The following is a 445,371-nucleotide window of genomic DNA, read 5'->3' as shown; positions in this document are numbered from 1 at the left end:
TTTACGGTGGAGGGATTGTAATGGTGCGTCCCCGACCCGAACCCATGCAGGTGGTCAAGCAACGTCGCGACGCGGCCCTGAAGGCGATTGTCGACGGAGTTCCTTACATCCGCTTTCTCAATATCACCTTCGACCGACGCGGCGATGAGCTGACTGGGGTGCTGAACTTTGACGACAAGCTGATCGGAAATCCATTGCTGCCCGCGCTGCATGGCGGGGTTACAGCCGCATTTCTTGAGGTGACGGCCGTCATCACGCTGAGTTGGGAACACTTCTTTCCCCGCATCGAAAGCGGTGAGATCGAGGCCGAAGATTTGTTCAAAGCCGATGCGGTGAGATTTCCAAAAACCGTTGATTTCACGGTTGACTACTTACGCTCTGGCTTGCCGCGGGATGCTTATGCGCGCGCCTTTGTCAGCCGGTCCGGCAGGCGCTATGCCTCGGTCCGGGTCGAGGCCTGGCAGGACAATCACGCACGACCCATCGCCCAGGCCACGGGGCATTTCCTGATGCCGCAGCCGAAAGCGGAAAGAGAGTAACCCGTGACGCAGCACGCCTCGGCACCCCTGACACATACGCGGGTGTTGAAAATCGCCGTTCCGATTGTGCTGTCGAATGCCACGGTTCCGATACTTGGCGCTGTGGATACCGGAGTAGTCGGTCAGATGGGGTTGGCTGCGCCCATCGGGGCCGTCGGTATGGGCGCGGTTATCCTGTCCGCGATCTATTGGATCTTTGGCTTTCTGCGCATGGGCACGACCGGTCTGGCGGCGCAGGCGCGCGGGGCAGGGGATGCGGCGGAAACCGGTGCGCTATTGATGCGCGGGCTGCTGTTGGGCGGCGCAGCGGGGCTGTTCTTTATTCTCACGCAAGTCGGGCTGTTCTGGGGGGCGTTTGCCCTGTCACCCGCCAGCCCCGAGGTTGAGGCGCTGACGCAGGATTACCTGCAAATCCGCATTTGGGGTGCCCCGGCAACCATCGCGCTTTTTGCCGTTACGGGTTGGCTGATCGCAATAGAGCAGACACGGGGCGTGTTCCTACTGCAGGTTTGGATGAACGGGTTGAACATCTTGCTGGACTTGTGGTTCGTGCTTGGGTTGGGCTGGGGCGTCGAAGGTGTGGCCATTGCTACCCTGATCGCGGAATGGACCGGGCTGGCGCTGGGCCTGTATCTGTGCCGCGAAGCGTTCACAGGGAATCAATGGCGCGACTGGCCACGTATTTTCGACACAGCGCGATTGCGCCGGATGATGCAGGTGAACGCTGACATCATGATCCGATCTGTTCTGCTGACGGGCGCGTTCACGACATTTCTGTTCGTTGGGTCCGATCTGGGAGACGTTAACCTGGCTGCCAATCAGGTCTTGCTGCAATTTCTTGAGATCACCGCATTTGCCTTGGACGGCTTCGCCTTTTCCGCCGAGGCTCTGGTCGGCAGTGCCGTGGGCGCGCGGAACCGGTCTCAGGTCCGGCGGGCGTCAATCATGGCGTCCCAATGGGGCGTAGGTGGGGCGTTCCTGCTGGGGGCTGTGTTCTATTTGGCTGGGCCTGCGCTGATCGATCTGATGTCAACCTCGGCCGAGGTGCGCGCGGCGGCGCGGGACTATCTGATCTGGGCCGCGCTGGCCCCGGCAATCGGGGTGGCAAGCTGGATGTTCGACGGCATCTATATTGGGGCCACCTGGACGCGTGCGATGCGCAACGCGATGGTTCAATCAGTTGCGATCTATGTGGCGGCCCTCTTCATACTGGTGCCGGCCTTTGGTAACCACGGCTTGTGGGCCGCGCTGATGGTACTGAACATCGCGCGCGGCGTCACCATGGGCTGGCGCTATCCTAGGCTTGAGGCGCAAGTGGCCTAAATCAGCGTAAGTAGGTTTTCGGGTGGGCGTCCGATGGCAGCCTTGTCACCTGCGATTGCCAGAGGGCGCTCGATCAAGATGGGGTTCTCTGCCATTGCGGTGATCAATTCATTAGCAGGGGTTGCTTTGGTCAGACCCAGTTCTTTGAACTTTTTCTCACCCGTGCGCATCATGTCTATGGCGTTGACGCCGAGTTTGCCCAGCACCGTACGCAGCTCATCGGTCGAGGGTGCGTCTTCCAGGTATTTCCGAACCTCGACCTGCGCGCCATTCTCTTCCAGCAGAGCCAGACCGGCGCGGGATTTCGAACAGCGCGGGTTGTGCCAATATGAAATCAAAGCCAATCCTTTCGTTTACTTCCAACTGCTTGCGCGACGTTGTTGAATCCATCTCGTTCCAGCAATTTATCGAGACCTTGCGCGATATCTGCGGCCAGAGAAATACCGCCATACACCAACGCGGTATAAAGTTGCACGGCAGATGCCCCGGCGCAGATCTTGGCATACGCCTGTTCCGCGCTGCTGATACCGCCCACGCCAATCAGCGGGATTTTGCTCTCGGTCAGCTGGCTCAGCTGTGCCAGAACACGGGTCGATTTTTCGAATAAGGGCGCGCCGGACAGGCCGCCGGTTTGACTCTTATGCCCACTGCGCAGCCCATCGCGGGACAGTGTAGTGTTGGTTGCAATCACCGCGTCAACGCCTGTTTCCTGCGCCACATCGGCGATGTCCTGCAATTCGGCCTCGGTCAGGTCAGGGGCAATTTTCAGGAAAATGGGTAAAGGCCGGGACAGGCCGTTGCGGGTTTCGATCACGCCGCCCAGCAATGCGCCAAGCGCGGCCTTGCCCTGCAGGTCCCTCAGTTTCTCGGTGTTGGGGGAAGAGACATTGACCGTGGCGAAATCCAGATGCTCGGCGCAATGGGCCAACACCTTGGCAAAGTCTCCGGGGCGGTCGTCACTGTCCTTGTTCGCGCCTAGGTTCAGCCCGATGATCGCATTCTTGGGACGGTCGGCCAGACGGCGCGCCATGACCTCCATGCCTTCGTTGTTGAAGCCAAAGCGGTTGATTGCGGCCTTATCTTCGGTCAGGCGGAACAGGCGAGGTTTGGGGTTGCCGGGCTGCGGGCGTGGTGTAACAGCGCCCACTTCGATAAAGCCAAAGCCTGTGCGTGAGAGGGGGGTCAAAACCTCTCCATTCTTGTCAAACCCCGCAGCTAGACCCACCGGGTTGGGTAGGTCCAGTCCAGCTACGTGAGTTTTCAGCCGCGGCGATGTGACCGGCCCGGGCATCGGGGCAAGCCCGGCCTTCAACGCCTTGATCGACATGCCATGGGCGGCTTCGGGGTCCATCTTGTGCAGGACCGCCAGCCCCAGTTTCTCGGTCAGTTTCATCCGAAAGTCTCTCCACCTTTGGCAGGGGCGCAGCGGATCAGGCGCGAAGTTGCAACCGCCGCCTGCCTGTGAATAACCGCAGCCTGATAATCCGGGTCGGTCACCATTTCCAAAAACGCATGTGCAGTCGGATAGCGGGCGATAAATACCTCATCCCAATCTTCTTCCTGCGGGCCGATCAGAGTGGTCTGAAACGCGCCGCGCCACAGGATCGACGCCCCAAGGCGCGCGATAATCGGGGCGGTTTCCGCGCCGTAATTTCGATAAGCCTGCGCGCCGGTCAGCCCGGCATCCGCCAGTTCGTGGCCCGTCGGGTATTCGGCCATGTCGCGAAACTTGACCAGATTCAACATCTCGATCGGATGATCACGGTCCAGCGCCTTGAACGCTTCAAACTGGGTGCGGTCAGGGTCGACAAAAGACCTCATTCCATCCCCTCGGGGAATTGGTGGGCTTGCCCGTCAAAAGGCAGGGGGCGCGACCAGACGACATCTGTCATGCGGATCTGCCGGTAAAGATGCGGGAACAAGGCGTCACCGCGCGAGATCTCCCATTTCAGATCATCGTCCATGGCATCGGCATCGCAGGCCAACAAGGTCAAACCTTCGACACCGGCAAAGTGTTTGGCTGCGGTCTCAGCCGCCTGTTGGGCGGTCGAGAAATGGACATATCCGTCAGACACATCAATCGGTGCGCCGTCCGAGGCACCCTGATCCTGCAGTGCGGCCCATTCCTCGGCCCTGAATATCTTGTAAATCAGCATGAGGTGGTGATGCCCCGCGTGACGGGCAGAATCAAGACGGATTTCCCCCTTTGACTCTTCTTGTTGGCGAGCGCACCATCACGCCAAACAAAAAACAAGGAGTATGAAGATGTTCACCCGCTTTTTGGCGTCTGCTGCAGTTCTGGGCCTGACCGCAGGTATGGCCGCAGCCGATTATAAATTGACGATTCTGCATACAAACGATTTCCACGCGCGTTTTGAGCCGATCAACAAATATGACAGCGCCTGTGACGAGGAAGATCAGGTCGAAGGCAAGTGTTTCGGTGGCTCTGCCCGGCTGGTTACTGCGGTGAATGACGCGCGGGCGCGGGCCGAGAACTCGATCCTCGTGGATGGCGGCGATCAGTTCCAGGGCTCTCTGTTCTACACTTACTACAAGGGCAAGGTCGCGGCTGAGTTTATGAACAAGCTGGGCTATGACGCGATGACCGTGGGCAACCACGAATTTGACGACGGCCCCGAAGTGCTGCGCGGTTTTATTGATGCGGTGGATTTTCCGGTTTTGATGTCAAACGCGGATATTGCCGACGAAGAGTTGCTGATCGACAAGATCAAGAAATCGACTGTCATCGAAGTGAGCGGGGAAAAGATCGGCCTGATTGGCCTGACACCGGAAGACACGCATGATCTTGCCTCTCCTGGTCCAAATATCAGCTTTTCTGATCCGGCCCCCGCAGTGCAGGCCGAAGTGGACAAGTTGACCGGCGAAGGCGTTAATAAAATCATCGTTCTCAGCCATTCTGGCTATGGTGTTGATCAACGCGTAGCGCAGGAAACCAGCGGGGTGGACGTAATTGTCGGCGGTCATTCGAACACTTACCTGTCGAACGTGTCCGACAAGGCAGCGGGTCCGTACCCGACCGTGGTCAACGGTGTCCAGATCGTCCAGGCCTATGCTTATGGTAAGTTTCTGGGTGAGTTGAACGTAACCTTCGACGATGACGGCAACGTGCTTGAGGCGGTTGGCGAGCCATTGATCATGGACAATACCGTGACCGAGGATCAGTCCGCGTTGGACCGTATCGCCGAACTGGCCGTACCGCTGGACGAAATCCGCAATAAGGTAGTGGCGAATGCAGCGGACGCCATCGAGGGGGACCGTTCTGTCTGTCGTGTTCAGGAATGTGAGATGGGCAACCTGGTCGCTGACGCCATGTTGGCACGTGTTGCCGATCAAGGCGTGCAGATTGCGATTGCCAACTCAGGCGGGCTGCGGGCCTCAATCGACCCGGGCGAAGTAACCATGGGCGAGGTGCTGACGGTGCTACCATTCCAGAATACCCTGTCTACCTTCGAGATCAGTGGTCAGGGGGTGATCGATGCGCTGGAGAACGGCGTAAGCCAGGTCGAAGATGTAAAGGGCCGCTTTCCGCAGGTTGCGGGTCTGACATTCATCTGGGATCCAATGGTTGCCCCGAACGAAGGGCGCGTGTCCGAGGTCATGGTTGCCGAGGGTGATGGTTTTGCGCCAATTGACCCGGCAGCGACATATCTGGTTGTGACCAACAATTATGTCCGCAACGGCGGCGACGGGTACAACATGTTCGAAGGCGACGACAAGAATGCCTATGACTTTGGTCCGGACCTGGCAGATGTCACGGCTGAGTACTTGGCTGAAAATGCGCCCTATCAGCCTTATCTGGACGGCCGTATCAAGCAGAAGTAACTCTGCGACATAGCAAAGAAAAAGGCCGCATCCCTGATGCGGCCTTTCGTGTTTCGGGCGCACTCAGCCCAAATCGTATTCGGGCCAGAGCGCGGGATCGAACCCGTCAAGCATGGGGCGTAGATGTTCGGACACGCTCTGCCATCCACCAATGGATTTGGTCGAGATCTTATTGCGGACCTGATCGATACTGGCCGTTCTGACCTGCTTGGTGTTTTTCTCGGGATGCATCATGGTTTCGTTCCATTCGATATCGCAGAACGCAGCAACCTGTTGGCTGTAGGTTTTCGGATCGGCCACTAATTTTTCATAAGGAACGGTCAGTATGCGATCACCGAACACGGTATCCCAATGTGCCATATAGCGGCGGTACATATTCGCCGAATGAGCAATGGCTGTCAGGTTCGACGCATAACGCATCCCACCAGCCGGGAACCGCCGGATCCATTTCGACAACCCCACATCACGGGGGTCACGTAGCATGTTGATGATCTTTGCATTGGGAAAGGCCGCCAACAAGAAACCAACAAGCTGATAGTTGTGTGGCATTTTGTCAACGAACGCGACCGATCCGTCAGGAATCGGTGGCATCAGTTCGCGGAATTGCTGCGCAAATTCAGTGGCTTTTTCAGCGTCAAAACGCTGATTGCCCAATTGGAATTCATGCGACAGGTCGGACGCCAACGTCAACTCACCACACCCGGCGATATCGGGCGCCGAACTTAGCATCATCTCCATCAACGTGGTGCCCGAACGGGGCTGACCCAGAACGAAGATCGGAACCGGCCCATCGCTTAGTCCGGCTGCCCGTAAATCGGTTCCAATGGGGAACAGACCGGTGATCTGGTTCAGCTTTTTCTCTTCCTCAGCGGCGTCGTACGGGTTGCTATCGTGTTGTACCTTGTTGGCTCGCACAAATTGAGGCATGGCGGCATTTAGATCGTCAATTACCGAGATCAGGTGTGCCTTGGCGAACTCCAACTCTTGATAGTCTTCGTCCTTGTTGGCGATTGCGGTCTCGACCGCCTCCATCAGTTTCGGGCCGTCATCCTTGGAGGTTACAAGGGACAACTGCAGCAAAGCGCTCATGTTTTCGGGATCTGTTTCCAGAATACGCTGCAAGATTTCCTTTGACCCGTTTTTGTCACCGCTTTGGTGCAAGTTCACGGCCTTTGCGAAAGCAATCTTTATGTTTTCCGGTTCCAACTCAAAGGCGCGAGAAACATCGCGCGAGTGGTCCTCGACAAATCCAATTTTCGAATAGGCACGGGCCCGTTTGCCCAGAAGGTTCACATCGTCGGGTTCGGCTTGCAGCTTCTTGCTCGCATGTTCAATGACCAGGCGCCAGTTGCTGCCTTTTAGGTGAATCTCATCCAGGACGCGGTTCAGTTCTTTGTTGTTTGGGAACTGTTCCAGCTTTTGTTCAGTATATTCCAGCGCCCTGGGGATCTGTCCGGTCTGCATAAGCGCATTTGCCAGGTTCTCCACGAATTGAGGGTCGTCTGGCTTTATTCGTGACGCTTCGACGAAATGCGGAATAGATTTCTTGTATTGCTTCATTTCGGTCAGCACAAAGCCCGAGATGGCGTGGAAATCAGAATCCTTGGGGAATTTCTTAACGCCCAACTGTGCCTTCTTCAGCGCCTGTTGCAGCTTGCCTGCTTCCAAAGCAGCCACCGCCTTGCCTTTGAGGGTATTCGCTGTTTGATTTTGCATGTGACCCCGTGACACCCTGTGCCTGTATGAAACGATTATTGATGGTTCTTTACCCATGTGCGGACGGTTTGCAATAACCCTTCCAAATGACGCAATGGCGCAGCTGTTTTCAGCACGGCCTGCAAACACGTTGCCTGCTGTGCCGAACTTCAATGTTTGCCCGACAAATCAAGTGCATGTGGTGCGCGTTGGCGAAGGCGGACGCCAGTTGGATTCGCTGCGCTGGGGGTTCCTGCCGCATTGGTACAAGACTGAAACCGCCGGTCCTTTGCTGATCAATGCGCGTGCCGAAACTCTGGCCGAAAAGCCTGCATTTCGCGCCGCCTGCCGCGAACGACGCTGCCTGATCGTGGCAACGGGGTTCTATGAATGGACCAAAACTGAACAGGGAACACGTCTGCCATGGTACATCCACCGCAAAGATAGCGCACCGATTGCATTTGCCGGGGTCTGGCAGGATTGGGGCAATGAGGGTACGCAGCAGGGCACTTGCGCCATCGTAACAACACCGGCAAATCGCCACCTCAGCGCCATTCATCATCGGATGCCACTGATCCTTGAGCCTGACGATTGGCCTTTGTGGTTAGGGCAGGCGGGGAAAGGCGCGGCACGTTTGATGCAACCCGGGGCCGAGGGAGTCTTGGAGTTCTACCGCGTTGATCCAGCAGTGAATTCGAACCGGGCCAACGGGCCGGACCTGATTGAACCTGTCCCGGCGTGACTGGGCGGCTTTTCATTTCAAGGTTCGCAGGATAGACCGTTGGCATGGCTCTGAAATTTACTGATCTGCCCGGCCTTTATGCGCATGATTTTGACACTGTGATCGACGTGCGCAGCCCTGCTGAATTTGCCGAAGATCACCTACCCGGCGCCATCAACCTGCCGGTGCTTAACAATGAAGAACGCGCGCAGGTGGGTACGATCTATGTGCAGGAAAGTCCGTTTCTGGCCCGCAAGCTTGGCGCAGCGCTGGTGTTTCGGAACGCGGCAAATCACATCGAACACAGCCTGTCGCACCACGAGGGCGGCTGGAAACCTTTGGTCTATTGCTGGCGTGGGGGTCAGAGGTCGGGGTCATTCACATGGATGTTACAACAGATCGGCTGGCGGGCCGAAGTGGTCGATGGCGGATACCGAGCCTATCGCCGATTGGTGAATCGCTACCTCTATGACGATCCATTGCCGCACCGGTTGGTGGCCCTCGATGGATATACGGGCACAGCCAAGACTGACCTGCTGCTGCATTTGAAGGCGCGCGGCGTTCAGGTTCTGGACCTCGAAGACATAGCCAACCACCGGGGATCTTTGCTAGGTGAAATGCCGGGCGGGCAGCCCAGCCAGAAAGCCTTCGAGTCCGCTCTATCCGCCGCATTGTGCGGCTTGGACCCAGCGCGCTCGGTGGTTGTAGAGGCTGAATCCTCCAAGATCGGGTCGCTGATCCTGCCGCCAAGCTTGTGGACTGCGTTGCGGACGGCTCCGCGGATTCAGGTGTCCGCTTCCCTTAAGGCGCGTACCGCGTATCTGGTCAAGGCTTACGACGATATCCTCTCGGATACCGAGCGCTTGCGCGATCGCCTGTCTCCGCTACGGTTCCATCGAGGACACGATGTGGTGGATGGATGGCTAGCGCTGATCGATGCGGGGGATAAACGGGCGCTGACGCGGGCGTTGATGGAACAGCATTATGACCCGGCCTATGCCAAATCCTCCAAAACACGCGCCGTCAAGATTATCGCGCAAATCGACGTGGCGGCGCTGGACGATGCGGGCCTGAACGCCGCAGCCGCTCGGGTTGAAGAAATTCTGGGTCAGCTCTAAAGCCGCAAACCCGGAGTGTCAGTCAGATGCCCGATGATGACCGCCGGATAGCACGCGTGCCTTAGCTGTTCGCACAATTCGTGCGCCTGATCGGATGCGACGGCGGCCAGTAATCCCCCAGCAGTTTGCGGGTCAAACAGCAGGTCGGCCTTGTCCGAGAATGGAATGCCCGGAACGATTGCGCGGTTGTCCTCGAAGATTGTCGACCGGACACCTTGAGCGGCCAATTCCAGCGCGCCAATCATCAGAGGGATCGTGCCCAGATCCAAAACTGCACCACAATCCGAGGCTTCGCACATGCCCATCAGATGCCCGGCTAGTCCAAATCCGGTTACATCCGTCATCGCATGTGCCCCGGCCAGAATGCGCGATGCCGCGCCTTGCGGCTGAACCATTTGCCGCAAGGCATCGGCCACCCAACTGCCATCAGCTTGCCCCGCCATTTCAGCGGCCATCAACACCCCGCTGCCCAGGGGTTTTGTCAGGATCAATGCATCCCCAGGACGTGCCCCGGACAAAGTGATCGGGTCTTTGTCGCACAGTCCGGTCAGAGTGAAGCCGATGGTCATCTCATCCCCGAGCGAGCTGTGACCGCCCACGATTTCTGCCCCGGCGTGGCGGATGACCTCGGTGGCCGTCGTCATGATCTCGGACAAGGTGCGGTGCTGCAATTGCGGGGACATACGCGGCAGGATGATCGTTGCCGTCGCCGCCTGTGGGTTGGCCCCCATGGCCCAGATATCTCCCAGTGCGTGAACAGCGGCGATGCGCGTCATCAGCACTGGGTCATCCGTGAAGCCGCGCAGGTGGTCCGAGGTTATCACTTGGCGCGCTCTGCCGGTTGTCAGCAGGGCGGCGTCGTCCCCGGGCAAGGGGGTGATGTCGTCCCGGTTCGGCTTTGGCAGGCCACTCAGAACTGTTTGCAACGCGCCGCGCCCAACCTTGGCTCCACAGCCGCCGCACATGGGTTTTTCCCCCAGGGCTTCTTGCATGCCCGCCGCATGGTGGCGCGGTAGGGGGGGGCGTGCCATCTGGGGTAGGTTGCGGAATTTATTCATGAAGCTCTGGTCGATATGGTTCTTCCATCGCCACATCACTGGCCCGCTGAACGAGGTTCCAAGACGTTCGGCCAGTGCCGATTTACCACCCAAAGAGATCAGTTTTAGGTAGTCTTTCTGCGGCAGATATCGCCGCATCTTCCCGGCCCCCAGAGCGACCCGCAGATTGTTGAACAGGACCGGAGCCTCTCGGACCGCATAGACACCGGCCTTGGGACGAGGGTTATCGGCAAGATGGGCGCAATCTCCGGCGGCAAAGATCGCCGGATCGCTGGATTGCAGATGGGCGTCCACGCGGATGTAGCCGTCATGCAGATCAAGGCCCGTCTGGGTGATCCAGTCATAGGGGCGGGCACCGGCAGCCCCGGTTATAAATTCGGCGGGAACCTTGCGGCCATCCTCTAGCAGAACATGATCCTGTTCGATGCGTGAAATCGCGGCATGCTCGATCAGCTCAATCCCCAGATCGGCCACCGCCTTACGAATGGTCGCGCCCGCCTTGGTCCCCGTCGCCGCCAAGGCCCGGGCATTGTCGATCAGTGTCACCTGCGCTGTGCGGGTTTTGGCTCGAAGGGCATGAGCCATGGCCATAACCAGTTCTACCCCCGCGACCCCACCGCCGATCACGGCGACTGAGGCGGGGCCGCTGCCATCCAGATACTCCGCCCACCTGGAGGCAAACGGTCCCAGCGGCTTGGCGGGAACTGCATGGTCAGCAAATCCGGGCAGGGCCGGCATTTCCGAGGTGATCCCCACATTGACCGACGCCACATCGAAGGCCACGGGTGGTCGGCCAGGCACGTGTATCTGACGCCGGTTGATGTCGATACCATCAACCGGGCTCAGGATCACGCGCGCACCGGCAAATCGGGCAAGGCGCACCAAATCAATGTCCAGCTCCCAACGCTGGTAATGTCCGGCGACGAAGCCTGGTAGCATACCGGAATAGGGGGCATTGGCACCGGGGTTGATCACCGTCACCCGCGCACCGGGCAAAGGGTTCATGCCCCATTTCCGCAGTACAAGCGCGTGGGTATGCCCGCCGCCTATCAGAACCAGATCACGGGTCAGGGGCAGCGGAGGGTGATGCATGGAATTCAGGTCTTTGTGTGGTCTGGTACGTCTTCGACCTGCTCAACCGCGTGAGTGGCCCAAAGCTCATCCTCACCCGCATCTGGCAGATCATCGGGCTTTTCATGGCGATGAATATGCCATTTGGCAATGAACAGGGCCGTGATCGGCGCAGTCAGGAACAGGAAAAGGGTGATCAGCAGCTCGTGCAGGGAAATATGCTGCTCGATTACTGCCGAATGAAAGATCGACGCCAGCAGCACACCACCCACACCTAACGTCGTTGCTTTGGTTGGGGCATGAAGACGCGACATCGGGTCCTTCAACTTTATCATCCCATACGAGCCGACAAAACCGAATATGCCGGATACGATCAAAAAGAAGGCGACTAGAAACTCGATTATGAACATTGGGCGCCCTCACTCGATGATATTGCCGCGCAGCATAAAGCGCGCATAGGCTACGGTTGAGACAAAACCCAGCATGGCGATGATCATGGCGGCCTCGAAAAAGATCTCGGTACCCAGAGCCAACCCGTAAAGAATCATCAGCGCAATTGTGTTGATGACCATCGTGTCCAGCGCCAGAACACGTGTGCCCACACCCTCGGCCGAGATGATCCGATACAGGCACAGCATGATGGCCGCCCCGAAACAGGCGAAGGCAAACCAGATCGCAATCTCGATCATTCGAAAATCTCCTTCAGACGGCGCTCATAGCGTTGTTTGATCTGGTCGCGCACCTCATCCACGTTGGGCGCATCCAGGCAGTGAACCAGCAGGTTGTGGCCTTGCGCCGACAGATCGCAACTGACCGTTCCGGGGGTCATGGTGATGGTTCCGGCCAATACAGTGATCGCTTCGGGGGTGCGCAGTTCAAGTGGGATACAGACCCAGTTGGGCTGTCGGTCGGCATCGCGTTTGAACAGGATGATACGGGCCACGGTGATATTGGCCATCACGATATCCCACAGCACCACCAGCATATACTCGATGATCATCGGCCAGTTGCGCAGTTTGGGTCTGTCGGGCCAGTAGGGCTGAGTAATGAAGGGAATGATAATCCCAAGCAGCAACCCGAACACCAGAGAGTTCAGCGAAGGCGAATTCGCCAGAAGCATCCACACCAGCGTTAGCAGGATCGTCAGATGCGGGTGGGGGAAAATTCGATGCAGAAGTCTCATTATTCCTCTCCCCCCAGAACGGCTGAGATGTAGTTTTCGGGTGTGAACAACTGTTCGGCTGTTTTGCCAGCGTAAGTCAGGGCAGGGCCCGCGAACAAGGTCAGCATCACAAGCCCCATGACCATGCCAAAAATGGCGGTGAAGGCCAGTCCGGGGTTTGGTTCGGGTGCGGGCAGGGCTGGTGCTTCCTCGTCATCTTCCACCTCGGGCGCCGGGTTGTGTTGTGCGTCATGGCTTTTCCAGAAGATCAGCGTGCCTGCGCGCGCCAACCCGACGATCGTGACGAACGACCCGATCAGGATCACGGCCCAGATTGCGTTTGCATCCGGTGCGTCGCGCGCCGCATCCAGCACTAGGAGCTTGCCGATGAAACCCGACAGTGGGGGCATTCCCGCCATCGCGATTGCCCCAACAAAGAACAGGGCCGAGACCAGCCCGCTTTGCGCCATCGGGGCCGTTGGCGCGATGGCCCCGCCCCGGCGTTCCATCACTAGGTCAGCCACCAGGAACATCAGCGCCGTGGCAAGGGTCGAATGAAAGATGTAGTACAGCGCGGCAGTTGTGGCCGTTTCGGTAAACAGTGAAATTGCGATCAACAATGTGCCCATTGATGCGATGGCACAAAAGGCCGTCATCCGTGCGATGTGCTGCGAGCCCAGAATACCAATGGCACCCACGGCCAGCGTCAGAAGCGCGGCAGGTTGCAGCCAGTCGCCCAGCAATCCTTGCGTTACAGCCACATCGGGCCCAAAGACCAGCGTATCGACGCGCAGGATTGAATAGGCACCCACCTTGGTCATGATCGCAAACAGTGCGGCGACGGGCAAAGGTGCATTGGCGTAACTGGCAGGCAACCAGAAATGCAGTGGCAAGACGGCCGCCTTGATACAAAAGACCAACAGCAACAAAACCGCTCCAACCCGCAATAGGGCGGTATCCTCGGGCGGAATTTCGGCGACTCGAACAGCCAGATCGGCCATGTTAAGCGTTCCGGTCACGGCATAAAGCGTGCCGAGCGCAAACAGGAACAAGGTCGAGCCCAACAGGTTATAGGCCACATATTGCACCCCGGCCTTCAGCCGGACCGACCCGCCCCCATGCGTCATCAAGCCGTAGGAAGCGATCAGCAGCACCTCGAAGAAAACGAACAGGTTGAAGGCATCGCCCGTCAGGAAGGCACCGCAGACGCCCATAAGCTGAAAGTGGAACAGCGCGTGAAAGTGTTTACCCCTGTCGTCCCACCCGGACGCGATGGCGTATAGCACAATGGGCAAGGCGAGCAGGGCGGTCAGCAAGACCATCATCGCAGACAGGCGGTCTAGCACCAGCACGATGCCGAAGGGCGCAGGCCAATCGCCCAGCTCATAGACCAGAATATCGCCACCTGCGGCCTGCGCGGTGATGGTCAGGGCAATCCCCAGCAACGCCACTACACCGGCGACCGAGAAGATGCGCTGCAGGTCCAGGTGATATCGCAGGACCATGATGATGAACGGGGCCAGGATCGCGGGCAGGACGATCGGCGCTACGATCCAGTGGTTCATGCGTCTTCTCCCGCGCCGTCGACGCTGTCTTGTGCGGTCATGTCGATATGGTCATCCTTCGACGACAGATAAGCGGACAGCGCGATCATCACGATCACCGCCGTCATACCAAAGGAAATCACGATGGCCGTCAGCACCAGCGCTTGTGGCAACGGGTCGGTATAAGGAACCTCTTCGTATTTGTTCAGAACCGCAGGCGCATCCAGCGCCAGCCGCCCGGTGGCGAACAGGAACACGTTCACCGCGTAGGTGATCAGCGACAGCCCCAGAATGACAGGGAATGTGCGGCGGCGCAGGATCAGGAAAATCCCGGCGGCGGTCATGATGCCTACGGCTGAGGCTACGAGCGCTTCCATCAGGCCTGCTCCTTCTTATCTTCGTCTTTCGAGTCGTCCCGTAGCGGGTTGATATCCATCGGGAACTCTTGCGCCATGCCCGGCTGCCACGCGAACCGCGACAGGCTGTCCAGCGCCAGCATCACCGCACCCAGCACGGCCAGGAACACGCCGGTGTCAAACAGGATGGCGGTGGCCCATTCGAACTCTTCCAGGGGTGGCCAATGGAGATAGCCGAAGTCGCTGGTCAGGAACGGGCGTTCGTTGAACCATGCTCCGATCCCGGTGGCGGCAGCGATCAGAACACCCCAGCCGATGGTGCCGTGATAGTAGAACCGCTGTCGTTCGATGGCCCATGTGTAGCCACTGGCCATGTATTGCATCAGGAAGGCAATCGCGACGATCAGACCGGCAATGAACCCGCCCCCCGGCTGGTTGTGACCGCGGAAAAAGATGTAGGCCCCAACCATCAGGGCAATCGGCATCATCACGCGGGTTGCCACAACCATCATCAGCGGATGTGAATCCCCTGATTGCGGCCAGTGCGGCTTGCGGTTCAACAGATAGCTGCGGACGTTGGTGCCCAGAACGGCCTCGGTCAGGGCAAAGATGATCAGGGCGGCGATGCCTAGAACGATGATCTCGCCAAAGGTATCAAAGCCCCGGAAGTCCACCAGGATCACGTTGACCACGTTGGTACCGCCACCGCCTTTGTACGAGTTGGCCAAGTGGAACTCGGAAATCGTGGGAAAGGCAAAATCCCGCAGCATCAGCGCATAGATCAGTGCGCCGGTGCCAAGGCCGGCCACCACTGAGATCGCCGCATCCCGCCAGCGTCGCGCCGCGCTGCTGTCCCACGGTGTATCCGTGGGCAGGAAGTTCAGCGACAGCAGCAACAGGATCATCGTCACCACCTCGACCGAGATCTGCGTCAGCGCCAGATCCGGGGCCGAGAGGTAGTTGAACGCCATCGAAACGATCAGGCCAACCACGCCGATCAGCACCAGCGACAGCAGGCGGTTGCGGTGGAACCACATGATCGCCAGCGTGGCGCCGACCAAGCAAATCCAACCGATGAACGGAATGATCTGAATGGGCAGGGGCTCGCGCGTTATGGGGCCTATCGTGCCGGTTGAATAGGCGTAGTAGCCAAGCCCGACAGTGAACGCGACAAGGATGATGGCATAGCGGCTGATCACTCCGTTGTGCAGCGTGTCGGTGATCCAACGGCTGAGTGTGGTAAACGCGCCGATGACAGCCTCGAAGATGACCTTCGCTTCGGGGCGGGGCAGGGCGTTCCACAGCTGTTCGCCACGACGGTGTAGCGCCAGCAGGAACAGACCGCCTAATGTGGCTACGGCCGACATGTAAAGCGCGGGCGTAAAGCCATGCCAGAGCTTCAGTGAGTAGTAGGGCAGCTTCTCTCCGCCGATTACGGCGCTGGATACTACCGCGACCAGAGGCCCAACGAGCGCGGCCGAATTCAGACCGATCAGCACGACCAGCACCACAAGGAAGGCCGGGGCCAGCCACATACCGACAGGCGGATCATGCGGGTGGTGCGGATAATCGTTGCGCTGCGGGCCAAGGAAGACATGTCCGACAAAGCGGAAGGAATAGGCAGCCGAGAACAGTGCCGCCAGCAGCGCCAAACCCGGTACCAGATAGTGCGAGTGCAGCCAGGTGGTGTGGACTGTCTCCTCAAGCATCATTTCTTTGGACAGGAAGCCATTCAGCGGAGGCAGACCGGCCATGGACAGCGCGGCAATCGTTCCGATGGTAAATGTAATCGGCATCAACTGACGCAACCCGCCCAGACGTTTGATGTCTCGGGTTCCGGTTTCGTGGTCCACGATCCCGGCGGTCATGAACAGAGCGCATTTGAAAGTGGCGTGATTGATAATGTGGAATATCGCCGCCACAGCTGCGATCTTGGTGCCAAAGCCCAGCAGCATCGTCACCAAACCCAGATGCGACACGGTCGAAAACGCCAGCAGTGCCTTAAGATCGTCTTTGAACAAGGCAATGCAGGCCCCGATCAACATGGTCACCAAACCTGTGGTCGCCACGATATAAAACCACGCATCCGTCCCTGCCAAAACCGGCCACATCCGGGCCATAAGGAACAACCCGGCCTTCACCATCGTGGCTGAATGCAGATAGGCAGAAACCGGCGTCGGCGCGGCCATCGCATGCGGAAGCCAGAAATGGAACGGGAACTGCGCCGACTTGGTGAAACAGCCCAGCAGGATCAGGACCAGCGCGGGCATGTAATACGGTGAGGCTTGGATCAGCTCTTTGTTCTGCAGGATGACGCTTAGGTCATATGAGCCCACGATATTGCCCAGAATCAGCATACCCGCGATCATCGCCAACCCGCCACCGCCGGTTACGGCCAGCGCCATGCGCGCGCCCTGACGTCCCTCGGGCAGATGTTTCCAATACCCGATCAGCAAGAATGAGCTTAGCGAAGTAAGCTCCCAGAAAATAAGCAAAAGAAGGATATTGTCTGAGAGAACGATCCCGACCATCGCGCCCTGAAACAGCAGCAGATAGGTATAGAACTGCCCCATTGGATCTTCGCGTGACAGGTAAAACCGCGCATACAGGATGATCAGCAATCCGATCCCCAGGATCAGCAGGGCAAACAGAAACCCAAGACCGTCCAGCATGAAATTCGCGTTCAGCCCCAGCGCCGGTATCCAGTCGAACCGCGCCGTGACAACCTCTCCGCGCATGACCGACGGAATGTGAATCAACAGCCCCATGAGCGCCAGAAAGGTGGTCAGCCCGGCGGCTGATGCTGCTGCGTTTCGTCCTGCCCGGATCAGAAGGGCTGGGAATACAGCTCCGAGGAAGGGAAGGGCCGCGATGAGGAATAGGGACAAGTGCGATACTCCGATCTGGGCGGTCAAATGTAGTACTGGTTTTTAAGGATAATTTTCTAACTGTCCAGCTATTGCAAGTTTTACCCGCAGTCCTATCGCCATCGATTGGGGTGCGAAACAATGACGCGATCTTGATCTGCCGGTTGAAATTCAACGCGGATTCGAAATTCGGGCTGTGATAAGCACATCCCATCGGATCAGGAGAGAGCTGCGTGGCAGACAAAGCAAACCGAACACGCCGATGGGTTCTGTTGGGCGGTGGCGCCGCCATCGTTGCTGGCTTTGCTGTTCGGGAATATCGTTTGATCCCGCAAGATTACGCGGGTGACAGGCTGAGTGTTCAGGACGCGCATCAGCAAGCGGTGTCTGGGGATGTGTTGTTGGTCGACATTCGCACGCCGCGGGAATGGCAGACCACGGGCGTTGGCCAGGGAGCGCATCCGTTGGATATGCGCCGCGATGATTTCGAACAGGCGCTGGCACAGCTGACCGGCGGTGATCGGAACGCGCCTGTTGCATTGATTTGCGCGCGTGGGGTCAGGTCGGCTCGGCTGAGCAACAGATTGACCGAGGCAGGGTTCACAAACATCATTGACGTACCAGAGGGTATGCTGGGGTCCGCCGCAGGGCCGGGATGGGTACGGGCTGGTTTGCCGGTTGAACACAATACAGGAGAGACAGGATGATCCGGGCATTCACCTTGGCAGCGGGTTTGACATTCGCCGGGCAGGCAGGGTTGGCGGCCTGTGCCGATCAGGAAGGCATGTGTGAGACGGCTTCGGGTGGGTACCACATCGAATTGCCCGAGGCGGATAACCCACCGTTGGTTGTCTTTCTGCATGGCTATGGGGGTTCGGCTACCGGTACTTTGAAAAACCGCAGCATGGTCGAGCCTTTGCTGGCGCGCGGTTATGCGGTCATGGCCCCCGAGGGGTCAGAACGAAATGGCCGCCAAAGCTGGAACTTCTTTCCCGGTTGGGAAGGGCGGGACGAAACCGCCTTTCTGACCGAAGCGGTACAGGATGCCTCGGACCGTTTCGGTGTGGATGCGGATCGCGTGGTTCTGGGCGGTTTCTCGGCCGGGGCGTTCATGGTGTATTACCTGGCCTGCGCGGCACCCGATACGTTTTCGGCCTATGTTCCGGTGTCTGGCGGTTTCTGGCGACCGCATCCCGAAAGCTGCGAAGGTCCGGTACGGATGTTCCACACCCACGGCTGGACCGACAATGTGGTGCCGTTAGAAGGACGCATTCTGGGCGGTGGCCGGTTCCATCAAGGCGATATCTTTGCCGGGCTGGAAATCTGGCGGGTTGCCAATGAATGCGTCGATACCAAGCCCAGCGGTTTTTCAACCACCGGCCAGTTCATGCGACGCAGATGGAGTGGGTGTGCCGAAGGCGGCATGCTGGAATTCGCGCTGTTTCCCGGTGGCCACTCAGTGCCCAAGGGTTGGGCGGACATGATGGTGGACTGGTACGAAGGCCTGCCGGGCGGCTAATCACTCGGCAGGGGTCATGACCGTCTTACCCTCAATCAGGCGCTTCAGCTCGTTGCGATGACGCCGGGCGGATCGCGTGATGGCGGGCTCGTGAAAATCCTCTTTCATCCCGACCATGCGCCGCGCGGTACCAGCCGACACACCGCTGAGTGCGGACAGGGGGATCGCCAGCGCAAGGCTGACGGCAATCGGGGCTAGCCAGATCGACACCAGACCGGACAGGATACCCACACTCAATGCGATGCCGCTGATGGTTTCCAGCATGTGGCACAGGACCAGCGTTTGCAGGCTATAGCTGCCACCATCCCGCGCCTGCGGGGACCAACCTTTTTGCAGACCAAGCGCCGTCCGGAATACTGCGATCATCTGTTGCACCATCAGGATCGGAGCGTAAAGGATCGACAGGATGACCTCGGCCAGAAACGACGTCAGGAATTTGGAACCACCGCCGAAATCCGCATAGCGCACTCCGCTGAGGGGCAGCGCCAGAACGCCCAGCACCTTGGGGGCCAGCAACATCGCATACATTACCAGAATGATCAGCACATGGCGGGTTTCCGACATCTCGGGCCATTGCGGGAACAGCGGGTTGTCGGGGCTGAAATAATGCAGGACCGAGGCATCCTCGCCCTGACCGATCAGCGCCCACATTACCAGCAAGGCGAACCACAGCGGCGACATTAGATAGCCCACCGCCCCGTGGAACATGTGGAACCGCGACACTGCCCGGAACCCGGCAGACCCCAGCAGCTTCAGGTGCTGCAGGTTGCCCTGGCACCAGCGACGGTCGCGCAGCGCATGGTCGATCAGTGTGGGCGGTGTTTCCTCGTACGAGCCGCGGATGCGCGGCAGGAACCGCACGCCCCAACCGGCGCGACGCATCAGACCGGCCTCGACGAAATCGTGGCTCATGATCAGTGTTTCCTGACCATTCAGGCTGAGCAGTTTCGGTAGACCAGCGCAATTGGCGAAGGCCTTGGTGCGGATAATCGCGTTGTGACCCCAATAGTTGCCCTCTTGTCCACACCAGCGCGCCAGACCTTCGGCGAATGCAATGCCATACACGCCGTTGGCAAACTGCTGCATCCGGGCAAAGACCGATTGCGCGCCGATCAGTTGCGGATAACTTTGGATCAGGCCCGCGCCAGAATCGCGCGCCAGTGAATCCGTCAGGCGCAGGATGGCACGGCCCGTCATCAGACTGTCGGCATCCAGCACCAACATCGCATCCCAATCCGCGCCCCAACGGCTGACCCAGTCGGCGATGTTACCGACCTTGCGGTCCGTGTTTTCTTCGCGACGGCGGTAATACAGTTCCAGACCCGGGGCCAGCGTCGTTCGCAGCGCCTCGATACTGGCCTGTTCCTGTGCTGCGATCTCGGGGTCGCGGGTGTCGGACAGGATGAACATGGCATAGTGGTGTTGACCACCCCGCGCCTGCAAATCCTCGAGCATCGTGCGGGCATTGCCCAGTACGTTCCACGGCACCTCGTTATAAACCGGCATCAACAGCGCCACGCGCAAGGGCTGTGGACGGCCCTCGCGTTTGGGCTGTTCCTGCCGCGACAGGGAAACCATGCCTAGCAGCACGGTGCAGACCGTGAAGGAAATCCAGAAGAAGTTGAACGAGATCAGCGCCAGTAGGATGGCTTCGATCAGGTTGATCCCTTCGGCCCCAAACCAGTCGCTCATTACCCACAGCAGGCCTAAAGTCGCGGCCATCGCAGGCGAAAACGCCAAGGCGCGCCAAAACCCGGCCGAGGGGCGCTGACCCTCGGGCACTTGCGCGTCACGGAAGCCCGCGCTGAAATCTTGCGCGGGCATGGCCAGCGGTGCCTCGGGCGGCATGATATGCAAGTCTTCGGTCATACGGTCCAACGGTAGAGCCAGACCTCAGAGGCAGGCTGTTTGTCTTTCAGCAACTGCGCGCGCAGTTCCACGTGGTTCCTGTCACCCGGCTGGAAGGAAAAGGCCAGTCGCAGCCCGCCGGTATCGGGGTTGCGTTGCAGCACACCCTCGGATGTTTCGGCATGGGGTGAGTTGACAAAGATCGTCATCGCCTCGGGGTCTTCGAACAACTCAGAGGGTTCAAAATCGATGACGGCCAGACGTCCTTCGCCAAAGGTGTTTTCACCCATCGCAGTGTTGATCACGCGCGGCATCGGCGTGCGCTGCGGCTCGTCCCCCCAGATCAGACGGTAGGACAGGTCGACCTGGCTGCCCGCTGCGTATGGCTCCATCGGGCGCCAATAGGCGACGATGTTGTCATAGATTTCCTGATCTGCCGGAATCTCAACCAGCGTTACAGTACCTTTGCCCCAGTCGCCCTTCGGTTCGACCCAAAGGCCGGGGCGTTTGTGGTAATTCGCCTCAAGATCCGCGTAGTCCGAGAACTCGCGTTTCCGCTGCATCAGGCCGAACCCGCGTGGGTTCATGTCAACGAAGGACGAAATCTGCAGACGCGTCGGGTTAGCCAACGGTCGCCACAAAACTTCTCCGGCACCGTTGCGGATCAGCAGACCGTCGCTGTCGTGGACGGCGGGGCGGAAATCGTCGAACCGGCTGTGATTGGTCTGGTCGAACAAGAACATCGAAGTGCCCGGCGCGATACCGACATGGGTCAGTTCTTCGCGCGGGAACAGAGTGGCCTCGATATCCATGACGCAATCCGCGCCTGCGGTGACATTGAATCTGTAGGCACCGGTCACGCTGGGGCTGTCCATCAGCGCGTGAACCACCATGTCACGCTGGCCGGGTTTTGGGCGTTCCAACCAGAAGCGGATGAATTCGGGGAATTCCTCACCATCTGGATCACCGGTTTTCAGGGCCAGACCGCGGGCGGACAGGCCATACACCTCGTGCAGGCCGATGGCGCGGAAATAGCTGGCACCCTGCCAGACGCAGAACTCGTCGGTTTTGCCGGGGCGGTGCATCTCGGTGCGTAGGCGCAAACCGGAAAAGCCCAGCGTGTCGTCGATCGGAAGTTCAGGCACATCCTCGGATTTGTCGAACATGCTCAGATCAAACGCGACCGGCGTTGCGAAACCATCCTCGACCGTCGACACCTTGACGGTGCGCGGGAAGTATAAGCCGGGTGTGAAGAAATCGACGTTAAAGGGCGTCTCGGTTTCAAACCACAGCGCCCGGTCCAGGCGGAACCGGATCGAGCGGTATTGCTGATAGGTCAGGTCCTGCCATTCCTGGGGCACCATTTCGCGTTCCGAATAGGGGCGGCTGGCAAGATCCCGGGCCATCGCGATGACGTCATTGCGGTCAAAGGGGGTTTCCCCGCCGGTGGCAAATGTGGCAGGCGCAAAGGCAAGCGCCGAAGTCGAGGCCAGAAATGCACGACGTGTAAAATTCATTTCTTTGACTTCCAAGGTTGTGATTTGAACCAAGCGGCCATGTATGCCACCCCGATGATCATCGCAAAGCCAATCATGTTAGCGATGAACACACTGGCAACATCCCGCCCACTCAGGTCCAGTCCGACGCCGATAAGCCGTGCTGCTGCCATGGAAAAAACGAATACTGCCAGCGATTGCTGCCCGACTTTGGTGATCACGGTCAGCAGCAATTGCCAAATTTTGGCCGCCGCGCCGTGACCGGTGGCGATCAGGCGGTGACCGTGCTCACCAGCAGCAACCCAGCCCAGATAGGCCAGCGACAGGAAGTGCAGATACCGGAACAGGCCAAAATCGGTCTTGTCGCGGAACTCTTTCGTAACGGGCCAGACCTTGCGGATTTCATCCGACAGATCAGGGGCAACTGCGTTGATCCAGGTGAACACTTTCCATGAGCCAAACGGCATCGAGAAGATCAGGAACAGCGCCGCTGCCCAGATCAGCGTTTTCGAGACCGGGGGGGCGGGAATCCAGCCGCGCATGAATGCAAAGCCGGTAAAGAACAGCAATTGCCAACCGAAGGGGTTGAAGAACCACTGTCGATCCGACCACGGCTCGGCGGGCAAGTCCAGAACGTCGGTCTGCGCCACGAGCCACAGCGTGACTGAGGCCAAGGCAACCGCCCAGAACCCAATCCGCGACAGGCCCATGACCAGCGGCATCATCGCCAGAACCACCAGATACATCGGCAGGATATCGAAGTAATTAGGCACGTAGGTCAGGGTGAACAGCCCGACAATCTGCGGCGCAGGATCGTTAAAGAAATGCTGCAGATTCAGCGAAGAGATATAGTTTTTCTCGAACAATCCGCTTTCATTCAGCGCGGCCATGGACATGGCGACAAAGAAGAACAGTGCGATATGTGCCCAGTAGACCTGCCAGATGCGGAACGCCACGCGGGCGGTGCCCAACCACCAGCCCTTGCGCAGGAACGCCCCGCCAAAAGCGATGGCCGAGGCCATGCCGGAACAGAACACGAAAATTTCGGTCGCGTCGGAAAAGCCGAACCGCGCGGGGATCCATTTGGCCCAGGGGTCATTGGGGATATGTGCGATCAGGATGATGAACATCGCGATGCCGCGGTAAAAATCCAGGCGCGGATCACGCACACGGGCAGGGGCGGCCGCCGAGGCGGCCACAGGCGCAAAATCAGAAGCGGGCGATGCAGTCGCCATACGTGTTCTGTCCTTCTTGGTCTTTGTTTTTGTTATTCAGCCGGGACGCTTTGTGCGTCTCCGTTGTCGCGGGCCGCGTCGATCAATGCGCGGCGCGCAAGTGCGTAATTGTCCTCGCCTCCGGCCCGTTTGGCGCGGCGATCGTCCAAGATGCGCTCGACAGCATCCAGACGGCCCGCGCGCAGGCCCGAATCAATGGTGATGCGCTCGAATACATCACGTTGGGCGTGGCTGCCACCTACCAGTTGCATGCCATTGCGCGCGCTCGACAAAAAGTCGAATGCGGCGGCGTACTGCCCCTCACCAAAAGCCTCAAGCCCTTTGGAGGCTGCAATACCCGGGTCGGACATGCGGACCGGAGTATCGCCTTGATTGCGTTGCGCGTCTTTCTGGATGCGCTGCAACATCTTGCTGGTCGCTTCGTTGCGGTTATCACCAGTCAATGCCAGCAGATAGTGAAGGTCGGCGAAGACCACGCAGCCATCCTCGGTCCGGGCCGCGCTGAGATCGGCCAGCTCTTCCCAGCGATTGCCTACGTCGACGCCTTCCAGCTCTAGGCGCGACAGCAGTGAGGTCGCGTTCGAGATATCGCGGTAATCGTCCGTTTTGTCCTGGCGAACGTGGGTATCGTACAGCTCCATCACCTGGTCGACCTGACCGAGGTCCAGATGCATCAGTGCCTTGTGCCACCAGACGTGATAGCGGAAGTTGTTGCAATGGGTCCAAGCGTCCTCGCGTCCGGCCAACCAGTCCAGACCCAATTGCGCATTGCCCTGCATCTCGTGCACGTGGGCCACCGCATGCAGACCCCAGGCATCATCCGAAACCATCCAAAGGGCTTGGCGTCCGGCAATCTCGGCCTTTTGGTATTCGCCCGTTTCCTCCAACGCGAAAGCATGACAGCCCAGAAGATAGCCACGCCCTGGGTGATCCGGTTCATAAGCGGCCAAGACCCGCTCGATTGACCGGCGCATACCGGTCGGGTCACCCAGAACGAACCGGGTTGCGTGGCTGAGTTTCATCGCCAGAGTATCCTGCGGATGGAAGCGCAGAATCTGCTCAAATTTTTGAATCGCCTGCGAGGGCAGATCTTCCAGATACAGGCCAAGCGCCTCGACATACATGCGCTCACGTTCAGAGATCGGTTGCCGTTCCATCGCGGCTTTGGCCTCTGACAAGGCCTCGACCGCGACCGCCGTCATCTCACGCCGGCCCAGCAGAACCATGAACAGCCCCTTGATGGCGTGACCCAGGGCAAAGTCGGGCTCAAGCTCCAGCACCTTGCCCAGATGTTGCGGAGTAATGGCCGCATGCGCCATGAACCCAAGCAGAACACCGTTCCACGCCTCGACGCTTGCCGAATGGCTGAGGGTGTTCATCTGTCCGAAAACATCCTGTTTCATGCGATTGGTCCGATCCAATTTTAATTTTCTACACTATTCGATGTAGCAGAGACTCTGACGGCGTCGTATCAGTATCGCCTCTGCTCTCGAATTGGTGAAAAGCCGTGTGTGTAAAACGTGAAAAAAACCGCCGATTCAACGGCATGTTTCAGCAACATGCCGCCTAAATGGGCGCAGTGTTTCAATCTTCGAATGGATTTTTGGCGTTCAAAACGGCCTGAGTGTCCGCCCCGAATTCGGGCGGGGCAGCGCGATAGGTGACCGGAGTGCGTGACAATTTCAGCGGATTCCCGATCAGCTGCACCGACCCCGGTGCCGCCTGCATGGCGATCTGCATTTGCCGAGCCGCGACCTGATCCGAGGCAAAAACCTGATCCAAAGTCCGCACCGGGCCGACGGGTACTTTGCGGTCTTCCAGCTCGGCGATGACGGTGGCAGTGTCATGGGCTTGAACCGCCGGGCGCAGAACTGCGTTCAAAGCGTCGCGATTTTCCAGGCGCGCTGGGTTGGTCGCAAAGCGCGGATCATTGGCCAGCTCGGGCCGCCCGATAAAGTCGCAGAAACGGCGGAACTGTCCGTCATTGCCCACGGCCAGAATCACATGGCCATCCGAAGTTTCGTAAACGTCATAAGGCACAATGTTGGGATGCCCGTTGCCCCGCCGTTGCGGAACATTGCCCGAGGTCAGGTAATTGACGCCCTCGTTGATCAACCAGGCAACTTGTGAGTCGACCAATGCCAGGTCGATCTGCTGGCCTTTGCCGGTTTGATCCCGGTGGCGCAGAGCGGCTAGAATGCCAACGCAGGCATACATTCCGCACATCACATCAGCGATGCCAACACCCACCTTCATCGGTGCGCCTTCGGGGTCGCCGGTCAGCGACATGATCCCGCCATAACCTTGCGCCATCAGGTCATAGCCGGGCTTGGACGCATTCGGTCCGGTCTGGCCATAGCCCGAGATCGAGCAATAGACGAGGCTCGGGAACTCCGGCGATAGCGTGGCGTAATCCAGCCCGTATTTCGCCAGCCCGCCGGGTTTGAAATTCTCGATCAGGATATCGGCATGCGATGCCAGCCGTTTGATTTCAGCCTGGCCTCCGGGCGTAGTGATGTCGATGGCGACGGATTTCTTGTTGCGGTTGGCCGACATGAAATACGCGCTCAGGTCCGAGCGGTTGCCCTGAGCGTCTTCAACGTAAGGAGGGCCCCATTGCCGGGTATCATCGCCGCCACTGGCCGGGTTTTCGATCTTGATTACGTTGGCGCCCAAATCGCCCAGCAGCTGCGTACAGGTTGGCCCAGCCAGAATGCGGCTGAGATCCAGCACCTTGACGCCTTTCAGCGGTCCCTCAGATCCGGCCATCATATCCTCCACGCTCGATTTCTGCAGCGATGACGGTAAAGCGGTCGGCTTTGACCGCCTGCTCCAGCGCCGACCGCAGTTCTGCGCGGTTGCGGACGGTATGTCCATAGCCACCAAAGACTTGCCCCATGGCGGCAAAGTCGTGGCGGTCGAAATCCACGCCCATATTGCCCATCTGACGCTGGCGCTGTTTCAACTCGATCAGCGCAAGACTGGCGTCGACAAAGACCAGAAAAATCGGATTGCAGCCCATCTCGGCTGCGGTCGACAGCTCTCCGGCAACCATCAGAAAACCAGCATCGCCCGAGAAACTGATGACCGGGCGGTCAGGCTCAGCCAGTTTCAGGCCAATGGCCATCGGTACGGCGCAGCCCATGGTACACAGGGCCGAGGATTGGATCAGCCCGCGTTCTTCGTGGCACTCCCACATCTGGCTCAGCAGGATGCGATGCGCGCCGCTGTCGGCGGTGGCCAGCGTATCAGCGGGCAGGGCGGCGCGGGATTCGGCGATCACGGCCGCCGGGCCCCAGTCATCATCCGCGGGGAAGGCCTGCGCCAGCGCGGCCTTAACCTGCGCGGGTTCACCACCCGGCCACGTCGCGCGGGCGGGGTTCCCCTTGGCGATGGCTTCTAGCGTGGCGCCCGTGTGGGCGACCAGATTCAACCCGGCTTGATGCATGTAATGATCGTTGACGACGGCCGAGATATCGATGACGCGCTTTTCCTCGGGGTCCCAGATCTCGCGCCAGCCAGGGCGCATTTCGATCGGGTCATACCCCAGACACAACACCAGATCGGATTGTTTGACCAACGGCACCAGATGCTTGTCGGCCAAGGGCGACAAACCTGCGCCGCCCAGGCACAAAGGATGATCCTCGGGCACGACGCCCTTAGCTTTGTAGGTGGTCACGAAGGGGATGTTGAAATGTTCCAGAAACGCCTGAACCACATTGCGCGAGTCGTCATAAAGAACGTCCAGACCCAAGATCGCGATGGGGCGTTCGGCCTCGGTCACCCAGCGGCGGGCTTTCTCAACACAGTTTCCTTCGGGCGCGACCGCAGCGGGTTTGACCAGACGGCGGCGTTTGCTCCCGGATACGCGCATATCCGCAACCGAGATCGGCACGTCAATATGAACCGGACCGGGGCGGGGCTGGTTGGCTAGTGATACCGCCTTGTCTGCGACCACATCTGCGCCCTGCGCCGTCAGTGTAAATGTCCCCTTGGTGATTGAGCGGTAAACCTGCGCGTGATCCATCACCTGATGGGTGTAGGTCAGCGCCTCATCCGCATCGACGCAGCCGGTCAGAACAATCATCGGCACCCGGTCCTGCAGCGCGTTGGCCACAACGTTGATCCCGTTCATCGCGCCGGGGCCCAGAGTGGCCACCAGAATAGCAGGCGCGCCATCACGGTGGTGAACCGCCTCGGCCATGAAGCCGGCAGCGTTTTCGTGTTTGGTTAGGTGAAAGGTGATCCCAGCCTGTTCCAGAGCATCCACCAGCGTCAGAACCTCTCCGCCTGGCATGCCAAAAGCGTGGCGGCATCCGGCCTCGTATAGTCTTTGGGCCAAAAGGTCAGCCGCGCGGGGGGAGAGGTCCTGCATTCGTTATGCTCCGAAGTTTTCGTTGCTCAGCAGATTGCGGAGGACGTAGCCAGACGCAAGCAGGTTCACGTCAGTGTGACTATTTGGCTGCGGATTCCGCCACTGACTGAAACTTTGTGTCAAGTTCTTGGGCAATATCGCGCAAAGGCTCTCCGCCCTCGTACACATAGGGGGCAAAGACAAAGCTGGGCGTTTTGTAGGACAGGGTGGCGGTGCCGTCGTCGTTCTCAGTCACGTAAAAGCGAATCGGCGCTTCGATCATTGCACTGACAGAGGTTTCCAGAACGCGCACGGCATAGTCGTTGTTGAAGGCACCGATCACCAGATTGCCGGGTATAGTGATGCCACGGGCTGCAGCCGCCTTGGTCGGACCAGCCTGCGTGACCACGATCAACCCGTTTTCCTTCACCGCAGCCTTCGTATCCGCGACCAGTTCTTCATAGCTTTTGACGGTTGGATACACTGCCCAACCCGACAATGGTTCCTCGGCCCGGACAGGCAGGGCGAGAAGACAGAGCAAACCCAAAAGCGTGCGCATGACGGTGCCTCGTTCAATGTGACTGTCTGAGTGATGCCAGAAATCCGAGTTCCGCGCACGCACATTTCCGTACGTATTCAGGATTGCGCCGACGTCCAGAAAGCCGCAGAAACATGCAAACCATCAAACACGAGGCCACACGTGGACCCGATACGCCTATTGATTTGCAGCAGTTGTGCGGGAACGCGTGACCGAGTGGCCGAGAGGCAGGCCGTGGATGACGCGCTGGTGCGTGCAGGGCTGAATGGTCGGGTCGTCATCTCGGATCACGCCTGTTTCAGTGGCTGCGCTGAGCCGACCGCATTGGCATTGCAGGCCGCAGGACGGGCGTCTTACGTGTTTTCGGGGGTCGATATCGTTACCGATGCCGAAGACATCGTCGCGACCTGCAAAGCCTATTTGGACAGTCCCGCAGGTTGGATCGAAGACGCCCGACCCTGCGGGCGACTTCGGATGTGTTTGCGCGCGCGGATACCGGCGCTTTAATCGACCTGAACGGTCACGGCAGCGCTGACCGGTACGTTGTCGACCGTCAGTGCGCTGTGGCTGTTTGCGTTCAGCGAAACCGAAACCTCGACCTCTCCCTTCGGAAGGTCGGGGATGTGTATCCAGTTGCCGTAGAGCCGGGCTAGTTTCTCGCCATTGACGTAAACATGCGCGTGGCCTTCGCCGTCTACGTCGGCTGTTGACGCGTTTTCCGGGGCAAACCGGAAATTCTGCGGCATGACGTGCAGGTTCCACCCGGCCATCGGGTCCTGGGTCAGCGCGATTGCAACGCTGGGCGCGTCCGCCCCTGCGGGCAGGTTTACCGTGGTCGAATGGTCATGGGCCATCGCTTCGGCATGCGCGCCGCCGTGATGGGACGGATCGCCATGATCGTGGCCGTCAAACGTGACGCCATTGGCGGCCGCCAGCACAAAACCAGCACCACCACCGAACACAAGGCCGATTGCAAAAAGGGCAAGTGAGCGTGCCATTTTTCTTTCCTTTAGGGCAAAAAGAAACGCGCCGGGCAGAACCCGGCGCGTAATTATATGAGAGGATCAGGCCGCTGCTTCGACGCGTTTGCCTTCGCTTTGCCAGAAATACCCGGCAAAGGCACCGACCAGAACCCAGGCCACCAGACCGATGCCAAAGGCGCGAGCGGCGAACAGAGCGCCGATCTCGGTCGGGACGGGGCCGGTGAACACATCCGGTTCGGGCGCTCCGATCAGATGGGGTGCCAGCAACAGGGCTGCTGCGATCACATAGCTGATCAGGTTGCCGCCAAACGCAATCAACCACAGCGCAACAAGCGCAGCACCAACCGTGGCAAACCACCAGACCTGTCGGGCATAGACGTCAGCCGCCGCTACACCAGGCACCTCTGGTGCCAGGGTAAAGCCAGGCGCCAGATGAAAGGCGATGAACCCAGCCAGACCCCAAAGCACGCCGGTACGGCCATCAATCGTGTGGCCCTGGCCTTCGGCCACGGACATCAGGGCAACCATCAGCAGCGCGTAACCGGTATAGGTCAGCATGGTGAAGATGACGCTCAGCGCGTCACGGGTCAGTTCCGAGAACATGCCCGGCAATTCGGGATGCGCCGAAACGGCTTCGGCTCCGAAATGCACCAGCTCACCGGATTCGTACAGCTCTGCGTGCAGCAAAACAGGTTGCACAAAGACCAACTGCAGCAAGGCGGCTATCAGCCCCGCTGCAGCACCAGCGAACAACGCGCTGGTCAGTATACGACTGAACATGGTCTTAGTGGCAGGGGAAGCCGGTCGCGTGGCGCACGTCGTGTGCTGCGTCATGCAGCGCCGCGGCCTGTACGTGACCGGTCAGGGTGATGATACCCAGACCCAGAACCACCGCGAACATGACCGGAAGGATACCGGCGCGCGAGGCGGATGCTGTTTGCGTTTGTGTTGCCATCTTTTAATCTCCTTTGCCGCCGCACCCGACGGCCGGTGTTTCAATTGTCGCCTGGCAGGTCTCCTGGCTTGCGGGTCGATGCCTCTGTTCGCCTTCCCCCTGAGAACAGGAGTGGCTGGTTGAACAGGGGCTCTCCGCTTACAGTCGCGGGGGCGGCTGTGGATTTGGCTGCCATGGCAGTCGCACCACATTCCCTCTTAGCATCCGGATGTCTCCGGCAGGACCAGACGCGTTCATTTAGCCTCTATGGTGCCGCTGGTGCAATCGTCATTTGCGACCTTTTAGGTCAGATCACGCGCTTTTTCAGCAAATAGATATCCATGATCCAGCCATGATCGGCACGTGCCTTGGCGCGGGTGTCCAGAATCTCCTGCGCCACATCGGTCAAAGCGCCTTTGATCAGGATTTCCTCTTTCATGCCGACATAGGCACCCCACCAGATGTCATAATCGGCCATGTCCAGGGATTGAAACGAACACTCGCCATCCAGCATTACCGCTACTTTCGAGGCATTTGCCGGCCAGCCTTCATCCCTGATCCGCCGTCCGGTGGTCACAACAAAAGGCGCGCCCAGATCATTGATCGGAATGGCGTGGGCGGCCGTCAATGCCTGCAGCGCGGTGATGCCAGGGATCACCCGTGTCGAGGGCTGAGGGTCCAGCCGCGACGCGATTCGCAGCGAGCTGTCATAAAGCGACGGGTCGCCCCAGATCAGCAGCGCCACTTGTCGCGCATCTGGATGGGCAGCAATCGCCTCGTGCCAGCGCAGGGCAATGGCATCATGCCATTCGTCGACCCCACGTAGATAGCCATTATCAGCCCGGCGCTTGGGAATGTTGAAATAGGCGATCTGCGTCGGAGTGCCAGTCACAGCTGCAATGATCTCTTCGCGCAACCCGGCCAGATCAGCCTTGTTCTCACCCTTGTGCGGGATCAGGATCAGGTCTGCATCGCGGATGGCATTTGCTCCTTGCAAGGTCACGTGATCCGGGTTGCCAGTGCCAATTCCGATCAGAGACAATTCAAACATCGTCGAACTCTGCCAACGGGCCATACAGGATCAGCGCCGGGGCTGTGCCGATCTCGGCCTCCAGCTTTTGCGACAGCGCGCCAATTGTTGCACGGTGCAGGCTCTGGTCGGGAGTCGATACGGATTCGGCTATCAGGGCTGGTGTTTCCAGCGGCAGGCCATGCTCATGCAGTGCATTTACCAACAGGGGAAAGGTCCGTTTGCCCATGAACACCACAGTCGTTGCATCCGGATCGGCCAGCGCGGGCAGGTTCAGATCTTCGGGCAGTTTGCCACTGACATCGTGGCCAGTGACAAATTGCACCCGCCGCGCAGTCAGGCGTCGTGTCAGGGGTATTCCTGCTGCTGCCGCCGCCGCAACCGCCGAAGGGATACCAGGGATGATTTCGTATTCGATCCCGGCCGCACGCAGGGCAACCAGTTCTTCCTCCAGCCGGCCAAACAGCCCGCCATCACCGGATTTCAATCGCACTACGCGAGCACCGGTCTTGGCGTAATCCACCAACAGGCGGCTCACGTGATCCTGCTTGGGTGAGGGTCGCCCGGCCCGTTTGCCCACGCCCACCAGATCTGCATCGTCATGCGCATGACTTAGGATCGGGCCGCTGCTGAGGTCATCAAACAGCACCGCATCTGCTTTTTGCATCCGGTCGACCGCCTTCAGGGTCAAAAGCTCAGGATCGCCGGGGCCGGAACCTATGAAGGATACGAAACCGCTCATGCCGAGGCCTCGGCGATCAGGTGAAAGAACGTACCGGTGACGTTCCCGCGCACCGAACCTGTTTGCGGCCCTTCAGCACCTTCAGCATCAAACACCCGCGCCAGCGGTGCGTCCGGCTGTTCTACGATCGAAGAATAATGGAATTCATGCCCCCGCAGAGCCGTGTCGGCTGCAAAACCGGGCATCGGGGCCAGCAATTCTGCGCGCCGATACCCCAGATTGAACTTGCGCTTTTCATACGAGGTCACCAGCCCCAGCAGGCCTGCCATCTGATGTCGCTCGCCGTCTTTGTCGATTAAGGCCTGTCCCAGCGCCATGTATCCACCGCATTCCCCATGCACGGGTTTGGATTCAGCGTGTTTGCGCAGTCCGGTCTGGAACGTGTCGGCGGCAGCCAGTGTGCCTGCATGCAATTCCGGATAGCCACCGGGCAGCCAGACCAGATCGGCATCGGCAGCAGGTGCCTCGTTCGCCAGAGGTGAAAACGGCAGAATTTCTGCACCCGCCGCGCGCCAGCCTTCCAGCAAATGCGGATAGGTAAAGGAAAACGCGGCATCGCGGGCCAGCGCAATCCGTTGCGCCGGAGGGCGCGGCAGCGCGGCTGACGATGGCCCATTGGGGCCTGAGGAGGCCGCCACCTTAATCGCCTCAAGATCCACATGTTCGCGCAGAAACGCGGCATAGCCGACAATTGCGCTTTCCAGATCAGGATGCTCGACCGCCTGTATCAGGCCCAGATGGCGTTCCGGCAGGGTCAGATCACCGCGCCGGGGCAAAACGCCCAGAACCGGCAGACCGGCGCGCTCCATACCCAGACGCGTCAGACGCTCGTGCCGGGGGCTTGCGCAACGGTTCAGGATCACACCGGCAAAGGGCAGATCGGGGTTGTACATCCGAAACCCCAGTGCAGTTGCCGCCGCTGATTGCGCCTGACCGCCCACATCCAGCACCAGCACCACAGGCCAGCCCATGCGCTGGGCGGTTTCGGCGCTGGACCCGTGCCCCAGCTCGCCCGGCTTGGCCACGCCGTCAAACAGCCCCATTGATCCCTCGGCGACCACGATATCCGCACCCTCAGCCTGCGCCGAAATCGCACTCAGTAAGGGGTCACCCATAGCCCAACTGTCCAAATTGAACGAGGAGCGCCCGGCAGCAGCCTTATGAAAGGCAGGGTCGATATAGTCCGGGCCGCTTTTGAACGGTTGCACGGTCATCCCATCCTCGGCCAAGGCCCGCAACAGGCCCAGCATGACCGTTGTTTTACCAGTACCCGACGATGGGGCCGAAATCAGAAGACCCGGGGGGTTAGTCATCACCGTGGCTCCAGCTTGACCACGGGCTATCGGCACTTTGCGGACGATAGCGGCGGTCGTAATCCTTTGAATACAGGCAGCTTTCATCGAACCCTTCGCCTGCCAGCGCCGGGCCCACCATGATCAGTGCGGTGCGCGAGATGCTTTCATCCAGCGCCTCTTTCAAGGTGTCCAGCGTGGCGCGGATGATCCTCTCATCCGGCCAACTGGCACGATACACCACGGCCACCGGGCAGTCCGCGCCATAGGCGGGGGTCAGATCGGCAATCACCTTGTCCAGATTGCCGATCGACAGGTGAATGGCCAAAGTCGCACCGGTGCGGGCAAAATTCTCCAGCGTCTCACCTTCGGGCATCGAGGATGCACGGCCCGGCGTCCGGGTCAGCACCACGGATTGTGCCAGTCCAGGCAGGGTCAGCTCGGTTCCCAGTGAAGCCGCCGCAGCAGCAAAGGACGGCACGCCCGGCGTCACGCTGACCGGGATGCCCATCTCTTTCAGCCGTCTGATTTGTTCACCCATCGCTGACCAGACCGACAGGTCGCCGGAATGCAGGCGCGCCACATCCTGACCAGCCTGATGTGCGGTCTCGATCTCGGCCATGATCTGATCCAGATCCATCGACGCGGTGTTTACGATCTTTGCGTCCTCGGGACAGTGACCAAGGATTTCCTCGGGCACCAGCGACCCGGCGTAAAGGCATACCGGGCAAGACGCGATGATATCACGTCCGCGCAGGGTCAGCAGGTCGGCAGCGCCCGGTCCGGCGCCAATGAAATGAACAGTCATGTTTGTCCTCCGATGGCTATGGCGCAGGTGGCCAGCCGGTCGTCTGAGATTTGTCTGGGTGAGGTCAGCCGCGCGCCGGATCCGGCAGCGGCAAGGGCGGATGCTTCGGCCACGCTGCCGGTGCCATACGTGGCGCGGCTGCGGTCCGAGCAGGTGAGCGTGCGCTGCCCGGCCAGATCGGCAGGGGCGACGAAATGCAAGGGCAGTGCGATGGCCGAGGCGAATTCGATCAACGCAGGATGTCCGTCTTTGTCCGCCACCGTGGCCAGCGCATCCACGCGCTGCCCGTCGCTGGCCCGGTCAAAGGCCGCGCGCAGGCTGTCCAACGTGGCCGTAGATGAAAATCCCAATCCCGCGACGATCATAGGGTGACGCTCCACTGCACCACCGGATAAGCGGACTTCCAGCCGCGCCGGGGGCCAAGTGCCGAGGCTTGCGCCAGTTCGATCCGCAACAGCTCGCCGCCCAGCTTATCTTGCCACTGCGCGAGCAAAGCTTCGCTTTCCAACGTCACCGCGTTGGCGACCAGCCTTGTGCCTTTGGGTAGGGCGGCTTGCAGCCATTCCATCAGTTCGGTGCTGAGACCACCGCCGATGAAAACCACGTCCGGCAAGGTCAGACCACCCAGTGAGCCCGGAGCAGTGCCGTGCACAACATTTAATCGGTCCTGGCCCAGCGTATCAGCGTTGCGCCGAATGCGCTCGGCGCGATCTGCGCGGGGTTCGATGGTTGTGGCCGTCAGGGTCGGGTCACACATCAGCCATTCGATGCTGATCGAACCCGTGCCGCCGCCGATATCCCAAAGGTGTTCGCCCCGCTGCGGCGCCAGTGCCGACAGAGTTAACGCCCGCACGGGGCGCTTGGTGATTTGGCCATCGGTTTCAAATATTTCGTCCGGCTTGCCCGACGCTTTTGGAAAGGCGCGGCCTTCGCCTGCAACCTCAAGCCCAACGCAGACCGGGTGGTCGAATCCGCCCAGCAGCGCTTCGGTCAGCGATACACTGCGCGCCCGTTCTCGAGGGCCGCCCAGAGCCTCCATCACATGCAGGCGGGTGTCAGGAAATCCAGTTTCGGTTAGGTAGGTCGCCAGTTCTGCCACTGCCTTGCCGTCCCGCAACAGAAGGATAGCGCGTACTCCGGGTGCCAGATCAGGACGCAACCGGGTCAGCGGGGCCGCGTGCAGGCCAAAGGTCAGCGTGGTCTCTAGCGGCCAGCCCAATCGCGCAGCGGCCAGCGAAAAGGTCGATTGGCCGGGCATGGCAGTCCATTCGCCAGCCTCGAAATTGCGCGCGATAACTGAACCTGCACCAAACCAGAAGGGATCGCCCGAGGCGAGAACCACAGTCGGACGGCCCCTAAAGCCGGCCAGCATCGGAAGGCCATCGGAGAAAGGCACAGGCCACTCAACCCTCTGCGCGCCGGTTTCTGGAATCAGCGACAGGTGCCGCGGCGGGCCCATGACGATTTCGGCGCGTTCCAGCACTTGACGGCTTGCCGGTGGCAGGCCATCCAGTCCATCTTCGCCCAAGCCCAGAACGGTCAGCCACGGAGCTTTAAGCATGACACACCTCCTGATCCTTGGCGGTACGACCGAGGCCAACGCGCTGGCTAAGGCCGTGGCCGAGCAGGGCGTTCCGGCAACCTATTCCTATGCCGGACGGGTCGATAACCCCCGCCCGCAACCCTTGCCTGTGCGTGTCGGTGGTTTTGGCGGCGCGCAGGGGTTGGCGCAGTACCTTTGGGATCACGCGATCACCCACGTGATCGATGCCACTCATCCCTTTGCCGCACAAATGAGCCTGAACGCCATTGCCGCCTGCCGCGATACCGGGCTGCCGCTGGCTGCGCTGACCCGTCCGGCCTGGACGTCGCAAGACGGGGATCGCTGGCAGCACGTTCCCGATATCGGCGGCGCAGTGGCTGCCCTGTCCGGCCTGGCGCAACGTGTCTTTCTGGCGGTAGGGCGGATGCACCTTGAGGACTTCGCCGCCCAGCCCCAACACCACTACCTGCTGCGGCTGGTGGATGAACCCGGTGAATTGCCCTTGCCGAATTGCGATGTGGTTGTGTCGCGCGGGCCGTTTACCGAAACGGATGACCGGGCGCTGATGCAACGCCATGACATCGAATTGGTCGTGTCCAAGAACGCAGGCGGCAGCGGCGCACGCGCCAAGATTGATGCCGCGCGGGCGTTGGGCCTGCCTGTACTGATGATCGACCGTCCGATCCTGCCACAACGACACGAACTGAACAGCGTAACGCAGGTTTTGGACTGGCTGGCTCATTCCGGTGTGAACCTCGGGGTGTAGACGATCGGGGCGCTGTTGCGATCAATCACACGAGTCAGGGATGATCCCACGATAACCACCGTCTGCATGTCCGCCATATCCGGCGTTGCCTCGGCCAGTGTCGAAACCCGGATCGCCTCATCCGCGCGGGATACGGCGCGGGCGAACAGGATCAGGCGTTCGGGCTCACATTCCTGGCGCAGGATTTCCAGCGTCTTAACAAAGCCCTCGGGGCGGGATTTTGAGCGCGGGTTGTAAAACGCCATCGCGAAATCACCCTGCGCCGCCAATCGCAGCCGTTTCTCGATCAGCGACCAGGGTTTCAGATTGTCGCTGAGGTTGATGGCACAGAAATCATGCCCCAAAGGTGCCCCCGCACGCGCCGATGCGGCCAGCATCGCGGTGATGCCCGGCAGCACGTCGATGGGAATTTCGCGCCATTCAACAGGGCCATTTTCCAGCGCCTCAAACACGGCGGCCGCCATGGCAAACACGCCTGGATCGCCCGAGGACACAACGACCACACGTTTCCCCTCGGCCGCCATCTGCAACGCGTGCTGCGACCTGTCAATCTCGACCCGGTTGTCGCTGGCGTGCAGCGTCAGGCCGGGGCGTTCGGCCACGCGCGCGACGTAAGGGATATAGCCGACGATATCCGTGGCCTCGGCCAATGCGGCGGAAACTTCGGGCGTTACAAGGTCCTCGTTTCCGGGGCCGAGTCCCGCGATCTTGACCCAACCGCTCATGGCCGCCGCCCCTGACCATGCACGATGATGATCGAGAAGTAGGGGGTGACCTTGTCACATGCCTCGGACAGTTTCGTCACGGTCTGGTTCGGCATCTGAGCGTATTCGACGATCCATGCTCGATCATACAGGCCAGCCGTTTTCAGGGCCCGTTTCACCTTTTCGATGTTGCGCCCGATCTTCATCACCACCAAAGCATCGGTCTGCGCCATGCGTTCCGCCAGAGTATCTTCGGGGAGTGTACCGACCAGAACGGTCAGGACATCATCGCCCCACGTGATCGGGTCACCGGTTGCCGTCCACGCGCCGGACATACCGGTGATGGCGGGAACAACCTCGACGTCAGCTTCGTCACGCAAGCGGCTGTAAAGATGCATGAAAGACCCATAAAAAAATGGGTCACCTTCACACAAAACCACCACATCCTCACCTTCATCCGACAGGGTTTTCAAATGCGCGGCGCAATCTTTGTAAAAGGCAGACAGCAGCTCGTTATAACGCGGATCGGTTAGGGGGATTTCGGTGGTGACGGGATATTCCATCGGAAATTCCACAGCATCGCCGGGGATCATGCCATTGACGATCTTGCGTGCCTGACCGCTGCGGCCAGGTTTGCGGAAAAACGCCACGTGGCGCGCATTGCGCAGTAGACGGTCGGCCCGAACGCTCATCAGGTCCGGGTCGCCGGGGCCAAGGCCGACGCCGTATATCTTGCCCGCGCTCATTCCGCGCGGCTCGCGATGGCGTTGACGGCGGCGACGGTGATGGCGCTGCCGCCCAGACGACCTTTGACGATACAGGATGGCACCGGTTGCGCCGCCCACAGTGCGTCCTTGGATTCGACCGCGCCGACAAAGCCCACCGGGCAACCGATGATGGCTGCAGGACGCGGGCAGTCGGGATCTTCCAGCATGTTCAACAGGTGGAACAGGGCAGTCGGAGCATTGCCGATGGCCACAACAGCACCTTCAAGATGCGGGCGCCACAATTCCAGCGCAGCGGCCGAACGGGTGTTGCTCATCTCGGCGGCCAGCGGACGTACGCGTTCGTCATGCAGAGTGCAGATCACCTCATTGTCGGCGGGCAGGCGGAACCTGGTCACGCCCTCGCTGACCATGCGCGCGTCACACAGGATTGGCGCGCCGTTTTCCAGTGCCGTGCGGGCAGCGGTCACAAAACCGGGTGAGAAATGCACGAACTCTTCCAGCCCAACCATCCCGGCGGCATGGATCATGCGGACGGCAACCTGCTCTTCGTCGGCGTCGAACCGGGCCAGATCGGCCTCGGACCGAATGGTGGCAAAGCTTTCCTTATAGATCGCTGCGCCATCGGTTTCATATTCATAGGGCATCAGGTCAGGTCCATGGTCATAAGTGTTTCGGGGGTCAGCCCGCGTTGGCAGGGCTCATCCCCTGCGCGGCCGTGTTTGACAAGGTCAAATCGCCCATCGCGACCGACCAAAGTGACATCCGCTGTTCCCATTCGGGCGCATCCTTTTGAGCAGCCCGACACATGCAGGCTGCCTTCCACATGCGGTGCCAGCGCTCGGGCGACAGCACGGGTTTCTACCTGCGCCTGCGGGCAGAACGGTGCACCGGGGCAGGCGTCGGTGGTCATCTGCGGATCGGTGCCATCTGTGACAAAGGCCGGGGCCGGGATCGCCGCCCCGCCTTCCAGCAGGAACAGCCGCCAGGGGGTCACCCGCATGGCGGAAGCGCCTGTGTCCTCGATCAAGCTGAACAGACGCCGCGCAGGCAGTTGCCCGAATGCTGCACCATAAAGTGTGCCCAGTTCACAAATGCCAGGTTGGAGCGGTGAGCCAACAGCGTTGGCTGGGCTGCCTTGCCATTCTAAAGGCAAAGCTTGTGCTGCGACCACGCGGGCCATGCGGCGATTGTCCGAGGTTTGGTTTTCGGCAAACCATTCAGCCAACGCGATAAGCTGGTCTATGGCTTCGACCTCTGAGACGGCGCGCCCTGTCTCGCAGCCATCGGCGCGCAGTATCAGGCCATCTTCGCCATTCTCCAGCCGGATATCCGCAGAATCCGCGGCCATCAGACGGGCCGGGCCAGTGTCGATGGCAAAACCGAATTTCGCAGGCAAGTCGGGCAGGTCTGCCAGTCGATGGATCAAAGATTGCGTCAGCCGCGCGGTCAGATCGCCCGTTTCGTAAAGCGGTGAAACCAGAATGTTGCGGCGTACTTCAATGCCCTGCTCGGCGTCCAAAAGATCCAGCGCGGAAAGTTCGGCAAGTAGCGCTTGATGATCGGCCTCTTTCACGCCACGTAATTGCAGGTTGGCTCGGTTGGTCAGGTCGATGGTGCCATTGCCATACCGCTCGGCCAACTCGCACAAGCCCAAAGCCTGCGTCGCATTCAGACGTGCCAACCGGGGGCGCACCCGCACCACCAGCCCGTCGCCCGACATCATCGGACGATGGGCGCCGGGGCACCAGCCTTGAACAACAGGTTTTGAGGTGGGGGCGCTCATCCCAACCCCTCCAGATCCGCGCGGATCGAGTTCCGGCGAGTGTTCCACAACCCCGCGTCAAGCAATGCGCGGAACCGGTCCTGCATGGCTTGATGTGCTTGCGGATTGGCCTCTTGCAGGAAGGCGTCAACCTCGGCGTCACCCAGCGTGGCATCGTGGTACAGATCGAACAGGTGCGGAGCGACTGTGCCGGACAGGTGGGCAAAAGACGCCATATGGTCCAGCGTCGCCGCGATCTCTGCGGCCCCGCGGAACCCGTGCCGTTGCATCCCTGCAATCCAGCCGGGATTGGCAGCGCGGGCATGAACCACGCGGCTGATTTCTTCGGACAGGGTACGAGCACGGGGAGTGTCGGGGTTGGTATTGTCGAGGTGGTACAATTGCGCGCTGCCGCCGGTGACGGTCTTGGCAGCGGCAAACCCGGCCTCGTGCGTGGCATAGTCGTTGGCCAGCAGCAGGTCGGTCTCGGTCAGGTCCTGCAGGTGGACAAAGCTGTCGGCATTGGCGACGCGTTCGGTGATGCCGGTGACATCCTGCGCGATATGGTCGCCCTCCAATGCAAAAGAGCTTGCCTGCAGCCATGCTTCACCCGCCTGCGCGCGGGCTTCATCGGTATAGATTTCAGACAGTTGCGTCATATTCACGCCATAGCTGCCGGGCGCGGGGCCAAAGACTCGCGCGGCAGGGGTTTGCCCGGCATAGGGGTTCCAATCCGGGGCTTCATCACGGTCAGACAAGGCACGGACGGCCTGACCGAACAGTGCCGAAAGCGTCGGGAACACGTCGCGGAACAGGCCCGATACGCGCAGGGTCACATCTAGGCGAGGGCGGCTGAGATCGGTGATCGGCAGCACTTCGATGCCTGACACTCGCTCGGACCCCTTGTCCCAGACTGGCTTGACGCCCAACAGGTGCAGCGCCATGGCGAATTCTTCGCCTGCCGTGCGCATGGTGGCCGAGCCCCATAAGTCGACGATCAGGCCCTTGGGATAATCACCTTCCTCTTGCAAATGCCGCCGCACCAGCTCTTCGGCCAGCTTCACTCCTTGGGTATAGGCGGCGCGGGTAGGAACCGAACGCGGATCGGTGGTATAGAGGTTCCGACCGGTAGGCAGCACATCCGACCGCCCACGATAGGGTGAACCGGACGGTCCGGCCTCGATCCGTTTTCCCGCCAGCACGTCAAGCAGAGCCCTGCGTTCCGCACGGGCGGAAGGAGCGGGGTCGAAATTACCGGTGACCTCAGGCGTGCGACCAAAGATGTGCAACCCGTCACCGAACTGGCTTTCCTTGATATCACAGACAAACCTGTCGATGCGGGTGATTGCCTCGGCGGTGCAGGTGGCCTGATCCAGACCCAGATCGCTTTCCAACCCGATGGCCTGCGCCTCATCGCGGATATCTTCTTGCAGGCGGTCCCGGCGCTTGGGGTCCAGCCCGTCGGCGTTCGAAAACTCGTCCAGCAGGGATTCCAGCCGCACCATCCGGTCGGGCGTGCCGCTTTCCTTCATCGGGGGGGGGATATGACCCAGCGTGACCGCCCCAATCCGGCGCTTGGCCTGCGCGGCCTCGCCGGGGTCATTGACGATGAAGGGGTAGATCACCGGCAGATCGCGGATCAGCGCCTCGGGCCAGCAATTCGCCGACAGGGCGACCGATTTGCCGGGCAGCCATTCCAGCGTGCCATGCGCGCCGATATGGATCAGCGCATCCGCACCCAACCCTCTGCGCAGCCACAGATAAAAGGCCACATAGCCGTGGCGTGGGGTGCGTGAGAGGTCGTGGTAATCATCCTCGCGCAACTCGGGCGTGCCGCGTTCGGGTTGCAGCGCGATCAGGGCCTTGCCACGACGCAAAGCGGTGAAATTGAAAGCGCCGTCTGCTAATGCTGGATCATCCTCGGGCCGTCCCCAAACGGTTTCGAGGTCCCTGCGCAATTCATCCGGCAGATCGGCCAGCGCCGCCAGATAATCCGCAAGCGGCCACGATACCCTTGCATCCATAAGGGTTTCGGTAATGGGTTGGGCGGGGGCGGTGTCGTACCCTTCGTCCTGCAGATCGGCCAACATCGCCTCGGCAGAGGCCAGCGCGTCCAGCCCCACAGCATGGGCCATCTGCCAGGCCTTACCAGGGTAAGTGGACAGCACCAGCACTGGGGTTTGATCGGCCTTGGGCTTGTCATGCAAAGCCAGCCACCCGGTCACCCGGTCGATGATGGCTTCGATCCGTTCATCTTCGGCCCGGTGGGCAAATCGCGAGTATTCCAGATGTGGGTCGCGTTTCCCGGGTTCTTTGAATGAGGCGATGCCCGCCGAAATCCGCCCGTCCACCTCGGGCAACACCACATGCATGGCAAGGTCGGCGGGCGAGAGGCCACGTTCCGCCTCGGCCCAGGCCTTGCGGCGTGCAGTTGACAAAGCGACCTGAAACACAGGGACATTGGCCGCGTCCAGCGGAGATGTGCCAGACGCGCCCTTGCCCGAGAATGAAGTGGCGTTGATGATGGCCGACGGCTGCATTGCTACGATATTTCCGCGCAACCATTCGGCGGCGGTTGGGGCTTTCAACGACGGCGCGAACAGGCCCACAGCCTCGAACCCGCGCGCGCGTAGGTTACGGATCAGGGCCGCGACCGGGGCGGTGTCCGCCGAGGTCAGGTAAGCGCGGTAGAAACTCACGAGAATGCGTTTTGCATCGCCCGTGAACGCCTTTTCCACTGGGATCACGCCACGATCCGGGCACCAGGCGCCGCATTCGGGGATGGTTTTGGCCCCCATCACAGGGCCTGCATAAAGCCCCGCCGCCAGCGCCATCTGTGCCAGCGCGGCCTGCGCTGCAACTTCGCCGCCGGTATCGCACAGATGCGCCAGCCGCCGCAGGGTTGAAACGGGTAGGGTGGAAAAGTCGTCCAACCGCGTATCTTCGCGCCCATCCGCTGGCAGGACAGCCAGCGCGATGCCCTTGTCCTGCGCCAGCGCCAGAACCTGCTGCAGGCCATAGGACCAATAAGGCACGCCGCCGATCAGGCGGATCAGGATGCCTCTCGCACCTTCCAGAGTTTGTTCGACGTAGGTGTCGACGGACAGAGGGTGTTTCAACGCCGTCAGATTGGCCAACCGCATCGTGGGCATCCGCCCCTCAGCCCCGCCACCGCGATGCCAGCCTGCCGCGAAAGCTCCGAGGTCGCTGTCCGAAAAGGACAGCACCACCAGATCCGCCGGGCTTTGGCCCAGATCGGTCGGGGTCTCGGTTTCCTCGAGCCCGTGGCTTTCGCGGAAGACGACGTGCATGGCTTACTCGGCGGCCTCGGTCACACCCACGAGGATCTCGCGGATCGCGGCCTCTTTGATGTCGTCATGTTCGGCAATCACCACCAGACGCGAGCGGCGCTCTTCGCCGGGTTCCCATGGGCGGTCGTACTGATGTCGCACGCGTGCGCCAACCGCCTGGACCAACAAGCGCATCGGTTTGCCTTGGACAGCGGCGTAACCTTTGACCCGCAGGATGTTCAGCTCATTTGCCAAGCGTTCGATATTAGCAACCAGTGCTGCCGGATCGGTCTGTTCCGGCAACTCGACGATAATGCTTTCGAAATCGTCATGTTCATGATCGTGGTGGCCATCGTGGTGCGACGGGCGTGCATCCATGTCATCCTCGGCGGCAGCCTCAAGCCCCAGTACGACGCGCACGTCCACAGCGCCTTCGGCAACTTCGACGACGGGCAGGGGGCGCGGAGCCTCGGCTGCGATCACTTCTTTGGCCTTTGCCACGCCTTCCGGACCAGCCAGATCGGGCTTGGTAAGCAGGATGATGTCGGCGCAGGAAATTTGATCCTCGAAAACCTCGGACAGGGGTGTTTCGTGGTCGATCGAGTCATCGGCCAGGCGCTGGGCGTCCACAGCCTCGACATTCGGGGCGAAGCGACCGGCGGCGACAGCCTCGGCATCGGCCAGAGCGATCACGCCATCCACGGTGATTTTCGAGCGGATATCGGGCCAGTCAAACGCTTTCAACAGCGGCTTTGGCAGAGCCAGACCGGACGTTTCGATCAGGATGTGATCAGGGCGCGGCTCCAGTGCCATCAGCGCCTCGATGGTCGGAATGAAATCATCGGCCACGGTGCAGCAGATGCAGCCATTGGCCAGTTCCATGATATTTTCCGCCGGGCAATCGGGAATGGCGCAGGATTTCAGAATGTCGCCATCCACACCCACATCGCCAAATTCATTGACGACAACGGCCAGACGCTTGCCCTGCGGGTTCTGCATTAGATGTTTGACCAGCGTGGTTTTGCCCGAACCCAGAAAGCCGGTGATCACAGTGACGGGGAGTTTTTCGAGGTTGCTCATTTCAGGGCTCCAATCGGGGGAATGCGGGCCGCACAGTTTTTGCGGAAATGTTCGGGACGTTCGCGCCATTTGACCAGACCGTCTTCGGCGGAGAGGTACTTGGTGACGCCTTCGACGATGGTGTCGACATGGTCGGTTTCGTTCAGGTTTTCGTACACAAAGGTCCAGCGGGTTGGTCCGCCGCGCAGCACTATGGAGCAACCCTGATCGCAATTTGACAGGCACTCGACCGGCTTCAGCACGATACCTTCGGGCAAATCGGCGTCTTCCAGTGCTTTGTGCAGCAGGGCACCTGGACGTTGCGCATCGTCTTCAATCGGCAGGCCACGCCGACAGGTCGTGCAGACCAGCAGCTCGACTGGTGCAGTCTCGGTCACGTCTCTCATCCCCCCAAATCCTCTTTGCAGGGGACGGGGTTTCATGCGGGCCACGTCTGCACATGGACCCGACACCGGATCACCCCGTCCGGTTTCAACTTCGGGCGCTGGCAGGTCTCCCGGCTTGCGGATGTCGGGGCGTTTGCCCCGGCAGATGTCCCGCCTTCCCGGCCTTGCGGGCCAGTGGCATTGGGCACCCTCTCCGGTCACGGTCGCGGGGGCGGCTGCGTTTGACGGTTGCCCGCTGACGCATTCCCTTTTCATCCATCCGAAGATGGACACCAACGCATGCGACATGCGGCACGGGCAGGGGGCTTGTCAAGCACGAGGCGCATGGTGAAATCGTTCAAACCGAAAAAGCGACCAGCCTGTGTCAATCCGCGGCATGCGCGGCCAGCCTCTCGCGCAGCCAAGCGCAAAACAACCCTGCCGCAGCGGTCGATTGCGCAGCGCCTTGTGTACTGATCAGGTAATGCGACTGGGCAAAGGGAATCGCAGGGCCCGCAATTGCAATCGGCGCGGCCTGCCGGATCGCATTCCTGGCGAACCGTTCCAGAACCGTTGCATAGCCCGCCCCGGCCATCACAAGTTGCAGTGCTGCGACCGAGGTGTCCACCGAATGTCGGGGCGGCTGGTCCGGAAGCGAGAGCCCGTTGGCCTGAAAGTACCGCGCCCAGTTGTCTTCGTATCCAAGGATATGAATCAGAGGGCCTTGCCGCAGTACGTTCAGGGTCGCGGGCGAGTCCCCGGCCCGGCATACCGGTACCAGCATTTCGTCTGTCAGCTTTTCGGACTGAACGCCGGGCCAATCGCCATAACCCAACCGGATTTCCACATCCACATCGCCGGGGGCCACGCTGTCATTCCAGATGTGCGAGACAAGGCGTACGGGGATCTCGGGGTGGCGAGCGGTAAAGTCGGGCAGTTCCGCCGCGACCCAATAGGTGGCTGTCGATATCGCCGCACGGATTGTCAGGGTCTGGCGAGAGGCAGGGCCGAACAGGCTGTTGGTGGACAGGGCGATGTCACCAAGCGCACGCCGCACAGTCAACGAATAAGACTGCCCCAGCTCAGTCAGTTCCAACCGCCGGGCATTCCGGGTGAACAGCTTTTGCCCAAGCTCGGCCTCAAGCGACCGGATATGCAATGAGACCGCCGTCTGCGTCAGGCCCAGCTCTTTTGCTGTGGTGGTAAAATTCAGATGCCGCGCGGCGGTTTCAAAGCTGCGCAACCATGTGGGGTTTGGAAGGCGGTCCATATATCACCAAATTATTTTGACCATAATTGGCATTATTAATCATTTTCGTTTCTAACAGACAACACTGATACTCGGCCCGAATACGACCGTCAGGAGGGAAACATGAAAGTCGGATTTATCGGTTTAGGAAATGTGGGCGGCAAACTGTCCGGCTCGCTTCTGCGCAACGGGATTGACCTGACGGTTCACGACCTTAACCCCGATTTGGTGGCCGAGTTTGTGGCCAAGGGGGCCGAAGCCGCGGAAAGCCCGGCGCAGATGATGCGGGACTGCGATGCCGTTATAACCTGCCTGCCGTCCCCGGCGGCCTCGGACGCAGTGATGCAAGATTTGCTGCCCGAGGTCGGGCCGGGCAAGATCTGGATGGAGATGTCGACCACCGACGAAGCCGAGGTTAAACGACTGGGCGCCATGGTGATCGAGCGTGGAGGCGCGGCGGTGGATTGCCCGGTTTCGGGCGGGTGCCACCGGGCGGCTACTGGCAATATCTCGATTTTCGCCGGATGTGATCGCGAAACCTTTGAGCGGATTCTGCCGTTTTTAACCACGATGGGGCGGCGCGTGCTGCACACGGGGGAGTTGGGCTCAGCCTCGGTCCTAAAAGTTCTGACCAACTATCTGGCGACGGCCAACCTGATCACCTGTGCCGAAGCGCTGGTAACGGCCAAAGCGGCCGGGATGGATTTGAACACCACTTATGAGGCGATAAAGATTTCGTCGGGCACTTCATTCGTGCATGAAACGGAAAGCCAAGTCATTCTGAACGGGTCCCGCGATATCTCTTTCACCATGGACCTTGTCAAAAAGGACATCGGACTGTTCCAAGACGTCGCTGACCGCGCCGGAGTGCCCTTGGAAATCAACCCGGTAATGATCCGCATCTTCGACGACGGTATCGCCCGCTATGGTGAACGCGAACTGTCCCCGAATATTATCAAGCGGTTGGAGGACGCGACAGGGTTGGATATCACGGCGCCCGGTTTCCCGACCGAGATGCACGATGATGAACCGGAGGAGCCGGGTTATGAAGTTATCCCACAGAGAGGTCAGGCCGAATAGCGCAGACTGCGCGCATTTGAAAACTTGTTAGATAATCAAAGAAGTGGAGGCGAGTACCACAAGGTGATCTCCGTCGCATTTCGTCGCATTTCGTTTAATTTCAAAAACTTGTCCAAGACCTCTTGTCCGCTCTCGTCACATGAAATAGCACTGTGTCACTTTTTCTTGGATGGGTAGGAGAGGGATAGAGTCTTGAAGCCCCAAAAATCGCCGAGTACGATTCCCAGTTTGAACAGGTGGACTTCCCGTGCCTAAGCGAGCCAAGGAACTGGGCCCGCTGGAGGTGAAACGCCTCGCCAAGCCCGGGGTGCATGCCGTGGGTGGCGTTGCCGGTCTCGCGTTGCAGGTGACGGCCACCGGCGCGCGTTCCTGGGTGTTTCGCTACCGGCACAACGGGCGGCGTCGCGAGGCTGGCCTTGGGCCTTATCCAGACGTCTCATTGGCCAAGGCGCGCGAGTATGCGCGCGAGGCCCGGGACCTGCTGAGGCAAGGCCGGGACCCCATCGCGGAAAGGCAGGCTGCCCGTCGCAGGCTCCTGACGTTTCGCCAGGCCGTGGAAGCCTACGATGCGGAAAAAACCGTCGAGTTCAACAGTGCCTTGCATCGCAAGCAATGGCGTGCATCGCTCGAAAAGCACGCCGTCCCGGTTCTCGGCGACATGGCCGTCACGGATATTAGGCTTCAGGATGTGCTCGAGGTGCTCCGGCCGATCTGGCTCGAGAAAACCGAGACGGCCTCCAAGGTCCGGCAGCGCGTCGAGCGCGTACTTGATTATACGACAGTGACCGGGCACCGAAGCGGTGAGAACCCCGCGCGCTGGCGCGGGAATCTTGACATGGTCTTGCCCGCTCCAACCAAGCTCACGGGGGGGCGAAACTACCCAGCCTTGAGGCTCGACGACACGGCGAGATGGTTCGCCGCGCTTCGGGTTCGATCAGGCAACAGCGCCCGGGCCTTGGAATTCCAAGCCCTGACCGCTGCCAGGACCGGGGCTGTCCGCTTCGCAACTTGGGACGAGTTCGACTTGGACCGCGGTACTTGGACGATCCAACCCGGGAGGGAGTTTTCGAAGATCCCGCCCTCGGGCCGGCCACACCGGGTGCCGCTGCCAAGCAGCGCGATGGACCTCCTTGCCGCATTGCCTCGCGCCCAGGGAAACGCACTTGTCTTCTGGGCGCCACGCGGCGGGGCATTTTCCGATGCGTCGATTGCCGCCGTCATGCGCAAGCTCCACGAAACAGACTTGCGGGCTGGAGGGAAAGGGTATCTCGACGCCCGGATTGATAAGCCCGCTGTACCGCACGGGCTTCGGTCAACGTTTCGAACTTGGGTAGCGGAACGAACCCGGTTCGACGGCGACATGGCCGAGATCGCCTTGGCCCACAAGGTGGGAACGAAGGTTCAACAGGCTTACGATCGCTCAGACCAGCTTGAGAAGCGCAGAAAGATGATGGCGGCATGGAGTGACTTCTTAACCAGAGGGCAGGCGAAGGGGCGTGCCCGACATGGATAAATCTCTGCTTCCGAGAGCGAGGCTTGGCAATCACGAGCATCTGAAAAACAGGGAATACTATGTCGCTTGGATGGACGAGCTAGATATCGAGGCGGCGCTGTTGCACCGGTTGGAAAACAGTGGCGCGCAAATCAAGGAGGATCCTGTTGCGAGCGCAATGCGTGAAGCGCTAACGGAGATTGACAAGTTGAAAGTCAATGACCGCCTCGATGCAGAGAGAACACGCTTGCAGCAGCTGCCGGAAATCAAGGGACTAAGCCGCACATTCGATAGGATGATAACGAGAGTTTTACGGGACGACTCCGACTTTCTCAAAAACTGGACCAACTTGAGAGAGGGCATGGACAGCCCGGACCCGGACCAGGCGGAGAGGTTCAACAGGTTTTATGAAACCGCCGGGCTCGGCCCGAAGGCACCACGGGAGATTGTGGACTTAATCGCGGTTCTCGAGCCTGCAAAGACAAGAAAGAAACCCGGTAGAAAGCCTATCGCGATCCCGAAATGGCGAAACGATACCGCTTCGCTCGACGAGATGTTAGTCTTGGTGAACGGTGGCTTGAGCGTTAAAGCTGCCTCGGAAAAAGTTGCCGAAACGGAGGCTTCAGGCCGGGAAAATAGCCGTGCAAAAAGGCTCGCGAATTTTTACGGCGAACGACAGAAGTTGAGGTAATTATATCATTTCGATTCATTTACTTTGCAGGACGCGCGCGTGATCGACATCTTGGTTTCAGCAATAACAAAGGGTGAAACCAATGAACGAAACGTTTCTTTCCGACACCGATCTCGCCGTGCGTTTCGGTGTAACACGGCAGACTGTGTGGCGCTGGCACAGATCAAACTTGGGATTTCCCCGCGCGGTTGGCCTATCACCCGGGTGTACGCGTTGGAAACTCTCGGAAATCGAGACCTGGGAGAAGGGGCTCGCCGAAGCCGCCTAACCACGCCCCGGGGTAACCCTTAGGTGGCACTTACGACAGCCCGGTACCTTCGCCGCAAGCCGTAGCTCAGTAAGCCGGAGAATGCTCGAGCCAAATGTGGCTCAGTACTAGAAAAAATTGGAGAGTAGAAATGCTGGCTTCAAAGTCGAGCAAATGGGAAAGGCGTACGCAAGGCAGGCCAGTTGATCCCACCCCTCTGTTCGGAGAATTGCGGGAAGCGGATCCAATTCCGAAGCAGGCACTTGGACCATTTGCAAATGCCGTGCAAGCCATAGCGATGCTTACGCAGGCGCCTGAAGCCATCGCCATGCAGAGTGTCTTGACAGTTGCAAGCGTTGCGGCACAAGCGCATGTCAACGTGCAAACGCTTCACGGCTACGCGCCAACGAGTTGCTTCTTCTTGACCGTGGCGCAATCCGGGGAACGTAAGTCGGCGTGCGACACGCTGGCCACGGCCTCGATCGACCGGTTCGACCAGGAACGAGTGCGCAAGTACCAGCTTGAAAAGAGAGAATACGAGGCCGAAAAGCTAGAGTACCAGAAACGACGTCGCCGGTCTGCTCCTAACTACTTTGACGTCGTCGAAACTGATCTTGATGACGAAGACATGGACCTGCCTCCTGAACCGCCGCTGTTCCCGGCCATCAGGATCAGTGACCCGACAATCGAGGGGCTGTTCCGCCAACTCGAGAACGGGTGTCCGTCCGTCGCAGTCATGACCGACGAAGGTGGGCAGTTTTTTGGTGGGCATAGCATGAAACGGGAGAATACCCTGAAGACTGCCGCCGGGTTCTCGAAGCTATGGGATGGAGCGCCCTTGAGCAGAAGCCGGGCATCTGCTGAGCCCGCTTGGCTTTGCGGGAAACGCGTTTCGCTTCACTTGATGATCCAGCCGGGCGTTGCGCAACAAGTAATTGGCGACCCGACCATGAAAGACCAGGGCTTGCTCTCACGAGTGTTGGTTGCTTGGCCTAGCAGCAAGATCGGCTCTCGAGTTATCCAAAACGGGATCGCCCACCAAGAATTGCAGGACTTGGCGAAACTGTATCTGGATGAGTTTCACGCCCGCGTTTCCAATTTGTTGCGGCTTGACCTTCCTTTGCACGATGGGACCCGGGCGGAGCTAAACCCAAGGCGCCTCGCGCTCTCCGGCGAGGCCCAGGACCTGCTCGAGGCATTCTACAACCGGGTCGAAGTTGCGTCGGGAAAAGGGGGCGCGTTTGAATACATGTCCGGCTTCGCGGCGAAAGCACCCGAAATGGCAGCACGTGTCGCGGGCATCCAATCGGTATTTTCCGACGAGCAGGTGCGTGAAGTCTCGGCGCAAGTCATGGGAAACGGTATCTCGATGATGGAATGGTACTTGTCGGAGATGCTGCGGATCACTGACACCGGGAGGCCCGCCCAAGCCCTATGTGAGGCTGAAACCATCCGCCTTTGGCTCAGGGAAAACTGGGCAGAAGAGTATATCGATAAACGCACGCTGATGAAAAAGGGTCCAGGGCATTTGCGTGACGGGAACACGCTTTCACGTTGTATTCAGGAGCTCGAAGCGTATGGCTGGCTAACTCGAGGGAAGGGCAAGCAAATTGTTGATGGGACAAACAGCAAAACCTTTTGGCGCGTCTTACGCGAAAAGGGGGGGAGGTGAGCGACCCAAAATACGCACTCGTCCGGGCTTGTTTCGAAAACATGGAAGAAGTTTTTCCCGCCGGCGATCCGCGTGAGCGCAAGGCCCATAGCCGAACGAACCGTGGACATGGTTTGCCGCAATTGCCGCAAATGCCGCAAGCAGGCTCACCCGCAATAAAGCCTCCGTCTCTCGAGGAGGATCGGTTCGAGGAGCGGGCCGCCATCATTGAATATGATGGCGGTCTACCACGTGCATTGGCGGAGTTTCTCGCGAGCTCGGGGGCTTGAGCGGTAGTCTCGTACCCAATTGCGAATGCACATTATGCAATGGAACTCCAAAGACCTATTCAGCGATTGAGACACCGGCTACTTGGTTCACTACGAGGCCATGATTTCCTTGGAAGGAGGAGTGGTCTTTTTTTGTGAACGTCTAGTACACTTTCAAGTCTGGGCACGGGCGCGTTTTGGGCGATCCATTCAACTTTTGAAACTAACTTACCGCTGCTGGCCTTATCATTTCCAGCAATTCCTTCACCTTGTGGCTGCAAGTGAACGCGCGTTCAATGTCGGTCTCGGCTTTGGAAGAAAACTCGGTGCCCGTTATGTTTTTTGCGTAAAGGTCCAGACACGCTTCAATATCTGCCAGATGTTCTAGGGTCGTATCGATGTCGTTAGTAGTGAGCCTTGGTTTTCCGTGAACTTGCTCCTGGGGAGACAACTTGATCCTGATCTCTGTGCGACTGTAGCCACGTCCAAGGGATGGATTGCGATGGATCTCCAAGGGTTCGCTTTCCGTTTTCTGATCTCCGTCGACGTCGATGGTCGGCAAGCCATACATCAGGCCGCGTATTGCGCTTTCCAGACCGCGTAGCTCATTTAAGATGCTTTTTTTGTATCGATACGAGCCGCCTAGGGCTACGATAAGCTGTGTAGTCAGGCCTAGGGCGTTGGCAAGTTTTATGCCAAGTTCTGAGTGGCTTATGGACGGGGGCATTATTTTTCTTTCTATCTTTAGTGGAATTTTTAATCCTTTACTCTGTTTTGGATGTTCGCAAGCAAGATCTCCTGCGCGGGCACGTCTGGGGAGTAGCGCCTGCAGAAAGTCGAACTTGCACCGGAGTGACCAAGCCCTTGGGTCCTTCCTTGGAAGCGGGCGCATGCGGGTAGTTCGCGCCGCATGGCCTCCACGTGTGGCGGAGCTAATGAAGTTGAGATTTAGGTTGTTGTTGTTGCTAGATAAGTAGTCGCGCCCAAGGTCGGTAGCGTGAAAGGACAAAGCTAGTTTGGCCCTTTTCCAAAACTCGTACCGTTGGAGTCCAGAAATGACACAAAATAAAAACAGATTGGCAAGAAATCCCAAGCTTTTCCTTAAATGTGCAACCACCTGATGAGAGTGAGATCGCTTATTTTCAAAGTCCGTGTGACGGCCTCTGGAGGTTAAGCGGTTTGCATCAATATGTCGGCCTGTGATTTGACCACCCCAATACTCAGGCGTAAAAACGGCCTTCATATCACTTCAGGGTTGAATTTGGACAATGAATTGAGCGAGATCAAACCATTGCGGCAACGTCCCCTGTTAAATGCACGGGAATTTCCACGCTAAGCCACGGTTGGAGTGAATCGCATAACTCCAGCGAGCAAACAAAGAATTTGGAACGACAAGACAACGTATGAAATTAGTACCAAGCACGATCCTTAACTCACAAAGCACGGCGGAAAAGCGTGTTTTCGAATTGCTCAAGCAGGTAAATCTTGGGCCAAACGACGTCGCTTTACATTCGCTAAACCTCGGGAATCACGAATATAAACGGTGGGGCGAAGCCGATTTTGTCATCGTTTCTACGAAAGGCTTGCTCCTTCTGGAAGTGAAAGGTGGGCGCGTAGCGTGCAGGAACGGTGTTTGGGAATTTAAGAACCGCGATGGCAGGGTCACACGAAAGCGTGAAAGCCCTGCGGCCCAAGCGGGGTCGGCTTTTTTCTCGCTGGAGAAAAACTACCTACGGCCCCGGTTTCGGCAGGAGTTGAACGGAGTCCCAATGGGATGGGGTGTCCTGTTCGAGGGTATTGAAAGGGTGGTGACCCCGGGATCTTCTGCGCTTCCGGAACTGCCAGACGAGATCACGGGCTACCGGTCGGATTGTGCCGGCCACAATACGCTTCGCTCGTTTCTCGAAAGACTGTTTTCCCATTGGCACGAGAACGTTCATGGAAAGCCCCGGTCATTGCCAAATCACATGGTCGCGGACGTGGTGTCTTTCTTGCGGCCCAACTTCGAGCAGGTTCCGCCGCTCAACAGCCAGTTGAACGAGTTTCAGACCGAGTTGTGCACCTTAACCCAAGAGCAATGCGATCGGTTGGACGAAGTTCAAGAAAACGACCGCATAATGATTCTTGGGGGCGCCGGTTCAGGCAAGACTTTTCTCGCGATGGCAGGCGCACGCTACGATGCGGCCAATGGCCTAAACGTTCTTTTCGTGACGCGAAGCCCATTCTTGGCCGAGATGTTAAACGCACATTCAGTTCCCAGTAATGTGACGGTTTGCAGCCTCGGGGAATTGGATTCACGTGTTGCCGAACATGGACCATGGGACACGTTGATCGTCGACGAGGGGCAGGACATGTGCCAGATGGAAACCCTTGACGCGCTAGACGCCTCGGTTTCTGGAGGTTGGGAAAAAGGCCGTTGGCGTTGGTTCGGAGATCCCAATAACCAGATTTCTTCGGCTTATCCATTCGACCCAGATGCGCTGGGTTATCTTCGTGGACTTTCCTTCCAGCGAAAGCTTTCAGAGAATATTAGGAATGCTCCACCGATTGTGGACACCTTGCTCAAGATTGCCCCGGTCGATGTTGGGAAGCCAAGGTCACGTGGCTTGGGGAGCGAGGTTAGGGTCCACAGGGTTAATTGCGTCGGCGAGATCCCTGCACGAGTCCGAAATGTTGTTTCCAGCTGGGTATCGTCTTCGGAGAATAACGTAGAGCGGTCTGACGTGGCGGTTTTGTGCCCGGACGAAGACCGCTGTGAAGTGGTTGTCGATAGCCTCAAATCAGCTGGCGTTCGAGCGGAAAGGTTATCCAAGCGAGCGCTCGGGGGGCGCCGCCGCAACTGCGTTCTCGTCGCCACGATCGACGAGTTCAAAGGGCTCGAAAAGCCTGTGGTCTGTGTTGCTGGACTTGATGCATCAGGCGATGACGCGCGATTCTCACTCATGGCCTACGCGGCGTTTTCAAGGGCAAACCACACGCTGGTCTTCGTTTGCTTGGAGCAGGAGGCCCAAATAATGATCGAGTTAGAAAAAAAACGGGTTTTGGAAAGCTCGGGGACAGGAGTACCAGATGCAGGCTAGAGACAAGCTCGTTTCATACTTGGAAGAAAAGCTTGTGGGCCCAGGGCTTGGGCTCCCCCACGACGAAGACGGCTACGAACGTGAGACCATCGAGGGGCGGATGAGCCTCGCCTACATGCAGGGGATGCTATACCCGCGCCGGGCCGTTGCCGATGAAGATACGGGGGGAGACGAAGGCCAGGAAGTTGATGACGACGCAGGAGGTTTTGCAGATGCCGACGACCCGTTGGGAATGGCGAGCGAGTTGTTGCCTGCTTCCATGGGTCTCACGTTTTGCATCGAAAAAAACGGTGCCGTCGAGTTGACCATAAACGCCGCGATTTACGAAAGATCGAAAGAAGAAGGTGAGGAGACTTGGCAACGCGTTCCGCTCGAGCCCCAGACAAAGGTCGTTGAAGCAAGCACGCCAGCGGATGGTGAACTGCTGTTTGACAAGCGCGCAGCGCTGTCAATCCTGACGCGGCGCCTGAAAGATGGCAATTGCCTAGTAACCGTGAGCCTAAGTAACAACGTCGAGGACAAGCATCCTAACCCAGCAAAGACTCTCTACCAAGTACAGATATCGGCCGTTCCCAAGTCAGGCAGGATCCTTAGGTACCCGTCGTCAAGCTATCGTCCCCCTACCGAAGAGGAGCGCGAGCTGCGCGTCATCTATGGGCAACAAAGGGAATTCGCTGTTGGACACGGGGTCTCATGCGACTGGGAACTCGACGCAAACGGCGAATGCAAAAAAGTTTGCACTGCTTCAATTCCAACTGCGCATGTGTGGCGCCCCGTTTTTGATAGCCTCAAGATTGGAGATGGCCCGGAAGCTAAGCTATTTCCCGACGAAAGCTTGTTTCAAGTTGCGTACCTCGGATCTGCAGACACGGATGCAAAGGAGCTTACCAATCGGCTCCGGAAGTTCATTGGGTTCTACCAAGAGTGGATCGCTCACCAAGCGATTAACCCGGTTGAAGAGGCGTTTGAGGCAGACGCCGGTAGGATCGTCGGGAGGTGCGAGAGGAGCGCCTCGAGAATGCTGGAGGGCATTCAAATACTAGAAAGTGATCCGGTGGCTATGCGTTCTTTCCGGTTGGCCAACCAAGCCATGCTAATGTCGATGTGCCACCATGCACGGGCGACCGGCAGAAACCGTGACGATGGACTTCAAGGCCCCTTCGATCTTGGAGTAGCGGAAACTGACCCTATCGATTACATGGCGTTTACCGGCGCGAATTGGCGCCCGTTCCAGTTGGCCTTCCTTCTTTTGTTAATTCCTTCGCTGTGCAGCGAGGAACACCCCGACCGAGACCTTGTCGACGTTATTTGGTTTGCAACGGGAGGCGGTAAGACGGAAGCCTACCTACTTGCGTCTGCATTCGAACTGGTGCGGCGGCGGCTTGTACACGGCGAAGCGGGTGCGGGAACTGGTATTATCAACCGCTATACCTACAGGTTCCTGACGTCGGATCAGTTCCAGCGGACAGCCGGGATGATATGCGCACTCGAGCTTCTTCGGCGTGAGCTTGCGCAAGGAGGAGACGAAAGCCTTTGTTCCGCAGAATTTTCAATCGGGCTGTTCGCGGGCGGAGAAGTTTCACCTAACCGCTTTTCAACTACCTACGGAAAGGGTGGCGCTCACCAGTGGCGATTGCAGATCGAGGAATCTAGAACACCCCGCGCAGAAAACCCGTTCCCGATTGAGAGCTGCCCTTGTTGTGGCACGCTGCTGGTTCCGAACAAGGAAATGCGCTTGGACGATGGTAGCGTTGACCGGGACTACTATGGATTCAAGAGCTCCGAAAACGGCTTTGGCATCCACTGCCCAGAGGAAGACTGCGAGTTTCACGGAGGATTGCCGACATATCTTGTCGACGAGGCGCTTTTCGAGAACCCACCGTCTTTCCTTCTCGGGACCATCGACAAGTTTGCAATGATCCCTTGGAAGGAGGAGGGCGGCAGCCTGTTTGGAGCTGGGAAAGGCGTTGAAGCGCCATCTCTAATTATCCAGGACGAACTTCACCTCATCTCAGGTCCGCTAGGAACCTTGGCAGGCGTCTACGAGGCGGCCTTCGAAACCGTGATGAAACAGGTTTCCCCCAGCGGCCCAAAGGTAATCGCAGCAACCGCGACGATCAGAAACGCGGCAACGCAATGCCAGAGAATCTACGGGCGCGAGGGCGTGGTTTTTCCATCTCCTGGGGTAAATGCCGATGACTCCTTCTTCTCAAAGATGGATGCTGGCAATAAGAACAGGTCGCGGCTTTACGTGGGGTTGATGGGGCAAGGCTTGAGGTCGACCGTCGCCGTTAGCTGGGCGATGTCAGCAATCCTACAAGGTGTAAACGAGCTTGACCTGAGTTCCCAGCTGACGGGTGCGGAGCTTGATAGTTACTGGACCTTGGTGGCTTATCATAACAGTAAAAGGGAATTGGGGCGGATTTCGAACGCAACCCGGGACGAGATCCCGTCTCGGCTCAAGGTCTATGCCTCCTCGGAGGATTCTGAGCGGGGACCCAGCTTCGACGTGCTGGAGCTTAAAGCGCACTCGGACACGCCTATTCCGGTAGCGAGGCAGGAGTTAACGCGGCGGCATACAAAAAAGGAAAACGCCGTCGATATCGTGCCCTGTACCAACATCATTTCCGTCGGTGTCGATATCGATAGGCTCGGCCTGATGCTCATCAATGGTCAGCCGAAACTTACTGCGGAATACATTCAGGCATCTAGCCGCGTGGGTCGGGGAGAAATCCCGGGAATAGTTGTAACATGTTTCTCGCCGAGTAAGCCACGGGACCGTTCCCACTATGAAGCCTTCCGGGGGTTCCACGAGAAATTTTACAGTTTCGTAGAACCCACGAGTGTTACGCCCGGCTCAATTCCGGCAATCGAACGTGCCTTGCACGCGGCTCTCGTTACCGTTGTGAGACACGGTGCTGGGCTTAGAAGGGTCGAGAACGCGAACAAGTTCGACCCTGCTTTGCCAAAGTTTTCTAGCGTGGTCGAACAGCTTCGCGACAGGTTGAAACGGGCCTACCCCAACGCTTTGGAAGAACGTGTCCGAAATAGGCTCTCTAGTCAGTTAGACGAGCGGGTCCGGGAATGGAAAGATTGGTGTGACGGGGGGGAGAATATTCGCTACGTCGCACAAAGGGGGGAGCAGCAGGCCGCGTTGCTCGTTAGGTTCGAAGACAAAACATGGGCAGGCATCGGTTGGCACACCCTTCAGTCGATGCGTCACGTTGATACAGAAATAGACTTAAAGGTTTAATCCGATGGGAAAGCTAAGCTTGCGCCGTGCCCAGCTCGTGTCCCCTTTCGGGGTGGGAGCCCTATGCGAGGTAGATGGCCAATCCTTCTTTATTAAGAGTACCGCGCGTTGGCCAGGAGGAAACAACCTAGCTGAAATCGAGATCCCGTCCTTGGTTACTAAGTTGCCGGGTATCCAGTCTTTAAAAAAGCCCGAGTACTTCGTTTCAGCAGATCGCTTCCCGCGTTGGCATTTTTGTCCAAGTTGCAGAGAAATGATTAACTGGACGTATCACAAGGACAAGCGCGAAGATGAAAAAGACCCGCTTCCTACTCCACGCTGCGAAAAGACCAAGTGCAAAAAGCGCCAACTGGTTCCTATGAGGTTCATTGCCGTTTGCGACCAAGGGCACATAGATGAGATTGATTGGTATTTCTGGGCGCACCGAGGTGCGAAGACTGCCGAAACGGGCCAATGCGATCGAAAAACCGCCAAGCTAAAGTTCCTGGTAAGCGGAAAAAGCGGTGGTGATTTTAAAAGCATGAAAATTGAGTGTAATTGTGGCGCCAAGCGCTCCTTGGAAGGGATTAGTGATCGGGCCTTGCCTCAAACATGCAAGGGGTACTTTCCGGGCGAGGGTGTCACTGGGTGTGCTGGTCAGGGGAAACACAAAACAGCTTCCCAGATGTGGATGGAGCCCCGGGGTTCGAGTGCGCTCCACTATGCTTCGGTCATTTCTGCGTTGGACATCGCGAGGAAAGGAGAAACAAGTGACTTGTCTGCCGTCCTTTTGACAGATCAGGTTTTTTCAAACTTTGTCGACGTTGCCCGGAACCAGCTCCAGAGCGGGTTGGTCGACATGGATGGTCTAGAGATATCGTACGGTGCTATTATTCGAGGACTTTCGGTCCAACATGGAGTAGAGCCTGAAGAATGCTGGGCGACATTTGTCGAACTGGTGGCCAGAGAAGAAGTTGACGAGCCGGAAGTCGAAGCGGCTGGCTCGTTCGATCAGGGAGACGTACTAGGAAACGAGTTTCCAGTATTGTCGTCTCCGTCCGGCTTTGAAGGCGTCTCGCTTCGCTGTGTGGCACATTCTCCGCCGGATTTGTTTTCCCTGAGAGAGCTTTTTGAACGCGTGGTGCAAGTAGAAAAACTCCGCGAAGTCAGGGTCTTTCGTGGCTTCCAAAGGCGAGACGTCAAAAAAGAAAACGCGTTGGTACCCCCGGACCTCGGCATTGGTGGGGTCAATTGGCTTCCTGCGGTCGAGGTGTCGGGAGAAGGCATCTTCATCGAATTCAAGAAGAGTGCATTGAAAACGTGGTTGGCCGAAAACGACGTAGCGATCCGCGAGTTTTCTCGCTCGCAGCTAGAAGCGGCTGAGCGAGACGGGTTGCACTCGCGGATGGGGTTCAATGCCAACCCCGTCTTCGTGATGGTGCACACTTTTGCACACCTGCTGATGAACCAACTTTCTTTCGACTGTGGCTATTCTTCAACCTCCTTGAGAGAGAGGATTTATTGCGGACCGCTGGATGACTTGCACGCCGGCGTTCTCATATACACCGCGGACTCGGATGCGGAGGGTTCCATGGGAGGGCTCGTGGAGATGGGCGGCACCGACAACATTGCGGAAGTGGTGTACAGGGCGGTTTCTAGAAGCGAATGGTGCTCTAGTGACCCGGTTTGCCGCGAAATCGAAAGCCAAGGTCTCGGGGGAATGAATCGTGCGGCTTGCCATGCCTGTTCGCTGGTTGCCGAAACAAGTTGTACCTTCTCGAATATTCTTCTCAACCGGGTATTGGTCTCTGGTGACGGGAGACAGAATGGTCGCGGTAAGATCGAGCCTAGCGGTTTTTTTCAACCTTTGCTCAAAGGCGTTTGAGACATGAAATTTCCATCGTTAAATGATCTCGATCGAGAGCAAAGGCGTGTTTATGGTAATGCCCCGAATGACGGCGCTATTCTGGTTATTGGTCCTCCCGGTACAGGAAAGACCGTCATGGCCATGCATAGGGCACAGAAGTGTATTCATCTCCAACAATCTCCCCGAGTAATCATGTTCAATCGCGTTCTACGCAGATATTCGAGCGCTTGGGCGAAGGTAGATGAAAAAATCGAAGTCACAACAATGCTCAGTTGGGCTCAGAAATGGTGGCGAGGTGCCGGGATGGGCACGATCCCCAAGATTGACAGGTGGACCGTGGATTGGAGGGAAGTGTTGAACCGCGTTCTTGCTGTCGGCCAGAATGAGGAAACGCTTAGCAAGTTGAACTGGGGCCATTTGATCATTGACGAAGGACAGGACTTTCCAGAGGTCATGTACATGTGTTTGGGTCAAGTTCTCGGGCACTTCGCGCGCAACGGCCTTGAAGCGCAGATCACGGTCTTTGCAGACGACAATCAACGGCTACAAGCCGAAATGAATTGTACCGTCGATAATATCGCTAAGTACCTCGGAATATTCCATCAAAAAGAGCGGAAATTTTACTTGAGCAAGAACTACCGAAATACGCTCGAGGTCGCCAAGTTCGCCCAATACTTCCAAGTCGGTAAAACGAGCGGTGCAGCCAAGTTGCCGTCGAGTAGCGGTGAGATTCCTAGTGTCGATTTTTTTGTCGACGACAAAGAACGTTCAGATTTCGTAGTTCGCAAGCTCAAGATATCAGCGGGAAAGCAAGTAGGGGTGATTGTCAACGGCGCTCAACACGACGTCACGAGGGCGAAGAACCAGCTTGAATCGCGGCTTAAAGAAACCAACTGGAATGTCCAATTTTATACCAGTAAGCATTGGAAAAAAGTCGACGAGCTAGATTTTGAAACCAAGAACATGGTCACGGTTCTCCATCAGAACTCCGCGAAGGGATTAGAGTTCGACCTAGTCTTTTACGTCGGCCTAGAGAAAACAGATTTAGACGCCTCTGGTGGGATGAACGAGAGGATGGCAATCTACGTCATGGCCAGCAGGGCGAGAGAGGAATTGCGCGTTAGCCTGACGGGAGTGGATTTCTCTGAACGACAACCAGACGGCTTAAAGCTTCTGCCTAGTCCTGATCGAGGTTTGTGCCGTTTCGAGAGTTTTGGAGAATTACACAGGCCTGATGTTCTTGAATATTTAGAAAAAACCGAGTGGCGAGAGCCAGAGGAAGGTTCTCCATTTTGGGAGGAGGTCGCATAGATGTCTGGAAAAGGATCGAACGCTCAAAGTTCGAAAAAGGCTACTGGCTCGAAGCGATTCTACGTTCCGATGCACAGTGAAAACTGGGCACTGGCCCTTTCGCGTGGGTACCTAGGTATTTCCCCCACCGAGGATGCGATCAGAGACATACAAGTGAAGCATCCTGGAGGAGTCGTCGGTTTTGGGTCCATGCCACCTGCCTGGGCGCTTAGGTGCGAAGAGCCAGGCGCCATGGTTGTATTGGTTGTTGCCGTCGCCGGAGAAAGTCCCGCGAAAAACAACATGCCCATGTTCTTGCCGGGGGTTTTAAGAGTGTCGAAGGTAGAGGAAGCAAGGTTTTCAAGCCAAGCAGAGCTCGATAATTTTTTTGCCTCCTACTCTGCCTTCCCAGACGTTCCCACTGACCTTATCGAGGCAGTTGTTTTTGAGCAAGACGATGACCTATTCGACGCCGCACAGGATATCGAACCGATTTTCAACTCTGAGGGCCAAGTTTCAATTGACCCAAGCTCGCGCGATTTTTTCTGTGGTTGGAGCGCGGGGTTGCTCAAGGTTCTGGAGAGCGGCGAATTCGATCAAGAGGTGGAAAAGTACTTTTTAGATGTTGGAAACATCTCTGCCATCGACCGTGTTGAAGCCCATGCAAACGGGTTGTTAAAAGCGTTTGATTCAGGGGCCAAGGAGACCGACCAAGCGATCTGGGCTGCGATGGTTCTGCTTGTAAAGGAAACGAGAGGCGATCACGGGTTCGATCGCCTCGACTTGATCGATCGAATTGATAATCGCCTCTCTTCGCACGGCCTAAGAAACGAGAGCGCTACAACTTGGCTAGCGGTTGCCAGAGACGTTGTTTCAGCTCGCCGTGATCCAACACCGCTTGATGACAATGGTTCACTGGGCCAACGAGCAAGCCTTGCGTTCCTTCTTGCTCACGAAACAGATTCAATCGCGTACTTGGAAGCAGGTGCGAAAATAACGGCTCTCGTTTCGGTTCTCGCGGCGGCATATCAAGGGTACGCGCGTGCAGATGTTGATCTGAAACGCCCAACTTCAAAGATGGACGCGGTTCTGACCGCGGCTGAGGCATTGGAAGCTGGTAACACCGGCGCGTTCCGCGCTGAAATCGGTCGTTTGGACGCCGAGATGAATGAGCAAGATTTATTCTACCTTGGCGAAACGATTTTCGCTAGGCGTGGGCGGAACGTTTCTCCCTATAGGCTCATGCTTCGCGCGAGGGCGCTCGAGGCAGGAATGGAACTTTTGGTCGATGAAAAGCGCGGCCTCTTGTACGTGGAACCTTCGGGTCGAGAAGAATTGAAAATCTTTATTGAAGAGGATCCTTCCTCCAGGCGCGAACAACCCATTGTGCGGTTTTGGGCGCCAGTTGTCGAAATGAAGGCGAAAAAGCCAAATGCCGGAGAGATCAGAAAGTTTCTGGAGAGATCATGGGAGACAGGGTGCGCCTTAGGCGTACACTCTTTTGACGGCAAGCAACACCTGTGCGCGTTTGTTACCCAACTAACCAATACTTTAGACAGGGACGAATTCGACGCACACGTTGAGAAAATTGGTCGGATGGCAGCATCAATGTAAAAGCGGCTATGCGACTTTGACTTAAAGGCTCCGGCTAAATCCGCCGCCAATCGGCGGATGGTCGTGATGGCTAATTCTAACAACCTCAATCTAGAGCAAACGAACTCAACTTCATCTTTTGGAGAAAAAAGTGCCTATCGACTATCCTGAAGTTTTTAGAAATATACTCGATCCCGAGCGTCCAATTTCGTTACGTGAGGTTCTAGCGCATCCGGAATTAGCTTCTGTTACCGATACTACAAAAAGGAAGCACTTGAAGAGATTTATCGACAATAATCGTGTATATTCTTCTGCTGTAGAAGGATTTCCTCCAATTAACTATCCTGAAGTTTTTAGAAATATACTCGATCCCGAGCGTCCAATTTCCTTACGTGAGATATTGGAACACCCCGATTTGAAGTCCGTCTCTGACAATACAAAAAAGGCGCAGTTGAAGAAATTTATCAGCAACGACAGTGTATATTTTTCTGCTGTAGAAGGTTTTCTTCCAAATGCTGAAGCCTTGCTTGAAATGATAGTTGAAAGGCTTGAAGCCCCTATAAGCGGTAATAACGTAGTCCACGCTAACCGAATTTGTGCGGAGTTTGTGGAATCTAAAACTAAACCCGCTTTACATAATTACGTTAGTGAGAAGTTGGAGCAATACTCGTTTGGAGATAATGTTGAAATTCCAGTCTCGGAGTTGATTGATTTTCTTCTTGGTGAGTACACGGCGTTTTCTCGCGGAGAAGGAAATAGTCTAGTATCGATCGCAGGTCGCATGAATGAAAAGCTCTTAATGGCGTGTTTAATGAACGAAGGCTTGGAGGAAGGTCATGATTTTTCATGGACGGGTAAAAAATCTGACGCCGACATTGTAATTCACTCGAATGCAACAGCAAAGCAGCGTCTAGGGGTAGAGGTAAAGAGCTATCATGCAAGGGAGCGACTGTTGCGAGGATTAAGAGATATAGCAGGACTGAAAGTGGGGGCTGGGTACTTTGTTGACGAAACCGAATTCACTGAAAGTCACACACATGCACTAATTCGAGCAGAGGCGGCCGCTGTCTACTTACCAGCAGATACATTGAGGAGAATCGACATGAACATCCAAAATTTGATCGCCAACGCCCCCATTTCGCTGGGCAGTAGATTTTATCGCCCGATTGAGCAATTTGCGCAAGATATGAAGCATTTTTGTCAGTATGGAAAGCTTCCTGAAACGATCTAAGAGGATCTTGGCTGAGGGTTAAAGAAAAAGATTTTGAACGGATTGGCCGAAATTGGTTTGGGAAACCTTACCCGGCCAATCTTGACAGACGCGAACCCAGTGATTTAGCCCTGAACCGGGTATAAAAGCTAGATATAGCGGTTAAAGTACCTGAGTTTCGGTTTCGAGAACGTAACAGCCCAACGATTACGTAAACCACAAGAAAAATCTGCGTTCTTTTTTTGTTTGGCGTGCAGGTCAGTCGTTCTTGGCGAGTTTCCCGAAGTTGCACCATTTGTTAAGAACGCAGTTCGCGCACTTTGGCTTTCTTGATCGACAAAATGCATGAGCGAGATCCAATGTAGCCCAGTTGACGCGAACCGGATCCTGCCCGCGTACCAGCCAGCCGGACGCGGCTTGCAACCATGGGTCATGTCGAATATCCGCCATCGTTCTTGGACGTAGATAGCGTTCGATAACGCGGGCCATATTTGAGTCAATGAGTGGCCGGGACTGTCCGTGCTGAAACAACAAGATCGCATTGCCTACGTACTGGCCCACCGCAGGTATGTGCGTCAATTCATCTAGGTTGCTGGGAAAAATGCCGGCGCGATCGGCAGCGTAAATAGCCAAAGCCTTTATTGATTTTGCTCTGCGTCGCCACAGCCCGATAGGCTTAAATGCCTGCTCTAGATCGTTGATGTCGGCGTCGGCAATTGCCTGCCAGCTTGTGAAACGGCCAAAGAAGCGTGGGTAGATCATAGCCACGTTTTCAGCACGAGTACGTTGTAGAAGAACCTCGACACATATTTTTTCATATGTGTTAGCTGCGGGATCACGCCAGGGCAATGCGCGACCGTTAGTGGCATACCAGTCTAGTAGACGGAAACTTAATTTGGTTAGACGAAGCTTGTCGCTGCGACTTAGTTGGTCACGTGAAAACATAGGTATCAGAGGGAGGGAAAAGCGCAGGGAAGTCGGCCGAATGCATTTTGAACAAGTAGCCGTGATCCCGAACACTCTGGGGCCCTTTTTGGGACATTAGATAATCTACGGAAATTACGCCTCCCTCGATCAGCGCGTCAAAGTTTCGAACCTTGGGTAGCCTTGTATGCTCGACTTGGGTGTAGTGGAATTCTTCCTCCGAACCTTTGCCGCGCGCTTTGGCGCCTACCCAAAACGTCTGAGGGTGTTTCTCCTTTAGTCGTTCTCGCAGTTTTTTCATTTCCCAAGTAGTGACATGACGGGTCATGTTTGTTTCAGGGTCAAAATGGTTCTGCTTGAGCCAGTCGCGATTTGAATCTACTTCCAACACGAAACCGATGGAATTTGGGGAAGTAGCATTTATTTCATGGTTTAGGCGAAGCTTGCCGTTACGGTGATATCCATAGTCAGAAAGAAGGTTCCATGCAGACCCAATTGGGCTTAGTTTCCAATTTGGCACCTGCGAAAAAAGTGTCACTCGATTAGCTTTGCCTTTGCGGACGCGTTTAGCCTTTAACTCGATTCCCTTGTAGTCTGGTGCCTTGCTGGTGTTAGCGGCGATGCCCAACATTGTCTCCAATGTCATCCCGATGCCGGTGTCACCTGAGCGCAATGTGCGCACGAAACCCAAAGCCGCTACACCGCGGATCTTTTCTAAAAGCTCGTCAACTACCGGGTTTGTATTTGGTTTTGACGCGGCAGCGATTGCTCCAAGCGGAGTTTCTGGGCGATGAATTGACTCTAAAACGGTGTAATCACTGCAATTCACGACGTAAACTACGTCTCTTTGGACCAATAATGCTAAGAGGTTATAAGGCTCCGCATACCCTTTCAGTTTTCTGAACCATATCCGCGGATCTCCCGATTTGGTCTCAGGGCGATAAAGAGATGCACTCGCAGGTTCTAAAGTTGATGAACGTACGAAATAGGCTTCTTTTACAACCTTCGCTTCCGGTCCTTGCGGTTGCGTCTCATAGTCATGAAAGCCGGTTTCAAAGAAGTAATCTCTTATGCCCGCGGTGGCGTCCATAATCGATTTTTGCAGACCAGTTTTGGTCGGTACGAGTAAACCAACATCGAGGTTGTAGCGGTTAAAAACTGCTAGGGTGTCAGAAATGCTCGTGTCACTTTGTTCAAGCATCCATTGCCTTGTCTAATATCAATCTAAAGTGTTTTCCGACGCGCTCGGCCAACCCAACGGGGACGGCGTTGCCAATCTGGGTATATTTCGGAACTTCTCGATCGAAAATTCCCTCTGTAGGCTTGCCAGCGCGGCGTAATCCACCTGTAGTGCGCTTGCCAGAGAACTGGTACCAGTCTGGGAAAAGCTGGAGGCGCGCCCATTCTCGAACCGTTAAGATACGCGGCTGGCTGTAGTGAACGTAATCGTCGGGCAAAGAAGTGGCGGTTATGTTGGGCTCACCGTTACCCCAGTGCTCTTTTAGCACCCGTTGCGAAAACTTTCGGGTTTTGTAGTGCTCTGGAATTTGACCGTGGTTCTTGAGCATGTAGTCAAACTTATCAACTACGGCCCACTTGTGCTTACTATATTCCTGTTCGGTCAGTTGCACACTTTGGTGCGGATACCATTTCGGCGTCTTCCGAAGAATTTCCTGAATTGTGTTTTTCTTTGGTGGACGCGGATAGCCCTTAGTTTCAAAGGGTCCAGGAGCAAAGGACTGACTAAGTAAAATGTCTTCAACGGATGGGTCTAGTAGATCTCCCAGCAAGTCACTGAGATGAGGAAACTCTCCCGGGCGCCCTTTAGGGAGGAACCCACATTTGACAGCATCTTCTCCGTCTGGATCCGCCTCAAGGTCGATTAAACCTTTTAGGTTTGGACTTGCCAGAATATCGTTACGGATCCCTACCAGCAGGACACGTGGTCTGTTTTGCGGAACGCCATAGTTCTTGGCATGCACTAGAGACCATCGAACTTTGTAACCCGGTATTTTGCCGAACTCTTTTTTGACATCTGGCCAAATCGGATCTCCGCCTTCCCGCGTCCATTTCGCATTCAGCAGGCCACGCACATTTTCAAACAAAAAGATTCGAGGACGCAGGCGTCGAATAATTTGAGCCATTCGGCCATAGAGGTGATTGGATGGGATTTCCCTTCGATCTACGGCGTAAGAACGACGGATCCCTATGCCCGAATAACCTTGGCACGGTGGGCCTCCGGTGAGCACGTCTAGTGTGCTCCCAGATCCGCTACGAGCCTTTGAGTTCTTTTCGAAACGGAAATCAATTTCTTCAAGACAAGACAAGTCAGAAATTAACTGTTCTAGCCGTTTCCCTTTCAGCTGTTGTGCATCGTTCCAATGAAGTGCTGCGTTGTCGGCAAATCGCTCACCTCCTAGTTTGTGATGGCGATTCATTAGGTATGTATCTAGCGCATCGTTGTGCAGCTCATTAACGAAAACTGGTGTAAAGTGGGCATTCTCAAACCCCTGCGACAAGCCTCCGCAGCCTGCAAAAAGATCCACCATCGAATACAGGCGTTTGGGGTTTGAGCGGGTAGAGGGACGGCTTGGCTCGATTGCCGTTTCGTCAGGGCTTACTTCTTCTTCTAGCAAGTCGCGATTCCCTTGTCGGCGCGTTAGGTGAGTTGAATAGCATGGTTAGATATGCATGTCCAGGTGTTCACTATATGTTGTCGCTTATTCCCAGCTTGGGTGCGAGTTGAATTAAGGCGAGCTGTCTTGCTGGTCCTATTCGCGCTGCTCATGCTCGGCGAAGCTGCTGATATGTTTCACTTGCAGTGGGGCATGTTTGTTCTTTGAGTTGTTCGACCAGATCGCGTTGCGATCCGTCGAGCTGCGCTCAGAGAAAGTTGATTTATTTGATTGGTTCGACTTGGTTTTTTTTGGCTGGGATGTTGAGGGTTGTCTACTGGAGCAGAAGCGCTTTCGGCAGTTCCCCATGCGTGCGATTTGGATGGGTAGGTGGGAAATAGGCTCCCGACACATAGATAAAATCATTTAAATACAATAGGTTGATTGGATATATTGGAGGCGAGTACCGGAATCGAACCGGTGTACACGGATTTGCAATCCGCTGCGTCACCACTCCGCCAACTCGCCTTTTCAAGTAAAATCAAATACTTGCTGTGGTGTGGCAGGCGTTTTAACACCTTTCGCCAGGGGCGTCCAGTGGGTTGATTGCAAAAATCCACCTCCATGTGTTGCGGCATGGCGCAGCGCGACACCAAGTCTCTGCGATCTGGTGAAACTTTCGACGTTGCAGCCGTTGCCGGTTTCTTCTGGATGTGGCAAAAGCCGGGAACACTAGGGAAAAACATGGGCGATCCAATGACAGATTTCGCAACCCGGCGCCGAACGATGGTCGATACGCAGATCCGACCTTCGGATGTAACGAAATTCCCCATCATTGACGCCATGCTGACCGTTCAGAGAGAGAATTTTGTACCTGACGCTCAGCGTGAAGCGGCTTACGCCGAAGGCGTGATCGACCTTGGTGGCGACCGTTGCTTGCCCGAACCGCGGACATTGGCCAAAATGCTGGATGCGCTGAATATCTCGAATGACGAGGCTGTTTTGGATATCGCCCCGGCTCTGGGCTATTCCACTGCGGTTGCCGCGCGTATGGCGCAGTTGGTGGTTGCCGTGGAAGAAGATGAAGATATGGCCGCCGAAGCGCAAACGATCTTGATGGAAGCAGACGCCGACAACGCGATTGTACATGTTGGGCCGCTGGCGCAGGGCGCGACCGAACACGGCCCCTATGACGTCATCATGATACAAGGCGGGGTTGAGCAGGTTCCCGAGGCATTGATCGCCCAGTTGAAGGATCACGGACGCATTGCCTGCCTGTTCGTCGAAGGAGAGCTTGGAACCGTTCGGATCGGGCATAAATCCGGCGGTCGGGTGACGTGGCGTCATGCATTCAACGCCAATGCCCCGGTTTTGCAGGCATTTTCCGCCGAGTGTGCATTTTCGCTATAATTTCATCGCTTATTTTTCTGCGACCTTGATTAGTTGAAAACATCGGCGCAAACTACGCTCAGGGCAGCGTAATTTTGATTTGAGAAGGATTTCGACATGCGTTCAAGGACAGGGGGAAAGCTAACAAAGGCGATGGCGCTGACGGCGGGACTCGCGCTCAGTGTTGTACCAGGGCGTGCGGTATGGGCTGATAACCTGACCGACGCGTTTATCGGGGCTTACAATACAAGTGGGCTGCTGGAACAGAACCGCGCCTTGTTGCGCGCGGCTGATGAAGACGTCGCAATCGCGCTGTCAGCGCTGCGCCCGATCATCAACTGGGCGGTCGAGGTCAGTCAGAATTACAATCGCAACAGCACGAGCGCTGGTGTTGTGCGGGATGAGCCAGCCAACTTTTTCACCGGCCTCACCCTGAGCCAGCTGATCTATGATGGCGGCTTCTCGGTTCTGGGCAAGCAATCGGCGCAGGAAACGGTGCTGGCCACACGGCAAACCTTGCTGGACGTCGAACAGGACGTCCTGTTTCGCGGCCTGAACGCGTATTTGGGTGTTCTGCTGCAAGAAGAAACCGTTCAGATTCGCCTGAACAACGTGGATGTGTCTGCCGAAGAATTGCGCGCCTCTCAGGACCGCTTTGATGTGGGTGAGGTGACCCGGACGGACGTCGCGCTGTCCGAAGCACAGCTGGCTAGCTCGCAAGCGGATCTAGCGGTTGCGCGCGGTAACCTGAGCATTGCGCAGGCGGAATATGTGAACGCCGTGGGCAAGGCGCCAGGCCGTACTGCCGGTCAACCAAGCCTGCCGAACCTGCCGCGATCCGAAGGTGAAGCCGTTAGTCTTGCACAGCGCAACCATCCGGCTATTCAGTCAGCGCAACATCAGGTGCGGGCGCTGGATTTGTTCGTTCAACAGCAGCGTGCCAACCTTGGTCCGAATGTCAGACTGAATGCGGATGCGGGCCTGCGCGAAAGCTATGACAACGATGACAGCCTCGAAGATGCGACTGTCGCGTTGCGCTTTGAACAGCCGATCTATGCCGGTGGCCGTCTGGCCGCCACGGTCCGTCGGGCAATGGCAACTCGCGACGCATCGCGCGCCAATTTGCTGAACGTGCAAAAGGATATCACCCAGGGGGTCGCGGACGCCTATGCCGCTTACCAGGCCGCCAGTGCTAGCCTAAGGGCGTCTACGGAACGGGTCCGGGCCTCGCAAGTGGCGTTTGACGGTATCCGCGAAGAAGCAACCTTGGGTGCGCGGACTACGTTGGACGTGCTGAACGCGCAGCAGGATCTATTGGACGCGCAATTGGCCGAGGTTGCATCGCGCACCGAACGGTCGCGTGCCGCTTATCAACTGCTGGATGCGCAGGGTTTGCTGACGGCTGAACGTCTGGGTCTGGCTGTCCAGATTTATGATCCAACCCTGTATTACAACTTGGTTAAAAAGGCTCCGGCGCAGATCAGCAGGCAAAGCCGGGACCTGGATCGCGTCCTCAAAGCGTTGCGTCGCGACTAAGGGCCAATACTACCTGTTGTTAGGACCGGTTTGTTTAGCTACACTCGATCCCGAGGATAGAGCGGTAGAGAACAATGACGGATAAAGTCGTAAAAGCGGGAATCGAGGACGTCTTGTCCTCGATTAAGCGTCTGGTCACCGAAGAAGATCGTAAAATTCCGGGTGTTATGGCGTCATCCAACACGCGAAAGCCCGGCAGGCTGGTTCTGACCGACGCATTGCGAGTCGGTGAAGTGGCCGTGAAAGAGAAGCCTCAGCCAGAAAAAGCGGAACCGATTTACAAGGCCGAAGATTCTGTCAAACCGATGCTTCTGCGGGCTTGTGATATCGTGAAACATGCCGAACCCGCGGTCGAACAGCAAACCACGACTGAGCCAGAGGACGGCCTGACCGGCAGTCTGAGCGCTAAGATCGAAGCGCTGGAAACCGCAATTGCGCGAACCGAAGATCAGTGGGAGCCGGACGGCGACAGCGAAGATGCTTATTCCGGCACGCCGACAAAGCCGCTGGAGTGGGCGGCGGAGGTCGAGACACCGGCAAAACCGCTGGAGTGGGCCGCAGAAGATGAGTTCAACATCACCTACTCGGCAAAGATCAGCCAAGCTGAAACGATACACGAAGACGTTGACACAGCCACAAAGGCAACCTTCGTCCGGGACCCTGCGGTCGTGGCGTCTGCGCAGGCGGTGAAATCAGAAGCAAAAGAACTGCACGTGCGGCCAACTGGCAAAAATGCGCAGACTGCAGGCAAAGACTTGCCAGTGATGAACACAGCTCCTCTGGCTACCGGACAAAGCGCGCTGACCTTGGACGAAGACGCAATGCGGGGTCTGATCGCACAGGTCGTTCGGGAAGAGCTGCAGGGCGTTCTAGGCCAGCGTATCACTCGCAACGTTCGCAAGATGGTGCGGCGTGAGATTTACCGCGCACTGGCCGAGCGCGAGGTCGATTAACCCTTAGGGCCGCTTCGGCGGCCGGGCCATACCCAGCAGGCGATCCAGGTCCATATGCTGTTCCAGATGGTCCGCCAGCGCGTCCAGCGTATCCTCGACCCCATCCTCATATGACAGGTCCGATTCTGCGCCCAACTGCTGCAGGTAGCGGGCGCGGAAAGCGTCAGAAGAAAAGATGCCGTGCAGGTAGCTCCCGCGGATGCGGCCTGTGCTGTCAGCAGCACCTTCCGGCCGCTCTTCGATCTCAAGCCAGGCGCGATCGCAATCGGGACCTTCGGTTCGGCCCATGTGAATTTCATACCCGGTGACTGGCTCATGCCCCGGAATGGTGCGTGCCGTGCGCAGTGTGACCTGCTTTTGGCCTGCCATGAGGGTGGTCACGTCCAACAAGCCCAGCCCGTCAACAGTGCCGGGTCGGCCATCGACGCCATCGGGATCGGCGATGGTTTTGCCCAGCATCTGATAGCCACCGCACAGGCCCAGCACATGGCCACCCCGGCGAACATGGGCATATAGGTCGATATCCCAGCCCTGCGCCCGGAAATAGGCCAGATCGCCGATGGTGGATTTGCTGCCGGGTAACAGCACCAGATCGGCATCACCCGGCAAAGGACGCCCGGCTGGGATGATTTCAACGCTGACCCCCGGTTCGGCGGACAGCGGATCAAGATCGTCGAAATTCGCCATGCGTTCCAATTGTGGGACAACCACTTTGCAGGCCCCGCCACTGTGCGAGCGAATGTCCATCATATCCTCAGCGGGTAATTTCCAGGCGTCATGAAACCACGGAACTACGCCCATGCATGGCCATCCTGTACGGGTGGCGATGTCGTCACGTCCCTCATCAAACAGGGAGACGTCGCCTTTGAACCGGTTGACGGCGAAACCTGTGATCATCTCAAGATCACCGGCATCCAAAACCGCCTGCGTGCCGACGATTTGCGCAATGACTCCGCCTCGGTGGATATCGCCCACCAGAACGACCGGTACATCAGCGGCACAGGCAAAGCCCATATTAGCAATATCGCCCTTGCGCAGGTTGGTTTCAGCCGGGCTGCCGGCACCTTCGATCAGCACCAGATCGGCATCGCTGCACAGCCGGTCAAAACTTTCAAGCGCGGCATCCAACAGCTTGGACTTGTCCTTGCGATAGTCGCCCGCCTTCATCGTACCCGAACGCTGGCCTTGAACGATGATTTGAGCGCCGGTGTCCGTTTCCGGTTTCAACAGAATCGGGTTCATATCCGTATGGGTCGGACGCTTGGCAGCACGTGCCTGCAGGGCCTGGGCGCGGCCAATCTCGCCACCATTCTCGGTCACGGCGGCGTTGTTGGACATGTTCTGCGGCTTGAACGGCGCCACTTTCAGCCCGCGCCGCGTATAAGCGCGCGCAAGCCCGGCCACCAAAACTGATTTTCCGACATTGCTGCCGGTGCCCTGAATCATGATGGCGCGAACCATGGTCGTCTCCTATACGTTAGGGCGCAGATGACCTGATTTGACACCAAAGGGAAAGCCCTGGATGAACACGCCCGCGCATCTTTTGATCGGCGCTGCCGCTTTTGCGCGGCCTGCGCGGGGGGCCATTCTGTGGGCTGCGGTGCTGGGCTCGGTTCTGCCCGATCTGTCGCTGTACGTCATGGCTGGGGTGTCCTTGCACGTCTTGGGCATCCCGCCGCAGATCGTCTTTGACGAACTATACTTCTCACCAGCCTGGCAGACGGTGTTTGCCATCGACAATTCGTTCATCCTATGGGGGCTGGCGTTGATGCTTGGGCACTGGCGAGGATGGCGGTTTGTGACTGTTACTGCATCCGCAGGGCTGCTGCATCTGTCGATGGATTTCCTGCTGCATGCCGGTGACGGTCGGCCGCAATTCTGGCCACTGAGCGATTGGGTCTTTCACAGCCCGGTCAGCTATTGGGACAGTGCGTATCACGCGCTTTTGGTAGCGCCTGTTTCTGTTGTTATATGTGCTGGTTCTTATGTGGTGCTATGGAACAGGGGGCTGTCAGCGCCCGCCAAGCTATTCTTTGCCGCATTGTTGGGGGCCGAGATTTGGGTTGCTCGCCAATGGCTGCTGTTTTTCTGACCCGGAAATAGAAAAACGCGCCCGGAAAGTGGGCGCGCTTTTTCCTGCAGATGTCGCCTTGGTTTAAGCGGCTTCTGCCTGTTGAGCGGCATTACGACGCTCGCTTTCTTCACGCGACAGCGCGACCGAGGTACGCACGCCACGACCAACGAACTCCATCAACCCGCCGACAACCCGCTCGTTGGGGTCGATACCTGCGCAGGACAGAACCTCGCGGCCATCGCGCGAGCGGGCCCAACGGGCGATCTGTTCCGGGCCGTTGCCGTATTTCTTGTCATCGGCAATAGCGTCGTCCAGTGCAGCCAGCACAACGGCTGCGAAAAGTTTGCGTGCACGATTGCCTTGCTCATTGTTAAAGGCAGTGCCGTCAACGAAATCTCTCATCTCGTCTTCCTTGTTGTTCTTGCTCTTGCATTTTCGGCGTGACGGTCCTTATGACCTATTAGATGTGATTCGGATACAGCTAAAATGCATAGTTGCGTTGCGTCATTTGCATAGCTTGCTGCAAGTGCAGCACTAGGTCTCGTTGTCTTGTCAGGTGTGGTTACGCCAGATATAGGGACGGGAACTGACGCATCAACCGTTTGTGAAGGATTTATGTCATGCCCAAGATAAATGGGAACGAAATTCGCCCCGGCAACGTGCTTGAGCATAACGATGGGCTGTGGGCTGCTGTTAAGGTCGACCATGTAAAGCCCGGTAAAGGCGGTGCTTTTGCGCAAGTCGAACTGCGCAACCTGCGCAATGGTTCGAAATTGAACGAACGTTTCCGTTCGGCAGACAAGGTCGAACGTGTGCGCCTTGAACAGAAAGATCAGCAGTTCCTGTACGAATCTGACGGCATGCTGGTGTTCATGGATTCTGAGACCTATGAGCAGATCGAACTGCCCGCCGAATTGCTGGGCGAACGTCGCCCGTTTCTGCAGGACGGCATGACCATCGTGGTCGAATTCTATGAAAGCGAAGCACTGAACGCCACATTGCCGCAAAAAGTGACCTGCAAGATCGTCGAGACCGAGCCGGTGGTCAAAGGTCAAACTGCTGCAAACTCGTTCAAGCCAGCCATTCTGGATAACGGCGTCAAGGTCATGGTACCGCCCTTCATCGGTCAGGATGAGATGATCGTGGTGAACACCGAAAGCATGGAATATTCCGAACGCGCGTAAATCGGTGCTTTGGCGAAACACGAAAAGACCGCGACGGCAGGGGCCGCGCGGTCTTTTTTTAGTGCAGTTTTCTGGGTCGGCGATACCGTTCGGGATTGGGGCCGAACAGTTCCAGCATCAATTCATATTTGATGCGGTTGGCACTGACTTGTCGGTAAAAGGCGATCAAAAAGGCCGTGGGGCCCTGAATGCGGCCAAGACCGCTGGTGGCGGCAACCACGGTGCCCACATCCGTTTTGCCATTCAGAACCAGGTACCCGCCCAGCATCAGAACACCGACCGTGCCTGCGCCATTAATTACGCTCAGCAGAAATTTGGCGGACAGCTTCCACAGGAACATGCGGCGGCGCGTGTTGTAGATATCGTCGAACTGAGCCTCGATATCGCGCGCCACGGCGTCAATGTCTTCGGTCGTCAATCTGTCGGTAGAGCTGCGCAATATGCGGACCCGCTCGGCCACGAAGACGTTCACCTTTCGCTGTGAGACCAGTACGATAATGATCTGCGGTACGATCATTGAAAAGGCAATCATGCCCAGACCCGGTTGCGTTGATGAGATGTAACCAATGACGCTGATCAGCGTGCCGATCTGCACAACCGGGTCTGAAAAGGCGCCACCGGCGAACTTTCCCAACTCCTCGGCCTCGGCTGAAATAGCCGTGGTCATGGTTCCCGAGCGCATTTTCTCACCGGTTTCACTCAGGTCCGATGAGCGCATCAAAAGCCGCTGGCGGATCATGCGGATCAGATCCTCGCCCAGCGTCCCGGCGCGATAGCCCAGCAGCCACTTTAAGGCGAGGCTCAGCAGGATGACCGACATCATACCTGCACCCAGATATAGCAATCGTTCGGTGCTGATATCGTTCGAGGTCAGATGGTTAACGATATCGCGCTGAAACTCCAGCGGCACCGCAGCAAGGCCTGCGATGGCGATGGACAGGACAATAAGAATGATTTGCCGTCCGGCGCTGGCACGCCAGATTGCAGCGTATAACTTAAGCATATGCGCATCCGTTCAGTGGACTGACCGCAGTGTGGCAGCGCCCCGAATGGGTTCAAAGGGTACCGGGCCGCGCAACGGTTCAGCCGTGCCGGAATGGCAACATGTTAGGCGTCAAGCGTGACGGTGGCCTTGGCGGCCTGCATATCGTCGTTGGCGCGGTCAAACCTCAGATAGGCGATCCCCTGACCGTTCGATTGGGTGAACAAGGTACCGGCCGGTTTGCCGCCAGATGTAATTTCGGTCCCAACGGGCGCGGTGCCATTAACCCGAACGCTACGCAGCCCTTTGCGCAACTCGGTCTTATGCTTCATCCGGGCGGTGACTTCCTGCCCGACATAGCACCCTTTTCTAAAATCGACGCCGTTCAGGCCCTCGAATCCAGATTCAAGGATATAGCTGTCGGGGGTCAGCTCGATACCGGTTTCCGGTATGCAGTGTCGCACGCGGATGGCGTCCCAATCCGTACCATCGTCGCCTTCGGCCTCGACCGTATACGCCCGCCACCCCATATCCGGATGGCGCGGGTCGGGCAGGGCGCCTGCGGGTGCCGGGCCGGTGCCGCGTTGCAGATTCAGGCCGCTATCTTCGATCGAAACATCGGCGCGCAGCTTGTACATGCCCAGCCGCTTGACGAACCCGTCGGCGATATCCTCGGCGACATCCAGTAGCACCGTATTGCCGTCACGTTTCAGAAAGAAATCCGCCAGATACTTGCCCTGCGGGGTCAGCAGTGCGGCATAAACCAGTCCCTGATCCAGCCCGGAAATATCATTGGTGACCAGCCCTTGAAGAAAGCTGTCAGTGTCCGACCCGCTAAGGCGCAGAATACGGCGATTGGGCATGGGGTGGTCCTCGTCTTTTCCCTTGGCCCCGTGATATAGGAGATCGCGTCGCCATGACCAGAGGATATCCGCCTTGCCAGCACCAATCAGCATCGTCATCCCGACCCTGAACGCGGCAGAGGCTTTGTTGGACTCCTTGCCCGCTTTGATGGAGGGTTTGCACACGGGGTTGGTCCGAGAGCTGATCGTTACCGATGGCGGTTCAACCGACCAGACCCTTGAAATTGCAGAAGAGGCAGGGGCAGAGATTGTGACCGGGCCGCCCTCACGCGGGGGGCAGTTGCTGCGGGGCTGCGCGGTAGCCAAAGGTGAATGGCTTTTGGTCCTGCACGCCGATACCGTCCTGCAAGAAGGGTGGAGCAAGGACGTGGGAGAGCATCTGCCCACGGGCAACCCCGCGGCTTTTCGTCTGACCTTTCAGGCCAGCGGGTTCTGGCCAGCCTGGGTTGCGGGCTGGGCCAACATGCGCAGCCGGGTGTTTAGCTTACCTTATGGTGATCAGGGGCTTCTGGTGTCACGTCGCGCCTATGACAAAGCCGCAGGCTACCCGGACCAGCCGTTGATGGAGGACGTGGCGCTGGTGCGCGCCTTGCCCCACATCACCCTGCTGAGCACCCGCGCGGTTACGAGCGCGGACCGCTATGCACGGGCGGGGTGGGTGCGTCGGGGGGCACGGAATCTGTGGACCCTGACACGATATTTTCTTGGGGCTGATCCGGAACGCTTGGCGCAGGCGTACCGACGCTGAGCGTAGTGCGTAGTTCGACAATGGATTTGCCCAACCGGAAGGGCGCGGCAAAGCTGACCAGACACAGGGCGACGATTTGCAACACCAGTATATGCGCGTTTTCCTGCAGGTATTCCCATTCGTCTTTTAGCTTTCCGACCTGTTCAACCAGGTCATCATAGCTTTGGGCAAGGATCAGATAATCCCCGGCAATGGCGGGCACTTTCCGGCGCATGTTGTCGATCGCAACCTGTGTTGCATCGTCCAGCGTTGTGAAAACAAGGAACTGATCGATGCTGAACGCATCGGCCTTGGCGGCCATAGCGCGAATTTCCTCCTGCTCGTCTCTTGCTTGTCCGCCTAACAGGAAATGCAATCCTTGCAAGGGCGCGACCTCATTGGTCACGGCGATGAACAAGGGCAGGTCAGCATTGCTGGCGGTTGAGGCCGAAAGGAATTCAACCTTATCGCACAAAACGGCGGTGTCCGGGTCGTAGGCCGGATCGCAGAACCGCAGTCGGAACCGCGCGGCGTCGCGGTCAAAAGCAAGCGTCGCGGCATAAGCCACATCGATTTGCCGGTCCAACCGCGAACTGTCCGAGGTGTAGAGCCCGGCCAGAACCGCCACCAGTGCGCCGATCCCGCCCAGAACGACCCAGACAAGGTCGGCCAGCTTCCATGCCCGGTGCCCGGCCGGTTTGCGAAATAGAAACGCGGTGCCAACCGAGCCAATAATAAAGAACAATATCAGCAGGGGCAGTTGATTTTCGGTCACAAATGTCATGACACCAAAGTGACCGCGCGCCAGCGCGCTGGCAACACTCCTCACGTTCAGTTGTAGAGATTTCGCATCAATAGGGCTTGGCCTGCAGGGCAGCTATCTTGCGCTGGTCAACGGCACAATCACCGCTTCCTCCTGCGGTGGAAACCCAAACAGACTCACCGAAAACATTCTCAAAACACTGATCGAAGCTGCGTTGTGATCGGCCTCAACCTGTGCAAATAACTTAGCCGGTCCGATTTGCAGGACAGTTTCTTCCTTTACGAAAGGTTCGGATGTGACCCTGTTTGTCATTGCCATCATTTTGACGGCGGCGGTGTTGCACGCGGTTTGGAATGCGATTGTCAAAACCGCGGCTGATCGGACCACCACTCTGGGTCTGGTGGCGTTGGGGCATGTCATTCCAGCAACGGTAATGATCCTGTTGCTGCCACTGCCCAGTGCCGCAAGCTTTCTATACATCCTGATCTCAACCGTGGTGCATTTCGGCTATTATTTCATGCTCGGCAAAGCCTATCAGCACGGAGACTTAAGTGTCGTATATCCAATTGCCCGCGGTATCGTTCCGGCGCTTGTATCGCTGTGGGCGATGCTGTTGGTGGGCGAGGTGCTGCCGCTGCAAGCGTGGGGTGGGATCGCGCTGATCGCGGTTGGTATCCAGCTCAGCAGTTGGAAGGCATTGCGCTCTGGTGTGGGCCGTTGGGCCCTTGGATTTGCGCTGGGTACGGGCTTTTGCATCTCGATTTATTCGGTCGTGGACGGTATTGGCGTGCGCTTGTCCGGCAATACGCTTAGCTACTGGGCCTGGGGTGCGTTTCTGCATCTGTTTATCGCGGGGTTTGTTGGTATCCGTCGACGGAAGACCCTGGCTGAATTGCCTGCCAAAGTCTGGATGATCGGCATTCTGGGCGGGCTTGTTTCGATGACAGCCTATGGTCTGGTGCTTTATGCCAAGAACTTCGCACCGCTTGGTGCAGTTTCGGCGCTACGGGAAACCTCGGTAATATTCGCGGCGCTGATCGGGTTTGTTTTCCTGAAAGAGGGGAACTGGATGCGGCGGCTTGGTGCAGCGGTTCTTATGGCTGTCGGAGTGGCGCTGATAGGCCTGTCCGTCTGATAGGCCTGCGACACAGCCTTGCTGAAGTCGCCTCCGATCTCTCATAGTAGCGAGAGAAAAGGGAGCGTTTTCATGACCAAAGAGATTGTTCTGATCCACGGTGCCTTTGCAGGGCCATGGTGTATGCAGGATTATTCCGGGTTTTTCCGCGACCGGGGCTGGACCGTTCACATCCCCGCGCTGCGCTATCACGGTGGGGACTCAAAGGCCGAACCCGACCCGCGCCTGACCGATATCAGCGTAATGGACTATGCCAACGACATAGCAGAGTTCGTGCAGGGGTTGGACAGCAAACCGGTTCTGTTGGGCCATGCCATCGCCGGAGTTGTGGCGCAGCAGGTGGCCTCACGTGGGTTGGCCAGTGCGATTGTCCTGATCAACCCGAACGCGCCTTGGGGCACCTTGCCCGAAACCGATGACGAACGTGCCATCCCGCGTGCGTTGATGGAGGGCGGGGCGTTCTGGAAACAGCCCATGCGGGTCGAGTTCGACCTGATGGCCCCCTTCGCGCTGAACAAAATGCCCGAGGCGCAACAGCACGCGGTGTTCGACCGTTTGGGCGCCGAAAGCGGGCGGGTGATGTTCGAGATGTTTTTTTGGATGTTCGACGATCACCACGCGATGAAGGTCGATATCGACAAGGTCGACTGCCCGGTGCTGGTCGTATCAGGGACTGAGGACAGGGCGGTGAACCCCAACACCTGCCGCGCCCTGGCCGATTTGTATGGTGACCGAGCGACTTTCATGCCCGTCGAGAACCACGCGCATTTCTTGTTTATGGAGCCCGGCTGGGAAAAGCCCGCCGCGCAGATCGCGGAATGGCTGGAGCAGAAGGTGGGCTAGCCCGCCCACCTTAAGCGTTCAGTTATTGGTCGAGAACGTGCTCTGCGGTTTCCACTTCATCGTGCCGTCGTCCTCACGGTGACAACGCAGCAGGCGTTCCTGGATCGTGCTGACCGTCTGGGTAACGGTGTTGTCGCCGACCAGCAGAACAAAGGCGTCCTGCGAATAGGCCATGCCGTTGTAGTAGCAGAACTTGGTCTCGGCCCCGTCCGGAATGGGGGATGCGGTGGTCAATGTCTGCTGCGCGGACGCTTGACTGGCCAGCAGCGCAACGGCCAGCCCAAGGGTTAGTGTTTTCATGTCGTCCTCCCGTTCGAAAATCTATTGTTGGTTTCATTGCGTCTTGGACGCTCGGAACCTCAATTGTCGTTCTTGAATGACGGTTTGAGAGTAAGTGTGAACGAGATCAACAGGTTAGGCAAGGGGGGTGTTTGGGAGCTGTTTGAGGAGGATCTCACGCCATCCACCCAATGCTTGATGCGACGCATCAAGCACGCGCCCGACTCGCCCCCATAGGCGGGGCACGAGGCTCGTCAGGTTACTATCAGATTTACGACCGTCCGGTTTTTTTTTTGATTTCTCTTAAACAGGCCCGCTGGAGGTCAGGGAAACCCTACTTGGCGAAGCCTGTTAGCTAAGCTCAACTTCTTAGAGAACAAATGCGCACCCAAAGTTTTTGCGTGAAATGAAAGATAGTTCAATTACCAAATTTTTGATTCTTGCAGTTGCAATTTTTGCCGCTTCTATGCCTTTGGCGGCGGAAGGGCCTGAGGCTGATGTATGGACGGACTGCAGACCGACGGATACGTGTGAGATCGAATATGATCATCTTTCCAACCAATCCGCCGAGCCATTTTTATTCTTGGGTTACGTTATGGATAGTGAACAGGCGCGATGGAAACAGTTCCGAAAAGCTATTCGTAACTATCCAGATGTACAAAGCTGTTTGATCAAAGAGGAACAGAAGAAAGAAAGCCCAAACTTGCTGAAGCTGGATTGGAAAAGAGTAGGTTACGGGAGTGGCGTAGAGGTTTGCATTTTCCGTATTTCGCGAAGTCTGGGTACTCTAGATAGAATTCAAAGCTGGATGAGTTATCACGACTTCCGAGTGGTGGGATACAGCAGATACAGAAGTGAGAACTTTGTTCCTACTAGAATAGACCAACCTGTCGGGAATGTCGCAGGCTATTGGACCGTAGAACAGTATAGGGAAAGAAATCCTACGCTATTTTGGCGTTTATTTGAGTTTGACCTGATATATAGCTACGAAATTGTTTTGGGCATATCAGATGAGTTCAAAGTAGTGGGAACTCATGTCATCACGCCAACAAAATAGACTCACGCAATAGGCCTAAGCCAAATTGTCGTCCAAAACGTGGAGTGTTGGAGGCTCTTTAGGTCAAACATCCAGCTCCTCCACAAACCGCGCGTTCTCCTGAATGTACTGGACCGCATTTCGGGCTTTTCGCTCATCAGGCGCTTGCTCTTCAGTGTGGTCAATTTTGATCTCACCTATTCGATTTATTGAACTCATACAACGCGTTATGCAGCGACACAAATGCACTATTGGGCTCAACAGGTGAGGCGTTGAACAACACGACAACAGTCTCTCCGTCCGAAAATCGAAAGACGGTTGTGAAGATGCCTCGGACCCCGCCCCAATGGGTCAGGTGCTGGCCGTTCTCTTCCGGCCAGACATGCCAGCCCGACGCGTAGAAATCACTTTTGTCGTCCTGTGATGCCGTCGCCTCGAAAAACGGTTGGGGCGCTGAGGCCATGGTCCAGACCGCCTCGGCCGTGCCGATTGCCCCACCAGCGATACCCAAGCCTGAAAGCCAGCCTTGATCGTCCTTAGAACTCAGCACACGGGTCCAACCGTCGCTGCGAAGTTCCCAATTGGCCCCGGCGGGCCCCTCCAGATGGATATCGGCAACCTGCTGCAGGGCGTCTTCAGCTTCCGCCCCCAGCAGATCGGTCAGAAGGCAGAAGCCAACATTCGAGTACGCCGTCTTGCTGCCCGGCGTGTGATCCAACGGCATGGTTTGCCACACGGTCCGGGCCACTTTGGCGCAACTGGCCGACCAGTCAAGGCCAAGCCGATCGGGCGCGAAGATCGGATCAAAACTGATAGTTCTATCGAACCCACCCGTATGCGCCAAAAGCTGCCGCGCCGATACTTGTGCGGCCCGCGGGTCATGCGGCGGGGGCAGGTCGGCAAGCTCGGCTATGGGACGATCCAGGTCGATTTGGTCACGTTCCTCGGCTTTGATCAGTGCTCTGGCTGCGATGGGTTTTGTGACCGAGGCCAGGCGAAATGGCTGGTCGGTCGACATGGGCGTGTTCTCAATCGGGTCTGACACGCCAAACGCCACGACTTTGGGCTCTGCATCCGAGGGGCCGTAGGCCAGCACAGCCCCCGGAATATTATGTGTCTGAAGAAAGGACTCGACGATGTCTTCAACAGTGGCCGGTTCGCGGTAGCGACCCGCGAACATCACAATCACACCAGCGAGAACAAGAATACCAGTTGACCAGCACAGTCTTGCCTTACGTGATTTGAACATTTGGCCTCTGCACTGATTGATGTCTTTCGCGTTCGATCGTCTTAGACGTCCAACTCCTCCACAAACCGCGCGTTTTCCTGAATGTACTGGAACCGCAGTTCGGGTTTTTTGCCCATCAGGCGCTCGACCAGATCGCCGGTCTCGCCGGGTTCGTCCTCGTCGATGGTGACGCGGATTAGCTTGCGCGAGGCCGGGTCCATCGTAGTTTCTTTCAGGTCCTTGGCGTCCATTTCGCCCAGACCCTTGAAGCGTGACACGTCGATCTTGCCCTTGCCGCCCAGACCTTTCTCAAGCCATTCGTCGCGCTCGGCCTCGTCCAGACAATAGACGCGTTTTGCGCCTTGGGTCAGGCGGTAGAGGGGCGGGCAGGCCAGATACAGGTGTCCCGCGTCGATCATCGGACGCATCTGGGTGAAGAAGAACGTCATCAGCAGCGAGGCGATATGCGCCCCGTCCACATCTGCGTCGGTCATGATGATGACCTTGTCATAGCGCAGGTCGTCGACGTTGAATTTGGTGCCAAGCCCCACTCCCAAAGCCTGCGTCAGATCGTTGATCTCGGCATTGGTGCCCAGCTTGGAACTGGCCGCGCCCAACACGTTCAGGATTTTGCCGCGCAGGGGCAGCAGGGCCTGTGTTTTGCGGTCACGGCCCATCTTGGCGGACCCACCGGCCGAGTCGCCCTCGACGATGAATAATTCCGTGCCGTCGCGTGTTGAACTAGAGCAGTCCACCAGCTTGCCGGGAAGACGAAGTTTCTTAGTGGCGGACTTGCGTTGTGTTTCCTTCTCGGCCCGTCGGCGCAGGCGTTCCTCAGCCCGCAGGATGAGGAAGTCCAGAATGGCGCCGGCGGATTTCGTGTCGGCAGCCAGCCAGTTGTCGAAATGGTCGCGGACCGAGTTTTCGACCAGCCGCTGCGCCTCGACCGTAGCCAGACGGTCCTTGGTCTGGCCGACGAATTCCGGTTCACTGATGAAACACGACACCAGCGCGCAGCCGCCGGTGATCAGGTCGTCGCGGGTGATCTGACCGGCTTTCTTGTTGTTGATCAACTCGCCATAGGCTTTAATCCCCTTAAGGACCGCAGCCCAGAAGCCTGCCACATGGGTGCCACCTTCGGGGGTGGGGACGGTGTTACAGTAGGACTGGATGAACCCGTCGCGTGAAGGCGTCCAGTTGATCGCCCATTCGACCTTGCCGGGAGTGCCGAATTTCTCGTTAAAGTCCACGGTACCGGCAAAGGGTTGCTCAGCATAGGTGGACGAGCCATTCATCGTCTCTTTCAGGTAATCCGACAGGCCACCGGGGAAGTGGAAGGTCGCTTCGGTCGGGGTCTCGCCATCGTCGATGGCGGACTTCCAACGGATTTCGACGCCCGAGAACAGATAGGCCTTGGATCGGATGGATTTGAACAGCCGCGCCGGTTTGAATTTGTGATGGCCGAAGATCTCGGCATCAGCGTGGAAAGTGACTGTGGTGCCGCGTCGGTTCGGGGCCGCGCCGACCTTTTCCACCGGGCCTAAAGGAATACCGCGTGAGAACCGTTGTTCGAACAGCGTTTTATCTCGCGCCACCTGCACGACCATCGAATCCGACAATGCGTTTACCACAGATGCGCCCACGCCATGCAGACCGCCCGAGGTCTGGTACGCCTTGCCCGAGAATTTGCCACCCGCGTGGAGGGTACACAGGATTACCTCCAACGCTGATTTGTCGGGAAATTTCGGATGCGGGTCGATCGGAATGCCACGTCCGTTGTCGCGTACGGTCAGGGCGTAGTCGGCGTGCAGTTCAACTTCGATCCGGTTGGCATGGCCCGCGACGGCTTCGTCCATCGAGTTGTCGAGGATTTCGGCCACCATATGGTGCAAAGCGCGCTCATCAGTGCCGCCGATATACATACCGGGGCGTTTTCGGACCGGCTCAAGACCTTCCAGTACCTCAATCGAAGAGGCGTCGTAAGTGGTGGTCGCGCTTGGCGTCAACAGATCGTCGGGCATCGGGGCTGCTCTTGTTTTTAGGTTGAGACCCATTATGGCAGGTGATGTGGTCCGGGGGAAGAGGGGCGCGAGGTGTTGTGGGCGATTGGCTGTGATCTTGATGGGTGACACCTCTGCACGAAGCCGAAGTTATTAAGGTTTTTCCGCCGTCAATCGTACCCCGCCGATCCTTCTTTGTTTCACGTCGCTGACAAATTGCGCGTACATTTTCAGGAAAGTATCCCCCTTGGACGGGTTGCCAGCGCGTTCGGCCTCGGCATCCAAGGTTTGATACATGCTAAGCCGACGCGCCAGGATTTCGCCCCAGGACGCCGTTACATCGTTGGCCGAGGCAACCGAAAATCCAGTTTTTTTCAACACAGTTTCGTATTCGGGAATGCTCAGCAGGGACTGGCAGGCAAAACGTTGGTGGTACAATTCCATCTCATCATCGGGCAGGGGCTCATGCATCACCCAATCGGTAAAGGCGAACCGTCCGCCAGTGCGCAGAACGCGGAACACTTCGGATAGGGCTTTGAGCTTGTCGGGGATATGCAAGAAGGATTCCTGACTGACCGCCGCATCGAAATGCGCATCGTCAAAGGGTATATCCATCGCACTGCCCAGAATTGGATGCACCTGATCCTGTAGTCCGACAAGCGCGTTCAGTTCCTTGGCACCGTCGACGCGGTTGGGGCTGATATCGAGACCAGTGACGTCAACGTCATGCTCAGAGGCGTACCATCGCGCAGGTCCACAAAGCCCGGCACAAACATCCAAAACGCGATCACCAGATTTCATCCGGACCTTGTCCGCCAGTCGGGCGTTGGCATTCAGGCCGTCATAGTGATCCTGATCATAAGGGTAGAGCTCTTGCGGGGTCACATCCTCAAGCGATCCGCGAAGGCTTGTTAGCTTGGTCAGAATATGCGGCGCGGAAATTGGGTGGTTGGCATAGAACTCAGTGACAGTTTTCTCCGCCATTTCCATGAGATACTCCCTTACTTGCGTTTCGTCAGCTTAGCCTGACATGGTGGGGCGATCCAGTTTTGTCTCAGAAGGATACGAGTGCGAAACTGGGAGGCGAAGACGCGACACGACAACAGGGCGAGGACCATATGAGCTGGATTAAGACTGTTCCATTTGACGAAGCCACCGGCAAGCTGAGAAAGCTTTACGAGCGGGTCACCGGGCCTGACAACAACGTGGACAACATAATGATGGTGCATTCTTTGCGGCCGCATTCGATGGAAGGTCACATGGCGCTGTACAAGAACGTCCTGCATCACTCGGCCAATAAAGTCCCGAAGTGGTTTCTTGAGGTGCTGGGGGTTTGGGTCAGTTCCCTGAACCAGTGCAACTATTGCGTCGAGCATCACTTTAGCGGGTTGCAGCGGTTGTTGGCAGACGCGGAACGGGGCGATGCCATCCGCGCCGCGATTGAGGCCGGAACGCCGGATTCTGCACCGCTGGACAACGCCCAGATCGCTGCTATGTGCTATGCGCGCAAGCTAACCGAAGCACCTGCGCAGATGGTTCAGGCTGATGTTCGCGCCCTGCGGGACGCCGGGTGGGACGATGGCGAGATCCTCGAGATCAATCAGGTCTGCGCGTATTTCTCATACGCGAACAGAACGGTTCTTGGGCTTGGATGTTCTACCACAGGCGACGTTCTGGGTCTTTCACCCAACAACTCGGATGATCCGGCGGATTGGGGGCATAGCTAGAAATCTGCCGCAGCGTGTTGAACTTCATTAGTGGAAAATTTCCCACGCTACGGCTCAAAAATTTGACCCGTGTCAAAGCGAAAATCTGCGCCTTTTGCTAGACGTTCCTGCGGATAGTGAAAAAGGAAAAATTGAATGGAAGCAGCGGCACAAATTGAACAAAAACAATCCTCTGTCAAAATTGTCCCAACACCCAATCCTGAGCCATCGCAACCCAGCCCCGAGCGTATTCGCCAAGCGTTCGAAAGCGGCAAATATCCCTATGATCGCAAGATGGCGCGGGGCAAGTACGAGGCGCAAAAGGCACAGTTGCAGGCCGAATTGCTTAAGGTGCAGCTTTGGGCACAAGAGACCGGGCAGCGCTTTGTTCTACTGTTCGAAGGACGCGATGCGGCGGGCAAGGGCGGTACGATCAAGCGGTTTATGGAACACCTGAACCCAAGGCAAGCCCGCGTCGTGGCCTTGAACAAGCCGACCTGGGAAGAGAAAGGCCAGTGGTATTATCAGCGCTATGTTCAGGAGCTACCTACGGTCGGTGAAATGGTGTTCTACGACCGCTCTTGGTACAACCGTGCGGGCGTTGAGAGGGTCATGGGCTTTTGTTCGCCCAACGAGTACCTTGAGTTCATGCGACAGACGCCCGAGTTGGAGCGGATGTTGGTCCGCTCGGGTATTCAGCTCTACAAATATTGGTTCTCGGTCACGCAGCCGGAACAACAGCGCCGCTTCAAAAGCCGGGAAACCGACCCGTTGAAGCAATGGAAGCTGTCGCCCATCGATAAGGCGAGCCTGGATAAATGGGACGACTATACTGAAGCGAAAGAGGCGATGTTCTTCTATACCGACACCGCCGACGCGCCTTGGACCATCGTCAAGTCGAACGACAAGAAACGTGCGCGTCTGAACTGTATGCGCCACTTTTTGTCGACGCTGGATTACCCGGACAAGGACCACAATATCGTGGGCCAGCCCGATCCCATGATCGTAGGGCAGGCGCATCACGTCATTCATCAGTCCGAGCATATTCTGGGCACTTCCCTGCATCCTGACGCGCGATGAACCAAATGGCCAATTGCCGGCAGAACTAGTCTCACCTTGAAATTTCACTGATCACCTCTTGTCCCGGCCTCTGGCCGGGCATAAGGCTGGTGAAATGAATAAGGTAATGACATATCGCGATCACTTCCGGGCCATTGCAGTTCTGGGCCTGCCGCTGGTCGGCGGGCATCTGGCGCAGTTTGCCATTGGTTTGACCGACACGATCATGCTGGGCTGGTACGGGGTGGAAGCATTGGCCGCAGTGACGCTGGCCAGTAGCTTTTATTTCGTGCTGTTCCTGTTTGGCGGCGGTTTCGGACTGGCGGTGATGCCCATGGTGGCGACTGCGGCCGCCGAAGAGGATGAGACCAGCATTCGCCGCTCGACCCGTATGGGGGTGTGGCTGTCCTTGTTATACGCGGTGCTGGTTATACCTTTGCTGTGGTGGTCCCACCCGATTTTGATTGCTGCAGGGCAAGATCCGCAGGTGGCTGAAACCGCATCGCAATATCTGCGTGTTGCGGGATGGGGGCTGTTCCCAGCGCTGGTGGTCATGGTGCTGAAATCTTATCTGGCTGCTTTGGAGCGCACGCAGATCGTTTTGTGGATCACTGTGACGGCCGCTGTCGTCAACGCACTGACCAACTATGCGCTGATCTTCGGCAATTGGGGTGCGCCCGAACTGGGCGTTATGGGGGCAGCAATTGCCTCGGTGGTGACGCAGATGGTGTCGCTGGTTGCGGTCGTGGTCTACGCCGTGCGGGTATTGCCCGAACATAACCTGTTCCAGCGGTTCTGGCGCCCGGATTGGGAGATGCTGTACAGCGTGCTGCGTCTTGGCATTCCCATTGGATTTACATTGCTTGCCGAGGTGTCGCTGTTTGCCATGTCCGCCTTCATGATGGGTTGGATCGGGCCGGTGCCGCTGGCGGCGCATGGGATTGCGCTGAATCTGGCCTCGGCCACGTTCATGGTGCATCTGGGGCTGTCTAACGCGGCCACGATCCGTGCGGGGAACGCCCTTGGGCGCAAGGATCGACCGCATCTGGAAAAAGGTGCAAAGGCGGTGACCGTGATGTCTCTGCTGGTGTCTGTTCTGACCATTATCTTGTTTGTGACCTGCGCCGAGCCGCTGATTTCTGTATTTGTCGAACCCGACGATCCGCAGCGCCCGCAAATCCTGGCCATCGGAACGGGCCTGCTGGCCATGGCCGCTTTGTTCCAGTTGGTCGACGGGGCACAGGTGATTGCACTGGGCCTGTTGCGCGGATTGCAAGATGCCAAGGTGCCGATGGTTATGGCCGGGCTCAGCTATTGGGTGGTTGGGATACCGGCGTCCTATTACTTTGGATTTGTGCAGGGGATGGACGGGATCGGCATCTGGATGGGTCTTGTACTTGGGCTTGCCTGCGCGGCCGTCTTGCTGATGGCCCGTTTCTGGATGCGCTCGGTTCAGACCGTAGGGGTGCCTGCGGAATAGCCGCGGCTTCAGCCTTTGCTTAGGCGATCTGCCTTTTTGCGCACCAGAACGCTACGCAGGTCGTGCATCGCCAGCAACAACCGGTCGGTGACATCCTCAAGCTGTTCGTCCGACGCCTTGGATTGTGCCCATTGCGTGGTCAGATTCAGATAGTCGACCGCGCGGTGTATGTCGTCGATATCCCGTTGCGCCAGCAGGGCTTTGCGCGCGTCCATCCATCGTGCGATTTCCACCTGATCCGCCGCTGTCAGGGTGCGCTGGCCCTGTGGCTTGACCTCGCCATTGCGGATGTTGATGACCGCGATCTGATCCATCTCGATCCGCCGTTGACGGTTTTCGGTATCGATCCGAAAAACCGCCGCGCCATTCTCGCGGACACGAAAGTAGTATTCAGGCAGTTCTGCGGTCATCAGGGGCCTCCGGATCAAGTCAGGGACGCGCAAAAGCGCTGGATACGGGTGCAGGCCTCGGTCAGGGCTTCGTCCGAGGTCGCATAGCTGACCCGGAAATTCGGTGACAGGCCAAAGGCCGCGCCAAATACAACGGCCACGTCGGCCTCTTCCAGCAGGGCGGTGGCAAAGGCCTCATCCGAGTCAATTCTGGTGCCGGCCGGAGTGGACTTGCCGATCAGTCCTGCGATCGACGGGTAGACATAAAACGCGCCCTCGGGCGTGGGGCAGGTGATACCGTCGATCTGGTTCAGCATGTCAACCACCAGATTGCGGCGACGTTTGAACGTCTCGTTGTTCGGGGCCAGGAACGCTTGCGTTCCGTTCAGCGCCTCGACCGCCGCCCATTGGCTGACCGAGCATGGGTTCGAGGTCGACTGTGATTGAATCTTGCGCATGGCGGCGATGATCTCGACCGGTCCCGCCGCATAGCCAATGCGCCAGCCGGTCATAGCATAGGCTTTCGATACGCCGTTGCAGGTCAAGGTACGGTCATAGAGGCCCGGTTCGATCTCGGCCGGAGTGCAGAATTCGAACCCGTCATAGGCCAGATGCTCGTACATGTCGTCGGACATGATCCACACATGCGGGTGGCGCATCAGTACATCTGTCAGGGCCTTCAATTCCGAACGGCTATAGCCCGCCCCCGTAGGGTTTGACGGCGAGTTGAAGATGAACCACTTGGTCTTGGGCGTGATCGCCGCCTCAAGCTGTTCGGCGGTCAGTTTGTAGCTGTTTTCCAGCGTCGTCTCGACCACGACTGGCGTACCTCCGGCCAGCAGAACCATGTCCGGGTAGCTGACCCAATATGGCGCGGGGATAACAACCTCGTCCCCGTCGTTCATTGTCGCCATCAACGCGTTATACAACGTCTGCTTGCCGCCAGTCCCGACCGAGATCTGTGCGGGCGTGTAATCCAGCCCATGATCACGCTTCATCTTGGCGCAGGCGGCTTGTTTCAATTCGGGAATTCCGTCAGGGGCGGTATACTTTGTCTTGCCCGCTGCAATGGCTGCAACAGCCGCGTCCTTGATGTTCTGTGGCGTGTCGAAATCGGGTTCACCCGCGCTCAGGCCGATCACATCACGCCCCGCCGCCTTCAACTCGGCTGCTTTGGCGGTCATCGCGATGGTTGGTGATGGTTTTACGCGTGACAGTGTCGCAGACAGGAAAGTCATGATGGCCTCAGTTTGTATGTTCAACCTGTCTGTCATAGGGTGCGCCCGAATGACGATCAAGCAGTATGAGGCCGAGACATGGAGACCCTGATGACCGACGAAAATGACTGGTATAGCCCAGAGGCAGCGACATTTGGGGACCGGCTGGCAGGCGCGCGCGAGGCCGCTGGTATGACCCAAACCCAACTGGCGCGTCGGCTGGGTGTCAAAAAAGCGACTATTGTGGCCTGGGAAAACGATCTGTCCGAACCGCGTGCCAACCGTTTGTCGATGATGGCGGGTATGATCAACGTTTCGATCATGTGGTTGCTGACCGGCGAAGGCGAAGGTATGGACGCCCCCGTCGAAGACGGCGAGGCCAATATCGAGCTGGCGGATGCGGTGGCCGAGCTACGCGCAATCCGGGGCGAGATGCGCGCCAGCGCCGAACGGGCCGCGCGGCTTGAGAAGAAGCTGCGCTTGATGTCGGAGCAGGGAAAGTGACCGAAACACGGGAAGTCAGGATCAAACGCATGAAAATGCGGTCCATGCGACGCGGGATCAAAGAGATGGATTTGATCCTTTCGGCCTATGCCGAACGTAATCTCGACGCGATGGATACAGCGGGTCTGGATCAGTTCGACGCGCTGCTACACGAAAATGATCAGGATCTGTATCAGTGGGTCACCGGGCAGGCCCAGCCGCCCGAGGGGTTTGTCCATCTGGTTTCGGATATCGCGCAGACCTTTCAAAAATAAAGAAAATCCAGCTTAACCGATTCTTGGGGATTTCGATTCATGCTGCCTGAAACAGCGCGACTGAATCGGAGGATCGAATGAGTATGGAAATGCAGGTCTCCGCGCCGGAAACCAAGGGTTTCATGACCAGCTATCTTGAAGCGCTCGCTTTGGTCGAGCGGCTGCACCGTCTGCTACTGGACGTTATAAAGGATGAGTTCGAGCGGGTGGGCGTGTTGGAAATCAACGCCGTTCAGGCCCTGCTTCTGTTCAATATCGGCGATCATGAGGTGACGGCGGGTGAGTTGAAAAGCCGTGGCTATTATCAGGGCAGCAACGTCAGCTACAACCTCAAGAAGTTGGTCGAAATGGGCTATATGCACCACCAAAGGTGTGAGATCGACAGACGCTCGGTCCGGGTTCGGTTAACACCACGAGGACGCGAGATTCGGGATATCGTGACCGAGCTGTTCTCGCGCCATGCCGAGGGGCTGCAAACCCGTGGTGTGCTTGGACTGGAGGGGATAGACGACATCACAACCTCTTTGCGCCGGGTGGAACGGTATTGGACGGACCAGATCCGATATATCTACTGATCAGGGGCGCGCATCGGACAGGATCAGCCCTTCAAGCTCTCGGATCAGTTTTCGGGTCATGGCGTCCTCATAAGCGTCAAACCCCAGGGCAACCTCGACAAAGGCATCTGGCCCCAGGATGACCCAGGCGGTGTAATAGGCAGACAGCTCTCCAACCTGCACATAGCGTTTGTCGCCGTGGCTGGGATCATCCGCGCCGATGACCAGGCCGTTGATGGTGATGCCCGAAGCTTCAAGCGCGCTTTTGGCGTCGCGCGGGTGAGTGCCCAGATTGTGTTTGCCGTCGCCGGACAGATCGAGTGTTCGTTTCCAGCAACTTGTTTGGTTGGACAGCAGGTCAGCCCCAAACAGCATCGCTGAGCCAACAGCCGTACCTTGCGGGGCGGCACTGCGCTTGGTCCGGTTCAGTAATAGGGCGATCCGGTCAAGATCGCTGCCCGAACGTATGGCGATCCAGTCTTGCAACAGACGTTGATGGCCCGGCTCGCTCCACTCAAAAATCGCCAGCCGCACAGGGGCAGCAGGGTTTGACAGCAATAGCTGCACCACTTCAGGACGCTGCAAAGCGGCTGCCACACCGTCAAGTTGCAGCCGGTATTCGTGACTGTCCACCGAACCAGAAACATCCAGCCCCAGCGCCAGCGCTTGTCGGCACTCTGCCGTGGCCGAACCAGCGATCAAACTAATGACAAATGCCAATAGCCGCGTCATCTGGGCGCGAAGTCCTGCAGCACGCCGATTTGCAAGCTTGTCAGTTCACGTTCCAGCTTCCGCCGCATGGCGCGTTCGAAATCCTCGAACCCCTGTGCGACTTCTAGAAATGCGCCAGGCCCGTACAGAACATTGTTTTTGAAGTAGGAAATCAGATGAACTTCGCCCTCGAAATCGGCAGCATTGATAACCAGCCCGTTGACCACAATGCCCTCGAACGGAAAGTGGCGATAAGCGGATGCAGGTTGGAAGCCGTCATTATTTGCGCCGTCCCCAGACAGGTCGATGGTCTGAAACAAACATGGTGGTGCTTGCTGCATCAGGGTCGCTCCAAAAGCCAAAGCTTGCCCCATGGCAGTGGCCGAGTCACCGTCAGATCGGACTGAACGCTGTATGGTCTCTGCCGCTGTAAGCAAATCAGCATGCGTGTTGATCATCGTCCAGTTCAGGATCATGCGCTGGGTCGAGCGGCTGCCCCACTCATACACAGCCAATGCCACGGGCAAAGGAGAGGAAAAGAACGCCTCGGTCACCTCAGGGGCGATCAGGGCAGCGGCCAGGCCCTGCCGCTGCAGGGTATCCTCGGTTGCATCCACCGAGCTTGAGATATCCATAGCCAACGCCAGGGCCAGGCGACAGGTTTCGGCCCGAAGCGGGCTGGCCAGTCCGGCCAGTCCCAGTGCTGTCAGCCAGCGGATCACCAGTGTCCGGTGCTTTCCATGCTGACCCAGGGTTCGGCGGCTTCCAGCGCGTCACCGTTCTGTAGCAACTCGACCGAGATATTGTCGGGCGACCGTACAAACGCCATACGGCCGTCGCGGGGCGGGCGGTTGATCACCACACCATTGTCCTGCAAGTGCTGGCAGACCTCGTAAATATTGTCGACGCCATAGGCCAAATGCCCGAAATGCCGACTGTCGCTGGGCAGCGCATCGTCACCATCCCAATTGTGGGTCAGCTCAATTGGGCGATCCTCTTGCCCCGGGGGCGCCATGAAGATCAGCGAAAACCGCCCCGCCTCGCTGTCATAGCGGCGGGTTTCCTTCAGGCCCAGCAACTCAAAAAACGCCATCGACTTTTCCAGATCCTTCACGCGGATCATGGTGTGAAGATATCTCAGCCCCATTGTGGCTTCCTTTCCGTTCAGGTGATGGGCTGCAGCTTAGCGCGCGGAAAATGCGTGTCGAGGGGCAGGGCGGACACAATTTTGAAAATGCGCCGCTGGGTGTACATGTCGCGGTTCCGGTCGGGGAATTGCCGATATATAGTGGTGGGCGACTCATTGCTGGAAAGGAACTTTTATGCCGCTGTCCTCTGACCAACTGGCCGAGATCGAAGCGCAACGGGCGCAATCGCATCCAACACGCCGCGTTGTGGCTGCGGGTATGGAAGATCACCTTTATACCGCTCATCAGGTGCTGGACCACGGCTTTGTGCGCGTGATCGACTATATGGGTGACGACGCGGCGATCTGTCAGGCGGCGCGGGTGTCTTATGGCAAAGGCACAAAATCGGTGCAGAACGATGAGGGTCTGATCCGCTATCTGATGCGTCACTGGCATTCGACCCCGTTCGAGATGTGCGAGATCAAGCTGCACGTCAAGCTACCTGTCTTTGTCGCCCGGCAGTGGATTCGTCACCGCACGGCAAATGTGAACGAGTATTCCGCGCGCTATTCGATTCTGGACCGCGAGTTCTATATCCCCGCACCCGATCACGTTGCCGCGCAGTCCGAGGTAAACAACCAAGGCCGGGGTGATGCGCTGCAAGGGGAAGAGGCCGCGCGAGTTCTGGATATCCTCAAGGCCGATAGCGCCCGATGCTATGACAACTATGAATCGATGATCAACCAAGACGGCCAACAGGGTCTGGCGCGTGAACTGGCGCGGATGAACCTGCCCGCGAATATCTATACGCAGTGGTATTGGAAGGTTGATCTGCACAACCTGTTCCACTTCTTGCGCCTGCGTGCCGACCCGCATGCGCAGTACGAGATCCGGGTCTATGCGGATACCATGTGCAAGATCGTCGCCGACTGGGTGCCCTTCGCCTACAAAGCGTTCGAGGATTATCGGCTGGGTGCGGTGAACCTTTCGGCTCAGATGGTCGACAGCCTGCGCCGGATGCTGGCCGGGGAAAATGTCACGCAGGAAAACTCGGGCATGACCGCTCGGGAATGGCGCGAGTTCGAAGCGGTCATTCGCAAAAGCTGATCTCGCGTATTGCGCATTATTGTGACGGAAAAAGCTAATACTCTCGCGCCTAAGCCGACCCGGCGCGAGGGTAAGGTTTCTAACCTTTGAATATTGGTCAACGGCCGGAAATTGGCCGTTGGCCTGTTTTGATCACCCGCAGCATGCGGGACTGTTTTACAGTGGCTTTAAATCAGATGCCATTTGTCGGCCGTCGCGTCCGTCTTCCAACTCATACGAGACTTTCTGATTGTCAGCGAGCCCGGTCAGACCGGACCGTTCAACGGCCGAGATATGAACAAATACGTCCTTGCCGCCCTCATCAGGGGCAATAAACCCGTAGCCTTTCGTGGTATTAAACCATTTCACGGTGCCAGTTGGCATTTCCCGTGTCTCCTTCTACTTACGCGTTGTCCCACATAATTGGTGGGGGCAGTGATTGACGTCGCCGCAATTGATTACCGTATCGCCGTAACGATACAGCGCGAATTGCGAGTTTCGTCTTTTTCAACATTGCATGGTGAAGTAAAAAATCAAGAATTTCTGAAACGTGCAGGCAAATTTGCTGAAAATTGAACCAGATACAGGAGACACCCGAAATGCGCCTTTATGGTCTGAAAAACTGTGACACGTGCCGCAAGGCTTTGAAATCACTTCCAGATACTGAGTTTGTCGACGTTCGGACCGATGGCGTACCCAAAGCGATGCTGACGCAGGCGCTGGATCGCTTCGGCGAGGCTTTGCTCAATACCCGTTCGACAACCTGGCGTGGATTAGACGATGCACAACGCGCGCGGCCTCCGCTGGAACTGCTGACAGATCACCCGACCCTGATGAAGCGCCCCCTGATCGAGCAAGACGGAACCCTGTATCTGGGATGGACGGCGGAAACGAAGGCAGGGCTTGGCGTTGCGTGACCTGATGACTATCTGAATTGACGCAAGTTAGAGGATTTTGAATGCGTAACGCTGCTATGATTTTGGGTGTCATCGCCGGTTTGATCGGGATGATCGTGGGCTTTTTCGGCTATGGCTATGTCGAACTGATTGATCGGTTTGGTGAGATCGACGGGCTGGCCGAGCAGGTGGACAACGCGCAACTCATACAGTTCGCGTCGATCATTGCGCCGCTATTGGCGATTGCTGGCGGTGCAATGGCCCATGCACGGGCCCTGATCGGAGGGGTCTTGTTGCTGATCTCAGCGGCCGGGATGTATTACGCCTTTGGTTTTAACGTGTTCACTATGTTCCCGGTGGCATTTGCGGGTGTTGCGGGCCTCCTTGGACTGGCCGCGGGTAAACCGGACGAGCCCAAGGCGCATTTCTAGATCACTTGATGTGCAGGATGCGATCAACGGACAGCGGCCCTGCGCCGTTGATCACGATCACTGCCAGCAGGAAGGACCAGAGTGTCCGATCATCCAGCAGGCTTACGGCGTTGGTGAAGTAGCTGCCCAATTCCGTGCCGTGGCCCGTGACATCTACGATCGTCTGAACCCAGACAAATGCCAGCATACCCAATGCTGCGAACCGCGACAGAAGGCCGATCACGATCAGCGTAGGTAGAAGAAACTCAGCCCAGGTCCCCGCAACAGCAATGGCCCAATGCATGATCCCCAATTGCGAGCTGTCATAGCTGACGGCTTCCATGGCTTTGGGGAAAATCTGCACATAGGCACCGTCGGACGGGAACAGGAACCCAAAGAATCCGCTACCCAGTTTGGTGGTCGCCGAATTCCAATAATACACCAGCAATGTTGCCGCAAAGACCAGCCTGGCCAAGGTCGGTGTCAACCAGCCAGAGGTCATCTCTAACCGTCCCAGGGTGTTGTTGTGCAATGAGATCAGGGCAGTCATGTTGCCAGCCTTTCGATAGTCACAGAGGTTATTGCGCCGCCTTGTAAAAGCAGCGCCAGAGTGGCCCCAAGGTCAAATTCGGGGAAATGGTTTACAGTATCTTCAAACGCGCCACCAATGGTTTGCCCGGCCTGAAGGCCCGCAATCCAGTGCGCGCCGCCTTCGGGCAGCAGATGTGGAACCGGGTCATACTCGGCCCGGGTGATCAGAACGTCTTGGGCGGTGGGATCGGGTTTGGGGGCGTCGACTTCGGTGTTGAAACGCCAGATCGAATAAATCGGCCAGTCCGAGTGCAGAACCCGCATCGACGGGGCAAATCCCAGCTGTGCCCGCATGATGTCTTCGGGCGGAACAGCCAGTGCGTCCGCCGGGGCTGGTTCGCTGTCAGCGGCGTGGTAGGAACGGCGCAAGGCAAGCTCCAATTGCGCCACGTCAGGCAGGTATCCAATATGCGAGAGCTGCTCCATTCCGGCAAGAAATTCGGGGAATTCTTCACCGTAAAACATCATCAACGGCGATGAGGGGGGATGTTTGCGCAGGAAAATACCCGACAGCCCATCCATGTTCTGAGCCCCCAGCAATTTGGTGATGACCGGAAATGCCTGATGCATCGCTTCGGTCAGCGACACCGCCACGTTGTTGCGATACACACTGAACCGCCGCCCGGCAGGTTGTGCGACCGCGTCCAGCAGTCCTTTGGGGATGGCGGCTGACGGGTTCATCAGCGCGGCGTGAAAACTCTCTTGCGAAACGCTCATGCCGGGACGCGGTCCAAGGCCGCCTGCGCACGGTCTGCTTCGGCCCGCAGCACGGGCCATTCTGGAACGTCCGTGTCCCATTCGACCAACACGGGTTTGGGACCAGATCGCTCTAGAACGTAGTCCAGCAGCGCCCAAACCGGATCAACGACTTCGCGCCCATGGCTGTCAATCAGCAGGGGGCGACCATGGTCGTCCTCATCCTCATCATGCCCGCCTAGATGGATTTCCCCCACCTTCTCAAGAGGGTAGGCATCGATATAGCCCTGCGGAGAGAATTCCAGATTGGTGGCTGAGACAAAGACGTTGTTCACATCCAGCAGCAGGCCGCACCCAGTGCGACGTGCAACTTCGCGCAGAAAATCGGGCTCGGACCAGGTGCTTTCTTCGAAGGCCAGATAGCTGGACGGATTCTCCAACAACATTTGGCGACCGACGGTTTCCTGTACCTGATCGATATGCTCGCAAATGCGTGCAAGCGAGGCATTAGTATAGGGCAGGGGTAGTAGGTCGTTCAGGAAATGGCTGTCATGGGTCGACCATGCCAGATGTTCCGAGAAACTGGCCGGTTTCAGCCAGCCAACCAGGTGTTTCAATCGTGCCAGATGGTCGGCATCCAGCGGGCCTTCGCTGCCGATGGACAGGCCAACCCCATGGACCGAGATCGGAAACTTTTCCGAGAGATGGCGCAATTGCGCCAGCGGACGACCACCGTCACCCATGTAGTTCTCGGCGTGAATTTCCAGCCAGGCAACTGGCTGTGCGTGTTCAAGGATCTGTGCGAAATGCTGCGGCTTGTACCCGACGCCGGGTGCCAGAGGCAGGCGGTTCGAACGGAGTGTGTCATCCAACATTTGGCAGCTCCTTGTTCTAGAAGTAAGGGGCGGGCGAAGTCGCCCGCCCCCTGACTAGCTTAGGCCGGACTTATGCCGGCAGATCGCGGTCCTGAGCTTCCAGCGAGCCTTTGCGCGGTGTGCCGTCAGCCTCGGCCGGCAGTTCGATATCGGCGCAGGTACCTGCATCGACCAGAGTCCAGGCGTTGCCCTGATAGTCTACGGTCGAGGTGCCCGCGCAGGTTGTGCCGGGGCCCGCGGCGCAGTCGTTCTGACCGGCCAGCGAAATGCCATAGCATTTCTCTTTGGCTTGTGCGGTGGCAGTTGTGGCTGCGCCCGAAACGGCGGCTGCGACTGCGGTTGCGATAACCAGTGATTTTGCGGTGTTCGACATCTCGGTAATCCCTTTTGATGACTGCGTATGTCTGCTTGTGACAATGACAAAGGTAGTGGCTTGCGGCCCAGAGTTGAATTCACGAGCCCGTGTCTCACAAGCCCGTCAGGGCGCACAATGCCCCCTTGTAAGTTAATATACTGTTTTTGAATAAGAAAAGAGGAAATATTTCAATTCGGCCCCAAAAGCGGGGCCGAATTCATGGCAATTCCATGCCGAATGTTACAACAGATCCGGCGGTGTCGCGGCCTGTGAAAGCTCATTTGTTACAGCTTCAAGCGATTGAACCTGCGTTTGTTTTTCGCCCAGCCGGCGAACGCTGACGGTGCGTTCGTCAACTTCGCGATGACCGACGGCCAGAATGACCGGAACCTTGCCGACCGAATGTTCGCGAACCTTGTAGTTGATCTTTTCGTTGCGGATGTCTGCCTCGGCGCGGACACCGGCGGCCTTGAGCGTCTCAACCACTTCGGCCACATAATCATCGGCTTCTGACGTGATCGAGGCGACGACGACCTGACGCGGGGCCAGCCAGAACGGCAGCTTGCCTGCGTGTTCTTCGATAAGAATGCCGATGAAGCGTTCGAACGAACCCAGCGTAGCCCTGTGCAGCATGAACGGGCGGTGCTTGGCGCCGTCGGCACCGATAAAGCTGGCATCCAGCCGCTCGGGCAGGTTGGGGTCCACCTGCAGGGTCCCGCATTGCCATGTCCTGCCAATCGCGTCGGTCAGAGTGAACTCCAGCTTGGGTCCATAAAACGCGCCTTCGCCTTCTAGCAGCTCATACTCATATCCGGCGGCCTTGCAGGCATCGCCCAGCGCCTTTTCGACCAGATCCCAGCTTTCATCCGACCCGATCCGTTTTTCCGGACGAGTAGACAGTTTGATCGTCCAGTCATGGAAGCCCAGATCGGCATAGACCTTAGACAGAAAGGCAATGAACTTGGCGGTCTCGGATTCGATCTGATCCTCGGCACAGAAGATGTGACCATCATCCTGTGTGAATCCACGCACGCGCATGATTCCGTGCAGCGCGCCCGAAGGCTCATAACGGGCACAAGACCCGAATTCAGCCATCCGCAAGGGCAGATCACGATAGGATTTCAGGCCCTGATTGAACACCTGCACGTGACAGGGGCAGTTCATCGGTTTCAGCGCGTTGATTGCCTTTTCGCGGGCATGTTCCTCGTCGACTTCGACGATGAACATGTTTTCCTGATACTTGTCCCAGTGGCCCGAGGCCTCCCACAGTTTGCGGTCGACAACCTGAGGCGTGTTCACCTCGACATATCCATCGCGCTCCTGCATCCGGCGCATATAGTCCTGCAGGGTGGTGTAGATTTTCCAGCCGTTCGGATGCCAGAAGATTTGGCCGGGGGCCTCTTCCTGCATGTGGAACAAGTTCATCTCGCGGCCCAGCTTGCGGTGGTCGCGCTTGGCGGCCTCTTCCAGCATGTGTAGGTGAGCTTTCAGCTTTTCCTTGCCGGTAAAGGCCACGCCATAGATACGCTGCAGCATCGCGCGGTCGCTGTCACCGCGCCAATAGGCTCCGGCGATGGACATCAGCTTGAACGCATCGCCTGGAACCTGACCGGTATGCTGCAGATGCGGGCCGCGGCACAGGTCCTGCCAGTCGCCATGCCAATACATGCGCAGCGGCTCGTCGCCCGGAATGGCGTCGATCAGTTCGACCTTATAGGGCTCGTCATTGGCGGTGTAGAAATCGATCGCACGCTGACGGTCCCAGACTTCGGTGGTCACGGGGTCGCGCTTGTTGATGATTTCCTTCATCTTTTTTTCGATCAGGCCAAGGTCTTCGGGCGTGAAAGGTTCCGCCCGATCAAAGTCATAATACCAGCCATTTTCGATGACGGGGCCGATGGTGACCTTAGTATCGGGCCAGATTTCCTGCACTGCGCGAGCCATGATGTGCGCCAGGTCGTGGCGGATCAGTTCATTAGCCTGAACCTCATCCTTCATGGTGTGAATGGCGATATCGGAATCGGATTCGATGGGCCATTGCAGGTCCCAGTGCTGGCCATTCACCGTGGCCGAGATGGCCTTTTTCGCCAGCGAAGTCGAGATATCGGCAGCCACCTGCGCGGGTGTTACGCCTGCGTCATAAGAACGTGCATTGCCATCGGGAAAGGTGAGTGAGACGGATTTTGCATCCAGGGCCATATCGGCTCTCCTCGTCGGTTTGGCGCCCACTGAACGCCCGGTTGCGGGTTATGGTGTCCGGCTCATGTGGCAGGTGCAGCAAAACCTGTCAAGTGTCGAAGGAAGCAGGACTGACGCTGCGAAACTGCAAAAATCGGGAATTGCGACCACTGGTCTGCCGTGCATGATGTGATGCAAATGGAAAGAGGGTTTCATGGCAGCTACGGAATTTCTGATCACCGCAAAAGACCGGCGGTTGGCCTATCACAAAAGTGAGGGCCATGGCCCGACCGTCGTTTTTCTGGGCGGGCTCAAATCGGACATGGAAGGCACCAAAGCGGTGCACCTGGAAGACTGGGCACAGGCGCGCGGGCAGGCGTTTTTGCGGTTCGACTATTCCGGTCATGGTGAAAGTTCCGAGAAATTCACCGATGGCTGTATCGGCGATTGGCACGAAGATACGATTGAGGCTGTGGCAGCCTTGACCGAAGGGCCGTTAATCGTTGTCGGATCATCCATGGGCGGGTGGCAGGCGCTGTTGCTTGCCAGAACTATACCCGAACGGATCGCTGGTATGGTGACCATTGCCGCCGCGCCTGATTTCACTGAGGACGGCTATTGGGCGTCGTTCAGCGCCGAACAAAAGGCTGCGCTGGATAGTGTTGGGCATGTGGAACTGCCCTCGGATTATATGGAACCCTACATCATCACCAAGCGGATGATCGAAGACGGGCGGCAACGGTTGGTGCTGCGCGACGCGCTAGACCTGCCTTTCCCGGTACGCTTTCTGCAGGGCACGGCGGATACGGCGGTGTCCACCGAAACGGCTGTGCGGTTGCTGGAACACGCCAGTGGGCCAGATATGCGTTTATTGCTGGTCAAAGACGCAGATCACCGGTTCTCGGACGGTCCCTGTCTGGGGTTGATCGAAAATGCGGTGCTTGAGGTGATGGAGGCCAGCTGATGCAGCGCTTTGGGTGGTTTCTTGGGCGTCTGCTGCTGGCACTGATTGTTGTCGGTGGCCTGATCTATTGGTTCGGGCCGCGTGAACAGGTCGACCTGCATCCCCGCTTTGATCCGCGCAAATTCGGCGAAGGGGTTCAGGTCTACTTTGAAAGCACAGAATCCGCCTATGACGACATCGTGCCCGGAGTGGAAAAGCGCGTGGTCTGGCAGGACGGGTTCAAAGAACAACGCACGCCTGTTTCGGTTCTCTATGTGCATGGCTTTTCGGCCTCGTCCGAGGAAATCCGTCCGGTGCCGGATAAGGTGGCCGACGCGCTGGGGGCCAATCTGGTCTATACGCGCCTGAAGGGACATGGTCGCGATGGCCCGGCAATGGCCGGAGGGACGGCTACGGGCTGGATACAGGATATGGCCGAGGGGTTGGCCGCGGCGCGGGCCGTTGGCGACAAGGTTGTTGTCATCTCAACCTCGACCGGCGGAACGCTGGCCGCAGCAGCAGCGTTGGATGAAGAACTGAGCCAAGACGTGGCGGCTTTGGTCTTTGTGTCTCCGAATTTCGGGGTGAACACACCGGGCGCGTGGATTCCCGGCTTGCCCTGGGCGCGGAAGTGGCTGCCCTTGGTGATGGGGGAGGAACGGGATGTCTCTGGCCCGGACCCGGAGGTAAACACCTATTGGACCTCGGTTTACCCGTGGGAGGCTGTGGTGCCGATGACCCTGTTGGTCGAGGCTGTCTATGCGTTGGACTTCTCGAGCGCGCAGATTCCGGCGCTGTTTTGGTTTTCGGATGACGATCAAGTCGTGCGGCCCGAACTGACGCATAAAGTGGCCGAAAGATGGGGTGGACCGAAGACGGTCAATCTGGTGACAATGGGGCCAGGGGATGATCCAGCGTCGCATGTGATCGCGGGTCGGCTGATGTCCCCGGGGCAGACGGACGCGACTGTTGCAGGTATTCTGGACTGGCTGAGTGAGCAGGGGATCGAATAGTGGACCAGCGAGTAAGCTTGATCACAGTTGGGGTGGATGACCCCGAGCTTGCCGCCGGGTTCTATGAGGACATGGGTTGGAAACGGGTCAGCAGCCCCGACGGGGTAATTGCCTTTGACCTTATCGGCCAGACTTTAGGTTTGTACCCGTTGTCTGCATTGGCTGAAGAGATCGGAGTTGACGTTGACACTCTGGGCCATGGTGCGATGACGCTCAGCTACAATTGCCGGTCAAAGGGCGAGGTTGCGCAGGTGTTGGACAAGGCCGGGGGAGCCGGAGCCGAGATATTGAAACCGGCATCTGATGTTTTCTGGGGCGGGCATCACGGGTATTTCCGCGCCCCCGATGGGACGATCTGGGAAGTGGCCTTCAATCCCTTCTCTGCGCTTGCACCGGACGGTGCCTTTTGCTGGAACGGGTATGGGTAATGCGCAAGCCGGGCAGCATGTGGAGCCTTGAAACGCTTGGGCGTGTACGTCTGTCCCGGCATTTCTTCATGCGGGAATTCCTGTATTCTGAGATTGGAAATTTCCATGAAAAGCAAAACCTCCCAGACAATCCTGACCTTGCCATCGAAACGGGGCGCGCCTTTTGCCAGACCCTGCTGGACCCGCTTGAGGAAACCTTTGGACGTATCGCGGTCCGGTCCGGTTATCGGTCACCCTCGTTGAATCAATTCGGGAATGAGAACCGATTGAACTGCGCCCGCAACGACAACCCGTTGGAATGCCATATCTGGGATCGGGGCGAAGGGGATGCCCGGATCGCCGGGGCGTCAATCGTCATCCCTTGGTTCGCCGATCAATACGACGCGGGACGTGATTGGCGTGATTTGGCGTGGTGGATGCACGATCATCTGGACTATTCCGAAATCTGGTTCTTTCCCAAGCTCTGCGCCTTTAATCTGGTGTGGAGGCCACACCCCCATCGCCGGATCGACAGCTATATTGCACCGCGCGGGTGTTTGCTGCGCCCCGGGGCTGAGCCGGGCGAAGACCTGAAAACCCGTCGCAACCGATATGCAGATTTCCCGCCTTTCCGGGACATCAAATATCCCTGAAGTTTAACTTGCCCGAACCTGCAAAACCCCTCATCCTGAGTGCAATGAGCATTGCTTATAAAGTTGAAGTGCTGCGAGGCCCCGCGTGATTGAGCCGCTGGTTTTACTGCCTGAAATGATGTGCGACGCACGGTTGTTTGAACCCCAGATCAACAGCTTGTCGCGGCAGCGCGCGGTTACGGTTGCACCGATTTCACTGGGCGAACGTATCGAAGAGATTGCGTCGTCCCTTCTGGACCAACTGCCGCGACGATTTGCGCTGGCTGGGTCGGGTATGGGGGGCGTGGTTGCGCTGGAGCTGGTTCGGCGCGCGCCGGATCGGGTGTCGCGTCTTTGCCTGATGGCGACGGATGCGCAGGCCGATACACCTCAGACCGCGGCGGCGCGCGAAGAGTTGTTGGTCGCCACGAAAATGGGTCGGCTGGAAGAGGTGATGCGTCGGATAATCAGCTCGAACACGTTGGCACCGGGACCGCGGCGCATACCCATTCTGAACGATTTGGTCGCAATGGCGCTGGATCTGGGGCCCGAGGTGTTCGAATGTCAGATTCGCGCTCTGCAACGGCGTCCCGATCAGCAAAGTGAGCTGAGGCGCATCAAGGTGCCAACACTGGTTCTGTCCGGCGCGCATGACACCCTTACACCGCTACGCAAACATACCTTTATGTCCGAACTGATACCGGGTGCCGATTTGAAAGTTATTGACGAGGCCGGGCACCTGCCGACGCTCGAAGCGCCAGATTTCGTGAATGACGCGCTGACACAATGGCTAAGCGCACCCGCTCGCGCAGCTTACGTGTAGAATTTCGCGCGCTCAGTCTTGCTGAGTATCGTCGGTGCGACCACAGGTTTGCCGTCGCCTAGGTCAAAAAACGGCGTGTTTCTCCATCTTCCGGACAGCCACGATTTGCTGAGGCGCGTCAGCATCCCAACCGCTGCATAGCGCAGTTTTTCATGCGATTGCTTACCGTTCGGCTGCGGAACAAAGCCACGGGTTGTGATCGGACCAAGCCCGCTAGGGTCAGCAATGCGTTTGACATCGAACCCGGCAAAAGGAAACTTCGCGGTCCGCGCGGTAGTCGCCAGCGGCGCATTGCAGCAACTGGAATACCACCGCAACATCCCTTTGGGGCTTAGCTGCATCAGCGCAAGTTTTTCCGAGCCCCCTTCGAAGCAGATCTCCTCTGGGCTCATCTGTAGGATGTTGACAGGGCCGGGGGCTGGATCGGGTTGACCGAAGTACAGCTGTGCTGCGCGGCAGTCGCGGCAAAAGCAACCGACATGGGTGCCCGAATGCACTCCTTCAGCGGTGATATGCCCGTGCAAAGTACCGCATTCGCAGGAGAAGGACATTGGGTGGGCCGCTCTCCTGCGCATTTTTGTCAGGCGATCTTGTTCTTATTGGCGGCCCGGCGTTGTGGTTTGCGGGCGTTGGCGGTCATGAAGTCGATCACCAGTGGCCGGATATTGTCACGCCAGCTGCGTCCGGCGAAAATGCCATAGTGCCCGGCTGCTTGTTCAACATGACTGGCCTTTTTCGATGCGGGCAAACCGGTGCAAAGGTCCAACGCTGCGATACACTGGCCGGGGGCCGAGATATCGTCATTTGCGCCTTCAACCGTCTTGACCGCAACATTGGTGATTTTGCCGATGTCCACCTTGTGGCCCGCGACGACGAATTCGTTCCGCGCAATTTCGCGGTTCTTGAACACACGCTCAACCGTCGACAGATAGAATTCGGCGGTCATGTCCATAACGGCCAGATATTCATCGTAGAAACGGTTATGCGCATCATGGTCCGAAGCTTCGTCTTGCATAACGCGCTGAATCTGCTCTGAGAACGCTTTGGAATGACGCTCTGCGTTCATCGACATAAAAGACGCTAGCTGCAACAGGCCGGGGTAGACCATGCGGCCAACGCCTTTGTACTTGAAGCCGACACGCTGGATCATGGTCTCTTCCAGCTGCCCCATGGTGACGCGGCGGCCAAAATCGGTCACATCGGTTGGGGTGGCATCGGGGTCTACCGGTCCACCTATCAAGGTCAGCGTGCTGGGTTGCGCTTGGGGCTCAACCTCGGCCAGATAGGCCGTGGCGGCCAGAGTCAGCGGTGCAGGTTGACAAATCGCCACCACATGAGTGTCGGGACCAAGTTCTTTCATGAAATCGACAAGATAGAGTGTATAGTCCTCTACATCGAACTTGCCTTCGGAAACAGGAATGTCGCGCGCGTTATGCCAATCAGTGATATAGACTTCGCAATTCACCAGCAGGCTTTTCACCGTCGAGCGCAACAACGTCGCATAGTGCCCGGACATCGGCGCCACCAGCAACACCTTGAGGGGCTGTTCCTCGCGCCCATTGACCCGGAAATGCACCAGATCACCAAAGGGACGTTCGACAACGGTCGTAATATCGACCAGATGGTCTTTGCCATCCTCGCATGTAAAAGTGCGGATGCCCCAGTCCGGTTTGACGATCATCCGTTGGAAAGTACGTTCGGTGACATCACCCCAGGCAGCCATCATACTAATTGCGGGGTTGGGAATCATGGAAAACGCGGGGTAGGATGCGATTGCGCTGGCAGTTGCGCCCATCCATTGGTTGGTGTTGCGCATCGTTTCCATCAGGTCGTATGTCATCATGTAGCGCATGGAAAAAGGGGCCTCCTAGATGTCAGCCAATAAGATTGGACCATTCGCCGCTTTGCCCCCCGACACCCACGACGTTATTCTGCGTAGCAGCGAGGTTAGGGGGGAATTGTTAAAATGACAACAAGTGAAGATCAGATGCCAGAACTGACCGAAGAAAACGTTGAACGCCTTAAAGAAAATATGGAAAAGGTCGAGGCGCTTTCGAAGCGGCTGATCGAAGTCATGTCGGCCAAAAAGCCTCATACCCCCGCTTTGGATGGCCCGAATCAAGAGCTTTTCGCACGAGCAGCAACAGCTTATTGGGCCGAAGCTTGGCAAAATCCGGCAAAATTGCTGGAACAACAGATAGAATACTGGGGCAAGTCGGTTCTGAACTTCGCCGAAGCCCAAAAAGCAATGACCACGGGTGAGGCCGACGATGACCAGCCCAAACCTCTGGACAAGCGTTTTTCCAACCCCTTATGGGAGACCAACCCCTATTTCCGTCTGATCCGGCAGCAATACCAGACCAACGCAGAAGCCATCGCGCAGGCCGTGGCCTCGGTTGAGGATCTGGATGCCAAGGACAAACGCCGCCTCAAATACTTCTCGCAGCAAATTGTCGACATGATGTCCCCCACGAATTTCCTGGCAACCAATCCAGACGCACTGCAAAAGGCGGTTGAAACCGAAGGGCAGTCATTGATCAAAGGGCTGGAAAACCTTGTCTCGGATCTTGAGGCCAATGACGGCGAGCTGGTTGTCAAACTGGCCGATGAAAGCGCGTTTGAGGTCGGCGGCAATCTGGCGACCACTCCGGGCGATGTGGTCTATCGCAATCGTATGATGGAACTGATCCAGTACAAACCCGCGACTGAAACGGTGTATGAAACACCGATCGTGCTGTTCCCGCCCTGGATCAACAAGTTCTATATCCTTGACCTTAAGGCCCAGAACAGCCTGATCAAATGGATCACTGAAAAAGGCTATACACTGTTTGTGGTCAGTTGGATCAATCCTGATGAAAGCTATGCGGATGTTGGGATGGAAGATTATATCGAAGATGGCTTTCTGACCGCGATCGAAGAAACTAAGAAAATCTGCAAGGTCAAGCAGGTGAACGCGATTGGCTATTGCATTGCTGGTACTACTCTAAGTTTGACGCTGGCGTTGCAGAAGCAGCGCGGCGACAAGTCGATCAAATCGGCCACCATGTTTACTGCGCTGACGGATTTTTCCGAACAGGGCGAGTTTACGCCATTTCTGCAGAACGACTTCATTGACGGGGTTGAGGCAGAGGTAAACAAAGAAGGCATTCTGCGCTCATGGATCATGGGGCGCACCATGTCCTTTCTGCGCTCGCGCGATCTGGTCTACGGTCCAGCCATCCGCAGCTATATGCTGGGCGAGATGCCGCCAGCCTTTGATCTGCTGTACTGGAATGGGGACGGGGCCAACCTGCCTGCCAAGATGACGGTGCAATACCTGCGCGGGCTATGCCAGCGCAATGAGTTCGCCGAAGGCGGTTTCGAACTTCTCGGGCACAAGCTGCATGTCAGTGACGTGGACGTGCCGTTGATGGCGATCACCTGTCAGACGGATCACATTGCTGCTTGGAAAGACTGCTATCGTGGTGTGCAAAAGATGGGGTCACGTTCCAAGACTTTTGTCGTCTCGGAATCCGGTCACATCGCAGGCATCATCAACCCGCCCAGCAAGAAGAAATACGGCCACTACACCAACCCCGATCTGAAGGTGGACGCGGACACCTGGATGAAAGAGGCCGACTTCCACGAAGGTTCGTGGTGGCCCCTGTGGGAGGCCTGGTTGAAGAAACGATCCGGCAAGCAGGTTCCTGCCCGCGATACCGGCGATTCGGATCACCCACGGCTTGCACCAGCACCCGGGACCTATGTGGTGGCCGATCCAAACAACTGATTTCATTTTGAAACTTAAGAATTTCTGCAATGCAGCAAGAAAAAACTTGCAATGCTGCATTGCAGCAATCATATTGTCCTCAAGCTGATGAAAGCCGGGGTGGGCCCGGTTCGGCAAAAAGGATTTGGACAATGGCAAAGACTCAAGACTTTACCGCGACCCTGAAAGACATGATGGGTGCATTCCCCGTTGACACCACCGCTCTGGAAGGTGCCTTCAAATCGACCGCTTCGCTGAACGAAAAGCTGTCGGGTGTTGCTCTGGAAGCAGCAGAGAAGTCGGCTGAAATCTCGAACAAATGGACCAAAGACACACTGTCCAAGCTGACCGAGATGTCGAAAGCAAAGGCCGAGCCTGCTGAATACGCAAAAGCCGCAACCGACTTCGCAAGCGCGTCGGCTGAAGTTGCTGCTGAAAACATGGCTGCTTTCGCTGAAATTGCGAAAAAACTGCAGACTGAAACCGTCGAGCTGCTGATGGCTGCTGGTAAAGACGCTGCTGAAGAAGCAACTGTTGCTGTTCAGAAAGCCACCAACGACGTGACTGCTGCTGCCAAAAAAGCTGCAGCCACCAAGTAAAATTTGGGCGCGAGGCGCACCCACTCCTCCCATTTGGTGCAATCGCGCAGGGCAGGTCTTAGGACCTGCCCTTTCTTTTTGTTCTGCGGTCGCATAATCTCTGCTGCAACGCATCATCCTTGGGGAGGGCAAACGGTGCCAGAACAAGAAAAACCGCTGTTGATCAAGCGCTATGCAAGCCGCAGGCTGTATAACACCGAGACCAGCGACTATGTTACGCTCGAAGATATCGCGACCTTCATCCGCGATGGGCGCGAAGTGCAGATCATTGACCTGAAATCTGGCGACGATCTGACCCGGCAATATCTACTGCAAATCATCGCCGAACACGAAAGCCGGGGTGAAAATGTGCTGCCGGTCAACGTGCTGAACGATCTGGTGCGCAGCTACATGATTCCGGGTGGCGGGATGATGCCGCAATTCCTGCAAAGTTCGTTTGAGATGCTGCGCGAAAGCCAGAGCAAGATGATGGAGAATATGAATGCCATGAACCCGATGTCGCAGATACCGGGTTTCGAAGCGATGCAGGCGCAGCAACAGGCATTCCTCAAGGCGATGACCGGGGGGCTGTCAGGCAATTGGTCAGGCCCTGAAGATGGTGAAGATGCCAATCCGGAATCGAAAGAAGATCTGGATGACATCAAAAAGCAGCTGGCTGAGTTGCAGAAAAAGCTCTCCAAGTTGAACTGACGTCTGTTGTGTTGCGCTGGCTGGTCCTGAGTGTTGCGGTGCTTTGGGCCCACCCGGTGTCATCACAGGGCGTTTTTTCAGAAGGCTGGTCTGCGGTTTGCACGATGGGCACCCAATCCGAAGAAGGGTGCGATGCCATTCGTGCGCGCGAGATCCTGGATGCGGATCAGCTCCCATGGCGTGCCATTGGGCGCCTCAATTTCGCCAGCAGGGATCGGCGGTCACATTGTACTGGCGTATTGGTGTCTGACCGGCTGGTCCTGACTGCTGCGCATTGCCTGTACAATTCCCCACGCAAACGCTGGATACCGCCCTCTAGCATCCGGTTTGCCGCTGGCTATCAACGCGGAGAGGCCACGGCCGTTGCGGGTATCGATGGGTATAAGTTGCATCCGGAACAAGGCGCTGACGGGGCGTTCGACGACCGTACCGAATTGGACTGGGCGGTTCTGGAATTGACCAAGCCTATTGGTCAAACGGTTGGTTATCTGCCGTTGGCATCTGCGTTGAAGCCTTCGTCGTTTGTTGCGGGGTATTCCGGTCTTCGGCCTCATGTCCTCAGTCGAACTTTGACCTGTGCGCCGCGTCCCCTTGAAGGTGGAATGGTCTTGTCGCTGTGCCCGGTCATGATGGGAGATTCCGGTGCGCCGCTTTTAGTGGACACGCCGACCGGCCCCCAAGTCGCGGCGATCCTGTCGCGTGTGGGTGTAACCCCCGAGGGGATTACAGCCCTGTTTCTGTCGACAGAGTTGTTTGACCTCGATCCGTAAGCCTTATCAAGTTCCGTAGACGGGAACCGGACCGGTCACCTCGCCGACCGAAGCCAGTAGAATATCGGCGATCACGTCTAGTTCTTCCTTGGTCAGCCGTACAGGCAGACGGACGTCGCACGCTTTCATCAGCATGTCCCGTGTCTGCGGCAAGTCGAACTTCTCGGGCAGGAATTGCCAGTTCCAGAAGGCGCGGGCGTTGTCTTCGCTCAGGCCGAAAACCTGAACTTTGACACCGCGTGCCTCTGAAGCCGCCGCAAAGGCGCGGATTTCGGCCTCATTCATTCCGGCCAGATTGAACTGGATCGAATCCGGTGCCCGGCGTTCGGGTGTCAGGGGGGCAGGGACGTCGATATGGGACGAGGTGTTCAGCCGTTCGGCCACGTAGTCGTGGTTAGACAGGCCATCCCGCACGCGCCGCGCCAGTTCGGGGATTTGTGGGCGGATCACGGCAGCGCTCAGGTTGCTCATACGCAGATTATACAGCGGCAACTGGTTCTGCCAGCGGGCAAAGGCTTGCTCCAACTCGGGCGAGTTGTCGCCATGCGGGGTTTTGTGCTTCTTCCAGTTGTGCTCATAAGCGCCCGACATGATCACGGCCTGGGCCACCAGGTCGGCATCGTCGGTGATCAGGATGCCGCCTTCCCCCGCGTTGATCATCTTGTAGGACTGGAATGAAAAGCACCCCACCTTGCCGATGGTGCCAATGTTCTGTCCATGCCAGGTTGTGCCCAGCGAATGAGCCGCATCCTCGATTACTGGGATGTCGCGTTCGTTGCACAGCGCCATGATGGCATCCATGTCGGACGTGTGGCCGCGCATATGGCTGATGATTACGGCCTGTACGCCGTCCAGCTTGGTGGCGAAATCTTCCATGTCGATGCGATAATTCTCGCCGACCTCACACAGCACCGGAATGCAATCCGCATGCACGACAGACGAGGGCACGGCGGCAAAGGTAAAGCCGGGGATCAACACCCGCGCGTCCCGCGGCAGGTTCAGTGCCTTTAGGGATAGGAACAATGCAGCCGAGCACGATGACACGGCCAGCGCGTATTTCGTGCCTAGCAGGGCGGCGAAATCCGCCTCAAGCAAAGCCACGGGGGCATCCTGCGGCGCGGTATAGCGGAACAGGTCGCCCGACTGCATCAGGGCGTCGATGGCTTCTTTTGCGGCTTCGGGGATGGGTTCGGCGTCATGAACGTTTGGAGGAAGCGTCATATTTGATTTTCCCAAATTCTAACTTTGGGAAAGATAAAGCTAAATGGGGGGCAATAAAACCCCTCAATCGCCATGTTGGCGAAATTTCACCAATCCTTCACAGTCGGAAGGTCGCAGGTCAGCCTGCGACAGGTCCCAAAAAGTATTTTGAGCTTGCAACTTCGGGGGCAGTAAGATGCCAATGACCCAACCTTTACGCTTTTTGTTTGATGGGTTGGATCACGGCTTTGACATTCGCACGTTTCACTTGCCTTTGGGCGCTTTCAACGTTCGCTTCGGCAGTATATGCGGAATATGTGCTTTCGGATGGCACTGAAGTTGCACCGCTTGATGTGTTTCAGGAATGCGATGTTTGTCCTGAAATGATCGTCTTACCCCTTGGTGAATTTACGATGGGAGGACCGATCGGAGACTCGATAAACGGGTTGGTCATGCTAGATGGCAAATTGGCTATGGTCGACGTCGGGCATCCGGCCATTGGTAAAGATGAACGACCGTTGCATCGCGTTGAAATCGATATTCCCATCGCCATGGCGCGCAACGAAATCACCTATGATCAATGGATGGCTTGTGTCCACGATGGCGGGTGCGGCGGGTATTCTCCAAACAATGTGATCTTAAAACTAAATGAGAACCGGAAGCACGTCAGAATCCCAGTGTACGACGACCATCCCGTTGTCAACGTGTCCTATCTTGATGCGCAGGCCTATGTCGAATGGCTCAACGAAAAGGTTGGCGTTCAAGCTTACAGGTTACCCACCGAGGCAGAGTGGGAATATGCAGCCCGAACAGGAACGCAGACACGTTTTGCGCAAGGGGATGAGCTGACATCTGAGCAAGCGAATTTCTATGGGCGCGGAACGGAACGACTAAGCGGCGTTCCGCGGCCGGATTTGCTCTCTCGGATGCTTCCAGTTCCGGTGGACGAATTGGATGCGGCCAACGAATGGGGGCTACGGCATATGTCTGGGAACGTCAACGAACAGACGCGGTCCTGCTACACCAATGAATATGCTGGCTGGTCCACCTCAAGTGAATGGTTGCACCAAAGCGAAGTTGAGAGTTGTAAGCGCGTATCTCGAGGGGGTGCATTCAACACAGGAATGGACTCAGTCCGCGTGGCGTCTCGAGGCTCAGGATCTGAAACTCATCGTAGCCAGTATTCCGGTTTTCGCGTTGTTCGCCAAATGAACTGAAATTGCTACATTGGTCTAGTTTTAGGAAAATTCTGCGAAATGGAATCATACAGGCGGCCTTGACGCGTCCAGTGCTTGGGGGCGTTAATCGAAAACCGATGTATACTTCGCGATTTGCCGAACTGAGTAATGCAAATGAGGACAAGCAAGCACTCGAGCTGGTGTTCTTCGCCCTCAAAACCCCAACCGATCCCGCAGCGCAAACCACGTCATTGCCAGAACCAGCAACGGGCTGCGCAGGGCGGAGCCACCGGGAAAGGGCAGGGCGGGGACGCGGGCCATGGTGTCAAAGCCTTCGGCTTGTCCCTGTATGGCCAGTGCCATCAATTGACCAGCATGGGTGGCCGTGCCGACACCGTGGCCTGAATAGCCCGAGGCCGACAGGATATTCGGCGCAACTCGCGTCAGGTAGGGCATGCGGCGCATGGTGATAGCCAGCGTGCCACCCCAGGCATAGTCGATCTTCACATCATGCAGATGCGGAAAAATCTCTGTCATAGGTTTGCGCACCTTGGCGGCTATGTCGGCGGGGAAACGGTAGCCATAACTCTCACCACCGCCAAACAGCAGGCGACCATCCGAGCTGAGGCGGAAGTAATTCACCACGAATTTCGTGTCGGCGACCGCAACGTCCCGTGTCAGGACACGGGCAGCATCAGCGCCCAAGGGTTCGGTCGCCGCGATGAAGTTGTTGATCGGCATGACCCTTGACGCCACCCTGCGGTTCAGATCGCCCAGATAGCCATTGCAGGCCAGAATAACGTTGTCGGCTCTGACCGTTCCGTTCGCCGTCTGCACCTTGGCGTGTTGGCCTTCGTCGATACCGGTGACCTCAGTGCCCTCAAAGATACGCACCCCGGCCTTTACCGCGGCCTGCGCCAGACCCAAGGCAAAGTTCAACGGATGCAGATGTGCCGCACCCATGTCCAGATACCCGCCTCTGTAAGAGGGCGATGGGCACAGCGCGTGGCCGGCGGTTTCATCCAACAATTCGATCTGATCGTAACTGTAACGGCCGGATAGATGTGCGGCATGTTCGTGCAGGTCTTGCTGCTCGCCTGCGCTGAGGCCCAGAACGGCAACGCCCGGTTTCAGGTCGCAGTCGATCTGGTGCTTAGCGATCAGCGATTTGACCAGATCTTTTGCGTCCTCTGCCAGATCCCATAGCTTGGCCGCATCATCGTTTCCAACCAACCGCTCGAGGTCTTCCTGGTCCATGCGCTGGGCGCTTCCCAACTGGCCACCGTTGCGACCGGACGCGCCGAACCCCACACGGTGCGCCTCAAGTAGCACCACGTTGAGCCCGGCTTCGGCCAAATGCAGCGCGGCGGACAGGCCGGTGTAGCCTGCACCGACGACACAGACATCGGCTGTCTCGTCTTTGCAGAGTGCCGGAAACCGATCCACCGGGTTGGCCGTCGCCGCATACCAACTGGCCGGATACTCGGCCTTGCGGTCGTTGGAATAGAGCAGGTTCATCGCGCACCTCAGACGTTCAGCAGCAGATGCTCACGCTCCCACGGAGAGATCACCTGCAGGAATTCCTCGTATTCTGCGCGTTTGACGATGCTGTAGACGCGGGCGAATTCTGGGCCAAGGACCTCATGCAGGGCGTCGGCCTCATCAAACAGGTCAAGCGCGCTGCCCATAACCTGCGGGATATCGCCTTCGCCTTCATAGGCGTCGCCATAGAATTGACGGCGGGGACGTTCCTGTTGAGTCAGCCCCAGATAGCCACAGGCCAGCGACAGCGCGATGCCCAGATAAGGGTTGCAGTCCATCCCGGCGATACGGTTTTCGACCCGCCGCGCCTCAGGCCCGGACAGGGGCACGCGGATACCGGTGGTGCGATTATCACGCGCCCATTCCAGATTGATCGGTGCGGCGTGGTCTTTCACGTAGCGACGGTAGGAGTTCACGTAAGGCGCCATCACGGCCAGCCCGGCGGGCAGGTGGTTCTGCAGCCCGGCAATGAAGTTATAGAACGCATCTGTCTCACCGCCCTGTGGACCAGAGAATATGTTTTGCCCGGTCTCAGTATCGATGATCGAGTGGTGGATATGCATGGCCGAGCCCGGCTCATCCTCGATCGGCTTGGCCATGAAGGTGGCAAAGCAATCGTGACGCAAAGCGGCTTCGCGGATCAGGCGTTTGAAGTAGAACACCTCATCCGCCAGCTTGACCGGATCGCCATGGCGTAGATTGATTTCCAGCTGACCCGCGCCGCCTTCTTGCGTGATGCCGTCGATCTCGAACCCTTGGTGTTCGGCGAAATCGTAGATGTCGTCGATCACTGGGCCGAACTCGTCCACTGCCGTCATTGAATAGGCCTGACGAGCTGCCGCCGGACGCCCCGAACGCCCCATCATCGGCTTGATCCCCTGCGCCGGATCGACATTGCGGGCGACCAGAAAGAACTCCATTTCAGGCGCGACAATCGGCTTCCAGCCCTTGTCGTGATACATCTGCACCACCCGTTTCAGCACGTTGCGGGGGCTGAAGGGGATCGGCTCTCCATCCCGGTCATAGGCGTCGTGGATCACTTGCAGTGTCCAGTCGCCCGTCCAGGGCGCGGCCGAGGCGGTCGAAAAGTCAGGCTTGAGGATCATGTCCCGTTCGATAAACCCATCCTCGCCGGCGGCCTCACCCCAATCACCTGTGATGGTCTGGTAGAAAACGCTGTCAGGCAGATGGAAATAGGCCTGCTTTGCAAATTTTGAGGCGGGCACAGCCTTACCACGGGCGATACCGGGTAAGTCCGAGATGATGCATTCAACCTCATCCAGCCGTTGGCCGTCGATATAAGTTCGGGCTGCCTGTGGCAGTTGATCTTTCCAGTCGGCCATCAGGCCCTCTCTTTCTTCAGAAACTCGGCCATCAACTGCCCGATCTTCGGATTGTCATTCTGGGCGGGCAGGCGGTTGGCTGCCGCCTCCATCAGTGCATCGGGCACAACGCCTTTTCCGCGCGTGTTCATGAGGCCCTGAATGAAGGCATCGCCGTATTCCGGATGCGCCTGTACCGTCCAGACGTTTTCGCCATAGGCCACCATCGCGTTTCGGCAGAAAGTGTTTGTGCCCAACACGCGCGCGTCTTCGGGCAATTCAATCACCTGATCCTGATGCCAGGCGTTCAGCGTTATGGTCTGGCCGTCATATTCATAGTCCGTGCGTCCAACGGCCCAGCCGCCTTTGAATTTCTCGACTTTCCCGCCAAGGGCCTGCGCAATGATCTGGTGGCCGAAACAGACGCCGATCAGGGGGCGACCGCTTTGGCGAATGGCGCGGATCAGATCTTCAAGAGGCGGTATCCACGGGTGGTTCTCATACGCACCGTGGCGCGAGCCAGTGATGACCCAACCATCGGCCTGAAGCTCATCTTTTGGAAACTGCCCGTCCACGACAGCGAAGGTTTCATAGGTAAAGCCATTGCCGTCCAGAAGCGCGCGAAACATCGCGTCATATTCGTCGAACTGGTCCTGCAATACGTCAGGAGGGTGGCCGGTCAGTAGGATGCCGATTTTCATGGGTCACCAAATTTGATCAAATTTATTCTAGCCCACCGGGTTCACGCGGGCAAGAGGGTCATACCGCTTCGAGATAGCTTAGCCAGTGTTCTTCCGCCGGGCGGTCGGCAAAGCGGCGCATTTCCTGCCGCTTGGTCATGGCGAAAAAGCGGATCAGATCGGCGGGGAAGATGCGCGCCACGTTCGGGTCGGTTTCGAACGCGGTAATGGCTGCACCCCATTCTGCCGCCAGTTGCGGCAAGCTGTCGATCTCATATGCATTGCCCGAGATTGGGGCGGGGGGTTCGGTCTCGTCCTCGATCCCGTTCAGCGCGGCACCCAGCACGGCCGCCAGCATCAGATAAGGGTTGATGTCGCCGCCCGCGACGCGATGTTCGATCCGCCGCGCGGCAGGGGCACCGCCGGGAATGCGAAGGGCGGCGGTGCGGTTTTCATAGGCCCAACTGGCACCGGTCGGGGCGTGCGCGCCGGGTATAAGGCGCGTGTAGGAATTGCCGTGGGGCGCAAATATCAGCGTGCAGCCCGGCATCGCCGACAGACATCCGGCAACGGCCCAGCGCAGCAGATCAGTGCCCTCAGGCCCGCCATTGTCGAATACGTTTCGGCCTTCCTCATCAACGACCGAAAAATGCACGTGCATCCCGTTGCCCGCGTCATCGGCGTACGGTTTCGACATGAATGTGGCCGTAAACCCATGTTTGCGGGCAAGGCCACGCGTCAAGGTCTTGAAAAGCCACGTATCATCGGCGCAGCGCATGGCATCCTGATGGTTCAGGTTGATCTCGAACTGGCCAATGCCGCTTTCGGATATCGCTGTCTGGGCTGGTATGTCCATGGCTGCGCATCCGTCGTAGAGATCGGTGAAAAACGCGTCGAACGCGTCCATCTCGGCCATGGACAAAACTGCCTCATCCGCCAGCCGCCGATCTGTGACCGGGTTGATTGGAGGCTGCGGCTGGGGGCCGGATGCGTCCAGCAGAGTGAACTCCAGTTCGGTCGCTGCGATGACAGACCAACCGCGCTGGGCATAGCGTTCCAGCACAGCGGCCAGCGTGTGCCGGGGATCCCCAGCAAAGGGCACACCTGCGTCATCATGCAAGCACATCGGGACCAGTGCGGTGTCTGCTTCCAGCCAAGGCATCGGCACCGGCCCGCGGTCCGTCGGCAGCAGCATTCCATCGGCGTCACCGGATTCAAAGACCAGCGGGCTGCCGTCGATATCCGCGCCCCATAGATCCACATTCAACGCGGAAAAGGGCATCCGCACCGCGCCTTTAGTCAGCTTGTCGGCATATGAGGGCGGCACTCGCTTGCCGCGCATCTGACCGTTTAGGTCACATGCAGCAACGCGAAAACTGTGCAGGGCGCTCAGGTCCATCGGGGTCTCCATCCTTCGAGTTACCCGAGATGTAATGGGTTAAACGCGCCTTGTCACTAAATTTGATCAAATTATTGCCGCAATGGTTTTGCAGCAAGTTGCTCCGCGCCCGAGGGGGACGGCGCGGAGCAGGGGCTTTAAACGAAGCTGACGCCGTTTTCAGCCATTGGCAGTTCGGCTACATGCGTGCCTGACAATGCGTTGATTGCATTGGCCAACGCCGGGGCCGAGGGTGGGGTGCCCGGTTCGCCAACACCTGTGGGTGCCTCGGCTGATGGAACGATATGTACGTCAATCGCGGCAATGTCGCCAATCCGCAGCGGCTCATAATCCGGGAAGTTGAATTGATCCACAGTGCCATCTGTCAGCGTGATCTGATCGCGCATGACATGCCCGATGCCGTAACCGATGCCGCCTTCCATCTGCGCGCGCACCACATCAGGGTTCACCGCAATGCCACAATCGACTGCACAGGTGACCTTTTCGATCTTGATGCCGTTTTCCGGATCGCCCGATACCTCGACAACCTGAGCTGCATAGGAACCAAAGGACTTGTGAACTGCGATACCCTGCGCGCGACCTGCAGGCGCGTTGCCCCAGTTGCCTTTTTCAGCCGCCAGTTTCAGAACCGTAGCTTTGCGTGCCTGATCCGGGTTGCTGGCGTCGGCAAGGTGCGACAGTCGGAACTTCACTGGATCGCGCCCTGCGGCCTCGGCAACTGCATCCATCATCGTCTCCATGACATAGCCGGTGTGGGTGTGGCCCACAGAGCGCCACCACAGTACCGTCGTTGCCTTCGGCGTGTCGGTCAGCCCAAGCGCCATTCCGGGGATGGCATAAGGACTGTCGGCGATACCTTCGATCGAGCTGTGGTCGATCCCGTCATGCACCAGAACGGATTCAAACGGAGTGCCCTTGATGACCGATTGGCCAGCTACCTGATGTTGCCAGCCAACGATGTCGCCATTGGCATTCAGGCCCACACGGACCTTGTGACCAAAGGCAGGGCGGTAATAGCCGCTGCGGATGTCATCCTCACGCGTCCAGACCAGCTTAACCGGGCGCGAGCGGTCGGTGACCACAAAGGCCAGCGCTGCCTCGACTTGGTAATCCGCATCTGGTGTCGCGCGACGCCCGAACGACCCGCCTGCCAGCATCGTCTTGATGTGGATCTTTTCGGGCGGCAGTTGGAAGATTTGCTGATACGCCATGTGCGGGCCGGTCGGCATTTGCGCACCGTCATGCAAGACGATGTCGCCCTCGGCGGTTTGTTCGATGGTGCAGTTCAGAGGCTCCATCGGAGCATGCGCCAGCAGCGGGAAGTAAAAGGTCTTTTCGATGACCTTGTCTGCCCCGTCGATTGCTGCTGCGACTGCTGCGAAGTCCGCCTTGTTCACGTTATAAGTTGGTTCGGCATCCAGTGCGGCCATGATCTCGGCCTTGATCTGATCCGAATGGCGGGTTTCCGCGCCCGACATATCCCAATCAACCTCAAGCGCGTCACGCGCCTGGATCGCGGCCCAGGTGTTTTCGGCGTAAACCGCGACCCCTGCCTGATTGGGCAGAACGGCGGCTGAGATATAGCCTTTGACTTCTTTCGACGCGCTGTCGTCAAAGCCGTTGGCGATACCGCCTTTTGACTCAGGGCGCTTGATCATGGCGACCATCTGGTTTGGCAGGTGAACGTCCATGGCATACATGGCCTGACCGTTGCCTTTGATGGCGGAATCCTTGCGGCGCACGGATTCGTTGCCGATCAGACGGAATTCCGATGGGTCTTTCAGGCGCGGCTCGGTGGGCGCGTCTAGCTGAGAGGCCGCAGCCACAAACTCGGCAATCGGGGCGGATTGGTCGCCCGCTTTGACGATGCCTTCGTCGATGGTGATACCCGCGGCATCCACGCCCCAGCTTTGGGCGGCGGCGGCGATCAGCATTTCGCGCGCGGCGGCACCGGCCTGACGATATTGCATCCACGAATTCGCCATCGCGGTCGACCCGCCGGTGCCCTGAAAGGGGCCGAACAGAAGGTTGTTGTAAATCTGCGCGTTAGATGGCGCGAATTCGTAGTCGATCTGATCCATGCGAAGACCGATTTCTTCGGCGATCAACGTCGGCAGGCCGGTTGCGGGGCCCTGACCTTTTTCAAAGTGTTTGACGATGGCCGTCACTGTGCCATTCGCATCAATCTTGACGAAGGGGTTGAATTGCGCAGTCTCGGATGAGGTCGCAGCCAGCACGCCATCGGCACGCGCACCAACCAGCAGAACAGCACCGGCAGCGGCGGCCCCTTTCAGAAACCCACGGCGAGAGGTGTTGATGGTCATAGATCAGGCCTCCAGTATTTCGGACGCGCGCTGAATGCCGGCGCGAATGCGTTGATAGGTGGCGCAGCGGCAGGCATTGCCGTGCATGTAATCGTCAATCTCTTCGACGGATGGGGTGGGATTTTCGGACAACAGCCCAACGGCCGACATCACCTGACCCGATTGGCAATAGCCGCACTGAACGACGTCCAACTCAACCCAGGCCTGCTGAACGGCGGCGCCGATCTTGTCATTGCCGACGGCCTCGATTGTGGTGATCTCGGCATCTTCGACGTCTTCGATATAGGTCTGGCACGAGCGTACGGGCTCGCCATTCAGGTGTACGGTGCAGGCACCGCACGAGGCGACGCCGCAGCCGAATTTGGTTCCAGTTAGTTTTAATTCATCCCGGATTACCCACAGCAAGGGCGTACCGGGTTCGGCGTCAACCGTGTGGGTTTCGCCATTCAGTTTCAATGTCAGTGCCATGAGGGGACCTTCCGTGTTGGGCTGGTTACCTGAGTCGGTAAACTGGCGCGTTTACTAGTGGCACAGAATATCGCCCTTGTAAACTCCTGCGTTTACCTAGGATTTGACCGCCCCCTGTCAATAGGTCTATAGCTCTGACATGACCGAATGCAGCGCACCGAATGCGACCAAATACGCGCAGATCATCGAAGCTGCTGTGGCCGAGTTCCAGGACAAGGGCTTTGCCGCAGCCAGCATGGATCGCATCTCGGCGCAGGCCGAGGTGTCTAAGCGTACGCTGTATAAGTATTTCGAAAGCAAGGAAAACCTGTTTCGCTCGATTGTGATCGAGCTGTCCAGCCGCTTTGCCGAAGTGGTCGAAATCCGGTACGAAAAAGGCCGTGATATTCGCGAACAACTGACCGAACTGGCCTGGGCCGAAGGGCGCATCCTGATGATGCCGGATGTGATGGCGATGTCCCGGATGGTGATCAGCGAAACCTTGCGCAGCCCGGCCCTTGCAGCCGAGGCGACAGGCAAACTAGACAAAACTGCTGCCTTCATCGGCATGATGCGGGATGCAGCCGAGGACGGGCAATTGCGGATCGACGATCCCGAACAGGCGGGGCGCGAATTCATCGGCCTGATCAAAGCGCGCGCATTTTGGCCCCTTTTGTTCACCGGGTCTGTGCTGAGCGAGGCCGAAATGGCCGAAACCATCGAAAACAGCGTCGAAATGATGATCAGCCGTTATGCGGTGTAAGGGTCAAAACCCGTCACATATCATCCGCCCTGGCTGAGATTCGTCACGAAACTGACAATTTGGCATTCCGAGTGGCACTCGATCCCGAAATAGTGCTACAGGGCTGTTCTGAAATGATCCCCTGAGGAACAAGGCCAAGACGGGCGCGGAAAGTATGTCGAATTTAGCAGAAAACACAGCCCTGAAAGGGGGGGGACTTAGGCGCGCGGCCCGTCTGTCCGTTGCCCCCATGATGGACTGGACGGATCGGCACTGTCGCTATCTGCACCGGCTGCTCAGTGGGCAAGCGTTGCTTTACACGGAAATGGTGACGGCCCCAGCGCTGGTGCGCGGTGGGGCGATGCATTTGCTGAGATACAGCCCTCAGGAACACCCCGTAGCGCTGCAACTGGGCGGGTCCGACCCAAAGGAATTGGCGCAGGCAGCGCGGCTTGGGACCGAGGCGGGCTATGATGAGGTCAACCTGAACTGCGGCTGCCCTTCGGATCGGGTGCAGTCCGGCACATTTGGGGCGGTTTTGATGAAGGACCCGGGCCGGGTTGCCGAATGCGTATCTGCTATGCGTGAGGTTGTGGATGTTGACGTGACGGTCAAATGCCGGATCGGCGTGGATGAACAAAACCCCGAACAGGTTCTGCCAACATTTCTGGACCAAATCCGCGCGGCCGGTTGCGAACGGGTGACGATCCACGCGCGTAAGGCTTGGTTGCAGGGTCTCAGCCCCAAGGAAAACCGCGATATTCCGCCTTTGGATTATGATCTGGTTCACCGGATGAAGGCGGCATTTCCCGATCTGCATATCTCGATCAATGGGGGCATTACCTCTCTGGATCAAGCGCGAACGCATCTTGAGGCAGGGCTGGACGGCGTCATGATCGGGCGCACGGCCTATCATCAGCCGACCGACATTTTGGCGGAAGCCGACCCGCTGATCTACGGCACCGGGCAGGCCGCTGATCCTGTCGAAGTTGTGCAGGAAATGGTTCCCTATGTTGAGGCTCACCTTGTCGAAGGGGGCCGGTTGCACCAGATCACTCGTCATATGCTGGGCTTGTTTGCCGGTCGCCCCGGTGCGCGGGCCTGGCGGCGGACCTTGTCGGAAGGCGCGGTGCATGAGGGCGGGGGCCCCGAGGTGATGTTGCAGGCACTGGAGCGCGTGGCGCCTCTGGTCGAGGTTTGAGCGGATCAAGTTACGGCCACAGGCCGTTATGGGGGGAAGATGCCCGAGACGATGTTGCTGGCCCAGATGCTGGGCCTTTTGCTTGTAATCGGGGCGCTGGCCGGTGTGCTGGCCGGATTGCTGGGGGTTGGCGGGGGTATCGTGCTGGTGCCCGCCTTTTTCTATGCCTTCCAGACGCTTGGATATGGCGGACCGCAGTTGATGCAGCTGTGTCTGGCGACCTCTCTGGCGACGATCATCGTGACCTCTGTGCGATCGGTGCTGTCGCACAACAAAAAAGGCGCTGTGGACTGGGAAATCCTGCGCGGCTGGGGGCCTGGGATTGCGGTCGGGGCGATCATCGGTGTTCTGGTGGCCTCGGCGCTGCGGACCGAGGTTCTGCAGATTTTGTTTGGTGTGCTGGGGATGGTCATCGGGGCCTATCTTGGGCTAGGCAAATCTGAATGGCGGTTGGGTGACGCCATGCCCAAAGGGATCAAACGTGCCGTACTGTCGCCCCCGGTGGGCTTTCTTTCAGTGTTGATGGGGATCGGAGGCGGCAGTTTCGGCGTGCCACTGATGAGCCTTTACAACACGCCCATTCACCGCGCCGTGGCAACTGCTGCCGGTTTTGGCGTGATCATCGCGGTGCCTTCTGTTCTGGGCTTTCTGTTTCTGGACGTTCCGCCGGAACACCGCCCGCCACTGACCATCGGGGCGGTAAATTTGATTGCCTTTGGTATCGTTGTCGCCATGACGACAATCACCGCACCGTGGGGGGTAAAGCTGGCTCATGCGATGAACCCCAAACCCCTCAGACGCGTGTTTGCCGTGTTCCTGACGCTGGTCGCCCTGAACATGCTGCGTAAGGCACTGGGGTTATGAGCGATTTTCACGAAAATGGCTGGATCAGGTTCCCCTTCGATCCGGTGCTGGCCGAGTGGGTAGGGCACGCGCTGCCCGCTGCCCGTGCATCTGTCACTGAACCAGCCCATGCCCAATGGCTGGATTGTGAGGGGACATGGTTTATTGGCGTCGACGCGCTGGACAATGACCCGCGGGGCAGGGTTGGGCAATCGAGGGTGTTGTCCGGCCAGGCCATGGATTTCATCACCGATCAGTACGGAGAACTGCCGCTGCACAAGGGGCAGGTCTCGGTCATCTACCCCGGCTATCCACGCCCGCGACAAGGTGAAAGCGCCAGCGCCGGTCAGTATCGGTTAAAGCGGGACGCGGCACATGTGGACGGGTTGCGGCCTGCGGGACCGGATCGGCGGCGGCGGGTGGATGAGCCGCATGCGTGGATATTGGGCATTCCTCTGAACGATGCCAGTATTGATGCCGCCCCCATGGTGCTGTGGGAAGGCAGTCATAAAATCCTGTGCGCCGCGTTCAAACACGCGCTGGACGGGCACCCACGCAATAGTCTGCATCAGGTGGATATAACCGAGGCGTATCAGGCTGCGCGCCGCGAAGTATTCGACACTTGCCCACGCATCGAATTGCCCGCCAAACCCGGTGAGGCCTACCTGTTGCACCGTCATTGCCTGCATGGGGTGGCCCCATGGGGCGCCAATGCCTCGGCCGGGGCGGATGGACGCATGATCGCCTATTTCCGCCCCGAGTGCGCCGGGGGAGTAGCCGAATGGATCGAATCCGCCTAACCTCCTGCCATTATTCGGATTTGGAGGTTTTTGATGATTACGGTCCACAGGAATTCGGACGGAGCATTGCTGGAAGTCGAACTGTCCGGCGAGGTGACCAGTACTGATTACAGCGAGGTTCTGGTGCCCGCTATCGAGGCCGCATTGACCGAACATGACAACGTGCGTCTGCTGGCCGTCGTTCAGCCGGAATTCAAGGGTTACGATCTGAGTGCCGCTTGGGCCGATACAAAGCTGGGGCTGAGCCACTGGCGCGGATTTGATCGCATTGGCGTGGCGGCGGATCAGGGTTGGGTAAAGACCAGTATCCGCCTGGCTGCCCCGATCCTGCCATGCCCGGTGCAAGTCTTTGCCCTTTCCGATCTAGAAGCCGCCAGACGCTGGATGCGCGAATCTTTGGGGTCGATTCACGTGGTTGATCTGGGTGGGCCGTGCATTCAGATCAGCCTCTTGGGAAAGCTGGACCCCGACGAATTCAGCCGGGCGGAACGGGACCTCGATAACCTGTTGCAAGCCAAGGAGGGGTTCCGGTTGTTGATCGACTTGCGGGAATTTGACGGCTGGCAGGGTCTGTCAGCGCTGGCATCGCATTTCAAACTGGTTCGGAATCATGCCGGTATGCTGGATCGCGCGGCCATCGTTGGGGACAAAACGTGGCAACATATGGCGCAACGGGCGGCCAGTCATGTTCTGGGCACGAGAACTCAGTTCTTTGCATCTGAGGATATCGAAAATGCCAAATCCTGGCTGGCTGCCGGGTAGGCCAAGATTAAACCTGACGCTTACGTCAGGTCATGCTAGGTCAGGTTTTGTTTTTCTTGATTGAATGGTCAAAAAACGATTAGCAATGCCTTGTTCTTCCGCGTAACCACTTCGGAGGAACCTGAAAACTGAAGCGCGTCGCTGTGGGTTGCCACTCACTCACCACAAGTGTTCGAACTTGATCCCCCTCGAAGTTCAGACCAACCTGCAGCGGCGCAGATTCAGTCCATGTCCTCGATCTGGATAGAATTTAAGACTTTTTCAGGCGTGCGGCACGACCACCCCTGCGTTTGGTCAGCTGGGGTTTGCGTGAGGGCAGGTTTTCCATGATCTCAGCACGCTCGTTGCTGTCCATTTTAGACCAGCGCGAGATTTCATCGATCGTGCGGTAGCAACCGGTACAGATACGTTCGGTCGGGTGAACGACGCAGATCTGGATACAGGGGCTTTCGACCTCGTTCCTTTTCCAAACCATGTTCGTCATTGCCGTATCCCGTTGCAACTAAAGAAAGCGCAGCCTGTCCAGCGCCCCTTGCAGAATATAACCCGCCGCGACGTGATCGATAACCTGTCCGCGACGTTTTCGTGTCGTATCCGCCTCAAGCAGTGCCTTTTCGGCCGCAACCGTGCTCAGCCGTTCGTCCCAGAACCCGATGGAAACTTCGGTCAGTCGCGACAGGTTTCGGGCAAAGGCGCGGGTGGATTGGCAGCGGGGACCTTCGGTTCCGTCCATGTTTTTCGGCAGACCCAGAATGACACCGCCAATCTCGCGGTCAGCGATCAGTTCCAGCAATCGCGCAGAATCCAGGGTAAATTTTTTGCGCCGCACGGTCTCCAACGGGCTGGCCACACCGCGCATCCGGTCCGAGACGGCGACCCCGATGGTTTTTTCGCCCAGATCCAGACCCATCAGCGCGGTCATCGGCGGCAGGGCGGTAGCAAATTCTTCGAATGCGTCGTGAATCATTGTGCAATTCCGGCCTGCAATGCGGCGGCGTCGATCAGTTCGATGGCATCGGCATTTCCGGCAAAGACTTCCATAGCCTCGTTCTTGATGTCGATGGCCCGCTGACCTTCGCCCAACACGCCAAGGGCTGCAATCAGACGCGCCCATTCCTCGGGTGAACCGCCCTCAGAGGCCAGACGTTCAGACAGTTGGTTGACCATGCCCTTGATCATTTCTTGCCGTTCTTCCGGTGTCAGTTCGGCTGCGGCATCGACGTCACCCTGACTGGGGCCGGGGGCAGCAGGTATTTCAGGCGCGTTGAATACCCCGGCGCGGAAAGCCAGCTCGTCCAATTGGGCCCGAATGGCTTCGGCCCATGGCGCGCCGACAGGGGCATCGCGGAGGGCATCGACCCAGACCCGGTATCCAACGTCGGGGCGTCCGATCTGCACCATCATCTGCCCTAGATAGTATTGCGCCGGCCCATGGCGCGGGTCGCGTTTCAGCGCCTGCCTCAATGCCTCTTCGGCCTCGGGCGAGACATAGCCGCCCACGGACAGGATCATCATCTCGGCCAGATGTGAAAAGGCATCGGCGGGGATATCGTCGCCAGACAGCTCGATCACACGTTGCTGGGCTGCGTAAGCGGCGGGAAAATTGCCTGCATTCGCCTCGTGTTGAGCCAGCAGGATATGGCCCTGCAGATCATCGGGGCGTGCTGCAACAGTCTCGCGCAACTGATTCAGAAGATTGGCATAACTCTCATCCAGCTGCGGCAATTGTGCGGGCGGGGCGGCTGCTTCGGCTTCGGCCTGGCTGGGGCGTTCGGCACGCAGAGTTTCGGCTTGCTCCAGCCGCAGCGACAAGGGTTGATCCGGCAGCCCTGCGGCACCCATCTGGCGATACATCCAGATCGCACCGCCCACGACGACAAGCGCGATGACAGCAAAGGCGGCAACGCTGGCCCAGCGAGGAGGTCCGGCGCGATCAACCCCGGCCTGCATCTGCGCGTCGGCGGCCAGAATGCGGCGTGAGATTTCCGTGCGGACCCGGTCTGCGTCGGCCTCGCCGATAACGCCTCGGGCCAGATCCTTGTCCACGCCCGCCAGCTGCTCGCGATAGACACGCAGATCATATGCCGCCGCAGGCTCACGCGTTTTGCGGCTGCGGAGCAGGGAAAAGCCCAGGAACAGGGCAATCAGCAGTGCGGTTAGAATGGTGACGACCAGGAACGACATGGTTTCTCCGATATGGCTGCCCTGACTTAGACCTCTCGGCGGGGCGACAAAAGGGACAAATGGCCGCGAGAGGACGTCATGTCGCAATAAAAGGGCGGATGTCGCAATAGTTCGATATTGTGGCGCTGTGCGGCAGGGGTAAAGTGTTCGCGCACGGCATATCTGCGCCAATCACCGAACCGGATGGATTCGCTCATGAAACACTACTCAGCCTTTGCTGTGGCGCGGGAGGCCCTGCGCTATCACACCGGATGGGAGCGCGCGTGGCGCTCGCCCGAACCGAAAAAGCGGTACGACGTGATAATCGTCGGCGCAGGGGGGCATGGTCTGGCGACCGCCTATTATCTTGGCAAGAATTACGGCATCCAGAACGTCGCCGTGATCGAAAAAGGCTGGCTGGGCGGCGGCAACACCGGGCGCAACACGACCATCATCCGGTCGAACTATCTGCAGGACCCGTCGGCGGCGATCTATGAAAAGGCGCGTGGTCTGTACGAGGACCTGAGCCAGGACCTGAACTATAACATCATGTTCAGCCCCCGCGGTGTGATGATGCTGGCGCAGACACAGCACGAAATCCGCGGTTATCAGCGCACCGCCCATGCCAATGCGCTGCAGGGCGTGCAGACGGAGTGGATTGAGCCCGAACGTGTCAAACAGCTGGTTCCGATCATCAATATCGACGGTCCGCGTTATCCGGTCCTGGGGGCTCTGTGGCAGGAACGCGGCGGCACCGCGCGGCACGATGCTGTGGCGTGGGGCTATGCCCGCGCGTGTTCGGCCATGGGCATGGACATCATCCAGCAATGCGAAGTCACAGGTGTGCGTTCTCAGGACGGCCGTGTCGTTGGCGTAGATACCACCAAAGGCGCGATTGACTGCGAAAAGCTGGGCATCGTGGTCGCAGGCCATTCAGGTCAGCTGGCCGAGATGGCAGGCTTCCGTCTTCCGCTTGAGGCGATCGCCCTGCAAGCGCTGGTATCTGAACCGATCAAGCCTTGCATGGACGTGGTCGTGATGGCCAACACCGTGCACGGTTACATGTCTCAGTCCGACAAGGGTGAGATGGTGATTGGTGGCGGTACTGATGCCTATAACAACTTCACTCAGCGCGGGTCCTTCCACCATATCGAGGAAACCGTCCGCGCGTTGGTCGAGACCTTCCCGATGATTTCGCGTCTGAAGATGCTGCGCCAGTGGGGTGGTATCGTGGACATGACCGGTGACCGCTCGCCCATCCTGTCGAAGACGCCGCTACAAGGCTGCTTCATCAACGGTGGTTGGGGCACAGGTGGCTTCAAGGCAATCCCGGGGTCCGGCTGGGGGATGGCGCAGTTGATGGCCACCGGTCATTCGCCGCTGACCGAAGCGTTTTCGCTAGACCGTTTCAAAGAGGGCCGCTTCATCGACGAAAGCGTTGCCGCCGGGGTGGCGCACTAAGGGCGCTGCTCGAGGTTGCCCACAAACAGAATTCAGGTCGGCCATTGTGCCGACCGACCGCCAAAAGGATGAACACATGCTGATCCTGAATTGCCCGTATTGCGGCGTCGACGCCGAAGAAACCGAACTGGCCGCTGGTGGCGAGGCGCATCTGAAGCGTTTCGGTCCGGGCTCGTCGGATGACGAGTTCCACGACTACCTGTTCATGCGCGAAAACCCCAAAGGCGTCCATTTGGAACGCTGGCGCCACGCAAATGGCTGTGGCAAGTGGTTCCACGCCGCGCGCTGTACCCAGACGCTTGAGGTGTTTGGCACGTATTCCGCACAGGTCACCGAACCTCCGAAAGAGATCAAGGATGCCATCTCGGCCAAGCGCCCCGGCTGGACTTGGAGAGAGTTCGAATGACCCGCGTCACCACCCGTAATTCCGCCTGCGAAAGGTCCACAACATGAGCACCCGTCTCGCAAAACAAGGCCGGCTGATTGACCGGTCGAAACAGGTCACCTTTACCTTCAACGGCACCTCGATGCAGGGGTACGAGGGCGATACGCTCGCCTCGGCCCTGCTGGCCAATGATCAGATGATGATGGGCCGGTCGTTCAAGTATCACCGCCCGCGCGGCGTTGTCGCCAGCGGCGCGGAAGAGCCGAACGCACTGGTCGGTCTGGGGCAGGGCAACCGGTTCGAGCCGAACCAGCGCGCCACCACGACCGAGTTGTTCAACGGTCTGACCGCGATTTCACAGAACCACTGGCCGAACCTTGAATTCGACATCGGGGCGGTGAACACGCATCTGTCTCGCTTTCTGCCGGCTGGCTTCTACTACAAGATGTTCATCCACCCCAAGCCGTTCTGGAAACACGTTTATGAGCCGTTCATCCGCCAGTCGGCCGGTTTGGGTAAAGCGCCCGACAAAGACAACCGTGACGCGGACACCTATGAGCATTTTTATGCCTTCACCGATGTTCTGGTAATCGGCGGCGGTGTGGCCGGTATGCAGGCCGCAAAGGCGGCGGCTGCGTCCGGCGCCAAGGTGATGCTGATCGAACAGACAGCCCATTGGGGAGGGCGCGCTCCGGTCGATGGTGGCACCGTTGATGGCGCACCTGTGGATAAGTTCGTGGATCAATTAGTTTCCAAACTGGAAACAATGGACAACGTTACCATGCGATTGCGCTGCATGGGCGCGGGTGTCTATGACCACGGATATGTGCTGGGATATGAGCGTCTGACTGACCATACTCCGGGAATTCAGGGCCCACGCCACCGCCTGTGGCGCATCCGTGCCAAGCAGGTTGTGACCGCAACCGGTGCAATTGAACGTCCGCTGTCTTTCGCGGGCAACGATGTTCCGGGTGTGATGCTCGCTTCGGCCATGCGCGACTATGTGGTGAACTGGGGTGTCACCCCGGGCGAGCGCGTGATCGTTGCCACCAACAATGACGATGGGTATCGCACCGCGATCATCCTGAAACAGGCCGGAGTGGACGTCCTGCGCGTGATAGATGCACGCGCCGCTGCAGGCCCGATGGCCGAAGAGGCGCGTCAGCTCGGTATCCGGGTGGACCCCGGAAAAGCCGTCGCCAAAGTCAAAGGTGGCAAACGCGTCAAAAAGGTCGCGATCTGCAATCAGGAAGGTATCGGTGGCGCTCGCGAAGAAGTTGAGTGCGATGCCGTTGCCATGTCGGGTGGTTGGTCTCCGGTCGTTCATTTGTGGTCGCATTGCGGTGGCAAACTGATCTGGGACGACGCGAACGCCCATTTTCGTCCTGACCCCGAACGTCCACCGCTGGGCGCGAACGGCGAGGGCTTTGTCGTAGCTGCCGGTTCCGCCAACGGCCCGCTGGCGCTGGGCGATGTTCTGGCTGACGCACAAACCGCAGGTGAGGCCGCAGCCAATGGCGCGGGTTTCAAACCCAAGACATCCGACGCGCCGAAGGGTGAAACCACGGCCGAGGCCGCGATGGAGCCGGTCTGGCTGATGCCCGCCAATGCCGAGGTTCAACTGCGCATGAAGTCCTGGCTGGATTTCCAGAACGACGTCAAAGTGTCCGACGTCCAACTGGCGGCGCGTGAAGGCTATGAAAGCGTTGAACACACCAAGCGCTACACGACGCTGGGTATGGCGACGGATCAGGGTAAGTTGAGCAATATCAACGGCCTGGCGATCCTAGCTGATGCGTTGGACTCCGAGATTCCGAAAGTCGGTACCACCACATTCCGTCCACCGTATACTCCGATTTCGATGGGGTCGATTGGCGGCGAAGCGCGGGGCGACGTGTTCCAACCGATCCGTCAAACCCCGATGCACGACTGGCACGACAAAAACGGTGCCGATTGGGAGCCGGTCGGCCACTGGCGCCGGACCTATGCTTATGTCCGCCCCGGTGAATCCGTACATGACGCGGTGAATCGCGAGGTCAAGAACACGCGCGAAAACCTCGGCCTGCTGGACGCATCGACGCTGGGCAAGCTGATCGTCAAAGGCCCGGACGCAGGCAAGTTCCTGGACATGATGTACACTAACATGATGTCCACGCTGAAGGTCGGCAAATGCCGCTATGGCCTGATGTGCTCGGAAAACGGCTTTCTGATCGACGACGGCGTTGTTGCCCGCATCGATGAGGACACATGGCTGTGCCACACAACCACCGGCGGAGCGGAACGTATCCACGGCCATATGGAAGAATGGCTGCAGACCGAATGGTGGGACTGGAAAGTTTATGTCGCCAACGTGACGGAGCAATACGCTCAGGTGGCCGTTGTCGGCCCCAACGCCCGCAAGGTATTGGAGAAGCTGGGCGGCATGGATGTGTCCAAAGAGGCGCTGCCGTTCATGGAGTGGCGCGATGGCAAAATCGGCGACTTCGACTGCCGTGCCTATCGCATCTCGTTTTCGGGCGAGCTGTCCTATGAGATCGCCGTTCCTGCCTCGCAGGGGCAGGCGTTCTGGGATGCTCTGGTCGAGGCAGGGCAGGAGTTCGGAGTGATGCCTTATGGCACCGAATGTCTGCACATCCTGCGGGCCGAGAAGGGCTTTATCATGATCGGGGATGAGACCGATGGCACCGTGATCCCCCAAGATCTGGGGCTGCACTGGGCCCTGTCCAAGAAGAAAGAGGACTACCTCGGCAAACGCGCCCATTCGCGCACCCATATGGCCGATCCGGACCGCTGGAAACTGGTGGGGCTTGAGACTGTGGATGGTTCCGTTATTCCCGACGGTGCTTACGCAGTAGGCGACGGCGTCAACGCCAACGGTCAGCGTAATATGATCGGTCGCGTTACCTCGACCTATTACTCGGCCAATCTGGGCAAAGGCATCGCCATGGGCTTGATCAAGCACGGACCCGACCGGATGGGTGAGATCGTCGAGTTCCCGGGTACCGACGGCAAAACCTATAAAGCCAAGATCGTGGACCCGATCTTCTATGACAAAGACGGGGAGAAGCAGAATGTCTGAACCCATTAGCGCACTGAATCACGCCAGCTATGACGGTATTGTCAAAGTCGAGGAATGTGGCCTGCAGGGTATGATCACCCTGCGGGGCGACCTGTCCGATAAGGTGCTGGTCAAAGCGGTCAAGGATGCCACAGGCCAGAAAGTACCCGGCCAGCGTGAATCTCTGATCAATGGCGACACCGGCGTTTGCTGGATGTCCACGGACGAATTGCTGGTGCTAGTGCCGTATGCCGAGGTGGAGGCCAAGTTGGCCGCAATGGCAAATGCGCTTAGCGGCACACACGCGTTGGCGGTCAATGTCTCGGACGCGCGGGCCGTGTTCCGCATCTCGGGCGCCGGCGCGCGCGAGGTGGTTGGCAAATTGGCCCCGGTCGATCTGTCGGTCGAGGCGTTCCAGCCTGGCCAAATTCGCCGCTCGCGCTTGGCGCAGGTGGCAGGGGCGTTCTGGATGGACGACGCCGAGACCTTCCGTGTTGTCTGTTTCCGGTCGGCTGCGGATTACGTGTTCAAACTGCTCAAGGTTGCGGCGCAGCCAGGCAGTGAGGTTGGGTTTTATTGACCTCATAAACCCCGCAGAAAAGTTACAAATAACAGCCGCCTTTCCCAAAAAAGGCGGCTATTTTCTTTTTCATCTTGCGCAACATTTCGATGCCCTTTTATGAGAGAGGTGCAAAGGCAGTCTCCCCTTAAGATTGTATTGAATTTTAAGTGGGATAAGGCTGCAAGCTATAGTGTTATTGGTAAAACTTGAAAGCGTAAGAAGATGAAGAAAGCGATAGCCGCCTTGGCTTTGACCTTGGCTGCAACCACAGCGAAAGCTGAAGTCGTCACCTATGACTGCAACTTGCACCGGATGGAAGAAGGATGGATCGCCGAGCGTGTGATCCTGAGTGTTGATGCGGAAAACAAGCGTGCGCGGGCTTATGACGCCTACATTCATCACTATGAGGATAAGCAGCCCAAAGATGTGAAATTCAAAACAACCCGCAAGGGCGAATACAGGCTCATGTGGAAAATGAAAATTCCCGCCAGAAATAGCGGGCTTGCGTATGTAAGTTATACAGCCACACTGAACCCGGAAAAACAGCGCCTGGACATGATCGCAAGATTTCCGCAAGCCAATGTGCTGAACCGGCCATCGGGTTTTGGGGAGTGTTCAGTAAACACGATCGAGTCGCTTTACGCTTCCTGAGTTCTGCAAGCTCGCTGGTTTTGTGTACTCGAAAAAAGAAAATCCCCGGAAATTCCGGGGATTTTTTTTAACTTTCAACGCTGCAAGTGCCAAGACCGTAAGGTTTGTTAGCGGCGTTTGTACTGACGAAAGACATACGAACTTTGAGGCTGTTATCAGCGGGATTTAGGTTTGCCTGATACTTGACACGCAAATTACCACCGGCAGAAGCGCGGCGTGTTTCGGTCCAGACCATCCGAACACCCTTGTTGCCACGGCTTTTGTATTTAGTGTCGATCCATTCAGGTCTGCTCGCTACCTTTGCCCAGCCGTCTTCGGCGTCCACTTGAAAGGCATAGCTCCGCGCGATCCAGCCGTGGCTGTCCTGTTTGGTCATTTTGCAATTGTAGGTAACTGTTTCCGCCATGGCGCCGTGTGCAAAAAATGCGGCCAAAGCAACAATGCTGAGATATTTCATATTTTCCCGATTTCCTTGTATCCGGGTACAGGAAATTTCAAAAACGGGCAGAAAGAACAAGAGGTTCCAGGCAGTTATTCAGAACGTTTTTGGGATAATGTCAATTGCGCAACAACAGTGTTTTGTATTGCGCAAGAGCGTTCGGATTCAATAGTTGTTCCGCTGTAATTGGTTGGGAGTTTTCGTCAGCGACCGCGGAATAGAAACCCAAAAGATCCAACAGGTTTTTCGTCTTCTCCAATCGATTATCCGTTGCCAACAGCGGGGCGTGCAGTGATAGCAGCAGGGCGGGGCGCTGTTTCTTCAACCAGGCAATCAGAGTGGGCAATACGAAATATTCGGCCCCTTCGATATCCATTTTGACCAGAGATACGCCGGACAGGTCATTTGCGGCCTCAAACTGATCCCATGCAATTGTCAGGGCGTCGCTGCCATGCTTGCCGTCATGCAGTAAGGAACTGGTAGAATCGCCCGGCTCGCCGCGTACCGAGGCCATGCGGGCCACGCCGAACTGGTTGGACAGCGCCACCCCAAAGGCCGACACGTTGTGGATTTCGTTCAGGTCCAGATTCCACGCCAGATACCTAAATGCAGTCGGATCGGGCTCAAAACACCACACGTGCCGGGCGCGGCGGGCACCGTAAAGCACGGTGGGGCCGATCCAGGCGCCGATATCCAGATAGTCGCTGTCGGACGAGAGATATTCGTCGAGAATGGCGAAAGTTTCGGGCTCCCACGCACCGGCTGAGGCTTTGCGCCAGAATTTCGAATGATAGGGGTCCAGATGAAACGGCTCGCCATTCAGGCTGCCTGCATAGTACCCGCGGGCGCGGTAAAACATCTTGCGCGCCTGCGTCAGCATCGCGGACCTCCGGGTTTTATTGTCACGGGCCTTGACCTATGGCGACTGTCAAAGCATTTAACCTTGGGAACCGCAACTTACATTTATAACAGGGGGCCGACATGGCTTTTGAACTTCCTGATCTTCCTTATGCACATGACGCGCTGGCAGCCAAGGGAATGTCCGCAGAAACGCTGGAATATCACCACGATCTGCACCACAAGGCATATGTCGACAACGGCAACAAGCTGATCGCCGGAACCGAGTGGGACGGCAAATCGCTGGAAGAGATCATCGTTGGCACCTACGACGCAAACGCAGTCGCGCAGAACGGCATCTTCAACAACATCAGCCAACTGTGGAACCACAACCAGTTCTGGGAAATGATGGGCCCCGGAGGCAACGCCATGCCTGGTGAGTTGGAAAAAGCCCTGACCGAGAGCTTTGGCTCGGTTGACGAATTCAAGTCGCAGTTCAGCGCTGCTGGTGCTGGTCAGTTCGGTTCGGGCTGGGCGTGGCTGGTCAAGAACGCGGACGGTTCGCTGGCTGTAACCAAGACTGAAAACGGCGTGAACCCGTTGTGTTTTGGTCAGACAGCGCTGCTGGGTTGTGACGTCTGGGAGCACTCGTATTACATCGATTTCCGCAACAAACGCCCGGCTTACCTGTCGAACTTCCTCGACAATCTGGTGAACTGGGAAAACGTTGCATCGCGGATGTAATCCTTGAACCGCAGAAGGTTCATAAAGGGCCTGCTGGCGACCACGCTGGCAGGCCTGTTTGTTGCAGCCTATGGGTTTTTTATCGAGCCCTCGCTGCGATTGCGCGTGCGCAAGTGGCGCGTGCGGCGCAAGGATTGGACAGCGCAGCCGCTACGGATCGCGGTTCTGTCCGATCTGCACGTTGGTGAGCCTTATGTCGGCCTTGATCGTGTCCGGCAGGTAGTGCGGCGTACCAATGCACTGGCCCCCGATCTGATCTTGCTGTTGGGGGATTATGCGGGCCACTACGACGGCATCACCGCTAAAGTCGAAGCTGAAGATCTGGCTCCGGTTCTTGGACAGCTTGAGGCGCGCAGCGGAGTTTATGCTGTTCTCGGAAACCACGACTGGTGGGATGATGAGGATGCCCAACGGCGTGGCGGTGGGCCGAACAAATTCGCCACCGCGTTTCAGGGGCAGGGCATCAAAGTGCTGTCCAACGAGGCAATGCGCCTGGACGATTTGGGCATCTGGCTGGCCGGGCTTGAGGATCAGCTTGCCTTCAGACGCAATGGCAAGCTTGTGGGTCTGGATGATCTGCCGGGAACCATGGCGCAAGTGACCGACGACGCGCCCGTGGTAATGATGGCGCATGAGCCTGATATCTTTCCCGACATCCCGGAAAATGTAGCGCTGACTTTGTCCGGCCACACGCATGGTGGGCAGGTGCGGCTGTTTGGTTGGTCGCCGGTGGTGCCGTCCAAGTACGGAAATCGTTATGCCTATGGGCATGTACACGAAGACGGACGCGATTTGGTCGTGTCTGGTGGGATCGGGTGTTCGATCCTGCCCGTTCGTTTTGGTGTAACGCCCGAAATCACAGTGATCGAACTGTCAGCCTGACAGGAGAAAACCCGCCTATGAACAAAGTTTCATACTGAGACGGGTTTGCACGCAACCTCGCAGTGCCTACCTTGGGTGTGGCGGAGGGAGAGAACCGCTAACCATATGAAAATGCACAGGCAACGCGCCGGAAACCTTTGGTTGCGTCAGGGTAAACCTATGCCTGTTAATTGAGGGATGGCCGTAGAAACATGACAGGAGATCACGATGGTCGCACTTGAACAGGGAACCTGGGTTGTTATTGCCGATGGGGAAAAGGCGTTGTTCGTCGAGAACATCACCGATGCCGAAGACCCCAATCTGGTGGTTGTTTCGGTGGAAGAACAGGATGGGGTTAGCCGACCCACCGACCGGGCCGGGCGGCGCTTTGATACCGGGCCGAACCAGAAATCGTCGGTTGAAGAGCCGAACTGGAAAACCCACGCCAAATCCCTTTTCGTGCAGGATGTTGCCAATCTTCTAAACCGTAAGGGATTGAAAGGGGCCTTCAATCGGTTGGTTCTGGTTGCCAGCCCGCATGTGCTGGGCCTGTTGCGCCGTCGCCTGCACAGCGAGGTACTTGCCAAGGTCGTGGCCGAGGTGGACAAGACCCTGACCAACCACCCAATGCACAAGGTCGAAAAGCTTCTGACCAGCCGCCTGAACCCGGCAGTTTAGCCGATTTATTCCCCGGTGGGTGGTCTCAGCCGTCCGTCTACCGGTCAGGTCAGGAACCCGCGCAGTGTCGACATCGCCGAGGCCGGATCATCAACCCAAGTGATGTAATCCGCCAACGACTCATCCGCGAACCCCTGACCGATGACGCGCTGCACCAGCTCGTGCAGCGCGTCCCAGTAACCATCCACGTTCATGACCAGAATGGGTTTGTCATGCAGGCCCAGCTGCCGCCATGTCAGCGCCTCGAACAGCTCATCCAGCGACCCCGGGCCGCCCGGAAGCACGACCACAGCATCTGCATTCATGATCATGACCTTTTTGCGCTCGTGCATCGTTTCGGTGACCACAAAGCGGGTCAGGTCGGTTTTGCCGACCTCGCGTTTCAGCAGGTGAACGGGGATCACTCCGAATGTGTCGCCGCCAGCGGATTGCGCAGCACGGGCAACTTCGCCCATCAGGCCGACATCCCCGGCGCCATAGACCAAACGCCAGCCTTCTTGTGCCAGCATCGTTCCGAAGGCCCTTGCGGCTTCGGAATAGGCGGAATTTGCGCCATTGCGTGACCCGCAATACACACAAACAGATTTCTGAGACATCGTGAACGCTCTCCGGGGTTGTGCCTGGGCTTTTGACCCCTGATAGCGGGATTGATAGATTGGCTCAACCGCCGCGCAGAATGTGTTGAAGGCACGGCACTTGCGCTGCGGAGTGAAAGGAAAAGAATGAACGCCGAGTCGGGAAGCGGAAGCTCTGGCACCTTCACCTGGGGGGTGATCGCCGGTATCGCAGTTTTAATCGGAGCGGGTGGATTGTACTGGTCCGGTATGGTCGGGGGGGACTCGGAAGAACCGGCACCAGAGGTCGAAGTCGCAGTTCAAACCCAGGAGGACAACGCTGAGCCCGCTGAGCAACCTGCCGAAAGTTCCACACCACCTGCCGCAGAAGATGAGCAAAGCGTCGAGGCTGCGACCCCACCTGCTGCCGAAGAGGCGGTGCCTGAAACACCGGCTGAGGAAGAGACAGCCCAAGCTGAGCCGCCTGTGAAACCGCTGTTGGATCAAATTTTTGTTGAATCGGACGGCAATACGGTTCTGTCAGGTTCTGCCGAACCGGGTTCCGAGGTCAACGTGCTGCTGGACGGAGAAGCGGTGCATAGTTTCACGGTCGATCCTAGCGGTCAGTTTGCCGAATTCGTTTCGATTCCATTCGCCGATACAGCGCGCGGTTTGACGTTGGAGACGCAGGGCGATCAACCGGTGCGCTCGGACGACTACGTGATTGCTGCACTGCCCGAACCTGAAGCTGCGGATGACGCTGTTTCTGTCGCGGATACTGCTGACGATGCAACGCAAGAACCCGAAGTGGCGCAGGCAACCGAAACGGATCAGGCGGCGTCGACCGACACAGTTTCCACTGACTTGCCCTCTTCCGAAACGGCTGAAACTGACGCGCCGTCGTCCGAAGATCAAACGGAACAGGTTGCCGAGGCTCCGGCTGAGGACACGCCGGACCAACAGGTCGCTATCCTGCGGTCTGGGGAGGACGGGGTTGAACTGGTGCAAGGTCCAACAAGCCAACCGCAGGAACCGGAACAGATCGCACTCGACACCATTGGGTATTCCGATGCTGGCGAGGTTGAACTGACAGGCCGGGTACCGGATGGATCGGCTGTGCGCCTGTATTTGGACAACCGGCTGGTCGATGATCTGTCCCCGGCCGATGACGGCAAATGGCGCAGCGAGTTGGACGGGGTCGAACCCGGCGTCTACACCCTGCGCGCTGACGAGGTTGCACCGGATGGTACCGTCGTTAGCCGTATTGAAACGCCATTCAAACGTGAGGCCACCGAAGTGCTGCGCGCCGCCGAGGCGACGGATAGCCCCGAGGCAGCAGAGGATGCCCCACCGATCCGGTCGGTCACTGTGCAGAAGGGTGACACGCTCTGGGCCATTTCCCGCGAACGGTTTGGCGACGGTGTTCTTTATGTGAAGCTGTTCGAGGCCAACCGGGCTGCTATACGTGATCCGGACCTGATCTACCCCGGACAGATCTTCACGATCCCCGAATAAGCTTTAGCCTCTGGCCCCTGCGGGGGCGGGGGGCTATCTCTGACCGCAGACCAGGAACGTGATGAGACGATCAGCCCCGATGCATTCAGACGATACGCCAGAAACGAACGAGCGCCGCTCAGGTTGGCGCACGATCCGCAAGGTATCACCATACCTCTGGCCCGAGGACGAACCTTGGGTCAAACGCCGTGTTGTGTTGGCAATGGGAATGTTGGTTCTGGCCAAGCTAATCGCGGTGTACACGCCAATTTTGTACAAGGGCGCGGTCGACGGTCTGGCGGGCGAAGGCGTGCCGCCACTGGCGCTGGGTGCGGTAGGATTAACCGTAGCCTACGGTGTTGCACGGATGATGACCGTGGGATTTCAGCAGCTCCGCGACGCGTCTTTTGCCCCGGTCGGGCAACGGGCGTTGCGGGCGCTGGCGCTGGAAACCTTCCAGCACATCCACCAACTGTCGATGCGCTATCACGTAACCCGCCGAACCGGCGGTCTCAGCCGGATCATTGAGCGCGGGGTGAAGGGCGTGGAATTCCTGTTGCGGTTCCTGCTGTTTTCCATCGGGCCGCTGATCCTGGAATTGCTACTGGTCGCGATCATCCTTATGTGGCTGTTCGATGTCTGGTATCTGGTCGTCGTCGCGGTGACCATTGCGCTTTATATCTGGTTCACCTTCGCGGTGACTGAGTGGCGCGTTAAATTGCGGCGCGAGATGAACGATCAAGATACTGAGGCCAACCAGCGCGCTATCGATAGTCTACTGAACTTTGAAACTGTCAAATATTTCAACGCTGAACAGCGCGAAGCTGAACGCTATGATGTCTCGATGAAAGCCTATGCTGGCGCGGCGCTGAAAACGGCTTATTCGCTGGCCTTCCTGAATTTCGGGCAGTCTTTTCTGATCACCTGCGGACTGATCGGCGTGATGGTTTTGGCTGCCATCGGTGTGCAGAATGGTACGCTGACCGTGGGTGATTTTGTCATGGTCAACGCCTACATGATCCAAATCACCGTGCCGTTGAACTTTCTGGGCACGGTGTATCGTGAAATCCGTCAATCGCTGGTCGATATGGGGCAGATGTTTGATCTGCTGGAACAACCTACCGAGGTAACAGACAAGCCCTGCGCGCCGAACCTTGCGATCAATGGCGGTGAGGTGACGCTGGACAACGTGCGGTTTGGTTATGATGCGGATCGTGAAATCCTCAAAGGCATCTCACTGACCGTTCCGGCGGGGCAGACCGTGGCTATTGTCGGGGCCACCGGTTCGGGTAAATCCACCATCGGGCGGCTGCTGTTCCGGTTCTATGATGTGACTGGCGGAGCGCTGAGGATCGACGGGCAGGATGTGCGCGACGTGACCCTGAACAGTCTGCATGCCGCCATCGGTGTGGTGCCACAGGATACGGTGCTGTTCAACGACACGATCCGCTACAACATCGCCTATGGCCGCGATGGCGCCACTCAAGAAGAGGTCGAAGCCGCAGCCAAGGCAGCCCAGATTCACGAATTCATTGTAATGCTGCCCGAAGGGTATGACACCAAGGTTGGTGAGCGTGGGCTGAAACTGTCCGGCGGTGAAAAACAGCGTGTCGGCATTGCGCGCACGCTGTTGAAAAATCCCCCGATCCTGTTGCTGGATGAGGCGACCTCGGCACTGGATACTGACACCGAGCAGGACATCAAGGATGCTTTGGCGCGGGCCGGAGAGGGGCGTACGGTTCTGACCATCGCGCATCGTCTCAGCACCATCGCCGAGGCCGACCGTATCGTTGTTTTGGAGCAAGGCGAGATATTGGAGCAGGGCACCCATGATGAGCTGCTGCAACGCGAGGGTCGTTATGCGCAGCTGTGGAGCCGTCAGCAATCGGATGCGCAGGCTGCCTGAACCGAAACCGGCCTCCGACTGGACTATGTGATATACTGAATGGGTTTTTGGAGGAGTTGTTTTGATGCGCAGATTGAAAAGAACCTCTGTTGTTCTGGTCGTTATTGCCGTGCTCATGCCAGTGATGGCGGCGGCTGATCCCATTGTCGGTGTCTGGAAAACCGAACCGGATCGCAAGAACCTGATTTCGCATATCCAGATATCTGCCTGCGGAGACAAGTTCTGTGGTCAGATTCAATCGGCCTATGACAAATCTGGGAAAGAGGTGCAGACCCCCAACATCGGCAAAAAGTTATTCTGGGATGTGGCCAGCGAAGGGGGCGGCAAATATGGCGGTGGTGATTTCTGGATTCCCATGGTCAATGTGGATGTGGTGCCGCAAATGACGCTGAGCGGAGACACTCTGACCGTGCGCGGATGCGAGCATGTTGTGTGCGGGCACCAGAAATGGACCCGTCTGTCCAATTGACCCGCTCCTTCTGACAAGAATTTGTTGCAACTGAGTCTTGCGCTACGACCACCACTCTGACCGTGGGTGATTGCCGATTGACCGATGATATTGCGTCGTTATGACGGGCAGTACCAACCGAGTGGTGTTGGGCAATAAATCAGGGAAACACTAATGAAGAAGTTCTTTGCTGCGCCGATCGTTCTGGCGTCGCTGTTCGCGTCGACCGCCTTCGCCGAGGATCTGGTATTTTTGCTGGGTAATGAAAGCAGCGTCGATCTGGTCGAATTCAATGTCTCGGCAAGTGCGTCCAATGAATGGGAAGCAAACTTGCTGCAAGGCGATTACATCGCGCCGGGATACGAAGCAGACGTGTTGATTGCTGACGGTCTGACCACCTGCGTCTATGACATTCGCGGCGCGTTTTCCGACGGGTCCAGCGCCGAGGATTACGGCGTAGACCTGTGCGATCTGGGTGAATACGTCTTTACTGACTAAGCCTGTCTGAAACGAAAAATGGCGAACCGTTGGGCTCGCCATTATTTTATTCTGCCGCTTTTAGGGGTGATCCCGGCGGATGTTCGGGCGCTTGGGCATCTTTGGACGCAGGGGGCGTTTCGTCGCCCCAGACCACCTCGGTCGCTTGTGCCTGACGGACGGCTTTGCCAATCGCCATATCCTGCGCCAATTGGCTGGATCGACCGGATGTCGCGCGCGCCAGTGCCCGGCCCAGCCATATCGTGTAGGTCGAAACCCAAACGCGCAACGCCAACAGTGAAGGCGTCACGATCAGCGTCAGAACCGTCGCAATGCCCAATCCGAAGACCACCGCCGTTGCCAGCTGCTTCCACCACAACGCGGTGGGGCTGTTGATCGAATAACCACCATTGATGAAGTCCAGCGACAGGCCGAACATCATGGGTGTCAGACCAGCCATCGTGGTCAATGTGGTCAGAAGAACCGGACGGATACGCGCCTCAGCCGTGCGGATGATGGCTTCGATCCGGGGCATATAGCGGCTGTATTCCTGATAGGTGTCGATCAGAACAATGTTGTTGTTCACCACGATCCCTGCCAGCGCCACGATGCCCGTGCCGGTCATGATGATCGAGAACGGTTGCCCCATAACGATCATCCCGATCAGAACCCCGGTGGTCGACAGTACAACCGCCAGCAGCACCAGTACCGAGTTGTAGAACGAGTTGAACTGCGCCAGCAGGATCACGAACATCAGGCCCAAAGCACCCAGGAAAGCGCTTTGCAGGAAGGCCCCGGATTCCTCTTGATCCTCCTGATCGCCGGTCCACTCCCAGGCAATCGTGTTCGAGAAGGGGCTGGTGTTCAGCCATTCCGTCAGCACTGCGATCCGTTCATTCGGATTGACCAGCGCGAACCGCGCCCCTTCTTCCGCAATAGCTGTGCGCAGGTCCTCGACGGTTTCGGCACCGGTTAGTTGGAACAGCTCAAATACCGTGCCATCGGAGCTGGTGATGGTTGTCCCGTTGGGTTCCGCGCCTTCTTCGACCGCACGCACAACGGCCAGTCGCTGTTCGGTTCCGTCAGGGCCGTCGACTACCACCTTGGACAGGCCCGGCTCGACATCTGCTTTGACGTCATAGTAACGCTGCTGGTCGATCCGGTTGATCTCGGCCAGCTTGGCCACCGGTTGGCGGGTGACAAAGTTGGACAGCGGCACTAGCCCGTCAGGGGTGCGGACCTTGAGCGAATCCAATGTGGACAAAACTCGGTCCTGTTCAGGCAGGCGCACGCGAATCTCGACTTCTTCATCGGTGTTGTCCGGACGCATCTCGCCGAGAAGAATGCCACGGGTGACCAACTGTACCATTGCGCCAACCGTGGCGACATCAGCCCCGAAACGTCCGGCCTTGGCGACGTCCACGTCGATCTGCCAGTCGATGCCGGGCAGGGGCATGGTGTCTTCGATCTTGATCAGACCGGGCGTTTCGTCAAACACAGCCCGCGCGGCTTCGGTCGCTGTGGTCAATTCCTCCCAACCGTCGCCTTTGATACGCAGATGTACAGGTTTAGCTGAGGCCGGACCCTGTTCCAGCGGCAGGATTTCCACGATGAAACCGGGCAGTTTGGCAAGTTCTGCATTCAACTCGTCTAGAACGAAATCACCGTCGTACTCCGGGGCGATGATTTCGCGATCGAACAGACCGAAAAACGCGGGTTCGGTCAGCGTTGGGCGGTCCTCCCACGGAGTGATTTCGAACTGCACACGACCGACGGTATCTGCCGGAGCTTCGGCACCGCCGTTGTTCTGGTTTAGGCCGCCTTCACCGGCAAAAGCGAACACGTTGGTTACGGCTGGGTGTGCCCCGATCACCTCTTCGGCGGCCAGCACCATCGCGTCTTTTTCCTGCAATGACAGGTTGCCCCGGGCCCGGACATAGGCGGTGGCCTGTTCTGGTTCGGTTTCGACAAAGAACTCAACGCCGCGGTTGTTTTCTCCGTAATACGACATCACCTGCCAGACGCAAAAACCGACTGCCATGATTGATACGAGCGGCATGACCGGGTTGCCGACCAGGAACTTTATCAGATAACCGAACACAGAGTGTTCACGCGCTGTGTGGACGCGTTCTTCCTTTTGCCGCTCGATTTTGGCGGCACTCAGGGTCACCGACCCTGCAAAGCCACCGAAGACGAACAGCAAGGCACCCGACAGCACGCCCCCGGGCAGCAGATAGTCAGGGTTCAGCATCTGCATCGCGCCCAAGAAGATCATGTACAGCGATGGGGGGACCATAATTGCGCGAACCCACCACGGGGCCACACTGCGCAGCCAATTCGAAGTTCGATCGAACGTGCGGCTCATTCGTCCGGATACGCCGCCGACGACCGGCAGGTAGATCAGCGCCACGATCAGCGAAGAGGACAGAACGAAGATCAACGTGATCGGCAGCATCTTCATGAATTCGCCGGGCACGCCGGGCCAGAACAGCATCGGCAGGAAGGCACACAGCGTCGTCGCGGTCGAGGACACGATGGGCCAGAACATCCGCTGCGCCGCCTCGACATAGGCGTGCATCGGGCCGATGCCTTCTTTGATGCGCTTGTCGGCGTATTCAACCACAACAATGGCACCGTCGACCAGCATCCCCACCGCAAGGATCAGCCCGAACATCACCATGTTCGAGATGGTGACGCCCATGACCGCCAGAAAAGCAAAGCTCAGCAGGAACGAGGTTGGGATTGCAAATCCGACCAACAGCGCAGCGCGCGTACCCAGCGAGGCCAGAACCACGATCATCACCAGCGCGATCGCGGTTAGGACCGAACCTTCAAGCTGACGCACCATCGAATCGACAATGCGGCTTTGGTCGTTCGAGGTGCCAACATCTACGGCGGCCTGCAATTCGGCGGGCCATTTCTCTTGCGCTGCGGCAAGAGTCGCTTTGACGTCGTCCACTGTGTCGATCAGGTTGTAGCCTTTGCGTTTGACCACCTGAAGTGCCACCGTGGACTGGTTGTCAAACCGCGCGGTGCCTTCGCGGTCTTCGAAAGTATAGTTGATCTGCGCCAGCTCACCCATCGTCACCACGCGGTCGCCATTGACCTTGACGGGTAGGCTGTAGACATCTTCAGCGGTTTTGAATGAAGACGGGATTTTGACCGAGAAAGTGCCTTGTGCTGAATCCACCTCACCAGCAGCGATCAGCTGGTTGTTGTTTTGGACAACTGTGATCAATTCGTCGGCCGAGACGTTGTAAGCCTCCAGCCGGAGCGGATCGATAATCACCTCGAGCAATTCGTCTCGGTTGCCCGCAATCCCGGCTTCCAGAACGGAATCCAGCGATTCAAGATCGTCCTGCAAGTCTTTGGCGATACGCGCCATTGTTCGCTCGGGGACTGCGCCAGTTAGGTTGACGATGACGATAGGGAATTCCGAAAAGTTAATCTCGAAAAGCGAATACTGCTCAGCCCCTTCAGGGAAATCGGCCTGAGCGCTGTTCATCGCGTCGCGCACATCCGCCATGATCGCGGTCTTATCCCAGCCGAATTCGAACTCTAGCGCGATACCGGCATAGCCTTCGGCAGCAGTGGCGGTCATTTCCTTGAGACCGTCCAGATCCGCCAGTTCGGTCTCCATCGGCTTGATCAGAAGGTTCTCAGAATCCTCGGCGGAAATGCCGGGAAATTGGACCGAGACGAAAAGCGCCGGGATTTCGATATCCGGTTCACCCTCTTTGGGCAGGCTGACATATGCAAACCCGCCGACAATCAGCGAGATCGCGATGAAGGCCAACACCATACGGGCCCTGTGGGCGGCCCATGCAACCAATCCTGTCATTGTGCAGCTTCCTGGTAGGTTGGTTCGACCTTAACGCCTTGCGTCACGAATTCCTGGCCGATCACAATGACATCAGAGGTTTCCGGTAGCCCATCAACCCAGACGCCTTCTGCGGTGTCGCGCAATAGCAGAATCGGCATGAATTCCACGATCTGGTTAGCGCCGACCGTGCGCACACCGATCTGCCCTTCGTTGTTCAATGTCAGGGCGGATTGCGGCAGCAGATGGGCCTTTGCCCCGTCGGCGGCTATACGGATATTGGCCGTCTGACCATCGCGAATGGCCAGTTCCGGGTTTGGAACGGTGATTTCAACTTCGAAGGTGCGGGTCGTTTCATCCGCCGACCTGCTCAGAAAAGTCACGCGGCCTTTGACCTCAAGACCCGTGATCAGGCGCGCCGATGCTTCCGAACCGACGATGATCTTGTTTACATCCGTTTCGGGCACGAACCCCACCAGCTTGATCGGGTTCAATTGAATCACGGTCGCACACAGCGATCCGGGCTGCATCAGGCTGCCCAGTTCGGCGGTATCGCTTTCCAGCAGGCCCTTGAATGGGGCTTCGATGGTCTGACGGTCAATCTCGCGCTGGGCGGCTTTGACCTCAGCAGTGGCGGCTTCGATCCCGGCGCGAGTGGCCTCCAATCCGGCCTCGGCGGTTTTGACGCCCGCTTCGGCAGAGCGCATCGCGGCTTCGCTGGAAATCCGTCGCGTTTCCGACCCGAACCCGGTTTCCGACAGTTTCTGTGCGGCCGTCAGGTTGATTTGCGCCTCAGCAACCAGGGCATGCGCCTCTTCCAGGCGGGCTTCGGCCTCGGGGATGCGGCTTTCGGCTTCAAGTTTGGCGGCCATAGCCTCGGCCAGGCTGGCGGGGCGGGTGCCTGGGTCAAGCTCGCACAGCAGGTCGCCCGCTTCGACGAACGCACCCTTGCGCTTGGGTTCCGAAATCACGGTCGACGTTGTTTCGGCCAGAACTTCGACCTGGCGATTGGCTCTGGTCTGGCCGCGCAACAACACGGCGCTGTCAATTTCCCGTGCAGACGAGCGCAAGACGACCACACCGATTGCATTCTGCGCCGTCTGGGGGTCGGATACAGATTCTGCTTCGGATGACGTATCTGTTTCAGAGTCGCCGCGACCAGCAAATGCAAACAATGCGTCGCGTTCAAAGACCAAAAGGAATAATGCGGCAATCACCAGAATCGCATTCACGAATGAAATCAATCGCATACGGGGCCTCTCTAAAAATTCTTTGCCGATTGTCCTTCGGCGTGCATGTTTAAAAGTGGGGGCAGGCACGCGCGTTTTCTACACTAAACTGAATAGTTCGGTTCACTTTTTTTCGCAAGGGCAGCGTGACGCGGCGAAAATGTGCGAAATCCGGCCCTTGGCTTGGCAAGGTCGCCGGGGTATGACATGGCGCCATAGAAAATGTGACAGCCCAGGGAGCAGGGATGAGCGACGTCGACAGTTTTATTGATGAGGTGACCGAAGAGGTTCGCCGTGATCGCCTGTATCTGCTGCTGCGTCGCTGGGGCTGGATCGGCGTTCTGGCCGTGGTTCTCATCGTTGGCGGGGCCGCGTTTAACGAGGTTCGCAAGGCCCGTACCACCGGTCAGGCTGAAAAGCTGGGTGACGAGATTCTCAGCGCGCTTGCGCAGAATGACTCGGCCGAACGTGCAAGCAGCCTGGCCAGTATTGATGCGGTAACACCCGGCGGCGATGCGGTTCTGAACATGTTGCTGTCTTCGTCGCAGGTTGAGGCCGGGTCGCGGCAAGAGGCTGTGGACAGCCTGAACGCCATCGCCGTTCAGAGTGATCTGCCGGAAATTTATCGTGCGATTGCTACATTCAAGGCGCTGCTGCTGCAAAGTGACACTTTGCCCGTGGCGGATCGCCGTCAGCAGTTCGAGGCGCTGTCTGCGCCGGGCGCACCGCTGCGCTTGTTGGCCGAAGAACAACTAGCACTGATTGATGTCGCCGAGGGGAATGCGGACGCAGCAATCGAGCGTCTACAGGCGATGCGGCAGGACGCCGAGATTGGCGTGGACCTTCAGCAACGCGCCGCGCAACTGATTGTCGCGCTTGGCGGCGAACCGGAACCACTGGTGGCCCAGCAGGGCTGAACCGGCGGCAATTAGAATGACAGGCGAGTTCGGAGTATAATGGTGACAAGTCTTTTCTCCCGCATTGGATTGACGGCTGCGGCCCTATCGCTGAGTGTTCTTGCCGCATGTGAGGAACCCGAGGTCATCCTGCCAGGTGCCCGTGAAGACATTCGGCCCACCTCTGACAACGTGACTTTGGTAACCCAGGGTTCAAAACCGATCAGCCTGCCTGCGCAAAAAGCCAACGCCAATTGGTCGCAAAGCGCCGGGACGCCCGCATTTCGCACCGGCAACGCGGCACTGCGCGCGACGCCTCAGCGTGTGTGGTCGACCTCGATCGGGGATGGGGATTCGCGCAAGCGTCGCATCACCGCAGAAGCTGTTGTGGCCGGTGGCCTGATTTATACGCTGGATGCAGGCGCGACCGTTTCCGCGGTTACACCGCAGGGACAGGTGGCCTGGAGCAAGAATCTTATCCCGGCCAATGATGGCGACGCGGACGCGACCGGCGGCGGATTGGCCTATGCCAATGGTGTGCTTTACGTGTCGTCCGGGTTTGGGCGTCTGACGGCGTTGGATGCGAAAACTGGGGCGATCAAATGGCAAAAACGCCTGAATGCCCCAGGAAACGGCGCACCTTTGGTCAATGATGGTTTGTTGTATCTGGTAGCAGGTGATGAAACCGGCTGGGCCGTGAACACCAAGGACGGCCGCATCGCGTGGCAAGTTCAGGGTACGCCAAGCGTGGGCAATGTTCTGGGGGCTCCGGCCCCTGTGATTGCACAGGAGTTTGCCGTCTTTGCCTTTGGTTCGGGCGATATTTCCGCGTCTTTCCGCAAGGGGGGGATCGGGCGCTGGAACGCTTCGGTCGCGGGTGGGCGCCGGGGACGTGCGGCCGCACAGATCGTGGATGTGACCGGCGGACCAATGGTGGTGGGCGATACGATCTATATCGGCAATCACTCGGGCCGCACCGTGGCGTTTAACGCCACCTCGGGTGAGCGGATCTGGACGGCGGATGAGGGGGCTGTGGATACGGCATGGCCTGCGGGTGATAGCCTGTTTCTGATCAGTGACCGCAGTCAGTTGGTTCGGCTGAACAGAGCAGACGGTTCGATCATCTGGGCGCAGGATTTGCCCGGTTTTGTCAAGGACAAGCCCAAACGCCGTGGTCCAATTGTTGCGCACTATGGCCCGATCCTGGCCGGTGGGCGCATCGTTGTCGCGTCGAATGACGGTTTCCTGCGGTTCTTTAACCCGGTCGACGGCACGCTGGTCAACAGCGTCGAGGTTCCCGGCGGCGCCACCACGGCCCCGGTAGTGGCCGGCCAGACGTTGTATGTCGTTTCGACCAAAGGTGATCTACACGCTTTCCGTTGATCGCAAGATGCGCTAAAGGGCGCGTCTGAGTCTTGAAAGTTGAGTATCATGTCGCTGACCCTCGCCATCGTGGGGCGCCCGAATGTGGGCAAATCCACTCTGTTCAACCGCCTTGTGGGCAAACGTCTGGCCCTGGTCGACGACCAGCCGGGTGTGACGCGCGACCTGCGCGAAGGCGAAGGGCGTCTGGGCGATCTGCGCTTTACCGTGATCGACACAGCGGGTCTTGAGGACGCGACCGATGACAGCCTGCAGGGACGGATGCGTCGCCTGACCGAGCGCGCGGTGGATATGGCCGATGTCTGCCTGTTTATGATCGACGCGCGGGTGGGGTTAACCCCAACGGACGAGATGTTCGCCGAGATCCTGCGCAAACGCTCGAAACATGTGATCCTTGCCGCCAACAAGGCCGAAGGAAGTGCGGCGGATGCGGGTGTGCTTGAGGCGTATAATCTGGGTCTGGGTGAGCCCGTGCGCTTGTCGGGCGAACATGGCGAGGGGATGACAGACCTTTATGCGCAACTCATGCCGCTGGCAGATGCCGCGGCTGAGAAGGCCGAGGATGATGCCCCGCAAACCGATATCGAACTGGACGAAGACGGCGAGGGCGAGGCGCCGCTGATCACAGCCGCCAAGCCGCTGCAGGTTGCGGTAGTCGGGCGGCCAAATGCCGGAAAGTCCACACTGATCAACAAGATCATCGGCGAAGACCGCCTGTTGACCGGCCCCGAGGCTGGTATCACCCGCGATGCGATCAGCCTGCGGATTGACTGGGCCGATCCCGATGGCGACAGCACCCCGATGCGGATTTTCGACACGGCGGGCATGCGCAAGAAGGCTAAGGTGCAGGAAAAGCTGGAAAAGCTTTCTGTGTCCGACGGTCTGCGCGCCGTAAAATTTGCCGAGGTCGTGGTGGTGTTGTTGGACGCAGCCATTCCGTTTGAACAGCAGGACCTGCGCATCGCTGATTTGGCCGAGCGCGAAGGCCGCGCCGTCGTTGTCGCCGTTAACAAATGGGATATCGAAGAGAACAAGCAGGAAAAGCTGCGCGATCTGAAAGAGTCCTTTGATCGTCTGTTGCCGCAATTGCGTGGCGCACCGCTGATCACCGTATCTGCCAAGACTGGTCGGGGGCTGGAACGTCTGCGCGCTGCCATCCTGCGTGCGCATGACGTTTGGAACCGTCGTGTACCCACAGCAGCACTGAACCGCTGGCTGACGGCCATGCTGGAGCAGCACCCGCCGCCAGCGCCGCAGGGCCGCCGGATCAAGCTGCGCTATATGACTCAGGCCAAGACCCGTCCCCCTGGGTTTGTGGTGATGTGTTCACATCCCGACAAGATGCCAGACAGCTACACCCGCTATTTAGTGAATGGCCTGCGCGAGGATTTCGATATGCCCGGGTCGCCTATCCGCCTGACATTGCGTGGGCAGGGTGACAAAAATCCCTATAAGGGGCGACGCAAGAAAAACGCGGGCGCTCTGGCCAAACATCTCAAAGGTCGCGCGTAACTGCGCCAATTTTCAACACTTTCGGCTGAAAGGCGTGACAGTCCCGCTGCCGCAGGCTAGCATTCGCCTGTGTGCATCTGTTTTTTGTGCGCGCTGCTTGATTACAAGCAAAACGCAAATAGTTTCGTGGTGATATTAATTGGGCCAAACGTGGGGACAGGCTGAATGAATTTGCGGGAATATACGCGACAATATGCGGTACAGGACAATCGGCTGGCCGCGCTAAGCTATTTTGGGACGTTCGCCGTTTATTTCGCGTCGCTGACGCTGGCAATTATCTATGTCGACCGCTGGTACATCATGATCCCTGCCGGGATCGTCTTTGCCTTTTCAGCTGTGCGTCTTTACGTTTTGCAACATGATTGCGGCCACCATTCCCTGTTTGAGACCCGCGAACAGAATGAATGGGCCGGGCACGGTTTGTCGCCCTTCACCTTTGCGCCATTCGAAGTGATGAAGCAGAACCACAACCTGCACCATTCGGGGATCGGTAATCTGGAACACCGCGAAACGGGTGAGATTCACACGATGACCCTGCGGGAATGGAACGCTGCAGACTGGAAAAAGCGTTTGTTCTACCGCCTGTATCGCAACCCGTTCATTTTGGTTCCGGTTGGTGCGTTGTTCACCTATTTTATTCGCTACCGCTGGCCCAAAAACACGGTACGGTTTGGTGTGACCGGAGTTCTGCTGCACAATCTGTCGATCGTGATCTTCCTAGGGCTGCTTTATCTGATCGCGGGCACGACCGGTATTCTGGTCTGGCTGGTGTTTTCGTTGCTGGGGGGGATGCTGGGTGTGTTCTTGGTCTACCTGCAGCATAATTTCGAAGATACGTATTGGGACCGCCGTCCGGACCTTGATCCGCAATTGGCAGCCTTGCAGGGGTCTTCTGCTTTGGATTTTGGTTGGTGGTTCGACAATGCGGTGGCGTGTATCACGCTGCACGACATCCACCATTTCAACGCCCGAATTCCATCCTATCGGCTGCGGGCGTGCCACTATAACCTGCCGCCTGAATTCACCCCGCGTCGGATCAAGTTCCCCGAGGCGGTGGCGGCGCTGAATTTGAAACTCTGGGACGAAGATGCCAAGCGTCTCGTGCCATTCCCCAAAGAGGATAGAACCGGCACTCTGGCTCACGGCAATTGACGCAAAGACGTCGCCGAAACTGCTCGCAGATTAGTAGGCGTCTGGGCCCAGCGTGCATTCAATTGAAAATGTAGGGAGAGAAAGGAAGGCTTAGTAATGACCGCAGTGACCGATGTTAAAGGTGTAGGAAAGGCGCTTGGGCAGGCGCTGATCGCCAATGGGTACAAAACCGCTGAAGCCCTTGCCAAAGCCAACCCTGCCGACCTGGTCAAGGTTCCCCGAATTGGTGCCTCTAGCGCGCCTCTGTTGATCGCCGCGGCGAAAGAGGCGATTGCAACCACGCCTGCAGCGAAAGCGGCTGCGGCAAAACCTGCAGCCAAAAAGCCGACTGCGGCCAAGACTGCCAGACGCGCGCCCGCGCGCAAACCTGCGACGCGCAGGCCTGCCGCCCGGAAAACCGTCGCAGCCGCCGCTGCCGAGAAACGTGCCGAAGAGGCCGCGCGCAAAGCTGCCGAGGAAAAAGCCGCCGCAGAAGCCAAGGCGCGCAAGAAGGCCAAAGCCAAGGCCAAGGCTGAAAAGGCCGCCAAAAAGCTGCAAGAAATGGAAGCCGCGATCTCAAAGGCCAAGGACAAGGTGAAGGCCAAGGCCAAGAAAGACAAAAAGTCCAAAAAGGACGGTAAGAAAAAAGATCAGTCCAAGAAGGGCGGTAAGAAAAAAGACCAGCCCAAGAAAGACAAAAAGAAGAAGGGTAAGAAAAAGACGAAGAAGTAATCCTCCTTCGCCTTACGTTCTGCAAGACCGGCACTACGCAATGCGGGTGCCGGTTTTTTTATGCCAGTGTACCGTCCAGCTGCAGTGTTCGTTTACCGCCCAGGTATGGCGCTAGCACTTCGGGCAGGGTCACGGTGCCATCCGCGTTCTGTCCATTTTCCAGAACCGCAATCAGGCAGCGCCCGACCGCCAGCCCTGAACCGTTCAGGGTGTGGACATATTCCGGTTTGCCGCCACCTTCGGGGCGGAAACGTGCGTTCATACGGCGGGCTTGGAAAGCACCGGTGGTCGAGACCGAGCTGATCTCACGGTACGTGTCCTGCCCGGGCAGCCAAGCCTCGATATCAAAGGTGCGGCGCGCGCCAAAACCCATGTCGCCCGTACACAGAACGACGGTGCGGTAGGGGATGCCCATTTGCTCCAACAGGTCCTCGGCGCAGCGCAGCATGCGTTTCTGTTCCTCATCCGACTTGTCGGGATGCGTGATCGAAACCATTTCGACCTTTTCAAACTGGTGCTGGCGTAGCATCCCGGCGGTGTCCTTGCCCGCGCTGCCCGCCTCGGACCGGAAACAGGCCGTGTGGGCGGTCATGCGGATGGGCAGGGCGGCTTCGTCCAGAATGTCACCGGCCACGGAATAAGTCAGCGTTACTTCGGATGTGGGGATCAACCACCAGCCATTGGTGGTCTGATAGCTGTCATCGCCGAATTTCGGCAGTTTATCAGTGCCGTACATCGCCTCATCGCGGACAAGAACCGGAGTTTGCATCTCGGTCAGGCCGTTCTTGTCGATATGGGTGTCCAGCATGAACTGGGCCAACGCACGGTGGATACGCGCGACACCCTTCGACAGGTTTACAAAACGGCTGCCGCTGGTCTTGGCGGCGGTTTCAAAGTCCATCGCAGCGGCGACGGCGGGAATGTCGAAGTGTTCTTTCGGAGCAAAATCGAGTTCGCGCGGGGTGCCCCAACGGTTCACCTCGACATTGTCGTTCTCATCCGCACCTTGCGGCACATCCTCGGCGGGCAGGTTGGCGATGCGTGCCAGTTGGTCGGTTAGCAGCGCGTCCAGATCCTTGGCCTCGTTCTGCATGCGGGCGATTTCGGTCTTTTTCTCAGACACCAATGCGCGCAGACGCTGGAATTCATCCTCGTCCCCGCGCGCTTTGGCGGCACCGACCTCTTTGCTGGCCTTGTTCTGCTCCGCCTGAGCGGTTTCGGCGGCCAGAATCTTGGCCCGGCGGCTTTCATCCAGCCGCAGCACATCTGACGACACCGGCGCATCCCCACGGCGCGCCAGGGCGGCGTCGAAGGCGTCAGGGTTTTCGCGAATGGCGCGGATGTCGTGCATGGTTCAGATCCTTAATGCGTGAATCACTAGGATCGCTTATGCACCATCTGAAAGGCAGGGTGTAGCACCGGTTACGACTTATCGGTGTCCTCGTGTGTTTCATGCGCCAGATGCCCGTCCCATTCTTCGGCGGGTATCTTCGGTTCGGGCGGATCGGCCATGTAAGACGGCGTCATGATCTGCACGTTGTTTTCGTTGAACACTGCCACGATGTTGCGGTGCAGATCCGAGCGGATTTTGGGGATGATACTGCCCCGCGTCGTATAGCCATTGATCTGATAATTTATCGCGTAGTCGGCCAGTGCAGTCCACAACACAAACGGCTCGGGCTTGGCTTTGATCCCCTTGGTGCGCTTAGCGGCTTCGATCAGCATGGCCTCGACCTTCTCAGGTGGCTCCTCGTATCCGATGCCGACTGTGGTGTGCAGTAAAAGCCCACTACCATCTGTTTTCTTTGAAAAATTCACGACATCCGAATTCATCAATTGCGCATTGGGGATCGATATCAGCTCATTCTTGATGGATTTCAGGTGGGTTTCCATTAGCTTGATCTGCACCACATCGCCAATGTGGTCCCCGATCTGAATACGGTCCCCGATCGAGGTTGAGCGGCGGTAGATAACGAATAATCCAGCCAGCATGTTGGACACGACCGAATTCGCCCCCAGCGATAGCATAGCGCCAACCAATATGGTCAGGCCCTGAAACGCGGCCGAGTCCGACCCCGGAATGTAAGGAACGGCGAAAACCAGCGCGATGAGGATGACGACGACGCGGGCGATATTGAAGGTCGGGTTAACCCAGTGCTTCTCGAAATCACCCATATCGAACGACCCGGCCTCAACGGCATCAAAGAACACGCGCATGCCCTTGATGATGTACATCGTGACCCAGGTGATCAGGGCCAGCATGATCATGTTGGGGATGTAAGAGAGAATGCCTTTGAAGATCAGCAGAACCGGTTCGGTCAGGTAGGTCAGTAGTAATTGCGCAAAATAGCGGGTTTCGGCAAAGGCGAGCAGAACAAAGGACAGGTAGTAGTAGAAGCCCAGGAAAAAGATAATGAGCAGAACGAAATTCAGACCATACCTGACCAGCGCGGCAATCGCCTCGGCCTGAACACTTTTGGCAGTGGCGGTTTCCACATCCCGCAAGTGGCGTTTGACAAATTTTAGCGTGCGCCGCCTGATCCTGCGATGCATCCACAGGATCGCAACGATGAAAACGGCAAACCCAAGGGTCCACGCGGCGGCTTCGATCGCGCCGGATACGCGGGCCTGTTCCGTGCGATTAGCCCGATAGCCAAGGATGGCTTCTTCGATGGCCTGACCGTGTAGGAAGCTCAGAACATCCAGCTCCATCTGGTCCAGATCAGCATCTGCCACGGTCACAATGGACACGATCACACCATCCGCGCGAATTCGGATGCCAAGCTCGGTCTCTTCGAATGAAATGTCGACCGAGGGGTCTTCTGAGGCCTCGGCAACCTCGATGATCTTGTTCTGGACACTTTCCGCCCGTTCCGGCGCGGGCAGGGCGCTAGAGCCGCGCAGGAAGAACAGCATATCGCCGTCCACGATGACGGGGGCTTTGAAACTGTCTGTTTCCTCGGCCTCTGGTTCAACGATATCGGCGGGCGTTTCCTGTGCCCCAAGCGGTGCTGCAAGACACAAAATCAAGGCCAGCAATGACAGCAAAAGCGTCAACGATTGGAATGGTTTGTAACGAGCTGTCATTGTCCCTCCTCAGGTTTGACTATAGCTGAGTTCAAGCCTCTGCCTAGGACATATCTGCAACGCTTTGACGCGAGTTCATGCGTTGGGATCAGGTTCAGGTGGGTCACAGCACCGCCTTTGCTTGCAAAGGCGCATCTCAGGGCATAGGTTCCCGCCAAATTTGCGGAACCGTGCCGCAATCCAAAGCAAAAGGAATATCCCATGGAAGGTGGCGCATTCGCCCAGTTTCTCCCGCTGATCCTGATCTTCGCGATCATGTATTTCCTGCTGATCCGTCCGCAGCAGAAGAAGATGAAGCAACATCAGGCCATGGTCGAGGCCGTGCGCCGGGGCGATCAAGTTGTCACCCAGGGCGGTCTGATCGGCAAGGTGTCGAAAGTCAAGGAAGGCGAGAACGAAGTCGAGGTTGAACTGGCCGAAAACGTCAAGGTTCGTGTGGTCAAGTCGACTATTGCGCAGGTTCTGAACAAGACCGAACCGGCGAAGTGACTTCGCGCGACAATTCCTTGAAAAGGCAGGGTAATGCTGCAAATTAATACCTGGAAGCGGGTTCTGATCTGGTCGGTCTGTGTGATCGGTCTGCTGATGGCCCTGCCGAATGCGTTTTACACGCGCGTCGAGCAATCCAACGATGCCAAGGCCGGAATTGAACTTGGCATCGACACCCCCGAGATGCAGGCACAGGCGGCGCAATGGCCCAACTGGTTGCCATCGTCACTGGTCAATCTGGGTCTTGATCTGCGGGGTGGTGCACATCTGCTGGCCGAAGTGAAGGTCGAAGATGTTTACGAATCCCGGATGGAGGCGATGTGGCCGGAAATCCGTGACGCGCTACGCGATGAACGCGCGACTGTTGGTACGATCCGCCGGCAGGATTCGGCACCGGATGAGATTCGCGTTCGCATCAGCCAGCCCGAGGGCATGTCCCGCGCGCTGGAAGTTGTGCGCGGTCTGGCCCGTCAGGTGCAGACGCTGACCGGAGTGGGGGCTACCGATATCGAAGCCCGCGCCGATGGTGACACCATCGTCGTGCGGTTGTCTGAGGCCGAAAAGCTGGCCTCGGATGATCGCACCGTGCGTCAGGCGCTGGAAATCATCCGCCGCCGGATTGACGAGGTCGGTACGCGAGAGCCCACAATTCAGCGCCAGGGTGCAGACCGTATCCTGATTCAGGTGCCGGGCATTGGCAGTGCAGGTGAACTGAAAGAGATCATCGGCACCACCGCTCAACTGACTTTCAACTCGGTCGTCAGTCGCGGCACCGACCCGGACGCTGTTCCGGGGATAGGGCAAGAGGTCGTCCCGTCCATTGACGAAGATGGCGTTTATTACATCATTGAATCCGCCCCGGTTGTGACGGGTGAGGAACTGGTCGACGCGCAGCCCTCGTTCGACCAGAACGGTCGCCCGGCAGTCAGTTTCCGGTTCAACACGTCCGGCGCACGCAAGTTTGGCGACTACACGCTGGAAAACATCGGCGCGCCCTTTGCGATTGTATTGGATGACGAGGTGATCTCGGCCCCGGTGATCCAAAGCCATATTCCGGGCGGGTCGGGTATCATCACCGGTAACTTCACCGTTGAAGAAAGCACCAATCTGGCGGTCCTGTTGCGAGCGGGTGCGTTGCCTGCGGGGCTGGAGTTCCTTGAAGAACGCACCATCGGTCCTGAACTGGGGCAAGACAGCATCGATGCCGGTAAAGTGGCAACCATCGTAGCCTTTGTCGCGGTGCTGACCTTCATGGCGCTTAGCTATGGTTTGTTTGGCGTGTTTGCCAACATTGCGCTGATCATCAACGTCGGGCTGCTGTTCGGCCTGCTGTCGCTGATCGGGGCCACGCTGACCCTGCCGGGTATTGCGGGGATTGTCCTGACGGTCGGTATGGCGGTGGACGCCAACGTGCTGATTTTTGAGCGTATCCGCGAAGAACTGAAATCCGCCAGAGGCCCGGCGCGTGCCATTGAGCTGGGTTATGAAAAAGCCCTGTCGGCTATTCTGGACGCAAACGTTACCACTTTCATCACCGCCGTGATTCTGTTTGCCATGGGCAGCGGGCCGGTGCGCGGGTTCGCGATTACGCTGGGCTTGGGTATTCTGACCTCGGTCTTTACCGCGATCTTCGTGACGCGTTTGATGATCGTGATGTGGTTCGAACGCCGTCGTCCGAAAATGATCGAGGTTTGACATGAGACTGAAACTCGTACCCCAGAACACCTCGTTTGATTTCTTCAGCCGCTGGAAGGTCTGGCTGGGTATCTCGGCCCTGATGATGGTTGTGGCGTTTACGTCTTTCATGCTGCAAGGGCTGAACTTCGGTATCGATTTCCGTGGCGGGACCACGATCCGGACCCAATCCGCACAGGAAATCGACGTCGGCGCCTATCGCGACGCGATCTCTCCGCTGGAGCTGGGCGACGTGAGCATCACCGAGATTTTCGACCCTACTTTTGGGCCGGATGAAAACGTCGCCATGATCCGCATTCAGGCGCAAGCCGATGCCGAGGCCGTCTCGGCCGCGACGGTTAACGCCGTGGAAGAGGCGCTGAAGGTGGCAGCGCCGGACATAGAATTTGTGTCCGTCGAATCCGTCGGCCCAAAGGTCTCCGGTGAGTTGATCCAGACCGCCGTGATCGCGGTGGTTTTGGCGATTGGCGCCGTGCTGGTCTACATCTGGCTGCGCTTCGAATGGCAATTCGCTTTGGGAGCAGTTGCCGCGTTGGTCCATGACGTGATTCTGACCATCGGTATTTTCTCGGAACTACAGATTCGGTTCGATCTGGCCATTATCGCGGCGCTTCTGACCATCGTGGGTTATTCGCTGAACGACACTGTGGTCGTCTTCGACCGCGTGCGTGAGAACCTGCGGAAGTACAAGAAGAAAGATCTCAAAGAGGTTCTGAACATCTCGATCAACGAAACGCTCAGCCGGACGGTGATGACCTCAGTGACCACGCTGCTGGCGCTGATTTCGCTTTACGTGTTGGGTGGGGATGTGATCCGCGGTTTCGTCTTTGCGATGATCTGGGGTGTGATCGTGGGAACCTATTCTTCGGTCTTTGTGGCTTCGACCATCCTGCTGTGGCTGGGGGTCAAACGCGACTGGTCCAAGCCGTCCAATACGGCGGGCAATCAGTTTGCCAACATCGACGCCTGATATATTCGGCCAGTCCCCAATGGGGCTGGCCGTTATCATTTTTGCGGCTTTCCTCGGCGGCGTTGTTCGCGGGTTTTCCGGATTCGGCACCGCACTGATTTTCCTTCCTCTTTCCACACCCTTCCTTGGTCCATTCGGAGCCATCATCGGCCTGACTATAATGGACATCTTCGGCCCATTGCCGAACCTGCGTCGCGCTTGGCATGTTGTGCATCGCAAGGATCTGCTGCGGCTGTTGGTGGGCTGTGCGCTGTTGCTTCCTGTAGGGTTATGGGTGCTGACCAAGGTTGAACCCGAGGTTTTCCGCTATGCCGTCAGTCTGCTGGCGCTGTTTATGCTGGCCGTGCTGATCCTTGGCTTGCGGTATCACGGCCATGTTGGCCGGGGGATGGTTGCGGGAATTGGTGCAGCGGCCGGGTTTCTGGGCGGCGTGGCGGGCTTGCCCGGCCCGGCGGTAATCCTGTTTTACATGTCGCGCCCCATACCGGTCGAAGTGATCCGCGCCACGATTTTATTGTTCCTGTTCGGGTTCGATTTCCTCCTCCTTGGGTTCCTGACCGGGATGGAGCGGATCACTTGGGCGGCGGCGGCATTAGGCCTTGCATTGGCCGTGCCCAATTTGCTGGGCAACTGGCTGGGCGGTTGGTTGTTCCGGCCCGCGTATGAAAAGCTGTATCGCGCTGCGGCTTACCTGGCGATTGCGGTTGCGGCCTTGTCGGGCCTACCGCTTTGGGGCTAGAACACGGCCATGCGCCTGAATGAGATTTCCTATACCAACGCAGTCCCGGTTGACGGGTACGGCCCGGGCTTTTTCCGGATCGGTGGGCAGGTTTATGAGGGAGCCGTTCTGACAGGCCCCGCCGGAACCACGACCTGGGACGGGTATGAGGACAACGCGCCGCTGCTGGAACTTTCCGATACCGTGGACGTTTTGTTTATTGGCACCGGGGCTGAACTGAATCACATTCCTGCTGATCTGCGCACGGCCCTGGAAAATGCCGGGATCGGAGTTGAGATCATGAACTCTCCGGCTGCGTGCCGCACGTATAACGTGCTGTTGTCCGAAGGGCGGCGCGTTGCGCTGGCCTTATTGCCGGTCTGATCTGTCGGCAGGGCCTGCGTCAAATCTCACCTTTTGCGCCTGACGGCAATGAGATAAGCGGGACCCATGACACTGACTGTGACCGATCTGGCCATCGCCCGTGGCGGCGTTCCTGTGCTTGAAGGGCTGAGCTTTGCTCTGCCGCCGGGCAAGGCGTTGATTCTGCGCGGGCCGAACGGGATCGGTAAGACGACCTTGCTGCGCACACTGGCCGGATTGCAGCCGCCGTTGGCGGGGCAGATTGACGGGGCTGAGGATCAGATCGCATATGCCTCGCATTCCGACGGGTTGAAGCCGACATTGACGGTGGTTGAGAATCTGACCTTTTGGGCCTCGGTCTTTGGCACTTATGAAATTCAGCCCGCGCTAGACGCCTTTGCGCTGAACGAATTGTCTGATCGCCATGCTGGCAACCTGTCGGCCGGGCAAAAACGGCGGTTGGGTCTGGCGCGCATGCTGGTCACGGGGCGGCCAATCTGGATGCTGGATGAGCCCACCGTATCACTGGACCGTAATGCAGTGCAGATGTTCGCTGATGCCGTTCGCGCGCATCTGGGGCAGGGCGGTTCGGCCCTGATAGCCACTCATATCGACCTTGGCCTGGACGGAGAAGTTCTGGATGTCGGCCGCAACAAGGCGAAACCCAAACCCATAGAAGATTTCGACGGAGGCTTCCTGTGATCGCCCTGTTGCTGCGTGACCTGAAACTGGCCTTCCGCGCGGGCGGGGGTTTTGGTCTCGGTCTGGCGTTTTTTCTGATTGTGACCGTTTTGGTGCCATTTTCAGTAGGGCCGCAATCCTCGCTGCTGTCGACCATCGCGCCGGGTGTTCTGTGGCTGGGCGCGCTGCTGGCTTGCCTGTTGTCGCTGGACCGCCTGCTTGCACTGGATTGGGAGGACGGCTCGCTGGACCTATTGGCCACCGCGCCGCTGCCGTTGGAAGCGGTAGTGACCATCAAGGCGCTGGCCCATTGGCTAACCACTGGCCTGCCACTGGTTCTGGCCGCTCCGTTTTTGGGCGTGTTGCTGAACCTGCCGGTGCCGGGGTTTTTCTGGCTGGTCGTATCGCTGTTGATCGGCACCCCGGCAATGAGTGTCATCGGCACTTTCGGCGCGGCCCTGACCGTGGGCCTGAAACGTGGCGGATTGCTGCTATCCCTGCTGGTCCTGCCGCTGTACGTGCCGACCCTGATCTTTGGGGCCGAAGTCGCGCGCCGCGGGGCGACGGGGATGGAAACCCAGACCCCGCTGTTGATGCTAGCGGGGATCACTGCCGCGACGATCGCCCTTTTGCCCTTTGCCAGCGCAGCGGTGCTGCGCATTAACCTTCGCTGACGTGGTCAAACTTTGACTGATGTCAATTGAGAACGAACCCGACTCGGACTAGATAAGGCCCATGTCTATCGCAGCCAAAGCCAACGCCCTCTGGGAATACGCCAATCCGCGCAAGTTCCTTGCCACCAGTGAACGGGTGATGCCGTTTTTCTGGGCATCATCGCTTGCCTGCATCGTGGTAGGGCTGGTGTGGGGGTTCTTCTTCACACCGGATGACTACAAGCAGGGATCGACGGTCAAGATTATCTATCTGCATGTGCCTGCTGCGCTGATGGCGATCAATTGCTGGCTGATGATGCTGGCGACCTCGCTGGTGTGGCTTGTGCGGCGCCACCATGTCAGCGCGCTGGCGGCGCGTGCAGCGGCCCCTGTGGGTATTGTGATGACCCTGATCGCGCTGGCGACCGGGGCGATCTGGGGGCAGCCAATGTGGGGCACCTGGTGGGCCTGGGATCCGCGCCTGACCTCGTTCCTGATCCTGTTCCTGTTCTATTTGGGCTATGTCGCACTTTGGGAAGCTATCGAAGACCCTGATACGGCGGCCGATCTGACCTCGGTCCTGTGTCTGGTCGGGTCTGTCTTTGCGCTGCTCAGCCGCTATGCCGTGAATTTTTGGAATCAGGGGCTGCATCAGGGCGCATCCGTGATGCGGGCCGCCGCCGTGACCGGGGCGGATACCGAAGAGAAGGTCAGCAATATCTATTTCTACCCACTTTTGTTGTGCATCATCGGGTTTGTACTGCTGTTCATTGCTCTTGTTTTGTACCGCACGGGCACGGAAATTCGCGCGCGCCGGGTCAAGGCGCTGTTGGCGCGGGAAAGGGTAAGCGGATGATCCCTGATCTCGGAAAATATGCCGATACGGTTCTCTGGTCCTATGCGGCCTCGATCGGATTGCTGGCGCTGCTGATTGTGTTCAGCATCGTACGTGGCCGCAAGGTCCGGGCCGAGATGGAAAAGGTCGAACAAAGGATGACGCGCAATGGCTAAAATCTCACCCCTGATGATTGCGCCGCCGCTGATTTTTGGCGCTTTCGCCGTCCTAGCGGGCATCGGCATGTTCCGCGATGACCCCAACGCGTTACCGTCGGCCCGCGAAGGCCAACCCGCGCCGCCAGTGGTGCTGACGGAATTCGCGGGCAAGACAGGGTTTGATGATGCCACGCTGCGGGACGGAGAGGTCAAGCTGGTCAACTATTGGGCCAGCTGGTGCGCGCCGTGCCGGGTTGAACATCCCAACCTGCAGGCCCTGTCAGATGAGGGCATCCCCGTTTACGGCATCAATTACAAGGATCAACTGGCCAACGCCGAAGCCTTCCTGACCGAACTGGGCGATCCCTATGCCGGAATCGGCCGGGACGAGCAGGGGCGTATGGGATTGGATTGGGGCGTTTATGGCGTGCCCGAGACCTATGTGATCGATGGTGAGGGCACGATCATCCTGCGCTTTGCCGGGCCGATAACTCAGCGCGTGATCGAAAGCACGATCCGTCCGGCGTTGGAAAAAGCGGCAGGCAACTAAAGCCGCGATGGTTTAACCAAATGAGAAATGAAAAAAGGCGTCCAATCGGACGCCCTTAATTTTTTGGCGTGCAGGTTTAACCAGCTTTCGCCAAGTTCCGCAGCACATATTGAAGGACGCCGCCGTTTTCGACGTATTCGATCTCGGGCGCGGTATCTATGCGGCACTTGAGGCTGATGGTCTTTGTGGTGCCGTCGCCATAGGTGATAGTGCAGGGCACCTCTTGCAATGGTTCAACCTTATCCAGACCATCAATCGAGACCGTCTCATCCCCCTTTAGCCCTAGAGATTTCCGGGTGTCGCCGCCGGTAAATTCGAAGGGGATCACGCCCATGCCAACTAGGTTAGAACGGTGGATGCGCTCAAAGCTTTCGGCGATCACGGCCTTGATGCCCAGCAACGCGGTACCCTTTGCCGCCCAATCGCGTGAGGACCCGGCGCCGTATTGCTGCCCCCCAAACACCACAAGCGGAACGCCCTGTTCCTGATAGGCCATCGACGCGTCGTAGATCGAGGTCTGCTGACCGTCCGGACCTTTGGTATAGCCGCCCTCGACGCCATCCAGCATCTCGTTCTTGATGCGGATATTGGCGAACGTGCCGCGCATCATGACCTCGTGATTGCCTCGGCGCGAACCATACGAGTTGAACTCGCGCGGCTGGACCTGACGCTCTGTCAGGTACTTGCCCGCAGGCGAGGTTGCCGCAAAGGACCCCGCAGGTGAGATGTGGTCGGTGGTGACCATGTCGCCCAGAATGGCCAGAACCTTGGCGCCGTCGATGTTCGAGATGGTACCCGGTTCGGGGCTCATACCCTGAAAATAGGGCGGGTTCTGGATGTAGGTCGAGGTCGGCGGCCAGTCATAGGTTTCCTGTTGCGGAACTTCGACCGCCTGCCATTTGTCGTCGCCTTTGAACACGTCAGCATATTTCGACTGAAATGCCTCGCGGGTGACGGTTTCCTGCACCAGATCGGCGATTTCCTTCTGGTCGGGCCAGATATCTTTCATGAACACATCATTGCCGTCTTTGTCCTGACCGATCGGTTCCGAGGTCAGGTCGATATCCATGGTGCCCGCCAGCGCATAGACCACCACCAGCGGAGGGGAAGCCAGATAGTTGGCGCGCACATCCGGCGAAATCCGACCCTCAAAGTTGCGGTTGCCCGACAGAACCGAGGTGGCGACCAGATCGCCCTCGGCAATCGCTTCGCTGATTTCCTTCTGGATCGGACCCGAGTTACCGATGCAGGTGGTGCAGCCATAGCCCACAAGGTTGAACCCGATGGCGTCCAGATGCTGTTGCAGCCCGGCGGCCTCAAGATATTCGGTCACAACCTGCGATCCGGGGGCCAGCGAGGTCTTGACCCAAGGCTGACGGTTCAATCCCAGCTCATGCGCCTTTTTCGCCACCAGACCGGCCCCGATCATCACATAGGGGTTCGATGTGTTGGTGCATGAGGTGATCGAGGCGATTACCACCTTGCCCGAATCCATGGTGTAGTCTTCGCCTTTGACGGCGACTTCCTTGGCCATCGGGCGTTTGAAGGTCTCAGCCATTTCCTTGGTGAAAGCGGCTTTGGCGCCAGTCAGCGCGACATAGTCCTGTGGACGTTTCGGACCCGATATGGCTGGAACGATAGTGCCCATGTTGAGCGACAGGGTGTCCGTGTAGATCGGGGCGTAGTTTTCATCCCGCCACAGGCCGTTCTCTTTGGCGTAAGCCTCAACCAGCGCCAGGCGATCCTCGTCGCGTCCGGTATTGCGCATATAGCGCAGGGTTTCGCCATCAATCGGGAAGAAACCGCAGGTCGCGCCGTATTCCGGTGCCATGTTGGCAATGGTCGCGCGGTCAGCCAATGGCAGGCGATCCAGACCGCTGCCGTAGAATTCGACGAATTTGCCAACCACGCCTTTTTCGCGCAGCATCTCGACCACTTTCAGAACCAGATCGGTGCCGGTAGTGCCCTCGACCATCGCGCCGGTCAGCTCAAAGCCAACAACCTCGGGGATCAGCATCGAAATCGGCTGGCCCAGCATCGCGGCCTCGGCCTCGATCCCGCCAACGCCCCAGCCCAGAACGGCCATGCCGTTGACCATGGTGGTGTGGCTGTCGGTGCCGACCAGAGTATCGGGATAGGCAACTTCCTCACCGTTCTGGTCTTTGTCGCTCCAGACGGTTTGGGCCAGATATTCAAGGTTTACCTGATGGCAGATGCCGGTGCCGGGTGGCACAACGCGGAAATTGTCAAACGCCGACTGCCCCCATTTCAGAAACTGATAGCGTTCCATGTTTCGTTCATATTCGCGATCCACGTTCATCTGAAATGCGCGCGGATTGCCAAACGCATCAATCATGACTGAGTGGTCGATGACCAGATCCACCGGGTTCAACGGATTGATCTTTTGCGCGTCACCACCCAGCGCCTTGATCCCGTCACGCATTGCGGCCAAATCGACGACGGCCGGGACGCCCGTGAAGTCCTGCATCAATACGCGGGCAGGGCGATAGGCAATCTCGCGCGGGTTTTTACCACCATTTGCGCCCCATTCGGCAAAGGCTTTGATGTCATCAACCGAGACAGAAAACCCGTCATCCTCAAACCGCAGGATGTTTTCCAACACCACTTTCAGTGCCGCAGGAAGTCTGGAAAAATCACCTAGACCGGCCTCTTGCGCGGCGCGAATCGAGTAATAGGCAATGGACTTGCCGTTCACGCTCAGGCTGCGGCGTGTTTTGGCGCTATCCTTTCCAACGGTAATGGGCATTGTTGGCCTCCCTTTCAAAATATTGGGTTTGGGGATTTGCTGATTGTTTTCTGGAGCATGATTGCCGTGCATTCAAGGCTTAGATACCTTGACTTCTAAATTGTATGCTAACGTATACAATTCAAGGGCGATTGTTTTAAATCTCAAGAAACCTTGATTGGCGGTTGAGCGTCGATCCGTTTAAACCGGATAAGCACCCCAAAAGCCCGAGATTTCATATGTTCAGAATTGCTCCTGTCACTGTGTTTGTTTCCCTGTTTCTGGCCACCTCAGCCGTGGCCGAGAATGACCCGGTTGTGGTCGAACTGTTCACATCACAAGGGTGTTCGTCCTGCCCGCCAGCCGACGAGTTGATGCATGATCTGGCACAACGTGACGATGTGATCGGACTGGCCCTGCATGTGGATTATTGGGACTATATTGGTTGGAAGGACGAATATGCCGATCCCAATCACACCCTGCGTCAGCGCGCCTATGCGCGTCAGGGCGGGCGGTCGATGATCTACACGCCGCAGATGGTTATCAACGGTCAGCAGGATGTGGTCGGTGCAAAGTCGCAGGAGTTGGAGTATCTGATCGATGCCCATCTCAAAGCTGCGCCCGAGGCCGAAGTGGTGGCGACCCGTTCGGGCAACGATGTCACGGTCGATGTTACGCCGGTCGAACTGCCAGAGGGTGAGCTTTTTGACGTGCGCGTGGTGCAGTATGCGCCGATGCGCCATGCCTCGATCCGCCGAGGAGAGCTGGCAGGGCATGAGTTGGACTATGCAAATGTTGTAGATACCTGGCAGGTCGCCGGGCAGTGGGACGGGGTGGCGCCGCAGAAGTTTTCGGCGGTGTTGACCTCGGACCTGCCAGCGGTCGTACTTGTGCAGAAGGTTGGGCATGGCCCAATCGTTGCCGCCACCAAGGTCAAGTGATCAGGGCATATCCTCGGGCTGAACGCCAAGTCCGTTCCAGGCTTTCCAGCGTCGGTGAATCCAGAACCATTGTCCCATGTGCTGCCTTACCATAGCCTCAAGATCATCATTGGTGAACTGGGTCATGGTCTTGGCGTCAGTATGCGGAACCGGGTCATGCAGGACGATTTCGAAATCAATGCCATTAGGCTGGCGGATCGCATAGCACGGGATCAGTTCGGCTTTGTATTTCATCGCCAATTCGGCGTTCAAGACGGATGTCACGGCCGGTTTGCCAAAAAACGTCAGTTCTTCCCCGCCGTGGGCGTGCAGGTCTGAGACAATGGCAATGATGCCGCCACTCTTGAGGGAGCGCACCATCTCAACCATGCCGCGGCGGCCCTGTTCGAACATGGGCGCGCCGGTTTTGTAAAACGCTTCGACATACATGTCGTTGAAATAGGGGTTTGCCATGCGACGATAGAGGCATCCGATGGGCTGTCCACTGCGGGTTTGCAGGGCGATCCGCGCTGCCAGGTAGTGACCGAAATGCGCGGTTATCATCATGACGGGTCGCCCTTCGGCCACGGCGGCGTCAAAGGCAGCAATGCCGGGGCCGGACACCTTGGCGCTGGCCTGCCGTTCCGTGAAGCCTTCTGGCGAAAAGTGCTCCATGATGGCGCGACCTGCATTGTCGGGTACAGCGCGACAGATGCGATTTACCTCGGCGTCCGACAGGTCGGGGCGGGTGAGCTTCAGGTTGCTGCGCACGCGCTTAGTGAACCCGACCAAAGGGGCAAGCCCGCGTACGATGGCCCCCATCGTTGCGATACGCCGTTCATACGGCAACAGCCGCATTGCCCCGATTACACCTTTCAGAAACAGGCCGGTGACATAATATTTTCGAAGCGCCCCGCGGCTTAGTTCCGACTTTTCGACGGGCATAATCTGGTCTCACCGGCTGTTGCATTTTGCCGGGTCAGACATACAAGGCACATTCCGCGACCACAAGCATTCCTATGACCTAAACCGCGGCGCTTGCCTATTCCTCATTGTCTTCTTCGATCAGGGCGATCGTTCCTTCGTCAACCAGTGCACGAATAGCGCCAACAATCTGAGTCATGGCCTCTTCAGCCTCGGACTGCTTGACTTTGCCGCGTTCGCCGATTTCTTCACGCAGGTTGTCGGCCATTCGCGATGACATGTTGGACAAAAGGAATTCGGTTGTATTTTGGTCATCCTCAGCAGTGGCCCCGGCCAACGCGGTGACCAGATCGGCCTGATCCACACTGCGGAGAACCGCCGGGACGTCGCGTGACAGAATACGGGCTGGGATATGCGCAAAGGTAAAGATCGAACGGCGCACGACGCTGGCGAAATCCGAATCCTCTTCATCCAGCGCGGTTAGCAACCCGTCGCGGGTAGAGGCCGCCGACTGGTTCAGAATTGCGCCCACACGCGCCCCGGGACCATCCGCAAAGGCCTGCGACGGCCTTTGGTCCAACTGAGCCGCCAGCGACCAGCCGATGCGTTCCACCGCCTCGGGTGTGACATTGGCGGTTTTCGACATCGCATAGGTGATCTGACGGGCAACAGGACCGGGCAGGTTCCCCAAAAGCTGCGCGGCCTTTGCGGTATCCAGTTTCGATAGCATCACGGCGGCGATCTCGGTGCTTTCTGCTTGTGCCATGGCAGCCAGGTCTTCGGTTTGTACCTCGCGCAGCCGTTGCCAGGGATCACCAATCTGGCGCACTCCAGCCACCTTACGCAGCCGCGCGGCTGTAGCTGGGGCAATCTTACCATCCACCGCGTCCAAAGCACCGGCCAGACCGTGCGGGAAAGACAGGCCGACGCTGTCCAGCGCCTGTGCAAATTCCTGCGCCACTGCGTCCAATGTCACACGATCCACTAGCCCCATCTCACCCAGCTGATGGGTCAGTTTTTCCTGCAAATCGTCGGGAAGGTCTTCCAGCGGGATATCCGCGCCTTCATTCAGCAGCAGCCGCACGACCACGGCGGCCTTTTGTCGGTTGCTGAGCGCGCGAGGAATGACGCGAGGCGCTTCACTGTCCGCCTGATCTGTCACCGGAGCCGCCCCCGGTGCCACATGTATCAAAGTGTTTGTATCCTGCATCTGCCTGCGGTGCCATAGTTGCGTTCCACAGGCAGATTACGGAGAGACGGGTAAAGAAAGGCTGAAGCTTAGTAGTTATAGGTCAGCCCGGTGCGGATTGCCTCGCGCAGCGAAGCCTCGGCCCAGCTACCTTCACCACCGCGCGCCTTGATCTCGCGCCATTGTGCAATTGCCAGATCGGTTTTCCCTTCGGCCACAAAGCCCTGACCCATATAGCTGCGTGCTAGGATATTGTCGGGGTTGGATTCGATGGCGTTGGAATAAAAGACGTTAGCCAGTTCAAGCTCACCCATTTTGCGATAGGTAAAGCCCCAGTAGGTCAGCACACGATCATCGTTTTGATCCATAATGCGTAGAATATTCTGAGCGTTTTCTAACTGGCCGTCATATGCCAATTCCCGCACGGCTTCATACAGCTCATCTTGGGTGAAGTTGGTCTTGTCCGGCTTGACACAGCGCCCGGCATCCTTGTCGTAAACGCGGCCAAACAGGCATTTCTTGGTTGTGTTCGTTGGCTTGGGTGCGGCGCCGCTTCCACCGCCCGCAGCGTATGCCGCCGGTGCAAACACAAAGGCCTGAAGGGCAATAGCTGAAACTAATACAAGACGCATTTTCCTACTCCGTTCTCTGGGCTGCTCTGATCAAGCATAGTGCGATCTGATAAAAAGCTAACAATCGCGGCCTCGCTTTTATTCACAAGTAGGAAATAAAATTCTCAGCTGTTTACGATTTTCGCGCATGTTTGGGTTTCGGAATCCCAATATGTCCCGTCTGCGCAGGACTGGGTTTGCTTGGAATGGCCAGTACAGGCCAAAGCGACCGAAGCTGAAAACGTAAGGGCCAAGGCGCAGAGAATGGTGCGTATCATGCTATTTCTCCCGTTCGGGCATATAGGCGCACCATAGCTGATTTTGACCCGTCTGGCAAAAGAGCAGGGCCCGGATCGCGTTGTGCGAACCGGGCCCTTTGAACTGACTGAACGGTCAGGTTTTATTCGCCAAACACGCGGGCGAAGATCGTGTCGACGTGTTTGGTGTGGTAACCGAGGTCGAACTTCTCTTCGATTTCTTCAGGGCTCAGCGCTGCGGTGACATCGGCGTCGGCAAGCAGTTCTTCTTTGAAGTCGGTGCGATGTTCCCACACTTTCAACGCGTTGCGCTGAACCATGGCATAAGCATCTTCGCGGCTGACCCCTGCTTGCGTCAGCGCCAGCAGAACCCGCTGGCTCATCACCAGACCGGGGAACTTGTTCATGTTCTCCAGCATGTTCTCGGGGAAGATCAGCATCTTGTCGACCACGCCGGTTAGGCGGGCCAACGCAAAATCCAGCGTGATTGTCGCATCCGGGCCGATCATGCGTTCGACCGAGGAATGCGAGATATCGCGTTCATGCCAGAGCGCCACGTTTTCCATCGCCGGGATCACCGCTGCGCGCACCATGCGCGCCAGACCAGTCAGGTTCTCGGTCAGGACCGGGTTTTTCTTGTGCGGCATGGCCGAGGAGCCTTTTTGGCCCATCGAGAAGAACTCGGCACCCTCCAACACCTCGGTCCGCTGCATGTGACGGATTTCGATGGCGATGTTTTCGATGCTGCTGGCGATGACGCCAAGGGTCGCAAAGAAGGCCGCGTGGCGGTCACGCGGGATGACCTGCGTGCTGATCGGTTCAGGCACCAGACCTAGCTGATCGCAGACATGCTCTTCAACGCGGGGGTCAATATTGGCGAAAGTGCCGACCGCACCACTGATCGCACCGGTGGCGATTTCCGCACGGGCGTCGCGCATGCGGGACAGGTTGCGGTCCATCTCGGCATAGAATCGGGCAAAGGTCAGACCCATGGTGGTCGGTTCGGCATGGATGCCGTGGCTGCGGCCAATGCGGACGGTGTTCTTGTGTTCGATCGCGCGGCGTTTCAGGGCAGCCAGCAGGTTTTCGAGGTCAGCAATCAGCAAGTCGGCGGCGCGGGTGAGTTGTACGTTCAGGCAGGTGTCCAGCACGTCCGAAGAGGTCATGCCCTGATGCACAAAGCGTGCCTCTTCACTGCCGACATGCTCGGCCAGATGGGTCAAAAAGGCGATGACGTCATGCTTGGTGACGGCCTCGATCTCATCAATGCGGGCCACGTCGAATTGCACGTCCTTGGCCTTCCACACCGCCTCGGCGTTTTCGCGCGGGATGACGCCCAGATCGGCCATGGCGTCGCAGGCGTGGGCCTCGATCTCGAACCAGATGCGGAACTTGGTCTCGGGCGACCAGATGGCAACCATATCGGGGCGGGAATATCGTGGAATCATTGGCGGTGAGACCTTTTTGTGTTTGGGATAGAGCGTTGGCGCGGGGTTTAAACCCAGCCGCACAAGGGAACAAGGCACGAGTGCAAGTATGAGACGGTTTGCCCTGATTTTGGCCGTTTGGCCCGGTTTTTTGGCCGCGGAAGAGTTCCGGACACTGACCGGAGACGAGATTCTGGATGCCCTGACCGGCCAGAAGCTCGATTACGGGGACGGCGTCTGGCAGACATTCGATGAAACGATGCTGACGCAGTATTACTCGGGTGGCCCAAGCGCGGGCCGTTGGGCGGTGCGCGAGGATCGGTATTGCTCGGTCTGGCCGCCCTCTGATCTGTGGGCCTGTTATGACGTACAGAAAAAGGATGACGTGTTTCGGTTCGTCGATGACAGCGGAGGCACCACCGACGGGACCTATGCCGAATGACCCAGCCGCGCAGCCTTTCCGAGTTCGAAGGGAGCTGGAGTCTGAGCCGAACCATAAACGACGCGCGGGCAGGGCAGTTCGTGCAAGCCGAAGGTCACGCGGTTCTGCGCCCGGCTGAAAATGGGTTAATCTATGATGAAGAGGTCACGCTGCGCATTCCGGGTCAGGCCGAGATGACAGGCACCCGGCGCTACCTGTGGCGGGATGCAGGCGAAGGGATTGCGGTTCATTTCGAAGACGGACGGTTTTTTCATACATTGAAGCTGGAGCATTCGCAGTCTAGGGATCATCATGATTGTCCGCCAGACAGCTATGATGCGGTCTATGATTTCTCAGCCTGGCCGGTTTGGTCCGTCCACTGGACGGTGAACGGACCGCGAAAAGCCTATGAAATGAAAACCGAATACCGCCCTCGATAGCGCAATCATCTTGAAGTCTCGATGTGAAATGGGCCATCCTGTGCCCCAATTTCCATCCGAACGTGGAGAAACGAAAATGACTACAAATGTTCTGGCCGAAGCAATCGGTCCGCGCGAGGGCACAGCGCTGCGCGTGAAACAGGTGGCCTTGGTCGCGGTGGGTATCGTTACGCTGGCGATTGCCGCAAAGATTAAGGTTCCGATGTGGCCGGTACCGATCACCATGGGTACCTTTGCCGTTCTGACCATCGGTACCGCCTATGGTGCGCGTCTGGGTCTGATCACCATGCTGGGCTATCTGTTGATCGGCGCGCTGGGTTTTGACGTCTTCGCCGGGTCCTCGGCCGAGAAATTTGGGCTGACTTACATGATGGGCGGCACTGGCGGCTATCTGGTCGGCTACCTGATGGCTACGGTACTGCTGGGCGCGTTGGCCGCGCGCGGTTGGGATCGCTCGGTCGGGAAACTGGCGCTGGCGCTGGTGCTGGCCAATGTACTGATCTATGTGCCGGGCCTGCTGTGGCTGGGTCAGCTCTATGGTTGGGATAAGCCGATCCTGGAATGGGGTCTGACGCCCTTCCTGATGGGGGATGCGATCAAACTGGCGCTGGCCGCTCTGCTGATCCCCGGCCTGTGGAAACTGGTTGGCGACGCCCGCAACTGATCTCCGAATAACTTTGTGAATGACACCGCGCCCAAAGCAATCCGGGCGCGGCTTTTTTTGACCTATTCCAAGAGATGCTGGACAAAACCGGCCACCGCAGTCCAAGCTGCATTCAACGAAAACATCAGGTTATTTAGAAATGAGAATTTTTACTGGCTCGACTCTGGCCGCCTGTGCCGCCCTGTGGTTAGGGGCTTTGACACCGGCGTTTGCGGATACTCCTGTCACATACACCGAAGCAGGGCGCGCCCTGTTTGGCTTTTCGGTGCCCGACTATTGGGTCGTGCGAACGGGCGGCCCGCGTGAGATTGAGGATACGGAACTGGGTGATCTTCGCGCTGTCGCACGTGTCATGGCCATACGGCCTTTGACCGATGACAACGTCTGGATGGGGTTCGTTTCACCTGCTGGCGTAAAGTCAATTAAAGACGGCCTGCAATATCTTGAAGATATTGATAAGTTTCTTGTTGAAGATCCCGAAGTTACCAACACTTCCGACACACGGATTGGCGGTTTGCCGGCGCGAGTGATCCGGGGTACCGGCACCCGCGACGGGCGTGGCATCAACTTTACGGCCTCGGTCATTGACCTGCCAAACGGTCGCGTGGCCGTTGTTGTCGCGATCCTGCGCAATGGCGCTGATCCGGCATATGTTGACGACCTGAATGCCGTTTTCGCGTCGTTTCGGGCCACGCAGTAAGGAGATGTGCCGATGATCACAAAACGTATCAAACGTACAATCCTTGCGCTGGGGCTTGGTGTTGCAAGTTTTGCACTGTCAGCATGTGACGGTGTTTCAGTTGGTGTCGGCTATGGATACGGTTACGACCCGTTTTATGACTCGATGCTGTGGAATGACTACTATCGACGCGATGTTGACGTAGATATTGACGTCGACCGGCCTCCGCGGCCGAAACCGCCTGCTGGCAAACCTCCGGCAAGACCAAAGCCGCCGGTTGCAAAACCACCTGCGCGACCGCGTCCGCCAGTGGCGCGACCACCCGCAGCCAGACCGCCGATCCATCGCCCGGCGCCACGACCGCGCAGATAGTTTCAGAGGGTCAGGTCAGAAGTTCCGTAGTGATATGGGCTGACCCTTCCAACGTTCTGTGTACAGGGCATTTATCTGCAATCTCCAGCAGCCGGGTACGCTGTTCCTGATCCAGCGGTCCTTCCAAGCGAATCTTGCGGCGGAACACGTCGATCTTGCCGTCTCCTGCAAGACCGGCATCCTGACCATGTACTTTGTTGTGGCAGACATCGACCGAGATACCCGTCAGTGGCCACCGCTTGCGCCGCGCATACATGCGGATCGTCATCGACGTACACGCCCCCAGGCCCGAGGAAACAAAGCCATAAGGCGACATGCCCCGATCCGTACCGCCATAGGATTCAGGCTCATCCGCAACCGCGTGATGCCGGGGGCCGGATTGGATGTCCTGCAAATACCCGGAGGGATCAACTTCGGTAACGCGCACCACGCCCTCGGGCGCGCCCGGCGGTGGTGCCGGTGGGCAGAGTGTGACGTATCGCTTGACCCATGCGGCGATCACATCCGCCGCGTATTCCGCATCCGAGGCCCGCGTGATCAGGTGATCGGCATCGTCCAACGTAACAAAGCTTTTGGGATGTTTGGCAGCAAGAAAGATAGTGCTGGCATTGTCGATGCTGACGGTTTCATCCCGGGGGGCGTGCAGGACCAGCAGGGCAGCTTTCAGGTCGCCAATGGCAGGAGTCAAAGCCATTTCTGAAATGTCGTCGACAAATGCTTTGCCGATGCGGAACGGGCGACCGCCCAGCATGACCTCGGCTGATCCTTCCTGTTCGATCTGGGGCAGTGCAGCCTCAAAATGGTGCGAGACATGTCCGGGATCGGCTGGCGCGCCCAGCGTGACCACTGCCTTGACGCTTGGGATACCAGCGCGCGCGCGTAGAACGGCAGCCCCACCCAATGAGTGACCGATCAGCAAGGCGGGAGCCATGTTTTTCCCGGCCAGATACTGCGCGGCGGCAATCAGATCTTCTACATTCGAGGTAAAGGTGGTGTTCGCGAACTCTCCGCCCGAATGGCCCAGACCGGTGAAGTCAAAACGCAATACAGCAATGCCCATAGCCGCCAGACGCGCAGCAATACGGCGGGCGGCGGGAATATCCTTGGAACAGGTAAAACAATGCGCAAACAATGCGGTCGCAAGTACCGGTCCATCCGGCAAATCAAGGCGCGCAGCCAGCTGGTTGCCGTCGTGACCGGCAAAAGTGATGCGTTCGGTGGGCATGACAATTCCTTACCTATCGGGATGGCCCCAATAGTGTGTGCTTCGGTCTGGGCACTCAACCCCATTGTAAGAAGCGTCACGGGAAGGTGAGGGGAATACAGATATTTGGGTCGGATTCTTGGGAGAATTCGAGGTTCAATATTTGTGATGCTTGATCAATCAAATATTCGTTTTAATTATTTTTTTCTGATGTCCATCTTGCAGGTGTCACACACAGTCAGCCAAGGAGGCTCAAATGGCACATACTGCATCCGCCCCGCGTGGCGTTGTTATTCGTCCCGATCTTTTAATCATCATTGCCCTGACCGGAATTCTGGGGTTCTCAGTGGGGCAAAATTGGCCACAGGCGGCACCGTCTACAACGGAAGCCGCCATCCCACACGAGGACTGGCATGGTAACGTCCGCCGCTCAACCTGGCCGGACTAATCCTTTATGTTAGACCCATAAGCTGAGGATCAAACGGGTATGTGCTGAGGTTTTCATACCCGTCCTCGGTGATCAGCACCTGATCTTCCAGCTTGATCGAAAAATCGCCCCCGACCTCGCCACAGGCGGCTTCGACACACAACACCATGCCGGGCTCAAGCGGATAGTCGTATGAGCCCGCAACCGCCTTGTCCGGATAGGCAACCAGAGGCCATTCATCACACAGACCCACGCCATGCATCAGGCAGCCGTATTTTTGCGCCTGAAACTTGTCGTCCAGCTTGTGTGCATTGGCGGTCAGTTCCGGAATCATCACGCCGGGTTTCAACATCTCCATATTGGTCATGATGTGTTCATGGGCGTGCTGCATGGCATAAACCATGTCAAGGCGGGGTTTCTCATCCCCGATCCACCACGTGCGCGAAATATCGATGCAGATACCGTAAGATCCGATCAGATCGGTATCAAAGGCGATGATTTCGTTCTTTTGCGTGATGCGTGGGCCGCATTCCTGAAACCAAGGATTGGTGCGCTGCCCCGAGGCCAGCAGGCGGGTTTCGATCCATTCCCCACCGCGCCGGATGTTTTCGGCATGTAGTACGGCCCAGATGTCGTCCTCGGAGGTCTTGCCGTCACCCACATTGGCGCGCGCGAACTTCTCCATCTCGGCCACCGCGGTTTCACAGGCGTGATTGGCACAGCGCATGGCCAGAATCTCATCCGGGCCTTTTACGGCGCGGGTCTTTTCGGTGACCTCTTCACCCTCCATGATCTCGAACCCTTGCGCCTCAAGCGCGCGTAGGCCGTGCAACATGATCTTGTCGACGGCCAGGCGTTTGTTGCCATCGCCATGTTCGTCGATCAGCAGCCGTACCTCGTTCGAGAACACGTCGGCCTGAACATCCACCTTGTCACCACGGTCAAAATAAAACAGGTCCGCTCCCGAGCGTTGTTCACGTACCAGAGGATTGAATTTCGACAGGAAGGGAGAGTTTTTATAGTCCCAGATCACCATGTAGCCATCGGCACACAGCAGCACGGCGCGGAACGGGTTATGGGTGTTCCACAACTGCATATTGGTGCTGTCCGTGGCATAACGGATGTTAAGCGGATCGAACATCAGCAGCCCACCATAGCCACGATCGACGATAGCCTTCGTCAGGCGCTTCCACCGGTATTCCCGCATCCGCGCCAGATCGGGCAGGGCAAGCCCGGCGGCTTCCCATTCGGCAAAGGCCAGCTGCGTCGGCCCGATCTCAATCCGATCATTCTCGTTCGGGGTGCCGTCGCCAAGCGTAGCGCCCTTTGCCGGGTCAATCTTGCGGCTGTCGCGATAGTGCTGGTTCATAGTGGGTCTCCCTGCCTGCGGTCGAGCGTGGAGAATCATTTCCCCCACGTCTTGAAGGTTTGCGACCGGGCATCCGTCGCTTTTTGACCGACAATCCAGTAAACTGGTGTTAGGTCAAAGGCATGACGATCCTCCAGACCTCAATTCCTTATGATCCGCTTGCCCCACGTCCTTTGCCCGGTATCCAACCGGGCAGCATGGATGATTGGCTGCATTGTGATGATGTGTTTGCCGCGCAGATGCAGCGGCGCACGACGTTGTTGACCGAAAGACGGGCAGAAGTTCTGGCGCTGGACCCAAGTGCCGAACCTGCGGCGCAGGAGCTGTTGAACCTTGTCCTAAAGCACGCTTACCCTGGGTGTTTGGACCGGGTCATACGCCCGGACGGGCAGGGTGTTGAAATCGACCGCTCCAACCCCATGGATATGCTGTGTCGTCTGGTGCAGGAAGATTTCTGCATCCTTCAAAGGCACGGGGATGAACACGTTCTGACCGGTGCCATCCTGTGTTTTCCCGCCAGTTGGCGTTTGTCTGAAAAATTCATGCGCCCCTTGATCGACATTCATGGGCCCGTCGCCAGCTATGATGCCGATATGGCCCGCCGCGTGCAGCGCCTGTTTGATGGAATACAACCTGAACGTCCGCTTTGGCGCTTCAATGCCTTGTGGTACGAGGACGCGGAACTGCACCAACCCCGCAGTGCCAGCGCACCGCGTGATGTCCAAGAACCTGGGGTCGCACAGTATCTGCGCAGCGAACGACAGACGCTTTTGCGTCTGCCTGAAACGAAGGCCGTGGTCTTTTCAATCCATACTTATGTGCTTGAGGCAAAGCACCTGCGCAAAGCGGAAAACCCCGCCTAAGTGGCGGGGCTTCCAAGGAGGGTCTTCGGTTTAGTGCTACATGCCAAACGCGTTTGCGACACCGGCAATTGCCCCGCTTGTGCTGAGAGCGGAGATTGCTACGGAGTAGGCAAGTACCTGAGTATTAAGGCGAAAATCTTCACCTTTGATCAGGTTCACTGCGGCCAGAGAGACCGCGATCGGAACTGACACGCTTGCCACGGCCCCGGTCAATCCCCAACTGGACAGTCGCAGGATATCGCTAGGCTTATCGTGGTCGAGGGGGGGCGTATCTTCGTCCCGATCAGCAGGTTGCTCGATAGGTTCTGTCCGGAAAGCGATGCTGAGCAACTGCTCATCCGACAGCTGGATCGGCCGGGCTGCTGGTTTCAGCGCCTCTTTTTGTGGCTCATCCAGGTCTTCTTCAGTAATGGCCAGCCCCGCGAACGGGCCTGTCACTGCCTCGAAAATCTGTTGTCTGTTGCGTGGTTTGGAAGGCGTCAGCGTGTTGAACGCGCTCATAAACTGTTCCACGGTCAGAACTGTGTTGGGCGACAGCCATTCGACGCGCTGCGTCGCGCAGATATCAACCATCCGATACAGGATGACCACCAACATAAGCTCTGAGATTTCTCTGTCATCCAGCAGCGCTGATACCGGAGAGATTGTAATTGCCAAACGGCTCTGCGGAAGGGTCACGATCGGCCGATGGGCGGTCTTTAACCCGGCGGCACGGTCCAACCGCTCAAAACGGTCTTCTGCTCCGGTCGCCTGAGTTTCCAAAGTCAGGCGCACCAGATACTGGCTGGATACGATGCTGGCTTCGGTTGTGCTTAGCATGGTCTTACGCTCGACCAGATGGCCATAGTCTTCCAATGTCGTGGCGACGATGGCACCGAACCGCTCGATCGCGCCGTCGGTCCCACCGTCGAATTGAAGACCACCATGATAGCTGTGCTTCGTAGTCACTGCGCTGTCCCTTGTCGCATCCTGTCTTACCAAACAGGTTAACAAGCGATATGGGGCAGAATTTGGCAGAAATGGAAAAAAATCCAAAATTGGCAGGATTGATTACTCTATGGAAACCTAGACATTTTGGGGGCCACTTAATGTCTGTGGCAACAATGTGGCCGGATTGGGGAGTGCAGGCGCAGATTTGTGGCAGGTCTCAGCCGTCGATTCGGGCTGCCATAATCGCAATGGATTGCTGATAGACCGTGGCAGCGTTCCATTGCTGAATTACAGCGAAGTTGGGTTGCCCCGGCTGGTAGCCACGCCCCGGTTTCCACCCTTTTTGGCGTAGAAAATTGGCGGTTGAGGCAAGCGCGTCTGTCATATTGTAGAAATCGACCTGGCCGTCACCGGTTGCATCGACCCCATAGGTCAACGCATTGCCCGGCAGGAATTGAGTGTGCCCCAATTCGCCATGTTTGGCCCCTTGGGTTGCTGTCGTAATACTGCCTTGATCGACCAATTTTAACGCACCGATGGCATGTGGAATAAAGAAGTCAGAACGGCGACAATCATAGGCCAGTGTTGTGATCGCGGAAACAACCTGACTGTCCCCCATGAAATTTCCGAAACCCGTTTCCATTCCGTGAATGGCGATAAGCACTCCGCTGGGGACGCCGTATTGGCGCTCCAGCGCGGCATAGAACTGCGGGTTGCGGGCCTTGCGCTTGCGTCCTTGTGACACGATCGCGTCGGCGCCGCGTACCCGCATGAATTTGTCCAACGAGTATTTAAAGCTTTTTTGATTGCGGTCTGCCGCGATTGTACGGGTGGCGTATTGGCTTTGCGCCAGCGCCTGCAATCCCTTCTTTTTGACTCCCGCGCGTTTAGCCTGTTTGGCAAAGTCCTTCTTCCAGACCTCAAACCCGCTGCTGGTATTGCCGCAAGGGGCGCTGGCCGCAATTGTGGGCAGAGCCAGCGTAAGGGTCAGTAAAATTGCAAATCGCTTCATGAAAAGAATCCCTAAATATGCTAATTCCAACCGACCCCGCGATCCGAGTGGCACTTATAATGCACGCTGCAGATCCTCGGCCGTCAGGACGGGCTGAATTTCGATATTGGCGTTCAATGCGGCAAACAGGGGCTCGTTGATTTTCGGCATGCGGGCCTGATCGCTTTCCTCGAAAATGACAATGCCCATGCGTTTTCCGTGTTCCAGCGCAAAATAGGCGGCCTCGGCATTGACGTCTTTCACAAGCGCTTCGATGGCTTTTCCCAGCGATCCGTCCCGTTCTGCTTGATTGCCTTTTTCAACCGGTATTGTGAATTTCAACATCAACCGCATCGCGCCCTCCCAAAATCCTCTGATCAATACTTTGGGACGAGGCTCGGACGTTCGTGCGTGTCAGTCAAGATGTGTTACCCAGAACGGCAAAAGGGCGCCCGGTAGGACGCCCTTTTCTTTTCTTAAGTTCAACCGCCGCTTAGCAGCTGTAGTACATGCCGTACTCAACCGGGTGCGGAGTATGCTCGTAGGTTTCGACCTCTTCCATCTTCAGTGCGATGTAGCCGTCGATCTGGTCTTTGGTGAACACGTCGCCTTGCAGTAGGAAGTCGTGATCCGATGCCAGAGCTTCCAGAGCTTCACGCAGGCTGCCGCAAACGGTCGGGATGTCGGCCAGTTCTTCGGCAGGCAGATCGTACAGGTTCTTGTCCATGGCTTCGCCCGGATCGATCTTGTTCTTGATGCCGTCCAGACCGGCCATCAGCAGTGCGGCAAACGCCAAATAAGGGTTCGCAGCCGGATCGGGGAAGCGGGCCTCGACGCGCTTGGCTTTCGGGCTTTCGGTCCACGGAATACGGACGCAACCCGAACGGTTACGGGCCGAGTAGGCGCGCAGAACAGGAGCTTCGAAACCTGGGATCAGGCGCTTGTAGCTGTTGGTCGACGGGTTGGTGAAGGCGTTCAGGGTCTTGGCGTGCTTCAGAACACCACCGATGAACCACAGGGCTTCGTCCGACAGATCAGCATACTTGTCGCCAGCGAAGAGTGGCTTGCCGTCTTTCCAAATCGACATGTTGACGTGCATACCGGTGCCGTTATCGCCTGCGATCGGCTTCGGCATGAAGGTCGCCGACTTGCCGTAGGCGTGGGCAACGTTATGGATGATGTACTTGTATTTCTGCAGCTCGTCAGCCTGTTTAGTCAGGCTGTCGAAGATCAGACCCAGCTCGTGCTGGCACGAGGCAACCTCGTGGTGGTGCTTGTCGACCTTCATGCCCAGACGCTTCATGGTCGACAGCATTTCCGAACGCAGGTCCTGTGCTTCGTCAATCGGGTTGACCGGAAAGTAGCCCCCCTTGACGCCCGGACGATGGCCCATGTTGCCCATCTCGTACTCGGTGTCGGTGTTCCACGATGCGTCGGTTGCATCAACTTCGTAGGATACTTTGTTGATAGTGTTAGAGAAACGAACATCGTCGAACAGGAAGAACTCGGCTTCGGGGCCCATATAGGCCACATCACCGATACCCGATGCCTTCAGGTATGCTTCGGCTTTCTGAGCGGTGCCGCGCGGGTCACGCTCATAAGCTTCGCCAGTGTCGGGCTCAACAACCGAGCAGTGTACGCAGATGGTTTTTTCAGCGTAGAACGGATCGACATACGCGCTTTCGGTGTCGACCATCAGCTTCATGTCCGATGCTTCGATCGACTTCCAGCCCGCAATGGACGAACCGTCGAACATAAAGCCTTCTTCCAGGAAATCCTCGTCAACCTGATCGGCCATCAGGGTCACGTGCTGCAACTTGCCGCGCGGGTCGGTAAAGCGAACATCGACGTATTCGGCGCCTTCGTCCTTGATCAGCTGAAGAACTGCGTCCTTGCTCATACTCTTATTCCTCTATTGGGTGTTCGATTACAGGGCTTCCGAACCGGTCTCGCCGGTACGGATGCGAATGGCTTGTTCAACGGGCGAGACAAAGATCTTGCCGTCGCCGATCTTGTCGGTTTTCGCGGCGGACACGATGGCCTCGATGGCGGCGTCAACCTGGTCATCATCCAGAACGACCTCGATCTTCACCTTGGGCAGAAAGTCGACCACGTATTCAGCGCCTCGATAGAGCTCGGTGTGACCTTTCTGTCGGCCGAACCCTTTAACTTCGATCACGCTGAGGCCCTGGACACCTACGTCCTGCAGCGCCTCTTTCACTTCGTCCAGTTTGAACGGTTTGATGATCGCTTCGATCTTCTTCATCCCGGGCTCCTATAACTCTTGTCAGAAAGGCACTGATCACGTCTAAGATCGGTCGGCAATCTGATTGCGAAAATGGCCGGGCCCTTGTGGTGAGAAATTAAGCGGTGGGTGAAATTTTGATCGATTTGCACAAAAAGTAATCAGAATTGAATCGTCAGGGGAATTTGAGATGACGGAATTGCTGACAGCCACACAGATGCGGGCCATCGAACAGGCCGCGATTGAGTCTGGCGAGGTGACCGGGCTGGAGTTGATGGAGCGGGCCGGGCGCGGCGTTGTCGAGGCGATTTTCGAGGAGTGGCCAGAACTGTCGAAGACCTCGGGGCGCGCTGTGGTTTTGTGCGGGCCGGGGAATAATGGTGGAGATGGGTTTGTTGTTGCCCGGCTGCTGAAAGAGTGGGGTTGGGAGGTCGAGGTCTTTCTCTATGGCGATCCCAAGAAGCTGCCGGCAGATGCGCGAGTGAATTATGATCGATGGTTGGAGTTTGGGGAGGTTGTACCGCTGACTGAACAGGACATGCGCAAGGGTGGTTTTGCCGATCTATACGTTGACGCACTGTTCGGTACGGGGCTGAAACGCGGTTTGGACGGTGAGTTGTTCAAGGTCGTTCGGCATCTTTCTGGTTTGAATGGGGACCACTACACCGACCGCATGATCAGCATCGACGCCCCGTCCGGATTGTGTCTGGACAGCGGGCGTGTGTTGCATCAAGAGGCTCCGAACCCATGGTCTAGCAAGTTGCTGGACAGTGTTCCTGCAGAGATACGGAGCAAGGCTGCCCAAGCGGGCGGCGCGCGTGCTTTGCGCGACCGTTTTGCGTGGCTGACTGTTTGTTTCGACAGCCCAAAGCCCGGGCATTTCCTGGCGCAAGGACCGGATTTGTGTGGCAGGCTAGTTGTGAAAGACATCGGTATCTCCATTCAGCGTTGCCGCTTTAACGGTGAACCATATGACGATGCGTTCACATTAGGCCCAAAGCCTTTTCGCAGAGCGAACCGCCCTGCTTTTCTAACCCTTGCCGAAGCACCGGGCCGCGTGAAGGACGAGCGAACATGGGGTGGGTTGCCGCTCTATCGCTTGCCAAAATCCAAACAGCATCACAAGTTCACCCACGGCCACGCTCTGATCCTTTCGGGTGGCGCAGTTAAAACCGGTGCTGCTCGATTGGCGGCGCGCGGGGCTCTGCGGATTGGGGCAGGGCTTGTGACGTTGGCGGTGCCTCCGGCGGCTCAGATGGAGGTCGCTGCGCAGGTCACAGCCATCATGTTGCAGAGGGTCGAGGGGGCGGATGGCCTGACGCAAGTGCTGCAGGACGAGCGGCTCAACGCATTGTGCCTTGGCCCCGGGTTGGGGCTGGAACGTGCGCGGGATTTGGTGCCAGCGGCTCTGAACGCCAAGCGCGCGACTGTACTGGATGCAGATGCGTTGACAGCTTTTGCGGATGATCCCGCAGTCTTGTCCGCGCAATTGCATGAAAACTGCATTTTGACACCACATGGTGGTGAGTTTGCGCGGTTGTTTCCGGATATTGCCGAAAAGCTGTCAGCCCCTGCAACCAAAGGCCCGGCCTATTCCAAGGTGGATGCAACACGCGAGGCCGCCAAGCGGGCAGGGTGCGTGATCTTGTTCAAAGGGCCGGACACGGTGATCGCGGCGCCGAACGGACAGTGTTCGGTCAATGCAGCAGTCTACGACCGTGCGGCCCCTTGGTTGGCTACGGCCGGGTCCGGCGATGTTCTGGCTGGTTTTATCACCGGGCTGCTCGCGCGTGGGTTTGCCCCGATGCAGGCCGCTGAAACAGCGGCTTGGTTGCATGTGGAATGCGCGCGTGCGTTTGGTCCGGGGCTTATCGCTGAAGACTTGCCCGAGTTGCTTCCTGAAGTTTTCAAACAACTTAATATATGATTTTTAGGCGAGATTTGGCCGATCCACCCGATCTTCGGCAGCATTTGGCCGACTGGTTTGCGGTGTCATCAAATCGAGTGTTTGCCAGACGCATAGCCGGGCGTCAGAATTCGCTTGGAGGGGGTCTCCGGCTGCGGTCTTCCTGCAGATAATGCGTTGATTAAAATAGGAATTATTCCTGACTTTCCTGCTCTGAGTGGCGGACATGCAATACTGTGAAAGTATCGCAAGAGGCCTCTGGAGCTATGGCGGCATGCACGCGATTGATGAGCAACGAAAGCCGGAATTTTCAAGGTGAATGAAATGACCCAGAAACTAAAACTGTCCTCAATGGCTGCGATGTTGGTTGCGACAACGGCAATTCCCGCGGCAGCGGAACTGAAATACAACAACAACAGTGGCGGTTACGTTCTGTTGTACGGACAGCTCGATCCGGTGATCGTCTCGGTCGATGATGGCGAGGAAACGGAAACGCGCTTGCTGGACAATGACCTGTCCAACAGCCGCGTCGGCCTGCGGCTGATGCAGCCCTATGGCAGCAATGAATTCATGTTCCGTTTCGAAACCGGACTGGGTCTGCCGAGTACGGGAACGGCCAACCAGAATGGAACCAACAATGACGGGTGGTCACGGGAAGACATCCGACATGTCGATTTCTCGTTAAAAGGGGGATACGGCAAGTTCTCGGCCGGGCAGGGGAGCATGGCGTCGGACGGTGCGGCCGAGGTTGACCTGTCTTATGTTGGAACGGCTTTGTATTCCTTTACGAACGACGAAAACGGTGCGTTTTTCTATCGCGGCACGGACGGTGTACTAAGCGGTATCACCGTCGGTGACTCGGCCAGTAACTTTGATGGCGCTCGCCGTGGCCGGATCCGTTACGACACCCCCGACTTCAACGGTTTCTCAGCGGCAATTGCCTATGGTCAGAACATTCTGTCCAGCAGCGACGATGATGACTACTACGACATCGCGGTTTCTTACGGCAATACTTTCGCAAATGGCGTGGAGTTTGCCGCAAGCGTGGCCTATGCGGTGCGGGATTTCGACAATAGCTCGGGTGAACGCAAAGACACGATCGGGTCCGCTTCGGTTTTGCTGCCCAGCGGTTTCAGCTTTACGGCGGCCTTGGGTACGCGTGACGACACTGCCACCGGTGCCAGCGACCCGGACTATTGGTACACCAAACTGGCCTATGAAGGGGACTGGGTGTCCTGGGGGAAAACCGGTGTCGGGATCGACTATTTCGATGGTTCGGATTTCGAAAACGACGGGTCCAGCACAAAATCCTGGGGTGTCGCCGTCGTTCAGCGGATCGACAGCATCAACACTGATGCGTACCTGAAATATCGCAACCATGACTTCGACGACACGGTCGACTTTGACAAGAACGAAGCCTGGGTTCTGGGTGCGCTCTGGAAGTTCTGATCCCGACCTTCTTGGGAATAGGCGCCCCGGGTCAGTCCGGGGCGTTTTTTTTGTTCAAATCGGCGGCAAAACAAGGCTGATCCGGGCTTTGCCCCCTTGCACGCAGGCGGCTGGGCAAATAGAAGGCGTCAAATTTGCCCGGCGCGCCGTTTTGCGCGCCCCGAATCCTATGGGGACTACCATAATGCAGGTTACCGAGACGCTGAACGAAGGTCTGAAACGCGGCTACAACATCGTTGTGTCCGCAGCCGAGCTGGACGAAAAGGTCAACGAAAAGCTGACCGAAGCGCAGCCCGAAGTCGAGATGAAGGGCTTCCGCAAAGGCAAGGTGCCGATGGCCCTGCTGAAAAAGCAGTTTGGTCAGCGCCTGCTGGGCGAAGCGATGCAGGAAAGCATCGATGGTGCCATGAACAAGCACTTTGAAGACAGCGGTGAACGCCCTGCACTGCAGCCCGACGTCAAGATGACCAACGAAGATTGGAAAGAAGGCGACGACGTTCACGTCGAGATGTCTTATGAGGCGCTGCCGGAAATCCCCGAAGTTGATCTGAAATCGGTCGAGCTGGAAAAGCTGATTGTAAAAGCAGACGATGAGGCCGTCGAAGAAGCGCTGAAAAGCCTGGCAGAAACCGCGCAGGACTTCAAAGCGCGCCGCAAGGGGTCCAAAGCCAAAGACGGCGATCAGGTTGTGATCGACTTTGTTGGCAAAGTGGACGGCGAAGAATTCGAAGGTGGTTCGGCCGAAGACTACCCGCTGGTTCTGGGCTCGAACAGCTTCATCCCCGGCTTTGAAGAGCAGCTGGTCGGTGTGAAGGCCGAAGAAGAAAAAGACGTGAACGTCAGCTTCCCAGAAGAATACGGCGCCGAAAACCTGGCCGGTAAGGACGCTGTTTTCACCTGCACAGTGAAAGAAGTGAAAGAGCCGGTTGCTGCCGAGATTAACGACGAGCTGGCCACCAAGTTCGGTGCCGAAGATCTGGCTGGTCTGAAAGCTCAGATCGCTGAGCGTCTGGAGGCAGAGTATTCCGGTGCGTCGCGTGCGGTCATGAAGCGCGCGCTGTTGGACGCGCTGGACAAGATCGTTTCCTTCGACCTGCCGCCGTCGCTGGTTGAAGCCGAAGCCAAGCAGATCGCGCACCAGCTGTGGCACGAGGAAAACCCGGAAGTGGAAGGCCACGACCACGCCGAGATCGAGCCCACCGACGAGCACAACAAACTGGCCGAGCGCCGCGTGCGTCTGGGCCTGCTGCTGGCCGAGCTGGGTCAGAAGGCCGAGGTTGAAGTCACCGATGCCGAGATGACGCAGGCGATCATGAACCAGGCGCGTCAGTACCCGGGTCAGGAACGTCAGTTCTTTGAGTTCGTGCAGCAGAACGCTCAGATGCAGCAGCAGCTGCGCGCGCCGATCTTCGAAGACAAAGTCATCGACTACATCGTTGAACTAGCTCAGGTTGCCGACAAAGAAGTCAGCAAAGACGACCTGCAGAAAGCCGTAGAGGCACTGGAAGAGGAGTAATCCTCTTCCGCCCCCTGCCCACGGGGCACAAAAAAGCGGAGCCGTCTGACAATCAGACGGCTCCGGTGGGTGGCTTTTGATCTTATGAGGTGAGGGGGTCAGGCCTCATGAGCAAAAGCACGGGGGGTACTCAGCAGAGCAGTCTTTTGCTCTGGCGTGAAACGATCTGACAGCGCTTCGATCAGTTTAAGCACGTCTTTGACTTCGTCTTTTGATTTTGCTGAATGCATCTGTTCGACGAAGTATTTCTCAAGCTCGGTCAGCGGTTGGTGATCGACATTAGCGGGTTTTTCAGCCTTGCTGAGCGCGAACAGACTCAGCGCCTGTTCTTCGGTCAGGAAGACGTCATGTTCGATTCCCGCATAGTCCCGAATGCCCGAAATTCGTTCATCCGAGCAATCCATCAACGCCGCCATCGCAACCACTTTGCCCATTGGTTTTGCACTACCGAGGTAATCATACGGGGCATTGCCCGACCGTTGCAGAACACGGTTCATAATTGGGTCAATCACAGCGATCGAGTCCAGTACGCCTGCGGTTTTGGCGTATTCGAACGAGCCGATCATGACCTCGCTGGTCACATAGGACACTGAATTTTTGCCGCGCCCTTGGCCCAGTCGTTTGGTGTCGACACAGAACCGGGTCGCTTCCCAGACCTGTGAACTGCGCAAGGGCGGTTCACCGTCCAGAATAGAATTGAAGACATCCGCAAGCATGTGTGGACCTGTGGTCTGCAACAGGCGCATACACCCAACGACTTCCCCCTCGTCGTTGATGCTGACCACGTGTGCAGGATTCAGGTCGTCGAACATATCGCGTTCACGGCCGTCTACTATGTTGACCTCCCAGCCCAAACGATCGCCGAACACGCGGGCTCGTAGTTTGAACATTTCGTCCAGGACATCACTAAACATATGCTGGTTGATACCATCAATTACGATGATCATTTCCATCCCCCTACAGTCTGGTTACCGTGACTCGAGAGTTAACCATGTCGCGGGCGGAAACTATTGGGGGTTTCCCGTATTTTTTTCGATTTTTTGCTTATCCTGGGGCGATTAAGCCCAAACCTATCGCCCGGCCAATGGCCTGAGGCGTGGTTAACGCGCCCAGTTTTTCGCGGCCAGAGCGCATGTGAACCTCGACGGTTCGGTGGGAAATCGACAAAATATCACCAATATCTTGCTGCGATTTACCCTCAGCGACCCATTGAAGGATCTCTTTTTCGCGTGTCGAAAGGGCGGGCAGGTACAATGCTTTGGCCAGAACCCCGGACTGCATAACCGTATCATGCGCATGCACAGCGGCCATTTGCAGGTCGCCCATAACTTCTCTTTTGAGCGACTCCCATTCAGCATCTGAACAATCGCGGGTCACGCTTAGTATTCCGCATTCGCCGTAAGGGCCGCGGACAGGAACTGTTAAACCACGCGGGGTAATGCCGAAGTCATGTGCATCGCGGAAAACGGCATTAAATTTTTCGTCGTGATTGAAACGGCCCCAATCGACCGGTGCAATGCTGAGAACCGACTGGTAAATTGTTGGATCGAAATGGTGGTATCCATGGCTGCCGTAATGGATTTTCCATTCGTCAGGGTAATTCGCATACCCCTGAACGTCACCTTTCACAGGATTCAAAGTGGCATAAGACGCATAGTCAAAGCCGAGTTCCTCGCAGACCGAGTTGATTATGTCTGCGGTCGACTTTTCCTGTTGGTCGAGCGCGGCCAAGTCTATGAGTTTCACCTGTCCAACCTTTTACATAGCGCTTTCCACCCCCCGAAAGCGCACAGTCTGTCCGTATTCAAGCCTACGTTGCGTCAACCGAGGTATTAAGCGCAAGGGAATTGTTAATATCGCGCAGGCATAATGCGTACTTAGAGCAACAGAACTGTGTGAATCTGGGGTATTTGGGTGGAATTCCGCCGATTCTGACGCGAATTGGCATCGGATGTTTACGTTCTTTGTACAAGTTGAGCGGGAATTCATTCGGGTACAAGCCCAGTTTCAACCAGCATTCCGCGGGCTTTGGCTTCGGGCCAATACCCTTTGGCGTACAGGAAGATTGCCCTTTGCTGATCGCCATCCGAAAGCAACCAGGCGCCGCGCAGATACTTTCCGGCAAATTCCAAATTGGCATCGGCGTCCAGCAGCCCCTGTGCATTTCCGCTGTAGCCCATAGAGCGTGCCGTCGCGGGAAGGATTTGCAACAGTCCGTAATAAGGCCGGTTCACAGCCCACGGGCGATGAGTGCTTTCCCGGATCGCCAGTTTGTGTACAAGCTCGCGTGGGACTTCGTAGTGATCCGCCCACTTATTGATCGAGGCCCGCAACTCAGGCGTTTCGTTGGGGTAGAGAGGGGGATCGAATGCGTCTTGCGACACCGTCTCCGGCCCTCCGCAAGCAGCGAAGGGGATCATCAGCATCATGGCCAGAGCGCTGCGGCGCAGGTAAGCGGTCATCTGTGTACTCCGAATTTCAGGGCGCGATGATAGGAAACGAGTGCCCATCTGCAAGCGTAGGCTTGAGATGTGGCCGAAATTTGCCCGTTTTGCGTGTGCATGAAAAAAGGCCGCACAAATCGGTGCGGCCTTTTCGAAATTCGATTGAACCAGATCAGGCTTTGGCTTCGTCTTCTTCAGCCGGAGCTTCTTCGGCAACCAGCTCTTCATCTTCCGAAGCAGCGGAACCGATATCGTCGAACAGTTCGGCGATTTCGAATTCAGCAGCGGCTTCTTCTTCAGCAGCCAGTTCCTGGATCGATTTGCCCGACGCCTGCAGTTCGGCTTCTTCTTCCGAACGGGCGACGTTCATCTTGATTTCAACTTCGACCTCAGGATGCAGTTTGACTGCGAGCGAGTGCAGACCCAGTTCCTTGATCGGTGCGATCAGGGCAATCTGTTTCTTGTCGACGGTGAAACCAGCCTCGGTTGCTGCGTCTGCGGCGTCACGCGGGGTGACCGAACCGTACAGAGCGCCGGCATCCGATGCCGAGCGAATCACGATGAACTGCTGACCGTCCAGCTTTTCAGCCAGTGCTTCAGCTTCTTTTTTGGTTTCCAGGTTGCGGGCCTCAAGCTGCGCTTTCTGGGCTTCGAACGAGGCGACGTTTGCCTCGGACGCGCTCAGTGCTTTGCCTTGAGGCAGCAGGAAGTTGCGGGCGTAGCCGGGCTTGACGTCAACGACGTCGCCCATCTGACCCAGTTTCGCAACGCGTTCCAGAAGGATAACTTGCATGTCAGTCTCTCCTTACTTCACGGCGTAGGGCAGCAGGGCGAGGAAGCGGGCGCGCTTGATAGCACGGGCCAGTTCACGCTGCTTTTTCGCCGAAACGGCGGTGATGCGGGAAGGTACGATCTTGCCACGCTCAGAGATGTAGCGCTGCAGCAGACGGGTGTCTTTATAGTCGATCTTCGGCGCGTTGTCGCCCGAGAACGGGCAGACCTTGCGGCGGCGGAAAAATGGTTTTGCGGCCATGGTTTATGTCCTTTCGTCAGGCGTTGATCAACGGCGCTCGCGGCGGCCTTCGCGCTCGTCGCGCTTCTGCATCTGGACCGAAGGGCCCTCGGCATGCTCGTCGACCTTGATGGTCAGAACGCGCATAACATCATCATGCAGGCGCATCAGGCGCTCCATTTCCTGAACGGCGCCAGCGGGGGCGTCGGTCTTCAGGAAGGAATAGTGACCCTTGCGGTTTTTGTTGATCTTGTAGGCCATTGTCTTAACGCCCCAGTACTCGCTTTCGACGACGTTACCGCCGTTGTCCGCCAGAACGGTGCCGAAATGTTCGACAAGGCTTTCTGCCTGCGCGTTGGACAGGTCCTGACGCGCGATCATTACATGCTCATACAGCGGCATGTGTACTCCTGTTTCTATCAAGGCGCATTTCATAGGCGGGGCCATTTTGTCCTTCGCGACCCTGCCACGAGAGGCTGCGCGATTCATAAGATTTGCGAAGGATGGCCTCATATACACGTTTGAGCGCGAGGGGCAAGCCCCGCCACAGACGCCTTGGCGGTGTCGTGCTATTAACATCCAATTAACATTGCGCTGCCCAATTCCTGACGCTTTTCGGCTCAAAGTTGTTTTTCATACCGGGGACTATCCGGAATTACCGGACCCAGAACGGCAACCTGAAAAACAGGGTGAGAGAGATGACCGCGATGAATACGAATGCATTCGAAGAGTCCGCAACCTCAGCGAACTATGAGAAATCTGTACCAGTTCTGATCACCTTTGCACCGAACTGGAAGGTTCGGATGGTACTGGCCCGCGTCCTGGGCGCCTTTCTGATCGTGATGGCGTTTTCCATGTGGTTAGTGGCCGGTTCCGCAATGGCCGCCGAAGTCTGGCCAATCAAGCTGGCTGCGTCACTTATGTTTCTGCTGGTCGGGGTTAGCCTGCTGACGATTCAGCTGCTGGATGCCCGCCCGGATGCTTATTTCGATCCGATCCGCCGCGAGGTTCGGGTTCTGCAAAAGAACGAAAACGGCCGCCCGCAGACCGTTCTGCGCCGCAGCTATGACACCTTGGGTGGTGCCCGCTTTGCCGACGATCAGGTCGAATTGTACGATGTCGATGGCAGCCTGCTGATGAAACTGCCGCTGCAATCGGCGGATGTCAGCCGAGCGCTCAAGGGGCAACTCAGTGGAAGCGTAACAATCTTCGCGTGAAATTTATTCTGTTCATCTAGGAACAGAAACTGTTAGAGAATAATACTTGTGTGCTGCCCTTGGGCAGCACATTTTCGTTATCGAGCAACCCATTCGGGTTGCATCCATAATTTTTCGGAGATTGTTATGAAATCCACCCTTCTTGCTGCTGCACTGGCCGTTTCGGCAACTTCGGCGTTTGCCAGCGCCGAGAAATACGTTTTGGACCCCAGCCACAGCCAGGTCGTCTTCAGCTATAACCACCTGGGTTATTCCACCACGACCGGCATGTTCTCGGGCTTCGAAGGCGAGATCATGTTTGACCAAGAAGACCCTGCGGCATCCAGCGTTTCTGTTTCGATGCCCGTGATTGAAATGATCACCGGTTGGAAGCCACGCGAAGATCACTTCATGACCGAAGATTTCTTTGGCGCCGCCGAAGGTGACCTGGTCACCTTTACTTCGACTGGTATCGAAGTCACCGGTGAAAACACGGCCAACATCACCGGCGATCTGACCATGAACGGCGTGACCAAGTCGGTCGTTCTGGATGCCAAGTTGAACCAGGTGTCCGAACACCCAATGGCGAAAAAGCCGTGGGCGGGTTTTGACGCGACCACCACGCTGGTACGCAGCGATTTCGATCTAGGTCAGTTTGCGCCTTTTGTCGGTGACGAAGTCGAAGTCCGGATCTCGGTAGAAGCAGTTAAGGCTGAATAAGTCGCACGCGATCTTCTGAACAAAACCGCCGAGGCACGTCGCCTCGGCGGTTTTTTTATTCGGCTCGTTGCGCGACCAGTTCCACAGAAACTGCAACCACAAAGGCCAGCGAGTCCTCGCCGGGCATGGACTTGCCAACATCAAAATCCAGCCGGTTCAATTCCAACACCCCGGACATCGCGGCGGTGTTGTCCTGAAGATCAAGTGTGAAAGGCAGCACCACATCCATAGTTTTGTCGCGGATGGTCAGCGGACCGCGGGCCTCGTACCCGGTGTCGGTCTTGTAGAGGTCGGCCTTGAACTGGGCGGTCGGGAATTGGGTGCTGTCAAAGAAATCGGCCCCCATGGCCTGATCCGTAACCGTTCCAAGGCTCAGCGAAGGGATCGCGATTGTGACGTCAACTGTACCGGCTAGGCCCGGCTCAGATGGGTCTTCAAAGGCAATTGCTGCGGTCCAATCGGCGAATGTGCCGGTCACTGGGCTGCCCAGTTGGGTGATGGTAATGGACAGTGTGCCTTCTTGCACCTGCCAGTCCGATTGCACCTCGGACAGTTCTGCGGTGTCGGTTGCGGCGGCGGAGTGATCCGAGAATACGCCCGTGGACCAACCACCCAACAGGACCGCACCCCAAATAGCCAGCGCAGCAACAGCGGGTAGGGCAGAGTGATGTTGGTCTGGGGGCTGAGGCACGTCTGAACGGCCGGGCAGCATACGGCGTAGAGTGCTGTCCTTGTCGACCACATGGTGCTTGAGGGCACCTGCGATATGCAGGATTAGTGATCCCGCCAGAACCAGAATGAACAGCCAGTGCAGGCCCGCCGTAACCTCGGCGACATAGGGTGACTTGGGTACGAAGGGCAGATTTTGCCCAAAGGGCCACAGGATCGGGGCGAAACCTTCCGCTGCGGCATGGTGCAGCCAGCCAGTCAGGGGAACCAGAACCAGCGAGGCATAGAGCATCCAGTGTACGACCTCGGCGGCGAAGGCTTCGGGTTTGTTGTCTGCGTTCAACAGGCCGGGCTTGGTCTGGGTCATCGCCCATAAGATGCGGGCCAGCGCGACAAAAAAGACGGTGACCCCGACTGTTTTATGGAGCGAGAACAACTGAACCGCCCGAACAAGGTCCTCTTCGGTGGTGGGGATGGACGGATCATAGATTGCGTGGGCCAGATTGTTGGCGAACCATCCCAGCGGCAGGGCGGTAAAGATCAGCAAGGCGGTCAACCAGTGAAAGGTCTTGGCCACACTGCCATAGCTGGAAAAGGTGTTGGTCGAGGGCATTGGTTGCTCCGTACTGGGGTGGCTGCGTTCAACCTAAAGCCATGGGATCAGGACGCAATAGCGAGCCACGCACAGCAAAAGTGCCAGATTGCAGAGGTCAGGCAGTGCTTGTGCCGCGCCCGCGCACGGTTTACACCCCGCCGCAACCTAACGTCATCCAAGAGGTCGCAATGACACGCGCATTCGTTTTTCCGGGGCAGGGTGCCCAAACTATCGGGATGGGCAAGGCTCTGGCCGAGGCTTATCCGGCTGCTCAGGCTGTGTTCGACGAGGTCGACGAGGCGCTGGGTGAAAAGCTGAGTAGCCTGATCTGGGAAGGTGATATAGCGGATCTGACGCTAACGCAGAACGCGCAGCCTGCGCTTATGGCGACGTCAATGGCGGTGATGCGCGCGCTGGATGCCGAAGGTGTTTCGGTTACTGACGCAGCATTTGTAGCCGGTCACTCGCTGGGTGAGTATTCCGCGCTGGCCGCTGCTGGAGCTTTGTCGGTTGCCGATACGGCCCGCCTGCTGCGCACCCGTGGTCAGGCCATGCAAAGCGCCGTGCCGGTAGGCGAAGGCGCAATGGCTGCCATTTTGGGCTTGGATTTGGACGCCGTCCGCGTCGTAGCCGAGGAAGCCGCGCAGGGCGAAGTCTGTCAGGCCGCAAATGACAATGATCCGACACAAGTCGTGGTTTCAGGCTCCAAAGCCGCCGTAGAGCGTGCCGCCGAGATCGCTAAGGGAAAAGGTGCCAAGCGCGCAGTGATGTTGCCGGTTAGCGCGCCGTTCCATTGCGCTCTGATGCAGCCTGCCGCAGACGTAATGGCAGAGGCGCTGTCAGAGGTTGAAATTAAGGCACCTGCTGTGCCGCTGGTGGCCAATGTGCGGGCCGAGGCGGTTTCGGACCCCGATCTGATCCGTCAATTGCTGGTCGAGCAGATCACGGGTTCGGTTCGGTGGCGTGAAAGCGTGCAATACATGGCGGCGCAAGGCGTGACCGAGACATGGGAGATTGGCGCAGGTAAAGCGCTGTCAGGTATGGTTCGCAAGATTGATCGGGCCATTGCGGGCAAGGCCGTCAGTACGCCGGAAGACGTGCAAAAGGTCATTCAGGCTGAATCGTAAGTTGAAAACGTCGCAACGGACGCACCAAGAGGGAAACCGAATGTTTGATTTGACAGGTAAGAACGCGCTGATTACCGGCGCTTCGGGTGGTATCGGGGGCGATATCGCACGCGCACTGCATGGCGCGGGTGCCACTGTGGGGTTGTCTGGTACGCGGGTCGAACCGCTGCAGGCGCTGGCGGATGAGCTGGGTGAGCGCGCGCATGTATTGCCTTGCAACCTGAGCGACCCCGAAGCAGTTGCAGCGCTGCCGAAGCAGGCCGCCGACGCGATGGGATCCGTTGACGTTCTGGTAAACAACGCGGGCATCACGCGGGACAATCTGTTCATGCGTATGTCAGACGAAGAATGGCAAAGCGTAATTGACGTGAACCTGACTGCCACAGCAAAGCTGTGCAAAGGCGTATTGCGCGGCATGATGAAGGCGCGTTGGGGTCGGATCATCAACATCTCGTCCGTGGTCGGCGCGACCGGCAATCCGGGTCAGGTCAATTATGCCGCGTCCAAGGCCGGTATGGTCGGTATGACCAAGTCGCTGGCCTATGAGGTCGCAAGCCGCGGAATCACGGCAAACGCAGTGGCCCCGGGATTCATCACAACTGCGATGACGGATAAGCTGACCGACGATCAGAAATCGGGAATTCTGGGGCAGGTTCCAGCTGGTCGTATGGGCGAGCCGTCAGAAATTGCTGCGGCAGTTCTGTACCTTGCAAGCCCTGAAGCGGGATATATCACAGGAACGACCTTGCATGTGAACGGCGGTATGGCCATGTTGTGAGCGCACACCGGGGCAGGCGCGAAAGCGTTTGCGTCGGGCGTTGTCTGTGCTATAGGCGGCGCATGTATGCGGGGGTCGGCCAGTGGGTCGGCCTTCTACTTTCCCGGCAATCGGGAAACCAAACCGCCCGGACCGGGCAAAATCAAGCCAGCCTGAGCGGGCAAGGGCAGAACCGGGCGCTACGCCCTGAAATGGAATGAGGAATAGACATGAGCGACGTCGCAGATCGCGTTAAAAAGATCGTTGTTGAGCACCTGGGTGTTGAAGAAGACAAAGTGGCAGAAAACGCTTCCTTCATCGACGATCTGGGCGCAGACAGCCTGGACACTGTTGAGCTGGTCATGGCCTTTGAAGAAGAGTTCGGCATCGAAATCCCTGATGACGCAGCCGAGACCATCCAGACCTTTGGCGACGCCGTCAAATTCATCTCTGAAGCGTCCTAAGCGTTTCAAATCCTTAAAAGCGGCGCTTCCGGGCAACGGAGGCGCCGTTTTTTATGCCCAAAACAAATTCACTCTTGCTTGACGCTTTTCCGCTAAGCACTGTCTGAACAGAGGCAATTTTTTCCGAGCGGGCAGGGCATGATACGATCCACCCCGACGATAAACACGGCACGCTTGATGCTTTGCGCCATGCGTCCCGAAGATTTTAACCGGTTCGCCGAGATCTGGCGCAACCCGTGCATCGTGCGGCATATCGGTGGCAAACCAAGGTCGCGTGGTGAGGCGTGGGATTCATTCCTGCGCAATGCCGGGCACTGGCAGATGGCCGGGTTCGGGCATTGGGCGGTTTTGCAGCAATCGAATCGCCAGATGATCGGTCAGGCTGGTTTTTTCTACGGCAACCGCTCGATGGGTGAAGATTTCGACAGTTACCCCGAAGCCGGATGGATTTTGGTACCCGAAGCGCAGGGGCAGGGTTTGGGCATAGAAGCGGCCCAAGCGGCGCATGATTGGTTCGACCGCATCATGCCTGGGCCCTTGGTTGCAATGGTAAATTCGGCCAATGCCGTCTCGCAGAAACTGGCTGAGAAGCTGGGATATGTGCCGATGCGCGAAGATAAGTACAACGGGTCTGATGTTGTATTGCTGCGCCGGAATGGCCCTCCGAAACGTCACTAGTTTTCAATCGCGGCAATGCCGCAAAATGTCCTCAGTTTGCCGAAACTGGTAAAATCCGAGATCGGTCCGGTGTGTATGGTACACTGGATTGACATGCGATTGAGCGAAGGAGCGGGCTCATGAGGATTTACCCTACTATGGAACTGCAGAACGGCCGGTGCGTGACGCTGGACAAGGGCCGTCTGGACAATGCCATGATCTGGCACGTGGACCCGGTTGAAACAGCGCGCAGTTGGTCGGCCGCCGGGGCCGAATGGATGCAGCTGACGGATTTCGACGCGATCGAAGGCCGTGACACCAATGCCGAGCTGGTCGAGGAAATCATCCGCTCGGCGGAAATGCCGGTGCAATTGGCCGGTGGGATGCGCGCCCGCGAACATGTCGAACATTGGATCGACAAAGGGGCCGGGCGGGTCGTCATAGGTACATTGGCTGCGCGCGACCCGATCTTGGTAAAGGAACTGGCCAAGTTTTACCCGGATCAGATCGTTCTGGCGGTTGATGTCTGGCAGGGCTTTGTCATGACCGAAGGTTGGCGCAGTCAAAGCGCCTTTACCCCCGAAGCCTTTATCGAAGCGTTCGCGGACACCCCGTTCGCGGGTATTGTGGTGACGGATATCGACAGCGACATGGAAGATGTCGAAGCGCAGTTGGGGCTGATCTCGGGACTTGCGGAAAAGTCCCGTACCCCCGTTATCGCCAGCGGTGTGGTGCGCACGGCGGACGATATCTCGCGCTTGGCCTATATCCACAACATATCGGGCGCGATTGTCGGGCGGGCGCTGTTCCGCAAATCGCTGAGCCTGGAAGATGCGCTGGAAGTTGCCAAAACCGCGCACGAGCCCGTGGCGCAGTTCCAGTAAAAGACAAGTCACCCGGAAATCGCCTTTTGCCCCGCGCGGGCAGAAGGCGGTTTTTCATTTCTGAACCCTTCCAAGGGTGACAGGCGGATTTTCTATCGGTTTTGGCGGGATGATGCCGGAAGGGATTGCGCCGTGGCTCTTGCCCCCGGCCCCCACGCCGGGGTATGAGCGGTTCTCAAATAGGAAGCAGGCAAGAGGCATTTCATGCGCAGAGTCGTTGTAACCGGTCTGGGATTGGTCACTCCGTTGGCCAGTGGGGTCGAGGAAAGCTGGTCACGGCTGCTGGACGGAGAATCCGGCGCGGGCCCGATCACGCAGTTCGATGCTGAGGCGAGCGGGGTCACCACGACCTATGCCTGCGAAGTGCCCCGTGGCGATGGTACGAACGGTACGTTCAATCCCGACGATTGGATGCCACCGAAAGAGCAGCGCAAGATTGAGGACTTTATCCTGTATTCCATCGCTGCGGCTGATATGGCCTGCCAGGATGCGAATTGGCTGCCTGAGAATGAAGAAGATCGCCTGCGCACTGGGGTTCTAATCGGCTCGGGTATCGGTGGGCTGGGTTCTATCGCGAACACGGCCAATCTGATCCGTGACAAGGGTCCGCGCCGCGTGTCGCCCTTCTTTATCCCTGGCGCGCTGATTAACTTGGCCTCGGGTCAGGTCTCGATCCGTCATGGGTTTAAAGGGCCGAACCATTCGGTTGTTACCGCCTGTTCGACCGGAGCACATGCCATTGGCGATGCCAGCCGTATCATCCGTGCCGGTGACGCGGATGTCATGGTTGCAGGTGGCGGCGAGGGTTGCATCTGTGAGATTGGCATTGCGGGCTTTAACGCGTGCAAGGCGCTGTCGACCAAGTATGCCGACGACCCTAAGAAAGCCAGCCGCCCTTATGACGTCGACCGCGACGGGTTCGTAATGGGTGAAGGCGCAGGCATTGTCGTGCTGGAAGAATACGAACATGCCAAGGCGCGCGGTGCGAAGATTTACGCCGAGGTTCTGGGCTATGGCATGTCCGGTGACGCCTATCACATCACCGCACCGTCCGAGGACGGCGACGGGGCAGAGCGTTCCATGAAAGCCGCACTGCGCAGTGCCGGGCTAGAGCCAAAGGATCTGGATTATATCAACGCGCATGGGACTTCGACCATGGCGGATACGATCGAGCTGGGCGCGGTGGAGCGTCTGTTGGGCGATCATGCGGGCAACGCAACCATGTCTTCGACCAAATCGGCCACGGGTCACTTGCTTGGCGCGGCTGGCGCGATCGAGGCGATCTTCTCGATCCTGGCGATCCGCGATCAGGTGGCTCCGCCGACGATCAACTTGGACAACCCGGCGGTTGAGACACCGATTGACCTGGCGCCGAATGCCAAACGCGAGCGTGAGATCAACGTGGCCTTGTCGAATTCGTTCGGGTTTGGCGGCACCAATGCCAGCGTGATCTTCGGAAAGGCCAGCTAAATGTGGCGGGCTTTGGCATCAAACGCGCTGACCATCCTGGTGGTCGGCCTGTTTTTGATCGGCGGTGTGATCCTCTGGGGGCAATCGCAGTACAAGGCCGAAGGCCCGCTGGAAACCGCCATGTGCCTACAGGTGAAAAGCGGCTCGAATATGACACGCGTCAGCCAGCAGCTTGCAGATGAGGGTGCCATCAGCAGCGCCATGATCTTCCGGATGGGTGCGGATTACACTGACAAGGCGCAGCAGCTGAAAGCGGGCAGTTTTCTGGTTCGCGAAGGCGCATCGATGGCGCAGATCATCGACGATATCACCAGCAGCGGTGCCAGCACCTGTGGATCTGAGATTGAATATCGCGTTGGTGTCACACGGGTACAGACCCGCGTGCGAGAGCTGAACCCGGCCACCTTGGAGTTTGTCGAAATTGCGAGTTTCGAGGCTGGTGAAGAGGAAGCCCCTGCTGAATACGTTGAAAAACGTCAGGACTCCGATACGCGGTATCGTGTTTCGGTGGCTGAGGGCGTGACCTCTTGGCAGGTGGTCGAGGCGCTTAAGGGCATTGACGCCCTGACCGGTGAGGTGTCCGAAATTCCGGCCGAGGGCATGTTGGCGCCCGACAGCTATGAGCTGGCCCCAGGAGATGACCGGGCTGCTGTGTTACAGGACATGCAGGCGAAGCAACAGTTGCGGATCAACGCGGTTTGGGAAAGCCGGCAGAACGATTTGCCGATTAGCAGCCCAGAGGAGATGTTGATCCTTGCCTCGATTATCGAGAAAGAGACCGGCGTTCCACATGAGCGCGGCCAAGTGGCCAGTGTGTTCGTGAACAGACTTGAAAAAGGCATGAAGCTGCAGACAGACCCGACAGTGATCTATGGTGTCACCAAGGGACAAGGTGTGCTAGGCCGTGGCCTGCGCCGCAGCGAGTTGCGCCGTGCAACCCCTTGGAATACTTATGTGATTGACGGTTTGCCGCCCACACCGATCGCCAATCCCGGCCTTGCAAGCCTTGAGGCCGCGGTGGCCCCAGACAGCACAGACTATGTGTTCTTTGTTGCAGACGGAACTGGCGGGCACGCTTTTGCGGAAACTCTGGATGAGCACAACCGCAACGTCGCCAAATGGCGAGAAATAGAAGCTGAGAGAAACAGCTCGAGCAACTAAGAAAAGGGCCGCGTCGAAAAACGCGGCCCTTTCTTTTTCTTATGCAGCGGGACGTCTGCGGGGGCGGCGACGTTTTGACGACGCAGGTTTCGACGTCGAATTCGCTCCGTGCGGTTTGCGCCCCCGGAACCCACCACGATTGCGCGGTTTTTTGGGCTCGGCGTATTCAGGCATGGTACCGCTGGCGACCGGAATTTCGATCTTCATCAGCTTTTGAATCTGCAGCAGCTGGTCCAGCTCATCGGGCGCGCAGAAGGCAATGGCTTCGCCTTCACGACCGGCGCGGGCTGTGCGGCCAATGCGGTGGACATAATTGTCTGGCACTTCGGGCAGGTCATAGTTGATCACATAGGCAACGCCGGGAATATCGATGCCACGCGCAGCCACGTCGGTGGCGACCAGCACGTTGATCTCACCGGCGCGGAACGCCTTAATTGCGCGGTCGCGCTGGCCCTGGCTTTTGTTTCCGTGGATCGATGCCGCGTTGAAGCCATCGGCCACAAGACCTTTCATCAGCTTTTCAGCACCGTGTTTGGTGCGGGAAAAGACCAACGTCAGGGCGTCCATGTCAGCGGACAGAATTTCGCGCAGTTTTTGCGGCTTTTCTCCTCGGCTGAGGAAATGCACAGACTGCGTAATCTTGTCTGCCGCCTTACCCGGAGGTGAAACCTGTACCCGCTGCGGGTTGGTCAGGTAGGATTGGCTGAGTTCCTCCATCTGCTTTGGCATGGTGGCGGAGAACAACATGGTTTGACGCGGTGTGCCCAGTGCAGGTGCAATTTTACGTAGGGCGTGAATAAAGCCCATGTCCAACATCTGGTCAGCTTCATCCAACACCAGATGACGCACTGAACTGAGGTCAACGGCACCGCGTTCCATCAGGTCGATCAGGCGGCCCGGAGTGGCAACCAGAATATCGGTGCCTCGCGACAGGAACGAGATCTGTTTGCCAATGGATTGTCCGCCGACCACGGTGGCCACGCGCAGTTTCGTCTTTTGCGTCAGATTGCGCAGGCTTTCCGCGATCTGATTCACCAGTTCACGGGTGGGGGCGAGGATCAAAGCCTTCACCGTTTTCGGCGCAGGTTTGCCCGGTTGCGCCAACAGATGATCAATCAGAGGCAAGCCAAAGGCCAAGGTCTTGCCGGTGCCAGTCTGGGCCAGCCCAAGAATATCATGCCCGTTCAGCGCCAGCGGAATGGCCTGGTTTTGTATCGGCGTAGGTTGGGTAAAATTGGCGCGTTTCAGCGCGTCGTTCAGGGCGGGCGCGAGGCCCAGCATGTCAAAGTCGAACAAATAACTATCCTTTGCAGCCCTCGGTATTAACCCAAAGGCAAGTCGTCACGGGCCGCATCTGCGACCGGCAGGGGTTGTACGAGACCTCGGGAAATGCAGGCGGCTCCTGCACCATCCGGTCGTCGCATCAAGAACCCTGCGTGATGGGGAACTATGGGTGGATCGGGCGCTGTGGGGCTGTTGATGGCCCGAATGCTCACGCGGCAGCGCTGTTTCATGGGCACATGCGGGTTGAGAGGTCGAATGTCAAGTTATCGGGCAGGGTTTTCTATGTCCTGTACGACGGTGTTGCTTGATTACTGACCCAACCCGACGGCCTGATGGATGGCAAAACCGGTTTTGACCGCGCGATAGGTCGGGAATGGCATCCGCCCCGAGGTCTCAATATCGCGCTGGATCCAGTCGTGATCCTCTAACTGATGCAATGAGGCGGATAAGGCACGATCGGTGATGGTGATCAGATCCGACCTGATCGCCGAAAAGCGATGCGGGGTGCCGGTTAGGGCCAGGATAGGAACGGTCCACGACTTTCGGAGAAGCTTGTGCGTGGCGTCATCTGGGGCAACCTGAATGATCGCGCTGGCGATACGGGCGGCTTGGGTGCCTGCGGGGGTGAGGCGAAACTCGGGGCGTAGGGGATGGCCATGGCCGGGGTTACGCTCGAGTAGTTCGAGTTGAACGAGGTGATCGAGACTGGCCGCGAAGGCCGTTCGACTGGCGCTGGTTGCGGCGAGTAAAGCGGCTTGTCGCCCAGAAACACCGGAATGCATCAGCGCCAGAATGTTCAGTGACCATGCGCGGGAGGTGAGCTTGACAAGTAGAGTTATGTCCATAAACTATAGTAACTATATTTAAATACAAAGGAAAGTTCAATGCCGCATGTTTCGTTAAAAAACACGATCACGTTTGCGATTTCAGTCAGGGATCGTCACGCCAGTGCGGATTGGTATCGTGACATGCTTGGGTTCGAACTTGCCCATCACATCGATGAAGCCGGGTGGAGCGAAATGCGCACCAATGTGGACGGAGTGACATTGGGTCTGGGAGAACAGGCCGAGCCGTCACCGGGCAATTGCGTTCCGGTCTATGAAGTTGGTGATATTGCCACGGCGCGTGGTGCGCTGGAAGCTGCCGGGGTGGCGTTTGATGGCCCGACGGAAACGATCGAGGGGATGGTCAGCACGGCCACATTCTATGATCCGGATCGCAATGCGATGATGCTGGCGCAAGATTTGACGGGCGGTTAATCTTAACACAGCGTACGATTGTTGTTGCGTTCGATGTTGCGTAACACATTGACTTTGCGTGTTTAATCCCGTAGAAGTTATGTCATGCTAGAAGAAGTGGGCAACGGCCCCGGGGCGACCCGGTGGCCGTTTTTCGTTTCTCTCGTGCGGAGAAAACTCACGCATGAGGTCACAGGCAAACATGACTTTGATTACCCCGGAAGAGCGGATTTCTCAGACGGCTGACTTGTTGCAGTCCCTTGAAAGATCCATTCGCGATCTGCGCCAAGCAGCGGAAGAACTGCGCCAGCAGATTGGTGCCGGGGAGGATGCAGACCTTGCCGGAGCAGGCAAGCAACTGGGGCAGCTAGAGGGGCTGATCCGAAGTTGTCAGAAAGTGGAGACAAGCTTTGTCGAACAACATCACAGACAAGCCGGAATTGCCCAAGGAGGGTATGCGCTCGACCTTGAGCGCGCTCGATTTGAAATCGGGTGCAGGTTGGCTCGCCTCCGCAGATGTTGCGGTTCGGGAGAGATTTCTGAGTGAGATCGGGGAGGGGGGGCTGTGTGCCCTCCCTTTCCTGTTTGAGTTTTGGGCGCTGCCGCATCAGTTGCCGCCCGAGGGTGATTGGCGATGCTGGGTGATCATGGGCGGACGTGGCGCGGGCAAGACACGGGCTGGATCCGAATGGGTGCGGTCGATGGTCGAGGGGGCGAAACCGCTGGATCGGGGTGAGGCCCGCCGTGTGGCTTTGGTTGCAGAGACCTTCGATCAGGTGCGCGATGTCATGATTTTTGGTGACAGCGGGATATTGCGATGTTCGCCCCCGGACAGGCGACCTAGTTGGAAGGCATCTGAACGCAAGTTGATCTGGCCCAATGGGGCCGAGGCTCAGGCATTTTCGGCAAATGATCCCGAAGGGTTGCGGGGACCCCAGTTCGATGCAGCTTGGGTGGATGAGCTGGCCAAATGGAAAAAGGCCGGGGAAACCTGGGATATGCTGCAATTTGCGCTGAGATTGGGTGAGCGGCCGCGGGTCTGTGTGACGACCACGCCGCGGAATGTGAAGGTTTTGAAGGAGTTGCTGGCGTCGCCTTCAACGGTGCACACACACGCGCCGACCGAGGCGAACCGGGCAAATCTGGCCGCATCGTTTCTGGACGAAGTGCGCGCGCGCTATGCAGGCACGCGGCTGGGGCGGCAGGAATTGGACGGGGTGTTACTGTCGGATGCTGAGGGGGCTTTGTGGACGGGCTCGATGCTGGAGGCGGCACGGAGCGGGCAGGTGCCTGATTTGGACCGCATCGTGGTGGCGCTGGACCCGGCTGTGACGGCCGGTTCAGATGCGGATGCCTGCGGGATCGTGGTCGTGGGGGCTCAGGTGCAGGGGCCGCCCGAGGAGTGGCGCGCCTATGTGTTGGCCGACCGAACGGTTCAGGGCGTTGGCCCAGCTGGTTGGGCGCAGGCGGCGATTGACGCAATGGATGAGTTCGGGGCCGAGCGTCTGGTGGCCGAGGTCAATCAGGGCGGGCAGCTTGTAGAAGAGGTCGTGCGGCAGGTGGACCCTCTGGTGCCCTATCGCGCGGTTCGGGCCTCCCGCGGCAAGGTCGCCCGGGCCGAGCCTGTGGCGGCGCTGTACGAACAGGGGCGTGTGGCGCATGTCTCGGGGTTGGATGCGCTGGAGGAACAGATGTGCCAGATGACCGCGCGGGGCTTTGAAGGGCAGGGCTCGCCCGACCGGGTCGACGCGCTGGTCTGGGCGCTGCATGAGCTGGTGGTGGGGCCTGCGGGGGCCTATCGGCGGCCTAGGGTGCGGAGTCTGTGACGCATGGTATCATCCGTCACCGGGCTTGGATTTTTGGTGGGAAGGTCGGTTGGAATGTTGACCTAGCAGACCGATAGAGTTAGCGATGAAACCCATATGCGGAGAGTATTCATCATTGAGGAATTGTACCGAAGTGACTAAAAAAAAGTGTTTTTTTATTTGTTGGGCTTGTGCTGCAAGCGGCATGCGTAGAAACCACACCTGACGAAAGTTATGTACCTTCGAAGCAATCTCTGACCACTTTTGGACCCTATGAGGTTCGACAGCACTCAGACCAACCGCTGACCACGCGGGTGAGAAATGCGTTTGACCAAGCTGTGAGCCAAGGAGACGGAGCGTTTGGAGCGTTTTACATTCGACCGGATGGCGGCTCTTGGGCAGTAGTGACAGGTCGGTATTCAGAGCATGACGCAAAACGAATGGCGAAGATCGACTGTGAGATCGTGTCTCGACAGGATTGTATCCTCTACGCTACGTTTGTTCCTCAAGATAAACCTACAGCATCCACAATACCCAATGCGCACAAAAGTGAATTGGCCAAGGCAAAACGAGACACAGTGTCGGGTAATTACCTAGCGGTTGCAAACAACCCAGCAGGCTACACAGGATTTGGCGTCAATTATACCTCCCAAGTAGAGGCGGAAAACAGTGCAATGAAAGCTTGCGCTGAAGCGACCCAAACAGGTCTGGCAAACGAAATAGCTCGATTCAGATCAGCCTACGAGTCGGCTGGATTGCTGAGATGTAAAATTTTCGGTGTTTATCGTTAACAAGCTTTGATAACTTGTCATTCTTATCGGCTTTGTCCACGAATTGACGGTCTGAAGTCGTGACTGATCTGGATCGTGGCGCCAGGTCGAGAATGCCGTTGCACACCCCCCGTACGCCCCATTCCCAAGCCTTAAACTTCTTTCCGTCATAACTCCTTTCAACAAGCCGGGCAGAGCGGCGGCAGAAAGGAGCACAGATGGTATTCGATTTCTTGCGTCGTGGATCGGCTGAGGCAGCGCCCGAGGCGAAGGCGAGCGCGGCGGGGCCTGTGGTGGCGTGGCAGATGGGTGGGCGCGTGGCGTGGAGCCCTCGGGATGCGGTATCGCTGACGCGGACGGGGTTTTCGGGGAACCCGGTGGGGTTTCGCTCGGTTAAGTTGATTGCCGAGGCGGCGGCGGCTCTGCCTCTGGTGTTGCAGGATCAGGCGCAGCGCTATGATGTACATCCGATCCTGAGCCTCATGCGTCGTCCGAATGCGGCGCAGGGGCGGGCGGAATTGATGGAGGCCTTGTTCGGGCAGTTGCTGCTGTCGGGCAATGCCTATGTCGAGGCAGTGCAGGCCGAGGAAGGCCTGCCGGTTGAGCTGCACGTCCTGCGCTCGGACCGGATGAGCGTGGTGCCGGGCGCGGATGGCTGGCCCAAGGCGTATGACTATAGCGTCGGTGGCAAGACGCATCGATTTGCGGCTGAAGTCATCTGTCACATAAAGTCCTTTCACCCGCAGGATGACCACTATGGATTTTCGCCGATGCAGGCGGCGGCTATGGCGATTGATGTGCATAACAGCGCGTCTCGGTGGTCGAAATCGCTGTTGGACAATGCGGCGCGGCCTTCGGGGGCGCTGGTGTGGAAAGGCGATGGCCATGGGGTGATGGCAGAAGATCAATTCCGGCGTCTGTCAGACGAGATTGAGCAGAACTATCGCGGGGCGCGCAATGCTGGTCGTCCGATGGTTCTGGAAGGGGGGCTGGATTGGAAGCCGATGGGCTTTTCCCCTTCGGACATGGAATTTCAAAAGACCAAGGAAGCCGCCGCCCGCGAGATCGCGCTGGCCTTTGGGGTCCCGCCAATGTTGTTGGGAATTCAGGGCGACGCGACCTATTCGAATTATCAGGAGGCCAACCGGGCGTTTTATCGCCTGACCGTTCTGCCCCTGGTGACGCGGGTGGCGGCGGCAGTGTCAGAGTGGCTCTCGGGCTTTTCTGGCGAGGATCTGATGCTGAAACCCGATCTGGATCAGGTGCCCGCGTTGGCTACCGAACGTGATGCGCAGTGGACCCGCGTCAGCCGTGCCGATTTCCTGACAGATGCCGAGAAGCGGTCTTTGCTGGGGTTGCCGGCACTGGCGGAGGATGCGGATGGCTGAAGGGTATCCGCCATTCGATTGCGCGCCGGGCTTGCGTCTGGCTGCGCATGAACGGGTGGCCGAGATTCAGCATGCGCACCTGTGCAAACGGTTGGATCAGATCGAAGAAATGATGGAGCGGTTAGAGCGCCGGTTGTGGCTGACGGTCTACGGTGTGGCCGCAGTGATCCTGGCACAGGCGTTTCAGTCGTTTTTGTCGGTAACGCCATGAGTTCAGAGGCTTACGAGGAGTTGTTCATGGATTTGGAGCATAAGTTTGCGCGGTTCGGCGATAGGCTGTCTGTGTCCAAGGATGCAGTGATCGAAGGCTATGCCAGTCTGTTCGGTCAGGTCGATCAGGGCCGTGATGTGGTGCAAAAAGGCGCCTATCGTGCATCACTGGATGGGCTGGTGAAGGCTGGTCAGCGGGTTAAGATGCTGTGGCAGCACGACCCGGCGCAACCAATCGGCGTTTGGGACGAAGTGCGCGAAGACGATAAGGGCCTGTGGGTCAAGGGTCGTCTGCTGGAAAGCACACAAAAGGGTCGCGAGGCGGCAGAGCTAATCCGAGCGGGTGCCATGGACGGTCTGTCGATTGGCTATCGCACTCAGCGAGCCGTTAAGAATGACAAGGGCCAGCGGGTCCTGACGGAACTGGAGCTGTGGGAGGTGTCGCTTGTGACTTTCCCGATGCTGCCCAGTGCGCGGGTGGCGGCAAAGGGGGCGACCCCGGATGCCGAAGAAACCCTGCGCAGTATTGCCGAGGTGTTCAACGACGCCCGGCAGGAGCTGGCGCGACCCTAGCGCGCCTCAAACCCACCCAAGAATGGAAGTGCTTATGAGCAAGACCGAGACCCCGGCCTTGACCGGAGAGGGTGCGCCCCTGGTTCAGGAGGTGAAGCAGGCGATGGCTGGCTTCGTGAATGAATTCAAGGGCCTGAAGGCTGAAGTGAAAACCAAACTGCAACAGACAGAAGAGCGACTGACTATGCTGGATCGTAAATCAACCATCGCGGCACGCCCGCATCTTGCTGCCTCGATCACCGAAGGCGCACCGCACCAAAAGGCTTTTGACGCTTATGTGCGTTCGGGTGACGATGACGGCCTGCGTGGGCTGGACATGGAGGCCAAGTCGCTGACCAGTGCGGTCAACAGCGATGGCGGTTACCTGGTCGATCCGCAAACCGCCGAGATCATCAAATCGGTGCTGAAATCCACCGCCTCGATCCGTTCGATCGCCTCGGTCGTGAATGTCGAAGCGAACTCGTTCGATGTGCTGATCGACCACACCGATGTGGGTGCGGGATGGGCGGATGAGGCCTCGAACGCGACCGAGACTGCGACTCCATCGATTGACCGCATCTCAATCGCGCTGCACGAGTTGAGCGCGCTGCCCAAGGCCTCGCAGCGCCTGTTGGATGACAGCGCCTTTGACGTCGAAGGTTGGCTGGCCGGTCGTATCGCTGACAAGTTTGCCCGCGCCGAGGCGTCGGCGTTTATCAGTGGCGATGGTGCCGACAAGCCGAAGGGTATTTTGGATCACGCCAAGGTCGACAATGACGTCTGGGATTGGGGCAATATCGGCTACGTTCGGACAGGCATTGATGGCGGTGTTGAGGCGGATGCCATTGTTGATGTTGTCTATGCGCTGGGCGCGCAGTACCGGGTCAATGGTACCTTCGTGATGAACTCGAAAACTGCAGGCCTGATCCGCAAGCTGAAGGACAGCGATGGCCGTTTCCTGTGGTCGGACGGTCTGGCCGCTGGCGAGCCTGCGCGCCTGATGGGCTATCCGGTGCTGATCGCCGAGGATATGCCGGATGCGGCATCCGACAGTTACTCGATCGCCTTCGGTGATTTCCAGGCAGGATACACCATCGCCGAGCGCCCCGATCTGCGCGTTCTGCGCGACCCGTTCAGCGCCAAACCACACGTCCTCTTCTATGCAACCAAACGCGTCGGCGGCGACGTGAGCGACTTTGCCGCAATCAAACTGGTGAAATTCGGCACTGCCTAAGCGGTGGCGGATCCGGGGGCTGGGTAACCGGCCCCTCGGGCGGCGGGTACGGGCCGGGGTGAGACCCCCTGCGTTGTCTAGCTGCTCCCCTCCGTCCGAGCAACGTGGGGCGGCGCGTGCCTGCCAATTTCCTGAAGTGACGACCCCGGAGGGGGCCGAGATTGCGGAGTGAATGGATGATGTTGATCGAAGAAACCGCCATCGCGGATGCGGCGTTGCCGGTAGATCAGTTCAAGGCGCATCTGCGTCTGGGCACGGGCTTTGCCGAGGGCAGTGTGCAGAACGAGGTGCTGAACGGTTTCCTGCGGGCGGCGATCGCTGCGATCGAGGCGCGCACCGGCAAGGTGCTGATTGAACGCGAATTTTCTTGGAGCCTGAGCGAATGGCTCGATGCTGCAGGCGAGGTGCTGCCGGTAACCCCGGTGGTGACTGTGGGCGCGGTGACAATCCGCGATGCGGCGGGTTTGGAAAGCACAATCGCGCCCGATGCCTATCGGCTGGAACAGGACAGCCAGCGCCCCAGGCTGCGCCCAAAGGGCGCAATGTTGCCGAACATTGCGACAGGCGGCTCGGTGAAAATCACCTTTGCTGCAGGGATGTCGGCAGATTGGGGTGGGCTACCTGCTGATCTGGGTCAGGCAGTTTTGTTGCTGGCCGCGCATTACTACGAATACCGCGACGAGACTGCTTTGGGTGCTGGTTGTATGCCCTTTGGCGTAACCAGCCTGATCCAACGCTATCGCGTCGTGCGCTTTGGCGCAGGGGTGACGCAATGAAGGCGCCGCGATTGAACCGAAAGCTGGTTCTCGAAGCGCCAATCCGAACTGCCGACGGCGCAGGTGGGTACATCGAAACATGGGCCTCGTTGGGTACGGTTTGGGCTGAAGTCACTGCACGCAGCGGGTCCGAGCGTCAGGTGGCCGGGGTGCCAGTTTCGCGCGTGGGTTACCGCATCGTTGTGCGGGGTGCGCCCGAGGGGTCATTGATGCGCCCGTCGCCGGACCAGCGTTTTGCCGAAGGCATACGGCGTTTTGTTATTCGCGCGGTCGCCGAGCGTGACCCGCGTGGCCAGTACTTGACCTGTTTCGCGGACGAAGAGGTGGCGGCATGAGCTATGGCGTTTCAGCGGCTTTGCAGGCGGCGGTGTATCAGCAGCTTTCAGGCGATACGCAGGTCAGCACGCTGTCGGGCGGCGCGATCTATGACGCTGTGCCGGCAGGGGCGGTGCCCCAGACTTATGTGACGCTGGGCCCGGAAGAGGTGCGGGATGCCTCGGACCGATCGGGCGCTGGTGCCCTGCATCGGTTCACGGTGTCGGTGATGTCCGAGGCCGCCGGGTTTGGCGCAGCCAAGGCCCTTGCGGGGGCGGTGTGCGATGCGCTTGAGGGTGCAGCACTGACCCTGGATCGCGGGCGACTGGTGGGGCTGTGGTTCGAACGCGCCTCGGCCCGCCGCACGGGAACCGGCGGTGCCATCCGCCAGATCGACCTGAGATTCCGCGCCCGCGTGGAAGACAACTAAGCAATCAACGGAGAGAGCATATGGCTGCCCAGAACGGAAAAGACCTGTTGGTCAAAGTGGATATGAACGGCTCGGGCCTGTTCGAGACGATCGCGGGGCTGCGGGCCACGCGGGTCAGTTTCAACGCGGAAAGTGTGGATGTCACCAGCCTGGAAAGTCAGGGTGGTTGGCGCGAGCTGTTGTCGGGGGCCGGGGTGAAGTCCGCTGCGATCTCGGGTTCGGGCGTATTCAAGGATGCAGGCACCGACGAACGCGCAAGACAGCTGTTTTTTGACGGTGAGACACCGAACTTTCAGGTGATCATTCCCGATTTCGGCATCGTTGAAGGCGCGTTTCAAGTCACCGGCATCGAATATGCGGGGTCGCACAATGGCGAGGCGACTTATGAGATGAGCCTGGCCAGCGCCGGCGCTTTGGCCTTCACGGCACTGTAATCCTATGGCCAATCCGTGGACGGGCGAGGTGACATTGACCATCGATGGAGAGCGGCGGGTGCTCAAGCTGACGCTGGGTGCTTTGGCGGAATTGGAACAACAGCTGGGCACCGGGTCTTTGGTGGAACTGGTGCAGCGCTTCGAAGGTGGGGCCTATTCCAGCGGTGATGTGCTGGAATTGATCGTGGCCGGGCTGCGAGGCGGGGGCGCCGATGTCGCCCGATCGGATCTGCTGCGGGCCGAGATCGATGGCGGGCCGATGGCTGGCGCCAAGGCTGCGGCTGAACTGCTGGCACGGGCCTTCATGGTACCGGGTGACGCATGAGCGGGTTCGACTGGCCCGCCCTTATGCGGGCCGGTTTCATCGGCCTGCGCCTGACGCCGGATCAGTTCTGGCGTCTGACACCGGCTGAATTGCGACTGATGTTGGGGCAAGGGGCCGGGATGCCAGCGATGAACCGGGCGGGGTTGGACGCTTTGCTGGCGGCCTATCCGGACAAGCAACAAGGAGAGCGTGATGACGGATCGTGACGGGTTGGATGACCTGCAGGAACGGGGTGAGGCGCTGGGCGACTCGTTGGGGGATGCGGCGTCCATGGCTGCGGCATTCGACAATCAGATGAAGCGGATCAGCGCAGCCTTTGAAGAAACCGGCAAGGACGTCGCCACGTTGGAGCGCGGCATGTCCGGCGGTTTGCGCAAGGCATTTGACGGCGTGGTGCTGGACGGCATGAACCTGTCGGATGCGCTGGATGTGCTGAAGAACTCGATGATCCGCACGGCCTATTCGGCGGCGATCAAGCCTGTGACCGATCACTTTGGCGGCATGCTGGCCAATACGGTTGGTGGTCTGGTGCAGGGAATTTTGCCCTTTGCCAATGGCGGCAGCTTTTCGCAGGGCCGGGTGATGCCCTTTGCCAATGGCGGTGTGGTCAGCGGCCCAACGACATTTCCGATGCGGGGCGGCACCGGACTGATGGGCGAGGCCGGCCCCGAGGCGATCATGCCTCTGGCGCGCGGGCCAGATGGCAAGTTGGGCGTGCGGACATCCGGCGGAGGGCGCGCAGTGAACGTGGTGATGAATATCACAACGCCGGACGTTCAGGGTTTCAGACGCAGTCAGGGTCAGATTGCCGCTCAGATGAGCCGCGCCTTGGGTCGCGGCAATCGCAACAGGTAACACGAGGGAGCAGCTCATGAATTTCCACGAGGTAAGATTTCCCGCCAGCCTGAGCTTTGGTTCGGTCGGCGGCCCCGAGCGGCGCACAGATATCGTGACGCTGGCCAACGGGTTCGAAGAACGCAACACGCCCTGGGCGCATTCCCGTCGCCGCTATGACGCCGGGCTGGGGATGCGATCATTGGACGATATCGAGACGCTGGTTTCGTTTTTTGAAGCCCGTCAGGGGCAGATGTTCGGTTTTCGCTGGAAAGACTGGTCGGATTACAAATCCGGGGCTGCGACAGCAGACGTGGCAATGGATGATCAGGTCATTGCTCGTGGTGACGGTACAAGCACCGAGTTTCAGCTGGTCAAAACCTACAGCTCGGGCGGGTTCAGCTATGTCCGCCCAATCGTCAAACTAGTTTTGGGTACCGTGCGGATCGGCCTGGAACAGGATCAAATGCGCGAAGGCGTAGATTTTGAAGTGGACATAAACAGCGGTCTGATCACGTTTACTGCGCCGCCGCCTGAAGAGGTGGAAGTCACCGCCGGGTTTGAGTTTGACGTCCCGGTTCGTTTTGACACTGACAAGATTCAGACCAGTGTCGCTAGTTTTCAAGCGGGCGACGTACCCAACGTTCCAGTGGTCGAGGTACGTGTCTGATGAGCGGCGATAAGCAGGGGCTGCTCACCCATCTGCAAACAGGGTTGACCACAACCTGCCGATGCTGGGCGATCCGGCGTGAGGACGGGCAGGAATACGGTTTCACCGATCATGACATGGTACTGAGCTTTGACGGGATGACCTTCAAGGCTAGCACGGGCCTGACGGCTACGGCTATCGAACAAGCCACCGGACTGTCCGTCGACAACTCTGAGGCCATGGGGGCCTTGTCCGATGCTGCGGTCACAGAAGAAGACATCGAAGCGGGTCGGTTCGACAATGCTCAGGTCCGGGCGTGGCTGGTCAACTGGGCCAGGCCTGAACAGCGTTTTCTGCAATTCAAAGGCTCGATTGGTGAGATGCGCCGCGCAGGTGGTGCATTTCACGCCGAATTGCGCGGTTTGACCGACCTGCTCAACCGACCGATGGGCAGGGTTTACCAGAAACCTTGTACGGCAGTTCTGGGGGACGGTGATTGCAAGTTCAATCTCGGCGCGCCAGGGTATCAGGCCGAGGCTGAAGTGGTCGCTTTTATTGCCGGCACTGTCCTGCAATTGAAAGGGGCAGAAGCACCGGATGAAGCCTGGTTCAGGCGGGGCAGATTGGATGTTTTGTCCGGGCGGGCAACCGGGTTGTGGGCCGCAATCAAACAGGACGACCGGATCGTGGGTGGGCGCAATGTTACGCTTTGGTCCGGGATCAGCGGCGGCCTGGCCGTCGGGGACCGGGTAAAGCTGACAGCAGGGTGCAACAAAAGTATGCACACCTGCCGAAAAAAATTTAATAATATCATCAACTTTCAGGGGTTTCCTGACCTGCCCGGTGAAGACTGGGTAATGGCGGTGCCCAAGCAAGGCAATCCCAACACTGGGGGAAGCAGACGATGAGCGGCCATAGGCAGGATATTGTCGACGAGGCGCGGGGCTGGTTGGGAACGCCTTACGTGCATCAGGCTTCGGTCAAAGGGGTGGGTACGGATTGTCTGGGCCTTTTGCGTGGTGTGTGGCGCGCGCTGCTGGGGCACGAACCCGAAACGGTGCCGAGCTATAGCATGGACTGGTCTGAGCCGCAGGGCGAAGAGCGCATGTGGGCAGCGGCCCGCCGTCACCTGATTGAAAAGAACCCCAGTTCTGCGAAGGCGGGCGATGTTTTGTTGTTCCGTATGCGCGATGGGCGTGTTGCCAAGCATGTTGGTATCGTCAGCGAAACCGCACCCGCGCTGCGGTTTATTCACGCCTATTCCGGCTATGGCGTCGTGGAAAACACGCTTAGTGATCCCTGGCGCCGCCGGGTGGTCGCCTGTTTTGAATTCCCGCTGGAGGATATGTGATGGCTACAATAATTCTGTCTGCGGCAGGAGCTGCGGTCGGCGGAGCGATTGGCGGCACTGTTGCGGGGCTGTCGACCGCAGTGATCGGCCGCGCCATTGGGGCAACGCTGGGCCGGGTCATCGACCAGCGGTTAATGAGCCAGTCGGTCATGGGCGGTGGCAGCGAAGTGGTCGAAACCGGGCGCTTGGACCGTTTCCGCCTGACCGAATCCGGAGAGGGTTCTCCGGTCGCTAAGGTTTTCGGGCGTATGCGGTTGGGTGGTCAGGTTATCTGGGCGTCGGATTTTCTGGAAACCAAAAGCACAAGCACAACCTCGCAGAGTGGCGGAGGTGGCAAGGGATCTCCGAAATCGTCCGAGGTCACAACAACCACGCACAGCTACAGCTATTCGATTTCTCTGGCCATTGCGGTAGGGGTGGGACAAATTTCGGACGTCCCGCGCATTTGGGCTGATGGAGAGGAACTGGAGCTCTCAACCCTGAACATGCGTATCTATCGGGGGAACGACCATCAATTGCCGGACCCTCTGATCGAAGCCATTGAAGGCGCGGGCAACGTTCCGGCCTATCGTGGCACGGCTTATGTTGTGATCGAAGGTTTGCAACTGGCGCCGTTTGGAAACAGGGTGCCGCAATTTTCATTCGAAGTCGTACGTCAGGAACAGCCGGGATTGCCGGATACGCCGGATGCCCTGTTCAAGACCATCCGGGGCGTTGCCCTGATGCCGGGCACCGGTGAATATGCGCTGGCCAGCGAACAGATCAATTACACAAAAGGGCGTGGGCAAAGCTGGGCGGCGAATGTCAACTCTGCCTCGGGGAGGCCGGACCTGGTGACTTCGACCCGGGCGCTGCAACGTGAGTTGCCTTCCTGCGAGGCGGCCTCTTTGATCGTGTCGTGGTTTGGCGATGATTTGCGGTGCGGGCAATGTCAAATTCAGCCCAAGGTTTTGCGCAAAGACATCGAAGGCAAGAACATGCCCTGGCGCGTGGCAGGTGTGACCCGACAGACCGCCCAAGCTGTCAGGTACGAAAATGACCGCCCCGTCTATGGCGCAACCCCTGCGGATCAATCCGTAGTTCAGGCAATCTGGCATATGAAAAGTATTGGCAAACGGGTTATGTTTTATCCGTTTATCCTGATGGATCAATTGCAAGGCAACGGTTTGCCAGACCCGTGGTCGGATGCACCCAACCAGCCGCATTTGCCTTGGCGGGGGCGCATCACGCTTAGCACCGCGCCCGGTAGAAAAGGATCACCGGATAAAACGGCGACGGCCGACGCGCAGGTGGCCGCGTTCTTTGGACACGCACGCGCCAGTAACTTTGCCATTGGCGATGGCGAAGTGACCTATAGCGGCCCTCAGGAATGGGGTTTGCGCCGCTTCATTCTGCATTATGCGGCATTGTGTAAAGCTGCTGGAGGGGTGGAGTCTTTTTGCATCGGTTCCGAAATGCGCGGGCTGACCCAAATCCGAGGTCTGACCGGCTTTCCAGCCGTTTCCCAAATGCAAGCCTTGGCCGCCGAAGTGCGCGAAATCTTGGGACCAGGCACAAAAATCGGGTACGCATCGGATTGGAGCGAGTATTTCGGCTATCAGCCGAATGATGGAACCGGGGACCGTTATTTTCACCTTGATCCACTGTGGGCAGATGAAAACATCGATTTCGTCGGCATCGACAATTACATGCCCCTGTCGGATTGGCGGGATGGCGAGGATCACGTGGATCTGAAGGCCGGCACAGACGCGATCTATGACCTCGACTACCTTCGAGGCAATATCGAAGGCGGAGAAGGCTATGACTGGTATTATGCCTCGTCGGAAGAGGCCGAAGTCCAGATAAGAACGCCGATCACGGATGAGGAGCATGATGAGGCATGGGTCTGGCGTTACAAGGACCTTCGCAATTGGTGGTCGAACCGGCATCACGAACGCATTGGCGGTGTACGTCAATCGAACCCGACCGATTGGGTGCCTGGCTCAAAACCTATCTGGTTTACGGAACTGGGTTGCGCGGCCATCGACAAAGGAACCAATCAGCCGAACAAGTTTCTTGACCCGAAATCCTCGGAATCCAGCTTGCCGAAATACTCTTCCGGTCGGCGCGATGATTTCATGCAGGTGCAGTACTTGAAAGCGATGTATGGCTACTGGTCTGATCCGGCAATCAACCCGCTTTCGGAACAATATGATGGTCACATGGTTGATATGGCGAACGCCTATGTTTGGGCATGGGATGCACGTCCGTTTCCAACGTTTCCGAACCTGCGAAGCCAGTGGAGCGACGGGGCGAACTATCCCCGAGGTCATTGGTTGAATGGACGGTCAGGAACGCGGAATCTGGCCTCTGTGGTCACTGAAATCTGCCACGGTGCCGGAGTAACGGATATCGACGTGTCGCGTCTGGATGGCGTCGTACGGGGCTATCTGGTTCAAGATGTCTCCAGCGCGCGCGCGGCATTGCAGCCCTTGATGCTGCGTTATGGGTTTGATGCGATTGAACGGGATGGTGTGCTGCTGTTTCAGATGCGCGACGGTCGCAAGGTGGTCGGATTGGATACAGACGATCTGGCAGACAGCTCTGATATCGAAGGCCGCGTGGAATATCGCAGAGAAGCCGAGGCCGAAATGACAGGCCGCGTTCGGTTGCGCTTTGTACAATCGGACGCCGATCATGATGTTGTGTCAGAAGAGGCCATCTTGCCGGACACTCGAACGCATTCGGTGGCCGTGAACGAGATGCCTCTATCGCTGACACGCGCCGAAGGCCGCCAAACCGCTGAACGCTGGCTAAGCGAGGCGCGGGTCTCACGCGAGACAGCGCGCTTTGCACTGCCGCCGTCGATGTTGCATCTGGGGGCGGGTGACGTCGTGAGCCTGACCAAAGACGGGCAGAGTGCGCGCTATCGCATCGACCGGCTAGAGCAGGCGGATCTGCAACTGGCCGAGGCAGTGCGCATCGAACCCGGCGTCTATGCGCCATCTGATCTGCCTGACGATCAAGTGTCGATCAAACCCTTTGTGGCACCGGTTCCTGTTTTGCCTGTGTTCATGGATTTGCCGCTGCTGACCGGCTCAGAGGCACCGCATGCCCCATACCTTGCTACTTCGGCCAACCCATGGCCCGGCAGTGTTGCCGTCTATTCGGCGGCCAGTGACGAAGACTATGCTCTGCAAGAGGTGATCTCGGGGCAAGCGATAATTGGATTTACCGAAACCCCGCTGAGACGGGCAAGCGCCGGTGTCTGGGATGAAGGAACGCCGCTGCGCGTCAATCTGGTTGATGGCCTGCTGGAATCGCGCCCTCGGGATGCGTTGCTGAACGGGGCCAATCTGGCCGCGATCGGTGATGGAACACCCGGCAATTGGGAGCTGTTCCAATTCGCCGACGCTACGCTGCAAGAAACGGGCATCTATACATTGTCCGGTCGCTTGCGCGGTCAGCTTGGGACGGATGCGATCATTCCCGATGTCTGGCCCGATGGGTCGATGTTCGTCCTGTTGGATCAGCGTGTTTACCAAACCAGCTTGTTGCGGTCCGAGCGGCGCGTGAGCAAGCACTACCGCATTGGTCCGGCAACGCGCGGGTATGATGACCCGTCCTATGTACATCTTGTCGAGGCGTTCGACGGCAACGGGTTGCGCCCATACGCACCGGTGCATCTGAAGGCGATGGGAACAGCCGCAGGTGATCAATTGTCGTGGATACGTCGAACCCGGCTGGATGGGGACGATTGGGCGGGGATTGAGGTTCCGCTGGCCGAGGAAAGCGAATCCTACCTTCTGCAAATACGAACCAACGGGACCCTGGTACGGGAACAGATCGTGAGCGTTCCAAACTGGACCTACACGTCGGCAATGAAAGCAGACGATGGGATCAACGGGCCTTATGAAGTCCACATTGCACAGGTTTCAGCCAGCTACGGAGCGGGACTATTCGCCCAAGTGACAGTCGGGTGATCCACTGAATGCGCCCTATCCTGCATGGAGATGTCGCGGCGGCGGCGCGGGCCTTGCTGGCCGCGCTGCCGCAGGATCGCGACCGCCTTTGTACACGTCTCATCCAAGAAGCTGCGCTGGCCGACCAATATGTCGGCCAGACGGGTAATCTTCATCCATTGTTCGGGAATGGATCTTTGATGGCAGCCGCGCGAAACAGGCGGCTGGCGGATGAACCCGGATTTGATGATGTGCAATATTGTCGCTGTTTCGAACTGGTTTTGCAGCATCTGATCCGGTTTCAGATCAGCCGGACGCACAACTGACGCATTTCGTGGCGGCAAGGTTCAGATTCAATCGACCGCCAGGAATCTCATCGCCGCAATCTTCGCAATACCCGAATTCTCCGTCATGTATGCGGTCCAGGGCGGCTTGTAACCGGTGCGTTTCGATGTCCCGATTGGCCTGTTGTGCCTTGGCCATCGCCTGATTCTGCAGGGCATCCATTCTGCTAAGGCGGCCGACGGCCTGCTGATCAAGCTCAACAATGGCCTGAGCCTGCTTTTCCGCCGCGGAATGTTCTGAAAGTTCAGCCAATCTTGCCTGAATTTTCGCTTCATAGCCTGCCAAATCTGTTTCATTCATTTTCGTTACTCTGCCGATCACGGGTTTGCGTTTGGCGTTTTTCCCACTAAATGGCATTCTAGGCGCAGCAAAGGATCAAAAGCCATGTTGGAAAAGCGCAGTCAGGTTACTCCGGTCGACCCGGTTTGGAATCGTATCACGACCGAAGCTCATGCAGCGGTCGAAAGCGAACCATTGATGGGTGGTCTGGTTCACGCTTGCATCCTGCACCACCGAAGCCTTGAGCGGGCCCTCTCATACCGGGTGTCGGCCAAGCTGTGTTCGAACGAAATGTCGATGATGGTGCTGCGTGAAATCGTGGATGAAGCCTATGCGGATGACGCTTCGCTGCTTGAAGCGGCCCGTGCGGACCTGATGGCAGTCTATGAACGTGATCCGGCATGCCACCGATTGTTGCAGCCGATCCTTTATTTCAAAGGCTACCAGGCGATGCAGGCTTATCGCGTGGCGCATTGGCTGTGGAAAAAAGGGCGCCACGATCTGGCGTATTTCTTCCAGATGCGCTCGTCCGAGATTTTCGGGATCGACATTCACCCGGCGGCGAAAATCGGTAAGGGCATCATGATCGACCATGCCCATTCGATTGTCATTGGTGAAACAGCTATTGTTGGTGACAATGTCTCGATGCTGCATTCCGTGACACTGGGTGGGACAGGCAAGGAAGAAGAGCAGCGCCACCCGACCATTGGTAACGGTGTGCTGATCGGGGCCGGGGCCAAGGTTCTGGGCAACATCGTAGTCGGCCATTGCAGCCGCATCGCAGCGGGGTCTGTGGTTCTTCAAGAAGTTCCTGCCTGCAAGACCGTGGCAGGTATTCCCGCAAAGATCGTCGGCGAGGCTGGGTGCGATCAGCCCTCGATCTCGATGGATCATATGCTGGGCAAAGACCAGTAATTCAACCTTAGTTCGAGCGGTTTTTCTTTCTGTTCAACCGCTCGATCCGCTTTTCCTCGCGGCGCTTTTTGCGCGCCTCGATACGTTTGGCGCGCTCAGCTTTGCGCTTGGCGACTTCAGCGGGATCGGGGTTATAGGTCGAGTTCTCGCCCGGATAGCCGTTGGGCTTTGCGATCGCAGCAACGGGCAGCGACGTCGCCAACAATGAAACCACCAGAAAGCACTTGGCCGAGTTCACGAGGGTCATGGGGCACCTTTGCATCAGAACTAGCAATGCAATCAAGGTGGTCTGTTGCGTGTGTCTGAGCAACTATCGCAGCGATCACGACTGCTCACAACATGGCAGTGATTTGGTAGGCCACGCCAGGGAATGATCCGGCGTGGCCTGTATTCACAAGGCTTTACGCCAGCATAACCATGGGGTTTTCAAGGTTATCGACGATGGCTTGCAGCAATTCCGCACCTAACGCGCCATCAATGACCCGGTGATCCACCGACATGGTGACCGACATGACTGTGGCAACGGTAAGTTCGCCATCGTCGCCGACAACCGGTTTTTTGACGCCCGAGCCCACGGCCAGAATGCCGGCGTGAGGCGGGTTCACAATGGCGTCGAAATTGTCGATGCCGAACATACCCAGGTTCGAGATGGCAAATGTGCCGCCCTGATACTCGTGCGGTGCCAGTTTGCGTTCACGGGCGCGACCCGCAAGGTCTTTCATCTCGGTCGACAGGGCCGACAGGGATTTGGTGTCAGCATCCTGCAGAACCGGTGTGAACAGGCCACCCTCAATTGCAACTGCGACGGCCACATCCGAAGGTTTCAGTTGCAGAACTCGGTCTTCCGCCCAGACGGCATTGCATTGCGGTACTTGCTGCAGGGCGTTGGCGACGGCCTTGATGATGAAGTCGTTGACGCTGAGCTTTACGCCTCGGCCTTCCAGCTGTTTGTTCAACTGGCCGCGGAATTTGAGCAGCGCGTCGAGCTTGATATCGCGGCGCAGGTAGAAATGCGGGATGGTTTGTTTGGCCTCGGACAGGCGCGCGGCGATGGTCTTGCGCATACCGTCCAGCTTGACCTCTTCATACTCTCGCCCTTCGTACATGCGGGCCACGGCATCTGCCGAGGGGCCAGCCGGTGCCGCAGCGGGTGCGGGTGCCGTAGCAGGGGCCGAAGCGGCAACAGTGGCCGGAGCAGCCGTGGCGCTTTCGACATCTGCCTTGACGATACGGCCATGCGGACCGGACCCTGCGATTTGCGTCAGGTCCAGACCTTTTTGTGCCGCAATCCGGCGGGCCAGCGGAGATGCAAAGATACGACCGCCATCCGCCTTGGCCGGAGCAGTTGGGGCAGGGGCGGGCGCCTCGGACACCGCTGGCGCGGCGGCCTCGTTGCCCGCGGCGGCTGCGGGGGCAGCCGCAGGTGCGGCGACGGGCGTGGACGCGATATCATCGGCGCTTTCGCCATCTTCCAGCAGAACTGCGATGGCAGTGTTGACCTTAACCCCTTCGGTGCCTTCGGGGATCAGGATCTTGCCGATGGTGCCTTCGTCGACGGCTTCGAACTCCATCGTGGCCTTGTCGGTTTCGATCTCGGCCAGCAGGTCACCGGACGAGACGGTATCGCCTTCCTTGACCAGCCATTTAGCAAGCGTGCCTTCTTCCATCGTCGGTGACAGGGCGGGCATCAGAATTTCTGTGGGCATCTATCTGTCGCTCCTTACCGGTAAGTCACTTGTTTGACAGCGGCGATCACCTCATCGGTGGTGATCAGAGCCAACTTTTCAAGGTTGGCGGCGTAGGGCATTGGCACATCCTTGCCGGTGCAATTAATGATGGGCGCGTCGAGGTAGTCGAACGCCTCTTGCATCACTACGGACGAGATGTAGCTGCCGACCGAACCTTGCGGCCAGCCTTCTTCTACGGTCACCAGGCGGTTGGTTTTCATCACTGAGTTGATGATCGCGCCGGTATCCATGGGGCGGATGGTGCGCAAGTCGATCACTTCGGCGTTGATGCCTTCCTCGGCCAGCTTGTCGGCTGCTTCCAACGCGAACTGCATGCCGATGCCAAAGCTGACGATGGTCACGTCCGAGCCTTCGCGCCAGATACGGGCTTTGCCCAAAGGGATGGCTAGGTCATCGACCTGTGGCATATCGAAGGAGCGGCCATAGAGGATTTCGTTTTCCAGGAAGACCACAGGGTTGGGATCGCGGATCGCTGATTTCAGCAGGCCTTTGGCGTCGGCTGCAGAATACGGCATCACTACTTTCAGGCCTGGGACCTGCATGTACCATGCGGCGTAGTCCTGAGAGTGCTGTGCGGCCACGCGGGCAGCAGCACCGTTAGGGCCACGGAACACGATGGGGCAACCCATCTGACCACCGGACATATAGAGCGTCTTGGCGGCCGAGTTGATGATCTGGTCCATTGCCTGCATGGCGAAGTTGAAAGTCATGAACTCGACAATCGGTTTCAACCCGCCAAAGGCAGAGCCAACCGCGATACCGGCGAAGCCATGCTCGGTGATTGGGGTGTCGATCACGCGCTTGGACCCGAATTCGTCCAGCAAGCCTTGGGAAATCTTATAAGCGCCCTGATATTCGGCGACCTCTTCGCCCATCAGGTAGACATCTTCGTCGCGGCGCATCTCTTCGGCCATGGCGTCGCGCAGGGCTTCGCGGACCGTTTCAGATTTCATCTCGGCGTCGGCAGGCCAATCGGGTGACAGATCAACAACTGGTGCTGCCGGCGCCGTGGATGGAGCGGGGGCCTCAACCGCCGCTGGGGCGGCCTCGGCCACCGCTGTGGCTGCAGGCGCAGCCGCGGGCAGGGCCGAGGCGTCTTCGCCTTCCTCGACCAGAACCGCGATTGGGGTGTTAACCTTGACCCCTTCGGTGCCTTCCGCGATCAGGATCTTGCCGACGATGCCTTCATCGACCGCTTCGAATTCCATTGTCGCCTTGTCGGTTTCAATTTCGGCCATGATGTCGCCGGAAGAAACGGTATCGCCTTCCTTGACCAGCCATTTGGCCAATGTGCCCTCTTCCATCGTGGGCGAGAGTGCGGGCATGAGAATTTCGGTTGCCATGTCTTAATCGTCCTCTCAGGCGTAGATATCTGTCCAGAGCTCATCCAGCGACGGCTCGGGGCTTTCTTTCGAGAATTCGGCGGCCTGGTTGACGATCTCTTTGATCTCTTTGTCGATCGCCTTCAGATCCTCCTCGGTCGCGTGTTTGCCGGTCAGCAACAGCTCGCGCACATGTTCGATCGGGTCGCTTTGTTCACGAACCTTCTGAACCTCTTCGCGGGTGCGGTACTTGGCCGGGTCGGACATCGAGTGGCCGCGATAGCGATAGGTCTTGATTTCCAGAATGTAGGGGCCTTTGCCTGCGCGGCAGTGCGCGACGGCTTTTTCACCTGCGGCTTTAACCGCCAGAACATCCATGCCGTCGACCATTTCGCCCGGTATCCCAAAGGCTTGACCTCGGTGGTAGATGTCAGCGGAAGACGTCGAACGCGCCTGAGCGGTGCCCATGGCGTACTGGTTGTTCTCGATCACGAACACCACCGGCAGTTCCCACAGCGCGGCCATGTTGAAGGTCTCATAGACTTGACCCTGGTTCGCTGCGCCATCACCGAAATAGGTGAAGGTCACGCCGCCGTTTCCTTTGTACTTGTCGGCAAAAGCCAGACCTGCACCCAATGGCACCTGCGCGCCAACGATACCGTGGCCGCCGTAGAAGTGCTTCTCTTTCGAGAACATGTGCATCGAGCCGCCCTTACCTTTGGACAACCCGCCTTCGCGCCCGGTCAGTTCGGCCATCACACCACCCGGCTCCATCCCACATGCCAGCATGTGGCCGTGGTCGCGGTATGAGGTGATGCGTTTGTCACCTTCCTTGGCTGCGGCCTCAAGGCCCACAACGACAGCTTCTTGCCCGATATACAGGTGGCAGAACCCGCCAATTAGGCCCATGCCATAAAGCTGACCTGCTTTTTCTTCGAATCGGCGGATCAAAAGCATTTCGCGGTAGTAGGTTTTAAGCTCTTCCGCAGAAACATTTGGTTTCTTTGTGGTTTTTCGCGCAGCCATCGTGGCGATCTCCCCCTTCCGGACAGATAGTTTAGCGTTAAACTATCTCATAAAGCATTTCCGGCAATCTGGCGAGAGTAAATATGACGCATCGTCATTTCGCGCGGCTTCAGGCCGGGGGAACCTTCGGGCAAAGTTGGATTTCCAAGAAAAATGTCGGTCCGGCTTAGCGGATGACAATTTCGTCCGAACGGATCATGCCAAGAACCGAGCGGGCCTGCTGATCCAGCAGATCGAGGTCCAAATAAGTGTCGGACAAACGGCGGGTCAGGTTATCCATCTCGGCGATCTCGGCCTTAAGCTTGGCCAGGTCTTGTGACAGGGCGTCCCGTTCCGCTGCGATCTCGACCCGTCTGAATAGGCCATAGTCGCCCTGCACGGCGGCGAAGGTGAAATACACACCCAGCATGAAAGCCACCATGAAGAATACAACTGCGCCCAAACCGGGCCGATGGGAACGGGACACTCTGTTTACCGCCGTATGAAGTCTGCCTCAAAAATGTGCCCTTTGCGGGCATCTGTTCGCACTATGTCACAGGTGATTCGGCTTGTGAATCCCTTGATTCGCACTTTTTCGCAAATGGTCGGATTAAGTTTCTCAGCGCGCAGACTTTAGGATCTGATTGCGCGTCAGGGTTTGTTGTTCCATGCAATCCCAATAGAACATTGGCGCCGCGCTGCCGTCACTATCCAGTTCCGGGTCGCAGGCTGCGTCGCGCGCTTTCAGCCAGGCGCGCTGTTCGTCCAATAGGGCCTGACCGTTTCCGCGTGCATCGGCCATTGGTTTGACCTCAGCCCAGATAAGGTTCAGTTCGCGATCAGCGATTTCCCACTTTTCCTTGGCGCAGAAATTGGCGCCGAGTTGCGTTTGCCCTTCGCAGCTGGATTGTGCCGCAGAGTAGGCAGGTATCAATATGGCGACCAGGCAGACTATGAACCTCATGACAAAATCTCCGATTCAACAAGGAGAGACTACCATGAGGCCCGAAATGCGACCAATTTTGACTTTACGCCTGACCTTCTAGGGCGGCGACGCCGGGCAGGGTTTTACCTTCCATCCATTCCAGGAACGCGCCGCCAGCAGTCGAGATATACGAGAAATCCTTGGCCGCACCGGATGCATTCAGCGCCGCGACTGTGTCACCACCGCCAGCGACCGAAACCAGCTGTCCCGACCGTGTCAGCGCCGCCGCTTTTAGGGCCGCTGCATTGGTGGCGGTGTCAAAGGGTTCGATCTCGAACGCGCCCAGCGGACCGTTCCAGATCAGGGTCTGGCTCTGACCAAATATGTCCGTAATGGTCGTTACGCTTTCAGGACCAGCGTCCAGGATCATTCCGTCTTCGGTGCATTGATCGGCTGGCAACACCTGATGTGGGGCATTTGCCTCGAATTTCTCGGCGACCACAACGTCCGAAGGCAGTACGATCTTACAGCCCGAGGTTTCAGCCTTGGTCAAGATCTCGGCTGCGGTGTCCTTCATCGCTGTTTCCGCCAATGATTTGCCAACGCTAACTCCCTGAGCGACCAAAAACGTATTCGCCATACCGCCACCGATCACCAGGTAATCAACCTTGTCGATCAAGTTGCCCAGCAGCTCTAGCTTGGTTGATACCTTTGCCCCCCCAACAACCGCTGTCACAGGGCGCTTGGGCGCACCCAGTGCGCCTTCCAGCGCCTCAAGCTCGGCCTGCATCAAGCGGCCAGCACAAGCAGGCAGTAGCCGCGCGATGGCCTCGGTCGAGCTGTGGGCGCGGTGGGCGGCTGAGAACGCGTCGTTGCAATAGATGTCGCCCAGCTTGGCCATGCCCGCGGCCAGATCGGCGTCGTTCTTGGTTTCGGCGGCGTGAAAGCGGGTGTTCTCCAGCAGCAGCACCTGACCGGGCTTCAGGGCTTCGGCGGCCAGATCAGCCTCGGTGCCGACGCAATCTGCGGCGAATAGAACTTCGGTGCCAAAGGCGGCTTCAAGCGTGGGGATCAGTTGTTTCAGCGACAGGTTCTCGCGCCGCTCGCCACCAGGGCGACCGAAATGGGCCAGCAGGATAGGCTTGCCCCCGGCTGCGAGGATATCGCGAACGGTCGGGACGATACGCTGAATACGGGTCGCATCGGTCACAACCCCGTCAACGACCGGCACGTTGATATCGACGCGCACCAGCACGCGTTTGCCGTTCAGGTCCATATCGTCCAGAGTTTTCCAGCCCATCGCTCTATCCTTGCCATTACAACAGATTCAGGCGGTTCTTTTCCTGCATTTTGCCTTCAGGTCAATGCGTCACTTGGCATTCACGCGCGTGGCGCATAGGTATTTGCGCAAGATAAACGACAGGAGGGCCTCATGGCCGAGATCAAGGATCCCGAAAACACGATCATCATGGAACTGAAAGACGGCAATGTCGTCATCGAGCTGCTGCCGGATGTTGCCCCGCAGCACAGCGCCCGGATGAAGGAACTGGCGCGTGGTGGTGAGTATGACAACGTGGCCTTCCACCGTGTGATCGACGGTTTCATGGCGCAAACCGGCGACGTGCAGCACGGCGACATGGAAGACGGGTTCAACCTGCGTATGGCGGGCACTGGCGGCTCGTCTTTGCCGAACGTCCCGGCAGAATTCTCGAAGCTGCCACATGACCGTGGCACCTTGGGTGCGGCCCGTTCGCAAAACCCGGACTCGGCCAACTCGCAGTTCTTCATCAACTTCAAAGACAACCACTTCCTGAATGGCCAGTACACCGTTTACGGCCGCGTCATCGACGGGATGGAGCATGTAGATGCCATCGTGCGTGGCGAGCCGCCTGCAAGCCCCGACCGCATGATCAGCGTCAAGGTTGCGTCTGATGTATAAGCTGGCCGCCGCTTTTGCCCTGCTGGCCAGCCCTGCGCTGGCCACGGGCCTGCAGATCGAGATCGAAGGTGAGGGCGCCAACGGCACCGTCACCGTTGACCTATTTGATGACATCGCCCCCAAACATGTCGAGCAGATCAGTGCTCTGGCCTCTGAGGGCAAGTATGACGGCGTGGTGTTCCACCGTGTCATCGACGGTTTCATGGCGCAGACCGGAGATGTTGAATTCGGCCGTATCGGTGGCGACATGCGTCGTGCCGGAACCGGTGGATCTGATCGCCCCGATTTGCCTGCCGAGTTCTCGGATTTCAACTATGACCGCGGTGTCGTCGGCATGGCGCGAGCGCAGGATCCAGACAGCGCGAATTCGCAGTTCTTCATCATGTTCGAACCGGGTCCGTTTCTGAACGGCCAATACACGGTTGTCGGTCAGGTCACTGACGGCATGGACGTGGTGGACGCGATCAAGCGCGGTGACGGCCCGAACGGCGCTGTGATCGGTCAACCGGACGTGATGAAAAAAGTCACCGTCACCGAATAATAAAAAAAAGCCCCGATGCGCATCGGCATCGGGGCTTTTTTGTCTCAGTCGTCACCCATCATTTGCCAAATCAGCGCCCCGATGGCTGCGCCGATAAGTGGGGCGACCCAGAACAGCCAGAGCTGCGCCAGCGCTGGGCCGTCAGCAAACAGGGCCACACCGGTAGAACGCGCCGGGTTGACCGAGGTGTTGGTCACCGGGATCGAAATCAGATGGATCAGGGTCAGGCAAAGGCCAATCGCGATCGGAGCGAACCCGTCAGGTGCAAAGTTGGATGTTGCGCCCAGTATGACCACGATGAAGAACGCGGTCATCACGATCTCAATCACCAATGCGGACATCATTGAATAACCTTCGGGCGACGCTTCGCCGTACCCGTTCGAGGCGAACCCGCCAACACCTTCGAACCCTGGTGCGCCGCTGACGATCAGGTACAAAACGGCCGCAGCAGCAATGGCGCCGATCACCTGCGCGATCCAATAGGGGATCAGTTCTTGCGCCGGGAACCTGCCACCGATCATCAAACCAAGGCTGACCGCCGGGTTGAAATGCCCGCCCGAGATATGTCCAACCGCGTATGCCATGGTCAGAACCGTCAGGCCGAAAGCAAAGGAAACGCCCAACCAGCCGATGCCTACGTCAGCAACGCCAGCCGCCAGAACGGCGCTGCCGCACCCGCCCAGTACCAGCCAGAATGTGCCGAAGAACTCGGCCATGAGTTTAGGTGCCATGAAAATCCCTCCTGAAAACACTGGTTTAAGCGTAATTCAAAAATTACAATTTGTGAAATGTCAGGATAAGGAGAAAATTTTCCAACTGTGTTCAGGGATGACTTTTCACGTCCCTGTTGGCTTCATTTCTTTGCGTTGTCCCAACTGGCTGGATCAAGTCGAAACAGCTTTGACAGCTGTTTATAAACATCGGGAACAGCGGCCTTGAGCTGCCGGGGCTGTTCAAAAAACACCTCGACCGACACGGCAAAGAACTCTTCGTGACCTACGGCACCATAAGGATCGATAACCGTATGTTGGCCATGCTCGACTGCGCGGACATGGGAGTCATAGGCGGTCAGGAAAACACGTTCCCATTCCGCAAAGCTCTGACCGTCGCTCAGGATCGGAACGCCGTTGGTGCCCCCAGACAGGTCATCGACCTGATGCGCAAACTCGTGCAGGACGACGTTCTGCCCATCGTGATCATTCGCGGCGCCTTGCTTGCTGTGTGACCAGGATAAAATGACCGGCCCGCGATCCCAGCTTTCGCCGGTGCGTACGATCTCTTTCTCGCTGACGACATAGCCATACTGCCGGCGCTGACGGGATTTGAAGGCGCTAGGATAGATCAGGATGGTTGTCAGGTGATCGTACCAGAGGTCGCTGTTAACCAGCAGCAGACTGGCTTGCGCGGCTATGGCCAGCTCCATTTCTTCGGTGACCTCCAGCCCGTCGCAGCCGTGGAACTCCACCTGGTCCAGCAAAAGGTTCACCTTGCCGTCCAGCTTGGCCCGCAGATCGGCGGGAAGGCGGCGGATCAGTGGTACTTGCTGCTCGATCAGCCTGCGCTGGTGGTCGGTCAAGGGCGTGGCCAGCAGGGTCTGCCGTGCTTGGGATTTGGACCAGTGGCGGTACAGAAAGAAGCCCACAATCAACAGAAGGATAGAGAAAAAGATCAACATGACAGAACCCTATACCGACCACAGCAACCGGCAAGGGCAAAAGAAAAACGCCGCAGGCTGACCCGCGGCGTTTGCTTATTCATATTTAGGGGCAGTGTTACTGCTTGACCTCGGCCGCCGGGTTGGCGCCCGACTTGCCGCTGCGGCCAGGATTCAGCGGGTCGTCCTGACGCTGCACTGAACCTTCGAAATGCGCGCCGCTTTCGATGGCGATGGTCTTGTGGATGATGTCGCCTTCGACACGGGCAGACGAGGTCAGGCGCACCTTCAGGCCACGCACGCGGCCCACGATGCGGCCGTTGATCACGACGTCATCAGCGGTGACTTCGCCCTTGATGGTCGCGGTTTCGCCGATGGTCAGCAGGTGCGCGCGGATGTCGCCTTCTACTGTGCCTTCGACCTGGATGTCGCCCGTGGTTTTCAGATTGCCTGTGATGTGCAGATCCGAGGACAGAACCGATGCCGGAGGTTTGGGCTTGGGCGCGGTGCTGGCCTTGGTTTCCGCCGGTGCAGGGGCAGCCGGTGTCGCCGGAGCAGCAGGTTTTGCTGTCTCGGGGGCGTCGGATGCGGGCTCGTTGATTTTGCTCTTAGAAAACATTTCTCGCAGCCTTAATGTAAGTCATTGGATTTCTTGGCACACCGTCGACGCGAACCTCATAGTGCAGATGCGTGCCGGTAGACCGTCCAGTGCTACCCATATCAGCAATATGATCCCCGCGCGAGACCCTTTGGCCAACCTTGACCCGGATCTTGGTATTATGAGCGTAAAGAGTCTCAACCCCGAACGCGTGCTTGATTTTCACCAGCCTGCCGAACCCGGATTGCCAGCCCGCATGGGTGACGATTCCGTCGGCGGTGGCAAAGATGTCGGTTCCGTGGGCACCGGCAAAATCCGCCCCATTGTGCATGCGCCGCCCCCCGGTTTTTGGATCCCGTCGCGTGCCAAAGCCGCTGGTAAAGCGCACCACATCATGCACCGGGCTGGCAAAGGGGGCTTTTTCGGCGGCAATGCGGTACAGGTTCAGCTGGTCCATCTGTTGCAGCAACACATTTGCGCGGATTTCGTCGGGGGTCAGGTCCTCTCCGCGCGTGCTGAATGAGATGGGGGTGAGGGGGCCACCCATGCCGCTATAGCCGCGGCGGACTTCTTCGATAATACGGTCGGTGGGCATACCGGCCTGGCGGAACATTTTGTCCAGAGGCTCAACCGAGATAATCATCGCCTCTTCCAGCTGGCGGAAAATCTCGTCGCTGCGTTCCTGCATCAAACGGATTTCCAACTCAAGATCGTCGCGCTGCGCCAGAGCATCCTGTGCATCGGCGGCGATTTGGTCACGCTCTTGTGCCGTCCGGACCAGAGCGTCGGTCATGAAATTCATTTGTTCCGGGTCGCCTGCGGCGGTCATATAAATGTCGCCGTCATCGGTCTCGACCTGCATGCTGGCCAGCTCGGTGCGGGCCTCTTCGCGTTGTTTCATCGTGGCGCGCAGGGTGGTCTGGATGACCTCGATCCCGGTCTCAAGCTCGCGGCGGCGGTTTTCCGACGCCAGCAGCTCCGATTGCATCGCCGAGATCTGTTCCAGCGCCGCGTTGAACCGGTCTTGCGCGGCCAGCGCTTCTTGCGCGCGGGCATCCCGTTCCGTCGACAGGATGTTCAGACGGTCTTGATAAGTCGCCTGATCGCGCTTGGCTTGCTCGCGGAAATTACCCGATCCGATGCTGTCCATTAGCAGGATCGCCGTGGCGACGGCGGTCCAGCCAACGAATACTGCAACGCCAGCAACGGCGAAAATCTGCGTTTCCGAGCTGAGCCGGATAAACCGCGTGTCGTTGTCAGATTTCAGAAAGACTCGGCGTTCGGGAAAATGCCGCTCGAGCAGTGAGTGTAACTTAATTGCCAGACGTGTTCGCACGCGTCTTCACCTCTCATCCCCAAGATTCGGGACCGGTCGTGAGTGATAGCCGTCCCTTTGGCGAAGTGCATAGAGGGCACGCGTGATTTGGGCAAGTTTGTAAACTAGTTCACACATGAAACCGCGTTATTCCCGCCAAATCTCGGCGGGAAATTGCCGATAACATCAATTTGCGCGCGTTTATTGCGCCGAACCGGGCGCGGGCAACTCCTCGGTCAGGGGCCAGTAGAAATCAGGCGGCAACCCGGCCTCGGCGCGTTTTTCTTCGTTGAAAGGTGGCTTCAACACGCCGTGAAAGTACCGGCGAACCAATTGGTGAAACACATCCTTGGGATCGGCATTCTCGCGCCCACACAGGAAATGAAACCATTTCGAGCCATAAGCCACATGCCCGACCTCTTCGGCATAAATGACTTCCAGCGCAGCAATAGCTTTTTCGTCCTTGGCCTTGCGGAATATGTCGATCATGCCGGGGGTCACGTCCAGCCCGCGTGCCTCAAGCACCATGGGAACCACGGCCAATCGACCCATCAAATCTTCGGCGGTGTCCTCGGCCGCGCGCCACATCCCAGCATGGGCGGGCAGGGCGCCATAGTTGCTATCCATGGCCTCAAGGCAATCGCACACCATCTCGAAATGACGCGATTCCTCTTCGGCGCATTTAACCCAGTCGTCATAAAACCCGACAGGCATCGGCACATGACCAAAGCGGGCGATGATGTCCCAATGCAGATCAACGGCGTTCAACTCGATATGTGCGACAGCGTGCAGCAGGGCGACACGGCCCGCTTCTGTACCCGGTTTCCGTTTTGGTACCTCGCGCGGGGAAAGCAGTTCAGGCTGATCCGGGCGTGCGGGTTGCAGCGGTGGCGTAGCGGTGCCGATCTCGATCTCTGGCGCGTCACCGCTGCGCGATGCGAACCACGCGGCGGCATGACTTTTGGACAGGGCGGTTTTTTCCCGACCATCCGCCGTTGTCAGAACCTCAGTAGCCATCTGGGTCAGCGTTTTGGGCACCATGTTTCTCCGCTTGATTGCACGCGCGGCTCTTAGACCGGATGGCGCGCGTGGTCGAGGGGCGTTACATCGCCCGTACGGCTTCCAGCACTTCATCCACGTGACCAGGAACTTTGACCTTGCGCCAGATCTTGGCGATTTTGCCATCGGCATCGATGATGAAGGTCGAGCGCTGAATGCCCATCGATTTCTTACCGTACATATTCTTTTCAACCCATACGCCATAGTCCTCGCAGACCGACGAGCCCTCATCCGACAACAGCGGAGTGGTCAGATTGTGCTTGGCGACAAACTTGTCGTGCTTGGCGACGCTGTCCCGCGAGATGCCGAAAACGTGAGCGCCCGCGTCACCAAAGGCTTGAAGTTGTTCCGAGAAACTGATGGATTCCTTGGTGCAGCCCGGCGTATCATCACGAGGATAGAAGAACAGAACGACGGTGCCGCCGCGCAGGGCTGACAATGTGACCTCGCCGCCTCCGTCGCGGGGCAAAGTGAAATCAGGGGCGATGTCTGAAACGTCGGGCATTGGAAACTCCGCTAAAGTTTTTTAAGGGCTGCCAGACATCATAGGGCGGCGCGGGCGGGTTGGAAGACGTGGATAGAAAATTGGTGCAGCACGAAGACAAAAGTGCGTCGCAGCCCAAAAAGCCCCGGCGTCGCCGGTCCCGTCGTCGTATTGCCGCGCATTTTTCCGGTTGGACGGTCCTGTCGCTGGGGCTGTTGGTCTTTGTGGGCTGGTTTTTTCTGATCGGCCAGAATCTTCATGCACCCGAATGGTTGCGAAAGCAGGTTGAACAGCGCCTTGAACACAGCCTCGGAGGGCTGAAAATCCGGTTTGGCGACGTCAACTTTATCGTGAACGAGGAATGGCGTCCCCGTCTGCAGCTGAGCGACGTGACGATCAGCGACGCAGCCGGGCAGCAGATTGCGCAGGTTTCGGACCTGCGCACCCGATTGTCGATGCGCGGGCTTTTACGGGGTCAAATCCGCCCGCGACGCATCATCCTTCGCGATGCACAGATCGCGCTGACCCGGGGCCTGGACGGGGCATTATCGCTGACAGTTGGTTCGGGCAGCGCCCCTGTGCAGCAAGCACCGGACCTCGCCCAACTGATCGAGCAATCGGATGATGTATTCCTGTCGCCTATCCTGTCCGGGTTGCGTTCGGTCGACTTGGAATCGCTGACGCTGGATTATCAGGATCTGCGTCTTGGGCGGGCCTGGGTATTCGACGGGGGGCATATCACTGTGACCCGCACCGGCGATGAGATGCATCTGGCCACGGGGTTTTCCGTACTGACCGGGCGCGACTATGCAAGCTCGATCGAGGCGAACTATACCAGTGTTCTGGGTACGCCACAGGCGCGTTTCGGCATTTCGATCACCGACCTGCCAGCCGAAGACATCGCCAGCCAAAGTCTTGCCCTGTCGTGGTTGCAGGTTCTCAAGGCACCGATCTCTGGGGCGTTGCGCGGCAGCATTGACGACAGGGCGGCGTTGGGGCCGCTGTTTGCAACGCTAAACCTTGGAGCAGGCGCGGTGCAGCCTACGCAGGAAACGCGCCCCATTCCATTCGAGTCCGCCAGAACCTACTTCACCTACAACCCCACGCGGCAGGAGCTGGACTTCAACGAAGTTTCGGTGGTGTCCGCATGGGGCGCGTTTCATGCCGAGGGCAAGGCGTTCCTGCGTGGAATTGAAAACGGTGCGTTGGAAAGCCTGACCTCGCAGCTGAGCCTCAGCAACATCAATATCAACCCGGCCAACCTGTTTCCAGAATCGCTGAACCTGGCACGCGCCGAACTTGATATGAAGATGAAATTGGCCCCGTTCGAATTGCGGTTGGGTCAGATCATGGTCGAAGACGCCAACTATCGGTTGCTGGGTTCTGGCAAGCTGATCGGCGAACCCGAGGGTTGGGCGGCGCAACTGGATGCACATCTGGACAGCATGAACGGGGATGAACTGTTGAACTACTGGCCTGAACGCCTGGCGTCAAAACCACGGCTTTGGGTCCAAGAGAATTTGTATGAGGGGCGGTTCTCGGACGTTGACTTTGCTTTGCGGCTGCGGCCAGACAGCAAACCAGATATCTATCTGGATTTCGGTTTTGACGAGGCAAAGATCAGGTTCGCCAAGACCCTGCCGCCGCTTGAGAACGCACAGGGACAGGCCAGTCTGATCAATCACCGTTTTACCGCCACCGCTGAATCGGGTGTTGTCATCGCGGATGAAGGGGGCGCAGTTGATGCCACGGGCACGTCCTTCATCATCCCCGATACCGAGATCAAGGGGATTTCCCCGTCGATTACCCGGATCACGGCCAAAGGGAGTGCGACCGCTGCGTTGTCGCTGCTTGATCGCCCGCCGCTCAGCTTGCTAACCAAAGCGAACCTGCCGGTTGATCTGGTCGAAGGTACTGTAAATCTTGCCGGAACATTGTCGCTGCCAATGAAGAAGGGGTTGAAATTCGAAGACACCGAATTCCACTTTCTTGGTGATATCGACAATGTAGAAAGTGACAAACTGGTTCCTGGTTTTTCGGTTAGCGCCGATCAGCTGGCGCTTGAAGGCAACCAAACCGGAGTTGAAATTTCCGGCGAAGGTTTGTTTGGCGACGTTCCCATCCAAGCTGCCTGGCGACAACCAATCGGTGGTACCGAAGCGCAGCGCAGCGAGATGACAGGTCAGATCGAACTATCCCCTCGATTGATGACAGAGCTGAATGCTGGGCTTCCGCAGGGGATGCTGACGGGACGGGGGACGGCTGATATTGCGCTGGGAATTGGCGCAGGAACGCCGCCTAAGCTGACCGCATCGTCCGATTTGAAAGGCGTTGCGCTGGCTATTCCCGAACTGGGCTGGCGCAAGGGAGCGGGCACAACAGGCGCGATGACGCTTGAGGCCACCCTGGGCGACAAACTGCGTGTGGATGAACTTAAGCTGGATGCAGCCGGATTGCGTACCACCGCGTCGATCTCGTTCAACGATGGTGATTTCGACCGGGTTCAGTTCAGCTCGTTTGATCTGGGCAATTGGCTGGCGGTTCCGGCCGAACTGATCAATCGAGGTGGGGCAGTACCGGATATCCGGGTGCTGGGCGGTGTGATGAACCTGGGCCGTGCGACCTTTGGCAGTAGCAGCGGTGGTGGCTCGGGCGCGGGACCCCGGATGGACGTGACGTTGGACCGTCTGCAAGTGACCGAGACCATAGCCCTGACCGGTTTCAAGGGCGCGTTTCAAACCACCGGTGGCGTCAACGGCTCTTTCACCGCAAACGTAAACGGGGGTGCCCCCGTGCGTGGACAGGTCTCTCCGCGCGCAGGTCGCAGCGCAGTGACGTTAACCTCGGGGGATGCCGGGGCAGTTTTGCGGTCTGCGGGCATGATCACACAGGCGCGAAGCGGGTCGCTGAACGTGCAACTGGAACCGGTTGCGGGGCCTGGCAACTATGACGTGATCGCGAAAATTACCAATACATACATCAAGGATGCCCCGGCCATGGCCGCGCTGCTGAACGCTATCAGCCTTGTTGGTCTGGTCAATGAAATGGCCGGGCAGGGCATCTTTTTCTCGTCCATCGAAAGCCGGATGCGCATCACCCCGACCGAGGTCAAAGTTCTCAGCGGCAGTGCGGTCGGGCCGTCGATGGGATTGTCCTTTGACGGCACCATCAACACGGTTGCCGGAACGCTGAACCTGCGTGGCGCGATTTCTCCGATCTATCTGGTGAACGCGATTGGCAGTGTTTTCACTAAGAAAGGTGAGGGCGTCATTGGTTTCAACTATACCCTGACCGGACCGTTGCGAGACCCAAAAGTCTCGGTCAATCCGTTGTCTGGGCTGGCACCACTGTTTCTGCGAAACCTACTGAGGGCTCCAGCACCCACGGTGTCCGATGGGCCAAATGCACAGCCGATAAAACCGGATGAGCCGAAACGAACTTTCGGGGCACCACCATCAGACCGTTGAATTGGGAAGTGGGGCGCTGTATGGCGCGGCCATGAAACTCAGCGACTTTGATTTCCACCTGCCCGAAGACCTGATTGCCACACGCCCGGCGAGCCCACGCTCGTCTGCGCGGCTGCTTGTGGCCAATGGTGAAACGATAACGGACGCCCATGTGTTTGATCTGCCGGATTGGCTGAAACCCGGTGACCGGCTGGTGCTGAACGATACGCGCGTTATCCCCGCGCGCCTGAACGGTCGCCGCCATCGCGACACCGCACAGGGGCCGGTCTCGGCCGCGATCGAAGCGACCTTGCTGGACCCGCAGGCCGACGGCACATGGGCGGCGCTGATCAAACCGCTGAAAAAGGTCAAGCTGGGTGAAGACATCAGGTTTTCCGATGACCTCAGCGCCACGCTGGACCGGGTCGAAGATGGCCAGGCTTATCTGCGATTCAACCTGACGGGCGAGGATTTCGATGCCGCGCTGGAACAGGCCGGCGCAATGCCGTTGCCGCCCTACATTGCGGCCAAACGCCCGGCGGACGAACAAGACAAGACCGATTATCAAACGATCTGGGCACGCAATTCGGGTGCCGTCGCAGCCCCCACGGCATCGCTGCACTTTGATCAGGCGCTGATGCAGGTGCTTGAAGCCCGCGGTGTCGCCATCAGCCACGTGACCTTGCATGTGGGGGCTGGGACCTTCCTGCCGGTCAAAGTCGAAGACGTGACCACCCACAAGATGCACGCCGAATGGGGCAGGGTCAGCGCCTCGGCCGTCGAAGAAATCCGCGCCACCAAAGCCGCCGGAGGGCGGGTGATCCCCGTGGGCACCACCGCCCTGCGCCTGATCGAAAGCGCCGCACGGTCCGGGCAGATCGAGCCGTGGGAGGGTGATACTGATATCTTCATCTATCCCGGTTTTGAATTCCACGTCACCGACGCGTTGATGACCAACTTCCATCTGCCGAAATCCACCCTGCTGATGCTGGTTTCGGCACTGATGGGGCAGGACCGGATGCGTGATGTCTACGCGCATGCGATTGAACAGAAATATCGTTTCTTTTCTTACGGGGACGCGTCGCTTTTGATCCCATAAGGGGCGCGTTGTCGGGATCGTCTGATTGCAATGTCGTAGACAAGCGCGATCAGAGCCGTTTTTCATATAAAAACGAATCCAGAGTTCAGGTCGGCATATTTCGGAGGCCCCAATGATTCAGGTCCTGTCCAGCGCGTGGGCGCTTCTTCTTGGTATGGGCCTATTGATGGTCGGAAACGGCCTGCAAGGGACGATCCTGGGGGTTCGGGGTGAGATCGAGGGCTTTTCGACCCTGCAAATGTCCTTTGTGATGTCAGCCTATTTTATGGGATTTCTGGGCGGGTCGCGTCTGGCGCCCGAGATGATCCGACGGGTTGGGCATGTGCGTGTGTTTGCGGCGTTGGCCTCATTCATCTCGGCCGTCATGATCCTGTACCCATTGATGACCGACCCGGTCATCTGGATTTTGGGTCGTGTCGTGATCGGATTTTGCTTTTCCGGCGTGTACGTCACCGCAGAAAGCTGGTTGAACAACGCGGCCAGCAACGAGAACCGCGGTCAGGCGCTATCGCTGTATATGATCTTCCAGATGACGGGCATCATCACTGCCCAAGGGCTGGTATTGTTGGGCGACCCGGCTGGGTTTGACACTTTCGTGATTGCCTCCATCCTGGTTTCCGTCTCATTTGCGCCAATCCTGCTGTCAATTTCACCAACACCGGCGTTCGACACAACCAAACCAATGACCTTACGCGAACTTTTCAAAAGCTCGCCTTTGGGCTGTGTCGGTATGTTTCTTCTGGGTGGTGTGTTCTCGGCTCAGTTCGGTATGGCGTCGGTCTACGGTGCCCGCGCGGGCCTGTCGTTGGTTGAAATCTCGACCTTTATCGCTGCGTTCTATGTCGGTGCCTTGGTGCTGCAATACCCGCTGGGCTGGATGTCGGACCGCATGGACCGTCGTTTCCTGATCATGTTGGTTGCAGGGGTGGGAACGTGTGCTGCTTTAGCGGGCATGCTATTCGGCGTCACTTTCCCGATCCTGTTGGGCGCGGCCTTTGTGATCGGGGGAATGTCGAACCCGCTTTATTCGCTGTTGATCGCCCACGCGAACGATTTTCTGGATCATGAAGATATGGCCGCAGCCTCGGGCGGTTTGCTGTTCATCAACGGTCTCGGCGCGATTGCCGGCCCGCTGATCACCGGTTGGCTGATGGGGGACAGCGTCTTTGGCCCGCAGGGGTTCTTCCTGTTCATCGCCGCGTTACTTGCAACGATGGCTGTTTATGCGCTGTACCGTATGACACAGCGTGCGGCGATCCCGGTGGATGAGACGGGTACCATGTCCCCGGTCTATCCGACGGCCTCGCCAGTTGCGGTTGAAGTGGCGCAAGAGGTTGCCATTGAAGCCGCCGAAGCCGAGGCCGAAACGCAAGATGTTGCCTAAGACACAAGAATATGTCGCGAATGTTGCAATTTTTTACTGTTACAATCCTGAAAAACATCCTTAAATGACCTTACGTCCCTGGGGAGGGCAACACGACGGAGTTAGGGCAATGGTAGGGCCTGAAGAAGTATTGAGTTATTGGTTAGATGAGATTGGTCCCAAAGGTTGGTATCTACAGGACGATGCCTTGGACGCAGACATTCGCGAACGGTTTTTGACCACCTGGGAAGCCGCGAATGAAGGCAAATTCTCTCTTTGGTTGACGTATCCTAGTGGATCACTGGCCTACATCATTTTGATGGACCAGTTCCCGCGCAACATGTTCCGTGGTAGCGCCAAGGCTTTCGCGTCAGATCGCGCCGCATTGTCGGCCGCGAAATGTGCGGTGGACAAGGGGTGGGATCTCAAGATCGACGAACCAGCGCGGCAGTTCTTTTACCTGCCGATGATGCATTCGGAAAATCTGTGTGATCAGGAACGCTGTGTCCGTTTGATGTGCCAGAACATGAGTGACAGCGATAAAAGCAATCTGCTGCACGCACGAGCACATCGTGAGGTGATACGCAAATTTGGGCGTTTCCCTTATCGGAACGAAGCACTGGACCGTCCAATGACCGAACACGAAGCCGCCTATGTCGACATGGGTGGATATGGTTCGACGGTACGCGAATTGCAGGCGTCCCTCTAGGACTGCGGCACGCAACCTCGAATGGCAATAATTCGGTCGGCGACCACGTCGGCCGATTCCTCTATGGCGGAATTGATCAGCTTGTCCGGAGAGTCGGTCAACTCGGCAATGCTGGCTTGCGCGCCTTGCATTCTTTGTTCCAGATTATCCAGTTTTACCAGCGCCGTGGATATCCGCAGTTTTTCGGCAATATCTGTGACTGAGCTGCTTGATTGCACCTCGGCTAGATCATTGCGTAGCGCCGCAAGTTCCCCCCGAACGCCGAGAATTTCGTCCTTCAAGGGCGCGATAACCTGGACTTTTTCCGAGAATACCGTGGTGACGCCCTCGACTGTCGATGCCAGTTTCCAGCCTAGAAATAAGCAAAGAGCCACGAGGATGAGTGTCGCGTTGAGCAATGCAAGCAGCAGATCTTTAAGTGTTTTGGCCATGGTAAGCCTCTCGAATGATTTGCGTTTATGAAATGGCGGGCGAACCCGACATCTATGTTCTAGCCATTGAAGGATGCCCGGTATAGGCTGAAAACCGCATAAACTGATACCGATGATCCCACGTCGTATTTGTCGCGGGAATGGTGTGTTGATGCGTTTCGGAAATTAGTTTAATGGTAAACTAAATTTTCAACCGTCCTGCGCCGAGAGGGAAACATGGCTGCACAATCTTTTGATCTGATCGTAATCGGCGCTGGTCCGGGCGGCTATGTCGCTGCCATTCGTGCGGCGCAGCTGGGCCTGAAAACGGCCGTGGTTGAACGTGAGCATCTGGGCGGCATCTGCCTGAACTGGGGATGTATCCCTACCAAGGCACTGCTACGTTCGTCCGAAGTGTTTCACCTGATGGAGCGCGCCAAGGATTTCGGCCTCAAGGCGGACAAGGTCGGATACGATCTTGATGCTGTCGTTAAACGCTCGCGAGGTGTGGCGGCGCAGCTTTCAGGCGGCATCGGTCACTTGCTGAAAAAGAACAAAGTCACCGTGGTGATGGGGCAAGCGACGATTCCTGCTAAGGGCAAAGTCTCGGTCAAAACCGAGAAAGGAACCGAAGAGCTGACGGCCAAAAACATCGTACTGGCCACCGGCGCACGAGCGCGTGAATTGCCGGGGCTTGAAGCTGATGGCGATCTGGTCTGGACCTATAAGCACGCGCTGCAACCGCCGCGGATGCCCAAGAAACTTCTGGTCATCGGCTCGGGCGCGATTGGTATCGAATTCGCCAGCTTCTACAACACGTTGGGCGCTGACACGACCGTTGTCGAAGTGATGGACCGCGTGCTGCCGGTGGAAGATGCCGAGATCAGCGGGCTGGCCAAGAAAGCCTTTACCAAGCAAGGCATGACCATCATGGAAAAAGCGATGGTCAAGCAGCTGGATCGGGCCAAGGGCAAGGTCACCGCGCATATCGAAGTGAAGGGTAAGGTCGAAAAGCACGATTTCGATACCGTGATCTCTGCCGTGGGGATCGTCGGGAATGTCGAAGACCTTGGGCTTGAGGCTTTGGGCGTGAAAATCGACCGCACCCATGTTGTAACGGATGAGTTCTGCCGCACCGGAGTTGATGGTCTCTATGCGATTGGTGACATCGCGGGTGCACCGTGGCTGGCGCACAAGGCAAGCCACGAAGGCGTCATGGTCGCCGAACTGATCGCAGGCAAACACGCGCATCCCGTAAAGCCCGAAAGCATCGCCGGCTGCACCTATTGTCAGCCGCAAGTGGCTTCAGTCGGATACTCCGAGGCAAAAGCCAAAGAGTTGGGTTACGACATCAAAGTCGGTCGTTTCCCCTTTATCGGAAATGGCAAGGCCATTGCGCTGGGTGAACCCGAAGGTCTGATCAAAACAGTATTTGACGCCAAAACTGGCGAATTACTGGGGGCCCACATGATCGGTGCCGAGGTGACCGAGCTGATTCAGGGCTATGTGGTTGGTCGTCAGTTGGAAACCACGGAAGAAGACCTGATGAACACGGTCTTCCCGCATCCGACACTCTCAGAAATGATGCATGAAAGCGTTCTGGACGCTTATGGAAAGGTCATCCACATGTAATCTGTGGTGGGTGGGGACTTTGCCCCCCGCCGCCCGTTCCGGGCGACTCCCCCGAGATATTTATAGCCAGATGAAGCAAGGGATCTTTGACTTCATCTGGCCGAAAATACCTCGGAGCGCGAGGCAGAGCCTCGCTTGGACTCATCAGCGCGTCAGCGCGTCCAGAATGCGAGCCCAGGACCGGATGCCTTTGTGAAAGCTTTTCACGTCGTATTTTTCGTTCGGCGAGTGAATTGCATCGTCATCGTTGGCAAAGCCAACCAGCATCGAATCCAACCCAAGTTCAGTATTGAAATAACCGACGACGGGGATCGAACCACCCATCCCGGTGAACACGGCTTCGCGCCCCCATTCGTCCGACAGGGCGCCGCGGGCGGCTTCGAACTCGGGGCGGTCCAGATTCATAACCGAAGCGGGGGACCCGTCTAGATCATTGTCCCAGTCGACCTTGGCGTCGGGTGACAGACGCTCTTGCACATGTTTGCGGATTTTGGTGCGCAAAGCGTCAGGGTCCATGTCACCGACCAGACGGCAGGTGATCTTGCAGTGTGCCTGCGACGGGATCACGGTTTTCGAGCCTGCACCATTGTAACCGCCCCACAACCCGTTAACCTCGAGCGTAGGGCGCGCCCATTGCTGTTCCAGCGTCGAATACCCTTTTTCGCCATGGGGTTGCGAATAGCCGACCGAGCTTAGGTACTCGACCTCGTCAAACCCACAGTTTTGCCACTGGCGCAGTTGCTCGGCGGGCACTTCGTGAACGCCTTCATAGAACCCCTCGACCGCAACACGGCCGGTTTCGTCGTCATGGAACGAGGCGATGATCTTGGACAATTCCCGCAGGGGGTTCAGGCCGGGGCCGCCGTAATGGCCCGAATGCAGATCGATGCGGGGGCCAGTGATAGTGAATTCATCCTTGAGCATGCCGCGCAGTTGCGAGGAAATTGACGGTACGCCGCGAGATACCATCGAAGTGTCGCACACCAGTGCCAAGTCAGCTTTCAGCTCGGCCGCGTTTTCCCGCAGGAAAGGCACCAGGGACGGCGATCCTGATTCTTCTTCACCCTCGAAGAAAAAGGTGATGCGGCAGGGCAGGGAGCCATTGACGGCCTTCCAGGCCCGGCAAGCTTCGACAAAGGTCATTAGCTGGCCTTTGTCATCTGACGACCCGCGCCCACGAATGACAGGGCCGTTGTCGGTGTCTTCAATCGCAGGATCGAACGGGTCGCGTTTCCACAGCTCAAGCGGATCAACGGGTTGCACGTCATAGTGCCCGTAAAACAGCACATGCGGTGCGTTGCTGTCCTCTCCGACATGGCCGACGACCATGGGGTGGCCGGTGGTTTCACGCTTTTCCGCTGCGATGCCAATACTTTGTAGGTCAGCGACCAACCAGTCCGCGGCTTGATCCACTTGCGCGTCATAGGCCGGGTCGGTCGAGATGGATGGGATGCGCAGCAGCGCCATCAGGCGATCGATTGAGGTTTGCAGATCAGTGTCGATGCGGTTCAGAACGGCGTCCAGCGACATGGGGTTCTCCTGCTTTCAAGATTTGGCAGAACCTATCAGCGCAATCGGCGCCGTCCAGTGCGCTTTGGCGGGAATATGATATAATATCGGAAACTCCGAGTGGCGCCTGCGTCGTTTCCTCGCGCCCGATGGCCGTAACTTTACTTGTCGATGCGAGTGCGAGGGGATATTTGATGCAAATCAAATGTGTGATCCCAATGTTGTCTATACGTACGGGGCACAAGGGAACGCATTGGCGTATAATCGGATTCGTCCGGTGAGAGCGTCAGAAATTTTGTCCGGCTACAAATGCAAGGGGTCGGGCATGTAAGGAGATACCGGTGGACTATACTGCTCAGCTCGATACAGCGATTGCCAAGCTGCATGATGAAGGACGTTACCGGACCTTCATCGACATCGAACGTCGCAATGGTCATTTCCCGCATGCGGTGCGGACCCGCCCGGACGGGTCGCAGCAGAATATCACCGTGTGGTGCGGCAATGACTATCTGGGCATGGGCCAGCACCCGGTTGTTCTGAACGCAATGCACGAAGCCGTTGACGCAGCCGGCGCCGGTTCGGGCGGGACCCGCAATATCTCGGGGACGACCGTCTACCACAAAAAGCTTGAGGCCGAGCTGGCCGATCTGCATGGCAAAGAGGCCGCGCTGCTTTTCACCAGTGCCTATATCGCCAATGACGCGACGCTCAGCACATTGCCGAAATTGTTCCCCGGCCTGATCATCTATTCGGACGAGTTGAACCATGCCTCGATGATCGAGGGCGTGCGCCGCAATGGTGGGGCCAAGCGTATCTTCCGTCACAACGATGTTGCCCATCTGCGCGAATTGCTTGAGGCCGACGATCCCAAAGCCCCCAAACTGATTGCGTTTGAATCCGTTTATTCGATGGACGGCGATTTTGGTCCGATAGAAGAGATTTGTGATCTGGCCGATGAGTTTGGTGCGCTGACCTATATCGACGAGGTCCACGCAGTTGGCATGTACGGCCCGCGCGGTGGCGGCGTGACTGAGCGCGATGGCCTGGCGCATCGTATCGACATTATCAATGGAACCCTTGCCAAAGCCTTTGGCGTAATGGGCGGTTATATCGCCGCCAGCGAGAAAATGTGCGATGCCGTGCGTTCTTATGCACCGGGCTTCATCTTCACCACCTCGTTGCCGCCTGCAGTGGCCGCAGGGGCAGCGGCCTCGGTCGCTTTCCTAAAAACGGCGAGCGATCTGCGTGAGCAGCATCAGACACAGGCCAAGATCCTTAAGCTGCGGCTCAAGGGGCTGGGCATGCCATTGATCGATCACGGTACACATATCGTGCCGGTGATTGTTGGAAATCCGGTACACACCAAGATCCTCAGCGACCGGCTGCTTGATGATCATGGCATCTATGTTCAACCGATCAATTTCCCCACTGTCCCGCGCGGAACCGAGCGTCTGCGCTTTACCCCATCTCCGGTACATGGGCCTGACGAAATGAACCGTTTGGTACAGGCGATGGACGAACTTTGGTCACATTGTGCGCTAAATCGCGCCGAACTTGCCGGTTAACCTCACGCTAAAGTGTGCAACGCGTTTGCCGCGTGTTAAGCTTAGGCTAACAAAAGTATCGGACGAATCGTTAATGGGATGATTCGCCGTTAGCGCGAAACACGCGCAGGCAGAATGGGGCAGCAGGGATGATTGGGCGCAGATCTCAGCGCGATTCCAAGGACGAAGCCGACGTCAGGCCAAAAGGTTTTGACGATTACGAAGTGCGGCTTGGTGACCGGATGCGCGGCGAACGGGCAACGATGGGCAAGTCCCTGTTGGATGTTCAGCGCGAACTGCGGATCAAAGCCAACTACATAGCTGCCATCGAAGACGCCGATCCTGACGCGTTCGACACACCCGGCTTCATTGCCGGGTATGTGCGTTCTTATGCCCGGTATCTGGGGATGAACCCGGATGAGACTTTTGCTGCCTTCTGTAAGGAAAGCGGGTTCGAGGTTGCGCATGGCATGTCGGCCGAGGCTTCGGTTGTTCGCAAGCCCACAGGCGCGGTTCCGACGCGCGGTCCGATGGGGCGTGATCCGTTTACCTCGCCCAACACGCCATACATTCCCGGTCGCGAATCCCTTGTCAGCCAGATTGAACCGCGGGCTATCGGCTCGTCACTGGTTCTGGTCGCAGTGATCTGCGGCATTGGCTATGGTGGCTGGTCGGTGCTGAACAAGATTCAGCAGGTACAGGTAAGTCCGGTCGAACAGGCCCCGGTGGTTCTTTCCGATCTCGATCCGCTGGATGCGGCGCGCGACAGTGCCGAAACAGAGGTTGCCGTTGCGGCCACCCCCAGCGCCGAGGCGTTGGACCGTCTGTATCGCCCACAGGCGCTGGACGTTCCTGTTCTGGTCGCCCGTGATGCTCCGATCTCTACCTTGGATCCGCGCACTGTGGGCACCTTCCTGCCACAGGAATTGCCAAAGGTTGAGGTCGCCGAGGTCCACACTGTCGAACGCCCGGCCTTGCCGCAGGTGGTCGAGCAGATCGACACCACCTTGAAAATTGTCGCCGTGAAACCAGCCTGGATGCGGGTCACCGCAGCTGATGGAAGCGTGATCTTCGAAGGCACCCTTGGCACGGTTGAACAAGGTAATGTGTTCGAGGTTCCGCTAACGGAAGAGCCGCCTCAACTGCGCGCGGGTGCTTCGGGTTCGGTGTTCTTTTCGATGAACGGCGAACATTACGGACCGGCGGGCGCGCCGGGGACCGTCGCCAAAGGCGTTGTTCTGTCCAAGGACGCGGTTGCCGAAACCTATGCAGTTGCCGATCTTGAGGCTGATCAGAACAGCGCGCTGAAACAATTGGTGGCTGAACTTCAGGCACAGGTTTCAGAAGACCCCGCCGAGTGATCTAGCCATTGCGGTGTCCTGGCAGGCGGACTATCTAAAGACGCAACTTAGGTTGTCTTGGACCCGTCCTCATGTCGCTCAATCACGTTCGCCCGTGGCGCAATATCTACCGCCGCAAGTCCCGTCAGATCATGGTTGGGGGTGTTGCTGTCGGTGGTGACGCACCCATTGCCGTTCAGACGATGACCAACACGCTGACAACCGATGTTGCGGCGACCGTAGCGCAGGTGCAAGCCGCTGCCGAGGCCGGTGCCGATATCGTACGTGTGTCTGTCCCGGATGAGACGTCATCAAAAGCCCTGAAAGAGATCGTACGCGAAAGCCCGGTGCCGATCGTCGCTGACATTCATTTCCATTATCGCCGTGGGATTGAGGCTGCCGAGGCTGGTGCTGCCTGTTTGCGGATCAATCCGGGCAATATCGGTGACGAAAAGCGCGTGAAAGAGGTCATCAAGGCGGCGCGCGACCACAATTGCTCGATCCGGATTGGCGTGAATGCGGGCAGTCTGGAAAAGCACCTGCTTGAGAAATATGGCGAGCCTTGCCCCGAAGCGATGGTCGAAAGCGGGCTGGAGCATATCCGCATCCTGCAGGACAACGATTTCCACGAATTCAAGATCAGTGTGAAGGCCAGCGACGTATTCCTATCCGCCGCTGCCTACCAGGGTATTGCCGAGGCCACCGACGCCCCCATTCACCTAGGGATCACTGAGGCCGGAGGGCTGGTGTCCGGCACCATCAAATCGGCCATCGGGCTGGGTAACCTGTTGTGGATGGGTATTGGCGACACAATCCGTGTCAGCCTGTCTGCCGATCCGGTCGAAGAGGTGAAGGTGGGTTATGAGATCCTGAAATCTCTGGGCCTTCGCCATCGCGGCGTGAACATCATCTCATGCCCGTCCTGCGCGCGGCAGGGGTTCGACGTGATCAAGACGGTCGAGGCGCTTGAGCAGCGGCTGGAACACATCAAGACCCCGATGAGCCTGTCTATTATCGGCTGCGTGGTCAACGGCCCGGGTGAGGCCTTGATGACCGATGTCGGCTTTACCGGCGGTGGGGCTGGGTCGGGTATGGTCTATCTGGCGGGCAAGGCCAGCCACAAGATGTCCAACGACCAGATGATCGACCACATCGTTGAAGAGGTCGAAAAGAAGGCAGCCGAGCTTGACGCCGCGCAGGAAGCGGCAGAATAACTTAACCTCGGGTGGGCAGTTTTAGATCGCAGGCATCTGCTGTGTTGCACAGTGAATCCCGCCGCCAGATTGCCCTAATACGTCCACGTTCAGGGCAACGACCTCGCGCCCAGGATAGTGGCGAGCAATTGCATCTTGCGCTAGTAGGTCGGTTTCAATATCGCCGAACTCAGGCATGATCATACCATTATTGCACACATAATAGTTTACATAAGACGCGACGAAATCCAGGTCTCTGATGCGCGGTGAATGGGGCTCTGGGATCACCTCGATTTGCAGCCCTTCGGCGGCCAATCGGTCATGTGTATCCAGTGCAGCCAGATGAAACGGGTCCCGCATGTCGGGCTCATCGGGCAGGTTCATCAAAACGCGCCCCGGCCCCGTGAAACGAGCCAAAGAGTCGATATGGTAGTCGGTGATATCTTCGCCCCATACCCCCTCGGACCAGATCATGCGATCTGCTCCGTAGGCGGCCAGCAAGCGCGTTTCGATCTGGTCCCGCGATAGGCCGGGATTGCGGTTCTTGTTCACCCACGAGCTTTCATGCGCCATGAGCAACCCGTGCCCGTCCTGTTCAACCCCTCCAGCCTCGCCTTGTAAACCGCTTGGCAGCAGGGGCAGGTCCAAGTGTTCCGCTACGCGACCAGCGATGCGCGCGTCATGCGTATGGACCTGCTTCTTGCCCCAACCATTAAATTGAATCTGACGGATCGCCAACTGACCGCTTTCATTAACGACGAATACCGGCCCAGAGTCGCGACACCAAAGATCTTCGGTCGGAATGTCCCAGAGTTCGATGGCTGGCGAGAGCTTTCGCTTTGCCGATGCATGCTCAGCCGCAGAAGCCAGCATGACCACGGGCTCAAATGCGGATATGGCGTTGGCTATGTCGGCGATGGCCTGTTGCGTGTCTTCCAGATGGGCTGCATCCCAATACACCCGTCGGCTGCTAGGCCATTGCATAAAGGTGTGCTGATGGCGGGTTTCTTCGGCGGGTACAAAATAGCCCAAGTCCGGTTGCGATGCAGAGCGATTGGACCAACCCATCAATCCCAGCGCCCCTCCGGTCAGGATCAAATGCCTTCTGTTCATGGCAATCTTATATCGGTTTCCGGACGTTAAAGCACGTCATCGTTTCATGGCCCGAAAGTAGTTAGGGTTTTGGACCTTCCGATTGACGCAGTGTAGGCTGGCCAGAGCGAAGACTTTCAGGGTCGAACCCTAAGGGGCAAAGACATTGGCATTTCGCAATACCTCTGACCCGGTTTCCCCGACATAGCAGATGACCTTACTCGGCGGATGAGTGCTTTGCGTGCAGATCAAACCATCCAACAACAACAGCAAACAGGTTGTCAGGGGAAAGGCCCGCGGCAATATTCAGCCCTTCTTGAACCTTTACAGCATCTTCATAAGATATCCATTTTCCAGGTATGTCTTCACCAAACACACCCGATGCACTGGTCATAAACTTGTGATCGGGAACCGGCCCGTGCGGTGACGCAGGCGAGATGGTTTGGTACTCGACATATTTCTGGTTGGAAAACTTGAACCGGTCATACCCGTTCTTATGCAACGTCTCGAGCATATCCAGGCTGCCGTTCTCAACCGAAACATATTTAGGCAGGTTGGGCAGATTCATGATTTGCGAAAGTGCAACGCTGTCAAAGCCTTCGATGTCGATCTTTACATAAAGGATCTGATCGGAAACCGGCCCCAGCTCTTCCGAAAGATCAACCGCCGGAACAACGATTTTTTCAGCCCCGTCCTTCCGGCTTCCGATCCGCTCATTGACCGAACTCCAGGCCGAATTGAATTTGTTTACGTAGAAAGTGACTTCATCCGATGTGCCGTCGGTTACAGCAAAATTTCTGATATCGACGCCGTCCACGCCCAGGTCTTCGAAATGCTTGGTTACCGCAGCGCACAAATCTGGGATGGCCTCTACGGCGATAACGTTGAACCCTCTTTTACGGTAATAGACTGTGTCTTTACCGTCATTCATGCCGATGTCGACGATAATGCTTTCGCGGGCTTCGGGATACAAAGATTGAACTGAAGTTCCGTCTTCCTTAGGCAATGGCTTGGCAATCGGTTTTTTCTTGCCACGCAGAACACGACCTGCTTCGCGTACGCTTCGCGCCGCGCGGGACAGTCCAGATTTCTTGTTATCGCTCATGCGTGCCTCTGACTTTGGATAAATTACTTTAGCGTGTTCAATGCCCGAGACCAAAATCTCGTTCAACACAAAAATTTGGATTTCAAACCTTGATAGGTGTGCGTGGCAATAGGTTGCTGAACAAGTCCGACCTATTGCCCGGATACTTGTGTCAGAGGCGAGAGGGGGGGGCGGGTGAACCGCCCCTTTACTCAGCCTTGTTCAGCGCGCACGCCTTTGGCGATTTGAAGCATTTGATCCGCAGGCAGGAAACCGCGCAGCATTTCAGTGCCCAAAACAAACGACGGAGTTCCCGAAATCTGCATCCGTTGTGCAAGGGCGCGGGTGCGGGTGATCTCATCGGTCACCTGATCGCTGTCCATCGCCGCGACGATTGCGTCGCTGTCCAGACCCAAACCATCGGAAATGCGACGCAGAGAAACCTCGGTGGGTTCGCCGCCAAATTCCAGCAGCGCGTCATGAACTTGCTTGTATGCGTCGTCGCCGGCCACATGTTTGGTCGCCACCGCAAAACGCGAGGACAAGACCGAAGCTTCGCCCAGGATCGGGAATTCCTTGATCACCAAACGGATATTGCCGTCCTCAGCCAGCAGGTCGGCCACTTCGGGCACCGCACGGCGGCAATAGCCGCAGCGGTAGTCCATGAATTCGACCAGAGTAATGTCGCCTTCTGGATTGCCACCCACCCAGCTATAGCCGTCATTGAACAGTTCTTCGGCATTGGCGGCCACTAGTTCTTGGTCAGCGGCGGCCTCGGCAACCGCGTTGCGTTGTTCAAGGATGTTGATCGCCTCGATGATCACTTCGGGGTTCTCCAGCAGATATTCGCGCACCTGGGCGCCGAATTCTTCCTTTTCCGAGGCGCTAAGCGCGTTCAAATCCAACGCTTGCGCAGGGCCAGTGATCAAGGAAAGCCCCAGTAGGGCAGGTGCTGCATGTCTGAGGATCATTTCCGTTTCCTTTTTGCTTTCTTAGCGCGTTCCGAGGCAATCAGCACATCCTGCGCCCTTTGCCAACCCGGAGAGCCTTCGGGCAATTGCCCTAAGGCCCGTTTTGCGTGAATACCCGCGTCGGCCAACCGGCCGCGCAAGGCATATCGTTCAGCGGTCACGACCGAAGCCATGCCATTATTGCCGACCTTCGCATATGCGACCCCGAGGTCCTGCATCAGTCGGGCATTTCGGTAATCTCTTTGACGTGCCTTTACAAGCATTTGCAAGGCGTTCTTTGTCTGACCTTGCGCCAGCAATGCACGCCCGTACCCAGCCAGAATCAACGCGTCATTAGGGGCCATTTCAACAGCTTTGCCATAGGCTTTCACGGCGTCTTGCATTTGCCGGTTTTCCAGTAAAATCTGGCCCTTAAGCTCATAGTAAAACGGATCATTTGGGCGAATGGCCAGGGCGCCATCTATCGCGGCGCGGGCGTTGGCCAGATCATGGTTCTGATGATAGGCCGATGCCTCACGCATCAGGCGGATGTCTTGCGCGTCTTCCTCTTTTGCGCGTCGCATGGTCCATGTTGGGGATCGGAGGAAAGCCGACAGCTTACCCTTGACCCGCGCGAACCAATAGTCGGCATTTGGGTCCGATTTGGACCAGTCGCCAGATTGCGCTAGAAACCTTTCGGCCACGCGCAGGCGCTCGCGGCTGGTGGGGTGCGACCGCATATAGGGGTCTTGATTGACCGCGTTTAGTAACTCTTGACCTGCGAATTTTCGATGCAGTTCAACCATCCCGATGGGCGAGATACCGGCCCATCGGAGGTAACTGGCGGCGCTTTGGTCGGCCGAGGATTCTTCGGCGCGGGTATGTCCCAGAAAACTGCGCAGGGCAGCACTTTGGGTTCCTGCGGCAATGCCTACTGCGGCCTCACCACCTCCGGCGGCAGCGGCAATTAGGGCCAGCGCAGTCCCTAACCCCGCCTTGCGTTGCGCCGCGCGCAGGTTTTGCGTCCGCCGGGCCAGATGGCCATTGGCGATATGCGCGGCCTCGTGCGCGATCACGGCCTGCAGCATTTCAGGGCTTTCGACGGTCAGGATCAGCCCGTAATTCAGGTAAATCGCGCTGTAATCGATGACAAAGGCGTTGAACGTGCGGTCATTGACGACAAATATCTTGACCCGATTGGTGTTCAGCCCGGCCGCACGCAGGATCGGAAAGGCCAGTTCGCGCAGCCCATGTTCGATATCGGGGTCTCGGATCAGGCCCTGAGCGTTTGCCGGAACAAGGCTTGCCATCCATGTCACTGCCACCAGCAACAGGGTCGGGATTGACGCCACCCTGGATAAGCGTTCAAAAGCCATGGCTGAAACATGGGAGATTGGCATGAGAAACTCAACCCGGTCCGGGGTCGATCCCTTTATCGTGATGGACGTGATGGAGGCCGCGCGCCGCGCCGAAGAGGCCGGGCGCCACATAATCCATATGGAGGTCGGCCAGCCCGGCACCGGTGCGCCTAAGGGGGCAGTTAAGGCTCTGGCGAAGGCCATGGAGCAAGCCCCGTTGGGCTATACGGTCGCGTTGGGATTGCCTGAGCTGCGGCAACGGATCGCACGTCTGTATGGCGATTGGTATAATGTTGATCTGAACCCCGAACGCGTTGTGATTACTCCGGGATCTTCTGGCGGATTTCTACTGGCTTTCACCGCGCTGTTCGACAGCGGTGACCGCGTCGGCATCGGCGCGCCGGGCTATCCGTCTTACCGGCAGATTCTGAAAGCACTGGGTTTGGTGCCGGTTGACCTGCCCACTGCGCCGGAAAACCGCCTGCAACCGGTGCCCGCAGATTTTGCAGGGCTTGATCTGCAGGGGCTGATGGTCGCGTCACCTGCCAATCCGACCGGTACCATGCTGGATCATGCGCCAATGGGCGCGCTGATCGAGGCCGCGCACGGGCAGGGGGCCTCGTTCATCAGCGATGAGATTTACCATGGTCTGGAATATGAGGCCAAAGCCGTCACTGCGCTGGAGTTGACGGACGAGTGCTATGTAATCAACTCATTCTCGAAATATTTCTCGATGACTGGCTGGCGTGTTGGCTGGATGGTCGTGCCCGAGGATCAGGTGCGCGTCGTCGAGCGTATCGCCCAGAACATGTTCATCTGTGCGCCCCATGCCAGCCAGTTGGCAGCACTAGCCGCGATGGACTGCGACGCGGAATTGCAAGCCAATCTGGATGTTTATCGCCGCAACCGCACTTTGATGTTGGACGGTTTGCCCAAGGCCGGCTTCACCAATATCGCGCCGCCTGACGGGGCGTTCTACGTTTACGCCGATGTCTCGGACCTGACCGAAGACAGCCGTGCCTTCGCGGCCGAGATTCTGGACAAGGCCGGGGTGGCCGTGACGCCGGGGCTGGATTTCGACCCAGTGCGCGGGCACCACACGCTGCGGTTTTCCTATGCGCGATCAACGGCAGATATCGAGGAAGGTCTGATGCGGCTTCAGCGTTTCATGGTTGAACGCGGTTCGATCACAACTCCGGCGTAACCCGTTCACAAATTAGCTTCGGTCCGTTAGTCTGACCGCCAAACGATCTCGGGAAAACTTGAGGCCATGAGCAGGATTTTCTACGCCATCGCGCTGATCTGGGCGCTGAGCAGCGCTGCGCTCGCGCATGATTTCAGCGCGCTTGCGCGGGTTTTGCCCGACGATAGCCGCATAACTCAAGATGGCCGCGCCGGAGTTCGCGTTGAACTTGGCCTCAGTCAGGGCGTTCCTTACCGTGTCTTCACACTGCGCGATCCGTACCGTGTCGTGCTGGATTTTCAGGAGGTCGACTGGACCGGCCTGGACGCCGACACTTTCCTGCAAACCGACCGGATCAGTGGTGTGCAATTCGGCGCCTATGTTCCCGGCTGGTCGCGCATGGTGTTGGAGCTGGGCGCACCACTGGCCGTTGATACCTCTGACTTGAGGGTGGATCAGGTCAATGGAACAGCGCACCTGTCGCTTGGTCTGAGCGGCACCGATTTCGACAGTTTCGCCGCCAGCGCCGGGGCGCCGCGCCAGCCAGGATGGGACCTGCCGGAACCGTCGGTGACGCCTGCCAAACCCGGTCCAAACGGAACACGCCCTTTGCTGGTGATGCTGGACCCAGGCCACGGCGGTATTGATCCGGGGGCCGAGGTCGCGGGAACAAACGAGAAGACCCTGATGCTGACCTTCGCGCGCGAGTTGCGGGAAACACTGCTGCGGGCCGGGGGATATCAGGTGGTGATGACCCGAGTGGACGACCATTTTGTCAGCCTCGAACGGCGCATAGCTCTGGCGCATCGGGCGGGTGCGGACGTGTTCATCTCGCTTCATGCCGATAGTCTCTCCGAGGGTCGCGCGCATGGTGCGGCGGTCTATACGCTGTCCGACGATGCCTCGGACGTTGCCAGCCACAAATTGGCCGAACGTCACGATAGGGGCGATCTGATCTCGGGCGTGGACCTCAGCGGTGCCGACGACCAGGTGGCCGACATCCTGCTGGATATCGCGCGGCAAGAGACCAAACCACGCACCGACGCGTTGGCGCGGGCCGTGGCCGACGGGATGACGCAGCAGGGCGGGCCAATGAACAACAGACCGATCCGCACGGCATCTTTTTCTGTACTAAAGGCGGCGGATATCCCGTCGATTTTGGTCGAGCTTGGGTTTCTGTCCAGCCCCAGAGATCTAAAAAACGTCACGAATCCAGAATGGCGCAAACGGATGGCGCGCGGAATCCTGGCCGGGCTAGAGGAATGGCGGCAGGACGATCTGGTTAAACGCGCCCTGATTGGGCAGTGACCCTGCGGCGCAAACCGGCTAAAATTGGCCATCGTGTTTTGACCCTGCGCCGGGGCACCACTATATAGGCGGCAGCGCGAGTAAAAGGCAGTAACGTGATCCGTTTCATTCTTTCGTTTTTCGGGGCGATCTTCAGCCTCGTCACCCTGGGTATCTTTATGGCTGCGCTGGTGATCGGCGCGGTGTTCTGGATGTATGGGCGCGACCTGCCCAGCCATGAATCGCTAGCGCAATACAAGCCGCCGACGATCAGCCGGATTTATTCGGGCGAAGGTCAACTGATCGACGAATTCGCGCAGGAACGCCGCTTGTTTACCCCGTCCGAAGAAATTCCCGACCTGGTGAAGCAGGCTTTCATCTCGGCCGAGGACAAGAACTTTTACACGCATCAAGGCTATGACCCGCGCGGCATCATCGCTGCCGGTGTCGAGGCTGTGAAATCCAAGGGTGAAAACGTGCGTGGTGCGTCCACGATCACGCAGCAGGTGATGAAGAACTTCCTGCTGTCCGGCGACCGCCGGGCCGAGCGCAAGATCAAGGAAATCATCCTCGCCACCCGGCTTGAGGATACGCTGGACAAGGAACAGATTCTCGAACTCTATATGAACGAGATCTTTCTGGGCCAGAACTCCTATGGTGTGACGGCTGCGGCGCAGACGTATTTCAACAAGACGTTGCAGGAACTGGCCCCGCATGAGGCGGCCACACTGGCCGCAATGCCCAAAGCGCCGTCCGATTACCATCCAGTTCGCCAGAAAGAACGCCTGCTGGCGCGCCGTGATTACGTGCTGCGCGAAATGCACCAGAATGGCTATATCGATAAGGCGACCTATGAGACCGAGGTCGACCAGCCGCTGCGCTCGGTCCAAAACGGTGACTTCGAAAGCTTCCGCACTGCGCTGCCACCACGTGACTATTTCACCGACGAAATCCGCCGCCAGCTGAGCGAGGATTTCGGCGAGGGTGAGTTCTTTACTGGCGGTTTTACCGTCCGCGCCTCGGTGGACGAAGAGATGCAGGTTGAAGCGGCCAAGGCCCTGCGTACCGCGCTGCAGAAATACGACCGCTCACGCGGTAAATGGCGCGGCACGAAAGAAGTGATCGCCGAAGATAAACTGACCGATGAAGCCCAGTGGCGCGAGGCGTTGGCGATCTTGGAAATCCCGCGCGACGTAGTGCTGCCAACGCGGTGGTATCCGGCGGTGGTTTTGAACGTGGCCGATCAATCCCTAACGGTCGGTATCGAGAACGGCCCAGCCGACGGCGTTGTGCCCCGTTCCGATATCAAATGGATGCAGGGCGATTTCGCCGCCAATTTCAAACGTGGTGACGTCATCCTGGTCATGGCCGGCGAAGAAGGTCAGTGGTCGGCGCGTCAAATTCCCGAAGTACAGGGCGGATTTGTCGCGATGGACGTGAATTCGGGCCGGGTTCTGGCGATGCAGGGCGGGTTCTCGTATCAGGATACGGTGTTCAACCGCGCTACGCAGGCGCAGCGCCAGCCGGGGTCCAGCTTTAAGCCTTTTGTTTACGCAGCGGCACTGGACAGTGGTTATAGCCCAGCAACAATCGTGGTGGATGCCCCGATCGAGGTGAACACGCCGCAGGGTTTGTGGCGGCCCAAGAACTCGACAAACAAGTTCTATGGTCCGACGCCACTGCGCACCGGGATCGAGCAGTCGCGGAACCTGATGACGATCCGTCTGGCGCAAGAAGTCACGATGCCGGTTGTCGCGGGCTATGCTGAACGGTTCGGCGTTTACGACCGGATGGGTGCATTCCTTGCCAACTCGCTGGGGTCCGAGGAAACCACGCTGTACAAAATGGTCGCGGCCTATGCGATGTTCGCCAATGGTGGCGAACGGGTCGAGCCCACTCTGGTCGACCGAATTCAGGACCGGTTCGGCAAGACGATTTACCGACATGACGACCGCCAGTGTGTGGACTGTAACTCTAGCTGGCTTGAGCCGGACGAGTCGCCCACGATCGTGACCGATCGCTGGCAGGTTATGGATGCGATCACCGCGTATCAGCTGACGTCGATGATGAAGGGCGTGGTGGATCGGGGAACTGCGTCGAGCGTCGTTAATCTGCCCGTGCCCACAGCGGGTAAAACCGGTACGACCAACGAATCCAAAGATGCGTGGTTCATCGGCTTTACGTCCAATATCGTGGCCGGTTGCTATATCGGGTATGACCGCCCGCGCCCGATGGGACGGGGGGCCTATGGCGGCACAATGTGTGGCCCTGTTTTCCAAAGCTTTATGGAAAAAGCTGTCGAGAAATATGGCGGCGGTCCGTTTGAAGTGCCCGAGGGTGGCCACTTTATCAAAATCGACCGTTTCAGTGGCGCGCGCCTGCCTGCGGATGCGACCGGGGATTATGTCGTTGCCGAGTATTTCCGCGATGGCGTCGACGGCTTTATTGACCGCGTGTATGACGGCGGCTTTGCGGTTGGTTCGGACCTGCCGCTGTTCGAAGAGGTCAACACCGGCCGTCAGGTGACCACATCAACCGGGAATACCGTCACTGTTGGCCCCAATGCCAGCCAGGGTGATCTCTCGACCGGTGGGCTTTACTAATAACCGATATGTTTCGGGGCTCCGCTGTCTTGTGGTGCCCCGAACCTCTTGCTATCACGCAGGCCTGATTGAGCAAGTTGGGACAAGACCATGCGCGCCGAAACCCAGAATACCGTGGCGGAAATTGAAAAGTCGCTGGAGCTACTGGCGCAGCGTATGGACTATGAAACTGCGCCCCACCGCCTTGAGGAATTTAATGCGCGCGTCGAGGACCCCAACCTTTGGGACAACCCCGAGAACGCGCAGAAACTGATGCGCGAACGTCAGATGTTGGTTGATGCCATCGAGACCTATGAAACCATCAAAACTGATCTGAGCGACAATATCGAATTGATCGAACTGGGCGAGATGGAAGAGGACGAAGAGGTTGTCACCGACGCCGAAAACGCCATCAAAAGCTTGAAGGCCAAAGCCGCCAAGAAAGAGCTGGAGGCGCTGCTGGATGGCGAGGCTGATGGCAACGATACGTTCCTCGAAATCAACTCGGGCGCGGGTGGCACGGAAAGCTGCGACTGGGCCTCGATGCTGGCGCGGATGTATGTGCGTTGGGCCGAGAAAAAGGGCTATACCGTCGAGCTGCAATCTGAGACCTCGGGTGAAGAGGCGGGGATCAAATCCGCCGCCTACAAGATTTCCGGTCATAACGCCTATGGCTGGTTGAAGTCTGAAAGTGGTGTGCACCGGTTGGTGCGGATTTCACCGTATGACTCGGCGGCTAAGCGGCATACGTCGTTCAGCTCGGTCTGGGTCTATCCGGTGGTCGACGACAATATTGAGATCGAGGTGAACCCCTCGGACATCCGTATCGATACATACCGGTCCTCGGGCGCGGGTGGTCAGCACGTGAACACCACTGACTCGGCGGTTCGGATTACGCACATTCCGACCGGGATCGTTGTGACCAGTTCCGAGAAGTCGCAGCACCAAAACCGCGATATTGCGATGAAGGCGCTGAAGTCGCGCCTGTATCAGCAAGAGCTGGATCGCCGCAACGCGGATATCAACGCTGCGCACGAGGCCAAGGGCGACGCGGGCTGGGGCAACCAAATCCGGTCCTATGTCCTGCAGCCTTATCAGATGGTCAAGGATCTGCGCACCAACCATGAGACATCAGACACCAAGGGTGTGCTGGATGGTGATCTGGATGGGTTTATGGCAGCCACACTGGCGTTGAACGTGGCGGGCAAAAGCCGGTCCGAGGCGCAGGGCGACTAGGACGGACAGGGGCTTTGCCCGGTCTCCGCAAGCGGAGCCTCCCCCGATATATTTTTAGCCAGATGAAGCGGATCCCGGTTTTCTGTGGGAACGGAAAAGATTCATTTAAACAGTGGGTTTAAATGGGGGGATGCCCCGGCTAGGTTGACCTTGCAAAAGGGACGAGCCTGGGATGAATCTGAGCCAAGCAACTGCAAGTGACCTGTTGAACGCGCTGACGGACCGGCAGGTGTCGGCGCAAGAGGTGATGCAGCAAACGCTGGAGCGGATTGGCGGGGTCAACGAGGCCGCGAACGCCATTGTGGCTTTGCGCGAGCGGGATGATTTGATGACCGAGGCCCGCGCTTTGGATTCTGGTCCAATCCGTGGCCCCCTGCATGGATTGCCGATTGCGGTCAAAGATCTGGTGAACGTGGCGGGGATCGTAACGTCGCAGGGATCTCCGATTTTTAGGGATCACATTGCGCAAAGGGATGATCTGATTGCCGCGCGGATGCGGGCGGCCGGGGCGATCCTGATCGGCAAGACCAATGTTCCCGAATTCGGGCTGGGGTCCCATACTTTCAATCCGGTCCATGGCGCGACGACGAACCCTTATAATCCGGCCCGGACCTGCGGCGGGTCATCCGGCGGCGCGGCGGTGGCGCTGGCGACCGGGATGGTGGCGCTTGCGGATGGGTCAGACGCGATGGGCAGCCTACGCAACCCGGCGGCCTGGAACAATGTTTACGGGTTTCGGCCAAGCTGGGGGCGGGTGCCGTCGGAACCGGTAGGTGATGGCTTTCTGCATCAGCTGTCCACGCTTGGCCCGATGGCGCGCAGCCCCGAGGATCTGGGCCTGTTGCTGGACGTGATCTCAGGGCCGGATGTGCGGCAGCCGTTTGGTGGGGCCACCCCCATAGTGTCGCCGGTGCAGGCGGCAGACATGCGCGGCGTGCGGATTGGGTGGCTGGATGACTGGGGAGGGGCTTATCCATTTGAGGATGGCGTACACGCGCAATGTGAAAGTGCTTTGAATGTGTTCACTCAGCTGGGGGCCGAGGTCATCCCCGTTGCGCCGCCATTTGAGGCTGAGCGCCTTTGGGAGAGTTGGATAACCTTGCGATCCTGGAGCGTGGCCGCAAGCCTTGCGCCGCTTGCAGATCAACGTGACGTGTTGAAAGACACGGCGCAATGGGAGTTGGACCGAGGGCAGACTCTGACGGCGATGCAAGTGCATGAAGCCAGCGTCATCCGGTCCGAATGGTTTCGATGCGTGGCAGAGTTGATGCGTGGTTATGATGCCATGGTGTTGCCGTCTGCGCAGGTTTGGCCCTTTGAGATTGAGACGCCATACCCAACGGAAATTGCGGGGCGAGGGATGGATACCTATCATCGGTGGATGGAGGTCATGGTGCCAGTCAGCCTGATCGGCTTGCCCTGCCTGTCAGCACCGGCGGGTTTTGGAGCCAACGGATTACCGATGGGAATTCAGGTGTTTGGTCCACGCGGCTCCGACGCCCGCATCCTGTCGATTGGCGCAGCCTATCACGCCGCCACCATGTGGCCGCAAAAACGACCGGCCCAACCGTAGGGTCGGCAAGGGAGGAGGACAGAACATGGACAAGCCATTTGGTGTTCCGGAAATGGGGCCGGTGAATTTGGGGATGTTGCGCGAAGCCCTGCGCCGGGCCTGGACAGACTTTCGTCGGGCTCCGGTTTTTGGGCTTCTGTTTGCGGGGTTTTACGTGCTGGCCGGTTGGTTCATGGCCTGGATCACCTTGCAGACGGGCACGTCGTACTGGTTGGTTCTGGCTGCTATCGGGTTTCCTTTGCTGGGGCCCTTTGCGGCGGTAGGGATGTATGAAGTCTCGCACCGGCTGGAGCAGGGTGAGACCTTGGAATTCAAGTCTATTTTCGGAGTGGTGGTGCAGCAGGGGCGCCGTCAGTTGCCCTCGATATGCGCGATTATTGTGGTGATGTTTTTATTCTGGTTCTTTCTGGGCCACATGATCTTTGCCCTGTTCATGGGGTTGTCGACGATGACAAACGTGTCGACCTCGTTAGAGGTGTATTTGACCGCCAACGGGTTGACGATGTTGGCTGTGGGAAGCGTCGTGGGTGCTGTGTTTGCGACGGTGCTTTATATGATCACCGTACTTTCCATCCCCATGCTGTTGGACCGAGAGCTGGATTTCGTGACCGCTATGATCGCCAGTTTCAGCTATGTCCGTGATCATTTCAGCGTCATGTTGTTGTGGGGAATCTTTATCGCCATCCTGACTTTTCTAGCCATGGTTCCGTGGTTTTTGGGCTTGTTTTTTGTGCTGCCGCTGTTGGGGCACGCCAGCTGGCATTTATATCGGCTGATCACTCATGCGTCGGGCGAAAACACTGCGTAACGTCAGCTTGCCGCTTGCTGAAGCGAGCGTTCTGCACGGCGGGCCGTTCGCGCCGCTGCCAGAACGGCCGAAGGGTCTTCGCCCAGATGACGCAGTAGAATGCGCCGGGTCGTTGTCTCGCTGGCGGTCGTTCTGGACAAACAGATAGCCACCCCGCGCCAACGGTCCGAATGCTCATCGGTCCCGCGCGTCACCAGATAAATACGGCTGTTTTGCGAGGCTCGGCTGGACATCAGGATATAAATCTGCCGGCCAGCACAGGCGGCGATGCCTTGCACTTCACGTTCTGTCGGAGCGGCGCTCGGCATGCCAGGGCGCGGCTCATAACCACGCACTAGCGTGCATTGAGGCAACCGGCGCGCGTGAAACAACCGATGACGCGAGGGCTTAGGATCATCCAGTTCGGTCTCCGTCGCATAGTAGAACCCCGCCGGAAACAGGTTCTCGGTCAGTGTTGTGGGGCCCGAGCCCAGAAAATCTGTAAGGGCAGACGCTGCGGGATGTGTCGGAGAGCGGTCGATCTCGTCCAGCGGGCGCAGCAGAATACGGGCGTCTACTTCGAAAAACCGGCAAATCCTGTCAAGTACGTCAGGTCTTGGAAAACTCTCGCCACCAAGGTATCGGTTGAATTGCGTCCGGTTGACCCCCAATTGTCGGCAAAGTTCTGATACTGATGTATATTGCTGCGCAAGTTGTCTGAGATTGGCGCCGAACATCCTGCGCAATTCGTCCGGGTTGCGGATGTCTTTGGTCATAGGTGTCCCAGGTTCTCGCGACTTGTTTTATAGTACGCAACATGTTCGACCTGACGGTCGACATAACGCACATATCGTACAGATGACACGAACGGGCGCATCCCAACGCCACGTCACCCCCAGAGGCTAACGTCCAATCTTACAAACGCAATAGGCTTTATCTTGTTTTGCGTGATCTTTTTGGGCGCTTTGGCGCCAATAAACGTTATTCGGCCAGTTTTAGCTTACAAGGCAGCATGACAGGCCAGAGTTTCCCCACCCATACGCGAGCCGACAGGGTGGGGTAAATGTTACTCGCCACGCAGCAGGGCCGCAACGCCAGTGCGGGCCACTTCGACCAGACCCAGAGGGCGCATCAGATCGGCAAAGGCGTCGATTTTGTCCGGGGCTCCGGTGATTTCAAAAATGAAAGAGTTCAGCGTGCTGTCGACCACGTTGGCGCGGAAGATATCGGCCAGACGCAGCGCCTCGACCCTTTTGTCGCCTGCGCCAACCACTTTGATGATCGCCAGCTCCCGCTCAACCGCGTCGCCTTCGACGGTCAAATCATGCACGTCGTGAACGGTGACGATACGACCCAGCTGCGCCTTGATTTGCTCGATCACCTGCGGCGTACCGGTGGTGACGATGGTGATACGGCTCAGATGCCCGGTGTGGTCAACCTCGGCCACGGTCAGGCTTTCGATGTTGTAACCACGGCCCGAGAACAACCCGATCACACGGGCCAAGACACCGGGTTCGTTTTCGACCAGAACCGCAATCGTGTGGCGCTCCTGCACGTCCGAAAAGGTCGGGCGTAGGTTATAGGCAGAATGGCGGGTAGAACCTTTTTTGATATGTAGGGCAGACATTTACGTCCCTTTCATCATCCTTGTGGTGTTGGGCGCGCCGCCGCGCCCAACAAATTTCGTCAAACCAGAACCGAGCCTTTGGAGTCGATCACGCCCTGCGTTTCGGCCTCGCCCAGCAGCATCTCGTTATGTGCCTTGCCCGAGGGGATCATGGGGAAGCAGTTCTCGTGCTTTTCCACCAGACAGTCAAAAATCACCGGACCGTCATAGTTGATCATCTCCATGATCGCGTCATCCAGATCGGCGGGGTCAGAGCAAAGGATGCCCTTGGCGCCGAACGCCTCGGCCAGCTTGACGAAATCGGGCAGGGCCTCGGACCACGAATGCGAATACCGCTCGCCATGCAGCAGCTCCTGCCACTGACGGACCATGCCAAGGCGTTCGTTGTTCAGTATGAACTGTTTCACGGGCAGGCGGTACTGAACAGCCGTGCCCATTTCCTGCATGTTCATCAGCCACGACGCCTCACCGGCCACGTTGATCACCAGCGCGTCCGGATGTGCCATCTGCACTCCAACAGAGGCCGGGAAACCATAGCCCATCGTGCCCAAACCACCCGAGGTCATCCAGCGGTTAGGGTCTTCGAACCCAAGATACTGCGCCGCCCACATCTGATGCTGACCGACCTCGGTCGTGATGTAGCGGTCGTGCTTTTTGGTCAGCTCTTCAAGGCGTTGCAGCGCATATTGCGGTTTGATGGTCTTTTCACTGTTGGTGAACGCCAGGCAATTCACCTTGCGCCAGTCGCTTATCTGGGCCTGCCACTTCTTGACGGCGGCCGCATCGGTCTTGCGGCCGCGCGATTTCCAGACCTTGAGGATATCCTCAAGCACATGTGCCACGTCGCCGACAATCGGGATGTCCACGCGGATCACCTTGTTGATCGACGAGGGATCAATGTCGATATGCGCCTTTTTCGAGTTCGGCGAGAATGCATCAATCCGTCCGGTGATCCGGTCGTCGAACCGTGCGCCGACATTGATCATCAGGTCGCAGTCATGCATCGCCAGGTTGGCCTCGTACAGGCCGTGCATCCCCAGCATGCCCAGCCAGTTTTCACCCGACGCCGGATAAGCGCCCAGACCCATCAGGGTCGAGGTGACCGGAAAGCCCGTCGCATCAACCAATTCGCGCAGCAATTGGCTGGCAGCAGGGCCCGAGTTGATGACGCCGCCGCCAGTGTAAAAGACCGGCTTCTTTGCGGTCTCGATTGCCGCAACCAGTTCGGTGATCTCTTCCAGATCGCCTTTCAGAACCGGTTGGTAGTGCGATGTTGACGGTCTTGGCGCGGTATACTCACCCGAGGCAAACTGAACGTCTTTGGGAATATCGACCAGCACCGGCCCGGGGCGGCCCGAGATGGCGACGTGAAATGCCTCATGCATCGTCTCAGACAGCGAATCCGTGTCCTTCACCAGCCAGTTATGCTTGGTGCAGGGGCGGGTGATGCCAACGGTGTCCGCCTCTTGAAAGGCGTCCGAGCCGATCATGAAGGTCGGAACCTGCCCGGTCAGAACCACAATCGGGATCGAATCCAGCAACGCATCGGTCAGGCCGGTCACCGCGTTGGTGGCGCCGGGGCCAGAAGTCACCAGTGCAACGCCGGGTTTGCCGGTTGACCGGGCATAGCCTTCGGCGGCGTGAACCGCGCCCTGTTCGTGGCGCACCAAAACGTGCCGAATGTCGTTTTGCAGAAAGATCTCATCATAGATCGGTAGCACGGCGCCACCGGGGTATCCGAATACCGTGTCCACGCCCTGATCCTTGAGGGCCTGAACTACCATTTTTGCGCCGGTCATCTCACGTGTCATCTGCTTTGCTCCGTTCGCGACATGTGTCTTGCGTTTAGCATAAAAAAAGCCCCCGAGATTTTTCGGAGGCGCATGGGTTCGATTATGGTTTACCGTTACCGGCCCATGCGCGTGTTTCCTACGATTACGACTAGCGCTTTCATCGCCAGAGGCTCCTTTTCAGCTTGGCAGGGACATTATGGGCGGGCGAAAGGGGCGTCAACAGGCAATCGTACCAATTTTGTAACCTGAGATGCAGTTTTTGCGACATTTTATTGCGCAGATTGCCGCAGGTTGGGAATTTCCGCGAATATCTGCCCGCTCATGATGATTTGGGCTGGCAAATGGCAGGTCTGAAAGCGTCAAGGCAATGTCCAAAATTGACATGAGCGACCCGGTTCTGTGCGGCACGCTGGTCTCAGTTGAACAGATAAGGGAGGCGAAGAATGTTGCAGGACCTCATAGATCTAGGGCGGTATCCGATCGATAGGCCCGGGTCGCGGGGCTATGATCAGACGATTGCAGATGTGCGGAAAGAACTTGATCAAGACGGCTGCGCGGTTCTGCCAGGATTTGTGCATGAGGACGGTTTGGAGTTGCTGGTGCGCGAGGCGGATGAGGTTGCCCCACAAGCGCATCGCTCTTTCAACAGGACCAACGCCTATTTCACCAAGGATGATCCGCGCTTTGGGATCGGGCATCCGATACGCCGTTTTTATGACCGCTCAAACGCCTTTGTTCCTGCAGATAATTTCCCCACGTCGGGTCCTTTGCGGCGGATTTACGAATATGAATGGTTCATGCCTTTTGTCCGTGACGCATTGGACGAGCCCGAGGATCGGTTCTTTCGCTATGATGATCCGCTGGCAGATGTGATCATTAACGTGGTCGAAGAGGGGCAGGGCTTTCCCTGGCATTTCGACACCAACAACTACACCGTTACGCTGGCCATCCAGAACGGAGAAGTTGGAGGCACCTTTGAATATGTGCCGAACCTGCGCACGGCCGAGGATGAAAATTTTAAGTCCGTGGCCTCGGTTTTGGACGGAGACAGGGCACGGGTCCGAGAGCTGGAGTTGCAACCGGGGGACCTACAGATTTTCAAGGGACGGTACGCGCTGCACAGGGTGGCCCCAGTAACGGGTGCGCGCACCCGATACGTTGGGATTTTCTCATTCGTTGAAGCCGAAGGGATGTGCGGCGGGGTTGAACGCACACGACAGCTTTATGGGCGTGTGTTACCGCATCATCATGCGCGTGAAGGGACGCGAAAGGATCAATTGCTGGACTGAAAATTCTGGGGTTAAAATAAAGAGGTTTTCAGCGACCGGAGGGTCCGATGCCTAAGATTATACAGCTTACGCCATTTGTTCTGTGTTCCTCCCTGCAAAAGCAGATTGATTTCTATTGCGATCGTTTGGGATTTTCTTGCGGGTTTCAGCAGGACAATTACGCTTTTTTGTCATTGGGGTCCGTGGCTATTCGGCTATTGGAATGCCCGCCGCGCGATGATGGTCGCCCGTTGGGAGAAGATCAGTCGTTTTACATAGACGTCGACGAAATCGACGATTTGTACAACGGCTTGCTGCCGGGATTGGCTGATCTGCCCGAAGGGCGCGTGCGCCCGCCGTTTGATCAACCCTATCTGCAGCGCGAGTTTCACGTTATCGACGAAGACGGGACGTTGGTATTCTTTGGACAGGATATCAGCCCGAGGGGGTAGGCCCTCCCGCCCGTTGTCAATACACCTGCGGCGCATCTCCTCCGGTTAGGCCGGGCAGCGCTGCGCGCTGCGGGCGTGTTTAGAAACCGGGGCTGGTGCCTTGCAAGACTCCGTGTTCCAGCGCGTATCGGGTCAGGCCCGCAGTGGATGAGATACCCAGTTTGCGTTTGATGTTCTTGCGGTGGGTTTCCACAGTGCGGACAGAGATTTCCAAGGTCTGCGCCACCTCTTTGTTGGACTTTCCCTGCGCCAGTTCCAGCAGGATGGTCTGTTCACGGCCGGTCAGCGCCTCACGTGCGCTGTCTTGTTTGGGCTGCAGCGACCCGCTGGCACCGGTGCAAAGGTATTGCTCGCCGCGCATCACCGCGTCGATGGCCTGTTTGATCTCGTCCGTCGGTACGTCTTTGAGGACATAACCCTTGGCGCCGTGGTTCAGTGCGGTCGAAATATATTCGGGGCTGTCATGCATCGACAGTATCAGGATGCGGGTCTCGGGTAGGCGCTCTAAAATCATCTCGGTGGCGCTGAGCCCGCCTAGGCCAGGCATGTTCAGATCCATCAGGATCACATCGGGGGACAGAACGGCTACCTGATCGACGGCCTCTTGCCCGGTGCCAAGTGTGCAGACCACTTCGATGTCGGGATAGCTTTCAAGGATCGACTGAATCCCTTCAGCCACCATCGGGTGGTCATCCACGATCAGGACCCGGATCGACTGTGCGCTCATGTACCGGCCTTTCGGTTCGGAGTTGCGTCTTCCTGCGGCGGAAGCAAGTGGCTAAGCGGCAGGGTAACCTCGATTACGGTGCCGCCGTGCGGGCTGCGTGATGACAGAATACGCAGTGATCCGTCAAGCTGTTCGATGCGTTCCTGCATGTTGCGCAGCCCGATCCCGGTGCTGACGCCTTCAGCCTCGCGGGGCAGGCCGCGACCATTGTCGGTGATGCGCATGGTGGCACCCTTTTTGTGACCGCGCAGATCAATTGTAACATGCGTTGCGTCGGCGTGGCGTTCGATATTGGTCAGGGCTTCTTGTGCGATACGGTAAAGGGCGATCTTGGCGTCCTGATCCAACCGGTTTCGAAACACGACGGTCGAGAATTCGGTCTCAATCCCCGTACGCTCGCGGAAATCGTCGGTCAGCGCCTTCACTGCGGGGCCAAGGCCCAGATCGTCCAGCACACCTGGGCGCAAATCGCGGCTGATGCGGCGCACCTCGGTGATTGCGGTGCCGAGATGCTCGATCCCCTTGTCCAATGGGGCGTGGGCCCCGTCGTCATCGCCCCGCGCAAGCCGCCGCCGGGCATTGTCCAGCGCGTAGCGTACACCGACGAGTATCTGGCTGATCCCGTCATGCAGTTCGCGCGCCACTCGGCCCCGCTCTTCCTCTTGCGCGTCGAGAACCCGTTGCGTCAGTTCCTTCAGCTTGGCATCCGCAAGCCGCCGTTCCCGGAAATTCAGGAGCATGCCTGAGGCAAAAACGACCAGCACTGCCGCCAAAGTAATACCGCCGATATAATAGAATGTCCGGCGCACACGGGCCTCGACCTCGGCCCGGGCTGCGGCGATCGAGGCGACAACGTCGTCAATGAACACCCCGGTTCCCACAGCCCACTGCCAGCTGGGAAAGCTGGTGACGTAGGTGATCATCTGTGCCTCTTCCCCGGTCGAAGGTTTGGGCCACAGATAGGTGTGATACCCCGCACCTTGTCGGGCGATCCGGATCAGTTCGTCCACGACTGGTGTGCCCTCACTGTCGGTCAGGCCGCTCCAGTTCTTGTTGATCAGGTCGGTTTGGCGCGGGCTAACCAGATTGGTACCGTCATAGTCATAGACAAAAAAGAACCCGTCATCGCCGTAGATCATTGCCGACAGGATTTGCGCGACCTGATCCTTGGCCGCCTGGTCATCGGGTTGGGCCGAGCCGTAGACAAAGTAAAATCCGTTGCGAGCTTGGGTGACATAGTTGCGCAGTTCGGCCTTTTTGGCTTCGATCAGCTGTGCCTCAAGCTGATCGATTTCACGTTCGGCCAGTTTGCGCGACTGATGCGCGACGAGAATGGCAATTGCCGCCACGGCCACAATCAGCGGCAGTGTTGCCAGCAGCGACAGCTTTTGCGCGTAATTCGGTCGAAAGACGTTGCGGAATCTCCCCATATCTCTGCGATAGGCAAATTTCACAAAAAAAGCAAAGTCGGACCGTTCAATGCCGGGAATAGGTAGGTGCCGAGTAAAAAATCGCGGTGAATCCAGCGGTTTGACCCAACGAATGACCGTTTCTACGTAGTAGTAGGTATTTTCATCTTCAATTGCATGGATATGATCCGCCCCATCGACAACGATCAACTGCCCCAAGAGGCAGACCATGACTTTGGGAGGACTGACTATATGGATCGTCGTTCATTTTTGAAAACCACGGCACTAGGCAGCAGCGCGGCTGCAGCTACCGCGCTGGCAGCACCGGCATATGCGCAGGGCAAGCGGACCCTGACGATGGTGACATCATGGCCGCGTGGCTTTGCCGTTCTGGATGACGCAGCCAGCTATATGGAGCAGATGGTCGGCGAGATGTCCGACGGTCAGCTGACCATCGACAAGAAGGCCCCGGGTGAACTGGTGGGCGCGCTGGAAGTGTTCGACGCCGTGTCGTCGGGCCAGGCTGACATGTACCACTCGGCCGACTACTACTTTATCGGTCAGCACCCCGGTTACGCCTATTTCACCGCTGTGCCGTTTGGTGGTACCGCGCAGGAACTGACCAACTGGTACTACCATGGCGGCGGCGAAGAGCTGCACGACGAGCTGGGTCAGATCTTTAATCTCAAGGGCCTGCTGGCTGGCAACTCGGGCTCGCAGTCCGGTGGCTGGTTCCGTAACGAGATTAACTCGGCCGCAGACTTCAACGGTCTGAAGTTCCGTATGCCCGGTCTGGGTGGCAAGGTGCTGGGCAAACTGGGCGCCTCGGTTCAGAACATCCCCGGCGGCGAACTGTATCAGGCGCTGTCTTCGGGTGCGCTGGACGGTCTGGAGTGGGTTGGCCCGATGGCGGACGAACGCGCCGGCTTCCAGGAAGTTGCCAAGGTCTACTACACCGCGGGTTTCCATGAGCCGGGCTCGGGTCTGGCCGCATCGGTCAACCTGGATGTCTGGAATGACCTGACACCGGCACAGCAGGCGATCCTGCGCTATGCGTCGATGGCCACAACCCACTATCAGTTGGCTGAAACGCTGGCCAACAACGGTGCCGCACTGGCGCGTCTGCAATCGCAGGGCGTTAAAACGCTACAATTCTCGGACGACGTCTGGGACGCGTTCGGCCAGGCATCCGCCGAGGTCATGGACGAGAACATGAATGACGAGTTGTTTGCCAATATCCGCGGTTCGTTCGAAGAGTCGCTGGCGACGTCGGCCTCGTGGATCAATAAGTCGGATGGATACTACGTCCAGCAGCGCGTTCGCGTCCTGGGTGGCTAAGTAGGCGCCGGAAATCTCAGAGGCCTCACGAAAGTGGGGCCTCTTTTCAATACATATTCTCTGAATCCTGCGACCCCTGCTAAGGTGAAAGTCACAGGTATTCAGCTGAGTGAGGGACATCATGGACGACAGCAGCTCGGTTGGTTTGACCGACGCTCTTGCCGCAGTTGGCGGCGGGATTGTCTGGGTTCTGCAAAATCTGGCCCAAGCCTTCTACAACATTGGCTACGCACTGACCCATCCAAGCCTCTGGCTGGATTGGTCCGATAAAGAAGCTGTCATGCGCTTCGTCTACTATGGCGGATCGGTTGAGTTCTTCTTTGCCGTTTTTGCAGTTTTTCTGGTTATCACGATCATCGGCATGGTCCGCAACAACTTCATGTGGGGGTGTGTGCGCGGACTTGAGGGGTTCACCAACACGCTGGGCCGTTTCTTTGCCTGGGCCGGTCTGCTGATGGTGCTACAGCAAATCATCATCGTGATCATGCAGCGGATTTTCACCCGCCCCGACATCGTGATCGCCTTTGGTATTCCGCTGCAATACGACATCAGTTGGTATGCTGAAATGTTGAAGTTTTACAACGCTTTGGTGGTGTCTCTTTGTGTAGGGTACACCTTTGTGCAGGGCGGGCATGTGCGGGTTGATCTGTTCTATGCCCCGGCACGGTTCGGCACCAAAAAGGTGATCGACATGCTGGGCTCGGTGTTCTTCATGATGCCGCTGGCGGTGCTGGTCTGGATGTATGGCTGGTACTTCATGTGGCGGCACCTGATCGTGCCGAAACCCTCGGCCAGTGACACGCTGGAGCGGTTGTTGCTGAAATCGAAGGCGATGCGCTGGAATGTCGAAACCATCGGCTTCAGCCCCAACGGTTTCACTGCGTATTTCTTGTTCAAGATCATGCTGGTGGCCTTTGCCGGGCTGGTCTTCCTGCAAGCAATAGCATTCCTGTACCGGTCGTATCTTGAATACGTGGAAGGACCGGACAGTGCTGGAAAATACCTCGACAAGGATAGCCTTGGTGAGGGTGAAGAAGCCTACGAAGGCGCGCATTAGGGACGGAGAACCAGACAATGCTATTCGGACTTGATGGCGTCGAGATAGGCCTCATTATCGTATTTTTCTGCCTTTTCGGAGGCATCCTTTCCGGGTTCCCGGTGGCTTTTGCCATCGGTGGGGCTGGTATCATCTCATTCGGGATCATCGCGGCATTGGACAGTGCCGGGTTGCTGGTGCATCAGGCCATCGACTCGGGCACGCAGGCCTATCGGGATCTGGTGAATTCGGGCGTCAAACCTGACACCATATCTGTTTTCCGATACCCGGACTTGCCAACCATTGGCGAGCCGGTCTTCCCCTCTGGCTGGGAAACTGCGCTGGACCGCAACGTCTCGTTCATTGTGAACCGTATCAACGAACGTGTTCTGGCCGGGCAATCCATCGAAACCCTGTTGGCCGTGCTGATGTTTGTCCTGATGGGCATCACGTTGGAGCGTTCAAAGATCGCCAACGATCTGCTGACCACAATGGCGCGTGTTTTTGGCCCGTTGCCGGGTGGTCTGGCCGTGTCGATCGTGGTTGTGGGCGCGTTTCTGGCGGCCTCGACCGGGATTGTGGGCGCGACCGTTGTGACCATGGGTTTGCTGGCGCTGCCGACCATGTTGCGAAACAACTACTCGCCTGAACTGGCAACCGGTGTGATCGCGGCCTCGGGGACGTTGGGGCAAATCATCCCGCCTTCTATCGTGATCGTTCTGCTTGGCACGCTGGCTGGTGATTTGTATTCAACTGCGCAGGAAACCCGTGCGGTTGAGGCCGGGTGTACCGACGCGCTGACCTATCTGGGTGAGCCTGCGGTGGTCTCGGTCGGCACGTTGTTCCAAGCGGCCTTGCTGCCGGGGATCATGCTGGCCTTGCTGTATGCGCTTTATGCCTTTGGCTATGCGTTGATGAACCCCGAAAAAGCCCCGGCCGTAGAATTGGGCGGCGGCGGCGGTGAACCGATCACCCGCGGTGAAGGCCTGACGTGGCTGCTGGGCGCGCCCGTCGCGCTGATCGTGGGTGCCGTTCTGCTGGGCAGCACAGGTGTGATCGGCAGCCAGAACATCACTGTCTCGGCCTTTTCGGATATCGGTGAGGGCGCTTCGCTGCGCACCAACGTATCTGAGGAATGCAAGGTCTCGATGATCGAACTGCACGGTCAATCCGCCTGGGATCAGGCCGTGGCCGAGCAGCAAGCATTGGATGAGGCGGGCGGTGTTTCTCAGGCTCAGCGCCTGACCGAAGAAGAGCTGGCCGCTGCGCAGGAGGCTAAGATTGCCGCTACTGCACCGATTGGTACTGGTGTCGCGGTTATAGTCGTGCTGCTGGGTCTGACCTTGCTGTTTGGTCGCGGCATAGCACCGTCGCAATCCACACAACCACTGATCATTGGATCCATCGGCCTGTTGTTGATGGTGCTGGTGGATGTGCTGCTGATTGCGCCGACGACCTCGTCAGGGGTGGCCTTCGTGATCATGGCGATACCGTTTGCGCTGGCGATCTATGGCTGCAAGTTCGCGGCTGAACGCTGTGCCACCAACGATCTGATCCGTGTGGTCTTTCCACCGCTGGTTCTGATCATCGCGGTGCTGGGGTCGATTCTTGGTGGAATTACCAACCCGACACCGGCGGCGGCGCTGGGTGCCGGCGGGGCGATCATGCTGGCGGCTTATCGCAAGCTGCAGGATCAGGGGCGTTCGGGGAAAGTGATCATCTGGTCGACCTTCGCCGTCATCATCTGCATGCTGATGGGCATAAACTTCGATCTGCGCATCAATCAAGGCGATGTCTCGGTCGAAAGCTGGATCGCCTTTGTCTTTGCCTACGCGGCTTACCTCTATGCGCTGTTCGGTCTGATCTTTGCCTGTTGGGTTCTGTTCTCAAGCGGGGTTCTAACCCCTGTGGTGCGCGAGACGGCCAAGGTAACGTCGATGGTCTTTACCATCCTGATCGGATCGCAGCTATTGAACCTGGTGGTGATCTCGTTTGGCGGCGAGCATTACATTCAGCAGTTCCTGCGCAGCTTTGACAACGAGTTCACGGTCTTCCTGATCGTGATGTTGGTGCTGTTCATCCTGGGCTTTGTGTTGGATTTCCTCGAGATCATCTACATCGTGATCCCCATCGTGGGCCCGGTGATCTATGGCGGGTCGTTTGACCCGAAATGGGTGACAATCATGGTGGCGGTGAACCTGCAGACCTCGTTCCTGACGCCACCGTTCGGGTTTGCGTTGTTCTACCTGAGGGGGGTTGCACCGAAAGAGGTGACGACGGGCCATATCTATCGTGGGATCATACCATTTGTGATCATTCAGGTGGTGGGGATTGGTATCCTGTGGTCCTTCCCGTCGATTGTGACCATCGTGCCGGATCTTATCCCGAATTGATTGGTTACTGTGATCCAACGGAAAAGGGGGCCAATTGGCCCCCTTTGCTTTTTGGATTGTTGAATGGGCCAGCCCCTTCTTGGCCTGCGGCCAATTCAACCCCGAGAAATTTTTTGGCCAGATGAAGGCAGATCAGGTGAACTGAATCAGGTCCCAACGATTTCCGAACGGATCGCGCCAAACGGCGACCCAACCGTAGGGTTCTTGTCTGGGGTTTTCTTCGAAATGGACGCCTTTGGATAACATTTCGGCGTGATCGCGTTCGAAATCATCCGTTTGCAGAAAGAAGCCAACGCGGCCTCCGGTCTGATTGCCCACGGCGGCGAACTGGTTTGGACCGTCTGCCTGCGCCAGCAACAATGACCCAGTATCTGATCCCGGAGGAGACACGAGCACCCAGCGTTTGCCACCGCCCAGGTCAACGTCTTGCGTCAGGGTGAAGCTGAGTTTTTGGGTGTAGAACGCAATAGCTGCATCGTAATCCGGCACCACAAGGGTGACGGCGTATAGTGTTTGGCGCATGGAAGTTTAGCCCTTGGTCGGGTGGCGGTCGGGCAGTTGAATACTGGCGACCTGCTCGGCAATCGGCGCGGTGGATAGCGGGTGGTGCTTGCCGTCCGCCAGTTCAGACGGATTGTTGATACGCTTCCAGTTGCCTTGGATATAGGCTTCAAGCCCCGAAAACCGCGCCTTGTACCCCATCTTGGGGCTGCCTGGTACCCAGTAGCCCAGATAGACGTAGGGCAGGCCAGCCTCTCGCGCGATGTCGATGTGATCGAGGATCATGTACGTTCCCAGAGAGCTTTGCGGCTGTTCAGGGTCATAGAAGGAATAAACCATGCTAAGCCCGTCATCCAAAACGTCAGTTAGGCTGACGGCAATCAGTTCTCCGTTTTCGGGGTCGGCATATTCCACCACGCGGCTGCGGATCGGAGTTTCTTCGATCATTGCAGCGAATTCGAACACATCCATATCGGCCATACCGCCATCGGCGTGGCGTGTGTCCAGATAGCGGCGGAACAGTTCGTATTGCTCATCAGTTGCCCAAGGCGAGTTTGCACGGCGCTGTAGGTAGGCATTGCGTTTGGCCGTGCGCTTTTGGCTTTTGCTTGGGCGAAAAGCCGACACATCGATGCGGGCTGACAGACAGGCTGCGCAATCAGTGCAGGATGGGCGGTAAAGCACATTCTGGGATCGGCGAAACCCCTGTTGCGACAGGGAATTGTTCAGCTGATCGGCACCTTCGCCCTGTAGGGCGGTGAACAACTTACGCTCCATCCTGCCCTCAAGGTAAGGGCAGGGTTGCGGGGCCGTCACATAAAATTGCGGCGCGATGGGCAGCGTGTGTCGCATGAAGGTTCCGTGTTTCCTGACACAGGATGATAACAACGGTTCCCTGAGCCGCCAAGTGATTCAATTGGCAGATATTTAAGCCCGCTGGTTGATCATGACCGTGCCAAGGAACGAATCCGTCAGGCCCTGACAACGTGCGCTGGTCAGCATCATGATGACCGAGATGATCTGAACCACGAAAAACGCCATGCTGATGAAATACCCGGCGGTGTGGGCCACGGCTTTGCCCATATCCAGACGGGACCCGAATGCGTCCCGCAATTCAATGCCCATGAAACGCATGCCCAGTGTCGCCGATCCGTTGGCGATGGTAACAACGCGGTACACAAAGCTGATGACACCATAGATCAAGGGCAGAAACAGCAGCCCCGCGCCAAATGTCAGGAAAACCGGCACGATGCACAGCAGCGAAATGAAGGCGATATCAAACAGCCACGCGACAAAGCGTTTGGTTGCTACCGACTGGTAGAACTCAGGCTGGGTATCAGGGTCGGGCAGGTGGGTCATGTTGTAATATCCGGATATTGTTCGGAAATTACCCTGTCCCGGATGGCGGGACAGGGCAAGGTTTGATCAGGCGCGCTCGCCGTTTTCGGGCTCGTCGTGGTTTTCGCGGGCGCGTTCGTCCATGAACTGGTCGAATTCAGCCTTGTCCTTGGCGTCACGCAGGCGGCGCAGGAAGGCTTCGAAGTCCTGTTGTTCGCGTTCAAGCCGCGCCAGAGTGTCCGCCTTATAGGCATCAAACGCGCTGTTGCCCGAGGGTTTCATGGCGCTCATGTGACTGTGCCAGGATTTGCGGCGGCTGCAGGATTTGCTGAACATGCGTTTGCTCCAGATCATGTAGGCCAACAGGGCCAGGCCAACGGGCCAGAAGAAGATGAAACCAAGGACCATGACGGCGATCCAGGCGCCTTTGCCTTTGTCATCAAGCCAAGTTTCGATGCGGTGCAGCCATCCCGGATTTTCTGGGACGGCGGGGTCGGACAGTGCGGTCATTTGGGGTCTCCGGGGTTGATGTAAATCGTTTTCACATTGATAAGATGGGAAGCAGATGGCTGGTTGCAAGGGGTCGATGTGAAAAAGGTTTACATTATGCGTCGGGGCCAAGTTTGGTTGACGTCACCCAGAGAACAAAGCAGTTTGCAAAAATGTCTGTCGAAGAACGAAAAACCGCCCCGTCACTTGCCGAAATTCTGGAACTGGAAAAGCAAGTCTGGACTGCACTGGTTGAAGGCGATGCCTCGGCCGACCGGGCGTTGCTGAGCGCGGATTTTCTGGGGGTCTATCCCACCGGGTTCGCTAACCGCGATGATCATGTCGGGCAATTCGCTGATGCGCCAACGATGTCGCGATACGAGTTGAGCGAGACAAAACTGCGGGTTCTGAACGCTGATATTGTCCTGTTGTCCTATCGTGCCGATTACCAACGCCCGGACAGTGATGCTTGGGAGGCGATGCTGATCTCTTCCCTGTGGGAGCGCCGCCATGACGTCTGGGTCAACAGTTTCAGTCAGGACACTCCATTGGAGGCGCAATGACCGGTCCGCTGACCATCCACCGTGTTCCGCGGGCGTTTGATGCATCGCTGGGTGATGAAGCGCTGAATGCGGTATCTGGTATCACGCCTGAACAAGGGGAGCTGATTGCAGGGACGGCGGGTTCGAGTCCATACCTAAAGGGATTGATCGAACACGAACGCGATTGGTTGCCGTCGGCCTTGCAAGAACCCGATCAGGCTTTTGCGGATGTGATGGATGCAGCGCGTGCCTTACCACCGGATCAGTTGAAATCCGGTTTGCGGCAAGCCAAGCGGCGCATGGCTTTGCTGACCGCGCTGGCTGATCTGGCGGGCGCGTGGCCATTAGAGAAAGTGACCGCTGCGCTTACGGATTTCGGCGCGCTGGCTGCGGATGTTGCCGCCAAGGCCGAGATCGCGGCACTGATCCGGCGCGGCAAGCTGCCGGGGATGACCGAAGACGATGTGGAAACCGCTGCCGGGATGATCATTCTGGCCATGGGCAAGATGGGCGCGCACGAGCTGAACTATAGCTCGGATATCGACCTGATCGTTCTGTTTGATGAGACCCGCTTTGACCCCGATGATTTCTTCGATGCGCGTCAGGGGATGGTGCGGGCCACGCGCAATTTTTGCGCCACTCTCAGCGACAAGACCGCTGATGGGTATGTGTTCCGCACTGACCTGCGATTGCGTCCCGATCCGGCGGTGACCCCGGTCTGTTTGGCGACCGAGGCGGCCGAGCGGTATTATGAAAGCCTTGGCCGCACCTGGGAAAGGGCAGCTTATATCAAGGCGCGCCCATGTGCCGGTGACATTGCCGCCGGGCAACGCTTTCTTGATGCATTGCGCCCCTTTGTCTGGCGCAGGCATCTGGATTTCGCCGCCATTCAGGACGCCCATGACATGCGCCTGCGCATTCGCGAGAACAAAGGCACCGGCGGCACGCTGACCATTCCCGGCCACGATATGAAGCTGGGGCAGGGTGGCATTCGTGAGATCGAATTCTTCACCCAGACCCGCCAGTTGATCGCGGGAGGTCGCGACCCTGACCTGCGCGTGCGCGGCACGGTGCCCGGTCTGGCTGCATTGGCCGGAAAAGACTGGATACCGCAGGACGTGGCCGAAAAGCTGACCGACCACTACCGCTCCCACCGCGAGGTCGAACATCGCATTCAGATGGTTCACGATGCTCAGACCCATAAGGTGCCCCAATCACCGGATGGGATCGAACGCGTTGCCTGCCTGATGGGGATCGATGGCGCCGGCTTGACCGCAGATCTGACCCGTCGTCTGACCGAAGTGCATGAGCTGACCGAGGGGTTCTTTGCCCCAGGATCTTCGACGCCCGCACCTGCCAGTGAGGCCGATTTTGACCAAAATGTCCTGGCCCGCTGGACGACCTATCCAGCGCTACGCTCGCAACGCGGCGCGCGGATCTTTGAACGTCTCAAGCCCGAGCTGCTCTCGCGCCTGTCGAAAACTGCAAAACCGGACGAGGCACTGCGGGCGCTGGACGGTTTTCTTGCAGGGTTGCCAGCAGGTGTGCAGCTGTTTTCCCTGTTCGAGGCTAATCCCCACCTGATCGACCTGCTGGTCGATATCGTGGGCACCTCGCACGCTTTGGCGGCGCATCTGTCCCATAACGCCGCCGTGTTTGACGCGGTGATTGGGGGCAGTTTCTTCAGCGACTGGCCAGGGCAAACGACACTTCAGTCTGATCTTGAGCAGGCGCTGCAGCAGGAAACGGACTATGAAACGCAGCTGGATTTCGCACGTCGCTGGTGCAAGGAATGGCATTTCCGTATCGGTGTACATCACCTGCGCGGCCTGATTGACGGTGTGCAGGCCGGACAGCAATATGCCGAACTGGCCAGCGCTGTTATAGCCGCGATCCTACCTTGCGTGACTGAACAATTCGCCAAGAAGCACGGACCTGCGCCGGGGCGCGGGGCGACTGTACTGGGTATGGGATCGCTGGGGGCAGGGCGGATCAACTCGCAATCCGATCTGGACATGATCGTGATCTATGACCCGCTGGATCAGGACATGTCGGACGGTCCGCGCCCTCTGGCCACGCGTACCTATTACGCCCGGTTCACACAGGCGCTGATCACGGCGCTCTCTGCTCCGATGTCGCAGGGGCGGCTTTATGAGGTCGACATGCGCCTGCGCCCGTCTGGCAATCAGGGGCCGGTGGCGACCAGTTGGGCCAGCTTTACCAATTACCAGCGCAACGAAGCCTGGGTTTGGGAGCATTTGGCCCTGACCCGTGCCCACGTGGTCGCAGGCGACGCGGGTTTGACGCAGGATATCGAGAGCTTCCGCGCTGATTTTCTGGCGCAACCTGAAGACCGCCAGAAGGTCCTGCGCGAAGTGTCCGAAATGCGCGCCCGTTTGGCCGCCGCCAAATCCCCGGCGGGGATATGGGATGCCAAGAACGGCGCCGGGCGGATGATGGATATCGAACTGATGGCCGAAACCGGGGCACTACTGTCTGGTGTGACACAGCGCGACGTGCAGTCCGGGTTGGACGGCACTGTCGCTGCCGGATTGCTGGAGGTCGTGCAAGTGCAAACGCTCAAGGATTGTTACGATTTATGCTGGTCCGTGCAATGCGCCGCCCGGCTGCTATCGGGTAAGGTGATCGAGGCGGACAAGATCGGCGAGGGCGGCGCGGCTTTCCTGTGTCGGGCCACCGGGTTCGAACAGGTCGAACACCTGCAGGGCGCGCTGCAGGACAGTTACACCGCCGCCGCCGGTATTATCGGTCGCGTGCTTGAGGAGGGGCGAGATGCCGCGCAATGACGATCCAAACGATCACAAGGGCCTGATCCGCGAGGCGTACCGCATCGACGGCATCACGCTGCCCGAATGCCGCAGCATTTTTCTGGACTGGGCGCTGAGCCTGCCTGCGGATCGCGATCAGACACAGGCCCTTACTGCGTTACACGCCATCTATGCCACGCAAGAGGCCGATCATCCGATGACACAAGTGCTGGCCGAAGGGCTACAATCGGCTCAGACACCCAAGAGGCGCGGCGGCAGGCGGTCCCGGTCTCGCTAGGGCTTTTCCCCCGGCGCGTTCACCACTATGAGGGCGTCATGACCCAAGCCACCGACCGCCCCCGTATCCGCCTGAAACCCAAAGCCAACGCGCGCGGCCTGCGCCATGGCTTCCCGTGGGTCTATGCCAACGACATTGTCACCGACCGGCGTACACGCAAGATACCGGTTGGCGCATTGGCCGTGCTGGAGGATGACAAACGCGCGCCCATTGCGTTGGTCGCCGTGAACCCCGAGTCAAAAATCATGTGCCGCGTACTGGATCGCGACCTTGACGCCGATCTGAATGCTGAATGGTTCGAATCCCGCCTGCGCCGCGCTTTGGACATGCGCGAACGCCTGTTTGACGCGCCCTATTACCGCCTGATCCACGCCGAAGCGGATGGCTTTCCCGGCGTGATCATCGACCGCTTTGGTGCTGCCTGCGTGATCCAACCCAATGCCGCCTGGGCCGAGGCGCATCTGGAAGCGCTGACCGACGCGTTGGTTGCTGTGACGGGTGTTACAACTGTGCTGAAAAATGCCTCGGGCCGCACTCGGGGACTGGAAGGGCTGGATGATGAAAACCAGACCTTGCGTGGAACTGCGCCTGACGCTCCGCTGCCGGTGCCAATGAATGGCGCGACCTATATGGCTGATCTTACCGGAGGCCAGAAAACCGGCCTGTTTTACGACCAACGCCCCAACCATGCATTTGCTGCACGGCTGGTGCAGCCGGGTGCGCAAGTGCTGGACGTGTTCAGCCATGTGGGCGGTTTTGGTCTGGCGATGCTGGCTGGCGGCGCGGGGCAGGCCCTGTCTGTCGATGGTTCGGCTGCGGCGCTGGAATTGGCGACGAACGGTGCCGAGGCTTCGGGATGCGCGGATCGATTTGAAACCCGTCAGGGCGATGCGTTCGAGGTGCTGACCAAATTGGGCGAAGAAGGCGCGCAATTTGGCGTGGTCATCTGTGATCCACCCGCTTTTGCGCCGTCGAAACAAGCCCTGGACGCGGGCCTGCGCGCTTATGAGCGTATCGCACGGCTGGCCGCACCCTTGGTAAAACCGGGCGGCTATCTAGGGCTTTGTTCTTGTTCACACGCGGCCGATCTGGGTCGGTTCCGCGACGCGTCCTCGCGCGGGATTGGTCGGGCAGGGCGGCAGGCACAATTGATCCACACGGGGTTTGCCGGCCCCGACCACCCGCAACTGCCGCAATTGGCTGAAAGCGGGTATCTCAAAGCCGTGTTTTACCGGCTGTGAAGGCGGTTCTGGATACCTGTGTCATCTACCCCACGGTGATGCGCGAGATGCTGTTGGGCGCCGCCAGATTGAGTCACTTCACGCCGATCTGGTCTCCTCGTATCCTCGAGGAATGGGCCCGCGCCGCCCGCAAACTGGGCCCGGAAGGCGAGGCGCAGGCCCGTGCCGAAATCGCCCTGACGCAGGCGCAGTGGCCTAAGGCCGAACGCGCGGCCAATCCGGGGCTTGAACAACGCCTCTGGCTGCCCGATAGCGCCGATATTCACGTTCTCGCCACCGCCGTTGAGGCCTCGGCCGATGTTATCGTCACCGTGAACGCCAAGGATTTCCCAAGAAATATTCTGTCGGAAGAAGGGCTTGAACGCCGCGATCCTGACGGCCTGCTATACGGGTTCTTGCTGGACGACCCCGACGGCATGGCGGAACTCGCCGACCGTGTTTTAGCCGAAGCCAACCGGCTGTCCGGTGATCAATGGACCTTGCGCGCGCTGATGAAAAAGGCCCGTCTGCCAAGGTTGGGCAAGGCGCTCAGCCATTAGGCCGTATCCAACTTCATCTGGTTAATAATATCCCGGTGGGGCTAGCCCCGAAGCTAACCGCCCGCGCCCCAACGCTGCTCAAGGGCTTCCAGCGCTGCAATCCGCTCATCCGTTTTGGGATGGCTCATCAGCCAGGCCGGAGTAACACCCGCGCGCTGTTGTGTCAGGTCTTCCAACTTGTGAAACAGCGACTTTTGCGGCCCAATCCCGATCCCGGCCTTGGTCAGCAGAGCGGCGGCATATTCATCCGCCTCATATTCATCGCTGCGCGACAGGCGCGAGGCCAGCAGGTGGGTCAGCATATTGGCAATCCACGCGCCGATGAAGGGAATGAACCGGTTCAACAGCATCATCAAAGCCGCCCGCAATGCGTTCTGGCCGGAAAAATCGATCATCCGCCGCCGCGCATGCCCCAGCGCAACATGTCCCAGCTCATGTGCAATAACGCTGGCCATTTCCTCGGCCGAAACCTCTCCGTTACGGAACTTGCGATAAAAGCCGCGCGTAATGAATATCCGCCCGTCAGCAGCCGCCAGACCGTTCACCGGGTCGATCTCGTAGATGTAAACCGGGACCCGGTCGATCTCGAGCGCGGCGGCCAGCCTGTCAGTCATGCGTTTCAGCACCGGATCAGCCAGTTCGGTCGATTTCGCATCCAGCTCTCGGTGCGTTCGCCAGACGGAAATCCGGTACATCACAAAGGCATAAGCAATCGCCAATAGGATCGGGGTCAATCGAAGCATGCACTAGATATGGCTCTGAGTGGGGGAATAGGCAACCAGCCTTAAACATTTGTGCAGTAAACAGAGCGGACGTCCAATTTTTGTCGAAATTCCCGGATAGCGAGAAAACGGTGTAAGAAATTCACTAGGATTCAATTGATTATGAAGAAGTTTTGTTTTCGCGCGTACAGAGCTTGCCTAAGATCAATGGGATTATACGGGCTTCTATTGTGTTTCATGGCTGCTTGGACACTGACTTTCGGTTGGTCTCAGGGAATGAGTATTGGACCGATGGCTTTGGCCACGCTGATTACACTCGGTTTCAGTGTAGCAATGACCAATTCAAAACTAACGCCGAATTGGTTGGCTGATCCGGATGGCATTGTAAAAGCACTAATCGTCTTTGTGGGTTCAGGCCCACTTATGCTTGTTTTTGGCGTGGCGGCCATCGCTGTCGTTGGACCATTGGGGTTTGAAACACAGTTGGGTAAATCGCTGTCCATTCTGGTCGCGTTTCCCGCTTTGGTGTTGGGAACTGTGATGGGTTGGGCGGCCCTGTTCTACGGGATTTTGCCCAATAAAGACCAATCCGTCCCGCCAACGCGGCCCAGTTTTCCTCTGCCAGAGTAACCCATCGAAAACGCAATCCTGCGCGACCTGCGTCAATCGCGAACGAGCAGTTGATCCTGACTTAACGCGTCAATTCCTTCATTCCCTGCTCCAATCCGGCCAGGGTCATCGGCACCATGCGATCCTCAAAAATTTCCTGGATCATGCCGATTGAGTGGGTGTATTCCCAGTATTTCTCGGGCACCGGGTTGATCCACAGGTTTGACGGCCATTGCTCGCGGGCGCGTTGCAGCCAGACCTGCCCGGCCTCTTGGTTCCAGTGCTCGTTGGCGCCGCCTGGATAGGCGATCTCGTAGGGGCTCATCGAGGCATCGCCGACAAAGATGCATTTGTAGTCCGAGCCATAGGTGCGCAGCACCTCATGCGTGGGGGTCTTCTGATCCCAACGGCGGCGGTTGTCGCGCCAGACGCCTTCGTACAGGCAATTGTGAAAGTAGTAGTACTCCAGATGCTTGAACTCGGTCCGGGCGGCCGAGAACAGTTCTTCGACCACTTTGATATGCGGGTCCATTGAGCCGCCGACGTCCAAAAACAGAAGCACTTTGACAGCGTTGTGGCGTTCGGGGCGGGTTTTCACATCCAGATAACCATGTTCGGCTGTGGCTCGGATGGTGCCATCCAGATCCAACTCTTCCGCCGCTCCTTCACGCGCCCAGCGACGCAGGCGTTTCAAGGCGACCTTGATATTGCGCGTGCCCAGTTCAACCGTGTCGTCCAGGTTTTTGAATTCACGCTTGTCCCAGACCTTGACCGCACGCTGATGGCGGCTCTCGTCCTGACCGATGCGTACGCCTTCGGGATTATATCCATAGGCCCCGAACGGAGAGGTGCCAGCGGTGCCGATCCATTTGTTGCCACCCTGATGGCGGCCTTTCTGATCCTTGAGGCGCTCGCGCAGCGTCTCCATCAGTTTGTCGAACCCGCCCATGGCTTCGATTTCGGCTTTTTCTTCTTCTGAGAGATGTTTTTCGGCCATCTTTGCCAGCCAATCGGCGGGAATGTCGACTGCCTCAAGAACCTGTTCAAAGCTGATCTCGTCCAGCCCTTCAAAACTGGCGGCAAAGGCGCAGTCGAATTTGTCGATGTTGCGTTCATCTTTCACCATCGACACGCGGGCGAGGTAATAAAACGCCTCGACATCATATGTGGCCAGACCCTTTTTCATGCCCTCAAGAAAGGTCAGGTATTCGCGCAAGGATACGGGAATGCCCGCTTTTCTGAGATTTTCGAAAAAGGGCAGGAACATGGGTCAGACCACAAAACGTATGAGTATAAGGGACAGCACAAGACCGACCAATGCAAAGGCAATGCCATACCCGGCTGCATATTGCGCCATGTCGGCACCGGTGCCGTTGCGCTTGCGCGCTGTCATCGCCCCAAGGATTGCCCCCAATATCGCCATTCCCAGAATTACGACCATGCGTTATCCGCCTCTGTTGTTGGGGGATCCTTCCGCAACTTCCTGATTAAGCGACCGGACCACCGTTTCCGAGCCGAACCCGTAACGTGCCCATCCCAGACTGTCCAGCCTGACAGAGCGTGCCTCAGCCGTCCGGCCCGCCTGATTGAGGGCTTCGGATTTCAGAAGCAACAATGTCGCCAGTTGCGAGGCATTTTCGGCCCGCATCATCACGTCGATGGCCTTATCCAATTCGGGCAGGGCTTCGGGGCCTTTGCCTAGTGCTAGTGCGAAAGCGGCAGTCTGTGTAGTGATATAGGCCTGATGGATTTCGGTGCCGGGGGTTGCGCGCAAGTATTGCAAAGCGGTCTGATAATTGCGCAGCGCGTCCTGCGGTTTGTCGAACTGACCCATCCGCCCCATCAGGTAATAGGGATAGGCGCGGCGATGATCGGTCCAGCCCTGTTCCTGACCGATCCGCGCGGCCTTTTGCGCGGCCCGCAGGCGCCGTTGCGTATTCAGTTGCGGGCGCAGGGATTTTTGTACCGCATTGATCCATTCACGCGGCGTTTCAGATAGCGGCTGCATTGGTATGTTCTCGCCACGCGGGTTCAGGCGTCTCAGAATACCGGGTAGGGCGGCCTTAACCTGTTCGCTTGTCATTCCGCTGCGCAGTTCGGGCGCGTAGGCCGTGCGAAGGATCAGCATGTCGAACCCGGTCAGGACAGTATGGATATTGTCATCGTTGAACACTGAATCCGGCAGATGATACAGATCGTTCAGCGGCCCCAGTGACTGCGCAATCTCTTCATGCAGGCAATCGCGTTTTTCCTGCGGGCTGACGTCGTATGGAATAAAGATGCCCAGACGTTCGCGGCTGCGCAGCCGGCTCCAGCTGCTTATCTGTTTGCGCCGGTTACGGCGGTACTCTTCAAAGCTCGAAGAGTTCGGCACCACGAAACAGGCCGCTTGTGGCAGAATTTCGTGGATCTCTGCCTGACTGACGGCCTCGATTGTGATGTTGGCCGTGCCGTCCGAAATCTGTTGAATGTCGATCCCGGCCTCGCGGCGCAGGCGGGTCAACAATTGGGTCAGGTCGCGCTGCATCGAGGGCGTAGGTGAGCCGGTTAGACGCACGGTGATCGGCGTTTCAAACCGCGTGAATACCGGCAGTTTTGCGCCGCCTTCCAACGCGAAATGCAACGATACGAAATCCGCCGCGATATTGGCGTTCGACCGGCCCGGTGGCATCGGGAACGCGCGGGTGAATGTCTTGGCCGGGGGCAACGTCTCTTCAATCGCCTGCACGCGGGTCGGTACTTCGGTCGTCTCAACCGTTGCGCAGCCTGCCAGCGCCACACCTGCAACAAGGGCCACCCATCGCATCATGGGCGCTGATACCGGATAAAGGGCGTCTGTTTGCCGATGCGGTCATAAAGTTTGCGGGCGGTGTGGTTGAAATCCTGCGTCAGCCAATAGACTGACGGAGCGCCCTGTCGGTCGGCCTCATCATACACCGCCTGAATCAGGGCGCGGCCGACTCCGGAACCACGCGCCTGGGGGCGGGCGAACAGGTCTTGCAAGTAGCACACGGATTCAACCTTCCACGCGTGGCGGTGGAAAAGATAGTGGATCAAACCAACAAGCCGCCCGTTTTGTTCCGCAACAAAACATGAGAAATCGTGCGGATCGTCGCCCAGCAATCGTGCGAAGGTGCTGTCATAGATCTCATCTGCGACCGTTGTTTCATAAAACGCCAGATAGTCGCGCCACATGTCGGACCATTCAGCGCGGTCTTCGGGCCGCAAGGCGCGGATGGTCAAAGTGTCAGTCAATCACAGGGTCCCGTCTGATCCGGTCTTAGGTAGCCCGGATAAACCGGACCGCCACCTGCAATGCTGACAGCCAGACCTGTCCAAGGCAAGCAGCGATCACCAGATGCTCAACAGGTTTAGCGTTTGCTGCGCGCCATAAAGGCCAGTCGCTCGAACAGATGCACGTCCTGTTCGTTCTTCAGCAACGCACCGTGCAGCTTGGGCAAAGCGTTCGCACCATCGCGTTTCAGGTCTTCGGACGTCAGGTCTTCGGCCAACAGCAGTTTCAGCCAATCCAGCACTTCGGAGGTTGAGGGCTTTTTCTTCAGCCCCTGCGTTTCGCGGATTTCATAGAATTGCGTCAGGGCTGTGGTCAGCAACGCATCTTTGATGCCGGGGTGGTGGACCTCGACGATCCGGCGCATGGTCGCCTCGTCAGGGAAGCGGATATAGTGGAAGAAACAGCGGCGCAGAAACGCGTCGGGCAGTTCCTTTTCATTGTTCGAGGTGATGATGACGATGGGGCGGTGTTTGGCCCGGATGGTTTCACCAGTCTCGTAAACATGGAACTCCATCTTATCGAGTTCCTGCAGCAGATCGTTGGGAAACTCGATATCCGCCTTGTCGATCTCGTCAATCAGCAGAACAATCTTCTCGTCGGCGTCAAACGCCTGCCACAGCTTGCCCTTACGGATGTAGTTGGACACGTCATGCACGCGTTCTTCACCCAGCTGACTGTCACGAAGCCGGCTGACCGCATCGTATTCGTACAGACCTTGTTGCGCGCGGGTGGTGGATTTCACGTTCCACTCGATCATGCGCAGCCCCAGTGCGCCTGCCACCTGTTTGGCCAGTTCTGTTTTGCCCGTGCCGGGTTCCCCCTTGACCAGCAGGGGGCGTTCCAGCGTCACGGCAGCATTCACCGCAATGGTCAGGTCATCGGTGGCAACATATTCGGCGGTGCCTTGGAAACGTGCGGTCATGGGCCCCTCGTTTGGTTTTGCGCAATCTGTGTTGTTCGGGTTACAGAGAGGCGATGATTTTGACAAGCGGGCCACGGCGTCGCGGGATCAGATTTTCGTAACGACTCCAATCCCTTTTGCGTGATTCGACGTCCGGCGGGTGCCGTGTCTGTTGGGGATCGCCTAATTTTCGCCTGACAATTTCCACAGTATAACAAGGTTTTGTTGTTATTTGTCTCATATTTAGACATGCCGGGGACGTGACGTATTAAGACGACGTTTGTGTAGTGACATTCGTGCGTGCGTCGGATACATGCACCGCAGAAGGGAGTGCCAAATGTCAGGTCAAACAACAGCAACCGACGTTACTGGCCATACCGAGGGAGCAAAAATGAAGCAGGAAGTTTTTCTGCCGGAGGATTATCGCCCGGCCGAAGATGAACCTTTCATGAATGACCGTCAGCTTGAGTATTTTCGCCGCAAGCTGCTGGATTGGAAGAATGAACTATTGGCGGGCAGCCGCGACACGATCGAAGGGCTGCAGGACAACACCCGTAACATTCCGGACGTTGCAGACCGCGCAAGCGAGGAAACAGATCGCGCGCTGGAGCTGCGGACCCGCGACCGTCAGCGCAAGCTGGTTGCCAAGATCGACTCGGCCCTGCGTCGCATCGAAGAGGGCGAGTACGGCTATTGCGAAAAGACGGGCGATCCGATTTCGCTGAAACGTCTGGATGCGCGTCCAATCGCGACCATGACGCTTGAGGCGCAGGAACGTCACGAGCGTCGCGAAAAGGTCCACCGCGACGATTGATCGCTGGAACTTTGGTAATAATTCAAACGCCGGGGCCTGTTGCTCCGGCGTTTTTGCGTTAAGCCGGTGCCATGGATATCAACGGTCTGAAATTCAATGTCATCGGCGGCGGAATAGGGGGGCTGGCAGCCTCTTTGGCACTGCGGCAACGCGGGGCGCAGGTCACGGTTCTTGAGCAGGCTCCGGCCCTGACTGAGGTTGGCGCAGGATTGCAGATCAGCGCCAACGGCATTGCGGTTTTGCGGGCGCTGAATGTGTTAGGGGATAAGCCCGAGGGCGGGCAGTTATCGCACGGCACAATCCTGCGAGATTATCGCAAAGGTCGAGTAATAAGCCGTATTCCCGCACCGGCGGCCGGACCGACCTACTATTACCATCGCGCGGATTTGCTGGACCTGTTGCGCCGGGCGGCTTTAGAGGCGGGCGTTACTATCCAGCTGGGCGCGCAGGTGGCGCAGGTTCTCCAACATCCGGCAGAGGCGGAAATCGTTCTTAATGACGGCGAACGCTTGCGGTGCGACTGTGCTATCGCGGCGGACGGGGGCCGCAGCACCATACGTCCGACCCTGAACGGGCCAGAGGCCCCTCAGTTCACGCATCAGATTGCCTGGCGTGCGACTATCCCCTTGTCAGAACGAGAGGAGATGCCTTGCGCCTCACTGACAATGGGGCCTGGCCGCCACGTCGTCACCTATCCGTTGCGCGATCAGCAACTGATGAATGTGGTGGCAATTGAGGAACGCTCGGACTGGCAAGAGGAAGGCTGGCGGCTGCAAGGCGATCCGAATGATCTGCGCGCGCGTTTTGCCGATTTCGGGGGGCCAGTGGGTGATATTCTGTCTGACGTGACCGAAACCCATCTTTGGGCCCTGTTCCTGCGGCCTGTGGCGCAAAGCTGGCAGGTGGGGCAGCTGGCGTTGCTGGGTGACGCGGCGCATCCTACCTTGCCGTTCATGGCGCAAGGCGCCTGTCTGGCGCTAGAGGATGCGTGGATCATGGCCCGTTCCTTCGAAGAGCAATCCGACGTGACGCAAGCTCTTGCTGCCTATGAAACCCTCCGTCGCCCAAGGGCTAAACGGGTTGTGGCTGCCGCCGGAGCCAACGCGCGAAATTTTCACCTACGCGGTCCCATGCGACTGGCGGCACAGATGGTGCTGATGGCCGTTGGACCAAGGCTTTCGAAAAAATACGAGTGGATTTACGCCTACGACCCGACCGCATGATTGATTACAGGTCGAGCTGAACCCAGACTGGCACGTGGTCCGACGGTTTCTCATGCCCGCGCACGGCTGCATCAATCTGGCAATCTTGCATCAGATCGGCAGCCTGAGGTGTCAGCAGAAAGTGATCGATACGAATGCCGTCGTTTTTGTTCCACGCACCCGCCTGATAGTCCCAGAATGAGTAGTGACCAGGCCCTTGTGTGCGGGCCCGAAACGCTTCGGTAAAGCCCAGATTGAGGATTTTGCGAAACGCCGCACGGCTTTCCGGTCGGAACAAGGCATCCTCGCGCCAGGCATCCGGGCGGGCGGCATCTTCGGCCTGTGGAATGATGTTGTAATCTCCCGCCATAAGTGCCGGTTCTTCGCTGGCCATCAGTTCGCGCGCCCGATGATACAGCCGTTCCATCCAGGCCAGCTTATAGTCGTATTTCGGTCCGGGTACCGGGTTGCCGTTGGGCAGGTACAACCCGCAAATCCGCAGCGCTTGCTTGCCGATCACGGTCGCTTCGATCCAGCGCGCCTGTTCGTCCTCGTCATCTCCGGGCAGGCCACGGGACACATCCTCAAGTGGAAGTCTTGATAAGATGGCGACGCCGTTGAAACTCTTCTGGCCGTGGGTTTCGACGTTATAACTACGTTCCTCGAATATCTCGCGCGGGAAGTTTTCATCGACCGACTTGATTTCCTGCAAGAGGACGACGTCAGGTTGTGCTTCGTCAAGCCACCGGGGCAGAGCTTCGGCCCGCGCTTTGATGCCGTTGATGTTAAACGTGGCGATTTTCATGCGCGATCCTCCGGCTGACTGCCGGTTGATCTATCCCTCAACCACGCGGGCAGGGCAAGGTCACATTGAAAAAGACGTACCGCAGCCGCAGGATGAGGTCGCGTTGGGGTTTTCGATCACAAACCGCGCACCGATCAGTTCCTGCGTGAAATCGATCACTGCATTTTCCAGAAACGGCAGAGAAATCGAATCGACAATGACCTTTTGGCCTTTGCCTTCCAGCACAAGATCGTCGTCTTTGGGTTCGTCCAGCGCGATTTCGTATTGAAAACCGGAACACCCGCCGCCTTCCACTGCGACGCGCAGGGCCTGACCCTGATCCGCTGCGCCAATCTCGGCCAGACGGTCAAAGGCGCGTTCTGTGACTGTGGGGGGCAGATTCATGCCGGTCTCCAAAGGTTTATTTCCTTTACGCCTTACAATATAGAAATTGCAAGGACAGGCGACAAGGATAAGGCCTTTGGACAGAGCAGGTTTTGCCTCGGACCCAGGCCGCGCAAGGGGGCGGCTAGTACCTGAGGAGGAAAGCAGTTTCCGATCATGCTTTCAGCGCGACCGGGATCGGATCATTCATGCCAGCGCGTTTCGGCGGCTGAAACACAAGACACAAGTGTTTGTTGAACATGAAGGCGACAGTTACCGCACGCGCCTGACGCATTCTATCGAAGTGGCACAGGTGGCGCGCACGATTGCCGGGGCATTGGGATTGAACCCCGAACTGACCGAAGCCGTGGCATTGGCGCATGATCTGGGGCACACGCCCTTTGGTCATACCGGAGAGGACGCCTTGCACGCTTTGATGGAGCCATACGGCGGCTTCGATCACAATGCGCAAGCCATTCGGATCGTCACCAAGTTGGAACGCCACTATGCCGAATTCGACGGCTGCAATCTGACATGGGAATGTCTGGAAGGCATAGCCAAGCATAATGGGCCTGTGACAGGCGAATTGCCGTGGGCGCTGGCCGAGTGCAATGGCGGTTTTGACCTTGAACTGCACACCCATGCCAGTGCCGAGGCACAGGTGGCCGCGCTGTCTGACGATATAGCCTATAACAATCATGATCTGTTGGATGGGCTCAGGGCCGATCTGTTCACGGACGCGGAAATTCAGCAATTGCCCATCGTCGGTGATTGCTATGCGGAAGTGGACCGCAAGTACCCTGGTCTGGACCCGTATCGGCGCAGGCACGAAGCATTGCGTCGCGTGTTTGGGGTGATGGTTTCGGATGTGATCGACACCTCGCGCGACCTGATCGCTGAGTCTGGCGCGCAAACGGTCGAAGATATCCGGCATCTGGGTTATCCGGTGATCCAGTTCTCGGCAGGGCTTTGGGCGCAACTCAAAGAGATCCGCGCCTTTCTGTTTTCACGGATGTATCGTGCGCCCAGCGTCATGAAGGTCAGGGCCGAAGTGTCTGCGGTCGTTGAAGAATTATTCCCGATCTACTTGAACGATCCCAAACAAATGCCAGCCCATTGGCACGGCGATATAGAAGCAGCCCGGGATGAGACGGTGATGGCGCGGATTGTGTCGGACTACATTGCAGGTATGACCGACCGCTTTGCCTTGCAGGATCACAAAAGGCTGACGGGGCGGTCGTCACTCGATGCCGATATAGGCTAGCGCCCAAACCTGTTGCCCGGATTGCTCGTCCGCCAGATCAGCATCATCTGTGGGCGGAAAAACGATCATCGTAGGGCCATAGCCGCCGATCCCCATCGGACTGCCATCCGCATGGGTTGCCACGATGGGTTGGTGCGCCTGAATACTGTCCCATGGGATTTCGGACTGGTATCCATCCATCGCCATTGGTTTGGCAGTCTTCCCTTCGGCCCCTGCCATGACCATCACATCCGACAAAAGTGGACCAGAGAAGGCGACATCGCGCTGATTGTCTTCTGGGCCGTAGGCAATTGTGATCTCCACTTGCGCTAGACCGTCAAGCATCGCGGCGTCAAATCCGGCGCCGCCGCTGTGCTGCACTTCGAGATAACCCAGCAAACCACCGTCATTTTCACCCCGAGCCGGTAAGTTGGTTTCCGTCACCGCCCCGCCCAGCGTCAGAAGAACATGGCCCTGCGGCGCGGGCATATCGGCCCAGACCGGGATCGAAGTGGTCAGGACGAATGCAAGGGGTAGGGCAAGACGCATGGAACGATCTCCGAGGTTAGGAATTTCCTGTGACCTTAGCCCGGTTTACCGTTAATCCAAGCGGAAACCGATCGCTTCCATTGACCTTGCCGCTTTGCGTGGTAAACCGCCGGGCAAGCAAAAGGACATCCGAAATGAACCTGTTTTCCGAGATCCGCGGTCTTGTACTGGGCGCGCTGGCACAGATGCAGTCCGAAGGCGCGCTGCCCGAGGGGCTGAGCTTTGACAATGTGGCGGTCGAACCACCGCGTGATGCCGCGCATGGCGACATGGCGACAAACGCCGCGATGGTGCTGGCGAAGCCGGCCAAGATGAAGCCGCGCGACATTGCCGATGTGTTGGCCGGAAAGCTGGCGGAGGATGACCGGATCACCAGTGCCGAGGTTGCGGGGCCGGGCTTTTTGAACCTGCGGTTGGCGCCTTCGGTTTGGCAGGGTGTTTTGGCGGCAGTGTTGGAGAAAGGCACGGATTATGGCCGCTCGACTATGGGGCAGGGGCAAAAGGTCAACGTGGAATATGTGTCGGCCAACCCGACTGGGCCGCTGCATGTTGGCCATACGCGGGGCGCGGTGTTTGGCGATGCGCTGGCAAGCTTGTTGGCCTATTCCGGCCATGATGTGACCCGCGAGTACTATATTAACGACGGCGGTGCGCAGGTCGACGTGTTGGCACGCTCGGCCTACGAGCGCTATCGCGAAGCCAACGGGTTGAGCCCCGAGATTGCCGAAGGCTTGTATCCGGGCGACTACCTGATCCCAATCGGCGAAGCGCTGAAAGAGAAATACGGCGACAGCCTGATCGACAAGCCGGAAAGCGAATGGCTGGATGATCTGCGCGAGTTCTCGACCGACGCGATGATGGACCTGATCCGCGCTGACCTGAAGGCGCTGGGCGTAGAGATGGATGTGTTCTTCTCGGAAAAATCGCTCTATGGGACGGGCCGGATCGAGGCCGCGTTGGAATCGCTGACCGAAAAGGGCCTGATCTATGAAGGCGTTCTGGAGCCGCCAAAGGGCAAAAAGCCCGAGGATTGGGAGCCGCGCGAGCAGACCCTGTTCAAGTCCACCGAACATGGCGATGACGTCGATCGCCCGGTGAAGAAGTCGGACGGCAGCTGGACCTATTTCGCCCCGGATATCGCCTATCATTATGACAAGGTGACCCGTGGCTTTGATGCACTGATCGACGTGTTTGGTGCAGACCACGGTGGCTATGTCAAACGGATGAAGGCGGCTGTTTCAGCGCTGTCCGATGGCAAGGTGCCGCTGGATATCAAGCTGACCCAGCTGGTGAAGCTGTGGAAGAATGGCGAGCCGTTCAAGATGTCCAAGCGGGCAGGGAACTTTGTCACCTTGCGCGATGTGGTCGATCAGGTTGGCCCTGATGTGACCCGGTTTGTGATGCTGACCCGCAAGAACGACGCGCCGCTGGACTTCGATTTCGACAAGGTGCTGGAGCAAAGCCGCGAGAACCCTGTGTTCTACGTGCAATACGCCCATGCGCGGGTCATGAGCGTACTGCGCCGCGCGGCCGAGGTTGACATTGCCACAGATGAAGCAACCCTCAAGAGCGCTGATCTGGGCAAGATCGACCATGCCTCGGAACTGACGGTTGCCAAGAAGCTTGCCGAATGGCCGCGTCTGGTCGAAATCGCCGCGCGGACCAACGAACCGCATCGGGTTGCCTTTTACCTGTATGAACTGGCGGGCGACTTCCACGCGCTGTGGAACAAGGGCAACGATGAAACACAGTTGCGTTTCATTCAGGATGGCGATGTTGCCACAAGCCAGTCAAAAATCGCATTGGCCCGCGCCGTTTCTGTTGTGATTTCAGCGGGCTTGGGTATTCTTGGCGTTACTCCGGCGCAGGAGATGCGGTAACAAACACCGCCCGAAGCACCGGTACGAGGTAGGCAAGAAATGACCCGCGCGCCTTATTTTCTGGCGTGAATCGGGCGGTGAGGCGGACATGGCACGTTACGATTACTCGGGGCAGATGCGCCCCGAGCAGATGCATTACACGAATCAACCACATCCTCAGGATGGGTATGACTATTCCGATGACATGCACGGGTATGAAGAAGCGCCGCGCGCGGGGGGTCTGGGTCGTATCGTAAACGCGCTGGGCGCGGTTGCGTCCCTGGCATTGGTCGCTGGCATTGGTGTTTGGGGTTACAAGCTGGTGATGCGCGATGTTAGCGGCGTACCGGTCGTACGTGCCATCGAAGGGCCCATGCGCATTCAGCCAGAAAGCCCCGGTGGAACACCTGCCGATCATCAAGGACTGGCCGTCAACACGGTGGCCGCGGTCGGAACAGCCGCACCCCCGGCGGATCGTCTGATCCTTGCGCCGCGCCCGGTGTCCCTGTCGGATGAGGACACGCCGGTTGAGCCTCTGAAGCCCACCCCGGCCGTGCATGTGGTGCAGGAAGAGATTTCTGATCAGGAGGCTGCTCAATTGCGCCAGGGTTCGGTAGACGCTCTGGTCGCCGAACTGGCTGGTGATGCGGCACAAATCGACCAACCGACCGAGCAGGGCGTGCAACTGGCCTCTTTGGTCGTGCCCGAAGAAGAGCCCGCGATTGACCCCGCTGATCTGGCCGCACAGTTGCCCGATCCGGAACTGGCCGCACTGCCGGGGGTTCGCCGGTCTTTGCGCCCCAATACGCGCCCGGCCCGTTCTACACCCAGCGGGATCACCACCAGCAGCAGTACTGAAGACGCGATCAACGCTGCGGTCAAAGCTGCTGTGGGGCTGGATATTGACCCGGACACATTGTCCAAGGGCACGCGCATGGCCCAGCTTGGCGCCTATGAAAGCACGGATGTAGCGCGGGCTGAATGGGATCGCCTGAATGGCCGTTTCGGTGAGTATATGGATGGAAAACAACGTGTTATCCAGAAAACCTCACGTGGAGGACGGACCTTCTATCGTTTGCGGGTTCTGGGATTTGACGACCTAAGCGACTCGCGTCAGTTCTGCGCTGCCCTCGAAGCACAAGGCGCCGATTGTATCCCGGTGGCCGCTCGGTGAGTTTCGGCGCGGCAATCACTGATGCCGAAGGCTTGCGCCTGACGCCCGAAGAAAAAAGTCTGTTTCAAGAAATGAACCCGTTTGGGTTCATTTTATTTGCCCGCAACATCGATACCGCCGATCAGGTCCGTGCTCTGTGCGACGACTTCCGCGAGGCTGTGGGACGCAATTGCCCGATCACCATTGATCAGGAAGGCGGCCGCGTGCAACGGCTGCGCGCACCACTGGCGCGGGAATGGATGCCACCGCTGGATCATGTCGCGGGCGCGGGGGATCAGGCTGAACGCGCCATGTATCTACGCTATCGCCTAATCGCGAATGAGCTGTTTGAACTGGGGATCGACAGCAATTGTGCCCCGATGGTGGATCTGGCGCGTGATGATACGCATGCCTTTCTGAAGAACCGCTGCTATGGATTAGATTCAAAAACAGTTTCCGGGATCGGAAAGGCGGTTGCCAAGGGGCATTTGGATGGTGGTGTTCTGCCAGTGATCAAGCACATGCCGGGCCACGGCCTGTCCACGCTGGACAGCCACCACGACCTGCCACATGTCGATCTGACGCAAGACGCATTGGAACAGACCGATTTCGCGCCGTTCCGTGCCTTGAACGACCTGCCGATGGGGATGACGGCGCATTTGGTTTATGACCGGATCGATCCACAACCGGCTACGATTTCACCCACAATGATCGGTCTGATCCGCGACAAGATTGGGTTTGATGGCCTAATCATGACCGATGATATCTCGATGAAGGCCCTCAGCGGCGCACCCGAGGAGATTGCCCGTCAGGCGCTCAACGCCGGGTGCGACGTGGTTTTGCATTGCAACGGCTCGTTTGAAGCCCGCGCCAAAGTGCTGGAAGCCGCCGGAGAAATGACCGAGCAGGCCGAGATACGCGCAGAAAAGGCGCTGGCAATGCGGCAAAAGCCTGCGGAACTTGACATCCCCGCGACTGAGGCGGAACTATCTGCCCTAATGGGCGGGCAGGTATATGAACGATAACCTTTTCAACGAAGACCCGGTCTCGGTCGCGGATCGCCTTGCGGCCGAAGCCCTGATCGTTGACGTCGACGGGTTCGAAGGCCCGTTGGACGTGTTGTTGACCCTGTCGCGGACACAAAAGGTCGACCTGCGGAAAATCTCGGTTCTAGCGCTGGCGCAGCAATATCTGACTTTTGTTGAAAAAGCCCGGGCTCTGCGGATTGAATTGGCAGCTGACTATCTGGTTATGGCGGCGTGGCTGGCCTTTTTGAAATCCCGCCTGCTGCTGCCCCCTGATCCGGATGACGAGGGTCCGTCGGGTGAAGAACTGGCCGCGCATTTGGCGTTTCAGCTAGAGCGGTTGCAGGCCATGCGTGATGCTGCAGCCCGCTTGATGGCGCGGGACCAGCTGGGCCGCGATTTCTTCAAACGCGGGCAGGGCGAGGATGTCACCCGCATCCGCACTGTGACTTATTCTGCAACCCTGCTGGATTTGATGCAGGGGTACGCTCGCATCCGCACACGCGACGAATTCCGCCCCTTCGTGATGGACCGTGACGCCGTGTTCACGATGGAACAGGCGCTGGAGCGGATGCGCCCACTGATCGGCTTTGCGGGCACCTGGACGGATATGGAGACCTATCTGCCCGATGGTTGGGACGCTGACCCTGTCCGCAAACGCTCGGCCACGGCGGCGACCTTTGCGGCCTCGCTGGAATTGGTGAAAGAAGGACATATGGAGATCAAGCAGAGCGAGACCTTTGCCCCGATCCATCTGCGCAAGAGGACTGACACACGTGACTGACGCCCCCGAAGACGAAGGCACCGGCACCCTGTTCGAAGCGCCGCCGCTGGCAGAGCAAGAGCGCATGGTCGAGGCCGTGCTGTTCGCCAGCGCCGAACCGGTGACTACCTCTGATCTTGAGGCCCGGATGCCGCATGGCAGCGACGCGGCGCAAGCCGTTGAAATGCTTCAGAAACGATATGAAGGGCGCGGCGTGCGGGTGGTCAAGGTTGGCGAGGCCTGGGCCATTCGAACTGCCCCCGATCTGGGCTTTTTGATGCAAAAAGAAACAGTTGAAACCCGCAAGCTGAGCCGTGCGGCCATCGAAACGCTGGCTATCGTGGCCTACCATCAACCCTGTACGCGGGCTGAGATTGAAGAAATTCGCGGTGTTTCGGTCTCACGCGGGACGATCGACCAACTGCTGGAAATGGAGTGGATCAGGTTAGGCCGTCGCCGAATGACACCGGGCCGTCCGGTGACATTCGTGGTGACGCCGCATTTCCTGGACCATTTTGGGCTTGAGAACGCTCGCGACCTGCCGGGACTCAAGGAACTGCGCGCCGCTGGCCTGCTGGAAAACCGGCCACCGCCGGGCACCATCCCACTGGGCGAGGGGCGCGAAGAAGAGCAGGATGAAGATCAGACCGAACTGTTCGAGGAAGAGTGATCAAACGACCCTTTTGGTGTCACACACTTCGCCTATGTTGAGGGTCAGAAAACGGAGTTGAGCAATGAATGCCAATCGGATGATCGACATGATCGTACGTCAGGTCATGCGACGCCTTGTCAGTAAAGGCGTTGACAAGGGCTTTGACATGGCAAGCCGTATGGGTGGTAAAAACGAACAGCCCGGCGAGGCCAACCGTGCCAACAACAATGGCCCACGCCCATCCCAGAACCTGAAACAAGCGCAACGAATAACCCGTCAAGCGCGCCGGTTCATGAAGTTCTGATCAGCTAACTGCCTTGAAATGCTTGGACAGTTTCAAGCCTTGTCCTTGGTAATTTGAGGCGATGCCAGCCCCGTACAGCTGGGTGGGCATTTCGGCCATTTTCTCATAGACCAGCCGGCCGACGACTTGACCGTGTTCCAACACAAAAGGTGCCTCATGGCAGCGCACTTCAAGCACTCCACGAGATCCAGCGCCTCCGGCGGCGGCGTGGCCGAAACCGGGGTCGAAGAAACCTGCGTAATGCACCCGGAATTCACCCACCATGGCCAGATACGGCGCCATCTCGGCGGCATAGAGGGGCGGGATGTGGACAGCTTCGCGGCTGACCAGGATGTAGAAGGCGCCCGGGTCCAGGATGATGCGGCCATCGGTGGTGCGGACCTCTTCCCAGTATTCCTGCGGGTCGTATTCTCCGATCCGGTCCAGATCGATCACTCCGGTATGCGGCTTGGCGCGATAGCCCACCAGATCGGTGTCGGGCAATTGCAAGTCGACCGAAAAACCCAACCCGTCCTGAATCACTGCAGGACCGTCAACCAAGGGCGAGTCACTGTGCAACGCGGTCAGTTCTGCATCGCTAAGCACGGCCTGACCTTGGCGGAAGCGAATCTGATTGAGCCGCATCCCCGGACGTACCAGCACCGAGAAGGATCGCGGGCAAATCTCCGCGTAAAGCGGGCCGGTATAGCCCGCGGGCACGCGGTCGAACTCGGTGCCACCATCGGTGATGGTGCGGGTCAGCAAGTCCAGCCGCCCGGTTGAGCTTTTGGCGTTAGCCACAGCCGTCACGGTTTCGGGCAGGGCCAGCGATTCCATCAGCGGTACCAGATAGACGCAGCCTTTTTCCAGAACCGCACCGTCCGTGATGTCGATGCGGTGCATCTCGAACTCAGACAACCGATCCGCGACGGATCGGGTTTCGCCGGCCAGAAACGAGGCGCGAACACGGTAAGCCACTGTTCCCAAGCGCAAATCAAGGCTGGCAGGCTGAACCTGCGCAGGGATAACCTCGGGGTTTGCGGTGATTTCACCGCGCGCGATCATCGCTTCGATTTGCTGATTTGGGCATACACCTGTCATTCCGATCCCCCTTGATGCCAGAGCGGGATCTGGCCTGTCTGCCATAAACGTCGGTATGATTTGGTCGGGCTAGCAGGACTCGAACCTGCGACCTTCCGTCCCCCAGACGGACGCGCTACCAGGCTGCGCCATAGCCCGACGTTGAGGTGTTCATAAAGACTTTCCCGGCAGGGGCAAGAGGAAATCATCGCCTTTTTTTCTTATCCCGCCGTTCGGTTTTCAATGCGGTTAAGAACGGCGCGCAGGTCCTTTGCCACCGGAGCAATCTGTTTCAGCAGATCGTCATCGAAATCGGTGCGATTCCATGCCTGCGTTGCGATTCCACCCAGTAGAGGGGCCTCATCCAGAAACTCCGGTGTGGGTTGCGCCGCGACCGGCTGCGGTTTGGGTTCAGCAGGTTCCACCTTAGGGGCCTCAGCAACGGGTGCAGCGTCGTCCAGATTTAGGTTGATCTGTTCGCTTGTCTCGACTGGCTTAGAAGAGAAGGGCACAACTACACTGTCGTTCGCGGTGGCGTCCGGTTTGGCCACCTCGTCCAACCCTTGCGAAAGCGCGGAAACATGCGCTACGCCCTGTTCGCGCAGGATACGCTGAACGCCTTTGATGGTTATCCCGTCCTCGTGCAGCAGTTTCTTGATACCGCCCAGCAGGCGCATGTCGTTGGGTCGGTAATAACGCCGCCCTCCGGCACGCTTTACCGGTTTGACCTGATTGAAACGGCTTTCCCAGAATCGCAGGACATGAGCCTGAACGCCCAGCCAGTCCGCAACTTCACTGATCGTGCGAAAGGCGTCGGGGGACTTGCTCATGACCGTGTCGTCCTGATCTTACTTACGGTTCCCTGCGGCGACGCGATCCTTCATCAGGTGCGACGGGCGGAACGTCAGAACCCGGCGGGGTTGAATCGGAACCTCTTCGCCGGTTTTGGGGTTGCGGCCGATGCGGGCAGTTTTGTCCCGAACGCTGAACGTGCCGAATGACGAAATCTTCACCTGCTCGCCGCGCACCAAAGCGTCGGACATGTGGTTCAGAACGCTTTCGACCAGCTGCGCACTTTCGTTGCGTGATAGGCCAACCTCACGAAAGACGGCCTCGCTCAGATCCATTCGGGTCAGTGTTTTATCGCCCATACCATTTCCCCTGTTGATACCGCAGAATACGGTGAGGGGAAATTCGCTGTCAATATCAATGAATTGCAAGTCTGCGTGTAAGCCGAATTGCGCCGGTTACCAGCGCAGCACAACCGCGCCCCAGGCCAGACCGCCGCCGATGGCCTCGGTCACAAGCAGATCGCCCTGCTTGATTTGCCCGCGCTGTTTGCCGACGGACAAGGCAAGAGGAATCGACGCGGCCGATGTGTTGCCATGGTCCTGAACGGTGACGACGACGTTTTCCATCGGCAGGCCCATTTTCTTGGCGGTGCCCTGAATAATGCGGATATTTGCCTGATGGGGCACAATCCAGTCGACGTCAGTGTTGCTGAGGCCAACGCTTTGCAAAGCGGTTTCCGCCGTTTTGGCCAGTTTTTCGACCGCATGGCGGAACACCTGATTACCTTGCATCCGCAGATGTCCGGTCGATTGGGTCGACACACCGCCATCGACGTAAAGCAGGTCCTTGTACCGGCCGTCCGAATTGAGGTCGGTCGCCAGAATGCCACGATCCTGCGCACTGCCTTCGCCCTCTTGCAGCTCTAACACTAGCGCACCAGCGCCATCACCGAACAGCACGCAGGTGGACCGGTCCGTCCAGTCCATGATTCGCGAGAAGGTTTCGGCCCCGATGACCAGAACGCGCTTGGCCTGACCGGATACGATCAGGGCGTTGGCATTGGTCAGCGCAAAGACGAATCCAGCGCAGACGGCTTGAACGTCAAAGGCAAAGCCTTTGGTCATGCCCAACTGTGCCTGCACCATGGTTGCGGCAGATGGGAAAGTCAGATCGGCGGTCGAAGTTGCCACAATGATCGCATCGATATCGTCAGCCACTAGCCCCGCATCGGCCAGCGCGGCCTCGGCTGCCTTGGTGGCCAGATCGGACGTTGTTTCGTTTTCGGCGGCGAAATGGCGGCGCTCGATACCCGAGCGGGTCTTAATCCACTCATCCGTTGTATCGAGCGTCTTTTCAAACTCGGAATTCGGAACGATGCGCTCTGGCAAATAGTGTCCGACACCAACGACAACTGAACGGCCTGCCATGCTTGGGTACTGCCTTTTTTGTTATTCGCCAGCCTTTGGCGGCGTGTGGGCGGCATCTTGTGCAAGCTCGGCTGTCGATGCAACCCGTGCCGCCAATTTTTCGGCGAAACCAGACTGGGCCAGGGTAAAGGCCAGTTTGACTGCTGCCGAGACTCCGATGGCATCCGCGCCACCATGTGACTTGACCACGGTTCCGTTGAGGCCAAGAAAAACGCCGCCATTTACTTGGCGCGGGTCGATACGCTTTTTCAAACGATTTAACGACGTGATCGCCAGTACCGAAGCGAGGCGTGACAGCGGTGAATACTTGAACGCTTTGCGCAACAGGTCGCCAATCAGGCTGGCAGTGCCTTCGCCGGTCTTAATGGCGACGTTGCCGGTAAACCCATCAGTGACAATGACATCCGCCTTGTCGCCGGGAATGTCGCTGCCTTCAACGAAACCGACAAAATCGAAATTCGCCTGCTCTGCGAATTCCGTGATCATAGCATGCGCTTCTTTAAGCTCGGCGCGACCCTTGTGTTCTTCGGTGCCCACGTTCAACAGACCGATCCGAGGACGTTCAAGCGCCATGCCGTTGCGCGCATAGGATGCACCCATCAGCGCATATTGCAGCAGGTCCTTGGCGTCGGCGCGCACATCCGCGCCCACATCCAGCATCACGTTGAACCCCTGCGGGTTGCGCGATGGCCACAGAATCGCAATCGCCGGACGATTTACACCCGGCAATTTGCGCAACCGCATCATCGACAGCGCCATCAGCGCGCCGGTGTTGCCGCAGGAAACGGCGCCATGCGCCTCACCTTGCCGCACTGATTCCAGCGTTGACCACATCGAGGTCTGCTTGCCGCTGCGGACAACCTGACTGGGCTTGTCCTCCATCGTGACTACATCGGGGCAATCACGAAAAACGACGCGCCCCTGCAGGACACGCCGTTTGGCAACAAGTTTGCGCAGCGTAGGCTCAGGCCCGTGCAGAATAAACGCGATATCGGGGTTTTTGATTGCCGATTTGGCAATGCCCGCAACCACAGTCGCGGGCCCCGAGTCTCCGCCCATAGCGTCAACCGAGATGGTAATCCGTCCGGCGTGCGAGGGCTGTTCAGTCATTCCTTGCCTGCGCTTTTAAAGGCTTAGGCCGCGTCTTCGTCCAGGTCGATTTCGTCGGCTTGTGCGACGACTTCGCGGTCATCGTAGTGGCCACAGGACGCGCAGACGTGGTGCGGGCGCTTCAGCTCGCCGCAGTTGGGGCATTCGTTCGGGTTTGCAGCAACCAGAGCGTCGTGTGCGCGGCGGTTGTTGCGACGCGACTTGGAAACTTTGTTCTGTTGGACGGCCATGGTCTCAACCTTTGTCTACTGAGGGCCAACAGATTCGCTGTGGGCCGGGTTTCATTCTTCGTTTATCTCGTGGTTTGACGCGCGTTTAGGGGACGATCCCCGCAATGTCCAACCCAAATTCCGATGAGCGCGCGAAAATACTGCGATTCTCGACATGTTCAAGCGATTTTTCTGAGGGCCTGATATGACAGGAAAACAGACCTATGTCACTCGTCTTTTTTCAGCGCGTCGCGCAAACCGGCCAGACCGGCAAAGGGTTTGACGTCCTCGTCTGTCATGGCCTGTTTGCCCGGCTCGGTAAAGTCGGCCTGTCCCAGTTCGGCACCGTCTTTACGTGGGTATTGGGGCAGGGCCAGCGACAGGGCCTCGACCATGACAAGCGCTGGGTCGATCTCAGCACCAAGCTGTTCGGTTTCATCACCTTCGGGAATTTCAAACTCGGGCTCTTCTGGATCAACCCAATCGGCCACATAGATTCGCGCGACCGGGATGTCGATGCGGGTGGTCACCGGTTCCAATGTCACCACGCAGGGCTGAATCACTGTAGCCCCCAGTTTTCCGTTCAATGCCCAGTCGCGCTTGCCCTGTGCCCTTACGTCACCCACAAAGCTGAACTTGCGTAGGCCAAGCAAGCCCAACTCGTCCCTGATAGCCTCCAAAGCCTTGGCGTCTGGGCGCAACTCAAAGGGGGTTGGTGCATTTTGGGGCAGATCGGCCACCCGCAGAGATGTCTGGTTGCTCATTCGTGACCCTTTCCTGTGTTGAACCGGGGCTGCGGTTTGATGTAAGCGGATAGGGTCCGTAACGGGCCAAGGCAAGAGGGTGTGAATGTTGAAGGTTGTGAACAGGTTGAAACCGGCGTCGAAAACGCTTGTCTTTGCGGCCTGTCTGGCAGCGGCTGGTGCATGTTCGCCGGTCTTCAAGAATCACGGATATGTCCCAACGCCCGAGGATCTGGCCGAGGTCAAAGTGGGTGTGGACACCCGCGACAGTGTGATCGAGGCGGTCGGTGCCCCCAGTTCGTCCGGCGTGATCCGCGATTCCGGGTTCTATTACGTCCGGTCACGCATTCGTCATTACGGCCCGAAAAAGCCCGAAGTGGTCTCGCGTGAGTTGGTGGCGATCAGCTTTGATGACCGGGGCGTGGTTCGGAACATCGAGCGGTTCGGGCTTGAAGACGGTATTGTCGTCACGTTGGATCGCCGGATTACCGAGTCCACGATTCAGGGGCAGGGCTTTATCCGTCAGCTGTTGGGTAACATCGGCAACTTCAACCCGGCCAATATTCCCGGCACGTCACAGTAACTTATAGCCACATCTTGCGATGGTCATGCGGCAGTCACACATTGTGTGATAGGGGCATGGCAAGAGGAAACAGGTCAGCAACCGCGGAGGATGCGACCATGGCACTATTGCTTGGTAAGGGGCGGTATCGCGCCCGGCTGGCGCAGTCGCGGCAGGACCTGGCGGCGGCACAGCAGCTTCGGATGTTGGCCTTTGGGACAGAAAAAATCGATCAGGACGATTTCGATTCGGTCTGTGCCCATATTCTGGTCGAAGATGCGCGCGCAGGCGGGCAGGTGGTCTGTTGTTTCCGCATGCTGACCATGGCTGATGGCACTGAAATCGGCCGCAGCTATTCGGCGCAGTTCTATGATCTTTCGGCGCTTGCGGGGTTTGGCGGTCGGATGGTTGAGATGGGGCGGTTTTGCGTTCATCCGGACTGGACCGACCCAGACATTCTGCGTGTCGCCTGGGGGGCAATGACGGCCTATGTAGATCAGAATAATGTCGAGATGCTGTTTGGCTGTTCGTCCTTCGCCGGGACCGAAACCGAGGAGTATCTGGATGCGTTCGCGATTCTAAAGCACAGGCATCTCGCCCCAAAACGCTGGTTGCCACGGGTCAAGGCACCGGATGTATTCCGATTTGCCGCACGTCTGCGTCGTAGGCCGGATGTGAAAAAGGCTATGCTGCGGATGCCACCTTTGCTGCGTACTTATCTGATGATGGGCGGCTGGGTCAGTGACCATGCGGTCGTCGATCGGCATATGAATACGCTGCATGTGTTCACCGGGCTTGAGATTGGTGCGATTCCCCCGGCAAGGAAACGATTGTTGCGGGAGGTGGTTCGGTAATCCCCGTTGACCCCTTGGCCTTGCCGGTTTAGCTGGCGGGCATGGCGAGAATTCCTTTGTTGCAGATGTCCGGCATTTCCCTGACCTTTGGGGGTGATCCGGTGTTTTCGGGGCTGGACCTGGTGGTGCAGCCGGGCGACCGTGTCGCGTTGGTGGGGCGCAATGGGTCCGGCAAATCAACTTTGATGAAAGTAATGGCCGGTCTGGTCGAGCCCGACCAAGGCGACATTGTGATTCCGCCTGGAAAATCTGTAGGTTACATGGAGCAGGACCCAACCATGGAAGGGTTCGCGACGCTGGGCGACTATGCCTCAAGTGGGTTAGAGCCAGGTGAGCTGTACAAGGTTGAACGCGCCGGAGAGGGGCTGAAATTCGACCCGTCGCGCCCGGTCGAAACGGCCTCGGGCGGCGAGCGGCGGCGCGCGGCTTTGGCCAAGCTGATGGCCGAGGCACCCGACCTGATGCTGCTGGACGAGCCGACCAACCACCTGGATATTGAAGCCATCGCCTGGCTCGAGCGTGAGCTGGGTGCGACGCGGGCTGCGTTTGTTCTGATCTCGCACGACCGCGCGTTTTTGCGGGCATTAACCCGAGCCACGCTGTGGATTGACCGCGGAATGGTGCGGCGACAGGAACAGGGGTTCGACGCTTTCGAAACCTGGCGTGACAAAGTTTGGGATGAGGAAGATCAGCAACGTCACAAGCTGAACCGCCTGATTAAATCCGAGGCGAAATGGGCTGTCGAGGGCATCAGCGCACGACGCAAGCGCAATCAAGGCCGCGTGCGCGCCCTGCAGGCGTTGCGGGCCGAAAAGGCGGCGCAAATCAAACGCCAGGGCTCGGCCGCTATGGCGCTTGAGGCAGGGCCGAAATCCGGACGAAAAGTGATCGAGGCCAAAGGCTTGGCCAAGTCCTTTGATGCGCAACGGATCGTGCGGAATTTCGACTTATTGGTGCAACGCGGTGATCGGGTGGCTTTTGTCGGACCGAATGGTGTAGGCAAGACGACCCTGCTGAAAATGCTGCTTGGACAAGAACAACCGGATGAGGGGTCGGTGACCCTGGGTACCAATCTTGAGGTTGCGGTGTTCGATCAGACCCGCGCGCAACTGGACCCGGAAATGAGCCTTTGGGATAGTCTGACCGGCGACCCCGAGATGCGGGTTTCCGGCAAGGCCGATCAGGTGATGGTCGGTGGCCAACCCAAGCATGTGGTCGGCTACCTCAAGGAATTCCTGTTTGACGAACGGCAGGCCAGAGCGGCGGTTAAATCCCTGTCAGGGGGTGAAAAAGCGCGATTGCTGCTGGCCAAGCTGATGGCGAAATCCTCGAACCTGCTGGTGCTGGACGAACCGACCAACGATCTGGATGTCGAAACGCTGGATCTGTTGCAGGAACTGCTGGACGATTATGACGGCACCGTTCTGCTGGTCAGTCACGACCGGGATTTCCTGGATCGCGTCGCCACTACGACCATCGCGATGGAGGGCAATGGCCGCGCAATCGTCTATGCGGGTGGGTGGTCGGACTATATTGCACAGCGAGGGGACGTTGCGGAAAAGAAGGTAGAAAAATCAAAACCCTCAAAGCCAAAGGTCAAGCCGGAAAGTCAGGCGAAATCGGGCCTGTCTTTCTCGGAAAAACACCGGCTTGAGAAACTACCCGCCGAAATCGCCCGGCTTGAGGCCGAGATCGGCAAACTGGAAGACCTCATGTCCGATCCCGAATTGTTCACTCGCGAGCCGGTTAAATTCCAGAAGGCGACCGAGGCGTTGGTCGAGCGGCAGGAAAAACTGGCCGCAGCCGAGGATGAGTGGCTGATGCTCGAAGAAAAGGCCGAAGGCGCTTAGGACTGTTTCAGCGCTCGGGCAGGGTTTCCAACGACCGTTTCTTCGGCCGCGACGTCTTTGGTCACGACGCTGCCCGCACCGATGGTGGCATTGTCGCCGATGGTGATGCCGGGCATCAAGATGGCTCCACCGCCCACCCAGACATTCCGCCCAATCGTCACCGGAAGACCAATTTCAAGACCCTGCGCACGCTCAACCGGGTCTTTGGCGTGTTGAGCGCAATAAATCTGAACGTGCGGTCCAAACATCGTGCCGTCTCCTACCCGCACCGCAGCAGTGTCCAGAACCACGCAGCCCGCGTTGAAGTAAACGCGCTGGCCTAGATGGATGTTCACCCCATAGGCGCAGTGAAAAGGAGCCTCGAGAAAGCAATCCGACCCGACGTTGCCGAACAACGCCAGCAATTCCGGTGCTATCGCACCGCGGGTATCCGGTGGACAGGTGTTATGCGCGTGAACCGCGCGCCGGGCCTGTGCGCGCAGGGCATCCAATTCCGGATCCAGACAGCAATACCACTCTCCGGCCTGCATCTTTTCGCGTTCGGTCATGAAACTGACCTAGCGCATTCGCAGCGCACCGTCGATGCGGATGACCTCTCCGTTCAGGTATCCCATCTCGACGATAAACCCGGCCAGTCGTCCGTATTCGCGTGGATCACCCAGACGGGCCGGGTTGGGGACGTCAGCGGCCAGTTGCTGCTGTACCTCTTCGGGCAGGCCGGCCAGCATCGGGGTCATGAAGATGCCGGGCGCGATGGCCAAAACCCGTATCCCGGTCGAGGCCAGATCGCGGGCCATCGGCAGGGTCATCCCGACCACTCCACCTTTTGAGGCCGCATAGGCCGCTTGTCCTTTTTGCCCGTCAAAGGCCGCGATCGATGCGGTATTGATGATCACACCGCGTGCGCCGTCGGGCTCGGGGTCATTCTTTGCCATTTCAGCCGCAGCCAGGCGCGAGACGTTGAATGTGCCCACCAGATTGATGTCGATGGTGCGTTGAAAGGCGTCCAGTGGGTGGGGGCCGTCTTTGCCCACCGTCTTTATACCATAAGCGATTCCGGCGCAGTTCACGGCGGCCGTGATCTGGCCCATATTGTACATCGCCTGTTTGACCGCTGCGGCCACGGATTCCTCGTTCGTCACGTCCGTTTCAGCAAAATGTCCTCCGATCTCCTCCGCGACCTGAGTGCCACGGACGGCGTCGCGGTCCAAAATTGTGACCTGCGCGCCGCACTCGGCAAAGTGGCGTGCGGTTGCTTCGCCCAGCCCCGAAGCACCGCCAGTGATGATCGCGGATGTGGTGGACAATTGCATGGCGGCGGTCTCCTCTCAGGATATGAACGTATGTTCAGTTAATCTGAGGATTTAGGTGATGTCCACAATTCGGACGAGATTTTTCAAAGTTTTATGCCGTTTCTCAAGCGATTCTCAGAGGAACTTTAACTGCGCTTAATGCGCAAGTCTCACATCGGTACCTATCAATTTGACGCGTCGAGGGGGCGCCGAACAAGGAGACAAGTGTTATGCGTAAGAGTTTGAAAGTCGGAATTCCTGTGCTGGTAACAGCACCTTTTCTGACTGTGATGGCGGTAAGCAGCGCCGCAGCTGCGCCAGAGGTGTGCAACTGGAAGACCGCACGGGATGCTGCAAATCGGGGCGATTATCAGGCGCTGTGTGATTGTCAGCAGGTGACACCCAGCTTTCTGGAACGCCTGCAACAACGGTCGGATTTCGCGACCACATTGCGCAACACAACGGAGCAATGCCCAGGATTGGCTTCGTTGTTGACCGACCAACCAACGGGTTCGATTGGTGCATCGGGAAATCCAGGCGAGGCGCGGGGAAATGATCAGTTTGCCGGTCTTGATTCAGAAAACGGAGGCGGTTCCGGGTCTGGCGGCGGAGGCGGAGGTGGTAACCCCGGCAACGGCGGCGGTGGCCCCGGTGACGGTGGCGGCGACCCCGGCGATGGTGGCGGTGATCCCGGTGATGGTGGCGGTGATCCCGGCGACGGTGGTGGTGATCCCGGTGACGGCGGCGGTGACCCAGGCAACGGCGGTGGCGGCAACAACGGCGGCGGCAATGGCGGCAACAACGGCGGCGGCAATGGCGGCAACAACGGTGGTGGCAACGGCGGCAACAACGGCGGCGGCAACGGTGGCAACAACGGCGGCCCCGGTAATGGTAACGGAAACAACGGGAATTCCGGCAACGGCGGTGGCAATAACGGCGGCTCTGGCCCCGGCACCGGAAACGGTGGCGGCAATAACGGCAATGGCAATGGCGGCGGTGGTCACGGCAATGGGGGCAGCAATGGCGGAGGCAAAGGCGGCCACGGCGACGGTAAAGGAGGCCATGGCGGTGGCAAAGGCGGCCACGGCGACGGTAAAGGCGGCGGCAAAGGAGGCCATGGCGGTGGTAAGGGTGGCCACGGCGACGGTAAAGGCGGCGGCAAGGGCGGCAAGCGTTAACCGCGCCGATGTGAACCTACACCTTTGAAAAGGAAAACGGCCACCCAACGGGGTGGCCGTTATTTGTAATGGGCGGGGCTGTGATCAGCCCAATTGCACAAGCGCGTGCCGCTTTTTACCAGCACTCAGTTTGATGGGCGAGGACAGCGCGCCCGCGTCAATCATCAGCCCTGCATCGGTCAGCGGCGCGTCATCCAACTTGGCGCCATTCTCGGCAATCAGGCGCTTGGCCTCTTTGCCCGATTTGGCCAGACCCGATTTCACGATGACCTGCACAATGGACATGCCGTCGCCCAGCTCATCCGCGCTGAGAGTCAGGGTCGGAAGATCGCCACCCACGCCGCCCTTTTCGAACACTTCACGCGCGGTTGCTTCGGCCTTGGCAGCGGCCTCGGCCCCGTGCAGCAGGGTGGTGATTTCGTTCGCCAAGCGGATTTTGGCTTCGTTGATCTCGGACCCTTGCAGCGCGCCCAGGCGCTCGCACTCATCCACCGGCATTTCGGTGTAGAGCTTCAGGAACCGCCCGACATCCGCATCGGTGGTGTTGCGCCAGAACTGCCAGAATTCGTAGGGCGAGCGCATCTCGGCGTTCAGCCATACCGCTCCGTCCTGAGATTTGCCCATCTTCTTGCCGTCGCTGGTGGTCAACAGGGGCGAGGTCAGGCCAAAGATCTCATGATCCAGCACGCGGCGGGTCAGGTCGATCCCATTGACGATATTGCCCCATTGATCCGAGCCGCCCATCTGCAGAACGCAGCCATAGCGGCGGTTCAGTTCAAGGAAATCATAAGCCTGCAGGATCATGTAGTTGAATTCGAGGAAGCTGAGCGATTGTTCTCGATCCAGCCGCGATTTCACGGACTCAAACGAAAGCATGCGGTTGACCGAGAAGTGCCGCCCGATGTCCCGCAGGAAATCGAGGTAGTTCAGGTCGTCCAGCCACTCGGCATTGTTCAGCATCAGAGCTTTGTTTTCGGCGTCACTGTCATAGTCGATATAGGCCGAGAACACCTTTTTGATGCCCGCGATGTTTTCGTCGATCTGTTCGGGCCCCAACAGGGGACGTTCATCCGCGCGGAACGACGGATCGCCCACCTTGGTGGTGCCGCCGCCCATCAGGGTGATCGGCTGATGCCCGGTTTTCTGGAACCAGCGCAGCATCATGATCTGGATCAGGCTGCCCACATGCAACGACTTGGCCGTCGCATCAAAGCCGATATAGGCCGGCTTGCACCCACTGATCAGCGCTTCGTCAAGGCCCTGATAATCGGTGCAGTCGGCGAGAAAGCCGCGCTCGATCATCGTGGCGATGAAATCCGATTTGGGGTGGTAGGTCATATCGTGCCTTTTGGGTTGATGTTGCGGGGCACTGTATAGGCGTCGCTTTGGGCAAGGAAAAGCCACCATTTCCAAGAAAAACGTGGGCAGTGTCAGCTTTTGACCGGAGGCAGGCGCAACGCATAGAGCATTGCGATCAGGTTCAGCGCGGCCAGTGCAAAGATCGGGGTGATTGGATCGTGCAGATGTGCCACCGCGCCCAGGATCGCAGCAAAGACCATACCGATCAGTCCGGCACTAACATCGCCAAGGGCGACCAGGTAGGGACGCTCCTGTTCCGATGTCTTTTCAATGATATAGAGATAGCGGCCATAAATGACGCCATTCCCGCCCAGTGACAGCAGCAGGATGACCAGCGCATAAACCCAGACGTTCTGCGCATAGCCAAGGAATGTGAATGCCAGCGCCAGTATGGCTGAAACTGCCGAGATCAAGCACCCCAGCCACATCACCGGCTTGACCGAGATCCGACCGCTGAGCCAACCCCACAGGATCGAGCCCAGCACCATACCAAGACTGGCGGCCATCACGAAATAGCTGAGTGAGTGTTTGGTGCCCACGTGAAAGGTCGCAGCGTGGATCGTGTAAAACGGCATGGCCAGCTCAACCGAGACAAAGATCAGACGCGCCGTTAGAAACTTGCGATACCACGAATAAGCCATTCCGGTTTTGAAGCCGGTCACCAACTCAGCCAGCGGTTTGGGTTTGCTTTTGGGTGCGGGGGCACGGGCTTGCTCTTGTTCCAGCAGCCGGACACCGGCAAAGCTGACGCCGGCGGCGAACATGGCGACGACGCCGCACCACAGGACGACGATGTGGCGCTGCATTGGTTCATCCGAGGCCAGCAGATCGCGCGTCACCCAGACCACAAGAATAGCCAGAATGCCTGAGATTGTGGCCTGTGCAAACACCATCCGATTTCGTTTCGCCTCGGGCACCGAGATGCCATAGATTTGGCTGGTGCCCAAACTGGTGATCCCTTGGCACAGTCCCATTACAACCGCGGTTGTCAGAAATAGTAACACAATCAAAAGATTGGGAAGGTTTGTTGCGAACAATGCCACCACCGACAGAATGGCGGCCGTCAGGATGTTGGGTACGTAAACCGCCAGTTTCGCGCGGGTCACCCGGTTGATGAACGGAGACATGAAAATCTCGGCAATCAGGCGCGATCCGGTCACGAAGGGCAGCAACAGGCCCGCGAAAAACGTAGGCGCCCCCAAGGCCAGATACAGGAAGGGCAGCACCAGATTGGGGTTCACCAGCTGCCCGCCAATTGTGGCCAGCGACCCTGACCAAAAGATAAGCTGGTAATTGCGTCCCTGCGCGGGCTGGTTGGGTGTCTGTGTGTCCGTCATGGTCGTCCGTTTGGGGTGCAGCTGGTCGCAATGCTTACTCAGGCCGCGCGCCGGTGCAACCATCCCGTCGCTCGTGTTGTGGTTGCAGGCGCGCAGGTTGTAGCAAAAAAGCACGTGGACCGCGTGATGTGACTTGCCTAGTGGGGCGATGAACAGGCAGGTTGAGCGCCATAAAACAAGATAAATGAGGTGAGCGTGAACCGGGCCATCAGGAAAGGCGGGCCGATCAAAGCCCTGGGTGCAATGTCTGGCACGTCGCTGGACGGTGTGGATGCTGCGGTGGTGGAAACCGACGGGCATCACATCATCGGCTTTGGCCCAAGCGGCTATCGCGCCTATACCGAGGCCGAGCGCAGCGATCTGCGCGCGGCGCTGGGTCAATGGCACGGCCCGGACGTGGACAAGGCGGCTGAGCTGGTCACCATTGCGCACGCCGAGGCGCTCTCGGAATTTGAAGAGATCGACCTGATCGGCTTTCACGGACAGACTCTGGCGCACGAACCACATGGGCGGGGTACGTTACAAGTGGGCGACGGCAAGGGGTTGGCGCAGGCCTTAGGCGTGCCGGTCGTCTGGGATTTCCGCAGTGACGACGTGGCAATGGGGGGCGAGGGCGCGCCTTTGGCCCCGTTCTTTCACTTTGCCTGCGCCAAATGGATCGGGGCGACCCAGCCGCTGTGTTTTTTGAACCTCGGCGGGGTGGGAAACCTGACTTATGTCGACCCCGGCTTTGACGGCCCGGAAGCACCCGGAGCTCTGCTGGCCTTTGACACCGGTCCCGCCAATGCACCCGTTGATGACCTGATGCAGGCGCGTCTGGGTCTGCCGATGGACCGCGATGGTGCGGTTGCGCGCGGCGGCACGGTCGAGATGGGTGCGCTCGAACTGTTTCTGGCCGAGCCTTACTTTACCCGAATGCCCCCTAAATCTCTTGACCGGAACGACTTTGCCGAGATGATCCGGTTGGTTCAGGAGCTAAACGACGCCGACGCGGTGGCCACACTGACCGGCATGTGCGCGGCGGGCGTGCTGCAGGGGATGGAACATTGCCCCAAACCGCCTGCGCGTCTTCTGGTCACTGGCGGCGGGCGGCATAACCCGGTGCTGATGGAGATGCTGCGCGTCGCACTGGACTGCCCGGTCGAGCCGGTCGAAGCGGTAGGGTTGGACGGAGACATGCTCGAGGCACAGGCCTTCGCCTATCTCGCAGTACGCGTGGCACGTGGGTTGCCGACATCATGCCCTGGAACAACTGGGGTTAAAGCTCTTGTCGGGGGAGGAGTTGTCAGTACGGTTTCGATGGGTGCCGCTGGCTGAAGGGAATTTGGCTAGAACCTCAGATGTTAGGCTTTCGTGTCGCTCGGCAGCAAAATTTGCATTCGATGTCGCATGCAGACAAACCCAAGTCTGAAAACTGGTTATCCTCGCTCTTTATGAGCAAGGAAGGCGTCTACCAGAATCTACTGCAACAAGCTCGGGATGCATATGTCAGCCATCCCCAGATGACGTCGTTCACACCGTTTCCAGATGACATTCAAAGGCAGGAGATTGAGCCATATCATCTCCCGTGTGGCGACGTGTTGCGGCAGGAGGCGGGGCTGGTATCACAAACCTATGCTCGCCTGCAGGATGCGATCGTAAACGCAGCACCTTACGCGGTTTGGCGAGAAACCTACAAATACACAGATATCGGCGATTGTTTCCTGAATAATTTTGGATGTTATTCCATCGTCGGAGCAGGAGGGCCGTTCTTATCGAACAAACTCTGGCTTTGGATTGTTCACATGCCGCCTCAGCTTTACTATCCGTGGCATCATCATCCAGCAGAAGAAATGTACATGGTGATTTCAGGAACTGGCGTGTTCAAGCGCGAGGGCTGTCCGAGTGAAAACCTCGGCGAAGGCGGCACTGTGTATCACGAAAGCAATCAGCCGCATGCAATGGAAACGCAGGACGATCCGATATTGTGCCTTGTGGCCTGGCGCAACCGTTTCGATACGCCTCCTGTCCTGACCCCATCCAATTGAACGGTTGGATAGGGGGTGACTTTGACCAGCTTTTTTGTCGGAGGTCACAGGGTCACTGGAAGACGGATTTTCAATTCAGGGATTTCATGTAATCCAGCGAAAAATCGGAATACCCCTCAGAAGTCGATTTCAAATGTGCCCGGGTCCAATCGTGCAGCGCGGGCAATTTGTGGAAAGGCACATTGGGAAACGCATGGTGCTCGGCGTGGTAGGGCATATTCCAGGCCAGAAACCGGACGATGCGGTTGGTGAAAGTGGTGCGAGAGTTCTCGAGCATATTGGCGACTGAGGGGCAGAGGCCATGTTCGGCTAATAGATAGAGGCGCAAGAAGGGTTGCGCGAACAGCACCGGTAGAATCCATAGCCAGAACAATACTGAAGAATAGAGCAGGCTGAGACCGACAAGGACGTAGAGAACCAGCAATAGCCGCGCCTCAATACGCATGGCGTGGTGTTGGCGGGCAGGCAGGTAGGGCGCGTCGATCCGGCCAAAAGCGTTTTGCATCAGAACCTTTGCCATCCCGCTCCAATACGGCCAGCCGCTTAGGTAAATCAGCAGGTCCCGCCAATTCCCGGGTCGTGGTTTGCCACCCAGCTCCGGGTCTTTTTCCGGGTGGTTGGTCCATTTGTGATGGGCCAGATGGAAATACCGAAACCACGTAAAGGGCAGAGCGATAGGGATCGAAACCAGATGCCCGATGACATCGTTCAACCAGCCACTGCGAAACGGTGTCTTGTGCGTACACTCGTGACTGAGCGTAAACAGGAAAACCAGAAGGATGCCTTGGGGAAGGATAAACAGAGGCCAAAGCGGCACGCGCAATGCGATACAGGCAGAGGTGCCCGCCAGTACTATGCCATACGCCGCCAAATGCTTCAGCCCAGCGGCGTCAAGTCGGAGCTGAAGCCTTTCTTTCGCCTCGGGCGGGATCGACGCTATGAGTGCGCGGTGATCCATGACCTACCCGCGCGCGATGTCGAACCCCGGCGCGGCCAGCACAAAGCCGTCGAATTCGAATCCGGGGGAGACAGTGCAACTGACCAGTGTGTAGTCCCCGGTCGATTGCGCTGATTGCCAGTGGTTCTTGGGTACGACCAATTGTGGCGCGCCTTTGTTCAGGTCGGGGGTCAGCAGGTGATCGGTGGCAGGGCCGTCATCGGTGGCGCTGAGGGACAGGGACAGTGGCGCGCCGGCATGATACAGCCAGATCTCGGTCGCATCGACTCGGTGCCAGTGGCTGTGCTCACCTGCTTGCAGCAGGAAATAGATACAGGTGCCTGTGGCGCGGCCTTCGTTATCGGCCCGCCAAGTTTCGCGGAACCAACCGCCCTCGGGGTGGCGCTGCAACTGAAGGTGGTCGATGATCTCTTGCGCGGTCATTAGGGCCTCTTGCTTGGTTGTGGTGATTATGCACGCAGGCGTGCGATCCGCTATGGTATTTACGTGTATTCACCATATGTTTGCCGCATGACCCTGAATATCCCGTTTGACAACAGCTACGCCCGCCTTCCCAACATGTTTTTCGCCCGGCAGGCACCGGTGCCGGTGCGCGCTCCGCGTTTGATTGCGTTTAATGAAGATCTGGCCCGCGTTCTGAGGGTTACTCCGGGCGATGTGCAGGAAATGGCCGAGGTTTTCGCCGGGAATGCCCTGCCTGAAGGGGCCGAGCCGATTGCTCAGCTTTATTCCGGCCATCAGTTCGGCACCTACAACCCGCAGCTCGGCGATGGGCGTGCGGTATTGCTGGGTGAGACGATCGGAACAGACGGCGTACGGCGGGATATTCAGTTGAAGGGCTCGGGACAAACCCCGTTCAGCCGCCAGGGCGATGGCCGCGCGTGGCTAGGGCCGGTGCTGCGCGAATATGTGGTGTCTGAAGCGATGCACGCGCTGGGCATCCCGACCACCCGTGCGCTGGCTGCGGTTGAGACAGGAGAGATCGTCTTGCGCGAAGGCCCGATGCCGGGCGCGGTGCTGACCCGCGTGGCGCAAAGCCATCTGCGCGTGGGGACGTTTCAGGTGTTTGCCGCACGACGGCAGGTCGACAGCTTGAAGCTGCTGACCGAATACGCCATCGCCCGACATTATCCGCAGGCCGAAGGTCCAATGGGCCTGCTGCGCGCGGTCCGGGACGCGCAGGCGCGGCTGATTGCGCAATGGATGAGCGTCGGGTTTATCCATGGGGTGATGAACACCGACAATTTCTCGATCGCTGGCGAGACCATCGACTATGGACCTTGCGCCTTCATGGACATCTATCACCCGAATACGGTCTTCAGTTCAATCGACCGGATGGGACGATATGCCTTTTCCAATCAACCGAACATCGCCGTGTGGAACCTGGCGCAATTGGCGACCTCTTTGATTCAGCAGGTCGAGGACCCCGAAGCCGCTGTTCAAGAGGCCACTGAGATCGTGCATGTAATGCCGGGACTGATCCAACAGGAATGGCTGGCCCGCTTCCGCGCCAAGATCGGTTTGACGACCGAGGATAAGGGCGACGAGGCGTTGATCACCGATCTGCTGACCCGGATGGCGCATAACAGTGCCGATTTCACCAATACGTTCCGTGCGCTGGGCAGTGACAAGGCCCGCGATCAGTTCGTGAACCCCGAAGCTTATGATGAATGGGCCGACGGCTGGCAGACGCGGTTGGCCCGTGAAAATGACCCGCAGACGATGATGAACGCCGCCAACCCGGCCTTTATCCCGCGCAACCACCGGGTCGAGCAGATGATACAGGCTGCTGTCCAAGGCGATTTTGCCCCGTTCCATCGGTTAAATGCGGTGCTTGCCCGCGCCTATGAGGATCAACCCGACGCAACCGACCTGACACACCCGCCGACCGAAAGCGAAGTGGTCCACGCGACGTTCTGTGGGACATAGCGAATATCAAAACTTGAATGTCGAGTTTTTAAGCAGTCTAGTGGGCGTTCTTCTGAACATAATGCCAAGCGACTTACCATCGGCACATAATGCTGCATAATGGACGCAACCGGGGGAACTGCAGATAAAATCAGTTTTGTTTTAGGGAGCATAAAATGCGCTACGCCATTTTGTTGGAAGACGCGGACGGTGTGTCTTATTTTGAAAATCGTGAGATTAATTTCGAACTCAAGACCTTTGCCCCCCCGGCCGCACCGTTTCTGGTCTCAAAAGAGGTCGATGCCGCGCGTATTGCCTTCTTGTCATTGCCTGCTGGGTGGAAAGGGGTTCAACACCGTTCCCCGAAACCCCAACTTGCGACGGTTCTGTCCGGTACGTTTCGTGTTCAGGCGGGGTCGGGCGAAATACGTGATTTCAAAACGGGTGACTTGTTTTGGGCCGAAGATGTCAAGGGAACAGGCCATAGCTCATCCGCAGAAGGGGGTGAGCCCGCCAACCTTATGATTACACAGTTTAAATAGGGGCCGGGTGGCCGAGGAACCTTTGATGTCAGACACAGGATGCCAATGACCAAACCATCAACCCTGCGTATCGCCAGCTATAACATTCAGAAATGTGTGGGTCTGGATTTTCGGCGGCAGCCCCAGCGTATCATGCAGGTCATCGACAGCATGCAGGCTGATATCGTGGTGTTGCAAGAGGCAGACAAACGCTTGCCGCCCCGACCTGCCGCCTTACCACATTTCATGTTGGATGAGGCCGGCTGGCAGATCGTCGATCTGGGTGGGGCCGGCAGTCTGGGCTGGCATGGAAACGCTGTGATCTGGCGCGGAAATTCGATTCAGGTTCGGCAGACCGGGCACCACGACCTGCCAGGGCTGGAGCCGCGGGGAGCCGTGCGTGTGGAATTCGACACCCAAATCGGGCCGCTGCGCGTGATGGGGATGCATCTGGGCCTGTTGCCCGCATCCCGGCGCCAGCAGATCACGCACATCCGCCGCTTTGACGATGATCTGGACAACATGCCCACCGTCTGGGCCGGGGACTTCAACGAATGGTCGCGCCAGCCTGTGTTGGACCATTTGGCCCCGGATATGCGCTTTTTGGCACCGGTTCCAAGCTTTCCGGCCGCACAGCCCCTGGGGGCCCTTGACCGCATCGCGCTGGGCGCAGGGCTTGAGGCGGTCGTCCACGGCGTGCACGACGCACGGCCTGCGCATATAGCGTCCGATCATCTGCCGATCTGGGCGGACTTGAGACGGGTGGCCTAGGACGCAATTCCCCTGTGGCGCGATCCGCGCAGACGTACTAAGACAGAATCCCGAACTACTCTGAGGGTCACTTATGTCCGATACGATCATCGCCCGCTGTGAATCAAAAGGTCTGCGCATGACCGGCCAGCGCCGCACAATCGCGCAGGTGCTGCAACAAAGTGAGGATCACCCGGATGTTGAGGAACTGTATGCCCGTGCCTCGAAAGTGGATTCGGGCATCTCGATTGCCACGGTCTATCGCACTGTCAAACTGTTCGAAGAAGCAGGAATTCTTGACCGGCTGGAATTCGGTGATGGGCGCGCGCGGTATGAGGATGCTGAGCGTGATCATCATGACCATTTGATCGACATGCAATCCGGCAAGGTGATCGAATTCGTCGACCCCGAGATCGAAGTGTTGCAGGAAAAGATCGCGGCCAAGCTGGGGTATAAGCTGAAAGGCCACCGGCTGGAACTGTACGGCGTGCCGCTGGAACAGGACTGACTCATCACAAAACGCGAACGACAGGCGCACGGGAATTCATGCTTTCCGGGCGGATAGTGCTTGCCTGAACGGCTTTCTTGCGATTTTGCTGAGAAAAGCGGCATTGGGGCCGCAGGATTCAACGGACAAGATCATGAACAACGTACACGGCATTTTGCTGGTCGTCGGCGCGATGGCGGCTTTTGCGCTTGAAGATATGTTCATCAAGCATCTGTCGGTGACAGTGCCGACCGGTCAGATCATGGTTGTGTTGGGTGTGATCTGCAGCCTGGCCTTTGTCGTGATGTCATTGGCTACGCGCAAACGTATCCTTGATCCGGTGGCGTGGCAGCCTCTGCCTCTGATGCGCGCCGGGACCGAAGCGGTTGGGGCGCTGAGTTTTGTGACCGCGCTGTCTCTGGTCGATCTGTCCACCGTGGCTGCTGTGTTTCAGGCGATGCCGCTGGCCGTCACCATGGGGGCCGCGCTGTTTCTGGGCGAGCATGTCGGCTGGCGACGGTGGAGCGCGATTGGCATCGGCTTCATCGGCGTGCTGATGATTATCCGCCCCGGGCTGGCCGGGTTTCAACCCGAGTCGTTGTTTGTCGTGGCCAGTGTGCTTGCCATCGCCGCGCGCGACCTGATCACCCGTAAGCTGGATGTGCGCGTGGCCTCGTCCGTGGTCGCCCTGCAGGCCTATGTCGCCGTGGCATTTGCTGGCGTGGCGTTGATGGTGTTTTCCGCACAACCCATTGTGCCTTTAAATACTTGGCAGATCGGTCCCTATCTGGGTGCCGTTGGCTTTGGTTTTCTGGGTTATTACGGCATCGTCATCGCCATGCGGATTGGTGAGGCTTCGGCCCTGACGCCCTTCCGCTATACCCGGCTGATCTTCTCGATCGCCGCGGGGATGCTGATGTTCGGTGAACGCCCGGACCTGATGACGCTGGCCGGGGCCACGTTGATCATGGGGTCGGGCATGTACACCTTTATTCGCGAACGCCGTTTGGCCCGTGAACTGGCGGTTGCAGCCTGACGGATCGTCGCACGTTGGCGCAAACAGGTAATTGTTAGCCCTAAAGGGTCGGGAATATACATGTTAGCGATAACATGACTGGTTTACTTTTTGCCCGGTGATGGTATGAGGCGTGCAACTGATTGCAGCCACAGGAACGGGCCTCATGAGCACCATTATCGACATCCACGCACGCGAAATTCTAGACAGCCGGGGCAACCCGACCGTTGAGGTCGACGTGATTCTGGAAGACGGCACCATGGGCCGCGCCGCTGTGCCCTCGGGCGCGTCGACCGGCGCTTATGAAGCAGTGGAAAAGCGTGACGGTGACAAATCCCGCTATCTGGGCAAAGGCGTGCTTGAGGCCGTCGCTGCCGTGAACGGTGAGATTGCCGAGGAGCTGGTCGGCTTTGACGCCACCGAGCAGGTTGCCATCGATGGCGCCATGATCGAACTGGACGGAACCGAGAACAAGGGTCGGCTTGGCGCCAATGCCATTCTGGGTGTTTCGCTGGCCACGGCTAAGGCAGCGGCGGATTTCACCACGCAGCCTCTGTATCGCTATGTGGGTGGCACCTCGGCTCGTGTTCTGCCAGTGCCGATGATGAACATCATCAACGGGGGTGAGCATGCGGACAACCCGATCGATATTCAAGAATTCATGATCATGCCAACTTCGGCCGCAAATATCCGCGAAGCCGTGCGCATGGGGTCCGAAGTTTTCCACACCCTCAAACGCGAACTATCGGCTGCTGGTCTAGCCACTGGTGTGGGCGATGAGGGCGGTTTTGCCCCCAACATCGCATCCACCCGCGAAGCGTTGGATTTCATCCTGCAGTCCATTGAAAAGGCGGGTTATAAACCGGGTGAAGAAATCCACCTGGCGCTGGACTGCGCTGCCACTGAATACTATCGCGACGGCAAATACGTTCTGTCGGGTGAGAATATCTCGCTAACCTCCGCAGAAAACGCCGAGTATCTGGCGGCGCTGGTCAAAGACTATCCGATCATCTCGATCGAAGACGGCATGTCCGAAGATGATTGGGACGGCTGGAAGGCGCTGACCGATGCCATCGGTGACCGTGTTCAACTGGTGGGCGACGACCTGTTCGTGACCAACCCCGAACGTCTGGCCGAAGGGATCGACCGCGGCTGCGCCAATTCGATGCTGGTCAAGGTGAACCAGATCGGCTCGTTGACCGAAACCCTGCGCGCCGTCGATATGGCGCACCGCGCGGGTTATAACAACGTGATGTCGCACCGTTCGGGCGAGACCGAGGATGCAACCATCGCCGATCTAGCCGTGGCGACCAATTGCGGTCAGATCAAAACCGGCTCGCTGGCGCGATCGGACCGGTTGGCCAAGTACAACCAATTGATCCGTATCGAGGAATCGTTGGGCGAAGTTGCCGAATACGCCGGGGCTTCGATCCTTAAGCGCTGAGTGTTATTCTGATCCTCGTACCTTATCGAGGATCGGCAGTTGCTTAGCATCATAGAACCCAGAACGCCGGACCACTTTGATGCGGTCCGGCGTTTGTGTTGGGAATACCGCGATTTCCTCCTGACGCTGGATGAAAAGTCGCAACGTATTGTTCAGACCATCTATTCGCAGGATAAATATGCCCGTGTGATGGAGGCCATCGAGGCCGAACACAGCCCGCCGAACGGTGGCGCGCGTCTTGCGCTGATCGGTGATCAGCCCGTTGGATGTGGCATGTTCCACACGATCGAGCCGGGCGTGGCCGAGATCAAGCGCGTATTCGTTCAGGACAGCGCCCGCGGTACGGGGGCAGGTCGTTCCATCATGCTGTCTTTGATCCAACAATGTCGCCAGCAGGGGTTTGACCTGATCCGCATGGACACTGGCAAACCCTTGCAGACAGCGACCCGACTGTACCTCTCAATGGGGTTCGTTCCGCGGGACGCATACGCTGAGATTCCGGAAATCGCCGAGGGTCATCTGCTGTTTTTCGAGATGAAATTGTAGCGGAACGGATAAGAAAGACCTTTTAGCCGAATTATTTTGCACCGCTTTCTCGTTGTTAACGCGTGGAAAAAACATAACCCTAAATATTTCTCAGCATAATTCGCGTTATGTGTGAACTTTTTCCTATTTGTCTCAATTTGAGCTGACATATTGTGACTGGATTACAGAAAAGGGGGTACACCATGACTGGTTCGAAATTCCTTCTCGTAGTTTCAGTGATCAGCACTGTATTTTTAGCGGCCTGCTCGGGGCCGGGGACTTATCCGGTATCGGGGATGCAGGCGTCGTCCACTGACCCGGTGATGGATATGGACATTCCTGGATTCGATATGGGCGTTGAGGCGCGCTAAAGCGGCTTGCTCATCAACACATAGCGGTCTCGCGCTTTGAAACCAGTGCGCAGATACAGTCTTTGTGTGGCTTCATTGGTCCGGTCGACCTCAAGATGCAATGCGGTCAATCCTGCCCCGGCAAGGGCTTTGGGCAAGTCCAGCAGGACTTCGGTGGCGATCCCGCGACCACGAACTGCGGGGCGGATGTAGATCTCGTCGACAAAGCCGTCCATACCGCCAAATTCGACCGACCAGCCGAAGGTCAGCACGATATAGCCCAGCGGCGCGCGGCCGGGTCCGATCAGATAGACGCACCCGTGGGGGATGCCCTCAAGAAGCGGGGCCAGAGCCTCGCGACGTTGATCGGCGTCCTGTTCAATTCCGGCCTCGGCGTGAAAGGCCGCGACCAGCGACATCAGGCGATCCAGATCTTCGGGACGGGCAAGTTTCAGCGCGGCGCTCATAGGCGGGCCAGCCTTTCTGTTAGCAGATCAAAGAATCCATCGGCGTCGATATCCCCCATGAACATGGCATTGGGGGGATGTTCAGTCACGCGCCACCAATCAGCGACGGTCATGCCAAGGGTCAGGTCGGATTGCGTTTCGATCTGCACATTGACGTGACGGCCCGAGAACAGTTCGGGCCGGATCAGATATGCGGTCACGCAGGGGTCGTGCAGCGGCGCGCCCTCTGAGCCATATTTTTCTTTGTCGAAGCGTTCGAAAAAATCCGTCATATCGGCAACCGCGTGCCCGACTTTTGAATCGAGCGCGCGGAACGCATCGTTGCGATGTTTCGTGACTAAGGCGTCATGGGTGACATCCAGCGGCATCACTACGATGTGAACGCCGGATTTAAACACAATTTCAGCGGCTTCCGGATCAACGTAAATGTTGAATTCAGCGGTAGGCGTGATGTTGCCCACCTCAAAATACGCGCCACCCATCAGCACGATTTCTTGCACGCGCTCGACGATATCGGGCGCTTTCTGAAAGGCCGTGGCGATATTGGTCAAGGGCCCCAGCGGGCAGAGCGTCACCGTCCCCGGTTCCTGCGCGCGCAGGGTGTCGATGATGAAGTCGACCGCGTGCCCATCAGCCAGCGGCATCTCCGGATCGGGAAGGACAGGGCCGTCCAGCCCGGTCTTCCCATGCACATGCTCTGCGGTGACCAAAGCACGGTTCAACGGACGGTCGCATCCAGCGTAAACGGGGACATGCGTATGCCCGGCCAGTTCACAAACAATCCGCGCGTTTTTGGCGGTCAGTTCCAGCGGCACATTCCCGGCAACAGCTGTGATGCCCAGCACGTCGATCTCATCAGGGCTGGCCAACGCCAGCAAGATTGCGACAGCGTCGTCCTGACCGGGGTCAGTGTCGATAATGATCTTGCGCGGTGCCATGATTTGCCTCCGGGGTCTTGAAGCGCGGACACTCGCAAGTGTCACCCCACTTGTCCAGCGGTTTCAGGCCTCGGTCGCGGCGTCCACAGGCGGGAGTTTGCCATTGGCGCGGTGCTCTTCGATCTTCACCTCATCCCACAGCGCATCCATTTCGGCCAAATCACTTTGCGACGGCGTTTTCCCGCGCGCGGCAAGACGTGCCTCGACCTGTTCAAACCGCCGCGTGAACTTGGCGTTGGTACGGCGCAGGGCGGCTTCGGGTTCGATGCCCAGGTGACGGCCCAGATTGACCATCACGAACAGCAAATCTCCAAACTCGTCCTCTAGCGCATCGGCATCCATGCTGTTGCGGGCCTCTTCCAGCTCAGCTGCCTCTTCGGTGATTTTGGCAAGCACATGGCTGGCATCGGGCCAGTCGAATCCCACGCGGGCGGCGCGTTTTTGCAGCTTATGGGCGCGCAACAGGGCAGGCAGGTTCGCGGCCACACCGTCCAAAGCGCCTTTTTGTTCCTTGCCCTCACGCTCGGCTGCCTTGATGGTTTCCCAATCCACCGTTTGCTGTTCCGCAGATTTGTCGCGGGATTCGTCGCCGAACACATGCGGGTGACGGTCGACCATCTTGTCCGACATGGTGCGCACCACGTCCTGAAAAGTGAAATGCCCAGCCTCTTCAGCCATTTGCGCGTGGAAGACGGACTGGAACAGCAGGTCGCCCAGCTCACCCTTCAACTCGTCATAGGCGTTGCGTTCGATGGCATCGGCGACCTCATAGGCCTCTTCGATCGTGTAAGGGGCTATGGTGGCGAAATCCTGTTCGATATCCCACGGGCAGCCTGATTCCGGGTCGCGCAGGCGGCGCATGATTTCCAGCAAACGCTCGATACCCGCATCGCTGTCGTGGATCAGAGGATTTTCGGCCATTGCGAACCCTTTCGTTCCGGTGTCAGATGCATCCATTCCGCAGTCAGGATCAGGAGTCCACCCCAGATGCCCGTCGTCAACCGAATTGCCGATTTCTCTGCCGATATGGCCGCATGGCGCCAGCACCTGCATTCGATCCCCGAACTGGAGTTCGAATGCTATGAAACATCGGCCTTCGTAGCAGACCGACTGCGCGAGTTCGGCGTGGATGAACTGCATGAGGGCATTGCCAAGACGGGCATAGTGGCAATCATCAACGGGCAGGGTGAGGGGCCGACCATCGGCTTGCGCGCCGATATGGACGCCTTGCCGATCCCTGAGGAGACGGGCGTATCTTACGCGTCCAAAAACCCCGGCAAGATGCACGCCTGCGGGCATGACGGGCACACCACGATGCTCTTGGGTGCGGCACGCTATCTGACAGAGACGCGGAATTTCCGCGGTCGCGTGGCGCTGATCTTTCAGCCCGCCGAAGAAGAGGGCGGCGGGGCCGGTGTCATGGTCGAAGAGGGGATCATGGATCGGTTCAATATCTCTCAGGTCTATGCACTGCACAACGCGCCCGGTTTTGCCGAAGGGTCCTTTTACACCACGCCGGGGCCAATCATGGCGGCGGTGGACACGTTCGAGGTTCATATTCAGGGCGTCGGAGGCCACGGCGCCATGCCGCATGAAACACGCGACCCGGTGATGGCGGCCTGTGGTATCGCGCAAGCGATCCAGACTATTGTCAGCCGCAACCACTATGCGCTGAATGATCTGGTGGTCTCGGTCACGCAAATCCACACGGGAACGGTGAACAATGTGATCCCTGATACGGCCTTCATCAACGGTACAGTCCGGACGTTTGACCCTGCTGTTCAGAAGATGGTGATAGAGCGGATGGAACAGATCGTGCAGGGACAGGCGACCTCGTATGGGGTCTCGGCGCGGCTGGACTATGAAAAGAACTATCCCGCCACGATAAACGACGCCGAAAAGGCTGGTTTCGCAGCCGATGTCGCGCGCGGCATCTCGGGCGCTGACCGGGTAACCGCCAACGCAGGGCGTGAGATGGGGGCCGAGGATTTTTCTTATATGTTACAGGCTCGGCCCGGCGCATATCTGTTCCTGGGGCAGGGTGAGGGCGCAGGACTGCATCACCCCAAATACAACTTCAATGACGAGATTGCGCCGGTTGGCGCCTCGTTCTTTGCACGGATCGTTGAAAAGGCGCAGCCTTTGGGCTGATGGGGGGAAGACATGTCACTGGAAGACGCAAAAAATCAGGTGGATGAGGCATTCACCAATCCGGACCTCAAAGGGTTGTCATTTGAAAATACGTTCGGTGGTGCGACGTCATTCCTGCGGCGGCTCTATACCAAAGAGCTGAAGGGCGTAGATATCGCCGTGACCGGCGTGCCGTTCGATCAGGCCGTGACCAACCGCCCTGGTACCCGTCTTGGCCCCCGCGCAATTCGCGAGGCCAGCGCGCTGCAATCGCCGGATGCGCCCTATGGATGGCCCTTCGACGCGCTCAGCGAATTGGCAATCGTGGATTACGGAGATATGGCCTATGACTACGCCAATATTCCGGCCTTTCCCGACACACTGACCGACCACATCCGCACCATTCTGGCCGCTGATGTGTCTTCGGTCACGTTAGGCGGTGATCACTATATCAGCTTCCCGATCCTCAAAGCCTATGCCGAGAAATACGGGCCGATGTCTCTGCTGCAATTCGATGCGCATACCGATACCTGGGCGGATGACGACATGTCCCGCGTGGATCACGGGACGATGTTCTACAAGGCGGTGAAATCCGGCATCGTGGACCCGAAACGCTCGGTTCAGGTCGGTATTCGCACGACGAATGAGGACACGTTGGGCGTCAACATCATCGATGCGCGCGAGGTGTATGAATCTGGCCCTGCCGCCGTGGCGCAAAAGATCAAGGGTATTCTGGGCGACAGCCCCGTTTACTTGAGCTTTGACATCGACGGTCTGGACCCGGCCTTCGCCCCCGGCACCGGCACGCCCGTCTGGGGTGGGCTGACTTCGATACAAACGCAGATCATCCTGCGCGACATTGCCGGCATCAACATCAAAGGGGGGGACGTGGTCGAGGTCTCTCCGCCTTTTGATACGTCCGGTGCCACGGCGATTGCGGGCGCGCATGTGGCGACGCAGATCATTTGTCTGCTGGGGTGGAATAAGCTGGTCTCGGATTAATTCAACAGGCTTAACCATTGGTTAGCCATCTTTCCGATATCTGGTTAACCAAAAGGCCGGACGGGAGAATGACGGGCATGACAGAATATAACCAACCCATCAGCGGCAATGATCTGGCGCGGTTTTCGGGACCGAACACGTTTATGCGCCTGCCGCAGGTGGATTCGCTTGGCGGGTTGGACGTGGCGGTGCTGGGGGTTCCCTTGGACATAGGCACTTCGTGGCGGTCGGGGACGCGGTTCGGACCCAAGCAGATCCGCAGCGAAAGTGCGATGATCCGGCCCTATAACATGGCCACGTTTGCGGCCCCGTTCGACAGCCTTCAAATCGCGGATATCGGCGATCTTGCGATCAATACATTCTCGTTGGCCGACAGTCTGAAAATCATCAAGGAAAGCTATGATGCCATCCTGGCACAGAGTGTGACGCCAGTGGCAATGGGGGGTGATCACTCGATCACCCTGCCGATCCTGCGGTCAATCGCTGCCAAACACGGGCCGGTGGCACTGGTCCATGTCGATGCCCATGCAGACGTGAATGATGAGATGTTTGGTGAAAGAGAAACGCATGGCACGGTTTTCCGCCGCGCCTACGAAGAGAGGCTGATCGTCCCTGATAAAACCTTTCAGATCGGCATTCGCGGCTCGGGCTACGCAGCGTCGGATTTTACCGAGGCCAAGGGCTGGGGCTTTCGCCAATTCCCTGCTTGGGAGCTGTGGCAGCAAAATCTGACCGTGACAGGTGCCCAGATTCGCAAAGAGATCGGCGAGCATCCGGTTTACATCTCGTACGATATCGACAGCCTGGACCCCTCTATCGCCCCAGGCACCGGCACGCCCGAGATTGCCGGGCTGACCACGCCACAGGCGTTACAGCTAATCCACGCGCTGGCGGGTATGAATGTGGTGGGCTGTGATCTGGTCGAGGTTTCCCCTCCGTATGACGCTACCGGCAACACCGCACTGACAGCGGCGAACCTGCTGTTCGAGATGTTGTGCATTCTACCTGGCGTGACGTCACGATAGGGGCAGTGGCGCCTTGCCACGACCAGCGATCCGAATATTGTTTTGCAAAGCGATGGGATCGGGATGAAAAGAATGTTGTTTTGGGGATTGGTTGCCTGCTTGATCGCCATGGCCGCCATTCGCTTAGCCCCATCAGACCCCAATCGTTGGCACGTCGCTCCTGTCGGAGACACGGATCGCGATATGCCAAGCGGCGTGTTTCGGGTGATCGAAAGTGACCCCGACCGTTTTGCGCGTCTGCATGAAATCGTGACAGATACTCCCCGAACCTATGTGCTGGCGGGATCCGTGCGAGAGGGGATGGTCACTTACATAACGCGCAGTAAAGTATTTGGCTTCCCAGATTACACCACGATTCAGCAGGTTGGAGACACTCTACGCGTCTACGGTCGGTTAAGATTCGGTCGGCGAGATTTCGGGGTAAACCGAAACCGGGTTGATGGGTGGTTGACCAGGTTGCAGTTTTGACGACAAACACCCCTCTTGCACTTCGCGCCACATGGGGACGTTCAGGGACATTTGGCACTGGGCGGTGAACATGCGGCCGTCGACTTGTAGGCAGATCATCTCACCCAACTCGATGCGCGTTCCGGATTTGTCGGTGCAATAGCAGTCCTGTACCTTGCCCCCGGGACCGACCACATCGGCCATGGCCGGGGCTGCGCACAACAAAATAACAAGTGCCAAACGTGTCATAGCGTCAGCGTAGCACAGGGACGGCCCTTGACCAAAGCGCCGGATTAGGAGACACCGCGCGGATGATCCCCGAAGAACGCCTTGAACAGATAACTCAGCGATTCCAGTATCTCGAAGCGGCCATGGCAGATGGCGCCTCGGGCGGAGATATTGCGACCTTGGCCAAGGAGTATTCTGATCTGAAGCCGGTCGTGGATCAGATCATGGCGTGGCGTCAGCTGGTCGCCGATCTGGCTGAAGCTGAAACGATGCTGGCCGATCCCGACATGAAAGAGCTGGCCGAGGAAGAAATCCCTGAGCTTCAGGCCCGTATCCCGCAGGCCGAACAAGCCCTGCAACTGGCGTTGTTGCCGCGGGACAAGGCCGATGCGCGTCCAGCGATGTTGGAAATCCGCCCTGGAACGGGCGGGGATGAGGCTGCGTTGTTCGCGGGCGATCTGCTGCGCATGTATCAACGCTATGCCGAAGCGCGCGGCTGGCAGTTTGAGATCATTGAAGAGCAAGCCTCGGACCTTGGTGGTATCAAAGAGGTGGTGGCACACATCAAGGGCGACAATGTCTTTGCCCGCATGAAATACGAATCCGGTGTACACCGCGTTCAGCGAGTACCCGAAACCGAAAGCGGTGGGCGGATTCATACCTCGGCAGCCACAGTGGCGGTTCTGCCCGAGGCCGAGGATGTGGACATTCAGATCGACGCCAATGACATTCGCATCGACACGATGCGCAGTTCGGGCGCGGGCGGGCAGCACGTTAACACGACGGATTCGGCTGTGCGGATCACACACCTGCCCAGCGGTCTGGTGGTGACGAGTTCCGAGAAGTCTCAGCACCGCAACCGTGAAATAGCAATGCAGGTCCTGAAAACGCGCCTGTATGATCTTGAACGCCAGCGGATCGACAACGAACGATCCGCTGATCGCGCCAGTCAGGTAGGCTCGGGCGACAGGTCCGAGCGGATCAGGACGTATAATTTTCCGCAGGGGCGGATGACGGATCACCGCATTAACCTGACACTCTATAAGCTGGATCAGGTGATGCAGGGCGATTTGGATGAGGTGATCGACGCGCTAACCGCTGACGATCAGGCCCGTCTGCTGGCCGAGATGGCACAATGATCGCTGCGTTGACTGCCGCCCAGGCCATGGTTGCCGCCACCGCCCGCTTGCGCGCTGCTGGAGTCGATGATCCGGCACGTGATGCGCGGGTTTTGCTGGCTCATGCCGCACGGATAGAGGCCAGCCGAGTCACGTTGATTGCGCCCGAGGAACTGTCACCCGAGATTGCCGAACGGTACGATCACCTGATCTCACTGCGGGCTATCCGCGTGCCGGTGTCGCACTTGCTGGGAGAGCGCGAGTTTTATGGTCGCAGGTTCCGTGTCAGCCGAGATGTGCTGGACCCGCGCCCTGAAACCGAGACTCTGGTCGAGGCGGCGTTAAGCGAACCGTTCGATCATGTTCTGGACTTGGGCACAGGCTCTGGCTGTATCTTGATTACTCTGCTGGCCGAGCGCACCAGTGCTTCGGGTATCGGTGCGGATCTAAGCGAATCCGCCTGTCTGCAAGCCAGCGCCAATGCGGTGCAGCATCAGGTGCAGGACAGGGTCGAGATTTTACGCTCGGATTGGTTTGAAAATATCGAAGGGTTGTTTGACCTGATTGTTGCAAACCCGCCCTATATTTCGCTGGAGGAGATGCAGGACCTGTCCCCGGAGGTGCGTGAACATGAACCGCGTATGGCACTGACGGACGAAGGGGACGGGCTGGGCGCATACCGTCATATTGCCGCCTCGGCCCCGGATTTTCTGATGCCCGGCGGGCGGATTCTGGTTGAAATCGGACCGACACAGGGCAAGGCTGTTGCAGCCCTTTTTCAAGCGGCTGGACTAGTTGATGCAGGGGTTATCCCCGATCTGGACGGTCGAGATCGTGTTGTTGTCGCCAGAATGCCGTAAATTTGGCATATGATGAGGCTGAAATGCGCCGATCAATGTAAAAAAGCTGCGAATTTTTGGACAAACCTCTTGTCTGTAGGCGCTGGACATGCTTACTCAGAGTTAGTCGGAGAGGTTGACGCTGTTTCAGCGGGCCCCTGACGCCAAGCCCAAAAAAGTCGACATCGCGTGACGGCTAATGCCATTGAGCAGTGCAGGACGCGACTTGATCGGCACCGAATGACAAGGCTGACGTAAAGTACGATGAGATCTTCTAAATCCCGCTCGCGGGCCAAGAATAACCGCAATCGCCCCTCTGGCGGCAACGTTGTTAACCGGGTTTTCGACAGTTCGGGCCCCGAAGGCAAGGTGCGCGGCACGCCCCAGCAGATCATTGACAAATACAACCAGCTGGCGCGCGACGCCCAGCTAGGTAACGACCGTGTGGCAGCTGAGAACTTTCAGCAGCACGCCGAGCATTATCTGCGTCTGCTCAGCGAAGCGCAGCGCGAAATCGAAGCGCGCCGCGAAGAGCAGGAGCGCCAGAATCGCGAACGTCAGGCCGAGCGTGACCGGGAACGTGCCGAACGACAGGAGCGCGAAGCGGCCCGTCAGGCCGATCCCGCCGAGGCACCGCAACCCGACGTGATGGATTTCGGAGCCGAAGCTTCCGCCCCCGAATCCGGTCTAGTCGAGACCCCGGAAAGCAAAGATGCCGCCCCGGTGGTCGATGCGCCCGAGAAATCGGAGAAGAAAGAAAAACCTGCACGCCGCCCGCGTGCGCGCAAGCCCAAGGCTGCACCGGTTGAGGATGCCCCTAAAACGGATGGGGATGCGCCAGAAGCGGCGGAATAAATAAAGACTGCGAAATTGCGAAAGCCCCGGATTAATCCGGGGCTTTTTCTTTTACTCTTAGCTTTTTTTGACTTCGCGCGCTAAAGCACAAAACGCCTCAAGCGGGACCTGTTCGGCCCGTTCGGTGGGCTGGATACCAGCTGTGAGCAACCTGTCTTCGATATCCGGTGCAACACCTTTTAACGATGCGCGCAGCATTTTCCGGCGCTGGTTAAAGGCAGCCGCGACGACGCGTGACAGGGTGGCAGCATCGGCCGGGTAACGCGGCTCGGGCAGGGCGGTCAGGTGAACAACGGCGCTGGAAACCTTGGGTGGAGGGGTGAAGGCACCAGGCGGCAATGACATGGCGATCCGCGCCTCGGCCCGCCATTGGGCGAGGATGGCGAGGCGGCCATAGGCCTTGCTGCCAGGTTGGGCGACGATACGCTCGGCCACCTCACGCTGGAACATCAGGGTCAGGCTCTGCCAGAAGGGCGGCCACTCCGGCGGAGTAAGCCAGCGAACCAGCAACTCGGTGCCGACATTGTAGGGCAGATTGGCTGTGATGCGAATCGGTGGAGTTAGGTGCGCCAGCGGGTCGATTTCAAGCGCATCGCCGTTGATCACCTCAAGTCGACCGGGGTAGGCGGCTGCGATATCGTTCAGGGCCGCGATGCAGCGTGTGTCTTTTTCCACCGCCACGACCTTGCGTGCGCCCTCTGACAACAACCCACGGGTCAGGCCTCCGGGGCCGGGGCCAATTTCCAACACGTCGCATTCCGTAAGATTTCCGGCCTGACGCGCGATCTTGGCCGTCAGGTTCAGGTCCAGCAAAAAATTCTGCCCCAGCGATTTGCGGGCCGAAAGCTGGTGGGTCGCGATGACCTCGCGTAGCGGAGGGAGATTGTCGATTGCACTCATGATCCGGTTGCCGTGACGCGGGGGGCGCCGATGATTTTGCCTTTGGTTGGGGTATTTTCAGCCAACAGAAGGGTCAAGCGCTTTGTGCCATGCGTTGGGCCAGCTTCAGTGCTTCGATCAGGCTGGTGGGTGTGGCGATGCCTTGGCCAGCGATATCCAGTGCGGTGCCGTGATCGGGTGAGGTGCGGATAAAGGGAAGGCCAAGCGTCACGTTGACACCGCGATCGAAATCCAGCGTTTTGATCGGGATCAGTGCTTGATCGTGATACATCGCAATTGCTGCGTCATAACGGGCGCGCGCAGCGGCGTGGAACATCGTATCGGCAGGGTGTGGCCCTGTAACAGTATAGCTGTCGTCAGGGAGGTCGGCGATCAGGGGCGCGATCCAGTCCAACTCTTCATGGCCCATCTTCCCGCCTTCACCGGCATGGGGGTTCAGACCCGCGATGGCAATACGAGGATGCGCGATACCGAATTGATTGCGCAGTCCTTGGACGGTGATTGCGATGGTGTCGTGCAGCAGGTCCGGGGTCAGAGCCGAAGGCACCCGGGACAGCGCGATATGGATGGTTGCTGGCACCACGCGCAATTGCGCGCTGGCCAGCATCATGACCACCCGGTCCCGACCGGCCAGGGCGGCGAGAAATTCAGTATGGCCTGGATAAGCGAAGCTGGCGCCGTCGATCAGGGCTTTCTTGTGGATCGGCGCGGTACAAAGCGCCGAGGCCGCACCGGATTGCACCAGCGAAACACCGCGCTCAATAGCGGCGATGACTGAGGGCGCGTTGGCCGGATCGGGTTGGCCGGGGACATTGGGCGCCGGAAAATCCAATTGCAGAACCGGCAGCGCCGAGGCGCTAATTTTAACAGATTCGGACGGGTCAGTTATGCGAACAACCGGCGTTCCCGGCGGCAAGTGGGTTGCATCACCGATATAGAAGAAGGGACATGTGTCGCGAAGGTCCGACCACGCTTTGGCTGCGATTTCCGGGCCTATTCCGGCCGGGTCACCACAGCTGAGCGCGATTGGGGATGTCATTGCTCGACAATGTTTGCTTCGGCGCGCAGCTGTGCCACAAGGCTGTTAGCAAAAGCCTCGAGACGTTGTTGCGTCAGCGCGTTGGCAACGTCCACTCGCGATGTCTCTTCGCCCAGATCACGGGTGCGGGTGCAGAGCATCAGGAACATCAGGGTCTGGCCATTGTTGCGGGTCAGCGTGGTGGACACCTCATTCAGGTCAAGCTTGGCAAGCTCCAGCGCCACGTCACGCGGAATCTCACCGGGGCTGGCCTGAATCCGTTGCAATACTTCTGGTGGTTGGTCCTTGGCGATGCCGTAGAGGTCATCGCAGGTGTCAATTTCTTCTCTGAGTTTGGCCGCCAGTGCCAGGGTTTCAGCACTACGGCCACCGGCCATATTATAGATCGCGTAGTCTATCTCGGAATAGTTGGTCGCGCTGGTCGCGACCTCACGCAGTCCGCGCATCTGGAACAGCGCAATGGCGTTGGGCAACGAAAGCGGCTGTGTGATCTCTCCGTCCTTCAAACCCAGGATCACCGGTTGCAGTGCTGGCGGCAGGCTGGTGAGGCTCAGCCAGTCAAGTCGTCCACCATTATCGCGGGTGGCTGCCGCTGAATATTGTGTGGCTGCGGCGGAAAACGAGTCAAACCCCTGCAGTTGGGCAATCTCTTGGGCAAGCAGATCAGCCTGGGCAATGGTTTGCTGGTTCACTGGGATAATGATTTCGGACAGCAGCACCTGCAGCCCACCGCTGTCAGTTTGACCCAGGGCGCGGTTGATCTCGTCCTCGGACGGGCGAGCCTGTGACAGGAAACGCGCACTGACATAGTCGCGCCAAGCAACCTGATCGGCCACGAAATCCCGAACGGTTTCGCGATCAACACCCTGATCGGCGAGCAGTTGCAGGAACCGGTCAGTCGACAATTGCCCACGCGCGGCAAATTCGTCGATGCCGACCTGAATGTCTTCGGGGGCTGCCTGGATTCCGGCCTCGCGCATAATCTGGCGACGCAGCCTTTCGTCGATCAGCGCATCACGGACTTCGGCGTCGGACGCACCGGGGGCACCCAGTGCGGTCAGGAATTGTTGCCGTTGTGACAGCTCGTACCAGGTGATGATGTCTTGATTGACTTTGATCGCCGGGGAAAACAGGCTTTGGGCACCAGCTTGTGGCGACGTCAAAGCCAGCGCAGCCCCGATCAGCATTGGGGCGACCGGTTTAAGCCAACCGGAGCGGAGGAAACTGGTGAAACCTGAAATCAACTGCATCTTCTCTTGTACTGTTGGCCGCCACTGTTAACGGAGTACCCCGTCAAGGCTACGGTAAAGCCGAATTCTGTCGAAGGCTCAATACTTGATGATGAAGTAAAGCGCCTACTGACATTCATGTTAACCTGTACGCATTCATTCTGATACGTCACCCCCAACCCATAGCGGATCGGTTCGGATTCGCTTAGGTCATAGCGCGCCAGGGCCCGTGTGTTCCAGTTCTGATCCACCCGGTAACGTCCGGTCAACCGAACTTCGGAAATCTCGTCGTCGATACCTTCAGCCGGGTCCGGCTCTTGCCAGCCATAGCTTCCGGTGAAGCCGACCCGCGGCTGTTGCCAGCCGACCCGCAGTTCGGCTTTTGAAAAGCTGAAATCTCCGTTCAACAAGCCACGGCCGGCCAGACGCCAGCCGTTATTGGTTTGAATCTGACCTGCCAGCAGCAAGTCTGAGGTTGTCCCCTGCAAGCCCGAGGTCAGGTTGAAACTGGGGTCAGCATCTGCGCGGTACACTTGACCAATCGTGGCAAGAGCCCGCCAACCGCCGGCTGCGTAGCGAGACCAGTTCAGGCCCACAACGCCGGTCACGCCGTCTTCGCGCCGGTCGGGGGCTGGAAAGCGGGACAGGGACAGCAAGTTACCCTGATCGAATTCCTGAAACGTACTTTCGTCATTTGGCACGTCATCGTCCGAGACATGAGTCCAGCCGATCTGGGCAATCGGTTCCAATATCTGCGTCGCCCCTGATGACTCGCGCTTGCGCATTGGATAGCGCAGCGTCAATGCCGCGCGCGGCGTGGTGCGCGTGACGTTATCGGGAAAATCGCTGTCGTGACGAATGTTGAACGCATCAACCGACGCACCGGCCCGCACCTCAGCCCTAAGGCCCGACGCAAAGGTCCAGTCGCGCAGCCATTCTGCATCAAAAGTGGCACGAGCAACGTCCCGTCCGACGATATCCTCGTCACTGGTACGTTCATGCGCGTGAGTAACAAAGCCCAACCGAACCTCGCCGCCCACAGAGGTCGGGAACAGACGCTTTTCATAATACAGATCAAAGATCCGTGACGGAATTTCGTCCTGTTCCTCGCTATCGCGCAGGGTTTTATAGTGGGTGAAACTGGTACGGAACGCCGTGTCGCGTTTGATCCGTTCCAGCGCAAGTTCGCTACGCAGCCGATCCAGATCTGGCAGGCCATAATCGGCCAGATAAGCATCGTCTGACGTTGTTCTGATGTTGAAAAGGAACCGATAACCGTCGTTCAAGTTGAACCAGCCATTGGCAAACAAGTATCCGCGATCTTCACCCGGCTGCAGATCATCGCGGGTATAGGCGCCCTCAAGCTGGATACGCCCCCTTTTAAAGGCCTGTCGATAGCGAAACCCAAGTGTATTGGTCTTGGACGAGACATAGGGCGTCAGTGTCAGATCCTTGTGGTCACCCAGCTTGATGAAATATGGCACCTGGACGCCAGTGCCCAACTGCGAGGTGGTTCGGATCGACGGTACCAAGAACCCGGTGGCCCGCTCGAGCGTCGGGTCCGGCAGTCGCAGATAGGGGAAATAGAACACTGGCACATCCAGCACCCGAAGCTGCGCCCCTTCAAAATAGAGTTGCCGTTCCAGTTGATCATGCGTGACCTTGCGGGCGCGGATCTGCCAGATCGGCGGTTTGCCATTCGCGCAGACATGGCACGAGGTGGCCGAAACTTTGCTGAACTGCGTATACCTGCCCGCCGCGCGCGTGGCCTGAACCGAAGCAATCTGCACCTGCTGGTCGAACACCATCCGCGCGCCGATCAGCAGGCCATTCTGAATACCGTCATCCAGTTCGGCCGAGTCCGCCAGGATTGTCGTATCACCGGCCTGATCGATACGGATTGGCCCCTCAAGTGTCAGCGCGCCGGTATCGCGGTCATAGGTGATGCGGTCAGCGGTGATTTTGATGTCACCCTGAAAAGCTTCGACATTGCCTTCAGCCACCAGCACGCGTTCGGGTGTGATGAAGATTTCGTCAGCCACCAGCAGGGCGGGCTGGTCCTCTTGCTGGGTATCCTGCGCCGGGCCAGGGGCTGATTGGGTCTGGGCGGCGGCACCTGTTGGCATTGCCAGAGCCACAGCGCCGGACAGCAAAAGACTTGATATGAGCCGCATCAGCCGTCCTCCGCATGGAGAAGAAGGCCAAGGGAAAGAAGAATGGCTGCAAAGGGCGGAGCCCAGGCTGCGACGAAGATTGGCAATTGACCGTTTTCTCCGAGTATTTGGGCAAAGTTGCGAACGAAGTAGATTGAGAATCCCAAAAGCACTGCGGACAGAACCGCGATGCCGGTACCGCCAAAACGGACATGGCGCATGGTAAAGGCCGCGCCGATCATCACCATGGCCACCAGAAAAAGCGGTCGCGCAAGTTGAACCTGCAACCAGACCTCATATTGCTTGGTGGAAAATCCGGCTTCGCGGAGATCACGGATAAGCTGTGGCAAGTCGTAGACGGATACGGAATCCTGCTGGCCCAGTGTGTCCAGAATGCGCTGGCGCGTCAGCGTGGTGGGAATTTCGATGCGCTGATGTGTTTGAGCTGTCGCCTCGGGGTTCATATCATCCGCCAGAGACCAGATCTTGGCATTGTGCAATATCCAAGACCCGTTCGACAGCTGTGCCCGATTGGCATTGATTTGCTGTGTTGGTTTACCATCCGGCGAAAATGTAACGATCGTTACGCCGGTTAGTTCCAACGCATCCGCATTCGTGGTGCCTCGCGCGTGGATGACCGATTGCCCATTTTCCGAACCCTGCCGCAACCAAAGCCCCTCGCTGGTGATCGACAGCGCCGAGTTGCCTTTGTCTTTGTAGGCATCAGACAGGCGTCGGTACTCCTCGGACGTGGCGGCGGTGATCGGGTTCAGCAAGGCCACCGCGAGGGTCCCAATGATCAATGCCAACGTGACCGGAGCCAGCAGCGCCCGGATACCGGACCGCCCGATGGCGCGTGTCACCACCAGTTCGGAATTGCGCGCCAAGCCGATGAACAATGCAATGGTGGCAAGGATGACCAGCAAGGGCAGCATCTCGCTGATCGCTGCGGGTGAATTCAGCAAGGTCAGGTGCAGCAGCGTGCCAAAGGACAGCCCCTCCGAGTTGAACCGGCGGGCTTGTTCGACCAGATCGATCAGAATCAGCAGCGTTAGAAAAATGCCGCCAATGACCAGAAAGCTTTGCATGAACCGGCGGGCGAAATATCGGTCGAGGATCACGATTGTGCCTCCGCCTTGATCCGGCAGCAGGTGAAATCGGTACCGAAAAGGTCAGAATCACCTTCGCCTGCGCGGATGCGCAACGGCATATGCCTGCCCTGTCTCGCCAATTCGTTCTCCCCCGATCCTGCCGGAATTTTTCCGCGACTGTAATGCAATTGGCACGCGGGGAAAACTGCTATCTGGTCAAGCCGCGCGGTGCGGGCTAGGTCTTGGGGAACAGTTTTTGAGGAGTTCGCAATGAGCAGTCTTGTCCCGATCCGGTTTCAGCCCTTTGATACGGATGCAATGGCGCAAGCCGAAGGCCGGGTGGCGGTAATCATCCCATCGGACGGCAAGATGAGCCCTGCGGTGCGCCGGGCCAACCGTCTGACCCGTGGCGCGGTGGCGCGTCTGGTGGAAAGTCCCCGGTTTGAAAAGGTAAAGACGGGCGATGTGATCTCGATGGCTTGGCCTGGTGGAATGACGGCCGAGGCGCTGGATATCGTGATCCTGCCCCGCCGTCCTGATCCGGCCGAGGCCCGCAAGGCGGGCGCGGCGCTGGCCAAGCTGGCAGGGGGCAAGGACGTGCTGGTGATGGCAGGCAATCAGGTCCGGACCGAAGATCTGACGATGGGCATCGTGCTGCGCACCTATGATTTCGACGCGCACAAGACCAAAGAGGCGGAAGATGTTGGCACCGTCACCATCAGTCACCAGAAACCCGACGAGGTCGAAGCCGCCTTTGCCCCGCAATACGCCGTGGCCGATGGGGTGCGGATGACCCGTGATCTGACCAACGAGCCTGCAAACGTCCTGACCACCACTGAATTCGCCGACCGTTTGGCCGAGATGGCGGAGCTGGGCCTTGAGGTTGAAGTTCTGGAAGAGGACAAACTGGCCGAGTTGGGCATGCGAACGCTGCTGAGCGTCGGGCAGGGTTCGGTCAGCCCCTCGAAGGTTGTGGTGATGCAGTGGAACGGCGGTGACAAGGACGACGCGCCACTGGCTCTGGTGGGTAAGGGTGTCGTGTTCGACACCGGTGGTATCTCGCTGAAACCCGCAGGCGGCATGGAAGACATGACCATGGATATGGGCGGTGCGGGCGTTGTCGCTGGCACCATGCGTGCGTTGGCCAAGCGCAAGGCCAAGGCCAACGTGGTCGGTCTGGTCGGGCTGGTCGAAAACATGCCGTCCGGCAATGCCAGCCGTCCGGGCGATGTGGTCAAGTCGATGAAGGGCGACACGGTCGAGATCATCAACACCGACGCAGAAGGGCGTTTGGTTCTGTGCGATGTGATGTGGTACACGCAAGAGCGGTTCCAACCGGTGGGCATGATCGATCTGGCCACGCTGACCGGCGCGGTGATCATTGGTCTGGGCCACGAAAATGCCGGTGTATTTTCCAACAATGACACGTTCTGCGATGCCTTCCTGAAATCGGCCAAGGCCGAGGATGAAGGCGCGTGGCGCCTGCCGCTGGGCGAAGGGTACGACAAACAGTTGAAGTCGCGCATTGCTGATATGAAAAATGTCGGCGGTCGCCCGGCAGGCTCGATTACAGCGGCGCAATTCCTGCAGCGTTTTGTGAAAGAAGAAACGCCTTGGATTCACCTCGATATTGCGGGTGTGGCCTCGGTGTCGTCGGAAACATCCTATGCGCCCAAAGGGGCAACCGGCTGGGGTGTACGCGCGCTTAGCCGGCTGGTGCAGGACAACTTCGAGTAATCGTATGGGGGCCGTCTATTTCTACCACCTGACCCGTCAGCCCTTGGAACACACCTTGCCGGTGCTGCTGGACAAGGCGCGGCAGGCTGGGTGGAAGATTGCCGTGCGGGGCACAGATCCGGCACGGATGGACTGGCTGGATGAAAAGCTGTGGCTGGGGCCCGAGGACGGGTTCCTGCCACATGGGCGCGAAGGTGGCCCGCATGACGCGGCGCAGCCTGTTTTGCTGACGACCGGGCCAGAGGCAGCCAATGAACCGGCCTGTGTCATGGCCGTGGACGGCGCGCCGGTAAACGCCGACGAGGTGGCTTCGCTGGAGCGTGTCTGCATCCTGTTCGATGGCAATGATGATATGGCGGTCCAGCAGGCGCGCGGCCAGTGGAAAGCACTAACTAGCGCGGGTTGTTCGGCGCAATACTGGTCCGAGGAATCGGGCCGGTGGGAGAAGAAGGCCGAGGCGTAAGAGGCTGATCTTAAAAGCTTTCCGGAGACTGACAGATGGAAACAAGACCATTAGGCCGCACGGGAATTTCGGTGACAGACTTATGTCTGGGTACGATGACCTTTGGCACACAGACGTCCGAGGCAGGTGGTCACAAGCAGTTGGATATGGCGCTGGCAGCCGGGATTAATTTCGTTGATACGGCCGAGATGTATCCGGTGAACCCGATCGCAAGGGAAACCGTGGGTCGGACCGAAGAGATTCTGGGCAGCTGGAACGCTGCCAACCCGTCCCGTCGTGCAGATTACGTACTGGCAACCAAACATTCGGGGGCAGGGTTCGCCCATGCCCGCGATGGCGCGCAGATTTCGGGAAAGACGATCCCCGAAGCGATCGAAGGCTCACTGCGGCGGCTGCACACGGATTGCATTGATCTCTATCAGTTTCACTGGCCGAACCGGGGCAGTTACATGTTCCGCCAGAACTGGAATTATTCACCCTCGGGACACAACACCAACGAAGTATTGGACAACATGCAGGATTGCCTTGAGGCCCTGCAAGTACAGGTCGACAAGGGCAATATCCGCACCTTTGGCCTGTCCAACGAAAGCGCTTGGGGTACGACGCAATGGCTGCGGATTGCCGAGCAGATGGGCGCGCCGCGTGTGGCCTCGGTTCAGAATGAGTATTCGATTCTATGCCGGCACTTCGATACGGATATGGCGGAACTCAGTGTGCATGAAGATGTGGGCTTGATGGCCTTTTCTCCCTTGGGGGCGGGATTTCTGACCGGCAAGTATCAGGGTGATGCGGTGCCCGTCGGATCACGTATGTCGCTGGTGCCCGAGATGGGCGGGCGCACCGGTCCACGCGTTTTTGGGGCCGTGGCGGCTTACCTGGAGATTGCCGAGCGGCATGGGTTGGACCCGGTGCATATGGCACTGGCCTGGTGTCGGACGCGGCAGTTCATGATGTCGGCTGTTTTCGGCGCGACCTCGGTGGCACAGCTGGAGCATATCCTGGCCGGTAAGGACTTGCGGCTGTCCGATGAGGTCGTGGCAGAAATCGGTCAGGCGCACCGAACGCATCCGATGCCTTTTTAGGGGGCTCTGCGACCGACGCACTGCGCGCGCGCCCCGAGGTATTTTTAGCCAGATGAAGAAGATCTCGTCAGTGATGGGTGGGCTGGATGCGTTCCTGCCGCAGGTCACGGGCCGAGAGGCCGTGTGCGGTGCGGAAAGCACGTGCAAAGCTGGATTGTGAGGCGAACCCCGTAGCCAGGGCCACATCCATCAGCGGCATGTCGGTGTCGGTAACCAGGCGGCGGGCCTCGGCCAAGCGTAACTGCAGATAGTGGTCCTGCGGCGTTGTGTTCAGGCGCAGGCGAAATTGCTGCTGCAGGGTGCGGGGGCTGGTGCCGAGGGTTTCGGCGATGTCCGCCAGTGGCAGCGGCTCGTCCAGCGAAGATTCCATCAAGGTGTTCGCCTTGGCCGTCAGCGCCGTATGGCGGTGTGGGGCACCGGTCCGGCTTTGCGGTTTTGTGGGCTCGGGCGCACCGTCGTACAGGAAAAGACCCGAGACGCGGGCAGCAAAACCGGCACCGTGGCGGGCGGCGATAATGTGCAGCATCATTTCGACCGCTGGGATAGCGCCACCTGAGGTCAGGCGATTGCCGGATACGGTGAAACGATCGGGGCGAACGTCAACATCGGGGAATCGGGTGGCGAAATTGTCCAAGTCTTCCCAGTGAGTTGTGGCGGCGTGTCCATCCAGCAGGCCAGCCTCGGCCAACAACCAGGGGCCTCCGTCGATGCCCGCCATGGTGGCACCAGTGCCCGCAATACGGCGCAGTCCGGCCAGCAAACTGGGTGTGGCGTGTCGGGCCAGTTGGAATCCCGCGACAACGATCATCAGATCGCAGCTTTGCAACCGTGCCAGCGGAACACCCGGTACGTTCAGTGCGCTGGTCAACATCGCGGGTTCTGTCGTTGCCGTCACATAATCCCAGTCGAAAGCGGGACGATCCGCCAGACGGTTGGCAGCCCGCATTGGATCAACGGCCGAGGCGAAGCTGAGCGTGTTGCATTCGTCCAGAACCAGCACAGCCGTTTTCAGGGCGCGATGTTCGGGTTGGAGTATGTTTTTTGCGGATTTCATCAAGTTCGATTCGCATTCTGGCAAGTGTTTCCACAAGGCTGCGTCAGAGTCGGGGGTGAACGCAAATCGGAATCCGTGGAGAAGCCTGGGGAAAACTCACGGCAAAACCGGGTATAACTTGGGGAAAACACAATGCCTCTGGAAATGAACCGCGAAGTCTTCATCACTTGCGCCGTTACCGGCTCGGGAGGGACACAGGATCGCAGCCCACATGTGCCGCGCTCACCCAAGCAAATCGCCGACAGTGCGATTGCCGCAGCCAAGGCCGGGGCGGCGGTGGTGCATTGCCATGTACGCGACCCTGAAACCGGTGTACCCAGCCGCCGTCTGGACCTGTATCGCGAAGTCACGGACCGCATTCGCGAGGCTGAGGTTGACGTCGTTCTGAACCTGACCGCCGGGATGGGCGGGGACATGGTGTTTGGCCCAACCGAATCTCCGCTGCCGCTGCGCGAGGACGGAACCGACATGATCGGTGCGGCGGCTCGGGTGGAACATGTGGCTGAATGCCTGCCCGAGATTTGCACGCTGGACTGCGGCACCATGAACTTTGCCGAAGCCGATTACGTCATGACCAACACGCCGGGCATGCTGCAGGCGATGGGTCGGATGATGACACATTTGGGCGTGAAGCCCGAGATCGAAGCCTTTGACACCGGCCATCTGTGGTACGCCAAGCAGCTGGTGAAGGATGGCGTGCTGGACAGCCCGGCATTGGTGCAACTTTGCATGGGCGTGCCGTGGGGCGCGCCGGATGACTTGAACACCTTCATGGCGATGGTCAACAACGTGCCGGATGACTGGGCGTTCAGCGCGTTTGCTCTGGGCCGCAATCAGATGGCTTATGCCGCGGCAGCTGTATTGGCGGGCGGCAACGTGCGCGTCGGGCTTGAGGATAACCTGTGGCTGGACAAGGGCGTGCTGGCCGAGAATTGGCAACTAGTCGAACGCGCCGGAACCATTATCGAGAACATGGGCGCGCGGGTGATCGGTGCGCAGGAAGTGCGCGAAAAATTGGGTCTGGTGAAACGGGCGCCAGTGGCGAAGTGAAGCCGTTCTGGTTGGTGTGCCTGATTTGTGCCGCGCCACTGAGTGCGGAAACTCCTGATGCTGTCGATGAGTATTTGGCGACCCAGACGGGGCTGTGTGCACAATTGAAGGAAAACGTCTTGTCGGTGCCATTTTGGATACATCGGCACAGCCTGGGTGGATGTCGCGTGAACAGCGTACAGCCACTTTCGGCGACCTATGCTCTTGACGTGGTTTGCGAAGATGAAGGTGTAGTCTTGCTAAACGAGACTTGGGAAATGGAACAGTTGGGCAAAACGAAATTCACAATACGTGACGCTGTCGGAGGGATCTTCGGCACTTTGGATTGTAGTGAGGAACAATGACAAAAACAGCAGCGATCATTGGCGGCGGCGTCATCGGCGGCGGGTGGGCCGCTAGATTTCTACTGAACGGCTGGAACGTCCGGGTGTTTGACCCGGACCCCGAGGCCGAGCGTAAGATTGGTGAGGTTCTGGACAATGCGCGCCGCTCGTTGCCGGGGCTGAGCGATGTGCCATTGCCGACCGAGGGATCTCTGACGTTCTACGAAGATATGGCGGAGGCCGTGCAGGGTGCCGCCTGGATACAGGAAAGCGTGCCTGAACGGCTGGACCTGAAACTGAAGGTCTACAAGGGGTTGCAGGAGGCTTGTGATCCAGATGCGATCATAGGCTCCTCGACCAGCGGCTTCAAACCGTCCGAATTGCAGGAGGGCGCGTTGAGGCCCGAGCAGATCGTGGTGACGCACCCGTTCAACCCGGTCTATCTGCTGCCGTTGATTGAGCTAGTCCCAACCGGCAAAAACTCGGCCGAGATGGTTGCCAAGGCGCAAGAACTGCTGAAGTCCGTCGGGTTTTTCCCGCTGCACATCAAGAAAGAAATCGACGCGCATATCGCTGACCGATTTCTTGAAGCCGTTTGGCGCGAGGCATTGTGGTTAGTCAAGGACGGCATCGCCACGACCGAAGAGATCGACGAGGCCATCCGCATGGGCTTTGGCATTCGCTGGGCGCAGATGGGCCTGTTTGAAACCTATCGCGTGGCCGGAGGTGAGGCCGGGATGCGGCACTTCATGGCTCAGTTCGGGCCAGCGTTGAAATGGCCGTGGACCAAGTTGATGGACGTGCCGGACTTTACTGATGAACTTGTCGACCTGATCGCGGATCAGTCGGACGCGCAGTCGGGCATGCACTCGATCCGCGAACTGGAGCGGATCCGTGACAACAACCTTGTGGGCATGATGCGCGCGCTCAAAGCGCAGAATTATGGAGCAGGCGCGGTGCTGAACCAGCATGACGCGCTGTTGAAACCTGGCGCGTTGCCAACGCTGGAACAGGCGGACCTGAGCCAGCCGATCCTGACACTGGCCCGCGCGGTGCCGTTGGACTGGACCGATTACAACGGTCACATGAATGAGGCGCGGTATCTGGAAGCCTTCGCCGCCGCGACCGACCGGTTCATGGAGATCATCGGTTGCGATGCGGATTACATCACCTCGGGCGGCAGCTATTTCACCGCTGAAAATCACATCCGGTATGTCGACGAAGCACACGCAGGCGCCAAGATCGAAGTTCGCACGCAGATGCTGTTGGGGCAGGGCAAGAAACTGCACGTGTTCCACAGCATGTATGAGGGCGACAAGCTGCTGGCCACGGGCGAAAGCTTCCTGCTGCATGTCAGCCTTGAATCTCGTCGCCCCAGCGCACCGTCGCCGGAAATCGAGGCCTCCATGACGCGGATCGCCGATGCGCAGGCAGGGTTGCCCTACCCCGAAGGCGCGGGCGCCGCGATCCGGAAACCCGCATGACCCGGCGGGTTCTGATTACAGCTGGCGCCTCGGGCGTTGGCCGTGCCATGGCCGAAGCATTTGATGATGCAGGCTATGGTGTTTGGATCACGGATATTGACGAGGCTGCTTTGAATACGGTGCCGGATCACTGGGAGGCTCGTCGCGCCGATGCCGCAAGTGAGTCCGATATGGGCGCCGTTTTTCAGGATATCGCAGCCGAAGGTGGATTGGATGCGCTGTGCGCCAATGCAGGCACGGCAGGACCGACAAACGCGATCGAGGATATCGGGTTGGCAGATTGGCGGACCTGCGTTTCGGTCAACCTCGAGGGCGCTTTTCTGGCCGTGAAACATGCAGCCCCTTTGATGAAGACCGCGCAGGCGGGCAGCATCACCCTGACGTCGTCAACTGCTGGTCAATACGGGTACCCGTACCGCGCGCCATATGCAGCGGCGAAATGGGCGGTGATCGGTTTGATGAAAACCCTTGCGATGGAACTTGGCCCCCACGGTATTCGCGCCAATGCGATTTGTCCTGGAGCGGTTGAAGGCCCACGGATGGAGGGTGTGCTGGCGCGCGAAGCGGCCGCAAAAGGTATGACCCGCGATCAGGTCTATGCTGGGTATGCTTCGGGTACCTCGATGGGGCGCTTTGTTGAAGGTCACGATATCGCAAACATGGCCGTGTTCCTCGCCTCGGATGCGGCGCGGCTTGTTTCGGGGCAGGTTATTGCCGTGGATGGGCACACGGTGAATCCAGATCCGAAAATCTAACTCGGTTTAGAAAACACACAGAACTCCAATGCCCTGGCGCAATAAGGGCATTGGTGATCGGCTTGGGGCAGGGCTTTTTCGAAACGCTGAAGCTAGCCCTGATTTGGCCCGCGAATTTGGCGGATGGTCTGGCGGACAGCTTGCCAGTCTAGCGCTTCCTGTCTATTTCCGGCGGCTTCACATTCGCGCATCTTTTGTGCGGCTTCCGCCTCGGCCCGGTCGCCGTGAACAGTATATAAGGCCCGTGCGTATTGAGCGGTCTGTAGTGCGTCCATTCCTGTCGTCCTCCGTCTGTGATCGGAATACCCGAAGGTTCGCGCCGAACGACGATAGCACAAGACAGGCTTAGGTGCATCCTTAGTGGTCGGAAATTTGCGAGCGCAGCCGTTTAAGGTGTTCTGAGAAGTCGCGCGCAGTCAGGTCAGCCTCGCGTACCAGTCGGTCGAAATGGCGGGTGAAGGTTTCGATCCGATCACGGTCCCGAAAGGCCATATAGTGGCTGCCGGCGTAGAAAACACACAGCAAGGGGCCGAAGATCGTGACCGGAGCGGAATAAAGCCGTTTTGCGTCAAACAGATAGATCCTAAGACGCGGGTAGAGCTGTTGGCAAATCTCCAGCAGATGGTCGATCTGTTCCAACCGGATTTTGGGACAAAGACCGTCGTAATAGCCCCGCGCATGGACGAAACTATCGATTTCATACAGCGGCATGGCGATTTCATAGTCGGATTGCGCGCTGCGCATCCACATCAGCCGGTCAGCCGAGGCACCGATGGCCTGATCCGCCGTCCGCCCCAGATGCGGGGCATATTCCCACTCCAGCACCGCGCGGGTCTTTAACATGTCGGGCAAAGTCGCTGGAACATAACGGATTTTGTACCCTGCGGCTTCTTGATGCCACTCAAAGATGCGCTCATCCACCAGCGCACGTGGTGCTTCGGTCATTGTCAGCGAGCTGGCCAACAATTCCGCTGCGCTTTCGGGTCGGTCGGACAGGCACAGAAGCCAATCCGCCGAAACCCCCAGCGCCGAGGCGCAACTGCCTACCACATGTGCATTTGGCAAGCGCGCGCCTTCACCCGTCAAAAGCTGCGATACGGTCGAACGGTCCACCGCAATCTGACGCGCCAGCGCACTTTGACTGACGTGTCGCTCCTCCATCGCCCGGGCTAGACGAGAACGGAACTGTGCCGCGCGGTCTCTTTTGTCGATTTTTTCCTGCATATGTTTAAAAATATCACAGTTGATGAGTTTTGTTAATCATATTCAGAATTTTCAACGGATGCCGTGACCCGTAATTTTGAAGACACAACAATAATATGGGTGACGGAATGGAAACACGGCGCAGATCAGTCGTGAAAGCGGTGCTGTGGAATGCGATGGGCTTGCTGGTGATGACACTGGTCGGGCTGGTCGCGACTGGCTCGGCGGCTGTGGGCGGGACACTGGCGATTGTAAATACGGCCATCGGATTGACGATGTACGTTATTTACGAGCGCGTCTGGGCCAAAATCTCATGGGGGCGCAATGTCTAGGCCCGCTGCACCCGAATGGGGCACGTTCGCCCTGATCCTGGCTTGCTATGGGGCGTGGTTGGCGGTGATTTTCCTGATGCCGGTTTGGCTGGCAATTCCGGTGATGGGTCTGGTTGCGGCGCTCCATTCCTCGTTGACGCATGAGGCGTTGCACGGCCACCCGTTTCGTACAAAATGGCTGAATGAGGCCCTGATGGCGCTGCCTCTGACCCTGTTCATCCCGTATCAAAGGTTCCGCGACCTGCATCTGGCTCATCACCGGGATGAGACGTTGACCGACCCCTATGACGATCCTGAAACCAACTATCTGGATCCACAGGTCTGGGGCGCATTGGCCGGGTGGCAGCGATGGCTGCTATCTGTGAACAACACATTGTTGGGGCGCATTGTGCTGGGTCCGGCGATTGGCCAATTCATATTCACGCGGAATGAATTGCGCGGTGCGTTGCTGGGCGACCTTGGCATCCTGCGGGCCTGGGCGCTACATCTGGTTGGGGTGGCCTTGGTTTTGTGGGTGGTCGGGCACTCGGTAATGCCGATTTGGGCGTATGTTCTGTCCGCCTATACCGGGCTGGGGCTGGTGAAGATCCGCACCTTCCTTGAACATCGCGCGCATGAAAATCCGCAGGCCCGTACTGTGATTATCGAAGATCGTGGGTTGCTGGCTTTTCTGTTTTTAAACAACAACCTGCATGTGGTTCATCACATGAATCCTGGTGCGCCCTGGTACCGCCTGCCTGCGCTATATCGCGCCAGCAAAGATCGGTATCAGACCCGGAATGAGGCTTATGTATACCGGTCTTACGCGCAGATCTTTAAGGCATATTTCCTGCGGGCCAAGGATCCGGTGGAACATCCTCTCTGGCCAAAGCCTTGATTTAGCGACACAAGGGGGCCATGAGTTTATGGATTCCCATAACAATCGCTGCCGCCTCGTTCCAGACAGTGCGGTTCATGCTGCAAAAATCCCTCAGCACCGTAAAGTTAAGTGCGGCCGGGGCGACGTTTGCCCGGTTCGCGTATTCGATGCCACTGGCGCTTTTGGGGCTGATTGTGGCGCTGCAAGTGACTGGCTTCAGCGTGCCGCCGCTGACGGGGTGGTTCTGGGTATACGCTGTCATCGGAGGCACCGCGCAAATTCTGGCAACGATCTGCGTGGTCGCTTTGTTCAAGCAACGAAATTTTGCGGTTGGGATTACCTTTAAGAAAACCGAAGTAATTCAGACCGCCATTGTCGGTTTTCTGGTGCTGGGCGATCAGATCTCGTACGGGGGTCTGGTTGCGATCTTGCTGGGATTGATGGCGGTGCTTTTGCTGTCCAAATCACCCGGAGGCGACGGGGCATGGTGGAAACATCTGACCAACCGGGCGTCGCGCCTAGGGTTGGGGTCAGGCGTATTGTTCGCCTTTTCCGCCGTCAGTTACCGGGGTGCGTCGCTTGAATTGGGTGATATCGACGCGTGGTTTCGCGCTCTGATCACTCTGGCCGCGGTTGTGACGTTCCAGTTCCTCAGCATGGCGCTATGGCTGCTGTGGCGCGACCGGACCGAACTGCTTGCGGTGTGGCAGACACGTCGAACAGGGGTGTTTGTCGGTTTGACCAGTCTGGGCGGATCGTTTTGCTGGTTCTTTGCGTTCACCTTGCAGAACGCGGCCTATGTCAAAGCGCTGGGGCAGGTCGAACTGTTGCTCAGCCTGTTCGCATCGATCCTGTTTTTCCGTGAGACCATTACCCGGCGTGAGATCGCCGGGATGGCGTTGTTGGGGTTGTCGATCCTGGCGCTGGTGCTGGCGATTTAACCAGCACGGCGCTCGGCAAAGCTTAGGGCAATGAAGCTGGGCAGGTGATCGCCCATGCCCACAACCGCGTTGCCGTTATCCGAACGACGGCCACGACCTTTAGGTTCTTTGTCCTTTTTGCGGTCGCTCTTTTTGCCTTCGTTCTTTTGCGTGTCGGCAGACTTGGTCTTTTTCTCAGGCTTCGGCGTGTCGGCTTTGGGTTCGTCCTTGACCGGATTGTCGAGCTTTGGAATGTCCTTCTGGATCAGCTTTTCAATCGCAGCCAGCGCTTTTTCGTCACGGCCCGAACAGATAGTAATCGCCTTGCCATCGCGCCCGGCACGACCGGTGCGGCCGATGCGGTGAACGTAATCCTCGGGGTGGCCGGGGACGTCGAAATTGAAAACATGGCTAACCGACGGGACATCAAGGCCCCGCGCAGCCACGTCCGAGGCAACCAGCAACCGCAACGAGCCGTCGCGGAAACCGTCCAGCGTTTTCATCCGCTGTGATTGGTCCAGATCGCCGTGGATCGCGGCGGCGTCATAGCCGTATTTTTTTAGCGATTTTGCGCAGATATCAACGTCTGTCTTGCGGTTACAGAAGATGATTGCGTTGGTGCATTTTTCACCCTCGGCATCGATCAGTGCGCGCAAGACCTTGCGCTTGGCGCTGGCCTCTCGATCGCGACGGCCGCCTTTGAACATGACGACGCCCTGTTCAATGGTTTCCGAGGCGGTCGCCTGTCGGGCAACCTCAACCCGCGCGGGGGCGGACAGGAAAGTGTCGGTGATGCGTTCAATCTCGGACGCCATGGTGGCCGAAAAGAACAGCGTCTGGCGGGTGAACGGCGTCAGCGAGAAGATGCGCTCGATATCGGGGATAAAACCCATGTCCAGCATCCGGTCAGCTTCGTCGACGACCATGATCTGCACGCCGGTCAACAGCAGTTTGCCGCGTTCGAAATGGTCCAGCAGTCGGCCGGGAGTTGCGATCAGAACATCGACGCCACGGTCGATCAGTGCGTCCTGTTCCTTGAAGCTGACGCCTCCGATCAACAACGCCTTGGTCAGTTTCAGGTGTTTGCTATAGGTGTCGAAATTCTCGGCGACCTGTGCAGCCAGTTCCCGTGTCGGGCACAGCACCAGCGACCGTGGCATCCGCGCGCGCGCGCGGCCCCGTGCCAGCATTGTGATCATCGGCAGCGTAAAGCTTGCAGTTTTTCCCGTGCCGGTCTGGGCGATCCCCAATACATCACGACCTTCCAGCGCAGGTGGAATTGCGCCTTCTTGGATCGGGGTGGGGGATTCGTATCCGGCTTCCTCAATGGCTTTGAGGACCTTCGGGTTCAGGTTCAGTTCGTTAAATTTTGTCATGTAAGTCCGGTTCATGCGGACATTAGACCTGGCCCGCGCGTCAAAGGTGTGCCGGGCCCGGATGGCCATACGCTGCATTGCGCAATTTCGGCTTGGAGGGGGACATAACAAAAACGCCGGGTATGGTCAAATGAAGACCTCTTTAAGGTTTTTACTGTGCTCGCTCTGCGGATTTCTCGCAACAATTCAGTCACTTCCGGGAAAGTGTTTCCTGACTTTTTCGTCCAAATCCAGGGGCCGATATCGGATCAGGTCATGTTGTTCCAGACGGGTTCTCACGTCGGGGTCTGCACCGCTGATTTCGTCAAAAAATGCACGCAGCCCATCCATGCCGCCTTCGACCTCGATCCAGCTGAGTAATTCGTTCATGTTCATGCCGCCCCGTTCACGTGGAACATTCAGGGACATTCCTGGCTGATACGAGCCACGCGCCAGGCGAAATCGAAGGTGAGCCTTAAAATGTTCCCAGTCGGGGGCGTGTCGATGGCACAGCTCCAACCCCTGCAATTCGAATTTGCAGGGCAAGAGTGTTTTTTCTTGGAACAGGTTGTGGATACGAAAGCTCAGTTTCTTCAGGCCCGTCCGGACGATCAGCTTACCTTGCAAATGGCTGAAGAACCCACCCAAAACAAAGGCGCCATAACGCGGGTACAGCGATTGTACGAGGGCGTCACGGTGGGGGGTCTTTGGAAGATGCGCCTTATAAAGATCCGTGCCACCGCCCACGGCTTCGATCGGGCGGACACGTACAGCGGGGATGTGGTTGGGAACATCGGTCAGTTGCTGGGGAATGGGACGGTCCGCCCACAGAAACTCGTCCATGTCGATATGGGCCAACCAATTCAGATTGGTCTTGCGATAGGTGAATGACGCATTTGCGGTCTGACGGTTTTGATGCCGTTCGGGCCGTTCACGCTTGCGGCTGATCCAGAATGCGTCATCGCATGTTTGCACGTCGACCTTCGGATGCCGAACTAGGGCATCGAAAGCTTTGGAATTGGGTTCATCCAGATAGATGTGCATCCGGTCGACCCCAAGATCGAGGTGATAGGCAACAAATCGCAGGATATCCGGGGCAGGGCCCCGAACCGTTGAAACAATGCCCCAGCCAGAGCCGTCAGTCATCAATGTGATCCAACAGAGACTGCCGGGTCTTGTAGTGCTGGATACGCCCAAAAATGCTGCGCGAGTCGTACATCACCAGTTTCAACATCCGGTACCCCAGCGGGCGCAACACCGTGTCGTTTTCTGCATGACGCCAAAGGCGTGCCAAAAGGTTTCGATCCAGATCGCCATTCCTTAGCGAATAGCCCGCCATGCCGAATGCCAATGGAACGTCGTGGTGTTTTTCACCCTGCATATGAAAGGCTTGATCGTTTGGACGAAGGGATACCCGACGCTCGCTATCATGCAGCTTGATCAGATCGTACAACAGGTACAGACCCTGTCCGCCCAAGCGCTGATCCAGTGTTTCGCCATGGTCGGCGAATGTGGTTGCCGAGGAAATAAGCCAACGCACAGGCAGGTCCCGCGCCAACTCTGAACCCTTTTCCCGCCACATCCGCAGAAACAGCGCCCGCGCCTCAGCCGGTGACGGATGCCGGCGCAGCAATGCGATGCACATTGCGTGAACAAGATGCAGCAGCGATTGGCCAGAAAATTCCTGCTGCAGCGCGTGGTACTTCCTGCGCGCGTCCTGCTTGTGGTCAAAGCTGGCGTCCGGGTCAGGCTTTTCTACGGGTGTTTGGGCAAGTTCACTCAGATCAACATCCGGCGGCGGCAGTACCCGTTGTGGATCGCGATAAGGAACCTCTTTGCGTTCCAGATGGCGCATCACCGAATAGAAGCCGCCGGGATAGTTTTCCTGATCCAAATCCGCCATGCTTCGGAACCCTAGAGAACGGTGCCCAAACTACAAGACCCGGATCAAACCATCATTTCCTTGGTCGCCGTCAGGTTCAGCTCGGGGTAATCACGCACGACCCGGTCGATATCCCATTGCAAGCGCGTCAGATAGACGATGTCGCCGTCATGATCATGGGCGATGTGCTGTTTATTAGCGTTGACGAACTTTTCAACCTCGGCCTTGTCACCGCTCACCCAGCGGGCAGAGGTGAACTGCGACGCCTCGAACCGGACGGGCAGACCGTATTCCATCTCAATCCGGCTGGCGAGGACTTCGAACTGCAGAGCGCCAACGACGCCGACGATATAGCCCGAACCAATCGATGGCTTGAAAACCTTGGCCGCACCTTCCTCGGCAAACTGCATCAGGGCTTTTTCCAGATGCTTGGCCTTCAGCGGGTCGGCTGCCCTGACAGTTTGCAGCAATTCCGGTGCGAATGACGGGATCCCGGACACGCGCAGCGCTTCGCCCTCGGTCAGGGTGTCACCGATGCGCAGTTGACCGTGGTTTGGGATGCCGATGATGTCTCCGGCCCAGGCCTCTTCGGCCAGTTCGCGGTCAGAGGCCAGAAACAGCACGGGGTTCGAAATCGCCATCGGTTTCTTGGATCGCACGTGAGTCAACTTCATGCCGCGCTTGAAATGACCGCTTGCCATGCGGACGAATGCAACCCGGTCGCGGTGCTTGGGGTCCATGTTGGCCTGCACCTTAAAGACAAAACCGGCGACCTTCTTTTCATCAGGCGCAATTTGTCGGGGTTCAGCGGACTGGACCTGCGGCTGCGGGCCATAGGCGCCGATACCTTCCATCAGTTCCTTGACCCCGAACGAGTTGATGGCCGAGCCGAACCAAATCGGGGTCATGTGCCCCTCAAGCACTGCTTGCGGGTCCAGAGCAGGCAGCAGCTCGCGCGCCATCTCGACTTCTTCCAGCAGCTTGTCCAGCAGATGCTCGGGTACGTGTTCGGCCAGTTTGGGGTCGTCCAGACCGTTGATCTGAATGCTTTCAGCTACCTTGTTGCGGTCGGCGCGGTCCATCAATTCCAGTCGGTCGCGCAGCATGTCATAGCAACCGATGAAATCGCGACCCACGCCAATCGGCCACGCGGCAGGGGTGACGTCGATGGCCAGCATCTCCTGAATTTCGTCGATGATCTCGAACGTATCGCGGCTTTCGCGGTCCATCTTGTTACAGAAGGTCAGGATCGGCAAATCGCGCAAGCGGCAAACCTCGAACAGTTTTTGCGTCTGGCTTTCCACACCTTTCGCGCCGTCGATCACCATCACGGCGGCGTCCACTGCGGTCAGCGTGCGATAGGTGTCCTCGGAGAAGTCCGAGTGACCAGGCGTATCCACTAGATTAAACCGAAAGTTCCCGTAGTCGAACGACATGGCCGAGGCTGAGACCGAAATACCGCGATCCTTTTCCATCTGCATGAAGTCCGACCGGGTCCGCCGCGCCTCACCCTTAGCGCGCACCTGACCGGCCATCTGAATAGCGCCCCCGTACAACAGGAACTTTTCAGTCAGCGTCGTCTTGCCCGCATCCGGGTGCGAGATGATGGCGAATGTCCGGCGTCGGGCAATCTCGGGCGGCAATACGGGTTGGTTGGTGGCGGTATCAAGCATGAACGCGCGTATAGGCGGGGAATCCTGCCGAAGCAAGACAAAGGGGGTGTTCAGAATCGTATGGTTATGCCAATAAGAACAAATAGTGAACAAAAGATGGAGAGGATCAATGAATTTGAAAGAAATCGCAGACGAACTGGTCGCTGGGTGTCGTGAGGACCGGGCCAAGGAAAACCTAAACAAATTATACGCGCCTGATGCCGTTTCGGTCGAAGCGCAAGAGATGGAAGGCATGGGGCGTGAAACGCACGGCGTCGAGGGCATCCGCGGCAAACACGAATGGTGGGAGGGCGCCCATGAGGTTTCGGGTGCGTCGGTCAGTGAGCCTTATTTGCACGGCGACGATCGCTTTGCCGTAATTTTCGAAGTGCAGGGCAAGGTTAAGGAAAGTGGCGAGACCTTCGATATGAAAGAGGTCGGTATCTATCACGTCGCCAACGGAAAAATCGTGCGCGAAGAGTTCTTTTACTGAAGCGTTGTGACTTCTGGTCTTCCCTGTCTGGCCGGTGCTAGACATGCGGGCAACAACAGATGGGGAGGATCAGATGGATCTGGGAATTCGCAGAAAGCGTGCGCTGGTTTGTGCAAGCTCAAAAGGGTTGGGGCTGGGCTGCGCCGAGGCATTAGCCGAGGCAGGCGTCGACCTGGTGATGAACGCGCGCGGGGCCCAGACGCTAGAATTCGAAGCTGCTCGTTTACGGTCCGAGCATGGCGTCGACGTGCAAACCGTAGCTTGTGATGTGACCTCGATCGAAGGTCAGGCACAGGTGATCGAAGCCGCGCAGGGCGTTGATATACTTGTGACAAACGCCGGTGGTCCGCCGCCCGGACTGTGGTCGGATTGGGATCGTGACGATTTCATCAAGGCGCTGGATGCAAACATGCTGACGCCGATTGCGTTCATGAAAGCCTTGTTGCCGGGGATGATGGACAAGGGCTGGGGCAGGGTGGTCAACATCACGTCGCAATCCGTGCGCGCGCCGATCCCTGCTTTGGGCCTGTCCAACGCGGCGCGGACTGGTTTGACCGGCTATGTCGCTGGTACAGCGCGACAAGTCGCACCGCGTGGAGTGACGATCAACAACCTACTGCCGGGCATTCACGCGACGGATCGCGCGGAGTCGCTGGATGGTGGCGTGGCTGCACAAAAAGGAATTTCCATGGATGAGGCGCGCGCCGAACGCGCCGAGACGATCCCTGCACGTCGGTATGGGACGCGGCAGGAATTCGGCGCGGCCTGCGCGTTTTTGTGTTCGCAACACGCCGGCTTTATCGTCGGGCAGAATATACTGCTGGACGGTGGCGGAACCAATCTGACGATGTGAGTCATGGCACAGAACTTCTCGCTCAAAGATCACTTGTTTAATGCGGAAAAGACCGGTTTTTTAGCGGGCCTTTTCGCCGATGCTGATCCATCCTTTGATACCAATGCGTTCGAGGCAAAGGTCATGTCACGGCTTCTGGAGCTCGAGCTTAAAGAGCGTATGGCCTGGATTGCCGACTGCCTGCAAAAGGCAATACCCGGAGAGCTGCCGACTGTCGCGCCAATCCTTCTGCGCGCACTGCCACCGCCTTTGGACCCAACCAAAACAGATGATGATTTCGGTGATTTCATCTTTGCGCCTTTGGGGGATTGGATCGTTTCAGTGGGGTTGGAGTATCCTGATCTGGCTTTGGACGTGCTTGAAGAACTGACCCAACGGTTTTCGATGGAGTGGGCCATTCGCCCATTCCTCAACCGCTATCCGGATCAGGTCATGGCGCGGATGGAACTATGGTGCGGGCATGACAGCTATCACGTGCGCCGTCTGGTCAGTGAAGGCACACGACCACGGTTGCCTTGGGGGCAGGCGGTAGGGCTGGAACTGACCGACCCGCTGCCATTGTTGGACCGGCTGCATAGTGACCCAACACGCTATGTTACGCGATCTGTGGCGAACCATCTGAACGACATCACCAAGAAAGACCCTGCGCTGGTGCTGGACCGGTTACAGGGCTGGTCCGAAACCGGGACACAGGATCGGGACGAACTGCGCTGGATGACCTCACATACGCTGCGGGGGCTGGTGAAGGCAGGCCATCCCGGCGCCATGAAGATGTTGGGCTTCGATCCTGAGGCCGAGATAACCGCCAGCGTGCTGGTAAGCCAAGAGGCGCGGATTGGTGGGGCGCTCGAGTTCGATGTCTCGCTGAACGGTGCGGGGGATCAACCTGTTCTGGTCGACTATATCATTCACTTTCAACGCCCTGGCGGCAAAACTTCGGCCAAGGTGCATAAGCTGAAGCAGGCGACCTTGCGCGGTGGTGTGCTGAGTCTGACCAAGAAGCACAAGCTGAAAGGCAATGCGACCACGTTCAAGCTGGTTCCCGGCGCACATCGGCTAGAGATTCAGGTGAATGGGCAGGTTCGCGCCTCGGTCGATTTCGACCTGCTGGGCTAGGGCAGGACCCTCACGCTTTTGTCAAAATTGGTAGCAGTGGTTGCACAGGCGGCAGTGCTGCATTAGCTGCGAAGCAGCCAGTGAGGAAAGGGGTGCTGCGATGAAGCATGAATCAGTGCAGAATTACTATGGCGAGGTCCTTCAGGGCAGCGCGGATTTGCAAACCAACGCTTGCTGTACTCCCGATGACATGCCGGACCATGTCAAAAAGATCCTCTCGAAAATTCATGATGATGTGCTGACGCGCTACTATGGTTGCGGCCTGATCGCGCCGCTGGATCTGGAGGGGATGAGCATCCTTGATCTGGGTTGCGGGGCTGGTCGCGACGTTTACGCTCTGTCGGCGATGGTGGGTGAAAAGGGTCGCGTGGTCGGGGTCGACATGACGCCGGAACAGCTAGACGTCGCCCGCGCGCATCAGGATTTCCACGCGCAGGCCTTTGGTCATGCCGCCAGCAACGTAGAATTCCATCACGGCTACATCGAAAAGCTGGATGAGCTGGACCTGGAACCTAGTTCCTTCGATATCATTGTCTCGAATTGTGTGATCAATCTGGCCACCGACAAAGAGGCCGTCTTACGCGGTGCCCATCGTCTGCTGAAAGAGGGTGGTGAGATTTATTTCTCGGACGTCTACGCCGACCGTCGTGTTCCGCAGGCCATGGCCGAAGATGAAGTTTTGTACGGCGAATGCCTGTCCGGCGCACTGTACTGGAACGATTTTCTGTCGATGTCGCGCAAGGCGGGGTTCGGTGATCCACGCCGCGTCACGCACCGCCCGCTGACCATCGAGAACCCTGTGCTGGAAGAACGCGTCGCACCGCTGAAGTTCCTGTCGGCGACTTATCGACTGTTCAAACTGTCCGTATTGGAACCCGCTTGCGAGGATTACGGGCAGGCCGTCATCTACAAAGGCACCATCCCGCACGCGCCACATCTGTTCGAACTAGATGACCACCACGCGATCGAGACAGGCAAGGTGTTTCCGGTCTGCGGCAATACATGGATGATGTTGAACGATACCCGTTTCGCGCGGCATTTCGACTTTATCGGTGATTTCTCTACGCATTATGGCATCTTCGATGGTTGCGGCGGCGAAAGCCCGTTTGAAGCCACCGGCGCGATCACGAGCGCGTCGACCGGCGAGGCTACCTCGGGCGGCTGCTGCTGATCACTTGCACCGGACGGGCGGGGTTGCTATCCCCGCCTAAGACCGATGAATTTGATCGGGAAAAGGCAACGAGGCCCATCGGTGACAATAGACGTAACTCCTCCTCGTCTGGAAATTCGCAATCTTAACGCACGGTACGAGGGGCGGGTTGTAGTTGACGACGTCTCTTTGACGGTTGAAGCAGGGAAAGTGACTTGCCTGCTTGGGCCTTCGGGGTGCGGCAAGTCGACCACGTTGCGCATGATCGCCGGGGTTGAGATGCAGGAGTCCGGTGAGATCTATGTCGACGGCAAGCTGATCTGCGACACCGTGTTCCGGGTTCCGCCCGAACGCCGCGAGATCGGCCTGATGTTTCAGGATTTTGCGCTGTTTCCGCATTTAAGTGTTGCCGACAACGTGGCCTTTGGCCTGACGGGGCATAAAGAAGAAAAGCGCGCGCGCGTTGATGAGTTACTGCGCAAAGTTGATCTTATCCACTTCATCGACCAATTCCCGCATCACCTGTCCGGGGGCGAGCAACAACGTGTCGCTCTGGCCCGCGCACTGGCCCCGCGTCCACGGATCATGCTGATGGACGAGCCGTTCTCTGGCCTCGACAACCGGCTGCGCGACGGTATTCGGGATGAGACGCTGGCGATCCTCAAGGAAGAAGATGCCGCCGTTGTGTTGGTGACGCACGAGCCCGAAGAGGCGATGCGCATGGCTGATGAGATCGCACTGATGCGCCGCGGCAAGATCGTGCAGCAAGGTGCGCCTTACAACGTCTATACCCGTCCGGCTGACAAAGCGGCTGTGGCATTTTTCAGTGATGTCAACGTGTTACAAGCGCAAGTGAATGGAGCGTTGGCCGATACACCCTTTGGTCAGTTTCTAGCGCCGGGTATTCCCGACGGCACAGATGTTGAGATTGTATTCCGGCCACAGCACGTGCGGTTGGACTTTGACCGCAATGGCAAAGGCCCGCTGCCGACGGCAACCGATGGCGTTGCGGCCCGCGGCACGGTCGAGAGAGCGCGGTTCTTAGGCAACGAAAGCCTGGTCGAGTTCCGCATGGACCATGATGGTTCCGTTCTGAAGGCCACGGTGCCGAATGTTTTTGTACCAAATCCGGGACGGGTCATGTGGCTGACCATTCGCCGGGATCGGTGCTTTGTTTTCCCCATTTAGGGCCTGAAAACGTAGTTTAGGCTCAAGTGGTGCGCGAAAGCCTCAGATTGCAGGCGTGCTTTGCTTGCCGCCGCGCGGGGGCGGGTCTATCAAGGTCAAAACGCTGCGGTGGATGGGGCAAATGCGTATTCTTCTGACCAATGATGACGGCATCAACGCGCCGGGCCTGATCACGCTTGAGGCGATTGCCGCCGATCTGGCTGGGCCCGACGGAGAAGTCTGGGTGGTTGCACCTGCGTTCGAGCAATCGGGTGTCGGCCATTGCATCAGCTATACCCATCCGATGATGGTCGCCAAACTGGGGGATCGGCGTTTCGCCGCCGAGGGCTCGCCCGCCGATTGTGTGCTGGCCGGTCTGCACGACGTGATGAAGGACGCGCCGCCCGATTTGGTGTTGTCTGGCGTGAACCGGGGCAACAATTCGGCGGAAAACACGCTGTATTCCGGCACTGTCGGTGGCGCGATGGAGGCCGCGTTGCAGGGCATTCCGGCGATTGCCCTGTCTCAATATTTTGGTCCGCGTAATCTGGGGCTGGACGATCCGTTCGAGGCCGCGACCCGGTTCGGGGCGGGGCTGGTGCGGAAAATATTGGACGCGACCCCGGCCGATCAGGGCGATTACCGTCTGTTCTACAACGTAAATTTCCCGCCCGTGCCCGCGGACGAGGTTCTGGGCACCCGGATCGCACCGCAAGGATATCGCCGCGATACGCATTTCTCGGTCGAGCCGCACAGTTCGCCCTCTGGGCGGCGGTTCCTGTGGATCAAGGGTGGGTATCAGCACAACCCAACCGCGCCGGGCACGGATGCGGCGGTTAATCTGGCGGGCTACATCTCGGTCACGCCGATGCGCGCGGATCTGACGGCGCATGACGCGCTTGAGGCATTGAAGACGATCGAATGACCGGACCAGATCCAGAAACAATCATGCAGTTCCTGTTTGCCCTGCGATCGCGCGGGGTGACGGATGCGCGTGTGCTGGCCGCGATGGAGCAGGTCGACCGTGGCCGCTTTGTCAAAGGTCTGTTTGCCGAGCGCGCATATGAGGACACACCTTTGCCGATTGCCTGCGGGCAGACGATCAGCCAGCCGTCAGTTGTGGGGCTAATGACACAGGCGCTGGACGTACGCCCGCGCGACACAGTGTTAGAGGTCGGTACAGGCTCGGGCTATCAGGCGGCGATCCTGTCCAAACTGGCGCGCCGGGTCTATACGGTCGAACGCCACAAGCGACTGGTGCGCGAAACTGGTGCGCTGTTTCGCGAGCTGGGGCTTACCAATGTCACCGCGATGCTGTCGGATGGCTCCTTTGGTTTGTCCGAACAGGCCCCGTTTGACAGGATCATTGTGACGGCTGCGGCAGAAGACCCTCCGGGGCCGCTCTTGGCGCAGCTTAAAATCGGCGGTATCATGGTTTTGCCGGTGGGACAGTCGGATGCGGTTCAGACCCTGATCCGGGTCAGGCGGACCGAGACCGGTCTGGACTATGACGAATTGTTACCCGTTCGTTTCGTGCCCTTGTTAGAAGGGCTTGGCAGGGACGGGGCGTAAAAGAATATTCTGCAACATGCGCCGGAACCCCGGAAAACACGGGCAGGCGTTGAGGACAGTACAATGAGAGCAGTTTCCAAATCAGCGATGCTCCGCTGCGTGACAGGTGTGGCGGCTTTGGCGATTCTGGCAGGGTGCGAAGGCCCGCTGGACTACGATCTGCGCGGGCAGGTCGGCGGATTTTCGACCGCAGATGCCGCGCGCGGGGTGACCGCGAACCGGCCAGCACCGGATGCGCGCGGGGTCATCACCTATCCGAACTATCAGGTGGCCGTTGCGCAACGCGGCGATACGGTCGCCTCGGTTGCTGCCCGCGTCGGTTTGCCCGAGGGAGAGTTGGCCGTGTTCAACGGTCTCAAGCCGACGGACAAATTGCGCGACGGCGAGGTTATCGCCCTGCCGCGCACGGTCAGTTCGACCAGTTCAGTGGATATCGCCTCGATTGCCGGAACCGCGATTGATGAGGCGTCGGCAGATGGCTCGGTACGGACATCGACGTTGGCGCCCGCCCAACCTGCGGCCGCGCCTGCACCGGCCCCTGTGGCATCGGGGCCCGAGCCGATCCGTCACCAGGTCAAACGCGGCGAGACAGCTTATACCATTGCACGGCTTTACGACGTGCCAGTGGATGCGCTGGCCGAATGGAACGGTTTGGGGTCGGACTTTACCGTGCGGGAGGATCAGTTCCTGTTAATCCCGATCAAGAACCAGCCTGCTCCAAGACAAGCGGCTGTGCCCGCCAGCAATGTGACACAACCCGGCCAGGGCTCGCCCACGCCGACACCGCCAAGTGCCACGCAACCGTTGCCGGACGAGGTGATCGCTCCGGCCACACCTGCGCCCGACGTGACGGCCGAGGCTCCGACAAACCAAAGTAATTCTGCCTTGGGATTGCCAGTTACCGGGACGATCATTCGTACCTATGACAAGGGCAAGAATGAAGGGATCGACATCGCCGGACAGTCGGGAGCTGCGGTAAAGGCAGCCGAAGCCGGGACAGTTGCGGCGATCACCGCAGATGCGGATCAAGTGCCGATTATAGTGGTTAAACACAACAGCGACCTGCTGACCGTCTATGCAAACGTTGACAAGATCACGGTAAAAAAGGGCGACCGCGTGCGCCGAGGCGAACAGATTGCATCCTTGCGTGGCGGCGACAATTCCTATGTCCATTTCGAGGTGCGCAAAGGGTTCGAATCCGTCGATCCGGAACCTTATCTGAAGTGATTGGAATGGCCCATTTCGGGCCATATACCTGACAGCCGGGTTTAGGCGTGCGGGTCGAAATCGCTCAGTGATTTGCCGGGCTCGTCAGCGAAGATTTCCGGTAGGGGTGAGACAGCTTCGATCAGGTCGATGCGGAACACGCGGAACCCTTCGCGCAACTCACACCATGCGGTAAGGGTCCAGACGCGGCCCCAGTACTCCATATGAAGAGGGCGAATGGTGCGGTCTGTCAGAACGCCGTCGATTCGGCGATAGGACAGGTGCAGTTTCTGCCGGGTTTTGATCGCGGACCGAATCGGAGCCATATGCGCCAGCCCCCGCGCAGCGTCGGCAAACGGGTAGACGGCGAATTTCCACGTGTCCGCCTCGGCCACGACCTGGGTGGGCAGTACAGCGTCAATCTTGTCGGCCAGGGTTTCTGCGGCGGCCTTCAGATCGGGGTCTGCGGCCTCGGCCACGATGGCCATGCCGAGGTTCAGCGCTTCAAGCTCGGCCGGGGTCAGGTTCAGCGGGGGCAGGGTGATTTGCTCGCGGACCATATAGCCTACGCCACGCTCACCCTCTACCGGAACACCCGAGGCCACCAGCGTGTCCATATCGCGGTAGATAGTACGAACCGACACTTCGAGCCGGTCCGCAATATCCTGCGCGCGGTGCAGTTTGCCGTCGCGCAGGATCTGAATGATGTCGAACAGACGATCAGAGCGGCGCATGGCACGCCGCCCGGACCGCGTTTATGCGGTCATGTTCCATAGCACATTCTCGTGGCGCATCTGGACGCTGTCGGGTTGGATCGCGGCCATCAAGGCCGGGGCAAAGGTTTGCTGCGGGAATTGCGCCGCTGCGTCCTTGGCGGCCTTCATATCCGTCCAGATTACATAGTCGGTCCAGCGGCCATCTTCACCCTGGCTTAGCTGACGGTGGGCAAAACCCGGGGCGTTGCGAACGAACGCCTCGGACGCCTGGCTGAGGTTGACGAACTCTTCCGGTGTTGTCCCGTTGGCGAGGGTGAAGGTGACGATTTCAGCAACATGGGTCATTTGATTCTCCGTTGACCAGGTTTCGATGCCCTGTTCCTAATGTCCTTCAACTGACATAAACCTGTCAGTTGTGAAATGCCAGCCTGCAAAAATTGCGTGATCGGATCAATTTTGAGCGCGGAATTGATCTGGCGCACTTTTGCGCAGGGCCATGCAGGCGTAGACACAGACCCAGATCACATTCCCGGCGCAACGCGTCGACGTACAAGGAGAAGAGACATGCTCAACAATATCGGCCTTCCCGGTCTGCTACTGATCGCCGTTGTGGTGCTGGTGCTGTTTGGCCGCGGTAAAATCAGCTCGTTGATGGGTGAAGTGGGCAAGGGCATCACCTCGTTCAAGAAGGGCGTCAAAGAAGGCGCGGACGAGCTGGAGCAGGACGCTGCCGAAGTGGCCAAGGACGTCACGCCCGAGACCGACAAAGACAAGGCCTAAGCGCAGATGTTTGATCTGGGTTGGACCGAGCTTCTGGTCATTGGCATTGTTGCCCTGATCGTTGTGGGGCCAAAGGACCTGCCGGTTCTGTTTCGCAATGTTGGCCGCTGGGTTGGCAAGGCCCGTGGTATGGCGCGCGAATTCAGCAGCGCCATGAACGAGGCCGCGGATCAGGCAGGTGTGAACGAGATCAAAAAGGGTCTGAACGCGGCCGCCAATCCCGTCAGCACCGCCATGGACAGCGTTAACGAGGCGGCGCGGGACGTTGCCAAAAGCATCGATCCCACCAAGTTCGACCCCGACAGCGAAACCGGTAAGCTGGCCGCAGAACGGGCTGAACAAGCCAAGAAGATTCAGGCCTCAACTGCCCGTGCTGCAGCTGAGCGCAAGGCCAAGGAAGCCGCCGATGCGCTAGCCAAAGCCGAAGAGGCCGAAGCCGCGTTGAAGACTGAAAGCAAGACATGACAAACACCGACGAGATCGAGGACAGCTCGGCCCCATTGATCGAGCATCTGGCAGAACTGCGCACGCGACTGATCCGGTCGGTGATTGCATTCATCGTCGGCATTGTCGTGGCCTTCACAGTTGCCGAGCCGATCTTGCAGTTTCTGGTGCAACCGATCGAGGCGACCTTGCGGGAATTGGGCGATCCGTCCCCGACGCTTCAATACACGTCGCCGCAGGAATACTTGTTCACGCTGTTCCGAATCTCGATGGTTTTCGGGTTCGCATTGGCATTTCCGGTTATTTCCTACCAGCTGTGGCGGTTTGTGGCTCCGGGGCTTTACAGGTCCGAAAAAGGTGCGTTTCTGCCATTTCTCATCGCGTCCCCCTTTATGTTTCTGTTGGGGGCAGCATTTGCGCAATTCGTGGTTACGCCGCTGGCAATGCAGTTCTTTCTAGGATTTGCTGACGTCAGTTCGATTTTTGCGAACCTGCTTTCGGCAACCACGGGTGACGTCCCGGACGAGATTGTGGTTGTTCCTGAAACCACCGAAGGCGTGAAGATCACCTTCTTTGGGAAGGTCAACGAGTCTCTGGATATTACACTCAAGTTCATCCTAGCCTTTGGCCTGTGTTTCCAGCTGCCGGTTCTGCTGACCCTGATGGGTAAGGCGGGGTTGGTCAGCGCAGAAGGATTGGGCAGTGTTCGCAAATACGCAATGGTCGGTATTCTGGTGCTTGCCGCGCTGGTGACACCGCCTGATGTGATTACGCAGGTTATTCTGTTTGTGGTGGTCTACGGCCTGTATGAGATTTCGATCTTCCTAGTCGCCCGGGTCGAAAAAAAGCGCGAAGAGCAACTGCGTGCCGACGGCTACTATGACGACGAAGAAGAAGCCGACGAAGAGATCGTGCGGGAAGAAGACAGCAAGTAACCCCGCTGAAAACCATGAAACAGGCGCGCTCAATCGGCGCGCCTTTTTCGTGCCTGGCCCTTGTTGCGCCGCTTCGAACATGGTTTGAACCGCGCAAGACATGACGCCGGAGGCCCCAATGGACGACCAAGCCCTGAACCGTATCGCCGACGCCCTGGAACGGATGGCACCAGCCCCTTTGGACGCGCCCGATTTCGCGGCTGCCCCGGCATTTGTCTGGCATGTTGAACCGGATCGGCTGGAGCCCGTCACGCAGGTCAACCGCGTCGATCTGGATTTGCTGGTGGGCATCAACCGGTCCCGCGATACTCTGCTGGACAATACGCGCCGATTTGCTGCCGGCTTCAAAGCAAACAACGCGTTGCTTTGGGGCGCGCGGGGGATGGGAAAATCCAGCCTCGTCAAAGCTGTTCACGGGACGCTGCAGATGGATTTCCCAGATCTTAAGCTGGTTGAACTCCTGCGCGAGGATATGGGCTCAGTCGCCCGCCTTCTGAATCACCTGCGTGCCGCACCGCACCGGTTCATTCTGTTCTGCGATGACTTATCGTTTAGTCATGACGACCAGCACTATAAATCGCTCAAGGCAGTGCTGGACGGGGGTATCGAAGGGCGCCCGGAAAACGTCGTATTCTACGCCACCTCGAACCGCCGCCACCTGATGCCGCGCGATATGATCGAGAATGAACGCTCCAGCGCGATCAATCCGTCTGAGGCGGTCGAGGAAAAGGTTTCACTGTCTGATCGGTTCGGCCTGTGGTTGGGCTTCCACCCTTGTGATCAGGACGAATACCTAGCGATGATCGACCGCTATTGCGGGGCTTATGGCGTGTCGATTGACGCCGAAACCCTGCGTGCCGAAGCCATCGAATGGCAGGCAACGCGGGGCGCGCGGTCAGGCCGCGTGGCTTGGCAATTCTTCGTCGATCTGGCCGGGCGCAACGGCGTGCACATCGCCTAACCCGCCCGCTTCATCTTTTTCCAAATACTCACGCCGGAGGCATGGCCAAAAGGGCCATTCCTTACAGCAAAGACAAAATCCGAGCGGCTTCGTCTGCCGTGCTGGTCAACGCATCGCGATCCTCACCGGGATGGAATCGCGCACGTACGGCGGTTGGCATCGGGGCAGGTTCGACAATTGAAACCCGCGGGCCGGTGCGTTTGGTCTCTTGTGCCCAGCCACGTGCCAGCGCCATCTGCGCCGCCTTGGTTGCACCGTAGATGCCGTAAAACTTCTGACCGGCTTTCGGATCGTCAAAGAACACGGCATGGCCGGTTTCACCCAACAGGGGGGCAATATAGGGGATCAGAACTGACGTCGCCGTGGCGTTGGTATTTACGGCCTTAGTCCACTCTTTCGGGTCGATGAAATGCGTGGGTGTCAGGGCCGAGGTGTGAACGGCCGTGTGCAGCCACAAATCCACCTTGCTCCAGCGATCATGGATGCCCCGGCACAACGTCGCCATGGCGTTGGGGTCGGCGATATCCATCGGTGCCAGGGTTGCGGCACCGCCTTTGGCCCGAATGCGGTCATCCAGTTCTTCCAGCCCGCCGGTGGTGCGGGCAACGGCGACAATGTGATATTCGGGTGCCAGTGCCTCGGCCAGGGCAGCGCCCAACCCACGAGAGGCCCCGGTGACGAGGGCAATTTTGGTCTGATCGGTCATGACAGGGGTTTGAACCCCCGCACGCAGGGCGTCAAGACAGATTAACTGCCGGGTATGACGATCCGCTTGGTCTGGCCGCTTTGTCGCAGCATTACGCCGTCGGCATCAATTGCAACGATGGTGCCCGAAGACACGCGGCTGCCCAGCTTGACCTCTTTCACACGTCCCGAAGACATACGCATAAGGGCCCGCATGTCCGATTTCGGGCCAAAGACCCCCAGAACAGACAAAGAGCTTTTTTTCAGCGCGCCTTTTTGCGTGGCCGCGCTTTTGACAGTGGCGTTTGACATGTATTCCGGCCTGACCACAGCGGCCCGACCCCTTGATTGAGTGGTTGGCAACCTGCGGGCTACCAAACCGGATCAGAAAGGAAAAGCCCGGTTGGTCGAGCACTTTCTAAGGGGATTTTGCATTGCGGCGAAGCCCTTGCGATTGCAATTTCTTCACCGATGGGTTGTGGCGGAAATCTACCGATGCGGCCTGCCAGGCAGACAGAAAAAGGCCCGCATCACATCGGTGAAACGGGCCAAAAAGCAAGGTCGATTCGGATCCTATCCTATCCCGAGGCCAGCTTCGCGCTGTTCCACGAGCCGCCCGGAACCTGCATATCTGCGCGTTTCTTGCTGACCCGATTGCTGTTTTCGAGACTGTCCAGATAGTCATCGCTGACGCTGCCGGTGATGTAATTGCCGTCGAAACAGGAACAGTCAAAGGCTTCGATCTCGGGGTTGCCTTCTTTGGCCGCCCAGATCAGGTCGTCGAGATCCTGATAGAACAGGGCATCTGCGCCGACTTCCTGACGGATTTCTTCGATATCTTTGCCATTGGCGATCAGTTCATGCTTGGTGGGCATGTCGATGCCATAGACGTTGGGGAATTTTACCGGCGGTGAGGCGCTGGCGATGTACACTTTTTTAGCCCCGGCTTCGCGGCACATCTGCACGATCTTCTTGATTGTATTGCCGCGCACAATGGAATCGTCGATCAGCAGAACGTTGTGATCGCGGAACTCCAACGGAACGGCGTTCAGCTTGCGGCGCACCGATTTCTGGCGCTCTTCCTGGCCGGGCATGATGAAGGTTCGCCCGACATAGCGGTTTTTGACCAGACCTTCGCGGTATGGAATGCCGGTGGCCTTAGCGACCTCAAGCGCCACGGGGCGGGCGCTGTCGGGCACGGGGATGATGCGGTCGATCTCAAGCCCTGCGGCTTGGATCTGGCGGGCCAGCGTCTGACCCATGCGCATCTGGGTTTTGTAAACCGAAACGCCATCCAGCAGCGAATCCGGGCGGGCCAGGTAGACATATTCAAAGATACACGGGGTCAGTTGACCTTCGACCGCCTGGAAGGTGTGCATGTTTCCATCCAGATCAATCAGTATGGCCTCACCGGGGTTAAGGTCGCGCAGCTTTTCAAAGCCGTTGATGCCAAAGGCCACATCCTCTGAGGCAAAGGCGTAATCGTCGCCGTCGCCGTCCACATCGCGCTTGGCGACGGAAAGAGGACGGATGCCATAAGGATCGCGGAACGCCAGCATGCCGACACCGGCAACCAGACAGATTACCGAATAGGCGCCTTGGATTCGCTCCATCGTCATCTTCACACCGGCAAAGATGTTGCGGATCGGTTCGCCGTTGCCGTTGACCTTGATCGCATCGGCAACCTTGTCGGCCAGCACGTTCAGCAGGATTTCGGAATCCGACGTGGTGCGCAGGTGGCGGCTGTATTTGGCGGTCACCTTCTCACGCTGTTCGGCGGTGTTGGTGATGTTGCCATTATGAACCAGATAGATGCCATAGGGCGCGTTCACAAAGAACGGCTGCGCCTCGGACGCGCTGAGCGATCCTGCGGTCGGGTACCGCACATGACCCATGCCGATCTTACCCAGAAGGGTCTCGGCGTCTTGTGCGTTGAACACGTCCTTGACCAGACCATTTGCCTTCTTTTCACGGAAGAAGCCGTCGTTATAAGTGACGATCCCCGAGGCATCCTGACCCCGGTGCTGAAGCATCAGCAGCCCGTCATAGATTTCCGCAAAGACATCATGTGTCCTGCTTGCGATCCCTAAAATCCCACACATGTACGGGCTCCAATTTCCATGACGTTTTGACTAGCGGTGATGATCTGAACGTCTGCATGGGTATGCCAGTGCGCCTTGTTTCCATCCCGGCTGATGATGCAAACGCGCCAATGTCACGAGGGCAAGCGCGAGAGAAAACAGGTACAGCAAGATCGGTGGCTCCGATTCCATGTCAGTTCGGCCTCCACATAATGCCTAATGCGCCCTGTGTCATCAAAGGATCACATTCACCAATCGTCGCAGGTGCGTTTTATGAAAGGTGACTGGAATAGGTGACATATAGGCATGCTTGTGCTGTCATGGTGCAAGTAGCGGTTTTTTACCTAGTGTATGAGTTTCGATAGGACGTTAGCCATGTGGGAACACAAGCAAGGAAGAAAAAAAGAAGACCCAGTAAAACGCCGGTGCCATCGCTGCCGTGGCATGGGCCGGTCGCCTTGTCCGATTTGCAATGGCTCTGGCGAGGTGATCAAAAGCCGCGATATCCACGGCAAACCCATAATGGGCCGCTGCGAGGGGTGCTTTGGCCTGAAGAACACCCGATGCACGGTTTGCGGTGGAGAAGGTTTTTTAACTGAATACGTCTGAAAGGCAGCCAAGAAAAAAGCCCGGTCAATGCCGGGCTTTTTCTTATTCAGTTGCGGTCGGTGCCGTGGTTTCCGATGCCTCTGGCGCCTCGGTGCCGGCGCCACAGCTTGCCACCAGCTCTTCATATTGTTGGGTGACCCAACCCAGCCATTGCTCGGGGTTTTGTTCTTCGATGCGGTCGCTGAATTGTTCGAACACTTTGGCGGAACGGCTTTCGTCGACTATCGTATAAGATTGACCGGTCATGACCGTGTCATAGACAAAGAAGGCGATAGCCACCAACAGGATGCCGCGCGCGATGCCAAAGAATAAGCCAAGCGCCTGATCTAACCCGCCAATGGCCGAGCGTTGCACGATCGATGAAAACAGCGGAGTAAAGATGCTGACCACGATCAGAGCGATCGCAAACACGGCGGCAAAGCCGGTGATCACCGACAATTCGCAGCTGTCGCGCAGGAAATCTCCGACGACCGGGATCTCTTTCACCAGCGGAACGGCCTGGGGTGCAAAAATAAAGGCCAGTACGGCGGCTGCGACCCAGCCAGCGATGGCCAAAACCTCACGTAAAAATCCGCGTGAATAGGCCAGCAGGCCTGACACGACGATGATCAGGGCAACCACCCCGTCGATAATTGTAAAACCTTCCATGGCCCTCGCCTGTACTTTTTTTCAGCCCCTCAAGGCGTTACCTTAACCTGCTCCGAAGGTTTCGCCAACAAACCCCACCAAATCAGAGGGTCGGGTGAGTGTCAGACCTGCCACAGTACCGGTTTTGCCGCCCGCCGGAGCGATTGCCGATGTGAAACCAAGTTTTTGGGCTTCTTTCAACCTGTTTTCTGTCTGTGGGGCCGGTCTAAGTGCCCCGGATAACGAGATTTCTCCAAAAATCACCGTATCAGCGGGCAGAGCTGTGTCTTCTCGGGCACTCAGCAATGCGGCCGCCACGGCAAGGTCGGCGGCCGGTTCGCTGATTTTCATCCCTCCGGCGACGTTCAGGTAAACGTCCAACCCGGCAAAGGGGATGCCACAGCGTGCTTCAAGAACGGCAAGGATCATGGCCAGCCGTCCGCTGTCCCATCCCACGACGGTGCGGCGAGGTTGAGAGTGGGGCGAAGGGGCGACCAAGGCCTGCAACTCAACCAACACAGGCCGGGTGCCTTCGATACCAGCAAAGACCGCCGAGCCGGGGCTGGGTGTACCGCGTTCTGACAGGAACAGGGCGGAAGGGTTTGTGACCTGTGCCAGCCCTTTACCGGTCATCTCGAACACGCCGATTTCGTCTGCGGGGCCAAACCGGTTCTTGACGGCGCGCAGGATGCGGAACTGATGGCCGCGTTCGCCTTCGAAGTAAAGGACCGTATCGACCATATGTTCCACCACGCGGGGACCTGCAATTTGACCTTCCTTGGTAACATGGCCGACCATGACGATTGACACGCCGTGTCGTTTCGCAAAAGTGGTCAATTCATGCGCGGCGGCGCGGACTTGTGACACCGAACCAGGCGCGCTGTCGACGTTGTCAGCCCACATCGTCTGGATCGAGTCGATGATGGCGAGGCCGGGTTTTTCGGCCTCTAGTGTTGTCAGGATATTGCGCAGGTTGGTTTCGGCGGCCAATTGCACCGGGGCATCTTCTAGCCCTAAACGACGCGCGCGCATGCGAACCTGCGCGCTGGCTTCCTCACCTGAGATATAGATCGTTTTCACGCCCGCACGGGAAAAGCGCGCCGCGGCCTGCAGCAGAAGGGTGGATTTGCCGATACCGGGGTCGCCGCCCACCAGCAGGGCTGAGGCGGGAACAAGGCCACCGCCAAGCACGCGGTCCAGTTCCTCAACCCCGCAAAGCGTACGAGGCGGGGGTGTTTCTTCGGTCGACAGATCGGTAAGTGCGACGGACTGGCCGCGTTTGCCGCCCAAGGATTTCTTGGCGGGACCCGCCGAAAGGGGTACGTCCTGCGAAATGGTGTTCCACTCGCCGCATGCGTCACAACGCCCGGACCAGCGCGAATGCGACGCGCCACAGGCCGAGCAGGAGAAAGTCGTTTTTGCCATGCGGCCTTGGTGCCCGAGGATCGGCGGTTCTTCAAGCCCTTGCAGGGCATTCATCTCCACCGGTGGGGTGCCGCGTCCTCAGGCCCGATAGGCCATCGTCCGCAGCAAAGGCGCCAAGCGCCTATTCCGCCGCGCGGGGCGGGGACATGGCGACCACGCTTGAGGCTTTGGTCGAGCTGTCCTTGGGAGGTGTTTGCAACTGAGCCGACAGTTCGGGTAACAGCTCAAACAGCTCATCCCGCAGGCGGGCCAGTTGTGACTTGGCGATGGTTTCTTCCATTTCGACATCGCGCGTCCATTGGCGCAATTCGTTCTGGATCACCTGGGCTTCTTCGAGACGCTTCTGGAACAGCTCAATCTCTTCCTGACGTTGTTGTAGGAAGGTTCGGGCGCGATTGATCCGCACGTCGCCATATGTTTCGGCCAGATCGTGGCTGATCTGGCTCATCTGTGCGGCCAGTTCCAGGATTTCGGGCTCGAGTGTCTGTAGGTCAGGGTGCTGGCGCAGAAAGGCCATACGTTCTTTGACCGCGTCAAACTCGGACGACATCATGAACAGGCCGCCACGGTCCGCTGCGTGGGCCATTTGATAGGCGTCTGATATGTCGTGCATGTTCAGGGCAAATTTGCGGTGATTGTTTTCCAATGCCATCATTCGGGCATTCGCTGGCAGATAGAATGCCAGCATGAGAATCAGAACGGTCAGACCGATCTGGATAAACATCCCGGCGTCTTGCACTGGCCCACCGCCGAAACCGGCTTGCATGGATAACCAGGGCAATACGCCTAAGGCAGACAATAATGTGGCTGAAACGGCAAGCAGGGCTGCCGCGCAAATGAGGAAAAAAGTCAGTCTTAAAAAGGCATTCTGAAATTGCAATGTAATGTTATGGAGGGCAGTCATGTTCGACGAACTCCTTCTAGAACCGGTACACACCAGGCCCAAGCGGAGAGCATCCAAAACACACAGATTGATCCGCTACGGACCCGAAAACTACAAATTGTCACTGCTCGAAATACTAAGATGATACTCAGATGAGTGTTTTCAATCAATTAGCTATGAGGATTTCGTGATCTGCGTGTCATTTCGGTAATGTGGCCCAACGCGAGCGAGGCCAGAATGCAGGCCGTGAACAGGTAAAGTCCCCATGCAGTTTCGATGGTCGCGTAGGAAATTCCCTTGGCCAGCGTGATGTAAAGCGCGATTAGAAAAATGTCGGCCATGGCCAGTTTGCCGAGGATGTTCAGCGCGGGTTGGACGCGGGCATCAAGCAGGTCCCACTGTATCAGGGCGGTGCCGATGGTTTTGATGTAAGGCGCGACGAGAGCGAAGATGGTGACGATCAGCGCCAGAAAGACGTCCGATTTCCACAGCGATTGCACGCCGGTGATGACGCTGATTTCGCTGAGGCCGAAGATCGGAAGTAGCCCCGCACGCATAAGAGGGGCGAACCACGCGATTGGGTAGAGGATCAAAAGGGAGAGGGTGGCGAGGCGGAGTATCATGGTAAAATGCGGGGAAGTAAGAAAAGCAAACCTATTGCGATACTAGAAAAGTCAAACTCCCGCATACTTCCAGACCAACGTTTTTGGAAATTCCTTCGGACGTTGAAACCTAGGAGAATGAATAGTACCCCGACACCCATATCCAACAATGGGTCGTCGAGCTTATTCATCAGAAACGACATAACGAAAGCAACGACCGCCAAGACAACGAGCCCCAGACCAGTCTGAAACGGAGACGTTTCCATTGCCGCTTCGAAGTACTTTTCTTCAGCGCCCCAGCCAAACTTTTGCCTTCTGAACGCGGCGATGGCGTCTGTGTAGTTTTCACCGGAGTCAGAGGTTTGTTTGAAACCGGGAATAAGGCCGGACAATATAATGCCAAGACCAAACAAATAGGAAAAACCAATCTGTTTAATGAAAGTCGCCAGGTCGCCAAATGTCGTAACTTCGATCACCGCACTGCCTCAATCGGCCCCTCTGCACTCCCACTGATGAACTGCTCTACATAAGGATCACCCGACGCATCCATCTGACTCACTGGGCCGGTCCACTGGATGACGCCTCCGTGCAGCATGGCCACGTTGTCGGCAATCGCGCGGACGGAGCTCATGTCGTGGGTGATGGTCATCGCGGTGGCGCCCATCTCGGTAACGATCTCGCGGATCAGATCATTGATGACGCCGGACATAATCGGGTCGAGGCCGGTGGTGGGCTCGTCGAAAAAAATGATCTCGGGCTCGGCGGCGATGGCGCGGGCGAGGCCCACGCGTTTCTGCATCCCGCCTGACAACTCGGACGGAAACCGGTCGGCCACGTCGGATTTCAGACCCACCCGGCGCAGTTTTTCGATTGCGATTTCGCGGGCGTATTCTGGCGGGCGTTTCAACGGCCCGCGCAGCAGGCGGAAGGACACGTTTTGCCAGACGGGCAGCGAGTCAAACAAAGCCGCGCCCTGAAAGAGCATCCCGAACCGGGCCAGAAACTTATCCCTATCGCCCTTGGTGGCGTCTTTGCCATCTACATAGATCATGCCGCTGTCAGGCTTGATCAGGCCAAGGATGCATTTCAGCGCCACCGACTTCCCGGTGCCCGAACCGCCGATGATGACCATCGAGGTACCCTTGGGGATCTCAAGGTCCATGCCCTGCAAAACCCGATTGTCCCCAAAGGCCTTTTGTACGTTCTCCATCCGGATCATAGCGAGAAGAACACCCCTGTCAGAATGAAGTTGGTGGCCAGAATCATGATAGCAGCAGATTCGACCGAGGATTTGGTGGCGCGGCCCACACCCTGCGCACCGCGGCCCGAGTTCATGCCGTAAAAGCAGCCCATGACCGCCGCGATCAGGCCGAAGGCTGCGCCCTTGGCCAGCGACGACATGATGTCATGGGCCTCAAGGAAATTGACTGTGTTCAGCAGGTAGGTCGCCGGATTGAAACCCAAATTTTGGGTCGCAACGACATAACCGCCCGCGATGCCAATGATATCTCCGATCCCGACCAGTAGCGGCACGGTAATCAGCGCGGCCAGAACGCGCGGGGCCGTCAGGTATTTCATCGGATGAGTGGACAGGGTGACCAGCGCGTCGATCTGCTCGGTCACTTTCATGGTGGCGATCTCGGCTGCGATGGACGAGGTCACGCGGGCGGCGATCATCAGGCCCACCAGCACGGGGCCCAGTTCGCGCACCATACCGATGGCAACGATCTGCGGCACCACGGCCTCGGCGTTGAAGCGAGCGCCGCCAGCGTAGATCTGCAGCGCCAGCGCGCCACCAGTGAAAATGGCGGTCAGGCCGACGACAGGCAGGGACAGCCAGCCGATGTTCATCAGCGCGACGATAAATTCGCGCGGGTAGTAGGGCGGACGAAAAATGTGCGAGATCGCATCAATCGTAAACAGCGCGACTTTGCCAAAGGTGGCAAACAGCGCCAGGACCGCGCGGCCCAACCCACCCAGCAGAGAAAGAGGATTCATTCCACGTAACCCCGTGAATAACGCGCGCCAAGCGAAGTGAGGATTTCATACCCGATGGTGCCTGCGGCCTCGGCCAGGTCATCGACTGTCTGGTGACCGTTCAGGATGCGCAGGCGTTCTGGGTCTTCGGGCAGGTCAGTGACGTCAATGGTGACAAGGTCCATCGATATGCGACCGACCACAGGGCAGGGTTGGTCCCCGGCAAATGCGTCGATACCGCCGCCAATGGCACGGTGCAGCCCGTCCGCATACCCTGCGGCCACGGTTGCGATTCGCGATGGGCGTCGGGCAACCCAGCTACCGCCATAACCGACGGTTTCACCAACTTCGACCGCGCGCACCTGAATGACGGGCAGATCGACGGTTACGACGGGCTTGGCGTCGGCAAATGGCATGCCGCCATAAAGACCAACGCCCGGACGGCAGAAATCAAAGTGGAATTCCGAGCCCATCAGCGTGCCCGCCGTTGCCGCAAGCGACCGTGGTGCGGTCACACCGTCGGTCATATCGCGGAAGGTCTTTAGCTGTTGACGGTTCATCGGGTGGTCGGGCTCATCCGAGCAAGCCAAATGCGATATGATCAACTGTGGGTTCTGGCTTTCCATCTCAGATCTCAGCGCGGCCCAATCGGCGGGTTCAAGGCCCAGACGGTTCATTCCACTGTCCAGTTGAACTCCGAATGGGTGACTCGGCATGGCCTGTTGCAGGCGTTTGAACTGTTCCGGAGAGTTGATCAAAGGAATCAAGTTGTCAGCAAAGTGCAGCCCGTTGTCACCTTCCATGAACCCTGAGAAGACAAAAATCTGGGGTTCGGGGCCAACGGCTTTGCGCACGGCGGCGCCTTCTTCTGCGGCGGCGACAAAGAACTTGCGAACGCCTTCTTCGGCCAGGGTCGCAGACACCGGTCCGGCACCAAGGCCGTAGGCGTCAGCTTTGACCACGGCGCCGGTCTCGACATCCGTTTTTGCATTGAGCGCCCGCCAGTTGCTGGCGAGCGCCTGAAGATTGATCGTTAAACGTGCGGTACTCATGGTGCTGTTCATGACATTGGATTGCGACAGGTCAAGGGGGTAGGCGGCAATTCTTGTGCATATCGCGGTGTTCCTACGCAGCTTCTGGCCGGTATCGCAAGATCATGGCTAAAAAAGGCTCGGACAAGGGCAGCCGAACTCTCGTCATTGTGTCCGACCTGTGATCAACTCGGCGCATGAAACGGGACCGTTGATCCACCTGAAAGGGGCCGTAATGCTGAACCTGACCGCCGACTACCGGGCCCGGGCTGCCGAACTGCCCGGCTTGTTTCTGGACGTCTTCACCGCCTCAGAGGGCGAAGGAGAGGGGCGTGCGGTTGCTGCTTTGGTGGATGACCTGCTGCTTTCAACACCCGATGGAGATCTTTTGGGCGTTTTGGCTTTGGACGACCGCAATCTGGCAGGTTGCATCCTATTCTCGCGGCTCAGCTATGATCAGGACCCGCGCCAGGTCTTTCTGATGTCACCGGTGGCCGTGCGCGCCGACAGGCAAAAGTCGGGCATTGGTCAGAAACTGATCGGCTTTGGATTGGAACAACTACGCCATAACGGGGTTGATTTTGCAGTGACTTACGGTGATCCGGCATATTATTGCAAAACCGGGTTTCAACCGATCGCACAAACATTCGCACAACCGCCCATGCCGCTGAGCATGCCACATGGTTGGCTTGGACAATCCTTGAATGGCGACGATGCGCCGCTTATGGGCCCGTCCCGCTGTGTCAGCGCATTCAATAAGCCTGAGATGTGGTAGGTCAGTAGCCTTCGATTTGGCCGTCCTGTTGCCAGGGTTTGACCAAGTTACCGAACCGGGTGAACTGAGCCTCGAACGACAGCTCGACCGTGCCGATGGGACCGTGACGCTGTTTGCCGACGATAACTTCGGCTTTGGCGTGCAGGCGCTCCATGGCCTGTTTCCACTCTTCCATCTTTTCCAGCTCGTGATCGCCGGGTTTTTCGCGTTCCTTATAATATTCCTCGCGGAACACGAACATCACCACGTCGGCATCCTGTTCGATCGATCCCGATTCCCGCAGGTCAGACAATTGCGGGCGCTTGTCGTCGCGGTTTTCGACCTGACGGCTCAGCTGTGACAGGGCGATGACCGGGATATTCAGTTCTTTGGCGATGGCCTTCATGCCCATCGAAATTTCGGCAATCTCGTTAACCCGATTTTCGGCCATGCCACGGCACAGCTGCAGATAGTCGATGACCAGCAGGTCCAGCCCATGCGTCCGCTTCAACCGCCGCGCGCGGGCGGCCAACTGAGAGATCGGCAGGGCCGGGGTGTCGTCGATGAACAAAGGGCAGGCTTCCAGATCCTTGGCCGCGTCGACAAAGCGGCGGAATTCGGATTCCGTCATGTCACCCTGACGAATTTTGTGGCTGGAAATCTCGGAGGCTTCGGCCAGAACCCGGCCCGCCAATTGCTCGGCACTCATCTCAAGCGAGAAGAAACCCACAACGCCACCGTCAATCGCGCCTTCGGTGCCATCCGGCTTGGTGCCGCGCTTGTACGCCTTGGCCACGTTGAACGCCACATTGGTCGCCAACGAGGTTTTCCCCATCGACGGACGACCCGCAAGAATAATCAAGTCGGACGGATGCAGCCCGCCCAACTGTTTGTCCAGGTCGGCCAGACCGGTAGAAATTCCCGCCATGCCACCACCACGTTGATACGCTTCGTTGGTGACGTTGACGGCTTCTGTGACCGCCTTGAGGAAAGATTGGAAACCCTGTTCGGTCTGGCCCTGCTCGGATAACTGATAAAGTTGCTGTTCAGCCTCGACGATCTGTTCTTTGGGCTCGCTGGATACATCCACCCGCGCCGCCTTGTCAGAGATATCCCGACCCAGCCGGATCAACTCGCGGCGAATAGCCAAGTCATAGATCATCTGGGCGTAGTCATGCACAGCAAACGCGCTGATCGAAGCCCCGGCCAGCTTCACCAGATAGGCGGGGCCGCCCAGTTCCTTCAGACCTTCATCTTCGGCCATAAAGGATTTCAGCGTGACGGGCGAGGCCAGCGCATTCTTGGCGATGCGATTGGCCGCAACCTCGTAGATGCGGGCGTGGACCGGATCATAAAAATGCTCGGACCCGATGATCGAGGCCACCCGGTCATAAAGATCGTTGTTGGTCAGGATCGCACCCAGAAGCTGTTGTTCGGCTTCAATGGAATGCGGCATTGTTTCGGCGTTCTGAATCTTCGCCGCTGCCTGCTCGATGCTGCTTATCTCGTTCATTTTGTCCCCGCTGCCCACGGTGTTATTACACGCGACACCGGCGTGTCGGCTATCTGGAAATACTTGTGGGTAACTATGGGTAACGCCTTGGGATAAGTTTTGAAGACGCCATAGTTCCAGAATGGATTTGGTCTATTATGTAGGATATCACGCAGATGTCACTATATATTGTTTCCCCAAAGCCGATTCTCAGACGTTTATCCCCAAGTAATCCACAGCAAGTTTACGTGGATTTATTCGCATCCTGCCACTTGCGCGGGTCGTTCAGGAAGGCCTCAACACCATCAAGTGTTTCTTGGTCAAAGGCTTTCTGCGCTTTGGCCTCTGCCAAAACATCCCACCATGTGCAAAGGTGATGCAGCTTCACGCCATGATCGCCCAGCGTTTTCTCGGTTTCAGGGAAAATGCCATAGTAGAAGATCACGGCTGTGTGTCCGCAGGTTGCGCCGGTTTCACGGATCGCATCCACAAAGGACAGCTTTGAGCCGCCATCGGTCGTCAGGTCCTCGACCAGCAATACACGCTCACCTTCGCTCATGGCGCCTTCGATACGGGCGTTGCGGCCATAGCCTTTGGGCTTTTTGCGCACATAGGTCATCGGCAGAGCCATACGCTCGGCGACCATGGCGGCAAACGGGATGCCGGCTGTCTCACCACCTGCGATGTTATCAAACGCCTCAAAACCCGCATCACGCATTACCGTGACCGTCAGGAAATCCATCAAGGTCGAGCGGATGCGCGGGTACGAGATCAGCTTGCGACAATCGATATAGGTCGGGCTGGGCAGACCCGAGGCCAATGTGAACGGTTCGCGCGAGTTAAAGTGGACGGCCTTGATCTCCAGCAGCATCCGCGCGGTCAGGCGGGCGATTTCGGTGCTATCGGGGAAAGAGCTGGGGATCATGGTGCAACCTCGGGACAAAATGACATTGCGGGCTGATAGCCTGTCCATTGGGCCAGAGTCGAGAGGGCTGAGCCGCAAAAGAAAAGCGGACCCGCAAGAGGTCCGCTTTGCGCCCTTGCGGGCCGCGCAGGCTAAGGTGGGCTTAGCTGCTCATATCATAGGCCCGTTCACCGTGTACCGACAGATCGAGCCCGTTTGTCTCGGTTTCTGCGTCTACGCGAAGCGGGGTGATAAGTGCAACCAGTTTGATCAACACAAAAGTGACAACTGCCGTAAAGGCACCCACAATCACCAGCCCGCCAATCTGGGCAGTCCAAGCGCCCAAACCGAATACGGCGATCATCAGCGTGCCAAAGATGCCGCCCACGCCGTGAACGGCAAAGACGTCCAGCGTGTCGTCGATCTTGGCGATGTTGCGGATGACGTTGACCGCCTCCTGACATAGGACACCTGCGACTGCACCGATGATTAGCGCCTGCACCGGATCGACATAGCCCGAGGCCGGGGTGATCGAGGCCAGACCGGCGATTGTGCCGGTGACCAGCCCCACCATCGAGGCTTTGCCGTATTTGATGCGTTCGTACAGCGCCCATGTCAGTGACGCGGTCGCCGCCGAGATATGCGTGACAGTCATCGCCATCGCCGCACCACCATCAGCGGCCAGTTGCGAGCCGCCATTGAAACCGAACCAGCCGACCCACAACATCGCGGCACCAATCATGACAAAGCCGGGGTTGTGCGGCGGCGTCGTGCGATTGCGGCGTGGTCCAAGTGCAATGGCGATGATCAGTGCAGCCAGACCGGCGGTTTCATGGACAACGATGCCACCCGCAAAGTCGCGGACACCCACCTCACCAAGAATGCCACCATCGGTCAGCATGCCGCCGCCCCAAATCCAATGCACCACGGGCGCGTAGCACAGCAACATCCACAGGGCTGAGAATGTCAGGACAAACCCAAACCCCACACGTTCGACATAGGCCCCAACGATCAGGGCTGGGGTGATGATGGCAAAGGTCATCTGGAAGGCAAAAAACAGGACTTCTGGCAGGGTGCCCGACAGGCTGTCGGCGTCGACACCGTTCAAAAACGCTTTGCCCAGCCCGCCCCAAAGGCCCGACCCACCGTCGCCAAATGCGATGGAATAGCCTGCGACCAGCCACAGGATGCTCATCAAACAGGCGATGCTGAAACAGTGCATGAAGACGCTCAGCACGTTGCGGGCGCGCACTAGGCCGCCGTAGAACAGGGCCAGGCCCGGCAATGTCATGAACAGGACTAGGGCGGTTGCCACTATGATCCAGGCGGTATCGGCTCCATTCATCAGCCGGTCTCCTTTTTTGCGTCTTTTACGTGCGTGGAAGGGGTTGAAGCCGACAGCAGTCGCGGAAAAAAGAGGCAGACGCGGTTTTAGCGCCTGATTAACGGGCTTTTGGCCAAGCGGTGATAAAACAGGCACCTGATGGTGCTGGATGCCCAATAATTAAACAACTTGGGAAAGGTGCGTTGGCGCAGATCTACTGGCGTCATTAGGGAAACCGACGCGTAAGCGGGTGCCAGGCCCGCCAACGTATGACCCATTAGAAAGCGACCTGCGCTAAGGGATCGCTTGTCTTGGTTGAAAGCGGCTTCTAAAGTCGGTTGCGAGGACAGGAGGGGCCGGAATGACGGTGGAGTTGGCAGGACCACGCATCCAGAATTTGGATAAAGTCCTGGAGGGCATCAGTGACATTCACGGCACAGGCTTGTTTGCGCGGTCCGATATCCAAACCGGCGCTGTTCTGGGGTAATTGGACGGCCAAATCGTTGATTATGATCATGACCCCACAGTTCGCGACCTGGAGTGGAACGGGGTTAGCGGAAGCACGGTTCTCTGCCGCCCATTTGCCACCCAATACGCTTTGATTAACCATTCGTTTACTCCCAATCTCTCAATACTCAGAAACGATTGGGCCATTGTGGCCTGTAAGCATATTCGTGAAGGAGAAGAATTGACGCTTGATTACCTCGAGCATGGCGTGCCCGAAACCTATCTAAATTCTTCACACGGAAATTACCTGCGTAACAATTGAAAATATGTTCACTCATCATCTTATTCATGCAGTACATCTGGAAACCGAGACCCGTATCCGGCTGTCCTCTGTCATTCGAGAAATTGTCCCTTAAGACCAGTGCTTTGCGGTAAAGCGGCCGAGGAGATCTCGGAGAAAGGGCTTAACGCAAACCATACTGATGAATTACACGCATTCTCTGGCAACGCCTTCACAAAAAGTCTGACTGAACTGCGTCGCAATGCCTGCCTTGAGTGGGATCTGTCGGATCTGGTGACATCCCCGGAGCCCCATTGCGACGCGTTGTATTTCAAACTTCTGCTGATGGTTTCTGGTGATATGTGTCTGGTCTATGGCGCGAGTTTTTCGGATCTTGCGCACATGCCCGAAAACCCGCGGCCTTACTACCGCGACCACACGCTTCCCGAAGTTACAGAACTGGTCGACGCACTGGTTTCCGTTTTGCAGCTTCGCGTTGGATCGCGGCTTGAGGCTGATCTGGACACATCCATTCAAGTCGTCCTTGGTGGGGTGGACACGGCACCATTCCATGAACGCCTTTCGAAGTTGTTCGAAGAGGAAGAGCTGGTATTGGAAGATTGCGAGATTTCGGCGGCAGAAAATGCGGATTGGACCATATACGGAGGCTGGAGTTATTCCGCCATCGTTCGCAAAGAACTGGCCGAGGAATTCTATTTCGTTGCGCTGATGTTCAGGTTGCAGCTGGACTGGATCAAAGCGCGCCGTATTCGCAACAAGATCGTCAATACTGCGGATGAGCGCGCCGAATCCTATCACGGAAGCAAAATTGGCGAACTCAATATCGCCCTGAATGAGTTGATCTTTTTCCTACAGGTGGCCCGCCAAAGGCGGGCTGATTACCGGGCGAACGTGAAGCCCTGGCTTGCCCGGTGTTACGATTCGACCAACACGCGCTGGCAAATCGAAGATAACTTTGACAGCCTTTACAAAGCGGCTAGTGATTTTCGGAATTATGTCGGTTTTATCAGCGACGAAAAATCCAAGCTGCAACTCGAGATACAGTCAAAACTGCTGTACTTCATCGCTGGTCTGGACACATTGGCGATATCCTCTTTTGCCATGACCTTGCTGTCTTTTCGGCGCGGTGACAGCCCTGTGTTGCCCAGCTGGATTCACCAATATGGCCCAAAGCTGCTGTTGTGTCTTGTGGCGTCGAATGTCGTTCTTTTGCTGGTGATTTTCGTGCTGGGCTTCATTCGAAAAAGATAAGCAGTTTTGGCGCCACATTAAGAAGACGCGACAAGCCCTTGTGCTAGCAGTGCCAAAGCATGATCTCTCGCGGCCACGCGCACGTTGTCCCGACCCAATGCACCAAATTCGACGGTCTCGGTCAGCGTAGGATGGCCTTTCGCGGCCAACCCAAAACAAACCCGGCCTTCGGGTTTGAATTCAGAACCGCCGGGGCCCGCGATACCGGTTACGGAAACCGCCAATTGCGCGTCGGAGTGCGCCAGGGCACCTTCCGCCATTTCACCCGCAACCGGTTCCGAAACCGCCCCATGAGCGACCAGTGTTTCGCCCTGAACCCCCAGCATTTGCTGTTTCGCGGTGTTCGTGTAGGTGACAAACCCACGCTCGACTACGGCTGAACTGCCGGGGATATCGGTCAGCGCCGCCGCCACCATACCGCCGGTACAACTTTCGGCGGTGGCGATCATCACGCCCTTTGACTTGGCGCGGTCGAGGATTTCGGCAACGGTCACAGGCCCAGAACTCCGTGCGAGATACCGGCGAGGATCAGAACTCCGACCCCGGCGAGGATACCGGCAATGACATCGTCCAGCATGACACCCATTGCGTCGTCGCGCCGGTCGGCCCAGCCAACAGGGCCCGGTTTGGTGATGTCGAACAAGCGGAACAGCACGAAGCCGGCAATCCAGCCCGGCCAAAGTGCCGTGATTTCAATCCCGTGTGCCCAGGAGGGATAAGAAATTGCCCAAAGCGCGATGAACTGCCCTGCGACCTCGTCGATGACAATCTCGGACGGATCGTGATTGTCCTGACCCGCTGTCATCACGCGTGTGGCCCAGAGACCGCCAAAGAACGCGGCCAGTGTGGCGATCACCAACAGCGGAAAGCCACCCAGCGTGTGCAGAACCCACGCCAGCGGCAGGGCGGCCAGTGACCCCCATGTGCCGGGCGCAGGTCGCAGATAGCCCACGCCGCAGACGGTTCCGATCAGTTGCGCGGCAGTCATGATTTCACCAGACAAGCTGTGGCGAGTGAGGCAATCCCCTCGCTTCGGCCAGTGAACCCCAGCCGTTCCGACGTCGTTGCTTTGACCGAGACCTGATCCGCGCTCAGGTCCATGATCCGTGCCATCTCGTTGCGCATGGCAGGCGCATGGGGGCCGATTTTGGGGTATTCGCAGACCAGTGTGCAGTCGACGTTCGAGATTTTGTAGCCCATCTGCCCGGCCAGTTCGACCGCATGGCGTAGGAAAATCTCGCTGGCAGCACCCTTCCATTGCGGGTCTGAGGGGGGGAAGTGCTGGCCAATGTCGCCCTGCACCAACGCGCCATAGATGGCGTCAGTGACGGCGTGCATGCCCACATCCGCGTCTGAATGACCTTGCAGGCCGCGATCATGCGGCACCTTCACACCACACAGGATCACGTGATCCCCGTCGCCAAACCGATGCACGTCATACCCGTTGCCCAGCCTTACATCCATATCCGTTCCCAATATGCGTTCCGCCCGGGCAAAATCCTCGGGTCGTGTGATTTTGATGTTATCCGCATTGCCCGGCACGATGGCCACGTCCAGCCCGGCGGCACGGGCGACCTCGACATCGTCGGCAGCGCCTCCAGGGTGGGCCGCGTGGGCCGAGGCGATGGCGTCATAGTGAAAACCCTGCGGCGTTTGCGCAGCGAACAGCCCGGTCCGGTCCTGAGTTCCCGTCACGATAGAACCGTCTCCGGTCCAGAGCGCATCAGTGACCGTCAACCCCGGCGCGGCAGCAGGGTGGGTTTCCAGTGCTTCCAGAACCTGTTGAATGGTCTGAAGGTCAACACAAGGCCGCGCTACGTCATGGATAAGAACGCGATGCACCCCATAGGGCAAAAGCGCATCAAGTCCGTTGCGCACCGATCCGGCCCGGTCACTACCGCCCTTGGCAAGGATCAGATCAGAGTTTTCGAACTCGGCCCATGCGTCCCTGTCATCTTCGGACAAGACAAGCACGATCTGGTCGACTTGCCCTTGAAATTGATCAATCGTCCAATCCGCAACGCGGCGCCCTGCCAATGGGCGCCACTGCTTTGGTGTTCCCCCTCCGGCGCGCAAGCCGCGTCCTGCGGCGACGATGATGGCGGCGGTGGTCATGGGGGCGTTCTCTCCGATGGTTTGAGGCAATCTTTAGGGTGCGGTGAATGCAGAGGCAATCACCCACGTAAAGTTGCCTAAAAAATAGGCATATGATGATTTAGCGGGCTTGAAGGTCGCCGTTTTGTTGTTCATATGCGCTCAATTCGATATCAAAGCCGCAACTGCCCAAGGATTAAGCACGTTGACTCTGCTCCTCGCTGACAAAGCCCTGAACCCGCCGGTCTTGCTGGCACCGATGGCCGGAATCACCGACCGTCCGTTTCGCGATCTAGTGATGCGTTTTGGCGCGGGCATGGTCGTGAGCGAAATGGTCGCCAGCCAGGAGATGGTTCAGGCCAAGCCTGGCGTGCGGGAGCGGGCCGAACTTTCGGCAGATGTTGAGAACACCGCCGTTCAACTGGCGGGGCGTGAAGCGCATTGGATGGCCGAAGCCGCCAGGCAGGTGGCCGATCGCGGGGCGCGGGTGATCGACATCAACATGGGCTGCCCGGCCAAGAAGGTGACGAACGGTTATTCTGGGTCAGCCTTGTTAAAGACGCCGGATCACGCACTGACATTGATCGAGGCGGTTGTCGAAGCCGTTAATGTTCCGGTGACTCTGAAAACCCGACTGGGCTGGGACGACAACCTGCTGAATGCGCCCGACGTGGCGAGACGAGCCCAGGATGCGGGTATTTGTATGGTCACGATCCATGGCCGTACGCGTTGTCAGTTCTACAAGGGCAGTGCCGATTGGCGGGCGATCCGCGCGGTGAAGCAGGCGGTGTCGATCCCGGTTATCGCGAACGGGGATATCGTGGATACGGACGCCGCGCGTGTTGCGCTGGATCAATCCGGCGCGGATGGAGTGATGGTCGGACGTGGGGCGCAGGGCAAGCCGTGGTTGCTGGCGCAGATTTGTCATGATCTCTATGGCGCAGCCGCGCCGGAAGTTCCGGCGGGTGACGACCTGATCGAAATGGTACGTGCGCATTATCAGGCGATGCTTGGGTTCTACGGGTCCGATCTGGGCCTGCGCGTCGCGCGCAAGCATCTGGGCTGGTACATGGATGAGGCCGGCACACCCGCCACCCTGCGCCGTTCCGTTCTGACTGCGCGCGATACCGACGAGGTGTTACGCCTGCTGGGTGATGCGCTGAACACAGATGCAGAGGCGGCGGCATGACCTCGGATCAGGATATTTGGACCTCGCTGCCGGTTCCCGCTTTCATCATCAACGCCGAAGACCGGATTGCCGATGTGAATTCGGCTGGCGAAGGGTTTCTGAACGCATCGCGCAAAGCTGTTGTCGGGCATCCGGTCTGGGATCAGATTGCCGTGGATGCCCCGCTGGAAGAAGCGTTTGAACGCGCGCGTGAACATGGCACGCCGTTGTTCGTGAACGATGTGGATGCAGGGTCGGGCAACCGGGCCCCGCTGCAATGCGCATTGCAGATTGCGCCTTTGGTCGGGCATCCCGGATCGATGATCATGATCATCTCACCGCGTGAGCTGGCCGGGCGAATGACCTTGGGCAATACGGTGAAATCCGCAGCGCAGTCCGCCATCGGCATGGCCGAGATGCTGGCGCATGAGATCAAGAATCCACTGGCCGGGATCACCGGCGCGGCGCAATTGCTCAGCATGAATATCCCACCGCAAGACCTTGAACTAACGGATCTTATTGTCGCTGAAAGCCGCCGCATCGTTAAGTTGCTGGAACAGGTCGAGCAATTCGGAAACCTGCAACAACCTGATTTCAAACCGGTCAATGTTCATGACGTCCTCGACCGCGCGCGCCGGTCGGCGCTGCTGGGGTTTGGCGCGCATATGAAAATTATCGAGGATTACGACCCTTCGTTGCCGCTGGCCTACGGAGACCCGGATCAGTTCCTGCAGGTGGTGTTGAACCTGCTCAAGAACGCCTCGGAGGCCGCTGACCCCAAGGGCGGAACGATCCGCTTGCGCACCTATTTCGAACACTCCTTCCGGCTGCGACGCAATGACGGGTCGGGACATTCTCTGCCGCTGCAGATCGAAATTATCGACGATGGCCCGGGTCTGCCCGAGAAGATCCGTGGGGATATTTTTGATCCCTTCGTTTCAGGCAAGGAAAACGGCACCGGCCTTGGGCTGGCGCTGGTCAGCAAGATCATCTCGGACCATGACGGCTGGATTTCTGCCGACTCGGTACCGGGCCGCACGGTGTTCCGCATCTCGCTGAGGCGGGCACCAAAAGACGCAATGTAAAACAAGGAGAGCACCCGATGGATGGTACAGTACTGGTTGCAGATGACGACCGCACGATCCGCACTGTTCTGACGCAGGCCCTGACGCGGGCAGGGTGCAAAGTTCATGCGACCTCGTCGCTGACCACGTTGATGCGCTGGGTTGGCGAAGGCAAAGGCGACGTCGTGATCTCAGACGTGGTCATGCCGGACGGTAACGGGTTGGAGATGCTGCCGAAAATTTCGCAGGACCGTCCCGGTTTACCGGTCATCGTGATCTCGGCCCAGAACACGATCATGACGGCGATTCAAGCGGCTGAGGCGGATGCCTATGACTACTTGCCCAAGCCCTTCGATCTACCCGATCTGATGAAGCGGACCGCTCGGGCGCTTGAGCAGAAGCAACATGTGCAGACCGAAGCGATCGAAGTTTCCGAAGATCGCCCCGAAGAACTGCCCCTTGTTGGGCGTACACCAGTGATGCAGGCGCTGTACCGGTTGGTCGCCCGGGTGATGAATACCGATTTGTCGGTGATGATATCTGGGGATAGTGGCACAGGTAAATCATTGATTGCACGCGCTATTCATGATTTCTCGGATCGGCGCACATTGCCGTTTTTAACCGCCACTGCGGCGGACCTGCGCGATCTGGAAGGGCCCGCACGCATCATGGCGCGCGTACGTGGCGGCACACTGTTGATCGATGAGATTGCTGATATCGAAGACGAATTGCAGGCACGCATCGTGCGTATGATGGATGCGCCCGGTGATCACGTTCCGCGCTTCATGGCCACCAGCCAGTCGGACCTGACCGAAGCGATGGAGAATGGGCGGGTGCGCCAAGATCTGTATTATCGCCTGTGCGGCGCAACGGTGCATGTGCCCGCCTTACGCGAGCGGGTGGACGACATCATCTTGTTGGCCGATCACTTTCTGGCGCGCGAAGAGCGTGAGCATGGCGCCAAACGCTGGCTCAGCCCTGATGCTGTAGAGCTGTTTCGACGTTATTCGTGGCCGGGCAATGTGCGGCAGCTGGAAAACGCCGTGCGCCGTCTGAGCCTGACCAGCCGCACCGACGAGATTACCAAATCTGAGGTCGAAATGGTTCTGGGCAGCCAGCCCGAGGCCGAACCGATTCTGGGCGATGGTGAACGTGAGAAATTATCGGCCTCAGTTGCCCGTCATTTGCGCCGATATTTCGACCTTCACGGAAATCTCTTACCGCCTCCGGGCCTGTATCAGCGGATTTTGCGCGAGGTCGAGGCGCCATTGATAGAACAGGCTTTGGACGCAACCGGCGGAAATCAGGCGAAATGTGCGGATCTGCTGGGGATTAACCGGAATACGTTGCGGAAAAAGATTACAGATCTCGATATTCAGGTGACACGTCGACGCAAACTGATGTAATATCGCCACACAAATCGTGGCATCTGGGTTCTCACCCGGCAAGGACCACGACATATGGCGGTACGTCGCGCAAGCGACACATCAGGATGAGGGCAGACGGTGGCAACCCGGGCACAGAGCGGGCCGATTCCAGCGATAAATCGGTGGCGGAAATCCCGAAAACTGCGCAATTTCGGCACTTTGGGGCTGGTTCTTCTGGGCCCTGCGCTGGCGTTGTCGACCTATCTTGTCATCGGTCCTTTTGATCTGGGGGCAACGGCCCCAACGCTGCGCCTGATCCTTCTGGCAGATTTGGTTTATGTGCTGGTCGTGGCCGCCCTTGTTTTGGGACAGGTATTCAACCTGATCGCGGCGCGCCGGGCGAAATCTGCGGGCTCCCGTCTACACCTTCGATTGATTGGCGCATTCACGCTGTTGGCTCTGGTACCGACTGTCACCGTTGCGATCTTTGCGGGGTTGACGGTGAATATCGGTCTGGAAGGGTGGTTTTCGGATCGCGTACGTCAGGTGGTGGGCTCGTCCCTGACCGCGGCTGAAGCATATGAGTTGGAACACCGGCAGGGTCTGACACAGGACGCAACCATTCTTGCGCGGTACCTGGATAATGCGCGTAACCGTGACTTTTACATTTCGGACGCGGAGCTGCGCGAAGTTCTTGCGCAAGGACAAGCGCAGATTCAACGTGGTCTGCGCGAGGCGTATGTCATTGATGGTATTGGCGAAATCAAGTCGCGCGGGGATCGTTCTTATCTATTCGATTTCGAGGCCCCTACACCTGAACAAATGATTCAGGCCACGGATGACGGCGTCCTAATCATCGCCGATTGGCAAAATAATGAATTCCGCGCGCTTGTTCCATTGCAGGCTTATCTGGACCGGTATCTGTATGTCAGCCGCGAGGTGGATGGACAGCTATTGACGCTGCTGGACGATACCAAGGAAACGGCGCAATTCTACCAACAGTTGGAAAGCGAACGGGGCAGGGTGCTGTTCGAATTCGGACTGCTGTATCTGGGCTTTGCAGTGATCCTTATTCTGGCGGCCATGTCGCTGGGCATGTGGTTTGCCGAACGCCTCTCGCGCCCGGTGGGTCGATTGACCACGGCTGCTCAACGCGTTGGTGCGGGTGATCTGAGTGTGCAGGTGATCGAAGAGGCCAACGATGATGAAATTGCAATGTTAGGCCGTTATTTCAATCAGATGACGCGACAACTTAAAGGGCAGCGCGACACGTTGCTTGAGAATACCCGCCAGATTGAACGCCGTCGGCGCTTGTTCGATTCTGTGCTTAGCTCGGTGACTTCGGGCGTGGTTGGCGTTGACCCAGATGGCTGCGTGACATTCGTGAACCGTTCGGCTGAGCGGTTGCTGGACTGGACGCGCGTGGATGAGCAGCTTGCCATCGGAATTGCGGTGCCGGAGTTCCTACCGCTGTTTGAAAGCCTAAAGGAAAGTGGGCAAGAGGCCGTGCAGGGTGAGATCAAGGTCACCCGCAAAGGTCAACTTGAAAACCTGCTGGTCCGCATGGCGACCCGCCGTGGCGAAGATGGCGGGCTTGAGGGTTATGTGGTTGCTTTCGATGATGTGACCGATCTGGTCAGTGCGCAGCGGATGGCCGCTTGGGGCGACGTCGCGCGGCGGATCGCGCACGAGATCAAGAACCCGCTGACGCCAATCCAGCTGAGCGCGGAACGGATTAAACGCAAATTCGCACGCAAGTTGGATGAAGAGGATTGCGATAGCCTTGAATCTATGACCGACGTTATCGTGCGGCAGACAAATGATCTTCGGCGGATCGTGGACGAGTTTTCGAAATTCGCACGGATGCCGGAACCAGACAGGCGTGAAGAAGACGTCGTCGGACTAGTGCGCGAGGCGGTGCTGTTGCAGCAGGCCGGGCAGCCGGACGTGCAGATCGATGCGACGCTGCCGGATCAACCGATATTGACGGATGTGGACGCCACGATGCTGAATCAGGCTCTGACTAATCTGATCAAGAATGCCGGTGAGGCCATTGAATCACTAAAACAAAAAGGCCCACCAGATAACCTGAAGCCACAGATAAAGGTGGACGTGATCAGCGATGACGCGGGTACGGTGATTACCATCGCTGACAACGGCATCGGACTGCCCGAAGACCGGGCGCGACTGTTCGAGCCGTATGTGACCACAAGGGACGAGGGCACAGGTTTGGGCCTGCCCATCGTCAGAAAGATTATCGAAGAACATGGCGGGGCGCTCACTCTGGAAGATGCACCCGTCTTTGACGGACAGGACCATTTTGGTGCGATGGCCGTGATCCGTTTACCGGGGGGAAATCTCTCTCCGACCGCAGCGCCACAGAAGCAGGCAATTCATACAAACAAACTGAAAGCAGGCCAAAGATGAGTGACATTCTGATCGTAGATGACGAACGCGATATTCGCGAGCTGGTGTCCGACATTCTGGAGGATGAAGGCTATTCAACCCGGCTGGCTGGCAACTCGGACGAGTGCATGGCCGAAATCAATTCTGAACCGCCGGGGCTGTTGATACTGGATATCTGGCTGAAAGACAGCCGCATGGACGGGATCGACATTCTGAAGGCGGTGAAACGCGACAACCCCGACGTGCCGGTGGTGATTATTTCCGGCCATGGAAACATTGAAATTGCCGTGGCGGCGATCAAGCAAGGGGCGTATGACTTTATCGAAAAGCCCTTTAATATCGACCAGTTGATGGTGGTGATCCGACGCGCCATGGAAACCTCGCGCCTGCGTCGCGAGAATGCCTCGTTGAAGCGCAAAGAGGTCACCAATTCGGATATGATCGGCAAGTCCGCGTCTTTCCGCGCGATGCAAAGCCAGTTGGACAAGGTGACCAAGTCGAACGGTCGTGTGATGCTGAGCGGCCCTGCCGGATCGGGCAAGGAAATCGCTGCGCGATATATCCACGCGCATTCCAACCGCGCCAATGCGCCCTTTGTGACCGTGAACTGCGCCGGGGTTGAACCTGAGCGTGTGGAAGAAGTTCTGTTTGGCCGCGAATCCTCGGAACGCGGCATCGAGCCCGGCCTGTTGGAAGAGGCCCATGGCGGTGTGGTCTATTTCGACGAGGTGGCCGATATGCCGATGGGCACGCAGTCCAAGATATTGCGTGTGCTAGTCGATCAGCAATTCCAACGTGTTGGCGGATCGGACAAGGTGCGGGTTGATCTGCGGGTAATCTCATCAACCAACCGCGATCTTGAAACGGAAATCGCCGCCGATCGGTTCCGCGAAGAATTGTATCACCGCCTGAACGTGGTGCCGATTGCGGTGCCGTCGCTGGAAGAACGGCGCGAGGATATCCCGGTTCTGGCGCAGCATTTCATTGAGATGTGTAATGAAACGCAGGGGCTCGCGATGCGTGAGATCTCGGAAGAGGCGGTGGCGCTGTTACAGACCATGACCTGGCCAGGTAATGTGCGGCAGCTCAAGAACCTGATTGAACGCGTGCTGATCCTGGGGGACGATTCTGGCCCGATCGAGGCCAAGGAATTGCCCGCCGAAGAAGAAAAGACCGACGACTCGGGTCGTGTGGTGCTATCGGGTGCGCTGGCAACCTTGCCCCTGCGCGAAGCCCGCGAGGCGTTCGAGCGGGAATACCTGCTGACCCAGATCAATCGCTTTGGCGGCAATATTAGCCGTACCGCCAGCTTTGTCGGGATGGAGCGCAGCGCGCTGCACCGCAAACTAAAATCGCTGGGGGTTGTGACCTCGAACAAATCGGGCGCGCGAGTGGCACAACTGGACGAACCGGAGCCGGCGGAATAATCCGCCGGGCCGTTACCCCGCCTGACCGGGATCGATGATCTGGAACGACCCGTTGTCGAATTTCACATAGCACGATTGGGTGCCTATCGGTGGCAATGTCGTGGTGGCCATGGCGGGCACCCGTGATTTCACGTTCTGCTTGCAAGGCGGCAGGCTGATCGGGCGAAACCCTTTTTTGGCCATGCACTGGGCCTCGACCTGATTGCGCAATCCTTGATTTGCATCGACGCTGTAGACCTGACCGGGCTGCCACCAGCCGGGCGAGCGGTAACAGCGCCCCCGCCCATCACAATAGGTGCGCCCGGGCCAATACGTGGGCGGGCTTTGACGTATCTGAGTGGCCACCGGAACCTCTTCCAGCGCCTTAACCTGACATTGAGTGGTCTCGGCTTGAAGGCGCGTAACGCTCTCACCTTCACGATAATACAGTGAAAGGGGGCCTTCGCATGCGGACAGGACCATCAATGGAATAATCAAACGAAGTACTGATTTCATAGGCTTATCTTGCCTTAGCTTTGCCGGTATGACAATTCAATTGACCGCTTTGGGGGCATCTGTCATTCAAAGATTTCAGGCAGAAGGGCCAAAAACATGAAGGTCATCATTTGCGGTGCGGGTCAGGTCGGCTGGCAGATTGCACGGCACCTTTCGGGCGAGCTGAACGATGTGACGGTGGTGGACAACAACCCTGACCTGGTGCGTCGCGCGACCGAAACGCTGGATGTGCAGGGGATTGCAGGGTTTGCCAGTTATCCGGACGTGCTGGAGAGGGCAGGCGCCCGTGACGCCGACATGATCATTGCCGCGACCCATTCGGATGAGGTGAATATGGTCACCTGTCAGATGGCGCACTCCATTTTCTCGATCCAGCGCAAGATCGCGCGCTTGCGCTCGAAATCCTATCTTCAGGCCATCCACTCGGACCTGTTTCGTCGCGATCACCTGCCCATCGACGTGGTGATCAGCCCTGAGCGCGAGGTGGCCGCCGCCGCCATGCGCCGCCTGTCCGCACCTTCGGCCTTTGACACGGAAATGTTCATGGATGGTAAAGCCCAATTGCTGGGCATCCGCATCGAAGAAGATTGTCCCATCGTCAATACGCCGCTACGGCAACTGACAGATCTGTTTTCAACACTTAGCTCTATTGTCGTGGGGGTTCGGCGCGACGGCAGCCTGTTTGCCCCGGAATCCGAGGACCAGTTGTTCGTTGGCGATGAATGTTATGTCTTCAGCAATGTTCAGGACGTTGACCGCACGATGGAGGTCTTTGGCAAGACCCAAAAGAAACAGGACCGCGTCGTGATCGTCGGTGGCGGTAACGTCGGGCTTGAGGTCGCGCGCACGCTGGAAGAGCGTGAAAGCCGAGTGCGCGCCAAAATCATCGAACGGGATCGCAGCTGCGCCGAACATGCTGCTGAAGCATTGGAACGAACGATTGTTCTGAATGGCGACGGGCTGGATGCTGCACTGTTGCGCGAGGCGGGCATCGAACGGGCCGATGCGATGCTGGCGGTTACCGATGATGACCGGGCCAACATGCTGGCCGCGGTGCGCGCCAAAGCCGAAGGATGTGCCCTGGCGATTGCGTTGATCAATGACCCCACTATGGTGGCGCTGATGGGCCCGCTGGGGATCGATGCCTATATCAACCCGCGCGCAACGACCGTCAGCTCAATCCTGCGCCACATTCGCCACGGGCGGGTGCGGCAGGTCTATTCCATTGGGGATGCCGAGGCCGAGGTGATCGAGGCCGAGGTGCTGTCGACCTCGCCGCTGGCCGGGCAAAAACTGCGCGACATTGATTTCCCCGAAGGCGTTCTGGTGGGTGCCGTACGCAAGGGGGATGAGGTGCTGCGCCCCACTGGCAGTCTGCGGATCGAGGAAAAAGATGTCGTGGCGATCTTTGCCATGGCTAAGGATGTGCCCGAGGTCGAGCGGTTGCTGCAGGTTTCGATCGATTTCTTCTGATGATGCGCGCGCGAACACAGCAGATCGGTTTGGTGCGGCGCTTGCCGCTGTTCCTGCTGATCTGGGCGGTGTTTTCGCTGTCGATGTGGGTGCCGGCGATCTATGCGCTGGCGCTGGATGATCATGACACGTCGCGGTCGTTCTTCTATTCCGGTTTGTTAGGGCTGTTCGTGGTGGCCTCGGTCGGGTTGGCGTCATCGAACCGGGTGCCGCGAAGGGGCACGTTGGGGCAGTTGGCCGTGTTGTTGGGGTGTTTTACGGTACTGCCCTTGTTTCTTGCCATTCCGCTGCACGATGCGTTGGGCAATACCACTTTCTTGAACGCCTATTTCGACATGGTCAGTGCGCTGACAACCACGGGCGCTGACATTTTCCCAGACCCTGATCGCCTTACGGCCCCGCTGCACCTTTGGCGGGCGTTAGTGGGTTGGATGGGCGGCTTGCTGATGTGGATTTCGGCTGCCGCGATTCTGGCACCGCTGTCGTTGGGCGGGTTCGAGGTTACCGCACGTGGGCAACCCGGCCGTCCGGTCTCTGGTGTTGCACAAAGTGAAAAGGTCGATCCGCGTGGACGATTGATCCGAGTGACTCGCACGCTGACGCCAGTTTATACAGGTCTGACGGCGGTGATCTGGCTGTTGCTGCTGATCGCAGGCGAGCAAGGACTGACCGCCATCTGTCATGCGATGTCCACAATGGCTACGTCCGGAATCTCTCCGGTCGGTGGGCTTGAGGGCGCACAGGCTGGTTTCACGGGCGAGGCGATCATATTCTTGTTCCTGTTCTTTGCCCTGTCCCGACTGACCTTTTCCACGGATACCGCCACCACTGGGTATTCGCGGCTGGACAAGGACCCAGAGTTTCGGATCGGTCTGCTGATCGTCATCGCCGTTGCAACTCTTTTGTTTTTTCGTGTGTGGGCGGGCGTCAATGAAATCGGCGGGACACTGAGCCCGATTGATGCGGTGTATGTGTTCTGGGGTATGGTGTTCACGGCACTGGCTTTCTTGACGACGGCCGGGTTCGAAAGCGCCAACTGGAATGACGCACAGCAATTGTCGGGGCTGGGGACGCCCGGCCTGATCCTTATGGGGCTGGCCCTGATCGGCGGGGGAGTCGCAACCACGGCGGGCGGCGTCAAACTGCTGCGGGTATTCGCTTTGTACCTGAACGGTGCGCGTGAGATTGACCGGCTGATTTACCCCTCATCGGTCAGCGGCGTAGGGGGTGGTAACCGACGCATTCAAAGTGACGGAGCCTTTATCGCCTGGATCTTTTTGATGATGTTCGCACTGACGGCCGCCTTGTTCAATCTGCTGCTGGCGATGATGGGGGCAGGGTTCGAACAGGCCATGGTCCTGACCGTTGCGGCGCTTAGCACGACGGGTCCGGTGATTGAACTGGCCACTGATATTCCCATCCGACTTGTGGACCTGTCACTTGGAGCCAAACTGACAATGTGTGCGGCAATGGTGATCGGGCGGCTGGAAACACTTGCGATCATTGCCCTGATTACGCCAACCCTTTGGCGCGATTAAGCTTCGGCATTCCAGAATTGACTGATTTTTCATCTGGAATATCTGTGCGCAGCACTCCATACTCCTGCGGAGGGAGCGCGTTGGTCCGCAGCGCGTAGCAAGAACAATGGCGAGATAATAAAATATGGCTTCGGACAGACAGAATCTGCAGGACGCGTTCCTGAACAATGTACGGAAAGCAAAGGTCCCGGTCACAATATTCCTGATCAACGGTGTGAAATTGCAGGGTGTGATCACCTGGTTCGATAATTTCTGTGTGCTGCTACGCCGCGACGGACAGTCGCAGCTGGTCTATAAGCATGCGATTTCGACCATCATGCCGTCGCAGCCGATCAGCCTGTATGAGGGCGAAGACGCCTCTTGATGGAACACGATAGGACGCGCACCCGGGCTTGGGTGCTGCATCCGGAAATCAAATCTGATGAACAGCGCCGCGTTCCCGAACCAGCGCTGGACGAGGCGGTGGCGCTGGCTGCCGCTTTGCCCGATTTGGATGTGATCGGGTCTGAAATTGTGCGCTTGCAACGCGCCCAGCCGGGGTTGCTGTTCGGCAGCGGCAAGATCGAGGAACTGGCCGAGCGGCTTCATGACAATGAAATCGAATTGGTTCTGATCGACGGGCCGGTTTCACCCGTGCAACAGCGCAACCTTGAGAAGGCTTGGAAGGTCAAAATCCTCGACCGAACCGGCTTGATCCTTGAGATTTTCAGCGACCGCGCCCGCACCCGTGAAGGTGTGTTGCAGGTCGAGATGGCGGCGCTCAGCTATCAACGAACGCGGCTGGTGCGGGCCTGGACACACTTGGAACGTCAGCGGGGCGGATTGGGGTTTGTGGGCGGTCCCGGTGAAACCCAGATCGAGGCCGACCGCCGTGCGATTGATGAACAACTGGTGCGTCTGCGGCGGCAGCTGCAAAAAGTTGTCAAAACCCGCACGCTGCACCGCGCTGCCCGTGCCAAGGTACCGTATCCGATTGTGGCCTTGGTGGGCTATACAAACGCCGGGAAATCCACACTGTTCAACCGTCTGACCGGGGCCGAGGTGATGGCCAAGGACATGCTGTTTGCCACGCTGGACCCGACCATGCGCCGCGTTGAGTTGCCCGACGGTCCTGAGGTGATCCTGTCGGACACGGTGGGTTTCATCTCGAACCTGCCGACGGAACTGGTCGCGGCTTTCCGGGCGACACTCGAAGAAGTTCTGGGCGCCGATATCGTTGTCCACGTACGCGACATCAGCCATGAGGAAACCGATGCACAGGCGCAGGATGTCGAGGCGATTTTGACCTCGCTGGGCGTCGACGAAGAACGCCCCCGGCTGGAGGTGTGGAATAAGATCGACTTACTGAATGACGACGAACGCGAGGCCGCGTTTAAACGAGCCAAACGTGATCCGTCGATATTCGCCATTTCGGCGGTAACCGGCGAAGGGGTAGACCCTCTGCTGGCCGAGATTGCAACCAAGCTGCAGGGTGCACGACACGAAGAGATACTTTCTTTGGGATTTGCCGAGGGCAACAGGCGCGCCTGGCTGTTTCGACAGGATGTCGTGCGGTCCGAAAAGCAGACCCAAGACGGGTTCGAAATCACTGTATTGTGGACGGACAGGCAGGCGGCGCAATTCGCCGGGATTTAGCAATCAACCCCCATCAATCTGACGCTGCATATCCTCGACGTCGAACCAGCCTTGCGAGGATAGAACTTTGTGGTCTTCGGTCAGATCCCATTCTTCCCAGCCCCGTGTGACGACGAGATTGCCGGTTTTGGTATGGTGGCCTTCGAAGGTCCAAACAAAGATAGCGTGGGGCCCAGCCCATCGCATCATATCGCAGCGTAGCTCAAGATCGGGAAAGTCTGATTGAAATCCACGGGCCATTTCGGCGATCGCGGCGCGGCCTTTCAACGGTTCAGCCCGGTTCATGGATATCTGCCCGTCGGCGGCAAAAAAGCTGGCGACCGCATTATGATCACCCGAACTCCAGGCGATTGCATAGTCGCGCGCAAGGTTGTTCAGCCTATCCCGAATACTCGCCATTTGTGCCCCCGGTCCCACATAATCCGCTGACAGATCGTATGCGAAAACGGCACTCGGCGTCCACGGGGGCGGGTAGCAGGGGGCAAGGTCTTGCCGAAACAGCGGAATTCAGCGCGGGATCAGGTTGGTCACTCCGACGGCCGCAGCGCGCGCCAAATCCAGGTCCAGTGACATCGGGATATACTCGCCTCGCCGCCATAGCTGAGCCTGATCATCATAATAGCGCGACAGGAAATGGCCCGACTGGCCGGTTGCCGTAATAAACACCGAGCTGTCCGGGTCCGCAAAGTCATAAACACCGCGATAACCTGCTCCATGTACGTTCTGAAACGGGTCCTTGCCCTCGCCCGAGGTACGCCCGCGTAGCAGGGTGTTGTCGCCGCCGCTGGTAGATTGCCGGATATTGACGAAGAACCGCAAAACCGGAACCGAGCCCAGTACCGGGTGATCGTGTGTTGCCTGATGCGCATCGCCCCAGCGCAGGGATTGCAGTGCGGTTCCATAGTTTTCGGCGATCCAGATCAGCGCATCGTCCAGCGCCAGCCGCGCCATGTCGGTGCAGGTCTCAGAGGGGGCACTTTGGCGTACGTCACACCAGACCGACGCGCCATCGATGTCGCGGTAGACGCGCTCGATGAACAGCGGCTCGACATGTTTGTATTCGGCGGCCAGTGGGCCCAGCTCGTCCGAGATTAGACGTATTTGCAGCGCCCTTAGCCACGCGGCATAGATCAGCGGTTCGGGCAGGTGCTCGTTCATCTCACCGTTCCATTCGGCCAGCAAGGACAGGGCGATCTGGCGCTGACGTTCCGGGGTGCCTTCGGGGGCGGATGCGCCGGTAAACCAAAGATCCGCGCCGATCAGCGGCAGCAATGAGCGGGCGGTAAAGCTGACGGTATCCAGTTGTGCCTCGATAAAGCTGTCGCGCGTGTGAACCTCGCGCGATTGCATCAGGCGTTCCCAGCGATGAACGCGCTGGGTGTCGCCCCATTCATACGAGACATGCAAGGGGAAGGGGCGGTCGATGATCTTGTTGTTTGTGTTGCCCAGAATACCACCTGCGGGGGCCACGAATTCGGGATTGTCGGCATAGGGCAGGCGACCTTGCCAGAGGTTTTCGGCCAGCCAACCGGGTGTTGGGATGCGGCCACGGCTTTGGTTGCGCAGGTCGCGTTTGGGCATTGCGCCAATCAATTTCAGACCAATCGTGTCCTTGTCGACCAGCGACAGGTTTTGCGAGGGCGAAATGAACAACTCGCCCACATCAATGGCCTCGCGAACAGTGTCGGCATTCATCAGGGCCATAGACGCCGTCATCGACGTGTCGCGCGGGCTAAGCGCCGTCCAAGACAACGAGGCGACATGACCCGGAGGCGTGATCGTATCCAGATTGTAATGACTTCCAGGCAGGACCGGGCCATTTTCCGTCCAACGCAGGGTCAGGGTGATGGGGGTCTCGTCCTTGATCTCGATAATCGAGGGGCGGGTGCGGAACTTTTTGAAGCCATCCGGCGACAGATATTCCTCGGTGTTGTCGGGGTTCAACTGCTCGATATGTACGTCCTGATCGTCCAGGTAGGACGACGTCAGACCCCAGCCTAAACGATCGCTGCGCCCGGTCATGATGGCAGGAACACCGGGAATAGTTGCACCAATCACGCCACCTTTGGCCAACTCCAGCCGCGCCAGATACCAGACACCGGGGGCAGTGAACCCTAGATGCGGGTCATTGGCCAACAACGTTCCCCCACTGGCCGAGCGTGAGGGCGCGGCGGTCCAGGCATTGGACGCTCCGGCCAATCCTCGTTTCGGAAAAGGCGACAGCGGCGTGTCGGGCATAGGTGTGCCGCGGGCGTAACGGGGCAGCCCTGGAAACAAAGCGGCATATTCTGGCAGGGCAGCAATACCGGCCCCCGGCACATTCGGCAGGATATCGGTCAACCGCGCCGGATCGTTCAGCATTAATGAAGTACGGGCACGCAGCACTTCGTCCTCAAGATGGCCGGACAGTTGCAGACCCATCAGCTTGATCACCGCAATGCTATCGCCCGGTTGCCAGGGCGAAACGGGCGCGTTGAACAAAAACATCTCGGGCGCACCACGGCCAAGAGCGGCTTCGTTGATCTCATCCAGCCGCGCGTTTACCCCAGCGGCATAGGCGCGTAAGGCGGTTTTGGTGTAATCGTCCTGCGCCTCGACCGAGCGGTGGGCCAGACCGTAAAGGTCCAGTCGGCGCAGCAGCTTGTCGACGTGGACGGTACGCGCGCCGAAAATTTCCGACAGGCGCCCCTGGGCGGTTCGGCGCATGACCGTCATCTGCCACAGACGGTCCTGCGCATGGGCATAGCCCAGACCGAAGAACACATCCGGGTCATTTTCGGCCAGGACATGAGGGACATTGGCGGTATCGCGGATGATCTCGACCGGGGCGTTCAGCCCCCGAACCTCGACCGTCTGATCGTAATCCGGCAGGGACTGGCTCGCCAGGAAATACACCAATGCCACAGCGGCCAAAGCCAGTAGGACCAGACCCGTTGTAATGCGTACGAGCCAGCGAAAAACAAATCCCATCTGCGGCCTACAATCCTGATCCTATTCCGATTGAGGTCAGACTAGATGATGGCTGGATTGACCGAAAGAGGAACAGCCCGGGAATATTCGTGTTTACAGCGCTATAAATGAAAAACCCCGCCGCAGCTGGGAACCTGTGGCGGGGACTAATGAGGGGGGAGTGGTAGTCCAATGTTTAAGGAATGATCCGCGTGTATTTGGTGCCTTCGACCGTGGCGCCGAATTTCAAACCGGCTTGGCCGAATACCACCGCCAGCACAGGCGAACGCAAAGTCGTTGTGTCAGTGGACAGGGAGTTTCCAGTTGCATCAACCACATAGCCAATATCGGCACCGGCAGTCCATCCGCTGGAACGGCGGAAATCGTTCAGTGCGTCCTGGGTCATGAAGAACAGGACATGTGCATATTGTTGCGCGCCGATTTGCAGGCCGGCGGTTCCGGAAATTGCAGAATAGTAATCAACCGTTGCGCCCTGAATGCGCAAGGCGCCTTGGCCGTAGGCGCCACCAAAGAAGATTAATCCGGCGTCGGTGATCAGGGGCATGATCAACATGCCGTTGGCTTTGTTTGCGATCTCAACCGTGTTGGGATATTTCGCATACATTTCGGTTAGTGTGGCATCGACGCGCGCGTCGATGGTGGCGGCGTTGGTGTTACCCACGCCGTTGCCACAAGCTGCGGTTACCGTCAAACCGGCCATGCCAAAGGCAAAGCCGCGACGGCTTAGTTGGGGTGCATTGGAACTGCTCATGTCTATTTTTCTCTGTATGACTGCCTGATATGTCGGGTGTTCCCGATCTTATGTGCAAGAATACGCCGATTGCCGTCGCGTGTCACGGGAAAGCTGAGTGACAGCGAATCACAATCGGCGAAAAATTGCGACAATTGGGGGCATTAGCCTTGCAAGGCGTGCGCGACCTGTGGGGCGAAATAGGTGAGGATGCCGTCGCAGCCAGCGCGCTTGAAGGCCAACAGGCTTTCCAGCATCACCCTGTCACCATCGATCCAACCGTTCCGTGCCGCGGCCTGTATCATCGCGTATTCACCCGACACCTGATAGGCATATGTCGGCGCGCCAAAGGTGTCCTTTACCCGTCGGCAGATATCCAGATAGGGCATGCCGGGCTTGATCATCACCATATCCGCACCTTCTGTCAGGTCGCGTTCGATCAGGCGCAGGGCTTCGTTCGAATTGGCCGGATCCATCTGATAGGTCTTCTTGTCGCCCGTAAGCGCACCCGAAGCACCGACCGCATCACGGAAGGGTCCGTAAAAGGCGCTGGCGTATTTCGCGGCATAGCTGAGAATCATCACGTTCTGGTGCCCAGCAGATTCCAACGCCCGGCGCATTTCACCGATCCGCCCATCCATCATGTCGGACGGACCGATGATATCGGCACCTGCCTCAGCCTGTGCCAACGTCATCCTGACCAGCGCCTCGATCGTCTTGTCGTTCACAATTTCGCCATCGATGACATAGCCGTCGTGACCGTTGATGTTGTACGGGTCCAGTGCCACATCGGTCATTACCGCGATATCCGGGGCTGCGGCCTTGATGGCGCGGATGGCCCGGTTGGACAGATTGTCAGAGTTCCAGGCCTCGGCGCAATCCTCGGTTTTCAGGTTGGCGTCGGTGTAGGGAAAGATGCAGATCGCTGGGATTCCCAACGCCTGCGCCTCAACCGCGGCCTTAGCTATCAGGTCCACCGACCGGCGCATCACACCGGGCATCGAGGGCACGGGCTCCTCCACACCCTCGCCGTCGCGCACAAAAACCGGCCAGATCAAATCATCTGTGGTCAGCGTATTTTCCCGAACAAGGCCGCGCACGGCCTGAGATTGGCGCGCCCGGCGGAAACGGGTCAGGGGATAGGGGGCGATGGTCGGCTTCATGTCGCGCTCTCCTTGAATATTCCCGCATTGGGTGGCATGAATTCCACGTGGTCTCAAGGGTAACGATGGTCGCGCCTGCGCAGTGAAGGCCCCTAAGGACAGTGAACAAAGGGCTGACGCTTGGACTTATTCTCTACGCTTTTCGAAATTATCGACATGCGCAGCTTTTCGAATCTGTGGTATTGGATCGGGCTGGCTGTGCTGTGGTCGTCCACAAGCCACTGGACGCTGGGTGTGCCCTATGATCTGCTGGTGCGCGCGCGCCGTGTCGGCGGCGAGGCCGAGCGTGATTTTCTGGACATCGTGCGGATCAACAGAAACCGGATACTGTATATCGTTGAGGTATCGGGGCTGGCCATTCTCGGGTTGAGCTGTTTCATCTTCACCGGTCTGGCGATGCTTGGGTTCGTTTACGGGGTTGAATTCGCGCAGGCTGTGTTCTTGTTGTTATTCCCGGTCTGTATTGTGATGCTGATCAACATTTCGGCGGCGCGAAAGCTGCAGGCCGGCGACGGGACATTGGAATTTACCGGCAAGATTTTGACCCGCTGCCGGATTTATACGCAGATTATCGGCATGATCTCGATCTTGATCACGTCGCTTTGGGGCATGTATCAGAACTTTTCGATTGGTGTTCTGGGGTAGGAAATTCGGAAAGGCGAGGGAATGACGGCTCCGAACCACGTAACAGTCGGCGGCGCCCCTGAGGGGTTTGACGCACAGCTTGTCCTGAACGAGATCGCGCGATCCGCCGGGCCGGTTTGCCACGTCGCGCGCGATGACAAGCGGATGGAGGCAATGCGGGCAGCACTTGCCTTTTTCGCCCCGGACATGCCGGTGTTCGTCTTCCCCGGCTGGGATTGCCTTCCGTATGACCGGGTGTCGCCGAACGCGGATATCGCTGCGGCGCGGGTCGCAACACTGGCCGCGCTGGTGCATCAGATGCCCGAACGGTTTGTGTTGCTGACCACGCTAAACGCCGCGACCCAACGAGTGCCAGCGCGCGATGTGCTGCGTGAGGCCGCGTTTACTGCCCGGGTCAACCACCGTGTCGACGAAACAGCATTGCGGAACTTTTTGGTGCGCATGGGTTTCACGCAAAGCCCGACGGTTATGGAGCCCGGAGACTACGCGATCCGCGGCGGCATTATCGACATCTTCCCTCCGGGCGAATCCGGCCCGGTTCGGCTGGACCTGTTCGGTGATGTGCTGGACGGTGCGCGCCGGTTTGACCCAGTGTCGCAGCGCACGACCGAAAAGCTGGACGTGGTTGAACTGGCCCCGGTGTCCGAGGTCATTCTGGATGACGCCGCCATCACACGATTCCGCCAGAACTATCGCATCGAATTCGGCGCGGCGGGCACCGATGATCCGCTGTACGAGGCGGTCAGCGCTGGCCGCAAGCATCAAGGCGTGGAACACTGGTTGCCGTTTTTTCACGAAAAGCTTGAAACGCTGTTCGACTATCTGCCTGGTGCCACGATCTCGTTGGACGATCAGGTCACGCCCACGCGCTTGGCCCGGTGGGCATCGATTGAGGATCAGTACGAAACTCGGCGGTTGGCACTGGAAAACCGCTCGCGCATGGACACGGTTTATAAACCTACGCCGCCCGGATTGTTGTATCTGGACGATGCTGCATGGGAGCAGGCGGTGGGTGATCGGCGCGTTTTGCAATTCAGTCCGTTGCCGCAGGCCAGCGGCCCCGGCGTGATCGACGCTGGTGGACGGATCGGGCGGAATTTTGCACCCGAACGACAGCAGGAAAGCATCAGCCTTTTTGGCGCGCTGGCCAGTCATATCACAGACAAGATGAACAAAGGGCCGGTCCTGATCGCGTCTTATTCCGAAGGTGCGCGTGAACGCCTGACCGGATTGATCGAAGACGAAGGTCTGGCTGAGGCGATCCCCGTTTCCGACGGCACTCGCGTCGGTAAACGCGGGCTGCACCTGGCTGTTTGGGCGTTGGAGCATGGGTTCGAAACGTCGGATCTGACAGTGATCGCTGAACAAGATGTTCTGGGCGACCGCCTGATCCGCCAACCCAAGAAACGCCGAAAGGCCGAGAACTTCCTAACCGAAACCCAATCGCTATCACCCGGCGATCTTGTGGTGCATGTGGACCACGGGATTGGCCGCTACATGGGGATGGAGGTCGTGACGGCGGCGGGCGCAGCCCATGAGTGCCTTTTGTTGGAATATGCCGAACAGTCCAAGCTGTACCTGCCGGTGGAAAACATCGAGCTGCTGTCGAAATACGGTCACGACGAAGGTCTTCTGGATCGTTTGGGCGGCGGTGCATGGCAGGCCAAAAAGGCCAAGCTGAAAGAGCGCATTCGCGAGATGGCGGACAAGCTGATCCGCATCGCTGCTGAGCGGGCGCTGCGTAAAGCTCCGGTGATGGACCCGCCGCCCCATGCGTGGGAGGAGTTCAGCGCGCGTTTTCCGTATCAGGAAACTGATGATCAGCTGCGCGCGATTTCCGATGTGATGGAAGACATGCACTCGGGCGCGCCAATGGATCGTCTGATTTGCGGCGATGTCGGCTTTGGCAAGACCGAGGTCGCCATGCGTGCTGCCTTTGTCGCCGCGATGTCGGGCGTGCAGGTGGCCGTTGTGGCCCCTACGACGCTGCTGGCCCGACAGCACGCGGCATCGTTTAAGGAACGGTTCCGGGGATTCCCGCTTGAGGTTCGGCAGCTGTCGCGTTTTGTCTCGGCGAAAGAGGCGCAACAAACCCGCGATGGGTTGGCGCGAGGCACGGTGGACATCGTGGTCGGCACCCATGCGCTGCTGGCCAAGGGGATTCGGTTCAACAACCTCGGGCTGCTGATCATCGATGAGGAACAGCATTTCGGGGTGGGTCACAAAGAGCGCCTCAAACAACTGCGCTCGGACATTCACGTACTGACCCTGACCGCGACGCCGATACCGCGGACGCTGCAATTGTCGCTGACAGGTGTGCGTGATCTGTCAATCATCGGCACGCCGCCCATCGACCGTCTGGCCATCCGCACCTATGTCAGCGAATTCGATGCGGTCACGGTGCGCGAGGCGCTGCTGCGCGAACATTATCGCGGCGGGCAAAGTTTCTATGTGGTCCCGCGTATCTCGGACCTGCCCGAGATTGAGGAATTCCTGAAGGAGCAACTACCGGAACTGACTTACGTTGTCGCGCATGGGCAAATGGCGGCGGGCGAACTCGATGACCGCATGAATGCCTTCTATGACGGGAAGTATGATGTGCTGTTGGCAACGACGATTGTGGAAAGTGGGCTGGATATTCCGACGGCCAACACAATGGTCGTGCATCGCGCGGATATGTTCGGTCTGGCGCAGCTTTACCAGATCCGCGGACGGGTGGGGCGATCAAAGGCCCGCGCCTATGCCTATCTGACCACTAAACCGCGCCAGCGATTGACGGCCACCGCCGAGAAACGCCTGCGGGTTCTAGGCTCTCTTGATACACTGGGGGCGGGGTTCACGCTGGCATCGCAGGATCTGGACATTCGCGGTGCCGGCAATCTGCTGGGCGAGGAACAGTCGGGCCAGATGCGCGACGTGGGCTACGAGCTGTACCAATCCATGCTGGAAGAGGCGATTGCCAAAATCAAAGCCGGTGAGATGGAGGGTCTATCGGACGCAGACGACCAGTGGGCCCCGCAGATCAATCTGGGCGTCCCGGTTCTGATCCCCGAGGATTATGTGCCCGATCTGGATGTGCGCCTGGGGCTGTACCGCCGCTTGTCCTCGCTTTCGACCAAGGTTGAACTTGAAGGTTTTGCAGCCGAGTTGATTGACCGCTTTGGTTCGCTGCCAAAAGAGGTGAACACCCTGATGCTGGTCGTGCGTATCAAAGCGATGTGCAAACGTGCGGGCATTGCCAAATTGGACGGCGGACCAAAGGGTGCGACGATCCAGTTTCACAATGACAAGTTTGCCTCGCCTCAGGGGTTGGTCGAGTTCATCCAGAACCAGCGCGGGCTGGCCAAGGTCAAGGACAACAAGATCGTGGTGCGCCGCGACTGGAAAAAGGACAGTGACAAGATCAAGGGTGCCTTTGCCATCGCTCGTGATCTGGCTGAAAAGGTTGTGGCCGAGAAGAAAAAGGCGAAGGTCTAGTCTCCGCTGACAAAAGTACACAACTGCCAGTCGCCCGCGTCTGACTTGACGAACGCGGCGCGGTGGCCGGTCATGGGCCAAAGAAAATCGGCGTGCATATAACCTTGCGTGCCGTCCGTCAGCAGGACGCGCTGATATTCGGCACCGTCTTGATAGTCACGTATGATCGCGATTTCGTGGCTGATCAGGCCTATAATGGACGAGTTGCGATCCGGTCTTTGACGTAAAGATACATCGGAACCTTTGACAAAGAACGCCAACTCTGGGTCCAGCGAGGCGGGCAGGGTGATCTGCCATTGATGCGGCATCCAGAACTCGCCTTCTTCGTCGAAGTAACCGGGCTGAGACAAAGTGGTTTCCAGGTCAGACCAGTATTGCGCGCGTAATGCATCCGCGTTTTCGCGCTGTTCTTCCGACAGGGCTTCCGGGTCGAGGGTCAGATTGGCGCGCAATTCCTCGGGGCCGCCATCACCGCCATGGCTTAGGTAGATATCGGGGCAGGACGCGGCAACCACAGCGTCGGTATCCCGTGCAGCCACTTGGACCAATAATGCCTCGCGAAAGGCGATCAACGATGAATCACGGTCTGCCTGATCGACCGGTGGAAAGGATTGACGGTCGGCAAGTGCTGGGCCGCAGATCACGGCAGCCAGCAGTAGCGCGTATCTCATTCGGCGGCCCTCATCGCGGCTTGGGCGCAGAAACAGGATGCTCCGACGGCGCGGTCGGCACGTGCCAGAGCCAAATCAAGACGTTGTTTGATTTGAGCGATTTCAACACTTTCGCCGCGCGCCTTCAGGCAGTCATGCAGACCTTTGAGGCTCCAAACATTGTCCGGATGGATCGAAGCACGGCTGAGGGTGCCGTCCAAGCCAAGGTCTTCGCGATAGACCGCTTCAGCCTCGGTTACGTGACCTTGTTCAAACAACAACGCCCCTAATGCATGGCGGGTTGGCTGCATCCAGCCCCACGGTTCGTCATAGGGCAGCGTGTCATCCAACTCGACCGAGCGTCGCAGATGGGCGTAGGCGATATCGTAGTTGCCCTTGCGATACTCAATCTCTCCACTCAGCATTTCCCGCGCGATTTCAAGCAGGTCAACGACGCGGTTGTTGTGTAGCAGGCGTGTTTCGGGCACGCAGGCCTTGGCCGACAGGAACAGTTGTTCCTCAGCTTCGGCTTCGGCGACGTCACCGGTTGCAGCATGGGCGATGGCGCGAGCATAGTGGATGGTGGCGGTCAACGTGCGATAGAGGTCGGGGTCTGCGGGCAGTTTCAGTGCCTTGGCTTCCTCCCACTGGCCAAAACGGATCAGGATATGCGGCCCCATGGACATGTAGCTTTCGAAGTAATCCGCCATGGGTGGGCTTTCGATACGCAACATATCTTCGGGGGTTGTGTCCCACAGGCCCTGATTGGCGCGCAGGGCCGGTTCCATCTGGCCCAGGAACAACGCCCCGTAGATGGCGAAATGGTAATTGTGCTGACGGTAGCCGGTATAGATGTTGAACGCGCCTTCGCGCTCGTAATATTTTAGATCGGCTATGGTGGCCTTTTCGTTCCAATAAACGACGTTGTGGTAGTGGCCGCACAGCACATCGATATGGGTGGGCATATGCACCAGATGGCCCGCATCCGGCACCAGCGTGCGCAGAACATCCCCGGCTTTTAATGCCTTTTCTGGGGTAGGAGACATCTCCATCAGGTGGACATAGAGGTGCAGCAAACCCGGGTGCGACATGGCTGCGGGGTCATTTGCCATCGCGTCCTCAAGGACCTTCTGCGCCTCAAGCGTGGCGGCACCTTCGGCAGGTTTCCCGGTCTTCAGATCCCACATCTGCCAGGGGGTGAGGTTCAGCAGTGCCTCAACATATATCGTGCGCAGGTCCAAGTGATCGGGGTGATCGGCAAAGGCCGCGCGCATGGCATCGGCAAAATCATAGTTCCAGCCGTTCATATCCGGGATCGGATCGCGCTGAGGGTAACGGGCGGGCAATGCGCGGATCAGCGCCTGTTCAACGGGGGTGCAGGTGCCCAACAGGGCCACCGCTTGCTGTGTCGCGTCATAGGCTTGCCCGAGCGCTTTCTGCTGACCACGCGCGTCGCGTAAATCCCAGGGCAGGTTGTAATTCGGACCGGCGGCATAAGCGATGCCCCAATGGGCCATAGCGCAATCCGGGTCATGCTCGGCAGCGCGTTGGAAACAGACAACGGCCTCGTCATGGTTATAGCCATAGGTCCAAACCAGCCCCCGATCGAACCAAAGCTGGGCCTCGGCTGAGGTCGTGCTGACCGGACAGGAATGCGTACCCAGATCGTAATAGTCGCCCATGAAAACCCCTTTACTGTGATCCCAAAGTCCAGACTCTGGGGTGCTGCTTTGCTTGTTCCCTATGATGAACGACGTACGCGACCGCCGCAAAGACTATGCAAAACACAAAGAAATTTACAATTAGTGCTTTGAGGACACCATGACGGTAGTTGCGCCCTTTCCAAGTGCCCTTAAACTCATTCGGTTTGCGCGACCTTGGGTTTGGAGGCTCAAAGCTCTTTTTCATCACGATCCCTTTAACTTAGGGAAAGGTTAGCGTGATTCACCCGGGCTGCACAGGTCAGGCAGGCAGTCTGTTTTCGATCCGGCCCATATGCAGCATCAGTCCGAAACCGGCCACGCTCATCACCAGAATGCCGGTGGTCAGCGGATATAGCGAGCCATCGAACATTTGACCGATCGGGGCGGCGATAGCGGCGGCCAGAACGGTCGAAAACGCGCCGATGACCGACGCTGCCATACCGGCAATATGGCCCATTGGCTCCATCGCAATGGCGTTCAGGTTGCCCATCGTCATGCCAGCCATGAAAAAGATCGAGGTCTGCCAGAAGACGAACACCGCAAAGTTCAGATTGGCTGAAAGCGGCATCATGTTCAGCGTGATGACGCCAATCGTGATGGCGATCTGCGCGCCAAGGGCCCATGTCACCAGCCGCCGCATCCCCACGCGGATCACAAGCGCGGCGTTCAACAGGCTGGCGGACCCCGCCATCAAAGCTACAAAGCCGAACCAAAACGGGAAGCTGTCGGCGCTGTCATGGATCACATCATAAACTGGCTGCACCATGGTCAGCATGGTGAACAACATGCCAAGGCAAAGGGATTGCACAAAGATTGATACGCGCACCGTGGGATGGGCGAACATCTCGCGTGCGGCCGCGGTCATCAAGGGCAGGCGCAGTGGGCGACGGTTTTCCGACCTCAGCGATTCTGGTAGGCGCAAGCCCAGCCAGATCACGGTAATCACCGAGAACAGGATGAACGAAACAAAGATGCCACGCCATCCCGCGATGGCGATCATTCCGGCCCCCAGCATCGGGGCGACGGCGGGCACCAGTGTAAAGATCATCATGGCGATAGAGACGATCCGCGCCATTTCCCGGCCCGAGTACAAGTCTCGGATGATCGCCATGGCGACCACACGCGGCGCGGCGCAGCCGATGCCCTGTGCCACCCGCGCGAACAGTAGAAGTTCCAGCGAAGAACTGGCCCAAGCCACGGCTGCCGACAAGATGTACAACGCCGAGCCGACATAGATCACCGGCTTGCGCCCAAACGCGTCGGACAATGGGCCCACAAAGAATGTCCCGATGCCCATGCCCAGAACAAATGAGGTCAGGATCAACTGAGCGTCGTTGATATCATCGGGGCTCAGCTGCGCGCCGATCTCGGGCAAAGCAGGCAGCATCGAGTCGATCGAAAACGCAATCGTCGCAAACATCATTGCGACAAGTGCGATGAACTCTCCCGAAGACATGCGATTGGCCATGGCGCCCTCCTGACCTGATTGCGCTATCACGGCTTTTCAGGAGGCGCTAGGGGGCAGGCTGCACAGGGACCTGTGCTATTTTGCAGGGGAAGCCTCAAGCTGAGACATAATCTCACCGATTACTTTTTCCCACATTTCAGGGGGTTGTGCGCCCGGAACCGCGTGCTGGTTGGCCACAATGAAGGTAGGAACAGAATTTACCCCCATCTGTCGCGAATGGGTGTCGCGGGTGCGGATATCCTCGCGATCAGCGTCGGATTTCAGCAGTTTCGATACCACAGCTGCGTCCATGCCGATACTGTCGGCGATATCGGCCAACACTTCGTGATCGCCAATATCACGTCCCTGCACGAAATACGCATCGAACAGAGCGTCTACGGCTGCGTCTTGCTTGCCCTCGATCCCGGCCCAGTGGATCAGGCGGTGCGCGTCCAACGTGTTAGGTGTGCGTTTCATCCCTTCGAAGTCAATGCTCAGCCCGGCATTCTGCGCATGCTCAACCACCGGGGCATAGGCGCGCACGGCACCGTCTTTGCCGCCGAACTTGCGCTCCAGATATTCGCGGCGATCCATGCCTTCGTTCGGCATGTCGGGGTTCAACTGAAACGGATGCCATTCGATAACGAACGGGTGGTCCGGAATAGCGGCCAGCGCTTTGTCCAAGTGGGTTTTGCCGATATAGCACCATGGGCAGATCGGGTCGGACATGATGTCGAGTTTGACGGTCTGGGTCATGGTGTATTCGCCTTGAAATAGGCCGGGAGCGCCCGACGCAGGAGTTTGCCATTACCACCGGTTGGCAGCTCGGGCAGGTGAATGAACGCGCGGGGCTGTTTGTAGCGCGCCAGATTTGCCTCGACATAGGTGCGCAGGGTGTCTTCGTCCAGCTTTTCCGGCCCGGTATAGAAAGCGGCTATCACGAATGTGTCCTGTTTAACCTCAACTGCCGCTGCACCCACTTGCGCGATGCCGGGGAATTTGGTTAGGGCGGCCTCAACCTCGACCGGGGACACGCGATAGCCACCCGCGTTCATCATATCGTCGTCGCGGCCCAGATAGGTGATCTGTCCGTCCATCGCCATGGCCCCTTGATCACCGGTCAGAAACCAGTCGCCCTGCATGCGGGCCTTGGCCTCGTCAGGTGCATTCAGATAGGTTAGCATCAGACCGGGGTCGGATCGGTGGATGGCAATGGTACCTTCTTGGCCACGCGGAACCGGTCCGTCCGGCCCCAATATCGCCACCCGGCGACCCGGTTGAGGTTGCCCCAACGACTCGCCCCGGGCCGGATGGGCAGGGCTGGACGAGATGAAGGTCGAACATTCGGACATACCGAAGGCTTCGTACAATTCTGTCCCGGTCAGGTCGCTCCATTGCGCATGCAGGTGCCGCGACAGCTTTTCGCCTGCGCACAGGCCGTGACGCAGGTCCGGTAAATGCAGATCACCGGCGGATTTAAGCAATTTGCGAAACACGCCGGGCGCGGCAGCAAAGATCGTTGCCCGATGTTGTCTTAACAGCTCTGGAAGGGCATCAGAGTCGGTGCCGGGTTCGGGGATCAACGCCGTCGCGCCGATCGTCCAGGGATCCATCAGCCCGGTGCCCAGAGTATAGGTCCAGTTGAACGCCCCGGCATGACACAGGCGGTCCGTATCCCGCAACCCGTACCAGCCATCCACCATCATCTGGCGCGCCCAGATGGCGCGGTGGGCATGGGCTACAGCGCGTGGTTTGCCAGAAGTGCCAGAGGTATAGACGACATAGGCCAACCGGTCCGGGTCGCCGAGTTGGAATTCGGCAGGGGGCAGTGCGCGCATCCCCGACAGATCGTCCAGCGTAATCTGCAACGGATGATTGGCGCAGGCGACGGCTGGGTCGCGTAGAATGGCTGTGGGTTGCAGATCAGAAATCATGCGCACGGTTTCGGGCTCGGTCAGCTGTGACGAGGTGGGAACCGGCACGATCCCGGCAGCTATGGCCGCAAGATAGGCGATGGGGAAATCAACCGTATTCCCCAGTCGCATCAACGCAATGTCCCCGGGATTCAATCCGGTCTTCAACAGCCCGGTAGCGGTGCCCAGAATGGCCGATTTCAATGCGCCATAGGTCCAATTCTGCGCCCCGTCATTGCATAAAACCGACAAGGCGGTTTTGTCCGGGTGGTCATCCGCGTGCCGCAGAACGTGCGCGGCCAGATTGAATGGTGCGGGGCAGGCCGGAGGCTGCCCCTGATCGAAAACAGAAAGCATGGCCACTGGCTATCGCGGCGCTTGGCGCGTTGCAAGCCGGGCAGGCTGGTCCTATAGATTGGCGCATGAGCACTAATGAACAGCCATCTCTGATCCGCATAGCACGTGACTCGGGTGAGCACACCGATCCCGAACCACTTGATCTGGGCGCGCGCGTGCGTCAACTGCGCAAGGCGCGGAACTGGACGCTGGAACAAGCGGCGTCTCAGGCGGGGCTTGCGCGCTCGACCCTCAGCAAGATCGAGAATGGGCAGATGTCGCCCACTTATGACGCGCTGAAAAAGCTGGCGACCGGGTTGGAAATTTCGGTGCCACAGCTGTTCACCCCGCCACAGCGTGATCAGGTGATCGGTCGGATGGCAATCACCCGCATGGGCGAAGGCGCTGAACATCCGACGGGAACATACGAGCACGAGTTGCTGGCCGAAAACCTGACGAAAAAGCAGATGCTGCCCTATCGGGCTCGCGTGCGCGCGCGCTCAATGGACGAATTTGACGGCTGGGTGCGCCATGACGGCGAAGAATTCCTGTATGTGCTGACCGGGGTTGTGAAACTGTACACCGAATTCTATGAACCCGTCGAAATGCGCCGTGGCGACAGCGCTTACTACGACGCCAGTATGGGTCACAACGTGATTTCCGTCAGTGACGAAGATGCGACGATCCTGTGGGTAACGTCACTTGCTTAAGGAACGGCTGAACTCGCGGTTCAGACCTTCGGTGAATAGAAAATCCTCAAGTTCTTCGTGGGCTTCATTTACGGTCAGGTGGTGGCGTTCGGCCAAGTAGGCTTCGAACCCTTTTCGATCTTTGCTCAGCCGCACCTTGTCCTGATCGCGCAGATTCGGAAAACGCCGTTTAGCGCGGGAATACATAGCATCCCAGTCTTGCAGCAGGTCAGTCCAGTTCAACATCAGTCAGCTTTCCGTAATTCGGGTTTCACGGCTGCTCGGCCCTTTCATCAGGGTACGGAGATGGCGGGAGTCGATGCGCATGACAAAATGTCGCACCTGAGCAGCGCTGACGTTACGTCAAAAAGGCCCGTTACGCACGATACGCAACGGGCCTACGGACCTGAGGTTGGAGTGAGTGGAGGCCGGTCCGCAAAATCCAAGAGTGACGCGCTGCATGACAAGCTATCTAGCGAAATAATCAGAATTAATCCGGCCAAACAGCACGTTTAAATGACAATAGGCTATATCGTACAGATATGTTCAGTAAAGCCCCTTGTGGGTGTTTTTTTTAGTTAAGCTGGAATTTGGGGGCGACTGCAAATTGTGGCGAAACTTAGTTCGAATACCCCTAGATGTAGTGTGGTTTGCGCCATGTGCCGAAATCCGCCGAAGGCTGCGGCGTTATGGCAGAGCCGTCCCTTGGGGCCAAATCTTCAGATCCAAAGCACCAAAGCACCAAACAACCTACAGCGGATTAATGCGGCAGCGGGGCTTATTTGGTCACTCTTCGTACCACCAAACCTGCGGCATATACTCGGGCCCGTCGCCATAGATCGGCAGGGTTTGAGGCTGCTTCAGTTCTTTGGCATGGGCGATGCGCCCGACGTCGAAGTTCCAGATCGGAATGACATAGCGACCAGCAGTCAGAACCCGATCAAGCGCGCGGGTGGCGGCCACGAAATCCTCGTGACTTTCCGAGGCCAGCATAGCGTCAATCAGCCCATCCACAGCGGGTGAGGCGACACCCATCAGGTTGCGCGTGCCCTGTACATCCGCGTTTTCGCTGCCCCAATACAGACGCTGTTCATTGCCCGGAGACAGAGACAGCGCACGGCGAAGGAACGTGATGTCAAAATCAAACTCGGCATTGCGGCCGACAAATTGCGCGCTGTCTACCTGTTCGACATTGACCTTGATGCCCAGACGCTCAAGCGCGCGGGTGTAGATTTCGATGGCCGTTTGTCCTTCGCTATCGCCCTGTTGCAGCAGAACGGTGATGGCAAAGTCCTGACCATTCTGGTTGCGCAGCACGCCGTCCTGAATGGTCCAGCCAGCCTCGGCCAGCAGCTTGTTGGCCTTGCGAATATTGGCGCGATTCCGGGCCGAACCGTCGCCGACGGGCAGGGCATAACCTTCAAGCGCGTCGGGCGGAAGGTCGTCGGCATAAAGTTGCAGCAGCTCGGCGACACGCCCAGTGGCCGGGCCGGGTTGCATGCCCAGGTCAGAGCCCGAGAAATACGAAGTGATCCGTGGTTGGGCGCTGCCGGTGATCGTATCGTTGATAAATTCGAAATTGAACGCCAGCAGCATCGCCTCGCGGACTCGCCAATCATCGAAAGGGGCTTTGCGGGTGTTCATGACAAACCCGGTCATGCCCGAGGGTTTGCCGTGCGGGATTTCGGTCTTGACCACATCACCGCGCTGAACGGCAGGAAAATCGTACTGAGTGTTCCATTTGTCGGCGTTGAATTCGCGCACCGCGGTCAGTTCACCGGCCTTGAACGCCTCGAACAGGACGGTGCCGTCGCCAAAAAACTCGATCCTTATGTCATCCAGGTTCATGGTTCCGCGCCGGAACGGAATGTCAGCCCCCCAATAGTCTGGATTGCGCCGCAAATTCACATAGCGGCCCGCCTCATAGCTATCGACCACGTACGGCCCCGACCCGATGGGAACGTCCTGCAGCGCGGCGTTGGCGAAATCTTTCCCCTCCCACTGTGCTTTTTGCAGGATCGGACGCAGCCCGGCGATCAGTGCCAATTCCCGGTCAGGTTCGTTAAAGGTGATCCGCACCGTGCGGGGGCCGGTTTGTTCGATGCTGTCGATCTTGCCCCACAAACCGCGGTAACGCAGATGACCTTCGGTGCCCAAAGTTTCATATGACCAAATCACGTCATCCACGGTCACCGGATTTCCGTCAGAAAACCGGGCGTTCTCACGCAGGGTAAATTCTACCCAAGAGCGGTCCGGTGCAGTCTCAACTGATTCGGCTAACAACCCGTAAAGAGTGAAAGGTTCGTCCCAGGACCGGCCCATCAGGCTTTCATGGGTCCAAAATCGCAATTGCCATGGCGAGCTGCCTTTTTGCACAAACGGGTTCAAACTGTTAAAGCCGCCGGTGTTTCCGAATACAACCTTGCCGCCTTTGGGCGCGTTGGGATTGGCATAGGGCAGGGACACAAAATCCGGTGGTAGGGCAGGGTCGCCGTACATAGCTATGCCATGGGCCGATTCTGCATGAGCGATTGTGACAGCAAAAATAAAGGTGATTCCCGCGATCACAGGGCGAACGGGGCGTAGAAAATTGGGGCGCATTTTGGAAACAATCCTGCTCTGGCCTTATTTTGTTGGGATTCACCGTATCGATGATTTTTCTTATTTTCAAACTTTTAGCTTGGACGGATGCAAGGAATTGCTTATAAAGGATGCACTGCTCGATAGGTTTCTTGCCTGTATGAAACCTGCCTCAATAACTTAACGCCCGCTTCGTGCGGGCGTTTTTTTTGAGGCGTTTCCACCCCGGATGCAGAACCCATATGTTTCCCCGTTTCCTTTGCAGTTGCAGCATGGCACTGTGCGGTCAAAGCAGATGTTGACGGAGAAAGCTCATGAGCGTGGCGGGAAAAACGGCGATCATCACAGGGTCGAATTCAGGGATCGGTTTGGGTGTTGCCCGCGAATTGGCCAAGGCTGGGGCCAACGTAATATTGAACTCGTTCACCGACCGGGATGAGGATCACGCGCTGGCCGCCGAGATTTCGCAGGAAACCGGAACCAACGCGCGTTACATCAAGGCGGACATGTCCGAGGGGGACGAATGCCGTGCCCTGATCGAAAAAGCGGGTGCCTGTGACATTCTCGTGAACAATGCAGGCATTCAACACGTCTCACCGATTGATCAGTTCCCGGTCGACAAATGGGATGCAATCATCGCGATCAACATGAACTCGGCCTATCACACTATGGCAGCGGCTCTGCCGATGATGCGCCAGGCCGGGTGGGGGCGCATTGTGAACATCGCCTCGGCCCACGGGCTGACGGCGTCGCCTTTCAAAGCAGCCTATGTCGCGGCCAAACATGGTGTGGTTGGGATGACCAAAACCGTAGCGCTGGAGACCGCGCAGGAACCGATAACCTGTAACGCGATTTGCCCGGGCTACGTGCTGACGCCACTGGTCGAAGCGCAGATTCCCGACACGATGAAAGAATACGGCATGAGCCGCGAGGACGTGATCAAGAACGTCATGCTGGAACGTCAACCGTCGAAAGCTTTTGCAACGGTCGAGCAACTGGGCGGTACAACTGTCTTTTTGTGTTCGGATGCCGCCGCGCAGATCACCGGAACGGCAATCTCGGTGGATGGGGGCTGGACGGCTCTGTAAGTCAGGGGGCAGGTAATGAAACGCATCAATCTGGCACTGCAGGGCGGCGGCGCGCATGGCGCCTTTACCTGGGGTGTCTTGGACCGGTTGCTGGACGAGGATGATATCGAGGTCGCGGCAATCACCGGCACCTCGGCCGGGGCGCTGAACGGGGCTGCGTTCAAATCCGGCATGGTACGCGATGGACGTGACGGTGCGCGGGCCAGCCTTGATGGGCTGTGGGCGCGCATGGGGGCCGTCGGCGATATGCGCCTTGCCAATTGGATGCAGGCACTTGAGCCCGCTCAGATTGCGCATGCCATGGAGTATTCTCTGCCGTTTTCCGTGGGTGACGCGTGGTCTCGTCTGGTGTCGCCCTATGCTTATGGTCCCTTTTATCGTAACCCGCTGGAACCGGTGGTGGACCGGTTCAATTTCAAGGAAATCTGTGCCGATGAAGGACCGCGCCTGTTCGTCTGCGCCACCTGCGTGCGCAGTGGCAAGATCCGTGTTTTTACCGGGGATGAGGTCTCGACCGATGCGATTTTAGCATCGGCCTGCCTGCCGAACCTGTTTCAGGCAGTTGAGATTTTTGACCCCAATTCGGGCCGAATCGAAGCGTATTGGGATGGCGGCTATACCGGGAACCCGGCGCTGTACCCCTTGTTCAACACCGATCTGCCGGATGATGTGGTGATCGTGAACATCAACCCGCTGGAACGGGAAGAAGTGCCGAAAACGCCGCAACAAATCCAGAACCGGATCAACGAGATCAGCTTTAACTCATCCCTGTTCCGCGAATTGCGAGCGATCAGCTTCGTGCAGCGCTTGTTGGCCGAAGGCAAATTGAAAGCGGGTGAGATGAACCGGGTTCTGGTTCACATGATCGCCGATGACGCGCTGATGAACGATCTGTCGGTGGCAACTAAGACGGTGCCGAACCCGGTTGTTCTGCATAAGTTGAAAGAGGCCGGGCGCACGGCTGCGCATCGGTTCCTTTCGGACAACAAGGGCGATTTGGGGCAGAAAAGTACTGTCAACCTGCCCGAGATGTTTGGCTGATCACTCAGGCGGTAGCGTCGGATCTTTGCCGTTGGGGTAAACCAGACCGGCAGAAATCACCAGCTTGGCCGCGTCCTCGATAGTCATGTCCAGCAGAATGACGTCTTCGGCAGGAAAGAACAGCAAAAACCCCGAGGTCGGGTTTGGCGTGGTCGGGATGAAAACGCTCAGCAATTCGCCCGCGGTTTCGGCGCGCTGGGTGACCTCGCCTTTGGCGGTGGTCGATACAAAGCCGATAGCCCAGATACCGCGGCGTGGATATTGCACCAAGCAGGCTTTTTCAAAAGATCTTTCTGTCTGGGCAAAGACTGTCTCGGATATCTGCTTGATCCCGGAATAGATCGAGCGGACAACCGGCATCCGTTCTACCAGGCTTTCGGTGAAGGAAATAAAGGACCGTCCCAGAATCCCCTTGGCGACCCAGCCCACCAGAACAGTGAACACCAGAAAGATGATGACGCCGACGCCGCGCAGGTTGATGCCTACATATTGTTGGGGCTGGAACTGTTGTGGGATCAGCGGCAGGACAGCACTGTCGATCCAGCCCACGACGGACCAAATCAACCAGATCGTCAGCCAGACAGGCGCAATGACAACGATGCCCGTCAGAAAAGACGCGCGCAGCCGGGAAAACAGGCCCGGTCCGCGGTGGGGTTCTTCGTCAAACGGTGTGTTCATTGCGATCCTGATTGGTTTGCCGATTTAGTTAAGCAGTCCGGCGTCTTGGTACAATAGGGTAGCTCTAGGCGGATTTGGTCAAAGCAATCGCGATACCGGCGGCTAGACGGGCATTGTTGCGCACCAGCGCTATGTTTGCGGTCAGCGAGCGGCCCCCGGTCTGTTCATAGATCCGTTGTAGCAGGTATGGCGTGACGCCTTTGCCGGTGATCCGGTGCGTATCCGCGTCTGATTGGGCGGCAGCGATGATGGGGGCCAGTTCCTCGGCCGGGATTTGATCGGCGTCCGGGATCGGGTTGGCAACCAGCTGACCCCCGGGCAGGCCAAGCGCGCGACGGGTGGCGTGGGCCTTGGCGATGTCTTCGGCACTATCCATGCGCAAGGGCGCAGGATAGGGGGACTTGGCGGACCAAAAAGCCGGGAATTCATCCTGTCCATGCGCGATAACCGGAACGCCCAATGTCTCGAGCACTTCAAGTGTTTTAGCAAGATCCAGGATGGCTTTCGCTCCGGCTGCAACAACAGTAACGGGTGTCTGCGCCAATTCGTGCAGATCGGCTGAGATGTCAAACGAGGTCTCGGCCCCCTGATGCACACCACCGATGCCACCGGTCGCAAAAACTTCGATCCCGGCATAGCGCGCGGCGATCATCGTGGCGGCCACTGTCGTGGCCCCGGTGCCGCTGGTCGACATACAGGCCGCCATGTCCGCGCGTGAGATCTTGGCGACGCCCTGGGCCTGCCCCAAGGCTTTCAACTGGTCGTCTTCCAGGCCCACATGCAGTTTGCCATTGATCACGGCCATGGTTGCAGGAACCGCGCCAGCGTCACGGACGTCCTGCTGAACCTGCGCCGCCACCTCGATATTCTGAGGGTAGGGCATACCATGGGTGATGATGGTGCTTTCCAGCGCAACGATGGGCTGACCTGCATCTTTGGCGGCGCGGACCTCGGCGGAATATTGGATGTCGATCACAGTGGTGTTTCTCCGGAAACATAGGTTGCGGCGGCATGTAGGGCGCGGCGTAAGGCTTCGTCATTGGACGCACCGTTGGCCTCGGACGCGATATGCGCCGCCATGAAAGTATCGCCCGCACCGGTCACACGGGTGACCAGAACGGAGGGCGGTGTTTGGGTCAATATTTCGTCAGCGCTGCCAATGGTGGCCGAGTTGCCGCCGTCCGTGACCAGCACCCGCAGCGCGCCACGGTCCAGCAGGCCCTTGGCGGCGCCTTCAGAATCGGTGAATTCGCGCTGGCACAAGATGCCGGCCTCTTCGAGGTTCACATAAAGCGTGGCGCGGGCGTGTTTCAGGAACGGCAGCAGACGTTCGGCCTTGCCAGGCGAGGCCGGGGCCACGCGCAGGTCCGCACGTGCAAAGGCGGGGCTTTGGGCGATTTCTTCTAACAGGGTCAGCGTCAGATTGCCGTCCAATGCGATGGGACCCTGGAACGGAGTGTTCTCATACCCCAGCGGCCCATGCATCAAGGGGCGCAGGATTTTCGCCCCGGCGGCCTCAAGCGAATGCGCGTCAGCGATTGCCGCGATCAGGCCGTTGGCCCCTTCGACGGCCATGTACCTGTCTGTCGGCAAATCCTGCGAACGATAGATGTGGTCCGTGACCATGCCCAGCCGCGAACAGGCGTTGACCAACTCGTCGCCTTCGGGGTCGCGACCAATGGCTGTCAGAAGGGTCGGCGTCATACCAAAGCGCACCAGCGTCATGGCGATGTTCATGGCCACTCCGCCGGGCAGGCGGGTGATCCGCCCCGGCACGTCCGAGCCCTGACGCATGGCGCTGGCGGACCGCCCGATTATGTCCCACAGGACCGAGCCGATACACAGGATTTCGCTGTTCTGAGTCATGCCCGTGTCATGCCGCAGCCCCGAGGTGGGTGCAAGGGTTAACGCTCACATCGCATCGGTAAGAGTTTTAAGCGCGGCAAGCGGGTCTTCTTGCGACCAGATCTCATCCCCGATACCGAAGAAATCAGTGCAAGGGGTCAGGTCGCGGATCAGCTCAGGCGTCAGGCCACCTTCGGCCACAACCGGAACCTCGATCATCTCAGACCACCACTGAAACAGGTCTTTTTCAGCCGTGGTTCCGTCCCCCAGCGTTGACGCGCCGACCGGGCCAAAGGCAACATAATCTACGCCAGCTTCACCAGCGGTCATGCCATCGTGGCTGGACGCGCCACAAAAACTGCCAACAATGGCATCCGCGCCCAACTCCTTGCGCGCGGCGCGCACTGAACGTGCGGCGTCGTCCAGATGCACCCCGTCCAACCCCAACCGTTGCGCCAGCAGAACATGGTTCGAGATGACCAGCGCCACGTCACGGGTATGGGCCACCTCGCGACAAGCATCAGCAGCGCGCGAGATCGCGTCTTCGTCATTGCCTGCCAGAGCCAGTCGGATGCAGGCAATCTCGGCACCGTCCAGAACGCGGCTAAGCTGGTCGGGGAACGTGCTCAATGAGATGGTCGGAGGGGTGATCAGGTAAATCTGCGGCTGCTCGGGGGTGTCCATTGGCGCGTCCTTAGCTTTCAGTCTTTGGCGCGGTTTAGCGGATTGTGCCGGGGAAGCAAACTTTTATGCCGGTTTAAGGCGCAATTGACCAATCGGATGCCTTGCCCTGCGCCATCGCGCCGATTACAGCAAGCCAAGTTTTCCGGAGACAACCATGCCCAGCGATACATCCCAGCCGTCCTTTGTGCTCGTCCGCCCTCAGATGGGTGAAAACATCGGCGCTGCCGCGCGGGCGATGTGGAATTTTGGGCTGGACCGGATGCGGATCGTGGCACCGCGTGATGGCTGGCCAAACCCCAAGGCGGTGGCAATGTCCAGCGGGGCGGGGCGCTTGCTGGACGAAGCGCAGCTGTTCGATGACCTTGCGGGCGCGCTGGCCGACAGCACTTTTGTCTTTGCAACTACCGCGCGCCAGCGTGGTCTGACCAAACCGGTCTACAGCCCCGAACGCGCGATGCAGATCGCGGCCGAGAAAGTGGCGGCTGGTGAAAAGGTCTCGGTCTTGTTCGGACCGGAACGGGCAGGGTTGGAAAACGAAGATATCGCCAAGGCAAATGCCATTATCTCGGTTCCGGTAAACCCGGAATATGCCTCGCTGAACCTTGGCCAATGCGTGTTGTTGACCGCCTATGAGTGGATGCGCCAGACCGGCGGTGTGGTGCACGAAGCCACCGATCTGGGCAAAGGCGACTGGGCCACGGGGATCGAGGTCGAAAAACTGGTCGAACATTACGAGGACCGGCTGGACGAGGCGGGCTTTTTCTATCCCCCCGAAAAGGCCGAAGGCATGAAGACCAATTTGCGCAATCTGTGGTCTCGGATGCGGATGACGCGCGCGGATGTGCAGATGCTGCACGGGATCATGCGTCAGATGGTCCGCTGGAAGGATAAAGGCTGAGGCTGGACCTTAGCCCCCCTTCACCCTAGCTTGCGACGAAATCCAAGGCACAAGAGGACAGCATGAGCGGTAAGCGCAGCATCTTCGAAGACGTCTCAGACACAGAAAAACAACAGGCCGTTCAACCGGGCATGATTGACCGTGGTCGTGGCGGCGCACGCGGGGCAATTCGCGTCTGGCTGATGATCCTGTTCGCGCTGGTCGTTGTCATGATCTCCGTAGGCGGCCTGACACGCCTGACCGATAGCGGATTGTCGATAACGGAATGGCGCCCGGTCACTGGGGCCATCCCACCAATGACCGAGGCCGATTGGCAGGCCGAGTTCGAAAAGTACAAGCAGATCGATCAATGGCGCATTCAGAACCAATGGATGGAGCTTGATGACTTTAAATCCATTTACTGGTGGGAGTGGGGTCACCGTCAACTGGGCCGGGTGATCGGTCTAGTTTGGGCACTTGGGTTCTTTGGCTTCCTGCTGGCCCGAAAAATTCCGACCGGGTGGACCGGTAAACTGCTGATTCCAGGCGCTTTGGGCGGTGTTCAGGGCGCGGTTGGCTGGTGGATGGTTGCCTCGGGCGTGACGCAGGGCGAGGGGATGACGGCCGTTGCCAGCTATCGCCTGGCAGTCCATCTGGGTCTGGCCTTCGTTATCCTCGGGTTCCTTGCATGGTACATCTTTGAGCTGGGGCGCGAGGAGCGTGACCTGATGCAGGCCCGCCGCGCGAAAGAGGGCAAACTGTTCTCGCTATCGACCGGGCTGATGCATTTCGCCTTTCTACAAATACTCATAGGCGCCCTTGTGGCAGGCATAGACGCTGGAAGATCATATACCGATTGGCCCCTGATCGGTGGTCAACTGTTGCCGCCTGACGCGACGATGCTTGAACCGATGTGGCGCAATTTCTTTGAAAGCCCCGGTCTGGTGCAGTTTATTCACCGCTGTGCTGGCTATCTTCTGTTTATCTTCGGCATCATTGTCTGGAGACGCGGCAGCACCAGCGCGCATCCGCAAACGCGGTTTGCGTTCAATGCAGCTTTTGCGGCGCTTTCTCTGCAGGTGGTGGTCGGGATTATGACGGTGATCTACGCGGCCCCCTGGCAGATCGCCATCTTCCACCAGTTCATGGCCGTTGTTGTTTGGACCCTGATCCTGCGCGCACGTTTCCTGACAGCATATCCAATCGCCACCTCAATCCGCGGAGCATGACCCTGATGACTGCCTATGATGACCTGATGGCCTTCCAACGCGAAACGTCGGCCCTCGGGCAAATCGCCGGGCGGCTGGGCTGGGACCAGGAAACGGTGATGCCGCGCGGCGCGGCCCCGCAACGGGCTGAGGAAATGGCCGCGATCGAAGCGGTTCTGCATGCCCGCCGCTCTGACCCGCGCGTGGCTGAGTGGTTGGAGCTAGCCGACCCACAAGACGACGTAGCCCGCGCCCAATTGCGCGATATCCGTCGAACTTACGAGCGGACGGCAAAAGTGCCAGCCGATCTGGCCAAGGCCATTGCGCGCGTGACGTCAGCAGCCCAGGGAACTTGGGCGCAAGCCCGTTCAGACGAGAATGTGGCTACCTTTCTGCCTGTTCTCGAGGAGGTCGTTGCCCTCAAGCGTGAAGAAGGCGCTGCACTGGCGCAGGGTGGTGATGTCTATGACGCCATGGTCGAAGACTACGAACCCTATACCACCGGTTCACAAATCGCCGAGATTTTCGATCAGATGCGCCCTCGTCTTGTGGCCCTGCGCGCGGCCGTTTTGGATAAACCAGCGCCGCACGCTCTGACCGGAAAATTCGACGAACAGATACAGATGCAATTGTCGCAGAAACTGGCGACCACGTTCGGGTACGATCTGAATACTGGGCGGGTGGACAAGGCAGTACATCCGTTCAGTTCGGGCAGTGGCCTGGATGTGCGCATCACCACTCGCACCAGCGAGACCGACCCGTTCAACTGTTTCTACTCAACCATTCATGAGGTCGGCCACGCCGCCTATGAACAGGGTATCAACCCGGCCTATGCGCTGACACCACTGGGGCAGGGCGTGTCGATGGGCGTGCATGAAAGTCAAAGCCGGATTTATGAAAACCAGCTGGGCCGATCTCGGGCGTTCACGGAGTGGCTTTACAATCAAATGGTTGACGTGTTCGGTGATTTCGATGTCGCGGATGCCGATGCGTTCTATGCCACGGTCAACGGCGTACACAAAGGCTATATCCGGACCGAGGCGGACGAGGTGCAATACAACCTGCACATCATGCTGCGCTTTGACCTTGAACGCGCCCTAATGGCCGGAGACCTTCAGGTCAGCGATCTGGAAGCGGCGTGGAACGACCGATTCAAGGCCGATTTTGGATATGAGGTCGACCGACCTTCGAACGGGTGTTTACAGGACGTCCACTGGTCGGTCGGGTTGTTTGGTTATTTCCCGACCTATTCATTGGGCAATGTCTATGCCGGATGTCTGTATCAAGCGTTGCGCGCTGCGGTTCCTGATTTGGATGCGCAACTGATCAGGGGCGACACGTCAGGCGCAACCAGTTGGCTGTGCGAGAACCTACAGCGTTTTGGCGGGCTCTTCACCCCGCGCGAGACTATCCAACGCGCCAGCGGGATTGAACCGGGACCGGAACCGTTGTTGGCGTATTTGGAACAGAAATTTGGTACGCTCTACAATCTTTGAACGCACAATTTCCGGCCAAACTGGTTGTCACATGTGTGCCGCGTTGCCAGTTCTTTGCCTAAAGCAGCCCATAGGAACCGAGCATTGCTAATCAGGCAGTAGGTAGATGGTCAGATAGCATAGTAATTGAAAGCTCCCCTGAACCATATGGTTTTCTTCCAAATCAAAATTCATGACCGTCTGATCCGCCAGAAAAAAAGCAAGCCACAATCCTAGCGATACGATAAACGCTGCGTCGACCCTCTTCTGCCAGCGATCCGTCTGGGAATACGGGGTAAATGACGCCAACGCAAATAGCAGCGTCGAAAGAAATAGCCACAGTATGATCCCGACAAATAAAATTACATCAACGGCAGTAGAGGCACCAAACTGCGCCAGCGTTTTTTGCAGAAACGGAAAGTTGTGACCGTCAAACCAAGGGGTTGAAGTCACCCCCAGCAGCTCTAGCCCGCCGATGAAGTCGGTCAAAAACGCGAATGTCCACCAGAGAAACCAAAAGATAACTAAACTTTGTTTGAACAAAATTCGCATTAAAACGACCTCTTGAAACTGCTGTTTCAAATATCCTTGGTCATAGAATAGCGATTTTTAGGAAATACAGAAACCAGCGCCGATTTGATCGTTCTATTGGGCAGACCGTTGATTGCCACATTTTGAGAGAATATTGGCGAAAACAAAATCCAAGGCCCCAAAACACTGCGCTCTGGGGCCTTTGTTGTAATCTTATCCCTCGGCCTCTTCGTCGCCTTGATCGGCGATCCAGGCGACGCTGACGACCACTTCGCCTTTACCGGTGTTGAACACCTTCACACCGCCCGCGCTGCGCGACCGGAACGAGATGCCTTCGACGGGAACCCGGATTGATTGGCCTTTGGAGGTGGCCAGCATGATCTGATCGTCGATCTCAACCGGGAACGAGGCCACCAGCTCTCCGCCGCGCATTGCCTTGTCCATGGCCGCAACCCCCATGCCTCCGCGTCCGCGGACCGGGTAATCGTGGCTGGAGCTTAGCTTGCCCGAACCGCCTGCTGTGATGGTCAGGATCAAGTTTTCAGCAGCGGACATCTCGGCATAGCGTTCCTGACTGATGGTCGCCAGCGCGTCGCCTTCCTCGTCGGTTACTTCGGCGTCGTCGGTCAGGCCGGCAACGGCGCGGCGCATCTTGAGGTAAGCGGCGCGTTCGTCCGAAGTAGCCTTGAAATGGCGGATCACCGACATGGACACAACGCGGTCGCCGTTAGACAGCTTGATGCCCCGCACACCGGTCGACTTGCGGCCCTTAAAGACACGCACATCGGTGGTCTGGAAGCGGATCGCACGGCCAGAGTTGGTGACCAGCATCACGTCATCATCTTCCGAGCAGATGCGCGCGTTTACCAGCTCGACACCGTCGGGCAGATCCATCGCGATCTTACCGTTGCGCTTAACGTTGGTGAAATCGCTCAGCGCATTGCGGCGCACGTCGCCGGCACTGGTGGCAAAGACGATCTGCAGGTTCTCCCACTCTTCATCCGGGACATCCACGGGCATGATAGCCGCGATGGAAACACCTGTCGGGATTGGCAGGATGTTGACGATGGCTTTGCCCTTACCGGTCCGGCCCGATTGTGGCAGGCGCCAGGTCTTGAGCTTATAGACCATGCCGTCGGTGGTGAAGAACAGCAGCTGTGTGTGCGTGTTCGCGACGAAGAGGTTGGTAACAACATCCTCTTCTTTGGTCTGCATGCCCGACAGGCCCTTACCGCCGCGTTTCTGCGCGCGGAAATCGGCCAGCGGGGTACGTTTGATGTACCCGCCAGAGGTGACAGTCACGACCATATCTTCGCGTTCGATCAGATCCTCGTCTTCCATGTCGCCGGACCAGTCGACGATCTCGGTGCGACGGGGAACGGCGAACTGTTCGCGCACGCTGCGCAACTCATCGCCGATGATCGACATGATGCGTTCGCGCGAGGACAGAATATCCAGGTATTCCTTGATCTTACCAGCTAGTTCTTCCAACTCGTCCGTGACCTCTTTGACGCCCAGTTGGGTCAGGCGCTGGAGGCGCAGGTCGAGGATGGCGCGGGCCTGAACCTCGGTCAGGTTATAGGTGCCGTCATCGTTCATCTTGGACAGAGGATCATCGATCAGTCGCAGATAACCCTCGATCTCAGCGGCAGGCCAACGGCGCGTCATCAGTTTTTCACGCGCCTCGGCTGCGTCCGCGGATGACCGGATGGTGGCAACAACTTCGTCCACGTTGGAAACGGCCACGGCCAGACCACACAGGATGTGGCTGCGTTCCCGCGCCTTGCGAAGGTCATAGGCGGTGCGGCGGGCAACGACATCCTCGCGGAAATCGATGAACGAGGTCAGGAACCGGCGCAGGGTCAGTTGTTCAGGCCGACCACCGTTCAGCGCCAGCATGTTACAGCCAAAGGACGTTTGCATCGGCGAGAAGCGGTAAAGCTGGTTCAGCACCACCTCGGGCGTCGCATCGCGTTTCAGTTCGACTACCACGCGGACACCGTTACGGTCGGATTCGTCCTGTACATGGGCCACGCCTTCGATGCGCTTTTCACGCACCGCTTCGGCGATCTTTTCGATCATCGCGGCCTTGTTCACCTGATAGGGAATTTCATCGACGACGATAGCGTAACGATCCTTACGCAGTTCTTCCACGCGGGTCTTGGCGCGGATAATGACGCTGCCGCGACCTTCAAGATAGGCTTTGCGCGCACCCGAGCGGCCCAGCATGACGCCGCCGGTCGGGAAGTCGGGGCCGGGTACGTATTCAATCAACTGCTCGGACGTCAGGTCCGGGTCGTCGATCAGTGCCAGCGTGGCGTCGATCACTTCCCCCAGATTGTGTGGTGGGATGTTGGTCGCCATGCCCACGGCGATACCACCGGCACCATTGACCAACATGTTCGGGAAACGGGCGGGCAGGACGGTCGGTTCCCGGTCCTTGCCGTCATAATTGTCCTGGAAGTCGACCGTCTCTTTTTCGATATCGGCCAGCAGGGACGCGGCGGGCTTGTCCATGCGCACTTCGGTATAGCGCATGGCCGCCGGGTTATCGCCGTCCATCGAGCCAAAGTTGCCCTGACCATCCAGCAACGGCAAAGACATCGAGAAATCCTGCGCCATCCGCACCAGCGCATCATAGATCGCGCTGTCACCGTGCGGGTGGTACTTACCCATAACGTCGCCAACCGGGCGGGCCGATTTGCGATAGGCCTTGTCGTGTGTGTTCCCGGTTTCGTGCATTGCATACAGAATGCGGCGATGCACCGGCTTCAGCCCGTCGCGCAGATCGGGGATCGCGCGGCTGACGATGACCGACATCGCATAGTCCAGGTAGGACGTGCGCATCTCGGATTCGATGGACACCGTCGGGCCGTCATAAACGGGGCGCTCGGGCGGGGTTTCGTCCATGTTTTCAGGAATATCTGGCGTATCGCTCACGTAAACTGCCCGTGTTTTGTTTTGGGTCTATATCTTGTGGATGCACCTTATCAGACCCGGCACATAAGGTGCAAGCAAGCAACGATTTTGCATACGAAAAACCCCCGTAACACCTGAGTAACATATTGTTAACTAAGGGTTAGGGTGTTTTCGTGTTACCCTGAAGAGACCTTGCAACAAAATTGGAGGTCTGCATGGAGCAAAGCGAAACCGAACTAATGCTCAAAGGGTACGGGCTGACAACGGCAGAATTCTTCTACCGCATGCCCGATTACATCCACGTTCTGAACACGTTCATCTGGCAGGATTACGATCTGGCGCCGGATCATCCGAAATTGTTCGATTTCATCGACTTCTGGCAGCGCGAGATTGACGGTCCGCTGCATTCGGTCCGGTTTACGCATCGCAAGATGATCGCGCCCGGTGAATGGCGCAACATGGTGGGTGAATTCAGGGTCAATTGAATATCCAGCCTGATTTTTGGTCAGTAACGATTGAGACGCGTTAAATTTATTGGTGCTTGGGTTATGGTGTCGACCAATCCATTGGTCACATACGGAATCGCTTTATGTCCCGAGCTTTGCTTTTCGCCGCTGCGCTGTTAATTGGCGGACCAGCCGTCGCCGAAGGCGTCTTTGATAAAATCAAAAAAGGTGCTGCGAACACAGCCGACGCTGTAGGGCGTGGGACTGAAACCGTGGGCAACACCATTCAGAAAGGTGCAAGCGCGGTTGAGGGGACCATCAACTCGACCACGGATTTGGTGACGAACGAGGCCACCCCGGAAGAGACGCGCGCCAAGCTGGACGCGATGGCCAGCGAGGTTCTTACCCAGTTATTAGCGGAAAACCCCGACGCAAAAGCGTTGTATGACGTCAGTGCGGGCTACGCCGTGTTCGACTCGCGCAAGGTTACGGTGTTTCCGGTCTCGGCCGGGTATGGGCGCGGGGTGGCCGTTTCAATGGATACCGGTCAGCACACTTATATGAACATGGGTACTGGCGGAGTGGGTGCCGCAGTGGGTATCGGTGGGTTTGAAACCAAGTTCGTGATCCTGTTTGAAACCCCCGCCGATCTGGCGAAATTTATCGAATATGGTTACGACGCAACAGCGGAAACCGGGGCGATGTACGGTGACGAGCGCAGCGGGGAAACCGTGCGGTTCACTGATGGCCGGTCCTTTTTCGTGCTGGGCAAGAAAGGCTGGCGCGTCTCGGCTGGGGCGTCCGGCACGAAATTCTGGGAATCGCCTGAACTGAACTGATCAGCCTGAACAGCTGGCCCCGCCCAGAACACAGAATTTGGCGCAATGGGGATGGTTGAGGTGTACGTCCGCCTCGGCCTCGGCCAGGGTGTGACCCATTTCGAATTCGGGCGCATAAGGTAAAAGTGTGCAGGCCAGAACGGCGGGGCGTTCCGCACCCTTGCGCTTTACCACCATACGGGCGCTGGCGCACATCACGGCGTCGGGTGATTTGTCCAGAATACCCCAGCAAGCTGTGGTGATTTCCGGCACTTCGATGGTTTCGTCCATCTCGGGGAACAGAACCGTCTGGCCCGGGTTTTGGGCGTCAATGTCAAAGCCGTGCTGCTTGAAAAACGCAGCATAGCCAGCGCGGCTTTCCGCGTCGCTGTCACCCCAGACAGTGCGCCCGGCCACGGCCATGTTTAAGCCGTTGTCACGCAGCCACTCCATCCCGGTCACGGTCTTGGCGAAGCTGCCCTTGCCACGTTCTTCGTCATGCAGATCGGAGCAGTAGTGATCGACCGAGATTCGCAGGGTTAGCTTGTTGCCGTAGTCACGCTGCAATTCCAGCAGACCCTCACGCATCTTTCGGCGCATCATTGGTTGCATGGCATTGGTGAGGATCAAAACCTCATACCCACGCTCCAGCGCGGCGCGGGTCATGTCGATCATTTCTGGGTTCATGAATGGTTCGCCACCAGTGAACCCGATTTCCCGAACCGGCCAATTTCGGGCTTCGATTTGATCCAGATAGTCCCGCACCTCATCGGCGGTGATATAGACCAGCGCATCGTTGGTCGGGCTGCTTGCGATATAGCAGTTGACACATTCGATATTGCACAAGGTACCGGTGTTGAACCAAAGCGTTTCAGGGTTGCTAAGCGCAACCGAGGCCCGTGTTTGCCCGTCAGCCGTCACCAATGTGTTCTGAAATTTGCCGATATTGGCAATCTGAGAGGCGTTGTCTTTCATTCCGGTATCCGGTTCTTTGCAGTCCTGCTGCTGACTTAGCCTTTCAGACCGAATTAGTTAAGGGTGCCACGGCCGACCTGACAGAGTTTTGATGATGGGAAAAAGTGTAATTTTGTTTGCGCTAACATTGGACATGCCCTCAGGGGTAAGGTAAGGGAAACGCATGGTTTCTCGCGTCATCCCCGTCGACCCGTTCGATCTGGTCATTTTTGGCAGTACTGGCGATCTTGCGCAGCGTAAGATCCTGCCTGCCCTGTTCCGACGCTATTGTGCCGGACAATGGCCCGAGGATGTTCAGATCATTGGTGCCGCCAGATCGGAATTGGACAGCGATGCGTTTCGGGATGTGGTCGCGCAATCGTTGCGCGAACATGCGCCCGCGCATTGTGCGGATGCCAAGGCATTGAATGCGTTCTTGCAACGGGTTGATTATGTCGCGTTAGATGCGCTTACGGATGAGGGGTGGGGTCAGCTTGCAGCGAAGCTCACAATTGATCGAGTACGGGCGTTCTATTTCTCGGTTGGGCCGCGCCTGTTCGGACCGCTGGCCGAACGGATCAAAGCAAATGATCTGGCCACGACCCAGACACGGATCGTTGTCGAAAAACCCTTTGGTCACGATCTGGGCAGCGCGCAGGCGTTGAATGCGACGCTAGCGGCGCATTTCTCCGAAGGGCAGATTTACCGGATCGACCATTATCTGGGCAAAGAAACCGTTCAGAACCTGATGGCCGTTCGGTTTGGCAACATGCTTTTCGAGCCATTGTGGAACAGTCAGTATGTCGACCACATCCAGATCACCGTGGCCGAATCCGTCGGCATTGACGGGCGCGAAGAGTATTATGAGCGCGCAGGCGCCATGCGTGACATGGTGCAGAACCACCTGATGCAACTGCTCTGCCTGATTGCGATGGAACCGCCGGCCAAGTTCGACCCCGACGCGGTACGGGACGAAAAGCTCAAGGTGATCCGCGCATTGGACCCGGTCGAGCCGCACCACATTGTGCGCGGTCAGTTTGAAGGTGGGCTGAGTGGACGCAGCTATCGGGATACTGTTGGTAATCCACGTTCGACTACGGAAAGCTATGTGGCGCTGCGGGCTCACGTCAGTAACTGGCGGTGGGCGGGTACGCCGTTCTATTTGCGCACAGGCAAAAGGCTTGTGGCGCGATCTTCGGTAATCAATGTGATGTTCAAAGACGCGCCGCATTCGATCTTTGGCGCAGATGCCGGGCGCCACGCCAACGTTTTGTCGATCCGCCTGCAGCCGAACGAAGGCATCACGCTGAAGGTGACGATCAAGGAACCGGGGCAGGGTGGGATGCGCCTGGTCGACGTGCCTCTGGACATGAGTTTTGCCGAGGCATTGGGGCCCGAAAACCAGGACCCTCCGGACGCTTATGAGCGTTTGGTGATGGACGTGATCCGCGGCAACCAAACCCTGTTTATGCGCGGAGATGAGGTCGAGGCCGCATGGGCCTGGACAGATCCGATCATCGCGGGCTGGCAGGCGCGCGGGGATGTTCCCAAACCTTATGAAAGCGGCAGCACTGGCCCGGGCGACGCCGAGCTGCTGATGAAACGAGACGGTCGCCGCTGGCAAGGGATAAACCCATGAACATACAGGAATACGCCGACCGGGATATGCTGGCCATCGACGTTGCAAACGTGCTGGCAGGTGAACTGGAATCCGCCTTGCTGCATCACGACTTTGCCTCATTGGCAGTCCCCGGAGGCACGACGCCCGGCCCGATGTTTGATGTTCTGTGCGCGGCGGATTTGGAATGGGACCGGGTGTGGGTTCTGCCCACCGATGAACGCTGTGTGCCGGGTGATCACGACCGCTCGAACGAGCGTCTGATCCGCGAGCGGTTGCTGACAAATCGGGCGTCGGTGGCGCAATATATACCTCTGTATGTGCCGGGGAAGGAGCCCGAAGATGTCTTGCCGGAAATCGAAAGCCTGATCACTCCGATCCGGCCCTTGTCGGTGCTGGTTTTGGGAATGGGCGAGGATATGCACACCGCGTCCCTGTTCCCGGGTATGGATGGGCTTGAGGCTGCGTTGGGCGGTCACGCGCGTCCTCTGGCGGTGGCACGGACCGAGGTTCAGCCGGAACCCCGTATCACGCTGACTGCGCCTGTTTTGGATGGTGCCTTGTCAAAACACCTGATCATTTTCGGGAACGCGAAACGGGATGCTTTGGAACGGTCCTTGTCCCTGCCACCGGAAGAGGCCCCCATCGCAGCAGTGCTGAGTGGCATGACCGTACATTGGGCGGAGTAGGCGCTATGCAACTGGAGACACTCAAAGCACTGGCAGCAGAACGGAAGGGGCAGCCCATTCTGGGTATGTTCAGTAAGGATGCAAACCGGGCGCAGGGGTATTCGGCCTCAACCGGTGACCTGCTCTTTGATTACTCGAAAACCAGTATTGACGCGGACATCCGTGACGCTTTGACCGGGCTGTGCGATACGGCGGGTCTGGCGGAACGGCGCGACGCCATGTTCTCGGGTGCCAAGATCAACGAAACCGAAGGGCGCGCGGTATTGCACACGGCGTTGCGTAATCTGGATGGCGGACCAGTTGAGGTCGACGGTCTGGATGTGATGCCTGACGTGCTGGACACGCTGCACCGGATGCGGGTTTTCGCCGAAGAGGTGCGCGGCGGCGCGATTTCCGGGACAGGTGGCAGCTTTACCGACGTCGTGAATATCGGCATCGGCGGCTCGGATCTTGGGCCAGTGATGGCCACGCACGCGTTGGCCCCGTATCACGACGGGCCAAACCTGCACTATGTGTCCAATGTCGATGGCGCGCATATCGCGGATACGCTGCGCCCACTTGACCCGACCCGGACACTGGTGATTGTCGCATCCAAGACATTCACCACCATTGAAACCATGACCAACGCCCGGACCGCCCGTGCCTGGTTAACGGATGGCGGTGGCGATTGTGGAAAACAGTTCGCAGCCGTGTCGTGTGCGGTAGATAAGACCGATGCCTTTGGTATCGCCCAAGATCACGTTTTTGGTTTTGCCGATTGGGTAGGGGGGCGCTATTCGGTCTGGGGGCCGGTTGGGCTACCGGTGATGATCGCCGTCGGTTCGAACGCGTTTGATGCCTTTCTGCGCGGGGGACAGGCGATGGACGTCCATTTCCGCGCTGCTGACTGGATCGAGAACATGCCGGTAATGCTGGCTCTGGTTGGGGTCTGGCACCGCCAGGTTCTGGGATATACCAGCCGCGCGGTTCTGCCCTATGATCAACGGCTGCTACGTCTTCCCGCCTATTTCCAACAGCTTGAGATGGAGTCGAACGGTAAATCCGTTGCAATGAACGGCAGCGCCTTGACCATACCTTCGGGGCCTGTGGTTTGGGGTGAACCGGGCACCAATGGCCAGCACGCCTTTTACCAGTTGATCCATCAGGGCACCGATGTGATCCCCTGCGAATTCATGGTGGCCGCCGAAGGGCACGAGCCCGAACTTACCCACCACCACCGCCTTTTGCTGGCCAATTGTCTGGCCCAATCCGAAGCGCTGATGCGCGGCCGGTCGTTGGATGTGGCGCGGCAGCGCATGGCCGAACAAGGGTTGGCCGGTGAGGAACTTGAACGTCAGGCCCGTCATCGTGTGTTCCCGGGCAACCGGCCGTCCTCGACCCTGATTTATCCGAAGCTCACACCGTATGTCCTGGGCCAAATCATCGCCTTGTACGAACACCGTGTTTTCGTCGAAGGGGTTCTGCTGGGGATCAATTCGTTCGACCAATGGGGGGTGGAACTGGGCAAGGAATTGGCGACGTCGCTGGGTCCGATAGTGGATGGTGAGGTTAGCGCTGACGGCAAGGATGGCTCGACCGCTTCGCTGGTTGCTTATGCGCTAAAACACCGCGATTGAGGGTTCGATTTTACCACCTGCCGCAACGGTAAATCGCATTCTTTTATTGTCAGACAATTAAATGCTTGGCAGGCTCTGCCTAAGGAAAAGCCATATCGCCCGATGTGATTGCGGGCACAAAGTGGCACCGCCATAGGGAGGACGCCCATGCTGGGACAGATGATGACGCAGCCCTTGCTGATCTCGTCGCTGATTGATCACGCCGACCGCTTTCACGGTCAGACTGAGATTTATTCGGTTGAAACCGATGGCACAGTGAGCCATAGCAGTTGGTCGCAAGTAGCGGAAAACGCGCGGAAGCTGGCCTCGGCACTGTCCAAGTTGGGATTGGAGCCACAGACGCGGATTGCGACGCTGGCTTGGAATAACCGGCGGCATCTTGAGATCTACTATGCCACTTCCGGGGCGGGGTTCGTTTGCCACACCGTCAACCCGCGACTGTTTCCCGAACAGCTGACCTATATCATCAATCATGCACAGGACCGGGTTCTGTTTTTCGACGCAACCTTTATTCCTTTGGTCGCAGCCCTGCACGAGCATTTGCCCGATGTTCAACATTTCGTCCTGATGGGGCCAAGAAACGATGACGCTATTGCGCAGATACCGGGTGTGCAATTCTACGACGATTTGATCGAGACCGGTGAGGCCAGTTTTGAATGGCCCAGCTTTGACGAAAACACTGCATCCGGCCTGTGTTACACATCTGGCACAACCGGCAATCCAAAGGGGGTGTTGTATTCGCATCGCTCCACCGTGCTGCACAGTTTCGGATCGAACACACGCGACGTTATCGGGTTTTCGGCGATGGATGTGGTCATGCCGGTGGTTCCGATGTTCCATGTAAACGCCTGGGGGTCCCCATATGCTTGCGCCATGTCGGGATCGCGGATGGTGTTGCCGGGGCCGGGTTTGCATGGTGAGGCGCTGGTGAATCTGATCGACACTTACGGCGTCACTCTGGCCATGGGCGTGCCGACGATCTGGCAGGGGCTGCTGGCTTTTGCGGAGCAGTCTGGCAGCAAGCTGGCCAGCCTGCAGCGGACGGTGATCGGCGGGGCCGCGTGCCCGCCTTCGATGATCGAAACCTTCCGCGAAACCTATGGTGTCGACACCATCCACGCCTGGGGGATGAGCGAGATGAGTCCGTTGGGGACCGCAAATCACCCTCTGGCCAAGCACTTTGACCTGCCGGAAGACGAGCAGCACGCCATTCGAGAAAGCCAGGGAAGGCCCTGTTATGGTGTCGATCTAAAGATCGTCGACGATGACGGCAATGATCTGCCGCATGACGGCGAAACCCAAGGTGATCTGCTGGTGCGAGGGCCGTGGGTTCTGGACAGTTATTTCCAGATGCAAGATGAAGATTTGCTGCGGGATGGCTGGTTTGCCACTGGTGATGTCGCAACGGTGGACTCTGACGGCTATATGACCATCCGCGACCGGTCCAAGGACATCATCAAATCCGGGGGTGAGTGGATCAGTTCGGTCGAGTTAGAGAACATCGCCGTTGCGCATCCCAAATTGGCGACCGCAGCCGTGGTTGGCGTACCGCATCCAAAGTGGGACGAGCGCCCACTGCTGGTGGCCGTACGCGCCGAGGGGGAGGACCCAAGCGAAGAAGAGGTGCTGACATTTTATGACGGCAAAATCGCTAAATGGCAGGTGCCGGACAAGGTGGTGTTTGTGGATGCCTTGCCTCTGAACGCAACGGGTAAGGTTCTGAAACGTAACTTGCGCGCGGAATTCAAGGACGCCTTGGTGGGCTGATCTTAAAAAACGTGGGAAATGGCTCCGGCGGTAGGGATCGAACCTACGACCAATTGATTAACAGTCAACTGCTCTACCGCTGAGCTACGCCGGAACGGTCCGCGCCGTATAGCAACCAGTTTCTGCGGCGTCCAGAGGGCGCATAAGATTTTTCGTCGAAAAATCTTGCGCCGCAAACGACCTTTGGTGATGGGTATTTAAGGTGGGGAGAATTTGGCTCCGGCGGTAGGGATCGAACCTACGACCAATTGATTAACAGTCAACTGCTCTACCGCTGAGCTACGCCGGAACTGAGGGCCGTATAACAATCCCGATTTTTGCCGTCCAGAGGGGAATTCGACGTTTTCGAAAAAAAGTTCCGGCGGCTTAGGTTTGTCTGATGAAACGGGTGTCAGCTGACAGCTTTCCTTCGGAAGTGACCTGAGATTTCCCAATCAGATCAATCAAATGGGCCAAAACATTCCGTTCAGCAGCAGGCAAAAGGGCGGTCGGAGTGTCGAGGTAAATTCGCTCGGCCAGTTCTCGGGCCGTACCGGGGTGATCTTCCAGCGTAGACAGAATCTGTGCTTCGCGTGTCAGGCGGTGTTTGATCAACCAATCCAGACGCGCTGCGGGATCGGCAATCGGCGCGCCATGCCCGGCGTGAAAGACGACCCACTCGCGTGAGTCCAGACGATGGCAGGCCGCCATGAAATCCGTCAGGTCACCGTCTGGGGGCGAAACCAGTGAACTGGCCCATCCCATGACGTGATCACCCGTGAAACAGACCTCACCCCAGCCAAGCGCGATGTGATTTCCCAGATGGCCGGGGGTGTGAATCACCTCAAGCTGCCAGCCGTCGCCTGAGATCAAAGCCCCATCCGCAAGTTCGATGTCGGGGCGAAAGCTGGTGTCGATGCCTTCACCGCCGCCGACTAAACCGCTCTCGGCCAGTTGAGTCATAACTGCGCTACGCCCGGCCTCGGGCCCTCCAAAGGCCATGATCGGTGCTCCTGTACGATCCGCCAAGGGTTGGGCCAGCGGAGAGTGATCCAGATGGCTGTGGGTAACGATGATATGGCTGATCCGCTGTCCGGGTAGTAGTCCCGCCAGAATCGCATCCAGATGTTCATTGCTGAGCGGACCAGGGTCGATCACGGCAAGCTCGGTGGTGCCCACCAGATAAGTGTTGGTCCCGCGATATGTCATTGGGGATGGATTTGGCGCCAGAATACGCCGCAATCCCGGCTGCAGCTCGACCGCCGTGCCGGCGGGCGGATTGAAATCGTCAGGCGCCTGCATTCTGACCTCTTTCTCTTGTCGTAACAGCCCGTTAGGTTTAGCGCATGTCCGCGCTTTGGCTCAAACACTATATGCCGCGCAGCCTCTATGCCCGCGCTGCACTGATCCTGGTCCTGCCGGTGGTCGTGGTGTTGCTGGTGGTGGGGGTCGCGTTCCTGCAAAAACATCTGGAAGACGTCACGGCGCAAATGACACGCGCTGCTTCGCGCGAAGTGATGTTGATCACGGAAGTCATGGAAGAAACGGAAACGCAACAACAGGCGATGGCGGCCGTTCGGCTTGACCTGCAAGCGCTTGAAATGAAGGCCCGGTTTCTGGGCATTAACGACGAACCAATGGTTGGTCACCGGCGTTGGTACGATTTCATTGCACCCCAGGTCGAGGCCGATCTGCGGGCCTTGCTTCCAGATTTGATTGCGGTTGCCTTGCCCAGCGGACAAGAGGCGCGGCTGTATCTGCAGACGGATCTGGGCATTCTACAGCTGACTTTTGATCGCCGTCGTCTGTCTCCGGTAGCGCCACACCAGTTGATCGTGACAATGGTGTTCTTTGCGGTTGTCATGACCACGATTTCTTTCCTGTATATGCGCAATCAATTGCGTCCGATCACTCGTCTGGCCGAGGCTGCGCAGGCCTTTGGTCGGGGCAGGGTGGTGCCGTATTCTCCCGGTGGGGCCATCGAAGTACGCGCGGCGGGTAGTGCTTTTCTGGATATGCGTGCCCGTATCGAGCGCCAGATGGAGCAGCGCACCATGATGCTGTCGGGGGTCAGTCACGATCTGCGCACACCGCTGACGCGTTTGAAACTTGGCCTTTCGATGTTGCCCGAGGATGAAGCAGCCCCTTTGCAGCAGGATGTCGATGAGATGCAATTGCTGCTGGATGCGTTCCTTGAGTTTTCGCGCGGGGCGGCCGAGGGCGCTCCGGAATCTGTCGATCCGAAGGTGCTGTTGGAGCAAATCGTCAAAGACGCGCGTCGTGCAGGACATGAGGTCGACCTGATCTCGGTCGAAGGGGAAGGAACAGTCATGCTGCGCCCCACTGCCATGCGGCGCGCCGTGGAAAACCTGATTGGAAACGCCGTGCGGTATGGCAATCGCGCGGATGTCAGCCTGTCCATCACACTCAAATCCCTGCGTATCCGGGTCGAGGATGACGGGCCAGGAATTCCACCTGAACAGCGATCCGAAGCGGTCAAACCGTTCGCGCGCCTTGATCCGGCGCGCAATCAGAATCAGGGTACCGGAGTGGGGTTGGGCCTTGCCATCGTTTCAGATATCGCGCGGGCCCATGGGGGCGTGGTGCGTCTAAGCAAAAGTGAGCGGCTGGGCGGCCTCTGCGCCGACATTATCATCGGTCGCTAACGACCCTGTACATGCGCTGCATCACCAGTGGAGTCAGGTACATCGGAATTTGATAGGCCCCGATGAACACCATGATCGGCGCAGTAACCTCGGGCGCTAAAGCCACGAAGAACAGCGCGATATTGCGGTTGCCTGCGATCAGAGACACTGCCGTCGACGCGGCTGTGGACATACGAAATCGGGTCAGTCGAAAACAGACGACCTGAACGCCAAAATTGGCCGCGCAGGCGAAGGTAATCCAGAGGAACGCTCGTTTCGGATCGGTCAGGATGACCTCGCTGACTGAGGGCATCAGACCGATGACGAAGAGAGCCAATGTGATGTTGGCAAAGCCTTCGAGCGCACTTTCTGTTGTGGGCGATGGGTCTCGCAACAGCGTTTTGCGAATAGCGACTGCGGTCAGCGTCACCAGCAGGATTGTGATTAGCAGTTTTAACGCGGCCCAAAGCACCGTATCGAAACCGCCCAGTTGTGGCGCCAGCCAGAACACCGGGGCTATGGTTATTGGCAATACCGCAGTACCGATCACCAAAAGGCGGAGCGCGTATTCAGATGGGTGCCCCATCATCCGACACATATTTGGGCTGCCAGCGATGGAGGGAGCCGCGGTCATGACCAGCAAGGCAAACAGGGCGGGGGTGTCGAGCCACCCGCCCAAGGCACCGACCGTCAGAACTGTCAGGGGCATCGCAAGCTGTAGACCAAGAACTACCAAGACAACGCGGGGCAGATCACGCAGTGATCCGAATATGCGCGCGGGCTCCATTCGTAGCACGGTGACGAACAGCAACAGCACAACCATCGGCGGCAACAGCGGCCGCATCGGTTGCGCCAACCCCGGCAGCAGCAACCCCGACAAAAGGCCCGCCAACAGAACATAAGGTCCGTGGCGGGCAGCGATGTGTAGCGGATTCAACGGCAGGCTACCCGGTTGGGCCTTGCCGCAGGTTATTCGGTAGCCAAGTGGCCAAATCCGGGAACCAGATCAGGACGAAAACCATAACAACCATGATCAGGAACATTGGAATCGCAGCACGGGCGATATAGCTCATTTCATGATTGGTCATGCCCTGCATCACAAACAGGTTGAACCCGATAGGCGGCGTGATTTGCGCCATTTCGACCACGACGACGATAAAGATACCAAACCAGATCAGGTCGATTCCGGCGTCGCGGATCATAGGCTCGACCACAGCCATGGTCAGCACGACCGAGGATATGCCGTCCAGAAAACACCCAAGGATGATGTAGAACACAAGCAGCACCATCAGCAGTTCGAACCGCGTCAGTTCCCATCCGGCAATCAGATCGGCCAGACCGCGTGGCAGGCCGGTAAAGCCCATCGACAGCGACAGGAAAGCCGCGCCCGCAAGGATCAATGCGATCATCGCGCTGGTGCGAGTGGCCCCCATGAGGCTTTCAGTGAACGTCTTCCAGTTCAACGAACCCTGACCGGCTGCGAGCAACAGCCCTCCGATCACACCAAAGGCGGCGGCCTCGGTCGCGGTGGCATATCCCAGATACATCGACCCGATGACCACGACGATCAACAGGATCACTGGCAGCAAAAAGCGCGAGTTCTTGATTTTCTCGGCAAAGGTCAGTTTGTTTTCCTGGTTCGGGTTCCAGTCCTTGCCGATTTTGGAATAGATCGCGACATAGCCCATGAACATGCAAGCCAGCACCAGACCCGGCAGGATGCCAGCAAAGAACAGCTTGGTAATCGATTCATTGATGGTGACGCCATAAACGATCAGCGTCAGCGAAGGCGGGATCATCAGGCCCAGCGTCGCAGCACCTGTCAGAGTGCCGATGATCATGCGTTCGGGATAATTGCGCTTGCGCAGTTCTGGGATCGACATCTTGCCAACCGTGGTCAGCGTCGCCGCGGACGAGCCCGACACGGCGGCAAAGACCGTACAGCCGACGATATTGGTATGCACCAGACCGCCGGGCAGGGGGGCCATCCACGGTGAAAGCCCCTTGAACATGTCTTCGGACAATCGCGTTCGATACAGGATTTCACCCATCCAGATAAACATCGGCAGCGCCGTCAGCGTCCATGAGGACGAGGCTGACCAGATGGTGGTGATCATGACGTCGCCGACGGGGCGAGTAGTGAACAGCTCCATCCCGACCCAGGCGACGCCCATTAGTGCCAGCCCGACCCAGACGCCGGTGCCCAACAGAGTGAATAGAACAAAGAGGAAGAGGATGATGATTGATGCGTTTTCCATGCTCTCACTCTCCGTGGCTTTGATCGGCAAGATCGCGGGTGATGCGGTGATCGCCGCGGAAGATCACGTGAATCAGATGATCAGTCAGGGCGATGGCCAGAATGACCGCGCCGATTAACATGGCCGATTGCGGTATCCAAAGCGCGGTTTTGTCCTGTCCCTGGCTGATATCGTTGAACTTCCAGCTCCAATAAACAAAGCGGTAGGCGTACCAGCAGAAGTACCACATGACGGCCGTGCCGATGCCAAAACACCAAATCTCCAGCACCCGGCGGAATTTATCAGGCACCGCATTCAACAGGATCGACACGCGGATATGGCTGCCCCGGTTCAGCGCATTGGCAAAAGCCAGGAATGAGGCCGCGGCCATCGCATACCCGGCATAGTCGGGCGCGCCAGGGAATACCTCGCCGGTCCAACGGGCCAACATCTGCACCACGATTAGAACCAGTATGGCGATAAGGCTCAACGCCGCCAGTACGCCTGCTGCCAGGTAGATGAAATCCAGTACGGACCGAAGCCCTCGTAACGCTGCCATACTGTCCCCGCTTTTCTTTTGGTTGGATAGAGAACGGGCGGCAGATCGCTGCCGCCCGCGTCCATTTGGTTATTGTTGTGCTTGGAAGGCGTCGACGATGGCTTTGCCTTCGTCGCCGGCGGCCTCGAGCCATTCATTGGTCATGGTGACGCCGATTTCTTTCAACTCGTTGGTCATCTGCTCGGACGCCGGACCAACGGTCATGCCGCCGTCACGCAAGCCTTGCAGGGTGAACCCGGTATATTCCTTGGCCCGCCAGTTCCCCGCATATTCCGCCAGTTCGGCGCAGGCTTTGATGACGTTCTTGTTCGCGTCAGACACGCCCGCCCAGATATCCGAGTTCACCATCACGTAGTTGCGCGGCAGCCAGGCATCTACTTCGTAGAAATAATCCAGGCTTTCCCAAACTTTGCGGTCATACCCGGTTGAGCCAGAAGACACCATGGAATCGGCAACGCCAGTGGCAAAGGCCTGGCTGATCTCGGCCGCTTCGATGGTCACCGGCAGCATTCCGGTCAGCTCGGCCAGACGTGACGTGGCGTTGTTGTACGAGCGGAACTTGATGCCTTTCATGTCAGCGACCGAGTTCACCTCGTCCTTAAAGTACAGCCCCTGCGGCGGCCACGGCACTGCATAAAGCAACGTTAGGTTCTGTTCGGCCAACAGGTTCTCGATCGAGGGTTTTGCAGCATCCCAAAGCTTGGCGCTGTCGTCGAAAGACGTGGCAAGGAAGGGGATTGAATCAAATCCAAACAACGCGTTCTCGTTCTGGTGGCCGGACAGCAAACGCTCTCCAATAGGGGCCTGGCCGGTCTGAATGGCGCGTTTGATATCCGCCCCTTTGAACAGGGAACCCGAAGGGTGGGTGACAATCTCGATCTCGCCGCCGGTACCGGTGGTCACGCATTTGGCGAATTCAGCACCTGTGGCCGAATGGAAGTTCGACGCCGAATAGGCCATCGGCATGTCCCATTTTTCAGCTGCGACCGGCAGGGCTGCGGCAGCGGTCAGTGCGGTTGCTGCCATAAGGCTCGTCAGTTTTTTCATTTTAGTCTCCCAGTTGGTATTGATTCTGCCGATGTTGTTCACCGGCTTTGCTAATTTGCGTATCGCGACGGGGCGTAAACGCTGACATCCGTGTTCGGAAGTCTGCCCGCGATCATTTGCGCCAACAGACGCCCTGTTTTCGGCCCGCCCGTCAGACCGATGTGATGGTGGCCAAAACCCATATACGCGCCGTCAATCCCCGGAACTTCACCGATCACCGGTATCGAATCTGCGGGTGCGGGCCGGTGCCCCATCCATTCCACTTCATCCTTCCATGTCACACCCGGAAAAGCCGCCCGGGCATTCTTGCGCATCAATTCGAACGGCGCCTTCGAGGGCGGCGCGTCCAACCCGCCGAACTCGACAATCCCGGCCAGACGGATGCGACCCTCTAACGGAGTGGCGACGAATTTGCCTGACGCTACCATAACCGGGCTTTTCGGCATCGCGGAAGGTTCCACTAATTCAAGATGATACCCGCGTTCGCTTTCCAGAGGAACAGAAATGCCCAGCTGGTCAGCCAAGGGGCCGGACCAGACCCCCGCCGTTATAATCGCTGTGTCGCATGGGATGGTTGTACCGCCTGCGCGTACACCTGTAACTTTGCCGTTGTCCCGAACCACATCTTCGACTGCAGCGCGAATCACTTTACCTCCATTGTCCTCGACATGGGCGGCCAGATCTTTGACATAGCGCCCCGGATCAGTGATGTGGCCATGATCGGCAAGCCGGGCGGCAAACCCGAGGTCTTTGCTGAATATCGGGTCATAAGCGTGAAAGGCTTCGCCTTCTAATTCGTCCCACGCAAAACCATGCTTGCGCCGGATGTCCCAGCCAAGTGCATCACTCTCAAAATGTTTCCGGTTTTCGTAAAGGAACAGATAGTCGGACGGGACAATCCACTTCTCGGCCCCGGTGCCGTGCGCCAGTGTCTTATGGTCATTCAGGCTATCGCCGACAATAGGCGTCAGCGCAGCAGCAATGCGTTCAACGTCGCTCGCGTTGGCATGTTTCAGATAGCGCAGTAGCCATGGCAACAGCTTGGGCACGTATCCCCATTTCAAGAACAGTGGCTGGGACGGATCAAACAACATCCTTGGGGCCTTTTGCAGCAGCCCCGGAACCGTGACTGGAATGATCGAGCAGGAAGCCAGAACTCCGCCATTGCCGTGCGACGTACCCTCGCCAGGTCCAGCCTTGTCGATCAATATGACGTCATGCCCGTCACGTTGCAGCCAGACCGCTGTGGACACGCCAACAATACCGGCACCGATTATGGCAATGGTCTTGCGCTCACTCATGCCGCCACCGCCTTGGCCAAGGCATAGTGGTTCAGCTTGTCCAGATCCGGTCGGCCACCAATCCCGGGCATGTCCGGCACGATGACTTGCCCGTTCTGTACCACGAAGGGGTCTTCCAGAATGTCTTCTTTCAGGAAATACGATGCCTGATAGAACTCGCATCCCAGCTTTATTTCGGGTGTTGCAGCGATCATGTGGGTTCCGGCCAGATGCGCCAGACCAGCCTCGAACATATCTCCACCATAGGCGCTGAGCCCATGAGCCGCGGCGATGCGGGCCACAGTCTGACCCCGGCTAAGCCCACCGGACTTCATGATCTTGACCGACACGCCATCGCATATGCCTTCTCGCGCGGCACGCTCCATATCCTCAGGGCCAAACACGCTTTCGTCGGCCAGCAGGGGCAGGTCGATCTGACCTCGCAGTTTGGCCATCATGCCATAGTGATGCGCCCGCACTGGTTGTTCGATGAAATCGGGTTTGAATTGAGCAACATCGCGTACCTGAGCAGGAGCATCCTCGATAGACAGACCTTGGTTGTAATCCACGCGCACAGAAAACTCGGGGCAATGTTGCGCCAGATGTTCAAGCCGCATGATGTCGAACGCATGGTCCTTGAACCCGGTCTTCAGCTTGACGATGCGAACCCCGTCCTCGCGCAATTGCTCGAGTAGCGCAATGTCCTGCGCGAAATCAGGATTGGCGATCGAACAACTCAGCGGAATCGAGTCCCGGCATTTGCCACCCATCAGTGCCCAGACCGGCACGCCGCTGATACGCCCTGTCAGATCCAGCAAGGCGGTTTCCAGTGCGGCCTTGGCCTCGGTGCAATGTGCGACGGCATAGGCGGCCTTGGCCATGATCCCAGCCCGATCTGCCACACGTGACCCAACAACCAACGGCCGGATATAACGATCCAGCGCTGCGTAAGTTGCTTCGGGTGTACCGGTAAAAACCGACCATGGCGACGCTTCGCCAAATCCTTCTGATCCGCCCTCTGAGGTCAGGCGCAAGATCACAATTTCGCAGCTGCCTTCGACCGAGCCGATTCCATGATCACGCCGTGATGTAACAGGCAGCTCAAGGTGCCAAAGGTCAAACCCTGTGATGGTTTGGTTCAAGTCGGTCATTGGTCCTCCGGTCGTTCGGGGGAACCGTGCCGCGATAGCTATATCATTTCAAATACTATATTGTGGCAAGGGTATCAGAAAAAATGATGTGGGAATGTCAATGTCTTTAAGGTTTCGGCAATTGCAGGCGTTCCACGCGATTATGGAGACGGGAACGGTGACAGGGGCGGCTTCGGTTCTGGGGATATCGCAACCTGGTATCAGTAATCTTCTGGCTCAGTTAGAACGCGAAGCCCGCCTGCCGCTGTTTGAGCGCAACAAGGGCCGTCTGTTGCCAACCCCCGAAGCTGATCTGCTGTATCGCGAGGTAGACACGGTCGTGCGTGGGCTGGATCACGTGGCGCAGGCCGTGACGGATTTGCAGAACAAACATCCCGGTCAGCTGCAAGTGGCCGCACCGCACATGCTGTCGTTTGGATTCATGCCACGGGAAATCGCGCGCTTCGCCGCCAGCCGCCCCAATCTGTCGGTCAGTTTTCAATCGCAATACTCGTCCAAAATTCAAGAATGGGTGATCTCGGGCCTGTTCGAGGTCGGCATTGTCGAGGTGCCAATTCTGCACGATACGCTTAATGCTCAGGTGTTCCGCTTTGAAACCGTGGCCACATTTCCCGAAGGCAGCCATTTGGCCCAATACGACGTGCTGACCCCTGAGTTGTTAGAGAACGAGCCCTTTATCGTGATGGGCCCCGAGCATCAGACCTATCGTGGGACACGGGATGTTTTTCAGGCGGCGCACCGGACTTGGCGCACGCAAATTCATACACACCTGTCCGAAAACCTGCTGAGCTTTATCAAACAGGGCATGGGTGTTGCCGTCATCGACCCCTTTACCGTCGCGTTTGATACTGAGCGCGGATATCAGACCCGCCCATTCCGGCCTGCGGTGACTTTGGAACTGGCGATCATCACGGCCAAAGGGCGTCCTTTGTCGACCATCGCGCGGGAGTTTCTGGACCAACTTGTGCCCGCGATGGCGTCTTTTTCCACCAACGCGCATGGCGGCGACAGCGTTTGAATACCAAGCGCTCAGTTTTTGCCTATTGACCTTTATCCGGTCTGTGCAAACTCTGCCCACGTCGCCGCGTCTCGAATGGCGAACAGACCCCTGCAGAACGTGCCCGGAAATGAAAAGGTTTGAGGAATGATCGCAACTGGTGGCAAATCACTTTATGGCGCATCGGTGGGTATCCTGATGCTGGACGCACGCTTTCCCCGCATTCCCGGCGACATGGGCAACGCGCTGACCTGGCCGTTTCCGGTGCACTACCGCATCGTGCGGAACGCTTCGCCCGATCTGGTGGTGCGTCGTGGAGCGCAGGGGATGCTGGACGCCTTTGTCGATGCCGCGCGCGAGCTGGTTGACGAGGGCGTCGACGGGATCACCACCAATTGCGGGTTCCTGTCGCTGTTTCAGAAAGAGCTGTCTCAGGCGGTCCCGGTGCCCATTGTCACATCCTCGCTGATGCAGGTCGAAATGGTGAACAAGGTATTGCCTGCGGGCAAACGGGCGGGGGTGCTGACGATCTCAGCCTCGACCCTGACCGAGGCCCACCTGCGCAGCGCACAGGTGCCTGAGGGCACGCCCATCGGCTCGACCGAAGGAGGGCAGGAGTTCACACGCGCGATCTTGGATAATGAACTGACGCTGGACGTGGACAAAGCCCGCGCCGACAATGTCGAGGCCGCCCTGGCGATGAAAGAGGCCCATCCCGACCTCGGCGCGCTGGTGCTGGAATGCACAAACATGTGCCCCTACGCGGCCGATATTCAAACGGCGACGGGGCTGCCGGTGTATTCCATCGTCTCTCTGGTCAGCTGGTTTCAAGCGGGGTTGCGACCGCCTGTTTATTGAGCGATTGACGCTGAGCGGCGACGTGTTTTGCATCCATTCAACGCGCTGCGTGCCCGCGCAAGTTAAACGATGAATTTCACGCAGATTCGACACCTCGAGTCGGTTTTATTGGCGTAATTGCCGTAGTATATCTTCTTCATTTTGCAGGATATTCTAGTGGCCGGCGCCGGCACTTGGAGACGTCAGTCGCGCGATCACAGATCGCGCGGATGAGATATTGCAGATGATAAGATGATGCAAATTTTTGGTCTAAAGCACCGATCGACCCGTATCCCTTTTGTAATGGGAGGAAGTCATGACCAATAGTTTCGACGTAAAATCGACGTGGGATTCGGTAATGGATGAGACCAAGAACCCACTCAAGAAATACTCTCTATCTACAGCGCATATGCTGATGCAGATGTTGGCGTGGATGTGGAGTGCAATTTTTTCACTTATGATTGGCAGCTATTTCGTTTTCGGAATCACAGCGGTGGGCCACATGCTGCTGATTGGTGGATTGTTTGTAACGTTAGCCGTTTTCCAAAAAGCCGAAGCGGCTGATCCTAAAGAGTGACCTTGCCTCCCCCCAATGATGGGGAGCCATCGTAATCCGGGGCATTTGGTCCAATCCCTGACGTGCTCCGAATAGCCTACACTACCCCAAACTGTCGCCGCGTTGTTTGCAAAGGTACATCTCCGAACAACGCGGTTTTTTTGGTGAGGGAATGCATGTGAAGGCTCTGCAGTCGAGTAAGGCGTTTTGTATCCACTAAACTTGAGGCGATTTATTATCTTATAGTGACGAAGTGTTTTTCGCGGTCGGGGATTAGCAATGGACAACACTGTATTATATTTTTTAGTTGGCATTTTTGTCGTTGGGCTTTTGACGCTCGGCTATTACTCAAGAAGTAGCGGCGCATTGATATCTATTGTGATCGTGATTGGCGTAATTGCCTCGGTAATAGCCTATCTTGGTGGTTATTTTGGTGAGCCTCCAAATTAAAAATCCTACTGAGCATCGAAAGCAGCGAGTGATCCAGCGCCTGCGTTGCCGCGTATCCTTTTTGTCCCTTTAGTCTGGGCAACCCCTGACCAGACTATGGCCCGCGTTGCTCGCCATCCCAGATTTGGGCAACGCGGGCACTGTAAATCCAGTTCTTAAGGTAATCCGCATCGTATTTTTCCCCAACTGCGCTCAGTGTAGGCCATTTAAGTTTCCTTCAGGTCAGCGCGGGATCTTTGGGTTCTAGGGGTATCTGGCTTCTTGATACGATTGACCGGCCGGGCAAGTGATTTCTGGTCTATCAGTAATGCGTGTTGTTCTGGTTCGGTCTGATCCGACTTTGGATCACGCAACAACCACAGAAACAGCGTTCCCTTGCTTGCCTTCTGAAAACCAGTTTTGCGGTGATTTGGTAGGCCCGGCAGGACTTGAACCCGCAACCAAAGCGTTATGAGCGCTCTGCTCTAACCAATTGAGCTACAGGCCCGCCTGAGCGCTTTGAGTATCACGGTGAACGGCCGCGTCAAGCCTGACCGTTGCAAGATGCCCAACAATCGACTAACCCGCGCGGGAACCATTCATAAGGGGCTGGCCATGACGACGGGCAAGAACGGAATCACCTATGCCGATGCAGGCGTTGATATTGATGCGGGGAACGCTCTGGTCGACCGGATAAAGCCTGCGGCCAAGCGCACCAACCGCTCGGGCGTGATGAGCGGTCTGGGCGGGTTTGGTGCCTTGTTCGATCTGAAAGACGCCGGATATCAGGACCCGATTCTTGTGGGCGCGACCGACGGTGTGGGCACCAAGCTGCGGATTGCCATTGATACCGGAGTGGTCGACGGTGTGGGTATCGACCTGGTGGCAATGTGCGTCAACGACCTGATCTGTCAGGGGGCCGAGCCGCTGTTCTTCCTGGACTATTTCGCCACGGGCAAGCTGGACACCGACACCGCCGCGCGGATCATCGAAGGTATTGCCGACGGCTGTGTGCAGTCTGGTTGCGCCCTGATCGGCGGTGAAACGGCTGAGATGCCGGGCATGTATCCCGATGGCGATTTCGATCTGGCTGGCTTTTCGGTCGGCGCGATGGAGCGTGGTGCGAATCTGCCCGCGGGCGTACAGCAGGGCGATGTGCTGTTGGGTCTGGCCTCGAACGGGGTGCATTCCAACGGCTATTCGCTGGTGCGCAAGCTGGTTGAAATCTCGGGTCTGGGCTGGGATGCCGCATCGCCTTTTGGCGACGGGTCGCTGGGTGAGGCGCTGCTGACGCCGACGCGGTTGTACGTGAAACCCGCTCTGCAGGCGATCCGGGCAGGGGGCGTACACGCGCTGGCCCATATCACCGGCGGCGGTCTGACCGAAAACCTGCCACGCGTGCTGCCCGAAGGGCTGGGTGCCGAGATCGACCTGAACGCCTGGGACCTGCCGCCCGTCTTCCGCTGGATGGCGGAAACCGGTGGTATCGTCGAGGCCGAGATGCTGAAGACCTTCAACTGCGGCATTGGCATGATTGTCGTCTGCGCCGAAGACCGCGCCGATGAACTGGCCGCTCTGCTGGCCGAGGCCGGAGAAACAGTTGCTCGCATCGGCACCGTGACCGACACGCCCGGCATGGCCTATTCGGGCAAACTGTTGTGAGCCACAAGCGCGTCGCCATCCTGATTTCGGGGGGTGGGTCCAACATGGTGTCGCTGGTCGACAGCATGGTCGGCGATCACCCGGCACGCACGTGTCTGGTTCTGTCGAATGACGCTACGGCGGGCGGGCTGAAAAAGGCCGCGGACCGTGGAATCCCGACGGCTGCGGTAGATCACCGCCCCTTCAAGGGCGACCGCGCTGCGTTTGAAGCAGAGCTGTTGAAGCCGTTGGAAGAGGCGCAACCGGATATTGTCTGCCTCGCGGGGTTCATGCGTGTTCTGACTGGTGATTTCGTTTCACGCTTTCAGGGGCGGATGCTGAATATCCACCCCTCACTGCTGCCGAAATACAAAGGCCTCAACACCCATGCCCGCGCGATCGAGGCCGGGGATGCCGAACATGGATGTTCGGTTCACGAGGTTACGGCAGCGCTGGATGACGGCCCGATCCTGGGGCAGGCGCGGGTAAACATCGAAGCCGGCGACACGCCCGACGCTTTGGCTGCTCGTGTGCTGGTTTGGGAGCATAAACTTTATCCTGCAGTGTTGCGCCGTTACGCCAGTGGCGACCGGACTCCGGTGTTGCTGCCCTGAACGCCCCAGAGTGATTTACACGCGTGTTAAATTCGGCCTATGGTCTGCACTACGGCTAGGTACGGAAGAGACGATCAGCCGAAGAAAACAAGAGCAAGAACAGCACTGCGCATGAAAACCCTGACAACGACGCAAGAGCTGGCCGATTTCTGCAAGGCCGCGGCGGAATATGACTATGTCACCGTAGATACCGAGTTTCTGCGCGAACGGACCTATTATTCAAAGCTTTGCCTGATACAGCTGGCCGTTCCGTCCGATAACGAGGACAGCGCGGTTCTGGTCGACCCGCTGGCTGATGGATTGTCTCTAGACCCGCTTTATGAGCTGTTCGGCAACGACGATGTGGTCAAGGTCTTCCATGCCGCGCGTCAGGATATTGAAATTTTCTGGGTCGAAGCAGGTGTCTTTCCGAAACCGCTGTTCGACACGCAAGTTGCAGCAATGGTTTGTGGCTTCGGTGAGCAGGTGGGTTATGAAACGCTGGTGCGCAAGATCTGCAAGCAGGGGGTCGACAAGACCTCGCGGTTTACCGATTGGTCCCGCCGCCCGCTATCCGAGGCGCAAAAGACCTATGCGCTGGCGGATGTCACCCATCTGCGCCAAATCTATGAATATCTCGCAGCGCAATTGCAAAAATCGCAGCGCAGTCATTGGGTGGCAGAGGAGTTGCGCACGCTGACCCATCCTGCGACCTATGACATTCACCCCAAAGATGCATGGAAACGTGTAAAGACCCGGACGAATTCGGCCAAATTTCTGGCCGTGGTGCGCGAACTGGCACAATTTCGTGAAGCTTATGCGCAGGAAAACAATGTTCCGCGCAGCCGGGTCTTCAAGGATGATGCGCTGATCGAGCTGGCATCAACCAAGCCCAAATCGCCCTCGGATCTGGGCGGCTCGCGCTTGTTGCTGCGCGAGGCCCGAAAGGGCGCGATTGCCGATGGTATTCTAAGCGCCGTCAAAAAAGGGGTGAATTGCCCTGCGGATCAGCTGCCGCAAGTCGACAACAGCAGAGACAAACTGAAGGTGAACCCGGCGCTGGCGGATTTGCTGCGGGTGTTGCTGAAATCGAAAACCGAAAGCTCGGGCGTGGCAGCCAAACTGATAGCCACCAGCTCGGAATTGGATCAGATTGCAGCGGGTGAGCGGGAACTGCCTGCGATGTCAGGTTGGCGGTTTGAGGTGTTCGGCGAAGACGCCTTGAAACTGTGTGAAGGTAAAATCGCGCTGGCGGCCAAAGGTCAGAACGTCAAAGTTGTATCGCTTTAGCGCCGATTAACGGCGCCGCGATTCCAATGCGTTCTGCTGCCCTACAACCCGCACCAGACGAGTATTTTCCAAGTCTTTTTTGCTGATATTGATGGCGTCGGACACCATTCGAGACCGTTCGGTTCCCGTATTCGTTGCGCGCGCGGGATAGGTTACCCGGAAAGTGAACTCCAAAACGCCGTTCTTCTGGTTTTCTTCACTGTCCACGCGAACCAGTCGGGCGTCATAAGCACCTTGCCGGATTGCCGTCCCCGAGGCGTAGACGATTGCACCGTTCGGGGTCGGCTCAATCCTCAATTCATCAATCTTGGCGATCGGAACGCTTGTATCCTCGGGGGTTGGCCTTGAGAACAACCCACCGCCTTCCCTTGTTTCGGGCACAAGAGCGTTGGCGTCATAGGTCGCTGTTTCCGGCGG

At 58.0% G+C, this 445,371-nt stretch carries 448 protein-coding genes, 5 tRNA genes and 2 riboswitches (2 of these 455 cut by a window edge); of the genes, 235 read left to right on the top strand and 218 right to left on the bottom strand.

What is annotated here, in order from left to right:
* The 3 genes in view from ACR0DL_RS07870 to ACR0DL_RS07860 are tightly spaced (at most 3 nt apart) and all read left to right on the top strand, a layout consistent with a single transcriptional unit that may run on beyond the window.
* Positions 1-21: the 3' end of a PaaI family thioesterase gene (locus tag ACR0DL_RS07870; protein ID WP_170349295.1), read on the top strand. Its footprint begins 399 nt before the window's first position; only the last 21 of its 420 coding nucleotides appear in the window; the start codon falls outside the window, past its left edge; the stop codon is at positions 19-21.
* Positions 21-539 (top strand): PaaI family thioesterase, encoded by a 519-nt coding sequence (locus ACR0DL_RS07865; RefSeq protein WP_170349293.1) that lies wholly within the window; start codon positions 21-23, stop codon positions 537-539. The genes ACR0DL_RS07870 and ACR0DL_RS07865 overlap by 1 nt, the downstream gene beginning before the upstream one ends.
* Before the next feature lie 3 nt (positions 540-542).
* Positions 543-1,862: an MATE family efflux transporter gene (locus ACR0DL_RS07860; RefSeq protein ID WP_480688418.1), complete on the top strand. Its 1,320-nt coding sequence runs from the start codon at positions 543-545 to the stop codon at positions 1,860-1,862.
* Here the strand turns inward: ACR0DL_RS07860 and arsC are convergent.
* Genes arsC through ACR0DL_RS07840 form a run of 4 tightly spaced genes read right to left on the bottom strand, consistent with a single transcriptional unit; the run spans position 1,859 to position 4,018 of the window.
* Positions 1,859-2,200 carry an arsenate reductase (glutaredoxin) gene (arsC, locus tag ACR0DL_RS07855; protein WP_480688486.1) on the bottom strand — a complete coding sequence of 114 codons (342 nt, stop codon included), beginning with the start codon at positions 2,198-2,200 and terminating at the stop codon, positions 1,859-1,861. The two genes, ACR0DL_RS07860 and arsC, sit on opposite strands and share 4 nt — an antisense overlap.
* Positions 2,197-3,255 carry a quinone-dependent dihydroorotate dehydrogenase gene (locus ACR0DL_RS07850; RefSeq protein ID WP_480688416.1) on the bottom strand — a complete coding sequence of 353 codons (1,059 nt, stop codon included), beginning with the start codon at positions 3,253-3,255 and terminating at the stop codon, positions 2,197-2,199. Before ACR0DL_RS07850 ends, arsC begins: the two co-directional genes overlap by 4 nt.
* Entirely contained in the window at positions 3,252-3,683 is a 432-nt protein-coding gene (locus ACR0DL_RS07845; protein WP_480688414.1) for a DUF1330 domain-containing protein, read from the bottom strand. Before ACR0DL_RS07845 ends, ACR0DL_RS07850 begins: the two co-directional genes overlap by 4 nt.
* Complete coding sequence (locus ACR0DL_RS07840; RefSeq protein ID WP_170349283.1) at positions 3,680-4,018, bottom strand: DUF952 domain-containing protein; 339 nt, start codon at positions 4,016-4,018, stop codon at positions 3,680-3,682. The genes ACR0DL_RS07845 and ACR0DL_RS07840 overlap by 4 nt, the downstream gene beginning before the upstream one ends.
* A gap of 109 nt (positions 4,019-4,127) precedes the next feature.
* On the opposite strand from ACR0DL_RS07840, the gene ACR0DL_RS07835 reads away from it, so the two are divergent.
* Positions 4,128-5,705: a bifunctional metallophosphatase/5'-nucleotidase gene (locus ACR0DL_RS07835; RefSeq protein WP_480688412.1), complete on the top strand. Its 1,578-nt coding sequence runs from the start codon at positions 4,128-4,130 to the stop codon at positions 5,703-5,705.
* A gap of 63 nt (positions 5,706-5,768) precedes the next feature.
* Here ACR0DL_RS07835 and ACR0DL_RS07830 read toward each other — a convergent pair whose 3' ends face one another.
* Positions 5,769-7,421: a tetratricopeptide repeat-containing sulfotransferase family protein gene (locus ACR0DL_RS07830; RefSeq protein ID WP_170359249.1), complete on the bottom strand. Its 1,653-nt coding sequence runs from the start codon at positions 7,419-7,421 to the stop codon at positions 5,769-5,771.
* A 55-nt stretch (positions 7,422-7,476) separates the two neighbouring features.
* Here ACR0DL_RS07830 and ACR0DL_RS07825 point away from each other — a divergent pair, with 55 nt between their 5' ends.
* Together ACR0DL_RS07825 and mnmH are read left to right on the top strand one after the other, a co-directional pair.
* Positions 7,477-8,142, top strand: coding sequence for an SOS response-associated peptidase (locus ACR0DL_RS07825; RefSeq protein WP_480688410.1), 666 nt, complete (start codon positions 7,477-7,479; stop codon positions 8,140-8,142).
* A gap of 44 nt (positions 8,143-8,186) precedes the next feature.
* Entirely contained in the window at positions 8,187-9,239 is a 1,053-nt protein-coding gene (gene mnmH / locus ACR0DL_RS07820) for a tRNA 2-selenouridine(34) synthase MnmH (RefSeq protein ID WP_480688408.1), read from the top strand.
* Here mnmH and selD read toward each other — a convergent pair.
* The 7 genes from selD to ACR0DL_RS07785 are packed head-to-tail and all read right to left on the bottom strand — an operon-like array spanning position 9,236 to position 17,318.
* The gene (gene selD / locus ACR0DL_RS07815; RefSeq protein ID WP_480688406.1) at positions 9,236-11,389 is read right to left on the bottom strand and encodes a selenide, water dikinase SelD; all 2,154 of its coding nucleotides are present in this window, start codon (positions 11,387-11,389) and stop codon (positions 9,236-9,238) included. The genes mnmH and selD overlap by 4 nt on opposite strands.
* 5 nt (positions 11,390-11,394) lie before the next feature.
* Positions 11,395-11,778, bottom strand: a complete 384-nt coding sequence (locus tag ACR0DL_RS07810; protein WP_170349275.1) for a Na+/H+ antiporter subunit G — start codon at positions 11,776-11,778, stop codon at positions 11,395-11,397.
* A 9-nt stretch (positions 11,779-11,787) separates the two neighbouring features.
* Positions 11,788-12,057, bottom strand: a complete 270-nt coding sequence (locus ACR0DL_RS07805; RefSeq protein WP_058282485.1) for a K+/H+ antiporter subunit F — start codon at positions 12,055-12,057, stop codon at positions 11,788-11,790.
* Complete coding sequence (locus ACR0DL_RS07800; protein ID WP_170349274.1) at positions 12,054-12,551, bottom strand: Na+/H+ antiporter subunit E; 498 nt, start codon at positions 12,549-12,551, stop codon at positions 12,054-12,056. The genes ACR0DL_RS07805 and ACR0DL_RS07800 overlap by 4 nt, the downstream gene beginning before the upstream one ends.
* A complete protein-coding gene (locus tag ACR0DL_RS07795; protein ID WP_170349273.1) occupies positions 12,551-14,095 on the bottom strand; it encodes a monovalent cation/H+ antiporter subunit D in 1,545 nt (514 codons plus the stop codon). Before ACR0DL_RS07795 ends, ACR0DL_RS07800 begins: the two co-directional genes overlap by 1 nt.
* Positions 14,092-14,451 (bottom strand): Na+/H+ antiporter subunit C, encoded by a 360-nt coding sequence (locus ACR0DL_RS07790; RefSeq protein WP_170349272.1) that lies wholly within the window; start codon positions 14,449-14,451, stop codon positions 14,092-14,094. Before ACR0DL_RS07790 ends, ACR0DL_RS07795 begins: the two co-directional genes overlap by 4 nt.
* A complete protein-coding gene (locus tag ACR0DL_RS07785; protein ID WP_480688405.1) occupies positions 14,451-17,318 on the bottom strand; it encodes a monovalent cation/H+ antiporter subunit A in 2,868 nt (955 codons plus the stop codon). Before ACR0DL_RS07785 ends, ACR0DL_RS07790 begins: the two co-directional genes overlap by 1 nt.
* Positions 17,319-17,530: 212 nt before the next feature.
* On the opposite strand from ACR0DL_RS07785, the gene ACR0DL_RS07780 reads away from it, so the two are divergent.
* The gene (locus tag ACR0DL_RS07780) at positions 17,531-18,004 is read left to right on the top strand and encodes a rhodanese-like domain-containing protein (protein WP_170396413.1); all 474 of its coding nucleotides are present in this window, start codon (positions 17,531-17,533) and stop codon (positions 18,002-18,004) included.
* Complete coding sequence (locus tag ACR0DL_RS07775; RefSeq protein WP_480688403.1) at positions 18,001-18,816, top strand: CE1 family esterase; 816 nt, start codon at positions 18,001-18,003, stop codon at positions 18,814-18,816. Before ACR0DL_RS07780 ends, ACR0DL_RS07775 begins: the two co-directional genes overlap by 4 nt.
* On the opposite strand, the gene mdoH is transcribed toward ACR0DL_RS07775, so the two are convergent.
* The 7 genes from mdoH to ACR0DL_RS07740 form a co-directional block, all read right to left on the bottom strand.
* Positions 18,817-20,685, bottom strand: a complete 1,869-nt coding sequence (mdoH, locus tag ACR0DL_RS07770) for a glucans biosynthesis glucosyltransferase MdoH (RefSeq protein WP_480688401.1) — start codon at positions 20,683-20,685, stop codon at positions 18,817-18,819.
* Positions 20,682-22,181 carry an OpgD/OpgG family glucan biosynthesis protein gene (locus tag ACR0DL_RS07765; RefSeq protein ID WP_480688399.1) on the bottom strand — a complete coding sequence of 500 codons (1,500 nt, stop codon included), beginning with the start codon at positions 22,179-22,181 and terminating at the stop codon, positions 20,682-20,684. The genes mdoH and ACR0DL_RS07765 overlap by 4 nt, the downstream gene beginning before the upstream one ends.
* Positions 22,178-23,395, bottom strand: a complete 1,218-nt coding sequence (locus ACR0DL_RS07760) for an OpgC family protein (protein ID WP_480688397.1) — start codon at positions 23,393-23,395, stop codon at positions 22,178-22,180. Before ACR0DL_RS07760 ends, ACR0DL_RS07765 begins: the two co-directional genes overlap by 4 nt.
* A gap of 32 nt (positions 23,396-23,427) precedes the next feature.
* Positions 23,428-24,798, bottom strand: coding sequence for a tetratricopeptide repeat protein (locus ACR0DL_RS07755; RefSeq protein WP_480688395.1), 1,371 nt, complete (start codon positions 24,796-24,798; stop codon positions 23,428-23,430).
* Positions 24,799-24,979: 181 nt separating this feature from the next.
* A complete protein-coding gene (locus ACR0DL_RS07750) occupies positions 24,980-26,164 on the bottom strand; it encodes a CaiB/BaiF CoA transferase family protein (RefSeq protein ID WP_480688393.1) in 1,185 nt (394 codons plus the stop codon).
* Positions 26,151-27,770 carry a thiamine pyrophosphate-binding protein gene (locus ACR0DL_RS07745; protein ID WP_480688391.1) on the bottom strand — a complete coding sequence of 540 codons (1,620 nt, stop codon included), beginning with the start codon at positions 27,768-27,770 and terminating at the stop codon, positions 26,151-26,153. The genes ACR0DL_RS07750 and ACR0DL_RS07745 overlap by 14 nt, the downstream gene beginning before the upstream one ends.
* 79 nt (positions 27,771-27,849) lie before the next feature.
* Positions 27,850-28,308 carry a DUF302 domain-containing protein gene (locus tag ACR0DL_RS07740; protein ID WP_170349262.1) on the bottom strand — a complete coding sequence of 153 codons (459 nt, stop codon included), beginning with the start codon at positions 28,306-28,308 and terminating at the stop codon, positions 27,850-27,852.
* A gap of 141 nt (positions 28,309-28,449) precedes the next feature.
* Between ACR0DL_RS07740 and ACR0DL_RS07735 the strand changes: the two genes are divergently transcribed.
* Complete coding sequence (locus tag ACR0DL_RS07735; RefSeq protein WP_170349261.1) at positions 28,450-28,794, top strand: DUF1636 family protein; 345 nt, start codon at positions 28,450-28,452, stop codon at positions 28,792-28,794.
* Here the strand turns inward: ACR0DL_RS07735 and ACR0DL_RS07730 are convergent.
* The 9 genes from ACR0DL_RS07730 to cbiE all read right to left on the bottom strand — a co-directional run bounded on the left by ACR0DL_RS07730 (position 28,791) and on the right by cbiE (position 35,637).
* A complete protein-coding gene (locus tag ACR0DL_RS07730; protein WP_480688389.1) occupies positions 28,791-29,285 on the bottom strand; it encodes a hypothetical protein in 495 nt (164 codons plus the stop codon). The genes ACR0DL_RS07735 and ACR0DL_RS07730 overlap by 4 nt on opposite strands.
* A 66-nt stretch (positions 29,286-29,351) precedes the next feature.
* Entirely contained in the window at positions 29,352-30,050 is a 699-nt protein-coding gene (locus ACR0DL_RS07725; RefSeq protein WP_170359221.1) for a CbtA family protein, read from the bottom strand.
* A 4-nt stretch (positions 30,051-30,054) separates the two neighbouring features.
* Complete coding sequence (locus ACR0DL_RS07720) at positions 30,055-30,225, bottom strand: CbtB domain-containing protein (protein WP_170349258.1); 171 nt, start codon at positions 30,223-30,225, stop codon at positions 30,055-30,057.
* A 36-nt stretch (positions 30,226-30,261) separates the two neighbouring features.
* Positions 30,262-30,468: riboswitch (cobalamin riboswitch) on the bottom strand.
* A 43-nt stretch (positions 30,469-30,511) separates the two neighbouring features.
* Positions 30,512-31,255, bottom strand: coding sequence for a precorrin-6A synthase (deacetylating) (gene cobF, locus ACR0DL_RS07715; RefSeq protein ID WP_480688387.1), 744 nt, complete (start codon positions 31,253-31,255; stop codon positions 30,512-30,514).
* Positions 31,248-31,976 (bottom strand): uroporphyrinogen-III C-methyltransferase, encoded by a 729-nt coding sequence (cobA, locus tag ACR0DL_RS07710; RefSeq protein ID WP_170359217.1) that lies wholly within the window; start codon positions 31,974-31,976, stop codon positions 31,248-31,250. Before cobA ends, cobF begins: the two co-directional genes overlap by 8 nt.
* Positions 31,973-33,289, bottom strand: coding sequence for a cobyrinic acid a,c-diamide synthase CobB (locus ACR0DL_RS07705; protein WP_480688385.1), 1,317 nt, complete (start codon positions 33,287-33,289; stop codon positions 31,973-31,975). The genes cobA and ACR0DL_RS07705 overlap by 4 nt, the downstream gene beginning before the upstream one ends.
* Positions 33,282-34,076, bottom strand: a complete 795-nt coding sequence (cobM, locus tag ACR0DL_RS07700) for a precorrin-4 C(11)-methyltransferase (protein ID WP_170410469.1) — start codon at positions 34,074-34,076, stop codon at positions 33,282-33,284. Before cobM ends, ACR0DL_RS07705 begins: the two co-directional genes overlap by 8 nt.
* Entirely contained in the window at positions 34,073-34,441 is a 369-nt protein-coding gene (locus ACR0DL_RS07695; RefSeq protein ID WP_480688383.1) for a cobalamin biosynthesis protein, read from the bottom strand. Before ACR0DL_RS07695 ends, cobM begins: the two co-directional genes overlap by 4 nt.
* A complete protein-coding gene (cbiE, locus tag ACR0DL_RS07690; protein ID WP_480688381.1) occupies positions 34,438-35,637 on the bottom strand; it encodes a precorrin-6y C5,15-methyltransferase (decarboxylating) subunit CbiE in 1,200 nt (399 codons plus the stop codon). The genes ACR0DL_RS07695 and cbiE overlap by 4 nt, the downstream gene beginning before the upstream one ends.
* Here cbiE and ACR0DL_RS07685 point away from each other — a divergent pair.
* The gene (locus ACR0DL_RS07685; RefSeq protein WP_170410463.1) at positions 35,636-36,385 is read left to right on the top strand and encodes a cobalt-precorrin-6A reductase; all 750 of its coding nucleotides are present in this window, start codon (positions 35,636-35,638) and stop codon (positions 36,383-36,385) included. The two genes, cbiE and ACR0DL_RS07685, sit on opposite strands and share 2 nt — an antisense overlap.
* Here the strand turns inward: ACR0DL_RS07685 and cobJ are convergent.
* The 8 genes from cobJ to ACR0DL_RS07645 form a co-directional block, all read right to left on the bottom strand.
* Positions 36,358-37,110, bottom strand: a complete 753-nt coding sequence (gene cobJ, locus ACR0DL_RS07680) for a precorrin-3B C(17)-methyltransferase (protein ID WP_170410460.1) — start codon at positions 37,108-37,110, stop codon at positions 36,358-36,360. The two genes, ACR0DL_RS07685 and cobJ, sit on opposite strands and share 28 nt — an antisense overlap.
* A complete protein-coding gene (locus ACR0DL_RS07675; RefSeq protein WP_170349249.1) occupies positions 37,107-37,835 on the bottom strand; it encodes a precorrin-2 C(20)-methyltransferase in 729 nt (242 codons plus the stop codon). Before ACR0DL_RS07675 ends, cobJ begins: the two co-directional genes overlap by 4 nt.
* Entirely contained in the window at positions 37,832-38,461 is a 630-nt protein-coding gene (locus ACR0DL_RS07670; protein ID WP_170375980.1) for a precorrin-8X methylmutase, read from the bottom strand. Before ACR0DL_RS07670 ends, ACR0DL_RS07675 begins: the two co-directional genes overlap by 4 nt.
* Complete coding sequence (gene cobG, locus ACR0DL_RS07665) at positions 38,461-39,600, bottom strand: precorrin-3B synthase (protein ID WP_480688378.1); 1,140 nt, start codon at positions 39,598-39,600, stop codon at positions 38,461-38,463. Before cobG ends, ACR0DL_RS07670 begins: the two co-directional genes overlap by 1 nt.
* A complete protein-coding gene (gene cobN, locus ACR0DL_RS07660) occupies positions 39,597-42,890 on the bottom strand; it encodes a cobaltochelatase subunit CobN (RefSeq protein ID WP_480688376.1) in 3,294 nt (1,097 codons plus the stop codon). Before cobN ends, cobG begins: the two co-directional genes overlap by 4 nt.
* Positions 42,891-42,893: 3 nt before the next feature.
* Complete coding sequence (gene cobW, locus ACR0DL_RS07655; protein ID WP_170359201.1) at positions 42,894-43,949, bottom strand: cobalamin biosynthesis protein CobW; 1,056 nt, start codon at positions 43,947-43,949, stop codon at positions 42,894-42,896.
* Positions 43,946-44,335 (bottom strand): DUF1636 family protein, encoded by a 390-nt coding sequence (locus ACR0DL_RS07650; RefSeq protein WP_170549626.1) that lies wholly within the window; start codon positions 44,333-44,335, stop codon positions 43,946-43,948. Before ACR0DL_RS07650 ends, cobW begins: the two co-directional genes overlap by 4 nt.
* A gap of 83 nt (positions 44,336-44,418) precedes the next feature.
* A riboswitch (cobalamin riboswitch) is annotated at positions 44,419-44,627 on the bottom strand.
* Between the two features lie 72 nt (positions 44,628-44,699).
* Positions 44,700-45,584, bottom strand: coding sequence for a LysR substrate-binding domain-containing protein (locus ACR0DL_RS07645; RefSeq protein ID WP_425080365.1), 885 nt, complete (start codon positions 45,582-45,584; stop codon positions 44,700-44,702).
* A gap of 102 nt (positions 45,585-45,686) precedes the next feature.
* Between ACR0DL_RS07645 and ACR0DL_RS07640 the strand changes: the two genes are divergently transcribed.
* The 6 genes from ACR0DL_RS07640 (at position 45,687) to ACR0DL_RS07615 (ending at position 51,014) form a co-directional block, all read left to right on the top strand.
* Positions 45,687-46,643 (top strand): NAD(P)-dependent oxidoreductase, encoded by a 957-nt coding sequence (locus ACR0DL_RS07640; RefSeq protein WP_480688374.1) that lies wholly within the window; start codon positions 45,687-45,689, stop codon positions 46,641-46,643.
* Between the two features lie 247 nt (positions 46,644-46,890).
* Positions 46,891-48,156 (top strand): tyrosine-type recombinase/integrase, encoded by a 1,266-nt coding sequence (locus ACR0DL_RS07635; RefSeq protein ID WP_480688372.1) that lies wholly within the window; start codon positions 46,891-46,893, stop codon positions 48,154-48,156.
* On the top strand, positions 48,149-48,826 hold the full coding sequence (locus ACR0DL_RS07630) for a hypothetical protein (RefSeq protein WP_480688370.1): 678 nt from the start codon (positions 48,149-48,151) through the stop codon (positions 48,824-48,826). The genes ACR0DL_RS07635 and ACR0DL_RS07630 overlap by 8 nt, the downstream gene beginning before the upstream one ends.
* A gap of 82 nt (positions 48,827-48,908) precedes the next feature.
* On the top strand, positions 48,909-49,094 hold the full coding sequence (locus tag ACR0DL_RS07625) for a helix-turn-helix transcriptional regulator (RefSeq protein WP_480688368.1): 186 nt from the start codon (positions 48,909-48,911) through the stop codon (positions 49,092-49,094).
* Between the two features lie 130 nt (positions 49,095-49,224).
* Complete coding sequence (locus ACR0DL_RS07620) at positions 49,225-50,745, top strand: YfjI family protein (RefSeq protein ID WP_480688366.1); 1,521 nt, start codon at positions 49,225-49,227, stop codon at positions 50,743-50,745.
* The gene (locus ACR0DL_RS07615) at positions 50,742-51,014 is read left to right on the top strand and encodes a hypothetical protein (protein ID WP_480688364.1); all 273 of its coding nucleotides are present in this window, start codon (positions 50,742-50,744) and stop codon (positions 51,012-51,014) included. Before ACR0DL_RS07620 ends, ACR0DL_RS07615 begins: the two co-directional genes overlap by 4 nt.
* A gap of 202 nt (positions 51,015-51,216) precedes the next feature.
* Here the strand turns inward: ACR0DL_RS07615 and ACR0DL_RS07610 are convergent, their stop codons facing one another.
* Positions 51,217-52,236, bottom strand: a complete 1,020-nt coding sequence (locus ACR0DL_RS07610) for a hypothetical protein (protein WP_480688362.1) — start codon at positions 52,234-52,236, stop codon at positions 51,217-51,219.
* A gap of 160 nt (positions 52,237-52,396) precedes the next feature.
* Between ACR0DL_RS07610 and ACR0DL_RS07605 the strand changes: the two genes are divergently transcribed.
* From ACR0DL_RS07605 to ACR0DL_RS07580, 6 genes are all read left to right on the top strand, one after another.
* Positions 52,397-54,073 carry an NERD domain-containing protein gene (locus ACR0DL_RS07605; protein ID WP_480688360.1) on the top strand — a complete coding sequence of 559 codons (1,677 nt, stop codon included), beginning with the start codon at positions 52,397-52,399 and terminating at the stop codon, positions 54,071-54,073.
* Positions 54,063-57,326, top strand: coding sequence for a helicase-related protein (locus ACR0DL_RS07600; RefSeq protein WP_480688358.1), 3,264 nt, complete (start codon positions 54,063-54,065; stop codon positions 57,324-57,326). The genes ACR0DL_RS07605 and ACR0DL_RS07600 overlap by 11 nt, the downstream gene beginning before the upstream one ends.
* Before the next feature lie 4 nt (positions 57,327-57,330).
* Positions 57,331-59,190: a DrmB family protein gene (gene drmB, locus ACR0DL_RS07595; protein WP_480688357.1), complete on the top strand. Its 1,860-nt coding sequence runs from the start codon at positions 57,331-57,333 to the stop codon at positions 59,188-59,190.
* Between the two features lie 3 nt (positions 59,191-59,193).
* Positions 59,194-60,483, top strand: coding sequence for an AAA family ATPase (locus tag ACR0DL_RS07590; protein ID WP_480688355.1), 1,290 nt, complete (start codon positions 59,194-59,196; stop codon positions 60,481-60,483).
* A complete protein-coding gene (locus ACR0DL_RS07585; protein ID WP_480688353.1) occupies positions 60,484-62,076 on the top strand; it encodes a type III secretion system chaperone family protein in 1,593 nt (530 codons plus the stop codon).
* A gap of 130 nt (positions 62,077-62,206) precedes the next feature.
* A complete protein-coding gene (locus tag ACR0DL_RS07580; protein WP_480688351.1) occupies positions 62,207-63,286 on the top strand; it encodes a hypothetical protein in 1,080 nt (359 codons plus the stop codon).
* Between the two features lie 237 nt (positions 63,287-63,523).
* Here the strand turns inward: ACR0DL_RS07580 and ACR0DL_RS07575 are convergent, their stop codons facing one another.
* The 4 genes from ACR0DL_RS07575 to ACR0DL_RS07560 form a co-directional block, all read right to left on the bottom strand.
* The gene (locus tag ACR0DL_RS07575) at positions 63,524-64,210 is read right to left on the bottom strand and encodes an endonuclease III domain-containing protein (protein WP_480688349.1); all 687 of its coding nucleotides are present in this window, start codon (positions 64,208-64,210) and stop codon (positions 63,524-63,526) included.
* Positions 64,197-65,390, bottom strand: coding sequence for an MvaI/BcnI family restriction endonuclease (locus ACR0DL_RS07570; protein WP_480688347.1), 1,194 nt, complete (start codon positions 65,388-65,390; stop codon positions 64,197-64,199). The genes ACR0DL_RS07575 and ACR0DL_RS07570 overlap by 14 nt, the downstream gene beginning before the upstream one ends.
* Positions 65,383-66,825, bottom strand: coding sequence for a DNA cytosine methyltransferase (locus ACR0DL_RS07565; protein WP_480688345.1), 1,443 nt, complete (start codon positions 66,823-66,825; stop codon positions 65,383-65,385). The genes ACR0DL_RS07570 and ACR0DL_RS07565 overlap by 8 nt, the downstream gene beginning before the upstream one ends.
* Positions 66,826-67,258: 433 nt before the next feature.
* Positions 67,259-67,332 (bottom strand) — tRNA-Cys (locus ACR0DL_RS07560).
* A 228-nt stretch (positions 67,333-67,560) separates the two neighbouring features.
* Between ACR0DL_RS07560 and ACR0DL_RS07555 the strand changes: the two genes are divergently transcribed.
* The 3 genes from ACR0DL_RS07555 to ACR0DL_RS07545 all read left to right on the top strand — a co-directional run bounded on the left by ACR0DL_RS07555 (position 67,561) and on the right by ACR0DL_RS07545 (position 70,682).
* The gene (locus ACR0DL_RS07555) at positions 67,561-68,214 is read left to right on the top strand and encodes a protein-L-isoaspartate O-methyltransferase family protein (protein ID WP_170349438.1); all 654 of its coding nucleotides are present in this window, start codon (positions 67,561-67,563) and stop codon (positions 68,212-68,214) included.
* Between the two features lie 96 nt (positions 68,215-68,310).
* The gene (locus ACR0DL_RS07550; protein WP_170349192.1) at positions 68,311-69,729 is read left to right on the top strand and encodes a TolC family outer membrane protein; all 1,419 of its coding nucleotides are present in this window, start codon (positions 68,311-68,313) and stop codon (positions 69,727-69,729) included.
* A 74-nt stretch (positions 69,730-69,803) separates the two neighbouring features.
* Positions 69,804-70,682 carry a hypothetical protein gene (locus ACR0DL_RS07545; RefSeq protein WP_170347761.1) on the top strand — a complete coding sequence of 293 codons (879 nt, stop codon included), beginning with the start codon at positions 69,804-69,806 and terminating at the stop codon, positions 70,680-70,682.
* A gap of 3 nt (positions 70,683-70,685) precedes the next feature.
* Here the strand turns inward: ACR0DL_RS07545 and ACR0DL_RS07540 are convergent, their stop codons facing one another.
* Entirely contained in the window at positions 70,686-72,143 is a 1,458-nt protein-coding gene (locus ACR0DL_RS07540) for a cobyric acid synthase (RefSeq protein WP_480688343.1), read from the bottom strand.
* 61 nt (positions 72,144-72,204) lie between these two features.
* On the opposite strand from ACR0DL_RS07540, the gene ACR0DL_RS07535 reads away from it, so the two are divergent.
* On the top strand, positions 72,205-72,774 hold the full coding sequence (locus ACR0DL_RS07535; RefSeq protein WP_480688341.1) for a cobalamin biosynthesis protein CobQ: 570 nt from the start codon (positions 72,205-72,207) through the stop codon (positions 72,772-72,774).
* Between the two features lie 63 nt (positions 72,775-72,837).
* Here the strand turns inward: ACR0DL_RS07535 and ACR0DL_RS07530 are convergent, their stop codons facing one another.
* Positions 72,838-73,158: a DUF6280 family protein gene (locus tag ACR0DL_RS07530; protein WP_008757056.1), complete on the bottom strand. Its 321-nt coding sequence runs from the start codon at positions 73,156-73,158 to the stop codon at positions 72,838-72,840.
* 218 nt (positions 73,159-73,376) lie between these two features.
* Between ACR0DL_RS07530 and efp the strand changes: the two genes are divergently transcribed.
* Positions 73,377-73,940 carry an elongation factor P gene (efp, locus tag ACR0DL_RS07525; RefSeq protein ID WP_170349189.1) on the top strand — a complete coding sequence of 188 codons (564 nt, stop codon included), beginning with the start codon at positions 73,377-73,379 and terminating at the stop codon, positions 73,938-73,940.
* A gap of 58 nt (positions 73,941-73,998) precedes the next feature.
* Here the strand turns inward: efp and ACR0DL_RS07520 are convergent, their stop codons facing one another.
* The gene (locus ACR0DL_RS07520; RefSeq protein WP_480688339.1) at positions 73,999-74,943 is read right to left on the bottom strand and encodes an ABC transporter transmembrane domain-containing protein; all 945 of its coding nucleotides are present in this window, start codon (positions 74,941-74,943) and stop codon (positions 73,999-74,001) included.
* A gap of 104 nt (positions 74,944-75,047) precedes the next feature.
* Positions 75,048-75,785 (bottom strand): CAF17-like 4Fe-4S cluster assembly/insertion protein YgfZ, encoded by a 738-nt coding sequence (gene ygfZ / locus ACR0DL_RS07515; RefSeq protein WP_480688337.1) that lies wholly within the window; start codon positions 75,783-75,785, stop codon positions 75,048-75,050.
* Positions 75,786-75,858: 73 nt separating this feature from the next.
* Here ygfZ and ACR0DL_RS07510 point away from each other — a divergent pair, with 73 nt between their 5' ends.
* The 3 genes from ACR0DL_RS07510 (at position 75,859) to ACR0DL_RS07500 (ending at position 79,253) form a co-directional block, all read left to right on the top strand.
* On the top strand, positions 75,859-76,533 hold the full coding sequence (locus ACR0DL_RS07510; protein ID WP_480688335.1) for a TIGR04283 family arsenosugar biosynthesis glycosyltransferase: 675 nt from the start codon (positions 75,859-75,861) through the stop codon (positions 76,531-76,533).
* Positions 76,534-77,570: 1,037 nt separating this feature from the next.
* Positions 77,571-78,410: an EamA family transporter gene (locus tag ACR0DL_RS07505; protein WP_480688333.1), complete on the top strand. Its 840-nt coding sequence runs from the start codon at positions 77,571-77,573 to the stop codon at positions 78,408-78,410.
* A gap of 72 nt (positions 78,411-78,482) precedes the next feature.
* Positions 78,483-79,253, top strand: coding sequence for an alpha/beta hydrolase (locus tag ACR0DL_RS07500; RefSeq protein WP_480688331.1), 771 nt, complete (start codon positions 78,483-78,485; stop codon positions 79,251-79,253).
* An 18-nt stretch (positions 79,254-79,271) separates the two neighbouring features.
* Here ACR0DL_RS07500 and ACR0DL_RS07495 read toward each other — a convergent pair whose 3' ends face one another.
* Complete coding sequence (locus ACR0DL_RS07495) at positions 79,272-79,553, bottom strand: hypothetical protein (protein ID WP_170349183.1); 282 nt, start codon at positions 79,551-79,553, stop codon at positions 79,272-79,274.
* Between the two features lie 385 nt (positions 79,554-79,938).
* Here ACR0DL_RS07495 and ACR0DL_RS07490 point away from each other — a divergent pair, with 385 nt between their 5' ends.
* Positions 79,939-80,589, top strand: a complete 651-nt coding sequence (locus ACR0DL_RS07490; RefSeq protein WP_480688329.1) for a hypothetical protein — start codon at positions 79,939-79,941, stop codon at positions 80,587-80,589.
* 172 nt (positions 80,590-80,761) lie between these two features.
* Here the strand turns inward: ACR0DL_RS07490 and ACR0DL_RS07485 are convergent, their stop codons facing one another.
* The 3 genes from ACR0DL_RS07485 to ACR0DL_RS07475 form a co-directional block, all read right to left on the bottom strand.
* Entirely contained in the window at positions 80,762-81,817 is a 1,056-nt protein-coding gene (locus ACR0DL_RS07485) for a serine hydrolase domain-containing protein (RefSeq protein ID WP_425080391.1), read from the bottom strand.
* 41 nt (positions 81,818-81,858) lie between these two features.
* On the bottom strand, positions 81,859-83,817 hold the full coding sequence (gene parE, locus ACR0DL_RS07480) for a DNA topoisomerase IV subunit B (protein WP_170396358.1): 1,959 nt from the start codon (positions 83,815-83,817) through the stop codon (positions 81,859-81,861).
* Positions 83,818-83,949: 132 nt separating this feature from the next.
* Positions 83,950-84,780 (bottom strand): class I SAM-dependent methyltransferase, encoded by an 831-nt coding sequence (locus ACR0DL_RS07475; protein ID WP_170349179.1) that lies wholly within the window; start codon positions 84,778-84,780, stop codon positions 83,950-83,952.
* Between the two features lie 134 nt (positions 84,781-84,914).
* Here ACR0DL_RS07475 and ACR0DL_RS07470 point away from each other — a divergent pair, with 134 nt between their 5' ends.
* The 3 genes from ACR0DL_RS07470 (at position 84,915) to ACR0DL_RS07460 (ending at position 88,041) form a co-directional block, all read left to right on the top strand.
* Positions 84,915-85,523 carry a carboxymuconolactone decarboxylase family protein gene (locus ACR0DL_RS07470; protein WP_480688327.1) on the top strand — a complete coding sequence of 203 codons (609 nt, stop codon included), beginning with the start codon at positions 84,915-84,917 and terminating at the stop codon, positions 85,521-85,523.
* A 135-nt stretch (positions 85,524-85,658) separates the two neighbouring features.
* Positions 85,659-86,582 (top strand): polyphosphate kinase 2, encoded by a 924-nt coding sequence (gene ppk2, locus ACR0DL_RS07465; RefSeq protein WP_170359173.1) that lies wholly within the window; start codon positions 85,659-85,661, stop codon positions 86,580-86,582.
* 94 nt (positions 86,583-86,676) lie between these two features.
* Positions 86,677-88,041 carry an MATE family efflux transporter gene (locus tag ACR0DL_RS07460; RefSeq protein WP_480688325.1) on the top strand — a complete coding sequence of 455 codons (1,365 nt, stop codon included), beginning with the start codon at positions 86,677-86,679 and terminating at the stop codon, positions 88,039-88,041.
* 8 nt (positions 88,042-88,049) lie between these two features.
* Here ACR0DL_RS07460 and ACR0DL_RS07455 read toward each other — a convergent pair whose 3' ends face one another.
* Entirely contained in the window at positions 88,050-88,451 is a 402-nt protein-coding gene (locus ACR0DL_RS07455) for a hypothetical protein (RefSeq protein ID WP_480688323.1), read from the bottom strand.
* A gap of 14 nt (positions 88,452-88,465) precedes the next feature.
* Complete coding sequence (locus ACR0DL_RS07450) at positions 88,466-89,668, bottom strand: pyridoxal phosphate-dependent aminotransferase (RefSeq protein ID WP_480688321.1); 1,203 nt, start codon at positions 89,666-89,668, stop codon at positions 88,466-88,468.
* Positions 89,669-89,758: 90 nt separating this feature from the next.
* Between ACR0DL_RS07450 and ACR0DL_RS07445 the strand changes: the two genes are divergently transcribed.
* The 3 genes from ACR0DL_RS07445 (at position 89,759) to ACR0DL_RS07435 (ending at position 90,980) form a co-directional block, all read left to right on the top strand.
* Complete coding sequence (locus tag ACR0DL_RS07445; RefSeq protein WP_170359165.1) at positions 89,759-90,151, top strand: helix-turn-helix domain-containing protein; 393 nt, start codon at positions 89,759-89,761, stop codon at positions 90,149-90,151.
* Positions 90,148-90,405, top strand: a complete 258-nt coding sequence (locus ACR0DL_RS07440) for a succinate dehydrogenase assembly factor 2 (protein WP_226688273.1) — start codon at positions 90,148-90,150, stop codon at positions 90,403-90,405. The genes ACR0DL_RS07445 and ACR0DL_RS07440 overlap by 4 nt, the downstream gene beginning before the upstream one ends.
* A 77-nt stretch (positions 90,406-90,482) precedes the next feature.
* Positions 90,483-90,980, top strand: coding sequence for a MarR family winged helix-turn-helix transcriptional regulator (locus ACR0DL_RS07435; protein WP_413247476.1), 498 nt, complete (start codon positions 90,483-90,485; stop codon positions 90,978-90,980).
* Here ACR0DL_RS07435 and ACR0DL_RS07430 read toward each other — a convergent pair whose 3' ends face one another.
* From ACR0DL_RS07430 to ACR0DL_RS07420, 3 genes are read right to left on the bottom strand one after another with little or no spacing between them, the layout of a single operon-like run.
* Entirely contained in the window at positions 90,981-91,691 is a 711-nt protein-coding gene (locus tag ACR0DL_RS07430; protein ID WP_480688319.1) for a DUF1194 domain-containing protein, read from the bottom strand.
* A complete protein-coding gene (locus ACR0DL_RS07425; protein WP_480688317.1) occupies positions 91,688-92,392 on the bottom strand; it encodes a DUF1194 domain-containing protein in 705 nt (234 codons plus the stop codon). Before ACR0DL_RS07425 ends, ACR0DL_RS07430 begins: the two co-directional genes overlap by 4 nt.
* Positions 92,389-92,817 carry a VOC family protein gene (locus ACR0DL_RS07420; RefSeq protein WP_170349169.1) on the bottom strand — a complete coding sequence of 143 codons (429 nt, stop codon included), beginning with the start codon at positions 92,815-92,817 and terminating at the stop codon, positions 92,389-92,391. The genes ACR0DL_RS07425 and ACR0DL_RS07420 overlap by 4 nt, the downstream gene beginning before the upstream one ends.
* A gap of 175 nt (positions 92,818-92,992) precedes the next feature.
* Here ACR0DL_RS07420 and thyX point away from each other — a divergent pair, with 175 nt between their 5' ends.
* On the top strand, positions 92,993-93,904 hold the full coding sequence (thyX, locus tag ACR0DL_RS07415; protein ID WP_170375946.1) for an FAD-dependent thymidylate synthase: 912 nt from the start codon (positions 92,993-92,995) through the stop codon (positions 93,902-93,904).
* A gap of 156 nt (positions 93,905-94,060) precedes the next feature.
* Here thyX and ACR0DL_RS07410 read toward each other — a convergent pair whose 3' ends face one another.
* A complete protein-coding gene (locus tag ACR0DL_RS07410; RefSeq protein WP_010439113.1) occupies positions 94,061-94,267 on the bottom strand; it encodes a cold-shock protein in 207 nt (68 codons plus the stop codon).
* 51 nt (positions 94,268-94,318) lie between these two features.
* Here ACR0DL_RS07410 and ACR0DL_RS07405 point away from each other — a divergent pair, with 51 nt between their 5' ends.
* Genes ACR0DL_RS07405 through ACR0DL_RS07395 form a run of 3 tightly spaced genes read left to right on the top strand, consistent with a single transcriptional unit; the run spans position 94,319 to position 95,210 of the window.
* Positions 94,319-94,459, top strand: a complete 141-nt coding sequence (locus ACR0DL_RS07405; RefSeq protein ID WP_170410402.1) for a hypothetical protein — start codon at positions 94,319-94,321, stop codon at positions 94,457-94,459.
* A 23-nt stretch (positions 94,460-94,482) separates the two neighbouring features.
* The gene (locus ACR0DL_RS07400) at positions 94,483-94,800 is read left to right on the top strand and encodes an ArsC/Spx/MgsR family protein (RefSeq protein ID WP_170410399.1); all 318 of its coding nucleotides are present in this window, start codon (positions 94,483-94,485) and stop codon (positions 94,798-94,800) included.
* A 41-nt stretch (positions 94,801-94,841) separates the two neighbouring features.
* Positions 94,842-95,210, top strand: coding sequence for a hypothetical protein (locus tag ACR0DL_RS07395; protein ID WP_170349165.1), 369 nt, complete (start codon positions 94,842-94,844; stop codon positions 95,208-95,210).
* Position 95,211: 1 nt separating this feature from the next.
* On the opposite strand, the gene ACR0DL_RS07390 is transcribed toward ACR0DL_RS07395, so the two are convergent.
* From ACR0DL_RS07390 to thrS, 5 genes are all read right to left on the bottom strand, one after another.
* Complete coding sequence (locus tag ACR0DL_RS07390; protein ID WP_170349164.1) at positions 95,212-95,739, bottom strand: DoxX family protein; 528 nt, start codon at positions 95,737-95,739, stop codon at positions 95,212-95,214.
* Positions 95,736-96,497: an HvfC/BufC N-terminal domain-containing protein gene (locus ACR0DL_RS07385; protein ID WP_170349163.1), complete on the bottom strand. Its 762-nt coding sequence runs from the start codon at positions 96,495-96,497 to the stop codon at positions 95,736-95,738. The genes ACR0DL_RS07390 and ACR0DL_RS07385 overlap by 4 nt, the downstream gene beginning before the upstream one ends.
* Positions 96,494-97,351, bottom strand: a complete 858-nt coding sequence (gene bufB, locus ACR0DL_RS07380; RefSeq protein WP_170349162.1) for an MNIO family bufferin maturase — start codon at positions 97,349-97,351, stop codon at positions 96,494-96,496. The genes ACR0DL_RS07385 and bufB overlap by 4 nt, the downstream gene beginning before the upstream one ends.
* Positions 97,352-97,421: 70 nt before the next feature.
* Positions 97,422-97,724: a BufA1 family periplasmic bufferin-type metallophore gene (locus ACR0DL_RS07375; RefSeq protein ID WP_170349161.1), complete on the bottom strand. Its 303-nt coding sequence runs from the start codon at positions 97,722-97,724 to the stop codon at positions 97,422-97,424.
* Positions 97,725-97,946: 222 nt separating this feature from the next.
* The gene (gene thrS, locus ACR0DL_RS07370) at positions 97,947-99,905 is read right to left on the bottom strand and encodes a threonine--tRNA ligase (RefSeq protein ID WP_170349160.1); all 1,959 of its coding nucleotides are present in this window, start codon (positions 99,903-99,905) and stop codon (positions 97,947-97,949) included.
* 193 nt (positions 99,906-100,098) lie between these two features.
* Between thrS and ACR0DL_RS07365 the strand changes: the two genes are divergently transcribed.
* From ACR0DL_RS07365 to ACR0DL_RS07345, 5 genes are all read left to right on the top strand, one after another.
* Positions 100,099-100,848, top strand: a complete 750-nt coding sequence (locus tag ACR0DL_RS07365; RefSeq protein ID WP_170349159.1) for an alpha/beta hydrolase — start codon at positions 100,099-100,101, stop codon at positions 100,846-100,848.
* Complete coding sequence (locus tag ACR0DL_RS07360) at positions 100,848-101,840, top strand: alpha/beta hydrolase (protein WP_480688315.1); 993 nt, start codon at positions 100,848-100,850, stop codon at positions 101,838-101,840. Before ACR0DL_RS07365 ends, ACR0DL_RS07360 begins: the two co-directional genes overlap by 1 nt.
* Positions 101,840-102,268 (top strand): VOC family protein, encoded by a 429-nt coding sequence (locus ACR0DL_RS07355; protein WP_480688313.1) that lies wholly within the window; start codon positions 101,840-101,842, stop codon positions 102,266-102,268. The genes ACR0DL_RS07360 and ACR0DL_RS07355 overlap by 1 nt, the downstream gene beginning before the upstream one ends.
* A gap of 17 nt (positions 102,269-102,285) precedes the next feature.
* Complete coding sequence (locus ACR0DL_RS07350) at positions 102,286-102,900, top strand: hypothetical protein (RefSeq protein WP_480688484.1); 615 nt, start codon at positions 102,286-102,288, stop codon at positions 102,898-102,900.
* Positions 102,901-102,985: 85 nt separating this feature from the next.
* Positions 102,986-103,702: an alpha/beta fold hydrolase gene (locus tag ACR0DL_RS07345; RefSeq protein WP_480688311.1), complete on the top strand. Its 717-nt coding sequence runs from the start codon at positions 102,986-102,988 to the stop codon at positions 103,700-103,702.
* Here the strand turns inward: ACR0DL_RS07345 and ACR0DL_RS07340 are convergent.
* On the bottom strand, positions 103,693-104,253 hold the full coding sequence (locus ACR0DL_RS07340) for a DUF6151 family protein (protein WP_480688309.1): 561 nt from the start codon (positions 104,251-104,253) through the stop codon (positions 103,693-103,695). The two genes, ACR0DL_RS07345 and ACR0DL_RS07340, sit on opposite strands and share 10 nt — an antisense overlap.
* Positions 104,254-104,282: 29 nt before the next feature.
* The gene (gene phaZ, locus ACR0DL_RS07335; RefSeq protein WP_480688307.1) at positions 104,283-105,554 is read right to left on the bottom strand and encodes a polyhydroxyalkanoate depolymerase; all 1,272 of its coding nucleotides are present in this window, start codon (positions 105,552-105,554) and stop codon (positions 104,283-104,285) included.
* A 114-nt stretch (positions 105,555-105,668) separates the two neighbouring features.
* On the opposite strand from phaZ, the gene ACR0DL_RS07330 reads away from it, so the two are divergent.
* The 4 genes from ACR0DL_RS07330 (at position 105,669) to ACR0DL_RS07315 (ending at position 109,509) form a co-directional block, all read left to right on the top strand.
* Entirely contained in the window at positions 105,669-107,471 is a 1,803-nt protein-coding gene (locus ACR0DL_RS07330) for a PHA/PHB synthase family protein (RefSeq protein ID WP_480688305.1), read from the top strand.
* 131 nt (positions 107,472-107,602) lie between these two features.
* Entirely contained in the window at positions 107,603-108,049 is a 447-nt protein-coding gene (locus tag ACR0DL_RS07325) for a phasin family protein (protein WP_170349152.1), read from the top strand.
* Positions 108,050-108,184: 135 nt separating this feature from the next.
* Positions 108,185-108,739, top strand: coding sequence for a polyhydroxyalkanoate synthesis repressor PhaR (phaR, locus tag ACR0DL_RS07320; RefSeq protein WP_170410374.1), 555 nt, complete (start codon positions 108,185-108,187; stop codon positions 108,737-108,739).
* A gap of 104 nt (positions 108,740-108,843) precedes the next feature.
* On the top strand, positions 108,844-109,509 hold the full coding sequence (locus tag ACR0DL_RS07315; protein WP_480688303.1) for a trypsin-like serine peptidase: 666 nt from the start codon (positions 108,844-108,846) through the stop codon (positions 109,507-109,509).
* A 6-nt stretch (positions 109,510-109,515) separates the two neighbouring features.
* Here ACR0DL_RS07315 and ACR0DL_RS07310 read toward each other — a convergent pair whose 3' ends face one another.
* Entirely contained in the window at positions 109,516-110,730 is a 1,215-nt protein-coding gene (locus ACR0DL_RS07310) for a DegT/DnrJ/EryC1/StrS family aminotransferase (protein ID WP_480688301.1), read from the bottom strand.
* Between the two features lie 227 nt (positions 110,731-110,957).
* On the opposite strand from ACR0DL_RS07310, the gene ACR0DL_RS07305 reads away from it, so the two are divergent.
* Positions 110,958-111,926: a formylglycine-generating enzyme family protein gene (locus ACR0DL_RS07305; protein ID WP_480688299.1), complete on the top strand. Its 969-nt coding sequence runs from the start codon at positions 110,958-110,960 to the stop codon at positions 111,924-111,926.
* A 174-nt stretch (positions 111,927-112,100) separates the two neighbouring features.
* On the opposite strand, the gene ACR0DL_RS07300 is transcribed toward ACR0DL_RS07305, so the two are convergent.
* The 6 genes from ACR0DL_RS07300 to ACR0DL_RS07275 form a co-directional block, all read right to left on the bottom strand.
* Positions 112,101-113,405 carry an NAD(P)/FAD-dependent oxidoreductase gene (locus ACR0DL_RS07300; RefSeq protein WP_480688297.1) on the bottom strand — a complete coding sequence of 435 codons (1,305 nt, stop codon included), beginning with the start codon at positions 113,403-113,405 and terminating at the stop codon, positions 112,101-112,103.
* Positions 113,406-113,413: 8 nt separating this feature from the next.
* Entirely contained in the window at positions 113,414-114,772 is a 1,359-nt protein-coding gene (locus ACR0DL_RS07295; protein ID WP_170349147.1) for a glutamine synthetase family protein, read from the bottom strand.
* Positions 114,772-115,452, bottom strand: coding sequence for a type 1 glutamine amidotransferase (locus ACR0DL_RS07290; RefSeq protein ID WP_170549560.1), 681 nt, complete (start codon positions 115,450-115,452; stop codon positions 114,772-114,774). Before ACR0DL_RS07290 ends, ACR0DL_RS07295 begins: the two co-directional genes overlap by 1 nt.
* 58 nt (positions 115,453-115,510) lie before the next feature.
* Positions 115,511-116,830, bottom strand: coding sequence for a glutamine synthetase family protein (locus ACR0DL_RS07285; RefSeq protein ID WP_480688295.1), 1,320 nt, complete (start codon positions 116,828-116,830; stop codon positions 115,511-115,513).
* Positions 116,831-116,967: 137 nt separating this feature from the next.
* Positions 116,968-119,154, bottom strand: coding sequence for a xanthine dehydrogenase family protein molybdopterin-binding subunit (locus tag ACR0DL_RS07280; RefSeq protein WP_170375907.1), 2,187 nt, complete (start codon positions 119,152-119,154; stop codon positions 116,968-116,970).
* A 3-nt stretch (positions 119,155-119,157) separates the two neighbouring features.
* Positions 119,158-119,622, bottom strand: a complete 465-nt coding sequence (locus ACR0DL_RS07275; protein ID WP_170349143.1) for a (2Fe-2S)-binding protein — start codon at positions 119,620-119,622, stop codon at positions 119,158-119,160.
* A gap of 139 nt (positions 119,623-119,761) precedes the next feature.
* Here ACR0DL_RS07275 and ACR0DL_RS07270 point away from each other — a divergent pair, with 139 nt between their 5' ends.
* The 5 genes from ACR0DL_RS07270 (at position 119,762) to ACR0DL_RS07250 (ending at position 123,949) form a co-directional block, all read left to right on the top strand.
* Positions 119,762-120,364 carry a TetR/AcrR family transcriptional regulator gene (locus tag ACR0DL_RS07270; RefSeq protein WP_480688292.1) on the top strand — a complete coding sequence of 201 codons (603 nt, stop codon included), beginning with the start codon at positions 119,762-119,764 and terminating at the stop codon, positions 120,362-120,364.
* A gap of 154 nt (positions 120,365-120,518) precedes the next feature.
* Positions 120,519-121,544, top strand: coding sequence for a tRNA dihydrouridine(20/20a) synthase DusA (gene dusA / locus ACR0DL_RS07265; protein ID WP_480688290.1), 1,026 nt, complete (start codon positions 120,519-120,521; stop codon positions 121,542-121,544).
* Positions 121,545-121,583: 39 nt separating this feature from the next.
* Positions 121,584-122,408 (top strand): sulfite exporter TauE/SafE family protein, encoded by an 825-nt coding sequence (locus ACR0DL_RS07260; protein WP_170375903.1) that lies wholly within the window; start codon positions 121,584-121,586, stop codon positions 122,406-122,408.
* On the top strand, positions 122,405-123,187 hold the full coding sequence (locus ACR0DL_RS07255) for a hypothetical protein (RefSeq protein WP_480688288.1): 783 nt from the start codon (positions 122,405-122,407) through the stop codon (positions 123,185-123,187). The genes ACR0DL_RS07260 and ACR0DL_RS07255 overlap by 4 nt, the downstream gene beginning before the upstream one ends.
* Before the next feature lie 33 nt (positions 123,188-123,220).
* Positions 123,221-123,949, top strand: a complete 729-nt coding sequence (locus ACR0DL_RS07250) for a SpoIIAA family protein (RefSeq protein ID WP_480688286.1) — start codon at positions 123,221-123,223, stop codon at positions 123,947-123,949.
* A gap of 250 nt (positions 123,950-124,199) precedes the next feature.
* Here the strand turns inward: ACR0DL_RS07250 and ACR0DL_RS07245 are convergent, their stop codons facing one another.
* The 4 genes from ACR0DL_RS07245 to ACR0DL_RS07230 are packed head-to-tail and all read right to left on the bottom strand — an operon-like array spanning position 124,200 to position 126,330.
* Complete coding sequence (locus tag ACR0DL_RS07245) at positions 124,200-124,433, bottom strand: DUF1289 domain-containing protein (protein WP_170359116.1); 234 nt, start codon at positions 124,431-124,433, stop codon at positions 124,200-124,202.
* Between the two features lie 18 nt (positions 124,434-124,451).
* Complete coding sequence (gene ruvX / locus ACR0DL_RS07240) at positions 124,452-124,916, bottom strand: Holliday junction resolvase RuvX (protein WP_425080410.1); 465 nt, start codon at positions 124,914-124,916, stop codon at positions 124,452-124,454.
* On the bottom strand, positions 124,913-126,133 hold the full coding sequence (gene ccmI, locus ACR0DL_RS07235) for a c-type cytochrome biogenesis protein CcmI (protein WP_480688284.1): 1,221 nt from the start codon (positions 126,131-126,133) through the stop codon (positions 124,913-124,915). Before ccmI ends, ruvX begins: the two co-directional genes overlap by 4 nt.
* Positions 126,134-126,159: 26 nt before the next feature.
* A complete protein-coding gene (locus tag ACR0DL_RS07230) occupies positions 126,160-126,330 on the bottom strand; it encodes a hypothetical protein (RefSeq protein ID WP_170349134.1) in 171 nt (56 codons plus the stop codon).
* Here ACR0DL_RS07230 and ACR0DL_RS07225 point away from each other — a divergent pair.
* From ACR0DL_RS07225 to ACR0DL_RS07205, 5 genes are all read left to right on the top strand, one after another.
* Positions 126,329-127,573 (top strand): sarcosine oxidase subunit beta family protein, encoded by a 1,245-nt coding sequence (locus tag ACR0DL_RS07225; RefSeq protein WP_170375896.1) that lies wholly within the window; start codon positions 126,329-126,331, stop codon positions 127,571-127,573. The two genes, ACR0DL_RS07230 and ACR0DL_RS07225, sit on opposite strands and share 2 nt — an antisense overlap.
* A gap of 76 nt (positions 127,574-127,649) precedes the next feature.
* The gene (locus ACR0DL_RS07220) at positions 127,650-127,979 is read left to right on the top strand and encodes a sarcosine oxidase subunit delta (RefSeq protein WP_170349132.1); all 330 of its coding nucleotides are present in this window, start codon (positions 127,650-127,652) and stop codon (positions 127,977-127,979) included.
* A gap of 43 nt (positions 127,980-128,022) precedes the next feature.
* Entirely contained in the window at positions 128,023-131,037 is a 3,015-nt protein-coding gene (locus ACR0DL_RS07215; RefSeq protein WP_480688282.1) for a sarcosine oxidase subunit alpha family protein, read from the top strand.
* Positions 131,030-131,596 (top strand): sarcosine oxidase subunit gamma, encoded by a 567-nt coding sequence (locus ACR0DL_RS07210; protein ID WP_480688280.1) that lies wholly within the window; start codon positions 131,030-131,032, stop codon positions 131,594-131,596. The genes ACR0DL_RS07215 and ACR0DL_RS07210 overlap by 8 nt, the downstream gene beginning before the upstream one ends.
* A 204-nt stretch (positions 131,597-131,800) precedes the next feature.
* On the top strand, positions 131,801-132,229 hold the full coding sequence (locus tag ACR0DL_RS07205) for a hypothetical protein (protein ID WP_170410341.1): 429 nt from the start codon (positions 131,801-131,803) through the stop codon (positions 132,227-132,229).
* Positions 132,230-132,296: 67 nt separating this feature from the next.
* Here ACR0DL_RS07205 and ACR0DL_RS07200 read toward each other — a convergent pair whose 3' ends face one another.
* Both ACR0DL_RS07200 and ACR0DL_RS07195 read right to left on the bottom strand, forming a co-directional pair.
* Entirely contained in the window at positions 132,297-132,686 is a 390-nt protein-coding gene (locus ACR0DL_RS07200; RefSeq protein ID WP_170396282.1) for a hypothetical protein, read from the bottom strand.
* Between the two features lie 100 nt (positions 132,687-132,786).
* Positions 132,787-133,548 (bottom strand): FkbM family methyltransferase, encoded by a 762-nt coding sequence (locus ACR0DL_RS07195; RefSeq protein WP_480688278.1) that lies wholly within the window; start codon positions 133,546-133,548, stop codon positions 132,787-132,789.
* 101 nt (positions 133,549-133,649) lie between these two features.
* Between ACR0DL_RS07195 and ACR0DL_RS07190 the strand changes: the two genes are divergently transcribed.
* From ACR0DL_RS07190 to ACR0DL_RS07180, 3 genes are all read left to right on the top strand, one after another.
* Positions 133,650-134,249 (top strand): superoxide dismutase, encoded by a 600-nt coding sequence (locus ACR0DL_RS07190; RefSeq protein ID WP_113789565.1) that lies wholly within the window; start codon positions 133,650-133,652, stop codon positions 134,247-134,249.
* A 3-nt stretch (positions 134,250-134,252) separates the two neighbouring features.
* Positions 134,253-135,131, top strand: a complete 879-nt coding sequence (locus ACR0DL_RS07185) for a metallophosphoesterase (protein WP_170359101.1) — start codon at positions 134,253-134,255, stop codon at positions 135,129-135,131.
* A gap of 207 nt (positions 135,132-135,338) precedes the next feature.
* Positions 135,339-135,788: a host attachment family protein gene (locus tag ACR0DL_RS07180; protein WP_170349125.1), complete on the top strand. Its 450-nt coding sequence runs from the start codon at positions 135,339-135,341 to the stop codon at positions 135,786-135,788.
* Positions 135,789-135,832: 44 nt separating this feature from the next.
* Here ACR0DL_RS07180 and ACR0DL_RS07175 read toward each other — a convergent pair whose 3' ends face one another.
* On the bottom strand, positions 135,833-136,384 hold the full coding sequence (locus tag ACR0DL_RS07175; protein ID WP_170359097.1) for an LOG family protein: 552 nt from the start codon (positions 136,382-136,384) through the stop codon (positions 135,833-135,835).
* A 126-nt stretch (positions 136,385-136,510) separates the two neighbouring features.
* Between ACR0DL_RS07175 and ACR0DL_RS07170 the strand changes: the two genes are divergently transcribed.
* From ACR0DL_RS07170 to ACR0DL_RS07155, 4 genes are all read left to right on the top strand, one after another.
* Entirely contained in the window at positions 136,511-137,857 is a 1,347-nt protein-coding gene (locus ACR0DL_RS07170; protein ID WP_480688276.1) for a LysM peptidoglycan-binding domain-containing protein, read from the top strand.
* A gap of 79 nt (positions 137,858-137,936) precedes the next feature.
* Positions 137,937-139,742 carry an ABCB family ABC transporter ATP-binding protein/permease gene (locus ACR0DL_RS07165; protein WP_438826481.1) on the top strand — a complete coding sequence of 602 codons (1,806 nt, stop codon included), beginning with the start codon at positions 137,937-137,939 and terminating at the stop codon, positions 139,740-139,742.
* Between the two features lie 64 nt (positions 139,743-139,806).
* Positions 139,807-140,211 (top strand): DUF2147 domain-containing protein, encoded by a 405-nt coding sequence (locus ACR0DL_RS07160; RefSeq protein ID WP_170505486.1) that lies wholly within the window; start codon positions 139,807-139,809, stop codon positions 140,209-140,211.
* Positions 140,212-140,364: 153 nt separating this feature from the next.
* Complete coding sequence (locus tag ACR0DL_RS07155; protein ID WP_170505489.1) at positions 140,365-140,688, top strand: hypothetical protein; 324 nt, start codon at positions 140,365-140,367, stop codon at positions 140,686-140,688.
* 46 nt (positions 140,689-140,734) lie between these two features.
* Here ACR0DL_RS07155 and ACR0DL_RS07150 read toward each other — a convergent pair whose 3' ends face one another.
* Positions 140,735-144,508, bottom strand: coding sequence for an efflux RND transporter permease subunit (locus ACR0DL_RS07150; protein WP_480688275.1), 3,774 nt, complete (start codon positions 144,506-144,508; stop codon positions 140,735-140,737).
* Positions 144,505-145,737, bottom strand: a complete 1,233-nt coding sequence (locus tag ACR0DL_RS07145; RefSeq protein ID WP_480688273.1) for an efflux RND transporter periplasmic adaptor subunit — start codon at positions 145,735-145,737, stop codon at positions 144,505-144,507. Before ACR0DL_RS07145 ends, ACR0DL_RS07150 begins: the two co-directional genes overlap by 4 nt.
* 224 nt (positions 145,738-145,961) lie before the next feature.
* Here ACR0DL_RS07145 and ACR0DL_RS07140 point away from each other — a divergent pair, with 224 nt between their 5' ends.
* The 5 genes from ACR0DL_RS07140 (at position 145,962) to ACR0DL_RS07120 (ending at position 151,370) form a co-directional block, all read left to right on the top strand.
* Positions 145,962-146,633, top strand: coding sequence for a hypothetical protein (locus ACR0DL_RS07140; protein WP_480688271.1), 672 nt, complete (start codon positions 145,962-145,964; stop codon positions 146,631-146,633).
* A 39-nt stretch (positions 146,634-146,672) separates the two neighbouring features.
* Complete coding sequence (locus ACR0DL_RS07135; RefSeq protein WP_170349116.1) at positions 146,673-147,995, top strand: PQQ-like beta-propeller repeat protein; 1,323 nt, start codon at positions 146,673-146,675, stop codon at positions 147,993-147,995.
* A gap of 48 nt (positions 147,996-148,043) precedes the next feature.
* Positions 148,044-149,507: a ribosome biogenesis GTPase Der gene (gene der, locus ACR0DL_RS07130; RefSeq protein WP_170396259.1), complete on the top strand. Its 1,464-nt coding sequence runs from the start codon at positions 148,044-148,046 to the stop codon at positions 149,505-149,507.
* Between the two features lie 165 nt (positions 149,508-149,672).
* Positions 149,673-150,659 carry a fatty acid desaturase gene (locus ACR0DL_RS07125; RefSeq protein WP_480688269.1) on the top strand — a complete coding sequence of 329 codons (987 nt, stop codon included), beginning with the start codon at positions 149,673-149,675 and terminating at the stop codon, positions 150,657-150,659.
* 96 nt (positions 150,660-150,755) lie between these two features.
* On the top strand, positions 150,756-151,370 hold the full coding sequence (locus ACR0DL_RS07120) for a helix-hairpin-helix domain-containing protein (RefSeq protein WP_480688267.1): 615 nt from the start codon (positions 150,756-150,758) through the stop codon (positions 151,368-151,370).
* Between the two features lie 58 nt (positions 151,371-151,428).
* On the opposite strand, the gene serS is transcribed toward ACR0DL_RS07120, so the two are convergent.
* Together serS and ACR0DL_RS07110 are read right to left on the bottom strand one after the other, a co-directional pair.
* On the bottom strand, positions 151,429-152,721 hold the full coding sequence (serS, locus tag ACR0DL_RS07115) for a serine--tRNA ligase (protein WP_480688265.1): 1,293 nt from the start codon (positions 152,719-152,721) through the stop codon (positions 151,429-151,431).
* Between the two features lie 71 nt (positions 152,722-152,792).
* Positions 152,793-154,457 (bottom strand): mechanosensitive ion channel family protein, encoded by a 1,665-nt coding sequence (locus ACR0DL_RS07110; RefSeq protein ID WP_480688263.1) that lies wholly within the window; start codon positions 154,455-154,457, stop codon positions 152,793-152,795.
* A gap of 201 nt (positions 154,458-154,658) precedes the next feature.
* Between ACR0DL_RS07110 and yajC the strand changes: the two genes are divergently transcribed.
* From yajC to ACR0DL_RS07060, 10 genes are all read left to right on the top strand, one after another.
* A complete protein-coding gene (yajC, locus tag ACR0DL_RS07105) occupies positions 154,659-154,946 on the top strand; it encodes a preprotein translocase subunit YajC (protein ID WP_058280646.1) in 288 nt (95 codons plus the stop codon).
* Positions 154,947-154,979: 33 nt separating this feature from the next.
* A complete protein-coding gene (gene secD, locus ACR0DL_RS07100) occupies positions 154,980-156,641 on the top strand; it encodes a protein translocase subunit SecD (RefSeq protein WP_480688261.1) in 1,662 nt (553 codons plus the stop codon).
* 1 nt (position 156,642) lies between these two features.
* Complete coding sequence (gene secF / locus ACR0DL_RS07095) at positions 156,643-157,611, top strand: protein translocase subunit SecF (protein WP_480688259.1); 969 nt, start codon at positions 156,643-156,645, stop codon at positions 157,609-157,611.
* Positions 157,592-158,350 (top strand): sulfite exporter TauE/SafE family protein, encoded by a 759-nt coding sequence (locus ACR0DL_RS07090; protein ID WP_254428447.1) that lies wholly within the window; start codon positions 157,592-157,594, stop codon positions 158,348-158,350. Before secF ends, ACR0DL_RS07090 begins: the two co-directional genes overlap by 20 nt.
* Before the next feature lie 9 nt (positions 158,351-158,359).
* Positions 158,360-158,713, top strand: coding sequence for an Mth938-like domain-containing protein (locus ACR0DL_RS07085; protein WP_170375855.1), 354 nt, complete (start codon positions 158,360-158,362; stop codon positions 158,711-158,713).
* 66 nt (positions 158,714-158,779) lie between these two features.
* Positions 158,780-159,394, top strand: coding sequence for a heme ABC exporter ATP-binding protein CcmA (ccmA, locus tag ACR0DL_RS07080; RefSeq protein WP_170359062.1), 615 nt, complete (start codon positions 158,780-158,782; stop codon positions 159,392-159,394).
* Positions 159,391-160,047, top strand: a complete 657-nt coding sequence (ccmB, locus tag ACR0DL_RS07075) for a heme exporter protein CcmB (RefSeq protein ID WP_170349106.1) — start codon at positions 159,391-159,393, stop codon at positions 160,045-160,047. The genes ccmA and ccmB overlap by 4 nt, the downstream gene beginning before the upstream one ends.
* Before the next feature lie 61 nt (positions 160,048-160,108).
* Complete coding sequence (locus ACR0DL_RS07070; protein ID WP_170359058.1) at positions 160,109-160,882, top strand: heme ABC transporter permease; 774 nt, start codon at positions 160,109-160,111, stop codon at positions 160,880-160,882.
* Entirely contained in the window at positions 160,879-161,037 is a 159-nt protein-coding gene (ccmD, locus tag ACR0DL_RS07065) for a heme exporter protein CcmD (RefSeq protein WP_170349104.1), read from the top strand. The genes ACR0DL_RS07070 and ccmD overlap by 4 nt, the downstream gene beginning before the upstream one ends.
* Positions 161,030-161,569 (top strand): DsbE family thiol:disulfide interchange protein, encoded by a 540-nt coding sequence (locus ACR0DL_RS07060; protein WP_170349103.1) that lies wholly within the window; start codon positions 161,030-161,032, stop codon positions 161,567-161,569. Before ccmD ends, ACR0DL_RS07060 begins: the two co-directional genes overlap by 8 nt.
* A gap of 76 nt (positions 161,570-161,645) precedes the next feature.
* Here the strand turns inward: ACR0DL_RS07060 and acnA are convergent, their stop codons facing one another.
* Positions 161,646-164,336: an aconitate hydratase AcnA gene (acnA, locus tag ACR0DL_RS07055; RefSeq protein WP_480688258.1), complete on the bottom strand. Its 2,691-nt coding sequence runs from the start codon at positions 164,334-164,336 to the stop codon at positions 161,646-161,648.
* Between the two features lie 218 nt (positions 164,337-164,554).
* Between acnA and ACR0DL_RS07050 the strand changes: the two genes are divergently transcribed.
* Positions 164,555-165,256 carry a DUF1223 domain-containing protein gene (locus tag ACR0DL_RS07050; protein ID WP_480637051.1) on the top strand — a complete coding sequence of 234 codons (702 nt, stop codon included), beginning with the start codon at positions 164,555-164,557 and terminating at the stop codon, positions 165,254-165,256.
* Here ACR0DL_RS07050 and ACR0DL_RS07045 read toward each other — a convergent pair whose 3' ends face one another.
* The 4 genes from ACR0DL_RS07045 to purB form a co-directional block, all read right to left on the bottom strand.
* Positions 165,257-166,180, bottom strand: coding sequence for a lysophospholipid acyltransferase family protein (locus ACR0DL_RS07045; protein ID WP_480688257.1), 924 nt, complete (start codon positions 166,178-166,180; stop codon positions 165,257-165,259).
* A gap of 97 nt (positions 166,181-166,277) precedes the next feature.
* The gene (locus ACR0DL_RS07040; protein ID WP_480688256.1) at positions 166,278-167,369 is read right to left on the bottom strand and encodes a flagellar motor switch protein FliG; all 1,092 of its coding nucleotides are present in this window, start codon (positions 167,367-167,369) and stop codon (positions 166,278-166,280) included.
* Positions 167,370-167,437: 68 nt separating this feature from the next.
* The gene (locus tag ACR0DL_RS07035; RefSeq protein WP_480688255.1) at positions 167,438-167,980 is read right to left on the bottom strand and encodes a tetratricopeptide repeat protein; all 543 of its coding nucleotides are present in this window, start codon (positions 167,978-167,980) and stop codon (positions 167,438-167,440) included.
* Positions 167,981-168,359: 379 nt separating this feature from the next.
* The gene (gene purB / locus ACR0DL_RS07030) at positions 168,360-169,664 is read right to left on the bottom strand and encodes an adenylosuccinate lyase (protein WP_480688254.1); all 1,305 of its coding nucleotides are present in this window, start codon (positions 169,662-169,664) and stop codon (positions 168,360-168,362) included.
* 88 nt (positions 169,665-169,752) lie between these two features.
* Between purB and ACR0DL_RS07025 the strand changes: the two genes are divergently transcribed.
* The 4 genes from ACR0DL_RS07025 (at position 169,753) to ACR0DL_RS07010 (ending at position 171,868) form a co-directional block, all read left to right on the top strand.
* Positions 169,753-170,085, top strand: a complete 333-nt coding sequence (locus ACR0DL_RS07025) for a hypothetical protein (RefSeq protein WP_480688253.1) — start codon at positions 169,753-169,755, stop codon at positions 170,083-170,085.
* Positions 170,082-170,504 (top strand): DUF6314 family protein, encoded by a 423-nt coding sequence (locus tag ACR0DL_RS07020; protein WP_170375842.1) that lies wholly within the window; start codon positions 170,082-170,084, stop codon positions 170,502-170,504. The genes ACR0DL_RS07025 and ACR0DL_RS07020 overlap by 4 nt, the downstream gene beginning before the upstream one ends.
* Positions 170,505-170,580: 76 nt before the next feature.
* Positions 170,581-171,168 (top strand): biotin transporter BioY, encoded by a 588-nt coding sequence (locus ACR0DL_RS07015; protein WP_480688252.1) that lies wholly within the window; start codon positions 170,581-170,583, stop codon positions 171,166-171,168.
* A 139-nt stretch (positions 171,169-171,307) separates the two neighbouring features.
* Positions 171,308-171,868 carry a hypothetical protein gene (locus tag ACR0DL_RS07010; protein WP_480688250.1) on the top strand — a complete coding sequence of 187 codons (561 nt, stop codon included), beginning with the start codon at positions 171,308-171,310 and terminating at the stop codon, positions 171,866-171,868.
* Positions 171,869-172,229: 361 nt separating this feature from the next.
* Here the strand turns inward: ACR0DL_RS07010 and ACR0DL_RS07005 are convergent, their stop codons facing one another.
* Positions 172,230-173,444, bottom strand: coding sequence for a bifunctional alpha/beta hydrolase/OsmC family protein (locus ACR0DL_RS07005; protein ID WP_480688248.1), 1,215 nt, complete (start codon positions 173,442-173,444; stop codon positions 172,230-172,232).
* 235 nt (positions 173,445-173,679) lie between these two features.
* On the opposite strand from ACR0DL_RS07005, the gene ACR0DL_RS07000 reads away from it, so the two are divergent.
* Positions 173,680-173,871 carry a hypothetical protein gene (locus tag ACR0DL_RS07000; protein ID WP_170349091.1) on the top strand — a complete coding sequence of 64 codons (192 nt, stop codon included), beginning with the start codon at positions 173,680-173,682 and terminating at the stop codon, positions 173,869-173,871.
* A 4-nt stretch (positions 173,872-173,875) separates the two neighbouring features.
* On the opposite strand, the gene dddP is transcribed toward ACR0DL_RS07000, so the two are convergent.
* On the bottom strand, positions 173,876-175,219 hold the full coding sequence (gene dddP / locus ACR0DL_RS06995; protein WP_480688246.1) for a dimethylsulfonioproprionate lyase DddP: 1,344 nt from the start codon (positions 175,217-175,219) through the stop codon (positions 173,876-173,878).
* A gap of 122 nt (positions 175,220-175,341) precedes the next feature.
* On the opposite strand from dddP, the gene ACR0DL_RS06990 reads away from it, so the two are divergent.
* Positions 175,342-176,082, top strand: a complete 741-nt coding sequence (locus ACR0DL_RS06990) for a heme-dependent oxidative N-demethylase family protein (protein WP_480688244.1) — start codon at positions 175,342-175,344, stop codon at positions 176,080-176,082.
* Between the two features lie 36 nt (positions 176,083-176,118).
* Here the strand turns inward: ACR0DL_RS06990 and ACR0DL_RS06985 are convergent, their stop codons facing one another.
* The 5 genes from ACR0DL_RS06985 to ACR0DL_RS06965 form a co-directional block, all read right to left on the bottom strand.
* Complete coding sequence (locus ACR0DL_RS06985; protein WP_480688242.1) at positions 176,119-177,030, bottom strand: hypothetical protein; 912 nt, start codon at positions 177,028-177,030, stop codon at positions 176,119-176,121.
* 199 nt (positions 177,031-177,229) lie between these two features.
* Positions 177,230-178,024 (bottom strand): lytic murein transglycosylase, encoded by a 795-nt coding sequence (locus tag ACR0DL_RS06980; RefSeq protein ID WP_170349087.1) that lies wholly within the window; start codon positions 178,022-178,024, stop codon positions 177,230-177,232.
* Positions 178,025-178,078: 54 nt separating this feature from the next.
* Positions 178,079-178,357, bottom strand: a complete 279-nt coding sequence (locus tag ACR0DL_RS06975) for a hypothetical protein (RefSeq protein WP_170349086.1) — start codon at positions 178,355-178,357, stop codon at positions 178,079-178,081.
* Positions 178,358-178,496: 139 nt separating this feature from the next.
* Entirely contained in the window at positions 178,497-179,903 is a 1,407-nt protein-coding gene (glnA, locus tag ACR0DL_RS06970; protein ID WP_170410281.1) for a type I glutamate--ammonia ligase, read from the bottom strand.
* 27 nt (positions 179,904-179,930) lie between these two features.
* Entirely contained in the window at positions 179,931-180,269 is a 339-nt protein-coding gene (locus ACR0DL_RS06965) for a P-II family nitrogen regulator (protein WP_058280621.1), read from the bottom strand.
* Between the two features lie 169 nt (positions 180,270-180,438).
* Here ACR0DL_RS06965 and ACR0DL_RS06960 point away from each other — a divergent pair, with 169 nt between their 5' ends.
* From ACR0DL_RS06960 to tig, 3 genes are all read left to right on the top strand, one after another.
* A complete protein-coding gene (locus ACR0DL_RS06960; protein ID WP_480688240.1) occupies positions 180,439-182,175 on the top strand; it encodes an NAD(P)H-hydrate dehydratase in 1,737 nt (578 codons plus the stop codon).
* Positions 182,176-182,478: 303 nt separating this feature from the next.
* Positions 182,479-183,603 carry a porin gene (locus tag ACR0DL_RS06955; protein ID WP_170375824.1) on the top strand — a complete coding sequence of 375 codons (1,125 nt, stop codon included), beginning with the start codon at positions 182,479-182,481 and terminating at the stop codon, positions 183,601-183,603.
* A gap of 184 nt (positions 183,604-183,787) precedes the next feature.
* On the top strand, positions 183,788-185,119 hold the full coding sequence (gene tig / locus ACR0DL_RS06950; protein WP_480688238.1) for a trigger factor: 1,332 nt from the start codon (positions 183,788-183,790) through the stop codon (positions 185,117-185,119).
* Between the two features lie 98 nt (positions 185,120-185,217).
* On the opposite strand, the gene ACR0DL_RS06945 is transcribed toward tig, so the two are convergent.
* From ACR0DL_RS06945 to rpsF, 6 genes are all read right to left on the bottom strand, one after another.
* Positions 185,218-186,066 carry an acyl-homoserine-lactone synthase gene (locus tag ACR0DL_RS06945; protein WP_480688236.1) on the bottom strand — a complete coding sequence of 283 codons (849 nt, stop codon included), beginning with the start codon at positions 186,064-186,066 and terminating at the stop codon, positions 185,218-185,220.
* A gap of 97 nt (positions 186,067-186,163) precedes the next feature.
* Positions 186,164-186,865 (bottom strand): helix-turn-helix transcriptional regulator, encoded by a 702-nt coding sequence (locus tag ACR0DL_RS06940; protein WP_170349080.1) that lies wholly within the window; start codon positions 186,863-186,865, stop codon positions 186,164-186,166.
* A gap of 239 nt (positions 186,866-187,104) precedes the next feature.
* The gene (locus ACR0DL_RS06935; protein ID WP_170349429.1) at positions 187,105-187,545 is read right to left on the bottom strand and encodes a lytic transglycosylase domain-containing protein; all 441 of its coding nucleotides are present in this window, start codon (positions 187,543-187,545) and stop codon (positions 187,105-187,107) included.
* A gap of 190 nt (positions 187,546-187,735) precedes the next feature.
* Entirely contained in the window at positions 187,736-188,356 is a 621-nt protein-coding gene (rplI, locus tag ACR0DL_RS06930) for a 50S ribosomal protein L9 (protein WP_170349079.1), read from the bottom strand.
* A 12-nt stretch (positions 188,357-188,368) separates the two neighbouring features.
* A complete protein-coding gene (gene rpsR / locus ACR0DL_RS06925; RefSeq protein ID WP_005982441.1) occupies positions 188,369-188,596 on the bottom strand; it encodes a 30S ribosomal protein S18 in 228 nt (75 codons plus the stop codon).
* A gap of 27 nt (positions 188,597-188,623) precedes the next feature.
* Positions 188,624-188,977 (bottom strand): 30S ribosomal protein S6, encoded by a 354-nt coding sequence (rpsF, locus tag ACR0DL_RS06920; protein WP_170349078.1) that lies wholly within the window; start codon positions 188,975-188,977, stop codon positions 188,624-188,626.
* Positions 188,978-189,273: 296 nt separating this feature from the next.
* Between rpsF and ACR0DL_RS06915 the strand changes: the two genes are divergently transcribed.
* On the top strand, positions 189,274-189,792 hold the full coding sequence (locus ACR0DL_RS06915; protein WP_170349077.1) for a hypothetical protein: 519 nt from the start codon (positions 189,274-189,276) through the stop codon (positions 189,790-189,792).
* Between the two features lie 126 nt (positions 189,793-189,918).
* Positions 189,919-190,491 (top strand): YceI family protein, encoded by a 573-nt coding sequence (locus ACR0DL_RS06910; protein WP_170349076.1) that lies wholly within the window; start codon positions 189,919-189,921, stop codon positions 190,489-190,491.
* A 55-nt stretch (positions 190,492-190,546) separates the two neighbouring features.
* On the opposite strand, the gene ACR0DL_RS06905 is transcribed toward ACR0DL_RS06910, so the two are convergent.
* The gene (locus ACR0DL_RS06905; protein ID WP_170359013.1) at positions 190,547-191,773 is read right to left on the bottom strand and encodes a cytochrome b/b6 domain-containing protein; all 1,227 of its coding nucleotides are present in this window, start codon (positions 191,771-191,773) and stop codon (positions 190,547-190,549) included.
* Between the two features lie 170 nt (positions 191,774-191,943).
* On the opposite strand from ACR0DL_RS06905, the gene fabD reads away from it, so the two are divergent.
* The 7 genes from fabD (at position 191,944) to mltG (ending at position 198,275) form a co-directional block, all read left to right on the top strand.
* On the top strand, positions 191,944-192,882 hold the full coding sequence (fabD, locus tag ACR0DL_RS06900) for an ACP S-malonyltransferase (RefSeq protein WP_170375819.1): 939 nt from the start codon (positions 191,944-191,946) through the stop codon (positions 192,880-192,882).
* 40 nt (positions 192,883-192,922) lie between these two features.
* The gene (fabG, locus tag ACR0DL_RS06895; RefSeq protein WP_170549462.1) at positions 192,923-193,660 is read left to right on the top strand and encodes a 3-oxoacyl-[acyl-carrier-protein] reductase; all 738 of its coding nucleotides are present in this window, start codon (positions 192,923-192,925) and stop codon (positions 193,658-193,660) included.
* A gap of 209 nt (positions 193,661-193,869) precedes the next feature.
* Positions 193,870-194,103, top strand: a complete 234-nt coding sequence (locus tag ACR0DL_RS06890) for an acyl carrier protein (protein WP_008756330.1) — start codon at positions 193,870-193,872, stop codon at positions 194,101-194,103.
* Between the two features lie 138 nt (positions 194,104-194,241).
* Entirely contained in the window at positions 194,242-194,781 is a 540-nt protein-coding gene (locus ACR0DL_RS06885; RefSeq protein ID WP_170359006.1) for a GNAT family N-acetyltransferase, read from the top strand.
* 119 nt (positions 194,782-194,900) lie between these two features.
* Positions 194,901-195,644 carry a 1-(5-phosphoribosyl)-5-[(5-phosphoribosylamino)methylideneamino]imidazole-4-carboxamide isomerase gene (locus tag ACR0DL_RS06880; RefSeq protein WP_170349071.1) on the top strand — a complete coding sequence of 248 codons (744 nt, stop codon included), beginning with the start codon at positions 194,901-194,903 and terminating at the stop codon, positions 195,642-195,644.
* 204 nt (positions 195,645-195,848) lie between these two features.
* Entirely contained in the window at positions 195,849-197,114 is a 1,266-nt protein-coding gene (fabF, locus tag ACR0DL_RS06875; protein WP_170349070.1) for a beta-ketoacyl-ACP synthase II, read from the top strand.
* Positions 197,115-198,275 (top strand): endolytic transglycosylase MltG, encoded by a 1,161-nt coding sequence (gene mltG, locus ACR0DL_RS06870; RefSeq protein WP_480688233.1) that lies wholly within the window; start codon positions 197,115-197,117, stop codon positions 198,273-198,275. It begins immediately after the preceding gene.
* 39 nt (positions 198,276-198,314) lie between these two features.
* Here the strand turns inward: mltG and ACR0DL_RS06865 are convergent, their stop codons facing one another.
* The gene (locus tag ACR0DL_RS06865) at positions 198,315-199,571 is read right to left on the bottom strand and encodes a DEAD/DEAH box helicase (RefSeq protein ID WP_170505521.1); all 1,257 of its coding nucleotides are present in this window, start codon (positions 199,569-199,571) and stop codon (positions 198,315-198,317) included.
* 296 nt (positions 199,572-199,867) lie between these two features.
* Complete coding sequence (locus ACR0DL_RS06860) at positions 199,868-200,404, bottom strand: winged helix-turn-helix transcriptional regulator (protein ID WP_480688231.1); 537 nt, start codon at positions 200,402-200,404, stop codon at positions 199,868-199,870.
* Between the two features lie 39 nt (positions 200,405-200,443).
* Here ACR0DL_RS06860 and ACR0DL_RS06855 point away from each other — a divergent pair, with 39 nt between their 5' ends.
* From ACR0DL_RS06855 to ACR0DL_RS06765, 19 genes are all read left to right on the top strand, one after another.
* Positions 200,444-200,818: a VOC family protein gene (locus ACR0DL_RS06855; protein ID WP_170349066.1), complete on the top strand. Its 375-nt coding sequence runs from the start codon at positions 200,444-200,446 to the stop codon at positions 200,816-200,818.
* 434 nt (positions 200,819-201,252) lie between these two features.
* On the top strand, positions 201,253-202,623 hold the full coding sequence (locus ACR0DL_RS06850) for a DNA-packaging protein (RefSeq protein WP_170376120.1): 1,371 nt from the start codon (positions 201,253-201,255) through the stop codon (positions 202,621-202,623).
* Between the two features lie 419 nt (positions 202,624-203,042).
* On the top strand, positions 203,043-203,393 hold the full coding sequence (locus ACR0DL_RS06845; protein ID WP_480640458.1) for a hypothetical protein: 351 nt from the start codon (positions 203,043-203,045) through the stop codon (positions 203,391-203,393).
* Positions 203,394-203,590: 197 nt separating this feature from the next.
* Positions 203,591-204,760 (top strand): phage portal protein, encoded by a 1,170-nt coding sequence (locus ACR0DL_RS06840; RefSeq protein WP_480688229.1) that lies wholly within the window; start codon positions 203,591-203,593, stop codon positions 204,758-204,760.
* A complete protein-coding gene (locus ACR0DL_RS06835) occupies positions 204,753-204,971 on the top strand; it encodes a GTA head formation protein, RCAP_rcc01685 family (protein ID WP_058280601.1) in 219 nt (72 codons plus the stop codon). Before ACR0DL_RS06840 ends, ACR0DL_RS06835 begins: the two co-directional genes overlap by 8 nt.
* Positions 204,972-204,997: 26 nt before the next feature.
* Positions 204,998-205,543 carry an HK97 family phage prohead protease gene (locus tag ACR0DL_RS06830; protein WP_480688227.1) on the top strand — a complete coding sequence of 182 codons (546 nt, stop codon included), beginning with the start codon at positions 204,998-205,000 and terminating at the stop codon, positions 205,541-205,543.
* Positions 205,544-205,577: 34 nt separating this feature from the next.
* Positions 205,578-206,756, top strand: a complete 1,179-nt coding sequence (locus tag ACR0DL_RS06825; RefSeq protein WP_480688225.1) for a phage major capsid protein — start codon at positions 205,578-205,580, stop codon at positions 206,754-206,756.
* A 176-nt stretch (positions 206,757-206,932) separates the two neighbouring features.
* Complete coding sequence (locus tag ACR0DL_RS06820; RefSeq protein WP_170505537.1) at positions 206,933-207,532, top strand: head-tail connector protein; 600 nt, start codon at positions 206,933-206,935, stop codon at positions 207,530-207,532.
* Positions 207,529-207,867 carry a phage head closure protein gene (locus tag ACR0DL_RS06815; RefSeq protein WP_226688315.1) on the top strand — a complete coding sequence of 113 codons (339 nt, stop codon included), beginning with the start codon at positions 207,529-207,531 and terminating at the stop codon, positions 207,865-207,867. The genes ACR0DL_RS06820 and ACR0DL_RS06815 overlap by 4 nt, the downstream gene beginning before the upstream one ends.
* Positions 207,864-208,277, top strand: a complete 414-nt coding sequence (locus ACR0DL_RS06810) for a DUF3168 domain-containing protein (RefSeq protein WP_480688223.1) — start codon at positions 207,864-207,866, stop codon at positions 208,275-208,277. Before ACR0DL_RS06815 ends, ACR0DL_RS06810 begins: the two co-directional genes overlap by 4 nt.
* Before the next feature lie 20 nt (positions 208,278-208,297).
* On the top strand, positions 208,298-208,711 hold the full coding sequence (locus tag ACR0DL_RS06805; RefSeq protein ID WP_058280596.1) for a phage major tail protein, TP901-1 family: 414 nt from the start codon (positions 208,298-208,300) through the stop codon (positions 208,709-208,711).
* Positions 208,712-208,715: 4 nt separating this feature from the next.
* Entirely contained in the window at positions 208,716-209,036 is a 321-nt protein-coding gene (locus ACR0DL_RS06800) for a gene transfer agent family protein (protein WP_170549435.1), read from the top strand.
* Positions 209,033-209,242: a rcc01693 family protein gene (locus ACR0DL_RS06795; protein ID WP_170549432.1), complete on the top strand. Its 210-nt coding sequence runs from the start codon at positions 209,033-209,035 to the stop codon at positions 209,240-209,242. The genes ACR0DL_RS06800 and ACR0DL_RS06795 overlap by 4 nt, the downstream gene beginning before the upstream one ends.
* Positions 209,229-209,891 carry a phage tail tape measure protein gene (locus ACR0DL_RS06790; RefSeq protein ID WP_170349055.1) on the top strand — a complete coding sequence of 221 codons (663 nt, stop codon included), beginning with the start codon at positions 209,229-209,231 and terminating at the stop codon, positions 209,889-209,891. Before ACR0DL_RS06795 ends, ACR0DL_RS06790 begins: the two co-directional genes overlap by 14 nt.
* A 16-nt stretch (positions 209,892-209,907) precedes the next feature.
* Positions 209,908-210,540, top strand: a complete 633-nt coding sequence (locus tag ACR0DL_RS06785) for a DUF2460 domain-containing protein (protein ID WP_170549429.1) — start codon at positions 209,908-209,910, stop codon at positions 210,538-210,540.
* Positions 210,540-211,427 carry a DUF2163 domain-containing protein gene (locus tag ACR0DL_RS06780; RefSeq protein ID WP_480688220.1) on the top strand — a complete coding sequence of 296 codons (888 nt, stop codon included), beginning with the start codon at positions 210,540-210,542 and terminating at the stop codon, positions 211,425-211,427. Before ACR0DL_RS06785 ends, ACR0DL_RS06780 begins: the two co-directional genes overlap by 1 nt.
* On the top strand, positions 211,424-211,870 hold the full coding sequence (locus tag ACR0DL_RS06775; RefSeq protein WP_480637003.1) for an NlpC/P60 family protein: 447 nt from the start codon (positions 211,424-211,426) through the stop codon (positions 211,868-211,870). Before ACR0DL_RS06780 ends, ACR0DL_RS06775 begins: the two co-directional genes overlap by 4 nt.
* The gene (locus ACR0DL_RS06770; protein ID WP_480688218.1) at positions 211,870-215,832 is read left to right on the top strand and encodes a baseplate multidomain protein megatron; all 3,963 of its coding nucleotides are present in this window, start codon (positions 211,870-211,872) and stop codon (positions 215,830-215,832) included. The genes ACR0DL_RS06775 and ACR0DL_RS06770 overlap by 1 nt, the downstream gene beginning before the upstream one ends.
* 8 nt (positions 215,833-215,840) lie before the next feature.
* Positions 215,841-216,137: a DUF7742 family protein gene (locus ACR0DL_RS06765; RefSeq protein ID WP_170349050.1), complete on the top strand. Its 297-nt coding sequence runs from the start codon at positions 215,841-215,843 to the stop codon at positions 216,135-216,137.
* Here ACR0DL_RS06765 and ACR0DL_RS06760 read toward each other — a convergent pair.
* A complete protein-coding gene (locus tag ACR0DL_RS06760) occupies positions 216,118-216,456 on the bottom strand; it encodes a TraR/DksA family transcriptional regulator (RefSeq protein WP_170375790.1) in 339 nt (112 codons plus the stop codon). The two genes, ACR0DL_RS06765 and ACR0DL_RS06760, sit on opposite strands and share 20 nt — an antisense overlap.
* Before the next feature lie 84 nt (positions 216,457-216,540).
* On the opposite strand from ACR0DL_RS06760, the gene cysE reads away from it, so the two are divergent.
* Positions 216,541-217,350 carry a serine O-acetyltransferase gene (cysE, locus tag ACR0DL_RS06755; RefSeq protein ID WP_170358963.1) on the top strand — a complete coding sequence of 270 codons (810 nt, stop codon included), beginning with the start codon at positions 216,541-216,543 and terminating at the stop codon, positions 217,348-217,350.
* A 7-nt stretch (positions 217,351-217,357) separates the two neighbouring features.
* Here cysE and ACR0DL_RS06750 read toward each other — a convergent pair whose 3' ends face one another.
* The 7 genes from ACR0DL_RS06750 to ACR0DL_RS06720 form a co-directional block, all read right to left on the bottom strand.
* Complete coding sequence (locus ACR0DL_RS06750) at positions 217,358-217,597, bottom strand: hypothetical protein (protein WP_170358960.1); 240 nt, start codon at positions 217,595-217,597, stop codon at positions 217,358-217,360.
* Positions 217,598-217,751: 154 nt separating this feature from the next.
* Positions 217,752-219,056: a pyruvate dehydrogenase complex dihydrolipoamide acetyltransferase gene (locus tag ACR0DL_RS06745; protein WP_480688216.1), complete on the bottom strand. Its 1,305-nt coding sequence runs from the start codon at positions 219,054-219,056 to the stop codon at positions 217,752-217,754.
* Positions 219,057-219,070: 14 nt separating this feature from the next.
* Positions 219,071-220,441 (bottom strand): pyruvate dehydrogenase complex E1 component subunit beta, encoded by a 1,371-nt coding sequence (locus ACR0DL_RS06740; RefSeq protein ID WP_170577651.1) that lies wholly within the window; start codon positions 220,439-220,441, stop codon positions 219,071-219,073.
* Positions 220,442-220,456: 15 nt separating this feature from the next.
* Positions 220,457-221,446, bottom strand: coding sequence for a pyruvate dehydrogenase (acetyl-transferring) E1 component subunit alpha (gene pdhA / locus ACR0DL_RS06735; protein ID WP_170349044.1), 990 nt, complete (start codon positions 221,444-221,446; stop codon positions 220,457-220,459).
* Positions 221,447-221,612: 166 nt separating this feature from the next.
* Entirely contained in the window at positions 221,613-221,912 is a 300-nt protein-coding gene (locus ACR0DL_RS06730; protein WP_170349043.1) for an FtsB family cell division protein, read from the bottom strand.
* A 132-nt stretch (positions 221,913-222,044) separates the two neighbouring features.
* A complete protein-coding gene (locus ACR0DL_RS06725; RefSeq protein ID WP_480688214.1) occupies positions 222,045-222,389 on the bottom strand; it encodes a lysozyme inhibitor LprI family protein in 345 nt (114 codons plus the stop codon).
* A gap of 64 nt (positions 222,390-222,453) precedes the next feature.
* Positions 222,454-223,650, bottom strand: coding sequence for a phosphoglycerate kinase (locus tag ACR0DL_RS06720; RefSeq protein ID WP_170358954.1), 1,197 nt, complete (start codon positions 223,648-223,650; stop codon positions 222,454-222,456).
* 132 nt (positions 223,651-223,782) lie between these two features.
* On the opposite strand from ACR0DL_RS06720, the gene ACR0DL_RS06715 reads away from it, so the two are divergent.
* Both ACR0DL_RS06715 and ACR0DL_RS06710 read left to right on the top strand, forming a co-directional pair.
* Positions 223,783-224,289 carry a peptidylprolyl isomerase gene (locus tag ACR0DL_RS06715; protein WP_170349040.1) on the top strand — a complete coding sequence of 169 codons (507 nt, stop codon included), beginning with the start codon at positions 223,783-223,785 and terminating at the stop codon, positions 224,287-224,289.
* Positions 224,282-224,830, top strand: coding sequence for a peptidylprolyl isomerase (locus ACR0DL_RS06710; RefSeq protein WP_170396176.1), 549 nt, complete (start codon positions 224,282-224,284; stop codon positions 224,828-224,830). The genes ACR0DL_RS06715 and ACR0DL_RS06710 overlap by 8 nt, the downstream gene beginning before the upstream one ends.
* Positions 224,831-224,874: 44 nt before the next feature.
* Here the strand turns inward: ACR0DL_RS06710 and aqpZ are convergent, their stop codons facing one another.
* The 6 genes from aqpZ to ACR0DL_RS06680 form a co-directional block, all read right to left on the bottom strand.
* Positions 224,875-225,561: an aquaporin Z gene (gene aqpZ, locus ACR0DL_RS06705; RefSeq protein WP_170358950.1), complete on the bottom strand. Its 687-nt coding sequence runs from the start codon at positions 225,559-225,561 to the stop codon at positions 224,875-224,877.
* 122 nt (positions 225,562-225,683) lie between these two features.
* Positions 225,684-226,505 (bottom strand): M90 family metallopeptidase, encoded by an 822-nt coding sequence (locus tag ACR0DL_RS06700; RefSeq protein ID WP_170549407.1) that lies wholly within the window; start codon positions 226,503-226,505, stop codon positions 225,684-225,686.
* 97 nt (positions 226,506-226,602) lie between these two features.
* A complete protein-coding gene (locus ACR0DL_RS06695; protein ID WP_170349036.1) occupies positions 226,603-227,103 on the bottom strand; it encodes a bactofilin family protein in 501 nt (166 codons plus the stop codon).
* Positions 227,093-228,418 (bottom strand): DUF5930 domain-containing protein, encoded by a 1,326-nt coding sequence (locus ACR0DL_RS06690; RefSeq protein WP_170358946.1) that lies wholly within the window; start codon positions 228,416-228,418, stop codon positions 227,093-227,095. The genes ACR0DL_RS06695 and ACR0DL_RS06690 overlap by 11 nt, the downstream gene beginning before the upstream one ends.
* A gap of 180 nt (positions 228,419-228,598) precedes the next feature.
* The gene (locus tag ACR0DL_RS06685) at positions 228,599-229,438 is read right to left on the bottom strand and encodes a ferritin-like domain-containing protein (protein ID WP_170396170.1); all 840 of its coding nucleotides are present in this window, start codon (positions 229,436-229,438) and stop codon (positions 228,599-228,601) included.
* Positions 229,439-229,499: 61 nt separating this feature from the next.
* The gene (locus ACR0DL_RS06680) at positions 229,500-229,961 is read right to left on the bottom strand and encodes a peroxiredoxin (protein ID WP_480688211.1); all 462 of its coding nucleotides are present in this window, start codon (positions 229,959-229,961) and stop codon (positions 229,500-229,502) included.
* A 68-nt stretch (positions 229,962-230,029) separates the two neighbouring features.
* On the opposite strand from ACR0DL_RS06680, the gene ACR0DL_RS06675 reads away from it, so the two are divergent.
* From ACR0DL_RS06675 to ACR0DL_RS06660, 4 genes are all read left to right on the top strand, one after another.
* Positions 230,030-233,407 (top strand): YhdP family protein, encoded by a 3,378-nt coding sequence (locus ACR0DL_RS06675; RefSeq protein WP_480688209.1) that lies wholly within the window; start codon positions 230,030-230,032, stop codon positions 233,405-233,407.
* A gap of 31 nt (positions 233,408-233,438) precedes the next feature.
* Positions 233,439-234,485, top strand: coding sequence for a tRNA preQ1(34) S-adenosylmethionine ribosyltransferase-isomerase QueA (queA, locus tag ACR0DL_RS06670; RefSeq protein ID WP_480688482.1), 1,047 nt, complete (start codon positions 233,439-233,441; stop codon positions 234,483-234,485).
* Positions 234,486-234,597: 112 nt separating this feature from the next.
* Entirely contained in the window at positions 234,598-235,869 is a 1,272-nt protein-coding gene (locus ACR0DL_RS06665) for an MFS transporter (protein ID WP_170375765.1), read from the top strand.
* 109 nt (positions 235,870-235,978) lie between these two features.
* The gene (locus tag ACR0DL_RS06660; RefSeq protein WP_170358939.1) at positions 235,979-236,557 is read left to right on the top strand and encodes a DUF924 family protein; all 579 of its coding nucleotides are present in this window, start codon (positions 235,979-235,981) and stop codon (positions 236,555-236,557) included.
* Here ACR0DL_RS06660 and ACR0DL_RS06655 read toward each other — a convergent pair.
* Positions 236,554-236,988 (bottom strand): hypothetical protein, encoded by a 435-nt coding sequence (locus ACR0DL_RS06655; protein ID WP_480688207.1) that lies wholly within the window; start codon positions 236,986-236,988, stop codon positions 236,554-236,556. The genes ACR0DL_RS06660 and ACR0DL_RS06655 overlap by 4 nt on opposite strands.
* A 216-nt stretch (positions 236,989-237,204) precedes the next feature.
* Here ACR0DL_RS06655 and lpdA point away from each other — a divergent pair, with 216 nt between their 5' ends.
* Positions 237,205-238,599, top strand: a complete 1,395-nt coding sequence (gene lpdA / locus ACR0DL_RS06650; RefSeq protein ID WP_170358935.1) for a dihydrolipoyl dehydrogenase — start codon at positions 237,205-237,207, stop codon at positions 238,597-238,599.
* Between the two features lie 144 nt (positions 238,600-238,743).
* Here lpdA and ACR0DL_RS06645 read toward each other — a convergent pair whose 3' ends face one another.
* Positions 238,744-240,129 (bottom strand): M20/M25/M40 family metallo-hydrolase, encoded by a 1,386-nt coding sequence (locus ACR0DL_RS06645; RefSeq protein ID WP_480688205.1) that lies wholly within the window; start codon positions 240,127-240,129, stop codon positions 238,744-238,746.
* 320 nt (positions 240,130-240,449) lie between these two features.
* Between ACR0DL_RS06645 and hemA the strand changes: the two genes are divergently transcribed.
* The 3 genes from hemA to ispG all read left to right on the top strand — a co-directional run bounded on the left by hemA (position 240,450) and on the right by ispG (position 244,206).
* Positions 240,450-241,673, top strand: a complete 1,224-nt coding sequence (gene hemA / locus ACR0DL_RS06640; RefSeq protein ID WP_170410202.1) for a 5-aminolevulinate synthase — start codon at positions 240,450-240,452, stop codon at positions 241,671-241,673.
* Positions 241,674-241,801: 128 nt separating this feature from the next.
* A complete protein-coding gene (locus ACR0DL_RS06635) occupies positions 241,802-243,013 on the top strand; it encodes a helix-turn-helix domain-containing protein (RefSeq protein WP_480688203.1) in 1,212 nt (403 codons plus the stop codon).
* Positions 243,014-243,084: 71 nt separating this feature from the next.
* The gene (gene ispG / locus ACR0DL_RS06630; protein WP_170410200.1) at positions 243,085-244,206 is read left to right on the top strand and encodes a flavodoxin-dependent (E)-4-hydroxy-3-methylbut-2-enyl-diphosphate synthase; all 1,122 of its coding nucleotides are present in this window, start codon (positions 243,085-243,087) and stop codon (positions 244,204-244,206) included.
* 21 nt (positions 244,207-244,227) lie between these two features.
* Here ispG and ACR0DL_RS06625 read toward each other — a convergent pair whose 3' ends face one another.
* The 4 genes from ACR0DL_RS06625 to ACR0DL_RS06610 form a co-directional block, all read right to left on the bottom strand.
* Positions 244,228-245,298, bottom strand: a complete 1,071-nt coding sequence (locus tag ACR0DL_RS06625) for an agmatine deiminase family protein (protein ID WP_480688200.1) — start codon at positions 245,296-245,298, stop codon at positions 244,228-244,230.
* Positions 245,299-245,494: 196 nt separating this feature from the next.
* Entirely contained in the window at positions 245,495-246,382 is an 888-nt protein-coding gene (locus ACR0DL_RS06620; protein ID WP_480688198.1) for an FkbM family methyltransferase, read from the bottom strand.
* Positions 246,383-246,573: 191 nt separating this feature from the next.
* Entirely contained in the window at positions 246,574-247,332 is a 759-nt protein-coding gene (locus ACR0DL_RS06615) for a DsbA family protein (protein WP_170375755.1), read from the bottom strand.
* Positions 247,329-248,711: a M48 family metalloprotease gene (locus ACR0DL_RS06610; RefSeq protein ID WP_170349020.1), complete on the bottom strand. Its 1,383-nt coding sequence runs from the start codon at positions 248,709-248,711 to the stop codon at positions 247,329-247,331. Before ACR0DL_RS06610 ends, ACR0DL_RS06615 begins: the two co-directional genes overlap by 4 nt.
* On the opposite strand from ACR0DL_RS06610, the gene ACR0DL_RS06605 reads away from it, so the two are divergent.
* From ACR0DL_RS06605 to ACR0DL_RS06580, 6 genes are all read left to right on the top strand, one after another.
* Positions 248,710-249,873: a pyridoxal phosphate-dependent aminotransferase gene (locus ACR0DL_RS06605; protein WP_480688196.1), complete on the top strand. Its 1,164-nt coding sequence runs from the start codon at positions 248,710-248,712 to the stop codon at positions 249,871-249,873. The two genes, ACR0DL_RS06610 and ACR0DL_RS06605, sit on opposite strands and share 2 nt — an antisense overlap.
* A 66-nt stretch (positions 249,874-249,939) precedes the next feature.
* The gene (locus tag ACR0DL_RS06600; RefSeq protein WP_480688194.1) at positions 249,940-251,160 is read left to right on the top strand and encodes an N-acetylmuramoyl-L-alanine amidase; all 1,221 of its coding nucleotides are present in this window, start codon (positions 249,940-249,942) and stop codon (positions 251,158-251,160) included.
* Positions 251,161-251,255: 95 nt separating this feature from the next.
* Positions 251,256-253,742 carry a penicillin-binding protein 1A gene (locus ACR0DL_RS06595; RefSeq protein ID WP_170549366.1) on the top strand — a complete coding sequence of 829 codons (2,487 nt, stop codon included), beginning with the start codon at positions 251,256-251,258 and terminating at the stop codon, positions 253,740-253,742.
* Positions 253,743-253,832: 90 nt separating this feature from the next.
* Positions 253,833-254,957: a peptide chain release factor 2 gene (prfB, locus tag ACR0DL_RS06590; protein WP_170349016.1), complete on the top strand. Its 1,125-nt coding sequence runs from the start codon at positions 253,833-253,835 to the stop codon at positions 254,955-254,957.
* Between the two features lie 172 nt (positions 254,958-255,129).
* The gene (locus ACR0DL_RS06585) at positions 255,130-256,530 is read left to right on the top strand and encodes an amidase (protein ID WP_480688192.1); all 1,401 of its coding nucleotides are present in this window, start codon (positions 255,130-255,132) and stop codon (positions 256,528-256,530) included.
* Positions 256,531-256,555: 25 nt separating this feature from the next.
* Positions 256,556-257,338: a DUF2189 domain-containing protein gene (locus ACR0DL_RS06580; RefSeq protein ID WP_480688190.1), complete on the top strand. Its 783-nt coding sequence runs from the start codon at positions 256,556-256,558 to the stop codon at positions 257,336-257,338.
* Between the two features lie 2 nt (positions 257,339-257,340).
* On the opposite strand, the gene ACR0DL_RS06575 is transcribed toward ACR0DL_RS06580, so the two are convergent.
* The 3 genes from ACR0DL_RS06575 to ACR0DL_RS06565 form a co-directional block, all read right to left on the bottom strand.
* Positions 257,341-258,093, bottom strand: coding sequence for a helix-turn-helix domain-containing protein (locus tag ACR0DL_RS06575; RefSeq protein WP_254437178.1), 753 nt, complete (start codon positions 258,091-258,093; stop codon positions 257,341-257,343).
* A 290-nt stretch (positions 258,094-258,383) separates the two neighbouring features.
* A complete protein-coding gene (ilvN, locus tag ACR0DL_RS06570; protein ID WP_170349013.1) occupies positions 258,384-258,944 on the bottom strand; it encodes an acetolactate synthase small subunit in 561 nt (186 codons plus the stop codon).
* A 59-nt stretch (positions 258,945-259,003) separates the two neighbouring features.
* On the bottom strand, positions 259,004-260,755 hold the full coding sequence (locus ACR0DL_RS06565; RefSeq protein ID WP_170358911.1) for an acetolactate synthase 3 large subunit: 1,752 nt from the start codon (positions 260,753-260,755) through the stop codon (positions 259,004-259,006).
* A gap of 425 nt (positions 260,756-261,180) precedes the next feature.
* On the opposite strand from ACR0DL_RS06565, the gene ACR0DL_RS06560 reads away from it, so the two are divergent.
* Together ACR0DL_RS06560 and ACR0DL_RS06555 are read left to right on the top strand one after the other, a co-directional pair.
* The gene (locus tag ACR0DL_RS06560) at positions 261,181-262,026 is read left to right on the top strand and encodes a HalD/BesD family halogenase (RefSeq protein ID WP_480688188.1); all 846 of its coding nucleotides are present in this window, start codon (positions 261,181-261,183) and stop codon (positions 262,024-262,026) included.
* A gap of 47 nt (positions 262,027-262,073) precedes the next feature.
* The gene (locus tag ACR0DL_RS06555) at positions 262,074-262,457 is read left to right on the top strand and encodes a bleomycin resistance protein (protein WP_480688186.1); all 384 of its coding nucleotides are present in this window, start codon (positions 262,074-262,076) and stop codon (positions 262,455-262,457) included.
* Positions 262,458-262,536: 79 nt separating this feature from the next.
* Here the strand turns inward: ACR0DL_RS06555 and ACR0DL_RS06550 are convergent, their stop codons facing one another.
* Both ACR0DL_RS06550 and ACR0DL_RS06545 read right to left on the bottom strand, forming a co-directional pair.
* A complete protein-coding gene (locus tag ACR0DL_RS06550) occupies positions 262,537-263,184 on the bottom strand; it encodes a response regulator transcription factor (protein ID WP_480688184.1) in 648 nt (215 codons plus the stop codon).
* Positions 263,181-264,614: a cache domain-containing protein gene (locus tag ACR0DL_RS06545; protein WP_170349423.1), complete on the bottom strand. Its 1,434-nt coding sequence runs from the start codon at positions 264,612-264,614 to the stop codon at positions 263,181-263,183. The genes ACR0DL_RS06550 and ACR0DL_RS06545 overlap by 4 nt, the downstream gene beginning before the upstream one ends.
* Positions 264,615-264,845: 231 nt before the next feature.
* On the opposite strand from ACR0DL_RS06545, the gene ACR0DL_RS06540 reads away from it, so the two are divergent.
* The 3 genes from ACR0DL_RS06540 (at position 264,846) to ACR0DL_RS06530 (ending at position 269,360) form a co-directional block, all read left to right on the top strand.
* Positions 264,846-265,931: a TRAP transporter substrate-binding protein gene (locus ACR0DL_RS06540; protein WP_170349008.1), complete on the top strand. Its 1,086-nt coding sequence runs from the start codon at positions 264,846-264,848 to the stop codon at positions 265,929-265,931.
* A 121-nt stretch (positions 265,932-266,052) separates the two neighbouring features.
* Positions 266,053-266,988: a TRAP transporter small permease subunit gene (locus ACR0DL_RS06535; protein WP_170349007.1), complete on the top strand. Its 936-nt coding sequence runs from the start codon at positions 266,053-266,055 to the stop codon at positions 266,986-266,988.
* Between the two features lie 17 nt (positions 266,989-267,005).
* The gene (locus ACR0DL_RS06530; RefSeq protein WP_480688182.1) at positions 267,006-269,360 is read left to right on the top strand and encodes a TRAP transporter large permease subunit; all 2,355 of its coding nucleotides are present in this window, start codon (positions 267,006-267,008) and stop codon (positions 269,358-269,360) included.
* A 132-nt stretch (positions 269,361-269,492) separates the two neighbouring features.
* Here ACR0DL_RS06530 and ACR0DL_RS06525 read toward each other — a convergent pair whose 3' ends face one another.
* From ACR0DL_RS06525 to ACR0DL_RS06510, 4 genes are all read right to left on the bottom strand, one after another.
* On the bottom strand, positions 269,493-269,882 hold the full coding sequence (locus tag ACR0DL_RS06525) for a VOC family protein (protein ID WP_480688180.1): 390 nt from the start codon (positions 269,880-269,882) through the stop codon (positions 269,493-269,495).
* Positions 269,883-269,888: 6 nt separating this feature from the next.
* Complete coding sequence (locus ACR0DL_RS06520) at positions 269,889-270,713, bottom strand: arginyltransferase (RefSeq protein WP_170349004.1); 825 nt, start codon at positions 270,711-270,713, stop codon at positions 269,889-269,891.
* A 75-nt stretch (positions 270,714-270,788) separates the two neighbouring features.
* Complete coding sequence (locus tag ACR0DL_RS06515; RefSeq protein ID WP_170349003.1) at positions 270,789-271,220, bottom strand: RDD family protein; 432 nt, start codon at positions 271,218-271,220, stop codon at positions 270,789-270,791.
* 66 nt (positions 271,221-271,286) lie between these two features.
* Complete coding sequence (locus ACR0DL_RS06510; RefSeq protein ID WP_170349002.1) at positions 271,287-271,709, bottom strand: DUF2852 domain-containing protein; 423 nt, start codon at positions 271,707-271,709, stop codon at positions 271,287-271,289.
* Between the two features lie 152 nt (positions 271,710-271,861).
* Between ACR0DL_RS06510 and ACR0DL_RS06505 the strand changes: the two genes are divergently transcribed.
* The 5 genes from ACR0DL_RS06505 to ACR0DL_RS06485 are packed head-to-tail and all read left to right on the top strand — an operon-like array spanning position 271,862 to position 277,076.
* Entirely contained in the window at positions 271,862-272,251 is a 390-nt protein-coding gene (locus ACR0DL_RS06505; RefSeq protein WP_170410180.1) for a nuclear transport factor 2 family protein, read from the top strand.
* A complete protein-coding gene (locus tag ACR0DL_RS06500) occupies positions 272,248-275,037 on the top strand; it encodes a [protein-PII] uridylyltransferase family protein (protein WP_480688177.1) in 2,790 nt (929 codons plus the stop codon). Before ACR0DL_RS06505 ends, ACR0DL_RS06500 begins: the two co-directional genes overlap by 4 nt.
* On the top strand, positions 275,024-275,296 hold the full coding sequence (locus tag ACR0DL_RS06495) for a hypothetical protein (RefSeq protein WP_480688175.1): 273 nt from the start codon (positions 275,024-275,026) through the stop codon (positions 275,294-275,296). Before ACR0DL_RS06500 ends, ACR0DL_RS06495 begins: the two co-directional genes overlap by 14 nt.
* A gap of 38 nt (positions 275,297-275,334) precedes the next feature.
* Complete coding sequence (locus tag ACR0DL_RS06490) at positions 275,335-276,537, top strand: RSP_2647 family RNA methyltransferase (RefSeq protein ID WP_480688173.1); 1,203 nt, start codon at positions 275,335-275,337, stop codon at positions 276,535-276,537.
* Complete coding sequence (locus tag ACR0DL_RS06485) at positions 276,534-277,076, top strand: RSP_2648 family PIN domain-containing protein (RefSeq protein ID WP_170549348.1); 543 nt, start codon at positions 276,534-276,536, stop codon at positions 277,074-277,076. Before ACR0DL_RS06490 ends, ACR0DL_RS06485 begins: the two co-directional genes overlap by 4 nt.
* A gap of 53 nt (positions 277,077-277,129) precedes the next feature.
* Here ACR0DL_RS06485 and ACR0DL_RS06480 read toward each other — a convergent pair whose 3' ends face one another.
* Positions 277,130-277,819, bottom strand: a complete 690-nt coding sequence (locus ACR0DL_RS06480; RefSeq protein WP_170358891.1) for a M48 family metallopeptidase — start codon at positions 277,817-277,819, stop codon at positions 277,130-277,132.
* A gap of 255 nt (positions 277,820-278,074) precedes the next feature.
* On the opposite strand from ACR0DL_RS06480, the gene ACR0DL_RS06475 reads away from it, so the two are divergent.
* Positions 278,075-278,428, top strand: a complete 354-nt coding sequence (locus ACR0DL_RS06475; protein WP_480688171.1) for a hypothetical protein — start codon at positions 278,075-278,077, stop codon at positions 278,426-278,428.
* 61 nt (positions 278,429-278,489) lie between these two features.
* Here ACR0DL_RS06475 and ACR0DL_RS06470 read toward each other — a convergent pair whose 3' ends face one another.
* The 5 genes from ACR0DL_RS06470 to ACR0DL_RS06450 form a co-directional block, all read right to left on the bottom strand.
* Positions 278,490-279,674, bottom strand: coding sequence for a vWA domain-containing protein (locus tag ACR0DL_RS06470; protein ID WP_480688169.1), 1,185 nt, complete (start codon positions 279,672-279,674; stop codon positions 278,490-278,492).
* Between the two features lie 3 nt (positions 279,675-279,677).
* Positions 279,678-279,848 (bottom strand): hypothetical protein, encoded by a 171-nt coding sequence (locus ACR0DL_RS06465; protein ID WP_170348993.1) that lies wholly within the window; start codon positions 279,846-279,848, stop codon positions 279,678-279,680.
* Positions 279,849-279,851: 3 nt separating this feature from the next.
* The gene (locus tag ACR0DL_RS06460) at positions 279,852-281,213 is read right to left on the bottom strand and encodes a DUF2927 domain-containing protein (protein WP_480688480.1); all 1,362 of its coding nucleotides are present in this window, start codon (positions 281,211-281,213) and stop codon (positions 279,852-279,854) included.
* Positions 281,213-281,662: an N-acetyltransferase family protein gene (locus ACR0DL_RS06455; RefSeq protein WP_480688167.1), complete on the bottom strand. Its 450-nt coding sequence runs from the start codon at positions 281,660-281,662 to the stop codon at positions 281,213-281,215. Before ACR0DL_RS06455 ends, ACR0DL_RS06460 begins: the two co-directional genes overlap by 1 nt.
* Positions 281,663-281,778: 116 nt before the next feature.
* Entirely contained in the window at positions 281,779-282,624 is an 846-nt protein-coding gene (locus ACR0DL_RS06450) for an AAA family ATPase (protein ID WP_170358883.1), read from the bottom strand.
* 370 nt (positions 282,625-282,994) lie between these two features.
* Here ACR0DL_RS06450 and dksA point away from each other — a divergent pair, with 370 nt between their 5' ends.
* Both dksA and ACR0DL_RS06440 read left to right on the top strand, forming a co-directional pair.
* The gene (dksA, locus tag ACR0DL_RS06445; protein ID WP_170348990.1) at positions 282,995-283,417 is read left to right on the top strand and encodes an RNA polymerase-binding protein DksA; all 423 of its coding nucleotides are present in this window, start codon (positions 282,995-282,997) and stop codon (positions 283,415-283,417) included.
* A 71-nt stretch (positions 283,418-283,488) separates the two neighbouring features.
* Positions 283,489-284,640 (top strand): FAD-dependent monooxygenase, encoded by a 1,152-nt coding sequence (locus ACR0DL_RS06440; RefSeq protein ID WP_480688165.1) that lies wholly within the window; start codon positions 283,489-283,491, stop codon positions 284,638-284,640.
* Between the two features lie 4 nt (positions 284,641-284,644).
* Here ACR0DL_RS06440 and xth read toward each other — a convergent pair whose 3' ends face one another.
* Positions 284,645-285,424 carry an exodeoxyribonuclease III gene (gene xth, locus ACR0DL_RS06435; RefSeq protein ID WP_480688163.1) on the bottom strand — a complete coding sequence of 260 codons (780 nt, stop codon included), beginning with the start codon at positions 285,422-285,424 and terminating at the stop codon, positions 284,645-284,647.
* A 60-nt stretch (positions 285,425-285,484) separates the two neighbouring features.
* Positions 285,485-285,808: a HesB/IscA family protein gene (locus ACR0DL_RS06430; RefSeq protein ID WP_170348987.1), complete on the bottom strand. Its 324-nt coding sequence runs from the start codon at positions 285,806-285,808 to the stop codon at positions 285,485-285,487.
* 76 nt (positions 285,809-285,884) lie between these two features.
* On the opposite strand from ACR0DL_RS06430, the gene ACR0DL_RS06425 reads away from it, so the two are divergent.
* Entirely contained in the window at positions 285,885-287,051 is a 1,167-nt protein-coding gene (locus ACR0DL_RS06425; protein WP_480688161.1) for a deoxyguanosinetriphosphate triphosphohydrolase, read from the top strand.
* Here the strand turns inward: ACR0DL_RS06425 and ACR0DL_RS06420 are convergent.
* A complete protein-coding gene (locus tag ACR0DL_RS06420) occupies positions 287,028-287,579 on the bottom strand; it encodes a putative pterin-binding protein (protein ID WP_170375714.1) in 552 nt (183 codons plus the stop codon). The two genes, ACR0DL_RS06425 and ACR0DL_RS06420, sit on opposite strands and share 24 nt — an antisense overlap.
* Before the next feature lie 134 nt (positions 287,580-287,713).
* Between ACR0DL_RS06420 and argS the strand changes: the two genes are divergently transcribed.
* The 6 genes from argS to ACR0DL_RS06390 all read left to right on the top strand — a co-directional run bounded on the left by argS (position 287,714) and on the right by ACR0DL_RS06390 (position 293,335).
* The gene (gene argS, locus ACR0DL_RS06415; RefSeq protein WP_480688159.1) at positions 287,714-289,459 is read left to right on the top strand and encodes an arginine--tRNA ligase; all 1,746 of its coding nucleotides are present in this window, start codon (positions 287,714-287,716) and stop codon (positions 289,457-289,459) included.
* Between the two features lie 88 nt (positions 289,460-289,547).
* Positions 289,548-290,612 carry an SPOR domain-containing protein gene (locus ACR0DL_RS06410; protein WP_480688157.1) on the top strand — a complete coding sequence of 355 codons (1,065 nt, stop codon included), beginning with the start codon at positions 289,548-289,550 and terminating at the stop codon, positions 290,610-290,612.
* A complete protein-coding gene (gene nagZ, locus ACR0DL_RS06405) occupies positions 290,609-291,616 on the top strand; it encodes a beta-N-acetylhexosaminidase (protein WP_480688155.1) in 1,008 nt (335 codons plus the stop codon). Before ACR0DL_RS06410 ends, nagZ begins: the two co-directional genes overlap by 4 nt.
* A complete protein-coding gene (locus ACR0DL_RS06400) occupies positions 291,606-292,400 on the top strand; it encodes a segregation and condensation protein A (RefSeq protein WP_480688153.1) in 795 nt (264 codons plus the stop codon). Before nagZ ends, ACR0DL_RS06400 begins: the two co-directional genes overlap by 11 nt.
* The gene (gene scpB / locus ACR0DL_RS06395) at positions 292,393-293,049 is read left to right on the top strand and encodes an SMC-Scp complex subunit ScpB (RefSeq protein ID WP_170348980.1); all 657 of its coding nucleotides are present in this window, start codon (positions 292,393-292,395) and stop codon (positions 293,047-293,049) included. The genes ACR0DL_RS06400 and scpB overlap by 8 nt, the downstream gene beginning before the upstream one ends.
* 64 nt (positions 293,050-293,113) lie before the next feature.
* Positions 293,114-293,335, top strand: a complete 222-nt coding sequence (locus ACR0DL_RS06390) for a hypothetical protein (RefSeq protein WP_480636931.1) — start codon at positions 293,114-293,116, stop codon at positions 293,333-293,335.
* Here the strand turns inward: ACR0DL_RS06390 and ACR0DL_RS06385 are convergent, their stop codons facing one another.
* The 8 genes from ACR0DL_RS06385 to ACR0DL_RS06350 all read right to left on the bottom strand — a co-directional run bounded on the left by ACR0DL_RS06385 (position 293,336) and on the right by ACR0DL_RS06350 (position 298,696).
* Positions 293,336-294,415, bottom strand: coding sequence for a 2'-deoxycytidine 5'-triphosphate deaminase (locus tag ACR0DL_RS06385; protein ID WP_170358869.1), 1,080 nt, complete (start codon positions 294,413-294,415; stop codon positions 293,336-293,338).
* Positions 294,416-294,476: 61 nt separating this feature from the next.
* Positions 294,477-294,553: transfer RNA gene (locus ACR0DL_RS06380), tRNA-Pro, on the bottom strand.
* Positions 294,554-294,615: 62 nt separating this feature from the next.
* Positions 294,616-295,224, bottom strand: coding sequence for a MerR family transcriptional regulator (locus ACR0DL_RS06375; protein ID WP_170348977.1), 609 nt, complete (start codon positions 295,222-295,224; stop codon positions 294,616-294,618).
* 18 nt (positions 295,225-295,242) lie between these two features.
* Positions 295,243-295,545 carry an integration host factor subunit alpha gene (ihfA, locus tag ACR0DL_RS06370; protein ID WP_008755922.1) on the bottom strand — a complete coding sequence of 101 codons (303 nt, stop codon included), beginning with the start codon at positions 295,543-295,545 and terminating at the stop codon, positions 295,243-295,245.
* A 96-nt stretch (positions 295,546-295,641) separates the two neighbouring features.
* A complete protein-coding gene (locus ACR0DL_RS06365; RefSeq protein WP_170358866.1) occupies positions 295,642-296,613 on the bottom strand; it encodes a beta-ketoacyl-ACP synthase III in 972 nt (323 codons plus the stop codon).
* Positions 296,614-296,634: 21 nt separating this feature from the next.
* Positions 296,635-297,723, bottom strand: a complete 1,089-nt coding sequence (gene plsX, locus ACR0DL_RS06360; RefSeq protein WP_170348975.1) for a phosphate acyltransferase PlsX — start codon at positions 297,721-297,723, stop codon at positions 296,635-296,637.
* Positions 297,724-297,746: 23 nt separating this feature from the next.
* Positions 297,747-297,953, bottom strand: coding sequence for a 50S ribosomal protein L32 (rpmF, locus tag ACR0DL_RS06355; protein WP_008756996.1), 207 nt, complete (start codon positions 297,951-297,953; stop codon positions 297,747-297,749).
* Positions 297,954-298,159: 206 nt separating this feature from the next.
* A complete protein-coding gene (locus ACR0DL_RS06350; protein WP_480688151.1) occupies positions 298,160-298,696 on the bottom strand; it encodes a YceD family protein in 537 nt (178 codons plus the stop codon).
* Positions 298,697-298,781: 85 nt separating this feature from the next.
* Between ACR0DL_RS06350 and ACR0DL_RS06345 the strand changes: the two genes are divergently transcribed.
* From ACR0DL_RS06345 to ACR0DL_RS06335, 3 genes are all read left to right on the top strand, one after another.
* Entirely contained in the window at positions 298,782-299,258 is a 477-nt protein-coding gene (locus ACR0DL_RS06345; RefSeq protein ID WP_170348973.1) for an outer membrane protein assembly factor BamE, read from the top strand.
* A gap of 98 nt (positions 299,259-299,356) precedes the next feature.
* Complete coding sequence (locus tag ACR0DL_RS06340) at positions 299,357-300,091, top strand: GNAT family N-acetyltransferase (RefSeq protein WP_480688149.1); 735 nt, start codon at positions 299,357-299,359, stop codon at positions 300,089-300,091.
* A 41-nt stretch (positions 300,092-300,132) separates the two neighbouring features.
* Positions 300,133-301,941: an ABC-F family ATP-binding cassette domain-containing protein gene (locus ACR0DL_RS06335; RefSeq protein WP_480688147.1), complete on the top strand. Its 1,809-nt coding sequence runs from the start codon at positions 300,133-300,135 to the stop codon at positions 301,939-301,941.
* Here the strand turns inward: ACR0DL_RS06335 and ACR0DL_RS06330 are convergent.
* Positions 301,938-302,489, bottom strand: coding sequence for a sugar O-acetyltransferase (locus ACR0DL_RS06330; protein ID WP_170410158.1), 552 nt, complete (start codon positions 302,487-302,489; stop codon positions 301,938-301,940). The genes ACR0DL_RS06335 and ACR0DL_RS06330 overlap by 4 nt on opposite strands.
* Positions 302,490-302,498: 9 nt before the next feature.
* Positions 302,499-303,254 (bottom strand): SDR family NAD(P)-dependent oxidoreductase, encoded by a 756-nt coding sequence (locus ACR0DL_RS06325; RefSeq protein ID WP_480688145.1) that lies wholly within the window; start codon positions 303,252-303,254, stop codon positions 302,499-302,501.
* Positions 303,255-303,463: 209 nt separating this feature from the next.
* On the opposite strand from ACR0DL_RS06325, the gene ACR0DL_RS06320 reads away from it, so the two are divergent.
* Entirely contained in the window at positions 303,464-304,411 is a 948-nt protein-coding gene (locus ACR0DL_RS06320; protein WP_480688143.1) for a hypothetical protein, read from the top strand.
* Positions 304,412-304,495: 84 nt separating this feature from the next.
* Here ACR0DL_RS06320 and tyrS read toward each other — a convergent pair whose 3' ends face one another.
* Both tyrS and ACR0DL_RS06310 read right to left on the bottom strand, forming a co-directional pair.
* Complete coding sequence (tyrS, locus tag ACR0DL_RS06315) at positions 304,496-305,749, bottom strand: tyrosine--tRNA ligase (RefSeq protein WP_170505613.1); 1,254 nt, start codon at positions 305,747-305,749, stop codon at positions 304,496-304,498.
* A 92-nt stretch (positions 305,750-305,841) separates the two neighbouring features.
* Positions 305,842-307,107: an MFS transporter gene (locus ACR0DL_RS06310; RefSeq protein WP_170348967.1), complete on the bottom strand. Its 1,266-nt coding sequence runs from the start codon at positions 307,105-307,107 to the stop codon at positions 305,842-305,844.
* A gap of 243 nt (positions 307,108-307,350) precedes the next feature.
* Between ACR0DL_RS06310 and ACR0DL_RS06305 the strand changes: the two genes are divergently transcribed.
* On the top strand, positions 307,351-308,424 hold the full coding sequence (locus ACR0DL_RS06305) for an anhydro-N-acetylmuramic acid kinase (protein WP_254428473.1): 1,074 nt from the start codon (positions 307,351-307,353) through the stop codon (positions 308,422-308,424).
* A gap of 65 nt (positions 308,425-308,489) precedes the next feature.
* On the top strand, positions 308,490-309,134 hold the full coding sequence (locus ACR0DL_RS06300) for a dimethylsulfonioproprionate lyase family protein (protein WP_480688141.1): 645 nt from the start codon (positions 308,490-308,492) through the stop codon (positions 309,132-309,134).
* Positions 309,135-309,204: 70 nt separating this feature from the next.
* On the opposite strand, the gene ACR0DL_RS06295 is transcribed toward ACR0DL_RS06300, so the two are convergent.
* A complete protein-coding gene (locus tag ACR0DL_RS06295) occupies positions 309,205-310,092 on the bottom strand; it encodes a fatty acid desaturase (protein WP_480688139.1) in 888 nt (295 codons plus the stop codon).
* Between the two features lie 3 nt (positions 310,093-310,095).
* Complete coding sequence (locus ACR0DL_RS06290; RefSeq protein ID WP_480688137.1) at positions 310,096-310,515, bottom strand: cupin domain-containing protein; 420 nt, start codon at positions 310,513-310,515, stop codon at positions 310,096-310,098.
* 87 nt (positions 310,516-310,602) lie between these two features.
* Between ACR0DL_RS06290 and ACR0DL_RS06285 the strand changes: the two genes are divergently transcribed.
* The 8 genes from ACR0DL_RS06285 to ACR0DL_RS06250 all read left to right on the top strand — a co-directional run bounded on the left by ACR0DL_RS06285 (position 310,603) and on the right by ACR0DL_RS06250 (position 317,113).
* Entirely contained in the window at positions 310,603-312,021 is a 1,419-nt protein-coding gene (locus tag ACR0DL_RS06285) for a protein adenylyltransferase SelO (protein ID WP_480688135.1), read from the top strand.
* A 155-nt stretch (positions 312,022-312,176) separates the two neighbouring features.
* Positions 312,177-312,542: a cupin domain-containing protein gene (locus tag ACR0DL_RS06280; protein ID WP_480688133.1), complete on the top strand. Its 366-nt coding sequence runs from the start codon at positions 312,177-312,179 to the stop codon at positions 312,540-312,542.
* A gap of 39 nt (positions 312,543-312,581) precedes the next feature.
* Positions 312,582-313,292 (top strand): endonuclease/exonuclease/phosphatase family protein, encoded by a 711-nt coding sequence (locus ACR0DL_RS06275; protein WP_170375677.1) that lies wholly within the window; start codon positions 312,582-312,584, stop codon positions 313,290-313,292.
* A gap of 73 nt (positions 313,293-313,365) precedes the next feature.
* Positions 313,366-313,779 carry a Fur family transcriptional regulator gene (locus tag ACR0DL_RS06270; RefSeq protein WP_170396076.1) on the top strand — a complete coding sequence of 138 codons (414 nt, stop codon included), beginning with the start codon at positions 313,366-313,368 and terminating at the stop codon, positions 313,777-313,779.
* A 133-nt stretch (positions 313,780-313,912) separates the two neighbouring features.
* Entirely contained in the window at positions 313,913-314,794 is an 882-nt protein-coding gene (locus tag ACR0DL_RS06265; protein WP_480688131.1) for a DMT family transporter, read from the top strand.
* Positions 314,795-314,939: 145 nt separating this feature from the next.
* Positions 314,940-316,217 carry a phosphopyruvate hydratase gene (gene eno, locus ACR0DL_RS06260; protein ID WP_480688129.1) on the top strand — a complete coding sequence of 426 codons (1,278 nt, stop codon included), beginning with the start codon at positions 314,940-314,942 and terminating at the stop codon, positions 316,215-316,217.
* Positions 316,218-316,256: 39 nt separating this feature from the next.
* Positions 316,257-316,763 (top strand): GNAT family N-acetyltransferase, encoded by a 507-nt coding sequence (locus ACR0DL_RS06255; protein ID WP_480688127.1) that lies wholly within the window; start codon positions 316,257-316,259, stop codon positions 316,761-316,763.
* 182 nt (positions 316,764-316,945) lie between these two features.
* Positions 316,946-317,113 (top strand): hypothetical protein, encoded by a 168-nt coding sequence (locus tag ACR0DL_RS06250; RefSeq protein WP_165590747.1) that lies wholly within the window; start codon positions 316,946-316,948, stop codon positions 317,111-317,113.
* Here ACR0DL_RS06250 and ACR0DL_RS06245 read toward each other — a convergent pair.
* From ACR0DL_RS06245 to mazG, 3 genes are all read right to left on the bottom strand, one after another.
* Positions 317,110-317,559 carry a GNAT family N-acetyltransferase gene (locus ACR0DL_RS06245; RefSeq protein ID WP_170375669.1) on the bottom strand — a complete coding sequence of 150 codons (450 nt, stop codon included), beginning with the start codon at positions 317,557-317,559 and terminating at the stop codon, positions 317,110-317,112. The two genes, ACR0DL_RS06250 and ACR0DL_RS06245, sit on opposite strands and share 4 nt — an antisense overlap.
* Complete coding sequence (locus ACR0DL_RS06240) at positions 317,556-318,497, bottom strand: nucleoside hydrolase (protein WP_480688125.1); 942 nt, start codon at positions 318,495-318,497, stop codon at positions 317,556-317,558. The genes ACR0DL_RS06245 and ACR0DL_RS06240 overlap by 4 nt, the downstream gene beginning before the upstream one ends.
* A 63-nt stretch (positions 318,498-318,560) precedes the next feature.
* Complete coding sequence (gene mazG / locus ACR0DL_RS06235; protein ID WP_480638998.1) at positions 318,561-319,418, bottom strand: nucleoside triphosphate pyrophosphohydrolase; 858 nt, start codon at positions 319,416-319,418, stop codon at positions 318,561-318,563.
* A 66-nt stretch (positions 319,419-319,484) separates the two neighbouring features.
* Between mazG and ACR0DL_RS06230 the strand changes: the two genes are divergently transcribed.
* The 4 genes from ACR0DL_RS06230 (at position 319,485) to ACR0DL_RS06215 (ending at position 323,122) form a co-directional block, all read left to right on the top strand.
* Positions 319,485-320,648, top strand: coding sequence for a M20 aminoacylase family protein (locus ACR0DL_RS06230; RefSeq protein WP_480688123.1), 1,164 nt, complete (start codon positions 319,485-319,487; stop codon positions 320,646-320,648).
* A 12-nt stretch (positions 320,649-320,660) separates the two neighbouring features.
* The gene (speB, locus tag ACR0DL_RS06225) at positions 320,661-321,629 is read left to right on the top strand and encodes an agmatinase (protein ID WP_480688121.1); all 969 of its coding nucleotides are present in this window, start codon (positions 320,661-320,663) and stop codon (positions 321,627-321,629) included.
* 77 nt (positions 321,630-321,706) lie between these two features.
* Positions 321,707-322,654, top strand: a complete 948-nt coding sequence (speB, locus tag ACR0DL_RS06220) for an agmatinase (RefSeq protein ID WP_480688119.1) — start codon at positions 321,707-321,709, stop codon at positions 322,652-322,654.
* Between the two features lie 63 nt (positions 322,655-322,717).
* Positions 322,718-323,122: a DUF1499 domain-containing protein gene (locus ACR0DL_RS06215; protein WP_480688117.1), complete on the top strand. Its 405-nt coding sequence runs from the start codon at positions 322,718-322,720 to the stop codon at positions 323,120-323,122.
* On the opposite strand, the gene ACR0DL_RS06210 is transcribed toward ACR0DL_RS06215, so the two are convergent.
* Positions 323,048-323,350 carry a hypothetical protein gene (locus ACR0DL_RS06210; RefSeq protein WP_480688115.1) on the bottom strand — a complete coding sequence of 101 codons (303 nt, stop codon included), beginning with the start codon at positions 323,348-323,350 and terminating at the stop codon, positions 323,048-323,050. The two genes, ACR0DL_RS06215 and ACR0DL_RS06210, sit on opposite strands and share 75 nt — an antisense overlap.
* Positions 323,351-323,412: 62 nt before the next feature.
* Here ACR0DL_RS06210 and prfA point away from each other — a divergent pair, with 62 nt between their 5' ends.
* From prfA to ACR0DL_RS06195, 3 genes are all read left to right on the top strand, one after another.
* Positions 323,413-324,468 carry a peptide chain release factor 1 gene (gene prfA / locus ACR0DL_RS06205; protein WP_480688113.1) on the top strand — a complete coding sequence of 352 codons (1,056 nt, stop codon included), beginning with the start codon at positions 323,413-323,415 and terminating at the stop codon, positions 324,466-324,468.
* Positions 324,465-325,307 carry a peptide chain release factor N(5)-glutamine methyltransferase gene (gene prmC / locus ACR0DL_RS06200; protein WP_170375656.1) on the top strand — a complete coding sequence of 281 codons (843 nt, stop codon included), beginning with the start codon at positions 324,465-324,467 and terminating at the stop codon, positions 325,305-325,307. The genes prfA and prmC overlap by 4 nt, the downstream gene beginning before the upstream one ends.
* A gap of 243 nt (positions 325,308-325,550) precedes the next feature.
* Complete coding sequence (locus ACR0DL_RS06195) at positions 325,551-326,141, top strand: DUF4167 domain-containing protein (protein ID WP_170348945.1); 591 nt, start codon at positions 325,551-325,553, stop codon at positions 326,139-326,141.
* A 57-nt stretch (positions 326,142-326,198) separates the two neighbouring features.
* On the opposite strand, the gene rsmA is transcribed toward ACR0DL_RS06195, so the two are convergent.
* From rsmA to lptG, 5 genes are all read right to left on the bottom strand, one after another.
* Complete coding sequence (gene rsmA, locus ACR0DL_RS06190) at positions 326,199-327,041, bottom strand: 16S rRNA (adenine(1518)-N(6)/adenine(1519)-N(6))-dimethyltransferase RsmA (RefSeq protein ID WP_480688111.1); 843 nt, start codon at positions 327,039-327,041, stop codon at positions 326,199-326,201.
* Between the two features lie 73 nt (positions 327,042-327,114).
* Positions 327,115-328,080: a 4-hydroxythreonine-4-phosphate dehydrogenase PdxA gene (pdxA, locus tag ACR0DL_RS06185; protein WP_170533039.1), complete on the bottom strand. Its 966-nt coding sequence runs from the start codon at positions 328,078-328,080 to the stop codon at positions 327,115-327,117.
* Positions 328,077-329,330 carry a peptidylprolyl isomerase gene (locus ACR0DL_RS06180; protein WP_480688109.1) on the bottom strand — a complete coding sequence of 418 codons (1,254 nt, stop codon included), beginning with the start codon at positions 329,328-329,330 and terminating at the stop codon, positions 328,077-328,079. Before ACR0DL_RS06180 ends, pdxA begins: the two co-directional genes overlap by 4 nt.
* Complete coding sequence (locus tag ACR0DL_RS06175) at positions 329,321-331,483, bottom strand: LPS-assembly protein LptD (protein ID WP_480688107.1); 2,163 nt, start codon at positions 331,481-331,483, stop codon at positions 329,321-329,323. Before ACR0DL_RS06175 ends, ACR0DL_RS06180 begins: the two co-directional genes overlap by 10 nt.
* The gene (lptG, locus tag ACR0DL_RS06170; RefSeq protein ID WP_170348940.1) at positions 331,483-332,583 is read right to left on the bottom strand and encodes an LPS export ABC transporter permease LptG; all 1,101 of its coding nucleotides are present in this window, start codon (positions 332,581-332,583) and stop codon (positions 331,483-331,485) included. The genes ACR0DL_RS06175 and lptG overlap by 1 nt, the downstream gene beginning before the upstream one ends.
* Before the next feature lie 240 nt (positions 332,584-332,823).
* Here lptG and ACR0DL_RS06165 point away from each other — a divergent pair, with 240 nt between their 5' ends.
* Genes ACR0DL_RS06165 through ACR0DL_RS06155 form a run of 3 tightly spaced genes read left to right on the top strand, consistent with a single transcriptional unit; the run spans position 332,824 to position 335,835 of the window.
* Positions 332,824-334,290 carry a leucyl aminopeptidase gene (locus tag ACR0DL_RS06165; protein ID WP_170396043.1) on the top strand — a complete coding sequence of 489 codons (1,467 nt, stop codon included), beginning with the start codon at positions 332,824-332,826 and terminating at the stop codon, positions 334,288-334,290.
* Positions 334,291-334,294: 4 nt separating this feature from the next.
* Positions 334,295-334,753 (top strand): DNA polymerase III subunit chi, encoded by a 459-nt coding sequence (locus ACR0DL_RS06160; RefSeq protein WP_170358808.1) that lies wholly within the window; start codon positions 334,295-334,297, stop codon positions 334,751-334,753.
* Positions 334,754-334,788: 35 nt separating this feature from the next.
* Entirely contained in the window at positions 334,789-335,835 is a 1,047-nt protein-coding gene (locus ACR0DL_RS06155; RefSeq protein WP_480688105.1) for an aldo/keto reductase, read from the top strand.
* Positions 335,836-335,902: 67 nt separating this feature from the next.
* On the opposite strand, the gene ACR0DL_RS06150 is transcribed toward ACR0DL_RS06155, so the two are convergent.
* The gene (locus ACR0DL_RS06150) at positions 335,903-336,889 is read right to left on the bottom strand and encodes a GlxA family transcriptional regulator (protein ID WP_170348936.1); all 987 of its coding nucleotides are present in this window, start codon (positions 336,887-336,889) and stop codon (positions 335,903-335,905) included.
* Between the two features lie 132 nt (positions 336,890-337,021).
* Between ACR0DL_RS06150 and bcoG the strand changes: the two genes are divergently transcribed.
* The 3 genes from bcoG (at position 337,022) to ACR0DL_RS06135 (ending at position 340,501) form a co-directional block, all read left to right on the top strand.
* Complete coding sequence (bcoG, locus tag ACR0DL_RS06145) at positions 337,022-337,939, top strand: 3-dehydrocarnitine:acetyl-CoA trimethylamine transferase BcoG (protein ID WP_480688103.1); 918 nt, start codon at positions 337,022-337,024, stop codon at positions 337,937-337,939.
* 340 nt (positions 337,940-338,279) lie between these two features.
* Positions 338,280-339,746 (top strand): carnitine 3-dehydrogenase, encoded by a 1,467-nt coding sequence (locus ACR0DL_RS06140; protein ID WP_480688102.1) that lies wholly within the window; start codon positions 338,280-338,282, stop codon positions 339,744-339,746.
* A complete protein-coding gene (locus ACR0DL_RS06135) occupies positions 339,743-340,501 on the top strand; it encodes an SDR family oxidoreductase (RefSeq protein ID WP_480688100.1) in 759 nt (252 codons plus the stop codon). The genes ACR0DL_RS06140 and ACR0DL_RS06135 overlap by 4 nt, the downstream gene beginning before the upstream one ends.
* A gap of 92 nt (positions 340,502-340,593) precedes the next feature.
* Here the strand turns inward: ACR0DL_RS06135 and ACR0DL_RS06130 are convergent, their stop codons facing one another.
* Positions 340,594-340,776: a hypothetical protein gene (locus ACR0DL_RS06130; protein WP_170348931.1), complete on the bottom strand. Its 183-nt coding sequence runs from the start codon at positions 340,774-340,776 to the stop codon at positions 340,594-340,596.
* An 82-nt stretch (positions 340,777-340,858) separates the two neighbouring features.
* Positions 340,859-341,725: a helix-turn-helix domain-containing protein gene (locus ACR0DL_RS06125; RefSeq protein WP_480688098.1), complete on the bottom strand. Its 867-nt coding sequence runs from the start codon at positions 341,723-341,725 to the stop codon at positions 340,859-340,861.
* Positions 341,726-341,832: 107 nt separating this feature from the next.
* Between ACR0DL_RS06125 and ACR0DL_RS06120 the strand changes: the two genes are divergently transcribed.
* The 3 genes from ACR0DL_RS06120 to ACR0DL_RS06110 are packed head-to-tail and all read left to right on the top strand — an operon-like array spanning position 341,833 to position 343,836.
* Complete coding sequence (locus tag ACR0DL_RS06120) at positions 341,833-342,036, top strand: DUF2061 domain-containing protein (protein WP_170348929.1); 204 nt, start codon at positions 341,833-341,835, stop codon at positions 342,034-342,036.
* A complete protein-coding gene (locus ACR0DL_RS06115; RefSeq protein ID WP_480688096.1) occupies positions 342,029-342,913 on the top strand; it encodes a fatty acid desaturase in 885 nt (294 codons plus the stop codon). The genes ACR0DL_RS06120 and ACR0DL_RS06115 overlap by 8 nt, the downstream gene beginning before the upstream one ends.
* Positions 342,914-342,933: 20 nt before the next feature.
* The gene (locus ACR0DL_RS06110) at positions 342,934-343,836 is read left to right on the top strand and encodes an EamA family transporter (protein ID WP_480658150.1); all 903 of its coding nucleotides are present in this window, start codon (positions 342,934-342,936) and stop codon (positions 343,834-343,836) included.
* On the opposite strand, the gene ACR0DL_RS06105 is transcribed toward ACR0DL_RS06110, so the two are convergent.
* The 4 genes from ACR0DL_RS06105 to ACR0DL_RS06090 form a co-directional block, all read right to left on the bottom strand.
* A complete protein-coding gene (locus ACR0DL_RS06105; RefSeq protein ID WP_170375615.1) occupies positions 343,833-345,191 on the bottom strand; it encodes a DEAD/DEAH box helicase in 1,359 nt (452 codons plus the stop codon). The genes ACR0DL_RS06110 and ACR0DL_RS06105 overlap by 4 nt on opposite strands.
* A 186-nt stretch (positions 345,192-345,377) precedes the next feature.
* Positions 345,378-346,316: a glycosyltransferase family 2 protein gene (locus tag ACR0DL_RS06100; RefSeq protein ID WP_480688093.1), complete on the bottom strand. Its 939-nt coding sequence runs from the start codon at positions 346,314-346,316 to the stop codon at positions 345,378-345,380.
* Positions 346,309-347,073, bottom strand: a complete 765-nt coding sequence (locus tag ACR0DL_RS06095; RefSeq protein WP_480688091.1) for a hypothetical protein — start codon at positions 347,071-347,073, stop codon at positions 346,309-346,311. The genes ACR0DL_RS06100 and ACR0DL_RS06095 overlap by 8 nt, the downstream gene beginning before the upstream one ends.
* 44 nt (positions 347,074-347,117) lie before the next feature.
* Positions 347,118-348,725 carry a peptide chain release factor 3 gene (locus ACR0DL_RS06090; protein WP_170375608.1) on the bottom strand — a complete coding sequence of 536 codons (1,608 nt, stop codon included), beginning with the start codon at positions 348,723-348,725 and terminating at the stop codon, positions 347,118-347,120.
* Positions 348,726-348,834: 109 nt separating this feature from the next.
* Between ACR0DL_RS06090 and ACR0DL_RS06085 the strand changes: the two genes are divergently transcribed.
* The 8 genes from ACR0DL_RS06085 to ACR0DL_RS06050 all read left to right on the top strand — a co-directional run bounded on the left by ACR0DL_RS06085 (position 348,835) and on the right by ACR0DL_RS06050 (position 356,282).
* A complete protein-coding gene (locus ACR0DL_RS06085; protein WP_170358779.1) occupies positions 348,835-349,197 on the top strand; it encodes a nuclear transport factor 2 family protein in 363 nt (120 codons plus the stop codon).
* Between the two features lie 73 nt (positions 349,198-349,270).
* Complete coding sequence (locus ACR0DL_RS06080; protein WP_480688478.1) at positions 349,271-350,050, top strand: SDR family oxidoreductase; 780 nt, start codon at positions 349,271-349,273, stop codon at positions 350,048-350,050.
* A 3-nt stretch (positions 350,051-350,053) separates the two neighbouring features.
* Complete coding sequence (locus ACR0DL_RS06075) at positions 350,054-351,166, top strand: DNA alkylation repair protein (RefSeq protein WP_480688089.1); 1,113 nt, start codon at positions 350,054-350,056, stop codon at positions 351,164-351,166.
* 100 nt (positions 351,167-351,266) lie between these two features.
* On the top strand, positions 351,267-352,337 hold the full coding sequence (locus ACR0DL_RS06070) for a methyltransferase domain-containing protein (protein ID WP_226688366.1): 1,071 nt from the start codon (positions 351,267-351,269) through the stop codon (positions 352,335-352,337).
* Between the two features lie 45 nt (positions 352,338-352,382).
* The gene (locus ACR0DL_RS06065; protein ID WP_170358774.1) at positions 352,383-353,504 is read left to right on the top strand and encodes an ABC transporter ATP-binding protein; all 1,122 of its coding nucleotides are present in this window, start codon (positions 352,383-352,385) and stop codon (positions 353,502-353,504) included.
* 121 nt (positions 353,505-353,625) lie between these two features.
* Positions 353,626-354,408 (top strand): 5'/3'-nucleotidase SurE, encoded by a 783-nt coding sequence (surE, locus tag ACR0DL_RS06060; RefSeq protein WP_480688087.1) that lies wholly within the window; start codon positions 353,626-353,628, stop codon positions 354,406-354,408.
* Positions 354,405-355,055 (top strand): protein-L-isoaspartate(D-aspartate) O-methyltransferase, encoded by a 651-nt coding sequence (locus tag ACR0DL_RS06055; RefSeq protein ID WP_170348917.1) that lies wholly within the window; start codon positions 354,405-354,407, stop codon positions 355,053-355,055. Before surE ends, ACR0DL_RS06055 begins: the two co-directional genes overlap by 4 nt.
* 63 nt (positions 355,056-355,118) lie before the next feature.
* On the top strand, positions 355,119-356,282 hold the full coding sequence (locus ACR0DL_RS06050; protein ID WP_480688085.1) for a peptidoglycan DD-metalloendopeptidase family protein: 1,164 nt from the start codon (positions 355,119-355,121) through the stop codon (positions 356,280-356,282).
* 41 nt (positions 356,283-356,323) lie between these two features.
* On the opposite strand, the gene ACR0DL_RS06045 is transcribed toward ACR0DL_RS06050, so the two are convergent.
* Positions 356,324-356,995, bottom strand: a complete 672-nt coding sequence (locus tag ACR0DL_RS06045; RefSeq protein ID WP_480646898.1) for a helix-turn-helix transcriptional regulator — start codon at positions 356,993-356,995, stop codon at positions 356,324-356,326.
* Between the two features lie 21 nt (positions 356,996-357,016).
* A complete protein-coding gene (locus ACR0DL_RS06040) occupies positions 357,017-357,322 on the bottom strand; it encodes a hypothetical protein (RefSeq protein ID WP_480688083.1) in 306 nt (101 codons plus the stop codon).
* Positions 357,323-357,541: 219 nt separating this feature from the next.
* On the opposite strand from ACR0DL_RS06040, the gene ACR0DL_RS06035 reads away from it, so the two are divergent.
* From ACR0DL_RS06035 to ACR0DL_RS06020, 4 genes are all read left to right on the top strand, one after another.
* On the top strand, positions 357,542-357,757 hold the full coding sequence (locus ACR0DL_RS06035) for a twin-arginine translocase TatA/TatE family subunit (protein WP_170348913.1): 216 nt from the start codon (positions 357,542-357,544) through the stop codon (positions 357,755-357,757).
* A 6-nt stretch (positions 357,758-357,763) separates the two neighbouring features.
* Positions 357,764-358,222, top strand: a complete 459-nt coding sequence (gene tatB, locus ACR0DL_RS06030) for a Sec-independent protein translocase protein TatB (protein ID WP_170348912.1) — start codon at positions 357,764-357,766, stop codon at positions 358,220-358,222.
* Complete coding sequence (gene tatC, locus ACR0DL_RS06025) at positions 358,219-359,136, top strand: twin-arginine translocase subunit TatC (RefSeq protein ID WP_480688081.1); 918 nt, start codon at positions 358,219-358,221, stop codon at positions 359,134-359,136. The genes tatB and tatC overlap by 4 nt, the downstream gene beginning before the upstream one ends.
* Before the next feature lie 118 nt (positions 359,137-359,254).
* Positions 359,255-360,097, top strand: a complete 843-nt coding sequence (locus ACR0DL_RS06020; protein ID WP_480688079.1) for an ATP-binding protein — start codon at positions 359,255-359,257, stop codon at positions 360,095-360,097.
* Positions 360,098-360,158: 61 nt separating this feature from the next.
* On the opposite strand, the gene ACR0DL_RS06015 is transcribed toward ACR0DL_RS06020, so the two are convergent.
* The 11 genes from ACR0DL_RS06015 to alr form a co-directional block, all read right to left on the bottom strand.
* Positions 360,159-360,803 carry an SDR family NAD(P)-dependent oxidoreductase gene (locus ACR0DL_RS06015; RefSeq protein WP_480688077.1) on the bottom strand — a complete coding sequence of 215 codons (645 nt, stop codon included), beginning with the start codon at positions 360,801-360,803 and terminating at the stop codon, positions 360,159-360,161.
* A 41-nt stretch (positions 360,804-360,844) separates the two neighbouring features.
* Positions 360,845-361,093 carry a hypothetical protein gene (locus ACR0DL_RS06010; protein ID WP_170348908.1) on the bottom strand — a complete coding sequence of 83 codons (249 nt, stop codon included), beginning with the start codon at positions 361,091-361,093 and terminating at the stop codon, positions 360,845-360,847.
* A 266-nt stretch (positions 361,094-361,359) separates the two neighbouring features.
* The gene (purF, locus tag ACR0DL_RS06005; protein ID WP_170348907.1) at positions 361,360-362,883 is read right to left on the bottom strand and encodes an amidophosphoribosyltransferase; all 1,524 of its coding nucleotides are present in this window, start codon (positions 362,881-362,883) and stop codon (positions 361,360-361,362) included.
* A gap of 630 nt (positions 362,884-363,513) precedes the next feature.
* Positions 363,514-364,119 carry a CvpA family protein gene (locus tag ACR0DL_RS06000; protein ID WP_480688075.1) on the bottom strand — a complete coding sequence of 202 codons (606 nt, stop codon included), beginning with the start codon at positions 364,117-364,119 and terminating at the stop codon, positions 363,514-363,516.
* 42 nt (positions 364,120-364,161) lie between these two features.
* Positions 364,162-365,523: a DNA repair protein RadA gene (radA, locus tag ACR0DL_RS05995; RefSeq protein WP_480688073.1), complete on the bottom strand. Its 1,362-nt coding sequence runs from the start codon at positions 365,521-365,523 to the stop codon at positions 364,162-364,164.
* A 121-nt stretch (positions 365,524-365,644) separates the two neighbouring features.
* Positions 365,645-366,247, bottom strand: coding sequence for a DNA repair protein (locus ACR0DL_RS05990; RefSeq protein WP_254440496.1), 603 nt, complete (start codon positions 366,245-366,247; stop codon positions 365,645-365,647).
* Between the two features lie 329 nt (positions 366,248-366,576).
* On the bottom strand, positions 366,577-367,029 hold the full coding sequence (locus tag ACR0DL_RS05985; protein ID WP_480688071.1) for a paraquat-inducible protein A: 453 nt from the start codon (positions 367,027-367,029) through the stop codon (positions 366,577-366,579).
* The gene (locus ACR0DL_RS05980) at positions 367,026-367,484 is read right to left on the bottom strand and encodes a hypothetical protein (RefSeq protein WP_480688069.1); all 459 of its coding nucleotides are present in this window, start codon (positions 367,482-367,484) and stop codon (positions 367,026-367,028) included. Before ACR0DL_RS05980 ends, ACR0DL_RS05985 begins: the two co-directional genes overlap by 4 nt.
* Positions 367,481-368,227 (bottom strand): ABC transporter ATP-binding protein, encoded by a 747-nt coding sequence (locus tag ACR0DL_RS05975; RefSeq protein WP_170358754.1) that lies wholly within the window; start codon positions 368,225-368,227, stop codon positions 367,481-367,483. Before ACR0DL_RS05975 ends, ACR0DL_RS05980 begins: the two co-directional genes overlap by 4 nt.
* Positions 368,224-369,006, bottom strand: a complete 783-nt coding sequence (locus tag ACR0DL_RS05970; RefSeq protein WP_170348900.1) for an MlaE family ABC transporter permease — start codon at positions 369,004-369,006, stop codon at positions 368,224-368,226. Before ACR0DL_RS05970 ends, ACR0DL_RS05975 begins: the two co-directional genes overlap by 4 nt.
* Positions 369,003-370,037 carry an alanine racemase gene (gene alr / locus ACR0DL_RS05965; RefSeq protein WP_480688066.1) on the bottom strand — a complete coding sequence of 345 codons (1,035 nt, stop codon included), beginning with the start codon at positions 370,035-370,037 and terminating at the stop codon, positions 369,003-369,005. Before alr ends, ACR0DL_RS05970 begins: the two co-directional genes overlap by 4 nt.
* A 214-nt stretch (positions 370,038-370,251) precedes the next feature.
* Here alr and ACR0DL_RS05960 point away from each other — a divergent pair, with 214 nt between their 5' ends.
* Complete coding sequence (locus ACR0DL_RS05960) at positions 370,252-370,791, top strand: GNAT family N-acetyltransferase (RefSeq protein ID WP_254438704.1); 540 nt, start codon at positions 370,252-370,254, stop codon at positions 370,789-370,791.
* A gap of 1 nt (position 370,792) precedes the next feature.
* On the opposite strand, the gene ACR0DL_RS05955 is transcribed toward ACR0DL_RS05960, so the two are convergent.
* From ACR0DL_RS05955 to ACR0DL_RS05945, 3 genes are all read right to left on the bottom strand, one after another.
* The gene (locus ACR0DL_RS05955) at positions 370,793-372,283 is read right to left on the bottom strand and encodes a replicative DNA helicase (protein WP_170348898.1); all 1,491 of its coding nucleotides are present in this window, start codon (positions 372,281-372,283) and stop codon (positions 370,793-370,795) included.
* A gap of 223 nt (positions 372,284-372,506) precedes the next feature.
* Positions 372,507-373,187: an orotate phosphoribosyltransferase gene (locus ACR0DL_RS05950; protein WP_170348897.1), complete on the bottom strand. Its 681-nt coding sequence runs from the start codon at positions 373,185-373,187 to the stop codon at positions 372,507-372,509.
* A gap of 142 nt (positions 373,188-373,329) precedes the next feature.
* Complete coding sequence (locus tag ACR0DL_RS05945; RefSeq protein WP_170348896.1) at positions 373,330-374,511, bottom strand: ammonium transporter; 1,182 nt, start codon at positions 374,509-374,511, stop codon at positions 373,330-373,332.
* A 340-nt stretch (positions 374,512-374,851) separates the two neighbouring features.
* On the opposite strand from ACR0DL_RS05945, the gene ACR0DL_RS05940 reads away from it, so the two are divergent.
* From ACR0DL_RS05940 to ACR0DL_RS05930, 3 genes are all read left to right on the top strand, one after another.
* The gene (locus tag ACR0DL_RS05940; RefSeq protein ID WP_480688064.1) at positions 374,852-374,977 is read left to right on the top strand and encodes a hypothetical protein; all 126 of its coding nucleotides are present in this window, start codon (positions 374,852-374,854) and stop codon (positions 374,975-374,977) included.
* Positions 374,978-375,259, top strand: coding sequence for an SET domain-containing protein (locus ACR0DL_RS05935; protein WP_480688062.1), 282 nt, complete (start codon positions 374,978-374,980; stop codon positions 375,257-375,259). It begins immediately after the preceding gene.
* A 360-nt stretch (positions 375,260-375,619) separates the two neighbouring features.
* A complete protein-coding gene (locus ACR0DL_RS05930) occupies positions 375,620-376,489 on the top strand; it encodes a hypothetical protein (RefSeq protein ID WP_480688060.1) in 870 nt (289 codons plus the stop codon).
* Positions 376,490-376,506: 17 nt separating this feature from the next.
* Here the strand turns inward: ACR0DL_RS05930 and ACR0DL_RS05925 are convergent, their stop codons facing one another.
* From ACR0DL_RS05925 to ACR0DL_RS05915, 3 genes are read right to left on the bottom strand one after another with little or no spacing between them, the layout of a single operon-like run.
* The gene (locus ACR0DL_RS05925) at positions 376,507-376,983 is read right to left on the bottom strand and encodes a CinA family protein (protein WP_480688058.1); all 477 of its coding nucleotides are present in this window, start codon (positions 376,981-376,983) and stop codon (positions 376,507-376,509) included.
* The gene (locus tag ACR0DL_RS05920; RefSeq protein WP_170348892.1) at positions 376,980-377,477 is read right to left on the bottom strand and encodes a phosphatidylglycerophosphatase A family protein; all 498 of its coding nucleotides are present in this window, start codon (positions 377,475-377,477) and stop codon (positions 376,980-376,982) included. The genes ACR0DL_RS05925 and ACR0DL_RS05920 overlap by 4 nt, the downstream gene beginning before the upstream one ends.
* Positions 377,474-378,604 (bottom strand): bifunctional 2-C-methyl-D-erythritol 4-phosphate cytidylyltransferase/2-C-methyl-D-erythritol 2,4-cyclodiphosphate synthase, encoded by a 1,131-nt coding sequence (locus tag ACR0DL_RS05915; protein ID WP_480688056.1) that lies wholly within the window; start codon positions 378,602-378,604, stop codon positions 377,474-377,476. The genes ACR0DL_RS05920 and ACR0DL_RS05915 overlap by 4 nt, the downstream gene beginning before the upstream one ends.
* A gap of 184 nt (positions 378,605-378,788) precedes the next feature.
* Here ACR0DL_RS05915 and dusB point away from each other — a divergent pair, with 184 nt between their 5' ends.
* From dusB to ntrX, 5 genes are all read left to right on the top strand, one after another.
* Positions 378,789-379,772, top strand: a complete 984-nt coding sequence (gene dusB / locus ACR0DL_RS05910; RefSeq protein WP_226688378.1) for a tRNA dihydrouridine synthase DusB — start codon at positions 378,789-378,791, stop codon at positions 379,770-379,772.
* Positions 379,769-380,836 carry a two-component system sensor histidine kinase NtrB gene (locus tag ACR0DL_RS05905; RefSeq protein ID WP_170348889.1) on the top strand — a complete coding sequence of 356 codons (1,068 nt, stop codon included), beginning with the start codon at positions 379,769-379,771 and terminating at the stop codon, positions 380,834-380,836. Before dusB ends, ACR0DL_RS05905 begins: the two co-directional genes overlap by 4 nt.
* Positions 380,837-380,853: 17 nt before the next feature.
* Complete coding sequence (locus ACR0DL_RS05900; RefSeq protein WP_170348888.1) at positions 380,854-382,221, top strand: response regulator; 1,368 nt, start codon at positions 380,854-380,856, stop codon at positions 382,219-382,221.
* 99 nt (positions 382,222-382,320) lie between these two features.
* Positions 382,321-384,609 carry a sensor histidine kinase NtrY-like gene (locus tag ACR0DL_RS05895; RefSeq protein WP_480688054.1) on the top strand — a complete coding sequence of 763 codons (2,289 nt, stop codon included), beginning with the start codon at positions 382,321-382,323 and terminating at the stop codon, positions 384,607-384,609.
* Positions 384,606-386,015 carry a nitrogen assimilation response regulator NtrX gene (gene ntrX, locus ACR0DL_RS05890; protein WP_170348886.1) on the top strand — a complete coding sequence of 470 codons (1,410 nt, stop codon included), beginning with the start codon at positions 384,606-384,608 and terminating at the stop codon, positions 386,013-386,015. The genes ACR0DL_RS05895 and ntrX overlap by 4 nt, the downstream gene beginning before the upstream one ends.
* 12 nt (positions 386,016-386,027) lie before the next feature.
* Here the strand turns inward: ntrX and ACR0DL_RS05885 are convergent, their stop codons facing one another.
* On the bottom strand, positions 386,028-386,510 hold the full coding sequence (locus ACR0DL_RS05885; RefSeq protein WP_480688052.1) for a hypothetical protein: 483 nt from the start codon (positions 386,508-386,510) through the stop codon (positions 386,028-386,030).
* Positions 386,511-386,606: 96 nt separating this feature from the next.
* On the opposite strand from ACR0DL_RS05885, the gene trkA reads away from it, so the two are divergent.
* The 4 genes from trkA (at position 386,607) to hflX (ending at position 391,156) form a co-directional block, all read left to right on the top strand.
* Positions 386,607-387,983, top strand: a complete 1,377-nt coding sequence (gene trkA / locus ACR0DL_RS05880) for a Trk system potassium transporter TrkA (RefSeq protein ID WP_170375566.1) — start codon at positions 386,607-386,609, stop codon at positions 387,981-387,983.
* Positions 387,983-389,521, top strand: coding sequence for a TrkH family potassium uptake protein (locus ACR0DL_RS05875; protein WP_170348883.1), 1,539 nt, complete (start codon positions 387,983-387,985; stop codon positions 389,519-389,521). The genes trkA and ACR0DL_RS05875 overlap by 1 nt, the downstream gene beginning before the upstream one ends.
* 124 nt (positions 389,522-389,645) lie before the next feature.
* A complete protein-coding gene (hfq, locus tag ACR0DL_RS05870) occupies positions 389,646-389,885 on the top strand; it encodes an RNA chaperone Hfq (protein WP_010440340.1) in 240 nt (79 codons plus the stop codon).
* A complete protein-coding gene (gene hflX / locus ACR0DL_RS05865; protein ID WP_170410077.1) occupies positions 389,885-391,156 on the top strand; it encodes a GTPase HflX in 1,272 nt (423 codons plus the stop codon). Before hfq ends, hflX begins: the two co-directional genes overlap by 1 nt.
* Before the next feature lie 3 nt (positions 391,157-391,159).
* Here hflX and ACR0DL_RS05860 read toward each other — a convergent pair whose 3' ends face one another.
* From ACR0DL_RS05860 to hemB, 4 genes are all read right to left on the bottom strand, one after another.
* Positions 391,160-391,555, bottom strand: coding sequence for an SgcJ/EcaC family oxidoreductase (locus ACR0DL_RS05860; protein ID WP_170348881.1), 396 nt, complete (start codon positions 391,553-391,555; stop codon positions 391,160-391,162).
* 108 nt (positions 391,556-391,663) lie between these two features.
* On the bottom strand, positions 391,664-394,126 hold the full coding sequence (locus ACR0DL_RS05855) for a penicillin acylase family protein (protein WP_480688049.1): 2,463 nt from the start codon (positions 394,124-394,126) through the stop codon (positions 391,664-391,666).
* A gap of 175 nt (positions 394,127-394,301) precedes the next feature.
* A complete protein-coding gene (locus ACR0DL_RS05850; protein ID WP_170358718.1) occupies positions 394,302-394,877 on the bottom strand; it encodes a lipid-binding SYLF domain-containing protein in 576 nt (191 codons plus the stop codon).
* A gap of 143 nt (positions 394,878-395,020) precedes the next feature.
* The gene (gene hemB, locus ACR0DL_RS05845; protein ID WP_480688047.1) at positions 395,021-396,019 is read right to left on the bottom strand and encodes a porphobilinogen synthase; all 999 of its coding nucleotides are present in this window, start codon (positions 396,017-396,019) and stop codon (positions 395,021-395,023) included.
* Between the two features lie 120 nt (positions 396,020-396,139).
* On the opposite strand from hemB, the gene ACR0DL_RS05840 reads away from it, so the two are divergent.
* Positions 396,140-396,664: a component of SufBCD complex gene (locus ACR0DL_RS05840; RefSeq protein WP_170375562.1), complete on the top strand. Its 525-nt coding sequence runs from the start codon at positions 396,140-396,142 to the stop codon at positions 396,662-396,664.
* Between the two features lie 21 nt (positions 396,665-396,685).
* A complete protein-coding gene (mfd, locus tag ACR0DL_RS05835; protein ID WP_480688045.1) occupies positions 396,686-400,141 on the top strand; it encodes a transcription-repair coupling factor in 3,456 nt (1,151 codons plus the stop codon).
* Here the strand turns inward: mfd and ACR0DL_RS05830 are convergent.
* From ACR0DL_RS05830 to ACR0DL_RS05810, 5 genes are all read right to left on the bottom strand, one after another.
* Entirely contained in the window at positions 400,138-400,812 is a 675-nt protein-coding gene (locus ACR0DL_RS05830; RefSeq protein ID WP_480688043.1) for an SH3 domain-containing protein, read from the bottom strand. The two genes, mfd and ACR0DL_RS05830, sit on opposite strands and share 4 nt — an antisense overlap.
* Entirely contained in the window at positions 400,809-402,473 is a 1,665-nt protein-coding gene (locus tag ACR0DL_RS05825; RefSeq protein ID WP_480688041.1) for a tetratricopeptide repeat protein, read from the bottom strand. The genes ACR0DL_RS05830 and ACR0DL_RS05825 overlap by 4 nt, the downstream gene beginning before the upstream one ends.
* Before the next feature lie 280 nt (positions 402,474-402,753).
* Positions 402,754-403,962 (bottom strand): multidrug effflux MFS transporter, encoded by a 1,209-nt coding sequence (locus ACR0DL_RS05820; protein WP_170375553.1) that lies wholly within the window; start codon positions 403,960-403,962, stop codon positions 402,754-402,756.
* Between the two features lie 75 nt (positions 403,963-404,037).
* Positions 404,038-404,697 carry a DsbA family oxidoreductase gene (locus ACR0DL_RS05815; protein ID WP_170375550.1) on the bottom strand — a complete coding sequence of 220 codons (660 nt, stop codon included), beginning with the start codon at positions 404,695-404,697 and terminating at the stop codon, positions 404,038-404,040.
* A complete protein-coding gene (locus ACR0DL_RS05810) occupies positions 404,694-406,211 on the bottom strand; it encodes a class I adenylate-forming enzyme family protein (protein WP_480688039.1) in 1,518 nt (505 codons plus the stop codon). The genes ACR0DL_RS05815 and ACR0DL_RS05810 overlap by 4 nt, the downstream gene beginning before the upstream one ends.
* A 65-nt stretch (positions 406,212-406,276) precedes the next feature.
* Between ACR0DL_RS05810 and ACR0DL_RS05805 the strand changes: the two genes are divergently transcribed.
* On the top strand, positions 406,277-406,900 hold the full coding sequence (locus ACR0DL_RS05805) for a helix-turn-helix domain-containing protein (RefSeq protein WP_170348870.1): 624 nt from the start codon (positions 406,277-406,279) through the stop codon (positions 406,898-406,900).
* Here the strand turns inward: ACR0DL_RS05805 and ACR0DL_RS05800 are convergent.
* Both ACR0DL_RS05800 and ACR0DL_RS05795 read right to left on the bottom strand, forming a co-directional pair.
* Entirely contained in the window at positions 406,889-407,125 is a 237-nt protein-coding gene (locus ACR0DL_RS05800) for a hypothetical protein (RefSeq protein WP_170348869.1), read from the bottom strand. The genes ACR0DL_RS05805 and ACR0DL_RS05800 overlap by 12 nt on opposite strands.
* A gap of 540 nt (positions 407,126-407,665) precedes the next feature.
* Positions 407,666-409,480: an extracellular solute-binding protein gene (locus ACR0DL_RS05795; protein WP_480688037.1), complete on the bottom strand. Its 1,815-nt coding sequence runs from the start codon at positions 409,478-409,480 to the stop codon at positions 407,666-407,668.
* A 293-nt stretch (positions 409,481-409,773) separates the two neighbouring features.
* On the opposite strand from ACR0DL_RS05795, the gene ACR0DL_RS05790 reads away from it, so the two are divergent.
* Both ACR0DL_RS05790 and ACR0DL_RS05785 read left to right on the top strand, forming a co-directional pair.
* Positions 409,774-410,547, top strand: a complete 774-nt coding sequence (locus ACR0DL_RS05790) for a 3-hydroxybutyrate dehydrogenase (RefSeq protein ID WP_480688035.1) — start codon at positions 409,774-409,776, stop codon at positions 410,545-410,547.
* Between the two features lie 15 nt (positions 410,548-410,562).
* A complete protein-coding gene (locus ACR0DL_RS05785; protein ID WP_170358703.1) occupies positions 410,563-411,588 on the top strand; it encodes a patatin-like phospholipase family protein in 1,026 nt (341 codons plus the stop codon).
* Here the strand turns inward: ACR0DL_RS05785 and ACR0DL_RS05780 are convergent, their stop codons facing one another.
* The 4 genes from ACR0DL_RS05780 to ACR0DL_RS05765 all read right to left on the bottom strand — a co-directional run bounded on the left by ACR0DL_RS05780 (position 411,589) and on the right by ACR0DL_RS05765 (position 414,795).
* Positions 411,589-412,266 (bottom strand): DUF502 domain-containing protein, encoded by a 678-nt coding sequence (locus ACR0DL_RS05780; RefSeq protein WP_170348865.1) that lies wholly within the window; start codon positions 412,264-412,266, stop codon positions 411,589-411,591.
* A gap of 64 nt (positions 412,267-412,330) precedes the next feature.
* Positions 412,331-413,242, bottom strand: coding sequence for a pseudouridine-5'-phosphate glycosidase (locus ACR0DL_RS05775; protein WP_480688033.1), 912 nt, complete (start codon positions 413,240-413,242; stop codon positions 412,331-412,333).
* Positions 413,239-414,132, bottom strand: coding sequence for a PfkB family carbohydrate kinase (locus ACR0DL_RS05770; RefSeq protein ID WP_170395950.1), 894 nt, complete (start codon positions 414,130-414,132; stop codon positions 413,239-413,241). Before ACR0DL_RS05770 ends, ACR0DL_RS05775 begins: the two co-directional genes overlap by 4 nt.
* A 45-nt stretch (positions 414,133-414,177) precedes the next feature.
* Positions 414,178-414,795: a thiamine phosphate synthase gene (locus ACR0DL_RS05765; RefSeq protein ID WP_170348862.1), complete on the bottom strand. Its 618-nt coding sequence runs from the start codon at positions 414,793-414,795 to the stop codon at positions 414,178-414,180.
* A gap of 154 nt (positions 414,796-414,949) precedes the next feature.
* Between ACR0DL_RS05765 and ACR0DL_RS05760 the strand changes: the two genes are divergently transcribed.
* The 3 genes from ACR0DL_RS05760 (at position 414,950) to ACR0DL_RS05750 (ending at position 418,376) form a co-directional block, all read left to right on the top strand.
* Positions 414,950-415,693 carry an RNA methyltransferase gene (locus ACR0DL_RS05760; protein WP_480688031.1) on the top strand — a complete coding sequence of 248 codons (744 nt, stop codon included), beginning with the start codon at positions 414,950-414,952 and terminating at the stop codon, positions 415,691-415,693.
* 62 nt (positions 415,694-415,755) lie between these two features.
* A complete protein-coding gene (gene ctaA, locus ACR0DL_RS05755) occupies positions 415,756-416,901 on the top strand; it encodes a heme A synthase (RefSeq protein ID WP_480636816.1) in 1,146 nt (381 codons plus the stop codon).
* Between the two features lie 5 nt (positions 416,902-416,906).
* Positions 416,907-418,376: a carboxypeptidase M32 gene (locus tag ACR0DL_RS05750; protein ID WP_480688476.1), complete on the top strand. Its 1,470-nt coding sequence runs from the start codon at positions 416,907-416,909 to the stop codon at positions 418,374-418,376.
* Positions 418,377-418,463: 87 nt separating this feature from the next.
* On the opposite strand, the gene ACR0DL_RS05745 is transcribed toward ACR0DL_RS05750, so the two are convergent.
* Both ACR0DL_RS05745 and gyrA read right to left on the bottom strand, forming a co-directional pair.
* Entirely contained in the window at positions 418,464-418,937 is a 474-nt protein-coding gene (locus ACR0DL_RS05745; protein WP_480688029.1) for a hypothetical protein, read from the bottom strand.
* A 162-nt stretch (positions 418,938-419,099) separates the two neighbouring features.
* Positions 419,100-421,826 carry a DNA gyrase subunit A gene (gene gyrA / locus ACR0DL_RS05740; RefSeq protein ID WP_170358690.1) on the bottom strand — a complete coding sequence of 909 codons (2,727 nt, stop codon included), beginning with the start codon at positions 421,824-421,826 and terminating at the stop codon, positions 419,100-419,102.
* Positions 421,827-422,020: 194 nt separating this feature from the next.
* Between gyrA and ACR0DL_RS05735 the strand changes: the two genes are divergently transcribed.
* Positions 422,021-422,290, top strand: a complete 270-nt coding sequence (locus tag ACR0DL_RS05735; RefSeq protein WP_058280415.1) for an usg protein — start codon at positions 422,021-422,023, stop codon at positions 422,288-422,290.
* A 104-nt stretch (positions 422,291-422,394) separates the two neighbouring features.
* Positions 422,395-423,090: a lipid-binding SYLF domain-containing protein gene (locus ACR0DL_RS05730; protein ID WP_480688027.1), complete on the top strand. Its 696-nt coding sequence runs from the start codon at positions 422,395-422,397 to the stop codon at positions 423,088-423,090.
* Here the strand turns inward: ACR0DL_RS05730 and ACR0DL_RS05725 are convergent, their stop codons facing one another.
* Positions 423,091-424,044, bottom strand: coding sequence for a radical SAM protein (locus ACR0DL_RS05725; RefSeq protein ID WP_170375526.1), 954 nt, complete (start codon positions 424,042-424,044; stop codon positions 423,091-423,093). It lies immediately after the preceding gene.
* A 163-nt stretch (positions 424,045-424,207) separates the two neighbouring features.
* Between ACR0DL_RS05725 and zwf the strand changes: the two genes are divergently transcribed.
* The 4 genes from zwf (at position 424,208) to ACR0DL_RS05705 (ending at position 429,713) form a co-directional block, all read left to right on the top strand.
* Positions 424,208-425,662, top strand: coding sequence for a glucose-6-phosphate dehydrogenase (gene zwf / locus ACR0DL_RS05720; RefSeq protein ID WP_170348855.1), 1,455 nt, complete (start codon positions 424,208-424,210; stop codon positions 425,660-425,662).
* Complete coding sequence (pgl, locus tag ACR0DL_RS05715; RefSeq protein ID WP_480688025.1) at positions 425,659-426,330, top strand: 6-phosphogluconolactonase; 672 nt, start codon at positions 425,659-425,661, stop codon at positions 426,328-426,330. Before zwf ends, pgl begins: the two co-directional genes overlap by 4 nt.
* A 5-nt stretch (positions 426,331-426,335) precedes the next feature.
* Positions 426,336-427,946: a glucose-6-phosphate isomerase gene (gene pgi, locus ACR0DL_RS05710; RefSeq protein ID WP_480688023.1), complete on the top strand. Its 1,611-nt coding sequence runs from the start codon at positions 426,336-426,338 to the stop codon at positions 427,944-427,946.
* A 147-nt stretch (positions 427,947-428,093) separates the two neighbouring features.
* Entirely contained in the window at positions 428,094-429,713 is a 1,620-nt protein-coding gene (locus ACR0DL_RS05705; RefSeq protein ID WP_480688021.1) for a long-chain-fatty-acid--CoA ligase, read from the top strand.
* Between the two features lie 19 nt (positions 429,714-429,732).
* Here ACR0DL_RS05705 and ACR0DL_RS05700 read toward each other — a convergent pair.
* From ACR0DL_RS05700 to ACR0DL_RS05690, 3 genes are all read right to left on the bottom strand, one after another.
* Positions 429,733-429,807: transfer RNA gene (locus tag ACR0DL_RS05700), tRNA-Asn, on the bottom strand.
* A gap of 120 nt (positions 429,808-429,927) precedes the next feature.
* Positions 429,928-430,002, bottom strand: a tRNA-Asn gene (locus ACR0DL_RS05695).
* A 77-nt stretch (positions 430,003-430,079) separates the two neighbouring features.
* Complete coding sequence (locus ACR0DL_RS05690; RefSeq protein ID WP_480688019.1) at positions 430,080-430,994, bottom strand: MBL fold metallo-hydrolase; 915 nt, start codon at positions 430,992-430,994, stop codon at positions 430,080-430,082.
* A 44-nt stretch (positions 430,995-431,038) separates the two neighbouring features.
* On the opposite strand from ACR0DL_RS05690, the gene ACR0DL_RS05685 reads away from it, so the two are divergent.
* Positions 431,039-432,358, top strand: coding sequence for an ATP-binding protein (locus ACR0DL_RS05685; protein ID WP_480688017.1), 1,320 nt, complete (start codon positions 431,039-431,041; stop codon positions 432,356-432,358).
* Here ACR0DL_RS05685 and ACR0DL_RS05680 read toward each other — a convergent pair.
* The 6 genes from ACR0DL_RS05680 to ACR0DL_RS05655 form a co-directional block, all read right to left on the bottom strand.
* On the bottom strand, positions 432,345-433,274 hold the full coding sequence (locus ACR0DL_RS05680; protein ID WP_480688015.1) for a hypothetical protein: 930 nt from the start codon (positions 433,272-433,274) through the stop codon (positions 432,345-432,347). The two genes, ACR0DL_RS05685 and ACR0DL_RS05680, sit on opposite strands and share 14 nt — an antisense overlap.
* Before the next feature lie 7 nt (positions 433,275-433,281).
* The gene (locus ACR0DL_RS05675) at positions 433,282-434,595 is read right to left on the bottom strand and encodes a TRAP transporter large permease (RefSeq protein ID WP_170348848.1); all 1,314 of its coding nucleotides are present in this window, start codon (positions 434,593-434,595) and stop codon (positions 433,282-433,284) included.
* A 4-nt stretch (positions 434,596-434,599) separates the two neighbouring features.
* Positions 434,600-435,133 carry a TRAP transporter small permease gene (locus tag ACR0DL_RS05670; RefSeq protein WP_170348847.1) on the bottom strand — a complete coding sequence of 178 codons (534 nt, stop codon included), beginning with the start codon at positions 435,131-435,133 and terminating at the stop codon, positions 434,600-434,602.
* Between the two features lie 69 nt (positions 435,134-435,202).
* Positions 435,203-436,180 carry a TRAP transporter substrate-binding protein gene (locus tag ACR0DL_RS05665; RefSeq protein ID WP_170348846.1) on the bottom strand — a complete coding sequence of 326 codons (978 nt, stop codon included), beginning with the start codon at positions 436,178-436,180 and terminating at the stop codon, positions 435,203-435,205.
* Between the two features lie 50 nt (positions 436,181-436,230).
* The gene (locus ACR0DL_RS05660; protein ID WP_480688013.1) at positions 436,231-437,481 is read right to left on the bottom strand and encodes an NAD(P)/FAD-dependent oxidoreductase; all 1,251 of its coding nucleotides are present in this window, start codon (positions 437,479-437,481) and stop codon (positions 436,231-436,233) included.
* Positions 437,478-438,611, bottom strand: coding sequence for an enolase C-terminal domain-like protein (locus ACR0DL_RS05655; protein ID WP_480688011.1), 1,134 nt, complete (start codon positions 438,609-438,611; stop codon positions 437,478-437,480). The genes ACR0DL_RS05660 and ACR0DL_RS05655 overlap by 4 nt, the downstream gene beginning before the upstream one ends.
* 100 nt (positions 438,612-438,711) lie before the next feature.
* On the opposite strand from ACR0DL_RS05655, the gene ACR0DL_RS05650 reads away from it, so the two are divergent.
* The 4 genes from ACR0DL_RS05650 to ACR0DL_RS05635 all read left to right on the top strand — a co-directional run bounded on the left by ACR0DL_RS05650 (position 438,712) and on the right by ACR0DL_RS05635 (position 441,451).
* Positions 438,712-439,629 (top strand): LysR family transcriptional regulator, encoded by a 918-nt coding sequence (locus tag ACR0DL_RS05650; protein ID WP_480688009.1) that lies wholly within the window; start codon positions 438,712-438,714, stop codon positions 439,627-439,629.
* A 126-nt stretch (positions 439,630-439,755) separates the two neighbouring features.
* A complete protein-coding gene (locus ACR0DL_RS05645; RefSeq protein ID WP_480688007.1) occupies positions 439,756-440,466 on the top strand; it encodes an aspartate/glutamate racemase family protein in 711 nt (236 codons plus the stop codon).
* 295 nt (positions 440,467-440,761) lie between these two features.
* On the top strand, positions 440,762-441,022 hold the full coding sequence (locus ACR0DL_RS05640) for a hypothetical protein (protein WP_170348841.1): 261 nt from the start codon (positions 440,762-440,764) through the stop codon (positions 441,020-441,022).
* A gap of 258 nt (positions 441,023-441,280) precedes the next feature.
* Positions 441,281-441,451: a hypothetical protein gene (locus ACR0DL_RS05635; protein ID WP_170348840.1), complete on the top strand. Its 171-nt coding sequence runs from the start codon at positions 441,281-441,283 to the stop codon at positions 441,449-441,451.
* Between the two features lie 410 nt (positions 441,452-441,861).
* Here ACR0DL_RS05635 and ACR0DL_RS05630 read toward each other — a convergent pair.
* Positions 441,862-441,938: transfer RNA gene (locus tag ACR0DL_RS05630), tRNA-Ile, on the bottom strand.
* Between the two features lie 107 nt (positions 441,939-442,045).
* Between ACR0DL_RS05630 and purM the strand changes: the two genes are divergently transcribed.
* From purM to rnd, 3 genes are all read left to right on the top strand, one after another.
* A complete protein-coding gene (gene purM, locus ACR0DL_RS05625; protein ID WP_480688005.1) occupies positions 442,046-443,092 on the top strand; it encodes a phosphoribosylformylglycinamidine cyclo-ligase in 1,047 nt (348 codons plus the stop codon).
* The gene (gene purN / locus ACR0DL_RS05620) at positions 443,089-443,685 is read left to right on the top strand and encodes a phosphoribosylglycinamide formyltransferase (RefSeq protein ID WP_170410014.1); all 597 of its coding nucleotides are present in this window, start codon (positions 443,089-443,091) and stop codon (positions 443,683-443,685) included. The genes purM and purN overlap by 4 nt, the downstream gene beginning before the upstream one ends.
* A gap of 111 nt (positions 443,686-443,796) precedes the next feature.
* Entirely contained in the window at positions 443,797-444,954 is a 1,158-nt protein-coding gene (gene rnd / locus ACR0DL_RS05615) for a ribonuclease D (protein ID WP_480636780.1), read from the top strand.
* Positions 444,955-444,960: 6 nt separating this feature from the next.
* On the opposite strand, the gene ACR0DL_RS05610 is transcribed toward rnd, so the two are convergent.
* Positions 444,961-445,371, bottom strand: partial view of a hypothetical protein gene (locus tag ACR0DL_RS05610; RefSeq protein ID WP_170514415.1) — the 3' portion only. 117 nt of this gene lie beyond the right edge of the window; the window shows 411 of its 528 coding nt (coding positions 118-528); the start codon falls outside the window, past its right edge; the stop codon is at positions 444,961-444,963.

The sequence above is a fragment of the Ruegeria sp. BB5 genome, from assembly GCF_056539405.1.
Note: the sequence above shows the minus strand (reverse complement) of the source record. Positions and strands in the feature narration are given on the sequence as shown.

What these genes read in the sequence shown, in the direction of transcription:
- ACR0DL_RS06230 (WP_480688123.1), top strand. Translation starts at nt 319,485, where the DNA reads ATGCCCGTCGTCAACCGAATTGCCGATTTCTCTGCCGATATGGCCGCA.
- ACR0DL_RS06365 (WP_170358866.1), bottom strand. Translation starts at nt 296,613, where the DNA reads ATGGCAGGCCGTTCAGTTGTCGTTGGTGTCGGACACTATTTGCCAGAG.
- ACR0DL_RS06885 (WP_170359006.1), top strand. Translation starts at nt 194,242, where the DNA reads ATGATACGATCCACCCCGACGATAAACACGGCACGCTTGATGCTTTGC.
- ACR0DL_RS06250 (WP_165590747.1), top strand. Translation starts at nt 316,946, where the DNA reads ATGACTGGTTCGAAATTCCTTCTCGTAGTTTCAGTGATCAGCACTGTA.
- ACR0DL_RS06840 (WP_480688229.1), top strand. Translation starts at nt 203,591, where the DNA reads ATGGTATTCGATTTCTTGCGTCGTGGATCGGCTGAGGCAGCGCCCGAG.
- ACR0DL_RS06110 (WP_480658150.1), top strand. Translation starts at nt 342,934, where the DNA reads ATGAGTTTATGGATTCCCATAACAATCGCTGCCGCCTCGTTCCAGACA.
- ACR0DL_RS06695 (WP_170349036.1), bottom strand. Translation starts at nt 227,103, where the DNA reads ATGTTTTCTAAGAGCAAAATCAACGAGCCCGCATCCGACGCCCCCGAG.
- ACR0DL_RS07760 (WP_480688397.1), bottom strand. Translation starts at nt 23,395, where the DNA reads ATGGCGACTGCATCGCCCGCTTCTGATTTTGCGCCTGTGGCCGCCTCG.
- ACR0DL_RS06890 (WP_008756330.1), top strand. Translation starts at nt 193,870, where the DNA reads ATGAGCGACGTCGCAGATCGCGTTAAAAAGATCGTTGTTGAGCACCTG.
- ccmD (WP_170349104.1), top strand. Translation starts at nt 160,879, where the DNA reads ATGATCCCTGATCTCGGAAAATATGCCGATACGGTTCTCTGGTCCTAT.
- cobM (WP_170410469.1), bottom strand. Translation starts at nt 34,076, where the DNA reads ATGACTGTTCATTTCATTGGCGCCGGACCGGGCGCTGCCGACCTGCTG.
- ACR0DL_RS07790 (WP_170349272.1), bottom strand. Translation starts at nt 14,451, where the DNA reads ATGGAAGCGCTCGTAGCCTCAGCCGTAGGCATCATGACCGCCGCCGGG.
- ACR0DL_RS06880 (WP_170349071.1), top strand. Translation starts at nt 194,901, where the DNA reads ATGAGGATTTACCCTACTATGGAACTGCAGAACGGCCGGTGCGTGACG.
- ACR0DL_RS07585 (WP_480688353.1), top strand. Translation starts at nt 60,484, where the DNA reads ATGTCTGGAAAAGGATCGAACGCTCAAAGTTCGAAAAAGGCTACTGGC.
- ACR0DL_RS07535 (WP_480688341.1), top strand. Translation starts at nt 72,205, where the DNA reads ATGAACACGCCCGCGCATCTTTTGATCGGCGCTGCCGCTTTTGCGCGG.
- ACR0DL_RS07210 (WP_480688280.1), top strand. Translation starts at nt 131,030, where the DNA reads ATGTCTGAACCCATTAGCGCACTGAATCACGCCAGCTATGACGGTATT.
- ACR0DL_RS05955 (WP_170348898.1), bottom strand. Translation starts at nt 372,283, where the DNA reads ATGAACGAGATAAGCAGCATCGAGCAGGCAGCGGCGAAGATTCAGAAC.
- thyX (WP_170375946.1), top strand. Translation starts at nt 92,993, where the DNA reads ATGCCGCTGTCCTCTGACCAACTGGCCGAGATCGAAGCGCAACGGGCG.
- ACR0DL_RS07200 (WP_170396282.1), bottom strand. Translation starts at nt 132,686, where the DNA reads ATGAAATATCTCAGCATTGTTGCTTTGGCCGCATTTTTTGCACACGGC.
- ACR0DL_RS06960 (WP_480688240.1), top strand. Translation starts at nt 180,439, where the DNA reads ATGACGGAATTGCTGACAGCCACACAGATGCGGGCCATCGAACAGGCC.
- ACR0DL_RS06505 (WP_170410180.1), top strand. Translation starts at nt 271,862, where the DNA reads ATGTCTGTCGAAGAACGAAAAACCGCCCCGTCACTTGCCGAAATTCTG.
- ACR0DL_RS06240 (WP_480688125.1), bottom strand. Translation starts at nt 318,497, where the DNA reads ATGGCACCGCGCAAGATCATTATCGACACTGACCCCGGTCAGGACGAC.
- ACR0DL_RS06605 (WP_480688196.1), top strand. Translation starts at nt 248,710, where the DNA reads ATGAGAAACTCAACCCGGTCCGGGGTCGATCCCTTTATCGTGATGGAC.
- ACR0DL_RS06535 (WP_170349007.1), top strand. Translation starts at nt 266,053, where the DNA reads ATGGACGACAGCAGCTCGGTTGGTTTGACCGACGCTCTTGCCGCAGTT.
- ACR0DL_RS07435 (WP_413247476.1), top strand. Translation starts at nt 90,483, where the DNA reads ATGAGTATGGAAATGCAGGTCTCCGCGCCGGAAACCAAGGGTTTCATG.
- ACR0DL_RS07550 (WP_170349192.1), top strand. Translation starts at nt 68,311, where the DNA reads ATGCGTTCAAGGACAGGGGGAAAGCTAACAAAGGCGATGGCGCTGACG.
- ACR0DL_RS07450 (WP_480688321.1), bottom strand. Translation starts at nt 89,668, where the DNA reads ATGACTTTCCTGTCTGCGACACTGTCACGCGTAAAACCATCACCAACC.
- ACR0DL_RS06130 (WP_170348931.1), bottom strand. Translation starts at nt 340,776, where the DNA reads ATGGACGCACTACAGACCGCTCAATACGCACGGGCCTTATATACTGTT.
- ACR0DL_RS06825 (WP_480688225.1), top strand. Translation starts at nt 205,578, where the DNA reads ATGAGCAAGACCGAGACCCCGGCCTTGACCGGAGAGGGTGCGCCCCTG.
- tatC (WP_480688081.1), top strand. Translation starts at nt 358,219, where the DNA reads ATGACAAACACCGACGAGATCGAGGACAGCTCGGCCCCATTGATCGAG.
- ACR0DL_RS06385 (WP_170358869.1), bottom strand. Translation starts at nt 294,415, where the DNA reads ATGACAGGTGTATGCCCAAATCAGCAAATCGAAGCGATGATCGCGCGC.
- ACR0DL_RS06330 (WP_170410158.1), bottom strand. Translation starts at nt 302,489, where the DNA reads ATGACCGAACGCGAAAAGATGCAGGCCGGAGAGTGGTATTGCTGTCTG.
- ACR0DL_RS06390 (WP_480636931.1), top strand. Translation starts at nt 293,114, where the DNA reads ATGAATGCCAATCGGATGATCGACATGATCGTACGTCAGGTCATGCGA.
- ACR0DL_RS06680 (WP_480688211.1), bottom strand. Translation starts at nt 229,961, where the DNA reads ATGCCCGACGTTTCAGACATCGCCCCTGATTTCACTTTGCCCCGCGAC.
- ACR0DL_RS06585 (WP_480688192.1), top strand. Translation starts at nt 255,130, where the DNA reads ATGAATCTGAGCCAAGCAACTGCAAGTGACCTGTTGAACGCGCTGACG.
- ACR0DL_RS07015 (WP_480688252.1), top strand. Translation starts at nt 170,581, where the DNA reads ATGACTACAAATGTTCTGGCCGAAGCAATCGGTCCGCGCGAGGGCACA.
- ACR0DL_RS05860 (WP_170348881.1), bottom strand. Translation starts at nt 391,555, where the DNA reads ATGGCGAGTATTCGGGATAGGCTGAACAACCTTGCGCGCGACTATGCA.
- ACR0DL_RS06530 (WP_480688182.1), top strand. Translation starts at nt 267,006, where the DNA reads ATGCTATTCGGACTTGATGGCGTCGAGATAGGCCTCATTATCGTATTT.
- ACR0DL_RS05950 (WP_170348897.1), bottom strand. Translation starts at nt 373,187, where the DNA reads ATGATCCCCAGCTCTTTCCCCGATAGCACCGAAATCGCCCGCCTGACC.
- ACR0DL_RS07390 (WP_170349164.1), bottom strand. Translation starts at nt 95,739, where the DNA reads ATGACTGCCCTGATCTCATTGCACAACAACACCCTGGGACGGTTAGAG.
- ACR0DL_RS06095 (WP_480688091.1), bottom strand. Translation starts at nt 347,073, where the DNA reads ATGGCGGATTTGGATCAGGAAAACTATCCCGGCGGCTTCTATTCGGTG.
- ppk2 (WP_170359173.1), top strand. Translation starts at nt 85,659, where the DNA reads ATGGAAGCAGCGGCACAAATTGAACAAAAACAATCCTCTGTCAAAATT.
- ACR0DL_RS07650 (WP_170549626.1), bottom strand. Translation starts at nt 44,335, where the DNA reads ATGAGAGACGTGACCGAGACTGCACCAGTCGAGCTGCTGGTCTGCACG.
- prmC (WP_170375656.1), top strand. Translation starts at nt 324,465, where the DNA reads ATGATCGCTGCGTTGACTGCCGCCCAGGCCATGGTTGCCGCCACCGCC.
- mazG (WP_480638998.1), bottom strand. Translation starts at nt 319,418, where the DNA reads ATGGCCGAAAATCCTCTGATCCACGACAGCGATGCGGGTATCGAGCGT.
- ispG (WP_170410200.1), top strand. Translation starts at nt 243,085, where the DNA reads ATGTCGCTCAATCACGTTCGCCCGTGGCGCAATATCTACCGCCGCAAG.
- ACR0DL_RS05940 (WP_480688064.1), top strand. Translation starts at nt 374,852, where the DNA reads ATGACGGTGGAGTTGGCAGGACCACGCATCCAGAATTTGGATAAAGTC.
- cysE (WP_170358963.1), top strand. Translation starts at nt 216,541, where the DNA reads ATGTTGGAAAAGCGCAGTCAGGTTACTCCGGTCGACCCGGTTTGGAAT.
- ACR0DL_RS06065 (WP_170358774.1), top strand. Translation starts at nt 352,383, where the DNA reads ATGAATTTGATCGGGAAAAGGCAACGAGGCCCATCGGTGACAATAGAC.
- ACR0DL_RS06000 (WP_480688075.1), bottom strand. Translation starts at nt 364,119, where the DNA reads ATGGAAGGTTTTACAATTATCGACGGGGTGGTTGCCCTGATCATCGTC.
- ACR0DL_RS06500 (WP_480688177.1), top strand. Translation starts at nt 272,248, where the DNA reads ATGACCGGTCCGCTGACCATCCACCGTGTTCCGCGGGCGTTTGATGCA.
- tyrS (WP_170505613.1), bottom strand. Translation starts at nt 305,749, where the DNA reads ATGACCTACCACCCCAAATCGGATTTCATCGCCACGATGATCGAGCGC.
- ACR0DL_RS05730 (WP_480688027.1), top strand. Translation starts at nt 422,395, where the DNA reads ATGTCCCGAGCTTTGCTTTTCGCCGCTGCGCTGTTAATTGGCGGACCA.
- ACR0DL_RS06150 (WP_170348936.1), bottom strand. Translation starts at nt 336,889, where the DNA reads ATGAAATCCGCAAAAAACATACTCCAACCCGAACATCGCGCCCTGAAA.
- ACR0DL_RS05705 (WP_480688021.1), top strand. Translation starts at nt 428,094, where the DNA reads ATGCTGGGACAGATGATGACGCAGCCCTTGCTGATCTCGTCGCTGATT.
- ACR0DL_RS05920 (WP_170348892.1), bottom strand. Translation starts at nt 377,477, where the DNA reads ATGACTGCCGCGCAACTGATCGGAACCGTCTGCGGCGTGGGCTATCTG.
- ACR0DL_RS07170 (WP_480688276.1), top strand. Translation starts at nt 136,511, where the DNA reads ATGAACGCCGAGTCGGGAAGCGGAAGCTCTGGCACCTTCACCTGGGGG.
- ACR0DL_RS06770 (WP_480688218.1), top strand. Translation starts at nt 211,870, where the DNA reads ATGGCTACAATAATTCTGTCTGCGGCAGGAGCTGCGGTCGGCGGAGCG.
- ACR0DL_RS06525 (WP_480688180.1), bottom strand. Translation starts at nt 269,882, where the DNA reads ATGCGCCAAACACTATACGCCGTCACCCTTGTGGTGCCGGATTACGAT.
- prfB (WP_170349016.1), top strand. Translation starts at nt 253,833, where the DNA reads ATGCGCGCCGAAACCCAGAATACCGTGGCGGAAATTGAAAAGTCGCTG.
- ilvN (WP_170349013.1), bottom strand. Translation starts at nt 258,944, where the DNA reads ATGTCTGCCCTACATATCAAAAAAGGTTCTACCCGCCATTCTGCCTAT.
- ACR0DL_RS07740 (WP_170349262.1), bottom strand. Translation starts at nt 28,308, where the DNA reads ATGCGCACGCTTTTGGGTTTGCTCTGTCTTCTCGCCCTGCCTGTCCGG.
- ACR0DL_RS06785 (WP_170549429.1), top strand. Translation starts at nt 209,908, where the DNA reads ATGAATTTCCACGAGGTAAGATTTCCCGCCAGCCTGAGCTTTGGTTCG.
- ACR0DL_RS07230 (WP_170349134.1), bottom strand. Translation starts at nt 126,330, where the DNA reads ATGAGCGAATCCATCCGGTTCGGTGATTGGCGCAGATATGCCGTGCGC.
- ACR0DL_RS06305 (WP_254428473.1), top strand. Translation starts at nt 307,351, where the DNA reads ATGTCTGGCACGTCGCTGGACGGTGTGGATGCTGCGGTGGTGGAAACC.
- ACR0DL_RS07110 (WP_480688263.1), bottom strand. Translation starts at nt 154,457, where the DNA reads ATGACAGCTCGTTACAAACCATTCCAATCGTTGACGCTTTTGCTGTCA.
- ACR0DL_RS07315 (WP_480688303.1), top strand. Translation starts at nt 108,844, where the DNA reads ATGGGCACCCAATCCGAAGAAGGGTGCGATGCCATTCGTGCGCGCGAG.
- ACR0DL_RS05970 (WP_170348900.1), bottom strand. Translation starts at nt 369,006, where the DNA reads ATGAATCCTCTTTCTCTGCTGGGTGGGTTGGGCCGCGCGGTCCTGGCG.
- ACR0DL_RS07165 (WP_438826481.1), top strand. Translation starts at nt 137,937, where the DNA reads ATGCATTCAGACGATACGCCAGAAACGAACGAGCGCCGCTCAGGTTGG.
- ACR0DL_RS06265 (WP_480688131.1), top strand. Translation starts at nt 313,913, where the DNA reads ATGAACAACGTACACGGCATTTTGCTGGTCGTCGGCGCGATGGCGGCT.
- ACR0DL_RS07395 (WP_170349165.1), top strand. Translation starts at nt 94,842, where the DNA reads ATGCGTAACGCTGCTATGATTTTGGGTGTCATCGCCGGTTTGATCGGG.
- ACR0DL_RS06175 (WP_480688107.1), bottom strand. Translation starts at nt 331,483, where the DNA reads ATGCGGCTCATATCAAGTCTTTTGCTGTCCGGCGCTGTGGCTCTGGCA.
- ACR0DL_RS06750 (WP_170358960.1), bottom strand. Translation starts at nt 217,597, where the DNA reads ATGACCCTCGTGAACTCGGCCAAGTGCTTTCTGGTGGTTTCATTGTTG.
- ACR0DL_RS05645 (WP_480688007.1), top strand. Translation starts at nt 439,756, where the DNA reads ATGATCGCAACTGGTGGCAAATCACTTTATGGCGCATCGGTGGGTATC.
- ACR0DL_RS07540 (WP_480688343.1), bottom strand. Translation starts at nt 72,143, where the DNA reads ATGGTTCGCGCCATCATGATTCAGGGCACCGGCAGCAATGTCGGAAAA.
- ACR0DL_RS06420 (WP_170375714.1), bottom strand. Translation starts at nt 287,579, where the DNA reads ATGCGTCTTGCCCTACCCCTTGCATTCGTCCTGACCACTTCGATCCCG.
- ACR0DL_RS07410 (WP_010439113.1), bottom strand. Translation starts at nt 94,267, where the DNA reads ATGCCAACTGGCACCGTGAAATGGTTTAATACCACGAAAGGCTACGGG.
- mnmH (WP_480688408.1), top strand. Translation starts at nt 8,187, where the DNA reads ATGGCTCTGAAATTTACTGATCTGCCCGGCCTTTATGCGCATGATTTT.
- ACR0DL_RS06860 (WP_480688231.1), bottom strand. Translation starts at nt 200,404, where the DNA reads ATGGACATAACTCTACTTGTCAAGCTCACCTCCCGCGCATGGTCACTG.
- ACR0DL_RS07840 (WP_170349283.1), bottom strand. Translation starts at nt 4,018, where the DNA reads ATGCTGATTTACAAGATATTCAGGGCCGAGGAATGGGCCGCACTGCAG.
- pgl (WP_480688025.1), top strand. Translation starts at nt 425,659, where the DNA reads ATGAACATACAGGAATACGCCGACCGGGATATGCTGGCCATCGACGTT.
- ACR0DL_RS05815 (WP_170375550.1), bottom strand. Translation starts at nt 404,697, where the DNA reads ATGACCCAGACCGTCAAACTCGACATCATGTCCGACCCGATCTGCCCA.
- ACR0DL_RS07040 (WP_480688256.1), bottom strand. Translation starts at nt 167,369, where the DNA reads ATGCAGGATACAAACACTTTGATACATGTGGCACCGGGGGCGGCTCCG.
- ACR0DL_RS05885 (WP_480688052.1), bottom strand. Translation starts at nt 386,510, where the DNA reads ATGAAATCAGTACTTCGTTTGATTATTCCATTGATGGTCCTGTCCGCA.
- ctaA (WP_480636816.1), top strand. Translation starts at nt 415,756, where the DNA reads ATGAGCGGTAAGCGCAGCATCTTCGAAGACGTCTCAGACACAGAAAAA.
- ACR0DL_RS06965 (WP_058280621.1), bottom strand. Translation starts at nt 180,269, where the DNA reads ATGAAGAAGATCGAAGCGATCATCAAACCGTTCAAACTGGACGAAGTG.
- ACR0DL_RS05725 (WP_170375526.1), bottom strand. Translation starts at nt 424,044, where the DNA reads ATGAAAGACAACGCCTCTCAGATTGCCAATATCGGCAAATTTCAGAAC.
- ACR0DL_RS06350 (WP_480688151.1), bottom strand. Translation starts at nt 298,696, where the DNA reads ATGAGCAACCAGACATCTCTGCGGGTGGCCGATCTGCCCCAAAATGCA.
- ACR0DL_RS07645 (WP_425080365.1), bottom strand. Translation starts at nt 45,584, where the DNA reads ATGGACCGCCTTCCAAACCCCACATGGTTGCGCAGCTTTGAAACCGCC.
- ACR0DL_RS06295 (WP_480688139.1), bottom strand. Translation starts at nt 310,092, where the DNA reads ATGGATCACCGCGCACTCATAGCGTCGATCCCGCCCGAGGCGAAAGAA.
- ACR0DL_RS06450 (WP_170358883.1), bottom strand. Translation starts at nt 282,624, where the DNA reads ATGACCGCACGTTTCCAAGGCACCGCCGAATATGTTGCCACCGATGAC.
- ACR0DL_RS06720 (WP_170358954.1), bottom strand. Translation starts at nt 223,650, where the DNA reads ATGGGCTGGAAAACTCTGGACGATATGGACCTGAACGGCAAACGCGTG.
- ACR0DL_RS07310 (WP_480688301.1), bottom strand. Translation starts at nt 110,730, where the DNA reads ATGACGCTTCCTCCAAACGTTCATGACGCCGAACCCATCCCCGAAGCC.
- ACR0DL_RS05975 (WP_170358754.1), bottom strand. Translation starts at nt 368,227, where the DNA reads ATGATCCGGATGGAGAACGTACAAAAGGCCTTTGGGGACAATCGGGTT.
- serS (WP_480688265.1), bottom strand. Translation starts at nt 152,721, where the DNA reads ATGCACGACATCCGCGCCATTCGCGAAAACCCTGACGCCTTCGACGCC.
- mltG (WP_480688233.1), top strand. Translation starts at nt 197,115, where the DNA reads ATGTGGCGGGCTTTGGCATCAAACGCGCTGACCATCCTGGTGGTCGGC.
- hfq (WP_010440340.1), top strand. Translation starts at nt 389,646, where the DNA reads ATGGCTTCGGACAGACAGAATCTGCAGGACGCGTTCCTGAACAATGTA.
- selD (WP_480688406.1), bottom strand. Translation starts at nt 11,389, where the DNA reads ATGCATCACCCTCCGCTGCCCCTGACCCGTGATCTGGTTCTGATAGGC.
- ACR0DL_RS07755 (WP_480688395.1), bottom strand. Translation starts at nt 24,798, where the DNA reads ATGAAACAGGATGTTTTCGGACAGATGAACACCCTCAGCCATTCGGCA.
- ACR0DL_RS06935 (WP_170349429.1), bottom strand. Translation starts at nt 187,545, where the DNA reads ATGCTGATGATCCCCTTCGCTGCTTGCGGAGGGCCGGAGACGGTGTCG.
- ACR0DL_RS07270 (WP_480688292.1), top strand. Translation starts at nt 119,762, where the DNA reads ATGACCGAATGCAGCGCACCGAATGCGACCAAATACGCGCAGATCATC.
- ACR0DL_RS06285 (WP_480688135.1), top strand. Translation starts at nt 310,603, where the DNA reads ATGACCCTGAATATCCCGTTTGACAACAGCTACGCCCGCCTTCCCAAC.
- ygfZ (WP_480688337.1), bottom strand. Translation starts at nt 75,785, where the DNA reads ATGCCCAATCGCCGTATTCTGCGCCTTAGCGGGTCGGACACTGACAGC.
- ACR0DL_RS05875 (WP_170348883.1), top strand. Translation starts at nt 387,983, where the DNA reads ATGATGCGCGCGCGAACACAGCAGATCGGTTTGGTGCGGCGCTTGCCG.
- ACR0DL_RS06430 (WP_170348987.1), bottom strand. Translation starts at nt 285,808, where the DNA reads ATGAATCTGCCCCCCACAGTCACAGAACGCGCCTTTGACCGTCTGGCC.
- ACR0DL_RS06165 (WP_170396043.1), top strand. Translation starts at nt 332,824, where the DNA reads ATGAGCAGTCTTGTCCCGATCCGGTTTCAGCCCTTTGATACGGATGCA.
- ACR0DL_RS06100 (WP_480688093.1), bottom strand. Translation starts at nt 346,316, where the DNA reads ATGACTGACGGCTCTGGCTGGGGCATTGTTTCAACGGTTCGGGGCCCT.
- ACR0DL_RS07205 (WP_170410341.1), top strand. Translation starts at nt 131,801, where the DNA reads ATGAAGAAAGCGATAGCCGCCTTGGCTTTGACCTTGGCTGCAACCACA.
- rpmF (WP_008756996.1), bottom strand. Translation starts at nt 297,953, where the DNA reads ATGGCCGTCCAACAGAACAAAGTTTCCAAGTCGCGTCGCAACAACCGC.
- ACR0DL_RS06040 (WP_480688083.1), bottom strand. Translation starts at nt 357,322, where the DNA reads ATGACCCATGTTGCTGAAATCGTCACCTTCACCCTCGCCAACGGGACA.
- ntrX (WP_170348886.1), top strand. Translation starts at nt 384,606, where the DNA reads ATGAGTGACATTCTGATCGTAGATGACGAACGCGATATTCGCGAGCTG.
- ACR0DL_RS07795 (WP_170349273.1), bottom strand. Translation starts at nt 14,095, where the DNA reads ATGAACCACTGGATCGTAGCGCCGATCGTCCTGCCCGCGATCCTGGCC.
- ACR0DL_RS06115 (WP_480688096.1), top strand. Translation starts at nt 342,029, where the DNA reads ATGTCTAGGCCCGCTGCACCCGAATGGGGCACGTTCGCCCTGATCCTG.
- ACR0DL_RS06610 (WP_170349020.1), bottom strand. Translation starts at nt 248,711, where the DNA reads ATGCCAATCTCCCATGTTTCAGCCATGGCTTTTGAACGCTTATCCAGG.
- lpdA (WP_170358935.1), top strand. Translation starts at nt 237,205, where the DNA reads ATGGCTGCACAATCTTTTGATCTGATCGTAATCGGCGCTGGTCCGGGC.
- glnA (WP_170410281.1), bottom strand. Translation starts at nt 179,903, where the DNA reads ATGAGCAAGGACGCAGTTCTTCAGCTGATCAAGGACGAAGGCGCCGAA.
- ACR0DL_RS07630 (WP_480688370.1), top strand. Translation starts at nt 48,149, where the DNA reads ATGGATAAATCTCTGCTTCCGAGAGCGAGGCTTGGCAATCACGAGCAT.
- ihfA (WP_008755922.1), bottom strand. Translation starts at nt 295,545, where the DNA reads ATGGGCGATAAAACACTGACCCGAATGGATCTGAGCGAGGCCGTCTTT.
- purB (WP_480688254.1), bottom strand. Translation starts at nt 169,664, where the DNA reads ATGATTCCACGATATTCCCGCCCCGATATGGTTGCCATCTGGTCGCCC.
- trkA (WP_170375566.1), top strand. Translation starts at nt 386,607, where the DNA reads ATGAAGGTCATCATTTGCGGTGCGGGTCAGGTCGGCTGGCAGATTGCA.
- aqpZ (WP_170358950.1), bottom strand. Translation starts at nt 225,561, where the DNA reads ATGGCACCTAAACTCATGGCCGAGTTCTTCGGCACATTCTGGCTGGTA.
- cbiE (WP_480688381.1), bottom strand. Translation starts at nt 35,637, where the DNA reads ATGCTTAAAGCTCCGTGGCTGACCGTTCTGGGCTTGGGCGAAGATGGA.
- ACR0DL_RS05750 (WP_480688476.1), top strand. Translation starts at nt 416,907, where the DNA reads ATGACTGCCTATGATGACCTGATGGCCTTCCAACGCGAAACGTCGGCC.
- ACR0DL_RS07830 (WP_170359249.1), bottom strand. Translation starts at nt 7,421, where the DNA reads ATGCAAAATCAAACAGCGAATACCCTCAAAGGCAAGGCGGTGGCTGCT.
- ACR0DL_RS06440 (WP_480688165.1), top strand. Translation starts at nt 283,489, where the DNA reads ATGGATATCAACGGTCTGAAATTCAATGTCATCGGCGGCGGAATAGGG.
- efp (WP_170349189.1), top strand. Translation starts at nt 73,377, where the DNA reads ATGCCCAAGATAAATGGGAACGAAATTCGCCCCGGCAACGTGCTTGAG.
- mdoH (WP_480688401.1), bottom strand. Translation starts at nt 20,685, where the DNA reads ATGACCGAAGACTTGCATATCATGCCGCCCGAGGCACCGCTGGCCATG.
- ACR0DL_RS06645 (WP_480688205.1), bottom strand. Translation starts at nt 240,129, where the DNA reads ATGTCGCTGGACGCCGTTCTGAACCGCATCGACACTGATCTGCAAACC.
- ACR0DL_RS06620 (WP_480688198.1), bottom strand. Translation starts at nt 246,382, where the DNA reads ATGAGCGATAACAAGAAATCTGGACTGTCCCGCGCGGCGCGAAGCGTA.
- ACR0DL_RS06015 (WP_480688077.1), bottom strand. Translation starts at nt 360,803, where the DNA reads ATGACCGATCAGACCAAAATTGCCCTCGTCACCGGGGCCTCTCGTGGG.
- ACR0DL_RS07490 (WP_480688329.1), top strand. Translation starts at nt 79,939, where the DNA reads ATGAAAGATAGTTCAATTACCAAATTTTTGATTCTTGCAGTTGCAATT.
- ACR0DL_RS07035 (WP_480688255.1), bottom strand. Translation starts at nt 167,980, where the DNA reads ATGCGTCTTGTATTAGTTTCAGCTATTGCCCTTCAGGCCTTTGTGTTT.
- rpsR (WP_005982441.1), bottom strand. Translation starts at nt 188,596, where the DNA reads ATGGCCGCAAAACCATTTTTCCGCCGCCGCAAGGTCTGCCCGTTCTCG.
- ACR0DL_RS06475 (WP_480688171.1), top strand. Translation starts at nt 278,075, where the DNA reads ATGAGTATTGGACCGATGGCTTTGGCCACGCTGATTACACTCGGTTTC.
- ACR0DL_RS06310 (WP_170348967.1), bottom strand. Translation starts at nt 307,107, where the DNA reads ATGACGGACACACAGACACCCAACCAGCCCGCGCAGGGACGCAATTAC.
- ACR0DL_RS07280 (WP_170375907.1), bottom strand. Translation starts at nt 119,154, where the DNA reads ATGACCATCAACACCTCTCGCCGTGGGTTTCTGAAAGGGGCCGCCGCT.
- xth (WP_480688163.1), bottom strand. Translation starts at nt 285,424, where the DNA reads ATGAAAATCGCCACGTTTAACATCAACGGCATCAAAGCGCGGGCCGAA.
- ACR0DL_RS07275 (WP_170349143.1), bottom strand. Translation starts at nt 119,622, where the DNA reads ATGGCACTGACATTGAAACTGAATGGCGAAACCCACACGGTTGACGCC.
- ACR0DL_RS07000 (WP_170349091.1), top strand. Translation starts at nt 173,680, where the DNA reads ATGGCACATACTGCATCCGCCCCGCGTGGCGTTGTTATTCGTCCCGAT.
- ACR0DL_RS07420 (WP_170349169.1), bottom strand. Translation starts at nt 92,817, where the DNA reads ATGGGGCTGAGATATCTTCACACCATGATCCGCGTGAAGGATCTGGAA.
- ACR0DL_RS06820 (WP_170505537.1), top strand. Translation starts at nt 206,933, where the DNA reads ATGATGTTGATCGAAGAAACCGCCATCGCGGATGCGGCGTTGCCGGTA.
- ACR0DL_RS07500 (WP_480688331.1), top strand. Translation starts at nt 78,483, where the DNA reads ATGACCAAAGAGATTGTTCTGATCCACGGTGCCTTTGCAGGGCCATGG.
- ACR0DL_RS07445 (WP_170359165.1), top strand. Translation starts at nt 89,759, where the DNA reads ATGACCGACGAAAATGACTGGTATAGCCCAGAGGCAGCGACATTTGGG.
- ACR0DL_RS06780 (WP_480688220.1), top strand. Translation starts at nt 210,540, where the DNA reads ATGAGCGGCGATAAGCAGGGGCTGCTCACCCATCTGCAAACAGGGTTG.
- ACR0DL_RS05640 (WP_170348841.1), top strand. Translation starts at nt 440,762, where the DNA reads ATGACCAATAGTTTCGACGTAAAATCGACGTGGGATTCGGTAATGGAT.
- ACR0DL_RS06085 (WP_170358779.1), top strand. Translation starts at nt 348,835, where the DNA reads ATGAATTTGAAAGAAATCGCAGACGAACTGGTCGCTGGGTGTCGTGAG.
- secD (WP_480688261.1), top strand. Translation starts at nt 154,980, where the DNA reads ATGCTGCAAATTAATACCTGGAAGCGGGTTCTGATCTGGTCGGTCTGT.
- ACR0DL_RS06635 (WP_480688203.1), top strand. Translation starts at nt 241,802, where the DNA reads ATGATTGGGCGCAGATCTCAGCGCGATTCCAAGGACGAAGCCGACGTC.
- ACR0DL_RS07725 (WP_170359221.1), bottom strand. Translation starts at nt 30,050, where the DNA reads ATGTTCAGTCGTATACTGACCAGCGCGTTGTTCGCTGGTGCTGCAGCG.
- secF (WP_480688259.1), top strand. Translation starts at nt 156,643, where the DNA reads ATGAGACTGAAACTCGTACCCCAGAACACCTCGTTTGATTTCTTCAGC.
- surE (WP_480688087.1), top strand. Translation starts at nt 353,626, where the DNA reads ATGCGTATTCTTCTGACCAATGATGACGGCATCAACGCGCCGGGCCTG.
- tatB (WP_170348912.1), top strand. Translation starts at nt 357,764, where the DNA reads ATGTTTGATCTGGGTTGGACCGAGCTTCTGGTCATTGGCATTGTTGCC.
- ACR0DL_RS07245 (WP_170359116.1), bottom strand. Translation starts at nt 124,433, where the DNA reads ATGACGAACATGGTTTGGAAAAGGAACGAGGTCGAAAGCCCCTGTATC.
- ACR0DL_RS06905 (WP_170359013.1), bottom strand. Translation starts at nt 191,773, where the DNA reads ATGCCCTCGACCAACACCTTTTCCAGCTATGGCAGTGTGGCCAAGACC.
- ACR0DL_RS05810 (WP_480688039.1), bottom strand. Translation starts at nt 406,211, where the DNA reads ATGCTTTCTGTTTTCGATCAGGGGCAGCCTCCGGCCTGCCCCGCACCA.
- ACR0DL_RS06080 (WP_480688478.1), top strand. Translation starts at nt 349,271, where the DNA reads ATGGATCTGGGAATTCGCAGAAAGCGTGCGCTGGTTTGTGCAAGCTCA.
- ACR0DL_RS05660 (WP_480688013.1), bottom strand. Translation starts at nt 437,481, where the DNA reads ATGAGTGAGCGCAAGACCATTGCCATAATCGGTGCCGGTATTGTTGGC.
- ACR0DL_RS06075 (WP_480688089.1), top strand. Translation starts at nt 350,054, where the DNA reads ATGGCACAGAACTTCTCGCTCAAAGATCACTTGTTTAATGCGGAAAAG.
- ACR0DL_RS07695 (WP_480688383.1), bottom strand. Translation starts at nt 34,441, where the DNA reads ATGATCGTCGCGGGATTGGGATTTTCATCTACGGCCACGTTGGACAGC.
- ACR0DL_RS05960 (WP_254438704.1), top strand. Translation starts at nt 370,252, where the DNA reads ATGCTGAACCTGACCGCCGACTACCGGGCCCGGGCTGCCGAACTGCCC.
- ACR0DL_RS06745 (WP_480688216.1), bottom strand. Translation starts at nt 219,056, where the DNA reads ATGCCCACAGAAATTCTGATGCCCGCCCTGTCACCGACGATGGAAGAA.
- ACR0DL_RS06915 (WP_170349077.1), top strand. Translation starts at nt 189,274, where the DNA reads ATGACCGCGATGAATACGAATGCATTCGAAGAGTCCGCAACCTCAGCG.
- der (WP_170396259.1), top strand. Translation starts at nt 148,044, where the DNA reads ATGTCGCTGACCCTCGCCATCGTGGGGCGCCCGAATGTGGGCAAATCC.
- ACR0DL_RS07670 (WP_170375980.1), bottom strand. Translation starts at nt 38,461, where the DNA reads ATGCCCTATGAATATGAAACCGATGGCGCAGCGATCTATAAGGAAAGC.
- parE (WP_170396358.1), bottom strand. Translation starts at nt 83,817, where the DNA reads ATGCCCGACGATCTGTTGACGCCAAGCGCGACCACCACTTACGACGCC.
- queA (WP_480688482.1), top strand. Translation starts at nt 233,439, where the DNA reads ATGAAACTCAGCGACTTTGATTTCCACCTGCCCGAAGACCTGATTGCC.
- ACR0DL_RS06400 (WP_480688153.1), top strand. Translation starts at nt 291,606, where the DNA reads ATGAACGATAACCTTTTCAACGAAGACCCGGTCTCGGTCGCGGATCGC.
- bufB (WP_170349162.1), bottom strand. Translation starts at nt 97,351, where the DNA reads ATGTTGGATGACACACTCCGTTCGAACCGCCTGCCTCTGGCACCCGGC.
- ACR0DL_RS07300 (WP_480688297.1), bottom strand. Translation starts at nt 113,405, where the DNA reads ATGAACCTGCTCTATTCCAACGACCGCAAGGCCGAGTATCCGGCCAGT.
- ACR0DL_RS05900 (WP_170348888.1), top strand. Translation starts at nt 380,854, where the DNA reads ATGGATGGTACAGTACTGGTTGCAGATGACGACCGCACGATCCGCACT.
- hemB (WP_480688047.1), bottom strand. Translation starts at nt 396,019, where the DNA reads ATGAAGCCGACCATCGCCCCCTATCCCCTGACCCGTTTCCGCCGGGCG.
- ACR0DL_RS06495 (WP_480688175.1), top strand. Translation starts at nt 275,024, where the DNA reads ATGCCGCGCAATGACGATCCAAACGATCACAAGGGCCTGATCCGCGAG.
- ACR0DL_RS06490 (WP_480688173.1), top strand. Translation starts at nt 275,335, where the DNA reads ATGACCCAAGCCACCGACCGCCCCCGTATCCGCCTGAAACCCAAAGCC.
- ACR0DL_RS05665 (WP_170348846.1), bottom strand. Translation starts at nt 436,180, where the DNA reads ATGAAAAAACTGACGAGCCTTATGGCAGCAACCGCACTGACCGCTGCC.
- radA (WP_480688073.1), bottom strand. Translation starts at nt 365,523, where the DNA reads ATGGCAAAAACGACTTTCTCCTGCTCGGCCTGTGGCGCGTCGCATTCG.
- ACR0DL_RS06740 (WP_170577651.1), bottom strand. Translation starts at nt 220,441, where the DNA reads ATGGCAACCGAAATTCTCATGCCCGCACTCTCGCCCACGATGGAAGAG.
- ACR0DL_RS06410 (WP_480688157.1), top strand. Translation starts at nt 289,548, where the DNA reads ATGGCACGTTACGATTACTCGGGGCAGATGCGCCCCGAGCAGATGCAT.
- ACR0DL_RS06810 (WP_480688223.1), top strand. Translation starts at nt 207,864, where the DNA reads ATGAGCTATGGCGTTTCAGCGGCTTTGCAGGCGGCGGTGTATCAGCAG.
- ACR0DL_RS07365 (WP_170349159.1), top strand. Translation starts at nt 100,099, where the DNA reads ATGGCAGCTACGGAATTTCTGATCACCGCAAAAGACCGGCGGTTGGCC.
- ACR0DL_RS07250 (WP_480688286.1), top strand. Translation starts at nt 123,221, where the DNA reads ATGATTACGGTCCACAGGAATTCGGACGGAGCATTGCTGGAAGTCGAA.
- ACR0DL_RS07720 (WP_170349258.1), bottom strand. Translation starts at nt 30,225, where the DNA reads ATGGCAACACAAACGCAAACAGCATCCGCCTCGCGCGCCGGTATCCTT.
- ACR0DL_RS06830 (WP_480688227.1), top strand. Translation starts at nt 204,998, where the DNA reads ATGGATTTGGAGCATAAGTTTGCGCGGTTCGGCGATAGGCTGTCTGTG.
- ACR0DL_RS05655 (WP_480688011.1), bottom strand. Translation starts at nt 438,611, where the DNA reads ATGACCGACTTGAACCAAACCATCACAGGGTTTGACCTTTGGCACCTT.
- ACR0DL_RS07835 (WP_480688412.1), top strand. Translation starts at nt 4,128, where the DNA reads ATGTTCACCCGCTTTTTGGCGTCTGCTGCAGTTCTGGGCCTGACCGCA.
- ACR0DL_RS07530 (WP_008757056.1), bottom strand. Translation starts at nt 73,158, where the DNA reads ATGAGAGATTTCGTTGACGGCACTGCCTTTAACAATGAGCAAGGCAAT.
- eno (WP_480688129.1), top strand. Translation starts at nt 314,940, where the DNA reads ATGAGCACCATTATCGACATCCACGCACGCGAAATTCTAGACAGCCGG.
- cobF (WP_480688387.1), bottom strand. Translation starts at nt 31,255, where the DNA reads ATGTTTGAATTGTCTCTGATCGGAATTGGCACTGGCAACCCGGATCAC.
- ACR0DL_RS05770 (WP_170395950.1), bottom strand. Translation starts at nt 414,132, where the DNA reads ATGACTCAGAACAGCGAAATCCTGTGTATCGGCTCGGTCCTGTGGGAC.
- fabG (WP_170549462.1), top strand. Translation starts at nt 192,923, where the DNA reads ATGTTTGATTTGACAGGTAAGAACGCGCTGATTACCGGCGCTTCGGGT.
- dddP (WP_480688246.1), bottom strand. Translation starts at nt 175,219, where the DNA reads ATGAACCAGCACTATCGCGACAGCCGCAAGATTGACCCGGCAAAGGGC.
- ACR0DL_RS06660 (WP_170358939.1), top strand. Translation starts at nt 235,979, where the DNA reads ATGGTAGGGCCTGAAGAAGTATTGAGTTATTGGTTAGATGAGATTGGT.
- alr (WP_480688066.1), bottom strand. Translation starts at nt 370,037, where the DNA reads ATGAGTACCGCACGTTTAACGATCAATCTTCAGGCGCTCGCCAGCAAC.
- tig (WP_480688238.1), top strand. Translation starts at nt 183,788, where the DNA reads ATGCAGGTTACCGAGACGCTGAACGAAGGTCTGAAACGCGGCTACAAC.
- ACR0DL_RS06215 (WP_480688117.1), top strand. Translation starts at nt 322,718, where the DNA reads ATGAAAAGAATGTTGTTTTGGGGATTGGTTGCCTGCTTGATCGCCATG.
- ACR0DL_RS06125 (WP_480688098.1), bottom strand. Translation starts at nt 341,725, where the DNA reads ATGCAGGAAAAAATCGACAAAAGAGACCGCGCGGCACAGTTCCGTTCT.
- bcoG (WP_480688103.1), top strand. Translation starts at nt 337,022, where the DNA reads ATGCCTCTGGAAATGAACCGCGAAGTCTTCATCACTTGCGCCGTTACC.
- ACR0DL_RS07400 (WP_170410399.1), top strand. Translation starts at nt 94,483, where the DNA reads ATGCGCCTTTATGGTCTGAAAAACTGTGACACGTGCCGCAAGGCTTTG.
- ACR0DL_RS06195 (WP_170348945.1), top strand. Translation starts at nt 325,551, where the DNA reads ATGAGATCTTCTAAATCCCGCTCGCGGGCCAAGAATAACCGCAATCGC.
- ACR0DL_RS07060 (WP_170349103.1), top strand. Translation starts at nt 161,030, where the DNA reads ATGGCTAAAATCTCACCCCTGATGATTGCGCCGCCGCTGATTTTTGGC.
- ACR0DL_RS07730 (WP_480688389.1), bottom strand. Translation starts at nt 29,285, where the DNA reads ATGGCACGCTCACTTGCCCTTTTTGCAATCGGCCTTGTGTTCGGTGGT.
- ACR0DL_RS06140 (WP_480688102.1), top strand. Translation starts at nt 338,280, where the DNA reads ATGACAAAAACAGCAGCGATCATTGGCGGCGGCGTCATCGGCGGCGGG.
- ACR0DL_RS07285 (WP_480688295.1), bottom strand. Translation starts at nt 116,830, where the DNA reads ATGGACCTGAGCGCCCTGCACAGTTTTCGCGTTGCTGCATGTGACCTA.
- ACR0DL_RS07685 (WP_170410463.1), top strand. Translation starts at nt 35,636, where the DNA reads ATGACACACCTCCTGATCCTTGGCGGTACGACCGAGGCCAACGCGCTG.
- ACR0DL_RS06855 (WP_170349066.1), top strand. Translation starts at nt 200,444, where the DNA reads ATGCCGCATGTTTCGTTAAAAAACACGATCACGTTTGCGATTTCAGTC.
- fabF (WP_170349070.1), top strand. Translation starts at nt 195,849, where the DNA reads ATGCGCAGAGTCGTTGTAACCGGTCTGGGATTGGTCACTCCGTTGGCC.
- ACR0DL_RS06555 (WP_480688186.1), top strand. Translation starts at nt 262,074, where the DNA reads ATGCCTAAGATTATACAGCTTACGCCATTTGTTCTGTGTTCCTCCCTG.
- ccmI (WP_480688284.1), bottom strand. Translation starts at nt 126,133, where the DNA reads ATGTCGTTCCTGGTCGTCACCATTCTAACCGCACTGCTGATTGCCCTG.
- thrS (WP_170349160.1), bottom strand. Translation starts at nt 99,905, where the DNA reads ATGGCCCTGGATGCAAAATCCGTCTCACTCACCTTTCCCGATGGCAAT.
- ACR0DL_RS06090 (WP_170375608.1), bottom strand. Translation starts at nt 348,725, where the DNA reads ATGCTTGATACCGCCACCAACCAACCCGTATTGCCGCCCGAGATTGCC.
- ACR0DL_RS06470 (WP_480688169.1), bottom strand. Translation starts at nt 279,674, where the DNA reads ATGTTCCTGCCCTTTTTCGAAAATCTCAGAAAAGCGGGCATTCCCGTA.
- ACR0DL_RS06760 (WP_170375790.1), bottom strand. Translation starts at nt 216,456, where the DNA reads ATGAATGAAACAGATTTGGCAGGCTATGAAGCGAAAATTCAGGCAAGA.
- ACR0DL_RS06210 (WP_480688115.1), bottom strand. Translation starts at nt 323,350, where the DNA reads ATGACACGTTTGGCACTTGTTATTTTGTTGTGCGCAGCCCCGGCCATG.
- ACR0DL_RS06275 (WP_170375677.1), top strand. Translation starts at nt 312,582, where the DNA reads ATGCCAATGACCAAACCATCAACCCTGCGTATCGCCAGCTATAACATT.
- ACR0DL_RS07160 (WP_170505486.1), top strand. Translation starts at nt 139,807, where the DNA reads ATGCGCAGATTGAAAAGAACCTCTGTTGTTCTGGTCGTTATTGCCGTG.
- ACR0DL_RS06975 (WP_170349086.1), bottom strand. Translation starts at nt 178,357, where the DNA reads ATGCGGTTGATGTTGAAATTCACAATACCGGTTGAAAAAGGCAATCAA.
- ACR0DL_RS07575 (WP_480688349.1), bottom strand. Translation starts at nt 64,210, where the DNA reads ATGTTTTCACGTGACCAACTAAGTCGCAGCGACAAGCTTCGTCTAACC.
- ruvX (WP_425080410.1), bottom strand. Translation starts at nt 124,916, where the DNA reads ATGATTCACGACGCATTCGAAGAATTTGCTACCGCCCTGCCGCCGATG.
- ACR0DL_RS06135 (WP_480688100.1), top strand. Translation starts at nt 339,743, where the DNA reads ATGACCCGGCGGGTTCTGATTACAGCTGGCGCCTCGGGCGTTGGCCGT.
- rpsF (WP_170349078.1), bottom strand. Translation starts at nt 188,977, where the DNA reads ATGCCGCTGTATGAGCATGTAATGATCGCGCGTCAGGACCTGTCCAAC.
- cobG (WP_480688378.1), bottom strand. Translation starts at nt 39,600, where the DNA reads ATGAGCGCCCCCACCTCAAAACCTGTTGTTCAAGGCTGGTGCCCCGGC.
- ACR0DL_RS07865 (WP_170349293.1), top strand. Translation starts at nt 21, where the DNA reads ATGGTGCGTCCCCGACCCGAACCCATGCAGGTGGTCAAGCAACGTCGC.
- ACR0DL_RS07135 (WP_170349116.1), top strand. Translation starts at nt 146,673, where the DNA reads ATGGTGACAAGTCTTTTCTCCCGCATTGGATTGACGGCTGCGGCCCTA.
- ACR0DL_RS06270 (WP_170396076.1), top strand. Translation starts at nt 313,366, where the DNA reads ATGTCCGATACGATCATCGCCCGCTGTGAATCAAAAGGTCTGCGCATG.
- ACR0DL_RS07070 (WP_170359058.1), top strand. Translation starts at nt 160,109, where the DNA reads ATGTCTATCGCAGCCAAAGCCAACGCCCTCTGGGAATACGCCAATCCG.
- ACR0DL_RS05905 (WP_170348889.1), top strand. Translation starts at nt 379,769, where the DNA reads ATGACCTCGGATCAGGATATTTGGACCTCGCTGCCGGTTCCCGCTTTC.
- ACR0DL_RS06320 (WP_480688143.1), top strand. Translation starts at nt 303,464, where the DNA reads ATGCGTAAGAGTTTGAAAGTCGGAATTCCTGTGCTGGTAACAGCACCT.
- ACR0DL_RS05930 (WP_480688060.1), top strand. Translation starts at nt 375,620, where the DNA reads ATGCCCGAAAACCCGCGGCCTTACTACCGCGACCACACGCTTCCCGAA.
- ACR0DL_RS07375 (WP_170349161.1), bottom strand. Translation starts at nt 97,724, where the DNA reads ATGTCGAACACCGCAAAATCACTGGTTATCGCAACCGCAGTCGCAGCC.
- ACR0DL_RS05915 (WP_480688056.1), bottom strand. Translation starts at nt 378,604, where the DNA reads ATGACCACCGCCGCCATCATCGTCGCCGCAGGACGCGGCTTGCGCGCC.
- ACR0DL_RS06465 (WP_170348993.1), bottom strand. Translation starts at nt 279,848, where the DNA reads ATGGTCGTAATTCTGGGAATGGCGATATTGGGGGCAATCCTTGGGGCG.
- hflX (WP_170410077.1), top strand. Translation starts at nt 389,885, where the DNA reads ATGGAACACGATAGGACGCGCACCCGGGCTTGGGTGCTGCATCCGGAA.
- speB (WP_480688121.1), top strand. Translation starts at nt 320,661, where the DNA reads ATGTCACTGGAAGACGCAAAAAATCAGGTGGATGAGGCATTCACCAAT.
- purF (WP_170348907.1), bottom strand. Translation starts at nt 362,883, where the DNA reads ATGTGTGGGATTTTAGGGATCGCAAGCAGGACACATGATGTCTTTGCG.
- ACR0DL_RS06055 (WP_170348917.1), top strand. Translation starts at nt 354,405, where the DNA reads ATGACCGGACCAGATCCAGAAACAATCATGCAGTTCCTGTTTGCCCTG.
- dusA (WP_480688290.1), top strand. Translation starts at nt 120,519, where the DNA reads ATGTCGAATTTAGCAGAAAACACAGCCCTGAAAGGGGGGGGACTTAGG.
- ACR0DL_RS06805 (WP_058280596.1), top strand. Translation starts at nt 208,298, where the DNA reads ATGGCTGCCCAGAACGGAAAAGACCTGTTGGTCAAAGTGGATATGAAC.
- ACR0DL_RS07600 (WP_480688358.1), top strand. Translation starts at nt 54,063, where the DNA reads ATGCAGGCTAGAGACAAGCTCGTTTCATACTTGGAAGAAAAGCTTGTG.
- ACR0DL_RS06850 (WP_170376120.1), top strand. Translation starts at nt 201,253, where the DNA reads ATGCGCTCGACCTTGAGCGCGCTCGATTTGAAATCGGGTGCAGGTTGG.
- ACR0DL_RS07020 (WP_170375842.1), top strand. Translation starts at nt 170,082, where the DNA reads ATGACCCAGCCGCGCAGCCTTTCCGAGTTCGAAGGGAGCTGGAGTCTG.
- ACR0DL_RS06345 (WP_170348973.1), top strand. Translation starts at nt 298,782, where the DNA reads ATGTTGAAGGTTGTGAACAGGTTGAAACCGGCGTCGAAAACGCTTGTC.
- acnA (WP_480688258.1), bottom strand. Translation starts at nt 164,336, where the DNA reads ATGCCCATTACCGTTGGAAAGGATAGCGCCAAAACACGCCGCAGCCTG.
- ACR0DL_RS07140 (WP_480688271.1), top strand. Translation starts at nt 145,962, where the DNA reads ATGAGCGACGTCGACAGTTTTATTGATGAGGTGACCGAAGAGGTTCGC.
- cobW (WP_170359201.1), bottom strand. Translation starts at nt 43,949, where the DNA reads ATGAGCAACCTCGAAAAACTCCCCGTCACTGTGATCACCGGCTTTCTG.
- ACR0DL_RS06715 (WP_170349040.1), top strand. Translation starts at nt 223,783, where the DNA reads ATGGCCGAGATCAAGGATCCCGAAAACACGATCATCATGGAACTGAAA.
- ACR0DL_RS07175 (WP_170359097.1), bottom strand. Translation starts at nt 136,384, where the DNA reads ATGTCTCAGAAATCTGTTTGTGTGTATTGCGGGTCACGCAATGGCGCA.
- ACR0DL_RS07340 (WP_480688309.1), bottom strand. Translation starts at nt 104,253, where the DNA reads ATGTCCTTCTCCTGCGAATGCGGTACTTTGCACGGGCATATCACCGCT.
- rplI (WP_170349079.1), bottom strand. Translation starts at nt 188,356, where the DNA reads ATGCAAGTTATCCTTCTGGAACGCGTTGCGAAACTGGGTCAGATGGGC.
- ACR0DL_RS07005 (WP_480688248.1), bottom strand. Translation starts at nt 173,444, where the DNA reads ATGCCCACCGAACGCATCACTTTTGCCGGTCACGACGGCAACCAGCTG.
- ACR0DL_RS07625 (WP_480688368.1), top strand. Translation starts at nt 48,909, where the DNA reads ATGAACGAAACGTTTCTTTCCGACACCGATCTCGCCGTGCGTTTCGGT.
- ACR0DL_RS07260 (WP_170375903.1), top strand. Translation starts at nt 121,584, where the DNA reads ATGCCCGAGACGATGTTGCTGGCCCAGATGCTGGGCCTTTTGCTTGTA.
- ACR0DL_RS07220 (WP_170349132.1), top strand. Translation starts at nt 127,650, where the DNA reads ATGCTGATCCTGAATTGCCCGTATTGCGGCGTCGACGCCGAAGAAACC.
- ACR0DL_RS07295 (WP_170349147.1), bottom strand. Translation starts at nt 114,772, where the DNA reads ATGGCCGACTGGAAAGATCAACTGCCACAGGCAGCCCGAACTTATATC.
- ACR0DL_RS07430 (WP_480688319.1), bottom strand. Translation starts at nt 91,691, where the DNA reads ATGACGCGGCTATTGGCATTTGTCATTAGTTTGATCGCTGGTTCGGCC.
- ACR0DL_RS07385 (WP_170349163.1), bottom strand. Translation starts at nt 96,497, where the DNA reads ATGAGCGTTTCGCAAGAGAGTTTTCACGCCGCGCTGATGAACCCGTCA.
- cobA (WP_170359217.1), bottom strand. Translation starts at nt 31,976, where the DNA reads ATGAGCGGTTTCGTATCCTTCATAGGTTCCGGCCCCGGCGATCCTGAG.
- ACR0DL_RS07775 (WP_480688403.1), top strand. Translation starts at nt 18,001, where the DNA reads ATGATCCGGGCATTCACCTTGGCAGCGGGTTTGACATTCGCCGGGCAG.
- drmB (WP_480688357.1), top strand. Translation starts at nt 57,331, where the DNA reads ATGGGAAAGCTAAGCTTGCGCCGTGCCCAGCTCGTGTCCCCTTTCGGG.
- ACR0DL_RS06160 (WP_170358808.1), top strand. Translation starts at nt 334,295, where the DNA reads ATGGGGGCCGTCTATTTCTACCACCTGACCCGTCAGCCCTTGGAACAC.
- ACR0DL_RS06980 (WP_170349087.1), bottom strand. Translation starts at nt 178,024, where the DNA reads ATGAAGCGATTTGCAATTTTACTGACCCTTACGCTGGCTCTGCCCACA.
- ACR0DL_RS07215 (WP_480688282.1), top strand. Translation starts at nt 128,023, where the DNA reads ATGAGCACCCGTCTCGCAAAACAAGGCCGGCTGATTGACCGGTCGAAA.
- ACR0DL_RS07325 (WP_170349152.1), top strand. Translation starts at nt 107,603, where the DNA reads ATGGCAAAGACTCAAGACTTTACCGCGACCCTGAAAGACATGATGGGT.
- ACR0DL_RS06815 (WP_226688315.1), top strand. Translation starts at nt 207,529, where the DNA reads ATGAAGGCGCCGCGATTGAACCGAAAGCTGGTTCTCGAAGCGCCAATC.
- ACR0DL_RS06050 (WP_480688085.1), top strand. Translation starts at nt 355,119, where the DNA reads ATGAGAGCAGTTTCCAAATCAGCGATGCTCCGCTGCGTGACAGGTGTG.
- ACR0DL_RS06545 (WP_170349423.1), bottom strand. Translation starts at nt 264,614, where the DNA reads ATGGGGAGATTCCGCAACGTCTTTCGACCGAATTACGCGCAAAAGCTG.
- pgi (WP_480688023.1), top strand. Translation starts at nt 426,336, where the DNA reads ATGCAACTGGAGACACTCAAAGCACTGGCAGCAGAACGGAAGGGGCAG.
- ACR0DL_RS06340 (WP_480688149.1), top strand. Translation starts at nt 299,357, where the DNA reads ATGGCACTATTGCTTGGTAAGGGGCGGTATCGCGCCCGGCTGGCGCAG.
- ACR0DL_RS05985 (WP_480688071.1), bottom strand. Translation starts at nt 367,029, where the DNA reads ATGATACTCCGCCTCGCCACCCTCTCCCTTTTGATCCTCTACCCAATC.
- ACR0DL_RS06710 (WP_170396176.1), top strand. Translation starts at nt 224,282, where the DNA reads ATGTATAAGCTGGCCGCCGCTTTTGCCCTGCTGGCCAGCCCTGCGCTG.
- ACR0DL_RS07750 (WP_480688393.1), bottom strand. Translation starts at nt 26,164, where the DNA reads ATGGCCGGATCTGAGGGACCGCTGAAAGGCGTCAAGGTGCTGGATCTC.
- ACR0DL_RS07460 (WP_480688325.1), top strand. Translation starts at nt 86,677, where the DNA reads ATGAATAAGGTAATGACATATCGCGATCACTTCCGGGCCATTGCAGTT.
- ACR0DL_RS06685 (WP_170396170.1), bottom strand. Translation starts at nt 229,438, where the DNA reads ATGGTGCCCAAAACGCTGACCCAGATGGCTACTGAGGTTCTGACAACG.
- cobN (WP_480688376.1), bottom strand. Translation starts at nt 42,890, where the DNA reads ATGCACGTCGTCTTCCGCGAAAGCCACGGGCTCGAGGAAACCGAGACC.
- ACR0DL_RS05990 (WP_254440496.1), bottom strand. Translation starts at nt 366,247, where the DNA reads ATGTTTATCCAGATCGGTCTGACCGTTCTGATTCTCATGCTGGCATTC.
- ccmA (WP_170359062.1), top strand. Translation starts at nt 158,780, where the DNA reads ATGACACTGACTGTGACCGATCTGGCCATCGCCCGTGGCGGCGTTCCT.
- ACR0DL_RS06480 (WP_170358891.1), bottom strand. Translation starts at nt 277,819, where the DNA reads ATGCTTCGATTGACCCCGATCCTATTGGCGATTGCTTATGCCTTTGTG.
- ACR0DL_RS05635 (WP_170348840.1), top strand. Translation starts at nt 441,281, where the DNA reads ATGGACAACACTGTATTATATTTTTTAGTTGGCATTTTTGTCGTTGGG.
- ACR0DL_RS07025 (WP_480688253.1), top strand. Translation starts at nt 169,753, where the DNA reads ATGAGACGGTTTGCCCTGATTTTGGCCGTTTGGCCCGGTTTTTTGGCC.
- ACR0DL_RS05760 (WP_480688031.1), top strand. Translation starts at nt 414,950, where the DNA reads ATGCCCAGCGATACATCCCAGCCGTCCTTTGTGCTCGTCCGCCCTCAG.
- ACR0DL_RS06575 (WP_254437178.1), bottom strand. Translation starts at nt 258,093, where the DNA reads ATGACCAAAGACATCCGCAACCCGGACGAATTGCGCAGGATGTTCGGC.
- ACR0DL_RS07145 (WP_480688273.1), bottom strand. Translation starts at nt 145,737, where the DNA reads ATGCGATTGATTTCATTCGTGAATGCGATTCTGGTGATTGCCGCATTA.
- ACR0DL_RS07850 (WP_480688416.1), bottom strand. Translation starts at nt 3,255, where the DNA reads ATGAAACTGACCGAGAAACTGGGGCTGGCGGTCCTGCACAAGATGGAC.
- ACR0DL_RS06790 (WP_170349055.1), top strand. Translation starts at nt 209,229, where the DNA reads ATGACGGATCGTGACGGGTTGGATGACCTGCAGGAACGGGGTGAGGCG.
- ACR0DL_RS07125 (WP_480688269.1), top strand. Translation starts at nt 149,673, where the DNA reads ATGAATTTGCGGGAATATACGCGACAATATGCGGTACAGGACAATCGG.
- ACR0DL_RS06655 (WP_480688207.1), bottom strand. Translation starts at nt 236,988, where the DNA reads ATGGCCAAAACACTTAAAGATCTGCTGCTTGCATTGCTCAACGCGACA.
- purM (WP_480688005.1), top strand. Translation starts at nt 442,046, where the DNA reads ATGACGACGGGCAAGAACGGAATCACCTATGCCGATGCAGGCGTTGAT.
- ACR0DL_RS07085 (WP_170375855.1), top strand. Translation starts at nt 158,360, where the DNA reads ATGCGCCTGAATGAGATTTCCTATACCAACGCAGTCCCGGTTGACGGG.
- ACR0DL_RS07180 (WP_170349125.1), top strand. Translation starts at nt 135,339, where the DNA reads ATGGTCGCACTTGAACAGGGAACCTGGGTTGTTATTGCCGATGGGGAA.
- ACR0DL_RS05765 (WP_170348862.1), bottom strand. Translation starts at nt 414,795, where the DNA reads ATGGACACCCCCGAGCAGCCGCAGATTTACCTGATCACCCCTCCGACC.
- ACR0DL_RS05795 (WP_480688037.1), bottom strand. Translation starts at nt 409,480, where the DNA reads ATGCGCCCCAATTTTCTACGCCCCGTTCGCCCTGTGATCGCGGGAATC.
- ACR0DL_RS05735 (WP_058280415.1), top strand. Translation starts at nt 422,021, where the DNA reads ATGGAGCAAAGCGAAACCGAACTAATGCTCAAAGGGTACGGGCTGACA.
- ACR0DL_RS05690 (WP_480688019.1), bottom strand. Translation starts at nt 430,994, where the DNA reads ATGCAGGCGCCTGACGATTTCAATCCGCCCGCCGGCACGGCGGTCGAG.
- ACR0DL_RS05945 (WP_170348896.1), bottom strand. Translation starts at nt 374,511, where the DNA reads ATGAATGGAGCCGATACCGCCTGGATCATAGTGGCAACCGCCCTAGTC.
- ACR0DL_RS06300 (WP_480688141.1), top strand. Translation starts at nt 308,490, where the DNA reads ATGTCGCATGCAGACAAACCCAAGTCTGAAAACTGGTTATCCTCGCTC.
- ACR0DL_RS06835 (WP_058280601.1), top strand. Translation starts at nt 204,753, where the DNA reads ATGGCTGAAGGGTATCCGCCATTCGATTGCGCGCCGGGCTTGCGTCTG.
- ACR0DL_RS07350 (WP_480688484.1), top strand. Translation starts at nt 102,286, where the DNA reads ATGTGGAGCCTTGAAACGCTTGGGCGTGTACGTCTGTCCCGGCATTTC.
- ACR0DL_RS06510 (WP_170349002.1), bottom strand. Translation starts at nt 271,709, where the DNA reads ATGACCGCACTGTCCGACCCCGCCGTCCCAGAAAATCCGGGATGGCTG.
- ACR0DL_RS06765 (WP_170349050.1), top strand. Translation starts at nt 215,841, where the DNA reads ATGCGCCCTATCCTGCATGGAGATGTCGCGGCGGCGGCGCGGGCCTTG.
- ACR0DL_RS07765 (WP_480688399.1), bottom strand. Translation starts at nt 22,181, where the DNA reads ATGAATTTTACACGTCGTGCATTTCTGGCCTCGACTTCGGCGCTTGCC.
- speB (WP_480688119.1), top strand. Translation starts at nt 321,707, where the DNA reads ATGACAGAATATAACCAACCCATCAGCGGCAATGATCTGGCGCGGTTT.
- ACR0DL_RS06550 (WP_480688184.1), bottom strand. Translation starts at nt 263,184, where the DNA reads ATGAGCGCACAGTCGATCCGGGTCCTGATCGTGGATGACCACCCGATG.
- ACR0DL_RS05800 (WP_170348869.1), bottom strand. Translation starts at nt 407,125, where the DNA reads ATGTTGAACTGGACTGACCTGCTGCAAGACTGGGATGCTATGTATTCC.
- fabD (WP_170375819.1), top strand. Translation starts at nt 191,944, where the DNA reads ATGACACGCGCATTCGTTTTTCCGGGGCAGGGTGCCCAAACTATCGGG.
- yajC (WP_058280646.1), top strand. Translation starts at nt 154,659, where the DNA reads ATGGAAGGTGGCGCATTCGCCCAGTTTCTCCCGCTGATCCTGATCTTC.
- ACR0DL_RS07485 (WP_425080391.1), bottom strand. Translation starts at nt 81,817, where the DNA reads ATGTTCAAATCACGTAAGGCAAGACTGTGCTGGTCAACTGGTATTCTT.
- ACR0DL_RS07255 (WP_480688288.1), top strand. Translation starts at nt 122,405, where the DNA reads ATGAGCGATTTTCACGAAAATGGCTGGATCAGGTTCCCCTTCGATCCG.
- ACR0DL_RS07605 (WP_480688360.1), top strand. Translation starts at nt 52,397, where the DNA reads ATGAAATTAGTACCAAGCACGATCCTTAACTCACAAAGCACGGCGGAA.
- ACR0DL_RS07610 (WP_480688362.1), bottom strand. Translation starts at nt 52,236, where the DNA reads ATGAAGGCCGTTTTTACGCCTGAGTATTGGGGTGGTCAAATCACAGGC.
- ACR0DL_RS06580 (WP_480688190.1), top strand. Translation starts at nt 256,556, where the DNA reads ATGGACAAGCCATTTGGTGTTCCGGAAATGGGGCCGGTGAATTTGGGG.
- ACR0DL_RS06105 (WP_170375615.1), bottom strand. Translation starts at nt 345,191, where the DNA reads ATGACAAAATTTAACGAACTGAACCTGAACCCGAAGGTCCTCAAAGCC.
- ACR0DL_RS06035 (WP_170348913.1), top strand. Translation starts at nt 357,542, where the DNA reads ATGCTCAACAATATCGGCCTTCCCGGTCTGCTACTGATCGCCGTTGTG.
- ACR0DL_RS06955 (WP_170375824.1), top strand. Translation starts at nt 182,479, where the DNA reads ATGACCCAGAAACTAAAACTGTCCTCAATGGCTGCGATGTTGGTTGCG.
- ACR0DL_RS06725 (WP_480688214.1), bottom strand. Translation starts at nt 222,389, where the DNA reads ATGAGGTTCATAGTCTGCCTGGTCGCCATATTGATACCTGCCTACTCT.
- ACR0DL_RS07705 (WP_480688385.1), bottom strand. Translation starts at nt 33,289, where the DNA reads ATGACTAACCCCCCGGGTCTTCTGATTTCGGCCCCATCGTCGGGTACT.
- ACR0DL_RS06460 (WP_480688480.1), bottom strand. Translation starts at nt 281,213, where the DNA reads ATGCGATGGGTGGCCCTTGTTGCAGGTGTGGCGCTGGCAGGCTGCGCA.
- ACR0DL_RS07225 (WP_170375896.1), top strand. Translation starts at nt 126,329, where the DNA reads ATGAAACACTACTCAGCCTTTGCTGTGGCGCGGGAGGCCCTGCGCTAT.
- ACR0DL_RS07120 (WP_480688267.1), top strand. Translation starts at nt 150,756, where the DNA reads ATGACCGCAGTGACCGATGTTAAAGGTGTAGGAAAGGCGCTTGGGCAG.
- ACR0DL_RS07805 (WP_058282485.1), bottom strand. Translation starts at nt 12,057, where the DNA reads ATGATCGAGATTGCGATCTGGTTTGCCTTCGCCTGTTTCGGGGCGGCC.
- dksA (WP_170348990.1), top strand. Translation starts at nt 282,995, where the DNA reads ATGAAGCAGGAAGTTTTTCTGCCGGAGGATTATCGCCCGGCCGAAGAT.
- ACR0DL_RS07545 (WP_170347761.1), top strand. Translation starts at nt 69,804, where the DNA reads ATGACGGATAAAGTCGTAAAAGCGGGAATCGAGGACGTCTTGTCCTCG.
- ACR0DL_RS07195 (WP_480688278.1), bottom strand. Translation starts at nt 133,548, where the DNA reads ATGCTGACGCAGGCGCGCAAGATGTTTTACCGCGCCCGCGGGTACTAT.
- ACR0DL_RS06155 (WP_480688105.1), top strand. Translation starts at nt 334,789, where the DNA reads ATGGAAACAAGACCATTAGGCCGCACGGGAATTTCGGTGACAGACTTA.
- ACR0DL_RS07290 (WP_170549560.1), bottom strand. Translation starts at nt 115,452, where the DNA reads ATGAAAATCGGCATCCTACTGACCGGCCACCCTCCTGACGTATTGCAG.
- ACR0DL_RS06910 (WP_170349076.1), top strand. Translation starts at nt 189,919, where the DNA reads ATGAAATCCACCCTTCTTGCTGCTGCACTGGCCGTTTCGGCAACTTCG.
- ACR0DL_RS07570 (WP_480688347.1), bottom strand. Translation starts at nt 65,390, where the DNA reads ATGCTTGAACAAAGTGACACGAGCATTTCTGACACCCTAGCAGTTTTT.
- ACR0DL_RS07555 (WP_170349438.1), top strand. Translation starts at nt 67,561, where the DNA reads ATGACAGATTTCGCAACCCGGCGCCGAACGATGGTCGATACGCAGATC.
- ACR0DL_RS07620 (WP_480688366.1), top strand. Translation starts at nt 49,225, where the DNA reads ATGCTGGCTTCAAAGTCGAGCAAATGGGAAAGGCGTACGCAAGGCAGG.
- ACR0DL_RS05805 (WP_170348870.1), top strand. Translation starts at nt 406,277, where the DNA reads ATGAGCACTAATGAACAGCCATCTCTGATCCGCATAGCACGTGACTCG.
- ACR0DL_RS05675 (WP_170348848.1), bottom strand. Translation starts at nt 434,595, where the DNA reads ATGGAAAACGCATCAATCATCATCCTCTTCCTCTTTGTTCTATTCACT.
- ACR0DL_RS06600 (WP_480688194.1), top strand. Translation starts at nt 249,940, where the DNA reads ATGAGCAGGATTTTCTACGCCATCGCGCTGATCTGGGCGCTGAGCAGC.
- ACR0DL_RS05830 (WP_480688043.1), bottom strand. Translation starts at nt 400,812, where the DNA reads ATGAGATACGCGCTACTGCTGGCTGCCGTGATCTGCGGCCCAGCACTT.
- ACR0DL_RS06845 (WP_480640458.1), top strand. Translation starts at nt 203,043, where the DNA reads ATGGCGAAGATCGACTGTGAGATCGTGTCTCGACAGGATTGTATCCTC.
- ACR0DL_RS05670 (WP_170348847.1), bottom strand. Translation starts at nt 435,133, where the DNA reads ATGGCAGCGTTACGAGGGCTTCGGTCCGTACTGGATTTCATCTACCTG.
- ACR0DL_RS07640 (WP_480688374.1), top strand. Translation starts at nt 45,687, where the DNA reads ATGAAAGTCGGATTTATCGGTTTAGGAAATGTGGGCGGCAAACTGTCC.
- rsmA (WP_480688111.1), bottom strand. Translation starts at nt 327,041, where the DNA reads ATGAGTGCAATCGACAATCTCCCTCCGCTACGCGAGGTCATCGCGACC.
- ACR0DL_RS07745 (WP_480688391.1), bottom strand. Translation starts at nt 27,770, where the DNA reads ATGCAGGACCTCTCCCCCCGCGCGGCTGACCTTTTGGCCCAAAGACTA.
- ACR0DL_RS06540 (WP_170349008.1), top strand. Translation starts at nt 264,846, where the DNA reads ATGGATCGTCGTTCATTTTTGAAAACCACGGCACTAGGCAGCAGCGCG.
- ACR0DL_RS07520 (WP_480688339.1), bottom strand. Translation starts at nt 74,943, where the DNA reads ATGCTTAAGTTATACGCTGCAATCTGGCGTGCCAGCGCCGGACGGCAA.
- ACR0DL_RS07150 (WP_480688275.1), bottom strand. Translation starts at nt 144,508, where the DNA reads ATGACAGGATTGGTTGCATGGGCCGCCCACAGGGCCCGTATGGTGTTG.
- phaZ (WP_480688307.1), bottom strand. Translation starts at nt 105,554, where the DNA reads ATGCGCTACATGATGACATACGACCTGATGGAAACGATGCGCAACACC.
- ACR0DL_RS06795 (WP_170549432.1), top strand. Translation starts at nt 209,033, where the DNA reads ATGAGCGGGTTCGACTGGCCCGCCCTTATGCGGGCCGGTTTCATCGGC.
- ACR0DL_RS06615 (WP_170375755.1), bottom strand. Translation starts at nt 247,332, where the DNA reads ATGATCCTCAGACATGCAGCACCTGCCCTACTGGGGCTTTCCTTGATC.
- ACR0DL_RS07675 (WP_170349249.1), bottom strand. Translation starts at nt 37,835, where the DNA reads ATGAGCGCGGGCAAGATATACGGCGTCGGCCTTGGCCCCGGCGACCCG.
- ACR0DL_RS06625 (WP_480688200.1), bottom strand. Translation starts at nt 245,298, where the DNA reads ATGAACAGAAGGCATTTGATCCTGACCGGAGGGGCGCTGGGATTGATG.
- ACR0DL_RS07495 (WP_170349183.1), bottom strand. Translation starts at nt 79,553, where the DNA reads ATGAAAACACTAACCCTTGGGCTGGCCGTTGCGCTGCTGGCCAGTCAA.
- ACR0DL_RS07800 (WP_170349274.1), bottom strand. Translation starts at nt 12,551, where the DNA reads ATGAGACTTCTGCATCGAATTTTCCCCCACCCGCATCTGACGATCCTG.
- ACR0DL_RS06020 (WP_480688079.1), top strand. Translation starts at nt 359,255, where the DNA reads ATGGACGACCAAGCCCTGAACCGTATCGCCGACGCCCTGGAACGGATG.
- ACR0DL_RS06565 (WP_170358911.1), bottom strand. Translation starts at nt 260,755, where the DNA reads ATGACACGTGAGATGACCGGCGCAAAAATGGTAGTTCAGGCCCTCAAG.
- ACR0DL_RS05825 (WP_480688041.1), bottom strand. Translation starts at nt 402,473, where the DNA reads ATGGGCGACTATTACGATCTGGGTACGCATTCCTGTCCGGTCAGCACG.
- pdxA (WP_170533039.1), bottom strand. Translation starts at nt 328,080, where the DNA reads ATGACATCCCCAATCGCGCTCAGCTGTGGTGACCCGGCCGGAATAGGC.
- ACR0DL_RS07045 (WP_480688257.1), bottom strand. Translation starts at nt 166,180, where the DNA reads ATGCCCGTCGAAAAGTCGGAACTAAGCCGCGGGGCGCTTCGAAAATAT.
- ACR0DL_RS06045 (WP_480646898.1), bottom strand. Translation starts at nt 356,995, where the DNA reads ATGCGCCGCTCTGATCGTCTGTTCGACATCATTCAGATCCTGCGCGAC.
- ACR0DL_RS05650 (WP_480688009.1), top strand. Translation starts at nt 438,712, where the DNA reads ATGTCTTTAAGGTTTCGGCAATTGCAGGCGTTCCACGCGATTATGGAG.
- ACR0DL_RS06325 (WP_480688145.1), bottom strand. Translation starts at nt 303,254, where the DNA reads ATGCAATTGTCCACCACATCCGCGATCATCACTGGCGGTGCTTCGGGG.
- mfd (WP_480688045.1), top strand. Translation starts at nt 396,686, where the DNA reads ATGACGGCTCCGAACCACGTAACAGTCGGCGGCGCCCCTGAGGGGTTT.
- ACR0DL_RS06280 (WP_480688133.1), top strand. Translation starts at nt 312,177, where the DNA reads ATGCGCTACGCCATTTTGTTGGAAGACGCGGACGGTGTGTCTTATTTT.
- ACR0DL_RS05685 (WP_480688017.1), top strand. Translation starts at nt 431,039, where the DNA reads ATGTCCGCGCTTTGGCTCAAACACTATATGCCGCGCAGCCTCTATGCC.
- ACR0DL_RS06700 (WP_170549407.1), bottom strand. Translation starts at nt 226,505, where the DNA reads ATGTTGATCTTTTTCTCTATCCTTCTGTTGATTGTGGGCTTCTTTCTG.
- ACR0DL_RS05780 (WP_170348865.1), bottom strand. Translation starts at nt 412,266, where the DNA reads ATGAACACACCGTTTGACGAAGAACCCCACCGCGGACCGGGCCTGTTT.
- ACR0DL_RS05855 (WP_480688049.1), bottom strand. Translation starts at nt 394,126, where the DNA reads ATGGGATTTGTTTTTCGCTGGCTCGTACGCATTACAACGGGTCTGGTC.
- ACR0DL_RS06180 (WP_480688109.1), bottom strand. Translation starts at nt 329,330, where the DNA reads ATGCAGTTGATTTCAGGTTTCACCAGTTTCCTCCGCTCCGGTTGGCTT.
- ACR0DL_RS06800 (WP_170549435.1), top strand. Translation starts at nt 208,716, where the DNA reads ATGGCCAATCCGTGGACGGGCGAGGTGACATTGACCATCGATGGAGAG.
- ACR0DL_RS07810 (WP_170349275.1), bottom strand. Translation starts at nt 11,778, where the DNA reads ATGTTCATAATCGAGTTTCTAGTCGCCTTCTTTTTGATCGTATCCGGC.
- ACR0DL_RS07050 (WP_480637051.1), top strand. Translation starts at nt 164,555, where the DNA reads ATGTTCAGAATTGCTCCTGTCACTGTGTTTGTTTCCCTGTTTCTGGCC.
- ACR0DL_RS06245 (WP_170375669.1), bottom strand. Translation starts at nt 317,559, where the DNA reads ATGAGCGCCGCGCTGAAACTTGCCCGTCCCGAAGATCTGGATCGCCTG.
- ACR0DL_RS06375 (WP_170348977.1), bottom strand. Translation starts at nt 295,224, where the DNA reads ATGAGCAAGTCCCCCGACGCCTTTCGCACGATCAGTGAAGTTGCGGAC.
- ACR0DL_RS06290 (WP_480688137.1), bottom strand. Translation starts at nt 310,515, where the DNA reads ATGACCGCGCAAGAGATCATCGACCACCTTCAGTTGCAGCGCCACCCC.
- ACR0DL_RS07455 (WP_480688323.1), bottom strand. Translation starts at nt 88,451, where the DNA reads ATGACCGCAGAACTGCCTGAATACTACTTTCGTGTCCGCGAGAATGGC.
- ACR0DL_RS06010 (WP_170348908.1), bottom strand. Translation starts at nt 361,093, where the DNA reads ATGTCAAACGCCACTGTCAAAAGCGCGGCCACGCAAAAAGGCGCGCTG.
- argS (WP_480688159.1), top strand. Translation starts at nt 287,714, where the DNA reads ATGAACCTGTTTTCCGAGATCCGCGGTCTTGTACTGGGCGCGCTGGCA.
- ACR0DL_RS05785 (WP_170358703.1), top strand. Translation starts at nt 410,563, where the DNA reads ATGAAACGCATCAATCTGGCACTGCAGGGCGGCGGCGCGCATGGCGCC.
- ACR0DL_RS07825 (WP_480688410.1), top strand. Translation starts at nt 7,477, where the DNA reads ATGTGCGGACGGTTTGCAATAACCCTTCCAAATGACGCAATGGCGCAG.
- ACR0DL_RS06665 (WP_170375765.1), top strand. Translation starts at nt 234,598, where the DNA reads ATGATTCAGGTCCTGTCCAGCGCGTGGGCGCTTCTTCTTGGTATGGGC.
- ACR0DL_RS06335 (WP_480688147.1), top strand. Translation starts at nt 300,133, where the DNA reads ATGGCGAGAATTCCTTTGTTGCAGATGTCCGGCATTTCCCTGACCTTT.
- ACR0DL_RS06515 (WP_170349003.1), bottom strand. Translation starts at nt 271,220, where the DNA reads ATGACCCACCTGCCCGACCCTGATACCCAGCCTGAGTTCTACCAGTCG.
- plsX (WP_170348975.1), bottom strand. Translation starts at nt 297,723, where the DNA reads ATGACTGAACAGCCCTCGCACGCCGGACGGATTACCATCTCGGTTGAC.
- ACR0DL_RS07845 (WP_480688414.1), bottom strand. Translation starts at nt 3,683, where the DNA reads ATGAGGTCTTTTGTCGACCCTGACCGCACCCAGTTTGAAGCGTTCAAG.
- prfA (WP_480688113.1), top strand. Translation starts at nt 323,413, where the DNA reads ATGATCCCCGAAGAACGCCTTGAACAGATAACTCAGCGATTCCAGTAT.
- ACR0DL_RS07330 (WP_480688305.1), top strand. Translation starts at nt 105,669, where the DNA reads ATGACAACAAGTGAAGATCAGATGCCAGAACTGACCGAAGAAAACGTT.
- ACR0DL_RS07360 (WP_480688315.1), top strand. Translation starts at nt 100,848, where the DNA reads ATGCAGCGCTTTGGGTGGTTTCTTGGGCGTCTGCTGCTGGCACTGATT.
- rnd (WP_480636780.1), top strand. Translation starts at nt 443,797, where the DNA reads ATGAAAACCCTGACAACGACGCAAGAGCTGGCCGATTTCTGCAAGGCC.
- cobJ (WP_170410460.1), bottom strand. Translation starts at nt 37,110, where the DNA reads ATGAGCGGTTGGGTCAAGATCGCGGGACTCGGCCCCGGAAACGAGGAC.
- ACR0DL_RS06775 (WP_480637003.1), top strand. Translation starts at nt 211,424, where the DNA reads ATGAGCGGCCATAGGCAGGATATTGTCGACGAGGCGCGGGGCTGGTTG.
- zwf (WP_170348855.1), top strand. Translation starts at nt 424,208, where the DNA reads ATGGTTTCTCGCGTCATCCCCGTCGACCCGTTCGATCTGGTCATTTTT.
- ACR0DL_RS06070 (WP_226688366.1), top strand. Translation starts at nt 351,267, where the DNA reads ATGAAGCATGAATCAGTGCAGAATTACTATGGCGAGGTCCTTCAGGGC.
- ACR0DL_RS06945 (WP_480688236.1), bottom strand. Translation starts at nt 186,066, where the DNA reads ATGATCATCGTAATTGATGGTATCAACCAGCATATGTTTAGTGATGTC.
- ACR0DL_RS07190 (WP_113789565.1), top strand. Translation starts at nt 133,650, where the DNA reads ATGGCTTTTGAACTTCCTGATCTTCCTTATGCACATGACGCGCTGGCA.
- ACR0DL_RS07590 (WP_480688355.1), top strand. Translation starts at nt 59,194, where the DNA reads ATGAAATTTCCATCGTTAAATGATCTCGATCGAGAGCAAAGGCGTGTT.
- ACR0DL_RS06990 (WP_480688244.1), top strand. Translation starts at nt 175,342, where the DNA reads ATGACGATCCTCCAGACCTCAATTCCTTATGATCCGCTTGCCCCACGT.
- ACR0DL_RS07155 (WP_170505489.1), top strand. Translation starts at nt 140,365, where the DNA reads ATGAAGAAGTTCTTTGCTGCGCCGATCGTTCTGGCGTCGCTGTTCGCG.
- ACR0DL_RS06560 (WP_480688188.1), top strand. Translation starts at nt 261,181, where the DNA reads ATGTTGCAGGACCTCATAGATCTAGGGCGGTATCCGATCGATAGGCCC.
- pdhA (WP_170349044.1), bottom strand. Translation starts at nt 221,446, where the DNA reads ATGGCTGCGCGAAAAACCACAAAGAAACCAAATGTTTCTGCGGAAGAG.
- ACR0DL_RS05790 (WP_480688035.1), top strand. Translation starts at nt 409,774, where the DNA reads ATGAGCGTGGCGGGAAAAACGGCGATCATCACAGGGTCGAATTCAGGG.
- ACR0DL_RS07470 (WP_480688327.1), top strand. Translation starts at nt 84,915, where the DNA reads ATGAGCTGGATTAAGACTGTTCCATTTGACGAAGCCACCGGCAAGCTG.
- ACR0DL_RS06520 (WP_170349004.1), bottom strand. Translation starts at nt 270,713, where the DNA reads ATGCGACACACGCTGCCCATCGCGCCGCAATTTTATGTGACGGCCCCG.
- ACR0DL_RS05850 (WP_170358718.1), bottom strand. Translation starts at nt 394,877, where the DNA reads ATGAGCAGTTCCAATGCACCCCAACTAAGCCGTCGCGGCTTTGCCTTT.
- ACR0DL_RS07010 (WP_480688250.1), top strand. Translation starts at nt 171,308, where the DNA reads ATGAGAATTTTTACTGGCTCGACTCTGGCCGCCTGTGCCGCCCTGTGG.
- ACR0DL_RS05820 (WP_170375553.1), bottom strand. Translation starts at nt 403,962, where the DNA reads ATGGCCAATCGCATGTCTTCGGGAGAGTTCATCGCACTTGTCGCAATG.
- ACR0DL_RS06120 (WP_170348929.1), top strand. Translation starts at nt 341,833, where the DNA reads ATGGAAACACGGCGCAGATCAGTCGTGAAAGCGGTGCTGTGGAATGCG.
- ACR0DL_RS07475 (WP_170349179.1), bottom strand. Translation starts at nt 84,780, where the DNA reads ATGGCGGAGAAAACTGTCACTGAGTTCTATGCCAACCACCCAATTTCC.